Origin of the sequence: Nocardia sp. NPDC127579 (assembly GCF_042672005.1) — a bacterium.
Taxonomy (GTDB): Bacteria; Actinomycetota; Actinomycetes; order Mycobacteriales; family Mycobacteriaceae; genus Nocardia.
This window is the reverse complement of record NZ_JBHXVZ010000007.1, coordinates 1-459520: the sequence shown is the minus strand read 5'-3', so window position 1 is coordinate 459520 and position 459520 is coordinate 1. Positions and strand designations below refer to the sequence as shown.

Genomic DNA, 459520 nt, shown 5'->3' with positions numbered 1-459520 from the left:
ACCGCCCGACTTCACCGCCTCGCCACCGGCTTTGAGGATGTCGTCGAGGTCGTCGTCCAGCGAGCCCACCGCCTTGATCAGGTCGGGCAGACTGCCGGTGATCTTGCTGGCCGCGGTGATGACATTGGCGATATCGCCGGGCCGCCACTCGCCTGCCTTGCCCATATCCGAGGAGGGTGCACTGGTCAGGTCCGTCGAGGGCGGGTAGGCGGTGGTGAGGTCGGGGGAGGGTGGGTTGGCGGCGGTGAGGTCGGGGGAGGGTGGGTTGGCGGCGCCCGTGTAGTCGGGAGAGGGTGGGTTGGCCGCGGAAATCGGATTGCCTTGGACGGGCACGGTGCCCGGCGAGGGTGTGTAGCCCGGCGAGGGCGCGGCGACGTTCTCCAGCGAGTTCATCTGCGCCGCGACGGTCTGCAAAGATCCGTCGACCGCGAGGTGGGTTTCGGAGTTGAGACTCGCGATCGCCTGGACCTTGCTCTCGACATCCGGCTTGAATACCGAATCGAGCCACTGTTTCGCGTACTGCTGCGGATCAGACATCGCTACCGCCCGGGTATTCGGGAAGAATCGCACGAAGCATGTTGCCCGCCTCCTCGGTGCTGGCTCCGCCGAATCCGTTCTTGGCGTACCCGATGAGCTGACTGATCTGATCAGCGGATTTGCCTGCCACGGAATCGGTCAGATACTGCTGGATGGTCGTGACCTTGGCCGTGACGATCTGTTCGAGCGTGTCGGCGGCGGCGCCGACCGTCGTCGATGTGGTCGCCAGCGACGTGGTCCCCGTGGATATCCCGGTGCTCGCCTGCGACTGCGCGTAGGTCGCGGCGGTCGCGGCCGCCGAGTTGGTCCAGAGGGTTTGCAGCTGTGCGAGTTTGGCTTGCTGGTCGGTCGCCTGGTCGGTCAGGGTGGAGGTCAGCTCGCTGCTCAGCGTGCTCGCGTAGGCGCGCAGCCCCGCTACGCTCATCCCTTCCTGCTGGAGGTATTCATCGATCAGGGAATCCGGGCTGGTCGCGTTCGGATAGTCGCCGGCCCATTCCTGATACAAGGTCATCAACCGGCCGAAGGACTCCAGTTTGCTCATTCCCTGCGCCAGGACCTGATCGATATCGCTGCCGCCTTGGCCGCTCAGCGTGCGCATCACCGGACTCCGTCGCGTGTGATCGCTCGCCGCGCGGGGTGCGCGGGATCGATGAGTGTCATGCGGTCTCCCCGGATCAGATCTGTTGTGTCACTAGGTTTGACGTTCGCGGGCCGGAAACCGTTCCATCCACCGCGCAATTCGTCTCCCGAACGCCGGACGCACCGTCCACTGTGATCCAGGACACATCGCGGAGCGGGAACCGATTGTCGCCGGGCGCCGTCGAAGTCTATGAAAGCCAATCACATTCGACCGGCTTCCGCGGCTGCGGTGATCGAATCAGGAAGGGATCGGCGTGGACATCGAACAGTCTCAGGCCACCATCCAGCAGATGCAAGAAGCGCTGACGCGTATTCGCGCGACGGCGTCGACCGTCGACGGGGCGGTCACGGTCGAGGTCGGCGCCGACGGCTTCCTGCATGCGATCACACTCGACGAATTCGGCCGGGAACTGGATCAGCGGCAGTTGGCGGAGGCCATCGTCGATACCTACCGTTCCGCGTTCGCCGAGGCCACCGCGCTCATGCACCGCGAGGTCGAATACCTCGAGGCCGCCGCGCGTGACGCCGCACCGGTCGAAGTGCCGGTCCAGCAGTCCATGGCGGTACCCACGGCGCCCGTGGCGCAGGAGCTGCCGCGTCCCGCGGAGGATCCGCTGTGGCCGTATCTTCGGCCGTACCAGGCATCCGATGACCCCGGCGTCTACGCCCCGATCGAGCCCGGCGATCACAATCCCTACGCCGCCGTCTACGACGATCGACTGTCACCGCGCCGACGAATGCACACCGACGTTGCGGCCAGAAGTCACGGCCACGGTGCGGTCGCGCGTCCAGCCGGCGACGACTGGTTCGATGCCGCGTGGCGCGATCCCCGAGTGTCTCCGCTCTACGACTACTACCTGCCGCACGACGGTCTCTGGGACGACTAGTTGCGTCCGGGCGATCCTCTTACCCTCTGAGTCGCAGCACGGCGAGGACCCGCCGATGATGCGTATCCGACACCGGCAGATCGAGTTTCAGGAAGATGTTGCCGATGTGTTTTTCCACCGCGCGTTCGGTGACGGTGAGCGCGGTGGCGATCGCGTGGTTGGACAGGCCCTGGGCCATCAGTTCGAGCACCTCGCGTTCGCGCGGGCTGAGCCGGGCCAGCGAATCCTGTTGGCGGGAGGCGCCCATCAGCTGGCTCACCACCTCCGGGTCCAGGGCGGTGCCGCCGGTGGCGACCCGCTGCAGGGCATCGACGAACTCACGCACGTCGGCGACCCGGTCCTTGAGCAGGTAGCCGACGCCGCTGGCGCCGCCGGCCAATAGTTCGGTGGCATAGCGGGTCTCGATCCACTGCGAGAACACCAGCACGCCGGTCATCGGATACGCGCGGCGCAGTTCGATGGCGGCGAGCAGGCCCTCGTCGGTGAACGTCGGCGGCATGCGCACGTCGACCACGGCGACATCCGGATTGTGCTGCCCGACAACCTCGCTCAGGGTGCTCGCGTCGCCGACCATGGCCACCAACTGGTGGCCGCGTTCGGTGAGCAGGCCGGCCAGGCCGTCCCGCAGGATGGCGCTGTCCTCGGCGATGACGATGCGCAAACCGGTCACGGGCCTACCTCCGGCAGGAGCAGAGTCACGACGGTGGGACCTCCGGTCGGGCTGTCCACGGTCAGGGTGCCGTCGACGGCCCGGGCCCGCGCCGCCAGCCCGGACAGTCCGCTGCCGCCGGATTCCGCTGCTCCCGGCGCCAGGACGCCGCCGATCCCGTTGTCGCGCACCGTGATTGCGATCCTTCGGCGATCATGCGCGGTGACCGCGACCCACACCCGGTCGGCGTGCGCGTGTTTGACCACATTGGTGAGCAGTTCGGCGACCGAGAAGTAGGCGATGGCCTCGATCGCCGGGCTGGGCCGCCGCGGCAGCGTCACCCGCAGATCGACCGGCACCGCGCAGCGCGAGGTCAGCGTCTCCAGCGCCGGCGCCAGGCCCAATTCCAGTGCGGGCGGATGGATTCCGCGCACCAGCTCACGAAGTTCGGTGAGCGCCTCCTTGGACGACGCGTGCGCGTCGGCGATCAGATCGCGGGCATCGCCGCCCGCGACCAGGCGCTCCTCGGCCCGGCCCAGCGCCATGGCGATGGTGACCAGCCGGGCCTGGGTGCCGTCGTGCAGGTCCCGCTCCACCCGGCGCAGGGTCGCGGCGGCGTCGTCCACGGCCGCGCGGCGGCTCGCACGAAGTTCGGCGAGCTGCTTGTCCCGGGCCGTGGCCGCCAGCAGGGCGATGATGAGCAGGCGATGCAGCCCGGTGATGCCGCGGATCAGCCACGGCAGCGCGAAGCACAGCAGCGCGCCGATCGCCGCTACCCCGAGCACCCGGGGCCAGGTGTCGACGTAGAAGGACCCGAACTGCATCAGCGAGTGGTGTTCGACACCGTGCTCGTCGACATTCATCGGCTGGAACGCGGCCCAGAAGACCGGGGAGATCGCCGTGAACACCGTCATGGCCACGACGATCGCGGCGAGATAGCCGCCGACGATGCCCAGCGGGACCTGGATCAGCACGAACAGCAGCGCCCGCCAGCTCGGCCGGTCGGTGAACGCGCTCTTGAGGAATCCGAGCAGGCCGGGCCGGCGGACGAACGCAGGCGGCGGCTCTGCCGCGGTATCCAGCAGTGTCCGCCCCAGCGCCCGATACACCCGGCCGAAGATCCGGTGGCCCAGCAGGCCGAGGGCGAGCAGCGGGATGCCGATGATCGTGATCGAGGCATAGAGCCCGGCGCCGATGGCGAAGAAGACGTAGACGACGCCGATCATCCCGAGCGCGAGCGCCACCAGGAGGTAGCCGAACTCCTTCCACACCCGCGCCTGGAAGGGGGCACGCAGCACGGTGTGCCATGCCGGCGACCCGGTCGGAGGCGGGTCGAGCACGAGAGTGGGATCGGCCTGTGTGTCGGTCATGGATTCCATGCTGGTCGGCGCGGCGGCGGCGAACGAGGGAGCTGACCGCCGAAATCGAGGTGGTGCCAGCTACACCCTATGACCGTTGGATTACGAGGTGGATGCATGATTCCCGGGGAGGCCCCGAAGTGGAACGCTCACAGCTAGCATCCTCCACATGAGTTTTCCGCCGTCGATGGACAAGTCCGGCCAGCCGGATCAGCCCTATGGGCAACAGCCGTACGGCCAGCAGCCGTATGGTCAGCAGTCCGATCCGTATGCCCAGCAGCCCCAGCAGCCTTACGGTCAGCAGTCCGACCCGTATGCCCAGCAACCGCAGCAGCCCTACGGCCAGCAGCCGTACGGCCAGCAGCCGTATCCGCAGCAGCCTTACGGCGCGCCGTACGGCAGCCCGTACGGTCCGCAGGAACATCCGCAGTCCACGATGGTGCTGATCCTGGGCATCCTGGGCGTCACCCTGTGCAGTCTGTGCGCGCCGTTCGCCTGGTTCATGGGCAAGAAGACGCTCGACGAGATCGATGCCTCCGGCGGCGCTCTCGGCGGCCGCGGGAAGGTGCAGGCGGGCTTCATCCTCGGCATCATCGGCACCGCGCTGATCGCGCTGAGCGTGCTGCTGGTGATTCTCCTGGTCGCCATGGGCGCGTTCAGCGCCAGCACGTACTGACGGCCGTCGCGCTGGAATTAGCATCGTCGGAGTGACTCACCCGCAGCCCGACACCGCCGAGCCCGTACCCGGACCCACCGAATGGGGCGAGCATCCACACGGTGTCGGGCCGTGGTCCGACGAATTCGGCACCCCGCCTCCGGCCGACTCGCGCCTGGACCCGGAGCTGCTCGCGCACGGTGACCGCCGCAATGTGGTGGACGCGTACCGCTATTGGACCCGCGAGGCCATCGTCGCCGACATCGACCGGCGGCGGCATCCGTTCCACGTCGCCATCGAGAACTTCGGACACGACGCCAATATCGGCACCGTCGTGCGCACCGCGAACGCCTTCGCGGCGGCGGCGGTGCACATCGTCGGCCGCCGCCGCTGGAATCGCCGCGGCGCCATGGTGACCGACCGTTACCAGCATCTCGAACACCACTCCGACATCACCGAACTGCTCGACTACGCGACCCGGCACGGGCTCACCGTGGTCGCGGTCGACAATGTGCCGGGCGCGGTGCCGCTGGAAACCGCCGAACTGCCGCGCGCGTGCCTGCTGCTGTTCGGACAGGAGGGCCCGGGAGTCACCGAGCATGCCAAAGATGCCGCGGCGCTGACGGTTTCGATCGCGCAGTTCGGTTCCACCCGCAGCATCAACGCGGGCGTCGCGGCGGGGATCGCCATGCACGCCTGGGTGCGGCAGCACGCCGACCTGTCCACCTCCTGGTAGCCGGGTAACAAATCGGCCACATAACGCACCGGCCAGCTGGCACCATGGGGACCATGACCTCGCGCAGCCCGAACACCGGGCACGACGCCCCCTCGACGCCCGAATTATGGTCGCAGCGGGCCGATATGGCGGAGTCCGCGATCGTCTCCCGGCATCTGCGCGCGCTCTGGGCATTGCCCGGCACCGAGCTCGGCGTGGTCGGCTGGCCCGCCACCGCGCGCGAACGCGCCTTCGTGACCTGGCATTACTGGTGGCAGGCGCATCTGATCGACTGCGCGGTCGACGCCGCCAACCGGGTGCCGACCATCACCCGCCGCAAACGCCTGGGCGAGCTGGTGCGCTCGCACCGGATCCGCAACCTCACCGGCTGGACCAATCGGTATTACGACGATATGGCCTGGTTGGCCATCGCGGTGGAGCGCGCCGAACGCACCCAGGGCATCACCGAGGCGCGCGGTGGTCTGGTCGCGCTGGAGAAGCAGCTCTTCCAAGCGTGGAATCCGGCCGCGGGCGGCGGTGTTCCGTGGCGGGTCGGCTCCGATTTCTACAACGCGCCCGCCAACGGTCCGGCCGGGATCGCGCTGGCCCGGCTCGGCCGCTACACCCGCGCGCAGGAGATCTCCGATTGGCTGGACACGAATCTGCGTGATCCGGCCACCGATCTGATCCTGGACGGCGTGCATCTGCCCGGGGGCGACATCGACAGCGCGATCTACACCTACTGCCAGGGTGTGGTGCTCGGCCTGGAAGCCGAGCTCGCGGTGCACACCGGCGATCCGCGGCACGGGGAGCGCGCGCACCGGCTGCTGCACGCGGTCGACGCGCGGCTGACCACCGGCGGTGTCATCCACGGCGGTGGTGGCGGCGACGGCGGCCTGTTCAACGGGATCCTGGCCAGGTATCTGGCGCTGCTGGCGCTCATGCTGCCCGGTGACGAGCCGGAGCAGGTCGAGGACCGCAGACTCGCGGCCTCGATCGTGCGCAAGTCGGCGGCGGCGGCCTGGTCGAATCGGCTCGAGGTCGAGGGCGAGCCGCTGTTCGGCGCCGACTGGGCCAAACCCGCCCGGGTTCCGGGCAGCAGCGCCGGCGCCGGGTTCTTCACCTCGGGTGGTTCGGTGACCGCCTCGCAGGTGCCCGAGCGCGACCTGTCGGTGCAGCTCTCGGGCTGGCTGCTGATGGAGGCGGCCTACCAGGTCAGCGCGGCGAGGCTGTAGCGGATCAGCGTTCCGCCGGAGCGGTTTCCACGTCGAAGTCCTCGGCCGGTTTGGCCATTTCCTGCCGGTAGTGCCGGATGCCGAGCACGGTGCCCACGAACAGCCCGACGATCAGCGTGCCGATCACCATCGGCATCAGCCACGGCACCTGCTGGATGAAGCCGCCCGCGTAGTAGCCGATCAGCAGCAGGACCGGCGCCCAGATGATCGCGCCGATGGTGCTGGCCACGGTGTATTTGCGGTGTTCCATGCCGGCCGCGCCCGCGACCATCGGGCACAGCGTGCGCACCCACGGAATCCAGCGCGCCACCAGCACCGCGAGAAAACCGTGGCGCTGCAACAGCTCCGAGACCCGGGCCAGATTCCGGGTGTTGATGTATCGGCCGTTCTTGCGGGCCACCAGGTGATGGCCGGTGCGCTGGCCGATCACGTAGCCGACCTGGTTGCCGGCGATCGCGGCCACCATCGCGCCCACCGACAGCGCCCACACGTGGGTCTCGCCGGAGGCGTGTGCGGCCATCACGATGCCCGCGGTGACGAGCATCGAATCACCGGGCAGGAACAGCCCGACGATCAGTGCGCATTCCAGGAATACGAACGTCAGCACCACGGTCCAGACCAGGGTGGGTCCGGCGGACAGCAGCGGATCGAAGGAACCCACCGCCAGGGGCTGGGCCGTCAGCAGAGTTGGCGCCGTAGCCACCGGGTCAGCGGCTCGACTCGTTAGAGGTGAGCGCGGCCTCGGGCGCTTGCTCGGCCGGGGTCTTGCCGCGGTTGAGCACCTTCTTCGCCACGGCCATGATGCCGGGCAGGATCGAGACGAACACGATCAGCAGGAAGATGGCCTCGATGTGCTCACGCACGAAGGACACATTGCCGAGGAAGTAGCCGATGATGGTGACGCCGCCGCCCCACAGGACCGCGCCCACGATGTCGAAGGCGACGAACTTGCGGTAGGACATCTCCGAGACGCCCGCCAGTACCGGCATGAAGGTGCGCACGATCGGAACGAACCGGGCCAGGATGATGGTCTTGGGCCCGTGCTTCTCGAAGAACTCATGGGTTTCGGTGATGTAGCGCTTCTTGAAGAAGCGGGTGTCTTCCTTGTGGAAGATCTTCGGGCCGATGGCGCGGCCGATCCAGTAACCGGTCTGGTCGCCGACGAAGGCGACCACGACCACCGCGGGCAGCAGCACCCAGATCGACACCGACGGCGGGGTCTGCGCGGCCAGCATGCCGCCGGTGAACAGCAGGGAATCGCCGGGCAGGATCGGGAACAGCAGACCGGTCTCGATGAAGACGATGACCAGGATCGTGGGCAGCACCCAGTTCGCCAGCGACGTCTTGGTGAGCAACGTCAGCGGATCGAGGATGTTGCTCCATACCGATTGGTCGGCGGCCAGTAGATCGGTCGCTGCCAGCAGATTCACGCGGCCTCCTGTCCGGGGACAGGCTGGCGCGCGTCACAGAGCGTCAAGCTAGGGCCGCCAGCCCGAGTACGTCGCCCACAGTACCGGGTGTGACCGGAAACGCCCGTGTCGAGCTCGAAACTACCGATCGGTCAACAACCCGGGTACCGGCCGAAACGCCGCTCGCCTAGGGTATGCCTGACAGAATTGTCTTTTGCCGCACAACACGGAGGTTCACTGTGCCCATCGCGACTCCGGAGGTCTACGCCGAGATGCTCGGTCGGGCCAAAGCGAACTCCTTCGCCTTCCCGGCCATCAATGTCACCTCCTCGGAAACCATCAACGCGGCCATCAAGGGTTTCGCCGACGCGGGTAGCGACGGCATCATCCAGTTCTCCACCGGCGGCGCCGAATTCGGTTCCGGTCTGGGCGTGAAGGACATGGTCACCGGCGCGGTGGCACTGGCCGAGTTCGCGCATGTGGTGGCGGCCAGGTACGACGTGACGATCGCGCTGCACACCGATCACTGCCCCAAGGACAAGCTGGACGGCTTCGTGCGCCCGCTGATCGCCATCTCCCAGGAGCGGGTGAACGCGGGACAGCACCCGCTGTTCCAGTCGCACATGTGGGACGGCTCGGCGATCCCGATCGACGAGAACCTGGAGATCGCCAAGGAGCTGCTGAAGGCGACCGCCGCGGCGAACATCATCCTCGAGGTCGAGATCGGCGTCGTCGGCGGCGAAGAGGACGGTGTCGAAGCCGAGATCAACGACAAGCTCTACACCTCGCCGGAGGACTTCGAGAAGACCATCGCGGCGCTGGGCGCGGGCGAGAACGGCAAATACCTGCTGGCCGCCACCTTCGGCAATGTGCACGGCGTCTACAAGCCGGGCAATGTGAAGCTGCGCCCGGAGGTGCTCGCCGAGGGCCAGCGCGTGGCCGCCGCCAAGCTGGGGCTGGGCGCCGACGCGCAGCCGTTCGACTTCGTCTTCCACGGCGGTTCGGGCTCGCTGAAGTCCGAGATCGAGGATTCGCTGCGCTACGGCGTGGTGAAGATGAACGTCGACACCGACACCCAGTACGCGTTCACCCGCCCCGTCGCCGGTCACATGTTCGGCAACTACGATGGTGTGCTCAAGATCGACGGCGAGGTCGGCAACAAGAAGGTCTACGATCCGCGCAGCTACCTGAAGAAGGCCGAGGCGGCGATGGCGGCACGTGTCGTAGAGGCGTGCAATGATCTGAAGTCTGCGGGACGTTCGATCAGCGCCTGACCCTTTTGCCCTCGGGGGCACGGGTTTTGCCGCCGGGCAAGGGAGCTTTAGGAAGTTCATGAGTGTGGATGTGCGCGTGCTCGGGCCCGTCCGGTTGTTCGTCGGTGGTGTACCGGTGGCGGTCGGCGGGCCCAAGCCGCGCGCGTTGCTGGCGGCGCTGACCGTCAATCGGCGGCGCGCGGTGTCCTCGGCGGTGCTGGCCGATATGGTCTGGAACGAGGATCCACCGGATTCCTATGCCGCCAGCCTCCAGGTGTTCGTCTCGAATATCCGTAAGGCGCTGCGCAATTCCGGCGTGGACCCCGCGCAGGTACTGCGCACCGAGTCGGCCGGCTACCGGCTCGAGATCGCCGAGGAAGCCTGCGATATCGGCCGTTTCGAAGCGGCCCGTGAGGCCGCGACCAAGGTGGCCGGGGTCGGCGATCACGAGGGCGCGTCCCGGTACTACGGCGCCGCACTGCAGGAATGGAGCGGTCGCGCGCTCGCCGACCTGGCCGGTCTGGGTTTCGCCGACGGTTTCGCCACCGCCATGGAGGAGGAGCGCCTGGTCGCCGCCGCGGCGCGGATCGACGCCGAGATCGCCTGCGGCCGACACTCTTCGGTGATCGGTGAACTGCGCTCGATGACCGGCGAGCATCCGCTGCGGGAACCGCTGTGGGGGCAGCTGATCACCGCGCTGTACCTGTCCGGCCGCCAGGCCGACGCGCTGGCGGCCGCCCGGCGAGTCCGCGAGGTGCTCGCCGAGGAACTCGGCATCGATCCGGGTCCGGCGCTGGTCGAACTCGAACAGCGGGTGCTGCGCCAGGAACCGTTGAGCACCGGCGAGTTCCGCCGCACCGAAGACCTGCACAAATACATGACCGAGACAGTCACCGAGATGCCGCACACGGTCCGCAACGGGCAGCTGCGCCTGCCCGACGGCCGAGCCCAGGTGATCTCACCGGCCGGGCTGCGAATCGGCCGGATGACCGATAACGACCTGATCCTCGACGACCCCAAGGCCAGCCGGTATCACGCGCACATCATGCCGAGCCGGGCCGGTCTGCTGATCAAGGATCTGGGTTCGGCCAACGGCGTCTACGTCAACGAGGAGGCGATCGAGAACGGCGCACTGCTCGCCGACGGTGACGTCATCCGGATCGGCGCGACCGTGCTGGTGTTCCAGGCGGTCTCCTAGTCGTCGCCGTATTCGCAGGCGATGCCGTCGCCGTCGCCGTCCAGATACGACCAGTAGCCCGGGTCGCCGCGCCGTGGCTGCACCTCGCCGTCGAGCTTGGCCTGGGCGCAATTGGTGTAGTAGCCGTTCGGCCGGGAGTTCTCGGCGCTGGGTCGCGGATCCTGATCGCGTAGTTCGCCTGCCTGGGCCGGGACCGCGGCGAACCCGAATCCGGCCATCAGGCATACGGCGCCGGCGACCGTGGCCGCGCGGTGTCTGTTCTCGTTCACACCTCCATCGTGCGCCGCCCGCCCGCACACCGCTATTTCCGCTGCTGAGGACTCGATCGGAAAGTCGCGGCCCGAAACCGGCGGGCCGCCGGTAGGGTCGTGCGCTGTGTCCAAGGCCAGGCAGCTGCTGGCCGCGGCCGGAGCCGCGGTGCTGTGCAGCGCAGTCGACCCGGTGGCCGTCGCGGCCCCGAAATCCGAACCGGCGCGGGTGATCCCGGGTGTCGGCCCATGCGCGAGCGATCCGGCGCCGGTGCACGAGGACCTGGTCCCGGAAACCCTCGAGGTACCGATCCCGTATCCGGTGGTGACCGTGCTGCCGCCACGGATCGAGCCGGAGCCGGTACGCACCCGCATGGAGTTGCCGCTCGACCCGTGCGTGAATCCGTGCCCGGATCTCACCGACACTCCGGAACCGCCGCCGAGCCTGGCGAATCGGCTCGGTATCCCGGAATTCCTGTTGCGGCCGCAGCCTTTCCATTTCGGTGTGCCGGGGCCGGGCCCCGATCCGGGGCCGGTGCCGCCGCCACCGCCGCGGGTCGATCCGCCGACCGAGCCCGCGCCGCAGGCGGGCGCCCGGTCCGCGCCGCGGATCACCGAGGTCGCGGAGGTAGCCAAGCTGACCGGGGCGCGGTCGGTCAACCGTACCGACAAGCGCTGGCAGGTCGAGGGCACCGATCTGGGCATCATGTGGGAAAGCGCGCCGGGTGAGATCATCACCGCGTTCGGCGACAGCGTCGGCCGCGGCTTCCATCCACCGGGCGGGATGGGCGGGGACTGGCGCAGCAATGTGCTGGCCTTCAGCACCGATCGCGAGCTGTCCGACGGCATCACCTACGACGCCATGGTCACCGACGACCGCTGCCACGCCGCGGAGGTGCTCTCCAGCCGCAAACTCGACAATGTCGAGATCACCACCATTCCCACCTCGGGGTTCGCGCTCGGCGAGCGGCAGTACATGAGCTACATGTCGATCCGCACCTGGAACAGCCTGCCCGGCACCTTCTTCACCAACTACGGCGGCATCGCCTACTCCGACGACCACGGTCAGACCTGGACCAAGGACCCGTACGCGCGCTGGGACAACATCTTCGGGCTCGCGAATTTCCAAGTGTCGGCGATGGTTCCGCACGGGGAGCATGTCTACCTGTTCGGTACGCCGAATACCCGGCTCGGCGCGGTGGGCCTGGCTCGGGTGCCCAGGGATCAGGTGCTCAATACCAGCGCCTACCAGTACTGGACCGACGGAAACTGGAGTGCGGTAGGCGGTTTCGCGCGCGCCACGCCGATCGTGGACGCGCCCGCCGGGGAACTGTCGGTGCGCTACGACGCCGAACGCGCGGTCTGGCAGATGAGCTATCTGGATACCGCGCAGGCGGCAATCGTTGTGCGAGAAGCGAATTCACCGCAGGGGGTGTGGTCGGGCGGTACGCCGACGGTCACCGTGGCCGAGCACGCCGAGCTCTACGGCGGATTCATCCACCCCTGGTCGAGCGGTCGGGACCTCTACTTCACCATCTCCACCTGGAGCGATTACAACGTCTACCTGATGCGGGCCACGCTGGGCGATTAGGCGAAGCGGACCTCGGCCAGGGCGCGGCCGAACAGTTTGCGCCCGTCGGAGATACCGCTCAACATGATGGTGCCGGTACGGGTTTCGGGATTCAGCGACTTGATCTTGCCGGTGAAATCCACCGTGGTCGCGACATCCGCGGCGACCGGAACGAAGCCGGAGAACCGCACGCTGAATTTGGTGATCGCGGTCGGATCGCCGAGCCAGGAGGTCAGATAGTCGGCGGCCAGGCCCATGGTGAGCATGCCGTGCGCGACCACGGTCGGCAGGCCGACCAACTCGGCGGCGCGGTCACTGAAATGGATCGGGTTCGGGTCACCCGAGACGCCGGCGTAATTGGCCAGATCGCCGCGGGTCAGCTGGACCGATCCGGCGGGCAGGGCGCTGCCGGCAGTCAGCTTGTCGAAATCGGGCAGGGTGTGCACGAGGGTGGGTTCGGGCGCGGGATCCGATAGCTCGGTATCCGCGGCCGGTAGCTCCAGCAGCGGGCTGTGCTCGTCCAGATCCGATGGGCGCACATGCATGAAGATGCTGTCCACCGCGTCCACCAGATTCGCGTCCACCTCCGCGCCGCGCCGGGCCACGATGGTGCTGGAACCGATCTGTGCGATCTCGCCGCGCTGATTGCGCAGCACGAAATCGACGTGGATGAAGTCGTTGTCGCCGAACTGGCGGACCGAATCGATCAGGAGCTCGGACTGGATCCGGTCACCCGCCAGAATCGGCCGGCGTAGCTCGAAGACCTGGTCGGTTTGCAGCACCTGGGTCAGGTCGTAGTCGGTGAGCACCGACTCCAGCAGGGCTCTGGTGCTGGCCATACCGAGCACGGCGGCGAAGGTCGGCGGGGCGATCAGGCCCTCGTGGCCGAGCTTGCGGGCATCGGGCTCGTACAGGTGCGCGCCATGATGGTTCTGCACTGCGCGGGCGAACTCGCGTACCTTCTCGCGGCCGACCTCGTAGTGGTCGCGGACCTGAAAGCGTCGTCCGGCAAGCTGGGTCCGCGGGGCCGCCGGGGTGGTTTCCGGCTGCGCCATCGTGTCTTCCCTCATCATGATCCCGGCCATGCTACTGGCGGATCGGACCGATGACCAGGTGAGTGTGACGTGGGCTACGGGTGACCTGGGCCTCGTCCGGCGGGGTGTTTACCCCGCTAGACGAGTTGCCGGTCAGCTGCCTGCCGGGCGGTCACAGACCTTCCAGCCTTCGCCGGTCTGCTCCAGATCGAAGGTGCGCGCCGACTTCTTCGACGGATCCGCGGCGGTGTAGACCATGGCCTGCGCGAGCGCGGTGCGGTCGGTGATCTGGATGGCGTCCACCGCATCGATCATCGGAATGGTCTTGCGTTCCACCGAAAGCCGGTGCACGCCCGCGAAATCGGCTTCCGCGAGCTGCGCGTAGTAGTCGTGCAGCGGACCGCAGGTGCTGTCGCGCAGGGCCGCGAGGTCACCGTCCTGGAGTGCGCCCGTGTACTCGTCGATAGCACTGCGCACCTGCGCCTGCGGCGAATCGTCGCCCTGATTCGCCAGCGCGGCGCCACCCGCGACCAGCGCGACGACCACCGCCGCCGCCACCCCGGCCCCGATCAGCACCCGCTTGTTCTTCGCCGGAGCCGGAGCCGGAGCCGGACTGGCCGGCTCCACCCGCTGCGGCGCCGCGATCGGCTGCTGGTGCTGCGCACGCTGCGGCGGCTGCTGCGGACCCGCGGGCTGGAACACCGACTGCACCGGCAGCGTCATCTGCACGTCGGCAGGAGACTGCGCCTGCGGCACTCGCCGCGGCTGCTGCGTGGGTCCCTGCTTGCCCGGTTGTTGCGCGGTGAAACCTTGCTCGGCCGACTGTTGTTGCGGCGCGGCCTGCTTGCCCTGTTGTTGCGGCGGGGGAGCCTGCTTGCTCTGCTGGTGCGGAGCGGGTCCCTGCCTGCCCTGTTGTTGCTGTGGTGCGGGTCCTTGCTTACCGGGCTGTTTCGGCCCGGAGGCGGGACGTGGTGTCTGGGGCAGTTTGCTCATCGGCGCCGCACGCGGCGGAACCCGGTCCGCACCAGCCGGTTTCGCCGCGCCGTCGGTCCGGAACTTCTGGGTCGCCTGCTGATCCGGCCCCTTCTGAATCGGCAGCACGGTGGTCTGGGCGTCATCGACCGGCGGCACGATCTTCATCGCCACGGTCTTCGCGTCATCCGCCGCGATGTCGTCCGCGGGTTCGTCATCCCCCATGGCGACGGTCTCGGCGTCGTCCGCACCCGCATCCCCGCCCGCGGGCCGTGGCTGCACCCGCATCACCACGGTCTGCGCATCCGAACCCGCCGGCTGCCCATCGGACTCGTCGGTCGCGGACCCCGCATCGGATCCACCACCGGCTTCGCCTGCCGCGAGCGGCACCGTGGCGGGCGCCGGCTGATCCGTTTCCCTTGCCGCCTCTTGCGAGAGGGGAGCGGCCGCAGCGTTTTCGCTCGAACTTGCTGCGGATTGTGCTGCGCTGCCGCCAGTTCGGTCCGCATCTGCGTCGGCAGCGCCCCCCAGGGGTGCCGCAGCGCCAGAGTGCGCACTGGCCGCGCCGGAGCCGGATTGTGTTGCACTGCTTTCTGTTCGCGCGACATCAGCGATTGCCGAACGACTATCGGCTCCCGCTGTGCTGGTGGTGGCGTCCGACGCGACGGGAACTCCGGCACTGTCCGCCGCTTCCGACTCCACACCGGAATCGATCACGCCACTGGCGGATTCGGTTGCGGCGGCGGTCCCGGTTGTGGAGGTGGCCGCAGCGCCGCTTGCCGCCTGCGCCGCAACCACCGATACGGCCTCGTCCGCGCCGGATTCAGCGGTTCCGCCCTGGCCGGAGCCGGTTGCGCTGGACGAAGTTGCGGTGGCGGCCGCAGTGGCAGCGGCGGCACCGGGAAGCGAGCCCAATGGGGCGGGGTGCGTACCCGAACCAACGGAGGGGGCGGTGGATTCACTCGAGCTGGTGGCCGATGCAGTGCTGGACGCCGTAACCGTGGCCGAACCCGCCGTGACGCTTTCGTCCGCGCCTGAGGCTGTCGCGTTCTGCACGGCCTGGGCGTCGTGCGGGTTCGTGGCGCTCGCGCCGGGGGCCGGTGCGGCTGTCGTGCTTTGGGCGGGCTGGGCATCGCCAGCAGCCGTCGCGTTCCCACCAGTGGCCGGTGCGGCAGTCGTGCCTTGGGCGGGTGGGGTGTCAGCGGCGGTGGCGGCAGTCGCGTCGGCGGGCTCCTCGGTCTTCCACTCGCTGGTCCGGGGTGCCTGGGCGGCGGTGGCGAGTTTGGTGGTGGGTGCCTCGGTGCTTCCGGAGGCGGTGGACACCGTCGGCTCGGCGGCGACCGGCGTGCTCTTCGCTGCCGACTCCGCGGAAGCGCTCGAGGCGGTTGTGGAGACCGTCGGGGCCGCAGGTGTGTTCGAGGGGGTCGTGGATACCGCAGGGGTGGGCTTTTCGGTCTTCCACTCGCTCGTCTCAGCGGCGGAACTCGCCTGGGAGACGGTGGGGGAGCCGGGCTTGTCGGCCGGGGTGGGTGTTTCGGTCTTCCACTCGCTGGTTTTCGGTGTGCTCGCGGCGAGTTCGGTCGTGGGGGCCTGGGAGCTGACGGCCTCGGGGCGGTCGTCGCGTGGCGGAGTCGCGGGCATGGCGACCGTGGGGGGTGCGGTCGGGTGCTTGACGGTGGGGGCATCGGTTTCCGCGGCGGTGTCGGGGCGCGTGGCGGGCGCGTCCTGCGGGCCGGCGGCCGGCTGCTTCTCGTCGATCGGGTCGGACACCTAATACCCCTCGGTCAGGCGGAACATGTGGAACTCGACGGCCAGCCTAGTGTGCGCCGCGCGTCTGCATGCAGAATGAACCGCATGACCTCCTTCGGTGACTTGCTCGGACCGCAGCCGGTACTCCTCCCGGAAAACCTGGAAGCTGAGGAGGCGCTGCTCAACAAGGCCGATCCGGTCCACGTGGCGGCCGACCATCCGGCGGCGTCGATCGCCTGGGCGCATCTCGCCGAGGCGGCATTGACCCGCGGCGGCGCCGACGGCGCCGACGCCTCCGTGAACCACGACATCGTCGCCGCCTACGCGTTCGCCCGCACCGGCTACCACCGCGGCCTGGACCTGTTGCGCCGCAACGGCTGGAAGGGTTTCGGCCCGGTGCCGTGGAGCCACGAACCCAACCGCGGCTTCCTGCGCAGTGTCGGCGCCCTGGCCCGCGCGGCCCAGGTGATCGGCGAGACCGAGGAGTACGCGCGCTGCCTGGATCTGCTCGAGGACTGCGACCCCCGGGCAGCGACGGAACTCGGTCTTAATTGACGCCGGGTCGCGAAGCGATTCGCCGCCGGGTCGACGCCCTGGATCCCGCTGCCCGGATCGGCACGGCCCGGGCCGGTAGCGCCGATCGGCTGCGCAAATCCTGGGCGCGACTACGGCTGTCCTGGCTGCCGATCGTGCAGTGCGCGCTGGGTGCGGCGCTGGCCTGGTCGGTCGCGCACTACCTGATCGGCCACGAACAGCCGTTTTTCGCGCCGACGGCCGCGGTGGTCTCGATCGGCGTCTCGTTCGGTGCGCGGCTGCGCCGGTCGGTGGAACTGGTCGTCGGGGTCGCGGTCGGTATCGGCATCGGTGATCTGTTCATCTCCCGCGCGGGCACCGGTATCTGGCAGATCGCGCTGGTGGTCGCGGTGGCGATGGCGCTCGCGGTGTTCGTCGACGGCGGCTCGATCATCGCCATGCAGGCCGCTGGTTCGGCGGTGCTGGTCGCCACCCTGATGCCGCCCTCGACCGGCACCGGTTTCCCGCGCATGATCGACGCTCTGGTCGGCGGTCTGGTCGGGGTGGTGATCGTGGCCGCGATCCCGCTGCACCCGGTGCGCCGGGCTCGTGAGCAGGCCGCGGAGGTGCTCGCGGTGATGGGCGCCGCGCTCACCGAATGCGCCGACGGTTTGCTGGAGCAGGATCAGGACAAGATCCAGTCGGCGCTGGACGCGGCCCGTGCCACCCAGTCGCAGATCGACGGTCTGCGTTCCTCGCTGGAGGGTGGCCGCGAGATCAGCCGGATCTCTCCGCTGTATTGGAATTCCCGGGCTCGCCTGGACACCATCCGCGCCGCCGCCGACCCGATCGACAACGCGATCCGCAACACCAGGGTGCTGCTGCGCCGCTCCCTGACGCTGGTCCGCGACGACGAGATCTTGGACAACCGCCTGGTCGAGGAGGTGCGCAGGCTCGCGGAAGCGGTCGAGGTGGTGCGCCAGATGGTGCTCGCCGACCCCGGCCAGCAGCCCGATCAGGCCGAGGCCGCCCGCGTGCTGCGCGCTGTTGCCAAGGCCGCGAAACCCGAGATGGTGGACGGCGCCGGGCTTTCCGCCCATGTGGTGTTCGCGCAGGTTCGTTCGATCGTCGTCGATCTCATGCAGGCCTGCGGCATGCGGCGGATCTCGGCGATGGCGCTGCTGCCGCCGACGGTCCCCAATCCCTATGTGCCGCCTGCCGACTAGGTCCAGAACCGGGTGAGCCTGGAACCTGCTCCGCTCCACCCCGCGGGCACGCCCGACAGTTCGAACAGCCAGTAGACGACGTCGAAGAACGCCCGATTGAGCTGCGGGGTGAAGATCAGGGCGAACAGGATCAGCATGCCGAAGGGCTTGAACTGGTCCAGGGTGCGGCGGGTCTGATAGCTCAGCGACGGTTCCAGGATCCCGTAGCCGTCCAGGCCCGGGATCGGCAGAATGTTCAGCACGAACGCGGTGATCTGGAGGAACGCCAGGAAGCTGAGCCCGTACCAGAACGCCGGATGCGCCACGGGGTCGGCGAAGACCTGGATGAGCACCAGCAGCAGAACACCGCAGACCAGGTTGACCGCCGGGCCCGCGAAGCTGATCAGCCGCTGGATTCGCGGGCTGAAATTGTGGCTGTGCACGTAGACCGCGCCGCCGGGCAGGCCGATGCCGCCGAGCGCGATGAACACCATGGGCAGCACGATCGACAGCAGCGGATGCGAGTACTTCAGCGGGTTCAGGGTGAGATAGCCGCGCATCTCGACGTCCTGGTCACCGGCTCGCCAGGCGGTGTAGGCGTGCGCGAACTCGTGCAGGCACAGCGTGACCACCCAGCCCGCCACGACCAGCACGAAGACACCCAGTTTCGCCAGGTTGGAGTCGGGTTCGGACAGCCAGGCGAGCACACCGCCGGCGATGGTCACCGCGACCACCGCCAGGAACACCGGGCTCGGCCGGACGGCTCGGCTTCGCTTGCGCGGGAACGAATATGTCATCGGACCAGCAGCCAGGGCTCGTGATGGCGATAGAAAGTCGAACGCGGCACGGTCCGCTCCGAGCGGATTCCGTCCCGCGTCACCACCGCCCCCGGGGTGCCGAGCTGCGCGGCTCGGCCCTGCAACCAGATCCGTCTGCGGAACCGGCCGCGTTTGACGGTGGCGGTGACGCCCGGCATGTGCAGGGTGGGGGAGACCTGCATGGCGGTGACGATGCCGGAGAACAGCTGCTCGTCGTCGACGTAGGCCTCGCCTTCCAGCTTGGCGCCGTCCACACCGGTGAGGGTCGCGCGGCCGATCAGCACGGTGCCGGTGTCGTCGCGGACCAGCGGCGTCTCGGTGGCGCGGCCCTCGATGGCGCGTTTGGCCGCGGCGTTGCCGGTGCCGATCTGATAGGCGCGGGAACCGTAGGTCTTGTCGATCGGGACGTAGCCGATCTCGACGTGCAGCCGCTCGGTGCGCATCAGATGGGTGAGCACGGCGGCCAGCGCCGCGTCCTCGCCGAGCACGATCAGCCGGGGCAGGCTGTCGGCGGCGAGCACCGGCAGCAGTTCGTCGACGACGGAGGTGTCCGGGATTCTGGCCGTGGTGGTGGTGGGCAGTGCCGCGAGCGCGATCGGAACCGGCGCGCCGTCGCAGCGGAGAACGTGGGTACTCAAACTGCCGTACACCCCTCCTTGTTCCGGGCCGACACACCCGGCGGACGGATGGACGACGGTGGCCGCATTCCGCCCAACCATACCGGCCGATCGGGGTTTGTCCTGCCCTGCGACCAGGCTGGAGCTGTGTTTGCTGTTGCCGCCTTCGCTCCGCCCTCCGTGGTTGCGCTCCGCTGCCTCCTCCGGGGCGCTGAGCTCAGGCCGCGGCGGGGGTCGGCTAAAATGAGTTACCGGCCACCTCCTCCAGACGGGCAGGTAGCTGCAACACCTGTGTGTTGCGCCTCGAACCGTAGGAGACAACGATGCCGGCGATCGTCCTGATCGGCGCCCAGTGGGGCGACGAAGGCAAGGGCAAGGCCACCGATCTACTGGGTGGCCGGTTGCAGTGGGTGGTCCGCTACCAGGGTGGTAACAACGCCGGTCACACCGTCGTGCTGCCCAATGGCGACAAGTTCGCGCTGCATCTGATCCCGTCCGGCATTCTCACCCCCGGCGTCACCAATGTCATCGGCAACGGAGTCGTGGTGGATCCCGGTGTGCTGCTCGCCGAACTCGCGGGCCTGGAGGATCGCGGCGTCGACACCTCCGGTCTGCTGCTCTCGGCCGACGCGCACCTGATCATGCCGTATCACGTGGCCATCGATAAGGTCACCGAACGCTTCCTCGGCAACAAGAAGATCGGCACCACCGGCCGCGGTATCGGCCCCTGCTATCAGGACAAGGTGGCCCGGGTCGGTGTCCGGGTCGCCGATGTGCTGGACGAGAAGATCCTCACCCAGAAGGTCGAGGCCGCACTGGAATTCAAGAACCAGGTGCTGGTCAAGATCTACAACCGCCGCGCGCTGGAGCCGCAGCAGGTGGTGGACGAGGTGCTGGCGCAGGCCGAGGGGTTCAAGCACCGTATTTCCGATACCCGGCTGCGGCTCAACGAGGCTCTGGAGCGCGGCGAGACCGTGCTGCTGGAGGGGTCGCAGGGCACCCTGCTCGATGTCGATCACGGCACCTACCCGTATGTGACCTCGTCCAACCCGACCTCGGGCGGCGCGGCGGTGGGTTCCGGCGTCGGCCCGAACAAGATCACCACGGTGCTCGGCATCCTCAAGTGCTACACCACCCGCGTCGGTTCCGGCCCGTTCCCGACCGAGCTGTTCGACCAGTTCGGTGAGTTCCTGGCCAAGAACGGCGGCGAGGTCGGCGTCACCACCGGCCGCGCCCGCCGCTGCGGCTGGTTCGACGCGGTGATCGCGCGCTACGCCACCCGCGTCAACGGCATCACCGACTACTTCCTGACCAAGCTGGACGTGCTCTCGGGTCTGGATCGGGTGCCGATCTGCGTGGCCTACGAGATCGACGGCAAGCGGGTCGAGCAGATGCCGACCACCCAGACCGAGTTCCATCACGCCAAGCCCATCTTCGAGGAGCTGCCCGGTTGGTGGGAGGACATCTCCGGCGCCAAGACCTTCGAGGAGCTGCCCGCCAGCGCGCAGGCGTATGTGCTTCGGCTGGAGGAACTTTCGGGCGCGCGGATCTCCTGCATCGGTGTCGGGCCCGGCCGGGATCAGACCATCGTCCGGCACGACGTCCTGGGCTGAGCGCCGCGGGAGTCCGCAGTGGGCGGCGGGCCCGGTTCCCGGTTAGCATGTGGCGAGCACATGGTCGGAATCGGTGTGCGCTGAGCGGTTTTCCTGAGGATGGTGTTTGTCGACGTGTCGGCTCGGTACCGGAAGATGCGGAATGGGTTGTCGCGGGGGGCTTTTCGAGTCGCGGTAGGCGCGGCTTCGATTGCGCTCGCGGGCGGCGTGGCGGGTGTGGCGCTGGCGCAGCCGGCCCAGCCCGGGATCACCACGCAGGCGCCGCGGGAGGCGCCCGCGCCCGAAGCGCCCGAGGCGGAGGCGCCGGCGGAGCTCAAGGAGGCGAACCCGCAGGCCGTAGCGCCGCGCGCGCCGCGCGCCACCCCCAAACCCGAGCCGGAACCCGAGCCGAAGCCGCACGCCGTCCTGTTCGGTGACGTGATAGTGCCGGTACCCACCGAGGTACCCGCCGAGCTGGTCGACACGGTCAACCAGGCGCTCAACGGCGGCAAGCCGCGTCCCGACGGCGAGTAGGGCTGGCGCTCACGCGAGTTCGTGGTTGGGTTCGATCATGTTCTTGTAAAGAACTACAGTTAGTACATGGCTCGGAATTGGCCGATGATCGAGCGCGAGACCGAGTTCGAGGCGATCCGGTCCGCGCTCACCGGCACCACATATGTCGGAACCGTGCTTACCGGCGATGCCGGGGTGGGCAAGACGACGCTGGCCAGGCAGGCCACAGCGGCCGTCGGCGGGAACATTCGCTGGGTCGCGGGGACCGAATCGGCCCGCAGCATCCCGCTGGGCGTCTTCGCCCACATGGTGGGTGTGTACACCGCGCACGACCCGGTGACGTTCATGTCCGCCGCGCGCGAGGCCCTGCTCGCCGACGGGCACACCATCATCGGTGTCGACGATGCCCATCTGCTGGACCAGCTTTCGGCCACGCTGCTGCTCCAGCTGGCCATCGACAAGGCCGCGCACATCGTCGCGACCGTGCGCAGCGGCGTGCCGGTGCCCGACGCGGTGACCTCGCTCTGGAAAGACGGTCACCTGCTGCGTATCGACCTGAACCCGTTCACCCAGCGGCAGAGCGTCGATCTGGTGGAGTCCATGCTGGGCGGACAGCTCGAGGGCTTCACCGCCAATCTGATGTGGGAGTCCTCGGGCGGAAACGCTTTGTTCCTACGGCATTTGGTGGAGGGCGCGCTGGAGGCGGGCACGCTGCGCCAGGTGAACGGGGTCTGGCAGCTGCGCGGTCGCGCTGCGGTCACCTCCGAGCTGGCCGCGCTGCTCGAGGACCGGGTCGAGCAGCTGCCCGAGGAGGTGCTGCGGGTACTCGAGCTGCTCACCTTCTGCGAGCCGATCGATCTGGACGTACTCGCCGAGATCGCCGGCGAGGAGGCGGTGGAGGCGGCCGAAACCCGCGGTGTCATCCGGGTTGTCGAGAACGGGCACCAGCTGATCGTGCGCTACAACCATCCGCTGTTCGGTGAGGTCATCCGGCGGCGGCTCGGTATCGCCTCGGCGCGCCGATTACGGGGGCGGTTGTACTCCGCACTCAAGGAACGGCGGATCAATTCCGCCGCGGATCGGATCCGGCTGGCCGAATTGGCTTTGGACAGTGACAAATCCGCCGATCTGGAATTGTTCGAGGCCGCCGCGGCCGATGCCATCGCGCTGGCCAACCTGCCGCTGGGTGAGCGTTTCGCGCGCGCCGCGGTGGAGCGCCGCGGCGGCGTGGAAGCCGCCGACCTGCTGGCCCGGGCCCTGCTGTGGCAGGGACATCCGATCGAGGCCGAGCGCACGCTGGCCAGCTTCGATCCGGATGAGCTGAACGAGATACAGCTGGTCCGCTGGGGCAGCACCCGGGTGTCGAATCTGTTGTGGGCCATGGGCGATGCCGATCGGGCCGACGAGGTGCTGGCGCTGGTGCGCGGCAAGGTGACGCATCCGGGCTGCCAGGTCACCCTGGCGGGGCTGTCGTCGGCGGTCGCGGTGAACGAGAACCGGATCGGCGACGCGATCACCGAGGCGGACGGCGTCATGTCGGCGCGGCAGGCTCCGGCCTGGGCGGTGTGGTGGGCCGCGTTCGGCGGCGGGCTGGCGCTGGCGCTGATGGGCAAGAGCGAGGCGGCCCGGCAATACGTGGCCCGCGGGCATCAGGTGGAAGGCGAGATCGACGGCCTGAACCGGTTCATGTCGACCCACGCCGAAGTGCTCGCGCTGACCTTCACCGGTGAGTTCGAGGCCGCCCGGCGTTGTGCCGCGGCCTATTTCGGCTATTCGGCCCCCGGCCAGTATCTGGCCTGGGGCATGTCGAAGATCCTGCAGGGCACTGCCGATGTGGCGCAGGGCCGCTTCCCGGACGGGATCGAGCACCTGGAGCAGGCGCTGGCCGCGCTGGCCGCCGAGGGCGCGGCCGCGTGGATGCTGCCCGCGCGAATCCGTCTGGCCGAGGCGTATTCGGCGCTGGGCCGCACCGCCGAGGCCGCCGAGACGATCGACGAGGGCGTGCGGCGCGGCGGACGGCACAGCGCCGTCTACGAACCGCAGTTGGAGATCGCGCGGGCCTGCCTGGCCGCCGCCGAGGGCGCGGTCACCCCGGCGATCCGGCTGGCGCTCGGCGCCGCCGACGCCGCGGCCCGCTCGCAGCAGCACGCCATCGAGGCGCTGGCGCTGCACGCGGCCGCTCGTTTCGGCGAGCAGTCGGTGGCCGGGCGGCTCGCCGACCTCGCCGCGCGCGTGGACGGGCGGCTGGTGCAGGTGCAGTCCCGGCACGCGGTGGCGCTCGCCGCGCACGACGGCGCCGGATTGGATGTCGCCGCAGCCGAATTCGAGGAGCTCGGCGCGCTGCTGTCGGCCGCCGACGCGTCCGCCCAGGCGGCGCTGGCGCACGATCGCGCGGGTGACCGTCGCCGCCTGCACGAGTCCGCCGCGACCGCGAACCGGCTGGCGGCGGCCTGCGGCGGTGCCAGCACGCCGTCGCTGCGGCAGGCCGCGCAACCACTGCCGCTGACCGTGCGGGAGCGTGAGATCGCGAATCTGGTGGCGGCGGGGCTGTCCAACCGGCAGATCGCCGATCGGCTGACCGTGTCGGTGCGCACCGTCGAGGGGCATCTCTACCGGGCCTGCAGCAAGATGGATGTGACCGATCGCGAGTCGCTCGGCGCGTTGATCCGGGGAGAATCCCCGGACTGAGCGATTGCTCGGCTATCGATTTTCGTGTGTTTATTGCACAGTCCGACTGTTAGCAACTTTCTCGCAACAGCTACCGGGGTAGGTCTGCGGCCGGTCGCGCGGTGCGTTACCGTCGGTGCACCCGAGGTGTGGAAGGTTGGGGATGGATTCGAAGTGGCCGGTTCGGGCCGGTATGGCGGTGGTGGCGCTAGGGCTGCTGGTCGGATGCGGTTCGGAGCCGGTCCCGGGCCGGCCGAGTACAGCGCCGCAGACCTCCGCCGTCAAGCAGACGACGCTCAGCCCCGAGCAGGAGCGCAATATCCGGATCCACAAGCAGCTGATGGAACTCGGCTGTGACACCAACAGCTGCATCCAGACCTATTTCGCCTGTATGGACGGGCAGCTCACCGGTGAGGTGTGCGAGTTCTACCGGCAGCATCCGCTGAACTGAACCCTGATCTTCTGGAACCGCTGCGGTGCAGGTGATTTCGGCTACCTTTGAGGTCAGCGGGTATCGGTTCGAGTGGGAGGGTGGCCGGAGTGGATCCGAGTATCGTTGCGGCGGCGGTTGCCGCTGCCTCGGCAGTGGGGGCGGGCGCGGCGGCAGGCTTGACCGAGACCGCACAGAAGGCCGTCGCCGACGCGTATCAGGCGTTGAAGACCGTGCTCTCCCGCAACCATGCCTCGGTCGATGTCGAGGTGGTCGAGGCACGGCCGCAACTCGAGTCCCGGCGGGCGGTCCTCGTCGAGGAACTCATCGCCGCGGGTGCGCAGAATGATCCGGAATACGTGACGGCGGCGCGGGAACTGGTGCGCGTGCTGCGGGCGGTTTCACCGGCCGCGGTCGAGGTCGTCGGGGTGAAGCTGGCGTGGTTCACCGCCGCCGAACTCGACATCAGCGGTGTCACAGCGACCGGTCCCGGGACGAGTGGGTTCATCGCCGAGCACGTCGAGGTCGGCGGAAAAGTCACGGTCACCGATATCGTCGCGGCGCAGGAGCCGCCCCACCCTCGGTAGGCGTGGACGACGGCGCACGGCCCCCGGCGTCGCCGTTCGCGCCTGCCCGCTACGAGCACACCTACGTCGGAGGCGATCTCGATCACCACGGTGGGTATCACGCTGAGGGCGATCAGTACTTCCAAGTGCAAGCACCGAAGCCGAAGGTCGTCGTGCGCAAGGGCGCCACGCTCATCTACGGCGCGCCGCCCGGCCGGAGCTCCGGCTACCGGGAGTTGTTCCACAATCTGATCCCGGCCTGCGGACTCCGCGGCCGGGATGGAGAACTCCAGCAGTTGACCGAATTCAGCACCGGGACCGAACGGTACATGTGCTGGAGCGGCGCGGCGGGGGTCGGCAAGACCGCGCTGCTGGCCGAGTTCGTCATCCATCCCCCGCGCGCCGTGGATGTCGTGGCCTATTTCGCCACCCTGGCCGAGCGCCCCGACGGCACCGAATTCCTTACCGTCCTAGCCGATCAACTCGCCGAATACGTGGGTAGGCCGGCGCGGCTCGACACCGCGAAGTCGATGCCCGCCCCCTGGGCACTGCAACTGCCCGAAGCGGCGCTGCACGCGAAGCAGCGCAAGCGGAACCTGGTGGTCGTCGTGGACGGTCTGGACCAGGCGCTGACCGCCCGGGAGATCGGCTCACTGCTACCGGAACCGAATCGGGTTCCGGAGAACGTGCGGTTCATCCTCACCTTCCGCACCCGGGACTTCGCCGCCGATCTGCTTCCCGCGATGCCGTGGCAGGTTCTCGGCCGATCCGCCGACCCCGAGGCGCAGCGGAACAGCGTGCGGGCGAATCTGACCGAGCGGTGGCAGCGACTCGTGCGCGAGCACCCGGTCTGGCAGCTGCTCGACCCGGCAGAATCCGCGCGGGGCGGCGAGCGCGCCGCCCAATTCACGGCGCACCTGGTGCGGACCGCGGTCGACCATGTGCTCAAACTCGGCGGTCACCGGGGCGGCGCGGACCCGTGGCTGGATTCGGAATTGCCCGAGCGGGTCAGCCGGATCAGTGGCGGGCTGACCGATCGCGTCTTCGCCGCCGGTACGAGCGAGCACCGGCCGACCTGGCTCGAGGCCGCGGTGGTGGCGACATTCCCGATTGTCCTGCAGGTCTTTCGGCTGCACGGGATCGCCGAATTCTCCTATCTCATCCAGGCACCTGCGGGCACCGACAACACTGTGCGCAGTCTCCATTTGTTCGCGGCCGAGAGCTACCCGCGCCTGTTTCGCCGCGCCTGGGAGGGCGCACCCGACCGCGCGGACGAGGCGGCGGCGATTCGATGGTGGATCCTGCATCAGTGGTTGAACCTGAATCTGTTCATCTACGAACCCGGCTATGTGGCCGTCGCCCTGCGGCTGGAATCCGGGACGGCCCAGCTGGGAATCGACCCCGCGGAATTCGCCGAGCAGATCGCCAAAGTCATTCGGCTGCACCGTGAAAGCGCCCAGAAGGTGCCGTGGTCGGTTCGAGAACAGCATCCGCAGCCGAACTGGTATCCGCTGGTCGACGGCGATGAGGAGCAGGTCCGGCTGCGCCTGCTGAGCATCGTCCTGGTAGTCGCGCATCGGCTGGCGCTGGATCCGGCCAAATTCCCGGAAACCGTCGCCGACCATTTGGGCATCCCCAATCCTGTTGGGCTGGAAGATATCCCGAAATGCGCGCGCGAAAGCGCATGGCGGTGGGAGCAGGATGTTCCGGCGCTCGCGGTGCGAGCCAGGCATCCGGCGCTGAGCCAAGCCCTCCGCGACCAGGCCGAGGAGCTGGCAATCCTGTTGCGGGGCTGCCGTGAATCCGCGGCCGGCAGCGGAAGTCCGCTGGCGCCGCTGCTGGTGCTCCCGCCGACCGTGTCGGTCCAGTTCTCCGACAAGGCACCGGATCCGGCGGCGGACAGCGATCTCAGCTACTTCAAGTTCCGGGTTTCCGACGATCGCGTCCGCGAGTTGCTGATGGGCACGCAGCTCTACGGCGACCCGGCCTTGGCCATCCGGGAGCTGTACCAGAACTCGCTCGACGCGTGCCGCTTCCGCGACCGGCGGTTGCGGTATCTCCGGGAACGCTCCCGAAAGCACGCGATTCCGCCGATCCAGGACGGCGAGAAGTATCGCGGCGAGATCGATTTCCGGCAGCAGCGCGACGACTCGGACGGCCGAATCTATCTGACCTGTCGCGACAACGGGGTCGGTATGGGCTACGACCAGCTCGTCAATTCCTTCGCCCAGGCCGGGCGCCGGTTCACCGATCTGCCCGGCTATTTCGAGGAAATGTACGAGTGGTCCAAGAGCGGGATCGACTTCTACCCGAACAGCAGATTCGGCATCGGCGTCCTGAGCTATTTCATGCTGGCCGACGAGATCACCCTGTACACGTGCCGAATGCATGCCGACGGCACGTTCGGATCCGGTCTGGAGGTGATCATCAGCGGGCCGGATTCGCTGGTCCAGATCCGGCGCATTCCCTACTATTCCGGCGGCCCCGGCACCACCGTCCGGCTGAAACTCCGGCGGGATCGCGAGGACGTGCGGTGCACCGATCTGCTGCGCCGCGTCCTGTGGGTTTCGGAGTTCGACGTCACCGCCGAAGACGGCAGCGAGTCCTGCCGATGGCAACCCGGCATACTCGCGGACACCGCATACCTGGGAGTCAAGGACGTCCTCGACCCGAAAGCCGAGCCGGAGGATGCCGTCGATCGCGTCCACGGATCGGATCGGGTGTGGTGGTGCCACGCCCGCGGCGCGATCCTCGCCGACGGATTGTGGACCGGCAGGCCGCTTTTCGGCGCGGTCGTCAATCTGACCGGCCGCGACGTTCCACCGCTGACCGTAGACCGGCGCTCGATGGAGATGCGTTCCGTCGACGAGCGCACCGTTCGCGCGCTACTCCAGGGCGCCGTGCCGACGCTGACCCGAAGCGGCCTGGGCGACAACAGCCTGGACTGGCTCTACCAGCTCGCGCGGAAGAACCCGGAGCTGGCCGATGAGATCGGCGTCCAGGTCCGCGATGCGGACGGCGAGGTCTACTGGCGGATCGCCGGGCGGGAGATACCCGTCTCCAGGATCGGCTGTTTTCCCGGGGACAGCTATCTTGCACATTTCTCGAACGTGCCCTCGGCCATACCCAAGGATGCACAGGGAAAAAAGGTACTGGGCCCGGGGACCACAGCGCTGGGCGATCGAGCACTGGCCTGGCGGTTCAGCTCGTGGATCGCCGCGGGCCTCATCGACGGTCTGTGCTGGACGGGCGATCGAGTAGCCGAACGCGCGGTACCCACCGACCGGCTGATCGTTCAATCGGTGCGAACCGGGAAGCCGGTTCGGGTCCACAAGGTCCTGAAGATCGCGCTGAAATCGCACTATCCGCCATCCTACGTCGTCGCCAGGCTCGCCCGGCTGGGTATCGATGTCGTGCCCGCGAACTATGAGGTCCTCGACGATTCCCCTCGGTCCGAGATGCGAAAGCTCCTGAGGGTTCTCAGTAAAGACCTGGATGTGGTTGCCCCCTGGCTGTCGATCAAACGCAAGGTCTCGACCCGCCATATCATCGCCGCAGCTTCGGGAACCGGCTGCAGCGCCGTGGAGCTGGTCCATCGATTGGACGCTCTCGGATTCCGGATCAAGAATCGCCGCTGGGCCGCCTTCGATGTGATCGCGCAGAAGTTCGGGTGGACGATGCTGTTCGAACTGGGCGATGTCGAACTCGCTCCGCTGCGGCCCAGCAAAGCCATTCGGCCAGGACAGATGATCTCGATCGCGCAGGCACACGCGGCACAGCTGAATACTTCTGATCCCCGGGAGCAGATACTCTCCGCCGCACAGTATTTGACGCAGGCCGGATACCAGATCGAGCAGGTGCCGTGGGAGCATGCCTGGTCGGCGGATCCGGTTGTGCTGAGCGCCGATCTCGATGCACAGGCGCCATGGCTGAGCCTTCGTCGAATCGTCCCGGCCGGCCACGTTCTGGCCGCCGCGGCGAAGATCGGTTCGACGCCCGAGGCTGTCGCCGGGCACCTCGGCGTGCTCGGGTTCGCGGTCGACCGGGTGCCGTGGGAGCGGACGTGCCCCGCCGACACCGCGCTCCTGGACTGCCGGTCCTATGACCGCAACGCGCGATGGCTCCAGCTCGACTCCGCCCCCGTGCCCGCCGGGCAGATCCTCGCCCTTGCAGACACCAACAATCGGCGTCCAGCGGATGTCGCGGCGCGCCTCACCATGCTGGGCTACGACATCGAGGAATCTCCCTGGTCCGATCCTCGGGTCACGAATCGGATCCTCAGCCTGGACTACGACCACAGTCCTCCGTGGCGCCGCCGAACACCGTCGGACGCGGACACTTTTGTCCCACATATGATCGCCATGATCGCACACGACATCAGTCGGAGCTGCGCGGAAACAACCGAGATACTGACCGGATTGGGCTATCGCGTTCGGGTGCCCCGGTCCGGCTGGCCGTCCTTGGACCAGGCGGACCACCAGACGCTGGATACGCTGGGCCAGTCGCACCCCTGGGGCGGGACGGATCTGGTGCGACTCGAAACGATCGCGATCTGCGCGCAGACACATGACCGGTCACCGCGTGATATCGCGAACAGCCTGCGCCGCATGGGGTTCCAGATCCCGGACCTGCGGTGGAAGAAACTCGGCCGACCGGCCGACGCTCGCAACCTGCACGACCTCATCGCAGCCGACTTGCATGCGGTCACCAAGCCGATCGCCCTGGCGGACATCGTATTCGCCGCGATGCGGCTGAACCAGCAGCCTCGCGAAATAGCCGATCTGCTGGAGCGCGCGGGTGTCCGATTCAGCCAGAGCCGCTGGCCGGAGTTGGCGGCCACCGATCGCGTACTGCTCCGGTATGAACTGAATCGATCCGGCAGTCCGATAGATGTGGGCGCGCTGACACCCGGCCATATTCGGGCCGCAGCGGTGACGACCCGGCAATCGACCGAAGCCGTCGCAGCGAGATTGGCCGCGCTCGGCTACGCCCCGGGCGCGTCGATTGCTTGGACCCGCGACTGGTCGCACGGTGATTTCGCCGAGGAGAGCATCGAATTCGACCGGACGATCATCTGGTCGCCGCTGCGAGATCTCTGGCTGAATCCGGACAAGCCGGTCCCGGCAACCCATCTGCTCGACGCCGCGCGTCACACCTCGAAATCGGTCGGCGAGGTAGCCCGGCGCCTGACAGCGCTCGGGTATCGGCTTCCGGAGGGAATCGCCCTGACCGACGACCGGCGGACAGGCAACTGACATTCCCGGCGCGGCAGGGAGCAGACCGCCACCTCGTCGCCCCGTTGCCCTCAGAACAGGGTGGGTTCGCCGAAGCCGGGGGTACGTTCGATCTCCAGCAGGCGCTGCTTGGTGACCAGCCCGCCGGGCGCCGAGAAGCCGTGCAGGGCATGATCGGCGGCGAGTACGCGGTGGCAGGGGATGATGAGCGGAATCGGATTGCGGCCCAGGGCCTGGCCGACCGCCTGGGCCGCGCCGGGCGCACCGATCCGGTCGGCGACCTGCCCATAGCTCAGGGTATGGCCGGGCCCGATGGCACGGGTGACGTCGTAGACGGCGCGGTGGAATTCCGGCAGGCCGGTGAGATCCACCGGGATCCAGCGCAGGTCGTCGAGCGTGCCGTCGAGGTGGGCGCGCACGCCCGCGACCGCCTCGGCGATGGCGCCGGTGGGCTCGGCCTCGGGGAGGGCGTCGGTGTCGGCGGCGCGGCGACGCGTGATGCGGGTGCGAGTGGCGGCCGGGCTCGACTCGGGTAGCTGGAATCGGATGACCCGGCCGCCGCCCCAGGCGATGGCGCAGACGCCGAGGGCGGTCTCGAACAGCGCTGCCGCCGCGGGCAGTCGAGTGGACATGGCTGTCAGTGTGCCCGGTGGGTCCGACAGCTGGTCTCCGACCAGACCAGTCACGAAAAACTGGCCTGGACGGTGCCGCAGCTCGGATTGATCGTCCGCAGCGGTCGCGCCCGATGCGGCTCGGCCGCCGCGGCGGTGTCGTCCTGGTGTCGGCTGTGCAGCGCGGCCAGGTCCGAATACTGGCGTTGCGCTTCGTAATCGGTGGTCGCGGTCGACTCGAAGAGTGGTCCGGGGCCTACGAAGCGCTCCAGCCGGAACAGCTCCTTACGCCGGGCCGGCGCGAAATGGTAGACCGCGTAGCTGAAGGCGAAGACGGTGAGGAAGGTCAGGAATGTGCTCATGCGAACCAGCGTGCGCCGAACTGGCCTTGCCAAGAAAGAGCCAATCCGTGAATACTGGACTGTATGGCTACGAGAGTGATCGGTGCGGGCAGTCTGGCCAGGGATCTGGGTAACTGGCGCAGTGTGGGTGACGACGACGAGGCGGGCGGCCGCCGCTCGGCGCGCCCGGCGTATCTGGCCCTGGCGGAGGGGATCCGCCTGCTCATCCACGACGGCCGCGCCCCGCTCGGCGTCGCCCTGCCCAGCGAGCGCGATCTGGCCACCACGCTCGGGGTCAGCCGCACCACCATCACCTCCACCTACGCGCTGCTGCGCGAGCACGGCTACCTGATCAGCCGGCAGGGTTCGCGCAGCACGGTGGCGCTGCCGCCCGCGGTGCCACACGACGGCACCAAACCGGTGCGCGGCATCATGGCACTGATGTCGAACGAGGTCGCCACCATCGACCTGACCTACGCCGCCATGTCCGCGCCGCCGGAGATGCAGGACGCGTATGCGACCGCGCTGCAAGGGATTCCGGCCTATCTCGGCACGCACGGCATGGATCCGATCGGCGTCATCGCGCTGCGCGAGGCGGTGGCCCGGCGCTACACCCAGCGCGGCCTGGCCACCGAACCGGATCAGATCCTGATCACGCTGGGCGCGCAGCACGGCCTGCGGCTGCTGCTGAATGTGCTCACCGCACCCGCGGCCCGGGTGCTGATCGATCACCCCACCTACCCCAACGCCATCGAGGCGATCCGCGATGTCGGCGCCCGTCCGGTGCCCGTGCCGCTGGTGCCCGAGGGGCCCGGGCGCGGCTGGGATCTGGACGGAATCCGCAGTGCCGCACGGCAAACCGCGGCCACCGTGGCCTACCTGGTGCCCGACTACAACAATCCCACCGGCCTGCTGCTCGATGACGCGGGCCGCGCGGAGCTGGCCGCTATCGCCCGCGATACCCGGATGACGGTCGTGGTCGACGAGTCGATGGCCGACCTCCAGCTGGATCCGCATGTCGCGCCGCTGCCGGTGGCGGCGTTCGCCAAGGGTTCGGAGATCGTCACCATCGGGTCGGCGTCGAAGTCGTTCTGGGGCGGCCTGCGGGTGGGCTGGATTCGCACCAATCCGGCGCTGATCACGAAGCTGCTCGGGATCCGTTCCACGGTCGACCTGGGCACCCCGGTGATGGACCAGCTGGCCACCATCCACCTGCTGGAGCACGAGGACAGCATTCTGGCCCGCCGCTGTGCTCAATTGCGTTCGCAGCGTTCGGCTTTGCTCGCGGCGCTGGCCGAGGATCTGCCGGATTGGCGGGTGGAGGCGGGCCCGGGCGGTATGTCGGTATGGGCGCAGCTACCCGCCCCGGTCTCTACCGCGCTGGCTGCTACCGCGCCGAATCACGGTGTGCTGCTCGCTGCGGGACCACGTTTCGGCGTGCAAGGTGCGTTCGAACGCTTCGTCCGCCTGCCGTTCTCGCACCCGGAGGCGGAGTTGCGAGTGGCGGTCAAGGCAATGGCCTCGGCTTACGAGGCGCTGACCCCCCGTGCGGCCGAGCCACTGCAACCTCTGACGGTTTTCTGAGATCTGAAGTGGTCTAAGCCAATTCGACGAATTCCCGCACGAATGCCATAGCAGGGAACTATCGCATCGGAAAACAGTTCCGGTAAGCCGGGCAGCGTGGTTCTTTGCAGGAGCTGCCGCGGCCGCCGGGGTTTCTTACCTCTTGGCTCGAATGAGTCGGGTTAGGTAACCCATAACGGGCGGGGTGTCATGTGCGTGGCACCCTGTCCTCCTCGCCCATCACTAATCCGCCCAGACGGATTCGATCGGGGTGGCCTCGTTGGGCGGGGGAGTGGGGACGGCCGCCGGGGTGCGAGAGAAGCGCGGCGCCGGGGCGTGCTGGACGACGCCGTCGATATCGACCAGACCGGTGCGGGCCACGATGTGCGCGTTCGCGGTGGCCTCGGTCAGGGTGAGCACCGGGGTGGTGCAGGCATCGGTGCCGTCGAAGATCGCGGCCCACTCGTCGCGGGTCTTGGTCTTGAACTTCTCGGTGAACAACTTCTTGAGCTGGTCCTGGCCGTTCGGGTCGATCTGCGCGGGCAGGCCCTCGGGATCGATCTCGAGACCCTTCAGCAATTCGGCGTAGAACTGCGGCTCGATCGCGCCGACCGCCATGTACTTGCCATCCGCGGTCTCGTAGGTGTCGTAGAACGCCATGCCGGTGTCGAGCAGGTTGGTGCCGCGCTCATCGGACCACAGACCCACGCCGCGCATGCCCCAGATCATGTGCGAGAGGGCCAGCGCGCCGTCGATCATGGCGGCATCGATGACCTGGCCCTTGCCGGAGCTCTGCCGCTCCACCAGTGCGGCCAGCACGCCGAACACCAGGAACATGGAACCGCCACCGAAATCGCCGACCATGTTCAGCGGTGGCACCGGGCGCTCGCCCTTGCGGCCGATCGCGTTCAGCACCCCGGTGAGCGAGATGTAGTTGATGTCGTGGCCGGCGCGGTCGGCCAGCGGGCCGTCCTGACCCCAGCCGGTCATCCGGCCGTAGACCAGGCGCGGGTTGCGCGCCAGCGCCGCGTCCGGGCCCAAGCCCATCCGCTCGGTGACGCCCGGCCGGAAGCCTTCGATCAGCACATCGGCCTTCTCGACCAGTCCGAGCACCTTCTCGATATCGGCCGGATCCTTCAGATTCGCCTCGACGATGGTGCGGCCGCGCCACTGCGGGCGCTCCATGAACCCGGGCAGCAGGTTGGGCCGCTGCACCCGCACCACATCGGCGCCGAGATCGGCGAGCAGTAGCGCGGCGTGCGGCCCCGGGCCGATACCGGCCAGCTCGACGACCTTGATGCCCGCGAGCGGACCCTGCTTGGCGGTGGATGGAGTGCTCACGCCCTACCTCAGTTCTTCCCGGGGTGCTGTATTGACACTACGACAATAACTCCCCGACCGGCTCCGCCAAACCCTCTGCTCGGCGCGCATTCTTGCTCGACGATGCTATTTTTGCTCGAGCAAGCAAAAGTGGGAGGAGATGCCGTGACCTATGCGTCGGCTCGGAAATCGCTGGCGGCGCGACCGCTACCCGAGTGGTACCGCCGGGCGAAGCTGGGCATCTTCGTGCACTGGGGGCTGTACTCGGTTCCCGCGTTCGCCGAACGCACCGACGCCGACTACTCGGCGTTCATGCGCGACCTGACCGCGGGCACGACCACGGCGGACCGCATCCCCTACGCCGAGTGGTACCTCAACTCGATGCGGGTACCGGGCTCGCCGACGGCGGCGCATCACGCCGCGAGCTACGGGGACCGGCCGTACGCCGATTTCCGCTCGGCGTTCGAGACGGGAGCCGACACCCTCGACTTCGCCGACTGGGCCCGGCTTTTCGCCGAGATCGGCGCGCGGTACGTCGTGATGGTGACTCGTCATCTGGACGGATATCCGTTGTGGCCCACCGAGATCGAGGGCAGCGCGTACCGCTCCCGGCGCGATCTGGTCGGCGACCTGACCCGGGCGGTACGCGAGCAGGGCCTGCGCATGGGGCTGTACTACTGCGGTGGAATGGACTGGACGCGCCGAGAACAGCCGCTGCGCACCATGACCGACATGATCCGGCACCAGGCGCTCGGGCCGGACTACGCGCGATACGCGGCCGCGCAGTGGCGGGAACTGATCGACACCTACCGGCCCTCGATCCTGTGGAACGATATGGGCTGGCCCGCCGAGGTCGACCCGCACGAGATCATGGCCCACTTCTACGACACGGTCGACGACGGTGTCGTCAACGATCGGTGGACGCAGCCGAAGCTGCCCCGCAACCGGCTCGCCCGGGCCGCGTACCTGTGGTTCATCGGCATCGTGCTGAAGGCGGTGGCGAAACGAGGTATTCCCGAGCCCGCCAAGGACTTCCACTACGACGTGGCGACCCACGAGTACGCGACGCCCGAGGTCGCGCCGACCGGCGCGTGGGAACTCACCCGCGGACTGGGACGGTCTTTCGGCTACAACGCCGAGGAAACGGAAGCGGATACGCTGACCGGCGCCGAGCTGATCCACCTGTTCGCGGACGTGGTCGCCAAGGGCGGCAATCTGCTGCTCAATGTGGGTCCCGATGGGGCGGGCCGGATTCCGGAACTCCAGGTGGCCCCGCTGCGCGCGCTCGGCGCCTGGCTGGCGCGGAATGGCGCGGCGATCTACGACACCACCACCTGGGAGCGGAACGCGACCACCACGACCGCGGGCGTACAGGTCCGGTTCACCCGCCGCGCCGACACGGTGTTCGCCATCGTGCTGGCGGACCAGCCGAGCGGCGACGTCACGGTGCGCGAGCTTCGGGTTCCGCCTTCGGCCACGGTCGATCTGGTCGGCGGCCCGAGCTTGCGCTGGGAGCAGCGCGACGGCGATCTCACGGTGCGGTTGCCGGGCGACGCAGCACCTCAGGCACATGCGTACGCCCTGGCCATCACCGGGCTGTAACCAGTCCCCGTGCTAATTTCCGCTTGTGCGAGCAAGAAAGCAAGGTGAGCCGACCGCGATCGAACGCGCCCGCCGCGCCCAGATCGTGCGGGCCGCGATCGACACCATCGCGGAATCGGGTTACACCCGCGCATCGTTCAGCGCCATCGCCACCGCCGCCGGACTGAGCAGCACCGGCCTGATCTCATACCACTTCGCCACCAAACAGAACCTGATGGCCGAGGTGCTGGCCACTATCCTGGCCGACTTCACCGAATTCGTCACCGCCCGCGCCACCCAGGGCACCCCCGCCACCCGCCTCGCCGCCTTCCTCGCCGCCAACTGCGATTTCATCGCCTCCCATCGCAACCACCTGATCGCCATGCTCGATCTGCAACACGCCGCCTCCGAATCACAAGCGCGGCAGGCGGACTCCGACCGGGCGAAACTCACGGAACTCCTCGCCGACGGTCAACGCCGCGGCGAATTCCGCCCCTTCACCCCCGACCTGATGGCCGGCTTCATCCTGTCCCTGCGCAACGGCGTCATTCGCCGCGCCGCCACCGACCCCGAATTCGACCTCGCCGCCTGCACCGCCGAACTACTCACCACCGTTCGATTGGCCACCACCGCCTGACCCGCGTCTCCGTACCACCGAAATGCATCGCGCCGACCGGTAAGCGAGAATCGCCGTAGGGCAACGAGAGCGGAGGGGTTGGCGTGAGTGTGTGGGGTGAGGTCCTGGTGGGCCTCGCGATTCTGATCGGGCTGGTAGGGATAATCGTGCCGATCCTGCCGGGCGTGATCCTCATCTTCGCGGCTATCGGGGTGTGGGCGTTTCTGACCGGTGGTGCGACGGCCTGGGTGATCTTCGGGATCGCGGCGGTATTCCTGGTGCTGTCCGGGGTTATCAAATACACCTGGCCGGGACGGAAGATGAAGGAGGCGGGGGTTTCCAATCGGGCGCTGTTCATCGGGGCCGTGCTGGGAATCGCCGGGTTCTTCGTCATCCCGGTGGTCGGCCTGTTCGTCGGGTTCGTGCTCGGGGTATATCTGTCCGAGCATCAGCGGCTCGGGCAGGGTGAACCGGCGTGGCAGTCGACCAAACACGCGCTCAAAGGCGTTGGGCTGTCGATGCTGATCGAATTGCTGGGCGCGCTGCTCGCGAGCGGAGTCTGGCTGGTGGGTGTGTTCGTGGCCTAAGGCTCGATGACCGGCAGCGGCAAGGTCGCGTCGGGGTCGAGGCGGGGGAGGTCCTCGCGGCGCAGCGGAAGGGTCGGCGGGTCCCCGCGGTGCAGCGGCGGGAGCGAGCGCATGCGCGGCGGGAGCCGGTAGAAGTCGCGGGCGTTGTCCTCCAGGACGGCGAACATGTCGGTACCGACCACATCGCAGATCAGATCGACGTCGGAGTCCTCGAAGGGGCGGCCCGCCCGGGTGCCGGGCAGGTCGGTGCCGAACATCAGCGCCTGCGGATTGACCGCGTGGATCCGGCGAATGGTGTCGGGGACGTGCATGGCCACGCGGCCGAAACCCGTTGCCTTGACCCGGGCTCCGCGATCCACCAGATCCAGCAGGTAGGGCAGGCTCTCGTCGGACATGCCGAGATGATCCACCGACAACGCGGGCAGTTTCGAGATCACCGGTTGCAGCGAGGCCAGCATCTGCCCGTCGATATAGACCTCGACATGCCAGCCGACCAGGTCATAGGCGCGCAGCGCCTGCAAGGTCATGCCGGTGATGTCGGCGGCGGCGCGCTTGAGATTGAAACGCAGAGCACGCACGCCGACTCGATCCAGTTCGACGATCTCCTCGTCGGAAGCGTCCAGGTTCAGCGTGGTCACCCCCACCCAGCCCGGGCCGAGCTCGGCCAGCGCCGCCTTCATCCAGGTCTGATCGGTGCCCTGGAACGACGCGCTGACCACGGCGCCACCACCGATATCGAAGCGCGCCATCCGCTTTCGATAATCGGCGATGGTGTACGGGTCGGGCAGGTAGCCCTCGTTCTCGATCAGCGGGAACCGCGGATCGATGATGTGGACATGGGCATCGAACACCTGTACAGAATGCCTCAGTTACAGAGATTTCGCTGCCGTGGAACCGCCGGCTCAGACCTTGTGCGGTTCGCTGGCGCGCAGCATGTCCTCGCGCTCGACGACCTTGACCCGCTCGCGGCCCTCCGGCTCACCCAGCGCGCGTTCGTGCGCGTCCAGGCGATACCAGCCCTGCCAGGTGGTGAACGGAATGCCCTTGCCCTCCAGGAACTCGGTGACCGCGTCCAGCTCCGGCTGCTCGGCCGGGGTGAAGTTCACGCTGTCGTCGAGCAGGCAGGCCACGGTCTCGTTGGCATCGCCCTTGGTGTGGCCGATCAGGCCGACCGGGCCGCGCTTGATCCAGCCGGTCACATAGGTGGCGGGCATGTACCGGGCGGCGCCGTCGGCGTTCTCGTCGGCCAGCACGCGACCGGCCTCGTTCGGCACGGTGCCCGCCTGGTCGTCGAAGGGCAGGTTGGTGATGTTCTGCGACAGGTAGCCCACGGCCCGGTAGATGGCCTGCACGTCCCACTCGCGGAACTCGCCGGAGCCCTTGACGTTGCCGGTGCCGTCGAGCTGGGTGCGCTCGGTGCGCAGGCCCACGACCTTGCCGTCCTCGCCGAGCACCTCGGCGGGCGACTCGAAGAAGTGCAGGAACAGCTTGTGCGGGCGGTTGCCCTGATCGCGGATCGCCCACTGCTCCAGCGTGTTGGCGACCATGTCGACCTGCTTGGAGTGCCGGCGCGCGGCCTCGGAGCCGGCGTCGTAGTCGATGTCCTCGGGGTCGACGATGACCTCGATGGTCGGCGAGTGGTCGAGCTCGCGCAGCTCGAGCGGCGTGAACTTGGCCTGCGCCGGGCCGCGCCGCCCGAAGACGTGCACCTCGAGCGCCTTGTTGGCCTTGAGGCCGTTGTAGACGTTCGGCGGGATCTCGGTCGGCAGCAGTTCGTCGCCGGTCTTGGCGAGCACGCGCGCCACATCCAGCGCAACGTTGCCGACGCCGAGCACCGCGACCTTCTCCGCGTGCAGCGGCCATTCGCGCGGCACATCCGGGTGGCCGTCGTACCAGGAGACGAAGTCGGCGGCGCCGTAGGAGCCGTCCAGGTCGATGCCCGGGATGTCGAGGGCGCGGTCGGCGTTGGCGCCGGTGGAGAAGATCACCGCGTCGTAGAAGCGGCGCAGATCATCGAGGGTGATGTCGGTGCCGTAATCGATATTGCCGAGCAGACGCACCTGCTCCTTGTCGAGCACCTTGTGCAGGGCGGTGATGATGCCCTTGATCCGCGGATGGTCCGGCGCGACGCCGTAGCGGATCAGACCGAACGGCGCGGGCATGCGCTCGTAGAGGTCGATACTCACCTCGGCGTCGGATTTCATCAACGCGTCGGCGGCGTAGATACCGGCCGGTCCTGCGCCCACGATCGCGATGCGGAGCGGGCGAGTGGCTGCACTCTGTTCGGTCATCTCTTACGCGCACCTTCGGTCGAAAAATAATGGCGTCCTATTTAGCCTAGGCTAAGTCGACGCAGCGCTGCGGTTGCCCCTGCCGATGCGGACACTGGTGCTGCTGGCTCGTAACTGCGCGGCTTCCAGGTCGCTGTCCGCACCCCGCAGCCACGGTGATGGCCGCGAGACTGCGGTCTCGCGATTCTATCGGTGTCGCGCGCGGTGGACTGCACGGGTGCCGCCGACCAGGCATAAGGGATCATGGGCGGATGACCGAGCAGCAGCCCAAGCCCGAGGACGAGCCGATCGCCGTCGATCAGACCGACCAGCGGTCCATGACGCCGTTCATCGCCGCCGCCATCCTCGCCGCGATCGTGCTGATCGCGGTGTTCGCCGGCGGTCTGCTGTCGCCCGCTGAGAAAAATGTCACAGAAGCCGACCGCATCTCCGCGGCGGTCAGCAACTACGTGGGCGGCCGCGCGCAGAGCGACGACGTACCCGCCCCCGGCACCGCGTGCGCCGGATTCGACGAGGCGAAGTCGCCGCTGGCCGCGCAATTCGGCGCCGGCGGCCGAAAGTCGGTGGAGATCGCCAGGATCGAGGGCCAGAGCGTCAACGGGGACCGGGCCAAGGCCACCGTCACCACCAAGGCCGACGGCAAGGAGACCACCGAGACCTGGAATCTGGTCCGCGCCGACGGCAACTGGCTGGTCTGCGGCTGAAACGAATCAGGTGTTTGACAGCCCGGCACCTGCCCAGGCAATCTCAGTCCAGGTCATGAGCACCAGCGCCAAGCCCCGGCTCGCTGGTCGGCAACCCTCCTCCGCGGTGGGGTGCTCCGGGTGACGACCTGGCACGCATCCGAACCCCGATGCGGCAAGTGCGGATTCACAGGAGGATCGCAATGAGTTACGCCGGTGACATCACCCCGCAGCAGGCGTGGGACCTGTTGCGCGAGCACCCCGAAGCCGTCCTGGTCGACGTGCGCACCGAAGCCGAATGGCGTTTCGTCGGCGTACCCGACACCACCGCGATCGAGCGCCCCACCGTGCTCATCGAATGGGTGGACGGCACCGGCACGCGCAACCAGGCCTTCGCCGACCAGCTGGGCAAGGCACTGGACGGCCGCGCGCCGGAAGCCCCCGTGGTGTTCCTGTGTCGCTCCGGCCAGCGCTCCGCGCATGCCGCGACCGTGGCCACCCAGCTCGGCATCGCGCCGGCCTACAACGTGGACGAGGGCTTCGAAGGCCCGCTCGACGCGGACGGCCACCGCGGCGGCTCCGGCTGGCGCGCCCGCGGCCTGCCGTGGAAGCAGTCGTGAGCCCGAGTTCGGCGAAGGAGCAGCAGTCATGATCACAGGTGGTGCGTTCGACAAGCCGCTGCCCGAAGGTGTCGGCCCGGCGACGCTCGGTGTCCGAGGCGGCCTGCGGCGCAGCGGTTTCGAGGAGACCTCGGAGGCGCTGTTCCTGAACTCCGGCTTCGTCTACGAGAGCGCCGAGGCGGCCGAGCAGTCGTTCACCGGTGAGATCGAGCATTTCGTCTATTCGCGATACGGGAACCCCACGGTGGCCATGTTCGAGGAGCGGATGCGGCTGCTCGACGGCGCCGAAGCCTGCTTCGCGACGGCCAGCGGCATGTCGGCGGTGTTCACCGCACTGGGCGCGCTGCTCGGTGCCGGTGACCGGCTGGTGGCGGCGCGCAGCCTGTTCGGCTCCTGCTTCGTGGTGTGCAACGAGATCCTGCCGCGCTGGGGCGTGGAGACGGTCTTCGTCGACGGCGACGATCTGGACCAGTGGGAGCAGGCGCTGTCGGTGCCGACCCAGGCGGTGTTCTTCGAGACCCCGGCCAACCCGATGCAGACCCTGGTCGACGTGCGCCGGGTGTCCGAGCTCGCGCACGCGGCGGGCGCGAAAGTGGTGCTGGACAACGTGTTCGCCACCCCGCTGCTGCAACGCGGCTTCGAGCTGGGCGCCGACGTGCTGGTCTACTCGGGCACCAAGCACATCGACGGACAGGGCCGGGTCCTCGGCGGCGCCATCCTGGGCGCGCAGGACTACATCGACGGACCGGTGAAGAACCTGATGCGCCACACCGGTCCGGCGCTGAGCCCGTTCAACGCGTGGACCCTGCTCAAGGGCTTGGAGACGATGCCGCTGCGCGTGCGGCAATCCGCCGATTCGGCGCTGCGGGTGGCGAAGTTCTTGGAGGACAACGACTCCGTGAACTGGGTCCGCTACCCGTACCTGGAATCGCATCCGCAGTTCGAGCTGGCCAAGAGCCAGATGAGCGCGGGCGGCACGGTGGTCACCTTCGAGCTGAACGCAGCCGACGGCGAGGCGAAGAAGCGCGCCTTCGAGGTGCTGAACCGCCTACGCATCATCGACATCTCCAACAACCTGGGCGATGCGAAGACCCTGATCACGCACCCGGCCACCACCACCCACCGGGCGATGGGCCCCGAGGGCCGCGCCACGATCGGCCTCACCGACGGCGTTGTCCGCATCTCTATCGGCCTGGAGGACATCGAGGACCTGCTCGGCGACCTGGACCACGCCCTGCGCTGAACCGGCTAATCCTGCGGCAGCCGCCGCAGGATTTCGTCGAACCCAGCGTCCATCTTGGTTTCGAGGTTGTCGACCTTGGTTTCCAGGTTTTCGACCTTTATCGCCAGGTTGGTGACGGTCTCCTGTACCTGGCCGAGCTTGGTGTCCAGGTCGGCCAGCTTTTCTCCGATCACCGTCAGGGTCGCGGAGTCGCGTGCGCCTCCGATGTCCATGCGTACCTCCAGCTTGGCTACCCGGTTTTCGAGATCGGCCATGTCGAGATCCTCCCCTGATCGTACAAGCGTGGTCAGTTGCGTTCTGCCCAAATGCTTGTCGGTCCTGGAAAAGGAAACACCCCCCGATTCATCGAATGTGGATAAGTCGGGGGGTGTGGACAACTGCTGGTCAGATGACCTAGCCCAATGCGCGCAGGCGGGGTGCCAGGTCGCGCTGGAACAGGTCCAGGAAGCGGCGCTGATCGTGGCCGGGGGCGTGGAAGACCAGGTGGTTCAGGCCCGCGTCCAGGTAGGGCTTGATCTGGTCGACGGCCTGATCCGGATCGCTGGCGACGATCCAGCGCTTGGCGATCTGCTCGATCGGCAGCGCGTCGGCGGCGGCCTCCATCTCGATCGGGTCGGTGATCGAGTGCTTCTGCTCCGGCGTCAGCGACAGCGGAGCCCAGAAGCGCGTATTCTCCAGCGCCAGTTCGGGATCCGTGTCGTAGGAGATCTTGATCTCGATCATCCGGTCGATGTCGGCGAGGGTGCGGCCGGCCTTGGCCGCACCCTCGGCGACCGCTGGCATGAGCTTGTCGGTGTAGAGCTCCATGCCCTTGCCGGAGGTGCAGATGAAACCGTCGCCCGCGCGACCCGCGTACCGGGCCACCAGCGGACCGCCCGCTGCGATGTAGATCGGGATGCCGCCCTTGGGCACGTCGTAGATGGAGGCGCCGACCGCCTTGTAGTACTGGCCGTCGAAGTCGGTGCGCTCACCGGTCCACAGCGCGCGCATCAGCTCGACCGACTCGCGCAGGCGTGCGAAACGCTCCTTGAATTCCGGCCATTCGCCGGTGTAGCCGGTGGCGATCTCGTTGAGCGCCTCGCCGGTCCCCACTCCGAGCATGATCCGCTCGGGGTACAGGCAGCCCATGGTGGCGAAGGCCTGCGCGATCACCGCCGGGTTGTAGCGGAAGGTCGGGGTGAGCACCGAGGTGCCGAGCTGGATGCGCTTGGTGCGCTCGCCGACCGCCGCCATCCAGGCCAGCGAGAACGGGGCGTGCCCGCCCTTGTGCCGCCACGGCTGGAAGTGGTCGCTGACGGTCGCGCTGTCGAGCCCGTGCTCCTCGGCGAGCACCGCGATTTCCACCAGTTCACGCGGACCGAACTGTTCGGCCGACGCCTTGTATCCGAGCTTCAGATCACCCATCCATCCGACCATAGTCAGGCTGGTCGGTTCGTGTGCGAAGGGTCTCATCGAGACACGGCGGCGCGAGTTAGCGGATAATTGGCCGTGTGACTCCAGACAACGAGCCGATCCTGTCCTATCTGACCGATATGGACGGCGTGCTGGTGCACGAGGATCAGCTGATTCCCGGCGCCGACGAGTTCCTGGCCGAGCTGCGCGCCAACAACACGCCGTTCCTGGTGCTCACCAACAATTCGATTCGTACCCCGCGCGATCTGCAGGCCCGGCTGCGCCACACCGGCCTGGATATCCCGGAGGAGGCGATCTGGACCTCGGCCCTGGCCACCGCCACCTTCCTGGACGACCAGCGCCCGCACGGCACCGCCTACGTGGTCGGCGAATCCGGCTTGACCACCGCGCTGCACGAGATCGGCTACGTGCTGACCGACAGCGATCCCGACTACGTGGTGCTCGGTGAGACCCGCACCTATTCCTTCGAGGCGATCACCACCGCGATTCGCCTGGTGGAGAAGGGCGCTCGATTCATCGCCACCAACCCGGACGCCACCGGTCCGTCCCGGGACGGGCTGCTGCCCGCGACGGGGTCGGTGGCCGCGCTGATCACCCGCGCGACCGGGCGGGAGCCGTACTACGTCGGCAAGCCGAATCCGCTGATGATGCGGTCGGCGCTGCGCCGGATCGGTGCGCATTCGCAGTCGACGGTGATGATCGGCGACCGGATGGACACCGACGTGATCTCCGGCCTGGAGGCCGGGCTGCGCACCATCCTGGTCACCAGCGGCATCTCCACCCGGGAGTCGGTGGAGCAGTACCCGTATCGGCCCACGACGGTGGTGGAGTCGGTGGCCGATCTGGTCGGGCGCACCGGTAAGCCGTTCGACTAGGTGTCGAACTCGTCGAGGACGGCAGCGAGGCGGGTGAGCGCCGCGACGATGTGCTCGAATTCCGCGTGACCCAAACGCTCGATCAAGCGGTCCGCGTATACCTGGTGCCGGGGGTTGATCTTCTCGATGGCGGCCCGCCCCGCCGGGGTGATGTCGACGAGTTTCGCGCGCTTGTGCGCCGGGTTCGGGCGGTATTCGGCAAGTCCCCTGTCCACCAGCAGATCCGCGATGCGCTGCACGCTCTGCCGGGTGATGCCCATCGCCCGCGCGATGCCCGAGACCGGCAGCGGTTCGCGCAGCACCGCGCCCAGCACCTGCCACCAGGCCGCGGTCAACCCGGCGGGTGCGGCCAATTCTTCTGCGATGGCGAGGAATCGGCCGTTGAGCCGGAACGACGTGATCGCCGCGGTGCTGAAGAGTTCCTGCTCCGGTGTCATGCCTGCGATCTTGCCTGCTGGTAGGCGTCGAGTTCGAAATAGGCCGCGGGCTCGCTGTGCGCGTAGAGCCGGTACCAGGCATCGAGGATGTGCGGTTCGTAGACGCCGAGCACGCTGAGTACCTCGCGCGCGAATTCGAACGGCGCGGTGCCGGAGGCGGTGACCACGCCGCCGTCGGTCACGGCGGGTTGCCCCACGTAGCGGTCGGCACCGGAATAGCCGCTGTAGAGCAGGAATTCGGCGACATTGCTGGTGTGCGCGCGGTCGTCGAGCAGACCTTCGCGGGCGAGTCCGAAGGTGGCGCCACAGATGGCCGCGACCGGTACTCCGGCCGCGACGAATTCCCGGGCTTTGCGTGCGAACGGCACCAGGTCCTCGCCCATCCAGCTGTCGGCGCCCGGCAGGATGAGCATCGCGCTCTCCTCGGGCGTGAGCTCGGCCAGCGTCAGATCCGGCACGATCCGCATTCCGCCCTTGGTGCGGATCGGTTCGGTGCCGAGCCCGACCGTGCGCACCTCGAAGCTGCCGGGCGCGACCTGCCACTCGGGGTTGTTGATGTGCGCGGTCGCGGCTCCGACCTCCCAGTCGGCGAGGGTGTCGTAGACGGCGGCGTGAACAATCTTCGTGGACATGACAGTATTCTGTCATGTTTGACAGCAAGCTGTCAATGGTGGCGGGCCGGGAACTCGCGCTAGGCGCGGCGCAGGGCGAAGATGCGCAGGTCGCGGGTGGTGCGGTCGCGGTAGGCCGCATAGGCGCCGGTGACCTCGACGAAGCGCGCGAAGACGGCTTCGGAGTCGGCATCGGGGACCGGAGTCGCGATGACCGGAATGCGCTCGCCGGCGATGGCGACGGTCGCGGTGGGTGTCGCCAGCAAGTTGGCGGTCCAGGCGGGATGCTTGGCCTGGCCGAAATTACTGCCGATCACGTAGAGCACCGCGCCGTCGTGTACGTAGAGCAGCGGTTGGGTGCGTGGCTGACCGGACTTGCGGCCGATGGTGGTGAGCAGGATGACCGGCGCGCCGATCGGACCGAGCACGGTGTACTTGGCGTCGGTGCGTTCCAGCACCGCGCGATCCAGCGGCGTGATGGTGCGGATGAACCAGGACCCCGGTTTGGTGGCGGCGAACCGATTCGCGGCTCGGGAAAGGACATTCGTGCGCGAACCCCACTGCCGGTCCGGGAACTGCTCAACCATTCGATGACTATATCCACCTGCGGGAATTACCCCCTTCGGTGATGACCGTCTCGCCACCGGCTGCAATTGCCCCGAATTCACTAAGCTTCAGCTCATGGTCGAAACCGTGCCGTCCACCGTCTACATCGCCTCACCCGAGGGCGACACCGGTAAGTCCACGGTGGCGCTGGGCGTGCTGCAGATGCTGTGCGCCACCACCGCCCGCGTCGGAGTGTTCCGGCCGATCACCCGCTCCACCACCGAACCCGATTACATCCTCGAGCTGCTGCTCGAGCACAGCACCGCCGACATCGACTACGAGCAGGCCGTCGGCGTCACCTACGAGCAGGTGCACGCCGACCCGGACGCCGCGATCAGTGAGATCGTCATGCGCTTCCACGATGTCGCCAAGGTGTGCGATGCCGTGGTCGTGGTCGGCACCGATTACACGGATGTGGCCAGCCCCAGCGAACTCCGGTTCAACGCGCGGATCGCGGTGAACCTGGGCGCGCCGGTGCTGCTGGTGGTCCGCGGCTCCGAGCGCAGCCCGGAGGAGGTGCGCCAGCTGGCCGAGCTGTGTGCCAGCGAGCTCGCCACCGAGCACGCACAGCTCGCCGCGATCGTGGCGAACCGCTGCGACCCCGGCCGGCTCACCGAGATCGCCACGGAGCTGGGCGGTTTCGCGGTGCCGTCCTGGACGCTGCCGGAGGTGCCGCTGCTCATCGCGCCCACCATGGCCGAACTCTGCGGCGCGATCGACGGCGAAATGTACAGCGGCGACCCGGAACTGCTACAGCGCGAGGCGCTCTCGGTCATGGTCGGCGGCATGACGGCCGAGCACATTCTGGAGCGGCTCTCCGACGGCGTCGTGGTGATCGCGCCGGGCGACCGGTCCGACGTCCTGCTCGGCTTGGTCAATGCCCATGAGGCCGAGGGCTTCCCGTCGCTGGCGGGCATCATCATGAACGGCGGCATGCGCCCGCATCCGGCGGTGGCACGGCTGATGGCGGGTCTCAAGCCGCGGCTGCCGATCCTGGCCACCGAGCTCGGCACCTACGACACGGCCAACGCCGTGCACCACACCCGCGGCCGCATGTCGGCGGGCAACCCACGCAAGGTCGACACCGCGCTGGCGCTGATGGAAGACCATGTGAACGCCGCGGAACTGTTGCAGCGCATCCAGGTTCAGCGCACCGCGGTGGTGACGCCGCAGATGTTCGAATACCAGCTGATCGAACGCGCCCGCGCCGATCGCAAGCGCATCGTGCTGCCCGAGGGCACCGACGACCGCATCCTGCGCGCCGCCGGCCGTGTCCTCCAGCGCAAGATCGCCGACCTGGTCATCCTCGGCGACGAGGCCGCTATCCGCGCCCGCGCCGCCGAACTCGGCGTCGATATCGGCGACGCGCAGGTACTCGATCCGCGCACCTCCGGCTACCTGGAGGAATTCGCGGCCGAGTACACGGTGTTGCGCGAGCACAAGGGCATGACCATCGAGCGCGCCCGCGAAACCATGACCGACATCTCCTATTTCGGCACCATGATGGTCTACAAGGGCATCGCCGACGGCATGGTCTCCGGCGCCGCGCACACCACGGCGCACACCATCCGCCCCTCCTTCGAGATCATCAAGACGGTGCCCGGCGTGTCCACGGTGTCGAGCGTGTTCCTGATGTGCCTGTCCGACCGGGTGCTCGCCTACGGCGACTGCGCGGTGGTCCCGGACCCGAGTTCGGAGCAGCTGGCCGATATCGCGGTCTCCTCGGCGCGCACCGCCGCCCAGTTCGGCATCGATCCGCGGGTCGCCATGCTGTCGTACTCCACCGGCGAATCCGGCAGCGGCGCCGATGTCGACAAAGTGCGGGTGGCGACCAAGCTGGTGCGCGACCGCGCACCGGAACTGCTGGTGGAGGGCCCGATTCAGTACGACGCCGCGATCGAGCCGACCGTCGCCGACACCAAACTGCCCGATTCCGAGGTGGCCGGGCGTGCCACGGTCTTCGTGTTCCCCGATCTCAATACCGGGAACAACACCTACAAGGCGGTGCAGCGCAGCGCGGGCGCCATCGCGATCGGGCCGGTGCTGCAAGGTCTGCGTAAACCGGTCAACGACCTGTCGCGCGGCGCCCTGGTCGCCGACATCGTCAATACCGTGGCCATCACCGCGATTCAGGTGCAGGGCCAGTGACAACCGATTCGGGAGGCGACGTGTCCGGGCGGACCAACGAACTCGTGCTGGTGCTCAACTCGGGGTCGTCCTCGATCAAATACCAGCTCCTGGACCCGGATTCGGGAGCGGTGGCCGCCTCGGGCCTGGTCGAGCGGATCGGCGAGGAGAACGGCGCCATCGAGCACCAGACCGGTGACCGGGTGGTCGAGCACGAAGGGCCGATCGCCGATCACAAGGCCGGATTGCAGCTGGTCTTCGAGATGTTCGCCGACACCGGCTACGACCTGGCCGGGATCGGCCTGCGCGCGGTGGGGCATCGGGTGGTGCACGGCGGTGAGGTCTTCTACCGGCCGACCGTGGTCACCGACGAGGTGCTCACCGCCCTGACCGAACTGTCGGTGCTGGCGCCGCTGCACAATCCGGCCAACATCACCGGTATCGAGAGCGCCCGCGAACTCCTACCCGGCGTGCCGCAGGTCGCCGTCTTCGATACCGCGTTCTTCCACGGCCTGCCCGCCGCCGCCAAGACCTACGCGATCGACGCGGAAGTCGCCGCGGCGCACGGCATTCGGCGTTACGGCTTCCACGGCACCTCGCACGAATACGTGTCCGGTCAGGTGGCGGCGCTGCTCGAGCGGGATCCGGGCGAGGTCGACCAGATCGTGTTCCACCTGGGCAACGGCGCGTCCGCGTCGGCGGTGCGCGGCGGTCGACCGATCGACACCACCATGGGGCTGACTCCGCTGGAGGGTCTGGTCATGGGCACCCGCGGCGGCGATATCGACCCGGGCATCCTGCTGCACCTGATGCGCTCGGCGGGGCTCGACGTCGACGGTGTGGACCGGCTGTTGAACCGTAATTCCGGTATCAAGGGCCTGTCGGGCGTCAACGACTTCCGGGAATTGCAGCGATTGATCGACGCCGGTGACGCCGGGGCCCAGCTCGCCTACGACGTCTACATCCATCGGCTGCGCCGCTACCTGGGCGCGTACCTGGTGGAGCTTGGACGCGTAGACGCCATCACCTTCACCGCGGGGGTGGGGGAGAACAGCCCCAAGGTGCGCGCGGACGCGCTGGCCGGGCTCGAGCGTTTCGGCATTCGGATCGATCCCGTCCGCAACAATGCGAAAGACCGTGCGGCCCGGCGTATTTCGCCGGACGATGCCGAGGTGGCGGTGCTGGTGGTCCCGACCAACGAGGAACTGGCGATCGCCCGCGCGGCCGATCAGCTGCTGTCCTGACCACGGGTTCCCAGGAGATTCCAAGGAAACCTCACGGAATCCTCATGCTTCACCCGGCAGTATGTGTGTCGGATCAGGTTCGCCCGGTACTTCCGGATCCGGACCACATCGACCGCCTCGGTTCGCCGCCTCCCTCGCCGCGCACCGATCCGCCGCCCCGGCTGCCCCCGGAAGCGGCGGCGTGTGGTCCAGACCCTGCGGTACCGACCGTGGACGGCCTGATCCGAGCCCGGCCGGAGCCTTCCCCGGCCGGGCTTTGGCTTTCCCGGAAGCCGTGTCAGAACCAGGATTTGGCGCGAATCGTATTGGCCAGATCGATCAGCGCGTAGCGGTGTCCGCGCCCGGGCGCGGAGCGGGCCAGCGTGCGCAGCCCCGCCTCGGTGCCTTCGCGCAGCTCCCGCTCGGTGAACGGTGCGCCGAACAGCGTGGCCTCGGAGGACCGCGGCCGGTTCCCGGCCCGCAGCCACGCCAGCGCGCTGCCGACCACCAGCATCCGCAATTGCACAGCGCGGCGTTCCCCCGCGGGCAGCGCCTGCACCCGGGTGGCCGCGAGGTGCAGGGTGGCCTCATCGAGTTCGGCTACCGGCGCGGCCGTGAGCAGCAGCAGCACCGCGGTCATCCGGGCGGTGGTGTAGCTGCGCGAGGTGGCCGCGACCTCGTCCAGGGCCCGCACCGCCTCCTCGACCCGGCCGGCCGTCGCCAGCTGGCGCGCCAGACCGAACGCCGCGCTCACCACCGCGCGGTCGGTGCGCCACACCGTGGCGTACATGCGCTCGGCGTAGGCCCGCCACTGCTCGGGCTCCTGCGAATCCCAATGGTGCAGTACCAGTTCCGCGGTCGCGGCCAGCGCCAGCTTGGGCGCGATCTCACCCGGCAGCCGACGCAGTACCGCATCGAAATGGCCGAACGCCTGCTCGAAGTTCTGCGCCATCAGCTCGGCGCGGCCGAGATACCAGTCGGTGCGCCATTCGTCGGCGGCCAGCTGCTCGAGCAGGTGCCGGGCGGCCGCCGCGTCGCCGAGATCGAGCCGGGCCCGGGCTTCGGACAGCGCCAGCTCGGCATCCAGGCTCGCCGGGACGGCGCCGGAGTCGGTGGCCGCGCGGTCGCGCGCCTCACGCAGCGCCTCCAGCGCCTGGTGCGGGTCGGGCTGCATGGCCACGGCCAACAGCGGCGCGGCCGGATCGGCGGGATCGATCACCGGGATCGGCAGCGCCGCGGCGACATCGCGGGCGGGCAGCAGCGGGCTGCGGCCGACACCGTCGGCGTAGGCGTCGGTCTGGCTGAGTAGCTCCTCGGTGCCGAAGCTGGCCCGCTGTGGACTGAACACTGTGGACAACTGTGGATGTTCCACCCCCGTGTCCAGCGCCAGGATCTCCCGCAGCACCCCGGCCAACTGCGCGTACATCGCGCGCGCGGACGGAAACCGGTGCGCCGGGTCGGGATCGGTGGCGCACAGCAGCAGCCGGTGGAAGAACTCGTAGCGGGCCAGCACGGGCTGGTCGGCGGGATCCGGGATGCCGTCGGCGTAGCGGCCGTGCTCCATCGGCATATTCAGGGTGAGCACGGCCAGGGTGCGGCCGACCGTATAGATATCGGACGCGACAGTGGGACCGGTCTTGGCGATCTCGGGGGCCTGGAATCCGCGGGTGCCGTACAGGTTTCCGTACGCCTCGATGGTCGCCACCGCGCCGAGGTCGATCAGTTTCACCTGATCCTCGGTGACCATGATGTTGTCCGGTTTGAGATCGTTGTAGGTGAGCCCGATCGAATGCAGGTACTCCAACGCGGGCAATACCTCGAGCACATAGGCGATCGCCTCGGCCACGGGCATGCGCGCGGGCCGCTCGTAGGAGTCCAGAATGGTGCGCAGCGAGCGCCCGCCGACGTACTCCATCACGATGTAGCCGATGGACTCCCCGTCCGGGCCCGGATGCTCGACGAAGTTGTGGATCTTGACGATGCTGGGATGGGCCACCTCGGCCAGGAACTGCCGCTCGGCCACGGCCACCGCCTGAGCCTCCGCGTCGCCCGCGTGCAGCAGGCCCTTGAGCACCACCCATCGGTCACTGACATTGCGGTCGATGGCCAGATAGATCCAGCCGAGGCCGCCGTGTGCGAGACAGCCCTGGATCTCGTACTGCCCGGAGACCATATCGCCCGGATGCAGCGACGGGCGGAAATCGTAGGGCGCCTCGCAGGTGCCGCAGACGCCGGTGGTGCCGGCCGGTCGGGCGCCGGTGGCCCGGCCGACCGGGTTGCCGCACCGCCAGCAGAACCGCTTCGCCTCGGCGACCACGGGATCGGCCAGTACGGCCGCGAGCGGGTCGGCGGGCGGTACGTCCGGAATGGGCACCAGGCCCGCCCCGAGCCGGCGCACCGACGGGCGCGAGCGCGCCGTGCGCACGCTGCGTCCCGATGTGCGATGCGCCGCACCGGAATCCGGTCTGCTGTCCGGCGGGGCGGCCATGGTGCCGGGCAATTCGGGTTCGGCCGGTTCCGGTTCGGCCGGTGGGCGCGATATCGCCTGCGTGGCATCCGAACCCAAAGGGCCATAGATCGGCTGGGTGCGTTCGTCGTCGGACCGGTCGTCGCTCATCGGCTCAGTCCTGGTAGGTCGGGGCCGGAGGGCCGGGCGACGCGCCGAGCCCGGACAGCCACTGCCCGTACAGCCGCTCCCAGGTGCCATCACCGCGGATGCGGTCCAGCGTGCCGTTGACGAAACGCACCAGATCTTCGTCGCCCTTGGGTATTCCGATCCCGTACGGCTCGACGCTGATGCTGCCGCCGACCACCTCGGTGTAGGGGTCCTGGGCGGCCAGCCCGGCCAGGATGGAGTCGTCGGTGCTGACCGCGTCCACCTGACGCTGCTGCAACACCACCAGGCAGTCCGCCCAGGTCGGCACCGCCAGGATGGTGGCCGCGGGCTGTTCGCGACGGATCCGGTCCAGCGAGGTGGTGCCACTGACCACGCACACGCGCTTGCCCGCGAGATCGGCCAGCCCGGTGATACCGGAGGTCTTCATGGTCAGCACCCGCTGATTGGCGCGCAGATACACGGTGGAGAAATCGACCTTCTGGCGGCGTTCGCAGGTGATCGTCATGGTCTTGACCACCAGGTCGACGGTGTGGTCCTGGAGCGCTCGCTCGCGGTCGGCGGAGCTGAGGCTGCGGAATTCGATGTGCTCGGCGCTGCCGAGCAGGTCCTTGGCGACCTCGCGGGCGATATCGGCGTCGAAGCCGACAATGGTGCCGCTGATCGGGTCGCGGAAGCTGAACAGATTGCTGCCGGTGTCCAGGCCGACGATCAGGCGGCCGCGGGAGCGGATCGCGTCCAGGGTGTCGCCGCGGGCGCCGTCGGGGCGCAGGCTGGCGGTGGGGTCGCCGCATTTCTGGCCGGGTTCGGGAGCGACCGGAGTATCGGTGTGCACGGGTGCGGCTTTGGCGGGCAGCGGTAGTTCGGCCTGGCTGCTGGGCCGATCGGGCGGCTCGGAGCCGGAGTCGCTGACGCAACCGCCGAGCAGCGCGGTGGCTGCGAGCAGGGCGAGTAGAGCCGGTCGGATTCTCATCGGTACTCCCGTAGTCGGGGCCAGATGCCGAGGCCGACGTACACCGCCGCCGCGATGCCGAGTGCCAGCGCGCCCGGCGCCAGGAAGTCGAGCACCCGCGCGGCCTGGGAGATGTTGCCGCGCAACGTGCTCCGGGTTTCGGTCAGACCCTGCTCCAAGGCGCGGTCCAGGGCGTCGACCTGCGCGGCGACATCGGCGGCGCCCGCGCCGGTGGCCACCACGGCGGCCCCGGTGAAGTCGCCGCGGTCCAGGGTTTCGTTCATCCGCTGATGCGCCACCTGCCAGCGACCGAGGGCCGCTCGGGCCTCGGCGACGTGGTCGGCGGCCGGCGCGTCGCCCGGGTAGCCGGCGAGCAGGTCGTTCATCCGGGCAATACCGGTGTTGTAGGTCCGGTCGTAGTCGCCGGTGGCGTCCCGGTTGACCAGTTTCAGGGTTTCGGCGGAGCGGGCCTGCTGGGCCAGGATGCGGGTTTCGGTGAGCCGGGAGGCGGGGGCGTCACCTTCGTCGCGGCCCTGGATGACGGCGGCGGCGGAGATCGATCCGGCGATCACCGTCCAGGCCAGCAGCAACGCGACCGAACCGGTGGCCAGCAGGAGCCCGGCGTTGAAGGTGCGCCGCCAGTGCCGCGCCAGCACCCGCTGCACCCAGCCGAGTATGCCCAGCGTGAGGATCAGCAGCGCGATGGCGAGCCACGGTGGCCGCACGTGGCGGCTCTGCGCGGCGTCGACCGCGTCGGATCGATGGCTCTGTAGATCTGCGGCCATCGGCAGCAGCCGGGTTTGCATCTGATGGGAGGCCTCGCTGAGGTAGGCCGCGCCGACCGGATAACCGATGCGATTGTTGGTGCGCGCGGTCTCGATCAGCCCGGTGTAGACCGGCAGCCCGGTCGCGATCCCGGTGCGCAGCCGGGTGTCGGCCGAACCGTCGGCGGCGGGCCCCGCGGCCTGACCGGACTGGATGACCAGCTCCGCCGCGGCCGCGTGCACGGCCTGCGCGTAGCGGTTGCGCACCGGCTCGGGTTCCAGGCCGCCGGAGATGAACGCGGTGGCCGCGGCGGCGTCGGCGATCGAGAGCGAGGTGTAGAGCCGGTGGGCGGAGTCGGCGTCGGGTTCGGTGTCGTCGAGCAGCACGTCCAGGGCGTGCTGGCGGTCGCTGACGGCGCCGGCGGTGACCCAGCCGGCCGACAGGCACAGCGCGATCAGTAGCAGGCCGAAGGCGATCAGCCGACCGGGGGAGGAGCGGGCGAAGGAGCGCAGATTGGCCGGGGCCAGCTGCTCGCGGACCTTGGCCACGGGGACGCCGCGAAGTTGCCCGCGCACGGACAACTGCTCGGTCCGAGCCATATTCACCTCCGGGTCCGCGCCTCGAGTGCGCCTGCGTCGCAGTTTATTGTGGGCTTACCGGTGCCGTTGATGTGAGACACCCCTGAAAACCAGTGGGCGGCGCAGGTCACCGGCGGTGGCACAAGGATGGTTGGCGATGCGTGGTGACGGAGACGGGTGGGCCAAGGACCCGAACGGGGTGCGGCACTGGGGTCGTTTCGGCGCTGCCGGGTTGCTGTTGCGTGCCCCGCTGCCGGGCGGCGGCGCGGCGGTCCTGTTGCAGCATCGCGCGCCGTGGAGCCATCAGGGTGGGACCTGGGCGTTGCCCGGCGGCGCACGCGACAGCCACGAGACCCCGGTGCACGCCGCGGTCCGCGAAGCCTGGGAGGAGGCCGGGATCGATCCGGCGGACGTGCGAGTTCGCAGTGAACGCGTGACCGCATCGGCTGCCAGCGGCTGGACCTACACCACGGTGGTCGCCGATGCCGTCATGACGCTGCCGACCAGCCGGAACCGGGAGAGCACCGCCCTGGCCTGGGTCCCCGAGGCCGAGGTGGATGCACGTCCGCTGCACCCGGGTTTCGCGCTGTCGTGGCCGGTGCTTCGGGCCGCGCCCGCCCGCCTGCTGCTCGACGATCTCGAGGACGCCGGCCAGGTGGCCGCCGCGCTGCCGCGCACGGTCGACCTGGCCGAGCTGGGCTTCTATTGGCTGCACACCGAATCCGATGGTCCCGGTACCCACGCACGGATCGTCGAGGCAGCCGATGCCGACTCGCATGCCGGGCAGTCGGCGCTCGATGTCCTCGCGCTGACCCGGGGCCAGCTGCTCACCTGAGGGCTAGGCGTTCGCCAGCAGCGCCGCTTTCAGCTCCCGCGCGGCCGCTTCCGGATCTCGCGCGTCGGTGATCGCCCGGACCACCACGATCCGATCGCCGCCGGCGGCCAGCACCTCGGGCACCCGGCTCGCGTCGATGCCGCCGATCGCGAACCAGGGCCGCATCGGATGTCCGTCTGCGGTGGACCGGATCAGATCGATGCTGGAGGGCGTGCGTCCGGGTTTGGTCGGGGTCGCCCACACCGGTCCGGTGCAGAAGTAGTCGATGTGCTCGTCGATCGCGGCCAGTCCGGCCTGTGCGCGATTGTGGGTGGAGCGTCCGATCACCACGTCGGGGCCGAGGATGCGCCGCGCGTACCAGGGCGGCAGATCGCCCTGGCCCAGGTGCAGCACGTCGGCTCCGGCGGCGAGCGCGATGTCGGCGCGATCGTTGACCGCGAACAGCGCGCCGTGCCGGCGGGCAGCGGCCTTCAGTTCGGCCAGTGCACCGAGTTCGGCCTTGGCTTCCAGCGGCCCGAATTGCTGTTCACCGGGTGAGCCTTTGTCCCGGAGCTGGATGATGTCCACCCCGCCGGCCAGCGCCGCGTCGGCGAATTTGGCCAGATCCCCTTTCTCCCGGCGGGCGTCGGTGCATAGATACAGCCGCGCGCTTGCCAGCCTTTCTCTCGGGGAAAGTGATCTTTTCTGATGGGACGGTTGCACTCCTTCGACGGTAGCCGCGCTACCGTTGGGATGCGAGATGGCGGGGGTGGAAAAGGCACAGGAGGCGGTGAACGGCATGCGCACGCTGGCTGTCGTCGGTGGCGGCGCCATCGGGCAGGGGGTGGCCTGGCAGGCCGCCGAGGCCGGCTGGTCGGTCACCCTGTTCGATCCCGCCGCTGGTTCCGGCGCCTCCTGGGTGGCAGGTGGCATGCTCGCCCCGCTGTCGGAGGGCTGGCCCGGCGAGGATCGGGTGCTGGAGTTCGGTGCGGCGGCGCTGGCCCGCTGGCCCGAGTTCGCCGCCCGGTTGCACGCCGCCACCGGCGTGGATGTCATGGTCGCCGACCAGACGCTGACCGTGGCCCTCGATGCCGCCGATGCCGCCGACCTGCGCACCATCGCCGACTGGGTGGGCGAACACGGTCACGAACTCGAGCTACTGGACCGGGCCGGGGTACGTGCGCTGGAACCCGCGCTGGCCCGCACCGTGCGCGCCGGGCTGCTGGCCGCCGCCGAACCTGCCGTCGACAACCGCCGGCTGCTGCGCGGGTTGCACGCGGCCGGTGCCGCCGCCGGGGTGCGGGTGCGTCCGGAGACCGTGGCCGACCTGGCCGCGCTGGATTTCGATCAGATCGTGCTGGCGGCGGGCGCCGCCTCGGCCCGGCTGCTGCCGGAGCTGCCGGTCCGCCCGGTCAAGGGCGAGATTTTGCGGTTGCGCCACCGCCCGGGGGCGACGCCGGTACCGCGCCGGGTGATTCGCGCGCGGGTGCACGGCAGGCCGGTGTACCTGGTGCCGCGCGGCGACGGCCTCGTGGTCGGCGCGACCCAGTACGAGGCCGGATTCGACACCACCGTGACCGTCGGCGGGGTGCGCGATCTGATCGCCGACGCCGAGACCATCCTGCCCGGCATCGCCGAATACGAACTGTCTGAGGCGAACTCCGGTTCGCGCCCCGGCACCCCGGACAATCTGCCGCTGATCGGCCGGTATTCCGACCGGATCGTGGTCGCCACCGGCCACGGCCGCAACGGCATGCTGACCACGCCGCTCACCGTCGAGGCGGTGCTCGGCGAGCTGGCCGGAACTCCGCTGCCGGACGCGCGATCCGCCGCCCCGCAGCGTTTCGCGACGCCACCCGCGTCGCTCGCATCATCCACAGGAGGTATTCGATGACCGCGCTATCGGTCCCGATCGGCGTCACCGTGAACGGGCAGGACCACGAGTTCGCGCAGGCGCTCACGGTGCGTGAGCTGTTGGGCCGGCTGGACCTGCCGTGTCAGGGCGTGGCCCTGGCGGTGGACGGCGCCGTGTTCCCGAAATCCCGCTGGGACGAGCCGGTCGGCCGTGGCTGGAACATCGAGGTGCTGACGGCGGTTCAGGGTGGCTGAGCTGGAGCCGTTGCGGATCGCCGATCGCGAGTTCGGTTCGCGCCTGATCATGGGTACCGGTGGGGCGGAGAGCCTGGCCGTGCTGGAGGAGGCGCTGCTGGCCTCGGGCACCGAGCTGACCACCGTGGCCATGCGCCGTGTGGACGCGGCGGGCGGTACCGGCGTACTGGATCTGCTGAAGCGCTTGGGCATCATGCCGCTGCCGAATACCGCGGGCTGCCGTACGGCCGCGGAGGCGGTGCTCACCGCGCGGTTGGCGCGGGAAGCGCTGGACACGAACTGGGTGAAGCTCGAGGTGGTGTTCGACGAGCGCACGCTGCTACCCGATCCGGTCGAATTGCTCGCCGCCGCCGAGCAGTTGGTGGATGACGGGTTCACTGTGCTGCCCTACACCAATGACGACCCGGTGCTGGCGCGCCGGCTGGAGGACGCCGGCTGTGTCGCGGTCATGCCACTGGGCGCGCCGATCGGCACGGGTCTGGGTGTCGGTAATCCGCACAATATCGAGATGATCGTGGCTGCCGCGGGCGTGCCGGTCATCTTGGACGCGGGGATCGGTACCGCCAGTGACGCGGCGTTGGCGATGGAGCTGGGTTGTTCGGCGGTGCTGCTGGCGACCGCGGTCACCCGCGCGCAGCTTCCCGCGCTGATGGCCGCCGCCATGGCCGATGCCGTGCGGGCGGGGTATCTCGCCCGGCGAGCGGGCCGGATTCCCAAGCGTTTCTGGGCGCAGGCGTCCTCGCCCGCGCGCTGAGATCGCCGGTTTCTCCGCGCCGGAACGGTTGTGTGGGACTCTGAGTCCCATATATCCTGGAATCGGCCCCGAACGAGGAGACACCGATGACGCTGTCACAATCGGCTGGCGAGCTGTTCGACCAGGATTACCGCGATGCCCTCGCGACCCTGTCGGACGGCTCGGTACACCGCCGCTTCGACCCATATCTCGATATCGACTGGGACGCACCGGAATTCGAGATAGATCCGGACGACCCGCGCTGGGTGCTCTCCCCGGAATTCGATCCGCTGGGCGCGACGAGCTGGTATCGGAGCCAGCCGCTGGCGCGGCAGATCGAGATCGGCAAATGGCGTACCACCAACGTGATCAAGGTGGGCGCGGCCTTCGAGAGCATCCTGATCCGCGGGATGATGCAGTACATCATGAAGTTGCCCAACGGGTCGCCGGAGTTCAGGTACTGCCTGCACGAGATGACCGAAGAGTGCAACCACATCCAGATGTTCCAGGAACTGGTGAACCGCATCGGGGTGGACGTGCCCGGTATGCGGCGGCTGTTCCGGATGCTGTCGCCCTATATCGGGGTGGCCGGCGGCTACGCGCACGTCATCCTGTTCATCGGCATCCTGGGCGGCGAGGAGCCGATCGATCACTATCAGAAGGCGCTGATCCGCGACGGTGATTCGGTGCCGCCGGCGGTGCTGCGCACCATGCAGATCCATATCGCCGAGGAGGCCAGGCATATCTCGTTCGCGGGTGAGTTCCTGGCGGCGCATCTGGCCAGGATGAACCCGGCGTCGAAAGCGGTGTGCGCCCTGGCTTTTCCGCTGGCCATGCGCTGGCTGGCGGGCGAGATCATGGCTCCGCCGCGGTCGTTCGCGCGGCAGTTCGACATTCCCGAGCAGGTGATGCGGGAGGCGTTCTGGCAGGCGCCGCCGTCGCGCCGCATCCTGTCCGGGTATTTCGGCGATATGCGCAAGCTCGCCACCGACCTCGGGCTGCTGAATCCGATCACCAGACCGCTGTGGTCGCTGCTGCACATCGATGGCCCGGTTTCGCGGTATCGGAGCGAACCGGAACGCGGGATGCGCGCCGCGGGGTAGTTCAGGCGGGCCGGCCGGCTTCGGCGAGTTCGGCAAGCACCTCGAGCAGGGGCCGGTCCGGGTCCAGGTCGAGACGGTGATCGCGGGCGACGGCGTCGAGCACGCTCCACGCGTATCCGGCCACCGTGCGCACCAGCTGCGTGCGGCTCAGGGCCGGTTCGGGGTCGCGCGCCCATCGGGTCACCGTCGCCTCGACCATCGACACGATGGCGAAGGTCATGGTGTCGATGGCCGGCTCGTCCACGACGCCGACCACGCCCGCCAGCCCCGATACCAGCCGCTGGGTGCGGGCGGCCGTGGTTGTCGCGAGACTGGTCGCGGCATCGATGTCGTCCGGGTCGCCCACCGCGGGGCCGCGCCGCAGGAAGTCGTGCAGTCGAGGATGGGTCTGGAACCATTCGACGACCACCGCCACGGTGCGGTCGAGGATCTCCCGGATCGACCCGCCCGCGATATCGAGCGCCGCGTCGAGCGTGTCACTGAATTGCACGCAGATCGCCGACCGTACCCGCCGATCCAGTTCGTCGCGCCCCGAGAACTGCCGGTAGACCACCGATTTCGCCAGCCCGGCCCGTTCGGCGATCGACTGCATCGCCACCTCGGCCCCGGCCGGTCCGGCTTCGAGCAATTCGATTGTCGCCGCGATGATCTGCTCTTGCCGTCGATCGTTGTGCGGCTGCCACCGCGCCCGCCGCCCTTCGACGGCACTCGGCGCGGCGGGCTCGGCAATCGGCACACCGCGAGTCTAGCGAGCAACGGTGGCGCGGACGGCGTCGGCGACGGCAGGGGAGTCCTTGCGCAGGATCTTGGAGTGATTGCTGGGGACCTTCGCGCTGATCGTGACATTCGGGTTGGCGGCGATGATCGGGTCGAGCACGGCCCGGTTGGTCTCCATCTCGTCCTTCTCGCTGCCGAGGCTGTCGCCGGTGGCCAGGACGAACCGCACCGGGCGGGTCGCCCGCTCGAGTACCGCCACGCTGGCGGCGGCGATCTCGTTGAGTTCGATATTGGTCTCGGCGTGCTCGGCGGCGCTCATCCGCGCGGCCATCCCGAACGGGCGGGTCAGCGGCAACAGGAACCGCATCTTGTGGAACAGCCTGCGGATCCGCTCGGCGCCCTCTTCCCCGGTCAGACCGTAAGGGAAGGCGTCGACGGTGACGACCCCGAGGACGCGGCCGGGGTTGCGGTCGGCCCAATGCCAGCCCAGCACCCCGCCATAGGACCAGCCCACCAGTATCACCGGGCCGTCGACGCCCCTGGCCGCGAGTACCGCGTCGATATCGCGCAGGCAGGCCGCGAAGGAGTAGTCCGCGGATTGCTTCGACTTGCCCCGAGCCCGTTCGTCGAAGCGAATGTGCCGGTATCCGTCTCCGAGATCGCCGACCACCTTCTTCCAATGCGACTGGTCGGCGTAGGCGCCGTTGAGGTAGACCACCGGCTGCCCGGAGCCTCCGGTGTCGGTGACGTAGAGGGCGGTGTCCTCGACCGAGATCATGCCGGTCCAGGTGGTGTTGTTCGCTGCGTTGCTCATGTGAATACAGTCGCGAACCCGCCTGATACCGACCTGACACAGATCTGATGCGGCTCCTGACATCCGTCTCGTGGTTCTACCCGGAAAGTTTGTGTCACAACCTGTAGCAACATCGTCCGCGTGATCATCCTGAATGATGACGCGACTCGGCACCTTGTGCTGACGCGCTGGTGACGATTGTGCGCGATGCTGGGGGCATGATCGAACTGAAGGGCCTGACCAAACACTATGGCCAGATCCCCGCGGTTCAGGATCTCTCGTTCACCGTCCATCCCGGACAGGTGACCGGCTTCCTTGGACCGAACGGCGCTGGCAAATCGACGACCATGCGGATGATTCTGGGCTTGGACCAGCCGACCGCGGGCACGGCACTGATCAATGGCAAGCCATATCACGAGCTGGAGAATCCGCTGCGGGCTGTCGGCGCGCTGCTGGACGCCAAGTGGGTGCATCCGAATCGGTCGGCGCGCTCGCATCTGCGCTGGATGGCGGCGACCAACGATATTCCGGCGTCGCGGGTGGACGAGGTGCTCAAGCTGGTCGGCCTGTCGGAGGTCGCGGGCAAGGCGGCGGGCGGTTTCTCGCTCGGTATGTCGCAGCGGCTGGGCCTGGCGGGTGCGCTGCTCGGCGATCCGCAGGTGCTGCTGTTCGACGAGCCGGTCAATGGCCTGGACCCGGAGGGCATCCTGTGGATCCGACGCTTCATGCAGCGGCTGGCCGGTGAGGGCCGCACAGTACTGGTGTCGAGTCATCTGCTCTCGGAGATGGCGCAGACCGCCGAACATCTGGTGGTGATCGGGCGCGGCAAGCTGATCTCCGATTCCAGCACCAAGGAATTCATCGAGAAGGCATCGGAATCGACGGTGCGGGTGCGCAGTCCGCAGCTGGATCAGCTGCGTAGCCTGCTGACCTCCAACGGGATGACCGTGCGCGAGGAGGGGGCGGACGCGTTGATCGCGGTGGACGTCACCAGTGAGGCGGTCGGAAAGCTGGCCGCCGCCAACGAGATCACGCTGTTCGAGCTGTCGCCGCAGCGGGCTTCGCTGGAGGAGGCGTTCATGCGGATGACCGGTGGCGCCGTGCAGTACCACGGCGCCGGTCTCGACGATGTGATGGGAGGTGCGCTCTGATGGGCGTGTTGACAGCGGAACGCATCAAACTCACGTCGACCCGCTCACCCTGGTGGTGCACGGGGGTCGTGATCCTGGTCGGTGTGGGCCTGCCCCTGCTGTTCACTCTGATCACCAATGCCACCTACGGCACCGAGAACGCCGAGGGCGCACCGGGTATGTCGCCCGCGCTGGCGGCCAGCGGTGTCGCGGGGCTCGGTGTCATGGTGCTGACCATCATGGCGGCGCTGGCGGTGACCAACGAGTACCGGTTCGGCATCATCCGCACCACTTTCCAGGCCACGCCGCACCGGGCGCGGGTGATCTCGACCAAGGCGGGTCTGCTCGGCGTGTACGGCGCGCTGCTCACCGCGGCGCTCGTCGGGGTGGCCTACGTGCTGACCAAGGCGATCGCGAAACCGGAACTGAAGCCGCTGCTTTCGATTCCGGACGCCGATTCCTGGCGGCAGATCTACGGTGTGCCGATCTACGCGCTGCTGTGTGTGGTGCTGGCGGTCGCGGTGGGTGTGCTGGTCCGGCAGTCGGCGGCGGCGATCTCGCTGCTGGTGCTGTGGCCGCTGCTGATCGAGAGTTTGATCACGGGTCTGCCATGGGTGTCGAAGAACATCGCCCCGTTCCTGCCGTTCGGCAATGGGCAGCGGTTCTTCTCGGCGGCCGGTGATATCAGCACCAAGTACCACTGGGGTCCGTGGGGCAGCCTGCTCTATTTCGCGGTCTTCGTGGCGGTGGTGTTCGGCGCGGCGCTGTACAGCGTGAACAAGCGTGACGCCTGACCTTTCGAATCCACCCGGGTAGCTTCCCTCGCCACTCGGGTTGGAGGCCGCGACCTTGTCGGGAGGTCCGCGTACTCCGATCGCATTCGATCGCCACTGCCCGGTGGTCGGTGTGACCAGCACGGCCCGGCACGGATTCGTCCGTGCCGGGCCGTGATGCTTATCGCACTCGCGCATACTTCGGGTAGCACCCCGTACCGTCGAGACGAGCAAGCCTCTAGTTATCCATCGTCGGGTGCAGCGCGGGGCCCGCATCGACCGATAGTGGGGTAGTGCCTTGACGATGCCGAGTGACCTGCCGATGCCGGAATTCCTGAGCTACGCTCGGGGCGTGAGGGATACACCTTCCGGCGGTAGTGAACCCGTACCGGAGCCGGAAGACATCGGGGGCGATTCGCCCGAAGTCGGCATACCGCTCGAACCGTCCGATGAGCCGCGGCCGCCGCGGCGCGGGGGCCAGTACTTCCGGCGCGGGCAGCTGTCCGCGCTGATGGCCGCCACGAATCAGCGCCCGGATTTCATCGGCGTGCTGCGCCGGGCGCGCGAACAGCTGCCCGGTGACCCGTCTTTCGGTGATCCGCTGTCGGTTTCGGGCCCCGGTGGCGCCCGGGCGGTGGCCCGCGCCGCGGACAAGCTGGTCGGCGATACGCCGAGCGCCGCCCGCGAGATCGGTTTCGGCGCGCTGCAGGTGTGGCAGGCGATGCTGGAGCGGGTGGGCCGCGGCCGCGGTAACGCGGAAGTAACTGTGATGTTCACCGACCTGGTCGCGTTCTCGCGCTGGTCGCTCTCGGCTGGTGACGAGGCGACGCTGGAGTTGCTGCGCGGCGTCGCCAAGGCCATCGAGCCGCCGATCGCCGACCGTGGCGGTCAGGTGGTCAAACGCATGGGTGATGGTCTGATGGCGGTGTTCACCTCTGCCGATCGCGCGGTGAAGGCCGCGATCCAGGCCAAGCGCAATCTCGCCGACGTGAGCATCGATGGGTATCGTCCCCAGATGCGGATCGGCCTGCATACCGGTTCGCCGCGCGAGATCGGCGGTGACTGGCTCGGTGTCGATGTGACGATCGCGGCCCGGGTGATGGAGGCCGGCGGCAATGGCAACACCATGCTGTCGGAGGCGACCTTGAATTCGCTGCGGCCGGAGACGCTGACCGAGCTGGGGTACGCGGTGAAGCCCTACCGCCGCAGTTTCTTCGCCGCGCCGCTCAGCGGGGTGCCGGAGGATCTGCGTATCTACCGCCTGTCGGGAACCTAGCCCAGCCCCCAGGCGAGGGCGCCGCCCGCCGCCAGTACGGCGCAGACGCCGAGCGCGACGGCCAGCGGGCGGGTTGTCTTCCAGAGCGAGTAGGCCCCGCCCGCCAGGAACCCGGACAGGGCGAGCAGCAGGATTACGGTGACGTCGGTGGACATTCGTCCGATTCTGCCGGGTGGGCCTGCGCACCTCGCGCGGGGTCGGTGAACAGGCCCGCTACCTGCGTTAACAATTAACAAGCACGCATGCTTGCTTTTTTCTTGTCCGGATGTGATGCTGGTTTCCGGAAGCGAACCGCGCCGAGCTGAGGAGGCTCCAGCGAAATGGGAATGCTGGCCGCCGACCCGGATGTCCTCCGGGTCGGCAACTGTTCCGGGTTCTACGGTGATCGGCTGGGCGCCATGCGCGAGATGCTCGAAGGCGGGCAGCTCGACGTGCTCACCGGCGACTATCTCGCCGAGCTGACCATGCTGATCCTGGGCCGGGACCGCATGAAGGATCCGGACCTCGGCTACGCCAAGACCTTCGTGCGCCAGGTGCGCGAGTGCCTGGCGCTGGCGCTGGAACGCAAGGTACGCATCGTCGCCAACGCGGGCGGGCTGAACCCGGCCGGGCTGGCGGCCGAGCTGCGCAAGGTGGCCGCCGATCTGGGGCTGGACGCCAAGATCGCGCACGTCGAGGGGGACGACCTACTCGGCCGCGCGGGCGAACTCGGCCTGGGCGCGCCGCTCACGGCCAATGCCTACCTGGGCGCCTGGGGCATTGTGGAATGCCTGAACGCGGGCGCCGACATCGTGGTGACCGGCCGGGTCACCGACGCCTCCGTGGTCGTCGGCCCCGCCGCGGCCCACTTCGGCTGGGGCCGAACCGATTACGACCAGCTGGCGGGCGCGGTGGCGGCGGGCCATGTGATCGAGTGCGGTACCCAGGCCACCGGCGGCAACTTCGCCTTCTTCACCGAGCTCGCCGATCTGGGCCGCCCCGGCTTCCCGATTGCCGAGCTGCGCGCCGACGGCAGCTGCGTCATCACCAAGCACGACGGCACCGGCGGCGCGGTCACCGTGGATACCGTGCAGGCCCAGCTCATGTACGAGATCCAGGGCGCGCGCTACGCGGGCCCCGATGTCACCACCCGGCTCGACCGGATCCGGCTGACCCAGCAGGCCGCGGATCGGGTGCTGATCAGCGGTGTGACCGGCGAGGCGCCGCCGCCACAATTGAAGGTGTCGCTGAACACCCTGGGCGGATTCCGCAACGAGATGGAATTCGTGCTCACCGGGCTGGAGATCGAGGCGAAAGCCGAACTGGCGCAACATCAGCTGGAGTCCTGGCTGCCGGTGCGGCCCGCCGAACTGGAATGGACGCTGGCCCGGCTGGACCGGCCGGACGCGGAGACCGAGGAGCAGGCCAGCGCGCTGCTGCGCTGTGTGGTCCGCGATCCGGACCCGAACAAGGTCGGGCGCGCGTTCTCCAATGTCGCGGTCGAACTGGCGCTGGCCAGCTACCCGGGGTGCAGCTTTACGACCCTGCCGGGCAACGGATCTCCGTACGGCGTGTATACGCCCGGGTTCGTCGACGCCGTCGAGGTGCCGCATATCGCGGTGCTGCCGGACGGCGCCCGGATCGATATCGCCGCCGCGACCGAAACTCTTGCCTTGCAGCCGGTTCCGGAGCCGGAGCATCCGGAACCGCTGCCCGCCGGTGCGACCCGGCGAGCCCCGCTCGGCACGATCGCCCTGGCCCGCAGCGGTGACAAGGGCGGCGACGCCAATATCGGCGTCTGGGTCCGCACCGAGGAGCAGTGGCGCTGGCTGGTGCACACGCTCACCGCCGACAAGCTGCGCGAACTGCTGCCGGAAACCGCGGCGCTGCCGGTCACCCGGCATGTGCTGCCGAATCTGCGCGCCCTGAACTTCATCGTCTCCGGACTGCTCGGACAGGGCGTGGCCTATCAGGCCCGGTTCGACCCGCAGGCCAAGGGGCTCGGCGAATGGCTGCGCTCCCGTCATGTCGATATCCCCCTGGAGTTGCCGTGAGTCCATGGAATTCACCTGAGCGGCGCGAATTGCGCGCCACCGTACGCGGTTTCGTGGATCGCGAGATTCTGCCGCACCTCAACGACTGGGAGCGCGACGGCGAGATCCCGCGGGAGCTGCACAAGAAGGCCGGTGAACTCGGCCTGCTCGGCATCCAATTCCCCGAGGCCGCAGGCGGTTCCGGCGGTGACGGCATCGATGCCATGATCGTCTGTGAGGAACTGCACCAGGCGGGCGCTTCCGGCGGGCTGTTCGCCTCGCTGTTCACCTGCGGTATCTCGGTGCCGCACATCATCGCCTCGGGCAATCAGGACCTGATCGAACGCTTCGCCCGGCCCACGCTGGCGGGGGAGAAGATCGGCTCGCTGGCCATCACCGAGCCCGGCGGCGGGTCCGACGTGGGGCATCTGACCACCACCGCCCGCCGCGACGGCGATCACTACATCGTCAACGGCGCCAAGACCTACATCACCTCCGGGGTGCGTGCCGACTTCGTGGTGACCGCCGTGCGCACCGGCGGCCCCGGGTCCGGCGGCATCTCGCTGCTGGTGGTGGAGAAGGGCACGCCCGGTTTCACGGTCAGCCGCAAGCTGGACAAGATGGGCTGGCTGGCCTCCGATACCGCAGAGCTGTCCTACGTGGATGTCCGGGTGCCGGTGGAAAACCTGGTGGGGCCGGAGAATTCGGGCTTCTTCCAGATCGCGGGCGCGTTCGTCAGCGAGCGGGTCGGGCTCGCGGTGCAGGCGTACGCGCAGGCGCAGCGCTGCCTGGACCTGACCCTGGAGTGGGTGCGCGCCCGCGAGACCTTCGGCCGCCCGCTGATCAGCCGCCAGGCGGTGCAGAACACCGTCACCGAGATGGCGCGCCGGGTCGACGTGGCCCGGGTCTACACCCGCGCCGTGGTGGAACGCGCCGCCGACGGCGAGACCGACCTGATCGCCGAGGTCTGCTTTGCCAAGAACACCGCCGTGGAGGCCGCCGAGTGGGTGGCCAATCAGGGCGTGCAACTTTTCGGCGGCCTGGGCTACATGCGCGAATCCGAGATCGAGCGGCAGTACCGCGATATCCGGATCCTCGGCATCGGCGGCGGCACCACCGAGATTCTGACCGGATTGGCGGCGAAACGATTGGGGTACCAGTCTTGACTACATTGCGTAGCACGCTCGACAGCGGTTCGCCGGAGTACACGGCGGCCGCGGAAGCCATGAGCGGCAAGCTTACCGAGATCGAAGCCGAGTTCGCCAAGGCGATCGCGGGCGGCGGTCCGGACAAGCTGGCCCGGCATCGTAAGCGCGGCAAGCTGACCGCACGCGAACGTATCGAACTGCTCATCGACGAGGATTCGCCGTTCCTGGAACTGTGCCCACTGGCGGCCTGGGGCAGCGACTTCCATGTCGGGGCCAGCGTGATCGCCGGAATCGGTGTGGTCGAGGGCGTCGAGTGCATCATCGTGGCGCCGGATCCCACCGTGCGCGGCGGCACCTCCAATCCATGGACGCTGCGCAAGAACCTGCGCATCAACGACATCGCGATGGAGAACCGGCTGCCGGTGATCGGCCTGGTCGAATCCGGTGGCGCCGATCTGCCCACGCAGAAGGAAGTCTTCGTGCCCGGCGGGCGCATGTTCCGGGACCTGACTCGGCTCTCCGCAGCCGGAATCCCCACCATCGCACTGGTTTTCGGCAATTCGACGGCGGGTGGCGCCTACATCCCCGGCATGTCCGACTACACCGTGATGATCAAGGAACGCTCCAAGGTGTTCCTCGGCGGCCCGCCGCTGGTGAAGATGGCCACCGGTGAGGAATCCGACGACGAATCGCTCGGCGGCGCCGATATGCACGCCCGGGTCTCGGGCCTGGCCGATTACCTGGCCGCCGACGAGCAGGACGCGATCCGGATCGGGCGCTCCATCGTCAAGCGGTTGAACTGGGAGAAGAAGGGCCCGCGTCCACGTGCGCAGGTGATCGATCCGCTGTTCGACGCCGAGGAGCTGCTCGGCATCGTCCCCGCCGATCTGAAGATCCCGTTCGACCCGCGCGAGGTCATCGCCCGGGTGGTCGACGGCTCCGATTTCGACGAGTTCAAACCGCTCTACGGCAGCAGCCTGGTCACCGGCTGGGCGGAGCTGCACGGCTACCCGGTCGGCATTCTGGCCAATGCGCGCGGCGTGCTGTTCTCCGAGGAGTCGCAGAAGGCGACCCAGTTCATCCAGCTGGCGAACCAGAAGAACACGCCACTGCTGTTCCTGCACAACACCACCGGCTACATGGTTGGCAAGGAGTTCGAGCAGAAGGGCATCATCAAGCACGGCGCGATGATGATCAACGCGGTCTCCAATTCGAAGGTGCCGCATATCTCGCTGCTCATGGGCGCCTCCTACGGCGCGGGCCACTACGGCATGTGCGGGCGCGCCTACGACCCGCGCTTCGTCTTCGCTTGGCCCAGTGCGAAATCCGCCGTCATGGGCGGCGCGCAGCTGGCCGGTGTCATCTCCATCGTCGGGCGGGCCGCGGCCGAGGCCAAGGGCATGCCGTTCGACGAGGAGGCCGATGCCGGGATGCGCGCCATGGTCGAGGCGCAGATCGAGGCCGAATCGCTGCCGATGTTCATGTCGGGGCGGCTCTACGACGACGGCGTGATCGATCCGCGCGATACCCGCACGGTGTTGGGAATGGCGTTGTCCGCCATTCACAATGCCCCGATCAAGGGCGCCGAGGGCTTCGGCGTCTTCCGGATGTGATGCCAGTGCTCACGAATGTCTTGGTCGCCAATCGCGGTGAGATCGCCCGCCGTGTCTTCGCCACCTGTCGCCGCATGGGCTTGGGTACCGTGGCGGTGTACTCCGATGCCGATGCCGCCGCCCCGCACGTCGCCGAAGCCGATGCGGCCGTGCGGCTTGCGGGTAGCACGCCCGCGCAGACCTATCTCCGGGGCGAGCTGATCATCGAGGCGGCGCTGGCCGCCGGCGCCGACGCCATCCATCCGGGCTACGGATTCCTCTCGGAGAACGCCGATTTCGCGCAGGCCGTGCAGGCCGCCGGGCTGGTGTGGATCGGCCCGCCGGTCGCGGCCATCGAGCAGATGGGTTCCAAGGTCGCCGCCAAGAAGCTGATGGACGCGGCCGGGGTGCCGGTGCTGGCGGAATTGGATCCGGCCGAGGTCACTGTCGCGCACCTGCCGGTGCTGATCAAGGCTTCCGCCGGTGGCGGCGGCCGCGGTATGCGGGTGGTGCGTGAGCTGGCCGAGCTGACCCCGCAGCTCGAGGCGGCGCGGCGCGAGGCCGAGTCCGCCTTCGGCGATCCGACCGTGTTCTGCGAACGCTACCTGGAGACGGGACGCCATATCGAGGTCCAGGTCATGGCCGACGCGCACGGCGGCATCTGGGCGGTCGGCGAGCGTGAGTGCTCGATTCAGCGCCGGCATCAGAAGGTGGTCGAGGAGGCCCCCTCGCCGCTGGTACAGCGGATCGACGGCATGCGCGAGCGGCTGTTCGAGGCCGCGCGGCTGGCCACGGGCGCGATCGGCTACACCGGCGCGGGCACCGTGGAGTTCCTGGCCGACGAGGCCGGTGAGTTCTTCTTCCTGGAGATGAATACCCGTCTCCAGGTGGAACATCCGGTCACCGAATGCACCACCGGGCTGGATCTGGTTCGGCTGCAACTGGATATCGCGGCGAGCGGGCGGCTCGCCGCCGAACCGCCGGTCATGCGCGGTCATTCCATCGAGGTCCGCCTCTACGCCGAGGATCCGGCGCAGGACTGGCAGCCGCAGAGCGGCACCGTGCACCGACTCGACATCCCTCTGGTGGCAACGGAATTCGATCTGCTGGACCGTGCCGGTGTGCGGCTGGACACCGGTGTGGTCGACGGCTCGGTGGTCGGCGTGCACTACGACCCGATGCTGGCCAAGGTGATCGCCTACGGCCAGACCCGGGACGAGGCCGCCCGGCTGCTGGCCGCCGCGCTCCAGCGCGCCGCCATCCACGGCCTGGTCACCAATCGTGATCTGCTGGTGCGGGTGCTGCGGCATCCGGCGTTCCTGGCCGGTGACACCGATACCGCGTTCTTCGCGACCCACGGATTGGACACGCTCGCAGCGCCTTTGGCGTCCGAGGCGGACGAGGCGCTGTCGATCGTGGCGGCCGCGCTGGCCGACGCGGTCGCGAACCGCAGGTCCGCCCGGGTGGTGGGCGGCCTGCCGAGCGGCTGGCGCAACCTGCCCGCGCAGTCGCAGCGCAAGTCCTACGAGAGCCGCACCAGCGGTGTGCACGAGGTTGCCTATCGTTTCGGCCGCCACGCCGTCACCGTCGAAGGCCACGACGGCCTCGAGGTCCTCGAGGCCGCACCGGATCGGGTGGTGCTGGCGGTGCCGGGCGAGCGCGGCCCGGTGCGCCGGCAATTCGACATCGCCCGCTACGACGACCTGGTCTGCGTCGATTCGCCGCTGGGCCCGGTGGCCGTGCGCAAGCTGCCGCGCTTCAGCGATCCGGCCGACCAGGTGGCCACCGGATCGCTGCTGGCGCCCATGCCGGGCAGCGTCATCCGGGTGGGCGCCGAGGTCGGCAGCCGGGTCGAGGCGGGCCAGCCGATCCTGTGGCTGGAGGCGATGAAGATGGAGCACACCATCGCCGCTCCCGCCGCGGGCGTGCTGACCGCCCTCAATGTCACAGTCGGCCAGCAGGTCGATATCGGAGCCGTTCTCGCCGTCGTCGAGCCCGCCGAAGTTCAGGAGTAGCAATGAGTTTCATCGAAACCGAAGAGCAGAAGGCGCTGCGGGCGGCGGTGGCCGCGCTGGCCGCCAAATTCAACTACCGTGACTACGTGCTCCCCAAGGCGCGCAAGAACGAGCCGCTCGACGAACTGTGGGCCGAGGCGGGCAAACTCGGCTTCCTCGGGGTGAACCTGCCGGAGGAGTACGGCGGCGGTGGCGCCGGCATGTACGAGCTGGCGCTGGTGCAGGAGGAGTTGTCCGCCCAGGGCGCGGGCCTGCTGCTGATGGTGGTGTCCCCGGCCATCTGCGGCACCATCATCACCAAGTACGGCACCGACGAGCAGAAGTCGCACTGGCTGCCCAAGCTGGCCGACGGCAGCGGCAAGATGGTCTTCGGCATCACCGAGCCCGACGCCGGTTCCAACTCGCACCAGATCACGACCACGGCCCGCCGTGACGGCGGCGACTGGATCCTCAACGGCCGCAAGATCTTCATCTCCGGCGTCGATCAGGCCGAGGCCGTGCTCATCGTCTCGCGCACCGAGGACCACAAGACCGGCAAGCTCAAGCCGGCCCTGTTCATCGTGCCCACCGACGCGCCGGGCTTCCACAAGACGCCCCAGGAAATGGACATCATCGAACCGGACCATCAGTTCACGCTGTTCCTCGATGATGTCCGGCTGCCCGGGTCGGCGCTGGTCGGCAAGGAGGACGCGGCGCTCATGCAGCTGTTCGCCGGTCTGAATCCGGAGCGGATCATGGGCGCGGCCATGGCCGTCGGCGGTGCGCGCTACGCCATCGACCAGGCGGTGGCCTACGCCAAGGAGCGCACGGTCTGGAAGACCCCGATCGGCGCGCACCAGGGCATCTCGCATCCGCTGGCCCAGGTCAAGATCGAGACCGAGCTGGCCAAGCTGATGATGCAGAAGGCGGCCACGCTCTACGACGCGGGCGATGAGATGGGCGCGGCCGAGGCCGCGAACATGGCGAAATACGCTGCGGCGGAAGCCAATATCAAGGCGCTGGACCAGGCCATCCAGACGCACGGCGGTGCGGGCCTGACCCGCGACGTGGGCTTGGCCGCCATGCTGGCCGCCGCGCGGATCGGCCGCATCGCCCCGGTGAGCCGGGAGATGGTGCTCAACTTCGTGGCGCAGTTCTCGCTGAGCCTGCCCAAGTCGTACTGACCCGAAGGAGACGCGATGAGCGAGTCCGCACCCTATGTGCGCTACGAATTGCGCGCCGGTTTCGCGGTCCTGACCCTGGATTCGCCACACAACCGCAACGCGCTGTCGTCGCGGTTGGTGGCCGAACTGCTGCAGGGGCTGGATCGGGCGTGGGCGGATCCGGACGTGCGCGGGATCGTGCTGGCGCACACCGGCAATACCTTCTGCGCGGGTGCTGATCTCAGCGAGGCGAGCAACGCGGATCCGGCGGCGGCCGCCGATGAGCGCACGCGCGTCATGATCGGGGTGCTGCGGCGGCTGGTGGAGATTCCGAAGCCGGTCGTCGCCCAGATCGACGGCAACGTGCGAGCCGGCGGCATGGGCATCGTGGCGGCCTGCGATCTGGTGGTCGCGGGGCCCGGCAGCTCGTTCGCGCTGACCGAGGTGCGGATCGGCTTGGCGCCGTTCATGATCTCGCTCACCCTGCTGCCGCGCCTGGATCCGCGCGCGGCCAGCCGGTTCTATCTCACCGGTGAGAAATTCGACGCCGAGACCGCCCAGCGGATCGGCCTGGTCTCGATCACCGCCGACGATCCGGCCGCCGAGGTGGCCCGGCTCTGCGGTGAGCTGCGCAAGGGCGCGCCGCAGGGGCTGGCCGAGGCCAAGAGTCTGGTCAACGGCGGCATCCTGGCGGCGTTCGATGATTCGGCCGAGGAGCTGGCGCGGCGTTCGGCGAGCTTCTTCGGCACCGACGAGGTACGCGAGGGCATGCTGGCCTTCCTCCAGCGGCGTCCGCCGAGCTGGGCACAATAGGGTCCATGGCGACACCGCACGAACCCAAGCAGGACCGCAGCCGGGCCACCCGGCAGCGGCTGCTCGAGGCGACCATCGACTGCCTGGCCGAGCGCGGCTGGGCGGCCGCCACCGTGTCGGTGGTCGCCGAGCGGGCCGGGGTGTCGCGCGGTGCGGCCCAGCATCATTTCCCGACCCGGGAGGATCTGATCACCGGGGCGCTCGAGTACATGTTCGATACCCGGATGGCGCAGTCCAAGTCCGAGGCGCTGGCGCTGGCCGAGGTCGACGCGGGGGCGAGCCGGACCCAGGCCGTGGTGGCGGGCCTGGTCGACTCCTACACCTCACCGCTGTTCAAAGCGGCGCTCCAGGTGTGGACGCACGCCGCCGCCGATCCGGTGCTGCGTGAGCGAATCATGCCGCTGGAAGCCAAGTTCGGCCGGATCGCGCACCGTCGCGCCGTGGAGGCGCTCGGCGTCGACGACTCCGATCCGGTCGCGCATCACCTGGTGCAGGCCACGCTGGATCTGGCGCGCGGGCTTGGTCTGGCCGACGTGCTCACCGATGATTCCGCGCGGCGCAAGGACATCGTCGAGCAGTGGTCGGCCACGCTGCACACCGCGCTGACGCGCTGACCGCTCAGCAGTGCTGCGGCGCCGCCCCGGCCTCGAGCGCGTAGGAGGTCGATCCGGCCATGGCGCCGATCACGGCGCCGATCATCGCGCCGGGGATGGAGCCGAAGATGAAGACCGGCAGGCCCGCGATGAACCCCAGGGTGGTGCCGACCACCAGGCCCAGCCCGGTGCGGAGTTCGAGGCTGTCGCCGGGGGGCATGCAGGCGGCGATCAGCTCGAGCACCTCGGGGGACACTTCCGTCGGCGCCGCGGCGACCGGCGCGGGCGCCGGTGCGGGCTCGGCGGTCGCGCCGCCGGCGAAGCCGACGGTGAGCAGCACGGCGACAACGATGCCGAGTACGGAGCGAGCCAAAATCTTGAAGGTGTTCACGCGAGTCCCTGATCAGTCGAAAGCGCGGTCGACCCGAGGGTGTTCAGGTCCGCGCACCATAATGTCCCAATTGCCCGGTGCAGTCCAGGAATTCGGGCATCTCAGTCCGAGTCCTCGGGGTCGCCGCCGGGCGTTCGGGCCGGTCGCACATGGGCGAACCAGGCCGCTGCCTCCTGCTCGGACAGCGTCCGCTCGAACACCAGCTCGCCGGGCATGTACGGGAAGAACCGCCCGGCCGGCCAGGTCCGCCGGTACGGCTCCGGGTCCAGCACGAGCAGCCGGACGCCGTCGATCACCGGGATGTCCCAGGGGGTGCCCTCGTTCCAGATCCAGGAGCCGTCGGGCGAGACGAAGTTGAACGCGCCGTAGCTCGGCACCATGCCCTCGGCGTCGATGCAGGCCGCGACCGCCTCCGGCTGCGGCGCCTCGCCCGGCAGATGGCCGCCGCCGATCAGCGCGTCGGCGAGCAGGGTGTGCAACTGGAAGTTGTCGCCCATGCCCGACATGCGCAGGCGGTAGCCGGTGCCGGTTTCGCGGTGCAAGACCACCAGCGGTTCGTCGTCGAGCACTTTCAGCACGTAGTCGACGCACTTGTCCCAGCGGCCGGAGACCTCGGAGAAGGCGTCGTAGCGCTCGCGCAGCAGCTGCCGGATCGGTCCGAGCCGTCTGCGGACCTCCGGACGCTGCAGCATGGCCAGACCCGCCAGCTCCCAGTTCGGCAATCCCCACCAGGCGAAGACGGCGTCGGAGTCGATCGCGTCGGTCAGGTCCTCGAACGGAATGGGCGGCGGCTGCGTCGGGTCGGGCAGGTCGTGCTCGGCGGCCTCGGTCTGCCAGGTCCGCACGAACTCCAGGCCGTGTTCGAGATTGCGGGCCAGGTTGGCCAGCACCTTCGGCGCGCACGCCACCGGATCGGCGCCGCTCTCCACGCACGCGCCGATCATGACCGCGACCGCGCCGCGCGCACTGAAGGGGACGTCGTTGAGCAGCCGGGCCAGTTCCGGGCCGCCGTACACGTGGTCTTCCGGCGACGCGATAGTGAACTGCTGCCCGAGTTCACCGTGCGCGCGCTGCATCTTCCCGGGATCGATGCCGCGGACCGCGACCCCGAAATCCGCTATCGCTGTACGAAATTCGTTCCTCACCCCGGTCACGCGGGCCACCCTAACCGTTGCTCGGGTGGCCTGTCGACCGGCGGGTCAGCGCGGTGCGGTCAGGTCGTAGAGCGTCACACCGTCGACCACCACGGGCGTGAAGTTCTCCTGCACCCATGCGCTGATCTCGGCCGAGGCGCCCGTGCCGCCGCCCGGACCGCCGCTCTGGCCGGCGATGAAGTAGTGGATTCGGCCTTCCGCGACATAGGTTTCGAACTGCGCCAGGGTGGGCGACGGATCGCTGCCGTTGAAGCCGCCGATCGCCATGACCGGCAGTTCGGTGGCCAGCTGGTAGCCCGAGGCGTTCTGCGAACCGACCGTGGCCGCGGCCCAGACGAAGTCGTCGCTGTCGCGTTCGAGCAGCGCGATCACCTCGGCGCCGGGCGTGGCGGCTTGCAGCAGTCCGGGACCGCCACGGTCGCCGGGTGCGCGAGTCATCCCGTCCGGGCGCGGGTTCCGGCCGTCGGGGCCCTGGGCGGCGCCGTCGTCCGGCAGGCCCTGGGGTCCGCCCGGCCCGCGCATACCGTGCCCGCCCGCGTCGGGGCCTGCGGTCGGAATCGAGCCCTGATGCGCGGAGGCGATCGTGTCGATGCTGTAGGCCACGGGGCCGGCCAGGCCGACGCACGCCACGGCCACGGCGCTGACCAGCGTGAGCTTGCGTACCAGCACCGCGAGCACCGCGAATCCACCCGTGATCAGCACCGCCCAGCGCAGCCACGGCACGAAATCCGCACTGCGCGAGAGCAATACCCAGGAGGTCGCGGCGGTGACACCGATGCCGGCGGCCAGGGTGAGGCGGGGCCACCAGCGATCCCGGGCGCGCCACAACTGCACCGCGCCTGCTGCGGCCAGCGCGGCCACGGCCGGAGCCAGCGCCACCGTGTAGTACTGGTGGAAGATGCCCGCCATGAAGCTGAACACCAGACCGGTCACCAGCAGCCAGCCGCCCCAGAGGATCAGCGCCGCGCGGCGCTGATCGGTGCGAGTAGCCTTGCCGCGCAACAGGATTCCCGCGACCAGGGCCACCAGGGCGGCCGGGATCAGCCAGGCGATCTGCCCGCCCTGCGCGGCGTCGAACATGCGGGTGATGCCGGTCGTGCCCCACATGCCATTGCCGCCGGGCGGTAGTTCCGCGCCACCGGCGCCGACGCTGCCGGTCTCGTTGCCGTTCAGCCGGCCGAGACCGTTGTAGCCGAGGGTCAGCTCCAGAATCGAATTCGCTTGCGAACCACCGATCCACGGCCGTGCGTCGGCCGGCCAGAGTTCGACCGCCAGCAGCCACCAGCCGGCCGCGACCACCATGGCCGCACCGGCGGCCAGCAGCTGCCAGAGCCGGGTGCCCAGCTTCGGCGGCCCGGCGATCAGATAGGCCAGGGCCAGCGCGGGAACGACCAGCAGCACTTGTAATTGCTTTGTCAGGAAACCGAATCCGATGCACACCCCGGTCAGCACCAGCCAGCGGGTGCGGCCGTCGGCGAGCGCGCGGGTCATCGCCCAGGCCGCGGCGACCATCAGGAACACCAGCAGCGCCTCGGGATTGTTGAACCGGAACATCAGCGCCGCGACGGGGGTCACGGCCAGCGCCAACCCGGCCAGCAGACCGGCGGCCGGGCCGAACGGGCGGCGCACGGTGGCCCACAGCAGCGCCACCGAGGCCACGCCGAGCAGCACCTGCGGGACCAGCATGCTCCAGCTGCTCAGCCCGAACACGCGGACCGACAGTTCCATCAGCCATAGCGACGCGGGTGGTTTGTCGACCGTGATGGCGTTCGCGGCGTCCGAGGAGCCGAAGAAGAACGCCTTCCACGACTCCGAACCCGCCTGCACCGCAGCCGAATAGAAGGAGTTCGCCCAGCCGTTCGCGCTGAGATTGATCAGGTAGGCGACCAGCGTGCCGAGCAGCAACGCGGCCAATGCCGGTTTCTCCCAGCGGAACTCACGCCGCGACGGTTCCGCCGCGCGGTGTGCCGCCGGACGGTTCAGGGTGGCGGTCATCGGTCGCCCTCCCGGTCGGCCGGACCCGCGAGCCGTTCGGCGGCCGCGTACCGCTCGGATCCGCCATGCGCGCGGAAGACCCAGCGCAGCCCGACGAACCGGAGCAGGGTGGCCACGAGATTCGCGCCCACCAGAACCAGCAGCTCCAGCTGAATCGGTGCGCCGGCGGCCCAGCGGTGCAGTGCGAACAGCGATCCGCCGGTCAGCGCGAGGCCGATGCCGAACAGGACCAGGCCCTGAAGCTGGTCTGCCACAGCGCCGTTCGAGCCGCGCACACCGAAGGTGAAGGCTCGGTTGGCCGCCGTATTCCCGATCGCGGTGATCAGCAGGGCAAGCAGATTCGCGGCCTGCGGCCCGGTTACCGGTTGCAGCAGCAGATACAGCAACAGGTAGGCGGCCGTGCTCAGCACCCCGACCAGCGCGAAGCGCACCAGCTGGCCGACCATGCCCAACGGCACGCCCGGCACCAGTGGCTCGCGCCCCATCGACCGGCGCAGCTCGGCCAGGGGCAGCACCCCGGTGGCCAGCGCCCGGCTCAGCCGCCCGATGCCGATCAAGTCCTTGCGCGCGGTGTCGAGGATGTCGACGCGGCTGTCGGGATCGTCGATCCAATCCACCGGCACCTCGTGGATGCGCAGTCCGGCCCGTTCGGCCAGCACCAGCAGTTCGGTGTCGAAGAACCACTCACCGTCGCGGACCAGCGGCAGCAGTTCGCGCGCCACCTCGGCGCGGATCGCCTTGAAGCCGCACTGCGCGTCCGAGAAGCCCGCCCGCAGTGTGGTTTTCAGCAGTAGGTTGTAGCAGCGGGAGATGAACTCGCGCTTGGGGCCGCGCACCACCCGCGACGCCGCGCTCAACCGGGTGCCGACGGCCAGGTCTGAATGCCCGGACACCAGCGGTGCGACGAGCGGCAGCAGGGCGTTCAGATCGGTGGACAGGTCCACGTCCATGTAGGCGAGCACGGCCGCGTCGGAGTGCTCCCAGGCCGCCCGGAGTGCGCGGCCGCGGCCCTTGGCGTCCAGATGCAGTACGCGCAGATCGCCGAGTTCGGCGGCGAGCCGCCGCGCGACGGCGAGCGTGCCGTCGGTGCTGGCATTGTCGGCGATGGTGATGCGGGCGGGGAAGGGGAAACCGTCGCGCAGGTGGGCGTGCAGCCGGCGGACGCAGTCGCCGAGATCCCGCTCCTCGTTGTAGACGGGAATCACGACATCCAGCACGGGCCGGATCGGCGCGGTCCGCGCGGTCGCGGGTTCGCGAGTGGGTGCAGTGGTCATGACGACCACCCTCGCCGCCGGGGCTGGCGCCAGCCTCCGACTCCGCTGTGAGGTCGCTGGGAGTGGCTAGGCGGTTCGGCGGATGCGCAGGACGGTGTCGGTGCGCAGGCCGGTGCTGCCGTCGGGCGCGGTCCATTCCCGCTCGACCTCGGCCTTGGTCTCGACCTCCCAGGTGCCCGGTGCGGGGGCGACGGCGTCGAGCATCTCGTCCATGGTGGGGAAGCGCACCTCGGCGTGGTGGTCGTGGTGCTGGTTGGACGCCCAGCCGGCGTGGCTGCCGATCAGCAGGACACCGCCGGGCGCGACCGCGGCGGCCGCGCGCAGCAGGATGCCGTCGCGCGCGCCGTCGGCTTCCACCGGCGAGTGCAGGAACTGGGCGGAGACCAGGTCGAACGAGCCGTCCGGAAACGATTGCGTCAGATCGTGTTTCGCCCAGGTGATGCGGTCGCCGACGCCGGCCGCCGCGGCGTGCCCCGCCGCGCGGCCCAGCGCGGTCGCCGAGATGTCGGCCGCGGTCACCCGCCAGCCGCGCTGGGCCAGCCAGATCGCGTCGCCGCCCTCACCGGCGCCGAGATCCAGGGCGGTGCCCGGGGTGAGGTCGGTGGCCTCACGAACCAGCAGGGGATTGGGGTTACCGGTCCAGATCTGGTCGCGCTCCTGGTAAAAAGCCTCCCAGAAGTCGTGGGCGGATTGCGGCTCGGTGGTCTCGGTCATGCGGTTCTCCTATCGCCACGGGTGTCGGCGTGCTCGGCCATGGTGCGCCCGATTGGGCCGTACGCGCCACTATCCTTGCCGTTTTGGCAACAGATTCAGGGTCGGACCTGCCGATTCGGCCCGCGTCCGCCCGTCCCGGCCCGGGCAGCTGCTTGGTACGGTCGGACGCGTGAGACACGGCGGGCAGCAGCGCAGCGATCGAGCCGACGGCGCGCCCAAGCGCGTCGATGCCCGCACCGAACGCTGGCGCGCCCATCGGCTGAAGGTGCGCGCGGACTTCGTCGACGCGGCCTTCCGCGCACTGGGCAAGTTCGGGCCCGAGGTCAGCATGGGCGATATCGCCAAGGAGGCCGGCGCCGCGAAACCCAAGCTGTACCGGCATTTCGAGGACAAGACCGATCTCTACAACGCCATCGTCGACCGAGTCCGCGACATGCTGTGGGATCGAATCACCACCGATATCGACCTGACCCACGATTCGGCGCGCCAGCTGGTGCGCCGCGGGGCGGCCGCCTACGTCCAGGTGGTGACCGAGCACCCGAACGTCTTCCGGTTCATGCTGCACAGCCACTTCACCCAGCAGGCCGACGAATCCGAGCGGGCGCTGCAATCGGCCCGGCAGTCGGCCCGGCGGGCGGCGGAGCTGTTCGCGGGCCTGCTCGACGACCGGATCGAGGTGGCCGGCATCGAACTCGTCACCTATTCGATTTTCGGGGCCGTCGCCTCGGCCACCGATTGGTGGATCGGCGCCAGCCGGGTCCGGGAACCGGCCCTGCCTGTGGCGGACTTCGTCGACTATCTCGCCGCCAGCATTTCCGCACTCGCCGAAACCAACGCACGTCTCAACGGCATCACCATCGACGCCGACCTACCCCTGCACCAGGCCTTCAAGGCCGAGTGAAACCCAACCCTCGCAATCACTTCGGACCACGCTGTCCGAGTCGCCGGCCGCGTCGTCGAGGCTGGTGGTGATTGCGACATCCCCAGTATGGACCTGCCCACCGACAAGTTCCCGGTGCTGGGAAGTCAGGCCTCGGTGCCGCGGCCGCGGGCGGTGCGCGGCTGCCAGCGCCAGGCGAATTCGCCGGGCTCCGGCGGTGGGCCGGGCAGTTCGCCGGCGGTGCGCGGCACCGCGATGCCCGCGATGAGCATGGCCAAGGTGCGCCGTCGCAGCTCGGCGGTGCGTTCCGGATCGGGCAGGCTGATCGCCGCGCAGGCCTCCAGTAGCAGGCCCAGATCCTGGGCGTTCACCTCTGGGCGCAGCCGCCCCGACCGGTGGGCGCGGCGCACCAGCTCCGCGGTGACCTCGGCGGAATGGGTAACGGCGGGCAGGATCGTGTCGTCCGGCGTGAAGGTGCCGGCCAGGTGCACGGTCAGCGAATGCACATCGGCGTCGACCACCCGCTCCAGGAACCCGACCAGCCCGTGCCAGCCATCCGAATCCGCCAGGGCCGCATCGGCTTCGATGTTGTAGCGCTGCAATCCGTCATAGCAGAGCTTGCGCAGCAGCGCCTCCTTGCTCGGATAGCGCCGGTAGAGCGCGCTGATGCCCACGCCCGCCGCGGTGGCCACGGCGGCGATCGGTGCGGACGCGTCGGCGAGGAAGACCGTGCGCGCGGCCGCCAGGATGAGCCCGTCGTTGCGGGCGGCCTGGGCCTTGCGGCCGGGCAGCCCCTTGGGAGCTGGGGTTTCGGATGTCTTCGGCATGACTTCAGGCTACCACTTGAAACGGAATGATCCGTTCTGCTAAGTTGGAAACAGAACGAAGCATTCCGTTTCAAAAGGAGCAGACGATGACCTTCCCCATCACCCCCTTCCGGATCGCCGTCGACCAGGCCGATCTCGACGATCTCCAGGCACGTCTGGCCCGCACCCGCTGGGCCGATCAGATCCCCGGCTCCGGCGACGCCTACGGGGTGAGCGTGGACCGGGTCCGGCACCTGGTGGATTACTGGCGCGAGAAGTTCGACTGGCGCGCGGTGGAGCGGCGGCTGAACGCCTACCCGCAGTTCACCACCGAGATCGACGGGCAGAACATCCACTTCCTGCACGTGAAGTCCGAGCGGGACAACAGCTTTCCGCTGATCCTGACGCACGGGTGGCCGGGCACCTTCGTCGAATTCCTGGGCGTGATCGAGCCTTTGACGGCCGCCGGGTTCGATCTGGTCATCCCGTCCGTACCCGGCTACGGATTCTCCGGTGTGACAACCGAATCCGGGTGGAACGACCAGCGCATCGCCCAAGCGTGGGCCGAGCTCATGTCCCGGCTCGGCTATGCCCGCTACGGCGCGGTCGGCAACGACGGTGGTGCGATGATCTCGCCCGAACTCGGCCGGGTCGCGCCGGAACAGGTTGTCGGCGTACTGGTTTCGCAGGTGTACGCATTCCCGTCGGGTGATCCGAGCGAGCTGGCCGACCTCACCGCCGACGAGCAGCAGTCACTGGCCACCCTGGACTGGTTCGTCAAGAACAAGATGGGCTTCAACATCCTGCAATCGCAGCAGCCGCAGACCTTGGCGCACGCGCTGATGGATTCGCCGACCGGGCTGCTCGGCTGGAACGGTCAGTTGCTCGGCCCGGATCTGGACGACGAATTCGTGCTCACCAATATCGCCATCCACTGGTTCACCGGCACCGCGGGCTCGGCGATCCGGCACTACTTCGAGAAGTCGCACGCCGAGGCGCCCGCCGAGCCGACAACGGTCCCGCTCGGGCTGTCCGGATCCACCGGCGATTTCCACGGCATTCGCCGCTTCGCCGAGCGCGATCACGCCAATATCGTGTCCTGGCGCACGCACGATGTGTACAGCCACTACCTGCACCATGTCGCCCCGGATCTGATGGCGCAGGAGATCGCCGAGTTCTTCGCGCGGTACCGGTAGACAGTCGCTTATGTAACCGAGACTCCGAGCCATGGTTCGTCTCGTTCTCCGCTGATGTACTGGATTCAACAACAGCAGAACACCTTTCAGCACAAGGAGAGAACCATGCGAATCGCAGTCTTCGGAGCCACCGGAACCGTCGGCCGGGTCGTCGTCGAGCAGGCGCTGCGGCAGGGGCACGAGGTCACCGCGTTCACTCGCAACGCGGCCAACGTGACCCTGCGGCACGATCTGCTGCGCGTCGTGGAAGGCGATGTGTACGACGCCGTCTCGGTCGAGCGGGCGGTGACCGGGCAGGACGCGGTGATCGTCGCGCTCGGTGACGATCGCAAGGGCCAGGTCCGCTTCGGTGGCACCAAGGCGGTCCTGGAGGCGATGCGCCGGACCGGGGTCGAGCGGCTGATCGTGCAGTCCAGCCTGGGTGTCGGCGACAGCCGCCCGAACCTGAACTTCCTGTGGAAGTACATCCTGTTCGGCATCGTGCTGCGCAAGGCCTACGTCGACCACGGTCACCAGGAGGCGCTGGTGCAGGCCAGCGACGTGGACTGGACGATCGTGCGCCCGGGCGCGTTCACCGACGGGCCGGTCACCGGCGCCTACCGCCGCGACTTCGGCCCGCACGAGAAGGGGTTGAAGCTGAAGATCGCCCGCGCCGATATCGCGGCCTTCTACCTCGAGCAATTGACCGATCCGACCTACGTGCGCCGCGCCGTGAGCATCTCGAACTGAGTGCTGCGGCCATGACCCGGCCGACCGGCGCGCACGGACCGCCTGCGACCCGCGACCCGAAAGGGCGCGGGTCGCAGGCGTTTCCGGCTCGGGCCGCGCCGCCCCTCACGATGGCGCGGCCACCAGCTCAGGCGTGCTCGTGCACTTCGCCCCACACCGGAAAGGGATCCGCGAAGGTGCGCCAGAGCGCCTGGCCCGCGGCGAATTCGGCATCGGTCAGCAGCGCGGAATCGAGCAGTGCGCGAATCTCGGTGCCCGCCAGCTTCACTCCGATGAAGACGAGTTCCTGTCCGGCCGGAATCTCCAGCGCCGACCACCACGCGGCGGGTTCGAAGGTCAGGTTCGGACCGGCCTGCGACCACACCGCGGCGAGCTCGGGCCGGCTGGCGAGCCAGCAGAAACCCTTGCTGCGCAACATGCCTCGCAGCTGATCGAGTGCGGCGGCCAGGCGTTCGGGGTGGAACGGACGTTCGGCGGTGTAGGTGAGACTGCTGATGCCGTACTCCTCGGTCTCCGGAACATGCCCGCCCGCCAGTTCCTCGGCCCAACCCTCGGACTCGGCCGCGACGACGGGGTTGTAGCGACCGGTGTCGAGCACCTCCGCCAGCTCCACCGCGCCCCGGACGGTCCGCAGCACCCGGGCCCGCGGATTCAGGCGTCGTACGGTCGCCTCCACCGTGCCCGCCGCGTTCGCGCTCACCAGGTCGGTCTTGCTGATCAGCAGCACATCGGCGAACTCCACCTGATCCACCAGGAGGTCCGCGATGGTGCGCTCGTCGCCCGCTCCGGCCTGCAATTCCCGGTCGGCCAGCGTCTGGCCGCGCACCACGTCGGTCAGGAAGGTGCTGGCGTCGACCACGGTCACCATGGTGTCGAGGCGAGCGATCGCGCCCAGGGAGAATCCGTCCTCGAATTCCCAGTCGAAGCTCGCGGCCACCGGCATCGGCTCGGAGATGCCGGTCGACTCGATCACCAGCTGATCGAACCGGCCGGTCCGGGCCAGGCGGCCCACGGCTTCGATCAGGTCTTCACGCAGCGTGCAGCAGATGCAGCCGTTGGTGAGTTCGACCAGCTTCTCCTCGGTCCGATCGAGGTGGCCCTGCCCCGCGATCAGCGCCGCGTCGATGTTCACCTCGCTCATGTCGTTCACGATCACCGCGACCCGGCGGCCCTCCCGGTTGGCCAGGATGTGGTTGAGCAGTGTGGTCTTGCCCGCGCCGAGGAAGCCGGACAGCACGGTGACGGGCAGGCGGGTGTCGGGGGAAACAGTCATAGGTTAATGATAATCATTTTCATTTATTGGCGGCGAGTCGGCCCGGGAAAACCGCCGGAATCGGAGGACGCGCGGGGGCCGGGCGCTACGAGGAGGTCGTAGGGTCGGGGATGTGAAATTGTTGCCGCTACCCGGCCCCGGGCAGACCCCCGTTCGAGTCCTGACCATCGCGGGCACCGACTCCGGCGGTGGCGCCGGTATCCAAGCCGATTCCCGCACCATGGCGCTGTGCGGCGTGCACGCCTGCGTCGCGGTGGCCGCGGTCACCGTGCAGAACTCGGTGGGCGTGAGCGGTTTTCACGAGATTCCGCCGAATATCGTGGCCGACCAGGTGCGTTCGGTGGTCGGCGATATCGGTGTCGGCGCGGCCAAGACCGGCATGCTCGCCTCCACCGCGATCATCGAGGCGGTCGCGCAGGTGTGCCGGGAGGTCGGCATCGGCCGCGACGGCAGCATTCCGCTGGTGGTCGACCCGGTCGCGGCCTCCATGCACGGCGACCCGCTGCTGCACGAATCGGCGCTGGACGCCGTGCGGCACACGCTGTTCCCACTGGCCACCGTGGTCACCCCGAACCTGGACGAGGTCCGGCTGCTCACCGGGATCGAGGTCGTCGACGACGCCACCGCGCGCCGCGCCGCGGCAGCGCTGCACGCGCTCGGCCCGCGCTGGGCCATCGTCAAGGGCGGGCATCTGCGCACCTCGCCCACCAGTACCGACCTGCTCTTCGACGGTGAGCGCTTCCTGGAATTCAGTGCGCCGCGCATCGAGACCGGCAACGATCACGGCGGCGGCGACACCATGGCCGCGGCCATCGCCTGCGCGCTGGCCAACGGCTACCCGGTACCCGACGCGGTGGAATTCGCCAAGGAGTGGACCCGCCGCTGCCTCGAGGCGTCCTACGATCTGGGCGCGGGCCACGGTCCGGTCTCACCGCTGTGGCGGTTGCATCGGTCCTGAATCTCGGGGTGGATTCAGGCTCTTCCGAAGGCGAGCGCGACATTGTGACCGCCGAAGCCGAAGGAATTGTTGACCGCGTAGTCGATGCGCTGCCGCCGCGGCCCGTCCGCGACGATGTCGAGCTCGATCTCCGGATCGCGATTGTCGAGATTCAAGGTGGGCGGGACGATCTGGTCGCGCAACGTGAGCATCGTGAGGACCGACTCCAGGGCGCCGACCGCGCCGATCGAGTGTCCCAGTGCGGATTTCGGCGCGTACACCGAGGCGTGCGGGGTGACCGCGGCGATCGCGGTCGCCTCGGAGGCGTCGCCGATCGGGGTGGAGGTGGCATGCGCGTTGACATGCCGGACATCCGAAACCTGAAGTCCCGCCGTGTCGATCGCCTTGCGCATGGCGCGGGCCGCGCCGTGACCGCCGGGTTCGGAGGCCACGATGTGGTAGGCGTCGGAGGTGATACCCGCGCCGAGCACGCGGCCGTGCACCAGCGCGCCCCGGGCTCGGGCGTGCGCCTCGGATTCCAGGACCAGCAGTGCGCCCGCCTCGCCGAAGACGAAGCCGTCGCGGTCCCGGTCGAACGGCCGCGAGGCGCGTTCGGGCTCGTCGTTACGGGTGCTCATGGCCCGCATCATGGCGAAGCTCGCGATCGGTACCGCGTCGATGTGGCCTTCCACGCCGCCGGTGACAACCATGTCCGCCTCGCCGGTGCGGATCAGCCGCCAGGCGTGCGCGATCGCCTCCGATCCGGACGAGCAGGCCGACACCGGCGCGAAAACCCCTGCCCTGGCGCCTATTTCGAGGCCGACGGTCGCGGCCGGGCCGTTCGGCATCACCATCGGCACGGCCATGGGTGACACCTTGCGGTAGCCGCCCGCGCGCATGGCGTCGACGGCGGTGATCAGCGCGTCGGCGCCACCCAGGCCGGTGCCGATGGCGACCGCGAGCCGGTCGCCATCGACCTCGGGTGTGCCCGCGTGCCGCCAGACCTGGCGGCCGAGCATCAGCGCCAGCTGTTCGACGTAGGAGTTGCGGCGCTGCTCGATGCGCGTCAGTTGTTCGCCGGGGTGTGCGGTGAGCGGTCCGCCGATCCGCACCGGCAGCTCGTGCTCGTCGACGAAATCGGCGTCCAGGCGGCGGATTCCGCTGTGCCCGGCCAGCAGCGCGGTCCAGGTCGCGTCGGCGGTCGCGGCCAGGGCGGTGGTCGCGGCATAGCCGGTGACGACGACGTTCCTGGTTTCTGAAGCGGTTGTTACAGTCACGGAAACATGGATACCTGTAGCAGTCGCTACAGTCAACCCATGGCTCGCCCTCTCGACCACGCCAAACGCGCCGAAATCCTGGCCGGCGTTGTGACCTATATCGCCGACCACGGCCTCGCCGAGCTGTCCCTGCGTCCGCTCGCTGCGGAACTCGGCACCAGCTCCCGCATGCTCATCCACTACTTCGGGACGAAGGAGGAATTGCTGGTGGCTGCGCTGGCGACCCAGCGCCCGGATATCGCGGCCGTCTTCGCCGACGTGTCCGACGCCGCAGCACTGCGGGCCCGGCTGCGGGACTTCTGCGCGGCGAACATGCTGGGCGGTGGCTCGACCAGCGTGCGTGTCCTGCTCCAGGTGCTGGGCGCGGCTTGCGCGCCCGGGGGGCCGTACGCGCGCTATGCCGTCGAGGCCATCGGCGTCTTCGTCGCGACCCTGGCCGACGCGCTGACCCGGATCGGATCCATCGACGATCCGGAAGCGGTTGCGACGCTGTTGATCTCGGGGCTGCGCGGCATCATCCAAGACCACCTCATCACCGGCGACACCGACCGTACCGCCCGGGCCGCGGACCGCCTGATCGCGCAGACCATCCGCTGACGGTACTCGCCGTGCGGTTACTTGATGTTTGCTGTCGCTCGGTCAATGCTGACTTCGACCCATCCGGCTAGGGAAGGATCGACGTGACAGCGGATTCGCCCGCCCGTGATTTCGGCGCTACCCGGTGGCTGATGCTGGCCGTGCTGTGCGCGAGCCTGCTGCTGGTCGCCATGGACGCCACCATCCTCAACGTCGCGCTTCCGTCGCTGATCGACGACCTGCACGTCGGCCCGCTCGAACAGCTCTGGATCATCGATGTCTACGGCCTGGTGCTGGGCGGCCTGCTCATCACCACCGGCGCGGTCGGCGACCGGGTGGGCCGGAAGCTGTTGTTTCTCAGCGGTTTCGTGCTCTTCGGCATCGCCTCGGTGGTGGCGGCGACGGCGCAGTCCTCCGGGCAGCTGATCGCGGGCCGAGTGCTGCTCGCCCTCGGCGGCGCCATGGTGATGCCGTCCACGCTCTCGCTGATCCGCAATATCTTCGCCGACCCGCGCGAGCGCACGCTCGCCATCGGCATCTGGGCCGCGGTGGCCGGTGCGGGCGCCACCATCGGCCCGCTGGTCGGCGGCATGGTGGTGGAGACCTTCGGCTGGGCGTCGGCCTTCTGGCTGAATGTGCCGGTCGTCGTGCTGACGGTGCTCGCGGGCGTGTGGTTGCTGCCCGAATACCGGTCACCGCATTCCGGGCAGCTCGATTGGCTCTCGGCGTTGCTGTCCATCGCCGGAATCATCGGATTGGCCTGGGGCATCAAACATATCGCCAAAGGTGAAGCGGGCCTGACGGATTGGGCTTTCTTCCTGCTCGGCCTGCTGCTGCTGGCCTGGTTCGCGCGGCGCCAGCTCGCCGCGGCCGACCCACTGCTCGATGTCCGGCTCTTCCGCAACGGACCGTTCACGGCGGCGGCGCTGGCCACCCTGCTGGCCATGCTGGCGATCGGGGCGGCCCTGTTCCTGATCTCGCTGTGGTTGCAGTACATCCACGGCTATTCGCCGTCCGAGGCCGGATTGCGCACCATGCCGGCTGCGGTCACGCTGCTGATCGCGTCGCTGTCCACGCCCTGGCTGATGCACCGGCTCGGTGTGCGCGCGGTGCTCGCGATCGGGCTCGGCGCGCTCGCGCTGGGTTTCCTCGGGCTCGCACTGAGCCCGGAACCCACCTCCTACCCGGTGATCGCGCTGGTCCTGGCCACGTTCGGGATCGGCGACGGCATGGCGGTGACCGCCGCGGCCGCCGTGCTGGTCTCCGCGGTGCCGCCGGAGCGCGCCGGACAGGCGGGCGCGGTCTCGGAAACCAACTACGAACTCGGCATCGGCCTGGGTGTCGCCCTGCTCGGCAGCGTGCACGGCCGGGTATTCACCGAGCACATGACCGATCTACCGCTGCGGGGCGACGCGCTGACCGACGCGCGCGGGTCGGTCGGCGGCGCCGTCGAGGTGGCCTCCGAACTCGACCCCGAGCCGCGGGCGCAGGTGCTCGCCGCGACCGAGCACGCCTTCGATGTCGCGCTCACGATCACCTCCTATGTGTCCGCGGCGATCGTCGCGACGGTGGCGGTGGTCGCGGTCTGGCTGGTGCCGCGCGGATTCCGCGTCACCGGCCGCCATTGACGCGGCCCGCCCCGTCTATACGGTTATCGACAATTTGCCGAATTGTTTCCGTGCGACTTTTATCAGCTGGTTGAATGGCCAGGGTTACCGCCGAGAAATTGTGAATGGGGGCAGGACCGGACGATCAATTCCCTTGGAGGCATGATGGCCAGCAGTGCGAACGGCAAGTCCACCCGTGGAACAACCGGCGCGGCCCAGCGCACGGTCCGGATTCCGCGCACCGTCGAACGGCCGGTCCTCCGGATCGTCGACAAGGTCGAGAAGAAGCCGGTGCGGGTGCAGCGTGTGATCGAGAAGCCGGTCGTGGAAATCCAGGACAAGGTGATCGAAAAGCACGTCACCGTGGAACGCCGCACGCACAAGCCGGTGGTGGAGATTGTCGACAAGGTGGTCGAGGTGCCGGTTCAGCAGATCCGGGAGCGGGTGGTGGAAAAGCCCGTGGAAACGGTGATCCACAAGATCGTGCAGAAACCGGTCGTCACCATTGTGGAGAAAATCGTCGAGATACCGGTCGAGAAGATCGTCTACAAAGTGGTGCGGCGGCCGGTGGAAAAGATCGTGCGGATCTACGAGGACAAGCCGGTCATCAAGATCGTGAAGGTGCCCCGCGAGGTCGTCCACGAGAAAGTCGTCACCAAGCCGGTTACCAAGGTGGTCACCAAGACCGTCACCAAGGTGGTCGAGAAACCCAAGATCGTGCGCAAGACCGTCGGCAAGACCGTGCGGTGGGAGGTCGAGAAGATCGTCGAGAAACCGCAGATCACCGAAAAGGTGATCGAGCGGCCGGTCGAGCACATCGTGCACCTGGTGCTGGAACAGCCGCGGCTCGTGCAGCGGGCGATCCGGGTGAACAAGGCGGCCGCCAGAACCGGCGACAAACCCAAGCCCGCGCGCAAACCCGTCCGCCGGATGGCCGGCACGACCACGCGCCGACCCGAGCCGGACCGCCCGATCCGGCTCGAACAGACCGTGCCGCCGAGCGCGACGCCCGCTGTGCAACGGGCGCTCGGGCTGACCCCGCGCGGCATCCGGACGGCGGTGACGACGGCGGCGCCCCTCGCCGTCGTCACCGCCTCGGCGGTCAGGACACGACCGGCAGATACACCTGGCCGCCCGCGCCGGTGAACTCGGCGGACTTCTCCGCCATGCCCGCCTCGATCGCCTCCACATCCGTAAGCCCTTGCCGCTCCGCGTATTCCCGCACATCGGCGGAGATCCGCATGGAGCAGAACTTGGGCCCGCACATGGAGCAGAAGTGCGCGGTCTTGGCGGGTTCCGCGGGCATGGTCTCGTCGTGGTATTCGCGCGCGGTGTCCGGATCCAGCGACAGCGCGAACTGGTCGAGCCAGCGGAATTCGAAACGGGCCTTGGACAATTCGTTGTCCCGGTCCTGCGCGTGCGGGTGTCCCTTGGCCAGATCGGCCGCGTGCGCGGCGATCTTGTAGGTGATCACGCCGACCTTCACATCATCGCGATTCGGCAGTCCCAGATGCTCTTTCGGGGTGACGTAGCAGAGCATGGCGGTGCCCGCCTGCGCGATGATGGCCGCGCCGATGGCCGAGGTGATGTGGTCGTAGGCCGGAGCGATATCGGTGGCCAGCGGGCCCAGGGTGTAGAACGGGGCCTCCTCGCACAGCTCCTCCTCGAGCCGCACGTTCTCCACGATCTTGTGCATCGGCACATGACCGGGGCCCTCGATCATCACCTGCACGCCATGGGATTTCGCGATGGTGGTGAGTTCGCCGAGGGTGCGCAGCTCGGCGAACTGCGCCTCGTCGTTGGCGTCGGCGATCGAACCCGGGCGCAGGCCGTCGCCGAGCGAGAAGGTGATGTCGTAGCGCGCCAGGATCTCGCAGAGTTCCTCGAAATGCGTGTACAAGAACGATTCCCGATGGTGGGCCAGACACCAGGCCGCCATGATGGAGCCGCCGCGCGAGACGATGCCGGTGACCCGTTTGGCCGTCAGCGGGATGTAGCGCAGCAGCACGCCCGCGTGCACGGTCATGTAGTCCACGCCCTGCTCGGCCTGCTCGATCACGGTGTCGCGGTAGATCTCCCAGGTGAGCTTGGTCGGATCGCCGTTCACCTTCTCCAGCGCCTGGTAGATCGGCACGGTGCCGACCGGGACGGGGGAGTTGCGCATGATCCACTCGCGGGTCTCGTGGATGTTCTTGCCGGTGGACAGGTCCATGATGGTGTCCGCGCCCCAGCGGGTGGCCCACACCATCTTCTCCACCTCCTCGGCGATGGAGGAGGAGACCGCCGAATTGCCGATATTGGCGTTGATCTTCACCAGGAACTTCTTGCCGATGATGGTCGGCTCCAGTTCCGGATGGTTGTGATTGGCGGGAATGACCGCGCGGCCCGCGGCGACCTCGGCGCGGACCAGTTCGGCCGAGACCCCTTCGCGTGCGGCGATGAAACGCATCTCGGGGGTGAGGATGCCCTGGCGCGCCCAGGCCAGCTGGGTACGCGGCCCCTCGACTTCGGGTTTGGCCCAGGTGTCGCGCAACTTGGCGAGCCCGGCCTCGAGGTCGATGGTGGCGGCGTCGTCGGTGTACGGACCGGAGGTGTCGTACACGTCGAAATGCTCACCGTTGGTGAGATTGATGCGCCGCACCGGAATTCGCAGGTCGTCGCGCTCGAGATAGTGCTTGACGCTGCCTTCGATCGGTCCCGTGGTGACGGTGTCGATGGTTTCGGACGTGGTGGTGCCCATGTGCTTCTCCCTACGCCGGCATTACCCGGTCAGGTTCATACGGTCGACGGCCCTGAACGCCCGGAAACTGGGCTAGCCGTCCTCTCAGCCCGCTGGTGCGAGCCCCCGTTCGTGTCATGTTCTGCTGCCGCCCGACCATACCTGTCCGCTACCGCCCGGCATGCACCGAATGCCGGAATCCGGTCGATCCGCACAAGCGGCCGGGCGGTTCGTCGCGGCGCGCTCGGAGGATCCGCCACCGCGCCGCCGGATCAGCCGGCCGTGCCGTTGTAGGCGTCGCGCATGCCTTGCACGTCGATCTTGCGCATGCCGAGCATGGCCCGGTCGACCGCCGCCGGATCGCCGACCATGAGCTGGTTGGCTTCGGCGGGCCAGATCTGCCAGGGCACCCCGTACCTGTCGTTGAGCCAGCCGCATTCGATCTCCTGGCCGCCGTCGGCCAGCAGCGCCACCCAGAGCCGGTCGACCTCGGCCTGACTGTCGCAGTTGATCAGCAGCGACATGGCGTGCGTGTAGTGGTAGTCGCCACCGCCGTTGATGGCGGTGAAGTGCTGCCCGGCGAGTTCGAAGTCGACGGTCATGACCGATCCGGCTTCGCGTGGCCCGGCCTCGGTGTAGCGCTGCACACCGGTGATCTTGGAGTCCGGGAACAGCGAACAGTAGAACTCGGCGGCCTCCTCGGCCTGCGTGTCGTACCAGAGGTTGGTGACGATCTTCTGCATGACGGGTCCTCCCGGTCGTGTGCATGGGGTCTGTACCGATACCGACGGTGGGTGGAGCGAAAACTAATCGTCGCGTTCGCGCGCGGCCCAGATGCGGCCGCGGACCTCGCCGAGGCCGATGCGCCGCGTGCCGGGGCCGGGGGCGGAGGCGGTGAGCACGATCTCGTCGCCGTCTTCCAGGAAGGTGCGCTTCTGGCCGTTGACACGGATGGGTTCGGTTCCGCCCCAGGATAATTCGATGAACGAACCGCGCTGGTCGGGTTCCGGGCCGGAGATGGTGCCCGAGGCGTAGAGATCGCCGGTACGGGTGGCGGCGCCGTTGGCGGTGAGGTGGGTCAGCATCTGCGCCGGTGACCAATACATGCGCGCGAACGGCGGGTAGGAGACCGGTGTGCCGTCCCAGTGCACGGTGAGGTCGATATCCAGGCCCCACGGGGCCTCGGCACGCAGATAGGGCAGCGGTTCGGGCGTTTGCGCGGGCAGCGGGATCCGGGCCGCCGCCAAGGCGGCCAGGGGGGTGATCCAGGCCGCGAGCGAGGTCGCGAAGGACTTGCCCAGGAACGGGCCGAGCGGCTGGTATTCCCAGGCTTGGATATCGCGGGCCGACCAGTCGTTGACCAGCGCGACGCCGAAGACGTGCGCGCCGAAATCCTCGATATCGATGGGCTGCCCCAGCGTGGAGCCGGCGCCCACCACGAAACCCAGCTCGGCTTCGATGTCCAAACGCCGTGACGGTCCGAAATCCGGTGTGCCGGAATCGGTTCGACGCTGTCCGCGGGGTCGCACGATATCGGTGCCCGACACCACGACCGTGCCCGCCCGGCCGTGGTAGCCGACCGGCAGATGCCGCCAATTCGGCAGCAGCGGTTCGGAATCGGGGCGGAACAACCGGCCCAGATTGGTCGCGTGGTCGAGGCTGGCGTAGAAGTCGACATAGTCGCCGACCTCGATCGGCAGTTTCAGCTCGACCTCGGCGAGCGAATGCACCGCCGCGGCGGGGAGATCGGCGGCGGCGAGCGCGAGCAGCCGATCCCGCACCTCGTGCCAGCGTGCGGAGCCCTGGGCCAGAAAGGGATTCAGGCTCGTCGCGGCGAACGTCGAATCATCCAGCGCCACAGCGAGATCGATGACGCAGTCGCCCAGCCGGACACCGACGCGGAACGGCCGCCCCGGCGGCGCGAAGACGCCATACGGCAAATTCTCCGGGCCGAACAGGGATTCCGGCGCGACCTCGATCCGCGTCACCGTGCGCCCCCGCCCGGTCGGTCGGCCCCATCGGGGCCCCGGCCCGACCAGGTCCATGCGTAGGCCGGATCCTCGCAGGCCAGCGCGCCCTCGCCGAGCTCTAGCGGACGGAAGGTGTCGACCATGACGGCCAGCTCGTCGAAGAACTCCAGCCCGATGCTGCGCTCGTAGGCGCCGGGCTGCGGACCGTGCGCGTACCCGCCCGGATGCACCGAGACCGAACCCTGCCCGATCCCGGATCCCTTGCGCGCCTCGTAGTTTCCGCCGCAATAGAACATGATCTCGTCGGAGTCGACGTTGGAGTGGTAGTAGGGCACCGGAATGGAGAGCGGGTGGTAATCCACCTTGCGCGGCACGAAATTACAGACCACGAAATTGGTGCCCTCGAACGCCTGGTGTGCGGGGGGCGGCTGGTGGATCCGCCCGGTGATCGGTTCGAAATCGGCGATATTGAAGGTGAGCGGATACAGGCATCCGTCCCAGCCGACCACGTCGAACGGATGGGTCGCGTACAGCATGCGGGTACCCGCGATCTGCCCGCCGGGCCGATGCTTGACCAGGACCTCCACATCGGTACCGGTGGCCAGCAGGATCTCGCCGGGGCCGTGCAGGTCGCGCTCGCAGTAGGGTGAATGTTCCAGCAGCTGACCATATTTGGAGAGATAGCGCTTGGGTGGCGTGATGTGGCCGGACGCCTCGATGACGTAGGCGCGCAGCGGTTGCGGCCCGCTGGGCAGCCAGCGGTGCGTGGTGGCGCGGGGCAGCAGCACCTGGTCGCCCTGGCGGGCGGGCAGCGCGCCGAAGACGGTTTCCACGATGGCCGCGCCGGACTCGATATAGACCAGTTCGTCGCCGATCGCGTTGCGGTACAGCGGCGACGGCGCGCTCGCGACCACATAGGAGATCCGCACGTCGGCATTGCCGAGTACCAGGCGGCGGCCGGTCACCACGTCGGTGCGGGCGGGCGCGTCACCGTCGAACAGGTCGTGCAGGCGCAGATGCCGGTGCCGCAGTGGGTGATTCGGGGTGGTGCGCTGATCCGGCAGGTCCCAGACCGTGGCATCGACGATGGCCGGCGGCAGACCGCGGTGATACAGCAGCGAGGAATCCCCGGAGAACCCCTCCTCACCCATCAGCTCCTCGTAGTAGAGCGCGCCGTGCTCGTCGCGATGCTGGGTGTGCCGCTTCGGCGGCACCGAACCGACCTGCCGATAGAACGCCATGCCCGCATGCTAGTGCGCGGTGCCACGAATTGGAGCAAGGTTGCCGGATAATTGGCACTTTGCCTGGTATTTCGTCGGTCGAACCCGATTGTGGCAGAACAATTGCCTAGCTACGCGCCGATCCGCTTATCACCGCGCGGGCGCGAAATCGAACTCCGCGATCACTGGGGCGTGGTCGCTGGCGCCCTTGCCCTTGCGCTCCTCGCGGTCGACCAGCGCATCGGTGACGGTGGCGGCCAGCGCCGGCGAGGCCAGTACGAAATCGATGCGCATGCCCTCGCGGCGCGGGAAGCGCAACTGGGTGTAGTCCCAATAGGTGTAGACGCCGGGCCCCGGCGCGAACGGCCGCATGACATCGGCGAACCCGCTCGCGGCGAACGCGTCGAAGGCATCGCGTTCCGGTTGCGAGACATGGGTTTTGCCCGCGAATAACTCCATCGACCAGACGTCCTCGTCGCGCGGCGCGATATTCCAGTCGCCGACCAGCGCCACCGCGGCCGCCGGGTCCGCCCGCAGCCGGTCGGTCGCCGCGGCGCGCAGCGCGGCCAGCCATTCCAGCTTGTAGGCGTAGTGCGGGTCGTGCAGCGCGCGCCCATTGGGCACATACAGACTCCACACCCGCACGCCGCCGCAGGTCGCGCCGAGCGCCCGCGATTCCACCACCGGCGCGCTGATCAGCGACTCACCCGCGTCCTTGTCGAAACCGGGCTGGCCGGGGAAGGCGAGCTCGACGTCGTCCAGCCCGACGCGGGAGGCGATGGCCACGCCGTTCCACTGGTTCACACCCAGATGCGCGACCTCGTAGCCGCGCTCCTCGAACGGTTCGAACGGAAACTGGTCGTCGCGGCATTTGGTTTCCTGCATGGCGAGCACGTCGATGTCCTGGCGGTCCAGGAACTGCGCCACCCGATCGATCCGGGAGCGGATGGAATTGACGTTCCAGGTCGCCAGACGCACGAACTGCCTTCTTTCGGAATCGGATCGGCGCTACTGCGGCGCGGCGTAGCGGTAGGCGTGATGGTCCAGGAAGCCGAGCTCGCGATACAGGGCCAGCGCCGCGGCATTGTCGGCCTGCACCTGCACATAGGCGTGGGTCGCGCCGCGCGCGTGCCCCCACCGGATCAGCTCGGCGCACACCAGTGCGCCCAGCCCGTGGCGACGGTGCGCGGCCTGCACGGCGATACAGCTCAGACCGACCCAGCGGCGCAGGTCCGGCGCCGTGGTGACGGCCGCGCGCCCGATGGCGATCGGTTCCGGCACGCCCAGTGCGGCGAAACCGACCGTGCCGTCGTGCACGGCGGTCACCACCTCGGTCACGGGCCGGCGCGGCAGCGCGACGAGGGCCGGGTTCTCGCCCTGGTAGCGGTGCAGCTGTAGCCAGGCCTGGTCCGGCTCGGGTGCGGTGCGCACCATCGGCGGGCCCTGGGGGAGTACGAAGTTCTCGATATCGATGCCGAGCACCAGCGTCTCGTTCCAGGTGCGCCAGCCCCGCGGCACCGGTGCCAGCCGATCCGGCAGCAGCAGCTGGAACGGCAGTCCGCGCTCGGCGTACCACTCGGCGATACGGCGCAGCGGCTCCACCGACAGCTGCGCGGGCTCCCCCGAACGACCGAGCGGCACAGCGGAATTGGCCCGAGTGGTGTAGCCGTGCCCGGCGCGCAGCAGCCAGCCGTCGATCCAGTCCTGCTCCACACCCGGCCACGCGTCGGCCGCGGCGGTCTCCAGCGAGCGGATCTCGGCGGTACGAATCGGTCTGGGGCCCAACGCCTTCAATGCCACCACCCGGTCGGCCTCGACCGAGACCAGTTGCCCGTCACCGGATTCGACGGTCGGCGGCTCCAGCGCCACCAGCGTGCCGATCACATCGGTCAACGGCGGCGTGGCGCCGTCCGGTAGCCGGTAGCGCAGCACGACCCGGGCGCCGAGTGGGATCGCGGGTTCAGTTGTCATCTGCTCACGATTCAGTCGTCGTGGCCGAACGGATCCGGCACGGTGCCCGGCACCCAGCTCAGCCCCGGCACACCCCAGCCCTCGCGCTTGACGGCCTTCTTGGCCGCCCGCGCATGCCGGCCGATCAGCACGTCCACGTACAGGAAGCCGTCGAGGTGGCCCACCTCGTGCTGCAGCATGCGGGCGAAGAAGCCCTTGCCCTCGATCTCGACCGGCTCGCCGTGCTCGTCGGTGCCGGTGACCCGCGCCCAGTCGGCGCGGCCGGTGGGGAACTGGTAGCCCGGAACCGACAGGCAGCCCTCGTCGTCGTCATCGGGGTCCGGCATGGTCTCGGGAATCTCCGAGGTCTCCAGCACCGGATTGATCACCGCGCCCTTGCGGCGGGTGGCCTTTCCGTCGGCGGTGACATCGGGGCAGTCGTAGACGAACAGCCGCAGCGGCACGCCGACCTGATTGGCGGCCAATCCGACGCCGTTGGAGACATCGAGGGTCTCGTACATATCCGCGAGCAACTGCGCCAATTCCTCCGGTGTCTGGGTAACCGGTTCGGTCGGGTGGTGCAGAACAGGGTCACCGATGACCACGATGGGGAGGACTGCCATGGGAAACAAGCCTAACGGTGCGCCCGGCCGGCGCGCTCCAGAGCCCGGGCGCAGGACACGCCGCAAACTACTGGTAACCGAACACGCCGAGTTGGAGCTGAGGCCGCCCCCTACCGCATGGTTGAATGATCCGCGACGTAAGGCACCATTTTTCGTCTGGTTACAACTCGGCGAGGGAGCAGGATGGACGGCGCAGCGGCTCGGAATCTCGAGACGGCAACCGAGGGGGACGGCAGCGGCCTGACTCGCCGCGAGCTCGACATCCTGGCCTTCGAGCGACAGTGGTGGAAATACGCGGGCCTCAAGGAAGAGGCGATCCGCGAACTCTTCTCGCTCTCGCCCACCCGCTACTACCAGGTGCTCAACGCGGTCGTCGATCGCCCGGAGGCCCTGGCCGCGGACCCCATGCTGGTCAAGCGGCTGCGTCGGTTGCGGGCCAGCCGGCAGAAGGCCAGAGCGGCGCGCCGCCTCGGATTTCAGGTATGACACCCCCACTTCCGTTCGCCAAAGCTGAAGTCCGGCTAGGGTCGGTGGCGTGAGTTCACCCAATCCCACCACCGGCGGGCCGCCGTTGCGCGCGCTGGCGATGGTTTTGATCGCGTTGGCGATCGTGTTCGCCGGCCTCGGCGCGATGTCGCTGTCGAATTCCGACTCCGGCACCGTGGCCGAAACACCGTCCAGCACACCGCAGCCGGTAGCCCCCGCCAGTACGGCGGCGCCGCGGACCACCGCGCCGACCAGCGCCGCGGCCGCCACCACCGGTGCGACGTCCACCACAGCGACGTCCACGACAGCGACCGCCACCACCGCGCCGAGCACCACCAGCAGCCCGGCCGCCACCACCACGGCGGCCGAGACCACCCCGGCGGGGGCGGTGAATCGCGCTGTCCCCGTGAGGGTTCTGAACAACAGCCTGGTCGCCGGGCTGGCCGCGACCACGGCCGCCGAGCTCACCGCCAATGGCTGGACCAATGTCTCGCCCGGTAACTACTCGGGCGGCACCATCGCGAAAACGACCGTGTTCTACGGGAATACGGCCGGTGAGCGCGAAGCCGCGCAGCAGATCGCGAGCGAGCTCGGGATATCCGCCGAGCCGAAAACGGCGGGAATCGACGGTACCGGTGTAGTCGTCATTCTGACGGGTAACTGACCAACTGCGCGGCGCGGGACACACGGCCCCTGCCGGGTCGGACACGACGGACGTGGCATCATCTTGTCCGGTAACGAACGTTGTCCACCCAGCTTTACCGTAAAATTTCGGTACTCGCGAAGGAGTTCCCCGATGGCCCCAGCCACAACTCGTCGCCCGTCCTGGCGGACTGTGACCCCGGTGCTTGCGGTCGCGGTCTTCGGCCTCGCGGCCTGCACCAACAGCCAGGAATCGAGTGACGTCAAGGGCACCACGCCGCCGGTGTGGACCGGTGCGGACGCCCCGCCGAAGGCGGAGCCGGGCAAGGAAACCGGCACCCCGCACGCCGGCTCGGGCTACAAGGTCGAACTGAAGGACGCCTCGGGAGCCGCGGTCGGCACCGCCACCTTCGTCGCCAACGGCGGCCATCTGCAGCTCACCGTCTCCGCGCACGGCCTGAAGCCCGGCTTCCACGGCCTGCACATCCACTCCGTCGGCAAGTGCGAGCCGAACTCGGTCGCTCCGACCGGCGGCCCCGCGGGCGCGTTCCTGTCCGCCGGCGGCCACCTCCAGGTCGGCAACGCCAACTCGCATCCGGCCAGCGGCGATCTGACCTCGCTCGAGGTGCGCTCCGACGGCGCGGCCGAGCTGGTCACCACCACCGACGCGGTCACCCTGGACGACATCAAGGGCAAGGCCCTGATGATCCATGCCGACGCGGACAACTTCGGGAACATTCCCAACCGTTATCTCCAGGCCAACGGCGCCGCTGGACCGGACCAGAGCACGCTCGCGACAGGCGATGCGGGTGACCGTGTCGCCTGCGGCGTGATCCAATAACGAAGGTGGCGACATGGCCGGGGCACGAAGCGCGAACGTACCGTTCAAAGGTTCACCCCGGCCCACGATCGGGATCGAATGGGAGATCGCGCTCGTCGACAAGGTGACGCGCGATCTCTCCAATACCGCCGCCGCGGTGTTCGACGCGGTCGGTGATCTGCGGGCCCACGACGGCACCCCGCAGGTCACCAAGGAATTGCTGCGCAATACCGTCGAACTGGTCACCGGCGTGCACGACACCGTGGCCGGTGCGGTCGAGGACCTGCGCGCCACCATGGACACCGTGCGCCGCGCCGCCGACCCGCTCGGTGTCGACCTGTTCTGCGCGGGCACCCACCCCTTCGCCCAGTGGTCGGCCCAGCAGCTGACCCGCTCCGAGCACTACGACGAGCTGATCGAACGCACCCAGTGGTGGGGCCGCCAGATGATGATCTGGGGCGTGCACGTGCACGTGGGAGTCTCACACCGGGACAAGGTCTTTCCGATCCTGAACTCGCTGCTGCTGGCCTATCCGCATCTGCTCGCGCTGTCCGCGTCCTCGCCCATGTGGGCGGGCGCCGACACCGGGTACGCGAGCAACCGGACGCTGATGTTCCAGCAGCTGCCCACCGCGGGCCTGCCGTTCCAGTTCGAGAACTGGCCGCAGTTCGAGGGCTTCGTGCACGACCAGCTCAAGACCGGAGTGTTCGAACAGCTGGGTGGCATGCACTGGGATATCCGGCCCGCGCCCAAGTGGGGAACCATCGAGGTGCGGGTCTGCGACGGTATTTCCACCAAGACCGAGCTGTCGGCGATGGCCGCGCTCATCCACTGCCTCGTGGTGGATCTGGACCGGCGGGTGGAGGCCGGGGAGGAGCTACCCTCGCTGCCGCCGTGGCACGTGCAGGAGAACAAGTGGCGGGCCGCGCGCTACGGGCTGGACGCGATCGTCATCGTGGACTCCGACAGCAATGAACGCCTGGTCACCGACGATCTGATGGAGATGCTGAACCGGCTGGAGCCGATCGCCAAACAGCTGGGCTGTTCGGCCGAACTGGCCTCGGTCGCCGAGATCCCGGTCCGCGGTGCCTCCTATCAGCGGCAGCGCAAGGTGGCGGCCGCGGCACAGGGCGATCTGGTCGCGGTGGTGGACTCGCTGGTGCGCGAACTCGACACCTAGCCGTTCTGAAACGGCTCTCGCCGTTCAGTCGGCCAGGGGGGTGGCGTTCATGCGCCGTTTACTATGGTCGACGTGCTTGTCGAAGATCCAGGTTCCGGTGCAGGAAATGTGGCGCAACGGTTTTCCGTCGCGTCCCCCCGGATCTGGGTCGTCGCGGGTGTGCTCGCCGTCCCCGTGCTGTTGGTCACACTGCAGGTGGTCGCCGCGGTCCAGGGGTTCCAGGGGCCGCTGGAGAGCATGTGGCAGGACTATGCCGGGACGCCCAAGTCGATGACCGTGCCGTGGGCCGGACTGGTGCTGGCCCTGGTCGGTCTCCCTATGCGCCGCCGGCTGATCGCGGCCGGTGCGGCGGTGGCCATCGACGCGGTGTGCGCGAGTGCGCGGCTGCTGGCCGGTGCGCCGTTCAGCGTGGGCAACGGGCCGGTGATCGTGCTGACCGCGATCGCGGTATTCGCCTGGTGGCGGTGGGACGGTGTGGTGCGGCGCAATGCGCTGCACGCGGCCGCGCTGGGCGCGCTGCTGATCCTGGCCACCAAGGTCGGTGATGTCTGGCTGCATGTCACGACCACGGCCCGGCCGCAGGTGTGGGACGAGTACGTGATCCTGGCCGATCACGCTCTGGGCGATCCGTCCTGGGTGGTGGGCCGGGTGCTGGACGCGCTCGGGCCGGCAGTATCGGCCGTGCTGCACTGGGTCTATATCGAATTGCCGGTCGCGGCGATCGTGGTCGCGGTGTGGCAGTTGCGGCGGGTGGCCGATTCCGGGCGCTGGCCCACGCACTATCTCGTGCGCACGTTCCTGGTACTCGGGCTGATCGGCCCGCTCTTCTACGTGCTGTTCCCGGTGGTGGGCCCGATGTTCGCCTTCGGCGCCGACGGCAACGGTCTCCAGCTCGGCAACTACTGGCCGGGTGTGGTGCCGCCGATCGATCGCAATCCGGCCGCGCTGCCGTTCGACACGTTCACCCCGCGTAACTGCATGCCGTCCATGCACACCGCGTGGGCGCTGTCGGTCTTCCTGCACACCCGCCGCGATCTCAGCGGCGCCCGCGCACCCGTCTGGTTGCGCTCGATGGGCACGTTCTGGCTTTTCGGTACCCTCGCCGCCACCCTCGGTTTCGGCTACCACTACGGCGTCGATCTGGTCGCGGGCGCGGTGCTGTGCCTGACCGTCGAGTCCGCGCTGCGCGAACCCGAGCGCGGCTGGGGCTGGTTCCGCATCCGCCTGGTCGCCGCCGGTGCCGTCGTCTTCGCGGCCCTGCTCGTCTGCTTCCGCTATCTCGCCGTCCCGATGGCCGAGTACCCCGTCCTGTCCGGCACCGTCGTCCTGGCCGCGCTCGCCGGTATCGCCGCCGCCTTCCACGCCACCTGGTTCGCCCGCCGCGACAACTTCCTCGTTCGCGCCTGAACACGAAAGACCCTGCCGGAGCGGGACTCCGGCAGGGACTTCGCTGGGTTTCCTACTTCACCCAATCCTTCAGCGGCTCGGTATCCAGCTCGATGCCGACCGGCGCCGGGATCTGCACTGTCGCGCCGAACGGAACTGTCGTCTTCTGCTCGTAGCGTTCGCCTTTCGGCGCGCTGTGCACAGTGACCTCGCAGGTATCCCGATCGATCAGCAAGTAGATCGGAATGCCGGTATCCGCATAGGCGCGGGGCTTGTCCTTGCGATCTCGGCGATCGGTGTCGTCGTCGTGTGAGGTGACCTCGACTGCCATCAGCACAGGATCCGGATTCGCCCATTCACCTTGGCCGACAAAGGCATCCGCGTCGGCTAGGACGGCGTCGGGACGAGCTCGGCCCTCGCGGTAGGCATGAATCTGCAGCCCTTGTTCGGGGTGCAGCCACCAGCCGGAATTCGTTCGGAGCAGCAGCCGCGTCAGCCATTGGACGATGCGACTGTGATCCCCATCCGGCATAGCCTTGACCCCCAGTTTTCCGTTGATGAATTCGAGTCGAACACCCTCCGACAAGCGGTCAGCCGTCCGGGCGAGTTCTTCGAACTCCTCGGTAGTCATTAGCGACTCTTGCACGGCAGTCATGTCCTAACGGTATCAATGGCATCGGACTGAAGGGGAGCAAACCAGCAGGTAATCCCCAGGATACGGTCAGCCCGCCCGCCCGGCGTGCCCATACCGCTCGCGCGCCTGTTTCGGCGTGACGGTGACCGGGTTCTCCGGGGTGCCTGCGGCCAGGTGCTCGCCGTAGAGGCGGGCGGTCATGGGGCCCAGGAAGTTGCCCAGCACAGCCTGTTCGGCGGTTTCGTCGGCGAGAGCTTTGACGACCAGGCGGGTGGGGAGGCGGTAGGCGCGGTCGAGTAGGCGGGCTGGTCGAAGCCGCCGGTGACGCGCATCCATTTCGGCAGGGTGGCGATGGCGGCGGGGGCGACCAGGCGGACAGCCGATCAGGGGCGCATCTCGTACTGGCCCGCATGGGCCCGGGCCTGCGTCAGGACCTGCTCGAACCGGATGGGGTCGGCGATCGGGCGGCGCACCAGGTCCAGGGCGCGGATCTGCTGGGGTTTGGTCGCGGTGGGTTTGGTGTGCAGGGTGAGGGCGTGCTTGGAGAACTCGCGGACGAAACCGTCGAAGATCTGGTCCAGGACAGCGGTTTCGGTGCCTTCGATCTCGGCCTGCTCCAGAATCAGCTGCGCGTAGGGCAGGGCGGTGAACAGCTCGCCGACCGCGAACAGGAAATCGACGTCACGCTGCTGGGCGGCGGTGGGCGCCGCGGCGGCCAGCAGACTCTGGAACGCCAGCGCCTGCTCCAGGAACACCGCGACATTGGGGACGTGCGCGAATCGCTCGAATACCGGCCGCCAGTCGCGGAACCGGATCCGGCCCAGGCCGCTGCTGGGGCCCTGCCGGAACAGGAACTCGTCGTCGGCGGCGTCGCGGCGGGTCGGCACGACCGGATGCCGCGCCCGGTCGAACTCCGAACGTAGTTGCGGCACAGCGAAGCTCGCGCGCGGCGCGAGCCGACGACTGGACCAGCTCAGCGCACCCGAGGCCGCGCGGACCGCGCCCGCCGGCGCGGCGGCCGGCAGGTAGCGCAGCGCGGCCAGGCCGGCGTCGCTGGGATGGAACATGTAGTTGGCCATGAACTTCAGCGACAGCGCCATGTTCACGTGCACGGTTCCCTCCAGCCGCGGCAGGCCGAACAGGCCGAGCATCGCCATCGGGAAGTACATGTCGTTCTCGAAACCGCGCGCGGCGATCACATCCGCGAGATCCTCGATGACGCGCTGCCCCTGCCGGGTGACGCTCATCTTCTCGATCGCGTTGAACAGCAGATACCGCCGGTCCTCGGGGGACGCGCTGCGCAGATAGTCGATCGCCCGCTCGCTGTAGAGCCGCATCCCCAGCAGCCGCGCGTACGAGTCGGTGACCAGCGCCCGCACCTGCGGGAACTCGGTTACCCGGTGCCCGAACAGGATTCGGTTCTCGGCGTGGTTGATCGCCTCGTGGAAGGCGTGCTCGCAGGCGCCGATCGCGCCGAATCCGAGGTTGAACTTGCCCACGTTCACGGTGTTCATGGCGGCGTGGAAGGCAGCCTCGCCGCGGTGCAGGATGTCGTCCTCGGCGACCGGGTATCGCTCCAGATCGAAAGCGGCGACATACATTTGGCTGTCGACGACATTGCGGCGCAGCCGGTAGTTCTCGTGCCCGCTGTCGGCGACGAAGAAGAGATACCCCTCGTAATTCTCCGGCGTCGGTGCGCGATCCAGTGCGGCCGCGCTGTCGATGATGGGTTTGTCGGCGCGGCGGCCGAAGACCGAGACCATGGCGGCGAGGTTGCCGTTGCCGATGTAGTGCTTGGCCCCGGTCGCGGTGTAGCCGCCGCCGGGTGCCGGCTCGAGCACCATGTCGGTGGAGTACACGTCCGCGCCGTGCTCCTTCTCCGACAGGCCGAAGGCGAAGATCTCGCCGGAGTCCAGCAGTGCGGCGGCCTTGGCCTTGGCCTTCGCGTTGTCGCTCTGCCAGATCGGGCCGAGGCCGAGGATGGTGACCTGCCAGACGTACCAGTAGGACATGCCGTAGAAGCCGAGGATCTTGCTCAGCATGGCGATGCGGGCGGTGTCCCAGCGTTTGTTCGGGTCGTCGCCCGCCAGCGCGGCCGGGGTGAGGAAGGTGGCGAAGACCCGCTCGCGTTTGACGAAGTCGAGGAATTCCGAGTACCAGATCCGCTCGCGATCATCGTGTTTGAGCGCGGTCTTGCCGCGGGTCTCGAACCAGTCGACGGTGGCGCGCAGCAGGCGTCGGGTCTCGCCGTCGAACTCGGCGAATTCACAGGTCTTGGGGTTGAACAGGGTCATCGGGTACCTCCGGGCGCGGGATTCATTCGCGACTGTAGCATTATTGTTCATCAGTGAAGGAAATTGATCTCTGACCGTACGACCTGCGAGAACCCGAGTGAAGCGCTGCTATGTTGGTCGATATGGGTAGCGATCAGGCCGTGGCGCCGCGGCAGCGGGCGCAGCATCTCGGGCCGCAACGCCGCCGCCCACAGGTGCTCGACACCGCACTGACGATCGCCGTCGAACACGGCATCGCCGCGGTCACCATCGCCGCGGTCGCCGAGCGCATGGGGGTCACCCGGCCGGTCGTGTACGCCTGCTTCGCCGACCGCGTCGAACTCATCGGCGAACTCCTCCAGCGCGAGGAGAGCAACCTGATCAGCGGCCTGCTCGAGGCGACGCCGCGGCGTGCGGTGGACGCGGGCGAGCTGGTCTTCGTGGAAGGCTTCCAGGCGCTGCTGGCGATCGCCGCCGCCCGCCCCGACGCCTGGCGGCTGCTGTACGGCAATCCCGATCCGGCCGTAGCGGATTCGTTCGGCCGCGGCCGCAAACTGGCAGTCACCCGCTGCACCGAGCTGCTGCGCCCGACCCTGCGCGCCTGGGGTACCGAGGACGCCGAACGCAAACTGCCGGTGCTGGTCGAGCTGTGGGTCTCCGCCGGTGAGGGCGCGGTGCGCACCCTGCTCGCCGACGACGGCGGCTGGACGCCGCGGGCCCTGGGCGCGTTCGTGGGCGCGGCCGTCTACCGCGCGTTGCGCGAGGCCTGAAAACCGTTCAGAGCCGGTCGATCTCGTCGCCGAGCTCGTTGATCCGGAGCAAGCCGTCGCGATCGCGCTGCTCGCGATAGGCGGTGCGGCCCAGCAGATGCGCGATGACCGGCGCGGTGAGCATGGTGAACAGCGCGGTCAGGGCGAGCATCCAGGCCTGCCCGTCCGAGCGCAGTTCCAGCGCGGTGCCCGTCAGGATCAGGATCAGCCCGATCACCTGCGGCTTGGTCGCGGCGTGCATGCGCGCCAGAGTGTCGGGCAGCCGGACGATCGCGATGGCGGCGGTGAACGCCAGCAGCGCGCCGGTCAGGACGAGCACGGCCGCCACCACATCGCACACCAGGTTCATCGGTCGTCCCGGACCCGGAAGCGGGTGACCGCGGCCGACCCGAGGAACCCGACCAGAGCGATCGCGACGATGGCCGGCACGTCGGTGGTGTCCAGGTCGTAGGCCGCCCAGACCGCCAGCCCGGAGGCGGCCAGCGCGGTGAGCGAGTCGACGCCGACCACGCGATCCAGCGTGCTCGGCCCGGCCAGGATGCGGAAGCTGGTGATGCCGGCGGCCGCGACCAACAGCACCCCGGCGATCACGTAGACGACGGTCACCGCGCCACCTCCCGTTCGAATGTCGAGATCAGCAGCCGTTCCAGCCGCCGGGTGACCAGGTAGAACTTCTCCACCGCCTGATCACTGCCCACATCCAGGACGTGCACGTACACAACGCAGCGCGGCCGGTCGATCTCGAGCACCATGGTGCCCGGGATCAGATTGAGCAGATCGGTGCACAGCACCAGCACCAGATCCGAACGGGTGGCCAGCCCGACCCGCAGCACACCCGACACCGGCGGCGGTCCGGGCCGCACGGCGTACCAGGCGATCTGGAAGCTCGACTCCAGCGCGTAATACACACTGGCCACGAACAATTCGACGAATGAACGCAGATGCAGGCGGCCGTTGACCGGAATCCTGGGCAGCGGCAGCGCGTAGAGGATGATCGCGCCGATCACCAGCCCGGCCAGCAGATTTCCGATGCTGAGATCGCCCCACAGCGCCATGTAGACCAGCGCCAGCCAGACCAGCATGCCGGCGCGCAGCACGCCGGGTTTGCGGACGGCGATCGCCCACTGCGCGTTCACCGGAACGCGTCCGGATCATGCAGTACCGCACCGATATACGCGCCCGGGTCGTGTAGATCGGCGGCCGCCCGGTCGGCGATTCCGAGAATCGGCCCGGCGAAGACGGTGAGCGCCAGCCCGGCCGTACCGAGCAGCACGGTAGCGCCCACCATCAGCACCGGGACGCGGCCGGGATCGTCGCGTTCGTCGTAGAGCACGTCGTCGGTCTCCTCGATCAGCGTCGGCGGATTCGCGGCGGCGAGATGGCCTTCGGGTGCGTCCGACCGCGGGCGCCAGAAGGCTTTCGCCCAGACGATCGCCACCACGTAGAGCGTCAGCAGGCTTGTCACCACCGCACCGCCGACCAATACCCAGGCCAGCGCGCTGCCGTCCATCGCGCCGGCCTGGAGCAGCGCCACCTTGCCGATGAAACCCGAGAACGGTGGAATACCAGCGAGATTCAGCGCCGGGATCAGGAACAATCCGCCCAGCAGCGGACTGGCGGCGGCGAGCCCGCCGAGCCGCCGCAACGAGGTCGAGCCGGCTTGTCGCTCGATCAGGCCGACCACCAGGAACAGCGTGGTCTGCACCAGAATGTGGTGCGCCACATAGAAGACCGCGCCCGCCAGTCCGGCCACGCTGGCCAGCCCGATCCCGAACACCATGTACCCGATATGGCTGACCAGAGTGAACGACAGCAGTCGGCGGATATCGCTCTGCGCGATCGCGCCGCAGATCCCGATCAGCATGGTGAGCAGGCCGCAGACCAGCAGTACGGTGTCGAATCGGCCGTCCGGCGCCAGCAGCGCATGCGTCCGGATGATCGCGTACACACCGACTTTCGTGAGCAGACCGGCGAACACCGCGGTCACCGGGGCGGGTGCGGTGGGATAGGAGTCCGGCAGCCAGTTCGACAGCGGGAACACCGCCGCCTTGATCCCGAAGGCCACCAGCAGCACCGCGTACACCGCGGTGCGCACCCCCTCGGGCGCCGCGGCGAGCCGGATCGACAGCTGCGCCAGATTCAGCGTCCCGGTGCTCGCGTAGGCCAGCGCGATTCCGGTCAGGAAAATCAGCGACGACAGCATCGACACCATCACGTAGGCGACGCCCGCCCGGATCCGCTGCGCGGTCGCGCCGATGGTCAGCAGCACGAACGACGCGGCAAGCAACAGCTCGAAACCGACGAACAGATTGAACAGGTCACCGGCCAGGAATGCCGCCGAAACCCCCGCGGTCAGTACGAGATACGTCGGGCGGAAGATCGAGGTCGGTTGCTTGTCGCCGCCGTCGTGAATGTTCTGCCCGGAACCGTAGACCGACACGCACAGCAGCACGAACGAGGACACCAGCAGCATCGCCGTCGAGAGCCGATCGGCCACCAGCGAGATCCCGATCGGCGTCTGCCACCCGCCGACCTGCACCACGGCGGTGCCGTGCTGGTCGGTCAGATACAGCATGAGCGCGCTGACCACCACGCCCGCGGTGAGCGCGACCAGGGTGATGTAGCGCTGAATCAGCTGGCGCTGCCCGAAGATCAGCGTGCCGGCCGCGGCCAGCAGCGGGATCAGCACCGGCAGCGGGATGAGCGCGGGCAGTAGCTCGGGTGAGATCCGGTCGGTCATTCTTCCGGCTCCTCGACCTCGCGACGGGTGGCCACCTGCACGTCCTCCGGATCGTTGCCGACGTCCTCGGAGGTGGTCAGGATGTAGGCCCGGTAGGCCAGCGCGAGCACGAAAGCCGCCAGGCCCATGGTGATCACGATCGCGGTGAGCACCATCGCCTGCGCCAGTGGATCGGCCATCTCCCCGTGCGCGGTGTCGGGTGCGCCCAGGATCGGCGGTGCGCCGTCGGGCCCGCCGACGGTCAGGATCAGCAGGTTCACCGCATTGCCGAACAGGATCATCCCGAGCAGCATCTTCGACACGGCGCGCTCCAGGATCAGATACACACCGCACGCGACCAGCACCCCGATCAGCACCAGCAGCGTCAGATTGGCACTCATGCTTGCTCGAGCTCCTTGTCCAGGCGCGCGCCCAGGCTGCGCAGCACGTCCAGGGCCAGACCCACCACGATCAGATAGACGCCGAGGTCGAAGAACAGTGCGGTCACCAGTTTCACGTGCCCGATCAGCGGCAGCGTCAACTCGACGATCGCCGAGGACAGCGGCGGCGCGCCCAGCAGCAGCGACGTGACGGCGGTGCCCGCGGCCAGGGTGAGCCCCGCCCCGAGCACGTGCCCGGCGTCCAGCGGCAGCGCCTCCCCGAGTTCGTAGGGCCCGCCCGCCAGATAGCGCAGAGTCAGCGCCAGCCCGGCGGTGAGCCCGCCCGCGAATCCGCCGCCGGGCGCGTTGTGCCCGGCGAAGAAGAAGTAGACCGACAGCACCATGATGGTCGGGAACACCAGCCGGGTGGTGATCTGCAGGACCATCGATCGTTCGTGCCGATCCACCAGTCGTCCGGCGGGCAGCCAGCTCACCGCGTCCGGGTCGTAGCCGGGTGCGTCCACCGCGCGCGGCGCGCCGCCGAACCGCCGGGTACGGAACACCAGCGACGCCACCCCGGTGGCGGCGACGATCAGCACCGAGATCTCGCCCAGGGTGTCCCAGGCGCGAATGTCCACCAGCAGCACGTTGACCGCGTTCTTCCCGCCGCCACCGGTGTAGGCCGCCTCCGGGATCAGACGCCAGATCGGTTCGGTGCCGCGGGCGGCGGACGCGAACGCCGCGAGCACCGCGACGGTCGCGCCGACACAGATCGCCAGCGCCGCCCGATGCGGACGGTAGGCGGCGGTCCGGCTGTCCTCGATCTCGGCCGGGAACGCGCGCAGCACCAGCACGAAGATCACCAGAGTCAGTGTCTCGACCAGGAATTGGGTCAGTGCCAGATCGGGTGCGCCGTGCAGCGCGAAGACCACGCCGCATCCGTAGCCGGTCACCCCGACCGCCAGCACGCTGGCCAGGCGGTTGCGTAATACCGTGGCGCCCAGCGCCATCGCCGCCATGATGGCCCCGACCGCCAGTTGCAGAGGTGTATCCCAGAGTCGCAGGCGCACTTCCGCGCGGGCGCCCAGCAGCAGCATCGCGATCGGCAGCAGGATGAGCGTGCCGAGAATCGTGGCCTGGCTCAAGGGAAGTGAGCCGCGCTGCACCGTCGCCGTCATGCGCCGCGACAGCCGGTCCATGGCGCGCAGTGTGGCGTCGTAGGCCCGATCGGCATTGCCGAGACGGTGGTGCGCGGACGCACCGATCTCGTGCCGATACGCGAAAACCGTTGCGCCCGCGAGCAGAATGCCCGCGGTGAGCACCAGTTCGAGGTTCACGCCGTGCCACAGCGCCAGACTCGTGTACTGGACCCCGGGCAAGGTCAGCGCGTACGGCTCGATCGCGTGTCCCAGCCAGGGCGTGATGAACCCGCCGAGCACCCCCGCGCCCGCGAGAATCGCGGGCGCGGTGACGAACAGCGTGCCCGGCTCGTGCCATTGCACGCCGAGCCGGTCGTCACCGTTCTCGGGTATCCGCACCCGGGTGCGTTTCGGCGGCTCCCGGTATTCACCCGGATAGCGCGAGACATCGACCGGATGCCACAACACCGGGCCGGTGTCCTCGACCGGCTCGGCCGTTGGCCGCCAAGGTTTCTCGCCGAACGCGCCCCAGACGAACCGCGCACTGTAGGCGACGGTCAGCGTGGACCCCACGGCCACGCCGACCAGCAGTGCGTTGCGTGCCCACCCCGGTAGCTGGTCGGCGTTGAAGATCGCGCTGAGCGCGCTCTCCTTCCCGGCGAAACCGAGCAGCGGCGGCAGCCCGGCCATACTCGCGGCCGCGAGACCCGCGATCCAGGCCAGCCCCGGCGCTTTTCGGCCCAGGCCGGATAGTCGGCGCAGATCCCGGGTACCCGCGCAATGGTCGACGATGCCGACCACCATGAACAGACAGCCTTTGAACAGCGCGTGCGCCACGATCAAGGCCACGCCCGCGAGCGCGCCGTCCGGGGTGCCCAGGCCGACCAGCAGGATCAGGAATCCGAGCTGGCTCACCGTCCCGAAGGCCAGCACCAGTTTCAGATCGGTGACCTGGAGTGCGCGCAGCCCGGCCAGCAGCATCGAGCACACCCCGAGGGTGAGCACCAGCGGCTGCCACAGCGGACTCGTCGCGAAGACCGGCGCCAGCCGCGCCACCAGGTACACGCCCGCCTTGACCATGGCCGCCGCGTGCAGATACGCGCTCACCGGCGTCGGCGCGGCCATCGCGCCGGGCAACCAGAAGTGCAGCGGCACAATGGCCGATTTGCTCAGCGCCCCGACCAGGATCAGCACCACCGCCACCGGCACCGCCACCCCGTCGGTGGCCGGCGCGGCGGCAAGCAGCTCCGAGAGCAGATAGGTGCCGAATCGCTGCCCCAGGATGACGATCCCGACCAGCATGGCCAGGCCACCCGCGCCGGTCACCAGCAGCGCCTGGATGGCCGCGCGCCGGGCCACCGCCCGCTCCCCGTGGTGGCCGACCAACAGGAACGACAGCACCGTCGTGGTTTCCCAGAAGACGTAGAGCAGCAGCATGTTGTCGCTGGTGACGAGTCCGAACATAGCGCCCGCGAACCCGACCAGCTGGGCCGCGAACAGGCCGAGGCGAGGCTCGTCGTCGGCGAAGTACCTGGCGCAGTAGACCAGGATGAGCGCGCCGATGCCGAGCACCAGGCAGGCCAGGATCGCCGACAGGGTGTCCAGGCGCAGGTCGATGTTCATCTCGATCGACGGCGCCCAGCGGACCCGGACCTGCTCGATCCCGCCCCAGTGCGCGATGACCCAGAGCAGCGCGGCGAAGGGCGGCAGCGCGAGCAGCAGGAAGGCATTACGTCCCCATACCCGGACGCACGCCGGCGCCACCAGAGCGGCGACAGCGTGTGCGATCAGGATGGCGAGCAAGCGGTGCGCTCCAGGGTCTCGGCGTGTCGGGGTGTGGGGACAGGTCGGCGCAGCTCAGGCATCCTCGGCTGCCTGCGCTGTGGTCGACTCGGGCGGTCTGGGTCTGTGATGGGGGCGCGAGCGATGCAGGATCAGCAGTCCGGCCGCGCATCCGAGTGTCACGAAGAGCGCGACGCGTCCCGGGGTGGCCGGATCGGGTAGTCCGGGGCGATCCGGCCAGGCCGGGTCCTGGTGCGGCATCGCGTTGATCAACGTCGGCAGGAACAGGGCCGCGATGGCGAGCACCCCGCTCGGCGCATAGTGCGGCCGGGCCGCGCCGCAGCTGTATCCGGTGATCAAACCCAGTGCGGTACTGCCGATTCCGTACAGCACCTGGCTGTCATGCCCGACATTGAACAGCCCGAACAGGACGAGCAGGAGAATCGCCAGAATGGCCAGCGCGGTCGAGGGCAGGCGCGCACCGACCCAGATTCCCGCAGCGGTCACCGCGAGCAGGGCCAGCAGCAGCCACAGCGGGCGTGGTGCGGCGCCGAGCGTGTCCGCGGTGGTGCCGAGTGCAACGGCCAGCAGCACGCCTCGGCCGTCGCGCCCGGGCAGCAGCATGGCCGCGGCGAGGGCCGCGATCGTGACCGCGCCGATGGCCACGCCGATCTCGGTGCCGTGTCCCTCGGTGTTCGGCGCGTCGGTGTACTGCCGTGACAGCCATTCGGTCAGGGCCAGCACCACCAGCGCGAGCATCGTGCCCGCGAGAATCGGCGTGATCGGCAGCTCCACCGCGACGCCGGGCGGCGGCGTGCGGCCGAACCGGCTGCGATGACGCAGTGCGCTCAGGAACAGCAGTCCGATCGCGAGGCCGACGAGTGTGCGTGGCGGTGTTTCCAGGACGGTGAAGGGGTCACGGTCCGGAATCTCCAAGAGATCGGCTAGGTCGCCGATCACGAAGGTGCCCGCGCCGCCCAGCGCGTAGCCGAAACCGGGCCCCGGTCTGCCGGCCTGCCAGCTGCTCAGCGTCGCCGCGCCCAGCGCGCCGAGCAGGACACCGCCGCAGACCGAATCCACATAGTTCTGGGTGGTGAGCAGCTCGGCTGTCGTAACCTGGCGGCCGACAGCATGATTGATCAGCAGGGCGACGGCCGCGCCGAACGCCCACCACCAGGCGGCGGCTGGTCCGGCGAAGCTGCGCATCAGCACGGCCACGGCCACCGCCACGATCACGCCGATGGCGGCGCCGCGCGGCACGCTGTTGATCAGGCTGGCCACCCGGAACGGTGTGCTGTTCTGGGTCCAGGCGAAGGTGATGGGCAGGAACAGCGTGATACCCGCGACCGTCGCCCCGCAATAGGCCGTCACCGAGTCCAGTAGTTCGCCGCGCCGTGGCACGCAGCCGAACATACCCCGGAAAGTGCTGGTTATCGGTGATTGCTATCAGTTAACTGTTGGTGTCGGCATAGCGTCGCAGCGCTTCCACCTGGACCGGATCCAATGACGGCCGCACCACCGACCGGGCCGCGGCCACATCCGCCGCCGTCACATCGGCGGCCGCGACATCGCGGCGCATGGCCGCCAGCGCCGCCTCCCGCAGCAGCGCCGCGCAATCCGCGGCCGAATACCCGTCCAGCTCCTTGGCCAGTGTCAGCAGATCGACATCGGCGGCCAGCGGCACCGAACGGCCCGCCGTGCGCAGGATCTCCAGCCGCGCCGCGTCATCCGGCGGCGGCACGAAGATCGACCGCTCCAGCCGGCCCGGCCGCAGCAGCGCCGGATCGATCAGCTCCGGCCGGTTGGTCGCCGCCAGCACCACCACATCGCGCAGCGGCTCCACGCCGTCCAGTTCGGTGAGCAGCGCCGCGACCACCCGATCACCGACCCCGGAATCGGCGCTCTGGCCGCGGCGCGGCGCGAGCGCGTCCACCTCGTCCAGGAAGATCAGCGACGGCGCCGAATCCCGGGCCCGCTGGAACAATTCGCGCACCGCCCGCTCCGAGGAACCGACCCACTTGTCCATCAGCTCCGCGCCCTTCACCGCGTGCACGCTCAGCTGGCCGCTGCCCGCGAGCGCTCGCACCAGGAAGGTCTTGCCGCAGCCCGGCGGACCGTAGAGCAGCACACCGCGCGGCGGCTGCACCCCGAGCCGGGCGAAGGAGTCCGGATGCCGCAGCGGCCACAGCACCGTTTCGGTCAGCGCCTGCTTGGTTTCGGCCATATCGCCGACATCGTCGAGACTCAGACTGCCGATCGCGAGCTCCTCCATCCCCGAGCGGGACAGCGGGCGGATCACCTCCAGCGCACCGGACAGATCGTCCTGGGTGAGCCGGGGCGGCGTCTGCTCCCGGGCGCTGCGCGAGGCCGCGCGCAGGGCCGCCTCCCGGCACAGCGCGGCGAGATCGGCGACCACGAAACCCGGTGTCCGCGCGGCGATGTCGTCCAGTCGCAGCTCCGCGGTTGGCACCTTGCGCAGCAGCTGTTCCAGCAGCGCCTTGCGCACCGCCGCCGTCGGCAGGGCCAGGGCCAGCTCGCGGTCGCACAGATCCGGCGTCCGCAGCCGGGCATCCACCCGGCTCGGATGCGCGGTGGTGGCCAGGAACGCGATGCACGGCGAGGCCACCGCGGCGCGCAGCTGATCGAGGATGAGGGTGGCCACCGGTTCGGCCTGCGCGGGCAGCAGCGCATCGATATCGGTGATCAGCAGGATCCCGCCCTGCCCCGATCCGACCTCGGCGACCGCCGCCGCAACCTGCCGCAGCCGATTGCCGCCCTCCTCGGCGCCGATGGTCGGGCCGTCGAGTTCCACCACCCGGCGCGGCGCGGCCACCGCGCGGGCCAGGGTGGTCTTGCCGACTCCCGCCGGTCCGGTGATCAGCACGCCGAGATGCGGTGTGGCGCCGAGGGTTTTGAGCAGCTCCGGTTCGTCCAGGGCCAGGCTGAGCCATTCGGTCAGCTTGGCGGCCTGGGTGTGCGCGCCCGCCAGCTCCTCGACCGCGACCGGCGGACTGGACGCGCTGGTGGCACTGCGACCCAGCTGACCGCCGTCGGTGGTGGCGATGGAATCCGGCGCGGCACCGGCGGCCGGCGGCGCGCCGAGCGCGCCCGCGCCCCACACCACCGCGGTGTTGGGCTGCACGCTCACCGGGCCCGGCGTCGGATCGGTCGCGGTGACGGTGAGCAGTTCGGTGGTCCAGGCGATCCCGAAGGTCCGCGACAGTGCCTGGCTGGCCGCCGCGGACGGCAGATCCGGACCCAGATCACGCGGCAGCAGCGATACCGCGTCGCCGACCGTGACCACCTTGCCGAGCAGTGCCTGGCGCAGGGTGGCCGCGGGAATCGCCCGGGTGGCGTGCGCCGAGCCGCTCACCGAAATCTGTTTGGCGCCATACACGGTCGCGGGGGAGACCACCACGGTGGCGTTCTCCCGCAGCCCGGCATTGGACAGCGTGACATCGTCGAGCAGCGCGACCCCGGCGGGCGTGCCCGCGGGCGCGCACCCGACCACGGCGGCGGTGCGCCGCGACCCGTGCAGTGCGATGCCGTCCCACTCGCGCAGGCCGAGCGCGGCCAGCGCCTCCGGATGTAGCCGCACCACCCCGCGCCGGGCGTCGGCGGCGGACGGATTCAGGCGAGCGGTGAGCGGAAGATCGGCCACCGTGCCCATTCTGCCCGCGTCATCGAGTGTGGGGTGCGGACTTCGTCTACTTCTGAGTGACGATGCCCGCCGCGATCGCGACCGGCTTGCCCGCGTTGCTGCCGGCCAGGCAGACCAGCTTCGCGGTGCCCAGCGCGACGTTCGGGCTGCCCGCGAAGGTGCTGTCCGGGTTCTCCGCCAGGATCTCCTCGACCAGCGACTTCTGCTCCTCGGCCGGGAGCGCCTTGAAGTCGCCGCAGCTGGTGCGCGAGGCGGTGCCCAGCTTCGAGGTGTCGATCGGGCTGGCCGGGGCCGCCGCGCTGTCGGTGCTGGTCGGCGCGCTCGCGCTCGGGCCGGCCGTCGAGGTGGGCGCGCTGCCCTTGCGCAGGCCGCTCGCGTCGTCGGAACTGTCGGAACCGCCGCAGGCGGTCAGTGTCAGTGCCACCGCGCCGGCGGCCAAAGCCATGACGGAAATTCGCTTCATGTGGTGCTTTCCCCGGTGCCTCCGGACGCCGGGACCTCCGGCGCTCGGTGCAGCGTACCGGGTGTGCTCAGTGCACGTGCGACTGCCAATCCGCGGGAACCCGTCCGCGCGGCCCCGGCACGCCCTGATCGGCCGGATGGCTGTGCGGCGGAGCCAGTTCCGGACCCTCGCCGTACATTTCCTCGGTCAGGTAGTTCCAGTACCAGTCCTCGCCCGGTTCGAAGCTCTGGATGAACGGGTGCCCGGAGTCCTTGGCGTGCGCGGACGCGTGCTGCGACGGTGAGGAATCGCAGCAACCGACGTGGCCGCACTGCGCGCACCGGCGCAGATGCACCCACCAGCCCCCGACGGTTTCGCATTCGACACAGCCGGTTCCGCTCGGCGCGGCCGCGGGGTCGATCCCTTCGATAGCTTCAGACATCGGTCGCCTCCGGTGCGGGTGTCTCGGGGTGCAGGGGTAGCCGGACGATGAATCGGGTGTTGCCCGGCTCGGATTCGACGCGGATATCACCGTTGTGCTTGTTGACCACGATCCGGAAGGAGATGTCCAGACCGAGGCCGGTGCCCTCGCCGACGGGTTTGGTGGTGAAGAACGGCTCGAAGATCCGGCGCAGCACCGCATCCGGTACACCGGGCCCGGTGTCGCCGATTTCGATTGCCGCACAGTCACTTTCCTTGTAGGTGCGGACGGTGAGCGTACCCTGCCCGGCCATGGCGTAGACCGCGTTGTCGATCAGATTGGTCCACACCTGGTTCAATTCGGCGGCGTAGCAGGGGATCTGGGGCAGCGAGCGGTCATAGTCCTTGACCACCGTGATGTGGTCGCCGATTTTGCGGCCCAGCATCACCAGCGTGCTGTCGAGCAGTTCGTGCAGGTCCACCACCTGGAACGGGGCCCGGTCCATCTGCGAATACTGTTTGGCCGCACCGACGAGGGTGGAGATCCGCGTGGTCGAGTCGGCGATCTCGTTCATCAGCAGCTCGGTCTCGATGGTGTAGTTCAGCCAGCGGACCGCGCCTTCGAACACCTGATCCGCGCAGCCCTCCAGGGTGCCGTGCACGGTCTCGAGCCAGTCCACGTCGATGCCGGCCTGCACGAAGTTCGGCGCGAGATCCCAGCCGCCGGAGATCTGATGGTCCTCGAACCACTCGCCCAGCGCCTCTTCCCGGTCGCTGGCCTCCATGACTGACAGCATCGCGGAGCGATTCGATGAGGGGCGGTGGTCGGGCGACGGGTGGGCCAGATCCGGCGCCTTGGCGACCTTGTCGGCGGCCTCCTCCTGCCAGCGCACCAGGGTGACCAGGACTTCGGGCGAGAACTTGCCCTCGGCCATCATGGCCAGCTTGTGCCGCATGCCCGCGACGCGATCACGCAATCCGGACGTGGCGCGCACCGCGGCCGCGGCCGGATTGTTCAGTTCGTGGGTCAGGCCCGCCGACAGCGAACCCAGTGCGAGCAGCCGTTCCCGTTCGGCCACACGCTGATTGGTCTTGCGATTGCCGTAGAACGCGCCCTCCAGCAGATGCACCGCCATCGGGAACCACTCGCGCATCATGCGCGCGAAGGTGCCCGCGTCCAGCACGAAGAACCGGGATTTTCGGGTCACATACATCGACCCGGTGTAGTTCTGCTCGACCTTGTCGCCCAGGTAGGCGGTCCAGGCGCCGGAGTAGACGCCCCGGTAGTCGGTGCGGTTCAGCTCGAGCTCGGTGCCGCCGGACAGTTTGGTGATCCGCACCTCGCCGTCCATCAGCACGTAGAAGCAGGTCGCCGGATCGCCTTCGCGGAATACCAGTCCCGGCTCCAGGTATTCGATCTTGCCGTCGGCGCACAGCCAGGCCAGCTGCTCGTCGTTCAGCTTCTCGAACAGGAACAGGGTGCGCAGCTCGGCGGGATCACAGATTCCGTGCGAGACCCGCGCCGCGATTTCTTCGGTCATTTCACTTGCTCCTACGCGAGGTACCGGTGCACGAACATGACGGCCATGGCGCCCTCACCGACCGCGGACGCCACCCGCTTGGCCGATTCGGCGTGCACGTCACCGGCCACGAAGACGCCGGGCACGTTGGTTTCCAGGTGGTGCGGTGAGCGCGGCAGCTCCCAGCCGCCGGGGCGTTCGCCGTCGACGGTCAGGTCCGGGCCCGCCAGCACGAAACCCGCCGCGTCCCGCTTGACCACGCCGTCGAGCCACTCGGTCTGCGGCGCCGCGCCGATGAACAGGAACAGGCGCTCCGCCTCGGCCTTCTCCTCGACGCCGGTCGCGTTGTCGCGCAGCATGATCCACTGGAGATGGTCCTCGCCTTCGGCGCCGATCACCTCGGTCCGGTGGTGCACCTTGATATTCGGGATCTGCTCGATCTGCTGGATCAGATAGTGCGACATGGATTTCTCCAGCGAATCCGCGCGCACCACCAGATGAACGGTGCGGGCGTTGCGGGAAAGGAACACCGCCGCCTGCCCGGCCGAATTGGCCCCGCCCACGATATAGACGTCGTGGTCGGCGCATTCGGTCGCCTCGGTCATCGCCGAGCCGTAATACACGCCGCGACCGGTGAATTCGTCGACGCCGGGCGCGGGATGGCGCCGGTAGTCGACGCCGGTCGCGATGATGACGGTGTGCGCGCACAGCCGCCCGCCGTCGGCGAAGGTCACCGTGCGCGCCGACCCGTTGACCTCCAGGCCCACCACCTCGCGGGTGGTGATCACCTCGGCGCCGAACTTCGCGGCCTGGCGCCGGGCCCGATCGGCCAGCTGCGCGCCGGACAGTCCGTCGGGGAAGCCCAGGTAGTTCTCGATGCGGGAGCTCTGCCCGGCCTGTCCGCCGGTGGCGGTGCGTTCCACCAGCACAGTGCGCAGGCCCTCGGAGGCGCCGTAGACGGCCGCGCCCAGGCCCGCGGGGCCGCCGCCGACCACGATGAGGTCGTAGAAGTCGCCGGTGGGGTTGACGGTCAGGCCGACGTGTTCGGCCAGTTCGCTGTCGGTGGGCTCGACCAGCGCCTGCCCGTCGGAGGTGATGACGACGGGGCAGCGGTCGGATCCGACGCCGGCGGCTTCCAGCAGCCGCCCGCCCTCGGCCTCCTCGGCCAGGTACCAGCGGTAGGGCAATTGGTTGCGCGCCAGGAATTCCCGGACCTGCGAACATCGCGGCGACCAGCGGTTGCCGACCACCTTGGTCTCGGTGACCGGCCGATTCGCGCTGCCGCGCCAGGCTTCCAGCAGGCCGTCGAGCACCGGATACAGCTTCTCCTCCGGCGGATCCCACGGCTTGAGCAGATAGTGGTCCAGGTCGACGACATTGATCGCGTCGATCGCGGCGGAGGTGTCGGCGTAGGCGGTGAGCAGCACGCGCCGGGCGTACGGGTGCAGGTCCATGGCCTGCTCGAGGAATTCGATACCGTCCATGCCGGGCATGCGGTAGTCGGCGATCAGGACCGCGACCGGCTGGCCACGCAGTTTCATCTCGCGCAGGGCGTCGAGGGCGTCGGCTCCCGATTCGGCGCGCAGGATCCGGTAGTCGGCGCCGTAGCGGCGGCGCAGATCGCGCACTACCGCGCGGGATACGCCGGGATCGTCGTCGACGCTGAGGATGGCCGGCTTCGGAGCAGCTGGAGCAGTCACCCGACGATTATCCCGTGTCGGGCTGTGGCCTGTCCTGTCCGTGCCAGGGGCCGGCGCTCAGTATTGATGGTGGTTGACCAGATCGAGTTCGGTCGGCGTGAGCAGTCGTTCCAGCTTTTCCTCGGTCGGGCGAGCTTTCGCGGGGCGTCCGTCTTCGGGTTCGATCGAAGGCAGCTGCGGAAGATCGTGGTTACGGCGACGGGGTAGGAGCGAGCGCAGTTTCACAGCCGATCACCTCACGCTGGATGGGAAAGTTGGTGGCAGTGCGTCTGTTGTTGCTACGTCTATCAACCATTCTGCGCCCGTTATTACAGCGGGCGGGCTCCGGGCGGCCAAAATGTGACCCGGTTGTATTCCAATTGGCTCTCACTATTATGTGTTACATCTCGTCACTCTCAATACGGAGGCACCGTTGCCGAAGAATCTCGAAGCGTCCATCGATATCGACGCGACCCCCGACCAGGTCTGGCGAGTGGTGTCCGATCTGAAGCGCATTCCCGAATTCAGCCCGCAGACCGTGCGCACCTTCCCGATCGGCAAGGTCAAGGTCGGTACCTTCGCGGTCAACCTGAACCGGGACGGCAAGCTGTTCTGGCCCACCACCTCCCGTGTCGTGCGCATCGAGCCCAACACCGCGTTCGCCTTCAAGGTGCTCGACAATCGGATGATCTGGAGCTTCACCCTCGAGCCCACCGCCGCCGGCACCCGCCTGATCCAGCGCCGCGAGGCGCCCAACGGCACCACCGCGATCTCCCGCAAGGCGATCGAACTCGGGATGGGCGGCTACGACCGCTTCGACGGTGTCCTGGTGGCCGGGATGAACCAGACCTTGCAGGCGATCAAGCGCACCGTCGAAGCGGGCCGCTGAGTCACTTCCAGTTGGGCAGGGTGACCACCTGCGCCGCGTAGGACAGGCCCGCGCCGAACGCGATCAACAGTGCGGTGGCGCCGGGCTTGGTCTCGCCCTTGCGCAGCATTGCCTCCATGGCCAGCGGAATCGAGGCGGCCGAGGTATTGCCGGTCTCCTCGATGTCGTTGGCCAGCGCGCAGTTCTCCGGCAACTTCAGCACCCGCGCCATGATCTCGATGATCCGGCCGTTGGCCTGATGCGGGATCATCGCGTCCATATCGTCGGTGGAAAGCCCCGCGCGATCGATGGCGTCGCGGCACACCTTCTCCAGCGAGTGCGCGGCCCAGCGGAAGACGGCCGTACCCTCCATCGCCAGATAGGGCCGGACCGCGTCGGTGCCCTTCGCCTCGATCTCGGCGAAGAACTCGACCCAGTCCTTGTCCTGGCGGATGGCGTGGTGCTGGGTGCCGTCCGAACCCCACACCGTGGGACCGATACCCGGTTCCTCGGCGGGGCCCACCACCACCGCGCCCGCGCCGTCGGCAAACAGGAAGGCGGTGGAGCGGTCGGCCGGATTGATCGTGTCGGTCAGCTTCTCCACGCCGATCACCAGCACGTTCTTGGCGGTGCCGCCGCGTACCAGATCCGAGGCCAGCGCCAGCGCGTGACAGAAGCCGGCGCAGCCGGCCGAGATGTCGAAGGCGGCGGCGCCGTTCATGCCGAGCTCGGTCGCGATCCGCGGCGCGGCCGCGGGGGTGAGCAGTAGGTGCGTGGAGGTCGCCACGATGACGCAGTCGATCTGGTCGACCTCGATCTCGGCGGCTTCGATGGCGTCGCGTGCGGCGGCCACGCTCATGGATTGGATGGTTTCGGAGTCGTCGGCGAAACGCCTGGTCTTGATGCCGGATCGGGTACGGATCCACTCGTCGCTCGAGTTGATCGGCCCCGCGACTTCCTCGTTCGTGACTACCCGGGCCGGGCGATATACGCCGAGCCCGAGAATCGCGGTGTGCTCTGCTCCCGTGGTCTGGGCGAATCGAGCAGACATGTGCGTCTCCTATGTACCTGGCGCTGCCTCATCAATGTTGCCTCTGAGCAGACATGAGGCCCCCTCATATTAGCCCGGACCCGGCGCGGCGGAAGTGCGTATTCTCACATTCGCCGGGTATACCGAGTTGAGCACGCCATCTGCTAGGGGCGTGCGTCCCAACTAGTGGATGCGAGGTTTCCATGCTGGGTCTCGGGATCATCGGCTGGATCATCATCGGCGGCATCGCCGGATGGATCGCCAGCAAGTTCATGGGGACAGACGCCCAACAGGGCATCGTCCTCAATGTCGTGGTCGGAGTCGTCGGCGGCCTGCTCGGCGGCTTCCTGCTGAAGCTGCTGGGCGTGGACGTCGAAGGTGGCGGTCTCATCTTCAGCTTCCTCACCTGCCTCGGTGGCGCCGCCCTGCTGCTGTTCCTGGTGAAGCTGGTAACCGGGCGCCGACCAGCACGCTGACCGGGCGACGCCGTCCGCGCGTGCCGCAGGCTCCGTTCCCGTAAGGTGTGATCGCTTGCGTCAGCCCTATCGTTGAGGGGCGCAAACCTTCTGCACCGAGCACGAAAGAGGAGCCTGTGGCACGCCGTCCCACCCCGCCCGGCACGCCCGATACGACCGCGGTCGGTCACGTGATCGACCTGGTTCGATCCGCGATCCCGCCGTTGCATCCGGCCGGGCTGCCGTTCGTGGCCGCCCCGCTCGCGGTCGCACTCCTCGGCGGCAAGCGCAAGTGGGTGCGCCGCGGCGGGCTGCTGGCCGCCGCCGCCATCGCCGGGTTCTTCCGGCACCCGCATCGGGTGCCGCCGAACCGCGCGGGTGTCGTGGTCGCGCCCGCCGACGGCGAGATCGCCCTGGTCGACACCGCCGCCCCGCCCGCCGAACTGGGCCTGGGCGATCAACCAGTGCCCCGCGTGAGCATCTTCCTGTCCGTGCTGGACGTCCACGTGCAGCGGGTTCCGGTCTCCGGCGTGGTGCGCGAGGTGCTGCATCAGCCCGGCCAGTTCAAATCGGCCGACCTGCCCGACGCGAGCTCGGTCAACGAGCGCAACAGCATGATCCTGGAGACCGTGCACGGCGAGCAGCTGGTCGTGGTGCAGATCGCGGGCCTGCTGGCCCGCCGCATCGTATGCGACGCCCAGAAGGGTGACGTGCTCACCATCGGCGACACCTACGGCCTGATCCGCTTCGGATCGCGGGTCGACACCTATTTCCCGGCCGGGACCGAGCTGCTGGTGCAGCCCGGGCAGCGCACGATCGGGGGCGAAACCGTCCTGGCCGTGCTGGCCGGTTCATGATGGAGGCCGCGGCGCCCAAGCAGCGGCGGCGTTCGATTCGCCTGCTGCCCAGCGTCGTCACCATCCTGGCGCTGTGCGCGGGCCTGTCGGCGGTGAAGTTCGCCCTCGACGGTCGCTTGGACATCTCGCTGGCCATGATCGGCGCGGCTGCGGTGCTGGACACCCTGGACGGGCGTCTGGCCCGAATGCTGGACGCCACCAGCAAGATCGGCGCGGAGCTGGATTCGCTGTCCGACGCGATCTCCTTCGGTGTCGCGCCCGCGCTGGTCCTCTACGTGACGCTGCTGGACAGTAGCAGCGCCGGCTGGATCATCGCGCTGCTGTACGCGGTGAGCCTGGTGCTGCGCCTGGCCCGGTTCAACACCCTGCTCGACGACGACACCCGGCCGGACTGGTCGCGGGAGTACTTCGTCGGTGTGCCCGCGCCCGCGGCGGCATTGATCGCGCTCGCGCCGATCGCGCTGTACGTGCAGTTCGATGAACCCTCGTGGATCGGTTTCTGGCCGGTGGCGGCGTGGACGGTGTTCGCGGCGGCGCTGGCGGTCAGCACGATTCCGACTCTGGCCATGAAGTCGGTGTCGGTGGCGCCGCAGGCGGCGGCCGGGCTGCTGGTCCTGGTCGCGGTGGCCGCGGCGCTGCTGGTGACCTACCCGCTGGTGCTGCTGCTGATCCTGGTCGGCCTGTATCTGGGGCACATTCCGTTCGCCTGGCATTCGCAGCGCTGGGTGGCCGCGCGGCCGGAGACCTGGCAGCACAAGCCGGCCGAGCGCCGGGCGCAGCGCCGGGCGCAGCGTCGCCGACCGGCCTTGCGGCGCCCCGCGATTCGGGTGTCGAGTGCGCGGCTGCGGCTGCGCCGCCCGGGGGCCAAGCGGCCGTCGGAGGACTGACCCAAGACACGACCCAGGATTCCGCAAGCCCCGAAAGGTAGTGTCACTCCAGGCGATCGAGCCGACTCGAGCGCGGGAGGAGGGTGGCGGTGGAATCCGACGGTCTGCACGAATTCCAGACCCATCGCCCCAGACTGTTCGCGCTCGCCTACCGCATGCTTGGTTCGGCGCGCGAGGCGGAGGACGCGGTGCGCGAGGCCGGGCTGCGCTGGAGCGCCGGTCGCGCCGGTGTCCGGTCGGCGGAGGTCTGGCTGACCGCCACGGTCGCGAATCTGTGTCGGGCACGGCTGGTTTCGGCGCAGGCGCACCGGGCCGACTATGCCGGTGCATGGCTGCCCGAGCCGGTGCCGACCGCGGGTGGCGTGCTCGGTCCGCTGGAATCCGTCGAAGAGCGCGAACAGGTTTCGCTCGCACTACTGACCGTGCTGGAACGGCTCGAGCCCGCCGAGCGGGCGATTCTGGTGCTGCGCGAGGGTTTCGGGTACGCCCATCGCGAGATCGCCGACATGCTGGAGCTGGCCGAGGCCGAGGTGCAGCGGGCCTATCGGCGGGCCCGGGCGCGGGCACGAGAGGGTAAGGGGCGCTTGGAGTTTCCGGGGGCCGAGGCGCGGGCGCGGTGGGAGCGTCTGCTGCGGGCGGCGCGGGCCGGTGCGGTCGAGGAGCTGGCGGGGATGCTCGCCGCCGATATCGCGGTGACGGTCGACAGTGGCGGTCGCGTGGGCGAGCCGGTGGCGGGTGGTGCGGCGGCCGCGCGGTTTCTGGTCGGGCTGTTCAGGGCCGAGGACGGCGTGGAGGTCGGGCTGGAGGAGGTCAACGGGGGGCTGGCGGCGGTGGGCCGACAGCGAGGCCGGCCGGTGCTGGTCCTCGATATCGAGGCGGTGAACGGGGTGGTGGGCGCGGTGCGCGTGGTGCTCGGGCGCGGCAAATTGGCATTTCTCGCGGGCCTGACCGGCTGATTCTCGCAATGTCAACGCATGGTTGACGAGACGCGGTCGTCAACTTATCGTTGACGGCATGACGTCTTCCTTTCGCCTCGACGACCTGATCTCCGGCATCAAGAAGGCCCGCCCCGACAACCCGCTCGACCAACTCTCCGACGCCGTGGTCGCCGCCGGTCACCTCGGTGAACTCGCCGACCACCTGATCGGCCACTTCGTCGACCAGGCTCGGCGCTCCGGCGCCTCCTGGACCGACATCGGCGGCAGCATGGGGGTCACCAAGCAGGCCGCGCAGAAGCGGTTCGTGCCGAAGCAGCCCGGCGACGCCGCCGCCATGGACCCGAACGCGGGCTTCGCCAAGTTCACCGACCGCGCCCGCAAGGTCGTGGTCGCCGCACAGGAGCAGGCCCGCGCCGCCGGCAACCCCGAGATCAGCACCGCCCACCTCGTCATCGGCCTGCTCGACCAGCCCGAAGGGCTCGGCGCGCAGGAGATCATCGCCAACGGCGTCACCCTCGAGGCCGCCCGCGCGGCCGCTCGAGCCGCCGTCCCCGCCTCCGACGGCAGCGATCTGCCCGCGCTGATCCCGTTCGACGCCGAGGCCCGCAAGGCCCTCGAGCTCACCTTCCGTGAAGCACTTCGCCTGGGCCACAACTACATCGGCACCGAACACCTGCTGCTCGCCCTGCTCGAACAGGAGAACGGCGCCGGCCTGCTCACCGATCTCGGCGTCGACAAGGCCAAATCCGAAGCCCATATCCAGGAACTGCTTTCGGTCTATCTGAACCAGAAGTCCCCGCAGGGCTGAGGTTTTCAGGACAAGCGATCCGGGCGCGCGAGCGCGGCCAGCCGGACCCGGTTCGTGGCTCCGGTTTTCGCCATCAGGTTGGTGACGTGAGTTTTGACAGTGGTGACGCCGACATGCAGGGCGGTGGCGATCTCGGCGTTGGAGCGGCCCTCGGCGAGCAGAGTCAGCACCTCGGACTCGCGCGGCGTGAGGCCGAAAACGATGGCGGGATCCGGGGTTTCGGTGCTGATACCGGTGCGGGCCGCGATCGCCGAATCGACCACGCGCTGTAGGACATCGGGGGAGAAGGGGCGACCACCCGCGGCGGCACGGCGGATGCCGTCGAGCAGATCGCCGGGTGCGGCGTCCTTGACCAGGAAGCCGCAGGCGCCGGCGGTCAGCGCGGGGTAGAGGTGTTCGTCGTCGTCGAAGGTGGTCAGGGCGATCACCCGGGTCGCGGGGCGGGCCGCGAGAATCGCCGTGGTAGCGCGAATTCCGTCCATCCCGGGCATACGCAGATCCATCAGCACCACATCCGGGCGCGCCTGATCGGCCAGGCGCACCGCGTCGGCGCCGGTGCCCGCCTCGCCGATCACCTCCAGATCACCGGCGGTCTCGCACAGCATCCGCAGACCCGCCCGCACCAGGCGCTGATCATCGACGATGAGCACGCGAATGGTCACGCGGCCCCGCCGTCCGACAGCGCCGTCGTGGGCAGGTGTGCGGCCAGCCGCCAGCCGGTCGCGGTCGCGCCCGCCGCCAGCGATCCGCCGAGCAGGGCCACCCGCTCGCGCAATCCGATCAGTCCGACGCCGCCCGCACCGGACGGCGGCACGGCACCGGAACCGTTGTCGCACAGCAGGAAATCGACGCCGTCCGCGGTGCCCGAGATGGCCAGGCGGGCCGCCGCCGCGGTGCCCGCGTGTTTGACGGTATTGGCCAGCCCCTCCTGGGTCAGCCGCAGCAGGGTCAGGCCGACCGGGGCGTCCACCGCGCTGATACCCGTGCTCACCTCCGCATCGATCCGCAACCCGAGCCCGCGGGCCCGACGTACCGCCTCGCCGATGGCCTCCGGCAGATCGGCCGGGGCGACGAAGGATTCACCACCGGCCTGTGGATCGCGCAGGATGGTCACCAGTTTGCGCAGGTCCACCAGGGTGGCCTTGCCGCTGGCGTGGATATCGTCGAGCACCTCGAGCAGCGCGGGCGGCGCGTCGGGCACCGCGTGCCGGGCCACGCCGACCCGCAGCACGGTGGACGAAACATGGTGTGCGATCAGATCATGCAGTTCGCGGGCGATGGCGGTGCGCTCGACCGCGCGGGCGGCAGCGATCTCGGATTCCCGGCGCTGGGTGAGTTCCGCGGCCTCGCGCCGGGCCCGGCGCGCGTTGTCCCCGGCCACCCGCAGCAGCACACCCAACAGCAGCGGCGCCGCCGCCATCACGATCGCCCGATAGCCGGTGGCCGCGACGCCGCCCGCCGGATGCGCCAGATATGCCCCGGCCAGCGCGACCGCGCCCAGCAGCGGCGGCCAACCACGTTTGCGGACAGCGAGTTCGGCGAGCGCGACCGCGGCGGCGACCTTCGACACCGCGGGCCCGGTCTGCCCGAACTCGAATCCGAGCAGCAGCAGGGCGGTAGCGCACAGCGAGGTGGCCAGCGGCCAGCGCGCGCCGCCGGCTACCGCCAGCACCGACAGCACCGCGATCGCCCAGTCCAGCCCCGAGGGCGCGTCGACCAGCAGTAGCAGATATCCCGCGCCCAGCACCAGCAGCACGGCCAGGCGGATCGGCAGCGACCGGGCATCCAGCAGCCAGTCCAGGCCGCGGCCCATATCGCTCGACTCCACCACGTACCCATGATGCCGCCCGGTCCGCCCGCGCGTCTCCTACCGGGGGAGGAGACGGCTCCACCCCGCGGCCGTGCGCGCGGCCCCGCGGGCGGATCCGAAACACGGCTCGCCCGGCCAGAGTCGAAGCATGACCGAAACGAACGACACCCCCGAGGAATCGGCCGCCACGCCGAAACCCAACCGGCGCAAGCTGTTCGGCATGACCGCCGCCGGGCTCGCGGCCGGCGCCGCCGCCGGGGTGGCGGGCGGGATAGCGCTCGGCGCCGACTCCAACCCGCCCCGCGCACAGCACGGCGGCCGCCGCCGCTTCGCCGGCCAGGTCGTGGTGATCACCGGCGGCACCTCCGGTATCGGTGCGGCCGCGGCCCGGCAGTTCGCGGCCGAAGGCGCCGCGGTCGCCTTCTGCGGACGACGGGTGGACCGCGGGCAGCAGGTGGAACGCGAGATCCGCGCCGCGGGCGGCGAGGCCACCTATCTCCGTGCCGACGTGCTGATCGAAAGCGAGGTGCGCGACTTCGTCGAGGCGGCGGCGCGGCAGTACGGCGGGCTGCACGTGGCATTCAACAACGCGGGCATCACCATTCAGAAGAAACTGCACGAATACACCACCGATGATTTCGACCGCGTGCTCGGCACCAATCTGCGCGGTGTCTTCCTGTCGATGAAATACCAAGTGCCGCACCTGATCCGATCCGGCGGCGGCACCATCGTGGTGACCTCGTCGAGTAACGCGCTCGCCACCGACGCCGGGCGCGCGGCCTATACGGCCGCCAAACGCGGGCTGGTCGGGCTGGTGCAGTCCGCGGCCCTGGACTACGCGGCCGACGGCATCCGGATCAACACGCTGGTGCCCGGCACCACCGACACCGAACTGGTCCGCCGGGCGGCCGGGATGGAGGCCGTGCCCGACGACGTCTACCAGGTGTTCATGAAACAGTGGGCGGGCTCCAATGTGCCCGGGCTGGGCCGGCTCGCGACCGCCGAGGAGATCGCCGCGTTCGCGCTGACCCTGGCCTCGCCGGAGCATCCGTATCTCACCGGCGCCCAACTGGTCATCGACGGTGGAAAGACCGCGCACGCATGACCGGGCTCCTGCTGCGCTTCGTGCTGGGCGAGCGGGCCATCGCCCAGCTGTCGCGTTTCGCGGCGGCGGGCGGGCTCGCCAATCTCGGCTATCTGCTGCCCTTCCTGGCGCTGTACGGCACCGGCGCGCAGCTGGCCAATCTGCTGGGTTCGGTGCTGAGCACCGTGCTCGCCAACGAACTGCACCGCCGCTTCACCTTCCGTTCGGCGCGGGTCGGCTGGCTCGCCGCGCATCTGAAGGGTGCGGGCACCGCCGTCGTCGCGCTGGCCGCGAGCTCGGCGACGCTGGCCGTGCTCGCCCGGCTCGCGCCGGGCCTGACCGGGGTGGCGGCGGCCGCGGCGGTGCTGGCGGTCTCCGGGGTGATCGGCGGACTGCGCTTTCTCGCCCTGCGCCACTGGGTGTTCCGGGGCGGCCGGCTATCCCCGGCCGCGCAGGCCGCCGCCCCAGCGCGGCCAGCTCGCCTGCGGTTTCGGTTCCGGGATCAGGGTGTGCCGGTCCATATCGGTGACATACAGCGGGAGTTGCTCGGACAGCCCGCCCAGTAGCCCGAGCAGTTTCCCGCCGAGCGCCGCCCGGTACTCGGTCATGGTCAGCCCCACCATCTGCCGGAACTCCACCCGCCCGAACGGGCCCTGTACCGCGCCCAGCTCGGCATCCACCACGAACCCCACCGCGTGGATCTGCGAATCCGGCAGTTCCGCCGCGATCGACCCGCTCGATTTGATCGTGTGCCCCGGTTCGAACCGCTTCCCCGACTGGAACACATAGCGCGCCAGATTCTGCAGGAAGGTCACCGGCCAGTGCGGCGCCCGGAGTTCGCCTTCACGGCGGGCCAGCCGGAACGTGAACTCGAACCCCCACCCCGATTCGGCCGCGTTGTCCCACTCCTTCTCGTACAGCTCGCTCATTCCCAGGCTCACGTAGTGCCAGTGCGGTGCCGGGCCGCCGCGCGCGTAGGCGAACACCGCGTCGAGTGGCTCCGCGCCCCCGCTCGCCCAGGGGTCCTCGGCCCGCCACCGCCGCGGCTCGACCCCGGCGTACAGCTGTCCCAGCGCCCCTTCGATCGCATCCCACCCGGGTCTACCACTCACCCGCCCAACCCTAGGTCCGCGCCCGCGGACCCGGCCGGGCGGATTGGCCGGTTAAGCTATAGCGATGGCGGATGAAACAGAAGAAACGGATTCCGACCTAGTCGCGGGAGAGCGTCGCTCGGACCTCCTGCGCGCCCTGTCGTACGTGTCGACGGATTACGGGCCGGACGGCGAGTACATCGTGAACGGCGATCTGCCGCCCGAGGTGGCCCCGCCCTTCATCCGGGCGATCATGCGGGTGGAAGCCGAGCTGCTGCTGCACGACGCGGAACTGGTCACCGTGGACAACGAGGAGCCGCGCACCCCGGACGAACGGCGGACCGACGCCTTCGTCGCGCTGGTGCTGCGCATCGACGATCGGCCGTAGGTCGACCTTGCACTCGACATCGGCGAGTGCTAGAAATGGCTTTGGCACTCTCTATCAGTGAGTGCCAGGTCGGGGCGGTGAGGCCGGGTTCCATCGACACCCTCGGTCGTCCGTCGCGGGCACCGGACCTGGCCACGTATTTGGGGCGATCCCGCACGGAGGTCGCCTTGCGTGTCAGCCATCTACGTGGAGGATCTCAACAACGCCATGGCTAAGACTATTGCGTACGACGAAGAGGCCCGCCGGGGTCTCGAGCGGGGCCTGAACGCCCTCGCTGACGCGGTCAAGGTGACGCTGGGCCCGAAGGGTCGCAACGTCGTCCTGGAGAAGAAGTGGGGCGCCCCCACGATCACCAACGATGGTGTGTCCATCGCCAAGGAGATCGACCTGGAGGACCCGTACGAGAAGATCGGCGCCGAGCTGGTCAAGGAAGTCGCCAAGAAGACCGACGACGTCGCGGGCGACGGCACCACCACCGCCACCGTGCTGGCCCAGGCCCTCGTGCGTGAAGGTCTGCGCAACGTCGCCGCCGGCGCCAACCCGCTCGGCCTGAAGCGCGGCATCGAGAAGGCCGTCGAGGCCGTCACCGCCAAGCTGCTCGACACCGCCAAGGAGGTCGAGACCAAGGAGCAGATCGCCGCCACCGCCGGTATCTCGGCCGGCGACGCGTCCATCGGTGAGCTCATCGCCGAGGCCATGGACAAGGTCGGCAAGGAAGGCGTCATCACCGTCGAGGAGAGCAACACCTTCGGGCTCCAGCTGGAGCTGACCGAGGGCATGCGCTTCGACAAGGGCTACATCTCCGGTTACTTCGTCACCGACCCGGAGCGTCAGGAAGCGGTCCTCGAGGATCCGTACCTGCTGCTGGTCGGCTCGAAGATCTCGACCGTCAAGGACCTGCTGCCGCTGCTGGAGAAGGTCATCCAGGCCGGCAAGCCGCTGCTGATCATCGCCGAGGACGTCGAGGGCGAGGCCCTGTCCACCCTGGTGGTCAACAAGATCCGTGGCACCTTCAAGTCCGTCGCCGTCAAGGCTCCGGGCTTCGGTGACCGTCGCAAGGCGCAGCTCGCCGATATCGCCATCCTCACCGGTGGCGAGGTCATCAGCGAAGAGGTCGGCCTCTCCCTGGAGACCGCCGGCATCGAGCTGCTGGGCCAGGCCCGCAAGGTCGTCATCTCCAAGGACGAGACCACCATCGTCGAGGGCGCGGGCGACGCGGAGGCCATCAAGGGCCGCGTGGCGCAGATCCGCACCGAGATCGAGAACTCGGATTCGGACTACGACCGCGAGAAGCTGCAGGAGCGCCTGGCCAAGCTGGCCGGCGGTGTCGCGGTGATCAAGGCCGGCGCCGCCACCGAGGTCGAGCTCAAGGAGCGCAAGCACCGCATCGAGGATGCCGTGCGTAACGCCAAGGCCGCCGTCGAAGAGGGCATCGTCGCCGGTGGTGGCGTGGCCCTGCTGCAGTCGGCTCCGGCCCTGGACGAGCTGTCGCTGACCGGTGACGAGGCCACCGGCGCCAACATCGTGCGTGTCGCGCTGTCGGCTCCGCTGAAGCAGATCGCCTTCAACGCCGGCCTGGAGCCGGGCGTTGTCGCGGAGAAGGTCTCGAACCTCCCCGCGGGCAGCGGCCTGAACGCCGACTCGGGCGAGTACGAGGACCTGCTGGCCGCCGGCGTCGCCGACCCGGTCAAGGTCACCCGTTCTGCCCTGCAGAACGCCGCTTCCATCGCGGCGCTGTTCCTCACCACCGAGGCCGTCGTGGCCGACAAGCCGGAGAAGGCCGCCGCTCCCGCGGGCGACCCGACCGGCGGCATGGGCGGCATGGACTTCTGAGTCCTGCCTCCAGGCAAGCAATTTCATAACCGAAGGCCGGTCCACCACTGGTGGGCCGGCCTTCGGTATGTGGCTGAGCATGTTCGGGGCCACCTCGTCGTGGCTCGGGCAAGGTGCCGCATTGACGAAGCTGCCGGGCACCAGCTCCAGACTGTCCCAGTCCATTTGGTCGACAAGGGTTTCGGCATGACGGTGTGTAGATACGACGCGGCGTTCGCGGGGTTTCCCAATACCTGTCCGATGTACGTGTCATGTGGATTGGTTGCCATGAGGCGGAACGCTACGCGGGGGTTGTCTGCCGACTCGCCGAAAATGCAAAAGTGCGTTTGCAATATTGCGATTCGAGCACGAGGGTGATCTTGGCGGGGGAACATATAGCGCATGGCTACTGGTGGAGTGCATGAGTTCACGTTGTTCCACTGTCCGATCGGGTTGTGGGACATCAGGTTCGAGGATGGGCGGTACGAGCGGATCAAGGGGGAGCCGCCGGACGGGTGTGTGGTCACCGAGATCGGGCGGTACTTCGCGCTGGAGTGTGCGCGGCCGGGGCCGACGTTTCTCGACGCGGTCGCGAGTACCTGTGCGCTGGTGCGGGATCGGTACGGGCTGGCCATGTACGACCTCGGGATCGAGAATGTCGACGAATGGTCGGCCGACGGGGTGAACGGGTGGGGCGCGAAGGTGCTCGGGCAGTTGGCGCTGATGTCGGTGGAGCGAGCCGAACTGCTCGGATATCACGTCGAGGATCTCGTCAGATTCATCCGGACGGTCGCCGCGCGGGCGCAGGACTGAGGCGGCGGGTAGGGTGCAGCGAGGGGAAAGGGGGCGCTACATGACATTTCGGCCACCGAGCTACGCGCCGTATCGGCCAGCGCCGCGACCGAATTCGGCCGATGGTGCGATGGGTATCGCGGCCGGGGTGTTCGCCCTGCTGGCCGGATTCGGGTACGGGGCGTTCGCCCTCAACGGCATCCGTGTACGGCGCAGAGTCGAACGCGACTACGAGCTCGCCCTGGCGCCGGATGCCGGTCTCCAACTGTTGTGGTTGGGGTACGGTCTCGCGGCGATCACGCTGCTCGTCGGCGCGGTATTCCTGTTGTGCCGCACGGTGATCGGACGCGTTCTCGTGATGATCGGTGGCGGCTTCGCGATCGCGGGAACCGTGGTCTACGCCCTCGCCGAGCTGATCGATTCACTGGACAGCGTCCACATGAGCTTCTCGATGCGGATCTTCGCGGTGCTGTTCACGCTCGCGTTCACTGGCCCAGGGGTGGCCCTGGTGGCGATGACGGCCAGTCGACCGGTCGGCCGTTGGATCCGTCGCGAATAGCCCGCGCGCAGGCCGCCGTGACCTTCATCCCGCCAGCACGAAAGCGACGAGAAACCCTGCCGCGGTGGCCAACCCGACCCACCAGCCACCTTCGCGATAGGCCTCGGGCATGAGTGAATCGGCGAGGACGGCGATGGTGGCGCCGCCCGCGAATGCCTGTACGGCGCTGATGTGGGTCGCGGAGAGATTGTCCGAGAGCGTGTAACCGAAGACGGTCACGATGACCAGGATCGCCCCGGTCGCCGCCCACAGCGCGAAGGCGGCGGCGGGGGAGAAGTCGTGTTTGTCGCGCATCAGGGCCGCCCCGCCGATGGCTTCGGGGAAGTTGCCGACGGCGACGGCGACCAGCAGGACCAGGCCGCCGCCGGAGGTGAGCGAGACGCCTAGCGCGGTGTTCTCGGGGACGCCGTCGAGAATGGTGCCCAGCATCAGCGCCCAGCCGACGGCGGCGGCCCCGAGCTTCGCTTCGATGAAATGATTGGCCACCACATAGATTCCGGCTCCGGCGAACAGCGCGGCCGCCGCGATCCACACGCCCGCCTGATGGAAGGCGGGTTCGAACAGTTCGGATGAGGCGGCCGCGATCATGGTGCCGGAACCGAACGCCATCAGCGAGGCCAGCAGGGGTTTGGGCAGTGTCCACCGGAGGCCGACCGCGGCGCCGATCAACAGCGGTGCCGCGGTCCCGAGCCCGTAGAACAGCGCTTTCACCATGGGCTCACCCTAGGTGGCGGCGTCGCGATTCCGGGTGGCCGACATGCCTCGCCCGAGCCATGGTGCGCCTGTTCTCTAGCAAGGCCAGCGGGCATCGTTGCTTATGCCTGCAAGCAAGTACTGGTGCAACGCGACGTCAACGCATCACGCTGTCGAGGTTGTCGGCCAATGTCCTTGCCATCGCTTCGGCCGTGGACCGCACCTCTGTCTTCAAACTCGGAGTATCGAGCTTCTGGCTGGAGTTACCTGCCGTAGCACCCACGACTATCTCAACATTCGAGACACGAAACCTAACTGTGCCTCGGAGAGTGCCGACGGAAGGTTCTTCCGTATCGTAAATAAATGCATCATCTCCGATGCCAGGCAATTTCAAAGCGTTGGCTATCTCGCCGAAATTCTTCTGGAAGGAGTTCTTAGCGAGTTCTACCGATTTATCAGTAGTGCTTCGCAGTATGAGAAGGCTGACTATTCGAGACTTGGGTTGATCTTGAGTTCTTGATGCCGGTAAACCGTCCCGATCGAAGTAGCTGACTGAGCAGCTCAAGTGTTGGTGAATAATATCTTGCTGAACGCCGCCTCGATCGTCGATCGAAACCGTTGAGCTATAGAGCGATCCGGCGAAACTCTTTATCGCACCATCGATTGGCCGAGCAACCTGCGTACACGAGGATGGTGTGGTCGCAAACCGCGGTCTATTTTCTTCTGATCCGGTCGTCCCCTCGGGGGAGCAAGCAGTAAAGCAGGCCACCGCAAGTATTGCCATCGCGCCAAGTCGAGGATACGCCAGCCTCACCGTGGTGTGCCGATCTTCGATCCGGTCGGGTTTCTCGGCTGCCATCCACCATTGTCGTTATAGTCAGCCATCGCAGGCGCGGCCAATGGTGCAACCTTCAATGCAATTGCCTGATTGGTGAGACTCTCGATACGCGTCTTCATCGCATCCATGTGCGTAATCAGGGAGTTTGCAACGGCACTTGCCAATTCGACGAAATCGGACAGTGCATCGGTAATAACTGTTATATCAAAACCCTTCTTGATCTTGCTGATCACACCTCCAGCTGTGTCGAGGATAAGTTTGGCCGTTGTCGCGATATGTCCAATCGCTTCTTTGTATGCCGTGATGCTCTGCGACCGCATTCCGTCGAGTTCGCTAGCCATTGCAAGAAGGATTGCTGATGTTTCATTACCGTTAGTGACAACCTGGCCGATCCATGTAATGGCAGCATCCCCACCAGTTCCAACCCATCGAGCCTCCAATTCTGCTTTTGCAGATTCCAAGCCCGGGCCCTCACTGGCGTCGATGGCCGACACAATTTGCCGCGCCGCTCGTCTCCATGCCGTTGCTACAGCTTCGGTTTCGACTGGATTGCCGATCATTGCCCGAATCTTGTCAACCAGCGCCTCGACGGCCGAGTTGCCGACCGACTGTGCTGCAGACACCACGGTTGCGGCGCTATCCCATGGGAAGATGAGATTCTCGGGAAGTCCGTTTGGGTTCCGGTCGGCTGGGATCGGATAGCCCTGCCTGGTTCGCTCGCCCATCACCTACCTCCCAAGCTGCTCATCTTGATATCCGAACTTGCTGTAGAACTCGTAGTCCTTCTCCTCGTATAACTTTGCTGCCAACTTCAGGACCTCAACCCCTTGTGATATGTGCCCCTTGCTTTGAACCAACTTTGTTGCAACGACGTCTGCAATTTGAGTGAATGCCTGAGGAGCAAACTCTGCGTAACTGCCGCATGATCCAGTTTTGAGAGGGAATTGCCGAATTTCGGACTGGGCGGTTTCCCAATTATCGGCGGCATCGCCCATCTCGTTTGCGGCCGTGCGTAGTGACTGAGGGACTACGTGAAAATCGGTCACCGGAATCCTTGGGCAGTTGGGGTTGATTCGCGAGATCTATCGAAAGCGGCATTGATTGCCGTGACGACTGCAGTCAGCAGATGTTCTTCATAGATATCAAGCGCCTGGTCGGGGTCGAGTGTTATCGATACCAAAGTGCCGTCACTGTCGACTGTTACGGACCCGTACGGCGTGCCCGAAAAGGAGTCTTTGATTTCCTGATGGATAAGTACGGCCGACGTAGACACGCCTTGGGTGCGCCGTATTTCATGAACCGATCGTCGCCACGATTGATTTATCTCTTCGGTCAGCGCGTATAGTTCATCAAAATCCGACATCAGGTCCCCCTACCGTCCGGATACGGTCGCAGATCTTCAAGCAACTCAAATGCTGCCGGAAATTCCCGGCGATAGCCCTCCATCGTGGCCGTCACTGCGTTGCTGCGTGCCTTGTTAACTGCTTCGGTTATTGCCGCTCCGACCTCGGCCAGTTGCTGAATGAAAACCCATGAAGGCTGACTCTTGTTGCCCAGTCCTAACGGAACGGACAACTCCGTCAGTGTCCCGCTATCGGAAACTGTGGCAATCGCTCTCCCGTCAGCGGATTTGCTGCGGAATGACATCGAACTGATCTCGAGCTGCACGCCTCTGATGCGGGTGCGGATCGCTGCCATCTGCTCGTCATGCCGCGCTAATATGTCCCGCAGCTCTTCTCTGTGCATAAGTCCCTATTCTGCGTCGCGAAGACGCACGCATCGGGGCGTGCTGGGCGATACCAGGCGATGAGATGAGAGCTTTCCCCCAACATCCTCGAAACCCCCTCGAGCCCCATGCTGTTTCGTGAATCTGTAGGGTCTGAGCCTGCCCGTCGCGCCGAGGTTTGTCAACATCTGTGCGATCCGCACAGGCCTTGAGGATCATGAGGGGACGCCGCGAACGTGAATGCGGAAGGCCTTGCGCTAGGTAACGAACAGGAGTCTGATGTAGTACGCCGGACCTGGTTTCTCGGGATACGTGCGGCTACTATTTGGCAACGTTTGTGTTGAAGTGGATGGTATTGGTGACATCTTGGCCGGTAATGCGTTTGACGGATACAGCCATGATCTCGCCCATGTCCCTTACAACCTCGATGTGTTCTTTGAGGACTTCATCGATCGAATTGGTATTGCCAGTTGCTTGTCCGAGGAACTGTCTGACGAGTTGATCGGCCATCTTGAAATCACCGAAGCCGCTTACGCGCTTCGTCTGTTCGACCAGATTGGCCATGTTTTCGAGGTCGGTGACACGCTGGTCGCAGGCGGCCAGGCATTGCCGAGCGACTTCCTCACTGTCCAGGTATAGCTCGCCGGAGCGGGCTTGCGCCGCGAACTGCTCCCACTTGGCTACATCGTCCTGGCTCATTTCTGTTGTCCCCCAATGGTTTTATCAACTTGGCAGCAGTGGAACGAGCGAATTCCCAACTCGCTGTAGCACCACGCATGGGTCTTCGAGGTCGCTCCGTCCATAGTTGTTCAGTACTGACAGTTCGAACGCACCCTGAGCTGCGGAGAAGACCACATCACAGGTCAGATCCTTGTTGGTGCCCTGGACCCGAAACTGCCGTCCTGTCCGGCCCGCGATTTGTACGTCCTCGAATTCGATGTTCCCCTCCCTGGTCTCGACCTCTCGAGCCGATCGTTTCACGGAGTAGACGTTCATGAAGAAGTTCTTGCCACGCCAGGCGCAGATCTCCATACCGTCCTGGCGGACCCCGCCGATCCCGGTCTCCTCGGTCTCTGGGCGGAGGCCGGCGGCGCGCAGGTCTTCATCACTGATCTCAGTGCACGGATTCCACAATGTAACCGGAGCGGTGCTGGGGGTTGGGCTTCCACCTTTCGTTGTCCCGCATGCGGCTGCCGCTGTCGCGACCAGTGCTGCGATGAGCGAAATCTTGATTCGGTGCGACATCCCCACCCTCTCCCGCCTGCATCGACTCGTGGTGTCGACGCTATCAGAGCGGCGGTGCCACAGCAGTGCTGCGGATAGCGCCTTGTTTGTGGTTTGTGGTTTCGTGAGATACATGGCTTCAGGGTCAGCCGGACGTCCAGGCACAATGACAGCTATGAGCGATCCATACCTCTGGCTGGAAGAGGTCACCGACGAGCGGGCGCTGGACTGGGCCCGAGCCCATAACGGCGTGGTGGCGGAGCGTTTCGCCGCCGCCGACCGGTTCGGCGCGCTCGAGCGCCGGATTCTGGACATGCTCGACGACGACGCCAAGGTGGCCTACCCGGGCCGCCGGGGGAAATGGCTGTACAACTTCTGGCGCGATGCCGAGCACCCGAAGGGACTGTGGCGGCGCACCACCTTCGAGGAGTACGCCAAATCCGCCCCGGCCTGGGATGTGCTGATCGACGTGGACGCGCTGGCCGCCGCGGAGGACGAGAACTGGGTGTGGGCGGGCGCCAATGTGTTACGCCCCGCGCAGAACCGCGCGCTGATCAGCCTGTCCCGCGGTGGCGCCGATGCCAAGGTGGTCCGGGAATTCGACCTGGAGACCCGGGAGTTCATCGCGCCCGAGGCGGGCGGCTACTACCTGCCGGAGGCGAAATCCCGGCTGAGCTGGATCGATCTCGACAGCGTCTACGTCGGCACCGATTTCGGCCCCGGCTCGCTCACCGATTCCGGCTATCCGCGCGTGGCCAAGCGCTGGCGGCGCGGCACCGAATTATCCTCCGCCGAAACCGTTTTCGAAGGCGAGTCCGGCGACGTCTCGGTCGTCGCGGGCTACGACCGCACCCCGGGCTACGAACGTCACTACCTCGCGCGCGCCACGGACTTCTTCAACGAACAGGTCTACCTGCTCGAAAAGGACGGCGGCCTGCGGCATCTGGACGTGCCCACCGACTCCGACCTGTCCTGGTACAAGGATTGGCTGACCATCACTCTGAAATCGGCTTGGGACATCGGCGGCCGCAGCTATCCGGCGGGCGCGCTGCTGGCCAACGATTTCGAGAAGTTCCTCTCCGGTGCACGAGAATTCGAGGTCCTGTTCGCCCCCGACGCGCACACCGCGCTGCACGGCTACGGCTGGACCGAGAACTACATGATCCTCAGCACCCTGGAGGACGTGCAGACCAAGCTCTACGTGCTCACCCCGGGCGCCGACGGCTGGACCCGCCGCCCGCTGGCCGATACCCCGCCGATGGCCACCACCGGCGTCACCAATCTCGACCCGCTCGAGAGCGGCGACGAATTCATGTTGACGACAAGCGGTTTCACCACCCCGACCACGCTGCTGGCCAGTTCCGTGGGGGGCGCGACCACGCGGCTCAAGCAGGAGACCGCGTACTTCGACGCCGACGGCATCGAGACCGATCAGTTCTTCGCCCGCTCCGACGACGGCACCATGGTGCCCTATTTCGTCCTGCGCCACCGTGATCGCAAGAGCACGCCCGGCCCCACGGTGATGTCCGGGTACGGCGGCTTCGAGGTCTCCCGCACCCCCGCCTACAGCGGTGCGTCCGGCATGGGCTGGCTGGAGCGCGGCGGCACCTGGGTGATGACCAATATCCGCGGCGGCGGCGAATACGGCCCCGAATGGCACACCCAGGTGCAGAAGGCCAATCGGTACAAGGCATTCCAGGACTTCGCCGCCGTCGCCCGCGACCTGGTGGCCCGCGGCATCACCACCCCCGAGCAGCTCGGCGCGGTGGGCGGCAGCAACGGCGGCCTGCTGATGGGCGTCATGCTGACCCGGTACCCGGAGCTGTTCGGGGCCATCGTCTGCCAGGTGCCGCTGCTGGACATGAAGCGCTACCACCTGCTGCTGGCCGGCGCGTCCTGGATCGCCGAATACGGCGACCCGGACAAGCCGGAGGAATGGGAGTACATCGGCAAGTACTCGCCGTATCAGAACGTCCGGGCCGACGCGACCTACCCGCCGATCCTGCTCACCACCTCCACCCGCGACGATCGTGTCCACCCCGGCCACGCCCGGAAGATGGCCGCGCTGCTGGAGGAGCAGGGCCACACGTTCTGGTACCACGAGAACATCGAGGGCGGGCACGGCGGCGCGGCCGACAACAAGCAGTCGGCCTTCCAGGCGGCACTGATCTACGAGTTCTTCACGCAGATGCTGTTCGAAGGCAACAAGTCTCGCTGAGTCGGGGGATCACCGATCGCGCAGCCACTTCTCGATCCGGTCGAGAGTGCTTGCGGGATCGGTGATCCAGCCGTTGTGGCCCAGCCGGTCCGGTTGATGCCATTCGGTCACCTCGGCTTTCGGCAGCTTCGACAGCAGGTGGGTGGCCGAGCGGCGCGGCGTGAGGTCGTCACCGGCCATGGTGATCGACAGGACCGGCAGCCGCAGCCGCCCGATCCGCTCCTCGTAATCGATGTCGGCGTCGACCGGACGGAACCGGCCGGTGCGGGCCAGCCGGGCCCAATCCGCGATCAGCACCTTGGACTGGCGGCCGAAGCCGCCCACCGTGATTCGATCGCCGGGCCAGAAACCGGTCACCGCGGCGGTCAGCGAGGCGGCGGTCGTGCCGACCAGGATGCCCGGGCCGAACACACCCGGATAGCCGCGGTGGTAAGGGGTGCCGGAGGCGACCAGGATGAGTCCGCCGAGCCGTCCGCGCACCCGCGAGGCGTAGAGCACGGCGAGCTGGCCGCCCATGCTGTGTCCGAGCAGATACGGGGTGCTGGACGGGAATCGGGTCCGCACCACCTCGAGCATGGCCGGGAAATCCACCGCGGCCAATTCGTGATAGCCGTAGCTGCTCGACGCGCTGGGCCTGGGCCGGCTGTCACCGTTGCCGCGCAGTTCGCCGATCGCGACATCGAAGCCGCGACCGGCCAGCTGACCCGCGAAATACTCGTAATACCCACCCGGAACACCCAATCCGGGCACGAGCACGACGACCGGGCGGGGCGCATCCGGCGTCACCGGGTGGCGGTGCGCGCCCGTGGCCGGGAACAGGCGCACCGGAATGGTGCTGCCGTCCGGAACCTGAATGGGAACCGTTTCCATACCGGGCAACGTTACCGCCGGTACCGCCGAACTAGGCGCCGACGGCACCCATGATCACCCGGCTGAGCACGCGGATCACATCGTCGAGCGGCGGCCGGGGATCGGCGCCGCTCCACGAATCGACCACGTAGTTGACCGCGCCGATAATGGCCAGCACGCGCATCTCGTAGTCACCCGTGGGGATTTCGCCGTGCATGGCGGCATCCTCGGCGGCGCCGGCCAGCAGCGAACCCCAGACCCGGCGCAGTTCCAGCCGGTACTTCTCCACCTTGGGTCCGGCGCCGACCACCTCGACCAGAGCCACCCGGGCCTTGCGCGGGTCGGCGCCGATCGCCTCGACGTAGGCGCGCACGGCCGCGTCGATGATCTCCAGCGCGCCCGCTTCTGACTTCTTGTCCAGAGCGGCGGTGACCGCCTCGCGCGACTCCCGGTCGATCTGCTCGTACAGCTCGAGTAGGAGGGATTCGCGGCCGGTGAACTCCTCGTAGAACTGGCGCGAGGAGAGCCCGGCGTCCTTGCAGATAGCGCCCACCGAACTATTGGCGTAGCCGTCGCGTGCGAAGACCGTGAGGCCCGACTCCAGAAAACGCGCACGCCGCTGACGTTGCCGGTCCTCTACGGGTTGCCCGGCATACATTCGTCCCGTATTCGCATCCTGTGACATTGGGGCAGACAATACCGAAGGCCCCGATCCCCTCGTCATGGATCGGGGCCTTCGGTTCAACGTCCGGCCGACCGCGCGTTAGCCGGAAGTTGGCGGGAATTTATCTGCCATCCAACGACTCCGATCTTACGGCCGCCACTCCGCTGTCACTGGCTGTTTGCCGACTCGGACGATACCGAGGCACTCCCCGCTCGTGGGCGATTTTGAAGGGAAACTCTAGAACTTTTTTCGGACAGACCGGTACCCCTGAAACGCGAAGTTTGCCGGGTTGGTTCGCGGGCCCCTGTCGAATCCTCGTGCGCGCGCGCAGCTTCCGGATCGGGCATCTCCGAATCGAAGCTACAGAACGCGAATTCGATTCCACTACCGTCGTTTCGAGGCCACCACGCCCTGACTTTCGCCGCCAACTACGGCGGGTCGCCCGGGGTCGCGGTGGCGGGTCGGGCTCGCGTGGCATACGCTTCGCGCGGAAAACCGCCTCGTGGAGGGACCATGGCCACTCCGAACACCCTGGAACAGGATACGGGCGAGACCGATGACGGACGCACGGTACCGCTGTCTCAGCTGATCCACCTGATGGCCGAGTACCAGAAACTCGGCGCGCACCGTCAGACGTATCTGCCCGCACCCGTGAGCGATACCTTCGTGCGCGGCTGCGGCATCGTGATCGGGTGCTGCGTGGTGCTCGGCGTCATCTGCGTGGCAGTCGGCGCGGCCGCCGGTGGCGCCGCCGCCCTGCTCCTCGCCCTGCTCCCGGCCCTGCCCGCGGCCTGGCGTGCCCGTAGCAACCGGCAGCATCGGGCCGCCCGGCTCGACCTGTTCGACTTCGGCGTGACCGTGTACCGCTCGGGTGAGCGCGTCGCCGGATTCCGCTGGGACACCGCACAGGTCAAACAGCGGGTGATCCCGTTCCAGACCAGCTCGGTGACCGAGTACGCCTTCGAGATGACCGGCCCGGGTGCACACGCCGTCTTCGACGACACCCTGTTCAGCAACGGGCGCGAGTGGGGTAAGACGATCCAGTCGGCGATCACCGCCACCCAGTTGCCGGGCGCGGTCACGGCCATCGACAACGAGGAAACCGTGCAGTTCGGCGATCTCGCGCTGAACCTGGACGCGCTGACCTTCCGCGGCGCCAGCTACCGGTGGGAGCGGATCCAGCTGATCGACGCGCGCAGCGGACTGGTTCGGATCAAAGTCGACGGGCGGTGGATCTCGTTGGTCGCGGTGGCCTCGATCCCCAACTTCTACATCTTCAACGAACTCGCCGAACGGCTCCGGGTGACCGAACCCGCCTAATCCTGGTCCGGCCGGATCGAATCGAAGCGGTCCGCACACCGGGTCAGCAAGGCGCGCAATGTCTTCAGCTCCGCCGCGGTGAATTCCGCCGCCGCCGTGCGCTCCACATGGATGGCGCGCTGGTCGGCGTCCTTCATGACCGCCGCGCCCGCCTCCGTCAGGCGGATCTCCAGCACGTTGCGGTGCCATTCGTGCGGCGTGCGCTCGATCAGGTCGCGGTCCTGAAGATTCCCGAGCACGGTGTTCATCGTGGGCGGCGTGACGCCGCACAGCCGGGCCAGCGCGGCCGCGGAGATACCGGGGTGCTCCGCGAGGTGGAGCAGGGCGGCGTACTGCGCGACGGTCAGGCCGGCCGGTTTGAGCGCGGCCGACTTGGCCGCGGCCATCGCCTGCTCCGCGCGCTTGAGATAGGAACCGAGTCGCTCGGCGGCGGGCATGGACGTCATACACGCATGGTATCCGTTCGTCATTTCATTAGACTCTTGACGAACATTAGAACTCTAATCTATCTTCGTCCTCGTAATTCGATGTGACTTCATTCGATAGAGGGCTCGACATGAACCTGCTGCGTCCCATCGCCGCGACCACCGTCATCGCCGCCGCCACCGCGCTCACCGCCTGCGGCGGCTCCGACACCGACACCACCACCGCACCGCGCATCAGCACGGCCTACGAACTGCCCGGCGACCGCGTCTACCCCGAGGGCATCGCCGCCGACGCCCGCACCGGCGCCACCTACGTCGGCTCCTACACAACCGGTGCCATCTACCGCGCCGCGGCGGGCGCCACGCGCGCCGAGGTCTTCCTGCCCGAAGGCGCCGACGGGCGCACGACCGCCAACGGGCTGAAGGTCGACCAGGCCGGACGGCTCTGGGTCACCGACTCCACCAAGGGAGTCTCGGTGTACGACACCGGAACTCGCGCCCTGCTCGCCACCTTCACCGTGCCCGGAGCCGAACCGCGTTTCGTCAACGACCTCGCGATCACCCCCGACGGCACCGCCTACCTCACCGATTCGATACGGTCACTGATCTACCGGGTGACACCGGACCAGGTCACCAAGGGCGGAACCGCCGAACTGCCAACGGCTTTCGATCTGAGCTCGACCCTCGCCGCACGGGCAGCCGGCGGATTCGGCCTGAACGGGATCGTCGCCGACCCGAGCGGCAAGTACCTGCTCGTCGTCGACATGCCGACCGGCGAGCTGTACCGCGTTGCGCTCACGCCGAATTCATCCACACCCATCCACAAGGTGAGCTTGCGGGGCGGAGACGCACAGAACGGCGACGGACTCGACCTGTCCGGCACCACACTGCGAGTTGTCCACAACCGCACCAACACCCTGACCCGGTGGACCCTGTCCGACGACTACGGCACCGCCACCCGCGAGGCCGTACTCACCGACGCCGCCCTGTCCATCCCGACGACCATGGTTTACGTCGGAGACAAGGCTCTGGTCGCGGCGTCCCAATTCGACAAGGGCGGGCCGATGGGGCCCGGTACTCCGGGGCCGTTCAGCGTCCTTGCGGTCGACGGTATCTGAGTGGCTGGTTCGTAAGCGAAAAGAGTAAATTCCCGAATGCATTTGCGCGGAAGCCGAGTCGATATTCCCGATAGCATCGAACGCATGAGCGATGCGGCGGAGGCGGGGCGGATGCGGTACACCTACCGCATTCGTCTCTCGGCCTCTGCCCGGACAGCGCTCAGCGTGGAATGGGATCGCTGCCGGTGGGTTTGGAACCAGTGCGTTGTCGAGTCCCGTGTCGCGCACCAGCGTAGTGAGAAGATCGGCCCGGCTGCCTTGGACAAGAAGCTCACCGGCTGGCGATCGGAGCGGGAATGGCTGCGTGCTGGAGCCTCCGTGCCTCAGCAACAAATCATTCGCGACTTCGGTCGCTCTCGCGCGAAGGCGTTGAAAGACATCAAAGACCGCGTGCCGCAACGGCGTCGGGCAGGTATGCCGCGTCTGAAGAAGAAGGGCCTTGCCGCACCATCGCTCAACTATTCGCGTCGTGGCTTTCGCGTGAAGGACGGCCGGTTACATCTCGCTGGCGGGCTCGTTGTGCGGCCGGTGTGGTCACGGCCGTTTATCGGTGCTCCTTCCTCGGTGCGTGTCTATCGTGACCGCATCGGACACTGGTATTGCTCGTTCGTTATCCCCGCGATGGCGCAGCCGCTGGTAGCGACTGAGCAGACTATCGGAATCGATTGGGGTGTAAGGGAAATCGCTACCACCACCAGCGATGCCCACGACCTACCGCACCCGCTTCATGGCAAGAGGGCCGCGAGTAAACTTGCTCGCTATCAGCGGATGATGGCGCGGCGTAAACCTACAGCTGGACAATCGAGTTCACGTGGCTATCGGAGCGCGAAGCTTCAGACGGCGAAGCTGCACAAGAAGGTCTCGCGGCAACGCCGTGACACCGCTCGCAAATGGGCGAAAGCCGTGGTCCGGGAGTTCGACCAGATTGCGGTGGAGGACTTCAAACCGAAGTTCCTCGCCAAATCTACGATGGCCCGGAAGTCCGCTGACGCGGCCATCGGTGCAACGAAAGCCGCGTTGCTCGAGATGGCGCGCAAACATGGCCGGAAGGTAGTTCTGGTGAATCCGGTCTTCACGACGATGGATTGCCGGTTGTGTGGTGCGAGAGCCAAGCATCGCCTACCGCTGTCTGAACGAAACTACGTTTGTGAGAGTTGCGGGTTCTTCTCACCACGAGACAAGAACTCCGCGGGAGTCATGGTGAACAGGGCTGGTTTCGCCCCTGCTGGTGTCGATTGCGGAAGACCTGAACGCTCGCCGAGCGTACCGGCAGCATGAGCCAGGAATCCCGGCCTTGTGCCGGGAGGACTCAACTGATCCACATAGCGGACAGCGTGGCAAACGCCGCCAGCGCGGCGTAGCGAGAGAATGGGCGACGCATGGCGCACACTAGCCCGGTGCCTGGCGACGAACAGGAGAACCAGTGCCACCCTTCGTGTGGGAACAGCATTGTTGTCTGCCGCTGCTGCCCTCGGCACGGGTGCGCGAGCTGACCCGGTTCCCGGTCGGCTCGTATCTGTCGGTGAACATCGGGTACGCGCCGCAGTCGACCGCGGACGCGGTGGCGATGGCGGAGCTGTTCCGCAAGGACGCGCTCGACGACGGCCGCTTCCGGCTGGTGCGGCGGTTCCGGGATATCGCCGAGTCCGGCGGCGAATCGATCGCGCTCGCCTTCGATCTGGAGGACTCCGGCCCGCTCGGCGGCGACCTCGGCAATGTCGAGATGTTCTACGAACTCGGCGTGCGTTCCATGGCCACCACCTACAACCACGCCAACGCGGCGGGCTGCGGCTGCCTCGACGCCGAGGACACCGGTCTCACCGGGTACGGGCGGGAGGTGGTGCGCCGGCTCAACGAGGTCGGCATGTTCGTGGACGGCTCGCACTGTTCGCGGCGCAGCGGCCTGGAGATGGCCGAGTTGTCCACGGCGCCCACCATCTACAGCCACTCCAATTTCGCCGCGCTGTGGGCGCATCCGCGCAATATCACCGATGAGCAGGCGCTGGAGTGCGCTCGCACCGGCGGCGTCATCGGGATCAATGGCGTGGGAATCTTCCTGGGGCACAATGCCGTCGGCGAACGCGCGGAACGGGTGGCGGCCATGGCGCGGCATATCGAGTACGGCGCCGAGCTGGTGGGCATCGAGCACATCGGGATCGGCTCGGACTATTCGTTCGACAACGCCGAATTCAATGCCGAAATCCTGGCCCACCCGGAGAACTTCTCCGCCGACTACACCAAATATGGCCCGCTGCAATGGACTTCGCCCGAGGACCTGTTCGGCTACGCCGAAGTCCCCGGCCTGGACGAGGTACTCGCCGACCGGGGCTTCTCCGCTGCCGACCGCGCCGCGGTCTTCGGCGGCAATTTCGCGCGCATCGCCGAGCAGGTGTGGCGGGACTGAGCGATCAGCCCAGGCGGACCAGCATCTTGCCGGTGTTCGCGCCCGACAGCACGCCCAGGAAGGCCGCCGGCGCTTGGTCGAGGCCCGTGTAGACGGTTTCCCTGGTGCGCAGGCTGCCGTCGGCCAGCCAGCCCGCGGCCTTGCCGATGTACTCGCCGAAGATCGGGAAGTAGCTGTTCACCAGCATGCCGCACAGTGTCGCCTCCTTGGTCGCGGCCAGGAACAGATCCGGCCCGGCCGCGCCGGTGGCGCCGTTGTATCCGCTGATCGCGCCGACCAGGGCGACGCGGCCGTGCTGGCGCAATGCCTGCACGGCGACCCGCAGTTGCTCGCCGCCGACACTGTCGAGGTAGACGTCGATACCGTCCGGCGCGGCCGTCGCGAGCTGACCGGCCAGGTCGCCCGCGCGGTAGTCGATCGCGGCGTCGAATCCGAATTCCTCCAGCAGCAGAGCCGTTTTCGCGGAGCCGCCGGCCGAGCCGACGACCCGGCCCGCGCCCAGCGTCCGGGCGAGCTGCCCGGCCACGCTGCCGACCGCGCCCGCGGCCGCGGAGATGAACACGGTGTCGCCCGGCCGGACCGGTGCGACATCGGTGAGCGCCGCGTAGGCGGTGAGCCCGGTGGTGCCGAGCGCGCCCAGGTAGTGCTGCGGCGCGGCCAGTTCGGTATCGATCGGGGTGGCGGTCGCGGCGTCGAGCACCGCGTACTCGCGCCACCCGGCGAAATGCGAAACTGTCGCGCCGACCGGGATTGCGGCGGCGCGGGAAGCGACGACCTCGCCGACGGCCGAACCCTCGAGCGCCGCGCCCACCTGGAACGGCGGAATGTAGGACGGGCGGTCGTCCATCCGCCCGCGCATGTACGGGTCGACCGACATCCAGGTGTTGCGCACCAGGATCTGGCCCTCGGCCGGCGCGGGCAGCTCCCGCTCGACCAGGGCGAAGTGCTCGGCGGTGGGCGCGCCCGTCGGCCGGGCGGCCAGCTGGATCTCGCGGGACGTGGTGGGAAGCGTGTTCGACATGGCACAGCCTGTTCGTCGTGGCCGGTGCCGGACCATTCGATCCGGCACGAACGACGCTATGGGCGGCGGCGATTCGCGACGAGGTCCGCAGACGCCACACACCGGTCCGAACGCGCCACATCGTGGGCCGAACTCGGATGGCAGCGCGCCGCCCGAGGGCCGACGATCACACGCTGATTTCGCCAGGGCGCGCCGTGGCGTCCAGATGACCGGCGCGATCTCGCGGTGTGCCGCCGGTCCAGCGATGGTAGGCCTTGCGCAGGGCGCGGTCGTCGGCGAAGCCGAGGCGGGTGGCGATCGCGGCGGTCGTCAGATCACCGTGGGCGAGTAGGGCTTTCGCTCGTTCGTAGCGCACGGCGTCGTACTCCTGCCGCCAGGTGGTGTCGTGTTCGGCCAGGTGCCGCTGTAGCGTGCGCGGACTCATGGCCATTCGCCGCGCGACCGTGACGAGCGTCGGTGTGCGTTCGGCGAGTTCGGCGGCCAGTGCCAGGCGAAACGCTTCCAGCGGGCTCGGTAGTGGCCGGGCCGCCGCCAGCACCAGGTCGGCGTGACTGCGCAACAGATCCGCCAGCATCGGATCGGCGTGCGGCAGTGCGGCATTGGCGTCGCCGGCGGCGAAAGTGATGCTGTCGGCAGGTGCGTCGAATTCGATCGCGTCCGTCCCGAAGGTGTCCACCAGCAGGCGGTGCGTGCGCGGCGCCCGGTGCCCGAAGGTGACCCGGACCGGCCGCACCGCACGTTCGGTGGCTTCGCGGGCGCGCCGCAGGTAGTAGGCGAGCACGTACTCGTTGATCGCGGCGCTCACGACCGGATCGCCCACGGTGGTGCGGAATCCGACGGTGAGCGCACCGTCCTCGGTCAGGTCGAAGCCTTCCGCCGCCGCGGTGACCAGCCGATGGTAGGGCTGCGCCGCACGCAGCGCGGCACTCAGCGTCGGCCCGTTGGTGATCAGATAATCCCAGGTGGTCAGCGTGCCGAGTGGTGCGGCGGCGGCCACCCGCAGACCCGCGCCCGGATCTGGATGCGCGGTGGCCAGCGCCTCCCACAGCTGGGCGAGCGACCGCAGCGGGATCCGGGTGAGCTCGCCGGACAGGGCCGCGTCGTCGGTGCCGTGGATGGCGGCGAGCCGATCCGCGCCCACCCCGGCGTCGCGGGCGGCATCGCGGACCAACCGGATCAGCTGGGTGGAGGCGGTGCTGTCGGTCAGATCCAGTGCGAGCGTCTTGGCGCTCGAGCCCTCCGGTACCACCGGCCCAGCGTATCGATTTCGGCACGGCCACCGCAGGTCCGGCGATTGTTCATAGTGTTCGGCAGGCCGGGCCGCCAGGTCGGCACGGGTCGAGGGGTTATTTGCGGGGGGACGGGTAGGCCAACCTTCCACGGCGGAGTTAGGCTCGGGGGCGTGACTTCCCACTACGATGTCGTCGTTCTCGGCGCTGGTCCCGGCGGATATGTCGCCGCGATTCGTGCCGCTCAACTCGGCCTGCGAACAGCGATTGTCGAGCAGAAATACTGGGGTGGCGTGTGCCTGAACGTGGGCTGCATCCCGTCCAAGGCACTGCTGCGCAACGCCGAACTGGCCCATATCTTCACCAAGGAGGCCAAGACCTTCGGCATCAGCGGGGAGGCGAAGTTCGACTTCGGCGCCGCGTTCGACCGCAGTCGCAAGGTGGCGGACGGCCGCGTCAAGGGCGTCCACTTCCTGATGAAGAAGAACAAGATCGACGAGTTCGACGGTAAGGGCAGCTTCGTCGACGCCAACACCCTGGCGGTCGAGCTGTCCAAGGGCGGCACCGAGACCATCACGTTCGACAATGTGATCATCGCGGCGGGCACCGTCACCAAGCTGCTGCCGGGCACGCAGCTCAGTCAGAACGTCGTCACCTACGAGGAGCAGATCCTGACCCGGGATCTGCCGGGTTCGATCCTCATCGTCGGCGCGGGCGCGATCGGCATGGAGTTCGGGTACGTCCTGAAGAACTACGGCGTCGACGTGCGCATCGTGGAGTTCCTGGATCGCGCGCTGCCGAACGAGGACGCCGATGTCTCCAAGGAGATCACCAAGGCGTACAAGAAGCTCGGCATCACGATCAGCACCGGCGCGGCAGTGCAGTCCATCGATGACGATGGTTCCAAGGTCACGGTCCAGATCAAGGACAACAAGACCGGCAATGTCGAGACGGTCACCGTCGACAAGGTGTTGCAGGCCGTCGGTTTCGCGCCTCGAGTCGAGGGTTACGGCCTGGAGAACACCGGCGTGCAGCTGACCGACCGCGGCGCCATCGCGATCGACGACTACATGCGCACCAATGTGCCGAACATCTTCGCCATCGGTGACGTGACCGCGAAGCTCCAGCTCGCGCACGTCGCGGAGGCGCAGGGTGTGGTGGCCGCCGAGACGATCGCCGGTGCCGACACGGTCACCCTGGGCGATTACCGCATGATGCCGCGTGCCACCTTCTGCCAGCCGCAGGTCGCCAGCTTCGGTCTCACCGAGCAGCAGGCCCGCGACGAAGGCTACGACGTGAAGGTCGCGACCTTCCCGTTCACCGCCAACGGCAAGGCGCACGGCCTGGGCGATCCGACCGGTTTCGTGAAGCTGATCTCCGACAACAAGTACGGCGAACTCATCGGCGGCCACCTGATCGGGCCCGATGTCTCCGAGCTGCTGCCGGAGCTGACCCTGGCCCAGAAGTGGGATCTCACGGTGAACGAGCTCGCCCGCAACGTCCACACCCATCCGACGTTGAGCGAAGCCCTCCAGGAGGCGATCCACGGCCTCGCGGGCCACATGATCAACTTCTGATCCGCATCTCGACGAGACCCGGCGCGAATCCCGATCCGCGCCGGGTCTCGTCGTTTCCGGTCACGCGACACTGTCGCAACGTTCGGCCTCTGCCTGCCGGATGGCCGTGACGAACGCCGCAACGGCTGCCCGGTCCGAGTCCGTGGGCGGCTGGGCTTCAGCGAATAGCGGCGATCCGGTCTGCGTCCTTCTCGGTGTGCGGCTTGTGGCTGGTATACACGATCGGTGCGTCGTAAGTTGCTGATCGGGATGGCTCTCGGGGCGGTGGTCCTGGTGGTGTTGGTGGTCGGCGGGTATTACCTGATGAACTCGCGGACCTATCAGTTGGCCGGGCGGCTGGTGCATCGGGTCGAGACCGATGCGAAGGTGGTGGCGCTGACCCTCGACGACGGGCCGACCGGCCGGACGCCCGAGGTATTGCGAGTGCTTGCGGAGGCGGGGGTTCCGGCGACGTTCTATCTGAACGGCCGGGATCTGGCGGCGAATCCGGCGGCGGGCCGGGCCATCGCGCAGGCCGGGCACGAGATCGGCAATCACACCTACTCGCACCGGCGGATGGTCCTGGTGTCTTCGGGCACGGTGCGCGACGAGGTCGAGCGGACCGACGCCGAGATCACGAAAACCGGTTACCAGGGCCCGATTACGTTCCGCCCACCCTACGGCAAGAAGCTGTGGGGGCTGCCGAAGTATCTGGCCGACCACGATCGCACCACCGTGATGTGGGATGTCGAACCGGATTCCGGCAAGGTCGCCACCGCCGAGCAGATCGTCGCGGAGTCCGTCGACCGGGTGCGGCCGGGGTCGATCATCCTGCTGCACGTCATGTTCGGTGGTGCGTCGCTGGACGCGATACCGCGCATCGTCACCGAATTGCGGTCGCGGGGCTACGAATTCGTCACCGTGTCGAAGCTGCTCAGCTGAGCATGCCGTAGGCGTTGGCGGGGGTGAACCGGGCCAGCACACGACGGTCTTCGACCATGGCCCTTCGGTATTCGTTCCAGTCCGGGTGTTCGCCGGTGGCCTCGCGGTAGTAGGCGACCAGCGCTTCGACGGTGGCGTCGTCCGGGTTCTCGGCGATCGGGGTGAGTTCGACGGTGCCTTCGAGCACGGCGTAGGCGAAGAAATCGTCCCGGGTGACGTGCAGTGCGGCCCACGGGTCGCGGCGCAGATTGTGGTATTTGGCGCGGTCGGCGGTGATGGAGATGCGAATGACCCCGTCGTCGCCGACCAGGTGCAGCACATTGGACAGTTGCGGTCGCCCGTTGCGCCGGATGGTGGTGAGGACGGATCGGCGGGCGGTGCGGGCGAAGTCGACGGCGTCGGAGAGATCCATATCACAGTCAACCGCGGACCGGCCGGATTCAGTCCCGGTGGTAGGCCGCCTGGGCGTCCCGGATGCGCGGCATGTTCAGCTCGAGCACCTGGATCAGGGCTTCGAGATGTTCGGCGACCTGGCCGCCGAGGTCGGTCAGGGTGTATTCGACGCGGGGCGGGATCGCCTGGTGTACCTCGCGGTGCACCAGGCCGTCGCGTTCCAGGCCCTGAAGTGTCTGCGAGAGCATGCGCTCGCTCACGCCCTCGACCCGGCGCCGCAGGGCGCTGAATCGGTACGGCCCGGCACGCAGCGCGACCAGGGCGAGGGTGCCCCACCGGCTGGCGACATTCTGCAGAACCGGGCGTGAGGTGCAGTTCCGGGCGAAGACGTCGGCTTCCAGCGTGGGGTCTTCGGTCTCGGGACGCTGGGTGTTCATGAATGCGATGGTACCGGCCTTGACTAGAGCACTGCTGGAATGAATAGTGCTTACTAATAGTTAGTGCAATCGAATCAGTACCCGAACCGGAGGTAGTCATGACCGTCGCAGTCACCGGAGCCAGTGGTCAGCTGGGCCGTCTCGTCGTGGAGGCATTGCTGGAAGCGGGGTCCACGCCCGTCGTCGCGATCGCGCGCGATGGGAACAAGGTGGCCGATCTCGCCGCGCGGGGCGCCGAGATTCGCGAGGCGTCCTATGACGACCCCGCCGCGCTGGACCGTGCGCTGACCGGTGTCGACCGCGTGCTGCTGATCTCGGGCAACGAGTTCGGCAAGCGAGTCGACCAGCACACCAACGTCATTCGCGCCGCCGAACGGGCGGGTGTGCGCCTGCTCGCCTACACCAGCATTCCGGGTGGTCCGGCGAACCCGCTGATCCTCGCGCAGGAACACGCGGGCACCGAGGCAGTGCTCGCGAAATCCGCTGTCCCGCATGTGCTGCTGCGCAACGGCTGGTATTGGGAGAATTATCTCGGTGGCCTCGCGCACGCCGTGGGCTCCGGTGTTCTGCACGGCGCCGCGGGAACCGGCCGGGTGGCGGCGGCGGCGCGCGCCGACTATGCCGCCGCGGCCGCTCGCGTGCTCACCACGGACGGTCACGCTGGCCGCGTCTACGAGCTCGGCGGCGACGACGCGCTCACCTATGCCGAACTGGCCCAGGTGATCTCGGAGATCTCGGGCAAGCCGGTGCGCTACCAGGATCTGCCGGAATCCGACTACGCCGCCACGCTGACCGGCGCGGGCCTGCCCGCGGCCTACGCTCGGGCGCTGGCCGACGCCGACGCCGGAATCGCCCGGGGTGTACTCGATGTCGACTCCGGCGACCTGCGCAAGCTGCTCGGACGCCCGACTACCCCGGCGGCGGTGGTCATACGCGCCGCGCTCGCGTGAGCGCTCACACCCACTGCACCAGCTGGATGATGATCCCGTTCGGATCGGCCATCTGGAAGTAGCGCTCGCCCCACGGCTCGGTCTCGATCGGGGTGACGATCGAGACGCCCGCGGCGCGCAGGCGTTCGTATTCCGCGTCGATGTTGTCGACGGTGAACGCGACCAGCAGTCCCTCGCCCGCCGCTCCGGCCTTGTCGACGGGCTTGAACGAGGCCAGCCCGACGGCCAGGAAGACCACGGTCATGCCCGCGTCGGGGTGGGCGAGGGAGACGAATCCCTCGGCCGACATCTGCTCGGTGAAGCCGAGCGTGTCGGCCAGGAAGCGCGCCGAGGCGGTCGGGTCGGCGACATTGAGGGAGATGGTGGATGCGGTGATGGTCATGCGGCCTCCTCTAGCTCGGCAAACGATCTCTGTACGAAGTACGCTGTACTTTGTATGGAATTTTTGGAGGGGTTGCACTATGACTCGGGTCACATCGATACGATCTAGGCTTCACCGGAGGAGGCGATGTGGCGGTAAAGGAACGCAGTAGTGCGGGTGATCCCGCGCGCACGCTCGAATTGCTGTGGCGGGTACCGGGAAAGGCCGCGCGCGGGCCGAAACAGCGCAGTAGCGTGGATGCCGTGGTCGCGGCCGCCGTCGAGATCGCCGACGAGGCGGGCCTGGAGGCCGTGACCATGCGCGCGGTCGCGGCGAAACTGGGGCTCACCCCGATGGCGACCTACACCTATGTCCCCGGCAAAGCCGAACTGATCGATCTCATGCTCGACTCGGTCTATCAGCGCATGCCCCGCGCCGACCTGACCGAGCTGACCTGGCGACGGCGGATCACCGCCGTCGCCGAGGCGAACCGCGCGCTGCTGCGCCGGCATCCGTGGGTGGCCTACCTGCCCACCACCCGGCCGCCGCTCGGCCCCGGGATGGCCGCGAAATACGACCACGAACTCCGGGCCTTCGAACGGATCGGGCTGACCGACGTGGAGATGGACGCGACGCTGACCCATCTGCTCGGATTCGTCACCTCGGTCGCACGGGTGGCCATCGATACCGAGCGGGCCGCGGCGGACAGCGCCGACACCGATCACCAGTGGTGGCAACGCGCCGCGCCGCTGCTCGAGCAGGTCTTCGACGCCGAGCGCTATCCGCTGGCCGCACGGGTCGGCGCGGCCGCCGGGCAGACCCACGACGCGGCCTACAGTGCCGAGCACGCTTGGGAATTCGGCCTCGCGCTGGTTCTGGACGGCTTGGAGACGCTGCTGATCGAGCGCTGAGCTCAGAAACCGTCGCGCTGGATGCGCAGCGCGGTGATCGAGGACGCCAGGCCCTCGTACTGATTGGTGAGCAGGACGATCTCGATCAGGCGGCGCTCGTCGTAGTGGGCGGCGAGCGCGGCCCAGGTGCTGTCGTCCAGATCGCGGGTGGCCACGATCTGGTCGACGGCGGCGAGCAGGGCGCGATGCTTGTCCGACCAGCCCGGCGCGGCCGGACCGGTGCGCACCCGCTCCAGGATCTCCGGTGTCACTCCGGCTTTCGCCCCGAGCCGGATGTGATGGTCCATCTCGTATTCGCAGGCGCGCAGGTGCGCCACCCGCAGGATCACCAGCTCGGCTTCGTGGCGTGGCAGCCGCCCGCCCGGCATGAGTTTGCCCGAGTAGTGCAGCCAGCCGCGGAACAGCCCGCCGGTGCGGCCGAGCGTGCTGAACAGGTGCGCGTCGCTGGTGCCCGCCGCCCGGGAAAGGACCTGCCAGACAACCCAATTGATAGGTCCGAGCTCTCGGACCCGACCGGGAGCGATCCGTGGTTCGGTCATCGCGGTGCGCCTCTCGCGTGGGGATCTGCCCGTCTGGGCCAGCGCTGGTGAGCGTACCGGTTCCGGGTTTTCGGTGGTGCGCGACGCGGGGGAGGGGCATGATCGGAGCTGGCGGTAGGGCTCGACAGGGGACAGGCGATGCTGGTGAGAGTCAGGCCGGGAGCACAACTCTCGGCGGCGGAACAAGAGTTCGTCCAGTGCCTGGGCGCCAATCCGAACACCGGGTTCGTCGCCGTCGATGTGCATGTGGGCGTGCACGGCACCCGCCAGATCGACGCGGTGGTACTGACCCCGCGCGGCATCACCGTCGCCGAGATCCGCGGTTTCCGCCGCCGCCAGAGCGGTATTCTCAGCATTTCCGAACGGCCCTGGCAGATCAGTGACGCGACGGTCGATCTCGACGGCGGTGAGACCGATCCGGTCGATCGACTAGAGCAGTGCGTGTACGCGGTGCGCGCGAAACTCGAACGGGCGCTGCAGGATCCCGGCGATGTCTGCGGTGTGGTGGTGCTGGTTCCCGAGCGCGGCGCCATGGTGCGCCCGGCCCGCACGGCGATCCGCCCCGGTGTGGACGTGGTGGTGGCCAATGCCGACGATGCCACCGAGCTTCGTATCTATCTGGAGAGCTTCTCCGCGGGTGCCCGAAACTGGACTGTTGACCGGGTGATTCAGGCGGCGCGAATCCTGGAGTCGAAACCGGAGCCGACCCGCGCCGAACTGGTGGCCGACGGCTTCGACGAGGTGAAGCCGGCACCACTGGTCACCCGCCGCCCGGCCGCCAGACCGGTCCGTCCGCCCCGGGCCCCCGGACCGCGGACCCGGGGCCAGCAGACGGGGGCGTGGAGTGCCCTGGGCGTCGCGGTGGTCGGTCTCCTGGTCCTGTTCGGCGTGGTCGCCGCGACCTTCGTCGACGGCTCCGCCCATCCCGACCCGACCCCCGCCTCCTCGACCTCGGTGACCCCTTCCCCGCCCCCCTTCATTCCACGCGACTGCTACCCGTTCCAGACCGACTGCTGATTCGATTTCGCACGACCCGCTCATTATTACCTGCGTGTTAAATGCTCTGCCATTTTCTGTCAGTGTTCTGCGCGCCATTGTGGAGTAGGGTTTCCTGTGACTGGGGAGTTGATTTCGATAGGGGGTTCCAGCCAATTCCGATGGCGCTGAATTCCGGGCGACAACGGGCGCCGATCCGGTCGATTCCCATTCGAAATTATCGGAGGTATCAATGATTGCAAGAGCTGCTGTGTTCCTGGCTACCGCCGGAATTCTGATCGGGGCCGCGGGTGCGGCGTCCGCGAATCCGCCGGAGTACGACAATGGTAGATGGTGGTTCCCCACCAAGTCGGAGTGTGAATACCGGCGTGGCCTGGTTATCGCGCACGGCTATGTGTTCGGGCCGTGCGAGCCCGATCGTGGCGGCTACGGCTTCCTTGGCCGCACGGATTGATAATTATGCGAAATTGGCCCGAATGCGCCTTTTTCGCTGAACGGTGAAATGGATCGGGTCGGCGTCGAGTAAATGCGCCGACCCGATTCTGTCGTGAATGTAACAGTTGCCTCACGGGTCCCGGCTTCCGGCGCGGGAACCTACGCTCTCGTAGCGTTTCGCCTACGGTTGCGTAGCTCGACAGTGGTACGGCAGTCTTCGTTTTGTACGACGTCAGAACCCCGAATCGGTGGCCGCCGGGGCCACGAGTGAGTCAGGGAGGACCACGGTGGGTCACTACAAGGCGAACGCACGCGATCTCGAGTTCAACCTCTTCGAGGTACTCGAACTGGACAAGCTTCTCGACACCGGCGCCTACGGCGATCTCGACTCCGACACCGTTCGCGAGATCATCGCGGAGGTGAAGCGGCTGGCCGAGGGGCCGATCGCCGAATCCTTCGTCCCCGCCGATCGTGAGCCCGTCACCTTCGACCCGGCCACCTACTCGATCTCCGTACCCGAGCCGCTGCACAAGACCGTCGAAGCCGTGCGTACCGCCGACTGGAGCCGCCTCGGCCTGCCCGAGGGCATGGGCGGCACCGCCGCGCCCGCCGCCGTCGTCTGGGCGATCCAGGAGATGATCACCTGCGCCAACCCCTCGGCGAGCTTCTTCACTATGGGCCCGGTCATGTCGGCGGTGCTGTTCACCGTCGGCACCGAGGAGCAGAAGCATTGGGCCACAGCCGGATACGAGCGCGGCTGGCAGGGCACCATGGTGCTCACCGAGCCCGACGCCGGCTCCGATGTTGGGGCCGGGCGCACCAAGGCCGTCCAGCAGGAGGACGGCACCTGGCATATCGAAGGCGTGAAACGGTTCATCTCCGGCGCCGACGTCGGTGACACGGCCGAGAACGTCTTCCATCTGGTGCTGGCCCGGCCCGAGGGCGCCGGGCCCGGCACCAAGGGGCTGTCGCTGTTCTACGTGCCGAAATTCCTGTTCGACTCCGAGACCTTGGAATTGGGCGACCGCAACGGTGTCTACGTCACCGGCGTCGAACACAAGATGGGCCTGAAGTCCTCGCCGACCTGCGAGCTCACCTTCGGTGGCGCGGTACCGGCCAAGGGCTGGCTGGTCGGCGAGGTGCACAACGGGATCGCGCAGATGTTCCAGGTGATCGAGAACGCGCGCATGGTGGTCGGCATCAAATCCACCGGAACGCTGTCCACGGGCTATCTGAATGCCTTGGAGTACGCCAAGACTCGGGTGCAGGGTGCCGATCTCACCCAGATGGCCGACAAGGCCGCGCCCCGCGTCACCATCACCCACCACCCGGACGTGCGCCGTTCGCTGGCGTTGCAGAAGGCCTACGCCGAGGGTCTGCGCGCGATCTACCTCTACACCGCCGCGCACCAGAACGCCGATGTGGCGCAACTCGTCTCGGGCGCGGATGCCGATCTGGCACACCGCGTGGACGATCTGCTGCTGCCGATCGTCAAGGGCGTCGGTTCCGAGCGGGCCTACCAGTACCTGACCGAATCGCTGCAGACCTTCGGTGGCTCCGGCTATCTCCAGGACTATCCGATCGAGCAGTACATCCGCGATGCCAAGATCGACTCGCTGTACGAGGGCACCACCGCCATCCAGGCGCAGGACTTCTTCTTCCGCAAGATCATTCGCGACAAGGGCGCCGCCCTGGCGCACCTCAACGGCCGGATCACCGCCTTCCTGGACGCCAGGACCGGCCGCTTCGACACCGAACGCGGTCTGCTCGCCACCGCACAGGCCGATGTGTCCGCCATGGCCGCCACGCTCACCGGCCACGTGATGGCCGCCCAGCAGGACCCGGCCGAGCTCTACAAGGTCGGCCTCGGCTCCGTCCGCTTCCTGCTCGCGGTCGGCGACCTGCTCATCGCCTGGCGCCTGCTGGTCCAGGCCGAAATCGCCGCCACCGCCCTCGCCGCCGGCGCCTCCGACAAGGACATCCCGTTCTACCAGGGCAAAGTCGCGGTCGCGTCCTTCTTCGCCAAGAACATCCTCCCCGAACTGACCGCCACCAGCGCCATCCTCGCCACCCTCGACAACGACATCATGGCCCTCCCGGAGGCGGCTTTCTAACGGTCGGGGGTGGGCCAGGCGCGGGTGCCGAGGCGGGACTGGACGCGTTCGACATCGGACTCGGACGGCATCTCGTTGGTGATCTTGGTGATCATGACCTGAATGTCGGTCTTATCGGCGGGCAGGTCACCCGCGGTGCTCAGTTCGGTGGCGACGAGGCGGACCTCGTCGTCGGAGAGGCGACGGCGGAGCAGGGCCAGCAGCGGGATGTAGTCGGATTCCGGGACGCCGTCGGGGTAGCCGGCGCGCAGCCAGTCGATGATGGCGTGCAGGAACGGCGGCATGTCAGTCCGACTCGGTGAGCGGGGTGGCCAGTGGCCAGCCGCCCGCGGCGAGATGGGAGGCGACCCGGGCGACATCCTGCGGATCGGGCTGTTCCAGCGCCACCCGGGAGATCGCGGTCTCGATATCGGCGTGACTGATCTCGGACTCCGGATTGCGGTCGGCCACCAGCTCTTCGGCGATCGCGGCGACCTCGAAATCGGTCAGGTGGCGGTGCAGCACCGCGAACAGGGCGACATAGTCGGACTGCGGAACGCCCTGTGGATAACCGGCGCGCAGCCAGCCGACAACGCGAGCGAGCAGTTTCTGGCGCGGGGTCTGCTGATGATCGGTCATGGTTCGCCCTTCAGCCCTGTCCGAAGACGTGAATGCCGAACTTGGCCGCGAGGAAGGCTTTCGCGGTGTAGAGAATCCCGGCGACGATCGCGGCGAGCACCACCGCGAAACAGGCCCAGGCGCCGGCCAGCGCCGGATACCTGCGTCCGGTCGTATCGCCGGTAGCGGCCGAGGACCACAGCCGCACCCCGAACGCGAAGACGATCGGCAGCCCCGCGCCCAGGATCAGCGCCGCCACCGTCACATCCCACAGCGCTTTCAGATTGGTGGTGAGCGTGTGCATGCCTACTCCTTCCCCGAAGACCTGCCCGAGGGCAGTTCGGAGGACGTGATCACCTTGGTCTCCACCTCGGCGACCGTGACCGGCTCGGTCGCGCTCGGCCACTCGTTGACATTGGTCGTATCGACCGGATTGCGCCGCGACCGCAGCCACATCAGCACCGACAGCGCGATCAGGATCGCGAACACCACCAGCACACCGGCCAGCCCGCCAACAAGATGCGCGATGGCCCAGCAGATCGCGCCCGCCACGCCGGCCAGCGGCAGGGTCAGCAGCCAGGCCACCACCATCCGGCCCATCACACCCCAGCGCACCTCGGCGCCCTTGCCGAGCCCGCTACCCAGGATGGACCCGGTGGCGGTCTGCGTGGTGGACAGCGGCAGACCGAAGTGCGCCGAGGTGAGAATGATCGCGGCCGAAGCGGATTCGGCGGCCAGGCCCTGCGGTGAGTCGATCTCGACCAGTCCCTTGCCGAGGGTGCGGATGATCCGCCACCCACCGAGATAGGTGCCCGCGGCGATGGCCACGGCACAGGCGGCCATCACCCACAGCGGCATCTCGGCGTCCTTGGTCAGGGTGCCGTGCGCGACCAGCGCCAGGAAGATGACGCCCATCGTCTTCTGCGCGTCGTTGGTGCCGTGCGCCAGCGAGACCAGCGAGGCCGAACCGATCTGCCCCCAGCGGAACCCGGTGGTGACCCGTTCCTGGTCGGCGCCGCGGGTGATCCGGTAGACCGCGCGGGTGCCGATGGCCGAGACCAGCGCGGCCACGATCGGCGCCAGCACCGCGGGCAGCACGATCTTGGTGAGCACGCCCTGCGAGGCGCCGGACCAGATGACTCCGCCCCAGCCGAGCGAGGCGATGGTGGCGCCGATCAACCCGCCGAACAGCGCGTGCGACGAGCTGGACGGCAGCCCGAACAACCAGGTGAGCAGGTTCCACAGAATGCCGCCGACCAAGCCCGCGAACACGATCCGCAGGAGGTCCTGTCCATGTACGGCGTCGAGCTGGACGATCCCCTTGGCCACCGTCGCGGCGACCGCGACCGACAGGAACGCGCCGATCAGGTTCAGCACCGCCGACACCGCGACCGCGATCCGCGGGCGCAGCGCCCCGGTGGCGATGGAGGTGGCCATCGCGTTGGCCGTGTCGTGGAAGCCATTGGTGAAATCGAAAGCGAGTGCCGTGACGATGACGATCACGAGAACCAGTAATTCGGCGGTCACGTGTTCAGTGTCCCGTACGGGCTGTCCGAATTGCCACGCGGTTGCCGCATGTCGGGTCCGGATCGGTCTGCGCTACGGTGGACGGCCACACGTTCAACGCCATGATTTCGCACAGTCGTTCGGGCCGTTCCCCGCGAGCATCCGATCGATCCAGGCATTGGCCTCCGGGATCGCCAACGCTCCGGCGACGATGTGCTCACCCGGATAGACATCGAATTGCACCTGGACCCCGTGCGCGCACCAGTCGTCGTAGAGGCGCTGGGCGCCTTCGAGCGGAATCCACAGCTCGTGCGTTCCGTGATAGAGGTACACCGGCACCCGGGGCGCGGTCGCGCCCATCCGATTGTCGGCCAGCATCCGCTGGACCACCGGATCGGCGAGCGGGTCGGGCGCATCGGTCAGCAGCTCCGCGGGCACCGGCATGACCGCGCCGAGCGCGGCCTCCCCGGGGAAGCACAGGTTCTTGAAGTTCTGCGCCAGCCGCCATCCGTTGTCGTTGAACATCCACATCATGTCCGGGTACTCGCGGGCCACCCCGAGGGCGGCGGCGAGGAACACACCGGCGGCGGCATTGCGGCCGTTCATGGTGTGCAGCAGGAGTTCGAAGTCGGCTGGGACACCGCCGAATACGGCGCCGACGAGCTCGAGTTCCGGTGCGTAGTCCGGGGCCAGCTGCGCCGCCCAGCCGGAGGCGATGGCCCCACCGGAATAGCCGGTGACCACGGCGGGGGAATCGGGCCGCAGGCCCAGCTCCGGGTGGCCGACCGCGCCGCGCAGCGAATCGAGTACCGCGTGTCCCGCCATTCGCCCGGCGGCGTAGGCCTGTCTCGGGCCCTGATGATCGGTCACCAGCACGGCGTAATTCTTGGCCAGGGGAATCTGGGCCGCCATCAGGTCCGCGGAGGGACCGCTGCGGAGCTGATAGGACGGTGCGCAGGTGTGGCCGAGCGAGTCGATCGCGACATTGAACGCGACCACCGGCCGCGGGCCCGGCCCGGGCCACGGCGCCTGCGGTACCAGCAGCGTGGCGACGACCGCGACCGGTCTGTCCTTGCTGTCGGTGGAACGGATCAGCAGTTCGGTGGAGGTCACCGGGGTCAGCGTGAGGCCGATCCCGCCGACTCTGCTCGCGAGCACGGTGCCCGGCGCGGTGTCCTCGAATCCGGGCGGCGGCTGATAGAACGAATCGCCCAGCGGTGTCGGCATCGCTGTCGCCGGATCCCGGACCACGGGTCTGGTCAGCAGATCCTCCAGCGGCACCGCCTCGGCGCCCGCACCGCCGCCGACACACAGCACGACCACCACCACAGCGGCGCTACGGGCCGCCTTCCGCCACCACATCCGCACTACCGAGACACCCCGTTCCGAACGCGTACCGGACTCGATCGGCGACCAGTCTGGCGCATCGACCACGCCTTTCCGCGGAAGCGCACCGAAAGGTAGGCACACCCCTCAGGGCAAAAGCGCGCGCACCGTATCGATGGTGTCGGCGTCGGCGGGGCGTTTGTCGGGGCGGTAGCGCACCACTCGGGCGAAGCGCAGGGCTACGCCGCCGGGGTAGCGGGGGCTCACCTGGACGCCGTCCAGGGCGATCTCCACGACCAGCTCCGGCCAGAGGTAGACGGTGTGCTCGTCGCGGGTGCGTTCGTGGCGCGGGAATTCGGCGGTCTGCCAGCCGAGTAGGGCGTCGGTCAGGCCCTTGAAGGTCTTGCCGACCATGACCGGTTCGCCGGTGCTCGGGTCGCGGGCGCCCAGGTGCAGATTCGACAGGTAGCCGGTGCGGCGGCCGTAGCCCCATTCGGCGCCCAGCACGATCAGATCGAGAGTGTGGGTCGGTTTGATCTTCTGCCAGGCGCGCCCGCGACGGCCCGCCGCGTACGGCGCGCTCAGCGATTTGATCATGACGCCCTCGTGACCGGAGGCCAGGACACCGTCGAAGTACTCGGCGGCCGCCTCGGCATCGGGGCGGATCAGCGCCGGGATGCTGTATTCGGAGGCCACGCTGGTGAGCGCGGCGCGCCGCCGGGCCAGCGGTGCGTCGAGCAGGTCGGTGCCGTCGAGGTGCAGACAGTCGAAGAAGTACGGGTGCAGGAGCACCTCTTCGGTCGATGTCGCCGCGGCCGGTTCGGGCGCGGGCGGCGGCGTGGCCACCACCGAGGTGGCGAAGCGGCTCATTGTCTCCTGGAACGGTCGCGGCCGGCCGGAATCGGTGAGCGCCAAGGTCTCGCCGTCGAGGACGACACTGGTGCAATCCAGCTTGCGGACCAGGGCCACCAGTTCGGGTACCCGGTCGGTGATATCGCGCAGGGTGCGGGTGAATACCCAGACCCGCTCGTCCTGGCGATGCACCTGGATCCGCGCGCCGTCCATCTTGTGCTCGACCGACACCTCGCCCTCGAATTCGGTGAGTACCTCGTCCAGCGAGGCGCCCGGCGCGGCCAGCATCGGCTGGATCGGGCGGCCCACCTCCAGCCGGAATTCGCGCAGGGCGTCGGCGCCGCCCGCGAGCGCGGCGGCAGCGGTGACCGGCAGCTGCCCGGACAGCATGTGCGCGCGGCGCACCAGCTCGACCGGGACGTCGGCGGCCGCCGCGACCGCCTCGGCCACGATGGCGGCCAGCGCGCCCTGGCGGATCTCCCCGGCGAGCAGGCGGAGCAGGAACCCCTGCTCCTCGGCGGTGGCCGAGCTCCACAGGGCCGTCAGCAGCTCGCGGCGCCGGTTGGCCGAGCCGCTGCCGGAGACACCGGCCAGCTCGCTGAAGGCCGCGTCGACCGCTGAAACAGTAAGCGCGGCAACGGGTGCCGGGCTGTTGTCGAGCGCGGTGAGCGTGCGCCAGCCGGTGCCGATGCGGCCCTGCCGCAGCTCACCGGACAACCATGCCACCACCGGCGCCAGCTCGGTCACCGCGGCGGCGGCCAGCAGCGTGGACAGGGTGGTGATTTTCGTTTTCCGGGACCGGGTGGCGCGAACGGTCTCCGAAGCCTGGACGACATCCGAGAACAGCACGCAACGACGGTAGCGCGACCCTCGGACATATCCGGTTCGGCTCCACTGTTAATTCCGGATTGGCAGCGGTGCGAAACGGCGCCTAAACTGGACATATGGCCAAGACTTACGTCGGGGCGCGCCTGCGACAGCTGCGCACCGAGCGGGGACTGAGCCAGGTCTCACTCGCCACCAAGCTGGAGATCTCGGCGAGTTACCTCAACCAGATCGAGCACGACGTGCGCCCGCTGACCGTGCCGGTGCTGCTCAAGATCAGCGAAGTGTTCGGCGTCGACGCCACCTTCTTCTCCTCCCAGGACGACACCCGGCTGATCGCCGAGCTCCAGGAGGTCGTGATGGACGCCGAACTCGGCATCGAGGCCGACACCCAGGAGATCGCCGATATGGTCTCCGCGCACCCGAGCATGGCGCGCGCCCTGGTGAACATGCACAACCGGTATCGCAACACCAGCGCCCAGCTGGCCGCCGCTACCGAGGACCGCTTCGCCGACGGCTCCGGAACCGCCGCGATCAGCAAACCGCACGAGGAAGTCCGCGACTTCTTCTACCAGCGGCAGAACTACATCCACGAATTAGACACGGCCGCAGAGAAACTCACCGATCGCATCCGTTTCCACGGCGGCGACGTGAACCGCGAGATCGCCCGGCTGCTGCGCGATCACGGCGTGCGGATCGTGGAGCGGATCGATCTCGGCGAGGGCGTGCTGCACCGCTACGACCCGCACGCCCAGGTGCTCGAGATCGCGCCGCACCTGTCCGGCGGCCAGCGCACCTTCAAACTCGCCGCCGAGCTCGCCTATTTCGAATGCGGCGCGCTGCTCGAAAAGCTGGTCGAGGAGGGCAATTTCGCGACCGAGGACTCCCGTAAACTGGCCATGCTCGGACTGGCCAACTACTTCGCGGCCGCGACCGTGCTGCCCTATACGCATTTCCACGAGGTCGCCGAGGACTTCCGCTACGACATCGAACGGCTCTCGGCCTTCTTCACCCAGAGTTACGAGACCATCTGCCACCGGCTTTCGACCTTGCAGAGACCGAAGCTGCGCGGTGTCCCGTTCTCCTTCGTCCGGGTGGACAGAGCGGGCAATATGTCGAAACGCCAGTCCGCCACCGGTTTCCACTTCTCCTCCAGCGGCGGTACCTGCCCGCTGTGGAACGTCTACGAGACCTTCGCCTATCCCGGCAAGATCATGACCCAGATCGCGCAGATGCCCGACGGCCGCAAATATCTCTGGGTCGCGCGCACCGTCGAACGGCGCGCCACCCGCTACGGGCAGCCCGGCAAGACCTTCGCCATCGGCCTGGGCTGCGAACTGCGCCACGCCGGTCGCGTCGTCTATGCCGATGGCATCGACCTCGACGAGGCCGCGCCCACCCTGATCGGTGCGGGCTGCCGCGTCTGTGAGCGCACCAACTGTCCGCAGCGCGCCTTCCCGCCGCTGGGCAAGGTGCTCGACATCTCCGAACATCGCAGTTCGGTGTCGCCGTACGTCCTCAAGTAGACGCGATCGTCGGAAGTCTCGGGTAGCGAGTAGGCCGTTTCAGCACGATGGCCGAGCTGTGGCTCGGTATGTCTTATCGGAGCCGGTTTCCTACTCGGCGGCGAGCAGGCGCAGGAGGTGGACGACCTCCCGGTGGATAGCGGCGCGGGCGGGGCCGAGGTACTTGCGGGGGTCGGACACGGTGGGGGTGAGTGCGTCGCGCACGGCGGCGGTGGCCTCGATATTCAGGCGGGTGGCCAGATTGATCTTGGTGATGCCGTGCGCCACGGCGGCGCGCAAGCCGGCGTCGGGCACGCCGGAGGAGCCGTGCAGGACCAGGGGGACAGGCACTTTTGCCGCGAGCCGGGTGATCAGGTCGTTGTCGAGTTCGGCGGTGCGGGTGTGCATGGCGTGCGAGGATCCGACGGCGACGGCCAGGGCGTCGACGGCGGTGGCGGCAGCGAAGTCGGCGGCCTCGGCGGGGTCGGTGCGGACCCCGGGCGCGTGCGCGCCGTCCTTACCGCCCACCTCGCCCAGCTCGGCCTCCACGAACACATCGCGGGCGTGGCACCAGGCGGCGATCTCGGCGGTAGCGGCGACATTCGCGGCATAGTCGGCGGTGGAGCCGTCGTACATGACCGAGGTGATGCCCAGTTCGGCGGCGGCGGCGATCAATTCGAACGACGTGGCGTGATCCAGGTGCACCGCCAGCGGCGCGGAGCTGTCGGCCGCGATCCGCAGGCAGGCCAGGGCCAGCGGCGCCAAGCCGCCGTGGTAGTCGACGGTGTTCTCCGAGATCTGGAGCAGCGCAGGGCGATTCGTCGCCTCGGCGCCGGTGGCGATGGCTTCGGCGTGCTCCAGGGTGATGACGTTGAACGCGCCCAGGCCGCCGGGACGGGCGGCGGCGATCAGCTCGGGAACGGGCGTCAACGGCATGGGGGTGGAACTCCTCGGGTCAGGCGGTGGTCGGCTGGGACGTGGTGAGTTTCTCGACCACGACGGTCGGGGCGATTCGGGTGCGCAGGCAGCGGTCGATCTCGCCGGCGACCGGGATGACGACGGCGGCCGCGGAGGTGGCGACGGCGTCGGCCAGGATGGCGGGCCAGTCCGGCGCGCCGCGTTCGGACAGTGCGGCGATGACCGCGGCCGCGGCGGAATCGCCCGCGCCCGTGGGATTTCCGGCCAGCACCTCGGGTAGCTCGGCCAGCCACGCCCCCTCCGGGGTGATCGCGATCATGCCCGCGGCGCCGCGGGTGGCGACGACGGCGCCGACGCCGCTGTCCAGCAGCGGCCGCACGGCCTGCACCACTTCGTCGGGGGTGACCGGCACCAGGCCGGTAAGCCGTTCCAGCTCTTCGGTATTGGGCATGAGGACCACGCCGGGAACCTCGGCGGCCAGGCGCAGCGCCTCGCCGTCGACATCGCAGATGGCCGGGACTCCGGCCTCGACCGCGATCCGGGCGATCTCGGCGGGCAGCCCGGGATCGATCCCGCCGGGTAGCGAACCGGAGATGACCAGGCCGTTGATATCGGGCAGCAGCCCGGCCACCCGGATGGTGAGTTGTTCGGCCGCATGCGGATTGGAGACGCGGGCGCCGGGTTCCCACAGGGCGGTGGCGGTGCCGTCGTCGGATTCGCTGATCACCACCGTGCGGCGCACCCAGGGCAGCGCGTGCACGAAGTCGACCGGCATCTCCAGCTCGGCCGCGGCGGCGAACGCGTGGTCGGCGAAACCGGTTGCTCTGGCGTACTTTCCGAGCTGGTTGAGCACTCTGGTGACATTGATTCCCTTGCCACCGATGCGCTGTTCGACCGAGCGCACGCGGTGGGCCTGGCCACGTTCGAAACGCTCCACGCGATAGGTCATGTCGTAGGCGGGATTCATTGTCACGGTGAGGATCACGACAACCACTGTCCACGTCTGAGCACCCGGCGCAAGTGCAGATTGTCATCGGCTATCACCAGATCGGCGAACCAGCCGGGGCGCAGGTCACCGACTTCGGCCAGCCCCGCGGCGGTCGCGGGCACGGTGGTGGCGGCGCGTACCGCCTCGCGCAGTGGCACGCCGCAGGCGGTCACGGCCCACGACACGCATCGCAGCAGGGTGGATGTTCCCCCCGCGATCGATCCGCTCGGCACCCGGGCGACGCCGTCGGCCACCCGCACGGTCTGTGGTCCGAGCCGGTATTCACCGTCCGGCATGCCCGCCGCCTGCATCGCGTCTGTGATCAATGCCACACGTCCGGGGGCGGCCGCGAAAACCAGCGCGGCGAAGCCCGCATCGACATGGACGGCGTCGCCGATCAGCTCCACGGTCACCCCGGCGGCCACCAGCGCGGCGGCCACCGGGCCGCCGGACCGGTGGTGCAGCGGCGGCATGCCATTGGCCAGATGGGTGACGAGGGCGCCTGATCCCCTGGGGTGCAGCGCATTCTGAAAACCTGGAAAATCGGTGTCGGTGTGACCGAGTGCCACGACCACGCCGCTGTCGCAAAGCTGTTGCGCCACTGCGGCATAACCGGGCAGCTCGGGCGCGATTGTCATCACCCGCAGGTGCCCGCCACCGGCCGCCACCAGCTGTTTCGTCAGCTCGGAATCCGGATCGCGCAGGAAGCGCGGATCCTGCGCCCCGCACCGGGCGGCCGCCAGGAAGGGCCCCTCGGCATGGATCCCGCCGATCACCCCGTCCTCGGCCAGCCTCCGCAACGTCGCGACCTGCGCCACCATGTCTTCCGCCGCGCCGGTGACAACACTGGCCAGCACGGTGGTCGATCCGCGCGAATGATGGAACCGGGCCGCCGCGTCGGCCTCGGCGGCATCGACCGTATCGAACCGGTGCCCGTAACCGCCGTGATTGTGGATGTCCACCAGGCCGGGCAGTACCGTCCCGGCGTATTCGGGCCGCTCCGAATCGGGGTGCGCCACAGCCCATTCCGTGAACGGCCGGACATCTGTGATGCGGTCGCCCGCAACGGTGATCACGCCGTCGTCGAGCATCTGCGCATCCGAGACCAGCCGGCCGCGTACGTGGATCTCCGGTCGGCCCATGGCGGTCGACACGGTCCGCTCCGCTCGGTCGCTCATCGACGTACTGCCTGCCCGGTGACCGAGGTGGAACCGGTGCGCAATTCGCGGGATGCCGGCCACCGGCGGCATTCGGATCGAGTGGTTCCCGGACGCACACCGCGCTGAATCGGACCGGCCTGGAGGGCTGCTCGCGTGGGCAGCTGCGCGCTCATGTCAGGGCTCCGTGGCGGGCGAACAGGGCGGCGCCGGTCAGCCCGGCGCGTGCGCCGAATTCGCCGACGACGACGGCGGGTGCGGGGACCAGGCGCAGCCGTTCAGTCAGCGCGTGGTGCAACGGCTCGGTCAGGGCCGCCCCCGCGCCGGCGACGCCGCCGCCCAGCACGATCAGTTCGGGACAGGTGGCGTGCACGATGCCGACCAGGCCGTCGGCCAGCGCGTCGACCGCATCGGCGAGCACGGCCTTGGCATCCGGATCATCCTCGCGACTGAAAAGATCGGCGGTGCTGACGGTTTCGCCGGTGCGCGCGGTGTAGGCGCGGGCCATGGCCGCGCCGGACGCTACCGTTTCGACGCAGCCGATATTGCCGCACGCACAGCGGAGGCCGTTGTCGTGCCGCACCGAGATATGGCCGTACTCGCCGGTCTGGCCGATGCCCCCGCGCACCAATCGCCCTCCGACGGACAGGGTTCCGCTGATCCCGGTCCCCAGGATGACCACGCACACATCGTCGCAACCCCGTCCTGCCCCGAACCGCCACTCGGCCCAACCCGCCACGGCCACATCGTGTTCGATCAGCACCGGTATGTTCCAGCGCGTGTCGAAGCGATCGCCGATGTGCACATCCCGCCAGCCGATATTGGCGCTGAACACCGCGATCGAACGCTCCACGTCGATGATGCCGGGCATGACCACCGAGGCTCTGGCCACCCGACCGCGCTGTGTGGCGGTGAGTTCTGCGAGCAGCTGGTCGCCCAGCTCGCCCATGGCGTCGAACGCCGCCTCGCTCTGCGGTGTGGACCGTACCCCGACGGCCAGCACCTTTCCGGTGACGTCGGTGACCTCGCCCTTCATGGTGGTCCCGCCGACGTCCAGCGCGAGGACCAGCGCATTGTCGGGTACCGGGGCAGCCGCGGACACCTCGCTGACGTTACGCGCCGAGCAGATGCCGGGCGATGGCCGGTGCGACCGTGGTGTCGGCTTCTGGAGGTCGTGTGGTGGCTGCTGGCGCACTGCGATATCGGCTTTCCGGGGTGTGGGCGGGACGTGGGCCGGCTCCGGTTACTGGTCCAGGATGATCGAGCGGTTGAGGTTGCGCGGATGGTCGGCGTCCAACCCCAGGTCGGCCGCCCGCAGCAGGCACAGCTGCTGGACGCGCACCAGTTCGGCCATCGGATCGATCGCGCGGTGTTCGAGGTGCGCGCCGGTGACCGCGATATCCGCGGCGAACCCGGGCTCCAGTGCGCCGAACGCCCAGACCGCGCGCCCGGGCGCGGCGATGCTGATCGGTCCGTGCCGGTATTCGGTGGCCAGGTAGCCCTCGGTCCAGGCCTGGCAGGATTCGCGCAGTTTCAGACCGGCCTCGTCGGCGAGCGCGGCGCCGAAGCCCATGCCGACGAAGCTGATCTGCTCGGCGTGGCGCACGGCGGCCAGTGATTCGGCCGGGTTCTCGGCGAGCACGCCGCGGGCCTGGGCGATGACCGGCGTCAGGTCCTCGCCGAGGTGCCAGCGCGCGATGGCCAGCGTCGTGGTCGCGAATCGGGTTTGCACCACCGACTTTTCGTCGATCTCGTCGATCAGGATGGCATCGCCGAGTTCGAGCACGGGCGTGCCGGGGCTGCTGCACACGACGGTGCGCGGGATGTGCGCGGGCACCTGTTCCATCGCGCGCACCACCTCGGTGGTGGTGCCGGAGCGGCAGATGAACAGGTAGCGGTCGTAGTCGCGGTCCAGCCGCAGCCCACTGGCCGGCCAGGCGTCGGTGAGCCCCTGGCCGGCGTCCTCGCGCAGTGCCGCGATGGCGCGGGACATGAACAGGGAGGTGCCACATCCGACGACGGCGACGCGTTCGCCGGATCGCGGCAGCACGGCGCGGTGTTCCGCGGCAACGGTGGCGGCGTGCGCCCAGTTGTCGGGCTGGCTGGAGACCTCGGCGGCGAGGTGGGTGGCGGAGGTGTGAGCGGAGGCAGGCACTCCATCAGAATCACCCCGTGTGATCGTTCATGTCAACTTTACAACCAAATCAGTCACATACGATCACGCATGGCGCTACATTATCCGCAAGACGGTGGGTTGCTCCCATCATCGGCGGTCCGGCCTGTGCCGGGTGCGAATTTGAAAGGTTCTGCTCGTGAAAAGAACATTCCGTGGATTGCTCGCGGGGATAGCGATGTCCACCGGCGTCGCGCTGGCCGTTTCGTCCTGCGGGTTCGGCGGCGACGACAAGGCCGACTCCGATACCACCATCAACTTCCTCGCCCCCACCTACAGTGACGGCGCCAACGGCACGAAAGCCCTGTGGGACGGCATCATCGCCGCGTTCAAGGCCAAGAACCCCGACATCACGGTGAACCTTCAGATGGAGTCCTGGGACACGATCAACGACGTGATCCGCACCAAGTTGCAGGACAAGTCGACCACCCCGGACCTGCTCAATGTCGATGCGTACGCCAGCTTCGCCGGTGACGACATGCTCTTCCCCGCCTCCGAGATCGCCTCGCCCGCAACGCTGTCCGACATCCAGCCGGGCTTCGCCAAGAACGCCTCGCTCAACGGCACCCAGTTCGCCCTGCCGCTGTTCGCCTCCACCCGCACCCTGTTCTACAACACCGAACTGTTCCAGCGCGCGGGCGTGGCCACCCCGCCCAAGACCTGGGCCGAACTGACCGACGCCGCCAAGAAGATCCAGGCGCTCGGCGAGGGCATCTCCGGCTACGGCCTGCCGCTGGGCAGCGAGGAAGCCCAGGGCGAGACCTCGATCTGGACCTTCGGCGCGGGCGGCGCCTGGGCCGAAGGCGACAAGATCACCGTCGACACCCCGGCCAACCTGGAGGGCGTGCAGGCCATGCGCGCACTCGTGGATGCCGGTGTGACCCAGCCGAATCCGGGGGCGACCGATCGCAAGGACGTGATCAACGCCTTCATCCAGGGCAAGATCGGCATGATCGAGGGCCTGCCGCCGACCATCGGCCAGATCCAGACCAAGAACGCGGCCCTGAAGTACGCGACCGCGCCCTCGCCCACCAAAACGGGATCGCCGGTGACCCTCGGCGTCGCCGATCACCTGATGGCGTTCAAGAAGGACGGTAAGAAGGCGGCGACGATCAAGAAGTTCGTCGACTTCTTCTACTCGGCCGATGTCTATTCCGGCTTCGTGCAGAAGGAAGGGTTCATCCCGATCACCAACAGCGGCGCGGCGAAGCTGGCCGACGATCCGGTGACCAAGGCGTTCGCGGCGACCCTGCCGGTGGCGCGGTTCTACCCGAGCAACAACCCGAAGTGGGGTCCGGCCCAGGGCGCGATCCGGCAGCAGATGGGCACCATCGCCCAGGGCGCGGATCCGGCCGCGGTGCTGACCAAGATTCAGCAGGCCGCGAACTAGTCGTGTGGATGTTGCTCGGTGTGGTGTGGAGGGTAAGTGGTTGTGAGTACACGTAGTTCGCGGGTGCGGCAGGCTCTGGGCGCACTGCCCTGGATCGGCCCGACCCTGCTGCTCATCGCCGCCGTCGTCGCCTTCCCGATCGGCTACATGCTGTGGACGAGTACCCGGGACCTGAGCCAGTACGGCCAGGACCGGGGCCCGGCCGGGCTGGGCAACTACCGCACGCTGTTCGAGATCTCGGAACTGGGCTCGGTGCTCGGGCACACCGTGGTGTGGGTGGTGGCGGTCGTCGGCATCACCCTGGTGCTTTCGGCGGCGCTGGCCCAGTTCCTGAACAAGCAGTTCCCCGGCCGCACCGCGGTGCGGATGGCGATCCTGGTGCCGTGGGCGGCGTCGGTGGTGATGACCACGACGATCTTCTACTACATGCTCGATCCGGATGTCGGTATCGCCAACCGCTTCCTGGTCGACATCGGGCTGCTGGATCGCGGCTACGGCTTCACCAAGCAGCCGACGCAGGCGTTCGTCGTCGCGATCGTGGTCGGCGTCTTCGTCTCGATCCCGTTCACCACGTATACGATTCTGGCCGGGCTGCAATCGATTCCGTCGGAGATCGTGGAAGCGGGCCGGGTCGACGGCGCGAGCGCGTGGCAGCGCTACTGGTATCTCCTGCTGCCGCAACTGCGTCCGGCCATCGCGGTGGCCACCATCATCAATATCATCAACGCCTTCAATTCCCTGCCGATCCTGAAGGTGCTGACCGGCAGCATCGCGGGTTTCGGCGCGGACACCACGACCACCCTGACCTTCAAGCTGATTCAGCAGAATCAGCAGTTGGACACGGCCGCCGCGATGAGCGTGCTCAACTTCGTGCTGATCATGGTGATCATCGCGATCTACGTGCGGGTGATCAAGCCGACGCGGGAGGTCGACGCGTGACCGACTCGGTAATCGAGCAGCCCGCAGTGGTGTCCAAGCCGCCGCGCCGGCGCTGGGGATTGACGGTGATCGGTGTGCTCATCGCCGCCGGATTCCTGCTGCCGTTCGTGGTGATGGTGCTCGGCTCGCTCAAGAGCGCGGCCGAAATGCTGCGCATCCCGCCGACCTATCTGCCCGAGTCCTGGCATCCGGACAACTACTCCACCATGTGGGACACCCCGGAAACGCCGCTGCCGTTCAATCTGGCCAGCACCGTGATCATCTCGGCCTGCGCCACCGTGCTGGTGCTCGCGGTCGCCATCCCGGCCGCGTATTACACCGCGCGGCGGCGGTTTCCGGGCCGGGCCGTCTTCCTCGGGCTGGTGCTGATCACCCAGATGATGCAGCCGACGGTACTGGTGACCGGCCTGATCCGGGAGTTCTTCGCGCTCGGCATCAACGACACCTGGCTGGCCATGATCCTGGTCAACGCGGCGTTCAATCTGTCCTTCGCGGTGTGGATCCTGCACAGCTTCTTCGCCTCGGTCCCGGTGGAGATCGAGGAGGCCGCCCAGTTGGACGGGCTGAACCGCTGGCAGATCCTGACCAAGGTCAGCCTGCCGCTGGTCTGGCCGGGCATCGTCACCGCGACCATCTTCACCGTCGTCGCCTGCTGGAACGAATTCGCCGCCAGCCTGGTGGTTTTGACGACTCCGGAGAACCAGCCGCTGTCGGTCGCGCTGACCAAGTTCGTCGGACAGTACGACACCGCATGGCATTACGTGTTCGCCATCTCCACGGTCGGCATCATCCCGGTGGTGATCCTGTTCGCGGTGATCGAGAAGCGGCTGGTCGCCGGTCTCACAGCCGGTAGCGTGAAGTAATCCAGACATGTTGTCGCGCAAGGGAGTATCAGCGGTCAACCTCGTGTCCGCCCGCCTGTCAGGGTGCTTCCACACGGTAGTATCGAAGCGTGGCCGGGGACCCGAGGGTTGGACGCACCTACGCTGGACTCTCCAGAGCCCAGCGGGTGGCCCAGCGGCGGAATCGGCTGATCGAAGCCGCGCTGGAACTGTTCGGCACCCAGGGGTACGCCGCCACCTCGATCGAGCGGCTGTGCGCGGTGGCGAATGTGTCGACCCGCAGTTTCTACGAGGACATGGGCAGCCGCGAGGCCCTGTTGATCGCGCTGGTCAATCGGATCTCCGCGGCCGCGGTGGAACAGGCGGTGGCCGCGCTGGATCGCGCGCGGGACGCGGCGCTGCCGGTCCGGCTGCTGGCCGTCTTCCGGGCGTATCTCACGGCGACCTGCGCCGATCTGCGCTCGGCGCGGGTGCTGCATGTCGAGGTGGTCGGGGTCGGCCCGACGGTCGAGCAGTGGCGCCGCGAGCAGCGGCGGCTGCTGGCGGCCCTGCTGATCGGCGAGGCGGACCGCGCGGCCGAGCGGGGCGAGATCAAACCCCGGCGTTTCGACCTGTTCGCCTTGGCCGTGATCGGCTCGGTGCAGGCGCTGGCGCAGGAGCTGGTGCAGTCGACCACGCCCGGCGCCGCGCTCTCGCTGGACGAGATCTGCTCGGAGATAGCGTTTTTCGTCGACGGCCCGCTGGGTTCGGGCTGAGCCCGCCGCCCCGCGCGGTCGCCGTCGCGGCATGTGATCAGATGGAGTACGTGCAACAGCAGACGCCGTCACCGCGCGGCGGTGCGCGATGACCGGGCCGACCGATCGCCCACAGCGCTGGAACCGGCTCCTGGAACTGCTGGCCGAATCGGGCCGGCTCTCGGTCGAGGAAGCCGCCGAACGCCTCGGCGTCTCCCTGGCCACCGTGCGCCGCGATTTCACCGCGCTCGCCGAACAGCAGCTGGCCACCCGGACCCACGGCGGCGTGGTCGCCACCTCGGTGGCCTACGACCTGCCCGCCCGCTATCGGCAGACCGGCGGCGAAGCCAAACAGCGCATCGCCGAGCACGCCGCGGGTCTGATCGAAGCCTCCTCGGTGGTCGGCATCAACGGCGGCACCACGACCACGGCGGTGGCCCGCGCGCTGGCGGGGCGAACCGACCTGGCCGAGGCGGGCGGCGACCAGCTCACCATCGTCACCAACGCCCTGAACATCGCCGGTGAGATGGTGCTGCGCCCGCACCTGCGGACCATCTGCCTGGGCGGGGTGGCGCGGCGCGAATCCTATGAGCTGCACGGCCCGCTGGCCGAGCGCGCCCTGGCCGAATTGCGCCTGGACGCCCTGATTCTCGGCGTCAACGCGATCACCGCGGATGGCGGCGCACAGTGCCGCCACCTCGACGAGGCCGGTGTCACCACCGAGATGGTGCGTCGCTCCCGGCACGTCCTGGTGGTGGCCACCGCGGACAAGCTGGAGCGCACGGCGCTGGCCCGGATCTGCGGGATCGAACAGGTGCACGTGCTGGTCACCGACACCGACGCGGACCCCGCCGCGGTGGCGCAGATCCGCGCCGCCGGGGTCCGGGTCGATCTGGTCTAGGGAGCGGATTCGTCCAGCCCGTGGTTACGGATCGGTCGTCGCCCGTCCGCCCACATGGCGTTCACGACCGCTTCGTCGTCGGCGCCATCAGGGTTGGCGGCCATCCGGTCCAGCAGTCGCCGCCCACCGCGCCGCCGGGTCGCTGACAGCGGTGTCTTCCCGCGCCGTGCGGGCCCAGACCACGAAGCCCCACGCGACGAATCCGGCGTAGACGATGTACAGCACGGCCGAGGGGTAGTAGCCGGCCTTCAGCAGCAGCGGGACACCGACGATGTCGACCGCGATCCAGATCAACCAGAACTCCGCCAAGCCGCGCGCCATACCGTAGGTCGCCAGGACCGATCCGGTGAAGATCCATGCCTCGGCCCAGGGGCCGTAGGAGCCGAGCCACTCGAACAGCTGCGAGAACACCACGGTGCCGAGCAGCAGTGCGGCCACCAGGAACCAGCGTTCGCGTGTGCTGGCCCAGCGTGGATCGACGCCGCGATGCTCGAGCCCGGTCTCCCGGGAATGGCGGTACCACTGATACCAGCCGAACACGCTGACCGCGACGAACATGAGCTGACGCCCGGCCTGGCCCGCCATGTTCAGCTGCTGCGGCGTATTGAAGACGCCGCCGACGAACACCGTGAACAGCAGGGTGTTGCCCGCGATGCCGACCGGCCAGGCCCAGACCCGCCGACGCATGCCGCCGATCGCGGAGGCCAGGCCGAACCCGTTGCCGATGACCTCGCGCCACAGGATCTCCGAGCCCGCGATATGCAGTTTGGCGTCCAGCAGCGCGTATATCGGGTTCACCCGACGTACAACTACCAGGGTGGCGCCGGTGTTCCGGCTACAGGGCGGTGATGAACGCCTGCTCGGCGGTGTCGAAGGCGCGGTGATCGGTCGACGGTGCCGAGCGCGGTGAGCGGCTGTGCCCGGTCCGGCCCGAGCGCGCGGCCAGCAGTTCGGCGGCGATCGACAGCGCCTGCTCGCCCGCGGTCCGCGCGCCCAGATCCAGGCCCGCGGGGGAGTGCATGGTGGCCAGGGTCTGTTCGTCGAAGCCGCCCGCGCGCAGATCCTCCATGCGGCGCGTGTGCGCGGCCCAGGAGCCTTCCGCCGCGAGGTAGCCGAGCTCGGGTAGTCGTAAGGCGACGGTCAGCAGCGGCACCTCGAACTTCGGATCGCCGGAGAGCACGACCACGGCCGTGCTGGAATCGATCGCGCCGGCCGCGGCCTGCGCGTTCAGGTACCGATGCGGCCAGTCCACCACGACCTCGGCGCCCGGGAAAGCCTCGGGGGTGGCGAGGGTTTCGCGAGCGTCGCAGATGGTCACCCGGTAGCCGAGCAGCCGCGCCTGCGTGGTCAGCGCACCGGCGGTGGCGTTGGCGCCGAAGATGATCAGGCGCGGCGGCGGCGCGAAGGACGCGACGAACAGATCCGAGTCCGGCAGTGCCACCAGTTCGGTGTTGTGCCGCTTCCCGGTGATCAGGTGCTGGCCGATCAGATCCGGATCGGGGTTCCACACCACGGTGAACAGCGTGACCCGGCGGTGCGCCGCGATCTCGGCCGCGATGGTGGGGAACTCGGGAAAGTCGTGGCGGGAGAACGGTTCCACGAACACATCCACCATGCCGCCGGTGCCGGTGCCTGCCTCGCCGGCGGGCACCCCGAACCGGTGCATGCCGCGGGCGCCGGTGCGCGCCGCCTCGACCGCGGCCTGGTGCACGGTGCGCTCGACGGTGCCGCCGAGCATCGAGCCGTACACCGCGCCGTTGGCGTCCACCAGCATGGCTGTGCCGACGGTCAGCGGCCCGGATCCCACGGTCCGGACGATGGTGGCCAAGCCCCCGGTTCGCCCGGAGTGCCACACCCGCAATAGGTCATCGACGATGTCGCGCATTGTCTAGCTCCGATCCACCCATGCGTCCGCTGCCGGGAAATCTCGATCCATTCCCGTCGCCAAATCGTCGCACGTGACGCACACCATATCTTCTCGATCGCACGAATAGGTGTCGGCCCCTGAAACTGCGACCCATTCCTCGGATAACGAGGTCGAGTCGTTGTGCGCGAGCACAATCGAGCGCCGGGCTGTGGTGTGTGACACAGCGCCGTCCGGGGAAAAGGACGCGGCCATGCGCACACGGTAGTCGTGGTGTCCTTGCCGGAGGGTTACCGAATAACGAAACATTTACGCGATGTTGTGAAACTCGCCGGGTGTGATCCGGGGCCTGTCGGCTGGCGAAGCGGCAGGTCGTGGCCGATGCTGAAGCGATGACAGACGAAAGCGGTCTCGCGGGTCTGAACGCGCTGCCGGAATCGGCGGCCGAACAGGCTTTGCTTTCTTGTTGCTCCGCGCCGGAATGGGCGCGCGCGGTGCTGGCGGCCCGGCCATTTTCGACCGATGACGAATTGTTTGCCGCCTCCGACGCGGCTTCGGCGGCGCTGTCGGAATCGCAGATCGTGCAGGCGCTCGCGGGTCATCCGCGGATCGGCGCGCACACCGATTCGGCGCGCTCGGCCCGGGAACAGGCCGGGGTCGCCGGCGCGGACGCGTCTGTGCGTGCGGCGCTGGAGGACGGGAACCGCGCCTACGAGCGGCAGTTCGGCTATCGCTATCTGGTCTGCGCGACCGGAAAGTCCGGCGCCGAACTGCTCGCGCTACTCACCGCCCGGCTCGGCAACGATCCAGTCACCGAAAGGCAGGTCATGCGTACCGAATTGGCGAAGATCAATCGGCTCCGGCTGGCCGGCTTGCTGGGCGGTAGCGCATGAGCACGCTCAGCACCCACGTGCTGGACGCGGTGCGTGGCGTCCCCGCCGCCGGCATCGCGGTGGCGCTCTACGACGGCGCCGAGCAGCTGGCCGCGGCGGTCACCGACACCGACGGCCGGATCGGCGCGCTCGGCCCGGCACTCGGGCCCGGCACATATCGGCTGGTCTTCGACACCGGCGGTTACTTCGCGGCGCAGGGGGTGCAGACCTTCTATCCCGAGGTCGTGCTCGCGTTCGCCGTCACCGGCGAGCGGCACTACCACGTCCCGCTGCTGCTGTCGCCGTTCGCGTACTCCACCTACCGAGGGAGCTGAGCCATGGAGCTGACCGGGCCGATCGTGCTGTCGGACAACCGATACGGCAAGGCCGAGAACCGCATCGTACGGGTCTACCGCGACAGCGCGCGGCACGAGATCCGCGACGTGAACGTCTCCACCGTGCTGCGCGGTGATTTCGCGGCGGCCTATACCGTGGGTGACCAGTCCGAGGTGCTGCCGACCGACACCCAGAAGCAGACCGCCTACGCCTACGCGAAGATCACCGGGCTGCAACCGATCGAGGAGTACGCGCTGGCCCTGGCCCGGCACTTCGTCGATCGGACCGAGCCGGTGGACAGCGCCCGCATCGAGGTCGAAGAGTATGCCTGGCAGCGGGTTTCGGTCGACGGAGTACCGCATGAGCACACTTGGACCCGGCGCGGCCCGGACGTGCGCACCGCGACCGTCACCGTGGCGGGGGAGGGGGCCGCGCAGCGCGCCTGGGTGATCGGCGGTGTCGCGGATCTGGTGCTGCTGAAGTCGACCGGTTCGGAGTTCGCGGACTTCCTGGTCGACGAGTTCACCGTGCTGGAGCCGACATCCGATCGGATGCTCGCGACTTCCCTGGTCGCGCAGTGGCGTTTCGCCACCGTCGACGGCATCGACTGGGATGCCGCCTACACCGGTATTCGGCAGTGCCTGATCGAGGTCTTCGCGACCCAGTACTCGAAAGCGTTGCAGCAGACCTTGTTCGAGATGGGTAAGGCCGCGCTGGAGTCGTTCCCGTATCTGGCCGAGGTGCGTCTCGCGGCTCCCAACAAGCACCATTTCGACTATGACCTGGGCCGGTTCGGCCTGGTGAACCGGGGCGAGGTCTACCACGCCGACGATCGCCCCTACGGCCTGATCCACGCCACCGTGGCGCGCGCGGACGCGCCCGATCCGGGGCCCGCCTGGACCGCGTGATCACGTGTGCGGCCGCGGCCCCAGCAATGCCGAGCAGGCCTGGATGATGTTCTGCACCAGCTCCGGTGCGGTGGTGTGCATGAGGCCGGCGCGTTTGGCCAGCTGACCGTCCAGCCAGAGCGAGGCCAGTCCGTGCGCGATGCCCCACCACGCGATGGTGACGGTGTCCGCGCGTTCGGGTTCGATCAGCCCGGCGGCCACGCAGTCGGCGACCGCGTCGGCGAGTACGCCGAACGCGGCTTCGCCCGCCGCCATCGCGGTCGGGTGCTTGTCGGGCTGGGACAGTTCCGGGCGGAACATCAGCCGGAAGTAGGCGGGCTGTTCGCGGGAGAAGCGCACGTAGGTCTCGCCGAGCGCGACCACCGCGGCCAGGGGTGAGTCGGCGGCCGCGCGCGCGGCGGTGAGTTCCGCGCCGAGGCGTTCGAAGCCGTTGGCGGACAGGGTCGCGAGCAGGGCGGCCCGATCGGCGAAGTGGTGATAGGGCGCGGCCGTGCTGACGCCCGCCTCCCGGGCCACGCGGCGCAGGCTCACGGCCGCGATGCCCTCGGTCTCGATCAGGCGCAGGCAGGCCTCGATCAGGGCGTCGCGCAGGGCGCCGTGGTGGTAGCTGGTCCGCGTCACCAACCGAGCGTAGGCGACGACCCCTGGACGATCAATCTAAACAGTGCTTAAATGATCTGAGCGGCGCTCAGATGGCGCGCGCGAAGCGAAACGGGGCAACATGAGCAAGCAAGTATTGGTAACTGGTGCAACGGGATTCGTTGCCGGACAGGTCATCGCCGAACTGCTGGAGCACGGCTATTCGGTCCGCGCCACGGTGCGCGATCTGGCCGCGACGGACAAGCGAGCGCACCTGATGGCGCTGGCCGAACGCACCGGCGGCGCGCTGGAATTCGTCGCCGCCGACCTCGACCGCGACACCGGCTGGGCGGAGGCGGTGGCGGGCTGCGCGGCGGTGCTGCACGTCGCGTCGCCGTTCCCCGCCGCACCGCCGCGCGACGAGCAGGACCTGATCCGCCCGGCCGTCGACGGCACCCTGCGTGTGCTGCGCGCGGCCGCCGCCAGCGCCACCGTGCGCCGGGTCGTGCTCACCTCCTCGATCGCGGCCGTCGCGCACGGTCACACCGAGCACGACATGGTCCGCACCGAGGCCGACTGGTCGGTCGTGGCCAACAGCGGGGCCTATCAGAAGAGCAAGACCCTCGCCGAGCGCGCCGCCTGGGATTTCGTCGCGGCGCTGCCGGCGGAGCAGCGGCTGGAGTTGGTCGCGCTGAATCCCGGCATGATCCTCGGGCCGGTGCAGTCCGCCGCGGCCACCAGCACCTCGCACGAACCGGTGCGCATGCTGCTGTCCGGCGGCGTACCCGGCTCGCCCCGAGTCGGCTGGGCCACCGTCGACGTGCGCGATCTGGCGGTGCTGCACCGCCTGGCCGTCGAGGTCCCGGAGGCGGCGGGCAACCGCTACATCGCGGCGGGGGAGCACCTCTGGATGCGCGATCTGGGCCGCACGCTGGCCACGGAATTCGACGCGCGCGGCTACCGCGTGCCCACCCGGGTCCTGCCCGATCTGCTGGTGCGCACGATCGCGCTGTTCGACAAGACCATTCGGCTCACCGTCCCCACCCTGGGCATCCAGGAGCGGCTCAGCTCCGAGAAGGCGCGCCGCGAGCTGGGCTGGACCATGCGCCCGGTCCGCGACTCGATCCTGGACACCGCGGAGAGCCTGATCCAGCACGGCCTGGTGTCCGCCCCGCGCCGCGCGCCCGCGAATCCGGCTGCGGCGTAAGGAGTTCCGACATGCTGATTGCCACGTTGATCGTGAGTACGCTCGCCGTTCTGCGTCGCCGGCGCGGTCGCCGCCGGGGTGCGGCCGTGATCGATTCCCCGGATCAGGCAACTCGCTCGACCGAGCGGCACCGCGAGTGGCGGGCCCGCTCGCGCGCACTGCTGCGCCGCCGGGTTCCGGTACTCGCCGGTGCGGCGGTGATGACCTTCGCCGGTGTCGGCGGCGGCGTGCTGCTCCAGTGCTGAGCGGCCGCGCCGAAGGGGCTGTGCACGCCTGTGGATGGATCGGGACGCGCCGCGCGTGATGGGCCGCTCCCGCGCGTGCCGCGGCGATCGGCAATGCTTGCGTGGTACGGCCGGACCGTGGTCCGGCGCGCCATGCGAGAAGGAGAGCCAGGGTGACGTCCACACGGTTACCGGAGAACGTCCGGGCCAGGATCGAGTCGATGCTCGACGCCGTCGACGCCGAACTCAACGCCCACTACCCCGGCCCGGACGGCCGTGACCAGCCGATTCACACGGCTTACGTCGGCGCCGACCGGGCCACGGTGCACACGCCGAAGGAATGGGGCGCGGCCGCGGTCGAACTGCTCGACGACCAGCGGACCCTGCTGGCCGAACTCGACGCCACCGACTCGCTCGCCGCCGTGCGGGCCCGGCTGGAGCAGGAACCGATCCAGGACATGCGGATCGATTTCGAGGACGGCTACGGCTTCCGCGGCGACGCCGAGGAGGACGCGGCGGCCACCAACGCCGGCGCGGTGCTGGCCGCCTGGGCCGACGGCGCGGGCCCGGGCAGCTTCGGCATCCGGATGAAGGGCCTCGCGGGCACCGAGCGCCGCCGCGCCCTGCGCACCCTCGAACTGGTACTGGAAGGCATGGGCGGAGTCCCCGAGGGCTTCGTCTTCACGGTGCCCAAGATCCGTTCCGCCAAGCAGGCCGCGGCACTGACCGCCATGTGCGAGGGCATCGAGCGCGGCTCCGGCCTGGCCGCGGGCACGCTGCGCTTCGAACTACAGATCGAGAGCCCGCAGGCCATCATCGCCGCCGACGGCACCAGCCCGATCGCCACCATGCTCGCCGCGTCCGGCCGCCGGTGCAGCGCACTGCATTTCGGCACCTACGACTACACCGCCGCCTGCGGTGTCGCCGCACCGGACCAGGCCCTGGATCACCCCGCCGCCGATTTCGCCAAGTCCGTCATGCAGGTGGCCGCCGCCGGGACCGGCGTGTGGATCTGCGACGGTTCCACCCAGATCGTCCCGGGGGACGACCCGGAGTTCGCGGTGCGCAACCATCACCGGCTGGTCGGCCGGGCCCTGACCCGCGGCTACTACCAGGGCTGGGACATGCATCCGGCGCACCTGGTCACGCGCTGGCTCGCGACCTACGACTTCTTCCGCAAAGCTGTCGACGTGGCCGTGCCCCGGCTGCTGGCCTACCTGGATCGTCGCTCCGGCGGTGTCATGGACGAGCCCGCGACCGCCGAGGCGCTGGCCGCCACGGTGCTGCGCGGCCTGAGCTGCGGCGCGCGCACCGCCGCGGACCTGCCCGCGCAGCTGACCCCGGAGGTGCTGCGGGCGCTGGTCGCGCGGCAGCCGCTGTCCTGAACGCACGACCCGGAAGGCCACGATGAGCGAACCATCCGATTTCACCCTGCTGCCGGATCTGGCGGTCCGGCCGCTCGGCGGCGCGGTGATCTGGGCGAACGACGAATTCTTCGCGGAGAAGGAGAATTTGATCAACCCGGGCCCCGCCGACTACCGGCCCTCGACCTTCGGGCACAAGGGACAGGTGTACGACGGGTGGGAAACCCGCAGGCACCGTGGCAAACCCGGTGACGACAGCGCGATCATCCGGCTCGGCGTGCCCGGCGTGATCCGCGGTGTCGTGGTCGACACCGCCTGGTTCAAAGGCAACTATCCGCCCGCGATCTCGGTGTCGGCCCTGGCGATCGAGGGGTATCCACCCGCCGAGACGATCGCCGCACGCACCGACTGGGTGCCGCTGCTCGAGCACGTCGCTGTGGACGGCGACCGTCGCAACCCCTTTGCGGTGGACAGCGAGAACCGGTGGACGCACGTCAAACTCACCATGCACCCCGACGGTGGAATTGCCCGCCTGCGGGTGCACGGTGTGGGCCGCCCGGATCGGGCGCTGCTCGGCCTCGGCCCGGTCGATCTGGCCGCGCTGGAGAACGGTGCACTCGTGCTGGACTGCTCCAACCGCTTCTACAGCGCGCCGAATCAGATGCTCTATCCCGGCCTGGCCCGGGAAATGGGCGACGGCTGGGAGACCGCGCGCCGCCGCGACGACGGAAACGACTGGGTGCGAATCCGTTTGGCGGGTCCCGGCCTGATCCGGCTGGCCGAGATCGACACCTCCTACTTTCTCGGCAACAGTCCCGGCGCGGCCGCGCTGACCGGCACCACCGCCGACGGCACCGAGGTGGAGCTGTTGCCGCGCACCGAGTTACAGCCCGACACCCGCCATCGGTTCCCGATCACGCCGATCGCGGCCTCGGTGGTGGAGGTACACCTGGACGTCTTCCCGGACGGCGGGCTGGCCCGGCTGCGGCTGTACGGGGAGCTGGGCGGATGAGCGAGTACCCGCGCGACTTCCGCGGCTACGGCAAGAATCCGCCGGATCCGCGCTGGCCCGGCGGCGCTCGGATCGCCGTGCAGTTCGTGCTCAACTACGAGGAGGGCGGTGAGAACACTGTCCTCGACGGCGACGAGCATTCGGAGACGTTCCTCTCGGAAATGACTCCGGCGCAGGCCTTCCCGAACCGGCACATGAGCATGGAATCGCTCTACGAGTACGGTTCCCGGGCCGGTCTGTGGCGTGTGCTGCGCACGTTCGAACGACGCGGTCTGCCGCTGACCGTCTTCGCGGTGGCCCGCGCCATGCAGCGAAACCCCGAGGCGGTAGCGGCTTTCGGGGAACTCGGCCACGAGATCGCCTGCCATGGCCTGCGCTGGAAGTCCTATCAGCTGACCGACGTCGACACCGAACGCGCGCACCTGGCCGAGGCGGTACGCATCCTGACCGAGCTGACCGGTACGGCGCCGCTGGGCTGGTACACCGGGCGCGACTCGCCGCACACCCGCGACCTGGTGGTCGAGCACGGTGGGTTCGTCTACGACTCGGACTCCTACGCCGACGATCTCCCGTACTGGGTGCGCGTTCGCGAGCAGGACCACCTGGTGGTCCCGTATACCCTCGACACCAACGATATGCGTTTCGCGTCCCCGGCCGGATTCCCCTCGGGCGAGCAGTTCTTCGCCCATCTCCGGGACGCGTTCGATGTCCTGTACCGGGAAGGCGTCCAGGGCAGCCCCAAGATGCTCTCCGTCGGACTGCACTGCCGCATAGTCGGCCGACCGGCCCGGCTCGCCGCCCTGGAGCGGTTCCTCGACCACATCCAGTCGCACGATCAGGTGTGGATCACGCGCCGCATCGATATCGCGCGGCATTGGCGCGAGGTTCATCCGCCGCGCTAGTGCCCGGCACGAAAAGGCCGCCACTGCGAAATGCGGTGGCGGCCTTCGGCTTTCGTGACTACTGCGGTTGCGCTTCGAGCGTCCGGCGGCGGACGCGGCGGGCCGCGGCCACCATATTGCGCAGCGAGGGCTCCAGCTGCCAGTAGTGCCTGGTCTTCAGGCCGCCGTCCGGATTGGCCCAGAGCCGTTCCGGGGTAACGGCTTTCGCGGCCGCGGTGAGCAGCTCGTCCAGCTCGTCGATATCCGGGATCCGGGCCGAACGGCTTTCGTACACACCCGGTCCGACGCCGTGGCTGAGCCCGTGACCGCCCGCGCAGTCCTCGGTCAGCGCCTCGAGCACCCATTCGATCGAGCGGGTCGCCACGATGGCGGTGACATCGCAGTCCAGCTCCTCGATCGCCTGCACCACCTCGGCCCGGCCGGAATAGCTGATGTGCGTGTGGATCTGGGTCTGCGGGCCGACACCCGAGGTGGCCAGCCGGAACGCGCCGACCGCCCACCGCAGGAACTCGGCTCGGCCCTCCGGCCGCAGGGGCAGCAGTTCGCGCAGCGCGGGCTCGTCGACCTGGATGATCGAGATACCCGCGCGCTCCAGATCCACCACCTCGTCGCGAATGGCCAGCGCGACCTGGTCGGCGGTCTCGTAGAGCGGCTGATCCTGGCGCACGAACGAACGCGCCACCATGGTGACCGGGCCGGTGACCATCCCCTTGACCGGCCTGTCGGTCAGCGATTGGGCGTAGGTGATCCACTCGACCGACATCGGGGCCGGCCGCGAGACGTCACCGTAGATGATCGGCGGTCGCACACAACGGGATCCATACACCTGCACCCAGCCGAAGTGCGTGGTCGCGAAGCCGTCCAGCAGCTCGGCGAAGTACTGGATCATGTCGTTGCGCTCGTGCTCGCCGTGCACCAGCACGTCCAGGCCGATGTCCTCCTGCAACCGGACGGTGGCCTCGATCTCGGCCTCGATCCGCTTGCGGTAGTCGTCGTAGGACAGCCGGCCCTGGCCCAATTCGTAACGGGCCTGGCGGATCCGGTCGGTCTGCGGGAACGACCCCAGCGTGGTCGCGGGCACCGGCGGCAGATTCAGCGCGGCCTGCTGCGCCGCGCGGCGCACCTCGTAGGGCTCGCGCTCGCGCATCTGCGGGGTCACCGCGTAAACCCGTTGGCGCACCGCGTGTTTCTGCTTGAAATGCACCTCGGTGGGGCGCTTGCGCCACTTGTCCGAGGGCCCCTCGGTCAGCGCCTTGGCGAGCGAGACCACCTCGCCCACTTTTTGTTTGGCGAACGCCAGCCGGTCGGCGACATTGCCCTCGATGTCGTATTCGACCAGCAGGTCGTAGGGCACGTGCAGCAGCGTCGTGCCGGTGGAGACCACCAGATCCGGGCACACCTGCGCCAGCGCGTTCAGATATTCGAGGGTGACGTAGCGGTCGGCCCGCCACACGTTCTTCCCGCTGATCACACCCGCGTACAGGCGCTTGCGCCGGATGCCGGGGATCGCGGCCAGCTCCTCGGGCTGGATGCGGTAGGAGGCCAGATCCAGACCGACCGCCTCGACCTGGGTTCGCGCCAGAATCCGCAGCGCCTCACCGAAATCGCCGTACTGGCCGGTGACCAGCATGCGCGGGCGCAGCGGCGCCTTCGATAGTCGCTCGTAGGCCCGCTCGAACGCGGCCAGCTCGGCGGTGGTTCGCTCGCTGGTGAACGACGGCTCGTCCAGCTGCACGCAGGTCGCGCCGCGCTTGGCGAGGATCTCGAACAGCTGCTCGTACACCGGCAGCAGCTTGTCCAGCAGGCTCAACGTGTCGAACTCGGTCTTGCCGGGCACGTGGCCGGCCTTGGACAGCAGCAGCAGCGACACCGGGCCCAGCATGACCGGCCGCAGCTCGATACCGCGGGCCTTGGCCCGGTCGAATTCGTCCAGCAGCGCCTCGGCGTGCAGTGAGAAGGCGGTGTCGGGATCGAGTTCGGGCTGGCGGTAGTGGTAGTTGGTGTTGAAGAACCGGACCAGCTCCAGCGGCGGCAGATCGGGCCGGCCGCGCGCCATCAGGAAGTAGAAGTCCAGCGGGTCCATCACGTCCTGGTAGACCCGGAAGCGTTCCGGGACCGCGCCGAACATGAGCGCGTTGTCCAGCACATGGTCGTAGAAGGAGAAGGTGTTGCCGGGCACCTGGGTCAGCCCGGTCGCGGCCAGTTCGTCGAACTGGCTCTCCTGGATCTCGCGGCCGACGTCGAGGAGTTCGTCGCGCGGAATCGCACCGCGCCAGTAGGCCTCGAGTGCCCGCTTGAGTTCTCGATGCGATCCGATCCGCGGGTACCCGAGGATGCTCGATCCGTAGCCGTCGGTCACGTTCACCACGCGCCGCTCCCTTCAGTGCCTGATTTCCAGCGCCTGCGGCGCTGGATGTTCGCGGCCCATCGATGTCTCGCGTCCGAGCGGCCGAGACTCGCGCCTGCGGCGCATGCGCTTCGGCCACTCGGACGCGAGACGGGCCGCGAACGGTCGCTCGTAAGACTCGCTCCGTCGTGGTTGCGTCCGCACTCACGGTACGGTGCGTCATACCAAAATCAGGCGCGGTTGTACTGGTAGAAACCGGCGCCGGTTTTCTTACCCAACAGTCCGGCTTCGACCATACGCATCAACAGCGGCGGGGCCGAGTACAGCGGCTCCTTGAATTCCTGATACATCGAATCGGCGATCGACTTGACCGTGTCCAGGCCGACCAGGTCGGTCAGCGCCAGCGGGCCCATCGGGTGGGCGCAGCCGAGCACCATGGCCTTGTCGACGTCTTCCTTGGTGGCGAAACCGGACTCCACCATGCGGATCGCGGACAGCAGGTACGGCACCAGCAGCGCGTTGACCACGAAACCGGAGCGGTCGGCCGAGCGCACGACCTGCTTGCCGAGGACCTCGGAGGCGAACTGCTCGGCGCGCTTGGACACCGACTCGCTGGTCTTGAGCGTGGTGACCAGCTCGACCAGCGGCAGCACCGGCACCGGGTTGAAGAAGTGCATGCCGACCACGCGCTCGGGATTCGCGGTGGCGACGGCGATCTTCATGATCGGGATGGAGGAGGTGTTGGAGGCCAGCACGGCGTCCGGGTCGGTGACGACCTTGTCGAGCTCGGAGAAGATCGAGGTCTTCACCTCCTCGTTCTCCAGCACGGCCTCGACGACCAGCTGGCGGTCGGCGAAGTCACCCAGGTCGGAGGTGAAGCGCAGCCGCCAGGCGGCCTGCTCGCGCTCGCGCTCGGTGATCTTGCCGCTGCTCACGCCGCGATCCAGCGAGCGCAGGATGCGGGCGCGGCCCGCGGCCGCTAGTTCCCGGGACTGTTCGTAGACGAGCACGTCGACATGCGCCCGGGCACACACCTCCGCGATTCCGGCACCCATCTGTCCGGCGCCGATGATGCCGACGCGCTGAATCTTCTCGCTGCTCACGTCCCGCTCCTGCTGGGTTGGTCTGGCTGTGGGGGTGGGGATCAAAAGTCGAACTTATAGGGAAGCCCTCCCCGCCGAGGGCTGTTCAGCGGGGAGGGCGGTACACCCCTACTGGGGATAAAGCGGTCTAGCTCAGTGGAACTGACCCTCTTCGGTCGAACCCTTCAGGGCCGCGGTGGAGGTGTTCGGGTCCACGGTGGTGGCGATCGAGTCGAAGTAGCCGGCGCCGACCTCGCGCTGGTGCTTGACGGCGGTGAAGCCACGCTCGGCGGCGGCCTTGAACTCGCGCTCCTGCAGGTCGACGAACGCGGTCATGCCCTCGCGGGCGTAGCCGTGCGCCAGGTCGAACATGCCGTAGTTGAGCGAGTGGAAGCCGGCCAGGGTGATGAACTGGAACTTGAAGCCCATCGCGCCGAGCTCACGCTGGAACTTCGCGATGGTCGCGTCGTCCAGGTGCGCCTTCCAGTTGAAGGACGGCGAGCAGTTGTAGGCCAGCAGCTGGTCCGGGAAGTCGGCCTTGACCGCCTCGGCGAACTTGCGCGCGACCTCGAGGTCCGGCACGCCGGTCTCCATCCAGATCAGGTCGGAGTAGGGGGCGTAGGCCTTGGCACGCGCGATGCAGGGCTCGATGCCGTTCTTCACGCCGAAGAAGCCCTCGGAGGTGCGGGTGCCGTCGAGGAACTCGCGGTCGCGCTCGTCGACATCGGAGGTGATCAGGGTGGCGGCCTCGGCATCGGTGCGGGCGATGACGACGGTCGGCACGCCGGCGACGTCGGCGGCCAGGCGGGCCGAGGTCAGGGTGCGGATGTGCTGCTGGGTCGGGATCAGCACCTTGCCACCGAGGTGGCCGCACTTCTTCTCCGAGGCGAGCTGGTCTTCCCAGTGCGAGCCCGCGACGCCGGCCGCGATCATGGCCTTCTGCAGCTCGTAGACGTTCAGGGCGCCACCGAAACCGGCTTCGCCGTCGGCGACGATCGGGGCCAGCCAGTTCGCGACCGAGGTGTCACCCTCGACCTTGGCGATCTCGTCGGCGCGCAGCAGCGCGTTGTTGATGCGGCGCACGACCTGCGGCACCGAGTTGGCCGGGTACAGCGACTGGTCCGGGTAGGTGTGGCCGGAGAGGTTCGCGTCACCGGCGACCTGCCAACCGGACAGGTAGATGGCCTTGAGGCCGGCGCGGACCTGCTGCACGGCCTGGTTGCCGGTCAGGGCGCCGAGGGAGTTGATGTAGTCCTCGTTGTTGACGAGATCCCACAGGATCTCCGAGCCGCGACGTGCGAGGGTGTGCTCCTCGACGACGGTGCCCTGCAGCTTCACAACCTGCTCGGCGGTGTAGCTACGGGTGATGCCCTTCCAACGGGGATTGGTATCCCAATCCTGCTGGATTTCCGCAGCGGTCTTCGGGGTGCCGGTGGTCGACATCTCTGACTCCACTTCCTCTGTTTGTTCGATGCCCTGGGTCGAGCCCGGTGCGAATCGGCTCGATCTGCTGGAGCAGCAATTTGCAGGCTTGCTAGGCCCTTGGGGTGTACTTCCACACGATGGCACATCAGGAAATAGCCGTCTACCTGTTGCTAATGTGAATCTCAGCTAGGTTTCAGACGGTGTTTGCTAACTTTGCGAAATTTGCGGGCTAATTGCAAGCATCCAACTTACCCGCCGGTAGCGCTGACGTGCGGTTTTAGCGTAACGCCCGTACTGTTTGCGATCCCGAGTGGATCCACTCGCGGCTTCGGATACGCCGCGGGCTTGTGAGTCGATTCACAGGGTGGGGCGGCTGCCGTCGGTGTGGGCCGGGCCACCGTCGCCGCGTCGATGCGGCACACTGCTGCCCATGCGGAAACTCTGCGCCGTCGTCGTCATCGCGGCCGCCTCCCTGTTGTCCCTGCCCACGGCGTCCGCGGACCCCGCCGCCGGTGCGGTCGTCTCGGTCGCGCCGCTGGCCCCGGTCGCGACGCTGCCCGGCTCGGCCGACGCTGCCCGGCTGCTCTACCGGACCACCACGGTCGGTGACGCGCCGACGACCGCGAGCGCGGCGATCTACTTTCCGCCGGGCGAGCCGCCCGCCGGCGGCTGGCCGGTGATCGCGTGGGCGCACGGCACGGTCGGCCTGGGCGACGACTGCGCCTACAGCGTGGCCGGACCGGGCGCGGTCGAACGGGACTGGGCCTACCTCGGCACCTGGCTGCGCCAGGGGTACGCGGTGGTGGCCGCCGACTATGCCGGGCTCGGCAGCGAGGGTGAGCACCCGTATCTGAACGGCGTGGTGGAGGCGCGCAATGTGGTGGACGCGGTCAAGGCGGCGACCCGCCGGTACGCGTCGCTGTCGAAGCGATGGGTGGCCGTCGGCCAGTCGCAGGGCGGCGGCGCGGCGGTGTTCGTCGCGCGCTACGCCAGTGAGTTCGGCGGCGGCGAGCTCGACTATCGGGGCGCGGTGGCCACCGGCGTGCCCGCCTACATCGAGGACGTCCTGCTGCCGCTGGGGCCGGGCATGCCGCCGGTGAAGCTCGGCGCGCACAGCACGGCCTACGTGCTGTACATCCTGAACGGCCTGCGCACCACCTATCCGGACCTGGATATCGAGTCCTATCTGACCGATTCCGGTCGGCAGTGGCTGACGCGGGCGCGGACCTCCTGCATCGAGCCGTTCGGCGCGGAACTCGCCGCCGCCGGTGTGGTGGTCGGCGATCTGTTCGCGCGCCCGCTGGCGCAGATTCCGGACCTGCCCGGCGTGCTCACCCGCACCATGGGCCTGCCCGAAACCGGCTACGACAAGCCGCTTTTCCTTGGTCAGGGGCTCAGCGACACCGATGTGATCACCCCGGCCACGCTGCTGTTCGCGGAGAAGCTGAAGGCGGGCGGCCAGCCGGTCACCCTGCGCACCTACGACGCCGACCACAGCGCCGCGGTGAACGCTTCGCTGGTCGACTCGATTCCCTTCGTGCGCAACCTGTTCGGCTGATCGCCGCTCAGTCCGGCGGCAGCTGACCCACGAGCGCGCGCAACCCCGCGACCACGGTATCGGGGGCGGGCGCGTGCTCGGGGTCGATCAGCCACTGGATCAGCAGGCCGCCGATCAGGGTCTGCAATACCGTCCCGACGGCGTGGTCTTCGGTTGGTGGACCGAAGGATTCGGATAGTTCGCGGCGGGCGCGCTCCTGCGCCGCGCCGAGTTCGGCGCGCACGCCTGGGGTGTGCACGGCCTGGGTGAAGCTCTCGGCGTTGGCCGTCCACAGGCTCGGGTTCTCGGTGAACGACGCGGTCAGGCGGGTCAGGAAGGTGCGCAGGCGATCGGCGGACGCGCCGGTGGGCAGCGAGTCGAGGATCTGCTGGACCGCGGTCGCGCTGGATTCCACCATCGCCTGGTTCATCAGCTTGTCGCGGGTGCCGAAGTGGTAGTTGATCGCCGCCAGGTTGGTGCCGGAGGCGGCGACGATATCGCGCACCGTGGTGCGGGCATAGCCGCGTTCGGCCAGGCATTGCTTGGCGGCCGCCAGCAGGTCTTCTCGGGTTCCCACCAGCGCACGATAACAGGCGGGCGGACGAGCGTTCATGACAGCTGTTTCAAACATCTGTTTCTGACGTTTGTTTGAAACATGTGTATGGTCGGGTCATGACCTCTGAGCGACTTGTTTCCCCCACTGAATCCGGCTATTTCGGCGCGGGCAGCGTCGGCAGCGTCCCGACCGGTGACATGCCCCTGTTCATCGGCTCGACCGTGCGCGGCGCCGTCCATCCGGAATTGCTGCGCCGCGCCCTGGCGGAGCTGGCGGCCACCCATCCGCTGTTGCGCAGCCGGGTGCGCACCGACGGCCCCGCCCGCTTCGTGCGCGACGACACCCTCCGGCCACGACTCGAAGTCGGTGCGGGCGGAGCGGCCGCGTACGCGAAACTGGTGAATACCCGGCCGGATTGGCAGGACGCGCTATTCCACGCCCACCTGCTGCGCGCCGACGACCACGACCAGGTGGTGCTGGTGCTGCACCACGGAATCGCGGACGGAAGATCGGCTTTCGCGCTGCTCGCCGAGCTGTGGCAGCGGTACACGGCGTTGCACGACGGCAGCCTGCGGTCCTATTCCGCGCTGCCGCAGCCGGATTCGGGTGAGCTGCCGGAGGCGGTCGACACCCGGCTCGCGGCCGCGCTGACCGACGCCCAGGTCGACGGCTGGCTGGATCAGGTCCGGGCCGCCGTCGCCACGATGCGGCCGGAATCGGCGCCGCGCAGCCTGCCCTGCGATGGCGCGCCCGGTGACCCGCGCGGCCGCTTCGTCACCGACCGCATCGTGCTCGATCCCGCCGCGACCGCGGATCTGGTCGCGGCCGCGCGGGGAGCCGGGCTCTCGGTCAACAGCTTGCTCACCGGCGCGGCGCTGATCGCGTTCCGCTCGCTGCTCGAGCCGGAAGCCGGTGCGCTGCCGGTGTTCTGCGGCCACGCGGTCGACCTGCGCGGCGAACTCCGGCCGCCGCCCTCCGAGCGGGTCGTGCTCAACTGCGTATCGGGTGTGGGTACCGGCACCGCCGTTGCGCCGGATGCCGACCTGTTCGACCTCGGCCGGGATGTCGCTGCGGGGATGCGCGCCGCGGCGCAGCGGCGCGAAGCGGCGCTGTTCCTGTTGGCGTCGCCGCGCGCCGATGCCGTCACCCGCGCGGTGCTGACCGCGCCGCCGAGCTTCGCCATCTCCAATATCGGCCGGGTACCGGCACATTCGCTGCCCGGCGAGCTCAGTTTCATCCGCGCCGACATCTGCGCGATCGGACCGGGGATGCCGCCGAAGTTCACCGTCTTCACGATCGCCGATCAGCTGACGGTGCAGGTCGAATACGACACCACGCGCTACAGCCCAGCGGTGATGGCCCGCATGGCCGAGGTCTTCACGGCCGCGCTGCGCCGGACCCGCGCGGCAGCCTATCGCTGAACCCGGTCATTCCGCCGGGCGGTGGTCGCCGCCGGTGAGCCGAATCGTCAACTGCCGGGTCCAGTTCCGTGGCTTCTTCGGCGGCGGCTCGGGATTCTCGTCGATATCGGTGGTGACCTCGTAGCGCCGGATATACGCGCCGGCGAAGGCCTGCACCGTGGCGGTGACCGGAATGGCCAGCAGGGCACCGGTCGCGCCGAGGATCGCGGCGCCGGCGATAACCGCGCCGAAGGCGACGGCGGGATGCATGTCCAGGGTGGTCGCGGTGATCCGCGGTTGCAGCACGTAGTTCTCGAACTGCTGGTAGAGCACGATGAAGCCGAGGATCCACAGCGCGGTCACCGGGCTGTGCACCAGCGCGACGATCACCGGCAGCGCACCGGCCAGATAGGTGCCGACGGTCGGGATGAACTGCGAGACCACGCCCACCCACAGCGCGAGCGCGAAGGCGGAGGGCACATCGAGCACGCGCAACGCGACATAGTGCGCGATGGTGGAGCACAGCGCGAGCAGGCCGCGGGAGTAGATGTAGCCGCCGGTCTTCTCGACCGCGATATCCCAGGCGCGCAATACATGTCGCTGCTTGTTCGGCGGCAGCAGCGAGCAGACCGCGTTGCGGAAGCGTGGACCGTCGGCGGCGAAGTAGTAGGTGAACAGCAGGACGCCGAGCGCCTGGAAAAGCGCGCCGATGGCGGCTGTGCCTATGCCCCAGGCATTTCCGGCGACATCGGTGAGCAGGCCCTGGAGCTTGTCGCTCCACTGGGTGGCGTACTTGGTGATGTCGGTGCCCGAAACCTCCTGGTGGAAGGTGCGATTGAACCAGGCGACGGCGTCGGTGGCGTAGCGCGGCGCATTATCCACCAGGGTGGTGACCTGGTCGACCAGCAGCGCGCCCAGGGTCCAGACGAAGCCGACCACGACGAGCAGCAGGGCGAGGAAGACGACGCCGGTGGCCAGGCCGCGCTTCACGCCGCGCGCGGCCAGCCAGTTCACCGCGGGTTCGATGGCGAAGGCCAGGAACAGCGAGACCAGCAGAACGGTGAGCAGGCCCTGTAACCGTTGCAGCGCCCAGAATCCGAAGATGAGACCGCCGATGGTGGCTGCCGCGAGCAGGAACGCGCGCAGCAGCCACGGCGGCGGGCCGGTCGTGATGTCGGCGGTCATCACGGCTTTCGGTTCGGTGGGCGCGATCTCGTTTCCCTCGGGCACATCGCCAACGTACCCACGGTGGCGGCGGTTGGCCCGCAGGCTCGTCGCGGTGTCACCGCGCCGCGACGGTGGATCAGGCCAGGGCGGCGGCGCCGGGCGGGGATTCGCCGAGTTCGACCATGCGGCGCAGGATGGCGGGGGCGAGGGCGAATTCGAATTCCCCGCCGCCGCTTTCGAATACATAGGTCAGGTAATCATCGCTGCGCCGGTTGGCGCGGCGGACCGAGCAGTGTTCGTCGACGACGACCCAGGCTCCGATGTGCAGCTGTTCGAACATCACGCCTCCCACCCTTTGGACTATGCCAATCTGACGACGTGGACTATGCCAGTCGGGTGCGTGGCTGTCAATGCTGGGAACCGATCGAATACTCCTGCTGGAAGGCCCACCACTCCTGTGGGTACACGGCCTCGTCGAACTGCAGGACGGTGCCGTCGAGCGCGTGCACCGTGAGCCGATAGGCCAGTACCGCAGCGGGATTCGGCAACCCGAGCTGATCGCGCTCGGTCGCGGTGGCCAGGCGCGCGCTCACCTGATCGCGGGCGTAGGTGACCCGGCGTCCGGTCACCGATTCGACGTACTGGGCGGTGCCGCCGGTGAGCCGTTCCACGCTGAGCAGCCGATCGGCCGACTCGGCCAGTTCGCCCGGAAACCAGGAGGTGGCCAGCTCGCTCAGGCCGGACTCGTTGGTGACCAGCCGTCTGCGCGCGATAACGCTGCTGCCCTTGGGAATTCGCAGTGCGGTGGTGACATGGGCGGGCCCCTCGAGCAGTTCCGCCGCCAGGATCGTCACCGACTCCCGCTCGGTGTACATGGTGCCGTAGCGCCGCGCCCGCTCGTAGCGTTCGCGGGCCTGCGGTGCGATGCGGCTGTCGGCCACGAAGGTGCCCGAACCACGCTGGGAGATCACCAAACCCTGCTGGCGCAAGGTGTTCAGGGCCTTGGAGGCAGTCGGCCGGGCCACCTTCCAGGCGGCGGCGAGTTCGCGTTCGGAGGGCACCTCGGCGCCGGGCGCCAGCTCGCCGCTCATGATCTGATCGCGAATGTATCCCGAGATCTGGAGGTACTTCGGGAGCACTTCTTCGATTTCGGGCACCGAATGCCTTCCCCTATCGCGACCTGTCGAGACCAGCGGCCAGTGTAGCAATCGGTCCGATGACCAGGGTGCGCTACATCACACGACGGCTGGACCGGCAAGAGGGGAGTCAGGCAAAAACCGGCCGGTAAAGTCAGGATTCTGTCTGGCCGTGCGGCACAGGCGCGTTGATGGACCGAGCAGAAGGGGCTGCGACGCAGATGGCGGTACCGGATATCGGTCAGCGCAGGGCGCGCGAGTTGTATGCCGCGGCAACCGGACCCGACGGCCGTCGTTTCGAACTCGCGCCCGAGGTCGCGCTCAACCTGGCCGCCGCCTGCGACAAGCTGATCGAGGATCTGCGCAAGGCCGCGGCCGACGGTGACCAGCTCACCGGCGTCACCGGCTTCCCGGAACTGCCCTCCGGGCAGGCGCTGGCCAAGGGATTCGGCGCCAAGGGCCGCGAATTCCTCGACACCGTCACCGCGTTCCAGGAGGCCGCGCTGCTCTTCAAGGCCGCCTATCTGGCCGCCGGACAGCGGCTCAGCGAAGCCGACGCCGCGAACCGGGCCGCGCTGCAACTGATCTCCGACTATCTGGAACCGCGTTGACCGGCCGCGCGCGGGGGTGATGGTGCTGGATGCCATGGCCGTGGCGGCCGCCGACGACATCCGGGTGCGCCAGCGCGCGCTCGCCGCGGACGCCGAAACCGCGGGTGCCGGAATCGAGCCCGCGTTCGTTCCGGAACGCGAGCGATTCGGTGGCTACTCCCATCGCGAGATCTGGGAGCAGGTGCGCGAGGCGCTCGACCCGGCCGCGCTCGGCACGGCGGCCGCTGCCTGGCAGGCCGGTGCGGGTGCGCTCGGCGCCGCCTTCGAGACCTTCCGGGCGGCCACGCACCGCGAATTCGCGGACTGGACCGGACAATCCGCCGACGCCGCGGTGCGCGCGACCCAGGAGCTCGTCGCGCAGGGCCTGGGCGCACAGGAGGTCTGCGACACCATCCGGCGGCTGCTGGAGCTGAACAGTCATGCCGCGCAGACGATTCGGGGTGCGCTCGAGCCGCCGGCCGAGTACCTGCCGTTGGCCGATCCGGTGGCCGAGGCCGTCGAAGGCGGCCGAAGACGCATGGAGCACGACCTGGCCGCGGCCACGGCGCACGCCGAGGCCCAGGACGTCATGACCTACCTCTACAACCCGACCATGCCCGCCACCGGCGACAGTGTGCCGCGCTTCGCACCGCCGACGGCAGGCGGGACCACACGGTGAGATGGGTACTCACCCCGGACGAATTCACCTACGTCTGGGAGAACGAAACGAATCTGGACCGGCGGCCCTACCCGGTCAACCTGACGCCCGCCTCGCTGGTGCGCACCGAAACCGAGTACGCCGCACTGCGTCTGCCGCAGCGCTTCGCCCGGCAGGCCGACCCCGATCTGGCCGCCGCGCTCATGCTGTGCGCCCGCAACGACGCCACCACCCTGACCCTGTCCGGTGACCGCGGCGCCGACCGTGTGCTGGTCTTCGCGGCAGTCGTGCACCATCACGCCGCCATCCTGGTCGGCACCGCCGAGACGATGACCGTGCTCATGTGTCACGCCCGCACACTCGGCGAACGGCTGGTCCAGATCATCGGGCCGAACCGGCCGGGGCGGCACGGGCCGTTGCGCGAGGCTCAGGAGGCGGTGCTCAATCAGGGCGACGCCGGCACCAACGGTCACCGCGCCGCCGCTCGCTTCCGCACCATGCTGCGCAAACCCACCGAGGGCCGCGGGTTCCTCACCGTCACGGTCGAACCCGACAATCCGATGTCGCCGCCCACCCGGCATCGCACCTGGCTCGATGTCAGCGGCGACGGCCGCTACCTGCTCACCACCGCCCACGAGCTCATCCTGACTCCGGTCTCGGACTCCGAGTTCGCAGCGCAATTGTTGCGCCTGGCCCAAATCCGCTGAGCGGTGTGGTTCGCTCGGGACATGTCGAAGTGGACCACTCCCGTGACCGAGGCGCTGCGGGCCGACGGCCTGCGCATCGCCGAGCTCGACACCTCCGGTACGCCCGGCTTCACCGGTGACAAGAAGCACGGCCAGCAGCTGTTGGCCGAACGCGCCGCGGTGCTCTCCGAACTCCAGGAACGCCTGTACGCCAACGGGCGTACCGGCGATCACCGCAACGTGCTGCTGGTGTTGCAGGGCATGGACACCGCGGGCAAGGGCGGCATCGTCCGGCACGTGATCGGCTCGGTCGACCCGCAGGGCGTCGATCACGCCGCCTTCGGCGTGCCGACGCCGGAAGAGCGCCAGCACCACTACCTTTGGCGGATCCGCAATGCGCTGCCGCGGGCCGGGCAGCTCGGCGTCTTCGATCGCTCGCACTATGAGGACGTACTCGTGGTCCGGGTGCACAACCTGGTGCCGCCGCCGGAGTGGGAACCGCGCTACGACGAGATCAACGCCTTCGAGCGGGAACTGGTCGACCAGGGCACCACGGTGGTGAAGGTGGCCATGTTCGTCTCGCTCGACGAGCAGAAGCGGCGGCTGCGGGAACGCCTGGAACGGCCCGACAAGTACTGGAAGTTCAACCCCTCCGATATCGACGAGCGGGCCTACTGGCCCGCCTACCAGGAGGCATATCAGGCCATGCTGGACCGGACCAGCACCGACCACGCGCCCTGGTACGTGCTGCCCACCGACAAGAAGTGGTACGCCCGCCTGGCCGTGACCGAGTTGCTGATCGACGCGCTGCGCAGGTTGAAGCTGGAGTGGCCGCCCGCGGATTTCGATATCGCCGAGCAGTTGCGCAGGCTCGATGCCGCCGGATGAGCTCAGCGGCCGGAGGCGGCAGCGAAGCGTAACCATGGAGGCCGTAGTGAATCCGGCAATCCGGCAGAGCGTGAGCGGACTCACCACGGGGAAATTTCGGAAACTCTCAGGTTCACCCAGGAGGATGTGGGCGAACCGGCAAGTCGAGCGAAAGGCGTGGTGAACACACGGTGAGCAAGAACCCGGGCGGGCGAAAGAAGCCGAATCCGCTGGCCGGCGTGCAGCGCGGTGACCGTAACCGCAACCTCGCGATCCAGGTCGGGGTGGCCGCCGTGATCATCGGCCTGATCGCCGTCATCGGCGTCAGCATCGCGATGAAGAAGAAGGAGAAGGACGACCCGGGGCCGACCCCGTCCATCGCCGCCGCCACGGCCGCCAACGGCGTCACGGGCACCATCACCGACAACGGGTCCATCCGGATCGGCAAGCCGGAGGCCAAGACCACCGTGCGCGTCGTCGCGGATCTGCAGTGCCCGGCCTGCCAGGCGTTCGAGGCGCAGTACAAGGATCTGCTGGAGCGCAACGTCGCCGACGGCAAGATCGCCGTCGAATACAACATCATCTCGTTCCTGGACCGGGCCTCGGGCACCGAGTACTCCACTCGCGCCGCCAACGCCTCCTACTGTGTCGCCGAAACCGATCCGTCGAAGTACCAGGCCTGGCTCGGCGCCATGTTCGCCGGGCAACCGCCGGAGGGCACGGGCGGCCTGACCGACGAGCAGATCATCGCGATCTCCAAGCAGGTCGGCTACGGCGACGAGATCACCGCCTGCGTCACCGACAAGAAGTACGCCAAGTACATCAAGCGGATGACCGAGCGGGCCTTCGACGAGGGCGTGCAGTCCACGCCGACGGTGTTCGTGAACGGCCAGCAGACCAACCCGGCGCAGCTGGAACAGGCGATCGCGGGGGCGGCAGGACAGTGATCGACGCGCCACCCCGGTCCGCCTGGCTGGTCTTGCTGGGCGGACTGGCGGGCTGGCTGGCCTCGGTGACCTTGACCGTCGAACGGATCAGGCTCTACACCGACGCCGGATACCAGCCCTCGTGCAGTATCAATCCGATCCTGTCCTGCGGGACGGTGATGGCCAAGCCGCAGGCCGCGGTGTTCTTCGACCTGCCGAACCCGCTGATCGGCGTGGTCGGTTTCTCGGTGGTCGTCACCCTCGGGGTGCTGGCCGTGTGCGCGGTCAAGATGCCGCGCTGGATCTGGATCGGCCTGTGGCTGGGTACCCTCGCGGGCGCCGGGTTCATCTGCTGGCTGATCTTCCAGAGCCTCTACCGCATCGACGCGCTGTGCCCGTACTGCATGGTCGTCTGGGCGATCATCACCCCGCTACTGGCCGCGGTGACCCAGATCGTCTGGGGCGGTGCGAAGGGCCCGCTGGGCGTGGTCGCGGAATGGCGCTGGACCGTGGTCGCGGTCTTCTACGCGGTGGTGCTGCTGCTGGTTTTCCTGCGCTTCCAGGACTACTGGCTGTCGCTGGTCTGAGGGCTCACCCGACGGTCGCCGCTGCCTCTTCGCGGTCGTATGCGGCGGCCACCACCTGCGCCAGCTCCTCGTTGAACGCCTCGTGGGCTTCGGTGTTGCCGAGGTGGCCGGTCGGCAGCACGGTCATCCGGACCAGGCTGCCGGTCTGGCGCAGCAGCTCGGCGATCTGCTCGGCGTGCGCCACCGGGGTCATGTCGTCGAACGAGCCCGCGACGATCGTGGTGGGCACCACCAGGTTGCGCGCGGATTCGCCGAGATCCATCTCGGCGAGCAGGAATCCGAAGCGGGCCCGGACCAGGGCCGGGCAGGACCGCACGATATTCAGGCTGAAGTCGAGCAGGTCGCCGGTCGCGGCCGAGCTCATGATCTGGCGGGCGAAGATCCACTTCACCGGGCCGATCGGCGGGAGGACCATCGGGCAGCCGAGTCCGGCGCGGCCGAGCAGGAACGGCAGCGGCACGTGGGCTTTCAGTAGCCGGGACGGCTGATTGAACAGCGGCACCACGGTGGTCTGGAAGATCAGGTGCGCGGCCGCGGTATTGGTGAGCAGCACCGAATGTGCCCGCGCCGGAACCTGTTCGGGGTAGCGCCCGGCCCAGGCCTGCATGGTCATGCCGCCGAGGCTGTGGCCGACCAGGACCGCGCGCTCGCTGGGGCCGAGCGCCGCGGCCAGGACATCGGCGAGATCGTCGGCCAGCAGGTCCATGGTGAGCGGGCTGGTACCGAATTCGCTGGCGCCGTGGCCGCGCTGGTCGTAGGCGATGACGCGGTATTCCCCGGCGAAGGCGTTGATCTGGGCGTTCCAGTATTCGATGGCGCAGGTCCAGCCGTGCACCAGCACGATGGCGGGCGCGTCCTCGGGGCCGTAGGAGTGCACGCGCAGGCGGGCGCCGTCGCGGGCGGTCACCGGGATGACCCGATGCGGCACGGTGGGCGGATTGAACGCCGCGGTCGCGTAGGTGCGAGAACGCAGGTTCGCGCGATGGGTGTCGAACAGGGCGCTGGATAGACCTGTCCACACCGTCGTCAGCAGGGCACGCATCGGACACTCCTTTGTGTTACTCAAAGACACAGTAACGCGAAAGGGTGCCTGCTTGCTAGTGCTAGCAGCGAAAGTTATTACCAGCGCGGACCGCGCTGTACCTCGTCCACCTTGGGGCGCACATCCGCCAGGTACACGCCGGTCGCGATGATCGCGATAAACGTGAGCAGGGTCAACGTTCCCGGACGGCCCGCCAGCAGCGGCAGGATCAGCAGGAACAGCGAGACGCCGAGCAGTACCAGCCACAGCTGTTTGGTCTGCTTGTCGACGGCGGTGAAGGCGTCGGAACGCTGGCGGACCGCATGAACGAACGCGAAGATCGCCGCGCCCAGTGCCACCAGCCATAGCGCGGCCTCGATCAGGAATGTCACCTGCAAGACAGTCACCTCACCATCCTAGGAGCAAACCCCCGCGTATCCCGATGCGGCGAACGACACACGCGCGGAGTCCTCGCGCCAATTGTCCGCCCACATCGGACCCGGTGGGGCGTTCTGGGCGCGAAACCCCTTGAATACCAATACGACCCCGCGCCGAAGCGGCGCGGGGTCGGATCGCGGGGAGATTTACGCCTTCTTAGGGGCGGCCTTCTTGGCCGGGGCCTTGGCGGCGGCCTTCTTGGCGGCCGGAGCCTTCTTCGGAGCCGGCGCCTTGACCGGAGCGGGCTCCGGAACGGTCTCGGTGGTGACCTCGACGACCTCGGCCTCGACCACCGGGGCCGCGTCGGCGACCGGGGCGTCCTCGACCTTGGCCGGGCGGCCGAGCAGGCCGTTCACCCGGTCCAGCGCTTCCTCGGCGCGCACGGTGGCGTCCTTGTAGAGCGCCTCGACCCGCTCGATCTGGTCCTCGACCAGATGGTTGGCGCGCAGCCGCTCCACGGTCTCCTCGCCGCGCACGGCCAGGTCGGCGTAGAGGTCGAGCACCTTGGCGCGGTACTCGTCGGCCAGCTTGCGCAGTTCCTCGGGGGTGAACTTCTCACGCAGTTCGGCCAGATCCTCGGGCAGTTCCGAGGGCAGCCCGGCCAGGCGTTCGCGCAGGCTCTCGAACTGGGCCTGCACGTCGGCGGGCACATTGGCGAAACGCTCGCGGGCCTCTTCGACCCGGCCGGTCACATCGGCGCCGACGGCGCGCTCACGGACCTGGGTCACCACATCGGTGACGGCGGTGTAGACGGCATCGCCCGCGCCGACGGCGGCGAGGATCGGCTTGCTGGTGCTGAGGGTCTTCTCGGTCATGATTCTTCGTTCTCCTGGCGTGGCGGAGTGTCGTGTGTCGTAGTCGGAACGGCGCTGTCCCATGCGATCCCCCCTGACTCGTCTCCACCGTTTTCGCGGCGAAACGATTCATAGATATCCAGCAGGACCTGCTTCTGCCGTTCGCTGATCGACGTATCGGCGAGCAGGGCATCCCGGACCGGACTGTGCGCTCGCTGTTCCAGATAGCCAGCCCGTACGTACAACACCTCCGAGGACACCCGCAGCGCCTTGGCGATCTGCGCGAGTACTTCGGCGGATGGATTTCGCAATCCGCGTTCGATCTGACTCAAATACGGATTACTCACTCCCGCCAGGGCGGCGAGCTGACGCAGCGAGACTTGCGCGGCTTCGCGCTGCGATCTGATGAAACCGCCGATGTCGTGCGCGGCACGTCCCACCTTGTCGCCGACACCCTCGGATTGCTCGTCGGGCTGGTCGGTGTACTCGGCGGAAACCTCGGGCTGGTCGGCCATCACTCACCTTCTGGTGGTTGTACGGGTTCGATTCTAGGGCAGGGTGCTAACTCTTGCAAGCACCTTGTTAGCGCACGTCGGTCAGCCGTGGAACAGCAACTGCGAAACCGTGTAGATCGCGAGTCCGGCCAGCGCGCCGACCACCGTGCCGTTGATCCGGATGAATTGCAGATCACGCCCGACCTGCAATTCGATCTTCTTGCTCGCCTCCTCGGCGTCCCACTTGGCCACGGTGTCGGTGACCAGGGTGGTGAGCTCGGCGGCGTAATTCTGCACGAGATAGCGGACGCCGCGATCCAGCCAGCCATCGACCTTGTCGCGCATCCCGACGTCATCGCGCAACCGTTCGCCGAGCTGCTGCACGTTCTCGGCCACTTTGCGGCGCAAGGTGCTGTTCGGGTCGTCCGCCGATTCCAGAATCAGGCGTTTGGCCGCGCGCCAGGTCGCCTCGGCCATTCCGGTGATTTCCTCGCGGCCCATCACCTGGGCCTTGATCCGTTCCGCCTTCTTGATCATCGCCTCGTCGTGCTGTAGGTCGTAAGCGAATTCCTCCAGAAAACGATTCGCCGCCAGCCGCACCTCATGCTCGGGATTCGAACGCACCTTCCAGGTGAATTCCACCAGTTCGCGATAGATCTTCTCGGCCAGCAGCACATTGGCGAACTTCGGCGCCCAGGACGGAGCGTCGCGCATGACGATCCGATCGATGGTCTCCTGGCTGCCCAGCGCCCACTGGTGCGCGCGCTCGGCGAGCATGTCCAGCAGCACCAGCTGCCGATTGTCGGCCAGCAGTTCGGCCAGCACCCGCCCGATCGGCGGACCCCACAGCGGCTCGGCGATCCGCTTGACGATGGTGCTGTCGATGACCTGCTGCACGTCCTCGTCGCGCAGCACGCCGACGATCGCGCGCAGAATCGTCGAACTCTCCTCCGCGACCCGGGCCGCGTGCGCCGGATCGGCCATCCAGCGACCGACCCGCAGCGAGACCTCCGCCGACTGCACCTTCGCCGAGACCACCTCCGGTGCCAGGAAGTTGGTGCCGACGAAACTGCCCAGGCTGGCGCCGAGCTGGTCCTTCTTCTTGCGGATGATCGCGGTGTGCGGAATCGGCAGGCCGAGCGGATGCCGGAACAGCGCGGTCACCGCGAACCAGTCGGCCAGCGCGCCGACCATGCCCGCCTCGGAGGCGGCGCGCACATAACCCACCCAGTCGCCGCCCTGGCCGCGCGACTCCAGCCACCGGCAGAACAGGTAGACCACCGAGGCGAAGGCCAGCAGCCCCGTCGCGACCGCCTTCATCCGGAACAGGTCGCGCCGCTTGCTGGTTTCGTCGACGAAGAAACCGGCGGGCGCGGACGGAGCGGGCGCGAGCGTCGTTGGCGCGTTCTGCATGCTGTCCATTCTGCTGTGTCGTGGTGATCATGCCCCGCCGCGCGCGGTCCGATTGTGTGGGATGCCCCGCATCCGGGGGCCAAACGTGCCGCATCGTGATAGCTGGCACCTAAGCTGTGTGACAAAACGCTAATCACACCCGGTTCCCCGGAACCGCCTATCGAGGGAGCCCACGCTGTCCACCGAAGACCTGGTCGATGTCGGCGAGCGTTCATCGGCGCGCGGCGGTGCGACGGCGCCCCAAGCAGACGGCCGCAAGCGCCGGTGGCGCCAGCACAAGATCGACCGCCGCGAGGAACTCGTCGACGGCACCCTGGCCGCCATCCGCAAGCGGGGCAGCAATGCCGGTATGGACGAGATCGCCGCCGAGATCGGCGTCTCCAAAACGGTGCTCTACCGGTACTTCTCCGATAAGAACGATCTGGTGCACGCCACCATGCAGCGGTTCATCGAGACGACGCTGATGCCGCGGGTGTACGGCGCGATCAACCTCGACGCCGCCGAATACGACCTGGTCCGCGCGGCCCTGGCGGAGTACGTCGGCACCGTCGACGAGGATCCCGAGGTCTACCGGTTCATCATGGGCAACGGCTCGGGCGATCAGTCCTCGCTCGCGGAGTTCGAGAAACTGTTCGCCGAGGTGGTCTCCACCGTCATCATCGACCGCGGCCGCGCGCACGGCGCCGAGACCGAGGGCGCGTTGCTGTGGTCGTATGTGCTGGTCGGCGGGATCCAGCTGGCCACGCACTGGTGGACCACCGACAAGACGATGTCACGCGACGAGGTCATCGACTACCTCACCATGATGGCCTGGAGCGCCATCGAGGGCATGATGCGCGCGGGCGGCTCGCCCGCGAAATTCGCGCAGCTGCCGCATGTGCTGCCCGAGCGCGAGGACTGAGCCCGAGGGGTCTGAGACAGGCACGCGTCCGCCTTGCGGGGTTGGTTAGTCTGAGACGGACGCGGTGCGCCAGGGGGCACCGATTGCGCGGTCGGCACCAACGGAGGTACCTCGATGGCGAAGCAAGTTCCGACGTCCCGGCTTGCTCGTGGCACGAAACTGGGTGCCGTTGCTGCGAGCTCGGTGCTGCGCACCCAGCGCACCCGGCTGTCCATGCGCGGGCGCTCGGAGGCGGTGCGCGCGAAGATGGCCGAGGAGTCGATGATCCGCACCACCGAGCAGGTGGTCATGGTGCTGGGCACCATGAAGGGCGTGGCCATGAAGCTGGGCCAGATGATGTCGGTGCTGGATATGGACCTGGTGCCCGAGGCGCATCGGGAGCGGTTCCAGAAGCGGCTGGCGGTATTGCGCGATTCCGCGCCCAATGTGTCGTTCGAGGCGATGAAGCAGGTCGTCGAGGAGGATTTCGGCCGGCGCCTGGAGGAGGTGTTCGCCGAATTCGATCCGGAGGCGGTCGCGGCGGCCTCGATCGGCCAGGTCTACCGGGCGCGGCTGCACGACGGCCGTGAGGTCGCGGTCAAGGTGCAGTACCCGGGCATCGACGCCGCCGTGCGCGCGGATCTGAAGAACCTCAACATGTTCCGCAAGGTGTTGCAGTCGGCGCTGCCCTGGGTGACGCCCGCCGTGCTGGACGAACTGCGGCTCAATATGGAGGGCGAGCTCGACTACCAGGCCGAGGCCGCCACGCAGCTCGAGATCGCCGAGCTCTACACCGGGCACCCGTTCATCGTGGTGCCGCGGTCGTTGCCGGAGCTCAGCACCACGAGGGTGCTGGTCAGCGAGTACCTGCCGGGCCGCGGTTTCGACGAGATCCGGCAGCTGCCCGACGCCGATCGCAATCGGATCGGCGAGATCATCTACCGGTTCTATGTCGGCTCGCTGTTCACCTTCAACGAGTTCTGCGGTGATCCGCATCCGGGCAATGTGATGCTGGCCGACGACGGACGCGTCGGATTCCTGGATTTCGGGCTGTTCAACCGGATGGATCCCGACTACGTGAAATTCGAGGCCATCTGTCTGCGGGCGGCCGCCGAGGACCGCGCGGAAGACTTGCAGCGCTTGATGATTCAGCGTGGCGTGATCGACTCCCCGGAGGAGGTCGGCCCCGAGGAGTGCCTGGAGTACGTGCTCGCCGCCTCCGAATGGTGTCTGGTCGACGAGGAACTCACCATCACCCCCGACCTGGCCAGCGGCGCGTTCCTGCTCGCCGTCGACCCGCGGGCCAGCGAGTTCGCGGGCATGAAGCAACAGAATCTGCCGCCGGAGCACCTGTTCTCGCGGCGCGCTGATTTCCTCACCTTCGGCATGCTCGGCCAGCTCGACTGCACCGCGAACTGGCATCGGGTCGCCCGGGAATGGCTCTACGACGAACCACCGGTCACCGACCTCGGCAAAGCGCACGCCGAGTGGCTGGCCGACCATCCGCCGGTAACCACCAAGAAGAAGACGCGTGCCAAGCGTCCCCGTCGCTCCTGAACGAAAAGAGTTGTCCCCCATGGCAGAGAACCGCGAATTCGATCTGATCCTGTTCGGCGCCACCGGTTTCGTCGGCAAACTGACCGCGGAATATCTGCGCGACGCGGCTCCCGCGGGCGTGCGGATCGCCCTGGCCGGGCGATCGTTGGACAAACTGACCCGGGTGCGCGCGGAACTCGGTGCGGCGGCGGCAGATTGGGGTCTGGTGGTGGCCGACTCCGGTGACCGTGCCGCACTCGACGCCTTGGCGGCGCGCACGAAGGTCGTGGTCACGACCGTGGGTCCGTACCTGCGCTACGGTATGCCGCTGGTCGCTGCGTGCGCGCAGGCAGGCACCCACTACGCCGATCTGACCGGTGAGCCGCTGTTCATCCGAGACGCCATCGACGCCCACCACGAGGCGGCCCTCGCCAGCGGCGCCAAGATCGTGAATTCCTGTGGCTACGACTCGATTCCGTCGGACCTGAGCGTCTACCGGCTGTACCGGGCCACGGTCGAGGACAATACCGGCGAGCTCACCGACACCACCCTGATCGCCGCGCTCAAGGGCGGGGTCAGCGGCGGCACCATCGACTCCGGGCGGGCCATGATGGAGGCCATCGCCAAGGATTCGTCCAAGGCGGCGGTGCTGGCACACCCGTACTCGCTGAGCCCGGACCGGTCGATGGACCCCGACGTCGGCCGCCAGACCGATCAGGCGCTGGAGCGGGCCGCCACTATCGATCCCAGCCTGGACGGCTGGGTGTCCACCTTCGTCATGGCCTCGCACAACACCAAGATCGTGCGACGCAGCAACGGCCTGCTGGGCTGGCCGTACGGCAAGAACTTCCGCTACCGCGAGGTGATGAGCGCCGGGAAGTCGGTGGCCGCGCCGCTGGTGGCCGCCGGTATGGCCGGCGGCATCGTGGCCACCATGGCCGTCGGCGCGGTGCTGTCCCGCGTCGAGGTGGGCCGCAAACTGCTGGACCGAGTGCTGCCCAAGCCCGGCACCGGGCCCAGCGAACAGTCCCGCGACAGCGGCTGGTTCACCATGAAGACCTACGCGCACACCACATCCGGAGCCAAATACGTCGCCACCTTCGCCGGTCAGGGCGATCCGGGCTACAAGGCGACCGCGGTGCTGCTCGGCGAGGCCGGGCTGTGCCTGGCGCTGGACAGTGCGGCGCAGCCCGAACTGGCGGGCGTGCTCACCCCGGCCGCGGCCATGGGTGACGCGCTCACCGACCGGCTGCGCGCGGCCGGCATGACCATCGAAGTCGCGCGGGCGCAATGAATCTCGCACGCCGCACGATGAATCACCCGGCGCTGGCGGCGGTCTACGAGCGGGCCTGGCGACCCGCCCTGTTCTTCGCCGCCAGTGGCCGGACGATGGGCACCGACCAGCGTGACGCGGTTGCGCAGCTGCGACTCGACGGCGAGCAGCGCGTGCTCGATATCGCCTGCGGGCCGGGCAATTTCACCCGTTATCTGAGTAATGCCCTGTCCGGCAACGGTTTCGCGGTCGGCCTGGACTACTCCGAGCCGATGCTGGCCCGCGCGGTGCTCGACAACGCCGGTCCGCGAGTCGGCTATCTGCGCGGCGACGCCGCCCGATTGCCCTTCGCGGACGGCACTTTCGACGCGGTGTGCTGTTTCGGCGCGCTGTACCTGATCCCGGATCCGATCGCGGCCACCCGCGAGATGGTCCGGGTGCTGGCACCGGGCGGTCGCATCGCGATCAGCACCAGCGTCCGCGACGACTCCGCGCTCGGCCAGGTCGGAAAGATCGTCGGCGGCTGGTCCGGCCTGCGGGTCTTCCCGCGCCGGACCTTCACCGACCTGTTCGCCGAACTCGGCCTCGTCGACGTCGAACAGCAGGTCCACCGCCTGCTGCAATACGTCAGCGCGACCCGCCCGGCCTAGATGGTGGCCGCGTCGATGACGAAGCGGTAGCGGACGTCGCTGGCGACCACGCGGTCGTAGGCGTTGTCGATCTCGTCGGCGGAGATCACCTCGATTTCCGCGCCGATGCCGTGTGCGGCGCAGAAATCCAGCATCTCCTGGGTCTGGGCGATACCGCCGATCATGGAACCGGCCAGCGAGCGGCGGTAGCCCGCAATGGTGAAAGGCTTTACTGCGAGCGGCTTTTCGGGCAGGCCGAGGATGACCAGGGTGCCGTTCAGGTTCAGCAGGCGCAGGTAGCTGTCGATCGGCAGATCCGCGGACACGGTGTTCAGGATCAGGTCGAAGCGGCCACGCAGCTCCCGGAAGGTCTGCTTATCGCTGGTCGCGTAGTAGTGATGCGCGCCGAAGCGCTTGCCGTCCTCCTGCTTGCTCAGCGAATGGCTGAGCACCGTGACCTCCGCGCCCATGGCCGCGGCCAGCTTCACGCCGACGTGCCCGAGCCCGCCCATGCCGATGATCGCGACCCGCTTGCCGGGGCCCGCGTTCCAGTGCCGCAGCGGCGAGAACAGGGTCACGCCCGCGCACAGCAGCGGCGCGGCCACATCCAGCCCGATGCCCTCGGGAATCCCGACGACGAAGTGCTCGGTCACCACGACCTGCGTCGAGTAGCCGCCCATGGTGTAGCCCTCCGGCTGCACGGCCGGATCCACCGGAGTGTTGTAGGTCATGGTGTTGCCGTTTTCGCAGTACTGCTCCTCATCGCCCAGGCACGGGCCACAGCGACCGCAGGAATCGACCATGCAGCCGACCCCGACCCGGTCGCCCACCTGATATTTGGTGACCGCGCTGCCGACCGCCGCGACCAGACCGGCGATCTCGTGGCCGGGCACGCACGGGTATTTGGTGCCGCCCCACTCGTCGCGGGCGGTGTGGATATCGGAATGGCAGATCCCTGCGAACTTCACGTCGATGAGCACATCGCGCGGGCCGAGGTCCCGGCGCTGAATCGTGACCTTCTCGAAGGCGCCGTCCGGCGCGGGGATGGCATAGGCTGCGGCGCTCGTCATGCGTACATGCCTACCGCCGCATGCCCGGGTTTGCCAAGCAGCCCCCGTGAGTATTGCCATCCTGTGGTGCGGCGAAGTCCGCCACAATGGAATGGGTGTGTCCTTCCGGAGGCGGGAGCGCGATGGACGATCAGTGGCGCTACATGAGAGACGAGGTCCGGCCCCAGCACATCGACGGGCCGGGCGGCGGCGGCCGGATACTGACCCTGCTGGTGGTGGCGATTCTCGCCGCGACCACCTTCATCGGTTTCCGGGCCGAACTACCCCAGTGGGCGCCGTTCGCCCACTCCGAGATCGTCGCCGCACCGTATTCCACCCGGCCGGCCCCCACGCTGGACACACCCGCCGTCACCGCCACCGTGCGGCCCGCCCTGGTCCACATCAGCACCTCCAGCCGCCCGTTCGGGGCGGGCGCCGCCGGGTCCGGCATCGTGCTCACCGCCGAAGGGCAGGTGCTGACCAGCCATCACGTGGTGAAGGGCGCGGACACCGTCACGGTCACCGATGTCGGAAACGGCGAGGTGTACCAGGCCACCGTGCTCGGCTACGACTCCGGCGCCGATATCGCCCTGCTGGAATTGACCGGGGCTGCCGAATTGCCGGTGGCCACCATCGGCAATTCCGGCGACGTCCGCATGCGCGACGAGGTGATCGCGATCGGCAACGCGGGCGGCCTCGGCGGCGACCCGACCGCGATCCCCGGCGTGGTCACCGATCTGGACGCCACCATCGTGGCGCTCAACGCAGCCGACCTGACCCGCAAGGCGCTGTCGGGGATGTTCGAGATCGCCGCGCCGGTGACCTCCGGGCAGTCCGGCGGCGCGCTGGCCGATCGGCGCGGCACCGTCATCGGAGTGATCACCGCGGCCTCCGGTGACCCGGCCCAGAAATCCGCCGACGACGCCAACGGCTACGCGGTGCCGATCGACCGCGCCATGCGGGTGGTCCGGCAGATCCAGTCCGGCACACCCACCGAGACCGTTCACGTCGGCCCCACCGCCACCCTGGGCGTGATCGCCTCCAACGCGCAGCCCGCGGGTACGGGTGCGCGGGTGGAGGCCGCCATCTACGGCATGCCCGCGCATGCCGCGGGCGTGCTCGAAGGCGAGATCATCATCGCGCTCGACGATCGCGCCGTCACCAGCACCCAGTCGCTGCACGCGGCCCTGAACATGTATCGCCCCGACCAGACCGTCGGCGTGCTGGTCACCGGGCCGCACGGCGAACGCCGGATCCCGGTGGAACTGACCGTCGGCCCACCCAACTGACTGTCGGTTACACGCGGTTGGCTGCTGGTCTGGGTGATTGGCGGCCGGTTCCGCGCAGTTGGCCGCTCGCCGAGCTGATTGGCCGCTGGTCCCGGGTGATTGGCCGGTGGCCCAGGCGGTTGATCTACGGGTCCACGCGGCTGATCGTCGGCCCAAGCGGTCGACCCTCCACGGAGGTGGGAGAGTGGGGCCATGCGCCTGTTCGCCGCTGTCCTGCCGCCGGAAACGGTGCTCGCCGAATTGGCCGCCGCCGCCACGGAATTGCGCACCCGCGCAGCCCCGGACCGGCTGCGCTGGACCGGGCAGGCCGGATGGCATTTCACCCTGGCGTTCTACGGTGAGGTCGATGACGCGCTCGTGTCCGGATTGTCGACCCGGTTGCGCCGGGTGGCGCGGGCCAGCGCGCCGTTCGAACTAGCGTTGCGCGGGGGCGGGCGCTTCGAGGACCGGGTGCTGTGGGCCGGGGTCACGGGTGATCTGCCCGCGTTGCGGGCCCTGGCCGCAGGCGCGGTCGCCGCGGGCCGCCGGGCCGGGCTGGATCTGCGCGAAAGCCGAAGCTACCGACCGCATTTGACTCTCGCCCGGGCCTCCGGCGGCGCGGACTTCACCGAATACGTCACGGCGCTGGCGGATTTCGCCGGACAGCCGTGGACCGTGCGGGAGATATGCCTGATCCGGAGCCGGCTGCCGCGCTCCGGTATACCGGGGGAGCAGCCGCGCTACGAGACCGTGGATCGCTGGCCGCTCAGCTGAAGACGACGGTGCGGCGACCGTGCACGAGCACCCGGCCCTCCAGATGCCAGCGCAGGCCGCGAGCCAGCACAACCCGTTCGATATCGCGGCCCTGGCGCACCATGTCGCGGACGTCGTCGGCATGGTCGATCCGGGAGACGTCCTGCTCGATGATCGGGCCCGCGTCGAGTTCGGCGGTCACGTAGTGGCAGGTGGCGCCGATCAGTTTCACGCCGCGAGCGAAAGCCTGGTGGTAGGGCCGCGCCCCGACGAAGGACGGCAGGAAGCTGTGATGGATGTTGATGGCGCGACCGGCCCAGTGCTCGCACAGCTCGGCGGGCAGCACCTGCATGAACCGGGCCAGCACGACGGCCTGCGGGTCGTGCGCGTCGACCAGCTCGCGGACGGTCTCGAAGGCGGGCCCGCGTTCGGCCGGGTCCTTCGGGAACTCGACGTGGTGGAAGGGGATGCCGTGCGCCTCGGTCATGGCCGCCAGATCGGGATGGTTGCCGATCACCGCCTCGATGGTCGCGGGCAGTTCACCGCTGGTGGCGCGGCCGAGCAGGTCGTGCAGGCAGTGGCCGTCCTTGCTGACCAGCAGGACGATGCGGCGCTTGGCGCCCGAGTCGAGCAGTTCCCATTCGGTGTCCGGGCCGAGTTCGGCGGCCACGCCCGCGAACCGGTCGCGTAGTTCGTCCAGGCCGAACGGGACGGTCGCGGCCTTGATCGCCTGCCGGGTGAAGAACCAGCCGCTGTCGGTGTCGGATCGGCGGCGCTCACTGGACCCTCCATGGTCACGCTGCGCTGCCTCCTCCGGGCCCTGAGCTCGCGCCGCGGAGTGATACCCCGCCTCCACGATCGAGCCGCCGAACTCGGCGATGAACGAGGTGATCCTGGCGATGATGCCCGGTCGGTCCGGGCAGCCCAGGGTCAGCACATAGCGGCGGTCGTCGGATAGGTCGGCGGCACTCATCCGGCCATTCTCCCAGGTGAGCCGGGTTGTCCGGGCGTGCACCCGCCCGCCGGGCAGCTAGAGCTTGTAAAACGGTTCGGCGTAGTGGAATTCGCCGCTGATCTGCGGTTCGTAGGCGGTGAGCGGTCGCACCTGGAAGTGCGTGGCCCAGCTCGGCTCGTCGGGCGCGATGCCGAGGCGGGCGGCGGGTACGAAGCCGAACCGCGGGTAGTACTCGAGGCTGCCGAGCATGCCGACCAGCGGCTCGTCCAGGGCGTCGGCGGCGCCGAGGGCGGCGTGCATGAGCGCCGTGCCGACACCCGCGCCCTGCTGCGCGGCGAGGACGCCGAGCGGGCCGAGCGCCAGTACCGGATAGGGGCCGACGGCCGCGCGGGTGAGACAGACGTGCCCGACCACCGTGTCGTGCTCGACCGCGACCAGCGACAGTGTGGGTATCCAGCCGGAGTCGCCGCGCAGCTGGTCGACCAGCGCCACCTCCGGTGGTTCGGCCAGCCCCTCGTTGCCGGGGGAGTCGGCGAAGGCACTGCGATGGACTGCGGCGATCTGGACGAGATCGTCAGCGCGTTCGCGACGAATCAGCACGGGTCCTCCGACCGGGTTGGATCAATGGCACCGCTGTGGACTCTACGAGTGTGCGGTAAGCCACCGCACGCCGCAACGGAATTCGCGACACCGCGGCGTGCGCCGGTGTGCCAGACTCTGAGCCCATGGCCGACACCTCTGCGCTGACCCGGGCCGATGTGGCCGCGATGATCGATCACACGCTGCTCGCGCCGGAGGCGACGCCCGAACAGGTGGCCGCGCTGGTGGCCGAGGCGCGCGAACTCGGCGTGTACGCGATCTGCGTGTCGCCGTCCATGCTGCCGGTGCGCGCGCCCGGCGTCGTGGTCGCGACCGTCGCGGGTTTCCCGTCGGGTAAACATCATTCGCTGGTCAAGGGTGCGGAGGCCCGGCTCGCCGTCGAGCAGGGCGCGGCCGAGGTGGACATGGTCATCGATGTCGGCGCGGCCGTCGCCGGTGATTTCAACGCGGTGCTCGCCGACATCATCACCGTGCGCGAGGCCACCGCCGAGGGCGCGGTGCTGAAGGTGATCATCGAATCGGCCGCCCTCTCCGACGAGGCGATCGTGGCCGCGTGCCGCGCCGCCGAGCAGGCAGGCGCCGATTTCGTGAAGACCTCCACCGGTTTTCATCCCGCCGGTGGCGCCGGCGCGCACGCGGTGCGGTTGATGGCCGACACCGTCGGCGGTCGCCTCGGGGTGAAGGCCAGCGGCGGCATCCGGACGGCCGCGGCCGCCGCCGAACTGATCGCCGCCGGTGCCACCCGGCTCGGGCTCTCGAAATCTCGTGCGGTGCTCGATGGTTTCCCCGCCTAGCAGCTGACGTTCGTATCGCCCTGGGACGCGGGCAGTTCCGAGCGGCCGCCGTTGAGCCGCACCGCGATGCCGTCATCGGTGACGCTGATCTCGGTCGGTTTCATGTCGAACGGGTAGCTCTGCAGGCTCTTGGAGATCACGTCGACGATGCCCTGCACCAGGTCGGTGGGCAGGCCGAGGCCGAGCAGTTCCGCGGACTGCGTCTCCACCACGACCGCGCCGTTGCTGATCGCCGGCTTGACCTCGAGTTCGGCAAGCCCGCCGAGCACCTTCAGGGTGAGCATGCCGGTGGACTTCGAGGAGCTGACGCCGGTGACCAGGCCGGTGAGCGTTTCCTCGATGCCCTTGTTGCTCCAGGTGACATCGGCCGAGGAGCTGCCGATGCTGCCGCCGCCCTTGCCGCTGTCGACCATCTCGACATCGTTGAACCGAGCGTGCACCACCATGCCGACGGCCGGGCCGAACTTGGTGTCGTCGCTGTCGACGGTGACCTTGCCGACCTTGCCGTCCAGGTAGGTGATGAGCAGGGGTTTCACCCCGAAGCCGACATCGATCTTGGAGCCCATCTCCTGCTCGAACTGCGCGGAGACGCAGCCGGCGATGCGGTGGCGGGCGTAGGCCTCGCCGCCGACCAATAGGGCGACCAGCAGCGACACGACGACCACCAGGGAGATCGTCAGGGTGCGCCGGCTGACCCGAGGGGAGGGCTGGGCTTCAGTCATGCCGCCGATTCTTCCCGATGGGCTCGAGTGCGGGTTGTGGGCACGCTAAGAAATTGACTACGGGAGTTGCCGGTCGGGATGGCCGACGCGGCCTCGATTGTGAGATGTGACACAGGTTTCGAGCGTAGCCTGATTGCCATGGCTGGCGATGCGGCGGGCCGCGCACCCGAATCCGTGGCTCATGGGTGGCGTGTGCTGCGGCGGCTGGCCGCCCGGCACGCCGGATTCTTCACGACGCGACAGGTTTTGCGCACCGGATGTGAAACCCGAGTACGCGCCGGGCTCGGCGACGGCACGGTGGTCCGCGCCGGGGTCGGCCTGTTGCGCCTGGCCGAATGGCCGGACGGCCCGCTCGACGAATTCGCCATGTGGTCGGCCTGGTTCGACGGCGCGGCCGCGGTCTCGCACCAGAGCGCCGCGGAACTGCACGGAATCGGCAGTCTGCGACCGCGTTTCCTGCATCTGTCGGTGGGCGCGGGCCGTCCGCCGGTGACGCCGCGGCTGGTGGTGCTGCGTCGCGCGCTGGTCGGCGCCGATGTGGAATCGGCGGGGCCGTTCCTGGTGACCACCCCGGTGCGTACCGTGCTCGACCTGGCCGAAGCCGATATCGGCCAGACCGCGCTGGACGAGGTGATCGGCGACGCGGTCGCGATCGGCCGCTGTCGCCGCGAGGAGATCCATCTGGCCAGCACACGCCTGCCACCCCGGGCTGCGGGCCGCGTGCGGCGCGCCCTGACCCGATTGTGAATTCGCGTGTGATCCGTGCGGCACGGCGCCGATCGTGACAGGGTGAGCGAGTATGGGGACGATGGGGCAGGGCCGCTGGGATCTGGTGTTTCCGTCCGGCGCGCCCGAACGGGTGGGCGATATGTTCGCCACCGCCGTCGTCGCCGACGCGGTCCGCGGGCACGATCCCGATCTGGCGCAAACCGTGGAGACCTGCCGCGATTGGAATCGCGGCTACCGCACCATCTTCCGGGCCATGACGGCGCTGGGCGCCTGCTCATCCGCGCACGCCGCCGGAATCGCGGCCGATGGATTGGCTTGCGCGCGTGGCCTGCTGCGCTTCGTCACCGAGTACGCGGCCGCGCCGCTGGACAGCTTCGATCTCGCCGCCGTGGCGCAGCGCGAGCCGCTGGAGACCGGCCTGATTCGCGGCGCCGCCGAACCGGCCGCGCGCCTGGAGGTTCCGTATCGCGGCGGATTGCTGGCCGAGGAGGCGCTGCGCCGTCAGCTGACCGACTGGCGGCAGCGCGGCATTGTCGAGCCAGGCTTCGCCACGGCGCTGGAGCGGGTGATCGACCATCCGGAGTGGCTGTCGCTGCGCGGTTTCCGCGTCGTGGTGGCGGGCGCCGGTGAGCTGGCGCCGCTGCGGCCGCTGCTGCGCTGGGGCGCCGACGTTATCGCGGTGGCCCGGCCCGGCCCGGCGCGCTGGCGGGAACTCGAGCAGTTGGCCCGCGCCGGAGCCGGGGTGCTGCGCTATCCGATCAGCCCGGGCCCGCGCCCGTTCGACGGTGGGCCCGGTGCCGACATCACCACGCAGTTCCCCGCGCTGCTGCATTGGCTGCGGGCGGGGCTCGCCGAGGGCCCGCGGCCGGTGTTCGGCGGTTACGCTCACCGTTTCGGGCCCGGCGGGGTCCGGTTGGCCGCGGCGATCGATGTGCTCGCCGAGGACGTGCTGGCGCGGCGGCCGGATGCCGCACTGGCCGTGCTGGGGTCGGTGACCGACTGCTACGCGGTGCCGGAATCGGTGGTGGCCGACGCGCATCAGCGGCTGCGCCACCGCGGGCGGCGCGGCCCGGTCCAGGATCTGCTGCGCCTGCTCACCGGATCGTCGCTCTACCAACCGAATTACCAGCTGCGCGTCACCGACGCGGCGGGGGAGCTGTGGAGCGTCGCCGACGCCATGGTGCCCGCCGAGGGTCCCGATCATGTACTGGCACACCGGATCCAGCGGTGGCGCGGGGTCCGCGCGCACGCTACCGGCCGGGTGGTCTCGTGCGCGGTCGCGCCGTTGGTCCGCACTCGGAGCCTGGTCGCCCAGCCCCGGTTGGCGGCCGCCTACGCCGGCGCGCACCGCTTCGGCATCGAGATCTTCGAGGCCGAGACCGCCCGCACCCTGCTGGCCGCCAAACTGGTGGCCGACCTGTGCGCGCCGTCGGCCGATCGTGATCCTGAGGGCTTGTTCGCGCACGGCGCGGCGCACAGCGGCCTCTGGCGGCAGCCGTTCGAACCACGCTCGATCCTGCCGATCGCGGCCCTGGCCGGTCGCCTGCCCGTGCTGCGGCCCCGAAGCTAAACCGCCGCATCACCTTTCGGTGCGACGGTGGCCCACGGTACCGACAGCACGCAGTCCCGCATCCGCCGCCGATACGCGCGCACCGGAAAACCCTCCTCCCGCAGGTACTTCGACGCCTCTCGCCAGCGCACCCGCGGCCCGAACGGCGCCAGCGCGGACGCCCGCGCCCAGGCCCGGTCCGCGGCGCTGAGCAGCGCGTGCACCCCTTCGCCGGGAATATTGCGGTGGATCAACGCCTTCGGTAGTCGCTCGGCGATATCGGAGGGCTGCTCGACGGTGAACGGATCCCAGGCCAGGGTCAGCGACAGCGGACCGGTTCGGTCCAGCAGCACCCACGCGCAGCGGCGGCCCAGTTCGTCGCAGGTGCCGTCGACCAGCAGCCCGTCCGGTGTCAGCCCGGCCAGAATGGTGGCCCACGCATCGGGCACCGCGGCCTCCGGATACTGGCGCAGCACATTGAACGCGCGCACCAGAACCGGTCGCAGCCCGGCCAATTCGAAGCCGCCGCGCGCGAAACTCACCCCGTCGCGCCCGGGCACGACCCGGGCCGGATCGATCTCCAGTCCGACCACCCGCACGTCCGGGCGCACTGTTCGTAGACGTGCGGCCAGCTCCAGCGTCGTCCAGGGGCTTGCGCCGTAGCCGAGATCCACCACCAGCGGATCCGCGGCGTCCAGCAGACGCCCGGCGACCAGGTCGTCGTGCATCAGCCAGCGGTCGCTGCGTCGTAACCGGTTGACGCCGGTGGTGCCCCGGGTGATGGTGCCGAGTGGTTTGGTCAGCTGGTGGGATTGCGCGCTTCCAGCCACTTCACCGTCTCTTCGGCTTCGGCGCGGAACAGGTCGACCAGGTTCACCAGCATCAGCTGCTCCAGCCGCGGACCCACCATCGGGATGAACACCTTCGCCTCCGGCGAGAAGCGCATGGTGCATCCGGTTTCGGTGGGGAACAGGCGAATTCCGCCGTTGAGGCTGCCCGGGCCCGCGGGAATGGACGCCGAGAACTTGCCGACGGTTTCCTCCTCGTCGAACCGGCCCCAGCTCTCCTTACGGGTGATGATCATGTCCTTGCGCATGACCGCCTGCGCGATCTCGGGCAGCATCTCCCGTGGCAGCGTGTGGTGCAGCACGACCTCGATGCCCGAGTCGCTCACGTCGAGGCTGACGACCTCGTTACCCGGGGTGTACTTCCGCATCTCCGCGACCCGCGCCTCCCAGTACTCCTGGGTGCCGAGCGCCTCGTAGAGCTCCTTGGTGGTGTGCAGCGGGTAGCGAGCGGAGTAATCCAATCGACGTGCCATGCCCGCACACGTTACCGGGATCGATTGCCAGGCCGTCGCTCGGCGCGCATGTCACAGTGGGCCCGGCCGGGGCTTGGCCGGGACCACAGCGGCGGCCGGATCAGCCCTTGCGGGAGGCGATCCAGGTGTTGGTGAACTCTTCCTCGGACTGCAGCAGCTCGGTCAGGTGCTCCTGGATGGCCTTCTCGATCTTGCCGCCGAACAGCGGGATCTTGACCTCGATCTGGCCCTGCACGGTCGCACTGGACTCGGTGCCCGCGTCGGCCAGGGTGACGGTGCCGCGCACCTGCGCCGGTGCACCCTCGACGGTGGCCTCGAAGGTGGCCGAGTCGCCGGTCCAGGTCTCGGTCCGCGGAATGATCAGGTCGCCGGGGCGGACCGCGGTGATCGCGGGCGGCAGCAGCTCGGCGGAGATGGCCTGCACCATCTCGACGCGGACCCGATCACCGTCGGCGCTGAAGGAGTCCAGGCGCGCGTTGTCGCCACCGACCTCGGCGATGCGATCTTTCCAGTACTGCTCGTCGGCGAGGGCCGCGCGGACAGCGGCGGCCGGGTGGGTGTAGCGGGCCGTGAACGCCAAGGGTGTAGCCATGTGCGCACACGCTACCGGGCGTCGGGCCGTGCGCCACACCCCGTTGTCCGGCGACTGCCGGGAGCCGTCGCGGGCGCCGCGATCGGATACCGTCTTCGGCGTGCGTACTTCACGGGTGCTGTCTTCGGCCGACCTGCGTGACCTGCTTGCCGGAACCGGCGCCCAGCTGCGGGAATCGGTGCGCCTGGCCGAGCTGACCACATTGCGGGTCGGTGGTCCGGCCGCCGTCGCCCGGTGCGCGTCGACCGAGGCCCTGGTCGCGACGGTGCGCGCGTTGGACGCCAAGGGAATTCCGGTGCTGCTGCTCGCGGGCGGCTCCAATCTCCTGATCGGCGACGACGGTTTCGACGGTGTCGTGGTCGAGATCGCCACCACCGGGGTCGAACTCGGTGCGGACAGCGTGTGCGCCCAGGCGGGCGCGAACTGGGACGCGGTGGTGTGCCGGACGGTCGAGGCGGGATTCGGCGGACTGGAGTGCCTGTCCGGTATCCCGGGTTCCGCGGGGGCGACACCCGTGCAGAACGTCGGCGCCTATGGCGTGGAGGTGGCGAGCCTGCTGCGCCGCGTGCGGCTGCTGGATCGCGCGAGCGGTGCGATCGGCTGGGCCGAGCCCGCCGAGCTGGGTTTCGGCTATCGCACCAGCAAGCTCAAGCACAGCGATCAGGCTGTGGTGCTTGCGGTCGAGTTCGCGCTCGATCCGTCCGGCACCAGCGCGCCGCTGCGCTACGGGGAATTGGCCACCACCCTGCGGGTCACCGATGGTGGCACCCGGCCCGCGGCGGAGGTGCGCGCGGCGGTGCTCGGGCTGCGCGCGGGTAAGGGCATGGTGCTGGATCCGGCCGATCACGACACCTGGAGCGCCGGGTCGTTCTTCACCAATCCGGTGGTGCCGCACGCGCGCGTCGACGCGGTCCGAGCGCTGATCAGCGCCCATGTGGGCGATATCACCGTGCCGACCTATCCGGCGCCGGACGGCGTCAAGTTCTCGGCGGGCTGGTTGATCGAGCGCGCCGGTTTCGCGAAGGGTTTCCCGGGGCCCGAGGCGGCGGCCCGGCTGTCCACGAAACACACGCTCGCACTGACCAACCGGGGTGCCGCGACCGCAGCCGATCTGGTGGAGCTGGCACGGACGGTCCGGGCGGGTGTCGAGGCCCGTTTCGGTATCCGGCTCGAGCCCGAACCGGTGACCGTCGGCCTCACCCTCTAATACGGCATAACGGGCATTTCGCCTGTTCATCGCCGCGGCGGGGTGATCGCTCCGCGTATTTTCGAGCCAGTGAACAACCGTCCAGTGATCCGCAGACCGGTCGGCGTCTTGTCGCTGCTCCTGTTCGTCGTAGCCGCCCTCGTGGCAGGCTGCGGCACCGACAACGGCGCACCGACCGCGGACACCGGCCGCACCGCCGCGCAGGTGACGCTCCAGCCGGGCGCCGACGCCACAGCGGTCAACCCGGCCGCTCCCGTCTCGGTCGAAGTCACCGACGGCGTGATCGACCAGGTCGCGCTGACCAACGCCAACGGCAAGCAGGTCTCGGGCGAATTCAGCCCGGACCGGCGCAAATACGCCATCACCGAGCCGCTCGGCTACGACGCGGCCTACACCTGGTCCGGTACCGCGCGCGGCGGCGACAATCAGGCGGTGCCGATCGAGGGCGGCTTCCACACGCTGACCCCGAAGGCCACCGTCGGGGCCACCTTCCAGCTCGCCGACGGCCAGCAGGTCGGCATCGGCGCGCCGATCATCCTGCAATTCCATGGCCGCGTCACCGACAAGGCCGCGGTGGAGCGCGCGCTGAAGGTCACCACCGACCCCGGCACCGAGGGCGCGTGGGCCTGGTTCCCCGACGACAGCGGCGGCTCCCGGGTGCACTGGCGGCCCAAGAACTACTGGCAGCCCGGCACCACCGTGCATGTCGCGGCCGACCTCTACGGCGTCGACTTCGGCGGCGGGCGCTACGGCGACGCCGACCTCACCTCGGATTTCACCATCGGCCGCAGCCAGATCGTGAAGGCGGACGCGCCGAGCCACCGCATCCAGGTGATCCGTGACGGCCAGGTCACCATGGATTTCGCCGCCAGCTACGGCGAGGGCAACGAGCCGCGCAATGTCACCCGGTCCGGCGTGCACATCGTCACCGAGAAGTACGAGATGGTGAAGATGTCCAACCCGCCGTACTACACCGATGTCGAAGAGCACTGGGCCGTGCGCATCTCCAACAATGGCGAGTTCATCCACGCCAACCCGGAATCCTCGGCCGCACAGGGCAATTCCAATGTCACCAACGGGTGTATCAATCTGTCCACAGCGGACGCGCGCGAATATTTCGGCACCGCGCTCTACGGTGACCCGGTCGAGGTCACCGGCACCTCGATCCCGCTGTCGGCGGCCGACGGCGACGTCTACGACTGGGCCATCCCGTGGGAGCAGTGGCAGACGATGTCGGCGGCGTCGGGCTCGGCCTAGCTCCGGCGGGCGAACCGGCCCGGATCGGCCTGATCGCGTGGCTTGACGATGATCTGGTCCAGGTTGACGTGCGGCGGTCGCGAGGCGACGAAACCGACGATCTCGGCGATATCGGCCGCGACCAGCGGGTCGATGCCGTCGTAGACCTCGGCGGCGCGGTCGGCGTCGCCGCCGAATCGGACCAGCGAGAATTCGGTCTCCACCGCGCCGGGCGCGATCTCGGTGAGCCGCACCGGCTTTCCGAGCAGTTCGCCGCGCAGGGTCCGGTGCAGCACCGCCTGCGCGTGCTTGGCGGTGGTGTAGCCGGAGCCGTTGTCGTAGGCGTGGAACGCGGCCACCGAGGTGATGGTGACGATCAGCCCGTCACCGGAGTCGATCAGTTTCGGCAGCAGCGCCTTGGTGACCCGCAGGGTGCCGAGCACATTGGTTTCCCACATCCAGCGCCAGTCGTCGAGGTCGGCCTCGGCGACGGTGGCCAGCCCCTTCGCTCCGCCCGCGTTGTTGACCAGCACCGCGACCTCGGGCACCGCCGCGCAGAACGCCGCCACCGAGTCCTCGGAGGTGACATCGAGTTCGAGCGCGGTGCCGCCGATCTCGTCGGCCAGCCGTCGCAGCCGCTGCACTCGCCGCGCCCCGACATAGACGTGATAACCCTGTTTCGCGAGTTCGCGGGCGGTCGCCTCGCCGATACCCGAACTGGCTCCGGTGACTACCGCGTTGCGAGTGCTCATGGCCACCGATAGTAGGTGCCCGGTGTTTGCCCGGCCCTCGGATGTCGCCGGGATCACCCGGGCCCGGCTGGTCCGCCGTGAGATCGGCTGGGGCGTCCGCGTATTCGGAAATCAGGAAGATCGAACGGCGGGCCGGATGCCTCCCTACCATGGTGGCGATGGCCGTCCACCCCGTGAAGGAGTTGCGTCATGCCCGTCCCAGATCTGCTGACCGCCAAGATCGCGCACGGTTTCGACCACCTCGATGTGGACGGTGACGGCCGCCTGACCGAACACGACCATGTGCTCTGCGGCCGGCGTGTGGCCGCGGCACTGGGCCACCCGGCCGGTTCGGCCGCCGAGCAGACGATCATCGACGCATACCTGACGATCTGGCGTGATCTGCATCTGCCGCACATCCCCGGCGGCGGCGACTCGATCACCAAGGAACAGTTCGTCACCTCCACCCGTACCCTCGCCGCGGACCCGGCCGCCGCGGCGGCCTCGGTCGGCGCGCTGGCCGAGGCCTTTCTCGCGATCGCCGACGCGGACGGTGACGGCACGGTCGATCCCGCCGAATTCCTCGCCTTCCAGCGCGGTCACTTTCCCGGGCTGAGCGATGCCGAGGGGGCCGAGGCGTTCGCGCATCTGGACACCGATGGCGACGGCCGGCTGTCCGCGGCAGAGTTCATCCGGGCGATCATCGAGTACTGGTCCAGCGCCGATCCCGACGCACCTGGCAACTGGTGGATGGGCCGCCCGGTATTCGCCGCCGAGGTGCCGCAACAGACCCGCGCCGGTAGCCATCAGGTCGGAATGGCCCTCGAGCTCGAGCCGTGAGCGGCCTCCGGAACTCCGGCCCCGGGTCCCGGCTGTCGGCGGGGGTTCTAGCCTGAGGGGCATGGCTATACGGGAAGCGGTCAGCGCGGACGGAACGACGATCGTCTACCAGGTGACGGGGACCGCGACCGCGCGGCCGCTGGTGCTGGTGCACGGCTGGTCGGCGAATCTGCGGTGCTGGGGTGATGCGGCCGCGGACCTCGCCGAGCGCTTCCGGGTGATCGCCGTCGATCTGCGCGGGCACGGGTATTCCGGCGTCCCGGAGTCCGGATACGACGATCCGAAGAACTGGGCCGCCGATATCGCGGCGGTGCTGGCGGCCGAGGGCATCGAGCGGGGTGCGGTGCTGCTGGGCTGGTCTTACGGCGGCATCGTGATCAGCGACTATCTCACCGCCTATGGCGTCGCCGCGGTCGCCGGGGTGATCTTCACCGGCTCGATGGCCAATATCGGCCGGGCGCCGGGCGCCGAGGTCGGTACCGCGATGGCCGCCGCGATCCCCGGCGTCTTCGAGGACAGCGCGGGCCGCGCCACCCGTGCGTTCGCGGCGTTCGGCAATGCCAATACGGGGCCGGGCGCGGACAAGGGCGTCGATGCCCAGCGGCTGTTCGGCGCCAGTCTGTCCACGCCGCCCGCGGTGCGCAAGGCGCTGTTCGTCCGTACCGTCGACAACACCGAGACCCTGCGCGCGTTGGATATTCCGGTGCTGGTGCAGCACGGCACGGCCGATCCCGTGGTGCCGATCGCCAATGGCCGCTACATCGCCGAGCAGGCGCCGCGGGCGCGCACCTCCTTCTGGGACGATGCGCAGCACGGCCTGTTCCTCGAGGATCGGACGCGCTTCGTCGCGGAAGTCACGGAGTTCGTCGAGAGCCTGTCCGGAGTCACAGGCATCGATAGCCGTTCGACCTAATAGCACAAACTTTCGAATTCAGCACCCTGAGCGGGGTGATTGTCTTCACAAAAACCATGTGATTGCAGTCACTTGCCCCGCTCGGGGCCGTCTGAGCCGGTGATCCACCGTGCACTATGGATGTGTGAGTCAACGCCCGGAGCTACGGCCGAATCGGATCGCCGTGTTGTCGGTGCACACCTCACCACTGGCCCAACCGGGCACCGGTGACGCGGGCGGAATGAACGTCTACGTGCTGCAAACCGCGCTGCAACTGGCCCGGCGCGGCATCGAAGTCGAGATCTTCACCCGCGCGACCGCATCCAATGTGCCGCCCGTGCAGGAGGCGGCGCCCGGAGTCCTGGTGCGCAACGTGGTGGCCGGTCCGTTCGAAGGCCTGGACAAGCACGATCTGCCGACCCAGCTGTGCCCCTTCACCGCCGAGGTGCTGCGCCAGGAGGCGCGGCACCTGCCCGGCTACTACGACCTGGTGCACTCGCACTACTGGCTGTCCGGACAGGTCGGCTGGCTGGCCCGGGACCGCTGGCGGGTGCCGCTCGTGCACACCGCGCACACCCTGGCGGCGGTCAAGAATCGGGCGCTCGCCGAGGGCGACTGCCCCGAACCCGCCACCCGCGAGATCGGCGAAAAGCAGATCGTCGGCGAGGCCGACCGGCTGGTCGCCAATACCGCCGAGGAGGCCCGTCAGCTGGTCGAGCTGTACGGCGCCGACGCCGACCGGATCGACATCGTACCGCCCGGCGCCGACCTCACCCGCTACCGGCCCGGCGAAAAGCGCACGGCCCGAGCCGAACTCGGCCTGCGAGCCGACGAGCAGATCGTCGCCTTCATCGGCCGCATCCAGCCGCTGAAGGCCCCCGACGTGCTGATCCGCGCCGCCGCCGTGCTGCTCGCCGCGAACCCGCGTCGGAACCTGCGCGTACTGATCGTCGGCGGCCCGTCCGGCACCGGCCTGGAGCGGCCCGATTCGCTGATCCGCCTGTCCGCCGAACTCGGCATCACCGACCACGTCACCTTCCTGCCGCCGCAGCCGCCGGACCGGCTGGTCCAGGTGTACCGGGCCGCGGATCTGGTCGCCGTGCCCAGTTACAACGAGTCCTTCGGCCTGGTCGCGATCGAGGCGCAGGCCAGCGGCACCCCTGTGCTCGCCGCCGACGTGGGCGGGCTGAGTACCGCTGTCCGCCACGGCGATACCGGTCTGCTGGTGCCCGGCCACGAGATTCCGGACTGGGCGGCCGGGCTCGGCGCGCTGCTCGACGACCCCGCCCGACTACAGCGGATGAGCGCCCGCGCGGTGCGGCACGCCGCCAATTTCTCCTGGGAGCACACCGCCGACGGGCTGCTCGCCAGCTATTCGGCCGCCCTCGGCGACTTCCACGCCGGGCTCGCGCACCGCGAGGGCCACGAGGTGCTGCTCAACGGCCTCTACGGTGTGCCGGATGATCGGGTACGGGCGCTACGCGCTAGCGTTCCCGATTCGCCGTCCTGAGCGCAGGATCCACGAGAACGGGAGTATCACGCCGATGTCGGTGCCAGCGACCGCGCAGCTCATCGAGCAGACGCTGCGCGAACGGGAAATCGAATACAGCCGCACCGGCGAGGACGTCTTCGGGGTCACCCTGCCGGGCGAGCGCAAGCTGAAGACCACGCTCATGCTGACGGTGGGCAAACACGGTGTGCGCTTGGAATCGTTCGTCTGCCGCAAACCCGACGAGAACTTCGAGGGCGTCTACAAGTTCCTGCTGCGCCGCAACCGTCGCCTCTACGGCGTCGCCTACACCTTGGACCGGGTCGGTGACATCTATCTCGTCGGCCGGATCGCCACCCACGCCGTGACCGCCGACGAACTCGACCGCGTCTTCGGTCAGGTGCTCGAGGCCGTCGACGCCGACTTCAATGTGCTGCTGGAGCTGGGTTTCGCGGAATCCATTCGCAAGGAATGGAAGTGGCGGGTCGCGCGTGGCGAATCGCTGAAGAACCTGCGGGCATTCGAACATCTGGTGGACGCCTCCGACAAGTAGGCCCGCGCCCCATATGATCCTTCGGGCCGTCGCGAACGCGGCGGGCCGAGGCCGCAGTCGGAAGTGGGGGCCGGATGACCATTCTCGCGCTCGATATCGGGGCTACGAAGATCGCCGTCGGCGTGGTCGGCGCGGACGGTATGACCCATGAGGTCGGCCGGATCCAGGTGCCGCCGACCGGCGTCTGGGAGGCCTGCCGGGAGTTGCTGCTGTCCGTCGCGGGGGACGACGACGTGCCGATCATCGGTATCGGGGCGGCCGGTCCGGTGGATGCGCCGTCCGGTTCGCTGTCGCCGCTGAACATTCCGGACTGGGCCGAGGGTTTCGCGATCGTGCCCGCGGTGAAGGAGCTGTTCCCCGCGGCCTCCGTGCGTTTCGCCATCGATGGTGTGTGTCTCGCGCTGGCCGAGCGGCATTTCGGTGCGGCCCGACAGACCCCGGACGCGCTGGCCATGACGGTGTCGTCGGGTATCGGCGGCGGCGTGATCGTCGGCGGCATGGTCGCGGTCGGGCACACCGGCAATGCCGGGCACATCGGTCATATCGTGGTGCCCGGATCGATGGATCCGTGCGCGTGCGGCGGCGTCGGTTGTGTGGAAGCCGTTGCCAGCGGGCCGTCTTCGGTGCGCTGGGCGCAGGAGCGGGGCTGGACCGGGACCACCGGTATCGAACTCGCCGAGGACGCGCAGCACGGCGACCGCATCGCCAAGGCGGCACTGCGCCGCGCCGGTATCGCGCTGGGACAGGCGATTTCGTCGGCGGCCGCGCTGCTCGATGTCGACCTGGTGGTGGTCGGCGGCGGTTTCGCGCAGGCAGGGGAGCCGCTGTGGCGGCCGATGCAGGAGGCGCTTGGCGCGCACGCCCGGATCGGATTCCTGAAGGATCTGCGGGTCGTCCCATCCGAACTCCAGGACCGCGCGACGCTGATCGGCGCCGGTCTGCTCACCGCCCTCTCTACGCCTGCCTGATCTCGGCCCGACCGGAGGTCCAAGGGGCGAAGCCCCGCAGCTGTGGGGGGTGTGGGGGGTCTCCCCCCGCGGCGGCTGCCAGAATGGCCCCCATGACGTACACCCTCGTGTTGCTGCGCCACGGCGAGAGCGAATGGAATGCCCTGAATCTGTTCACCGGCTGGGTGGATGTCCACCTGACCGACAAGGGCATCGCCGAGGGCAAGCGCGCGGGTCAGCTCATGGCCGAGCACGGTGTGCTGCCGGACGTCGTCTACACCTCGCTGCTGCGCCGCGCCATCAGCACCGCGAACAACGCGCTCGATGCCGCCGACCGGCACTGGATTCCGGTGATCCGGGATTGGCGGCTGAACGAGCGCCACTACGGCGATCTGCAGGGCAAGAACAAGGCCCAGGTCAAGGACCAGTACGGCGACGAGCAGTTCATGCTGTGGCGGCGCAGCTACGACACCCCGCCGCCGCCGATCGCCGCGGACAACGAGTACAGCCAGGAAGGCGATCCGCGCTACGACGGCATCGAGATCCCGAAGACCGAATGCCTGCTCGATGTGGTCAAGCGGATGGTCCCGTACTGGGAGTCGACTATCTCCCAGGAGTTGCGGACCGGCAAGACGGTGCTGGTGGCCGCGCACGGTAATTCGCTGCGCGCCCTGGTCAAGCACCTCGATCAGATTTCCGACGAGGACATCGCTGGCCTGAATATCCCGACCGGCATCCCGCTGGTCTACGAGCTGGACGAGAACCTGCGCCCGGTGCGCCCGGCCGCCTACCTGGATCCGGAGGCGGCGGCCGCCGGTGCGGCCGCCGTGGCCGGCCAGGGCGGCAAGTAAGACCGGAATTTCCCGCGCGAAGCGCCGTGGTCGTTGCGACCGCGGCGCTTCGGTCTTCTCTAAGATGTGACCGCCGATTCTTACCGACGAGTAGGTTCTGTATGCTTCGCCCGTTGGAAAGTCCGAGAGGTGGATCACGTTCGATGAAGTACGCGTTACGAGCCACGGTGGCCGCGGTTGCCACCGCCGTGCTCGTCCCATTCCTCACCACCGGTGCGACCGCGCACGCCGCCCCGGCCTCGGTGGGACCTGACGGCGGCGCCGCCGGCGCCGCCTGGACCGCCACCGAAGACGGGCCGCAGCAGTACCCGAATGTGAACATCCAGTGGGATGTGCCGATCACCATGAGCGACGGCACCGTCCTCAAGGCGAATCTGTACCGCCCGGCGGACGCCGCGGGTCGCCCGATCGACACCAAGACACCGACCATCGTCAACCTGACGCCCTACACCAAGCTGGTCTCCAATCTCGGTGACAGCGCAATGCAGATCCCGGGGCTGTCCGACGCGCTGATCGCGCTGTTCCGTCAGATCGATCTGTCCGGCACGCCGCTGTCCGGCGTCACGGATCTGACCAAGGCGTTCGGCGGCGGCGAACTCCGCAACTTCTCGGTCGACCGTCAGCTGATCAAGAGCGGCTACAGCCAGCTCGTCGTGGACGTGCGCGGCACCGGCTTCTCCCAGGGCACCTGGGACATGCTGCGCCAGCGCGAACAGCAGGACACCCTCGAGGTGATCGACTGGGCCTCGAAGCAGCCGTGGTCCGACGGCAAGATCGGCATGAACGGCATCTCCTACTCGGGCATCAACCAGGTGCAGGCCGCCCAGCAGCAGCCGCCCGCGCTGAAGGCGATCTTCCCGGTGGTGCCGGGCAGCGACCTGGTCCAGGACGTGCTGGCCCCCGGCACCGGCTTCGGGTTCAACTTCATCCCGCTGTGGCTGGCCGCGATCAACGGCCTGAAGTGGGTGCCGGACGTGGCCTCGATCGTGAACGGCCAATTCGACACCAAATGGCTGGCCGATCGCGCGTCCGATCCGTACACCTTCATGGATGTGCTGCTCAACGTCTACACCACCGCCAAGATCGACGATCTGGATCCGCGCGCCAAGGCGCTGCTGACCGATTCCGAAGGGCGGCGCAAGGATTGGTGGAGCGACCCGAGCAAGATCACCGTCCCGACCTTCGTCACCGGCGGCTGGCACGACCTGTTCACCTACTCCGAATCCAAGATCTACAACGAGATTCCGCTCCCGCCGGGCCAGAAGCAGCTGCTGATGGGCAACACGTACCACATCAACTCGGGTAACGAATACGGTCGGCCGGGTCTGCCGCCGCGCCTGGACGTGCTGCAGCGCGCGTGGTTCGACAAGTGGCTCAAGGGCATCGACAACGGTATCGACACCTTCGGCCCGGTGACCTTGCGGCAGCAGGGCGGCGGCTGGATCACCACCAACGGCTTCGGTTTCGGCGCGGTGAACAGCCGCGAAGCGGACGTGGAGGCCGCGCACCGCCGGCTGTATCTGTCGGCGGCGGCCAGCGGTACCGCCCAGTCGCTGTACGACGGCTCGCTCACGGCCGCCGCACCGGCGGACACCCAGCGGCTCAGTGTCGCACCGGGACTCACCACCCTGTGCTCCAACGACGCCGCGCAGGGCAGCGCGGGCGCGCTGTCGGTCATCGATGGCTGCGCGAAGGATTCGCGGGTCGCCGAGCTCAACGGATTGACCTTCACCAGCGCCCCCGTCGCGGAGGAGACCTCGGTGTCCGGTCCGATCGCGGTGCGGCTCAACACCGTTCAGGACGCGGCGGACGGCTACTGGGTGGTCACGGTGAACGATGTGGCGCCCGACGGTCAGTCCACCGTGCTGTCCTCGGGGCAGCTGATGGCGTCGATGCGTGAGATCGACGAGGCGAACAGCGCCAAGTCGGCCAATGGCGACTACACCGACCCGCGGCCGTTCACCTCGCTGGAGCGTCGTCAGCCGACGGTGCCGGGCGAGGCGACCACGCTGGATATCGCGCTGCCCGCCACCGAGGCGGTGCTGAAGCCGGGGCATCGCCTGCGCATCGACGTGTTCGCCGGGAACTTCCCCAAGGGCCTGCCGGTGCTGCCCATGCTGCTCGACACCGGCCTGAAGCCGCAGCATGTGCAGCTGGATCCGAACCGTCCGAGCTTCGTGAACATCCCACTGCGGGGTAAGCCCGGTTGGTGAGCCCGGCTCACTGAGAAACCCCGAGGCGCCTTCGTTCCCAGGAACGAAGGCGCCTTTCGCGTTGCGGTATAGGCACTTCGACGAGGTCAGGCACGCAGGTCGTGGTCGACGTCCGCGGTACCGGCTTCTCCCAGGGCATCTGGGACATCCTGCACGAACGCGAACAGCAGGAGCCCTCAGTCCTCGATCGCGAAGGCGGATTCCAGCGGCGGGAAGACCGCGCGCACATCGTGGCCGCCGAACCAGAGCCCGACGACGAACACCGAGGTGGCCTCCAGGTAGCGGGCGCGATACAGCCCGCCCGCGTGTACCGGGCTCAGTTTCAGGTCCGCGATCAAGGTGGTGACCCGCTCCAGCGCGGCGGGATCGTCACCGCAGAACGGAATGGTGAGTGTGCGCCCCTCGTAGACCTTGGTCTCGGATTCGAAGACCTCGGCCGCGAGCAGATTGAACGCCTTGACCACGTGCGCGCCGGGCACGGTGGCCGCGATCCGCTCGGCCACCGCGTCCTCGCTGAGCGGAAAAGTGGTCGGGCCGTGCGGGTTCGCGAAATCCGGTGCGAACGCGTTGGTGCAGTCGAGGAGTGTGCGTCCGGCGAGTGTGCCGGCGTGCGCGCGCAGTACCTCGTCCAACGCCGGGACCGGCAGTGCCAGCAGGACGACCTCCCCGAACGCGGCGGCCTCGGCGATGTTGCCGTCGCGCGAGCCGATCGCCGCCGCCGATTCCGCTGCCGCGGCCCGATTCCGGGCCCCGATCATGATGTCGTGCCCGGCCGCGGCCCACCCGCCGCCGAGCGCCTTGGCCATATTGCCGGCGCCGATGATTCCGATTCGCATGACTACTCCTGGTGGCTGTGCGTGGTTGTGAATGAATCCGACGTCGACGCTAGGGAATTCGATAGGCACCCCGAGGTGCGTGAGCGGGCTGGCAAGCTGGAGTCATGACAGTTCTCGCCGCCGCGCCGATCACGGCCGCGGAGGTCGACTTCCCACCGGTCGACTTCATTGCCGACTGTCCGGTCCGGATCGGTGTCGACATTCTCGGCAACTCCTGGCTACCGGTCATCGCGTACACCCTGCGGCACGGCCCGATGCGGCCCGGCGAACTGCGCACCGCCATCGGCGGCATCAGTCAGAAGATGCTGACCCAGACTCTGCGCCGCATGGAACGGCTCACCCTGGTCGACCGCCGCCGCTACGCCGAAGCGCCGCCCCGGGTGGAATACGAGCTCACCCCGGCGGGCCGAGCCCTGCTGATCCCGATCTTCGCGCTCGGCGAATGGGTCCACGAACACGGGCGGGCGGTGAGCGCGGCCCTGGCCGACACCGAAGACGACCTCGACCAACCGTCGGCGTGACACTGCTCTCATCGAGCGAGGGAGCGCCCCGCCACGGCTGCGGACACGCCGCCCGCCGGTCACGGTGAAACAACGCGTGAACGGGCAGCAAACGATGCTGGAAGACGCTATGACCTGGGAGAAACTTCACGCACCCCGCTCGGGGTAGCCGGTCGGCGACCGTACGATTCAGGTGTGAGTGTTCCGCAGGCCGTGTTTCTGGCAGTCCTGGCGGCTGTCGTAGGACTGGCAGTCGGCGGGCTACTGATCCCGTACGTGAACGCTCGCCAAGCCGCCCGGCGTCAAGCCGACTCCGGGCTCACCATGTCGCAGGTCCTCGACCTGATCGTGCTCGCCTCCGAAAGCGGAATCGCGGTGGTCGACGAGTACCGCGACGTGGTGCTGGTGAACCCGCGCGCCGAGGAACTGGGCCTGGTCCGCAACCGCCTGCTCGACGAACGAGCCTGGGCGGCCGTGGAAAAGGTGCTCGCCACCGCGGAGAGCGCGGAATTCGACCTGGCCGCCAAGCATCCGCTGCCCGGCCGCAGCCGGATCGCCGTGCGCGGCGTGGCCCGCCCGCTCTCGCCCGAGGAGACCAGCTTCACGGTCCTGTTCGCCGACGACGACTCCGAGCAGGCGCGCATGGAAGCGACCCGCCGCGACTTCGTAGCGAACGTCAGTCACGAACTCAAGACACCCGTCGGCGCGATGAGCCTGCTGGCCGAGGCCATGCTGGAATCGGCCGACGACCCGGATGCCGTGCGCCACTTCGGCGAACGAGTGCTCGGCGAATCCCGCCGCCTCGGCAAGATGGTCACCGAGTTGATCGCGCTGTCGCGGCTCCAGGGCGCGGAGAAGCTGCCCGAACTCGAGGTGGTCGACGTCGACACCGTGGTCATGCAGGCGGTGGATCGTTCCCGCACCAGCGCCGAGGCCGCGGGCATCACCGTGAGCACCGACCGGCCCAGCGGGCTCGAGGTGCTCGGCGACGAGACCCTGCTGGTGACCGCCCTGTCCAACCTGGTCGAGAACGCGATCAACTACTCACCGGCTGGCTCGCACGTGTCGGTGAGCAGGTCGCTGCGCGGCGAGCACGTCGCCATGGCGGTCACCGACCGCGGTATCGGCATCGCCAAGGAAGACCAGGAACGCGTATTCGAACGTTTCTTCCGCTCGGACAAGGCACGCTCGCGCGCCACCGGCGGTACCGGGCTCGGGCTGGCTATCGTCAAGCACGTGGCCGCCAACCACAACGGTGAGATCACCCTGTGGAGCAAACTGGGCACCGGTTCGACGTTCACATTGCGTATCCCCGCTCACCTCGAGACCGACGGCGACGACGAGACCGAGGCGAGCACGAGAGAAATCAGCCCGCGTCCCACGGGACCGGGCAGACCCAATGGTGTGGAGGCACGCAGATGACGAGTGTTCTGATCGTCGAGGATGAGGAGTCGCTGGCCGATCCGCTCGCGTTCCTGCTGCGCAAGGAGGGTTTCGAGGTGACTGTGGTGGGCGACGGGCCCTCCGCGCTCGCCGAGTTCGACCGATCCGGCGCCGATATCGTGCTGTTGGATCTGATGCTGCCCGGCATGAGCGGCACCGACGTCTGCAAGCAGCTGCGCACCCGCAGCGGCGTGCCGGTGATCATGGTGACCGCTCGTGACAGCGAGATCGACAAGGTGGTCGGCCTGGAACTGGGCGCAGACGACTACGTCACCAAACCCTATTCGGCGCGCGAGCTGATCGCCCGGATCCGCGCGGTGCTGCGCCGCGGCGCGGGCGACGAACTCGACAGTGGCAGCGAGACCGGCGTGCTGGAGGCGGGCCCGGTCCGGATGGACGTGGATCGGCACACGGTGCTGGTCAACGGCAAGCCGGTCACCCTGCCGCTCAAGGAGTTCGACCTGCTCGAATACCTGCTGCGCAATTCGGGCCGGGTGCTGACCCGCGGCCAGCTGATCGACCGGGTCTGGGGTGCCGACTACGTCGGTGACACCAAGACCCTGGACGTGCACGTCAAGCGCCTGCGCTCGAAGATCGAGGCGGATCCCGCCAAGCCGGAGCACCTGGTCACCGTGCGCGGTCTGGGTTACAAACTCGAAGCCTGAGCCGACCGGCGTCCCGGCACTGCCGGGACGCCGGTCGGGAGGATCAGGAGAGCGTGGTCCAGACCTTGCCGACGCCCGGCAGGTCCATGGTCTTCAGGTTGATCCAGCCCCAGCCGTCGTCCTGCTTGCAGTCGTAGATCGCCACGTCGGCATTGTTGCCGCGGCAGGCGATCGTCCGGTTGGTCCCGTGCGGGCTCATGATCACATGCTTGCCGTCCTTGGCCGCGTCGAAGGCGGCCTGACTGGTGACGGGAACGAATTCGGCGGTGAAATCGGCGTACGCGGCCGGGTCACCGTTCGGTTCGGCGTGCGCGGCCCCGGTCAGCGGGACGATCGTGCCGAGCGAGAGGGCGGCGATAACTAGGGCTTTCTTCATGGTCAGCCATCGAACCGCAAACAGGTGACGCCCATGTGGCCTGGAGGTTGCCGCGCGGTTCAAGCCATGCGCTGGGCGTGCACGGTCGCCGGATGGATCGCCACCAGCCCCAGGCCCTCGCGGCGCTTGCAGTGCCGGGCCAGCTCGGCGTAGGCGGGCTCGCCCAGCAATTCGGTCAGCTCGGGGGCGTAGGACTGCCAGACCGGCTTGCTCCCGACATGCGCGTCCGGCGACCCGGAGCAGTACCAGTCCAGGTCCTCGCCGCCGGAACCCCAGCCGCGGCGGTCGTATTCGGTGATCGCGGTGCGCAGGATCTGCACGCCGTCGGGGCGGTCCACCCACTCCTGGGTGCGCCGGATCGGCAGTTGCCAGCAGACATCCGGCTTCACCGTGTGCGGTTCCAGTCCGCGCCGCAGCGCCATGGTGTGCAGTGCGCAGCCGACACCGCCCGCGAAGCCGGGACGGTTCAGGAAGACGCACGCACCCTCGAAGCGGCGGGTGCGCAGCGCGGGCTCGTCGTCGAGCTCGTCGAGTTCGAGGTAGCCCTTCTTGGTCACCTTGCCGCCCGCGTTGGTGGCCGCACCCATCAGCTGCCAGTCCTCGGCCGTGAGCATCTTCACAGCCGCCTTCAAGCGGCGCTGGTCGTCGTCATCGGAGAGGAACGCGCCGTGCGAGCAACAGCCGTCGTCCGGGCGCTCGGCGATGATCCCCTGACACGCGGGCGTGCCGAACACACAGGTCCAGCGCGACAGCAGCCAGGTGAGGTCGGCCGCGATCAAGTGCTCGTCGTTTGCCGGATCGACGAACTCGATCCACTCGCGCGGGAAATCGAGATCGACTTCCGGGGTGGGATCCATTTTTCCCGCCGGTCGGGAGCGGGTGGCAGGGTTTGCGGATGCACCTTCCGTCACACTCCGCAACGCTAACAGCTCCCGTGCCGCCGCTGTAGTGAAGGCGGACCCAGTACCGTGTTCATGTGCGGCTCGGTGTGCTCGACGTGGGATCCAATACCGTCCATCTGCTGGTGGTGGACGCGCACCGTGGTGGCCACCCGATGCCCATGAGCTCGACAAAGGCCGCCTTGCGCCTGTCGGAGAACATGGACGACGCGGGCGCCATCACCGTCCAGGGGGCTGGTCGGCTGATCGACACCGTGGCCGAATTCGCCAGCATCGCCGAAACATCCGGGTGTGTCGAACTCATGCCGTTCGCCACCTCCGCGCTGCGCGAAGCCAAGAATTCCGACGAGGTCCTGACCCGGGTGCGCGCCGAGACCGGCGTCGAACTCCAGGTCCTGTCCGGTGTGGACGAAGCCAGGAACACCTTCCTGGCGGTGCGCCGCTGGTACGGCTGGAGCGCGGGCCGCATCCTGAACCTCGATATCGGCGGCGGCTCCCTGGAAATGAGCCACGGCGGCGACGAGGAGCCCGATGTCTCGCTCTCGCTGCAACTCGGCGCCGGCCGCCTGACCCGGGACTGGCTGCGCGAGGACCCACCCGGCAAGCGCCGCATCGCCGTGCTGCGCGACTGGCTCGACGCCGAACTCGTCGCTCCAGCCAAACAACTGCTCGACGCGGGCCACCCCGACCTCGCGGTCGGCACCTCCAAGACCTTCCGCTCACTGGCCCGGCTGACCGGTGCGGCACCCTCTGCCGCGGGTCCCCGGGTACGTCGTACACTCACCGCTTCGGGTCTGCGCCAGCTGATCGCGTTCATCTCGCGGATGACAGCGGCGGACCGAGCGGAACTGGAAGGCGTAAGTTCGGATCGGTCACGGCAATTGGTGGCCGGCGCGCTGGTCGCGGAGGCGAGTATGCGGGCACTTTCGCTGGAATCCCTGGAGATTTGTCCGTGGGCGCTGCGAGAAGGACTCATCCTGCGCAAACTGGATACCGATATGAACGGCGGACCGAAGGCGACGCAGCTGCCCTCCACGGGCGGCGCCGTCCTGCCGAGCGCGCTCACGGCGCCGGATTCGAACGAAGTGGTGTCTTCATGACCGATGAATCCAAACAGCTATCCGTCGCGGAGCTGCTGGCCCGCAACGGGCAGGGCGGTTCCGGCTCCGGCGGCGGTGGACGTCGTCGGCGTGGCGGCCGCGGGATCTCGGTCGCCGAGCTCAGTGGTGACCTGCCCGCTGTCGGCGGCCGCAGCAGCCACGCGGCGCCGGAACCGGAGCCACAGGCCGCCGAACCGGCCGCCTACCAGGCCCCGTACGAGCCGGCCTCGTTCGAACCGCCCGCCTACGACCCCGCGCCCTACGCGCCGGCCGCCTACGAGTCACCGGCCTTCGATCCCGTTGCCCCCGACCCGGTTTCCTATCCGCCGCAACCCCCGGGCGAGCTGCCCGGTTACTCGCCGATGTCGGGGCCGATCACGCGGTACGACCCGCTCTCGGACTACGGCGATCCGGCCACCGGGTATCAGGCGCCGGATTACCCGCAGGGGTATCAGGCTCCCGGTTACCCGGCGCCGGACCAGTTCAACCCGGCCGCGCCCGGCTACGAACCGCCGTCCCGGCACGGCGCCCCCGAATCGCCTTACGGCTCGGACCAATACGGCCAGCCCCCGGGGGCGGACGCCTATAGCCGCACGCCCTACCCGCCGGACGCCTACGGGCAGGTGCCCGCGCCGTACTCCCCGGAGGCGTACGGCCAGCCGTACGCGCCGGATTCGTTCGGCCAGGGCGCTGGGCCCTACGCGCCGGGGCAAGCGCCCGCGCCGGACCAGCTCGGGCACCCGCCCACGCCGTACGGGCCCGATGGTTTCGGTCAGGCACCCGGGCCTTATGCGCCGGATGCGCTGGGGCAGGCCCCTGCGCCGTATACGCCGGATGGATTCGCCCAGCCCTCTGGGCCGTATGTGCCGGATGGTTTCGAGCAGGGGCCGGGGCTGTACGCGCCGAATGGTTTCGAGCAAGGCCCCGGGCCGTATGCGCCGAATGGTTTCGAGCAGGGGCCGGGGCCGTATGCGCCGAATGGTTTCGAGCAGGGGCCGGGGCCGTATGCGCCAAGTGGTTTCGAGCAAGGCCCAGGGCCGTATGCATCGGATGGTTTCGGTCAGGGACCTGGTACCTACCCGTCGGAGGCCCCGGGACGGACCCCCACGCCGTATACGCCGGAGGCCTACGCACCCGACGCCAACAGCCCCTTCGGTCCGAACGCCGAACCCTATGCGGCGCCCGCGGATCCGTACGCGTATGTGCCGCCCGATCCGCCCGCCGACGAGATCGGCTCCGGTCGCACCGGCCGCCGCCGACGGTTCGAACCCGGCGACGAGGACACCGGCGCGGTCGGCCCGCCGCTGCACGAGCCGGAACCGCCGCGTGCCGATTCCGGTCGGGGTGGCCGCGCCGCGCGTCGTCGCGCCGAGGCCGAGGACATCGATACGGGGGCCTGGTCGCCGGAGGAGGATCTCGATACCGGCGGCTGGTCCCCGGACGACGACGATTCCGCGCCGCTGCCGCTGCCGTCGGAGAAACGCCGGTCTTCACGTCGGGAGAGCGGCCTGCCCGCCTGGTCGGCGCGCCGACGATCGTCGAAATCCGGCGACGCACCGGAGTCCGGCGGTATCCCCGCGGCCACTTGGTCGCTGGCCAGCCAGGATCAACAGCTGGTCTCCGGGTCCACGGTGGCCGGTGATCTGCTGCGCGACGGTGTCGAGCGCGCCGAGCGCCGCGACGCCGCGCGCGGTGGCCGGGGCCTGCGCGGCCGGTCCAAGCGCAAGGCCGAGCTCGAGGTCGATCCGGACGACGGCTACACCGATGTGCACGACCCGTTCGACGAGGACGAGGACGAGGAGCGCACCGGTGGTTTCGCCGCGCGGCTGGCCGCCGGTCGCGCCCGGTTCCTCCGTCGCTCCGAACCCGACCTCGAGGACGACGAGGACGAGGACGACCGTCCCCGCGCGCGCGGATCCCGGTCCCCGCGCCGATCCGAGCACGAGGCGAACCGCCGCCAGTGGGTGATTCTGGGCAGTCAGAGCACCGGCGCGGCCGTGGCGGGCATGCTGTTGTTCAAGGGTTTCGAGCGCATGTGGGAGATGCTCCCGTGGGTCGCGCTGGCGCTGGCCATGATCGTGATCCTCGGGCTGGTGGCGCTGGTGCGGATTCTGCGCCGGACCGACGACATTCTCAGCACGGTGATCGCCGTCGTGGTCGGCATCTTCGTCACGCTGGGCCCGCTAGCCTTTCTGCTCAGTACGAACTGAGGAGTCGCTGTGGGGCACAACGGGCAGGCGGGGGACACGCGGGCGGGCGCGGGGATCAAGGTGGGCCTGTCCACCGCCTCGGTCTATCCGGAGAACACCGAGGCGGCGTTTCGCTATGCCGCCGAAATCGGTTACGACGGTGTGGAATTGATGGTCTGGGCGGAGCCGGCCAGTCAGAGCCTGGCCGTCGTGCAGTCCTATATGCGCAAATACGAGGTGCCGGTGCTGGCGGTGCACGCGCCGTGTCTGCTGATCTCGCAACGGGTTTGGGGCTCGGACCCGGTGGCGAAGCTGGAGCGCAGTGTGCATGCCGCCGAGGCGCTGGGCGCCGACAGCGTGGTGGTGCATCCGCCGTTCCGCTGGCAGCGGCGCTACGCCGAGGGTTTCCCGGAGCAGGTGGCCGAGCTGGAGGAGCACAGCCCGGTCGTCGTCGCGGTGGAGAACATGTTTCCGATGCGCGCCGACACGCTGTTCGGCCGTGGCGCGAATTCGGCCCGCCGATTGGAGCGGCGCGGCGGACCCGGGTGGGGTGTCACGGCTTTCAGTCCGTCCTACGATCCGACCGACACGGGTTTCCGGCACTACACGCTGGATCTGTCGCATACGGCGACCGCCGGTGCCGACCCGCTCGTGCTGGCGGCCCGGATGGGTGCGGGTCTGGCGCACCTGCATCTGGCCGACGGGCGTGGCGCCGCGCACGACGAGCATCTGGTGCCGGGTGAGGGCACCCAGCCCTGTGTCGAAGTGTGCGCACAGCTGGTGCGTTCGGGTTTCGCCGGGCACGCGGTCGCGGAGATCAATACCCAGAATGCCCGCACGACGGCCGAGCGTGCGGCGATGCTGCGCCGCACTCTCGCCTTCGCTCGCGTGCACCTCAACGGCCTGACACCGGCCGCCGCAGCGCTCGAGCCGCACGCCGATCTGATCTGACGCCACGGCGTCGTCCGAAACCGGAATACGTCGGCCGCCGACGCTGGTTGTACGCTGTACGAATGCCGCGCGCCCGCGCGGCTCCCTGCGAACAGGAGTGACGATGCCGGAGCTGACCGCCGATCTGGAGGCACCGTTCAGCCGGGTGTGCGCCACCACCGAACTGGGCGCGCCCGGCCGCTACGCCGGTCATATCGACCCCACCTGGACCATCGGGAAGAAAGTGCACGGCGGGACCATGGTCGCGGGCAGCGCCGCCGCGGCCACCCGGTTCCTGCGTGCCACCGACCCCGGCCTGGCCGAGATGTCCCCGATCGCGGCCAGCTCGGACTTCCTGGGCGCACCCGAACCCGGCGAGGTGGAGTACCAGGTGTCGATCCGCAAGGTCGGCCGCCAGATCTGCCTGGCCGACGCCGAGCTGATCCAGGACGGCCGCACCTGCGTGCGCACCGCGTTCACCTTCGGTCACATCGACGACATCGACCCGCTCTACGCCTACGCGCACGCCGACATGCCCGCCGAACCGCCCGCCGACGCCATCGGCTACGGCCCCGACTCCCCGATGGGCAGCGTCGTGCACGTCGGCCAGGGCGCCGAGATCTTCATCGATCGCGAATGGGCCCGCTTCCTCGAGGGCAAGCAGGGCGAACCACGGCTGCGGCTGTGGATGCGCCCGCTCGACGGTGACCAGGCCGACCCCGAGGTGGCCACCTACTTCGCCATGATGGCGGCCGATATGAGCCCGCCGGTCCCGATGAACCTGGGTCACTTCGGCTGGGCCCCGACCGTCCAGATGACCACCTACCTGCGCCGCCGCCCCGCGCCCGGCTGGCTGCGCGTCATCGCGACCTCCCACGAGGTCGGTGGCCGCATGTTCGACGAGGACCAGCTCATCCTGGACTCCGCCGGAGCGGTAGTCGCCCAGAGCCGCCAACTGGCTCTGATGCCTATCGCCCGCTGATTCATCCCACGACGCACCGCGATTAGGGTCTAGGCCCATGACAAGAATTGCGGTGATCGGTGGAGGCCGGATCGGGGAGGCGTTGATCGCCGGTTTGCTCGAGTCCGGGCGGGCGGCCAAGGACCTGGTCGTCGTGGAGACCCATCAGGATCGCGCCGAGCTGATCGCGAGCCGGTTGGGCGTGCGGGTCACCCGTTCGGTGGCCGACGCGGCGGTGGGGGCGGATCTGCTGGTGATCGCCGTCAAGCCCGGTGATGTGGATGGCGTGCTGACCCAGCTGGGCAAGGCCGACCTCAATGGCGGCGATACCGATCAGGTGCTGGTGTCGCTGGCGGCGGGCGTGCCGACCGTGCGGCTCGAGGCCAAACTACCCGCGGGGTTCCCGGTGGTGCGGGTGATGTCGAATACCCCGATGCTGGTCGGTCAGGGCATGAGCGCGCTCGCGCCGGGTCGCTACGCGCGCGCCGAGCAGCTGGAGCTGGTGACCGAGGTGCTGTCCTCGGTGGGCAAGGTCGTGACGGTCACCGAGGCGCAGATGGACGCGGTCACCGCGGTCTCGGGTTCCGGTCCCGCCTACTTCTTCCTGGTCGTGGAGGCCATGGTGGACGCGGGTGTCGGTCTCGGCCTGACGCGCGCCGTTGCCACCCAGCTGGTGGTGCAGACAATGGTGGGCGCGGCCGCGCTGCTCGACGAGTCCGGACAGAGCCCTGAGGAGCTGCGCGCCGCGGTCACCTCGCCGGCCGGTACCACCGCCGCGGCGCTGCGGGAACTGGAGCGTGGCGGCGTGCGCTCGGCGTTCCTGGAGGCGCTGCACGCGGCCAAACACCGCTCGGTCGAGCAGGGCGCGGGGGACGGCACCGCCGCGAATTAACGCCACGCGTCCGGCGGGTGTCCGGCGGACCCCCAGCGTGTGACGCTGATTTCTCACACCCGTCGCAGTAATCCCACTGGCAACGCTAAGCTTCAAGGAGCACGTGCGTGTCTGTTCCGCCGGTGGGGAAGCCGGTGGCGCGGACGTGCCGGAGGTCAGTGGTGCAATGATGTCTAACAAGATGTCTGCTAACAGCTCAGGCTCGTCACCAGGATCGTCAGGTCCCGCGGGCAGCAGATCGAGCGGTGGGCAACCGCTGCTCGGTGGCGGCACGCAGTTCCTGACGGTCGCCGAGGTGGCGAATCTGATGCGGGTTTCGAAAATGACGGTCTACCGCCTGGTGCACTCGGGTGAATTGCCCGCGGTGCGGGTGGGCCGATCGTTTCGAGTGCACGCCAAAGCCGTGCACGACTATCTGGAAACGTCCTATTTCGACGCCGGTTGACGCCGGGTTCGGCTCGGCGTCGGGGTCCAGGTAGAAGGCGGTTTCATCGGTAGTGAGGTGCCCCGGTAGGATGAACCCTCGGTTCGTGTTCGCCTACCAGCGGCACCGCTTCGTGGTGTCCGGTGTCTGCTGGCGGCGCGGGCGCTGAAGAAGGCGTACGTGACTGGCGTGCGCGCCGAGTACTACAGAGAACGCGAGGAAACCCTATGGGTTCTGTGATCAAGAAGCGCCGCAAGCGCATGTCGAAGAAGAAGCACCGCAAGCTGCTTCGCCGCACACGTGTTCAGCGGCGCAAACTCGGCAAGTAAGCCGCCGCGCTAGCAGTCGACAGGCCCGTCACCCCCAGGGGGGTGACGGGCCTTCGGCTTTTGTGATCCGTGACAGAAATCATCGTTATCAGCAGGTAAATCGTCCCGGTGTCTCGGACGGTAGCGGTTACGCTGGAACCGCACATAATTCAACTGGGGGCCTGGTAGGTGGGATCCGGCACGGTGGGTTCGGAAGTACGAGACGGCAATTCGCCCAAGGTGGTGCTCGTGACGGGCGCCAGTCGCTTCCTCGGTGGCAACGTGGTGGCCCGGCTCGCACAGGATCCGTCCGTCGAGCGGGTGCTCGCCGTCGACACCATGACCCCGAGCCGGGAGCTGCGCCGTCGGCTGGGCCGCGCCGAGATCGTGCGCGCGGATATTCGAAACCCGTTGATTCGCAAGGTGATCGACGGCAACGAGGTCGATACCGTGGTGCACGCCGCGCTGCTGACCCGGCCGCCGGCGGGCGGAAACCGCGCGGTCATGAAAGACCACAACGTGCTCGGCGCCATGCAGCTGCTCGCGGTCTGCCAGAAAGCGCCCTCGGTGCGCCGGGTGGTGGTGCGCTCCACCTCCGCCGTATACGGGAGCAGTTCCAAGGATCCGGCCGGATTCACCGAGGAGATGAGCGCACGCACGCCGCCGCGCAGTGGATTCGCGCGCGATCTGATCGAAATCGAAGGATTCGTCCGAGGTTTGGCGCGTCGCCGCCCGGATATCTCCACCTCGATAGTGCGATTCGCGCCGATTGTCGGTCCGCGGCTGGCGGCGCGCGCGGTGCAGTATCTGCGATCGCCGGTGGCGCCCACCGTATTCGGGCGGGATGCGCGCATGCAGTTGCTGCACGAAGAGGACGCGATCGCCGCGCTCGCGCACGTCGCGAAATCGGCGCCCGGCGGCACTTTCAATATCGCGGGTGACGGCGCGCTGGCGCTGTCGCAGGCAGTGCGTCGGGCCGGTCGGCTCGAACTGCCGCTGCCTTTCCTGTTGTTCCGCACCGCGGGCCGCGCGCTGATGGGCCCGGTCATGCGGGAATTCAGCGGGGAACAGCTCGACTATTTCCATTTCGGTTGTGGCCTGGACACCACCCGGATGCGCGCGGAATTGGATTTCGTGCCGCGCTGGACCACGGTGCAGGCCTTCGACGACTTCATTGGGGGCGCAGCGTCGCGACCCGTCTTCGATCCCGCGTGGATCGATGCCGCAGAAAAGAAACTGCTCGGCCTGCTCGGGGCCGGTACGGGAGCACAATCATGAATCACGTAGCGAAGGTCATCCCACTGCACGACGCGCATTTCGAGGCCCGGCCGCGGCCGAGTGCCCGGCGCTGGCCGGCACCGGGCGCGGCGGCACCGAGCCAGGTGACGTCGCTGACCGACCGGCTGGCCGCCGCGGAACCGCCCGCGCCGCAATCGCTGTCGGATCTGCTGGTCGGGGCCCTCGGCGCCGGGATCAGCCGCGGCGCGGATTTCGCGCGCCGCCGGCTCACCGGCGACTACCGGATCGACGAGTTCGGCTTCGATGAACACCTGCTGGAATCGGTGATCCTGCCCGCACTGCGGCCGCTGTCGGAACTGTGGTTCCGCGTGCAGGTCGCCGGGATCGAGAACATTCCCGCCACCGGCGGCGCGCTGCTGGTCGCCAATCACGCCGGGACCGTGCCGCTGGACGGCCTGATGCTGCAGCTGGCCATCCACGATCACCACGCCGAGCAGCGGGCACTGCGGCTGCTCGCCGCCGACCTGATCTTCGAAACGCCGATGCTCGGGGTGCTGGCCCGCAAGGCCGGGCACACCCTGGCCTGCCGGGAGGACGCCGAAAGGCTGTTGCGCGCGGGCGAATTGACCGGCGTGTTCCCGGAGGGCTTCAAGGGGGTCGGCAAACGGTACGGCGACCGGTACAAGTTGCAGCGATTCGGGCGGGGCGGTTTCGTCGCCGCCGCGGTGCGCACCGGCGCACCGATCATCCCGGTCTCGATCGTCGGCTCCGAGGAGATCTATCCGAAGCTCGCCGATCTGAAGCCGCTGGCCCGGCTGCTCGGGCTGCCGTACTTCCCGGTCACGCCGCTGTTCCCGCATCTGGGCCCGCTCGGCGCCATCCCGCTGCCGTCCAAGTGGTATATCGAATTCGGCGAGCCGATCCCGACCACCGGCTACGACGCCGAGGCCGCGGACGACCCGATGACCATGTTCGAGGTCACCGACGAGGTGCGCGAGACGATCCAGGGGACCCTCTACAAGCTGCTCGCCAAGCGCCGCAATCCGTTCACCGGCTAGCGGTCACGGCGGCGGGTGACGGCCGCGGCGACGGCGCCGCCGGCCGCGCCCAGGGCCAGCGCCGTGGGCACGCCGATCTTCGCGGCCTTGCGCCCGGTGCGGAAATCGCGGATCTCCCAGCCCCGGTTCTTGGCCACCTCGCGCAGATCCGAGTCGGGATTGATCGCCACGGCGGTGCCGACCAGCGACAGCATCGGGACGTCGTTGTGGCTGTCGGAGTAGGCGGTGCAGCGTTTCAGGTTGAGTCCCTCGCGAATCGCCAAGGTGCGCACCGCATGCGCTTTGCCGAGGCCGTGCAGGATATCGCCGACCAGCCGCCCGGTGAACTTGCCGTCGACGCTCTCCGCGACCGTGCCCAGCGCGCCGGTCAGACCCAGGCGCTTGGCGATGACCTGGGCCAGTTCGACCGGGGTGGCCGTCACCAGCCACACCTGCTGCCCGGCGTCCAGGTGCATCTGCGCCAGCGCGCGGGTGCCCGGCCAGATCTTGTCGGCGATGATCTCGTCGTAGATCTCCTCGCCGAGCGCGGCGAGTTCGGCGGTGGGGCGACCGGCGATGAACTCCAGCGCCTTCTCCCGGCCGGAGGCCATATCGGCGCTGTTCTCCTTGCCGGTGACCCGGAACTTCACCTGCTTCCAGGCGACATCGACCAGGTCGGAGGTGTTGAAGTACTTCCGGGCGGCCAGGCCGCGCGCGAAATGCACGATCGAGGCGCCCTGCACCATGGTGTTGTCCACGTCGAAGAACGCCGCGGCGGTGAGATCGCGTGGGACCTCGAGATCGTCGGGTTCGGCCGCCAGCTCCGCGTCGTGCAGGGACAGGGCGGCGTCGGCGCTGGCCTCACCGGCCAGATTGGCGCGCACCTCTTCCTCGCTGGGCCCGAACGGGCTGCGCGGGAATCGGGTGAGCTGATCGTGCAGGCTTTGCCCGAGCCGACCCTGATTCCACCTGACCGGGAATTCGCCGAAGCGCCCCGCGATGAATCCGGTCTTTTCGACCTTCTCTCGTTCCGGCACCAGTACCTCCGCCCGTAGCGCGAACCAGGTCCACCCTAACCGGCGGCGGCGACATCGAACGGAAGGTCGGCCCGCGGTGTGAGCTCAGCGCCCGGAGGCGGCAGCCTGCGTAACCGTGTAGGGCGTCGTGAACACCGCCAATGGTCGCAGCGATTTAATGAAGGTCATGACCAATCCCACACATTCGGTGACCTTGCTGACCCGCGCCGGCTGCGGCCTGTGTGGCGTCGCGCTCGAACAGCTGCGCGCGGTGTGCGCCGATTTCGGTATCGAACCGCAGACGCTGGATGTCGACGAGGCCGCCGCCACCGACCCTGGCCTGCGCGCGGAGTACGGCGACCGGCTTCCGGTGGTGTTGCTGGACGGGCGGGAGCACAGCTATTTCGACGTCGACGAAACGCGGCTACGGGCCGATTTGACTCGTTGAACTAGAGCTGCTCGTGTCCATTTCGGACGCTTGCCTGGTCGTAAGGGAAAATGAGGCCAATTTCACCGACTTTGTGAAGGGCTGCACAAGCAGTTACGGTGGTGGCACGCGACCCGCTTGCCGAGGCTGCGGAACCGCCCCCATGAAATCCGATACTTCGACCATGGCACCGATCGCACCGGGCCATAGGCCGAGCGAAACCGGACCTCGAGCAGTCCGGAACCCGAGGAGCCGACACGTGACAGAGCAGCATGAGGCGCCAGGCGGCGTCTCCGGCAGGGCTCTGCAAAAGCCGGTGTCCACGAAGGACATCCCGCAGGCCACCGTTGCGCGGTTGGCCACCTATCTTCGGGTCCTGGCCATGTTGGCCGATGACGGAGTACTCATCGTATCGAGTGAGGAACTCGCTGTCGCGGCGGGTGTCAATTCCGCGAAGTTGCGCAAGGATCTGTCCTTCCTCGGACCCAACGGTGTACGGGGTGTCGGCTATGACGTGGCCAAGTTGCGCACCAGGATCGAGGACGTGCTCGGACTCTCCGGAGGACATCGCGTGGTGCTCGTCGGCGCCGGGAACCTGGGCCGGGCCCTGGTCGGCTACGGCGGGTTCAAGCGGCGTGGCTTCGCCGTGGTCGGCGTCTTCGACCATGATCCCGCGGTGATCGGGTTGCCGGTCGCCGGATTGCAGGTCCACGACGTGTCCGAGCTGCCGGGCGCGGTCGCCCAGCTGGAGCCGACCATCGCCGTGATCACCGTTCCGGACGCGGCCGCGCAGGACGTGTGCGATCTGCTGGTCGCGGCAGGGCTGCAATCCATCCTGAGCTTTTCCCCGTCGGTGCTGAGCGCGCCGGAGACGGTGGAGGTGCGCCGCGTCGATCTCGCGGTCGAGATGCAGATGCTCTCCTTCGAGCGCACCCGCAACACCGAGCCGGAACAACTGCCCGTCGCACACGCGGGATCGGGCCGGATCGCCCGCCGGGTGCCGCCCGCCGCGCATCGGGCCCTCGAACACAAGTCCTCACATAATTCGGCAACGGAGCCGCCCCGACCGGAGGTCCAAGGCGCGCAGCGCCGCAGTGCCGGGGGCGCGGGGGTGTCCCCCGCAATAGACAAGGGATCGGTGGTTAGGCCGTGAGTGTTCTTCTCGTTGGTATCTCGCACCGCAGTGCACCGGTCTCGGTGCTGGAGAAGGTCGCGATCACCGACACCGATCGACCGAAGCTGATCGAGCGCATGCTCGAATCCAGCCATGTCTCCGAGGCCATGATCGTCTCCACCTGCAACCGCGTGGAGATCTACGCGGTGGTCGACGCCTTCCACGGCGGACTCGCCGAGGTCGGTGAACTGCTCACCAAGCATTCCGGCATGCCGCTGCCGGATCTGACCAAGCACGCCTACGTCCGCTACAGCGAGGCCGCCGCCGAGCACCTGTTCGCGGTGGCCAGCGGCCTGGATTCGATGGTCGTCGGCGAACAGCAGGTGCTCAGCCAGATCCGCGGCGCCTACGCCTCCGCGGACGCGCAGCAGGCCGTGGGCCGCACCCTGCACGAGCTGTCGCAGCACGCCCTGCGGGTCGGCAAGCGGGTACACGCCGAGACGGGCATCGACCGGGCGGGCGCCTCGGTGGTGTCGGTCGCGCTGGACCGGGCCCAGCAGGTGCTGGGTTCGATCGCGGGCCGGACCGCCGTCGTGGTCGGCGCCGGCGCGATGGGCAGCCTCGCGGTGGCGCATCTCGCGCGTGCCGGCATCGGCCGGATCATCGTGGTGAACCGCACCATCGACCGGGCGCAGCGGCTGGCCGAGACGGCGGGCACCTACGGCGTCGAGTCGAGCGCGCTGGAACTGTCCCGGCTCACCGAAGCCATGGCCACCGCCGACGTGGTGCTCACCTGCACCGGCGCGGTCGGCGCGGTGGTCACCCTGGCCGACACCCATCGGGCGCTGGCGGATCGGGATCGCGCCGCCGCGGCCGATCGGCCGCTGGTGTTCTGCGACCTCGGGCTGCCCCGCGATGTCGAGCACGCGGTGGCCGGGCTGCCGGGCGTCTCGGTCATCGATATCGAGACGCTGCAGCAGGATCCGGCCGCGGGTGCCGCGGCCGACGACACCGCCGCCGCTCGCGCCATCGTCGCCGACGAACTCGCCCGCTATCTCGCTGGTCAGCGGATGGCCGAGGTGACACCTACCGTCGCCGCGCTACGTCAGCGCGCGGCCGAAGTGGTGGAAGCCGAACTGCTGCGGCTGGATTCGCGGCTGCCCTCGCTGGCCGACCCCGAGCGCGACGAGGTGGCGCGCACCGTGCGCCGGGTCGTCGACAAGCTGCTGCACGCGCCGACCGTGCGGGTCAAGCAATTGGCCTCGACGCCGGGCGGTGACAGCTACGCCGAAGCGCTGCGCGAACTGTTCGAGCTCAAACCCGGTGCGGCGCAAGCGGTTGCGGCGCCCATGGAGATCTCCGCGATGGCCGGCGAAGCCCTGGTCGACGATTTCACGGCGGGGCATCTCGGTGACGAGGAGGCCCAGGCATGACGGCGTTCACCCACCCCCTGGCAACCCACTCGATCGAGGACAGCATGACCTCACGCGGCACCCTGCGAATCGGCACTCGCGGCTCTCTGCTGGCCCTGACTCAGTCCGGCACCGTGCGCGACGCGTTGATCGCGGCCGGGCACGACGCCGAACTCGTCGTGGTCAAGACGCCCGGTGATCTGTCGTCGGATCCGGTGGCCAAGATCGGCGTCGGCGTGTTCACCTCCGCGCTGCGCGACGAACTCGCCGCCGGCACCATCGACATCGCCGTGCACTCCTACAAGGACCTGCCGACCGCACCAGACGAGCGTTTCACCATCGCCGCGATCCCGCCGCGCGAGGATCCGCGCGACGCGCTGGTGGCCCGCGACGGCCTGGTGCTCGGCGAACTGCCCGCCGGTTCCCGTGTGGGCACCTCCGCGCCGCGCCGGGCGGCGCAGTTGCGCGCCCTCGGCCTGGGCCTGGAGATCCTGCCGCTGCGCGGCAACCTGGACACCCGGCTGCGCAAGGTCGTCGACGGCGAACTGGACGCGGTGGTCGTCGCGCGGGCCGGGCTGGCCCGGATCGACCGCACCGACGCGGTCACCGAGGCGCTGGAGCCGGTGCAGATGCTGCCCGCCCCGGCCCAGGGTGCGCTCGCGGTCGAATGCCGCAGTGCCGACACCGCGTTGGTCGAGGTGCTGAGCCGGCTCGACGATGTCGCCACCCGCGCGGCCATCACCGCCGAACGGACCCTGCTCGCCGAACTCGAGGCCGGCTGCACGGCTCCGATCGGCGCGCTCGCCGAGGTCGTCGAGTCACTCGACGATGACGGCCGGATCGTCGACGAGCTCTCCCTACGCGCGTGCGCCGCGGCCATCGACGGATCCGATGTGTTGCGGGCCTCGGTCGTCGGTTCGCCTGACAAAGCCGCCGAACTCGGCCGTGAGCTGGCCCGTGAATTGCTGGACCTGGGCGCCCGTGAACTGCTCAGTACAGCCGAACCGGAGAACGGTTCCTCTGACTTCGCCCACCCGAGCCCAATGGAGAACAGCCAATGAGCCGCGCAACCAAGAAGCAACCAGGTCGGATCCTTTTCGTGGGGTCGGGCCCCGGTGACCCGGCGTTGCTGACCGTGCGTGCGCGCGAGGTACTCGGGCGGGCGACGCTGGCCTTCACCGACCCCGATGTCGACAAGGGCGTACTGGCCCTGATCGGTTCGGCGGTCGAGGCGAACGAGGAGGGTGTCCGTCCGGTGGACGTGCGCCCCGCGCTCGGCGAACCCGCCGAGGTCGCCAAGACCCTGATCAGCGAGGCGCGGGCGGGCCACGACGTGGTCCGGGTCGTCGCCGGTGACCCGCTGACCGCCGATTCGGTGATCACCGAGGTCAATGCGGTCACCCGTTCGCACATGGTGTTCGAGGTGCTGCCGGGTCTGCCCAATGCCTCGGCCGTGCCCAGCTACGCCGGGATCGCGCTCGGCTCCGGCCACACCGAGGCCGATGTGCGCGGCGAGGTCGACTGGGCCGCGCTGGCCGCCGCCCCGGGCCCGCTGGTGCTGCACGCGACCTCCGGTCATCTCGCCGAAACCGCGAGCGCCCTGGTCGAACACGGTATGGCCTCGCAGACCCCGGTCGCGGTGACCGTGCGCGGCACCACCCGTCAGCAGCGCACCATCGAGGCCACGCTGGCCACCTTGAACAGCGCCGCCTCGGAGCTGGTCGGCCCGCTGATCGTCACCATCGGCAAGGTCGTGGCTTCGCGCTCGAAGATGTCGTGGTGGGAGTCGCGGGCCCTGTACGGCTGGACCGTGCTGGTGCCGCGCACCAAGGATCAGGCCGCCGAGATGAGCGAGCGGCTGGTCACCCACGGCGCCATTCCGATGGAGGTGCCGACCATCGCGGTGGAGCCGCCGCGCAGCCCGGCCCAGATGGAGCGGGCGGTCAAGGGCCTGGTCGACGGGCGCTACCAGTGGGTGGTGTTCACCTCCACCAACGCGGTGCGCGCGGTGTGGGAGAAGTTCGCCGAGTTCGGCTTGGACGCACGCGCGTTCAGCGGTGTGAAGATCGCCTGCGTGGGCGAGGCCACCGCGGAGAAGGTGCGTTCGTTCGGCATCAATCCGGAGCTGGTGCCTTCGGGTGAGCAGTCCTCGGAGGGCCTGCTCGCCGACTTCCCGCCCTACGACGATGTTTTCGATCCGGTCAACCGGGTGCTGCTGCCGCGCGCGGATATCGCCACCGAGACCTTGGCCGAGGGTCTGCGCGACCGCGGCTGGGAGATCGACGATGTCACCGCCTATCGCACCGTGCGTGCCTCGCCGCCGCCCGCGGAGACCCGCGAGATGATCAAGACCGGCGGTTTCGACGCGGTCCTGTTCACCTCGTCCTCGACGGTGCGCAATCTGGTCGGCATCGCGGGCAAGCCGCACGCGCGCACCATCGTGGCCTGCATCGGCCCGAAGACTGCCGAGACCGCCATCGAGTTCGGCCTGCGGGTGGATGTGCAGCCGGAGACGGCTCAGGTGGGCCCGTTGGTCGAGGCGCTGGCCGAGCACGCGGCGCGGCTGCGCGCCGAGGGACTGTTGCCGCCGCCGCGCAAGAAGAGCCGCCGCAGCAGCAGCCGTTAGCTCGGAACCTCCGGCCGCGAAGCTTGGAACGCTGAGAAGTTGGAACGAAACGCTCACGACGCTGTGAGCGTTTCGCCCTCGGGCCGGGCGTCGCACCGGTCCGGGTCTGGGTCAGCGGCTGTATCGCATCAGGGTACGCACCAACCGGCAGGTGGTGTCGGATGGCGGACGAATGCCGATGAGTTCGGCTGTGCGCCGGATCTTCTCGTTGGTCGCCTGATCCGGCAGGTAGGTGCCGGAATCGAGCAGGGCGATGGTCAACCGCATCGCCTTGAGCCTGCGGTTGTGCCGGATGTACCACTTGCGCGGCCGACCCGCCGGCAGTTTGCGCTTCTCCAACGGTACATACGGCGCATCGATAATCGTCGTCTTCGTGGCCACTGCGTTCTCCCCTCGCAACCCGAGAGTCCTCAGCGAACTCTCTCGAACACAATGTCGATTTTACTACTGCCCACCGACAAAAACCGCTGGCAGCAATACATTTCGTGCCGATCTCAGCGACGATCCGGCGGCAGCGTGCGGAGCAATTCGGTGGCAATGCCCAAGGCCGCGCCGCGGGCCTGATCGGGGCTGCCGCCGGGTATCAGCACGGCGACCTCGACGACAAGCATGCCGTCCCGCACGAGCAGATCGGCGCCTTTCTCCTGGTCGTGCACCGCGATCTTGGCTTGCTCACCCAAGGTCAGTGGCGTGAAAGTGCCACCCACCGAGGACGATTCACGCTGGAAGGACTCGAGCGCCGCGGCCAGCCGTTCGTCGGCGGTCTTGTAGCTGCTCGCGTCGGGCCGGGCGGCTTCGATTCGGACGCTCGTCGTGCCGCCCTCGCGTGCGAAGGTGCATGCGGCGGAATTACGGTCGAGTTCCTTGCTGTCCGGATCCGGCCGGAGCAGGGGATCGGGCAGCTGATCGGCGGGGAACGCGCACAGATCGGGCAGCGCGGTGTAGGCGCGCATGTTGTCGGCCGAAACACGAACCAGCGGACCGGTTTTCATGCCGAGCGACACGGTGAGCAGCAGGAGCGCGCCGACCACCGGTATCGCGATCAGCCACGCGGATTCCCAGCTGCTGAGCGGCGCTCGCCACGACCTCATCGCAGGGCCTCCGTCACAGCCCGGGTGACCTCGATCAGTTGCTGCTCCACCGCGGCGCTGTCGGTGAGAGTCACCTGGACGCGATAGCCGCCGACCACCGCCTGGGCCTGAGCCTTGGGCCCGGCGATATCGGTCGCGGTCCAGTAGTAGCCGCGCAGGCCCGGGAGATCGGCGATGGTGTGATTGGCCGCGTCGACGCGGCGATCCGCGGCGAGGTCGGATTCCGCGGGCCGCGGGGCCATCGGCGTGACGAGCAGCGACAGCTCCGCGCCGCTGGCGAACTGTTCGTTGCCTTGCTGCCAATAGCATTGCCGGGCAGATGATTCCGCGGCCCGCTCGGCTCCGGGCACCACCTGCTGGAGCAGGCGCGCGTCCACCAGCGCGCAACTCTGTACTGTCGGCGGCTTTCCGCCCAGCGCCCAGTGCACCGTCGCCCATCCGATCAGCGCGATGGCGGCGGCGCAGCCCAGGGCGACCAAGAATTGCCGTGTTCGAGGCGGTCCGGTGAAGTTCGGCGGATTGCCCGGCGTGGCGTCGCCCGTCGCGAGCCGCTGTCGTTCGCGCAGCGGATCCATCGATTCCGCGAACCGCCGATCGGCTGTATGCCGTGCGGGCGCGCCGACGATCACGACGCTGTTGTCTTCCAGGTGCAGCACGGGCCGCCAGTATCCGAATGCCTTGTGACCCTCGATGGCCACCACCCTGGTCCAGGGAACGCGGACCCGGCCGGGCCGCCACGGCCGTCCCAGCTGCCGGCATGTGATGTCGGTGATCGTGGTCTTGTTGCTCCACATTCGCACCCCGATGAGCGCGAGCACGGCGACCGGCGCCAGGTAGAGCCACGGCCGCGGTCGCCGTCATGATTACCGCCCCCAGGTTTCGCGCAATGCTACTAGTCGCGACGCCCGAAGTCCTCGCCCGCCATCGATGGCCGAATCCCACAGGCATATATTGAGGTCATGACCGGAATGGACCGCCCGCGGCGGTTGCGCCGCACCCCGGCTATGCGCCGCCTAGTCGCCGAAACCACCTTGGAACCAAGGCAATTGGTACTGCCGATGTTCGTGGCGGACGGCCTGGACGAGCCGCGTGAGATCAGCTCCATGCCGGGGGTGTACCAGCACTCCATGGATTCGCTGCGCAAGGCGGCGGTGGGGGCGGTCACCGCGGGGGTCGGCGGGCTGATGCTGTTCGGCGTCCCGCGTCCGGAGGACAAGGACGCGACCGGCAGCCGGGCCAGCGATCCGGACGGCATCCTGAACCGTGGTCTGCGGGCGCTGGCCGACGAGGTCGGCGGTTCCACCGTGATCATGGCCGACACCTGCCTGGACGAGTTCACCGATCACGGGCACTGCGGTGTCGTCGCGGCCGACGGCACCGTCGACAACGACGCCACCCTGCACCGCTACGTCGATATGGCCCTGTCCCAGGCCGACGCGGGCGCTGACCTGCTGGGCACCAGCGGCATGATGGACGGCCAGGTGGGCGCGATCCGGCGCGGGCTGGACGCGGTCGGGCGCACCGATACCGGCATCCTCGCCTACGCCGCCAAGTACGCCTCCGCGTTCTACGGTCCGTTCCGGGAGGCCGTCGCGTCCTCGCTGGAGGGTGATCGTCGCAGCTACCAGCAGGATCCGGCGAACCGGCGGGAGGCCATCCGGGAATTGGAGCTGGACCTGGCCGAGGGCGCCGACATCGTCATGGTGAAGCCCGCCATGTCGTATCTGGACATTCTGCGCGATGTCGCCGATCGCTCGACGGTGCCGGTGGCCGCGTATCAGATCTCCGGCGAGTACGCGATGATCACCGCCGCCGCCGAACGCGGCTGGATCGACCGTCGCGGCGCCATTCTGGAGTCGCTGACCGGCATCCGGCGCGCGGGCGCGGACATCGTGCTCACCTACTGGGCCGCCGAAGCCGCACACTGGTTGTCGTGACCCACCACCTACCGCCGCCGCCACCGCCGCTGCCCGCGCCACCGGCCATGCCGGAGGACATCCGTACCGCCCGTCAATTGTGGTGGGGTGTCGCTGGTTTGGCCGTGGTGCAGTTGTTCGCGTCGATCCCTGCGATGCTCGGTCAGCGCGACGAGCTGGCCAAGCAGTTGTTCGAGCAGATGCAGTCGAGGGACCCCGCGTTCACCCTGGAGCAGGCCGATCGGCTGATTCCGGTGGCGTTCGTGTTCGCCGGATTGCTGGCATTGACGATCGCGGGCCTGGTGGTGCTGTTCGCGCATTTCATGGCGCGCGGCAAGCTGTGGGGCCGCACGCTGCTGACGGTGGCGGGGGTCTGGCTGCTGCTCAATACGCTGGGCGCTCTGGTCACGATCGGCTCGGTCAGCGGCGTGGGTTCGCTGCTGGGCGGTGGGGCGTCGATCGTGCAGGGTGTGCTGGGCGGCGGCGCGATCTATCTGATGCATCGCAAGGAGTCGACCGCCTATTTTCTGGCGCATCGCCGCCGCTGAGTGCTGCTCGCCGCCAAGCGATTACAGACCGGGTGGTTTAACTACCGTCCGGTACGGGCATGTATGGTGAGGGCTGTCACAGTAGACTTGGGAACCGGAGGCCGTCGGTAAGACGTTCGGCGCCGGGGGATCGGAGGCATCGATGCGCGTGGTGATTCAACAGCCGCAGAGCATTCGACGAGACCTGCTCGTGCTGAGCCTGCTGATCCTGTTCGGGTTGGTCACCGTCGCGCTGTTGCTGCTGCCCGGTATGGCGGGCTGAGTTCACCCGAAGTGCTGTTCTCCGAGCCGGGCGCGCGTTGGCGCGCGGTGGCCTACGGGCCCGCGTTCTGCCTGGCGATCCTGCTGCTGGAAATCCTCACCGATAGCCCCGTGCACTGGTTCGCGCTGATCTTCTGCGCCGTGCTGATCGCGGCGTTCGTCGCGCTGCAGGTATTCGCGGCGCGACGGCACGTGAGCCTGGCACTCACCGAGACCGAACTGCGCTCGGGGACCGAGGTCGTGCCGCTGCGCGAGATCGCCGAGATCCTGCCGCCGCGGGCGGAACCGAAATTCGAGGAGGACTGGGAATCGGCCCGGGCCCTCGGTGAACTCAGTGGGGTGCCGCGGCGGCGCACCGGCATCGGTCTGCGGCTGCGAAACGGTACGGTGGTGCAGGCTTGGGCCAAAGACCATCGCGGGTTGCGCGCCGCGCTCACGGCCGCGCTGCCCGCCGAGGAGAACGGAGCGGACCGTTGAGGCTGGCGATCGCGTTCGGTGAACTGGTGCTGGCGGTGCTGTGTGCCGTGGGCGCGGTGGCGAGCTGGAGCCGGGGTCTGATCACCACCTCGTTCGCGGCCGTCGGCGATGTGCCCGCCTTCGACGCGACCCGCTACGTCGCACCGTGGCTCCTGCTGGCCGCCCTGTTGCTGATGTGCGCCGGGCTGTTCGGCATTGCCGCCATTTCGGGATTTGTCCGCAGCTCCGTCCGCAATTGACCGGATTTCGCTGACCGATTGCCCGTGCCCGGGGAAAATGCCTGCTATGACCGTAGCGAAGAAGTTCGCGTTCGGAATCGTCGTGTGCGCGGCGCTCGGGGCGTCGGCGGCGCCCGCCGCCGCGGACCCGATACCGCTGGGTCCGCCGCCCGGCATGCTGGCCCTGCTGCCGTCCGCGCTGGCCTGTCTGGCCAGCACCGGCTCGGCACAGATGTGTCTGGGCTGATCCAGCGGCCCCGCTCGTCACCTGATCATTCGGTCCAGTGCTGGTAGACATCCATCACCCGGCCGCCTCGGCTGCCGGGGGCGTTGAACAGGAAGGTGATGGTGCCGTCGGGGTGTTCGGCCGACTCGGCGATGACCTGCCGCAGCGACGCGTACACCCCGCCGTACTGGTCGCGGTAGATCTCGGTGTCCGGGTGCAGCCCGGCGCCGATCTTGGTCAGCGGAACGAACATGGTGATCAGCGCGGGCATCGGCCCCGCCGCCACCGCCTCGGTCTCACCGTGGCTGAGCCGCACGCCTGCCCGGCCCTGATCCGGCTGGACCACCGGATCCAGTGCGGCGGCCGTCCCGCTACCGAAGCCGACGGCGGCGGCAGTGAGCGCCGCGAGCGCGACTGACCTGGTGATGGTGACCCGCATAGAACCCTCCCGACCGATCGCGGATGACGAAGACGGGCTCGAGGTTACGCATCGGCAACCGGGCGGTGACCGATATCCGGCGAAACCAAGATCGGCGTGTTGCCGGACTCCGGGTGCGACGCGTCACCTCAACTACACCCTGTCGTCGATCGATTCGGGCGCAGCTGCGAGACTGGAGGTCGTGAGTTCTTCTCCGCGCGTGGTTCCGACCTCCGTTCCGGTTTCCGCACAGCTCTTCGAACGAGCCGGTTCGGTGATTCCCGGTGGCGTCAACTCGCCCGTGCGGGCCTTCAAATCCGTGGGCGGGACACCCCGATTCATCGCCTCGGCGCAGGGCTGCACGCTCACCGACGTCGACGGCAACTCCTATGTCGACCTGGTCTGCTCCTGGGGTCCGATGATTCTCGGCCACGCGCACCCCGCCGTGGTCGAGGCGGTCCAGCGGGCGGCGGTCGGCGGCCTGTCCTTCGGCGCGCCCACCGCCGCCGAGATCGACCTCGCCGAACTCATCGCCGAACGCGTCGACCCGGTCGAACGGGTCCGCCTGGTGAACTCCGGCACCGAGGCGACCATGAGCGCGGTCCGGCTGGCTCGCGGCTACACCGGTCGCACCAAGATCATCAAGTTCGCGGGCTGCTACCACGGCCATGTCGACGCGCTGCTCGCCGACGCCGGATCCGGCGTCGCCACCCTCGGGCTGCCCACCTCGCCGGGTGTCACCGGCGCGCAGGCCGGTGACACGCTGGTCCTGCCCTACAACGATCTCGACGCCGTGGCCGCGGCCTTCGCCGCCCATCCGGGCGAGATCGCGTGCGTCATCACCGAGGCGGCGGCCGGCAATATGGGCGCGGTCGCGCCGGTGCCCGGCTTCAACGCGGGCCTGCGCCGGCTCACCACCGAGCACGGCGCGCTGCTGATCATGGACGAGGTGATGACCGGATTCCGGGTCAGCCGTGCGGGCTGGTTCGGTCTCGAGGGCATCGCGGGTGATCTCTACACCTTCGGCAAGGTGATGAGCGGCGGCCTGCCCGCCGCCGCGTTCGGCGGTCGCGCCGAGATCATGAACCAGCTGGCTCCGCTCGGCCCGGTCTACCAGGCCGGCACCCTGTCCGGGAATCCCGTCGCCGTCGCGGCCGGGCTGGCCTCGCTGCGCGCCGCCGACGACGCGGTGTACGCCGCGCTGGACCGCAATGCCGCGCGGCTCGGCGATCTGTTCGGGAAAGCCCTGACCACAGCGGGCGTCGAGCATCAGGTGCAGTTCGCGGGCAATATGGTGAGCGTGTTCTTCGCCGACCGTCCGGTGACCGACTACGCCGCCGCCAAAGCCAGCCAGACCTGGCGCTTCCCCGCCTTCTTCCACGCTCTGCTCGACGGTGGCGTCTACGCGCCCCCGAGCGCGTTCGAAGCCTGGTTCGTCTCCGCGGCGCTCGACGACGACGCATTCGACCGTATCGCCGCCGCCCTGCCGGCCGCCGCCGCCGCGGCTGCCGCCGCGACCCCCGAAGGATCCCACGCGTGAGCTCCGATTCCGAACAGCCCGGCGCCGACAAGCGCGAACTAACCAGCTTCGCGCCCGAGACCGCGGCCCCCATCGCCGAGTCCAGCGGTGACCCGGCCGCCGTGCAGGCCGCCGCCGCGGCCCTGGACGCCGGTCTGGCCGCCGCGGATGTCGAGGCCGAAGCGGTCGCCGCCGCGGTCGTGCACGCCGCGGCCGCCGATCTGGCCGCCGCCGACGACGCCCGCGCCGCCGCCGAATTCGCCGCGGGCGAAGCCGTATCGTCCGATGCCGTCGAGCAGGTCTCGGCCACCGCGGTGCAGCCGGAATCGGCCGCGGCCGTGGACACCGATTCCGCCCGGACGTCGAACACGGTGACCCGGCCGCGCGTCGTCGCCGAGGAATCCGGCAAGTCGCCCGTCGACGACGAAATCGAGACCATCGTGCATGTGGTGCGCCACGGTGAGGTGCACAATCCGCGTGGCATCCTCTACGGCCGGCTGCCCGGATTCGGGCTGTCGGTGACCGGCCGCGCGCAGGCCGGTGCGGTCGCGCGTTCGCTCACCGATCACGACATCGCCCTGGTCATTGCCTCCCCGCTGCAACGCGCGCAGGAAACCGCCGCGCCGATCGCCGCCGCACACGACCTGATCGTGCGCACCGACGAGAACCTGCTCGAGGCGGGCAACACCTTCGAGGGCCTGCGGGTCTCGGTCGGCGATGGCGCGCTGCGCAAGCCCCGGCACTGGTGGAAGCTGCGCGATCCGTTCACCCCGTCCTGGGGCGAGCCGTACCTGCAGATCGCGCACCGCATGCTGGCCGCGGTCAACAAGGCCCGGGTCGAGGGGGCCGGACACGAGGTGGTGCTGGTCTCGCATCAGCTGCCGGTCTGGACCCTGCGCCGGTTCCTCCAGGGGCAGCGCCTCTGGCACGACCCGCGGCAGCGACAGTGTTCGCTGGCCTCGCTGACCTCGCTGGTCTACCAGGGCGACACCCTGGTCGACATCGTCTACTCCGAGCCCGCCGGTGGGTCGGATCCCGCGGTGCACGGAGCATGAGCGCTCTGCGTCGGATCGGCTCGGCGGTACTGGCGGGTCTCGCCGTGGCCGCCGTGCTGGCCGGGTGCTCGACCGGCTCCGACGCGGTCGTTTCCGGCGGCACCTTCGAATTCGTCTCGCCGGGCGGTAAGACCGACATCTACTACGATCCGCCGAGCGGGCGCGGAACCATCGGTGAACTGGCCGGACCGGATCTGATGACCGGGAAACCGTTGTCGGTCAAGGATTTCCCGGGCCAGATCGTGGTGATCAACCTGTGGGGTCAGTGGTGCGGGCCGTGCCGGGCCGAGGCGCCCGCGCTGGAACGGGTCTACGAGGCCAACAAGGACAAGGGTGTCGCGTTCCTCGGCATCAATGTGCGGGATCCGCAGCAGGACAAGGCGCAGGACTTCGTCACCGCCAACAAAGTCGGATACCCGTCGATCTACGACCCGTCCATGCGGACCCTGCTCGCGCTCGGCGGGAACTTTCCGACCAGCGTCATCCCGACCACGCTCGTGCTGGATCGCCAGCACCGGGTCGCGGCGGTGCTGTTGCGCGCGTTGACCGCGGAGGATCTGCAAGGCGCCCTCGATCGGGTGCTGGCGGAGGGCAACGCGTGAGCGGGCATCCGGTCGAGCGGGGAGACCGCCGATGACCCTGCTCGCGAACGTCGGCGACTCTTTTCAGCAGACCGCCGCCTCCGGCCCGCTGCTGCTCGCGCTCGGTGCCTGCGTCCTGGCGGGGCTGGTGTCCTTCGCGTCGCCGTGCGTGGTGCCCCTGGTGCCGGGATACCTGTCCTACCTGGCCGGACTGGTCGGGGCCGAAGCGCCGCCGGCCAGCGTGGCGCAGGCGCGAGGCGGCGTCGCGCTCGACACCCGCCAGGCGTTGCGCGCGGGCCGGATGCGGGTCGCCGGCGCCGCCGGGCTCTTCGTCGCCGGGTTCACCGTGGTGTTCGTGCTCGCCACCGCGACCGTCTTCGGCGTCATCCAGACCTTGAACGTCAATCGTGAACTGCTGCAACGCCTCGGCGGTGTGGTCACCATCGTGATGGGCCTGGCGTTCATCGGCCTGATCCCGGCCCTGCAACGCGACACCCGGATGGAACCCCGCCGGCTGACCAGCATCGCGGGCGCCCCGCTGCTCGGCGCGGTGTTCGCGCTGGGCTGGACGCCGTGCCTGGGCCCGACCCTGTCCGGGGTGATGGCGGTGTCCGCAGGCACCGAGGGCACCACCGCCGTGCGAGGCGTGGCGCTGATCGTCGCCTATTGCCTCGGGCTCGGGTTGCCGTTCGTGATCCTGGCTTTCGGATCGGCGAGCGCGCTGCGCGGAGTGGGCTGGCTGCGCCGGAACTCGCGCATCATTCAGATCGTCGGGGGGTTGCTGCTCGTCGCCGTGGGCGTCGCGCTGGTCACGGGGGCGTGGGACCTGTTCGTCGCCTGGGTGCGTGACGCGTTCGTTTCCGAGGTGACGCTGCCGATATGAACCAAACCCTGACACCGCCGCGGCAGTCCGTGCCCGGCCGGGCCTGGGCGCTGGTGCGCAATGCCTGGCGCGGGCTGACCAGCATGCGCACCGCCCTGGTGCTGCTGTTCCTGCTGGCGCTGGCCGCGATCCCCGGCGCGCTGCTGCCGCAGCGCAATCTGAACGAGCAGAAGGTCGCCGAGTACATCGCCGATCGGCCCACGCTGGGCCCCTGGATGGACCGGTTCGAGCTGTTCGACGTGTTCTCCAGCTTCTGGTTCACCGCCGTCTATGTGCTGCTGTTCGTCTCGCTGGTGGGCTGCATCCTGCCGCGCTGCGTCGACCACTTCAAGGCGTTGCGCACGCCGCCGGTCCAGGTGCCGCGCAACCTGACCCGGCTGCCGCACCATCACACCGAGACGGTGACGCGCACCCCCGAGCAGGTCATCGAGCAGGCGCGCGGGCAGTTGCGCGGCTGGCGGATCGAGACCAGGCCCGGGCAGCGGGACGGCGAACTGACGCTGTCCGCGGAGAAGGGGTACACCCGCGAACTCGGCAACCTGGTCTTTCACCTGGCCCTGGTCGGGCTGCTGGCGGCCATCGCGATCGGCAAGCTGTTCGGTTACGAGGGCAGCGTCATCGTGATCGCCGACAACGGTCCGGGTTTCTGCACCACCTCGCCCGCGGTGTTCGACTCGTTCAAGGCGGGCAATGTCAACGACGGCACCGGGCTGGCCCCGATCTGCGTGCGGGTCAAGGATTTCAAGGCCGACTATCTGTCGAACGGCCAGGCCGAGATGTTCACCTCGAATATCCAGTACCAGGCGGGCGCGGATTTGGCGACCGGCACCTGGCGCGACACCAGCATCCAGGTGAACCATCCGTTGCGCGTCTCCGGTGACCGGCTCTACCTCCAGGGCCACGGTTTCGCGCCGACCTTCACCGTTACCTTCCCGAACGGGCAGACCCGTACCGAGACCATCCAGTGGCGGCCCGACGACGCGCAGACCTTCCTGTCCAGCGGTGTGCTCCGTATCGACCCGCCCGGTGACCTGTACCCGACCGAGGAGGAGCGCCGCAAGAACCAGATCGCCATCGACGGTCTGTTCGCGCCGACCGCGCTGTTCCACGGCAGTCTGCTCACCTCCGCGTTCCCGAAGATGGAGGATCCGGCGGTCGCGGTCGATATCTATCGTGGCGATACCGGCCTGGACACCGGGCGCCCGCAGTCGCTGTTCGCGCTGGATCGGGAGATGATTGCGCAGGGGCGGCTGACCAAGGAGGCGCGGGTCAATCTGCGGCCCGGCGAGTCGACCACGCTGCCCAACGGCACCAAGGTGAGTTTCGACGGGGCCAAGGAGTTCGTGAACTTGCAGGTGTCGCACGATCCGGCGCAGCAGTGGGTGCTGGTGAGCGCGTTGGCCATGATGGCCGGGCTGCTGGTGTCGCTGTTGGTGAAGCGCAGGCGGATCTGGGTCCGGGTCTATCCGTCCTCCGGTGATGCCGGTACCGTAGACCAACGACGCACCGTAGTAGAGATGGGCGGGCTGGCTCGCACCGATCAGGCGGGCTGGGGCGGCGAGTTCGATCGCCTGCGCGCGCGTCTGCTCGACTCCACCAAGACCTCGGGAGAGTGACCATGCCGATCGACGAGACGCTCGCCGGGTACAGCAACCTCGCCTTCAAATCGGCGTGGGTGGTCTATGTGCTCGTGCTGGCGCTGCTGATCGTGCAGTACTCCGCCGCACAGAAGAAGGCCGCCGAGCGGGAACTGGTCGCCGCGGGCGGCGGTTCCCTCGCGCCCGATACCCCCGGCCGGGTCCAGCCCGCGCCGCGGCGGTCCTGGCCGGAGCGGTTCGGCAATATGGCGTTCTCGGTGCTGATGGTCGGCATCGCGCTGCACCTGGCTTCGATCGTGTTGCGCGGGTTCGCAACCCACCGTTTCCCGCTCGGCAACATGTACGAGTTCGTGGTGATGGCGACGGCCGCCGCGATGGTCGTCGGCGTCGTGTTCCTGAACGAGCGCAAGTTCCGGTCGACGTGGGTCTTCCTGCTCGTGCCGAACCTGATCCTGATGTTCATCGCCGGTCAGGTGCTGTACGCGGAGGCCGCCCCCGTCGTGCCCGCGCTGCAATCCTTCTGGCTGCCCATCCATGTCACCGTGGTCAGTATCGGTAGCGGCGTCTTCCTGCTCTCCGGTGTCGCCAGCCTGCTGTTCCTGTTCCGCTTGCGCCAGCCCGAAGGCGAGGAGTCCGCCACCCCGCTCGGCGCGCTCGCCCGCCGCCTCCCCGACGCCCGCACCCTGGACCGTCTCGCCTACAAAACCACCATCCTCGGTTTCCCCCTCTTCGGCGCCGGCGTCATCCTCGGCGCCATCTGGGCCGAAGCCGCCTGGGGCCGCTTCTGGGGCTGGGACCCCAAGGAAACCTGCTCCTTCATTGCCTGGGTCCTCTACGCCGCCTACCTCCACGCCCGCGCCACCTCCGGCTGGCGCGACACCAAAGCCGCCTGGATCAACATCGCCGGCTTCGTAGCCATGCTCTTCAACCTCTTCATCATCAACATGGTGATCAGTGGCCTGCACTCGTACGCGGGACTGAATTAGTTGGCGTGGGTCACTTTTGACCGCGCTATGTGATATGGATCACATTTAGGCGATGGAACCGGTTGCGTCACAACGCCGTCCAACATTACGAGCCCGAAAAACGGGAAATCGCAATAAAGGACGAACTAATGTCGATCTCGAAGACCGTTGCAAAAGCTGTTCTCGCCCTGTCGGTAGCGGGTGTTGTCAGTGTGGCTGTTGCGCCCACGGCGTCCGCCGCGCCTAGGTTCCAGACAAACCAGCAGTGCCAAAACGCGGGAGCGGAGGCTACTTTCCGCGCCGGTGGGCCCGGAAAGTTGGGATACCGGTGCGTGCCGGTCGGCACCAACGTAGCAGCGGGTACGTACGGCTGCCCGGATACCGAAGTGACGCGGAAGTACGGCTGCCTCGTGGAACTCCACGAACTCCAGACGTGGTTCAAGTAACCCTGACGGTTGGATAACCCACCATGGTCCACGCCGCGCAACTCGATCTCACCGAAACCTGCAAGGGGTGGCATCGAGATGCGCGGCGTCGCCCGCCTTGGACCGCAGTCCGACCCATCCCAGGGCCGAAGAGCACCATCACCATGGTGATCAGCGGCTTGAATCGCCGTGGTGGGCGATCTGTGGAACGATCGGGCGGGTGGATGGGGTGGATCGACATGTGGAATCGTTGTCGTGGCCGGTGGAGTGGAAGCGGGATCCGAAACGCGAACAGCGGTATCGGGAGTTGGGCAGTGCCGGTGTGCATGTCGTGTGGGTGGACTACGACGGAGTGGGGGAGCAGGGGCTGCTGATTCCCGGGACCCGGCCGCGGAAGAGGACGTTGCTGCTGTGCGCGGCGTTCGGCCTGCTGGCGAGCGCGATGGCGATCCTGATGTCGGTCGGGGTGATTCTCGACGGTGAATGGGAACTTATCGGCGGGGCAGTGCTTTTCGGCCTGATCGGGTTCGCGCTGCTGGTGCCGAGCGTCCTGTCGTTGCGGCACGTGAACAGTAAGCATCTGCCGGGGCTGCGCCTGACACCGACCCGCGTCATCTGGGCGTCGTTCGACGGCAGTCACCTGGCGGTGCACTGGAACGATATCGCCCGGGTGCGCCCATTTCTCCAGTCAGGCGGCAACTTTCGCCAATGGTGGAACGCATTCAGCGTCGAGGTGCACGACCCGAGCGTGGTGCTGCGCAATCTCGGCCCGAAAGCCCGCCGCCTGCACCGGATGACGAACGGCAGCGCGGTACTCACGATGAACGACAAACAGCTCGCGGCGAATCCGAAGCTCGCTTTCCACCTGATCCGCCATCATTTCGAAACTCCCACCGCGCGCCCCGATATCGCGCAGGCACTCGGGGCGTAACCGTGGACTATCGCCCGGAAATGCTGCCGTGGCCGCCGGAGTGGCGCAAGGACGAGCAGCGCACGCGTACCTATATGGCCAAGGGGAGTGAGGGAATTCGCGTCGTCGATGTGGATTTCGAAGGCATCCCGGAATCGGGGTTGTTGGTGCCGTTCCATCGTGCTTCCCGATGGCTGGGCATACTGTTTCTGTTGCTCGGGGCACTGTTCACGGGCTTGGTGGGCGCGGGTGTCGTCACCGCGGTTCTCAATCGTGAATGGATGCCGGTGCTCGGAGCGCTGTGCCTGGGCGTCCTTGCGGGCCTCTTCCTGTTCGGCGGTTACGCGCAGTTGGCGCAGCCGCGTTCGTCGGAACCAGGTCTGCGGCTCACGCCTACCCGGCTGATCGGCCCGTCTTTCGCGATCCCATGGAACGAAATCACTACGATTCGACCGTTCCTTGCCAACCCGGAATCCGGCAGTCTCGTCAAGGTCGTCGATGTGTGGTCGAATTCTTTCAGCGTCGAGGTTCGTGATCCGGACGCGGTGTTACCCGCGAAATTCGCACGTGTGACCGGTCGGCTGATGCGCCGGGCATTCGGCTCGGGGGTACTGATAGTCGACGACAAGCAGCTGGCGGTGCATCCGCTGGTCGCCTATCACCTGATCCGCCACCACCTGGAGAACCCCGCGGACCGCCCGAACATCACGACCGCGATGGGCTCAACGATCTGAGGAACCGTCCCCGTCGCGCCGCTGTTTGGACAGCCGCCACAGGAATTCTGGATCGTCGTCCGGCCCGAGGACGCGCTTGTGTTTGGGTGCCCGTGGTGCGGGCTCGCCCATCCGCTCGGGACCGAAGGCTTTCCAGCACAGCACCGCGATTGCCACGACTGCGATGAGTGCCAACAGGTACGTCACGTGGCTCACCTCCTGGTTAGAAGGTTAGCCGCGTGCGTGCCCGATGCCCACCGCAGACACGAAATTGTTGGGTGGAACCGGGCGCGGGCATTGACAGGCCCGCGCCCCCGCGCAATCAGCGGACCGAAGCCTCGGTGGTGAGCGAACGCAGTAGCTGCAGCACTTCCGACTCGCGGAACCGGCGGTGACCACCGGGGGTGCGCAGCGACCCGAGGCGCCCGGCATGGGCCCAGCGGGTGACGGTCTTGGGATCGACGTGGAACATGGCAGCAACTTGTCCCGGTGTCAGCAGGGTGTCCTGGCCGCCGACGGTGATCGCACTCATAGCAAACCTCTCCGTTCTCGACAGTTCCCTCATCAGATGGCGCCATCGTCGCACTCCACCCCCTAGGTACGCGAACCACCTACGTTTGGTAAAGGCGAAGTAATGGACAAATCGGATAGGCGCCCGACCTCGGTAATGGGTACGAACCGAGGGCGGCAACAGCTTCGCATACGCTGGCAGGCGTGAGCGACGCAACTCAGTCAGATCCGGCATCCACCCAGCAACCACAATCGGCCGGTCGGCGGATGGTCCGCAACCTGGTGCTGTACACCCTGGCCAGGCTGGTCCTGGTCGCGGTGATCACGGCCGCGATCATGCTGGTGGCCGGAGTGGTGGGTGTCGAGATCCCGATCGTGGTGGCGGCGCTGTTCGCGCTGATCATCGCGATGCCGCTGTCGCTGACCCTGTTCAAGAAGCTGCGCGCGCAGGTCAATGCGGATATCGCGGCGGTGGACGCCAAGCGTCGCGCCGACAAGGCGCAGCTGCACGCCCGGCTGCGGGGTGAGTCCGAGGGCGAGAAGTGAAGGTCTGTGATCAGAGCGCCCCGCGGGATTGGGTGGACAACGCGGTCCGGCTGATCGACGCGGACACCCAGCGCAGCGCCGACACCCATCTGCTGCGCTACCCGCTGCCCGCCGAGTGGAATATCCAGCTCTATCTGAAGGACGAATCCACCCACATCACAGGTAGTTTGAAGCATCGCCTGGCGCGCTCGCTGTTCCTGTACGCGATCTGCAACGGCTGGGTGACCGAGGGCACCACGGTGGTCGAAGCGTCCTCGGGCTCGACGGCGGTCAGCGAGGCGTATTTCGCGAAGCTGCTCGGCCTGGATTTCGTCGCGGTCATGCCGGCCAGCACCTCGCCGCAGAAGATCGCGTTGATCGAAGCGCAGGGCGGCCGTTGCCATTTCGTGCAGCGCCCGCCGGAGATCTATTCCGAGGCGGCGCGGCTGGCGCGCGAATGCGGCGGCCACTACATGGACCAGTTCACCCACGCCGAACGCGCGACGGACTGGCGCGGCAACAACAACATCGCCGAATCCATTTTCCAGCAGATGGAATTGGAGGCCTGCCCGGTCCCGGAGTGGATCGTGGTGGGTGCGGGTACCGGCGGCACCAGCGCCACGATCGGCCGCTATATCCGATACCGGCGCCATGCCACCCGGCTGGCCGTGGTGGATCCGGAGAATTCGGCGTTCTTCGGCGGTTACGAAACCGGCGATACCGGCTATCAGACCGGTATGCCGTCGCGGATCGAGGGCATCGGCCGTCCGCGGGTCGAGCCGTCGTTCATCGGCCAGGTCATCGACCGGATGATCCATGTGCCCGATGCCGGTTCCATCGCGGCGGCGCGGCACGCGAGCGTGGCGCTCGGTCGCCGGGTCGGCGGGTCGACGGGTACGAATCTGTGGGGTGTGTGGGCGCTGATCGGCGAGATGCTCGCCGCGGGGCGCGCGGGCAGTCTGGTCACGCTGATCTGCGACGGCGGTGATCGTTACGCGGGCACGTATTTCGATGATGCCTGGGTCGAGCGGCAGGGCATGAGCCTGGTCGAGCCGACCGCGGTGCTGGAGCAGTTCCACGCGACGGGCGTCTGGTCCGCCTAGCCTCCGCTTTCCTCTCCGAGTGAACATTCGTCAATTTTTGTTGACACGCAGCCTTCGCGTCAACCAAAATTGACGACATGACAGAGGCAACCAACCTGGCGGCCGCCGCGGGCAGCCCCGACCCCACGGTCGGCCTGCGCGCGGTGCTGGCCCTGCGTCGGCTGCTCGAGCGCCTGGAGGCGATTCAGGTCGCCAATGCCCGCGAACAGGGCTGGTCCTGGCAGGCCATCGCCGAGGCGCTCGAGGTCAGTAAGCAGGCGGTCCACCAGAAATACAATCGGAGAGGCAGGAACCGCTGATGTTCGAACGGTTCAGCAAGAACGCGCGACTGGCCGTGGTGATCGCGCAGGAGGACGCTCGCGAACTGCGTTCGGCGTCCATCGATGTCGAACACGTGCTGCTCGGCCTGTTGTCGCACGGTGACGACACCCTGAAGGCCCTGCTGGCGGCGTCGGGCATCACCCACGACGGCGCGGTGACCGCGCTGTCCGAACAGGGCGAGGCCGGTCCGCTCGGCAAGGCCGACGCCGAGGCGCTCCGCTCGATCGGCATCGACCTCGACGCCGTCCGCGACAGCCTGGAGGCCACCTTCGGCGCGGACGCGCTCGAGCGCGCCGTCCCGCCGGAGGACAAGCGCGGTTTTTTCGGCCGCGGCCGGAACTGGGGCCACATCCCGTTCACCCGCGAGGCGAAGAAGGTGCTCGAGCTGTCGCTGCGGGAGGCGCTGGCGCGCAAGGACGACAGCATCGAAGCGGGGCACATCCTGCTCGCGGTGCTGCGCGCGCCGAATCCGGCCGCGACCCGTTTGCTGGGTGGCGCCCAGGCCATCGATGAGCTGCGCCCCAAGGTGCACACCCTGCTCGACCGGGCCGCCTGACCGGTTCGGTCATTGTGTTTTGCGCGCGCTCGCAGCGGCCCCGGGGCCTAGCATGGCCCCATGCAGCTTGTGATTCGGTTGATCATCAACGCCGTGGCCATCTGGCTGGCCGCGGCCTGGGTCGACAAGATCGATATCGTCTATCCCGAGGACCAGGGCAACGGCGGCAAGATCATCGTGGTGCTGGTCATCGCGGCGGTCTTCACCCTGGTGAACGCCCTGGTCAAACCCCTGGTGAAAATGCTCTCGCTACCACTTGTGGTGCTCACCCTGGGTCTGTTCCTGCTGGTGGTCAACGCGCTGATGCTGTTCCTGACCGCCTGGCTCACCGACGCGTTCTCCGACTACGGTCTGCACATCGGCAGCTTCTGGGCGGCGCTGCTCGGCGGTGTGATCATCTGGCTGGTCAACTGGGTGCTGGGAATCCTGGTCCCGGACAACGACTGAGGCTCAGGCGAAGGCCAGCGCCAGCGCGGTCACGGCCGACCAGGCCAGCAGGGCCAGGCCGGAATCGCGCAGCGCCGGAATGAGTTCCAGCCCCTGCCGGCCGCCGCGCACCGGGGCGTTGGCGCGCACCGCGAGCGGTGCGGCGAGCAGGCCGGCCAGCGCGAACGGGGTCTTCGCGACGAGCGCCAGCGTCACCAGGAACGGCACCGTCAGCAGCACCAGATGCAGTGTGCGCGTGCGCGGATCGCCGAGCTTCACCGCCAGCGTGGTCTTCCCGGATTCGGTGTCGGTCGGGATATCGCGGAGATTGTTGGCCACCAGCACCGCGCTGGAGAACGACCCGACCGCCACCGCGAGCGCGACCCCGACCCAGTCGATCCGCTCGGCCTGCACGAACTCGGTGCCGAGCACCGCGATCAATCCGAAGAACACGAACACCGCGATCTCGCCGAAACCGCTGTACCCGTAGGGCTTGCTGCCGCCGGTGTAGAACCAGGCGCCGGCCAGGCAGGCCGCGCCGACCAACAGCAGCCACCACGCCGTCGTCGCCGCCAGCACCAACCCGAGCACCGCGCCGGTCGCGAGGCTCGCGATGGCCGCGTTCTTCACCGCCGCGGGTGTGGCGAGCTTCGAGCCGACCAGGCGCAGTGGCCCGACCCGCTCGTCGTCGGTGCCGCGGATGCCGTCGGAGTAGTCGTTGGCGTAGTTCACCCCGACGATCAGCGCCAGCGAAACCAGCAGCGCCAGAACGGCTTTCCACCACACGAACGCGTCGAGGGCGGCCGCCGCGCCGGTGCCCGCCAGCACCGGTGCGATCGCGTTCGGCAGAGTGCGAGGACGCGCGCCCTCGATCCATTGCGCTGCTGTAGCCATGGGCCGAGCCTAATGCGCCTCGCCCGCACCGGCCGCTCGGACGTGCGGCAAGCCACAGCCCTCCCGCCACGCGCGAAAAACCCTGGGGACCGCGCGGGTGTCGCTCGCATACGATTGCCGAGGAATGTTGCCCGAACCCAGCGGCCCGAACGGGCACAGCCACGCACCGGCCCCGTCGCCACGGGATCCGGCGGTGATCGACAGCCCGCAGCCGTCTGCCGCCCAGTCGCCGCCGGTGCTGGTGGCGCTGCTGGGTGAGATCGCGCTGCGGCGCGACGGTGCGCTGCGGGCGGTCCCGGGCACTCGATCGCGCCTGCTGCTGACGGCGCTCGCGCTGCACCCGGGCCGGGCGCGCAGCGCCCAGGCATTGATCGAGGAGGTGTGGGGCGAGCAGCCGCCGAAAGCGCCTATGAACGCGTTGCACACCCAGGTCTCGCGGCTACGGTCGGTATTACCGGAGGGTGCGCTCGAGATCGGCCCGGCCGGGTATCGGTTGCGGGTAGCCGCCGAGCATATCGACCTGGCGTACACCGCGGATCTGCTCCGGGACGCGCGAGCCCGTTTCGAGGCCGGGGATATCGAGGATTGTGTCCAGATCATCGCTGAGGCCCGTGCGCTGTGGCGCGGTGAGCCGGGTTCCGATCTGCCCGCGGGCGCGGTGGCCGATGACCTGCGGGTGACGGCGGCGGCTCGGCTGTCGGCACTCGATACCCTCGAGCTGGCGGTGCGGCAGGCAGGCGGGGATCTCGACAGCGCGCTGCGACTGGCGCGTCGACTGGCCGCCGAACAACCACTGGATGAGCCCGCGCAGTCGGTGCTCATGCGGCTGCTGGTGCGGACCGGGCGAGGGAACGAGGCGCTGGAGTCCTTCGCTGCGTTCCGTGCCCGCCTGGGCGAACAGCTCGGGGCCGATCCCGGCCGTGAACTGGTGGAACTGAATACCGCGATTCTGCGCGGAGATACGTTACGGGACCCGGGTTCCGGTCGAGTGGATGCTATCCACCGCGACGGCACCGCGAACGACGTCGGACATCGGCTCGGTGGTGCGACCGCGAATCGCGCTGCGCTGCAGGCACGATCGATGAGCACAGCCGCGGACCCCGATCGCGGGTCGAACTCCGGAGACCGCGCCACGTCCTCGGCCGAATCGATCATCGGCCCATCGGCGCGGCCGGGAGGCGGCGTCGGCCCTGATGATTTCGCCACCGGTGCCCGATCGCGGGTTCGAACCACAGTCGACGCAGCGGCTTCCGGGGGCCAGGGCGACGGATCGATGGCCCTGGGCCTGCGGGCTGCTCCGAACGCACTCCTCGGTCGCGAGGGCGACCTGGACGCGCTCGGTCGACTGCTGCCCGAGTCGCGGGTGGTTACCGTGCTCGGGCCCGGCGGCACCGGAAAGACGCGGATCGCCAACGAGGTCGGGGCGCGGGCGGCGCGGCGAGTGCCTGTGGTGCTGGTCGAGTTGGCGTCGGTACGGGCCGAGGACAGTGCGGAAGGGACCAGGTCGGAGATCGAAGGTGCGATCAGCGCGGCGCTCGGGCTGGGGGATATGGCCGTCGATTCCACCGGATTGCGCAAGCAGTATGCCGCCGACGCCCGGCAGCGCTCCCGGCAAGCGGGTGGCGACGAATTGTCCACGCTGCGCACGCAATACGTGCCCGAGGCCCGACATCGATTGCGGGACGCGCTCTCGGCCCGGCCGATGCTGCTGATCCTGGACAACTGTGAGCATTTGATCGAGGCCGTGGCCGTGGTGGTCGCCGATCTGATCGGCGCCTGCCCGCGCCTGACGGTGCTGACCACCAGTCGTTCTCCGCTCATGATCACCGCGGAGACCGTGTATCCGTTGCCGCCGTTGACGATCGACGCGGCGGGCTCACCGGCCACCGATCTGTTCACGGCGCGGGCGCGGGCGGTGCGGCCCACCGCGCGCCTGGACCCGGATGTGGTCGCCCAGCTGTGCCGTACGCTCGACGGCCTGCCGCTGGCCATCGAATTGGCGGCCGCGCGGGTACGCACCATGAGCGTGGAGGACATCAACGAGCGGCTCTCGGATCGGTTCGCCCTGCTGCGCAGCGGTGACCGTAGTTCACCGGAGCGGCACCGCACCCTGCACGCCGTCATCGACTGGAGCTGGAATCTGCTCGAACCCGAGCAGCGGCTTGCGCTGCGCCGACTGTGCCGTTTCCCCGCGGGTTTCACGCTGTCGGCCGCCGCGTCGATGGCCGATGACCTGGTCGATGTCGCGGCCGCCGTGGACGGGCTGGTCAATCAGTCGCTGCTGACGGTGCTCGACGACGACCGGGTCGGCACCCGCTACCGCATGCTCGAGACGGTGCGCGAATACGGTGAGGAGCAGCTCGCGCTGGCCGGGGAGACCGACCTGGTGGTGGCGCGAATGCTGCTGTGGGGGCGGCGATTCGCGCAGGAGATGGCCGATGCCCGCGCAGCCGACGATCAGGTGCGGCTCGCGCTGTCGGTGGCCGCCGAGATCGACAATCTGGTCGCGGTGCTGCGATACGCGTTCGAGCGGCAGGACGCGGTCACCATGTACACGGTGTACCCGGTTGCGGGTTGTCTCTGGCTGATTCGCGGTGCGCACGTCGAATTGATCGGGTGGGTGCGGCGTTTGCTCGCGCTCGACCCGACCGGGTCGCCGGGCGAGCCGTCGGCCGAGCTCCAGATGACCTGCTACGTACTGAATTTCCTGCACCTGGCCTTCATCGGCGAGGATCTGCCCAGCCTGGGACGGCTGCGGACGCGGGTGCGCCGGCTGCTGCGCCGCGACGATCTGTCGCCGAACGAGCGCTTCCTGGGCGAGATCATGCTGTCGCGCCCGGACGGTCGCGGCGTGGCCCGGCTGGTGGCGGCGGGTGTGCACTCACCCGATTCGCAGACCCGGTCCAGTGCCCTGATGCTGCGCGCGAACATTCGCGAGAACATGGGCGATGTGCGCGGTTCCACCGTCGACGCGATCAAGGCGCTGGAGTCGACGCCGCCGGGCGAGGTCTGGGGGATCGCCATGCTGTGCCGCCATCTGGGCGGGGTGTGCGGTCAGGTCGCACGCTACGACGAGGCGGCCACCTACTACAGCCGCTGTCTGGAACAGCTTCGGCAGCTGGGCACTTCGGAGGAGAGCATCGAGACCCGCGCGCATCTCGCGGCCGCGCTGGTCGGTGCCGGTCGGTTGGCGCGGGCCCGGCAGGAGATCGATCTCGCGCTCGGGCCCGGCGCGCTGGATGGACTGTCCACGGCTCCGAACCAGCTCGCGGGCACCGTCACCTGCGCGGCCGCGGAATTGGCGCTCGCCGAAGGGGATACGGCCGAGGGGCTGCGGCGGCATTGGCACGCCCTCGCGTTGTATTCCTGGCCGGAACTGGCTCCTGGCCCCGGCCCCGGCGGCGTCATGATGGCCGCGGCCACCCTGGACGCCCACATCCTGCACGGTGCCCTCGCCGAGGTCGGCGACCTACCCGGCCAGCTGGTCGGGAACGCATTGGCGCTGCTGAGCCAACTCCACGATCTTCCCCAGCTCGGTTCCGTCGCCTGCGCTGTCGGCTCCTACCTGCTGGTCAGCGGGGCCGCCCCGGCCCGTGGTCTCGAACTTCTCACTCTCGCACCGCGCATCCAGCCGCGCCAGGACTATCCGTCCATGCAACTCACCCGCCACCTGGCCGCCGCCCGCGCCGCCGCGTCCCCCGCGCTCGTAGACAACGCCCTGGCCGCCTCCGCCCACCTCGGCCGCCGCCCCGCGGCGGCCCGAATCATGGAGCTGCTGGCCAAGATTCACGAGGGGCCGCTGACCTAGCGCGAGCTTCCGGATGCTTCCGGTAGCGCCACCCCGGACCTATCCGGAATACGCCGCCAGAAAGGTGTCGACGGCGGCCTCGGCTACCGACTTCAGTTCGGCGGCGGGCACTTTGCGGGTGCCGAGGCGGGAGCGGGAATCGAGCGGCCCGGTGAGCAGTGCCAGCAGTTGTTCGGTTGCGCGGGTGGGGTTTTCGGCGCGGAGGTGGCCGGCCAGGGTCAGGCGCGCCATGCGGTCGGCGAGGGCGTCGGCCAGCAGGCCGGAGGTGCGGTCCTGGACCAGGTCGGCGAGGTCGGGGAACGTCGTCAACTGGGCGAAGGTGAGCGTGCGCAGGGCGCGGGAGCGGTCGCTGTTGCAGACCCGCAGCAGACGATAGGCGCAATCACGCAGTGCCGCTTGGGGATCGCCTTCGGACTCGCGCAATCGTGTTATCGCGGCCAGGCATTCGGCACCCACTCGATCGGCCGCCGCGGTCACGGCGTGGCGGTAGAGCGTCTCCTTGTCGCTGAGGTGGTTGTAGACGGTGGGTTTGGCGACACCCGCGGCGTCGGCGATCTCTTGCACACAGGCCTGGGCATAGCCACGGCGCGCGAACACCTCGAAGGCGGCGTCGAGGATGGCCGCTCGTTTGTCCAGGCGGCCCCGGCTGGTCGTTGCTCCCACCTCCGGATGGTAGCGCGACCCCTTGCGGAGCTACCAGCGTGGCCATTAAATTGAACTAGCCAGTTCAATTCGAAAGGCAGAAATGATTATCCACCAGCTAAGATTCCGATTTCGCAATGAGACCACCGAAGAGCAGAAGGCTGAAGTGCTCGCCCTCATGCGGCGCACCGCCGCGGTCGATTCGGTGAGTTTCGGGACAGTCGGCCGCCACCTCGGTGACCCGGAGGCGGGCTACACCCACGCCTACTGCGTCGGCATCGCCGACCTCGCGGCACTCGAGGAGTACATGCACGACCCGGTGCATCTCGACGGCGATCCGCGCATCATCCCGCATTTCGAGCGGCTGGTCATCGGCCCCGATCTGTCCGATGATCCGGATCCGGAGCTGGGCGCGAAAATCATGGCGCTGCATCAGCGCAAGGTCGAGATGTACCCGGAGTGGGCTCGGCAGATGGAGACGATTCCGGAGGTCCGGATCGCCTGAAAACAGCACGGAGCCGAGGGATTCGGTGAATCCCTCGGCTGCGCGGTATTCGGTTGTTCAGGCGCGGCGCATGTAGGCGCGGACGGTGAGTGGGGCGATGATGACGATCACCGCGAGCGAGCCGAGCAGCGACCAGGCCAGATTGGCGCCGTAGTGGTTGGCGTTCATGAGTTCCTGGGCGGCCTTGACCATGTAGTACACCGGGTTGACCTTGTTGATCCCCTGCAACCAGCCGGGCATCGACTCGACCGGGGCGAAAGCGCCGGAGACGAAGGTCAGCGGGAACATGATGATCATCGAGATGCCCTGCACCGCGGAGGCGCTGCGGCCGGTGACGCCGACCAGCGCCCAGATCCAGCTGATCGCGAACGAGCAGGCGATCACCATCAGGCAGGCGGCCAGCACCCCGACGAAACCGCCGCCGGGCCGGTAGCCCAGGATCAGGCCCATGATCACGGTGAGCGTGGTCGCGATCAGATAGCGGACCATATCTGCGATCAACGCACCCGACAGCGCCGAAATACGCGCGATCGGAAGCGATTTGAAGCGATCGAAGACGCCCTTGTCCATATCCTCGCGCAGCTGGGTGCCGGTGACCACGGAGGTCAGCACCACGGTCTGCACCAGGATGCCGGGTATGAACAGCGGCAGATAGTTGTCCACCGAGCCGAACATGGCGCCGCCGAAGATGAACGCGAACAGCGCCGTGAACAGAATCGGCTGGATCGTCACATCGAAGAGCTGCTCGGGATTGTGCTTGATCTTGAGCAGCCCGCGGTAGGCCATGGTGAGCGAATGCCGCACCGTCTGGCCCAGGCTGATCCGGTTGCTGGCGTCGGGGATGTGGGCAAGGGTGCGCCCGGAAGCGGCCGGGGCGGTGAGTGTCGCGGTCATGCCGCACTCCGTTCGGTGTCGGTGGTGGTCTCGTCCTCGGCCGGATGACCGGTGATGGTGAGGAAGACCTCGTCCAGGCTGGGTTTGGAAACGGTGATCTCGTCGACCGGAATGTCCCACTCGCGCAGGCGGATCAGCAGATCGGTGGTCATGTCGGCGGTGCGCAGCGGCGCGGTGAGCCGACCGGCCTCGGGGGTGATCTGGACGTCGGCGCCGAGGAAGTCGCTGACGATGCGGCGGGCTTCGTCGAGCTGATCCCGGTTCACCAGGGTCAGGTGCAGCGAGGAACCGCCCACCGAGGCCTTGAGTTCGTCGGCGGTGCCGTCGGCGATCACCTTGCCGCGGTCGATGACCGCGATCCGGTCGGCGAGCTGGTCGGCTTCGTCGAGGTACTGCGTGGTCAGCAGGACGGTGGCGCCCTCGCGAACCAGGCGGCGAATGGTGTCCCACATCTGGGCGCGGGTGCGCGGGTCGAGACCGGTGGTCGGCTCGTCGAGGAACAGCAGCGGCGGGGTGGCGATCAGGCTGGCGGCCAGATCGAGGCGTCGCCGCATGCCGCCGGAGAAATGCTCGAGCGGTTTCTCCGCGGCCTCGGCGAGATCGAATTCCTCGAGCAGTTCGACGGTCTTGCGCCGGGCGTCGGCCCGGCTCAGGCCGAGCAGCCGGGAGAAGATCATCAGGTTCTCGGTGGCGGTCAGTTTCTCGTCGACGGAGGCGTACTGTCCGGTGACGCCGATCAGCGAACGCACCGCGGTGGGCTGTTCGACGACATCGCGGCCGAAGATGCGGGCGCTGCCGCCGTCCGGCCGCAGCAGGGTGGCCAGCATGCGGATGGTGGTGGTCTTACCGGCTCCGTTCGGTCCCAGTACGCCGTACACCGCGCCCTGCGGCACGGCCAGGCTGACGCCGTCGACGGCGCGCTGTTCCCCGAACACCTTGACCAGTTCGTTCGCCTCGACGGCGAGTACTGAAGCGGGTGTGAATGAGTTCATGTCATAACTGTGCGGTCGGCTTCTTGCACGGCCCTTGCACAGCTCTGACAGCGCCGCTTGCGTGCCGCTTACGGGCTTTCTCGCGCCTGCGCTACCAGCTCGCTGACCAGCGTCGACAGCTCCTCGATCTGGGCGAGCACCTCGGCACGCAACTCCGCCATGTCGGTGTCGGGCAGGTGCGGCGCGCCCGGCTGCCCGGCCGCGATCAGCAGTTCGGTGTTCGTGCGTAGCGAGGTCAGCGGGGTCTCGAGTTCCCGGCCCGCGTCGGAGACCAGCCGGCGCTGCCGCTCCCGGGATTCGGTCAGCGCGCACAGCATGGTGTTGAAACCCTCGGTGAACCGGGCGAGTTCGTCGTCTCCGGTGACCGGGATGGGCGCCAGTTCCTCCGTGCGCGCGATGCGCCGCGCGGCCGCGCTCAACCGGGCGACGGGCCGTAAACCGGTGCGCGCCACCGCGGTTCCGGCGGCCGCCGCGAGGCCGACGAAACAGCCGCTGACCACGAACAACAGTCCCGCCAGCCGCTCGAGTATCGCGCGCGTGGAGCGCAGATGCTGCGAAACGATCAGCGTGGAGCCGGATTTCATGCGCTGCGCGAGCACCCGCTGATCGCCGACGGTGCGCAGCGAGGAGCGGATCTCGCCGCGCGCCACCGCCAGTTCCCTGGCGCCGATGGGCGGCGCGCCCGCGTGTTCGACCGCGTCGGCACGCGTGTCCGGGAAGATCACGACGATCGCCAGGTCGTTGGGCGCGAAGGAGCCGATGGTCAGTGCCTGGAGGTAGCTCATACTGTCCACCTCGTTCGCGATCAGTACCACCGCCGTGGATTGCAGGCGGGCGTCCAGATCCGCGTACAGCGAACGTTTCACCAGGGCGTAGGCCGCGAGCGAGGTGAACGCGGCGGCCACCGTCACCACCGACGCGGCCAGCAGCGTCACCCGCCGGCGCAATGTACGCATATCCGACAGCCTGCCGCCCCCGGCTGAGTGGTGACTGAGAAACCGAGGTGGAAACGCTGTGGGGCGCTGCGTAATTCGCGGGTGGGCGGGTGAAAACCGTTCAGTTCGAGGTGTGCTCGGTGAGCAGCAGGTCACGGATCGCGGCGCGGTTCGGCTTACCCGGCCCGTGTAGCGGGAGCTCGTCCAGGATCGCGAGTTCGCGCGGGGCGGCGATAGCGTCGAGTTCGCGGACCACGTGCTCACGCAGTTCGTCCAGCGTCGGAATCGCGCCCTTGGCGGGTACCACCGCGACCACGACCCGCTGCCCGAGCCGCTCGTCCGGCAGGCCGAGCACGACGCATTCGCTGATCGAGGGATGATTGCCCAGTACCGCCTCGACAACCTGCGGGATGACCAGCAGGCCACCGGTCATGATGGCTTCGTCGAGCCGGCCGCTGATCGAGAGCACGCCGTTGTCGTAGGTGCCCGCGTCCTCGGTGCGGAACCAGCCGGGTTCGGCGAAGGCCGGGTGGTCGGGCTGGTTGCGGTAGCCGACGGCGATCATGTCACCGCCCAGCACGACCCGGCCGTCCTCGATGCGCACCTCGGTGCCCTTCAGCGGGACGCCGTCGTAGACGCAGCCGCCGCAGGTCTCGCTCATGCCGTAGGTCCGGACGACGGTGATACCCGCCGCCTGCGCGCGTTCCAGGACGTGCGGGGGAGTGGCCGCGCCGCCGACGAGCACGCCGTCGAGTTCGGCCAGCGCCGCCGCGGCGACCGGCGCGTCCAGGGCCTTGATCAGCTGGGTGGGTACCAGCGCGGTGTAGCGGCGCGGTCCGCGCATCCCGGAGATGGCGCCCGCGAGGGCTTCCGGGAGGAAGCCGCCGGAAACGTCGAGCACCGTCGGCTCGGTCCCGGCCTGAATGCTGCGCAGCAGCACCTGGATTCCGGCGATGTGATGGGTCGGCAGCGCGAGCAGCCAGCTGCCCGGGCCGCCGAGCCGGTCATGTGTGGCGGCCCCGCTCGCGCGCAGTGCGGCCGCGCTGAGCATGGCGCCCTTCGGGACACCGGTGGTGCCGGAGGTCGTCACCACCAGGGCGACCTCCTCGTCGATCGGGTCGCCGGGGCCGAGCGCGTCGGACAGGCGGCGCGCCTCGCGTCTGTCGCTGGTGGGGATGGGTAGCCACGCGGGCCCGTTGCCCTCCAGGGCTTCCCGCAGGTGCGGCAGCACATCGCCGACCCCGGATCCGGTGGGCATCGGCAGCGTGCGCAGTTTCCGACTCACGCTCGCACCTCGCCCGCCGTTGCTCCTGTCGTGCCCAGAGGCGATAAGCCAATGGTTCGCTCGCTGCGCCCTCTCACGGTAGGGATCGTGTCATGCCCGCGCCGCCGCGAACGGAACGGGTCGGTTTGCAAGGAGACTGAACTAGGCCAGGCATCAGGTGTCTGCGATTCCCTCGTCGGACGGTACGCATCGGGGGTACCCGGACATCGGCGGTCGGACACCCACGGTGCCGTCTGTGCGCTCAATCGTCCTCGCCGGAGCCGGAGCTGGCAACTCGATCGGCGCGGCGAGACTGTTGATCAGTGGTCTGAACTGCGGGTATCCCGCCGGATCGGATGTTCCGGCGGAATCTCGACCAGCACCACCGGCACGCCGTCCGGATCGCGCACCCACATTTCGATCAGGCCCCACGGTTCGCGCACCGGCGCACGGTCGATCGGAATTCCACGCAGCGACAGCTCCGCGGCGGCGTCCTCGACATCGCGGACCTGGAGCCAGATCGCGCCGTCGAATGCCGAGGATCGGCCCGATCCGCCGTGCGCGGCCACCTCCACCAGCGACTGACCGGCGAAGAAGACCGTGCCGCCCGGATACTCGCGTGCGATCGCGAGGCCGAGGCTGTCGCGGTAGAACGCCAGTGTGGCCGGGTAGTCGGCGGGCCGCAGGATGATCCGGCTGCTGAGTATCTCCATCAGAAGTACCAGGGGTAGGGGGTCCAGTCGGGTGCCCGCTTCTCCAGGAACGAGTCGCGGCCCTCGACGGCCTCGTCGGTCATGTACGCCATCCGGGTGGCTTCGCCCGCGAACAGTTGCTGGCCGACCAGTCCGTCGTCGAGCAGGTTGAACGCGTACTTCAGCATGCGCTGTGCCTGTGGGGATTTGCCGTTGATGTCGGCGGTCCACTCCAGGGCGACGTTCTCCAGTTCGGCGTGGTCGACCACCTTGTTCACCGCGCCCATCTGATGCATTTCCTCGGCGGTGTAGGGCCGGCCGAGAAAGAAGATCTCCCGCGCGAATTTCTGGCCGACCATTTTCGCCAGGTAGGCACTGCCGTAGCCGCCGTCGAAGCTGCCGACATCGGCGTCGGTCTGCTTGAAGCGGGCGTGTTCGCGGCTGGCGAGGGTGAGGTCGCAGACCACGTGCAGGCTGTGCCCGCCGCCCGCGGCCCAGCCGTTGACCAGCGCGATGACGACCTTGGGCATGAAGCGGATGAGCCGCTGGACTTCCAGGATGTGCAGCCGCCCGGCGCGGGCCTGATCGACCGTGTCGGCGGTCTCGCCACTGGCGTACTGGTAGCCGTTGCGTCCGCGGATGCGCTGGTCGCCGCCGGAGCAGAAGGCCCAGCCGCCGTCGCGGGGGCTGGGGCCGTTGCCGGTGAGCAGGACCGCGCCGACGTCGGGTGTCATCCGGGCGTGGTCGAGGGCGCGGTAGAGCTCGTCGACGGTGTGCGGCCGGAAGGCATTGCGTACCTCGGGGCGGTCGAACGCGATGCGCACGGTGCCCTGGTCGATGTGCCGGTGGTAGGTGATGTCGGTCAGGTTCTCGAATCCGGGAACGGGCCGCCACAGCTTCGGAGTGAAGGTCACGCCCGAGATTATCGCTGCGGCGGGAGGACAGGCCAGCGCCAGTTGGCGATACTCAGGACTTGACGGTGTAAAAAGACGGGTTACCGTGCAATCTATGAATACAGCATCGCGAAGCGATTCCGTGGGGGGCGGTGGTCGGGCGACGGGTGGGCGTGAGCGAGTGGAACCCGTTTCAGGGAACGGGACGAAGCCGAGAATCGACCGGAGCATGGTCGACGAGGACCGGTACGAAAAGCACGGCGGCTTCCCCAAGGTGTCCCGTGCCGAGATCGGACCCAACTTCGGCCCGTTCGTCGAGGCCATGCGCACCTTGCAGGACCTCGCGGTCAGCGTCGACGCCACCGACGAGGTGTTCGGGCAGGCGCTGGCCCGGGCGAACGAGCTGATCGAGTTGCTCTCGCCCTATCGTGCGCCCGAACTCCAGGGGCCCGCCGGTCGCGCCGTGAAACTGCCGGGGCGCGGCAGCCTGCTGCTGTTGCCCTGGCGCACAGTCGAAGCCGGACCCGACGGGATCACCATGGCCGGCGAGTTCCGCCGATACCACCTGGGCGGCAACGGCGCCGCGCACGGCGGCGTGCTGCCGCTGTTGTTCGACGACCTGCTCGGCATGATCGTGCACTACGCCGGACGGCCGATCAGCCGCACCGCGTACCTGCATGTGAATTACCGCAAGATCACTCCGCTGGAAACGCCGCTGACAGTTCGGGGGCGCGTGGATCGAGTCGAGGGCCGAAAGACCTTCATCACCGCGGAATTACGCGATGAGCTGGGCGAAGTGCTCGCCGATTGTGAAGGCCTTATGGTTCAACTACTGCCCTGGCAGCCGTGACGCGCCCACTCCTCGGGTCAGCACCACCTATGTGGTGCCAGTGGTGCGTATAGTGGCCAGCGCTCGTTCATCGACATCGATCCGGAGGAACCTGAAAGTGGTTGCAGCACTGTCTGAATCCCTGCTCAACGACGCCAATCGTACGGCTTTCCTTGCCGATGCCAAGGAGGTTCTCGACGCCGAGGTGTCTGATAAGGGTGGCGCGTCCGGCCTGGCCGTGAAGGCCGCCTACGCGGCGGCCAAGAAGGTCAGCCCGACCATCGTGCCGGACGCGCTGGAGTCGTTGGCCCCCAAGCTGGTTGCGCAGCTGGAACCGTTCTGGCAGGAATACGCCGCCAGCGGTTCGGGCACGTTCGCGGACGCCCTCGTCGGCAAGTCCGATGAGGTCGCCGAGGCGCTGCTGGCCGTCACCGACGCCCGCGCCGAAGCCTCGACCCGCCCCGCCCTGCAGAAGGCCTACTCGTCGCTGCGCTCTTCGGCCAAGAAGAACGTCATCGAGGCTCTGCCCCGCGTCGGCGAACTGGTCCAGCGTCACGCTGGCTGAGTTACCCACAACGCCGCACATCGAATCCACCTGGCCCAAGCGCCACTTCGATGTGCGGCGTTCCCATTCCCGCCGAATCAGCACGCACGGGCAGAGCCTTACAACCGACTCGTCCGCATGCTCCGCGTCCGCCCCGGACACACCCCGTCCGGAGGGAGTCTTACGACCGACCGTTTGCGGCCGTCTCGCATCCGAGCGGTCGAAGCGATGCGCGCAGCGCGAGTCTCGACCGCTCGGATGCGAGACACACGGGGCCGCAAACCCGCGGCGCCCGCGCCGCCAGCAACACTGTGAGCAGGGTGACGGAGACGTGGGGTTTGCTGTCTGGGAGGCTGGAGGCGTGAATCCGTCTACAGCACAGGCGCAGGTAGTCGTCGACGAACTGGCTCGCGGCGGCGTGCGCGATGTCGTGCTGTGTCCCGGCTCGCGCAACGCGCCGCTGGCTTTCGCGCTGCAGGCCGCCGACGCGGCGGGGCGGCTGCGCCTGCACATGCGCATCGACGAGCGGACCGCGGGCTTTCTGGCGATCGGGCTGGCGGTCGCCAGCGGTTGCCCGGTGCCGGTGGTGATGACCTCGGGGACCGCCGTGGCCAATCTGGGTCCGGCCGTGCTGGAGGCGAATTACGCGCGGGTGCCGTTGATCGTGCTCAGCGCGAACCGGCCCTACGAGATGCTGGGCACCGGCGCCAATCAGACGGTCGAGCAGCTCGGCCTGTTCGGCAGCCAGGTGCGCGCGACGATCAGTCTCGGCCTGGCCGAGCACGGCGTCGACGACAACGGCTACAGCAGCCAGAACAGCGTGTGGCGCTCGGCGGTTTGCCGGGTGCTCGCGGCGGCGCGCGGTACTCGCTCGGGCAATGCGGGCCCGGTGCATTTCGACATTCCGCTGCGTGAGCCGCTGGTGCCGGACACCGATGAGGTGGCCGGACTTCCGGTGCCCGGCGAGGTCGCTCCGGTCGGCCGGGACGCGGGCCGGCCGTGGACCGCGACCCAGTACGCGACCCTGGATGTCCCGCTCGATATCGATCTGACCCCCGACACCGTCGTGATCTCCGGGCACGGCGCGGGTCTGCGCCCCGAACTGGCCGCGCTGCCGACCGTCGCCGAACCGACCGCGCCGCTGCACGGCCCGGCCCTGCACCCGCTGGCGTTGCCGCTGCTGCGGCCGCGGCAGGCGATCATCACAGGCCGCCCTACCCTGCACCGCCAGGTGTCGCGCGTGCTGGCCGATCCCGAGGTGACGGTGTTCGCGCTGACCACCGGGCCGCGCTGGCCCGATGTGTCCGGCAATGTGGTCGGCACCGGTACCCGGGCCGTCACCACCGGCGCACCGCGCGCGGAATGGCTCGAGCTGTGCCGGGAACTGAACGCGAAGGCCGGTCAGGTGGTGCGCGACGAGCTCGCCGGGCATCCGAAGGCGACCGGCCTGCACGTGGCGGCCGTGGTGATGGACGCGCTGCGCGAGGGTGATCAGCTGCTGCTCGGGGCGTCGAATCCGGTGCGCGATGCCGCGCTGGTGTCGCATCCGCGGCCGGGGATCAAGGTGGTGTCCAATCGCGGTGTCGCGGGTATCGACGGCACGGTGTCCTCGGCGGTCGGCGCGGCGCTCGCGCATGCCGGGCGCACCGTCGCCCTGATCGGCGACCTGACCTTCCTGCACGACGCGGCCGGCCTGCTGATCGGCCCCGGCGAACCGCGTCCGGCGGATCTGACCATCGTGGTCGCCAATGACGACGGCGGCGGCATCTTCGAGCTGCTGGAACAGGGCGACCCGCAGTACGCGGGCGTGTTCGAACGTGTCTTCGGTACGCCGCACGGCATGGATCTGGCGGCTCTGTGCGCGGCCTACCGCATCCCGCACCGCCAGCTCGACCCGGCGGAACTCGCCGCGGAACTGGCCCGGGACGCGCACGGGATGCGGGTGCTGGAGGTTGCCACCGAGCGGTCCAGTCTGCGGGAACTGCACGCGACAGTACGCGCGAAGATCTAGATCTCCTCGGCGTACTCCGGGCCGGGTTCGGGCGCGATGTCGGCGCGGTCCTCGTCGTCCAGCGGGACGGCGATCGACTGTTCGACCACATCGGCCGGGTTCGCGGAGAACGCGTCGCGATCGACCTGAGCGGCCAGGTCACGCTCATCGGAGTCGGCGGCGGGATCGGGGTAGGCCGGGACGGACTGCTCGACGTAGTCGGCCTCGGGAACCTCGTCCCAGCTGCGAGTGGTGCTGCGATCGATCATCGTGCGCTCCTCTCCGCGACGTGTTCGGCAACGATGTCACTGCACAGCTTCGAGGATCCGCCGTCGCGGCGCTTTCGGCAAGCTAGCCGTCATCGGGGCGGCCGCCGTCGGCGGGATATTCCACCAGCGCCAACGTCCGATTGGCCATGAATCGCGCGGTGCGAACCGCGGTACCGGTGCGCGTCACCTCGCTGACCTCCACGACACCGCGCGCGATGCGCACGTCCACTCGCCGCCCGGCTCGGGTGGCGGCCACTTCGTAACTGCGAGATCCGGCGCCGAAGTCGACGACGATCTCCACACGATCACCCTTCATCAGCCAATTCTCCTCTTTTCCAGCGGTTTTCGCCGCCGACCGATGAATTCCGGTGGCCCGCGCCGTCGATATCGGAAAGGACGTCCGAAGGAGCACCCATGTTCGAATTCGAGCCCGCCGCCAGCGCGATGGCCGCCGTGGTCGCCGGTATCACCGACGACCAGCTCACCGCCGCGACCCCGATGGCCGACACCACCGTGCGCGAGCTGCTGGTGCATGTGGTCGGATTGACCGAGGCTTTCCGCCAGGCCGCCACCAAAGAGGCGATCGGCCACTCCCGGCCGCCCGCCATCGGACCGGACGCCGAGCTGGTTGCCGACTGGCGGGAGCGGATTCCGGCACAGCTGAAGGCGCTGGCCGAGGCGTGGCGCGACCCGGCGGCCTGGGTGGGCGAGACCGAGGCCGGCGGCGTCACCATGCCCGCCGCGATCATGGCCGTGGTCGCGCTGGACGAGCTGGTCATCCACGGCTGGGATCTCGCTCGAGCCAGCGGCGGGCGGCTCACGGTGCGTGACGCCGACCTGGACACCCTGCTCGAATTCCTGCGTGACACCCCGGCCGAAGGCACACCCGGTCTGTTCGGTCCCGTGGTCCCGGTGCCCGCCGATGCACCCGCGTTGCACCGGGTCCTGGGTCTGACGGGCCGCGTCCCGGCCTGATCGGCGATTTTCGCCGCGCTGCTGAGAGGTCCGCCATAGGCGGGCGGTCCCGGCGCGCATTAGGGTCGGGGGCGTGGCGAAAACAGAGCGGCGGGAATCGGTTCGGGCCTCGCTGGACAAGCAGCCGCACGAGGTCGCGTCGATGTTCGACGGGGTCGCGAAGCGGTACGACATCACCAACACCGTCATCTCCGGCGGGCAGGACCGGTATTGGCGCTGGGCCGTGCGCAAGGCGGTCGCCCCGCGCCCCGGCGAGCGCGTGCTCGATCTGGCGGCCGGCACCGGTGTCTCGACGCTCGATCTGGCCAAGTCCGGCGCCTGGTGTCTGGCGGCCGACTTCTCCCAGGGCATGCTGCAAGCCGGTCGGCACCGCGAGGTGCCGATGGTGGCCGCCGACGCCACCGCGCTGCCCTTCGCCGACGACTCCTTCGACGCGGTGACCATCTCCTACGGCCTGCGCAACATCTCCGAGACCGATCAGGCGCTGCGCGAGATGCTGCGCGTCACCAAGCCCGGCGGCAGACTGGTGGTGGCGGAGTTCTCCACACCGGTCGTACCGGTGTTCAAGACGGTCTACATGGAGTACCTGATGAAGGCGCTGCCCCAGGTGGCCCGCGCCGTCAGCAGCAATCCCGACGCCTACGTCTACCTGGCCGAGTCGATCCGTGCCTGGCCGAATCAACGTCAGCTGGCCCTGCGCATCGCCGACGCGGGCTGGTCCTCGGTCAAGTGGCGCAACCTGACCGGCGGCATCGTCGCACTGCACCGCGGCTACAAGCTCTAGGCGTGACATCACTCACGGATGAGGTTTCCGGGCGGTAAAACGCCAGGTCAACGGTCGATCTCACGGGCGAAAATTTCGGCGGTGAGGAAAATTGTCATCTGCCGATAACGCGGGGTAAATGGCTCGCAACGGCCGGTCGCCATGATCGGATGCATGACCGACGCAGCCACTGGACCCGCCCGTACGGCGTGCTCGTACTGCGGTGTCGGCTGCGGCATCACCGTCGAGACCACGCCGGGACCGGATGGCGCGCCGGTGATCGCGAAGGTCAGTGGCGACAAGCTGCATCCGTCCAACGCGGGCCGCCTGTGCACCAAGGGCGCCACCCACCTGGAGCTCATGCGGGCGCCCGGGCGGATGGAGACCGCCTACCGCCGCCCCGAACGCGGCCAGGCACCCGAACCCGTCCCGGTCGATGCGGCGGTGCGCGAAACCGCCGAGCGGCTACGCGGCATCCTCGACGAGCACGGCCCCGACGCCATCGCGCTGTATGTGTCCGGGCAGATGTCGCTGGAGGCGCAGTATCTCGCCACCAAACTGGCCAAGGGCCACCTGCGGACCAAGCATCTGGAGGCCAACTCGCGGCTGTGCATGGCCAGCGCGGGCACCGGCTACAAGCAGTCCCTCGGCGCGGACGGCCCGCCCGGCTCCTACGACGACTTCGAGCACGCCGACCTGTTCTTCGTCATCGGCGCGAATATGGCCGACTGCCATCCGATCCTGTTCCTGCGCATGGCCGACCGGCTCAAGGCGGGCGCGAAACTGATCGTCGTCGACCCGCGGCGCACCGATACGGCCGCGCGAGCCGACCTGTTCCTGCAACTGCGTCCCGGCACCGATCTCGCGCTGCTGAACGGATTGCTGCATCTGCTGGTCGAGGCGGGCGCAATCGACGACGAGTTCATCGCCGAGCACACCGAGGGCTGGGACGCCATGCCGGAGTTCCTCGCCGGCTACACCCCGGACCGCGTTGCCGAGATCACCGGTCTCGCCGAAGCCGATCTCCGCACGGCCGCCCAGTGGATCGGCGCGGCCGGCGAGTGGATGTCGCTGTGGACGATGGGCCTGAACCAGTCCACGCACGGCACCTGGAACACCAACGCCCTGTGCAACCTGCACCTGGCCACCGGCGCCATCTGCCGGCCGGGCAGCGGCCCGTTCTCGCTCACCGGTCAGCCCAACGCCATGGGCGGGCGCGAAATGGGCTACATGGGACCGGGACTGCCGGGCCAGCGCAGTCTGCTCGCCCCCGGGGACCGCGCGTTCGTGGAGGCCGCGTGGGACCTGCCGCCCGGCACCCTTCGCACCGAAGCCGGGCCCGGCACCGTCGAGATGTTCCGGACCATGGCCGACGGCGAGATCAAGGCCGCCTGGATCATCTGCACCAATCCTGTTGCCTCCATGGCGAATCGGAAGACCGCCATCGCCGGACTGGAAGCCGCCGAGCTGGTCGTGGTGCAGGACGCCTACCTCGACACCGCCACCAACGCCTACGCTGACCTGCTGCTGCCCGCCACGCTGTGGGCCGAAGCCGATGCGGTGATGGTGAATTCGGAACGCACCGCCACCCTGCTGCAACGCAGTGCCGAGCCGGTCGGCGCGGCCCGTCCGGACTGGCAGCTGATCGCGCAGGTGGCCACCGGCATGGGCTTCCCCGGCTTCGACTTCGCCTCCAGCGCCGAGATTTTCGACGAGATCACCCGGTTCGCCAATCCCGCCACCGGCTACGACCTGCGTGGCATGAGCTATGCGGCGTTGCGCGAGGGGCCGATGCAGTGGCCGTGCCCCGACCCCGAACGTCGCCGCAACCCGATCCGCTACCGCAACGACGGCGTCGGGCAGGAGCTGTTCGTCGACGCGGACGGGCACACGCCGCGGTTGGCCTTCGCCACGCCCAGCCGTCGCGCCGTGTTCTGGCCGCGCCCACACCTGCTGCCCGAGGAACTGCCCGACGACGATTTCCCGTTCCTGCTCAATACCGGCCGCGTGCAGCACCAATGGCACACCATGACCAAGACCGGCCGGATCGCCAAACTCACCAAACTCAACGGGCAGCCGTTCGTGGAGGTGCATCCCGAGGACGCCGAACGGCTCGGCGTGACCGGCGGCGACCAACTCGAGATCGCCTCGCGGCGTGGGCGGGCTGTGCTTCCGGTACTGGTCAGCGACCGGGTGCGGCCCGGTGACTGTTTCGCGCCCTTCCACTGGAACGACGAGCAGGGGGAGTACTTGACCATCAACGCCGTCACCAACGACGCGGTGGACGCGGATTCGCTCCAGCCGGAATTCAAGGCGTGCGCGGTCTCGCTGCGCCGGGTGGCGGTGCCGACCGCGGAAGTCCCTGCCGCCCCGAGTGTTTCGGGGCCAATGGGTGCGGGGCCGCATCCGCTGGCGGTGATGCTCGGTCTGGACAGCGGTGTGGCGCCCACCCTCAGCGATGTCGAGCAGATCTACCTGAGCGGGTATCTGGCCGCGCTGCACTCACTTCCGGTCACCGGTCAGCCGGTGCTGCCCGAATCCGCGCCGCTGTCCCCGCGCAGCCGGGTGTGGATCGACGGGCTGCTCGCGGGGATGTACTCCCGAAGTGCCGCCGCGACAGCCGAATCCGCGCCGCCCGTCGCGCCGCCGGTCACCGTGCTGTGGGCCTCGCAGACCGGTACCGCCGAGGAGTTCGCGGCTCGGACCGCCGAACAGCTCGCGGAGTCCGGTTTCGCGCCGCGCCTGCTCGATATGGATTCCTGCGAGCTGGCCGACCTGACCGGAGACGTGCTGCTGATCAGCAGCACCTTCGGTGACGGCGGGCCCCCGGACAACGGGGCCGACTTCTGGGAACGCCTGGACGACAGCGCGGCTCGGCTCACCGGCCTGCGCTACGCGGTCTTCGCCCTCGGCGACTCCTCCTACGACGACTTCTGCGGCCACGGCCGCAAACTCGACCAGAAGCTCGCCGAACGCGGCGCCACCCGGCTGCTCCCGCGCGTGGACAGCGAGCCGGATTACGACGAGGCCGCCGACCACTGGCTCGCCGAGGTCCTTTCCCTTCTGAATGCCGACACCGAACCTCGGTCCGCCTCAGGCACGGAGCAGTCCGTCGCAGCACCTGGCTCCGGATCGGTCGACACCTCTCCCAGTGGCGTGGGCTCCGATGGCCGGGTGCCCGGGGCCGTGAGCTCCTCTGCCGCGGTGTTCGGTGGCAGCGGGGCGGCTGGTTCGGGAGGCGCAGGTCGAGGTCGGGGTGCGGTCGATGTCGGGCCGGATGCGGTCCCGCGCGGGGGTGCGGTGGTTTCGGGTGGTGTGGGGGTTGTCGCGCCGCGCCGGGCGGCGGCCCCGTTCACGCGCAACGCCCCGCTCTCGGTGCCGCTGGTCCGCAACGAGGTGTTGTCCCGGGTGACGGCGTCGAAAGAGGTGCGTCGGTTCGGGTTCGATCTGAGCGGTCTCGACGCGAGTTACGAAGTCGGTGACTCGCTGGGCATCTGGCCGTCCAACGATGACGCTTTGGTTCGTGAATGGCTGACCGCGACCGGGCTGGATGGCGGGCGGGGCATCGAATTCGAGGGTGCCGAACTGAGTTTGGCCGACGCGCTGCGCACCCGCTACGACATCACCAAGGTCAGCCACGATCTGCTCACCTTCATCGCCGAACGCAATTCCAGTGTGCGACTGGCGAAGTTGCTGCGCCGGGACAATCGCAACGAGCTCGACAGCTATCTCTGGGACCGGCAGGCCGTCGATGTACTGCGCGATTTCCCGGTGCGGGCCGATCTCGTCGAATGGCTCGGCACGCTGAAAAAGCTGCAACCGCGCCAGTATTCGATCTCGTCGTCCCCGCTGACCAGCCCGGACGAGGTGCAGCTGACCGTGGGTGTGGTCCGCTACGGCGACACCGAGTCCGCCGCGCGCCGCGGTGGTGTCTGCTCGACCTTCCTGGCCGACCGCGCCGCCACGGCCCAGATCCCGATCTTCCTGCAGCGTGCTCCGCATTTCCGGCCGCCGCTGGACCCGACCGCGCCCATGATCATGGTCGGGCCCGGCACCGGCATCGCCCCCTTCCGTGGTTTCCTGCACGAACGCCGCGCCCAGGGCGCCACCGGCCGCAACTGGTTGTTCTTCGGTGAGCAGCACGCCGCCCAGAACTTCTACTATCGCGCCGAACTCGAGGACATGTTCCGCTCCGGTTTCCTGACCCGCCTCGATCTCGCCTTCTCGCGGGATCAGCGAGAACGGATCTATGTGCAGCACCGCATGGTCGAGCACGGCGCCGAACTGTGGTCCTGGCTGCGCGACGGCGGCCACTTCTACGTCTGCGGCGACGCCGCCCGCATGGCCAAGGACGTGGACGACACCCTGCTCCGCATCGCCCGCATCCACGGCAAGCTGGACGAGGACGCCGCACTCGCCTTCAAGAAACAACTGATCGCCGAAAAGCGCTACGTCCGCGATGTGTATTAGTGCGGACCGAACGCCTCGCTGGCGCTCGGCGATCGGTCCGCGCTAAGGGTTTTGGGTGGGCACCGGGGGCGCTTCGCTTCCCCGGTGCCGTCCAGCTTCGGGGCTTGCCTCGCTGCGCTCGGCGGTTCGCCCTGTGGTCGGGGTCGGGCCGCGTGCCTCGCTGGTGCTGGGCGGTTCGCCCTGTGGTCGGGGTCGGGCCGCGTGCCTCGCTGGTGCTGGGCGGTTCGCCCTGTGGTCGGGGTCGGGCCGCGTGCCTCGCTGGTGCTGGGCGGTTCGCCCTGAGGTCGGGCTAGGCCGCGTGCCTCGCTGGTGCTCGGCGGTTCGCCCTGAGGTCGGGGCTGGGCCGGGTGCCTCGCTGTGCTCGGCGATCGGCCCGCGCCAAGGGTTCGGGTGGGTGGGCTGCGTCAAGGGTTTCGGGTCAGGCCGCGGGCGGGTTGAGGCGGGTGAAGTCGGGGAGGCGGTAGTACGGGTAGTAGGGGTAGGGGGGTGTGGTGGCGCTGGCTTTGTCCAGGCGGGCGATCTGGTCGGCGTCGAGCTGCCAGCCGATCGCGCCGAGGTTCTGGCGGAGCTGGTCCTCGTTGCGGGCGCCGACGATGACGGTGGAGACCGTGGGGCGGCCCAGGAGCCAGTTCAGGGCGATCTGGGGGATGGTGCGGCCGGTTTCGGCGGCGATCTCGTCGAGGACGTCGACCACGTCGTAGAGCAGGTCGTCGTTCACCGGTGGGCCCGCCTCGGCGGTCTGGTGCAGGCGGCTGCCGGCCGGAAGTGGTTGTCCGCGGCGGATCTTGCCGGTGAGGCGGCCCCAGCCGAGCGGGCTCCACACCACCGCGCCGACCCCTTGGTCCTGGCCGAGCGGCATGAGTTCCCATTCGTAGTCCCGGCCGACCAGCGAGTAGTACACCTGGTGGGCGACGTAACGGGTGCGACCGTGGCGGTCTGCTGCCGCAAGGGATTTCATCAGCTGCCAGCCCGCGAAGTTGGAGGCGCCGAGGTAGCGGATCTTGCCCGCCCGTACCAGATCGTCCAGGGCCGCAAGGGTTTCCTCGACGGGGGTGTGCGCATCGAAGGCGTGCAGTTGGAACAGATCGATGTGGTCGACGCCGAGCCGTCGCAGCGAACCCTCGACCGCGCCGATCAGCCGCGCGCGTCCGGAGCCCGCGTCGAAGGGGCCGGGCCCGGTGGGCAGGCTCGCCTTGGTGGACAGCAGCAGGTGATCGCGCCGTCCTCTGATGGCCGCGCCGAGCACTTCCTCGGACGCGCCGTCGGAGTAGACATCGGCCGTGTCGAACATGTTCACGCCTGCTTCCAGGCTGATGTCCACCAGTCGCCGCGCCTGCTGCGCGTCGGTGTCACCCCAGGCGCTGAAGAGTTCGCCGCGTCCGCCGAAGGTGCCCGCGCCGAAGCTGAGGGCCGGGACGAGCAGTCCGGATGCGCCGAGCCGCCGGTACTCCATGATGACTCCTAAAGGGTCTATAGTTCCGTTAACAACTCGAACCGTACACCCTCGGCGCGATAAATGGAACTGGAGACCCGTTAATGCCTGAAGATGATCTCGCTCCCGGCTCGATCCGTCCCGGCGGCCGCACCGCCCGCGTGCGCGAAGCCGTCCTGCGCACGGCCGGCGACCTGCTCGCCGAACGCGGTTTCGCACACCTGGACCTGGCCGAGGTCGCGGCCCGCGCCGAGGTCGGCAAGACCACCGTCTACCGCCGCTGGGGCACCGTGCCCGGCCTGGTCGCGGACCTGCTCGCCGATATGGCCGAGCAGTCGGTGTCGCGCGCCGACACCGGTTCGCTGCTCGGCGACCTCACCGCCAACGCCCGCCTGGTCGCCGAAACACTCACCGACCCCCGCCAGGGCCGCCTCTTCCGCGCCGTCATCGCCGCCGCCACCTGCGACGACACCGCCGCCGCCGCCCTGCGCCGCTTCTACGACATCCGCCTCACCGAATGGTCCCCCTGCGTGGACGCGGCCATCGCCCGCGGCGAAGCCCCACCCGGCACCGACCCCCGCGCCGTCCTCACCGCCGTCTCGGCCCCCCTCTACTACCGCCTACTCGCCACCGGCGACCCCATCGACGAATCCGTCGCCGACCAATCCGCCCGCGCCGCCCTAACCGCGGTAGCCGCAGGCACTTTCGCCGCCTGAGCCGCATCAGCGCCGAGTGAAAGTGGGACACTGCTGCGGGGACTTCTCGCGATACGGCGCAGCCATGTCCCTTCGTTCCGCTCGTCTGCCCGAATCCCGGCGGTGGGTGGGTGGTGGGGGCGTTATGCGGTGTGTGGCAATTGGGTTTGGAGGCCGGTGACGGCCGTGTAGTGGGCCATCAGGTCGGTGCAGATTGCGGGCCAGGTGCGGTGTAGTACGGATTTGCGGGCGGCGCGGGCGAAGCGGGTGCGTAGGTCGGGGGTGCGGAGGGCGGCTACGGCGCTCGGTAGGAGTTCGGTGAATCGGTCGACTGGGAGTAGGTAGCCGTTGCGGCAGTGCGCGATGAGGTCGCGCGGTCCGCCTGCGTCGGGGCCGATGACCGGCGTGCCCGAGGACAGGGCCTCCTGCACGCCCTGGCAGAAGGTTTCGTGTTCGCCCGCGTGGATCATGATGTCGAGGCTGGCGTAGGCCCGGGCCAGTTCGCTGCCGCCCAGTTCGCCGGTGAACACCGCGTTCGGCATGAGTGCCGCGAGCGCGTCGCGTTCCGGACCGCCGCCGACGATCACCAGTTGGATGCCGGGGTCCGCGGCGAGCACGGCCAGTCGCTCGACATGCTTCTCCGGTGCTAGCCGCCCGACGAAACCGACGACGAGTTTGTCCGTGCCGCCGAGCCATGTCGCGCGGAGTTCGGCGCTGCGCGCCCCCGGGTGGAAGCGGTCGATGTCCACCCCGCGCCCCCACCGGTGGATGCGTGGAACACCGTGGCGGGCCAGGTCTTCCGCGGCGGCGGTGGAGGGCGCCAGGGTGCGGGTGGCGCTTTCGTGCAGCCGCCGGGTCCAGGCCCAGGCGGCGCGGCTGGCCAGGCCGAGGCCGTAGCTCTTGGCGAACCCGGCCACATCGGTCTGATAGACCGCGATCGTCGGCAGGTCCAGTCGCACGGCCGCGCCGAGGCCGCCCGCGCCGAGCAGGAACGGGGAGGCCAGGTGCACCACGTCGGCATCGAAATCCCGGATGGCCGCGGTGATTCCGGGCTGGGGCAGGCCGACGGGCAGCGAGCTGATCTTGGGCACCATCATGGCGGGCACCCGGTGCACCGGGAACCGTCCGTGCTCGCGAGGTGCGGGTGGCACGCCGCGAATGGTGTCGGGCGCGATGATCAGCGCGTCGTGGCCGTGCTGGTCCAGGTGGTCCAGCACGCGTAGAACAGAGTTCACGACGCCGTTCATGTTCGGCAGGAACGACTCCGCGACGATCGCTACTCGCACGTTCTCAGCGTGACCGCCGGACGTGAAGCCCACGGAAAGTTCCGGCGAACGTGCTCCTAAACGTGGGGTGACCGCCAGCGGGGGTCGGCCAGGTTCTCGGGCGTGGCGATCGTTTCCAGCAGGGCGCGCAGGGTGCGCACCGCGTCCGGGCCGTGCGCTTTCACCAGGTCGCGTTCGGCGGCACGATGGAATCGGCGGGCCGCGGCGAGCGCGGCCGCGCCCTTCTCGCTGAGATAGAGCAGTTTGGCTCGCCGGTCACCGGGGTCGGGCCGGCGCTGCACGTAGCCGCGGTTTTCCATCTCGTCGACCAGTTGGGCGGCTCCCTGTTTGGTGATCGACAGACGGTCGGCGAGTTCGCTGATGTTCATGGCGCGGCGGTCCAGGCTGCGGAAGACGTAGCCGTAGGACGGGCCGGCGTCGCCGAACCCCTGCTGGGCCAGCGCTTCTCGTAAGTCGTGCACGAACTGCTGATAGCCGAGGCCCAGCAGGATTACCAAATCCAGCTCTTGCGCGAATCGAGTCATGCCGCCATGATAGTCAAGTCAACTTGTTCAAGTCAGCTTGTCTATCTAGGGAGATTCATGCACCTCGTCAAGGCTGCCGACGCACCGCGTTTCGAGCTGCCGCACGCCCAGTTCGACGGCATGGCCGCTCCGAGCCGCGGCTCGAAGCAGTTGTGCACCTGGCGGCTCACCGTGCCGGGAAATCTGGCGGTCGGCCCCGCCCACACCCTCGACCGCGACGAGGTCTTCATGCTGCTCTCGGGCCGCCTGGAGATCAGCGGTCAGCTACTCGAGCCGGGTGACGCGCTGGTCGTGCCCGCGGGCGATCCGATCGCGCTGGGCAATCCGGGTGACGAACCGGCGGTCGCGCACGTCGCGATCCCCGCGGGCTTCACCGCCGAAATGCCCGACGGCAGCCGGTTCACCCCGCCGTGGGCGCAGTAGTGCTGTGCCCATCGGCGGTGTTCGCAACGCCCTCCGTGGTCACGCTGAGCTCACACCGCGTTCGCCTCCGGGCGCTGAGCTCACACCGCGTCGACGCAGCCGCCCGAGCACCCACAGCGCGGGCAATGCCACGCCCCAGGTCACCACGATGACCGAGGCCGCGGGCAGCACCGCCACCCGCGCGTCCCGGCCCGCGACGCGAACCAGATCCGGATCCTCGCGGCTGTACTCGACCTTGATCCGTTCACCCTGGGTCAGATTGGTCGGGTACAGCACGCCGACCTTCGGATTGTGGTTCGTGCCGTCGGGCGTGACATAGCTGACCGCCGAGCGCAACCGCCCGGCCGAGATCACCTCGCCGGTGGCGGTGCCCATATTCGAGCTGATCAGATAGTCGTTGCGCCACGCGGCCAGCACCAGCAGGGCGGTCAGCACGCTGATCGCCGCCGCCGCGGCGAGTACCGCGGTGCGGGTCCGGCGCAGGCGCGCCGCGCGCTGAGCGTACTGACTGGTTTCCGACACCGAACCAGCCTACTGAGCCGCTGGATTAACCTGTGCGGCCATGTCCCGAAAATTCAGCTTCACCGTGCCCTACAGCATCCCGGTCGAAGATCTTCACCGGGCACTGACCACCGACGAGACCTGGCAGGCCCGGTTCGCCGAGGCCGTCACCGCCACCCTCGAGCTCTCCCATCCCGAGGGCGCGGACACCATTCGCGTTCATATGACCGAAAAAGCAAGCGAGGACAAGATTCCCGGCCTCGTGCGCAAGGTGCTCAAAAGCGATCTCGAGTTCGCCCGCACCGATAACTGGGGGCGGCTCGACGGTGAGCTCGCGCGCGGTTCGCTGGTCGCCGAAACCGGCGGAATCAGCTGCGCCATGTCCGGCGCCTACGAGCTGCGTCCGACCGCCGAGGGTTCGGAGATCGAGGTCGTCGGCACCGTCGAGGTGAAGGTGCCGCTGGTCGGCGGCGCGATCGAGCCGCTGGCCGAACAGCTGCTGCACCGTGTGCTCAAGAGCGAGCGCGAGTTCATCCAGGGCTGGGTGGCCAGCCGGGCCACCAGGTAATCTGCTGCCCGCGAACCGGATTCGACGCGCCGGGCGCTCAACGGCGAGCCCCGGCGCCGACGTCTATTCGGCGTCGGCCTGGTATTCGGCCGCCGCTGCCGGATCGAACGCTCGCGGCTGCACCAGCACCAGCCAGTTGCCGGAATTGTCGCGCAGGACGGCCTCGGTCCCGTAGGGCCGCTCGGCCGGCGGCTGCACGAACTCCACACCCTTGGCGGTCAGCTCCTCGTAGGCCTTCTGACAGTCCTCGGTGTTCAGCCCGAGCGAGCCGTGCGTGCCGTTGGCCAGCGCCCGGCGGACGGCCTCGGCCAGATTGTCGTCCAGCGGCGGTCCGGGCACCATCAGGGTGACATTCAGTTCGGGATGGTCCGGCTGTGCCACCGTCACCCAGCGGAAACCGTTGTCGCCCATCGTGACATCGGCGGTCTCCACGAAACCGAGCTTGTCGATGTACCACTGCTTGGCCGCGGTCTGATCGTTCACATACACCGTGACCAGGGAAACATTCGTAATCGTTGTCATGCGTCCAGGCTATGGTCGTGCCTCGGTTCGGCGCTTCTCCGAAATTGCGCGAGTCGCTACCGGTCGCCGGCGGGTTTCCGGTCCGAGAGACCGTGCATGAAGATGTAGCAGCCGGGAATGTGCGGGTTCCCCGTCGCGGCGAACTTGGCCTGATATTCCGACGGACTGACCCCGACCAACTGACGGAACTTGCTGCTGAACGAACCCAGGCTGCTGTAGCCGACCAGCATGCAGATCTCGGTCACGGTCAGGTTGGTCGCGCGCAGCAGATCCTGCGCGCGTTCGATGCGGCGTTCGGCCAGATACACCGCGGGCGTGCGCCCGTAGACGGCGGTGAAGGCGCGCAGGAAGTGATACTTGGAAATCCCGGCGGCGGCGGCCAATTCGTCCAGGTCGAGCGGTTCGGCGTAGTCCCGGTCCACCAGATCCCGCGCTTTCCGCAGGTGCGGCAGCAGATACAACGCGGGCAGGCCGGCCATCAGGCGAAGGGGGGCAACTCGTCGTAGCGCATGGACGCCATCCCGGCGGCCCGCCAGGCCCGCGCGGTGAGATCCAGGTCCTCCTCGGTGACCAGATTGCCCATCACCCGAACCGCGGTGCGCTGCAAGTACTTCGACCGCATCACCGGTGGCCCGCCGAGTGGCACCATGCGCGGATGGGTGGCCAGCCCGGCGATCCGGCGCGCCGCCGAGAAGGTGCGCCCGTAGCGGGCCCGCAGCAACTCCGGCCAGATCCGGGTGAGATCGGGCTCGTCCAGCAGCTCGGCGAGCATGTGGCCGCCCTCGAGCCCGTAGTCGATGCCCTCGCCGTTGAGCGGATTCACACAGCCCGCGGCATCGCCGACCAGGACCCAGTTGCGCCCGGCCACATTCGACACCGCGCCGCCCATCGGTAGCAGCGCCGAGGCGACAGCGCGCAGCTCGCCGTCGAACTCCCACTCGTCGAAGCGCTGCGAAGTGTAGTGCTGGAGCAGGGGTTTCAGCGCGATGTGCGACGGCCGGGCCGCGGTGGCCAGCGAACCGACGCCGATATTCACCTCGCCGTTGCCCAGCGGGAACACCCAGCCGTATCCGGGCACCAGCGCACCCTCGGCGTCGCGCAGCTCCAGATGCGAAGTGATCCACTGATCGTCGCTGCGCCCGGACTTGATGTAGGCGCGCGCCGCCGTGCCGTAGGCGTACTGCCGATGCCAGGTGCGGCCGAGCCGCTTGCCGATCGGGGAGCGCACGCCATCGGCCACGACCAATGTCGTACAGGCGATCTCACGCGGGCCCGCGGCGGTCTGCACCGTCACGCCGCAGACCCGATCGCCGTCGCGGGTGACATCGATCACCTTGGTGCCGTCCAGCATGGCCGCGCCGGATTTCACCGCGGTCTCGCGCAGCTTGTCGTCGAGTTCGGTTCGGGGGACCGCGCTTCCGTAGGTCGGGAAGGAACCGCCCGGCCACCGCAGCAGCGCCTCCCGGCCGAAACCGGTCATGCGCAGGCCGTGGTTGACGGTGTGCGCGCGCAGCCAGTCGCCGAGGCCGAGGTGCTCGAGTTCCTTGGTCGCGCGCGGTGTCAGTCCGTCGCCGCAGGTCTTGTCCCTCGGGAACGCCGCGGAGTCCAGCAGCAGCACGTCGCGCCCGGCGCGCGCGGCCCACGCGGCCGCGGCCGACCCCGCCGGGCCCGCGCCGACGACCAGTACCTCGGTTCGGTCCGGTACCGCGCCCACGGGGTTGTCTTCCGGTGCACCCATGCGCTCAATACTTGCAGGACCCCGCGCTCGATGTCGATGCGGCGTACCTCTCGACACCCCGGATCCGACGCGGCTCGACCACGTCTCGGACCTGCGATGTGGAAGGCTGGGCGCGGTGTGAGCTCAGCGCCCGGAGGCGGCAGCGAAGCGTAACCATGTAGGGCGTCGCGAGCACCGCAAGTCGAACGCTGTGCACCACATAGTGACGGTGTTCATGGGGCCGCGTAGCTGGGACACGCTAGGTTCTTACCGTGGGGTCGGACGCATCGCTGGGAGAAGAAATGAGCACATCGGCTGTGGATGAGCAGAATACGGTGGTGGCCGGGGTCGACCTCGGCGACCGCGAGCTCGCGAACACCGTGCGCAACGGCCTGGAACAGGTCGAGAAGCTCCTCATCGACGAACTGTCCGACGGCGAGGACTTCCTCCAGGAGGCCGCGCTACATCTGGCCAAGGCCGGTGGCAAGCGTTTCCGGCCGCTGTTCACCATCCTCACCGGCCAGCTGGGCCCGAACCCGGCCGACCCGGCGCTGATCACCGCCGGCACCGTCGTCGAACTCGTGCATCTGGCCACCCTCTACCACGACGACGTGATGGACGAGGCGCCGATGCGCCGCGGTGCCCCGAGCGTTAATTCCCGCTGGGGCAACAGCATCGCCATCCTCGCCGGTGACTACCTCTTCGCGCACGCCTCCCGCCTGACCTCCACCCTGGGCCCCGACGCCGTGCGCATCATCGCCGAGACCTTCGCCGAACTGGTCACCGGTCAAATGCGGGAAACCATGGGTGCCCGCGAATCCCAGGACCCGGTCGAGCACTACCTGCGCGTGGTCTGGGAGAAGACCGGTTCGCTGATCGCCGCCTCGGGCCGCTTCGGCGGCACCTTCTCCGGCGCGGACGCCGACCACGTGGAACGGCTGGCCCGGCTCGGTGACGCGGTCGGCACCGCCTTCCAGATCTCCGACGACATCATCGATATCTCCTCGGCCGCCGAGCAGTCCGGCAAGACCCCCGGCACCGATCTGCGCGAGGGTGTGCACACCCTGCCGGTGCTGTACGCGCTGCGGGACGAGGGCGCCGACGGCGATCGCCTCCGCGGCCTGCTGGCCCACCCGCTGGCCACCGATGCCGAGGTCGCCGAGGCCCTGGAGCTGCTCGGCCGCTCCCGCGGCATGGCCCTGGCCAAGGAGAAATTGCAGGGCTACGCCGATATCGCCCACGCCGAGCTCGCCGCCCTGCCCCCGGGGCCCGCCAACGACGCCCTCGAGCGTCTGGTCCGCTACACCATCGAGCGGGTCGGCTAGCCGGAACTCGCCCGGCCGCTGCCGCGTTTGAACTGCGTAAGGCAGATATCGGATCGGGGGACTGGCGCGAGGAGCTCTATGCACAAGCATGGCTATGCGAACGGGTTGAAGACGTTCGGGCTCATGGTGGGTCTGTCGGCGCTGATCGTGTTCGCCGGGGCCATGTTCCGCAACCCGACGATCCTGATCGTGTCGATCGTGATCGCGGTCGGCATGAACGGTTACGCCTACTTCAACAGTGACAAGCTGGCGTTGAAGGCCATGCACGCCCAACCGGTCAGCGAGCTGGAGGCGCCGGTCATGTACCGGATCGTGCGTGAACTCGCGACCATCGCCCGCCAGCCCATGCCGCGGCTCTACATCTCACCGACCAACGCGCCCAATGCCTTCGCCACCGGCCGCAATCCGCGCCACGCCGCCGTGTGCTGCACCAACGGCATCCTGCAGATCCTGGACGAACGTGAGCTGCGCGCGGTGCTCGGCCACGAGCTCTCGCACGTCTACAACCGCGACATCCTGATCTCCTCGATCGCGGGCGCGCTCGCCGCCGTCATCTCCGGCCTGGCCAACCTGGCGTACTTCGCGTCCATGTTCGGCGGCAATCGCGGCAACGGCGGCCCGAATCTGATCGGTGTGCTCTTGATCTCCCTGCTGGGCCCGATCGCGGCCACCCTGGTGCGGCTGGCCGTGTCCCGTTCGCGGGAGTTCCAGGCCGATCAGTCCGGCGCCGAGCTGACCGGTGATCCGCTGGCCTTGGCGTCGGCGCTGCGCAAGTTGGAGCGCGGCGTCCAGGCCGCTCCGCTGCCGCCGGAGCCGCAGCTGACCGCGCAGTCGCATCTGATGATCGCCAACCCGTTCCGGGCCGGGGAGCGGGCCGCGCGCTGGTTCTCCACCCACCCCCCGATGGCCGAGCGCATCGCCCGCCTAGAGGACCTGGCGGGCGGCCCGGCCCACTCCGCTAGCGGTAGTTGACGAATTGCAGCGCGATCCCGAAGTCCTCGCCCTTGAGCAGGCTGATCACGGCTTGCAGGTCGTCGCGCTTCTTGCTGCTGACTCGTAGTTCGTCGCCCTGGATCTGCGCCTTGACGCCCTTGGGGCCCTCGTCGCGGATCTTCTTGGAGATCTTCTTGGCGTGCTCGGCGTCGATGCCCTGCACCAGGGTGCCGGTGATCTTGTAGGTCTTGCCGGAGGGCTGCGGGTCACCCGCGTCGAAGGCTTTGAGCGAGATGTCGCGGCGGATCAGCTTCTCCTTGAACACCTCGAGCGCGGCCTTGACCCGCTCCTCGGCCTCGGCGGTCAGCACGATCTTCTCCTCGCCGGACCACTCGATGGCGGCGCCGGTACCGCGGAAGTCGTAGCGGGTGTTCAGCTCCTTCTCCGCCTGATGCAGGGCGTTGTCGACCTCCTGCCGGTCGACCTTGCTGACGACATCGAAAGACGAATCGGCCACACTGCGCTCCTGTTCCTGACGGTACTTCCGGACATCGTTAGTTCTACCCGTACGCGCGCCGGTAGTCCCGCCCCGGCGCGTCGGGATGCCGGAAACCGGCCCTGTGCAGCCGGTTTGCATTGTGGGTGCAGGTTCGATGTATTCTCGTCACCGCGCCTAGCGCGGGATGGCAGATTGCCCGAGCGGCCAATGGGAGCAGACTGTAAATCTGTCGGTGAAAGCCTACGTAGGTTCGAATCCTACATCTGCCACCGAAAACCCTCGTCGATCATGATGATCGGCGGGGGTTTCTTGGTTTCCGGGCATCCGGTGTCGCCGGGCTCCCTGCCGAGACCTCGGAAACAGCCTCTGACCTCACGATTTGGAGGTGCGACCGAGGAGTGTGTAATCTCGTTCAAGACTTCGCCGCGCCGAGTCAGTCAGAACGACCCGGAGCGGATGTAGTCATGCCCCCTTAGCTCAGTCGGCAGAGCGTTTCCATGGTAAGGAAAAGGTCAACGGTTCGATTCCGTTAGGGGGCTCGCCGGATTGCCGGTGCAGGCACCTTGGCAATGCGCCCCGTGGCGGTGTAGCTCAGTCGGTAGAGCAAACGACTCATAATCGTTGTGTCGCCGGTTCAAGTCCGGCCATCGCTACCAATAACCCAGACCGCTAGGTTGACGCGAAAGAAGGAATGTCGTGGCCGCGAAGTCCACCGATGTCCGGCCAAAGATCACCTTGGCCTGCGAAGAGTGCAAGCATCGCAACTACATCACCAAGAAGAACCGGCGCAACGACCCGGATCGCTTGGAGATCAAGAAGTACTGCCCGAACTGCAACACCCACCGGGCGCACCGCGAATCCCGCTGAGTCCGGGACGACATAAAGCTACAGCTGCTCGAGGCCGGACGAGAGTCCGGCCTTAGCGCTATCCAGGGTAAGAACGATATACGGACACAGCCGCCATTCGCGGTCACGCCGGGATCCCTTGTCAGTCGGCGTGATTGCTCCGCCGACTCCGGGCTGCGGGGTCAGATAGGTACAGTCCTCCCGTGACGATGAACACCACCGGTACAGCAGAGCTCGAAGCGAGCGTCGAGCTCGACCCCGCCGCCCATGCCGCGGCCATGGTCGGTCACCACTACCGCGTCGACGACTACTACGAGGTCGGCCGCGAGAAGGTCCGCGAGTACGCCCGGGCCGTGCAGGATTACCACCCGGTGCACTGGGAGGAGGACGCCGCGCACGAGTACGGCTACGAGAGCCTGCTCGCCCCGCTGACTTTCATCTCCCTGGTCGGAATCCTGGCGCAGCGCAAGCTGTTCGAGACGATCGTCACGGGCTACGACCTGAGCCAGATCATGCAGACCGATCAGATCCTGGAATTCCATCGCCCGATCAAGGTCGGTGACCAGCTCACCTGTGACGTCTACCTGCACTCGTTCCGGCAGGCCTTCGGCGGCGACATCATCGTCACCAAGAACATCGTCACCGACCAGCACGACGAGCTGGTGCTCACCACCTACACCACGCTGATCGGCCGCAGCGGCGGCGATATCGACCCGAATCTGCAGGGCGCCGTGCGCGGTGTGCTCATGCACGGCGTCGGCGACGGTGAGATGCCCGACCACCGCCCGCGTTCCATCGCCGTCGACGGCCATGTCGCGCCGGCCAAGGCCCCGCACATCGAGGCCAGCAAGCGTGCGCTGCGCTTCGAGGACATCGCGGTGGGCGACGAACTGCCGGCTCGCGTCGTCCGGCTCACCCGCGGCGATCTGGTCAACTACGCCGGTGTCTCCGGCGACGCCAACCCGATCCACTGGAGCGACGAGGTGGTCAAGCTCGTCGGCCTGGAAAACGTGGTCGCGCACGGCATGCTCACCATGGGTCTGGGCGGCGGTTTCGTCACCAGCTGGCTCGGCGACCCGGGCGCGGTCAAGGAATACAACGTGCGCTTCACCAGCCCGGTCTATGTCGGCTCGGACGAGGCGGCCGAGGTCGAGTACACCGGCAAGGTCAAGTCGGTCGATCCGGAGACGCGCACCGCCGTGGTCGCGATGGTCGCGAAGTCGGCCGGTCGCAAGATCTTCGGGCGCGCGACGGCCACGGTGCAACTGGCCTGAGTGCGGTTCGATGACCCCGGATTGGCAAATGGCGCGGTGGGTAACGTAGACTCGTGCTCCGGGGTCATCAGCCGCTGCGCGCTGCTCTCGAGCAGCGCGCGTGTCATGTGACCGCCAGGAAGATATAACTGAATACGAACACGGTTGGTCGCAATTCGACGGGCCAACCAAAGGGGCGTAGCTCAATTGGCAGAGCAGCGGTCTCCAAAACCGCAGGTTGCAGGTTCAAGTCCTGTCGCCCCTGCCCTGAAATGCCAGCGACGAGAGAGGATCGACGTGGTCGACGAGCGGGATACTCGCCACGGCGCGGCCGACGACGATGGCGAGGACACCGCCGCGGTGGCTCGGCCGAGCGGCAAGCGGTCCGCGCGCCGGTCTCGTGGCACCTCTCCGGCCGACACCGGTTCGATCGCCACGATCGACCGTCCGTCGCTGAAGAAGGCAGACAAGGCCAAGGCCGAGAAGCGGGGCAACCCGTTCAAGCGCCTGATCAAGTTCCTGCGTGAGGTCATCGCGGAACTTCGTAAGGTGATCTGGCCGAACCGGAAGCAGATGGTCACCTACACCACCGTTGTTCTGGTGTTCGTGATCTTCATGGTGGCGTTCATCAGCGGGTTGGACCTGGCGTTCATCAAGGGTGTCGACTGGCTGTTCGGCTAGCCTGGCACTCCGGTGCCGGCGCCGCCACGCCGCCCTCGACGGGGCGGCTGAATACCGGTAGGCAGACGATGTACGTGACGACACAGGAAGTGAGTGCCCAGTGAGCACCCCGGAGAACGACACAAACGACGAGTTCCCGGTCGACGACGCGGTAGAAGCCGCCGAGACCGCCGGGGAATCCGCTGCTGTCGACGAAGCCGAGGCTGCTCCGGCCGCGCCGATCGACGCCGAACCGGCCGATCCGGTCGCCGAGATGACCGCCGCGCTGCGCCGTGCTCCGGGTGACTGGTACGTCATCCACTCCTACGCCGGTTACGAGAACAAGGTGAAGGCCAATCTCGAGACCCGTGTGCAGAACCTGGACCTCGAGGAGTACATCTTCCAGGTCGAGGTGCCGACCGAAGAGGTCACCGAGATCAAGAACGGCCAGCGCAAGCACGTCAACCGCAAGGTGCTGCCCGGCTACATCCTGGTCCGGATGGAACTCAACGACGAATCCTGGGGCGCGGTGCGCAACACCCCCGGCGTCACCGGTTTCGTCGGCGCGACCTCGCGTCCGTCGCCGCTGACCATCGCCGAGGTGGTGAAGTTCCTGGTCCCGGCCAGCGCGCAGCAGAAGAAGCCCGCTGCCGCCGAGGCCGGCGCCGCCGCTGCCGCCACCGCCACCGATGTGGCGCCCAAGCCCACCATCGAGGTCGACTTCGAGGTCGGCGAGTCGGTCACCGTCATGGACGGCCCGTTCGCGACGCTGCCCGCCAGCATTTCCGAGGTCAATGCCGAGCAGCAGAAGCTCAAGGTGCTGGTGTCGATCTTCGGTCGTGAGACCCCGGTCGAGCTGGCGTTCACCCAGGTCGCCAAGATCTAGCTCCACGGGACCCGCTCGATTGCCGCGGTGTCGGTCCCGGTAAGGTACATGGGTTCGTGCGTGAATCCAGGATTGTTCGTCCTGGCTTCGCCGCGCCCGCCCAAGGCTTACGGCAACCGTAAGGAACCGAAACCAAGGAAGAAAGATGCCCCCCAAGAAGAAGAAGCTCGCCGGGATCATCAAGCTGCAGATCCAGGCCGGCCAGGCGAACCCGGCCCCGCCGGTCGGTCCCGCGCTCGGTCAGCACGGCGTCAACATCATGGAGTTCTGCAAGGCGTACAACGCCGCGACCGAGTCGCAGCGTGGCAACGTCATTCCGGTCGAGATCTCGGTGTACGAGGACCGGACGTTCGACTTCAAGCTGAAGACCCCGCCCGCCGCCAAGCTGCTGCTCAAGGCCGCCGGTGTGCAGAAGGGTTCGGCCGAGCCGCACCGCACCAAGGTCGCCAAGGTCACCATGGACCAGGTCCGGGAGATCGCCAAGACCAAGCAGGAAGACCTGAACGCCAACGACATCGAGCAGGCCGCGAAGATCATCGCCGGTACCGCGCGCTCGATGGGTATCACCGTCGAAGGCTGATCAGCTTCCCCGAGTGGGAGGGCCGGCCAGGCCCGATAACCACTTCTGAACCACATTAAGGACAGAGAATCATGGCAAAACGAAGCAAGGCGTACCTCGCCGCGGCCGAGAAGGTCGATCGCGACAAGCTGTATTCCCCGCTGGCCGCGGCGCGGCTGGCGAAGGAGACCGCCACCACCAAGACCGACGCGACCGTCGAGGTCGCCGTGCGTCTCGGCGTGGATCCCCGTAAGGCTGACCAGATGGTCCGCGGCACCGTGAACCTGCCGCACGGCACCGGTAAGACCGCTCGCGTCATCGTGTTCGCGGTGGGCGACAAGGCCGCCGAGGCCGAGGCCGCCGGTGCGGACGCGGTCGGCGCCGAGGACCTGATCGAGCGGATCCAGGGCGGCTGGCTGGACTTCGACGCCGCGATCGCCACCCCGGACCAGATGGCCAAGGTCGGCCGGATCGCGCGTGTCCTGGGCCCGCGCGGCCTGATGCCGAACCCGAAGACGGGCACCGTCACCCCCGATGTGACCAAGGCCGTCAACGACATCAAGGGCGGCAAGATCAACTTCCGCGTCGACAAGCAGGCCAACCTGCACTTCGTCATCGGCAAGGCGTCCTTCGACGATGCCAAGCTGGTGGAGAACTACGGCGCCGCGCTGGAGGAGATCCTGCGTGTGAAGCCGTCGACCGCCAAGGGTCGCTACGTCAAGAAGATCACGGTTTCGACGAACACCGGACCGGGCATCCCGGTGGACCCGAACCGCACCCGCAACCTCCTCGACGAGGATGCGTAAGTAGCACCCGGCACCACGCCTGAAGGGCGGGAACGCGAATCGCGTTCCCGCCCTTCGCCGTTTCCGGCTGAGGAAATCGTGACTTGACACTTAGCTTCGCTCTATCCTTACAGGTGGGGCTATGTAAGGAGACGAGATGGACGCTCAGGCCAGGTTGACGTCGAAGGGCCAGCTGACGCTGCCGAAGGTCATTCGTGACGCGTTGGATCTACAGGTGGGCGACAATGTACTCTTCCGGCTCGAGGGTCAGGTCGTGGTCCTGGCGAAGACTCCTGATCTGCTGGAGTTGGCAGGGAGTGTGCCGGTTCCGCCTGAGGTACGAAGCAAGTCCTGGGACGAGATTCAGGACGACGCCTGGGCAGCCCAGTGGCGGGACGGGGCCTCATGACCGTCCTTCTCGATACGAATATTCTGGTCCGCCACTTGACCCAGGATCCACCCGAAATGGGCAAGCGCGCCACGGCATTTCTGGCTGAATCGGAGGCGCTCTTCTTGCCGGATCTGATCCTGGCGGAGACGGTCTACGTACTGCAATGCGTGTACAAGGTCGAAAGACCGCGGGTCGCACTCCTGTCCAGAGCGATTGTCGGTGCACGCAATATCATCACCAATGACCCCGCTATGCTGATCCGCGCCTTAGATGTCTATGAACACGATCGGCTGTCCTTCGCCGACGCCTATCTCGTAGCCCTCGCAGAAGCTGATAAAGGCTCGTCCATCGCCTCTTTCGACAAGGGCATCGACAGGGTGTCGAGTGTCGAACGCATCGAGCCTACGTAAGTGCATCTGGCTCATTACCTGGCGCTATCGTGGTCTTATGCGCCTGCACGTCCCGTACCGGCTGGATCAGGATGAGGACGGCGTCTGGTGCGCCAGCGCCCTGCTTCGTCCAGGTGTAGGAGCGTTCGGTGATGGTGCGACGCGTATGGCCGCGCTCGCGGACCTTCGGGACGGGCTCACCGCTCTTGTCGCGGAGGTCGGCCCGAGCATTGAAAGCGATTGATCCCCTTCTTGGTTCCGGAGTAAAACTCGGCGGGTGCGGGTTGGCCTGGGGGTGACGGTTGTTCTGTTGATATCCGGAAGCACTCGTGCCGCGTCGACGAATACCGCCGCGTTGCGGACGGTGGCGGCGGTGGCTCCGGCGGGTGTCGAGACGATGTTCTATGACGGGCTTGCCGAGTTGCCCGCGTTCAGTCCGGATGACGACGGTGCCGGGCATGGTGCGGTTGTCGCACTGCGCGAACAGCTTTCGCGGGCGGATGCGGTGTTGCTGTGTACCCCCGAGTACGCGGGGACGCTACCGGGGAGTTTCAAGAACCTGCTGGATTGGACAGTGGGGAACGGGGATCTGCACGAAAAGCCCACGGCCTGGATCAATGTCGCGTTCGCCGGGCGGGGTGATGGTGCGCTGGCCACGCTTGCGACGGTCCTCGGGTATGTCGGTGCGGCGGTCGAACCGGCGAACTGCCCGCGGTTGACCGTGCTGCGGGAGGACGTGGATTCCGCCGGGCTGGTCACCTCCCCGGAGTTCCGCGTCGGCGCGGTCGAGGTGTTGCGGGGGCTGGCCGCGCAGGCGGAGCAGGCCCCGGCCTGAGCCGGGCCGGGGTCTGATCGCTGGATTCCGTGGTCAGGTCTCGTCGTTGGCGGACTTGCGCCAGCCGAGCAGGACCGATTCGCCGTCCTGTACACCCCACGGCAAGAAGACCGCGACGATGACAGCGCACACGACCACCGCGCCGGTCGCCACCAGCGAGGCGGCGTGCGAACCTTCCAGCGCCGCGGCTTTCATCGCGGTGATGAGGTTTTCGCGCTGTCCCTCCAGGAAGGACGGGAGTTGCTGCTTGCGGATCTCCAGCACGCTGAGCGGACTGGCCTGGACGAGGCTCTTCTGATCCTCGGTCATCAGGGTGCTCGGCACCTTGGCGATCAATGGCTCGACCCGGGTCGTGTAGTAGGAGGCGACGATCGAGCCGAGGACGGCCACACCCAGCGTGCCGCCGATCTCGCGGGTGGTGTCGTTGACCGCGGAGCCCGCCCCGGCTTCGTTCAAAGGCAGTGCGCCCATGATGGATTCGGTGGCCGGACCCTGCACGATGGCCAGGCCGAGCGCCATCGAGACCATGGCGGGCAGCACGTCGGTGAGGTAGGGGCTGGTGACGGTGACCTGTCCGCCGAGGTAGAGGCCGAGGCCGGTGAGCAGCAGGCCGAACACGATGACCGGTGTGGTGCCGAGCCGCTGCGCGAGCAGGGTGGCCACCGGTGCGCCGAGCGCCACCGAGAACGCGAACGGCAGTGAGGCGATACCGAATTCGAGTGGGGTGTATTCGCGGACGCCCTGGAAGTACTGGGTGATCAGGAACAGGAATCCGAACATCGAGAAGTAGCCGATCGCGATCGCCAGCGCGGGCAGCGAGAAGCGCCGGTTCCGGAACAGGCGCATATCGAGAATCGGTGCGGCGGTGCGTAATTCCCAGCCGACGAAGGTGGCGGAGAGCGCCAGGCCCAGGGCGGCGGTGCCCAGGGTGGTGACCGAGAGCCAGCCGTTGTGCGGCGCTTCGATGATCGCCCACACGACGAGGGTGATGCCCGCGATGGACAGCGCGATGCCGGGCAGGTCGAGGCGGCCGACCTGGGCGGAGCGTGATTCCGGGACCCAGAGCCAGGCGGCGGCCAGGGCGAGCAGCGCCACCGGCACATTGATCCAGAACACCGAATGCCAGGAGAAGTGTTCGAGCAGCCAGCCGCCGGAGATCGGGCCGATGGCGATGGCGAAGCCGGCCATGGCGGTCCAGGCGGCGATGGCCAGGGCGCGTTCGCGCTTGTCGGTGAAGATATTGATGATCAGGGCCAGGGTCGCCGGGAAGACGGCGGCGGCGAAGACGCCCATCGCCGCGCGCGAGGCGATCACCGCGCCCATGGATTCCGAGAGCGCGCCCGCGACGGACATGGCCGCGACTCCGGCCAGGCCGAGCATCAGCACGCGTTTGCGGCCGTAGCGGTCGCCGAGGTTGCCGAAGGCCAGCAGCAGTCCGGCGAAGGTCAGGGTGAACGCGTCGACGACCCATTGCAGGCCGCTGACGCCGGTGCGTAGTTCGACCCCGATGGAGGGCAGGGCCACGTTGACGATGGTGTTGTCGAGGACGACCAGCAGTTCGGCCAGGCAGATGACGGCCAGCGCGAGAAAGCGCCGGGTGCGTCGTTCCAGCAACTGTGGTGGATCGACTATGGAGGTTGCCATAGTGCAGCAGCTAAGCAGTAAGTGTCACTGTTGGTAACACTTGTTGACCGCGACTTCGGCCACATTGCGACCGGAAATGTGATGTGTGCCACCATGAAGCGGTGGTGCGTCGTCCGCCGTGGGACCCCGTTTTGGCAGATGAGGACCCTTACCTGTATCGTGGGTGCAAGTCATCGACAAGTTCGATAACTACCCAATCCGTTCTACCGAAGACCGTTGGTCGCCGCGCCCATCCAGGCGTGGTCGAAGGTTCAGCAATAGTGCTGGCGGCCCACGCAGGGAGAGCCGAGGTCGGGAAACCGTAGGTTTCTTGTGCGCCCCGGAACGCTCTGCGTCCGGGGCGTTTGCTTTATCGCCGGACCCCTGGAATTCGGAAGTTCGAATACGAACCGACCATCCAGAGAGGAGGCGAAGTATGGCAAAAGCCGAGAAGGTCACCGCGGTCGCGGAGATCACGGAGCAGTTCAAGAGCTCGACGGCCACTGTTGTCACGGAATACCGTGGCCTGTCGGTCGGCAAGATCACCGAACTGCGTCGTGCCCTGGGCGCGGACGCCACGTACTCCGTCGCCAAGAACACCCTGGTCAAGCGCGCTGCCGCCGAGGCTGGCGTCGAAGGCCTGGATGACTTGTTCGTCGGTCCGACCGCGATCACCTTTATCAAGGGTGAGCCGGTCGACGCCGCGAAGGCGCTCAAGGCCTTCGCCAAGGACAACAAGGCGCTGATCATCAAGGGCGGGTACATGGACGGCGTCGCGCTGTCCGTGTCCGAAGTCGAGCGGATCGCCGACCTGGAGTCCCGCGATGTCCTGCTGGCCAAGCTGGCCGGCGCGATGAAGGGCAACCTGTCGAAGGCCGCCGCCACGTTCGCCGCTCCGGCGACCAAGATGGCTCGCCTGCTCGTGGCCCTCGAGGAGAAGCAGCGCGCCGGTGGCGCGCCTGCCGACGCCGAATAAGTCACCCACCACCAAGCATTTTCATCGCCGCTCACGCGGAGATGACCCAATCGAAAGGAAACATCAATGGCTAACGTTGAGCAGCTGCTCGAGGAAATCGGCGGCATGACCCTGCTCGAGCTCTCGGAGTTCGTGAAGGCGTTCGAGGAGAAGTTCGATGTGAAGGCTGCCGCCCCGGTCGCCGTCGCCGCCGCCGGTGCCCCGGGTGCCGCCGCTGCCGACGCCGCCGAGGAGCAGGACGAGTTCGACGTCATCCTCGAGGGTGCCGGCGACAAGAAGATCCAGGTCATCAAGGTCGTTCGCGAGATCGTCTCCGGCCTGGGCCTGAAGGAAGCCAAGGACCTGGTCGAGGGTGCCCCGAAGCCGATCCTGGAGAAGGTCGCCAAGGACGCCGCCGAGGCTGCCAAGGCCAAGCTGGAAGAGGCCGGCGCCAAGGTCTCGGTCAAGTAATTCGACCGAATTGCGCTCCAAACGGGCGGCTCCATTATGGAGCCGCCCGTTTGCATTTCCGGACGAATTTCAACTCCTCTTTCGTGGCTGAATCACGTCACCTGGAGGGAGTCTTACGACCGACCCGGTTTGCGGCCGTCTCGCCTCCGAGCAGCCGAAGCGCATGCGCCGAAGGCGCAAGTCTCGGCTGCTCGGAGGCGAGACATACGGGGCCGCAAACCCGCGTCGCCGCAGGCGACGCCAAAATTCCAGTGTTACTCTTCGGTCAGGTTGGGGTGCGCCGCATCTCACGGGTGAGATACAGTGACCGGACCCACTGTGACGTGACACACCGCGAAGACCGCGCGCGGTTCGGCACAAGGGGGGCTCGCTGAAGAATTTGTGGAGGTAGGCGTGGGCGTCGAAGTCAGGACCGAAAGTGTAACCAAGTCCTTTGGTTCACAGCGTATTTGGCAGGACGTGAGTCTCACTCTGCCCTCGGGCGAAGTCAGCGCGCTGCTCGGCCCGTCCGGTACCGGTAAGTCCGTCTTCCTGAAGTCGCTGATCGGCCTGCTGCGCCCCGAGCGCGGCTCCATCTTCATCGACGGTGTCGACATCACCACCTGCTCCAACAAGGAGCTCTACGAGATCCGCAAGCTCTTCGGTGTGCTGTTCCAGGACGGCGCGCTGTTCGGCTCGATGAATCTCTTCGACAACACGGCCTTCCCGCTGCGCGAGCACACCAAGAAGTCCGAGACCGAGATCCGCAAGATCGTCATGGAGAAGCTGGAGCTGACCGGTCTGCTCGGGGCCGAGTCCAAGCTGCCCGGCGAGATCTCCGGCGGTATGCGCAAGCGCGCCGGCCTGGCCCGCGCCCTGGTGCTGGATCCGCAGATCATCCTCGTCGACGAGCCCGACTCCGGTCTGGACCCGGTCCGCACCTCGTACCTGAGCCAGTTGCTGATCGACATCAACGCCCAGATCGACGCGACGATCCTGATCGTCACGCACAACATCAACCTGGCCCGCACCGTGCCCGACAACATCGGCATGCTGTTCCGCCGGCAGCTGGTCATGTTCGGCCCGCGCGAGGTGCTGCTCACCTCCGACGAGCCGGTGGTCAAGCAGTTCCTCAACGGCCGCATGATCGGCCCGATCGGCATGTCCGAGGAGAAGGACGAGGCGCAGATGGCCCGCGAGCAGGCCATGGTGGACGCCGGTCACCATCACGGCGGCGCCGAAGAGGTCGAGGGCATCATCCCGCAGATGAAGGCGCAGCCGGGCATGCCGGTTCGCCAGGCAGTTGCTCGTCGTCAGGCGCGGGTTCGCGAGATCATGCACACGCTGCCCCGCGCGGCTCAGGACGCCATCCGTGACTCACTCGACCAGAGCGATGACACGCAGGTGCTTCCCGCCTACACACAGGCTGGACCCGGATACGACGGTGGTCGGCCGGAACTCGGCGGCGGGTACGACACGACCGTGCGCCACAACACAACTAACGGGTAGCCAGCAGGTAGCATTCGCCGGGTGAACACCACCCTGGTGCGTTTGAGGACTCCGGTCGAGTCCGCATTCGGCCAGGCCGGCAACATCTTCGCGCTCCTCGCGGACGTGGTGCGCAAGACGTTCAAGCCGCCGTTCCAGTGGCGGGAGTTCATCGAACAGTCCTGGTTCATCGCCAGCGTCTCCATCCTGCCCAGCGCGCTGGTGGCGATCCCGTTCGGCGCCGTCGTCTCGTTGCAGACGGGTTCACTGGTCAAACAGCTCGGCGCCGAATCCTTCACCGGCGCCACCAGTGTGCTCGCCACCGTGCAGCAGGCCGCGCCGGTGGTGACCGCGCTGATCATCGCGGGCGCGGCGGGTTCGGCGGTCGCCGCCGATCTCGGGTCGCGCACCATCCGCGAGGAGATCGACGCGATGGAGGTGCTCGGCGTCGACCCGATCCAGCGGCTGGTGGTGCCGCGGGTACTCGGGATGATGCTGGTCGCCCTGCTGCTCAACGGATTGGTGTCGGTGGTCGGCATCGCCGGCGGGTACTTCTTCAACGTGCTGCTCCAGGGCGGTACGCCCGGCGCGTATCTCGCGTCGTTCTCGGCGCTCGCGCAGCTGCCGGACCTGTGGATCGGTGAGATCAAGGCGCTGATCTTCGGCCTGCTGGCCGGGGTCATCGCCGCCTACAAGGGTTTACATCCGGCCGGGGGGCCCAAGGGCGTCGGCGAGGCGGTGAACCAGTCCGTGGTCATCACCTTCCTGGTGCTGTTCTTCGTGAATCTCGTGCTCACACTGGTGTATCTACAGGTAGTCCCGGCCAAGGGAGCCTGACCCATGGCGACCCAGTACCGCTCCCCGGTGGTCGCGAAGTCGGCCCGCGCGGCCCAGCGAGCGGTGCGGGCGCCGGTGCAGCTGGTCGATCGCGCCGGCGAGCAGATGCTGTTCTATTCGCGTGCCATCGCCTGGATTCCGCGCACCGCGGTGCACTACCGCAAGGAGGTGCAGCGGCTGCTGGCCGAGGTGACCTTCGGCTCCGGGGCGCTCGCGGTGATCGGCGGGACGATCGGCGTCATCGTGTTCATGTCCGCCTCGGTCGGTTTCGTGGTCGGCCTGCAAGGCTTCAAGGCGCTGGACGCGCTCGGCACCTCGGTGCTCACCGGTTTCCTCACCGCCTACATCAATACCCGCGAGATCGCGCCGCTCACCGCGGCGCTGGCGCTCTCGGCCACGGTCGGTTGCGGTTTCACCGCGCAGCTGGGCGCCATGCGAATCTCGGAGGAGATCGACGCGCTGGAAGTGATGGCGGTTCCGGGCATTCCGTTTCTGGTGACCACCCGGGTGATCGCCGGGTTCCTGGCGGTCATCCCGCTCTACATCGTCGGCCTGCTCGGCACCTACCTGGCGTCGCGCACGGTCAGTATCTGGTTCGAAGGACAGTCCAGCGGCGCCTACGACCACTATTTCAGCCTGTTCCTGCCACCGCAGGACGTGCTCTATTCGTTCCTCAAGGTGCTGGTCTTCGCGTTCGTGATCATCCTGGTGCACTGCTACTACGGGTTCAACGCCAGCGGCGGGCCCGCGGGTGTCGGCATCGCGGTGGGGCGGGCGGTGCGCTCGGCGATCGTGCTGGTGAATCTGCTGGATTTCTTTCTCAGCCTGGCTATTTGGGGGACGTCGACGACCGTTCGGATCGCAGGATGAACGGGGTGCAGCGGTGGCGGGCGACCGAGCCGTACCGGATACGGCTGCTCGGTGTCGCGTTCTTCCTGATCCTGGCGCTGTTCGTGTGGTTGTGCGTGGCGATCTACAACAAGCAGTTCGTCAGATCGGTGCGGGTCGAGCTGCTCACCGACAGCGTGGGCAATGCTCTGACCCGGCACGCGGAGGTGAAGGCCCGGGGCGTCACCGTCGGGGAGGTGCGGGCCAGCCACGCGCGCGCGGGCGGCGTCGTCCTGGATCTGGCCGTGGACCCCGGCAAGGCGGCGCAGATCCCGGTGAACGCCACGGCCCGCCTACTACCCAAGACGCTGTTCGGTGAACGGTATGTGGACCTGGTCATTCCGGGGCAGCCGAGTCCGCTGCATCTCACCGACGGCGTCGTGCTCCAGCAGGATCGCAGCGGCAACGCGATCGAACTGAGCCGGGTCTTCGACAATCTGCTTCCGCTGCTACAGGCCATTCCGCCGCAGGATCTGGCGGCGACGCTCGGTGCGCTGGCGCAGGGGCTGGCCGGGCAGGGCGAGGGCCTCGGTGAGACAGTGGATCATCTGGACAAGGTATTCCGCCAGGTGAACGGCGTGCTGCCGGATCTACAGGCCGAGCTGCGCAGCCTCGCGACGGTCTCCGATACCTACTCCGACGCGCTGCCGCAGCTGATCGACGCACTCGACAATCTGCGCACCACCAACGCGACCGTCGTGCAGCGGCGCACCCAGATCGACACCCTCTTCGCCACGTTGACCCCCGCCTCGGCGAACACCGCGGACTTCCTGATCGCCAACCGCGACAACATCATCGACGTCGCCGCCGACGCCCGACCGGCCCTGGAACTGCTCGCCGAGCATTCGCCGACCTACGCGTGCGCGCTGGCGAACTTCGCGAAGATGAAACCGCGGATCGACAATATCTTCGGCGTCGGCACCGACCGCCCGGGTTCGCGGGTGAGCATCGAATTGACCAATCCCCGGGGCAAATACCTGCCCAATCAGGATGAGCCGCGCTGGCTCGACACCCGGGGCCCGGGGTGCTTCGCGGAATTCCCGGTGGGCGTGGACGCGGGCCAGTATCCGGGCGGGCCCAACAACGACGGCTCCTACCAGCCGCCGAGCCGCTATCCCGGCGATCAGACCATCGGCCGGATGGAGGCGCCGCAGTACGCGGTGTACCCGACCCTGGCGGGTTCGCCGGGGGAGCAGCGTTCGCTCGACGCGATCTACGGTGCAGCACACGGTGTTTCACCAGAACAGGTGCCGGGCTGGCTGACCCGGGTCGGCGCGCCCGCCTTCCGCGGCAGCGAGGTGAGTCTGCGATGAGACGGATGCTGCGCGGCACGGGCGGGCCACTGGTCAAGCTGATCGCCTTCGTGATCGTGACGCTGCTGGCCACCACGGTGCTGGCGCTGTCGATCGCCAACTACACCGGGGGCGGCACCCCGTTCCGGGCGGTCTTCACCGATGTCACCGGCTTGAACAAGGGCGACGAGGTACGGATCGCGGGTGTGCGGATCGGCAAGGTCACCAAGGTCTCGATCCTGGATCGGCGCCTGGCCCGCGTCGATTTCGAAGTGCAGGACCGGGATTGGCTGCCCGCCTCCACGACCGCGGCCATCCGCTACCGGAACCTGGTCGGCCAGCGCTATCTCGCGCTGGAGCAGGGCGCGGGGGAGCAGGGCCGGAAACTGAACGAGAACGGGACCATTCCGCTGGAGCGGACCAAGCCCGCGCTGGATCTCACGCTGTTGTTCAACGGGTTCCGCCCGCTGTTCCGTACGCTCACCGCCGCCGATGTGAACAAGCTGGCCCACGAGATCATCCAGGTGTTCCAGGGCGAGCAGGGCACCGTCCACGACCTGGTCGTGAGCACCGCGAGCCTGACCAACAAGATCGCCGACAAGGACGCGGTGATCGGTGAACTGGTCACCGAACTGACCCGGGTGCTGGACGCGGTCAACAAGCGCGACGACCAGTTCGACGAGCTCATCGTGAACACCTCGGCGCTGGTCGCCGGCCTGTCGGAGCAGCGGGGGGTGATCGGGTCCTCGGTGAGTTCGCTGGGCGATCTGGCCTCGGCCACCGCCGATCTGCTGGTGCCGGTGGTTCCGACGCTTCAGGGGACGATCGCCGGGTTGAGTCAGCTGACCGGGACGGTGAACGAACGCTCCGGCGAGGTCGACCAGGCGCTGGCAAACCTGCCGCTGAAAATGGAGAAGCTCGGCCGGGTGGGCAGTTACGGCTCCTGGTTCCAGTTCTATCTGTGCGGCATCGACCTGGTGGTCGGGCCGGGCGCGGTGGACGCGCCGCAGCTGAATCTGCCCGCGGGGCTACCCACGTTGAATCAGCCGCTGTACACCAATGCCGCGCCGCGCTGCTCCGGGAAGGCCCGCTGATGGACGACCGGATTCTGCTCGGTAAACGCAGCCCGGCGTTCCTGGGCGGCCTCGGTGTGTTCCTGATCCTGTGCGCGACACTGTCGGCGTTCTTCGTGGACCGGCTGCCGATCATCGGCGCGGGCACGCGCTACAGCGCCGAGTTCGCCGAAGCGGCCGGGCTGAAGGAAGGCAGTGAGGTACGCATCGCCGGGGTGAAAGTCGGTGCGGTCGACGGTATACGGCTCGCCGGTGACCGGGTCCTGGTGAACTTCCGCACCCAGAACGCGTGGATCGGTGACGAGACCACCGCATCCATCCAGATCAAAACGGTGCTGGGACAGAAATACCTGGCGCTGGATCCGCGCGGCGGCGAGCCGGCCGATCCGGGGCAGCCGATTCCGTTGTCGCGCACCGCGACTCCCTACGACGTGATGGAGGCGTTCACCGACGCCGGCCGTCAGCTGGAGGAGATCGACACCGCGCAGCTGGCCACCAGTATGCGGGTGCTGTCGGAGGCATTCGAGACCACGCCGGGCGAATTGCGCGGCGCCATCGACGGTTTGGGCCGGCTCTCGCAGACCCTGGCCAAGCGGGACGAACAGCTGAAACGACTCTTCGCCGCGACCAGGCAGACCACCGGGGTGCTGGCCGAGCGCAACGCGGAGTTCGAACGGCTGCTCGGCGCCGGCGGACAACTGTTCGCGGAGTTGAACATTCGCCAGCAGGCCATCCGGCAGCTGCTCACCGACGCGCAGACGGTCGCGACCCAGCTGAGCACCCTGGTGCATGACAACGAGGCCCAGATCGGGCCCGCGCTGACCAATCTGCGCGGCGCGATCGACCTGCTCAACGCCAATGAACAGAACATCTCCAAGACCCTGGAGCTCGCGGGACCGTTCTACGGGCTCTACGCCAACGTGCTCGGCACCGGCCGCTGGTTCGACGCGGTGATCGTCAACCTGATGCCGCCCGCGCTCCCGGATGTTCCGGGCTACCGCGAGCCGGTGCGGAACATGGGAGGCGGCTGATGACCCGGTGGTGGTCCTCGATCGGTAGCGGGACGAAACTGCTCGCCCTGCTGGTGGTGGCGGCCGTGGTGCTGGGCGCGACGCTGTGGTGGCTGGATTCGCGGCTGAACACCACGCGCATCACCGCCTACTTCGATCGAGCCGTCGCGATCTACGCGGGCTCGGATGTGCGGATCCTGGGCGTGCCGGTCGGGCGGATCGATTCCGTGGAACCGATGGGCGACCAGGTGAAGGTCGTCATGAGCGTGGACCGCGAATACGATATTCCCGCCGACGCCAAGGCCGCCCAGATCACGCCCTCGGTGGTTTCGGACCGCTATGTGCAATTGCTGCCCGTATATCGCGACGGCCCGAAAATGGCGCGCGAGGCGGTGATTCCGAAAGAGCGCACGGTGACGCCGGTGGAGGTGGACGAGCTCTACCGCGGTATCACCGAACTCACCGAGGCATTGGGGCCAGGCGGCGCCAACAAGGACGGCGCGGTGAACGATCTGGTGCGCACTTCGGCGGCGAATCTCGCCGGTAACGGAGAAGCCTTGGGCCGCACCATCTCCGAGCTCAGCAAAGCGGCCAAGCTGCTGGCCGACGACCGCGCCGATATTTTCACCACGGTCAAGAATTTGCAGGTCTTCGTCAGCATGCTGGCCGAGAACGATCAGCAGGTCCGGCAATTCAACAGTCAGCTGGCCGAGCTCGCGGGCTTTCTGGGTGACGAACGCCAGAATCTCGGCGAGGCGCTGCACCTGCTGTCGGTCGCGCTCGGCGACGTCTCGCGTTTCCTGGATCAGAACAACGCACTGATCGGCGACAACGCGGTGGCGCTGACCTCGCTGACCCAGACCCTGGCCCGGCAGCGCGACGATCTCGCCGCCGCCCTGCCGGTACTGCCGCTGGCACTGAGCAATCTGATCAATATTCACAACGGCGAATCCGGAACCCTGGACATGCGCGCCAACTTCCCCGACTTGCAGGACCCGTTCGGAGTCATCTGCAAGATGATCGATCTGGGCAAACTCATGCCGGGCGATCCCGAATTCGAGGCGGTCGGCAAACAGATGCGGCCGCTGATCGAGCATTGCCGCGAGATCGCCGATCAGATCACCGCGGGCGTGCAGACGCCGTCGCTGATCCTGCCGTTCGGCATTCTCAGCAACGAGAACCAGCAGCGCGCGCCGGTGCCGGGCACGGTGCCCGGCACGCCGTCGAATCAGTTGCCTCCGTCGCAGCAGCCGGGAGGGATCCGATGAGAATCCGCGACGCCGCCCTCGGCCTGTTCGCCGTCTGCGCGCTGACCTCGTGCGCGTCCAACGGCATCTACAGTGTGCCGCTGCCCGGCGGCGCGGATATCGGTAAGCATCCGATGCGGCTCACCATCGAATTCGACGATGTGCTCGATCTGGTGCCGCAGTCGGCGGTCAAGATCGAGGGCGTGCCGATCGGCCGGGTCGAGTCGATCGATCTCGGGCCCACCGGCTGGACCGCGAATGTCCGTGTCGTGGTCAATGATTCGGTGGATCTGCCCGCGAACGCGCGGGCCGAGGTGCGGCAGTCGAATCTGCTGGGGGAGAAGTTCATCGAGCTGTCCGCGCCACCGGATCCGGCGGCGGCACGCCTGGCCGGCGGCGCGGTGATCACCGTGGACCGCACCCGGGCCGCGGTCGAGATCGAGCAGGTCCTCGGTGCGCTGTCGCTGCTGCTCAACGGCGGCGGGATCGCCCAGCTGGCACCCATCGTGACCGAACTCAACAAGGGCCTCGACGGGCGCGAGGGCCGGGTGCGCTCGCTGCTGGAAGAGGCGAACACCCTGATCGGCGGGCTGAACGAACAGGTCGAGGACATCACCCGGGCGATCGACGGCCTGGCGCTGCTGAGCAGCCGGGTCAGCACCCGGACCGACGCGATCGACAAGATCCTCGCCGAACTGCCGGAAGGCGTCCGGATCCTGGAAGAGCAACGCCCCCAGTTGATCTCGCTGCTCGCACAACTGGATCGGGTGGGTCAGGCGGGCTTCGACGTGATCAACATCTCCAAGGACAACCTGATCCGCGACCTCACCTCGCTACGGCCCACCCTGCAAGAACTGGGCCGCTCCGCACCGGATCTGATCACCGCCTTCCCGCTCATCCCCACCTATCCGTTCCCTGACTCGACCCTGCCCGCCACCTTCGGCGGCCAGGTCAACACCTGGCTGTCGGTGGACCAGCAGATCGGCGTCACCCTGGGCAATCTCGGTGTGGGCAAACCGGATCCGGTCTACATCCCGCCGCCGTACGGCCCGCCGGTGCCGGTCGATCCGAGCAACCCCTACTACAACGGCAATGGGCCGCGCCACGGCTGGCCGACGGTGTTCGCCGCCGTCCCGGTGCCGCGCGGCCTGGTGCCGCCGGGCACACCGAATCAGCTCGGGCCGCTGCTGGAAGGGCTGGGGATCACCTCGCCGCTGGACGGTGTGCGATGAGTGAGCGAATCACGGTGGAACCGCGCGACGATGAGGTGCGCCGATGAGTCGCCTGGTGCGTTTCCAGCTGATCGCCTTCCTGGTGATCGCCGTGCTCGGCGTGATCTACGTGGGCGCCACCTATATCCGGCTCGATCACATGCTCGGGTTCGGCCAATACACCGTGCGGGTGCGCGCCGACCAGGCCGGCGGGGCCTACAAAGGCGCCGAGGTGACCTACCGGGGCGTGGCCGTCGGGCGGGTGGGCGAGCTGGAGCTCACCGCCGACGGAGTCGTGGTCCCGTTGGTCATCGATACCAGCGCGCCGCGGATCCCGGCGACCGCGAAAGCCGTGGTGGCCAATCGTTCCGCGATCGGCGAGCAGTACGTCGACCTGCAACCGGAGGACGGGGGCAGCCCGTTCCTGAAGGACGGTTCGGTGATCGTCGGGCTGGACACCCCGGTGCCGGTGGAACAGCTGATCACCAGCGTCGACCATTTCACCAGCACCGTCGACCTGCCCGCGCTCACCACCACGGTCACCGAACTCGGTAAGGCCTTCGAGGGCCGCGGCGGTGAGCTGCGGACCCTGCTCACCTCGCTGCGGGAGTTCAGCGCGGCCTTCGACGAGCATCTGCCCGAAACCATCGAACTGATCCGCTCGGGCCGGATCGCGCTGGCCACCCAGGCCGAGCAGTCCGCCGAGATCCGGCGCTTCAGCGACGGCCTGGACCGGCTCAGCGCCCAATTGCGTGCCAGCGACCCGGACTTGCGCCGGATCATCGACACCGGCACCACCGCCGGCACGGAGATCGATGAGCTGATGCGCGAGAGCGGGCCCGCGCTCACCGAGGACCTGACCAACTTGCGCACCCTGCTCCAGGGCATCTCGCCGAAGTTCTACGCGCTGCGCCCGCTGCTGCAAATGCTGCCGCAGCTCTCGATCGGCGCCTCGGCCACCGCGCCCGGCGACAACACCAGCCACTTCGGCCTGGTGCTGGAAACCAACAACCCGCCGACCTGCACCGTCGGCTACGAGGGCACGCACGAGATCCTCGCCGAGATGAAGCGCCGCAATCCCGACTTCGACGACACCGTGGACGAGTTCCCGTTCAACAAGGACGCGAAATGCACTGTGCCGTTCGGTAATCCGACCGCGGTGCGCGGCGGTCTGCGCGCCGAACTGGCCGATCCGATGATCGCCCAGCCCTGGGACCGCAACCCCAAAGTCGACCCGCCCAAACTCAACCTGAACCCCATCGCCGCCCAGCTGGCCACCCTGATGGGTGTCACGCCGAAGCGCTGACCGCCCGACCGATACGAGGTGTACGCAGTGACAGTCGAAGTGTCGAATCCCCGGTCCGCATCGGGGCCGAACCTAGCGGATGGGGCGGACACGAACTTGCCGAGTGCCTCGGCGCTGGACTCGGGCCGGACGACTGGGCGGGGGCCGAGGTGGCTGACCAGGCTGATGACGCCGCGAGTGGCCCGGCAGGTGGCTGGGCCGAAGCGGCGCGCGCCATTCGCGGTGACCGTGGCCGCACTGGGCTCGCTGCTTGTCGCCGCGCTGGCCGCGCTGTGGTTCGGCACGGGCTGGTTGCAGGCCGCCGTGTACACCGACGCGCCGCGCGCCGAGGCCCGCGAGAGCGCGCTGTCCGCCGCCCGCCAGGCCGCTCTGAACATGACCACCATGCGCCTGGCGGATATCCCCGGTTCGCTCGCGCAGGCCCGCTCCTCGATGACCGGCGCGATTCTCACCTCGGCCGAACAGAATCGGACCCGGTCCGAGCAGCTGGCCACCGAGAACGGGATCGAGATGACCTCGAAGGTGCTCGGGGCGTCGCTCACCGCGCTGAACTCCGAGCGGGACAAGGCCTCGGCGCTGGTGGTGCTCCAGGTGACCGAGACCAAACCGGGCAACGAGGTCGCGAACTACCGCTACACCTGGAATCTGGATCTGACCAAGGCCCGCGACGTCTGGAAGGCTGAGCAGGTCGCCTCGCTGACCCAGCCGGTCCTGCTCGACACCCCGGCCCCCACCCCCGCACCGCAGGAGCCGCCGCGATGAGCACCCGCCGCCCGGTCAACCGCGTCACCTCGACCCGCCGCCCGCGCATCGATTCCCCCGGACAGTCCACACGCTTGCCCGGACAGTCCACACGCTTCCCCGGACAATCCACACGCCGGTCTCGGGCGTCCACCGATTCGTCCGGACGGTCCGCGGATCGGTCATCCGCTGATTCACCCGACCGGTCCGCGCGCTGGTCTCGACTGCTACCGGATTCGTCCCGGCGGTTCGCACGTCGGTCTCCGTCGTCCGCTGATTCACCTGAGCGGTCCGCGCACCGACCGCTGCGCGCGGGTTCGTCGGGGCGGTCGCGGGTCCGGTTGCCCGGTGGCGCGTCGTGGCCGGTGGTCGGTGCGGCGTTGATCGCGGCGGTCGGGCTCGGTGGATTCGCGGCGGTCGCGGCGGCCCGGCCCGGCGTCGACGACAGTAATACCGCCTTTCTGGACACCGCGGCCACCGAGGAGGTGCGCGCCGCCGCCGAGCACGCGCTGCGCACCATCTACGGCTACGACCTGAAGCACATCGACGGCTATCAGGCGGCGGTACGCCAGGTGGTCACCGGCACGATGCTCGACGATCTGGACGATTTCTCGGCCACCACCGTCGATGCCATCAAACAGGCGCAGACCAGCGCCGACGCCAAGGCCGAGCCGATCGGGGTGACACTGCTCGCCGGGGATCGGGCCGAGTTGCTGGTCAACCTGGTGATCAGCGCGACCAAGGGCGGGCAGGCACAGCAGAGTGTGGCCGGGCCGGTGGTGCTGCACATGAGCAAGATCGACGGGCGCTGGCTGGCCAGCGACATAGTCGACCGCTGACCGGACGCGGTGTGAGCTCAGCGCCCGGAAGCGCAGCGTGACCACGTAGGGCGTAGCGAACACCGCCTATGGATACGGGATGCGCCAGCGCGGCAGGCGATCTCGATAGCCGACTGGTCGGTCCCGGCACTTGACGGTTTTCGCCGGAGCCGTCACGCTATTCACAACAGCGGCAGCTGTCACAGTGGCTCCAGATGCCCCGTCGCTCATCGACGCAGCCAGCGTTCGAGCACGGCGGCCGGAGTCACCGGCCCACGGCCCCGCGTCGGTTTTACACCCGGCGCGCCAGCCACGCGGACACTCGTACGGGTGGTATTTTCACACCCGATACAGGTGTGCCTTTGACACCACCGGGGCGGGTGGTGTAAGTTTGGACGTTGCGCTGGCTGCCTCCTGTCCATACCTCGATTTGCACACGTAAGTTCCACCCCTTCCGGTGTTACTTCCGCTGTTTGCTGTTCGAGTTTCGTTCGGGTCGTGACCAGCGGAACTCGTAGCAAAAGCAAGCGACGGCCGCGGACCACCACGCGGCGCGCGTGAGGTGCTGGAAGGACGCATCTTGGCAGTCTCCACCCAGACCAAGGCAGTTGCCGGAATCCCCGGAGCCCCGAAGCGGGTGTCTTTCGCGAAGATCCGTGAACCCTTGGAGGTGCCCGGACTTCTCGATCTACAAACAGATTCTTTTGCATGGTTGATCGGTTCGCCGTCATGGCGGGAGAAAGCTGTCGCGCGCGGCGATGGCGGCTTGACCGGTGGGCTCGAGGAGGTGCTCGAGGAGCTCTCGCCGATCGAGGACTTCTCCGGCTCGATGTCCCTGTCTTTCTCTGATCCTCGGTTCGAAGAGGTCAAGGCCTCGATCGACGAGTGCAAAGACAAGGACATGACCTACGCGGCGCCGCTGTTCGTCACCGCGGAATTCATCAACAACAACACCGGTGAGATCAAGAGTCAGACGGTCTTCATGGGTGATTTCCCGATGATGACCGACAAGGGCACGTTCATCATCAACGGCACCGAGCGCGTCGTCGTCTCGCAGCTGGTGCGTTCGCCGGGCGTCTACTTCGACCACTCCGTCGACAAGGCCACGGAAAAGGACCTGCACAGCGTGCGCGTCATTCCGAGCCGCGGCGCGTGGCTGGAGTTCGACGTCGACAAGCGCGACACCGTCGGCGTGCGTATCGACCGCAAGCGCCGCCAGCCGGTCACCGTGCTGCTGAAGGCGCTGGGCTGGAGCACCGAGGAGATCGTCGAGCGTTTCGGCTTCTCCGAGATCATGATGTCCACCCTCGAGAAGGACAACACCGCCGGTCAGGACGAGGCGCTGCTGGACATCTACCGCAAGCTGCGTCCGGGCGAACCGCCGACCAAGGAATCCGCGCAGACCCTGCTGGAGAACCTGTTCTTCAAGGAGAAGCGCTACGACCTGGCGCGCGTCGGCCGCTACAAGATCAACAAGAAGCTCGGCATCCACGTGGGCGAGCCGGTCACCAGCTCGGTGCTGACGAAGGAAGACATCGTCACCACCATCGAGTACCTGGTGCGCCTGCACGCCGCCGACCGCATGATGACCGCCCCCGGCGGCCAGGAGGTGCCGGTCGAGGTCGACGACATCGACCACTTCGGCAACCGTCGCCTGCGCACCGTCGGCGAGCTCATCCAGAACCAGATCCGCGTGGGCCTGTCCCGCATGGAGCGCGTGGTCCGCGAGCGGATGACCACCCAGGACGTCGAGGCCATCACGCCGCAGACCCTGATCAACATCCGCCCGGTCGTCGCCGCGATCAAGGAGTTCTTCGGAACCTCCCAGCTGTCGCAGTTCATGGACCAGAACAACCCGCTCTCGGGCCTGACCCACAAGCGCCGCCTCTCGGCGCTGGGCCCCGGCGGTCTGTCCCGTGAGCGCGCCGGCCTGGAAGTCCGTGACGTCCACCCGTCGCACTACGGCCGCATGTGCCCGATCGAGACCCCGGAAGGCCCGAACATCGGCCTGATCGGTTCGCTGTCGGTGTACGCGCGGGTCAACCCGTTCGGCTTCATCGAGACCCCGTACCGCAAGGTCGTGGACGGCAAGGTCACCGACGAGGTGGTCTACCTGACCGCCGACGAGGAAGATCGCCACGTCCGCGCTCAGGCCAATTCGCCGGTCGACGCCGAGGGTCGCTTCATCGAGGACCGCGTCCTGGTCCGTCGGGCCGGTGAAGAGGTCGAGTTCGTCTCGGCCTCCGAGGTCGACTACATGGACGTCTCGCCGCGCCAGATGGTGTCGGTCGCGACCGCGATGATCCCGTTCCTCGAGCACGACGATGCCAACCGTGCCCTCATGGGCGCGAACATGCAGCGTCAGGCCGTGCCGCTGATCCGTTCCGAGGCGCCGCTGGTCGGCACCGGCATGGAGCTGCGCGCCGCGGTCGACGCGGGCGATGTCGTGGTCAACGAGAAGCCCGGTGTGGTCGAAGAGGTTTCGGCCGACTACGTGACCGTCATGCACGACGACGGCACCCGCAAGTCCTACCGGATGCGCAAGTTCAACCGCTCCAACCAGGGCACCTGCTCCAACCAGCGTCCGATCGTGGACGAGGGCGCCCGGGTCGAGCAGGGCCAGGTCCTGGCCGACGGCCCCTGCACCGAGAACGGTGAGATGGCCCTGGGCAAGAACCTGCTCGTGGCGATCATGCCGTGGGAGGGCCACAACTACGAGGACGCGATCATCCTGTCGCAGCGCCTCGTGGAAGAGGACGTCCTCACCTCGATCCACATCGAAGAGCACGAGATCGACGCCCGCGACACCAAGCTGGGCGCCGAGGAGATCACCCGGGACATCCCGAACGTCTCCGACGAGGTGCTGGCCGATCTGGACGAGCGCGGCATCGTGCGCATCGGCGCCGAGGTCCGCGACGGCGACATCCTGGTCGGCAAGGTCACCCCGAAGGGCGAGACCGAGCTGACCCCCGAGGAGCGCCTGCTGCGCGCGATCTTCGGTGAGAAGGCGCGCGAGGTGCGCGACACCTCGCTGAAGGTGCCGCACGGTGAGTCCGGCAAGGTCATCGGCATCCGCGTGTTCTCCCGCGAGGACGACGACGATCTGCCTCCGGGCGTCAACGAGCTGGTCCGGGTGTACGTGGCGCAGAAGCGCAAGATCCAGGACGGCGACAAGCTCGCCGGCCGCCACGGCAACAAGGGTGTCATCGGCAAGATCCTCCCCACCGAGGACATGCCGTTCATGCCCGACGGCACCCCGGTCGACATCATCCTGAACACCCACGGCGTGCCGCGTCGTATGAACATCGGCCAGATCTTGGAGACCCACCTCGGGTGGATCGGCAAGGCGGGCTGGGATGTTCACGGCGCCGACGGCGTCAAGCCGGACTGGGCCGCGGCCCTGCCCGAGGAGATGCTGGCCGCTCCGTCGGACTCCAACATCGCGACCCCCGTCTTCGACGGCGCCCGCGAAGAGGAGCTGACGGGTCTGCTCGGCTCGACCCTGCCCAACCGTGACGGTGAGCGCATGGTCGACGAGAACGGCAAGTCGGTGCTGTTCGACGGTCGCTCGGGTGAACCGTTCCCGTACCCGGTCGCGGTCGGCTACATGTACATCCTGAAGCTGCACCACCTGGTCGACGACAAGATCCACGCCCGTTCGACCGGTCCGTACTCGATGATCACCCAGCAGCCGCTCGGTGGTAAGGCGCAGTTCGGTGGTCAGCGCTTCGGTGAAATGGAATGTTGGGCCATGCAGGCGTACGGCGCCGCGTACACCCTGCAGGAACTGCTCACCATCAAGTCCGACGACGTGGTCGGCCGCGTGAAGGTCTACGAGGCGATCGTCAAGGGCGAGAACATTCCGGAGCCGGGCATTCCGGAGTCGTTCAAGGTGCTCCTCAAGGAACTCCAGTCGCTGTGCCTCAATGTCGAGGTGCTGTCTTCGGACGGCGCCGCGATCGAGATGCGTGACGGCGACGACGAGGACTTGGAGCGCGCGGCCGCGAACCTGGGCATCAACCTGTCCCGGAACGAAGCCGCCACCGTCGACGACCTGGCGAACTGATGCGTTCGGCGTCCCCCCGTTGCCCGCTCGCGCGGGCGGCGGGGTGGCGCGCTCGACCCACTAGTGAACTTTTGCTCGAATTCGACCCGAATAGGGGAAAGGAAGTTACGTGCTAGACGTCAACTTCTTCGATGAACTCCGGATCGGTCTGGCCACCGCCGAAGACATCCGCCAGTGGTCCTACGGCGAGGTGAAGAAGCCGGAGACCATCAACTACCGCACGCTCAAGCCGGAGAAGGACGGCCTGTTCTGCGAGAAGATCTTCGGACCGACTCGCGACTGGGAGTGCTACTGCGGTAAGTACAAGCGTGTCCGCTTCAAGGGCATCATCTGTGAGCGCTGTGGCGTCGAGGTGACTCGCGCCAAGGTGCGCCGTGAGCGGATGGGCCACATCGAGCTGGCCGCTCCGGTCACCCACATCTGGTACTTCAAGGGCGTGCCGTCGCGCTTGGGCTACCTGCTCGATCTGGCGCCGAAGGATCTGGAAAAGATCATCTACTTCGCCGCCTACGTCATCGTCGGTGTCGACGAGGAGCTGCGCCACAACGAGCTCAGCACCCTCGAGGCCGAGATGGAGGTCGAGAAGAAGGCCGTCGCCGATCAGCGTGACGCCGATCTCGAGGCCCGCGCCCAGAAGCTCGAGGCCGATATCGCCGAGCTCGAGGCCGAGGGCGCGAAGTCCGATGTGCGCCGCAAGGTCAAGGACGGCGGCGAGCGCGAAATGCGTCAGCTGCGCGACCGCGCCCAGCGTGAGCTGGACCGGCTCGACGAGATCTGGACCACCTTCACCAAGCTGGCTCCCAAGCAGCTGATCGTGGACGAGGTGCTCTACCGCGAGCTGATCGACCGCTACGGCGAGTACTTCACCGGCGCCATGGGTGCGGAGTCCATCCAGAAGCTGATGGAGAACTTCGACATCGAGGCCGAGGCCGAGAACCTGCGCGAGACCATTCGCTCGGGCAAGGGCCAGAAGAAGCTGCGCGCGCTCAAGCGGCTCAAGGTTGTCGCGGCCTTCCAGGCCAACGGCAACTCGCCGATGGGCATGGTGCTCGACGCCGTTCCGGTGATCCCGCCGGAGCTGCGCCCGATGGTCCAGCTCGACGGTGGCCGTTTCGCCACCTCCGACCTGAACGACCTGTACCGCCGCGTGATCAACCGCAACAACCGCCTCAAGCGACTGATCGATCTGGGTGCGCCCGAGATCATCGTCAACAACGAGAAGCGGATGCTGCAGGAGTCCGTGGACGCGCTGTTCGACAACGGCCGTCGCGGCCGTCCGGTCACCGGTCCGGGTAACCGCCCGCTGAAGTCCCTGAGCGATCTGCTCAAGGGCAAGCAGGGTCGTTTCCGGCAGAACCTGCTCGGCAAGCGCGTCGACTACTCGGGCCGTTCGGTCATCGTGGTCGGCCCGCAGCTCAAGCTGCACCAGTGCGGTCTGCCGAAGCTGATGGCGCTCGAGCTGTTCAAGCCGTTCGTCATGAAGCGTCTGGTCGATCTGAACCACGCGCAGAACATCAAGTCCGCCAAGCGGATGGTCGAGCGGCAGCGTCCCCAGGTGTGGGATGTCCTCGAAGAGGTCATCGCCGAGCACCCGGTGCTGCTGAACCGCGCGCCCACCCTGCACCGCCTGGGTATCCAGGCCTTCGAGCCGCAGCTGGTGGAAGGCAAGGCCATCCAGCTGCACCCGCTGGTCTGTGAAGCGTTCAACGCCGACTTCGACGGTGACCAGATGGCCGTGCACCTCCCGCTGTCCGCGGAGGCGCAGGCCGAGGCCCGCATCCTGATGCTGTCCTCGAACAACATCCTGTCGCCGGCCTCGGGTCGCCCGCTGGCCATGCCCCGTCTGGACATGGTGACCGGTCTGTACTACCTGACCCGCCTCGTCGAGGGCGCCAAGGGCGAGTACCGGGCCGCCACCAAGGACAGCCCGGAGCAGGGCGTGTACTCCTCGCCCGCCGAGGCTCAGATGGCCGTCGACCGTGCCGAGCTCACCGTGCGTTCGCTGATCAAGGTCCGCCTGACCGATCAGCGTCCGCCGCGCGAGATCGAGGCCGAGCTGTTCCCGAACGGCTGGACCCGCGGCGATGCCTGGACCGCCGAGACCACCCTCGGTCGCGTGCTGTTCAACGAGCTGCTGCCCGCGGACTACGCGTTCATCAACGAGCAGATGCCGAAGAAGCGTCAGGCCACGATCATCAACGATCTGGCCGAGCGGTACCCGATGATCGTCGTCGCGCAGACCGTCGACAAGCTGAAGGACGCCGGCTTCTACTGGGCCACCCGCTCCGGTGTCACCGTCTCCATGTCGGACGTGCTCGTTCCGCCGGAGAAGGCGGAGATCATGGAGCGCTACGAGGCGCAGGCCGATCAGATCGAGAAGAAGTACCAGCGTGGTGCGCTCGATCACCAGGAGCGCAACAACGCCCTGGTCAAGATCTGGCAGGAGGCGACCGAAGAGGTCGGTACGGCGCTGCGGGCGCACTACCCGCCGGACAACCCGATCATCACGATCGTCGAGTCGGGCGCGACGGGTAACTTCACCCAGACCCGTACCCTCGCCGGTATGAAGGGCCTGGTGACGAACCCGAAGGGTGAGTTCATCCCGCGTCCGATCAAGTCCTCCTTCCGTGAGGGCCTGACCGTGCTCGAGTACTTCATCAACACCCACGGTGCCCGTAAGGGTCTGGCCGACACCGCGCTGCGTACCGCCGACTCGGGTTACCTGACCCGTCGTCTGGTGGACGTCTCGCAGGACGTCATCGTGCGCGAGCACGACTGTGGCACCGAGCGCGGCATCGTGGTGCCGATCGCGGAGAAGATGGCCGACGGCAGCATCATTCGCGACGCGCACGTCGAAACCTCCACCTACGCACGGACGCTCGCGTCCGACGCGGTGGACGCCAAGGGCAATGTCGTGGTGGGTAAGGGCGCCGATCTCGGCGACCCGGCACTCGACGCGCTGCTCGCGGCCGGTATCACCGAGGTGAAGGTCCGCTCCGTGCTGACCTGCACCACCGGCACCGGCGTGTGTGCGACCTGCTACGGCCGCTCCATGGCGACCGGCAAGCTGGTCGACATCGGTGAGGCCGTCGGTATCGTCGCCGCGCAGTCCATCGGTGAGCCCGGTACCCAGCTGACCATGCGTACCTTCCACCAGGGTGGTGTCGCGGGTGACGACATCACCGGCGGTCTGCCCCGCGTGCAGGAGCTCTTCGAGGCTCGTGTGCCCAAGGGCAAGGCGCCGATCGCGGAGATCTCCGGCCGGGTGCGGCTCGAGGATGACGATCGTTTCTACAAGATCACCATCATCCCGGACGACGGCTCCGAAGAGGTTGTCTACGACAAGCTCTCGAAGCGGCAGCGACTGCGTGTGTTCAAGCACGACGACGGCACCGAGCGTCTGCTCTCCGACGGTGACCACGTCGAGGTCGGCCAGCAGCTGCTGGAAGGCGCGGCGGATCCGCACGAGGTGCTGCGCGTGATGGGCCCCCGTCAGGTGCAGGTCCACCTGGTCCACGAGGTCCAGGAGGTCTACCGCTCGCAGGGTGTGTCGATCCACGACAAGCACATCGAGGTCATCGTGCGCCAGATGCTGCGTCGCGTGACGATCATCGATTCCGGCGCTACGGAGTTCCTGCCCGGTTCGCTCACCGAGCGCGCCGAGTTCGAGGCCGCGAACCGCCGGGTCGTGTCCGAGGGCGGCGAGCCCGCTTCGGGTCGTCCGGTGCTGATGGGTATCACCAAGGCGTCGCTGGCCACCGATTCGTGGCTGTCGGCGGCGTCCTTCCAGGAGACCACCCGAGTGCTGACGGACGCGGCGATCAACTGCCGCTCCGACAAGCTCATCGGTCTCAAGGAGAACGTGATCATCGGTAAGCTCATCCCGGCCGGTACCGGTATCAACCGTTACCGCAACATCCAGGTGCAGCCGACCGAGGAAGCCCGCCAGGCCGCGTACGCGGTGCCGTCCTACGACGACACCTACTACAGCCCGGACAGCTTCGGCTCGTCCACCGGCGCCGCGGTTCCGCTGGACGACTACGGTTTCAGCGACTACCGGTAGTCGGTAGTAGGCAATAACATTCGGCCCTCGCTCCGTTCCGGAGCGGGGGCCGAATTGTGTCTGTGTAGCCTGGCTCGTCATCGAAAAGGGCGGTGAAACTTCCTGTGTATGAGCGGATTTCGTGGAATGTAGACCGACGGCAATTGACAACAGCCCGCCAGCTGTCCTTAGATCGTCTGTAAGGGAGGGATTCACCGGTGAGCCATCCTGGAATCGAGGCGATCAAGTTTGTGAGGTGGATGCGTGGCGGGCGGGGTTTACAATCACTACGATGATCCGGACGAATACTGGGACGAGGAGCCACTCCAGCCGCGTGCGTCGAAATCTGCTCCTCCGCCCTTACCAACTTCTTATGCGAAAACGCAGCCCTCGTTCAGTTCGAACTCCGACGCTGGTGCTGGATCCGCCAGCGAATCTGCATCTGTAACTCCTTCTGCGGAGAGTGCCATAGCTGCTGCGGCATCCGGGCGGCGTGACGCTTTGCCTGCGAAGACTTCGATGATCGATGTTGAAGTCGCGGCGGACGGACTGCCGATACGAATTGTGTTGAAGCCTTCATGGAAAGCTTCATTTTCACCTCCTGAATACGGGCAATCCATCATGGACGCCTATCAGCACGGGAGGCTGGCTGAAGCAACGCGGTTGATGGAGGCAGGGATCAAACCTCGGCCGACATTGCCGTCGCTGCGTGATGCCACGCCACTGTTGCTGCGGACTCGTACTCACGAAGAATTCAAAGAGTTGTACGACAAGCTCTTCCGCCGGGCTACCTACACATTGAACGGACCGGGGTACAACGCGTACAACGAGCCCGGGCTGATCGTAACCGCATCACGCTCGCGGATCCTATCCTTAACGATCGATCCGAGTTGGGCTGCGGAAGTAGATGTTTCCTATCTAGCGCAAGATATTGTCGACTGTTGCAACAAGGTTCGAGTCGATCGGCTTGAGTATGTTAGAGACATCTATTTGGATCAAGAATCTGATCAGCAACTCGCTGGCCGATTGAATCGACACGAAGCGCAGCTGTTGCGAAACGGCGTCTAATTAGCTAGAGGGGTTGGCGGGTGTCTAAGTATCCGGAACTGAACGAACAGAAATTAGCCGAGCTGCGTATATCATTTGTTGATGCAGAAAAGAAGATCAGAGAACTGCCCGATCAGATCAACGACTGCTTTGACGAGATAAAGACGAAAGCTTTCGGGATTTGGTTAATGTTCACCGATGAGCGAGATGAAATACAGGAGAAGCTGAAGAAGCTAATTAGCACCTTGGCTGATCTTGTCCAGGGGGCGTTCGCGCCGTGGCTATTCGTCGACTACGCGGATAAATGGCAGCAGGTTGGTGCGGCCGTCGGCCGTGTGAACGGGATCCAAAATGACAACAAGTTGGATATGGAGGGGCAGTGGGACGGAAGTGCCTATAAATCATTCAAACAGTCCAAGCTGAGTCAGACAACGGCAATGACCACGATCACGGGACTTTGCGAGAAGATTCACGAAAACCTCCTTACCGTGGCAGAGGAGGGACGTATCATGTACAAAGCGGTGGTTGATAAGCTTGCGACAGTGCTGGCCGAGGTTAGCGTTGCGATAATTGAGACGGAAGCTACTGCGGGGGCGGCTGCACTCTGGACCGTCAATAACATGAACTCGGCAATCGTCGCTGCTGTGGAATTAGTTGTTGAACTTGTCACCAATTTCGCCGAAGTTCAAACGAAGGTGTGGATCGCTCAGAATGAACTGCAAAATATGATCAAGGCACCCGTTGGGCTGGTCAACAGCGAAGGAAATGCGGCGTGGCCGAGTCCCGAGGCGCAGGAATACGACAACAAAGATGACGATTGGCGCCAGGATGGCAAGGATGATTGACATGCTATCTCGATATTCAGAAAGCGTGTTGGTGTATGACCAATTGATTCGCAGAATTCTTCGGATTGTTCTGCCCGCGGCCTGTCTGCTGGCGGGGTGTACTTCCGAGGGGGATGCTCCAGCACCAGTGGAGCGACCGGGGATTCCCGCGTCAATAATGCCGTCGGTAGCTGGGCAGAAGTGTCCTGCTGTGCCTATATTGCCATCTCAAAATTCGGATGAGAAGCAGCTGAATCTTGAGGTGTCGCAACTGAAATTCCCGGAAGGGGTATGTTTCTTTGCGGTTCGGGTTGTTGAACCTGCTGGCGAACCAGGGATGGTTGCCGTTGGGGTGGATCTTGATGCGCCGAATATCGATAGCCCGAACGATATGCGGCCGATGGGTTCTCTGATTGCTAGAATGTTGAAGAATTCCTCGATAGCCCCTCGAGTCTCTGCGCTGACAATTACCAACTGGGGCGATTCACCTGCAAATTACAATGAATTCATTATTGATGAAGAATTTGAAGGGCATCCGTGGGGGGAAGCAATTTCAACCGAGGTTGAGGCGGCGTGGTGGGTTAATCATGGCTGATTAACAGACGGGATTTCATAAACACGCCTATATGATAGGAACGCTGATCTCATGGCTAGAGAGTTAAAAGCTGATCTCGAATTGATGGAAGCCGTCTCAAAGGTCTGGCTTAACAAGGTGGCGCCGGACCTGAAAGCTGCAGCTGCATTGATCGAGCCATTGCAATATACCAGTGTGGAGTTTGGCCCACTCTTTTACAACGCTTGGTGGGCATATGCGCAGGCGTCGGCCTATATTAAAGATCGTTTGAACGAGGGTGTGCCTGCGGCGGAAAAGATTGGGAACGCTCTGCATGCTGCAGTAGTGACATTTGGAGAACAACAGGAACAGCAGGAAGTTGACACGAAGAAACAGCAGCAAAAGTTGGACGACATCGCCAAAGCTTCGGGCTAAATCTGATTCGGTGAAGGGGATGTTTCCTGCCCCAGCTCGGTAAGGGGCAGGGGTCGAATGCGTTGTGTCAGTCCCACCAGACGCTGAGCACCTTGTGGTCGGTGGGCCACATGCCGAGGGCGAAGGCCAGTTCGTCGGTGTTGTCCTGGACTGTCACATCGTCTGCCTGCCAGTTCTCCTGCTCGGCGATGTGCGCCAATTGCTGTGCCTGGTCGGTGGTTTCGGTGAGGACGACGAGGGTGTCGACATTCCATCGGCCGCCGGGCAGGTCACGCAGTTTGATCAGCGAACCCGATGCGAACCAATCGCGATGTTTCTTGTGCGCCAAGCCGAAACGGTCCATGTATGCTGCGAGCCACAGGTCGCGGTGCCGCGTCAGACTGTCGGCGACCAGGTCCCCGTCGAAGCAGTTGAAACTCGATCTGCGGATCAATTCCAGCTGAACTTGCTGGACAGTTGCCTCGGACAAGCTCGGATCGTTCATCACTCGCTCCCCCACATGCGGCTCGATCGGATGCCGCCAAGGGTAGGTGCGGTCACCGACAGGTTCGGCGCGGTTCCCCCGGCGCGAAGCCGGGTGGACCGAATCGCGTGTCCTGTCACGGGGCCGCGAGCTTCGCCGCCGCACTACGCGCAGGTGGTTCGGGCGGATCGAGGACGAGGAGGGCTCTTTACGCGTATCTCGACACCGTTGCCCGGCTCGGCTACCAAACCGGGGAACCCGCTGGTCTCAGCTGCAATTCGGTCGAGCGCGATGAATGCCGAGTTCGGGTGGTGTCGAAATTCGGGGATGCCGGGGGCGTCCGAACCGACGCGGCTGTTTCGGAACTCGCGGACAAGTGGTGTCGGAATTTGTCCTTACGGTCACGCGGATGTGGCGATGGTTGTCCACCACCTTCGACTTGCTGCCGGAGGGGAGTGGATACCCTCTCGAGGGGGTGCGTCAAAGGGCGTGCGGGTGGATCGTCCGTTCCCGATCGATATCGAATTGCCTGCTGTCACTTGGTGAGTCAGCGGTATGCCTCGTCGGCGCGGGCGCGGAGGTGGGTGGTGGCCTGGTCGATCCAGCGGGTGAACATGGCGGTGTGTTCGGCGGGGGTGGCGGGGCGGATGTCGAGGTGGGTGCGGTTGCGCTGTTCGAGGTAGCGGCCGTCGTCGGCGAGGTCGTACCAGCGGGCGGCGCGGGAGGTGGTGCGGGGCGCGTGGTAGTTGCCGAGGTGCAGGATGGCGTGGCCGCCGCCGGTGGTGGGGTGGACGACCATGCGCTCGAAGCGGGCGCGCGGAGTGTTGGCCGACTGGGTGTAGCCGGTGGGGGGTTTCAAGTCGTCGAGGTGGAAGGTGGCACGAGCCTGCTTGCCGGGGGCGCAGCCCAGGATACTCGCGGTCAGGGCCGCCGGAAGCTGTTGTGCGGGTAGGAGAGTGGCGCGTACGGCACCGAAATCCTCACCCGAGCCGACCTGGCACAGGACGGCGGCCCACTGCTGGTTCTGCGCGCCGACCACGCGGTAGTCCCGGGCCGGCCCGCCCTGCCGTTCCCGAGTGGTACCGCGGATCTCGATACGCAGCTCGCAGTGCGAGACGGTGTGCACGAGCAGCGCGACGCGCTCGCGTTCCTCGCCGACGAGCTCGGCGCGCACCTTCGCCTGATAGTCGTACTGGTCGTCCCGGAACGGGAAACGGCTGCGATAGCGCAACGGGGTCGGCATGCGATCGTTGCGGTCGTTGTACCAGTGGGTGGCGAAGGCATCGAGGTCCCAGAGCCAGGACATGGGCGTGAAATCCGTTCGGGTAGTGCTTGATTCGGGCAGGACGGGCGAGTGGTCAGCCTCCGATGACCCCGCCCGGCGGTAGCGCGGGATCGATCTTGCCGATCAGCTCGGATTCGCGATCCTGGATCAGGTAGTCGGGAGTCTGGTGCTCGTCGTCGTCGCTGCCCTGACCGCCGCGGTTGCCCATACCGCCCATGCCCGGCATGCCGCTCATACCGCGCCCAGCTCCGGTACCGGCGGCCTTACTGGCCGTGCTCGCGGCGGTGGGGTTGGCGGTGCCGGGGACGCCGGAAACGGTTTTCGGCGTGCCCGGCGTGGCGGTCGTCGGCCTGCCCGAGCCCGGGACACCGGAACCCGGTGTCCCGGTGCGCGGGATACCGGTGGTGGGCACGTTCGACTTCGGCGTATTGGTCGCCGCCGGGCTGGTCGGTGCGCTCGTGGTGGGTACACCGGTGGTCGGCACGCCCGTGGTGGGGACGCCGGCGGTGGGGACACCGGTGGACTGCGGCGAAGTCGGTGCCGCCGAAGGGGCTTCGGTCGACGCCGGAGTCGTCGGGTTGTCGCTGCTGGGCGCGTTGGTGGTGCCCGGCGAGCCGGTATCCGGGTTGTTGCTGTTCGGTTTGACCTCGTTCGGGAGTTCCTCGGAACTCTGGATCGCGGTGGGGGAGGACAGCACCGGAAGCTTGCGGTCGGCTTCACCGACCGGGTTGAAATAGGTGGCTTGGACCCATTTCTGGGCCTTCTCCTCCAGGTCGGCCTGACCACCGTCACCGTCGCCGATGCCGATGAAACTGAGCACATCGGTATCGCCGGGATTCCATGGCGTCTGCGGGTCGTCGGAGAACTCGGGCATGCCGGTCTTGGTGTTCGACACCGCGGTTACGCCATCATTGACGCGGGTGCTCATCTCCTGCAACTGCGGGACGAGGTTGAGCGCGTCATTCGCGTAGTTGCCGATCGCGGTCGATGCCGCGCGAGCGGCGGTGCCATCCCAGGCGAGGGCGCTCGAGCGCCTGATCTTCTCGGCGAATTCCTGGATGCCGGTGTTCCATTCGGTGGCGATCTTGGCGTAGTCGGCCCGGGCCAGATCGGCTTCGCCCTGGTTCAAAGTCATGAACGCGCCGTAGATTTCGACGTGGGACTTGTTGTCCGGGTTGTCGTTCAGGCGCTTCTTATCGATCTCGGAGGCTTCGTATTCAATGGTCATTACGCTGCGAGCAATTCTTGGTAGCGGGAGGCGAAGGTGGCGTCGGCCTGTTCGAAACGCTGGGCGATTGCGACGTGTAGTTGCTCGATCTCATCGATCCGGGTCCAGTGCTTCTGTAGCACTTCCTTGACCTCGGAACCTTTGGACTTGAAGCGACTCACCAAAATCTTGCCGGACTCGATCCAGTTATCCGCCGCCTCGCCCAGCCCCCAGATCTGGCGGTTCGATATGGAATCTGCGATCTCCTGGAGTTCTTTGATCTTTGCCTTCTGTGCTTGGCATGCTTTTATGATGCCAGCGAATTCTTCGGCGTTGAGTCGCATGTCGTTGTTGAACGATGTCGTCAACTCGCCTGTCTTGGCGGCGCTGATGAACTCTTGCATCGACCCCGTTGCAGTCACCTCACCGGTCATGATCGGGTTCCCTCCCTGCTAACAAACCTTTACAGCAACGATTGCTTACGAACCTGCTGCAATCAATGGCACGATCTTCTCTGCCATCGACATTCCGATATCACACGCACTCAATGCCCCAGTTTCTGGAGCGGAGTTCGAGTTGCTGACTCCGAACTCCAAGCTGCCACCGTTCATTTGTGCGTACAGCACGCAGTTCTCATCACCGGTCGGATCCGCTTCCTGGTGGGTGGTCAGTACGGTGCGCCCGTTGATTGTCGTCTCGCGTTCCCCTGGAAAGTTCTTTTCACGGACCATGTCCAGGGTCAAATTGGTCAGGCTGACATGCGCTGAATAGCCGTTACCGTTGGATATGACGTAGCGGCAGCCTTGCCACTTGATCTTCCCCCGTGCGCTGTTGTCGTCGGTGGTGCCCTTCTTCAACTTCGGATGAATCGACTTCAACACGTCCGCTGGCAAGTTGCACGGATCGATCCCCGTCGGCACGTTCTCCGCGATCGACGGTTCGGCGGGGGTGCTCGTCCCTCCACCCTTGGTCTCCGACTGGCACCCGGCCAGCAGCGACCCCACGCCCACAACTCCGACCATCAACAACGACCCGGCGATGGCTCGCATCGACACCCCCACTTTCTGCGTCAGCTTCCCCAGCACTCTATCCGATGGACAACCGTTGTTCTCCCCTGTACGAATTAGAACAGGTTTCACTTCGGGCAGTCGCGGGAGAATCGATGGACAGCGCCGCCATGGGCGAGTTGGTGATGGCAGGGTTCCAGAAGCTGGGCTTCATCCAGTACGCCGGGATCGAGGGCGTGGAGTTCGCGCCCGGCCGCAATGTGGTGTCGATCGCGCCCAAGCCCGAACATCTCAATCACAACGGCGATCTGCACGCCGCCGTGCTGTTCGGCCTGGCCGAGACGGCGGCGATGGGCGCCGCCGTCTCCGGCATCGTGGATCTCATGGGCGAGACGTTCATCGTCGCCCGGGACGGCCGGATCGAGTACCTGGCTCGCGCCAAGGGTGACTCCGGTCCGTTCCTGGCGACCTCCGAGATTCAGCCGGACGCCCTGGCGGGCATCCGCGCGCAGATCGCCGACCGCGTCGATATCGAGCTGATCGTGCCGGTGACCATCACCGACGGCACCGGAAAGGCCGTGGCCACGTCGGCTTTCACCGCCGTGCTGCGGCCGCGCCGCGCCTGACTCGGCTCACGGCTGCCCGGTGACGTACGCGATCGCCGCGTCGATGGATTCCTGTCCGCCTGCCTGGTGCAGGCCGACGAACCCGCCGATCACCGCGCCGACGACGGTGGCGATCGGCACGGTGACGATGTCGAACACGAACAGCCCCAAGGGGAATCCGGCCAGGAAGCCGATCGCCGCGCCGATCGCCGCGCCCTGCATGACCTGCGGCTGGTAGCGCTCGAGATCGGCGAAGAAGCGCTCCTGCGCGCCGATTTCGCGGACCGGGGTACCGGACTGGTTCGGCGGCGCGAGGGTCAGCCGGGTTCCGGCCTCGTCGACCACCGGCGCGAGGTCGACCTTGCGGCCTTCGATGTCGACCACGGTCGGCAGTGCGGCGATTACCCGTCCCGCGTCGTCGGCGACCGTCACCACCTTGTTGTCCGCGATCAACGCGAAACGGCCGTGCTGGAGCGTGGTGACGGTCGACCGGCGATCCGGTGCGACACCCACCTCGTACGCCACCTCCTGGAAGCTGCCCCGCAGGTGCAGCGGGGTGCTGTCCACCGCCATCTCGCTGGGCGGCTCGGCCTGCGCCGCGCCGCCCACCAGGCCGTGTGCCGCCACGGCCAGCACCGCCGCGACCGCGAATCTGCTCAATCTCATCGTGCAACTTCCCCTAGCGCCGAACAGTCCGCCCGAAGATACCGGCTCGGCCGCGTCAGCAGAAGCTCAGATGACCTGGAGGACAATCTTTCCCGTGGTCCGCCCGAGCTCGCCGTAGGCGTGCGCCTTCGCGGCGTCGGCCAGCGGCAGCACGGTGTCGATCCGCACTCGCAGCTGACCTGACGCGACCAGGGCCGCCAGTTCGCGCAGGCCGTGGCCATCCGGCTCTACGACATTCCAGCCGATTCGGACGCCGAGCGCCTGCGCGTCTTCGGCGGGTGGAAGGTCCTCCCCGCTGGGCAGCACCACCAGGTAGCCGCCACGCTTGAGCACCGGCAGCGACCGCACGCCGTAGTCGCCGCCGAAAGCGTCGAGCACGACGTCGATTTCGCCGATCGCGGTAGCGAAATCGACCGCGGTGTAATCGATCACCTCGTCCGCACCCAGCGACCGCAAGAACTCGTGTTTGTCCGCACGTGCGGTCGCGATGACGTAGGCGCCGCGCGCCTTGGCGATCTGCACGGCCAGATGACCGACGCCCCCTGCGGCGGCGTGGATCAGAACCCGCTGTCCCGCACGCACATCCGCGGTGTCGACCAGCGACTGCCAGGCGGTGAGCCCGGCCAGCGGCAGCGCGGCGGCTTCGACATGCGACAGTGTTTCCGGCTTCGGGGCGAACTGACGGGCCGGTGCCACAACATATTCCGCGTAGGCTCCGGCCTGGTGCGGGAACGCGGGCATGCCGTACACCTCGTCGCCCGGTTGGAAGAGGGTGACGCCGGCGCCGACCGCCTCGACGGTCCCCGAAACATCCCAGCCCACGATGGGTGTTTCGCCCCAGGTGATCACCGCCCCGCTCGCCCGGGTCTTCCAGTCGACCGGGTTGACTCCGGCCGCATGCACCCGCACCAGGATCTCGGTGAGTCCTGGCTCCGGTCGGGCGATCCGCTCGGTTCGCAGTACTTCGGGCGCGCCCCATTCGGACACGGTGACGGCAAGCATGGTGCTCATGGTGAGTCCCTTTCTGCCCAGCTCGAGTGCTGTGCGGGACCTAGATTGCCGATTCGGGGCCCGGCACGGTACTGGCCGGATAGCCAATATGTGACAGAATCCGGCCATGATTGCCGCGCCGCATCGTGTTGTCGTGCTCGCCTTGGACGGTGTGCCGCTGTTCGAACTCGGGATCCCGTCCCGGGTCTTCGGTGAGGTCTGCGCGCCGGAAGGGGCCGCGCTGTACGAGGTGACGGTGTGCTCGGTGGACGGCGGGCCGGTGCGCTGCGATCAGGGATTCGACCTCGCGGTCGGATACGGGCCGGAGGCGCTCGAAGCCGCGGACACCGTCATCATTCCGCCGACCCATCGGCTCGGTGCGCTGGAGACCGGCGGTCCGCTGCCGGAGCCGCTGGCCGCCGCCCTGGCGCGGGTCCGGCCCGATGCCCGGCTGGTGTCGATGTGCACCGGCAGTTATGTACTGGCCGCCGCCGGACTGCTGGACGACCGCGTGGCCACGACGCATTGGATGCGTGCCGAGGAGTTCCGCCGGGCTTTTCCGCGCGTTCGCGTGAACGAGGACGTGCTGTTCGTCGACAACGGTGACGTGCTCACGGCCGCGGGCATCGCGGCCGGTGTCGACCTCTGCCTGTACCTGCTGCGCCGCGATCACGGGACGGCGGTCGCCAATCGGGCCGCGCGCCGGTGCGTGGTGTCGCCGTGGCGGGACGGCGGTCAGGCGCAGTTCATCGAGCGCCCGGTGCCGGAACCGGTCACGGCGTCCACCGCGCCGACCCGGGTGTGGCTGCTGGAACGGCTGGCCGAACCGACCTCGCTGGAGGAGATGGCCGCGCATGCCCGGATGAGCGTGCGCACCTTCACCCGCCGGTTCCGCGACGAGGTCGGGGTCACCCCGAGCCGCTGGCTCACCGCGCAGCGCCTGGAGTGCGCCCGTGACCTGCTGGAGAACAGCGATCTCGGCATCGATCTGGTCGCCCACCGTGCGGGTTTCGGCACCGCCAACTCGCTGCGACAGCAGATGCGCGCCGCGCTGGGCATCGCGCCCCATGCCTATCGCCGCAATTTTCGCGGGGCCGCCTGAGTCGTTTCCGGGAAGCTGTTGACAGTGCCGATCACTCGAGCAACACTGAACTAGATGGTTCAGTATGACTCCCTGGGCGCATCGTTCGGGGCGCTCGCGGATCCCACCAGGCGCGGGATCCTGGAGCACCTCGGGCGCGGGCCCGCGTCCGTCACCGAGCTGGCGCAGCGCTTCGACATGACCCTGACCGGCATGAAGAAGCATCTGCGGCTGCTCGAGGATGCGGGCATGATCGTCACCGAGAAACGGGGCCGAGTCCGGTACTGCCGGCTCGGCGAGCACGACTTCGACCGTGAAGTGGCGTGGCTACAGAACTACCGGCGCATGGTGGAAGCCCGGATGGACCGTCTCGGCGAATTCCTCGAGCGAACGGAGCACGACCAATGAGCACACCGACCAAGGACGCCACCGTCACCACCACCGGCGACCGCGATATCCACATCGAACGCGTCTTCGACGCCCCGCTCGCCCGCGTGTGGGCCGCCTACACCCGGGTCGAGCAGCTCAGCCAATGGTGGGGCCGCGGTAATCGGCTCGACATCGAGCGCTGGGAATTCCGCAAGGGCGGGCACTGGCGCTTCGTCGAACATTCCGACGGCGAACAGCACGGCTTCGAGGGCCGCTTCCGCGAGATCGTGCCCGAGGAGCGAATCGTGCAGTCCTTCGAATGGGACGGCATGCCCGCGCACGTCGCCATCGACACCGCCACGTTCGTCGACCTGGGCGACGGTCGCACCAAGGTGATCACCGACAGCATCTTCCACACCGCCGAGGAACGCGACGGCATGGTGCAGTCGGGCATGGAGGGCGGACTGAACGAGAGCTACCGCGCGCTGGATCGGCTGCTCGCGAGCTGAAGCCGCCGGGCCGGGCCGCCACCGCAACGGGTGGCGGCCCGAAACCTAATGGCAGGCACGGCGTTTGCGTGGTTTCAGATGCAGACCGGGCAGCGGCGGGGCCGGAATCCGTTGCTCCGCGGGATGACCCGCGATCGGCCCGAACCGCTCGGTGTTCCGGTTCTCCCAATCGTCGCGGGCCGCGACGATCTCCTCATGGCTGCGGCCCACGAAGTTCCACCACATCACCAGCTCCTCCGCGAACGGCTCGCCGCCGATCAGCAGGAAGTGCGCGCCCGCGGCGGTGTCGAGCCGCAGCTCGGTTCGCTCGGTGCCCAGATAGAGCAGCGGGCCCGGCTCGAGCTGGGTGTCCGCGACCGTCAGGTCGCCGCCGATCGCCATGATCGCGTGCTCGAACCGCGGGTTCAGCGACAGCGTCACCGTGGCGCCCGGCTCCAGCCGGACATCCGCGCCGAGGATCGGCGTGTACGCCCGCGCGGGTGACGTGCGACCGGCCAGCGAGCCGATCAGCACGATCGCCTGCACCCCCACTTCTCGATACACCGGGAGCTCGCGGTGCTGCTCGAAATGCGGGTCGACCTGGGTCGCGTTGCCGGGAAGGGCGATCCACAGTTGCAGCCCGTGACTGGCGGGCGCGTCCTCGGAGTAGTACTCCGAGTGCGCGATCCCGCGACCGGAGGTCATCAGGTTCAGCTGGCCCGGGTGGATCTCGACATCCGAGCCCACCGAATCACGGTGCCGGATCTGCCCGGTGAACGGCCAGGTCACCGTCTGCAAGCCGATATGTGGGTGCGGGTCGATATTCGGTGGCGCGCCGGTCTTGGTGACCGTGGGCGAACCGAAGTGGTCGAAGAAACACCACGCGCCCACCGTCGGCAGATCCCGTTGCGGCAGCACGCGTTCGACGAATACGCCGCGCACGCCGCCCAGCGGCACCTCGCGCGCCGGGAACAGCTCCGCTACCGGCCCGGGCCCCGGCGACGGCTCGCACAGCTGCTCGTCCGGACTCGTGTCGAGATCACTCATGCCCGCACCTCGACGATGCTCGGCGCCGGCGTGCGCGCTGTGGCTTGCTCACGCCGTCGCGCCTTTGCCGATCACGTGCGCGTCGTACTCCGGGTGCTTGTCCAGATACGCGTGAATGAACGGGCACAGCGGCCGAATCACCCGGCCTCGCCCGATCACATCCTCGATCGCCGTTTTGGCCAGCACCTTCCCCAGCCCCTTGCCGGCGAACGCGTCACCGATCTCGGTGTGGATGAACACCGTCTCGTTCCCGGGTTCCTCGTACTCCGCGAACCCCGCCAACTCCCCGCCGTAGAAGACCTCGTACCGGCTCTTGTCCTCGTTGCGGCTGACCGCCGCACTCGGCTCGCTCATACTTGCCTCTCCTTCGTCCTCGGGGTCAGGGCGGCTCGATTATCACTCCCGTCCGGCGGAGGTGAAGGACATGTCCGCGTAGCGCGGTCCGGCGACCTGATCCGCGATCGGCTCCAGGGTGGCGAGTTCATCGGCCGAGAGCGTCAGTGTCGCGGCGGCGGCGTTCTCCGCCAGGCGAATTCGGCTGCGGGTGCCCGGGATCGGGATCACCGGCAGCCGGTGCGCGTCCGCCTGGGCGTGCAACCAGGCCAGCGCCACCTGGGCGGGTGTGACGTCCCGGGCCGCCGCGATGGCGCGCAGCGGGGTGAGCAGTTCCGCGTTGCGCGCGGCGTTGTCCCCGGAGAACCGGGGCATGGCGGCGCGGAAATCACCCGGTTCGGTGGTGGTCAGCTTGCCGGTCAGGAAGCCGCGGCCCAGCGGCGAATAGGGCACGAAGGCGACACCGAGTTCGGCGGCGGCGGGCACCGCGGTGCGCTCCACGTCCCGGGAGAACAGCGACCATTCCGACTGCACGGCCGCGATCGGGTGCACGGCGTGCGCGGCGCGCAGTTCGTCGCCGGTCACCTCCGACAGGCCCAGGGCCCGGACCTTGCCCTGCGCGACGAGTTCGGCCATGACCTCGACCGTTGCCTCGATCGGCGTCCGCGGGTCGCGCCGGTGCATGTAGTACAGGTCGATGACGTCCACGCCCAGGCGGCGCAGGCTCGCGTCCACGGCAGCGCGAATGTAGCCGGGTGAGTTGTCGAAGCCGCGGAAGGCGGGGTCATCGGCCTTGCGGACGATGCCGAACTTGGTGGCCAGCACCAGCCGGTCGCGATTCGCGCGGACGAACTCGCGGAGGAATTCCTCGTTGTGCCCGGAACCGTAGATGTCGGCGGTGTCGAACATGGTGATGCCCAGTTCCAGTGCGTGATCCAGCGTCGCACGGGATTCGATGAGGTCGGAGGTTCCGTAGAACTCGCTCATACCCATGCAGCCCAGGCCCTGGACCCCGACCTCGATGCCGCTGGTGCCCAGTGTGGTGACCGGAAATGTCATTGCCGAATTCCTTTGCAGTCGTTCGCGATCAGCAGGTCTGGCCGCTCGGCCGCCGAGTCACCGGAATACAGGGCGATCTTGTAATCCAGGACCTCGACGGTCTTGCGGAGTTCCTCGATCTGGGCGAGTACGTCGGCGCGGGTGTTGCGGAACATCTGTAGCCGCTGCGGCATCGTGGCGTCCCCGGCCCGCACCAGCTCGGCGTAGCGGACCATGTCGGCCACCGACATCCCGGTGGTGCGCAGGCGCCCGATCAGCGCCAGCCACTCCAGGTCCCGATTGCTGAACCGGCGCTTGCCGCTGTGGTCGCGGCCGACGTAGTCCATCAGGCCGATCCGCTCGTACCAGCGCAGCGTGTCCCGGCTCAGCCCGGATCGTTCCGACACCTCGCCGATCGAGTACACCGGCCGGTCATTGTCAGTGATGTCGCTCTGACCTGCTGGAATACTCATCAATCCGCCCTTCTCGAAGAACACGAACGACGCTACCCACCTGGAGTGCACTCCAAGCAAGACTAATTCCGCGACGGACTTCGAACACGCGCCTACCCTGGGAGCATGGCTAAGGAAATCGACCGGATCCGCGCCCGCTCGGCGTGGGCCACGGTCCGGGAAAGTCCCTTCATCACCGCGGTCGCGGTGGCGCCGGTCGTCCTCGCGCTCGGCGTGGTGTGGTGGCTGCTGGGCGGTTTCGCCGCCTTCGTGCTGCTGCTGATCGTGGCCAGCGTCGTCGTGGTCGGCGGCAAACTACTGAAATAGCTAGCGCGGCACGTGGAAACGCGTGAGTTCCCCGGTGCCCGGCTCGACCTCGGCCCAGGGCCGGTCGAATTCGAGGACCGCCAGCGCCGACGTGGGAAACTTGCGGCTGAGCTCGATCGCCTGCGCCGAATCGCGGTTGGCGGCCAGCTCCCAGGCGGTCCACGGCATGCCCGGCGCATGCCCGATCACCAGCAGGGTCGACACCTCGTCGTCACGCTCGGGGATGGCGGGAGGCGAAGCCGACGGGGTGGGTAAGCCCAGCTGGACCAGCTCGATCAGGGTGCCAGGCGACGCCTCGTAGATGCCACGCTCGAACACCACCGGCGCCCCGACTCCCGTGGCGGCCAAGGTCTCTCGCGTCCGCAGTGAGGTGGAGCAGCGCACCGCGTCGATCGGCGGCTGCGTCTCGCGCAGCCACTGCCCGGCCAGGCCCGCTTCCCGCAGCCCGCGCGTGGCCAGCGGGCGCTCGTGATCGGCCACACCCTCCGGGTAATCGGACTTGCCGTGCCGCATGAGGATCAGAGTCCGCACCATGGGGTCTACCGTAAGCGCCCGCCCCGCCGTCTCAGCATGTGGTGGGGGATTGACGCGCCCGCGACCCGCTGTGATAGGACCGTGGTCGGTCCGGAGCGAGGCGTGCGCCACTCTTCGGGCACACTGAAAGCGGCGTCACATTCCGCGCGACCCGCGAACGGTGACACCGCCCGACCACCGCATAACCCGACGGGTGGCATCCAGCCCACGCACATTTCGAGGATCTGCACACTATGGCCTACGTCATCACGCAGCGTTGTTGCAACGACGCCAGCTGCGTCTCCGAGTGCCCGGTCGATTGCATTCGTCCCACCCCGGACCAGCCGGAGTTCGCGACGACAGAGATGCTCTACATCGACCCGGACACCTGTATCGACTGCGGTGCCTGCGTCGACGCGTGCCCGGTGGAGGCCATCTTCTCCGAAGACGACCTGGCCGCGTCGCTGGCGCGCTACCGCGACATCAACGCCGCCTACTTCCAGCGGCACCCGCTGGAATCCAACTTCGACCCGATCGTGACGCCCGCGCGCCCGCCGAAGGAACTCGGCACCCTGCGCGTGGCCATCGTCGGCGCCGGGCCCGCGGCCTGCTACGCGGCCGAGGAACTGCTGCGCCGCACCGATGTCGAGGTCGAGATGTTCGACCGGCTGCCCACCCCGTGGGGCCTGGTCCGCAACGGTGTCGCGCCGGATCATCCCGGCACCAAGACCGTCTCGAACCTGTTCGAGTCCGCGTTCCGCCGCGAGACCCTCCAGTACTACCTGAATGTCGAGGTGGGCACCCACATCTCGCACGAGGAACTGATGCGGCACCACCACGCCGTGCTGTACGCGGTCGGCGCGGCCTCGGACCGCCGCATGAACGTGCCCGGCGAGGACCTGCCCGGCAGCCATTCGGCCACCGAGTTCGTCAACTGGTACAACGGCCACCCCGATTTCGCCGACCGCGAGTTCGATCTGTCGGCCGAACGCGCCGTCATCGTCGGCAACGGCAACGTGGCCCTGGACGTCGCCCGCGTGCTCACCGTCGACCCGGACGAACTCGCCAAGACCGATATCGCCGACCACGCGCTGGACGCGCTGCGCCGCAGCAATATCCGTGAGGTGGTCGTACTCGGCCGCCGCGGACCGCTGCAGGCGGCCTACACCTCGCCGGAATTCCTGGCGCTGGCCCACCTGAAGGGCGTCGACATCGTCGTCGAGGACGCCGACCTGGAACTCGACGCCGCCAGCCAGGCCGTGCTCGACGACCCGTCGGTCGAACCGCACCTGCGGCTCAAGTACACCCTCGCCAAGGAGTACGCCGCGGGCCGCCGCGATCCGGCCAACCGCCGCATCGTCTTCCGCTACCTCGGTTCCCCGACCGCGCTCACCGGCGCCGACAGGGTGGAGGCACTCGAGTTCGCGCACAACGAACTCGTCGAGGAAGGCGGTCAGGTGGTCGCCCGCGCCACCGACCGCACCGAGTCGCTGTCCACCGGCTTGGTGCTGCGCTCCATCGGCTACAAGGGCGAACCCGTCGCCGATCTGCCGTTCGACGAGCGTCGCGCGGTCGTGCCCAACGAGCACGGCCGGGTGACCGGCGAGGAGGGCGCACCGCTGCCCGGCGTGTATGTCAGCGGCTGGATCAAGCGGGGCCCGCGCGGCGTCATCGGCTCCAACCGCACCGACTCCGAGGAGACCGTGGAGCAGCTGGTCTCGGACTTCATCAGCGGCAAACTGACCAAGCCGCAGGGCGATCGCGCCGCGCTCAAGGCGCTGCTCGGCGAGCGGCAGCCGGATCTGGTCGATCGGGCGGGCTGGAAGTCCATCGACCAGGCCGAGAAGACGGCGGGCAAGGCGGCCCGGCGGCCGCGGGTCAAGTTCACCACCCGCGAGGATCTGCTGAAGGCCGCGCGCGGCTGAGCCGGTCGGTTCCGCCCGAGCCGCGTGGTCGATCCCTGGGATTCGGCCGCGGCCCGGGCGGAAACCTCACGGCTTCAGGTCCGCTCCGGGCTCCAGGATTTCGACGACCGGCTCGCGAGCCGGCTCCAGGAAGCCGAGCAGGGCCCGGGCTTCCGTTTCGACCTCCTGATGCTCGGTGCGAGTCCAGGTGCGGTTCGGACTGATTCGCATGCGGGCCACACCGCCCTTCGGGAAGAGTTTGTAGCAGCCCGCCAGATAGCCGTCGATCAGGATCGAGGAGACGTTCAAACCGGAGGTGCGCAGCACGACGGCCTGGTTCTCCGGCACGATCCGGGACCGATCCTGGTGTGCGAGCAGGGCATTGTCGTACCAGCCGAGCAGACGGACCGGCGCGGGCCGATCGGGGTCGGCGAGTTCGGCGTCGGCCAGATCGTAGAGGGTGCGGCCGCGCTCGTCGGTGTAGGTGCGCACGCGCGCACCGAGCTGGTCGACGGCCTGCTTGAGACCGGTGAGCTTGGACCAGGTCTGCATGTCCATGGTGCTGGCGGGCCCGAACGCGCCGAGATAGCGAATCAGCAACTCCGCCAGCGGATACGACGGGTCCAGGGGCGCGCCGAGCCAGGGCTGCACGCGTGACCACACCGGGCGGCTGCTGTCCTGCCACTTGCCACGCGGCGGCGTCTGGAGCACCGGCAGCTGATACAGCCAGGTTTGCAGGACCGCGCCCGCATCGCGATCGGGATACAGCTCGGCGGCCCGGGCGCGCAGGTCGGCGGCCGACATCGGCTCCTCGCCCAGCGCCGCCTCGCCGTGCGCGCGCACCTCGTCGGGATCGAGCCCGACCATGGCACCGAAATTGAAGCCCTTGCGGAACGGGATCTTCTCCAGCTCGGGCTGGATGTGCGGCGCGATCCGCAGCGCGTCCGGCGGGGTGACCAGGTGAATGGTGCCGCGCATCAAGGTGATCCGGACCAGGGAGCGATCCTCGAGCGCGGCCGAGACCGTCGCCGGGTCGAAATCGGCGATTCGGCTCCACAATCCGACGAACGGCGGCGGTACATCCTGCGCCTGCAAGCCGACGAGGTGCTCACACATCTGGTGCGCGGTGAGTGTGGAGCGTTCCAGCAGATGCTGGCGGGCGAGCAGAGTGCGGTTCAGAACCCGATTCGACAGCTTCATGATGGGCTCACAGTACGAGTCGAATCGGGTTCTGTCCTGGTTCAGCGCAGGGTGACGACGACCTTGCCGGTCGCGGTCCGGTTGTCCAGCGAGGCAACGGCTTCGGCGGCGCGTTCCAGCGGATACAGCACCGGGGTCGGCGGCGCGATGGTGCCGTCGGCCAGCAGCGGTTCCACCTCGGCCCACTGTTCTTGCAGGTAGCCGGGGTGGGTCATCACCCATTCGCCCCAGGCCGCGCCGGTGACCTCGACGTTCTTGAGCAGCAGCCGGTTCACCTTGACCGTCGGGATCTCGCCCGCGGTGAACCCGACCACCAGCAGCCGGCCCGCCGAGGCCAGCGAGCGGACGCTGTCGGTGAAGCGGTCGCCGCCGACCGGGTCGAGCACGATATCCACGCCGCGCCCGCCGGTGATCTCCTTGACCGCGGCCAGCCAGCCCTCGGTCAGGACCACATCGGTGGCGCCGTTGGCCCGCGCGACCTCGGCCTTCGCCTCGGTGCTCACCACCGCGATCACCGTGCCCGCTCCCAGCGCCCGCGCCATCCGCAGTGTCGAGGTGCCGATGCCGCCCGCCGCGCCGTGCACCAGCACGGTCTCGCCGGCCGCCAACCGGCCGCGGTTGCGCAGGCAGAAATGCACGGTGAGGTCGTTGAAGAGGATGCCCGCCCCGGCCTCGAGCGAGACGTTGTCGGGCAGCTTGAACACCATCTGCACGGGCGCGACCGCGACCTCGGCCATGGCGTTGCCGAGCAGGGTCAGCGCGACCACCCGGTCACCGGCCCGCACGTGCGCGTCGGCGGGCGCCTCCCGCACGATGCCCGCGATCTCGCCGCCGACGACGAACGGGAGTTCGGGCTTCATCTGGTAGAGCCCGCGGGTCATCAGCACATCGGGGAACGCGACGCCGGCCGCGTGCACGTCGATGACCACGCCGCCGGGATAGCCCGCGGGCTCCGGGATGTCCACCACCTCGACCGCTTCCGGTCCCTCGAGTTTGCTGACCTGAGCTGCGCGCATGGGTCGACCTTCCTGTCCTTGCGCCGGCGGCCCGGGCGGCCGCCGCTGCACCGTGACCAACATAACCGGCCATCCGAAGGCGTTTGCCCGCAGATGCCTCGGACCGGCCGGGCTCGCGAGGTGAGCAGGACGGCTTACGGTGCGATCGCGATCCCCGCGCCCAACGGCCTGTCCACCCGGTGGGATCTTGGCTAAGCTTGCCCGCGAATTCAGGACGGGGCGAAGGGGGCTTTCGATGGCAGGTCCGAACGACACATTGCAGGTGAATTCCGAAGCGCTGCAAAAGTTTGCGGGCAATCTGCGTACCGAGGCGACACAGGTCAGCAGTCTGGGCGCGGGCGAGGGATTCAACTTCGCTTCCGGCGCGCTACCGGGCACCGAGTTCGGCGCCGCCGTCACCGCGGCGACCGATACGCTCAACCGCTGCCTCACGCGATTCAACGAGCGGCTCTCCACCGTCGCGGACAGCATGCAGAACGCGGCGGGCAAATACGAGCTAGCCGAGTCGGATTTCGCGGACAAACTGAAGACCATCGGCCTGGAGGTGAAATGACCCTCACGATTCCCAACGTCGCCGCCTGGGAGCCGACCAAACTCACCGCCGCCGGCACCCACGCGAATACGGTCTCGACCAAACTCGACGGCCTGCTCACCAAAAGCATCACCGATACCCAGGGGCTGAACTGGTCCGGCGCCGCGGCGAGTGCGGCCTCCGCCCGCATGGAGACCGAGAAGACCAGGGCATCGGCGGTCAGCGCCGCGCTACAGGAACTGAAGACGGCCTTCACCCAGCAGGTGGAGAACCTGACCAACGCCAAGACGAAGGTGCTGAGCCTGCGCGACGACGCGCTGAACCAGAAGCCGCCCTTCGAGGTCTCCGACGAGGGGGTGGTCACCGCGACCGCGCGGATCGCGGAGATCCGCAAAGCCGACACCGCACCCACCGGCGATTCCGCCTCCACCGAGGGCACCGGCCGCGGCGGCACCGAGGCGGCGGTCGTGTCCGAGCAGCTGGCCGCCGCCCAGCGGCAACTGGATCTCGCCTTCGCCCTGGCCTCGGCGGCGGCCGTGGCGGTCACTGCCAAGACCGCGGTCGACACGGCGGTGGCGAAGCTGCAAACGGCCTACGAGGGCCTCGGTGAACCCAAACTCGGTGTGCAGCAGGAGGTTCCGGTCGTCACCGCGCCGGTGTCCACCACCAAGCCGAATACGCAGAGCCCGAGCAGCAATCTGACCTCGAACAACGGCACCGGAACGGGAACCGGCACCGGCAACCAGTACACCAGCGACGCGCCGACCACCATGCCCACCGGTGAGCAGAAGGAATGGATCGAGAAGGCCATCCAGGAGCTGCGCGCGGCCGGTTACGACATCGATGACAGCGAGGCCGCCATCATCGCCAAGATCATCGAGAAGGAATCCGGCGGCAACCCCAACGCCATCAACCTCTGGGACAGCAACGCCGCGGCCGGTATCCCGTCCAAGGGCCTGATGCAGACCATCGACCCGACCTTCAACTCCTACAAGCTGCCCGGCCACGACGACATCTACAACCCGGTCGACAACATCATCGCCGGCACCAGATACGCCATCGAACGCTACGGCTCGCTGTCCAACGTGCCCGGTATCGCGGCGATGAACTCCGGCGGCAGCTACGTCGGATACTGACCGCCGATGCTCCAGCATGCCCGATTCGGTACGGGCGAGTACGCCGATCTCGACGTGAGGGTGTGACGCGGGCACCGTAAAGTCGTCTCGAAGAGCACCGCAAGAAACACGCGGCACACCGTGCAGCGCGAGGAGCACCAGTGTCAGTCGATCAGCCACTCGCCCCGCTTCCCCAGGAGGGCATGGGCTTTGCTTCGGCGTGGCCCGTCCGGGCCGGCGACGTGGATCCCTACGACCGTTTGCGGTTCGACAGCATTGCCCGCTACCTCCAGGACATCGCCTGGGAGCAACTGCACCGCACCACCCTGCACCGCACCGATCCGAGCTGGATCGTCCGGCGCACGGTCATCGACGTCATCCGGCCGGTGGTGTGGCCGGACGAGGTGCAGCTGCTGCGCTGGTGTTCGAGCATGTCCACCCGCTGGACGAATATGCGGGTGCGGATCACCAGCGGCAACGGCGGATTGATCGAGACCGAGGGCTTCTGGATCAATATCAGCGAGTCCAACAACATGCCCGCCCGGATCAGCGACGAGGGCCTGGCCTACCTGGCGCAGACCACCCAGGAGCACCGGCTGCGCTGGCGGCCCTACCTGACCGATCCGACGCCACCGGAATCCGACACCGATCTGCCGTTCCCGGTGCGCGCGACCGATATCGACAGCTACAACCACGTCAACAACGCTTGCTACTGGCAGGCGGTGGAACAGTTCCTGGTCGAGTACCCGAAGCTGGTCGCGGCACCGCACCGGGCGATCATCGAATATGTCGCGCCGGTGCTGGCCCGCCAGCACGTGACGGTGCGCAGCCGCTACGAGCCCGGCGACCGTTCCGGGCGGCCGAGCCTGCGTCTGTGGTTCGTGGTCGGCGGCATCACGACCACGGTCGTGCGCATCATGCCGCTGCCGTAGCGGGCGGTCAGCGGTCGTGCGCGTCCCGGTAGGCGGGCGCTTTGCTGCTGTGCGTCGGCGTCAGGGTGCGCAGTAGCGGCAGTGTGCGGCGCGGCACCACGGTCGAGAGCACGATGACGCTGTGCGAGCGCACCACCGAGCTGGTCCGATCGATACTGAGCAGCACGGTTTGCAGACCGGCGTGCGAATCGGCCCCGATCCGGCACAGCACATCCCCGGAGCCGGTGGTCGCGTAGGCCTCGAGCACGCCGGGAATCGCGTCCAGTTCGGCCGCGACCAGATCGAGCGCGCCCTGCGCGATCTCCAGCGTGACGAACGCCTGCACGTCGAAACCCGCCGCGGTGACATCGATCTGCGGATCGTAGGAGGCGATGACGCCGGACTCCTCCATCCGCCCGATCCGTGACTGCACCGTGGCCCGGGCGACGCGGGTGCGGCGGGACAGCTCCAGAATCCCCGCCTTCTGGTACTCGTGCATGGCGGTGAGAATGGCGAGATCGAGCTCATCCAGCTTCGCCGGTGTGCGGGGCATGTGCGGCCTCCTAGGTGTACAGCCTGTGCTATTCAAATTGTCCAGCATCAAGGAGCTCCAGCTAGCCGAATTCGCCACAGTGTCTATAGAAAAATGTCGCTGTTGCCTACCGGTGTGGGACGTCGTTTTCTAGGTGACATGACCATCGAGCACCTTCCAACCGACGGTGAGCTGCGCGGCCTCGTCGGACTTGTCGACCACGACACCAGCGTCGATCCGTTCCCGGTCACCGGTTGGGACGCCCTGGTCTGGGTGGTCGGCAACGCCACCCAGAGCGCCCACTTCCTGCAGTCGGCGTTCGGAATGCGGCTCGAGGCCTACTCCGGGCCCGAGACCGGCAATCGGGATCACAAGGCATACGTATTGCGCAGTGGCGCGGCCCGTTTCGTCATCACGGGCGCGGTCGATCCGGACAGCCCGCTGGTCGGTCATCACGACCGGCACGGTGACGGCATCGTCGATATCGCGCTCGAGGTGCCCGACGTGGACCGCTGTGTCGAGCAGGCCCGCCGGCAGGGCGCCACCATCCTGGTCGAACCTCACGACGACACCGACGAATTCGGCACCGTCCGCGTCGCGGCCATCGCCACCTACGGCGAGACCCGCCACACCCTGGTCGACCGGTCCCGTTACGACGGCCCGTATCTGCCCGGATTCGTCGCCCGCGAGTCCGGCTACGAGCCGCGCGCCGGTCGCCCGGCCCGCCTGTTCCAGGCCATCGATCACGTGGTCGGCAATGTGGAGCTCGGCAAGATGGACGAGTGGGTCGAGTTCTACCGGCGCGTCATGGGTTTCACGAACATGGCCGAGTTCGTCGGTGACGATATCGCCACCGAGTATTCGGCGCTGATGAGCAAGGTGGTGGCCAATGGCAACCATCGGGTGAAGTTCCCGCTGAACGAACCGGCGGTGAGCAAGAAGCGCTCCCAGATCGACGAGTATCTCGACTTCTACCGCGGTCCCGGCGTCCAGCACATCGCCTTGGCCACCAATGACATCCTGAGCTGTGTCGATGCCCTGCGTCGTGAAGGCGTCGAGTTCCTGGAAACTCCCGACACCTACTACTCCGATCCCGAGCTGCGCGCCCGCATCGGCCACGTGCGGGTCCCGGTCGAGGAGTTGCAGCGCCGCGGCATCCTGGTCGATCGCGACGAGGACGGCTACCTGCTCCAGATTTTCACCAAACCGCTCACCGACCGCCCCACCGTCTTCTTCGAGCTCATCGAACGGCACGGTTCCCTCGGTTTCGGCAAGGGTAACTTCAAGGCGTTGTTCCAGGCCATCGAGCGCGAACAGGCCGCCCGCGGCAATCTGTGAGGCGGCCATATCCCTTGTGGTGCCGGGCAGTTCAGGCCCGTGGAGGAGTACAGTGGGCAGCGGCGACGGGGTCGTCGCTGCCCACCAGGTAGGTCCAGGGGGAGACGATGTCGAAGCAACCGCGCGCCTTGGTCTGGGATTCGGTCGTTTTCGTGCTGCTCATCGGCGGCGCGGTAGTCCTGGCTGTCCGCGATGAGACCGCGCCGTGGTGGTGGGGCGTCCTGATCCTCGCGGCCGTGGTCTGGGCCGCCGGGCTCTACAGCCGCTGGCGTCGGCTCAGGTCCGGGCCCCCCGAGTAGCCTCGCTACCCGCGACGTATTCGCGGGCCGATCGGTTCCATCATTTGTCTGCCAATTCGGCCACCAGGGTGGCAGTCCAAATCTATTGTGGCGCAGTCGAGCTTGCCATAACTTTGTGATCAGAACGTTCCGGCAGGTAGTCGCCGGAATTGTGATCACGGAAAGTTGTGCCGGAGTGCACGGCTCGAAAGAAAGAAATCAAATGAGGGTTCGTAAGTCGATTATTGCCGGTGTCCTGGTTGCTGCGACCATCGCCGCCGGTGTGGAGAGCGCCGCTGTCGCGTCCGCCGCGCCGCGTCAGGCCGATGTCGTGCTGACGAGCTTCGGGCCCTTGCTGACGCCGATCATCACCCAAGAGCAGGATCTGACCCGGGCCGAGAACTTCATCCGCGCCGTCGAGGCCATTCAGGTGAACGACACCGCCATGGTCGATTTCAATCTGGGCAAGTGTGCGGGTCATCTCGCACTGGCGATCGGCGCCAATGCCGTGTTCATCGCCAAGGTCCTGAAGGTGAAGGCCGCGATCAAGGCGATCGGCGGCGCGGCGAACGCGATCCGGATCCTGCGCAACAAGGTGCTGCGTGAGCGGAAGTCGATCGGTGACGCGATGCGTGAGACCTTCGATCAGGCCGCGGCCGGCGCGGGTGCGCTGGCCCTCGAGATCTTCCAGTTGGGCGGCGTCGCCGAGAACTGCTTCTGATCCGACGATCCCAGGGGCTTGTACGGGCTCACCCGATACAAGCCCCTGGGTGATTCTGGAGCGGGCAGAATTCCTGATCATCTGCGGAGGGTGACTTATGCAGAATTTATTCCAGGCGATTTTCACGGTCGCGGCGATCGGGGAACTCGTCATTGTCGCGATAGCGTGTTTTCAACTGTGGCGGAATCGGAATCGTGAAATCACGGTACTGTCGCCGCGCGACGCGCTGTACGGCGCCGCGTTCTTCGGCGCAGCCGCGATCCTGACCGCCTTCATCGCGCGCGACGCCCGGATGGATGGCGACGACGTCCTCGTCTACGCCGCGGCGTTCGGGATCGTGGCGGCGGCGCTCAGCACTTTCGTGCGACGGCGCGCGAGCTGGCCGGCGCGGTATGCGCGCCTCGCGCTCCTGCTGCCCCTGGGGTTCGGGGTGTTCGCGGGTCTCGCCGCGCCACTGTGAAGACCGGCTGTCGGGCCCGCATCGGTAGATCACCGGTGCGGGCCCGCTGCCGTGCGAGACGGCCGTGAACTGGCTGCGCCGGTAGAGTTCTCGACATGCGCATCCTGTCGGCGATTCTGACCGGACTGGCCATGGTGGTGGCCCTGTCCGGCTGCGGATCCGGTGATTCCGATTCCGAACCCACGACCCGACAGCCGCGCAAGGTCGCGGCGCTGGGCCCGTTCGTCGGGGAATGCGGCAATGTCAACGAGGAGGAGGTCCGCCGAATCGGCGGCTACGCGCAGGTGTCCCAGATCTACCGGAACGCGGTCGGTTGCCAGTTCCGGTCCGGCGCGCCTGGTTCCGCGGGGGCGACCTTCGCGTCCTACCGGGGCAGCCCGATCGAACGCGAGCGGGCGTGGGTGGAGTCCAAGGAGCGGATCACCGAGTCGATCACAGTGGATGGGCGCAGCGGGTTCGCGTCTTCCGCGATGGAGGACAGGGGCGAGGTTTGCGATTTCGCGGTGCAGCTCGGGGACGACTTCTTCGAATGGTCGACCGTGGTACCGCTGGATTCGGCTCGCGGCGCGTGCGATGTGGCGCGAGATCTGTCCGTGCTGACACTGCAGCGGCTGCAGTGACCAGCCGCGCTATGGCTCGGGTAGCCCGGCCCTTGCTCTCGGCGATCGCCTGCGGGGCCTTGGTGCTGGGAGCGGCCGGATGCGGGCAGACCGTCCCCGGCGCGGCGCGGCCCGCCGGCTCGGGCTCCACGTTCAACGTGAACTTCGACAAGCTGCTTCGCGAGTGTGATGTGGTGTCCCCGACCGAGATCGCCAAAGCGCTCGGCGGGGGCTACCAGGCCGTCAGCTCGTTCGTCGGCGCGGTCTGCATGTGGAATGTGGGCAGCGCGATGGTCACATTGAACTGGTACGAGAACGGTTCGCTGAGCGTCGAGCGGCAGACGATCAACAAGCTCGGCTACAGTGCGACCAACGTCACGGTCGCCGGTTCGCAGGCGATGGAGATCCGGCGCCCGAACGACGCGGACTCCTGCGGCCTCACCGCCAGCGCCGCCGATACCGGCGTCATCGGCTGGTGGATCAACTACCGGCCCGGCACCTCTCATTCCGATCCGTGCGCGGCGGGACGGCAACTCCTCGAACAGACCCTGAATCTGGCCCGATAATCCGACCCGTTTTGCACCTCTCTCGAGGTCACGGGTATCGTGGACCGCTGTGCCTGCAAGCATGCGGGCAAGTTCGTGATTCGACGTAAGCCAGCGAAAGCGGCCGACCTCTCCGGCATGCCCGGAAACAGGGTAGTGTTCGAAGCGCGACACGCCCGACCTCGGGACGCGAGAAACGTGGACGGACGTGCGAGTTCGATAGCTCGAACCACAAAGACATGAAGTTCCAGACACCGCGTTAGACAAAAAACAAGGAAAGCCGGTCTATGCCAACCATCAACCAGCTGGTCCGCAAGGGTCGCCGCGACAAGGTCGCCAAGACCAAGACCGCGGCCCTCAAGGGGAGCCCGCAGCGTCGTGGCGTGTGCACCCGCGTGTACACCACGACCCCGAAGAAGCCGAACTCCGCGCTGCGTAAGGTCGCGCGTGTTCGCCTGACCAGCGCGGTCGAGGTCACGGCGTACATCCCGGGTGAAGGCCACAACCTGCAGGAGCACTCGATGGTGCTCGTGCGCGGCGGTCGTGTGAAGGACCTCCCCGGTGTGCGCTACAAGATCATCCGCGGCTCCCTCGACACCCAGGGTGTGAAGAACCGCAAGCAGGCCCGCAGCCGCTACGGCGCCAAGAAGGAGAAGAGCTGATATGCCACGCAAGGGCCCCGCACCCAAGCGTCCGCTGATCAACGACCCGGTCTACGGTTCGCCGCTGGTCACTCAGCTGGTCAACAAGATCCTGCTGGACGGCAAGAAGTCCACCGCCGAGCGCATCGTCTACGGCGCGCTGGAGCAGGCGCGCGAGAAGACCGGCACCGATCCGGTCGTCACTCTCAAGCGCGCGCTGGACAACGTCAAGCCCTCGCTGGAGGTCAAGCCCCGCCGTGTCGGTGGCGCCACCTACCAGGTGCCGGTGGAGGTCCGTCCGGGCCGCGCCAACACCCTGGCGCTGCGCTGGCTGGTCAACTTCTCTCGCGCCCGTCGCGAGAAGACCATGATCGAACGCCTGGCCAACGAGCTGCTGGACGCCAGCAACGGCCTCGGCGCCTCGGTCAAGCGTCGCGAAGACACCCACAAGATGGCCGAGTCCAACCGGGCCTTCGCGCACTACCGCTGGTGATTGCCGCCCGGCCCGTCGCTCGTGTGGGGGCCGGAAGGTAGTCACTGTCGGGGGCGGCACTTCGGTGCCGTTCCCGACGTTGACATAGTGGACCTGACCAAGGTCCGACACCCGAAGATCCCAACACGCTGATCTACGACAAGCAGAGCGGGGAAGATTTCCGTGGCACAGGACGTGCTCACCGACCTGAACAAGGTCCGCAACATCGGCATCATGGCCCACATCGACGCGGGCAAGACGACCACAACTGAACGCATCCTCTTCTACACCGGTATCACCTACAAGATCGGTGAAGTCCACGATGGCGCCGCCACCATGGACTGGATGGAGCAGGAGCAGGAGCGTGGTATCACCATCACCTCCGCCGCGACCACGTGCTTCTGGAACGACAACCAGATCAACATCATCGATACCCCCGGCCACGTCGACTTCACCGTCGAGGTCGAGCGTTCGCTGCGCGTGCTCGACGGCGCCGTCGCCGTGTTCGACGGCAAAGAGGGTGTCGAGCCGCAGTCCGAGCAGGTGTGGCGTCAGGCCGACAAGTACGACGTCCCGCGCATCTGCTTCGTCAACAAGATGGACAAGCTCGGTGCGGACTTCTACTTCACCGTGCAGACCATCAAGGACCGCCTGGGCGCGAAGCCGCTGGTCATCCAGCTGCCGATCGGTGCCGAGGACACCTTCGAGGGCATCGTCGACCTGGTCGAGATGAACGCGAAGGTCTGGAAGGGCGAGACCAAGCTCGGCGAGAAGTACGAGGTCGAGGAGATCCCGGCCGATCTCAAGGAGAAGGCCGAGCAGTACCGCCAGGAGCTGCTGGAGACCGTCGCCGAGTCCGACGAGGCGCTGCTGGAGAAGTTCTTCGGCGGCGAGGAGCTCTCGATCTCCGAGATCAAGGGCGCCATCCGCAAGATGACGGTCAACTCCGAGCTGTACCCGGTGCTGTGTGGTTCCGCGTTCAAGAACAAGGGCGTGCAGCCCATGCTCGACGCGGTCATCGACTACCTGCCCTCGCCGCTGGACGTCGAGGCCACCACCGGCCACGTCCCCGGCAAGGAAGAGGAAATCCTCACCCGCAAGCCGTCGGCCGACGAGCCGTTCGCGGCGCTGGCGTTCAAGATCGCCGTGCACCCCTTCTTCGGCAAGCTGACCTACGTCCGCGTGTACTCCGGCAAGGTCGACTCCGGCGCCCAGGTCATCAACTCGACCAAGGGCAAGAAGGAGCGTCTGGGCAAGCTGTTCCAGATGCACTCCAACAAGGAGAACCCGGTTCCGGCTGCCTCGGCTGGTCACATCTACGCCGTGATCGGTCTGAAGGACACCACCACCGGCGACACCCTGTGCGATCCGCAGAACCAGATCGTGCTCGAGTCCATGACCTTCCCGGACCCGGTCATCGAGGTCTCGATCGAGCCCAAGACGAAGTCCGACCAGGAGAAGCTGGGCACCGCGATCCAGCGCCTCTCCGAAGAGGACCCGACCTTCTCGGTCAAGCTCGACCAGGAGACCGGCCAGACCGTCATCGGCGGCATGGGCGAGCTCCACCTCGACATCCTCGTCGACCGGATGAAGCGCGAATTCAAGGTCGAGGCGAACGTCGGTAAGCCGCAGGTGGCCTACCGCGAGACGATCACCCGCCCGGTCGAGAAGCTCGAATTCACCCACAAGAAGCAGACCGGTGGTTCGGGCCAGTTCGCGAAGGTCATCATCGCCCTCGAGCCGTTCGTCGGCGAAGACGGCGCGACCTACGAGTTCGAGAACAAGGTCACCGGTGGCCGCGTTCCGCGCGAGTACATCCCCTCGGTGGACGCGGGCGCGCAGGACGCCATGCAGTACGGTGTGCTCGCGGGATACCCGCTGGTGAACCTGAAGGTCACCCTGCTCGACGGCGCTTACCACGACGTCGACTCGTCGGAAATGGCCTTCAAGATCGCCGGCTCGCAGGCCCTCAAGGAAGCGGCCCGCAAGGCCGGTCCGGTGATCCTCGAACCGCTGATGGCGGTCGAGGTCACCACGCCCGAGGACTACATGGGCGATGTGATCGGCGACCTGAACTCCCGCCGTGGCCAGATCCAGGCCATGGAGGAACGCAGTGGTGCCCGTGTCGTCAAGGCGCTGGTTCCGCTCTCGGAGATGTTCGGCTACATCGGTGACCTGCGGTCGAAGACCCAGGGCCGAGCGAACTACTCCATGGTGTTCGATTCGTACGCGGAGGTTCCGGCCAACGTGTCGAAGGAGATCATCGCCAAGGCGACCGGCGAGTAATACCTGCCGGGCGTCAGTACGACCCCCAGTAATAACCGCACTGCTGCAAACGCACGCACCAACAAGTCCAGGAGGACACCACAGTGGCGAAGGCGAAGTTCGAGCGGACGAAGCCGCACGTCAACATCGGCACCATCGGTCACGTCGACCACGGCAAGACCACGCTGACCGCAGCGATCACCAAGGTGCTGGCTGACAAGTACCCGGACCTGAACGAGGCCTCGGCCTTCGATCAGATCGACAAGGCGCCGGAGGAGAAGGCTCGTGGTATCACGATCAACATCTCCCACGTCGAGTACCAGACGGAGAAGCGCCACTACGCGCACGTCGACGCCCCGGGTCACGCTGACTACATCAAGAACATGATCACCGGTGCGGCGCAGATGGACGGCGCCATCCTCGTGGTCGCCGCCACCGACGGCCCGATGCCGCAGACCCGCGAGCACGTGCTGCTCGCCCGTCAGGTCGGCGTGCCCTACATCCTGGTCGCGCTGAACAAGTCGGACATGGTCGACGACGAGGAAATCCTCGAGCTCGTCGAGATGGAGGTCCGCGAGCTGCTGGCCTCGCAGGAGTTCGACGAGGACGCCCCCGTCGTCCGCGTCTCGGGCCTGAAGGCGCTCGAGGGCGACCAGAAGTGGGTCGACTCGGTGCTCGAGCTCATGAACGCCGTCGACGAGTCCATCCCGGACCCGGTGCGTGAGACCGACAAGCCGTTCCTGATGCCGGTCGAGGACGTGTTCACCATCACCGGTCGTGGCACCGTCGTCACCGGTCGTGTCGAGCGCGGCATCATCAACGTGAACGAGGAAGTCGAGATCGTCGGCATCCGTCCGGAGAAGACCAAGACCACGGTCACCGGTATCGAGATGTTCCGCAAGCTGCTCGACCAGGGCCAGGCCGGTGACAACGTCGGTCTGCTGGTTCGTGGTATCAAGCGCGAAGATGTCGAGCGTGGCCAGGTCATCGTGAAGCCGGGCACCACCACCCCGCACACCGAGTTCGAGGGCCAGGCCTACATCCTGTCCAAGGACGAGGGTGGCCGCCACACCCCGTTCTTCAACAACTACCGTCCGCAGTTCTACTTCCGTACGACTGACGTGACGGGCGTTGTGACCCTCCCCGAGGGCACCGAGATGGTCATGCCCGGTGACAACACCGAGATGACCGTCAAGCTGATCCAGCCGGTCGCCATGGACGAGGGCCTGCGTTTCGCGATCCGCGAAGGTGGCCGCACCGTCGGCGCCGGCCGCGTCACCAAGATCCTCAAGTGACGTTGCCCCGCAACATCTCCCAGCACTAGCTGGCTGACACCGAACGGCGTCGCTCCTCCGGGAGCGGCGCCGTTCGGCGTTCCCCGCCCCTCCACCAGCCACCCGACTGACGTCACCTGCTCAGCTCGCCGCGAGTACGGAATGACGCATGCCCGAGGCGTTTCCGCCGGCTGCGAGTGTCCAGCCGAGTGCGGCGAACCCGGCAGCTATGCGCCCACAAGCTTGCTCACGTCATCACAGGGATGGTGGCGAGGTCGCTTGCAGGTTGAGGTGGGGCGGCGTGGCGAAAGTACCTGTGCAGTGCCAGCTTCAGGCCGTAGGGGTTCCGTTCTGGTCGGCCGCAGGACTTTCCGGCAGAGCGCGGCGACCCCAGCAGCTGTCGGTGCTCCACAGGGCCGTTCGGTTCGACACGGCGATGCTGGTGAGCTCACTGCTGCGATGGTGGGTGTGGTGAGGCAAGAATGCCGGTGGCACAGGCAACTCCGACAAGGCAAGTTCGACATCCGCTCGCACATTTGCGCCACCGAGGGTTCTGCCGCGGCATGCAGTTCGCCTGAGCTGCGAGTAGTTGGCCCACCGGACTATCCAGCCGTGCGCGGCGAACGGGTCTGTAGCTGTGTGTTCACAGGTGTGCTCGCGTGATCACAACGATGGTGGCGAGTTTGCTTGTGCTGTGGGGTGGGTGGTGTGGCGGAAGTGGTTGTGAAGTGGGGCGCTGGGTGAGGACGGTGCAGATGTGCCCAGCCCGCTTCCAACCGCAGCCGCCCAGCGTGCTGGGGGTAGGAGTTTGAAGATCCGCGCGGCCCTGGGGTGGGCGTGCGGATGGTGGGTGGGATCAGAGGATTTGCCAGCGTGGGGGTGGGGCGGTGGCGCCGCGGACTATTGCTCGGCGCCAGCGGGCGGCGGTTGTGGTGAAGTCGTTCAGGTCGGCGGTGGTCCAGCGGACGAATTGGGCGCCGAGGTCGCGGAGGGTGTCTTCGCGGAGTTCTTCGCTGTAGACGGCGTCGCCGGGGGATTGCTCCGGGGCGAGCAGGCGGCCGTATTTGCAGCGGCCGTCGTATTCGCCGATGACGTTGTATTGCGGGAGGAAGAAGTCGACTCGGGCGATGAGATGGCCCTGCACGCTGTGTATTTCGGTCTGGAGTTCGGGTTTGGGAAGGCAGGCGTGGTGCATGGCGACCCGGCTGCGGGATTCGCCGGGGCTTTCGCTGCGCGGATCCATGAAGAGGATCGCCTGGCGGGCCTGGGACAGGCCGCGGCGACGGCTCCACCGATCCAGTTGAGTCAGCAGCTGGTCGGCGGACAGACCGTGGTTGCGCATCGCGGGATCGCCGGTCACGACCGCGGCGGTGAACGAGAGGGTGCGGGCGAGGTCGGCGATGGTGCGGGCGGGAGTTGTCACCAGCAGGCCATCGATGGTCATGACCTCGTCGTCGTCGAACGGTGTGCTGTGCAGGTGCAGGCTTTTCGTCAAACGGCCACCGGTGGCGCGGTTGACGGTCGCGTGCACCTGGCGGCCGGGGGGATGCAGGAGCGGCAACCCGTGCAACACGGCAGCCGACTGATGGCTGATCACGACGCCGTCGCCCAGCACCGCGCTGGCCGCGCGGACCGCTAGCCGGTGTCGCGCATGGGGGTCGGCGGGAGCGTCCGCGTGGGCGTAGGCCCCGGGGCGCAGCCGTGTCAGGCGACCGGCGGCACATGCCCGCCGCAAGTCGTAGTCGGTCAATCCTCGTGCCAGCGCGGTCTTGCGAAGCAACAATTCATCGGCCATTGCGCAATGATGCGCCGTGCGCAGGCAGCCACCTCACGAAAACCACCTACCTGTGGATAACTTCAATCCTGTGGATAACCTCGAATTACGCTGTTGTGCAACAGATCTAGATGTGAGCCAGGCTCGTGGTGAGGTGACTTCGGAAGAAGTTCGAATCCGCCGGACTTGCGGATTCACAGCACTTGGTCCTTGATCAGTCAACTGCACCATCATTGAGCGAGCTCGTGGCTGCGGGTAAGACACGGCGACGATGCTCGGAGTCGTCCCGGGGGAAATGGTGGAGCACCCGAAACCGCTGCCGACTGGGCGTCTGGGCTCCACGCGAGGTGTGGATTCGGGCCGGCAGGGGTGTTTGGTTCCGGTCAGGCCGTGGCGCCGGATGGTGCGCTGATGGATCGACGCCGAGCTGATATGGCGGGTGACGTTCTGCGACAGGATTTCTCGAGCCCGGTCGGGGTTCCCCAACCTGCCTGTGGATGGTTGTGGATTTTCAGAGGGTTGCGCCCAGCAGCCGACCGGGTTCGAATTGGGCGGCGGAGGTGGGGAGGATGCCGGGGCGGCCGCTGGTGCGGACGGTGACGGTACCGGTGCCCGGGGGCAGCGCGAGGCTGTCGAGGCGGCGGAGGGTTTGGGCGGCTACGGCTTCGGCGCTGTCGAAGAGGCGGACGCCGGGTGGGAGGGCCGCGATGATCTCGTCGATGACCAGCGGGTAGTGGGTGCAGCCGAGGACGACGCCTTCGACGTCGGCGGGTGACTGTTCGGCGGCGCGGGCGATGGATTCCTTGGCGGCGGCCAGGTCACCGCGGTCGATGGCGTCGGCCAGCCCGTGGCAGGCGACGCCCACGACTTTCGCGTCACCCGCGAATCGGGTGATCAGATCGGCTTGATACTTGCTGGCCGTCGTGGCGGCGGTTGCCCACACCGCGACCGAGTTGCATACGGCGGCAGCGGGTTTGATCGCGGGGACGGTACCGACCACCGGCACGTCGGGCCCGACTTCGGCACGTACGTGCTCGAGCGCGGTGACGCTCGCCGTATTGCAGGGCAGCACGATGACCTGTGCGCCCAGGCGCAGCGAATCGCGGGCCGCCGAGACGACCCGGTCGATCACCCACGGTTCCGGTTTCGGCCCCCAGGGCGCGCCGTCCGGATCGGATTGCAGCAGCAGATCGACCTCGGGCCGCAGCTTGCGCAGCCACGCGGCCGTCGGTAGCAGCCCCAACCCGGAATCGATGAGCGCGACGATCACCCGACCACCGTATTACAGCGTCCGCCCACCACCCCCATCGCAGCCTTAGCGTTCCCGTAACCGTCGACCACACCGAGCCCGCCACATGGACCACATCGCCCGGCAGGAAACGCTTCCCGTGCCGAATCGCCGCGGCCCAATTCCCGCACAGCCCAAGTGCACGAGCTACGGATTCGGTGACATCTGAAACGGCTGCGCTGCCTGCCGCATGGCCACCTGCTGGTGGGAGGTACCAGCGGGAACGGCGAGGCGACCCGCGCGCCCTCAGTTCGCGGGCGCGAGCAGCTCGCTGACCGGTGTCCGGTTGGCCAGCTTGGCGCGTGTTTTCATGACCTTTCCGGTCAACCCGGCACCGACGACGCCGGTCAGGATCCCGTCCTGGGAGTAGTAGGCGAGGAATTTCCGCCCGTCGTCGCTGACGATGGTGATGTCGTCGGCGGCGTTCGGGGTGCCGAGGGCCTGGATTTTCACCTCGTACTGGTCGCTCCAGAAATAGGGGACCTGGGTGGCGGTGGGGGCGGCGAGGCCGAGGAGGGCGCAGGTGAGGAGTTTGGCTTGTTCGCCGGCGTTGGTCCAGTGTTCGACGCGTTTGCGGTGGCCGGTGTCGTGCAGCCAGGCGGCGACGTCGCCGAGGGCCCAGACGTGTTCGGTGCGGGTGCGGCCGACCGCGTCGGTGAGCACGCCGCCGCCGGCCGCGGGAGCGGCGAGTTCGATGCCGGAGTCGGCGAGCCAGTCGGTGACGGGCCGGGAGCCGACGCCGATGACGACGAGGTCGGCGGCGATCTCGGTGCCGTCGGAGAGCCGGGCGCCGCGGACGCGGCCGTTGTCGTCGGCAAGGAAGGTGTCCAGGCCGGTGTCGCAGCGCAGGTCGACGCCTTCGGCGCGGTGCATGCGCGCGACGAGCGCGCCGACGGGTTCGCCGAGCACGGAGGCCAGCGGTGTCGGCTGCGGTTCGATGAGGACGACGTCGACGCCGCAGGCTCGGAAGCTGGCGGCGATCTCGCAGCCGATGAAGCCCGCGCCGACGACGAGTGCTTTGCGGGCCGCGCCGAGTTCCGCGCGCAGCGCGCTGGCATCGGCGTGGTCGCGCAGGACGTGCACGCCCGCGAGGTCGGGTAGCCCGGGCAGGCGACGTGGACGTAGTCCGGTCGCGATGACGAGCTGGTCGTATTCGAGTGTGCTGCCGTCGGACAGCCGCACCTGCCGCGCTGTGGTGTCCACGCCGACCGCGTTGGTCGCGAGCCGCAGTTCGATCTGGTTCTCGTCGAAGAATTCGGCGGGCCGCAGGGTGGTGTCGTCGGTTTCGCCGCGCACGAACTGTTTGGACAGGGGTGGGCGGTCATAGGGCAGCCGGGCTTCTTCGCCGACCAGGACTATGTCGCCGGCGAAGCCCGCGCGGCGTAGTTCCTCGGCGGTGCGCAATCCGGCGAGCCCGGCTCCGACGATCACGATCGGCGCTGTCATGCGGCCCTACCTTTCCGATGCCGGGACGGGGTGGGCCGCCGACGCGACCATGCCTTCGCAACTGTCCACCCGCTCACCCTAACGGTTGCTTGGTTTTCCTGGCTTGTGTGCGCTGTCACATATGGATGTCGGTGCGGACACGGGTCGGCACGACTATTGATCGGGCGGTCAATCAGGTCTATACCGGGAGGTACGAACACATTCGACGCCTTCAGGAGGCACATCATGTTCACCGATAGCCGTGCACAGGACGGGCTGGCCGTCGTCCTCGGCGTCTTCGCCGCACTGTCCACGCTCTGGGTCGCGACCAACGACAACGCCTTCTGGGCGCTGGTCGTGCTCGGCGCGCTGATCGCGCTGACCGGTCTGGCGCAGATCTACCGCGCGTCCATGTCCGCGCTCGACTACGCCATGGCGCTGTTCGGCGCGCTGCTGTTCGTTTCGCCGTGGGTGTTGGACTTCACCGACTACTTCGGCGCATCCTGGACGGCATGGGTAGTCGGGCTGGCGACGGTAGTGGTCGCCGTGGCGGCGCTGCCGACGGTGTCGAGTCGGCTGCACAGCATGGTTCCGCATCACTGATGCACATGCCGAAACCCCCGCGACGCGGGGATCGGGCCGGGCGCCGCCGTAGCGCGAAAGTCGACGGTGACGCCCGGCAACTCATTTTGGATGCCGCCGAAAAGCTGTTCGCGGCACAGGGTTTCGACGCGACCCCGACGGCCGCGATCGCGGCCGCGGCGAGCGTGCCCAAAGGTCTTGTCTTCTACTACTTCCCGACCAAGGACGCGATCCTCTCGGCTCTGATGTCCGAACGCGTGCCCGCGCAGCCGATCGAGGACATCGGCACGGTGGTGGCGCCGGGTGATCCCGCCGCCAGCCTGGTCAACCTGGATGCCGCGTTGAACCTGCGTGATCACCACTCCTCGGTGCTGCGGGTGATCATGTGGCGCGAGGCCGATACCCATCCGGATGTGCGCCGCCAGCTGCGGCGGCTGCGGGATCAACTGCTGGAGGTGACCGCCCGGGTGCTGGAGGCGAGCGCCCCCACCAAGGTGCGGCCGGGCACGCTGAAAGCCTGTGCGACAGCGTGGGTGTCGGCGATGTTCGCGGTCGCGAGCACCGATCGGCTACAGGCGCTGGACGGGGTGTCGCTCCCACCCGCCGACGAGGTGCTCAATATCGCGCAGGTGGTCGCCGCCGGGATGACTCAGCTGGGCTGAACTCACCGAGGCCGCCGGAGCTCCGGGGTGTCCGTGCGTGCTGCCTGGTCGCCGGTGCGCCAACGCTGGTCGCAGGCCGGGCAGGCCCAGCGCGGTTCGCTGCCCGTGATGACGCATCCGCCCATGCGAGCCTGCCCGGCCTCGACCTTGCGCATGACCGCGGCCGACGGGAACCCGTAGATGATCGGGACGCCGTCGGCGCCGCACCGGGGACAGCTCGCGTGTTCGGCCATCCGTCCAGTGTGCACCGAGTGGTGCTGATCCCGGTGTGCCCTACCGAGTGAGGAAATCGGTGACGTCGGGGGCGAAACGCGCGTGTTTGACCGCACCCATGTGGCTGGCACCGGGGTAGATGACCAAGTGCGAGTGGGGGATTCCGTCCGCGGTGTGGCGGAAGTTGGCCGCCGGGTAGAAGCCGTCGCGTTCGCCGCCGACGACCAGGGTGGGCGCCTGGATGTCGGCGAGGCGGCCGTCGAGGTCGAAGGCGTCCTCGGCGCGGACGAAGGCCAGGGTGTCGGCGGGGTTCTTGGGCCGGGCCAGCGGATCCAGTAGCCACATGCCGGCGGCGGCGAGGCGAGCCACCAGTGGATTGGCAAATCCGGCCGAGGCCATGTGGTGCAGGGCGCGGTCGCCGCGGGCAGCCGCTTCGCCGTAGGCGACCTGGGCGGCGGACGCGGCGCGTTCGAGCCGGTAGCCCGAGGACGCGATGACGAGCCTGCGCACCGCGGCGGGGTGATCGGCCGCGAGTTGCAGGGCGATCGAGCCGCCGGAGGACACGCCGAGAACGTCTACGGCGCCGCCGAATTCGGCGTGCAGCGCGTCGGCGTGCTCGGTCGCGATGTCGGCCATGGTGGTGCCCGCGGCCATATCGGGCGCGCGCCCGACCGCGTAGACGCGGAAGTTGCGAGCCAGTGGCGCAAGGGTTTTGAGTTCGGCGCTGCGCATCCAGCCGGTCGGGTTGGCGTGGTCGGCGGTGAACCAGCGCAGGAACACCAGGGGTTGTCCGGAACCCAGTGCGAGATAGGGCATTCCGTGCTTCAGGCGGCCTTCGGTGACGTCGAGATCGGCGGTGCGGGTGGTTCGGCTCATCGGATTCCTCCTACGCTATGTAGTACTGAGTCCGAGCCTACGGGCGAGCACCGACAAACCAGCGCCGCTCACCCGCCGATTCGACGGGCGGCGCCGCTTTCGCCCGCGGGCCGGGCGAAGATCGCCGCCAGCGCCCGCGCCGCACCCGCCGAGTCCTGCCACGAGTGCCGGCAGTTACCGCACTCCCAGTGCGGGTCGTCGGCGGATACCACGCAGCCGCCTAGTCGGATATGACCGAGCATGGCCATGACCCGTGCCTTGGTGATCGGCAGCCCGTAGAGGATCGGGGTGCCGTCGTGCCCGCATTCCGGGCAGCGACCTGTGTTCGCCATGGTGTTCGTGTCCTTCCTCGCGGCGATGCGATAGCCGGAGTATCGGGGCGTCACGGCGACACGTATCCGCGACACGCGCGGACACCGCAGGCAGCACCGCCGCCGCTCGGGCGACGGTGCTGTCCGGTTGCTCAGCGTGCCGCAGCGCTGATCTCGGCCGCCAGCGCCGCCGGGACCTGTGCATACGAGTCGAAGACCATGGCGTAGTTCGCCCGGCCCTGGGTCTTGGACCGCAAATCTCCGATGTAGCCGAACATTTCCCGCAGCGGCACCAGCGCCTGGACGACACGGGCGCCTTTGCGCTGGACCATCGAGCGGATGTGCCCGCGCCGGGAATTCAGATCGCCGATGACCTCACCCAGGTATTCCTCCGGGGTGACGACCTCGACGGCCATGATCGGCTCCAGCAGGGCCGGGCGCGCGCGAGCGACGGCCTGCCGCACCGCCTGCGCACCCGCGGCCCGGAACGCCAGATCCGACGAATCCTGTACGTGCGCGGCGCCGTCGAGCAGCGCCACCCGCACATTCACCATCGGATATCCGGCGAGCACCCCGGTACGCAGGGCGTCCTGCGCACCGGCGTCGACCGCGGGCACGTATTCCTTCGGCACCCGTCCGCCGACGACCCGGCTCTCGAACTCGTACACCGCGCCGTCCGCGCCGGCGAACGGCTCGACCGCGAGCACCACCTTCGCGAACTGGCCACGGCCACCCTGCTGTTTGCGATGGGTGTACTCGTGCCGGTCCACGGCGGCGGTGATGGTCTCGCGGTAGGCCACCTGCGGCTTGCCGACCGCGGCCGCGACCCGGAACTCCCGCCGCATGCGGTCGATCAGGATCTCGAGGTGCAGTTCGCCCATGCCGCCGATGACGGTCTGCCCGGTCTCCGGGTCCACCCGCACCGAGAAGGTCGGGTCCTCCTCGGCGAGCCGGGCGATGGCCGTGCCCAGCAGCTCCTGGTCGGAGCGGGTGCTGGGTTCGATGGCCACCTGGATGACCGGCTCCGGGAAGGTCATCGATTCGAGCACGATCTGCGCGTGCGGGTCGCACAGGGTGTCACCGGTGGTGGTGTCCTTCAGTCCGATGACGGCGCAGATCTGCCCGGCCGATGCCTCCGCGATGGGGTGCTCGGTGTTCGAGTGCATCTGGAACAGCTTGCCCAGGCGCTCCTTTCGTCCTCTGGTCGCGTTGACGACCGCGGTGCCGGCGGCGGCGCGGCCGGAGTACACGCGCAGGTAGGTGAGTTTGCCGAAGAACGGATGCGCCGACACCTTGAACGCCAGCGCCGCGAACGGCGCGGTGACCTCCGGTGGGCGACGCAGCACAGTCTGTTCGTCGTCGGGCGAATAGCCTTCCGCGACTTCGGCGTCCAAGGGCGAGGGCAGATAGTCGACCACCGCGTCCAGCAGCGGCTGCACGCCCTTGTTCTTGAACGCCGACCCGCACAGCACCGGATAGGCCGCCGAACGCACCGTCAGCCGCCGGATCGCGCCCTTGATCTCCGCCACCGTCAATTCGCCGCCGCCGAAGTACTTCTCCAGCAGCGCCTCGTCGGATTCGGCGACGGTTTCCAGCAGGTCGCGCCGGTAGCGCGCGGCGAGTTCGCGCAGCTGCTCCGGGATCTCGGTGATCTCGTAGCGCTGCCCGAGTTCGGTGTCGCCGCGCCAGCGCAGAGCACGCATCCCGATCAGGTCGACGACGCCCTCGAAGCCGTCCTCGGCACCGATGGGTAGTTGCACCACAAGGGGTTTCGCGCCCAGGCGCTCCTCGATGGTCCGCACGGTGAAGAAGAAATCCGCACCGAGCTTGTCCATCTTGTTGACGAAACAGATCCGGGGTACGTCGTATCGGTCGGCCTGCCGCCACACCTGCTCGGACTGCGGCTCGACACCCTCCTTGGCGTCGAAGACCGCGACCGCGCCGTCGAGTACGCGCAGCGACCGTTCCACCTCGACGGTGAAGTCGACATGGCCCGGGGTGTCCAGGATGGTGATCTGGGTGTCGTGCCAGAAACAGGTGGTGGCCGCGGCGGCGATGGTGATGCCGTGCTCCTGCTCCTGCGCCATCTTGTCCATGGCGGTGGTGCCGTCGTGCACCTCGCCGAGCTTGTAGGTGACGCCGGTGTAGAACAGGATGCGTTCGGTGGTCGTGGTCTTGCCCGCATCGATGTGGGCCATGATGCCGATATTGCGGACTCGGCCCAGGTCGGTGGTCATAGCGCGTGTCATGGGAATCCCCCACTCCGTCAACTGGATTCGTCGGTGGACGCTCGCCGGTTGAGGCGTTCCGGGGGACGGCACGAGCGGTAGGTCGGCGGCGCTGCGACAGCGCCTGCGAGAGGACCTGCCGTGCTTACCGCGAATGCGGACGTGCTGTAACCATGACCCCATGTCTACTCGCGGCCCGCGCCGCTGTCGAGCGAATAATGTGGTTTCGTTCTCGACCACGTCATCGACCGCCGGGAGGACCCCGTGACCGAAGCACCGACCGCCGCGCGGGTCCGGGCGGCGCTGGCGGAGGTCGCCGATCCCGCCGACGCGATCCACCTGCAACGTTTCTTCAAGACCGGGCCGGGCGAGTACGGCGCGGGCGATGTGTTCCTCGGGGTGCGCGTGCCCGCGACCCGCGCGGTCGCCAAACGCTTCTCGGCGCTCCCGCTGCCCGGGATCGGTGAGTTGCTGGACAGCCCGGTGCACGAGGAACGCCTGGCCGGACTGGTGATCCTCAATGCCCGCTTCGCCCGGGCGAGCAAGCCGCGCACGCTGGATGTGGCCGCGCAGGAGGAGATGGTGCGCTTCTACCTGGACGCGGTGCGCCGCGGCCGGGTCAACAACTGGGATCTGGTGGACAGCTCCGCCGAGCACATCGTCGGCCCGTGGCTACTGGACCGGCCCCGGGATCTGCTGATCGAGCTGGCTCGCTCGGAGTCCCTGTGGGAACGCCGAGTCGCGGTGCTCAGCACCTTCGCCTTCATCAAGGCCGGTGACCCTTCGACCACCTTCGAACTCGCCGAACTCCTGCTCGACGACCGGCGCGACCTGATCCAGAAGGCGGTCGGCTGGATGCTGCGGGAGGTCGGCAAGCGGGTCGACCGCCTGCTGCTGCTCGGGTTCCTGGACCGGAACGCGGCCCGGATGGGCCGCACCGCACTGAGTTACGCGACCGAGCACCTGACGCCCGACCAGCGGGCGCACTACCGGTCGCGCCGCGGTGTGAGCTCAGCGCCCGGAGGCGGCAGCGCAGCGTAACCATGTAGGGGCGTCGTGAACACCGCAAATCGACACTAGAACTGGATCTTCAGGTGGTCGGTCACCGGCCGCGCCTGGCAGCCGAGGATGTAGCCGTTCTCGATGTCCTCGGGATCGAGGATCTCCGCGTTCTCCATCTCGACCTTGCCCTCGAGCACGGTGCAGGCGCAGGACCCGCATTCGCCCTCCTGGCAGGAGTAGGGCACATCCAGACCCTTGGCGAGCATGATGTCGACCAGGGTCTGCTTGCGCGGCCAGGCCAGCTGGTGCACCTCGCCGTCGAGTTCCACCTCGACGGTCGCGGCGTCGGCGGCCTCCTCGTCGGAGACCTCGACCGGCGCCTGATCGGCGAACGGGTCTCCGGCCAGGGAGTTGAACACCTCGGCGTGGGTGCGGTTGCGCGGCACGTCGAGCTGGGCGAGCGCGTCGTGCACCCGGTCCATGAACGGTTTCGGCCCGCACATGAACGATTCGTAGGCGGTGTAGGGCCGAACCAGCGTGGCCAGTCCTTCGACCGAAGGCAGGCCCTGCAGGTGCTCGAGCCAGTGGATCACGGTGAGCCGCCCGGCGTGCTTGTCGGAGAGTTCGCGCAGTTCGTCGGCGAAGATCACCGAGTGCGGATCCCGGTTGGCGTACACCAGCACGATGCGGCCGTTGCCGCGGGCCAGCGCCGATTTCAGGATCGACATGACCGGCGTGATGCCGCTGCCCGCGCCGAACAGCAGCAGGTCCTCGTCGAGGTCGCGGGGCGTGAAAACGCCGGAGGGCGGCAGCACTTCGAGCTGGTCACCGGCTTTGACGTTGTCGCACAGCCAGTTCGATCCGTACCCGCCCTCGGTGCGCTTGACGGTGACCTTCGGCTTGTCGTCGGTGTAGGGCGAGCTGGCCAGCGAGTAGCAGCGCGCCACCGAGCCGGTCTGGTCGCTCGGCACACGCAGGGTCAGGAACTGGCCCGGCTTGTAGTCGAACTTCGCGCGCGATTCCTCGGGAACGTCGAAGACCAGCGAACAGCTGTCGCTGGTCTCCGCGATCACCGCGGCGACCCGCAGCACGACGGATCGGGAGCCGTGGGGAACTTCGACCGTAGTCATCGCTGCCTCTCGAACGTGGTCTGGAAGAAAACTAGAACGTGTTTCAGTTTCATCGTACGTCGGGGTCCGGTTGCCGGACAAGCCGAGCCTCGAGACCGGCGATCAGCACCTCCATGCCGAAGTCGTAGGCATAGCGCCCGCGCAGATCGGTCATGTGCTTGGTGGCCCGGTCCACCACGTCCGGCAGCGCCACATCCGACAGCGGCGAGCGGTCGCGGGGATTCACTCTGCTGCGGCCGAAGAGATAGGTGTGGATGGTCGCGTACGCGGCCAGCACGTCGCGGTCGCCGAATCCGGCTTCGGCCAGGATCTCCATGATCGCGGCGATCAGGTCGAGCTGTTTGCCCAACATCTGCTCGATCAGGACATCGCCGAGTCCCGGGTGCTTGCGCAGCTTCTCGTCGATCTGGTCGACGAGTTCGCGCAGGCGCTGCTGCCAGGGGCCGGATTCCGGCGGTGGCTTGCGCACTCCCGCCAGCGCGGCGGTGGCGACGAGGTCGAGCAGCTCGCGTTTGTCGGCGACGTAGTAGTACGGCGCCATGGGGGAGACGCCTAGTTCGCGGGAAAGTCGCCGCATGGACAGTTTCTCCACGCCGTCCGTGCGGACCACGCGCAATGCGGCCTCGACGATCTCCGGCTCCGAGAGCGTATTGCCGCTTCCGGCGCCCTGTACCCGTCCGACTCCCATGCCACCTCTGCACCGCGGGCGTGTGGCGCCCGTCACGTTCTGTTCAGCTGCTTTCCACCGGAAGTCTAGAGTGCGGGTTACCGGGGTGGTCTGCGCGCTGGGCGTCGAGGGCGGGCCGGGGGTCATGGGCCCGAGCCTGGCGAGCCGCTGGTCGCGGCGCAAGAAATCGTCCCATCGACTGGAACGTGTTTCATTTTTGTACCGCTTCTGGCTATCGTGTGACTGGTACTACACACACGGAGGTTGGCATGATGCACACGTTCCACGCACCGAGCGACACCGAGAGCGCCGAGCTGGTCGAGGAGACCCTCATCGAAGAGGTGTCCATCGACGGCATGTGCGGCGTCTACTGATCCGGCCATGATGATGCTCGATCTCGATACCCCTTGGCAGCTGCATCCCCGGGTTTCCCTACGCCCGGAACCGTTCGGCGCGCTGCTCTACCACTTCGGTACGCGCAAGCTCTCGTTCCTGAAGAACCCGAAGATCGTCGAGATCGTGCGATCGCTGCCCGCCCACGCCACCGCGCGGACGGCGCTGGAGGCGGCCGGGATCACCGGCGATCGCGCCGCGCCGTACCTGAGCGCGCTTGCGCAATTGGCCGAAGGTGAGATGATCGTCGGCGCGCCAGCGCGTGTGGCCGGCGCCGCGGGCGCCGAGCCCGCGCCGGCGCAGGCCGTCCGGCCACCTGCGGGGGTGGTCCCGCAACCGGACGGCCACGCGCAGCGACGTGTCGATGAGGGGCGGTCCGGTGCTGCTGATGACAAGGCGGTCCGGCTGATCGACCGGTTCGAGACCGGATTGGCCGCGCCCATCTGCCTGACCTGGGAACTCACCTACGCCTGCAACCTGTCCTGCGTGCACTGCCTGTCGTCCTCCGGACGGCGCGATCCGCGCGAGCTCAGCACCGAACAGTGCAAGGCGCTGATCGACGAGTTCCAGCGCATGCAGATCTTCTACGTCAATATCGGCGGCGGCGAACCGACTGTGCGCCCGGACTTCTGGGAACTGGTCGACTACGCCACCGCGCACGATGTCGGAGTCAAGTTCTCCACCAATGGCGTTCGGATCACCCCGGAGGTCGCGCAGCGGCTGGCCGCGAGTGACTATGTCGATGTCCAGATTTCGCTGGACGGCGCGGACGCCGAGGTCAACGACGCGGTGCGCGGACCCGGCTCCTACGCCATGGCGATCCGCGCCCTGGAGAATCTGGCCGCGGCCGGGTTCAAGGACGCGAAGCTGTCGGTGGTGGCGACCCGGCACAATATCCCGCAGCTCGACGAGTTCAAGGCCATCGCCGACAAATACGGCGCCACACTGCGTTTGACCCGCCTGCGGCCCTCCGGGCGCGGTGCCGACGTCTGGGACGAACTGCACCCCACCCCGGACCAGCAGCGCGTGCTCTACGACTGGCTGGTCGCCAATGGCGAGGGCGTGCTGACCGGCGACTCGTTCTTCCACCTGTCCGCCTTCGGCTCGGCGCTGCCCGGTCTGAACATGTGCGGGGCGGGCCGGGTGGTGTGCCTGGTGGACCCGGTGGGTGACGTGTACGCCTGCCCGTTCGCCATCCATGACACCTTCCTGGCCGGAAACGTGGTGTCCGACGGTGGTTTCCAGAGCGTCTGGAGCACCTCGGAGCTCTTCTCGGAGCTGCGCGCGCCCAGCGGCGGCGGCGCCTGCTCGGGGTGCGCGCACTACGACGCCTGCCGGGGCGGCTGCATGGCGGCGAAGTTCTTCACCGGTCTGCCCGCCGACGGCCCGGATCCGGAATGCGTGCAGGGTTACGGCGAGGCGGCGCTGGCGGATTCGGGGCGCACGATTCCCCGGTCGTCGGTGGATCATTCGCGGATCCGGGGACGGCAGGAGGCGAAGCCGACGGGGTGGGTGAATCCCGCCGTGCGCAAGCCGCGTAAGTCGGGGCCGATTCCGTTGACGCTCACCACGCGTCGGCCGTCACGGTCCTGCGACGAGAGCCCGCTGGGCTGATCCGCCCGGAGTTGCCGGTAATGCGCTGGATTCGGGAAACTCGTCGGCCGACGCGCCGGGCGGCTTCAATTGCCATCCGTTTGCCGAATGGTGGAATCTGCGCCGTGGCAATCACTTCGCAATGCGATCACAAAGTTTTCTGCCCGACTCCCGGTGCCAATGATGCCTCCGCGTGAATCTGCGCCTAGCATGCCTGGAATGCGCCAAGATCGTCTGCCCGATGGATTCGGGGTACGGATCGATCCACGAGTACGTGCGTATTCCGGGGGCCGCATCCTGATCGGCGGCTCGCCCGCGCGGTTGCTGCGGCTCGCCCCGGAAGCGGCCGAGATGATCGGCGACGGATACCTCGAGGTCACCGATCCGAAATCCGCGGTCGTCGCGCGCCGGCTGCTCGACTCGGGCGTCGGCAACCCGCGCCCGCGGTTGCTGCCGTCGCTCGAGGACGTCACGGTGATCGTCCCGCTGTACAACAACGCGGCGGGCCTGGAGCGTTTGCTGGCCGCGCTGCGCGGGCACAATGTGATCGTCGTCGACGACGGCTCGGATCAGCCGGTGCAGATTCCGCGCAACCGCGGCACGCGCTGCCGGGTGACGGTGCTGCGGCACGACCGCCGACAGGGCCCGGCGGCGGCGCGCAATGCCGGGCTGCGCGCGGCGACAACGGACTTCGTGGCCTTCCTGGATTCGGATGTGGTGCCGCGCAGCGGCTGGCTCGAGGTGATGCTCGGGCATTTCAGCGATCCCGGTGTGGCGCTGGTGGCGCCGCGCATCGTGGCGCTGGATCCGGAGTCCACCACGCTGGCCCGCTACGAGCACACCAGGTCGTCGCTGGATCTGGGGCGCCGCGAATCCGCGGTGCACTCCCGGGGTCTGGTGTCGTATGTGCCGAGCGCCGCGCTGCTGGTGCGCCGTCGCGCGCTGCTGGCCGAGGGCGGCTTCGACGAGTCCATGCAGGTGGCCGAGGACGTGGATGTGTGCTGGCGGCTGGAGAAGTCCGGCTGGCGGCTGCGCTACGAGCCGGCCGCGCATGTGGCGCATGATCATCGGGTCTCGTTCCGCTCCTGGTTCGACCGGAAACTGTTCTACGGCACCGGTGCGGCGCCGCTGGCGCAGCGGCACGAGCCGGGCATGGTGACGCCGCTGTCGCTGCCGACCTGGACGGTGGTGGCCGCGTTCCTGTTCGGCACGCTGTCCAAGTGGGGAGCGGTCGGTGGCCTGCTGACCTTGGTGGCGGCGCTGGTGCGGCTGCGGCGGGTGTTCGCCGGGCTGGACAATCCGACCCGGATCGCGGCGATCTACCTCTCGCGCGGATTCTTCTCCGGCATCTGGCGTCTGGCCTCGGCGGTGTGCCGGCACTACTGGCCGGTGACGCTGGTGGCGATGCTGTGCTCGCGGCGGATTCGCCGGATCGCGATCACCCTGGCCCTGGCGGACGGCCTGGCCGACTGGTTCACCCACCGCGATGCCGGTGGGCTGGATCCGTTCCGCTATATCGCCTACAAGCGGATCGATGACATCGCCTACGGCACCGGCCTGTGGCTCGGCGCGTATCGGGCGCGCAGCGTCGAGGCGCTCAAACCGACCGCGCCGCCGCACTGATCGCCGCGCGGGATGGACGTGCCGGTGCCGGACCGGGCCGACACGGTGATCGTCGGTGGCGGTACCGCGGGCTGTGTGCTCGCGGCGCGGCTCAGCGCCGATCCGGATCGCGAAGTGTGTGTGCTGGAGGCGGGGCCGGTCTTCTCGGCCGTCGCCGAGCTACCCGATGATCTGCGCCGGGCCGGGCGCATGCCGATCGGACCGGGCTCGCCCTGGGTGTGGCGGTATCCGGTCCGGCTGGCCGAGGGGCCGGTCGAGTCGGCGATCGTGCGCGGCCGGGTGCTCGGCGGGTCCGGTGCGATCAATGGCGGCTATTTCGTGCGCGCGCTCGCGACGGACTTCGCGGCATGGGCGCGCGACTGCCCGGAATGGACTTTCGAGGCGGTGCTGCCGGGCTATCAGCAAATAGAGCGCGATCTTGATTACGGCGAGTTACCCGGTCATGGTCGGGCCGGTCCGATTCCGGTGCGCCGCACCGTGAATCCGGTACCGGCCAGTGTCGAATTCGCCGCGGCGGCACTGGCGGCCGGGTTTCCGGAAATTCCGGATCTGAACGCGCTGCCGGAGTCGCTGCCCGGCACGGGTGTCGGGCCGGTGCCGTGCAATCTGGATTCCGGAATGCGGGCCGGTTCCGCGACGGAGTATCTGCTGCCCGCGCTGGCTCGGCCGAATCTGGCCGTGCGCGGCTCGGTAATGGTGACCCGCATTCGGTTTCACGGCGACCTCGCGGTGGGTCTCGACTATATGTGCGAGGGGCGATCCGGCACGATCGCGGCGGATCGCGTCGTGCTCTGCGCGGGCGCGGTGGAATCGGCGGCACTGTTGTTGCGCTCCGGCGTCGGGCCGCCCGAGCAACTGCGGGCCCTGGGAATTCCGGTGCGGGCCGCGCTGCCGGTCGGTGCCTGGTGCACCGACCATCCCGAGGTCGGGATCGAGTACCGTGGCGGTCCGGGTACCGGGGCCGACGCGGTCGCCCTGGAATACGTACTCGTCCACGAGGACCTCGAATTACGCCCGTACGCTGTGGGTTTCGGCGCGGATCCGGCTGTGCGCCGGGTCGGCGCGGCGCTGATGCGGCCGCGGTCGGCCGGTGAGTTGCGGTTGGCCGCCGCCGATCCCGCGACGCCGCCGCGGTTGGATTACCGCTATCTCAGCGTGGAATCCGATCGGCGCCGCCTGCGCGCGGCGGCGGACCTGGCGATCGAGTTGGTGTGGCGAATTCCCGGTACCGCAGTAGCCGGGCAGCAACCCGGCATTTCCTGGCTGCGCGCGAATCTCGGAACATCCCAGCATTTGTCGGGAACGTGCCGGATGGGTCCGGCCGGGGACGAACGCGCGGTGGTGGATCAACGCTGCCGGGTGCACGGGCTGGACGGATTGTCGGTCGCGGATCTGTCGGTTGTTCCGGTTCCACTCAGCCGGGGGCCGCAAGCGACCGTGCTGATGATTGCCGAACGGGCCGCCGGATTCGTTCTCGAATCTATGTGAAAGACGTGCAGGTCACAAAACTCGGCGATCCTATCCGGATGTGACCTGGCAGACAAACGAGAATTTCCGCCCTGTCGCCGGGACGGGCGCCGGTAAAGTCGGCGGCGGAAAGAAAGGCAAATGGTCAGCAATCTCGCAGGTGGGCGGCGCCCACGGTCCGGCGTCGAACCGGGGACCCAACTCGGCGCCCTGGAAGCCTATGCCGCACAAGCCCATGGATATCTCACGGCCGGTGACGACGAACTGTCCCAGCTGGCCGGTCTGCTCCGTCCCCTGATTCTGGAGTCGTGGCTGCGCGGCGTGCGCGCGGGCATCGATCCGATGGACCCGGGCAGTGAACGCGGTCTGCGCGGCGCGGATCTGGCGCGCTATCGCGACGCGCATGCCATAGCGCCGCTGCTGCCGCTGATCGACAAGCTGCTCGTACAGGACACGGCCAGAACGGGTTTGATCGTGGTGGTGGCCGATCAGTTCGGCCGCGTGCTGTGGATCCACGGCAATCCCGAGCAGGTCGCCGTGGCGACCGAGATGGGCGTGCGCGAGGGTGACGATCTGAGTGAGCGACGAGTCGGCGCGAATGCGGTCGGCCTGGTGGTGCGCACCGGACGCGCTGTCTGGGTGCACGGCCCGGAGCACTTCCTGCATCGCATGCATCAGCTGACCGGTGCCGCCGCGCCGCTGCACGATCCGGACGGTCGCCTGGTCGGTGTGCTGATGCTCGCGGGCGGTGGGCGGGTGGCCAAGCCGGAGATCCTCGCCCTGGTGAAGGCGACCGCGACCGCCGCGGAAATGGACCTGCTGCTGACCGCCATGCGTGCGGTTCAGCCCGCGCCGCGAGATCCCGCGCCCGTCGCCGACGGTCCGCTCGGACTCGATGTACTCGGTCTGGGGCAGCCGCAGCTGAGTAAGGGCGGCGAGCGAATTCCGCTGTCGCAGCGGCACGCCGAGATCCTGCTGCTGCTCGCCGAACACGGCGAGGGCTTGGGCGCGGATCATCTGGCGCTGCTGCTCGACGACACCGATCTGGACAACGGCACGATTCGCGCGGCGATGTCGCGGTTGCGCACGGTGGTGGGCGCGGCGCTGATCGGTTCGCGCCCATACCGTTTGCGAGCGCATATCGCAACCGATGTCGAGGCCTTGCGAGCGGCATTGGACTCCGGTGATGTCGAATCGGCATTGCAGCTCTACGCCGGTCCGGTGCTGCCGCGCTCGACCGCGCCCGGCATCGTGGACCTGCGCGACGAGCTTCGGGTGCGGTTGCGCACCGCGGTGCTGCGCTCGGGAGACGCGGCGGTACTGCGGCGCTGGACCGCCGGTGCGGACGGGCGAGACGATGCCGGCGCCTGGGTCGCCTATCGCGCGACGGTCGATCGTGATTCGACCCTGTATGCGCAGATCGAAGCCAAGATTCGGGTGCTCGACCGCAGGCTCGGCGCCGATGCAACGCGGATGCAACGTTCCCGCTCATAGTCTTGCAACTCTGAAAGTGCCCCGACTCAGATCCGGGCGTTCCGGGCCTCGTCGTGCCCTGGGTTTTCTCGCTCCCATGTTGACTGGTCAACCGACCAGAATAATTTGTTGGATTTAGTTCCTTTTTATTAACCGAGCGCCTAGTGTTCGGTTTGCGCGGAACATGCGTGTGATGCAGGAAACACCGTCGCGGCAACGGGAATCGCCGCGGCAGCCGAGTTGGAGGAACGATCAAGCGCTAGGCGGCAACCCCTACGCCGCCGAAACCGGTCGAATGCAAGCAGTCGGAATCTCGCGCTGGTGACACCCGAGTCACGCGCTCTCGTCGAAACATCTGTGGTGCCAAGAGGCCTCGGGCCTCTGGTTCGCGCTGCCCCGAAGAAGGAGGCCCGGTGCCCGGTATGGAGTTGGGTAGGCTCTGGCCCGAATCTGCGGTGCCGGAGCGGTTTCCGCTCGCACCCGCTCAGCTCGGGTTGTGGTACGCGCAGCAACTCGAGCCCGACGTTCCGATCAATATCGCGCAGTACGTCGACCTCCGGGGCGAGCTGGATGTCGCTGTACTGCAAGAGATCTCGCGAGAAGCGGCGTTGGACTACCAGTCCGCCATGATCAGCCTCGGCGAATCCGAGGGCGTGCCGTACCAGTGCTTCGATCCCGAGCTGCCGGTGCAGCTGCCGTTGATCGACGTCCGCACCGCCGCGGATCCGGTGGCAGCGGCCATGGACTGGATGCGCCGTGACGCGGGCACGCCGATCGATCCGGTCCGCGATCGCCTGTTCGCCGGGGCGATCCTGCGGATCGACGACCAGCGCTGGTTCTGGTACATGCGATCCCATCACCTGGTGCTCGACGGCTATGGCGCGTTGACCAACACCATGCGGGTGGCCGAGCGGTACACCGCACGGGTGCTCGGCACCGACGTGGACCCGGTGCGGCCCGCGCCGCTGGCGGAGCTGGTGCGCGGCGAACTCACCTACCGGGACAGCTCGCGTTTCGAGGCCGATCGCGCGCACTGGGCCGAACGGGTGGCCGGGCTGGACGCGGTGACCAGCCTGGACGGACGCGCGGCGGCGCGGTCGGCAGCCAACCGGATCGTCGGCCGGGTACTGCCGGAGGAACTGATCGAGCGGATGAATTCGGTGGCAGCGAGCCAGGATTCGACCATCGCCGTGGTGCTGCTCGCCGCCTTCGGCGCCTACCTGGGCCGCTACACCGACCGCGCCGACGTGGTGCTCAGTCTGCCGGTGACAGCCCGAACCACCGCGGCCATGCGCCGCTCGGCGGGCATGCTGTCCAATATCGTGCCGCTGCGGGTCGGCGCGGGTCTCGGGGTGCGCTGGGGTGAGCTGTTGCGGGCCACCCGGATCGAGGTGGCCGGGGCGCTGCGGCACCAGCGCTATCGGCACGAGGACATCCGTCGCGACGCCGCCCACGACGGCCGACCGGCGCACCGGGCGCTGTTCGGCCCCCTGGCCAACATCATGCTGTTCCGCAGCGATCTGCGGCTCGGCGACACCACGGGGCGCTACCACGTGCTGTCCACCGGGCCGGTCGAGGACCTGAGCCTCACTGTGTACTACGGCGAACAGGACCGGGTACACGTCGATTTCGAGGCCAACCCGAATCTCTACGGCGCCGAGGAACTGGCCCGCCACCATGCCCGCTTCCTGAGTTTCCTGGAGCGCCTGGTCGGGGCGGATCCGCAGACGCCGCTGGGCGCGCTTCCGGTGGCGACCGAGCTGGAGACGCAGGTCAGCACGCGGTTGTGGAATGCCACCGAGGTCGAGGTGCCGGGCGCGACGCTGGTGTCGATGTTCGAGGCGCAGGCGGCGCGGACACCGGACGCCCGCGCGCTGCGCTGCGGCGCGGACGCGGTGACCTACCGCGAGCTGGCGGGGCGGGCGAATCGGCTGGCGCGCTGGCTGATCGATCGCGGGGTGGGTCCGGAAACGCTGGTGGCACTGCATATCCGGCGTTCGGTGGACCTGGTCGTCGCGATGTACGCGATACTCGCCGCCGGTGGCGCGTACCTGCCGCTGGACCCGGATCACCCCGCGGATCGGACCGCCCACATCGTGCGCATCGCCCGGCCCGCCTGCGTGCTGACGACCGCGGCGGACGCGCCGCCGGAGATTCCGGCCGCGATCGTGCTGGACGACCTCGATCTGTCCGGCTATCCGGAGGGGCCGGTGTGGGAGCGGGAACGCCGCACCCCGCTGCGCCCCGCGCACCCGGCCTATGTGATCTTCACCTCCGGTTCGACGGGGTTGCCCAAAGGTGTCGCGGTCGGCCACGCGGCGATCGTGAACCGCCTGGTATGGATGCAGCGAACCTATCGGCTGCGCGCGGACGATGTGGTGTTGCAGAAGACGCCCGCGACCTTCGATGTGTCGGTGTGGGAGTTCTTCTGGCCCTTGCAGATCGGCGCGACGCTGGTGCTGGCCGCGCCGGACGGCCACCGTGACCCGGCCTATCTGCGTGCGGTGATCGACGAATACCGGATCACCACACTGCATTTCGTGCCCTCGATGCTGGATGCCTTCCTGGCGCAGCATGACTCCGACTTGCCGCGCACCGTTCGCATGGTGTTCGCCTCGGGCGAGGAGCTGCCCGCCCCGCTCGCGCGGCGGGTGCGGGTACTGACCGGCGCCCGGGTGCACAACCTGTACGGTCCCACGGAGGCCGCCGTCGACGTCACCGCCCACGAGGTGACCGACGCCGACGTCCGTACGGTGCCGATCGGCGCGCCCGTGTTCAACACCCGGGTGTACGTCCTGGACAGCGGCCTGCGGCCGGTCCCGGTCGGAGCTCCGGGTGAGCTGTATCTGTCGGGGGTACAGCTCGCCCGGGGTTATGTGGCGCGGCCCGCGCTCACCGCCGAACGGTTCGTCGCCGATCCGCACGCGGCGGGCGAACGGATGTACCGCACCGGCGATCTGGTGCGCTGGACGCCACACGGAGAACTGGAATACCTGGGGCGCACCGACTTCCAGATCAAACTGCGTGGCCTGCGGATCGAACTCGGTGAGATCGAAACCGTGCTCGGCTCGGCCGACGGGGTGCTGCGCGCGGTGGTGATGGTGCGCGACGACCAGCTGGTCGCCTATGTGGTGGGCGACGGGCTCGACGTGCGGCGGCTGCGCGAGGTCGCGTCCGGCGCCCTGCCCGCCTATATGGTCCCCGCGGCGTTCGTGCTGTTGGACGCGCTGCCGGTGAACGCCTCCGGCAAGCTGGACCGGAGCGCGCTGCCCGACCCGGACCGAGCGCCCGTCGCGTATCGCGAGCCCGAGACCTGGCGCGAGGCCGCGGTGGCGCGGGTGTTCGGCGAGGTGCTGGGATGTGCGCGCGTCGGCCGTGACGATGACTTCTTCGCCCTCGGCGGCAACAGTCTGCTGGCCACCCGGGTCGCGGCGCGGTTGGGCGCTGATCTGGGGTGCACGCTCGGCGTTCGCGAACTGTTCGGGGCCACCACGGTTTCCGCGCTGGCCGAACTCACCGAGCGGGCCGCGGGGACCGGTGGCGGCGGCATCGTCGTGCCACTGCGGTCACGGCCGCGGCCGCCACTGGTTCCCCTGTCCCCCGCGCAGCAGCGGATCTGGTTCCTGAACCGGCTCGAGGGTGGCTCGGACTACAACATGCCGTTCGTGGTCCGGATGCGCGGACCGGTCGACGTGGACGCGCTGCGCCGGGCCCTCGACGATGTCATCGGCCGGCACGAAGTGCTGCGTACCGTCTTTCCGGCGGAGCGTTCCGAACTGATCGCGCAGCAGGTGGTGCTGCCCGAGGCTTCGGCGGGGGCGGTATCGGAACGAATCGGCGCGACCGAATTGGACGGTGCGCTCGTGGGTTTCGCGAGTGCGGGCTTCGACCTGGAACGCGAGATTCCGATTCGGGCACGGATCTTTCTGGTCGACGACGACAGCTGCGCACTGGCGCTGGTGCTGCATCACATTGCCGCGGACGGACTTTCGCTGTCGGTGCTGGCGCGGGACGTGATGCACGCCTACACCGCTCGGCACTCCGGTCGGGAACCGGAGTGGCAGGCGCTGCCGGTGCACTACGCGGATTACAGCCTGTGGCAGCGGGAGCGGCTCGGCGTGGCCGACGACCCGGACTCCGAACTGGCCCGCCAGCTGGCTTTCTGGACCGCGACGCTGACGGGTGCGCCCGACCAGCTGGATCTGCCCGCCGATCGGCCACGGCCCGCTCGGGCCTCCGGGCGCGGCGGCCTGCACCGGTTCGAGCTGTCCGGCGATCTGGCCGCGGGTATCGCGGAACTCGCCCGAGCGCAGGGTGTTTCGCCGTTCATGGTGTTGCACGCCGGATTTGCGGCACTGCTGGCGCGGAGCACGGGCAGTGCCGATATCGTGATCGGCACGCCGGTCGCGGGCCGGGGCGAGCGAGCGCTCGACGACCTGGTCGGCATGTTCGTCAATACCCTGGCGTTGCGTACGCCCGTCGATCCGTCGATCTCGTTCGCGGAGCTACTGCACCGGGTGCGGGAGGCGGATCTCGCCGCCTTCGCCCACGCCGAATTACCATTCGAGCAGCTGGTCGAGGCCCTGGACCCACCCCGCTCCCGGGCGCGGCACCCCCTGTTCCAGGTCATGCTCGCCATCGATACGGCAGCGGCAATCCGATTCGAATTGCCCGAGTTGTCGGTCTGCACCAGTAGTGTGAACACGGGAGTGACCAAGTTCGACCTTCAACTCACGGTCACTGACGGCTTCGCCGGTGCCGGGCACAGGGAAGGTTCGGCACCGGCGAAGCTCCCCGCCGAACTCACCTACGCCACAGATCTCTTCGACGAAGCCACCATCGTGGCGCTCGCGGGCTGGCTCACCGAACTGCTGCACGCTGCCGTCCGGGCTCCCGAAACGCCGCTCTGCGACCTGCCTCTGCTGACGGCCGCCGAGCGCGCTACGGCGCTCGAGTCGGGGCGCGCCGAGTCGACGGCGGCCGATCAGGATGTGCTGGCCGCGTTCCGCGCACAGGTGCGACGAACGCCCGGGGCGGTCGCGGTGGTCGACGGTGATCGTGCGCTGAGCTATGCGGAATTCTCCGGTCGGGTCGATCGGCTGGCGCGGTATCTGATCGCTGCGGGGGTGGGGCCGGAATCGCTTGTCGTCCTGGGTATGCGGAGGTCGGCCGAGTTCGTGACCGCTGTATATGCGGTACTGGCGGCCGGCGGGGCCTACGTGCCCGTGGATCCGGAGCAGCCACGGGAGCGGCTGGCGCAGGTGGTGGCCACCGCCGCGCCGGTGTGCGTGCTGACGCGTTCGGCCGATGGGTGGACTGTGGCGGGAGTGCCGGTCATCGAGGTGGATACGGCTGACTGCCGGGCGTATTCGACTCTGCCGGTGCTCGATTCGGAGCGCGTGCGGTCCACGCGGGAGAGCAACGCGGCGTACGTGATTTTTACGTCCGGCTCGACTGGTCTGCCTAAAGGCGTCGCGGTACAGCGTGAGTCGCTGAACAACCAAATCAGCTGGCTGGTCGGCGAATACGGTATCGGCGCGGCGGACACCGTGCTGTTCAAGACACCCGCGGCCTTCGACGTGTCGGTGTGGGAGTTGTTCGCGCCGTTGGCAACCGGAGCGAGGATGGTGGTCGCCGAGCACGGTGGGCACCGCGATGCGGCTTACCTGGCGCGTGTGATCGACGAGCAGGCGGTGACGATGACATCGTTCGTGCCGTCCATGCTGTCGGTGTTCGCGGCGGCGGTATCCGCGGATCGCGTCGCCTCGCTGCGCACGGTACTGGTGGCCGGAGAGGCGATGACCGGTGCGGCGGCCGCGGCGTTCGCTCAGGTCAGTGCCGCGCGTCTGTACAACCTGTACGGGCCGACGGAATTCACGGTGCACGCGACCCACGCGCCGGTGGACGCCGCCGGTACCGGGCCGGTGCCGATCGGCCGACCGGTGGCGGCAAGCCGGGCGCTGGTGCTGGACGCGCGCCTGCGGCCGGTCCCGGACCTGGTAGTCGGTGAACTGTATCTGGCCGGGGTGCAGGTGGCGCGCGGATACCACGGGCGCACCGCGTTGACCGCCGAGCGTTTCGTCGCCGACCCGTTCGGGGCGGCGGGTACGCGGATGTACCGCACCGGCGACCTGGTGCGCCGGCTGCGCGACGGCGGCCTGGAATACCTGGGGCGCAGTGATTTCCAGGTGAAGCTGCGCGGGCAGCGAATCGAGCTCGGCGAAATCGAGGCGGCCGTGCGCGCGGTACCGGGGGTACGGGCCGCCGCGGTGCGGGTGTTCGCCGGTGCGGCCGGGGAAATGCTTGTCGCATACGTGGATTCCACCCTCGCGGATCCGGCGGCGGTGCTGGCGCGGCGGCTGCGAGCCGCGCTGCCCTCGTATATGGTCCCGTCCGCCTATGTCGCGCTCGACGAGCTGCCGCTGACCAGCTCCGGCAAGCTGGACCGCAAAGCGCTGCCCGATCCGGTGCTGGCGGCCAAGGAGTTCCGGGCCCCGGCAGGACCCGTCGAACGACTGGTCGCCGACGTGTACGCGCAGGTGTTGGGTACCGAGCGGGTCGGCCTGGACGACGACTTCTTCGCCCTCGGCGGCAACTCCCTGGTCGCCACGCAGATCGTGGCCCGGCTCGCCGACGCGCTCGAAGCCGAAGTCCCGGTGCGGCTGCTGTTCGAGCACCCGGAGGTCGCGGCGCTGGCCGCTCATCTGCCCGCCGCCGGAACGGCCCGGGAGCGGGTGCCGTTGGTCGCCGCCGAGCGTCCGGAGCGGGTGCCGCTGTCCTATGCCCAGCAGCGGATGTGGTTCCTGAATCAGTACGACGCGGATTCCGCGGCCAACAATCTCGCTGCGGCAGTTCGGCTTACGGGCCGCCTCGATCAGGCCGCGCTGGTCGCGGCGGTCACCGACGTTGTTTCTCGGCACGAAGCGCTGCGCACGAGATATCCGGCGCTGGACGGGATTCCGTACCAGGAGGTGCTGTCCACCGCCGAGGTTCGACTCGACACCGCGCCGATAGGCAACCTGGCCGAGCAGATCGCCGCCTGCGCGCTACTGCCATTCACCGTGCAGGAAGAACCGCCGGTGCGGTTGGCGCTGTTGAAGGGTGCACACGCCGATGAGCATGTACTGGTTGTCGTGCTGCATCATGTCAGCGCGGACGGCTGGTCGATCGCACCGCTGACGCGCGATCTCATGCGCGCCTATGCGGCCCGGTGTGCGGGGGCCGCACCGGGCTGGGAGCCGCTGCCGGTGCAGTACGCGGATTACACACTGTGGCAGCGCACCGTTCTGGGAAACGAGCGGGACCCGGAATCTGTTATCGCCCAACAGATCCAGTACTGGACCTCCGAGCTGGCGGGGCTGGCCGGCGTCCTGGCACTACCCGCCGATCGACCGCGGCCAGCCATCGCGTCCGGGCGCGGGTCGCGGCACGCCTTCGAGATACCGGCCGTGACGCACGCGCGGTTGCGCGCACTCGCCGAATACGCGAACGCCTCGCTGTTCATGGTGCTGCGTACCGCCTTCGCCGTCCTGTTGGCGAAACTTTCCGCACAGCGCGATATCTCGATCGGAACACCGATCGCCGGGCGCGGTCACGAACGGCTGGACGGCCTGGTCGGCATGTTCGTCAATACCCTCGTGCTCCGGACCGACGTGCGTCCCGACGTGTCGTTCACCGAGCTGCTGGCGACCGTCCGCGACCGTGACCTGGCGGCCTTCGCACACGCCGACGTGCCGTTCGAACGGCTGGTGGACGTGCTGGAGCCGGAGCGGACCGGTGCGCGGCACCCGCTGTTCCAGGTGATGCTGGACTTCCAGAACACCGCGCAGGCCACCCTGGAACTGGCCGGGCTCACGGCCGAGCAGCTGGAGATCGACACGCACACAGCGAAATTCGATCTGCAATTGACCTTGCGCGAAACCGGCGCGGGCCTGCGTGGACTCTTCGAATACGCCACCGATCTGTTCGATCCGGGCACCGTCGTCTCGTTCGCGGACCGGCTACTGCGTGTGCTCGATGCCGTGTGCGCGGACCCCGCGCGCGCTGTCGGCGAGATCGAACTGCTGTCCGCGGCCGAGCGCATCGAGGTGCTCGAGACCTGGAACGAGACCGCCTACGCCGTGGACCCCCTGGCGACACTGCCGTCGATGTTCGCCGCGCAGGCGGCACGCACCCCGGATGCCGTCGCACTGACCTTCGAGAAGGCCGAGCTCACCTATGGCGAGTTCGCGAGCCGGGTGCACCGCCTGGCGCGGCTGCTCGTATCGATCGGTGTCGGCCCGGAATGCACCGTCGCCGTCGCCATGCACCGGTCGGTGGACCTGCTCGTCGCCCTGCACGCTGTCGTCGCGGCGGGCGGCGCGTACGTGCCGATCGACCCCGGCCACCCGGCCGATCGGATCTCGCACGTCCTGAACAGCGCGAATCCCGTCTGCGTACTGACGCGCGTCGCCGACGGCCTGGATATCCCTGCCGCGGACGCGCCGAGGTGGGCGATTCTGGACGTGGACGATTTCGACACCACCACCTACCCGGACACTCCGCTCACCGACGCCGACCGGCTCGGCGCGCTGCATCCGGACAACCCGGCCTATGTCCTGTTCACCTCCGGATCCACCGGCCGCCCGAAGGGCGTCGCTATCTCGCACCGCGCGATCGTGAACCGTCTGGTGTGGATGCAGGAGAACTACGGCCTCACCGCGACCGACGTGGTGCTACAGAAGACTCCGATCACCTTCGATGTCTCCGTGTGGGAGTTGTTCTGGCCGTCGCAGATCGGCGCGCGACTGGTGATCGCCGCACCGGACGGGCATCGCGACCCCGGATACCTGGCCTCGATCATCACGGCCCAACAGGTCACGGTGGCGCATTTCGTCCCGTCGATGCTGTCCCTGTTCGTCGCCGAACCCACTGCCGCCGAATGCGTTTCGCTGCGCCTGGTGTTCTCCTCCGGCGAGGCGCTACCGCCGTCTCCCGCCCACTTGCTGCGCACTCTGACCGGCACACGCCTGCACAACCTGTACGGGCCCACCGAAGCGGCCGTCGATGTCACCTTCCACGAAGTGCTCGACACCGACGCGATATCGGTCCCGATCGGCACACCGGTCTTCAATACCCAGGTCTACGTCCTGGATTCCCGTCTACGCCCGGTACCGCAGGGCGTCCCGGGTGAGCTGTACCTGGCCGGCGTCCAGCTCGCCCGAGGCTACGTCGGCCGCCCGGACCTGTCCGCGGATCGCTTCATAGCCAACCCCTTCGGCGCACCGGGCACGCGCATGTACCGAACCGGAGACCTGGTGCGCTGGGTCGCGACCGATTCGAGCCTCAGCTCTGCCGCCGCACCGGGCGAGACGGCTTCCCCAGCGACGAAAGCCATACTGCGGGAACAGGTGCCGGTGCCGGTTGTAGCCACGTACGCGGTTCCGCCGGAGGCCACCGTCGCAAGCGGGGCGGCGACCGGCGAGACCGCCGAAACGACGGACGGGACAGTAGATCTGGTTCAGATCGCCGCGGCGGCTTTCGGAGGTGTCGAGGCGACGGGCCGCGGTTCAGGCGCGGTTGCGCGGGGCGATGGAAGCGCCGGGTCGACCGTCCGTGCGGAGCTGGAGTATCTGGGGCGCAACGACTTTCAGGTGAAGCTGCGGGGGCAGCGGGTCGAGCTCGGGGAGATCGAGGCCGCGCTGGCGGGGCTGGCAGCAGTCGCGCAGGCTGTGGTGCTGGTGCGGTCGGATGATCGGCTGGGGGACCAGCTTGTCGCGTATGTGGTTCCGCAGGAGGCCATGCGCTCTGGTCGGGCGGCTGGTGTGATCGATGTGGGGGCGCTGCGTGCCGAGCTGGCGGGGAAGCTTCCCGCCTATCTGATTCCGGCGGCGTTCGTGGTGCTGGCGGAGTTGCCGCTCAACTCGTCCGGGAAGCTCGACCGGAAGGCGTTGCCGGCACCGGTGATGGCCGGCGTCGCGTTCCGGGCCCCGGGTACCGAAGCCGAAGTGGTGGTGGCGGCGAGCTTCGCGGAAGTGCTGGGGCTGGAGGCGGGCCGGGTCGGGTTGGATGACGACTTCTTCGGGCTCGGCGGGAATTCACTCACCGCCACGCAGGTGGTGGCGCGCGTCGGTGCGGCGCTGGATGCGCGCCTGCCGGTGCGGGTGTTGTTCGAGACGCCGACCGTGGCGGCGTTCGCGGCGTGCGCGGTGGCACGGCGGGGCAGCGGCATGACGGCACCGGTCGCCCGGCCACGCCCGGAGCGGATCCCGCTGTCGCACGCGCAGCAGCGGATGTGGTTCCTCAACCGGTTCCTCGCGGACGCGGGCGGATCGGGTGACGCGGCGAACAATATTCCCGTCGCGCTGCGGCTGACCGGCGCACTGGATACCGTCGCGCTGGCCGCCGCGATCGGGGATCTCGTCGCACGTCATGAAACGCTGCGGACGATCTTCCGCGAGGATACGGACGGAGTGTGGCAGGTCGTTCTGCCGGTCGGGCCGGACACTGCCGAGCTCCATGCGTCCGCGTGCGCTTCCATCGAACTGTCGGACGCGCTATCGCGAAGTGCCACAGCAGTATTCGACCTAGCCCGCGAAACACCGCTGCGTGCACATCTTTTCGGACTCGCCGACACCCATGTTCTGCTGCTGGTCCTGCATCACAGTGCGGCAGACGGTGTTTCGCTCGCACCACTCGCCCGCGACCTCATGACCGCATACGCAGCCCGCAGCGCGGGCAACGCGCCGGAGTGGTCGGTGCTGCCGGTGCAGTACGCCGACTACACGCTCTGGCAGGCCGAAACCCTGGGCGCCGATACCGAACCCGGCACGGTCGCGCACCGCCAACTGGAGTTCTGGCGGCGGACCCTGGCCGATCTGCCCGACCAGCTCGAGCTGCCCACCGACCGGCCGCGCCCCGCCGAATCCACCAATCGTGGCGCGACCCACCGCATCCGGATCGACTCGGATCTGCACGGCGAGCTGCGCGAGCTGGCCCGTAAACGGGAAGTGACGCTGTTCTCCACCGTGCACGCGGGCTTGGCGGTGCTGCTGGCCCGCTTGTCCGGCAGTGCCGATATCGCCATCGGCACTCCGGTCGCGGGCCGCGGTGCGGCCGCCTTGGACCAACTCGTCGGCATGTTCGTCAACACCCTCGTGCTGCGCACCGTCATCGATCCGCGTGTGCGGTTCGAGACCTTGCTCGGCGCGGTCCGCGCGATGGACCTGGATGCCCTGTCGCACAGCGACATTCCGTTCGAACGCCTGGTGGACGTGCTCGCCCCGTCCCGTGTCCGCAACCGTCACCCGCTCTTCCAGGTCGCGCTGAGCTTCCAGAATTTCACCCTGCCCCGGCTCGAACTCCCCGGCCTGACCGTCGAACAGATCGACATCGACACGGCCACAGCGAAGTTCGATCTCCAGTTCACCGTCCTGGAATCCACCGACCCCGACGGCCGCGCCGCCGGCATGGACATCGAAATCACCTACGCCACCGACCTGTTCGACTCCGCTTCGATCGCGGTCCTGGCCCGCCGCTTCACCCAGGTCCTGGCCGCTGTCGCCGCCGACGCCACCGTCGTGGTCGGCGATATCCAACTGCTCAGCGCGGAGGAACAACACCGCGCCCTCTACGAGTGGTCCCGATCCGCCGACCTGGCGACCCCGATCGACATCGCGGCTCATGGCTCGGAATCGTCCGGAACCCGCGGCAAGGCGGACCCACCGACCGGAGCGCGACCGGCCGCGTCCGAACATGCCCGGGAACCGCTGACGCTCGACGTAGTCAGCGGCGAACGACTCGATCCGACGACCGCCGGTGCGGCAGTGCCGGGTTCGGCGTCGAGTGTCGGCGCGGAAACGCGGACCGGTCGCCGGGTCGGTGTGCCCGTGGAGGAGACCTTGGCGGACCGGTTCGCCGTTGCCGCCATGATTGATCCGGCGGCGATCGCGGTGCGGGCCGAGGACCAGGTGCTGACCTACGCCGAGCTCGAGGCGCGGTCCAACCGGCTGGCACGCAAGCTGGTGGCCGCAGGGGTGGGGCCGGAAACGCTGGTGGCGGTGGCGCTACCGCGGACGGCCGAACTGGTGGTCGCGTTGCTGGCGGTGATCAAGGCAGGGGGCGGGTATCTGCCGATCGATCCGAACTATCCGACGGACCGGATCGAATACCTGCTCGATGACGCGCGGCCGGTCTGTGCGATCAGCAGCGCCGCGACGGTGCTGCCGCGGGATTGGTTCGGCGGGCCGGTGATCGACTTGGAGGTCACCGATCTCGAACCGTTCGAGCCGACGGCGCTGACCGACGCGGATCGGCGCGCGCCGCTGGATCCGGAGCACACCGCGTACGTCATCTACACCTCCGGTTCGACGGGGCGGCCGAAGGGCGTCGTCGTCCCGCACGCAAACGTACTTCGGCTGCTGGACAATACGCGCAGCCGCTTCGGATTCGGCCCCTCCGATGTGTGGACCATGTTCCACTCGTACGCGTTCGACTTCTCGGTGTGGGAGCTGTGGGGCGCGCTGCTGTTCGGCGGGCGGCTGGTGTTGGTCGACTACTACACTTCCCGGTCCCCGGAGCAGTTCCGGGAGCTGCTCGTCGATCAGCGGGTGACGGTGCTCAATCAGACGCCGTCCGCGTTCTACCAGCTGATCGCCGCCGACACCGCACGGGAACCGGTCGAATACGCGCTGCGCACCATCATCTTCGGTGGTGAAGCACTGGAGCCGCAGCGTTTGTCGCCGTGGTTCGACCGCTATCCGCAACTGCCGCGACTGGTGAACATGTACGGCATCACCGAGACCACCGTGCATGTGTCCTATCGGCCGATCCTGCCCGGTACCGGTTCGGCGAGCGTGATCGGCAGCGCCATACCGGGTTTGGCCGTCCGGGTGCTCGATACGCGGTTGCGCCCCGTTCCGGTCGGCGTGCCCGGCGAAATCTACGTCTCCGGCGGGCAATTGACGCGCGGCTACCTGAATCGTCCCGCGCTCACCGCGGCCCGCTTCGTCGCCGACCCATACGGCCCGGCCGGAACCCTGGCCTACCGCTCGGGTGACCTGGCCCGCTGGAGCGCTACCGGCGAGCTGGAGTATCTGGGCCGGGCCGATCAGCAGGTCAACGTGCGCGGGTTCCGGATCGAACTCGGCGAGATCGAGGCGGCCCTGCTCGCTACCGCGTCGACGGTGCGCGAAGCGGCGGTCGTGGTGCGCTCGGATCAGGCCGACGAGCACCGGCTGGTCGCCTACGTGGTCGCGGGTGAGCTCGACACCGCACGGTTGCGTCAGGAGCTCGCCGGGGTGCTGCCCGAGCACATGGTGCCCGCGGCGATCGTGGCGCTGGATCGAATTCCCTTGACGGTCAACGGGAAACTGGATCGATCCGCACTGCCCGCCCCGGTCTTCGAGGGCGCGACCTACCGGCCCCCGAGCACCCTCGCCGAGGAGATCGTCGCCGGAATCTTCGCGGAGGTGCTGGGCGGCGGTGCTCCGGTCGGCGCGGCGGACGACTTCTTCACCTTGGGCGGCAGCTCGTTACTCGCGGCCAGAGCGGTGGCTCGGATCGGCTCCGCACTGGGCCGCGCGGTTTCGGTGCGCGCGCTGTTCGAAGCTCCACGGGTCGCGGACCTGGCCGAACTGGTCACCGCGAGTACCGATGCGCCCCGCCCGGCCCTGGTCGCCGCGGTACGCCCCGATCCGCTGCCGCTGTCGCCCGCCCAGCAGCGAATGTGGTTCCTGAACCGATTCGACAGTGGTTCGACCGCCTACAACATTCCGATCGCACTGCGCTTGTCCGGCACCTTGGACATCACCGCACTCTGGACCGCCCTCGCGGATGTGCTCGGCCGTCACGACTCCCTGCGAACCCGCTATCCGGAGGTCGACGGAGTAGCGACCCAGGTGGTCATCCCGGTGATCCAGGCCCTGGAACAGGTAGCGGTCATCGAGCCGGGAGCGATTGTCGCGCTCGACCCGGCCACCGTCGCCGACCGGGAACCATCGGTGGATGCCGACCATGGTCGGGTGGCGGATACCACGTCGGTGGCGATTGTGGCGTCAGGTTCGGCGGTGGACGCCGAGCCGGTGGCGATTGTGGGGTCAGAGGCACTCCCGCAGCGGATCCGAGAGCTCCTCGCTACGACATTCGATGTCACGACGGAAGTTCCGGTGCGGGTGCGGCTGTTTCGGACCGGCCCGGACGACCATGTGCTCGCCGCGGTACTGCATCACATCGCGGCCGATGGCTCGTCCATCGCTCCGTTCGTGCGGGATCTGATAGCCGCCTACACCGCGCGCCGTGCGGGTGGCGTACCGGCGTGGTCGCCGCTGGCGGTGCAGTACGCCGATTACGCGCTGTGGCAGCGTGCGCTGCTGGGGGCGGAGGACGAGCCGGATTCCTTGGCGGCGCGGCAGATCCACTATTGGGGCGACGCGCTGGCCGGTCTGCCTGATCAATTGGCGCTGCCCGTAGACCATCCGCGTCCGGCCCGGCAGACCCTGCGCGGCGGGAAAGTCGGGTTCGAGGTCGGCGCGGACCTGCACCGCGCACTCGTGAGTGTCGGCCGGCGCTGCGGCGCGACGCTGTTCATGGTGGTGCACGCCGCTTTCGCGGCCCTGCTGGCCCGGCTGTCCGGGACCGATGACATCGCGGTGGGCACGCCGATCGCCGGACGCGGCGCCGCCGAATTGGACGACGTGATCGGCATGTTCGTCAACACCCTGGTGCTGCGCACTCGCGTCGATGCCGGCGAGACCTTCGCCGATCTGCTCGCCAGGACCCGTTCCGGTGATATCGCGGCGTTCGCGCACTCGGATGTTCCGTTCGAGCGTCTGGTCGAGGTGTTGAATCCGGAGCGGTCCACGGCCCGGCATCCGCTGTTCCAGGTCGGCTACTCGTTCCAGAATCACGAACGCGGTGAGCTGCGTCTGCCCGGTCTGGACGTCGAAGCGCTCGAATTCGACAGCGGTATCTCGCAATTCGATCTGCACCTGTTCGCCGTTGACCGGTATGCGGCCGATGGAGTACCGGCGGGCATGGATCTGGTACTCGGCTATGCCACCGACCTGTTCGAACACCGCACGGCGGAGCGAATCGCGAATCAGCTCCTCGCAGTGTTGGAAACCATCGCAGCGCACTCGGAGACGGTCGTCGGCGAGATCGATCTGCTCGGTGCCGACCACGCCCGACTGCTCGTCGACTGGAACAGCACCGCGCACTCCGTCCCTGCCGGCACGCTCGCCGACCTCTTCGACGCCCAGGTCGCTCGCTCGCCCCACGCGGTCGCCCTGATCGACGCGGACACCGAGAACTGGCTCAGCTACCGGGATTTCGACATCGCGGTGAACCGGCTGGCCCGGCGGTTGATCGCCGCGGGCGTCGGCCCGGAGAACACGGTCGCGCTCGCTATGCGCCGTTCGGTGGAACTGGTGGTCGCCATGTACGCGGTGGTGCGCGCGGGCGGCGCGTATGTTCCGATCGATCCCGATCATCCGGCCGAGCGGATCGCCCACATTCTGCGCACGGCGGCCCCGGTGTGCGTGCTGAGCGTCGCGCGTGACGGTCTGTCGCTCGAAACCGACATTCCCACTTGGGAAATCGATCGGCTGGTGCTGACCGAACAGGCCGCCGATCCGATCCGCGACAGTGAACGTGTCCGCCCCCTGCGGTCCGAGCATCCCGCCTATGTGATCTTCACGTCCGGTTCGACGGGCCTGCCGAAGGGCGTATCCGTCCCGCATGCGGCGATTGTCAACCAATTGACTTGGCTAGGAGCCCATTTCGCGCTCGACGGCAATGACTGCGTCCTGTTGAAGACTCCGGCCACCTTCGACCTCTCGGTCTGGGAGTTCTGGTCGCCTCTGCTGACCGGCGGCCGCCTGGTGGTGACCGCGCCGGGCACCGAACGCGAACCCGAGCGCCTGCGCGAGTTGATCGCCCGGCACGGCGTCACCGTGCTGCACGCGGTCCCGTCTCTGATCGGAATGCTGCTGGCGTCCAGCCCGGATCCGCTGCCCGCCGCGCTCCGCCATGTGCTGGCGATCGGCGAGGCGCTTCCGCCCGCCACCGCCACCGATTTCCTCCAGCGCGCCGCGCTACCGTCGCGGCCTGATCCGGGGCGGGCGACGTGCACGGACTGCGGGGAAACGGCATCCCGGTCGGCGCGCCCCACGACCGCGCCGACCGAAATCACCGCTGACAGCATCGGCGGCCGACCTGATCGGTCCGGCGATCGGTCGAACGCCCCGGCCCGGCTGCCCGCCCGCCGCCCTGTGGACAACTGTGGAGAAATCCGCGGTACCCGACTTTTCAACCTGTACGGACCGACCGAAGCGGCGGTGTCGATCACCGCGTTCGCCGTGGTGGAACAGCCTGTACAGGGAGTGCCGATCGGTGGACCGGCGTGGAACAGCCGAGTGTATGTGCTGGATGGGCGATTGCGTCCGGTCCCGGTGGGTGTCGCGGGGGAGCTGTATCTGGCCGGTGCGCAACTGGCGCGGGGGTATCACGGGCGGCCCGCGCTGACGGCGGACCGATTCGTCGCGGACCCGTTCTCGGGTGCCGGCCGGATGTATCGCACCGGTGACATCGTCCGCTGGCGGGCCGACGGCGCGCTGGAGTATCTGGAGCGGGCCGACTTCCAGGTCAAGATCGGTGGCTTCCGAATCGAACTCGGCGAGGTGGAGGCCGCGCTGCGCCGGCTGCCCGGCGTGCGGGCCGCCGTGGCGGTGGCGCACGACGGTGCGCGGCTGGTCGCGTATGCCGAGGTGGACCAGCGTGATTCGGATCTGCGCTCCGCCCTGGCCGCGGAGCTGCCCGGATACATGCTGCCCGCCGTCGTGATGGAAATGGACGCGCTGCCGCTCAATGCCAATGGCAAGGTCGATCGGGCGCGGCTGCCGAAACCGGTATTCGCCGACGCCGAATTCCGCGCCCCCGGCAACGAAGTGGAGGAGCTGGTCGCGGCCATCTTCGCCGAGGTGACCGGTCGCGAGCGGGTAGGTCTGGACGACGACTTCTTCGCCCTGGGCGGCAATTCGCTGCTGGCGACCAAACTCAGCGCTCGCCTGGGCGCCGCGCTCGGCGCGCAGGTCCCGGTAGCGGCGGTGTTCGACGCGCCCACCGTAGTCGCGCTGGCGGCGTGGCTCGCGCGGCGCGACGACGCTGAGGTCCGACCGCCGCTGGTGCGCCGAACCGAGACGGTCCCGGCCCGGCTCGCGCCCGCGCAGCAGCGCATGTGGGTGGTGAACCGGCTGGCTCCGGACTCGTCGGCGTACAACATCCCGGTCGCGCTCCGGCTGACCGGTGCGGTGGATCCGGCGGCGTTGCGTGCCGCCGTCACCGACGTGGTGCGGCGGCACGACATTCTGCGCACCCGGTACCCGGATTCCGAACACGGCCCGATCCAGGAGGTCCTGCCGCCGGAGTCGACGCCGGTGGATCTGGCTCCGATAGCCGTGCGGCACAGTGAGATCCAGAGTCGACTGCGCGAGTTCGTCGACATCGGCTTCGATGTGGTGACCGCGCCACCGGTGCGGGCCGCGCTGTTCCAGCTCGCACCGCAGGAGTGGATTCTCGCGGTAGTCCTGCACCACATCGCGGCCGACGGCTATTCGATCGCCCCGATGACCCGGGATCTCCTGCGCGCCTACACCGACCGGGTAGCCGGGCGCAGCACCGAGTGGTCACCACTGGCCATCCAGTACGCCGATTACAGCGATTGGCAGCGCACACTGCTCGAGGGTCAGGGCGCGCGCCAGATCGACTACTGGACCTCGGAGTTGGCGGGGCTCCCGGAGGTCCTCTCGGTGCCCACCGATCGCCCGCGTCCGCCGGGTCGGGAAACCCATGGCGCGGCAATCGATCTCGATCTCGACGCCGAGCTCACCGGCCGCCTGGACGATATCGCCCGGCGTCACGGCACCACCCTTTTCACCGTGTTGCACGCGGCTTTCGCGCTCCTGCTCTCCCGCTTGTCCGGCAGCACCGATATCGCGATCGGCGCGCCGGTCGCGGGCCGGGGCGCGCTCGAACTGGACGACCTGATCGGCATGTTCGTCAATACGGTCGTGCTGCGCACCGAGATCGATCCGCGCGGTACCTTCGCCGATCTGCTCCGGCAGGCCCGGGATCGGGACCTGGCGGCATTCTCGCACGCGGACGTGCCGTTCGAGCAGGTGGTCGACGCCGTGGGCGGTGCGCGCTCGAGCGCTCACACCCCGCTGTTCCAGGTGATGTTCACCTTCCAGAACCTGGCATCCGGGCCGATCACGCTGCCCGGCCTGGAGGTGGAGGTGCTGGATCTGGATCTGGCCGAGGCGAAGTTCGATCTGCATCTGACCGGCATGGAACGGTTCACGGCGGACGGGCAGCGTGGCGGACTCGCGCTCCGATTCGGTTACGCGACCGATATTTTCGACGCGGATACCGTACGCGGCTACGCCGAGCGCCTGCGTCGGGTGTGCGCCACGATCGCCGATGATCCCGCGATCGCGCTGCGCGCCGTCGATATTCGCACCGACGCCGAGCGTGCCGCACCGTCGCAGACCACGCAGACCACGCAGACCACGCTTGCCGAGTTGCCCGGTGTGATCGCCGCCGCGGCGCGTCTGGCCCCGGACACGATCGCATTCAGCCATGGCGAGCACTCCGTGTCCTACCGCGCCCTGGACGCGAAACTCGGCGTCGTCGCCAAGGCGATGGGTGCGGCGGCCACGCCGGAAGCCCTCGTCAATGTCTCGCTCGCCGGGCTGGTGCCCGGCGTTCTCGCCGCACTCGGTGGCGATGGCCTCGCGCGGGCCATACGCGACCTGCTCGCCGCGGCGCACGCCGTGATCGTCGATTCGGAAGGAAACAGCTGATGTCGCAGATGGATTCGGCCACATCCAGCCTACGGGGCGCCCGAATCGAGCAACGCCCACATCCGGCGTTGCAGCGGGCATACGGGATCGAGGACCTGCCCGGGCTGATCGCGACGGTCGCCGAACTGGCACCGGAACGGGTCGCCCTGCGCCAGGGCGATACGGCCCTCACCTACGCGGCCCTGCATGCCGAACTCGAGCTGCTGGCGGGGGCCATGGGCGGCGGCGTCGGCGCGGATGTGCTGGTGTCCGTGGTGGTGTCGGGTCGGCTGCCGGAGCTGCTGGACGCGGCCGAGGGCGCGCTCGGGGCGGTACTCACCGAACTGGTCGACGACGCTCTCGTGGCGGCGGGCCCGGTGCTGCCGATCACGTTCGCGCCGGTGGAAACGCTGGCCAGCGAGTTCGAAGCGCAGGTGCGCCGCACACCGGACGCCGTCGCGCTCGAATTCCGCGGCGACACCATGACCTACGCCGAACTGGACGCGCGCTCCGACGTGCTGGCCCGGCGGCTGGTGCGGCTGGGTGTCGGTCCGGACGCCCTGGTGGGCCTGGCGATGCGCCGGTCCTTCGAGCTGCTGATCGGCATGTACGCCATCGTGAAAGCCGGTGGCGCGTATGTGCCGATCGATCCGGAGCACCCGGCGGAACGCATCGCCTACGTGCTCGAGGTAGCCGAGCCGGTGCTCGTGCTCACCACCGCGGCAGACGAACCGGCGTTGCCCGCGCATACGGCGACCCTGCGGGTCGGCGAATTCGACGGAGCCGAACCGGACTCGGTGCCGCTGCCCGCGCTCGACGCCGACAATATCGCCTACGTGATCTTCACGTCCGGGTCCACGGGCAGGCCGAAAGGCGTTGCCGTCTCGCATCGCTCGATCGTGGCGAACCTGCGGTGGCGGCAGCGGCTGTACCGGTTGCTCGAGACCGACGTGGTACTGCAGAAGACCCCGTTCACCTTCGACGTGTCTGTGTGGGAGTTCTTCTGGCCGTTGCAGATCGGCGCGCGGCTGGTGCTCGCCGAGCCCGACGGGCACCGTGACCCCGGTTACCTGAGCCGGGTCATCGACGAAACCGGCGTCACCGTCGCGCATTTCGTGCCCTCGATGCTCGCGGTGTTCGTAGCCGAGGCCCCGGCGGTGGATTCGCTGCGCCTGGTGTTCGCCTCGGGCGAGGCCCTGCCGCCCGCGACCGCCGCCGGGTTCCGCGAGATCTGCGGCGCGACCCTGCACAACCTGTACGGACCCACCGAAGCCGCGGTCGACGTCACCGCGCACGAGGTGACCGCCGCCGATATCGGCACGGTGCCGATCGGGTCCGCCGCCGACGACACCGAATTGCTGGTCCTGGACGACAACCTGCGCCCGGTACCCGGTGGGGTGGTCGGCGAGCTGTATCTGGCCGGTGTCCAATTGGCGCGCGGCTATGTGTGCCGCTCCGGGCTGACCGCCGAGCGTTTCGTGGCCAATCCGGAGGGCGGTCCCGGCGACCGTATGTACCGCACCGGTGACCTGGCCCGCTGGGTGCGCGATCCCGATGGCGGCCCCGCGGAACTGGAATACCTGGGCCGCACCGACTTCCAGGTGAAGCTGCGCGGCCTGCGAATCGAGCTGGGCGAGGTGGAAGCCGCGCTGGCGGCGGGCCGGCAGGTCGCCAAGGCCGCGGTGGTGCTGCATCGTCACGCGAGCGGCGACCATCTCGTGGGCTACGTGGTGGCCGCGCCGGGTATCAGCCTGGACACCGCGTCCGTACTCGCCGACGCGCGGGCCCGGCTGCCGGAGTACATGGTCCCGTCCCTGCTGGTGCGGCTGGACGCCATGCCGATGAACGCGAACGGCAAACTGGATCGGCGCGCGTTGCCGGAACCCGAATTCGGCGGCACTGCCAAGGAATACCGGGAACCCGCGACCGAGGCGGAACGAGCGGTCGCGGAGATCTTCGCGAATCTGCTCGACGCCGAGCGGATCGGCGCGGACGACAGCTTCTTCGAACTCGGCGGCAATTCGCTGCTCGCGGCCCGGGCCATCGCCAGGGTGTCGGCGGCCCTGGGGAGGACCGTGGATGTCCGGGACTTCTTCGACGCGCCGACCGTGGGCGCGCTGGCCGCGCTCGCCGGTGCCGCGGTGGCGCGCCCACCGCTGGTCGCGGGCCCGCGACCGGACCGGGTGCCGCTCTCGCCGGCGCAGCGGCGCATGTGGTTCCTGAACCGCTACGGGGTCGGCGAGCAGACCGCCGCCGTGGACAATATCCCGCTCGCGCTGCGCCTGCGCGGCCCGCTGGAGGTGGCGGCCCTGTCGGCCGCTGTCACCGACCTGGTCGCTCGCCACGAGATCCTGCGGACGGTGTATCCGCAGTCCGAGGCGGGGCCGGTGCAGGTGGTTCGGCCGGTGCACCCGGCCTTCGATCTGACGCCGTGCGAGGTGCCCGAAGCCGCGCTGTCCGCGGCGGTCCTGGAATCGGCGGGCCGGGGCTTCGATGTGGCGGAGGAGATCCCGCTCCGAGTTCGGTTGCTGCGCAGTGGAACCGACGATCACACGCTGGTGTTCGTCGTGCACCACATCGCGGCCGACGGTGTCTCGCTGGGCCCGCTGGTGCGTGATCTCGTCACGGCCTACTCGGCGCGCCACGGTGGCCGCTCGCCGGAGTGGGAGCCCCTGAGCGTGCAGTACGCCGACTACGCGCTGTGGCAGCAGCAGGTACTGGGCGTGGCCGCCGATCCCGGCTCCGCGACCGCCCGTCAGCTGGAGTTCTGGCGCGCCGAGCTGGCCGAGTTGCCCGGCGAACTCGTCCTGCCGTTCGATCGGCCGCGGCCCGCGGCCGTCTCCTACCGTGGCGCCACCCATGCGTTCGCGCTGGAGGACACCCTGCGTACGGCTGTGGACGCGGCCGCGCGGCGCTGCGGCGCGACCCCCTTCATGGTGGTGCACGCGGCGCTCGCCGCACTGCTGGCCCGGCTGTCCGGCACCGCCGATATAGCGATCGGCACGCCGGTCGCGGGGCGTGGCGAGGCCGCCCTCGACGATCTGATCGGCATGTTCGTCAACACGCTGGTACTGCGCACGCGGATCACCGGCGGCGAGACGTGCGCCGACCTGGTCGCGCACGTTCGTGATCGGGACCTGCGCGCGTTCGCCCACGCCGACATTCCGTTCGAGCAACTGGTCGAGGCGCTCGATCCGGCGCGGTCCCAGGCCCGGCACCCGCTGTTCCAGGTGGCGCTGTTCATGCAGAACATGGCGCCGGTCGAGCTGACCCTGCCCGGCGTGACCGCCCGGACGGTCGAATTCGACTCCGGTTTCTCGAAATTCGACCTCCAGTTGACGATCAGTGACAGCGGATCCGGCTACCTGGCCGAATTCACCTACGCCACGGACCTCTTCGACGCGGCGACAATCGTCGAGTTCGGTGCGAAGTTCGTCCGCCTGCTGAGCGCGATGGTGGCCGATCCGACCACGGTGGTCGGCGATATCGACCTGCTGGACGCTGGTGAATTGGACTACGTCACCGCCAGCTGGAATGCCAGCGGGCAGAAGGTGCCCGACCGGTTCCTGCACGAGGGCTTCGACGCCCAGGTGCGGCGCACCCCCGCGGCGCCGGCCGTGGTGGCCGACGGCCGGCCGGATCAGTCGCTCACCTACAGCGCACTGTCCGAGCGCGCGAACCAGCTGGCGCGCTGGCTGATCGCGGACGGCGTGGGGCCGGAATCCCTGGTCGTCCTGGCCCTGCCGCGCTCGGTCGATCTGGTGGTGGCCATGTACGCGGTGTCGCGTGCCGGAGGGGCGTACGTGCCGATCGATCCGGCGCACCCGGCCGAACGCGTCGGGCACATTCTCGATACCGCGCGCCCGCATTCGATAGTGACCACGCGCGCAGGCGGATTCGGCACGGGGGCCGGTGTGCCGGTCCACCACATCGAGGATCTGGACCTGGCGGGTTACCCGACGGGACCGATCGCCGACCGTGAGCGGCGGGCTGCCCTGCACCCCGAGCATCCCGCCTACGTCCTGTTCACCTCGGGCTCGACGGGCAAGCCGAAGGGGGTCGCGGTCAGCCACCGGGCCATCGCCAATCAGCTGGCCTGGATGCACGACGAGTACCGGCCGCATACCGGCGATGTCTATCTCCAGAAGACCGCGACCACCTTCGATGTCTCGCTGTGGGGCTACTTCCTGCCGCTGCGCGCCGGCGCGACCATGGTGCTGGCGACCCCGGACGGGCACCGCGATCCGCGCTACCTGGCCGAAGCCGTCGCGCGCCACGCGGTCACGCTCACCGACTTCGTGCCGTCCATGCTGTCGGTCTTCGCGACCCACGCCGAACCCGGTGAACTCTCCTCGCTGCGCGAGGTATTCGTGATCGGCGAGGCGTTGCCGCCGGAAGTGGTCGCCGCGTTCGGCACCGTCTGCGCGGCGGGGCTGCACAACCTGTACGGGCCGACCGAGGCGGCGGTGTCGATCACCTACCGCGAGGTGACCGGCGCGACCGCCGGGGTAATACCGATCGGCGAGCCGGAATGGAATTCGCAGGTGTACGTGCTGGATTCGCGGCTGCGACCGGCGCCCATCGGGGTTCCCGGCGAGCTGTACCTCGCCGGAGTCCAGCTGGCGCGCGGCTACTACGGCCGCGTCGATCTCACAGCCGATCGGTTCGTCGCGAACCCGTTCGGGTTCGACGGCGAACGCATGTACCGCACCGGCGATCTCGTGCGCTGGAGTTCCGACGGTGAGCTCGTCTACCTCGGCCGCGCCGACTTCCAGGTCAAATTCCGCGGGCAGCGGGTCGAACTCGCCGAGATCGAGACCGCGCTGGTGGCCGCGCCCGACGTCGCGCAGGCGGCGGTGCGGCTGATCACCGCGGACACCGGCGATTTCCTGGCGGGATACGTGATCGGCAGGCCCGGTGCGGAACTGGACCTCGAGCTCCTGAAAGCCGGTCTGGCACAGCGGCTGCCGAGCTACATGGTGCCGACCGCGCTGGTCGAACTCGCCGAGTTCCCGCTCAATACCAGCGGAAAGCTCGATCGCAAGGCGCTGCCGCTGCCGGTGCTGCGGACCACCGTCTTCCGGCCGCCCGTCGACGCGGCGCAGCGGCTGGTCGCCGCGGTGTTCGGTGAGGTGCTGCGGGTGCCGCGGGTCGGGCTCGACGACAACTTCTTCGCACTCGGCGGCAGTTCGCTGGACGCGACCCAGGTCACCGCGCGGGTCGGCGAGGCGATCGGCGTCCGGATTCCGGTGCGGACGCTGTTCGAGGCCGCGACGGTGGACGCCTTCGCGGCCGCGGTGGGCGAGCTGAGCCGATCCGGTGCGGCGGCGCGGCTGCCGCTCGTCCGGCGGGATCGTCCGGACCGGGTGCCGCTCTCGCCCGCACAGCGCCGGCTGTGGTTTCTCAATCGGCTGGAGAGCCAGGACGGGGCGGATAGCGTCTACAACCTGCCCGTAGTGCTGCGGCTGCGCGGCCGGCTCGATCTGGGTGCGCTCGAGCAGGCGGTGCTGGATGTGCTGGGCCGGCACGAGTCGCTGCGTACCTGCTATCCCGAGCACGAGGACGGTCCGTACCAGCACGTTCTCGAGGTCGGCCGGCTCGGACTGCATCCGGTACGGGTCGCGCCCGCCGAACTGACCGCGGCGATTACCGTCATCACCCGCACCGGGTTCGACGTCACTGCCGAAATGCCGTGGCGGATAGCGCTTTTCCTGGTCGATCAGACCGATGATGCCCGTGGTGTGCCCGACGACGAGTACGTGCTGGTATTCGTGGCGCACCATATCGCCGCCGACGCGCTGTCGATGCCGCCACTGATCACGGACCTGGTGCGCGCCTACGAGGCGCGGCTGCTCGATCAGCAGCCCGCATGGGACGAATTGCCGGTTCAGTACGCCGATTACAGCCTGTGGCAGCGTGATCTGCTCGGGGCCGAGGACCGTCCCGGTGACCTCGCGCATCAGCAGCTGCGGTTCTGGCGTGACGTGCTCGCCGGCGCGCCCGCCGACCTGCCGATACCGGCCGATCGGCCCCGTCCCGCCCAGCCGGGCAATCGTGGTGCGGCCGTGGACTTCACCATCGCCGCCGAGGTGCTCGGCGGGTTGCGGCTGCTGGGGGAGCGGCAGGGCGCGACCCTCTTCATGGTCCTGCATGCGGCGTTCGCGGCGACGCTGGCTCGGCTCGGCGGCACCGCCGAGATCGTGCTGGGTGCGCCGGTCGGTGGCCGCGGAGAACGCGAATTGGACGCGCTGGTCGGCATGTTCGTCAACACGCTTGTGCTGCGCACGCCGGTCGCGCTCGACAGCTCGTTCGCAGATCTCGTAGCCGCTGTGCGTGATTCGGATCTCGCGGCGTTCGGCAACGCCGAGTTGCCGTTCGAGCGGTTGGTCGATGCCATGGCGGTGGCGCGCGATTCCGGTGCGCATCCGCTGTTCCAGATCATGTTCAGCTACGGCGGCGCGGATCCGCGCGCCGCGTTCAAAGTGCCGTGGCTGACGATCGAAGCACTCGAGCTCGACGACCCCACCGTAAAATTCGATCTGCATCTGGTGCTGAACGAGCAGGCGGACGGAACGCTGACCGGCAGCCTGCGTTACGCCACGGACCTCTTCGACGCCACGACCATCGCTGCCCTCGAGCGGCGGTTCTCCCGCTTGCTCGTGACGGTGGCCGTGACGCCGCAGACCCTGATCGGCGACATCGATCTGCTCGGTGCCGTCGAACGCGCCGAGGTGGTCGAACGATGGAACGACACCGCGCACGATATCGACGAGCAGGCCACGCTGCCCGCTCTTTTCGCCGCCCAGGTCGCTCGCACGCCGGACGCGCCCGCACTGACATTCGAGGCACCGGCCCCGGCGTCGAGTGGTCACCGCACACTGACCTACGCGGAATTCTCGGCGCGGGCGAACCAGCTGGCGCACTGGCTGATCGACCAGGGTGTCGGGCCGGAAACCCCGGTGGCACTGGGCATGCGACGTTCGATCGATCTGGTCGTCGGCATGTACGCCGTCACCATTGCCGGCGGCGCGTACATCCCGCTGGACCCCGACCACCCGGCCGATCGCATCCGCTACGTGCTGGAGACCGCCACGCCGGTCTGCGTGCTCAGCACCGGCCGTGACGGTTTCGACGGGGGATCGGTCCCCGTCGTGCAGATCGACGCCGCCGTACTGCCGGGCATTCCGTGTGCCGAGCGCGCGGATTCCGAGCGGGCGCTGTCGCAATACTCGACCGCCCCGGTCACCGATGCGGACCGCCGCACCGCGCTGCGCCCCTCGAACACCGCCTACGTGCTGTTCACCTCCGGTTCCACCGGCCGCCCCAAGGGCGTCGCCGTCACCCACGGCGCCATCGTCAACCGGCTGCTGTGGCTGCAATCCGCGCAGGTGCGACTCGGTCCCGACGATGTGCTGCTCCAGAAGACCCCCGCCACCTTCGATGTGTCGGTCCCCGAGTTCTTCTGGCCGCTGCAAACCGGCGCCCGGCTGGTACTGGCCCGGCCCGATGGACACCACGACACCGACCATCTCGCGGAAACCATTCGCCGCGAGGGAATTACGGCTGTCCACTTCGTGCCGTCGATGCTCGCGGCGTTTCTCGCCGAACCATTCGGTGAGCTGCCCACGCTGCGGCACGTGTTCTGTTCCGGTGAGGCGCTGCCCGTGGCCGTCGCACAGCGGATGCGCGCCCGGACCGGGGCCCGAGTCCACAATATGTACGGTCCGACCGAGACCGCCGTCGAAGTGACAGCGCACGAGGTCACCGACGCCGACCGCACCGGGATTCCGATCGGCTCGCCGGCCTGGAACACCCGGGCCTATGTGCTCGATGCCAGGTTGGGTCCGGTGCCCGCCGGTGTGCCGGGCGAGTTGTACCTGGCCGGTGCGCAATTGGCGCGCGGGTATGTCGGGCGCACCGATCTGACCGCCGATCGATTCGTGGCGAATCCGTTCGGTGACGCGGGTGCGCGCATGTACCGCACCGGTGATCTGGTGCGGTGGGTGCCGGGTGTGGAATTGGAGTACCTGGGCCGCACCGATTTTCAGGTGAAACTGCGTGGACTGCGGATCGAGCTCGGTGAGATCGAGGCCGTGCTGCGCGGGCTGGCGTCGGTGGCGCAGGCCGCGGTGATCGTGCGCGACGATCACGGCACCGGCGATCAGCTCGTCGGATATCTGGTTCCCGTCGGAGCGGTCGAACTCGACACCGTGCGTGCCGCACTGGCCGAACGGCTGCCCGGATACATGGTGCCGTCGGCCTTCGTGACACTGGACGCGCTGCCGGTGACCGCCTCCGGCAAGCTGGATCGGTCCGCGCTGCCCGCACCCGAGGCAGCGCCCACCGAGTTCCGTGCGCCGACATCGGAGGCGGAATACCTTGTCGCCGAGATATTTCAGGATCTGCTCGGCGTAGAGCGGGTCGGCGCGGACGACGACTTCTTCGCCCTGGGCGGCAATTCGCTCATCGCCACCCAGCTCGCCGCGCGACTGACCAAGGCCACCGGGACCCAGGTGCCCGTGCGTGCGGTGTTCGACGCCGCAACGGTTGCGGCACTGGCGAATCGGCTCGCGCTGCGGACCGTCGCGAACGCGGATACCGTACCGGTGATGTTGCCGCCGCTCGACCCGCAGTACCGCGACGACGCCATCCCGCTGTCGATCGCCCAGCAGCGAATGTGGTTCCTCAACCGATTCGACAGTGGCAGTGCGGGATACAACATCCCGTTCGCGCTGCGGCTGACCGGCGCGCTCGAGGTGAACGCGCTGGAATCGGCGATCGGCGACGTCATCGCGCGGCACGAGACACTGCGCACCATCTACCCCGAGCACGACGGCGTCGCCACCCAGCTGGTGCTGCCGGCGGGCACGCGCCTGGTCGACCTGATGGTGCGGACCGTGGCCGCCGCGGAACTGCCGCACGTCATCGAGACGGTCACCCGAACGGGATTCGACGTCACCACCGAGGTGCCGCTGCGAGTCCGGCTGCTCCAGGTACCCGGTGCGCAGCCGGAGTACGTGCTGCTGTTCGTGGTGCATCACATCGCCGCCGACGGATGGTCCTTCGGCCCGTTGACCCGTGATCTGGCCACCGCCTATGTGGCGCGCCGGGCCGGTAGCGCGCCCAACTGGGCGCCGCTTGCGGTCCAGTACGCGGATTACGCGATCTGGCAACAGCGTGCCCTCGGCTCGGTCGCGGACGACAAGTCGGTGCTGGCCCGGCAGCTGAGCTACTGGACCGATCGCCTGGCCGGACTGCCCGAGGTACTGTCCCTGCCCGCCGACCACCCGCGACCGGCCGTGGCGAGCAATCGCGGCGGCGCCTATGTCGCGACTCTGGATCAGGCGCTGCACCAGGGGATTCAGGACCTGGCGGCCGCGCATCACCTCACGCCGTTCATGGTGCTGCACACGGCGCTGGCGGTGCTGCTCAGCCGGTTGAGCGGCACCGGCGACATCGTCATCGGCGCACCGGTGGCGGGACGCGGCGACCCGGCGCTGGACCACCTGGTCGGCATGTTCGTCAATACCCTGGTGCTGCGCACGGAGATTCGGCCGGAGGCCACCCTGGCCGATCTGCTCGCCGCCGTGCGCGCGAGCGACCTGGCCGCGTTCGAGCATGCGGCGGTACCGTTCGAGCAGCTTGTCGACGCCCTGAATCCCACACGCTCCCAGGCGCATTCGCCGCTCTACCAGGTGGCGATGACGCTCCAGAACCACGCCAAGCCGGACTTCCGGTTGCAGCGGCTGGAAATCGCGGCGCTCGAGGTGGGTCCGGCTCCGATCCAGGTCGACCTGGATTGGACACTCACCGACCGCTACGACCCCGAGGGGAATCCCCGCGGTATCGACATCCACCTGCACTACGCGCTTGACCTGTTCGACGAGCGCTCCGCGAGCGGGTTCGTGGCCGCCTTCGAACGGGTACTACGCGCCATGGTGCGCGACACCCGCACCGTGGCCGGGAATGTCGAGCTCATGTCGGTGGCCGAGCGCGGACTGCTGCTCTCGGACCGCAACGCCACGGCGTGGCCGCTGCTGCGCGAAACGCTCGACGATCTGCTCACCGCGCGCGCGGGCGCGCAGCCGGAGGGTATCGCGGCCCGCTTCGAAGGCGAGGAGATCACCTACGGCGCGTTCGCGATTCGAGTGAATCGGCTGGCCCGCTGGTTGATCGCCGCGGGCGTCGGCCCGGAGTCGATCGTCGGGCTGGCGGCGCTGCGATCACTGGACATGCTCGTCGCCATGTACGCGATCGTGCGGGCAGGCGGCGCGTACCTGCCGATCGATCCGGCCTATCCGCCGGACCGCATCGCGCAGCTCGTCGACAGTGCGGCTCCCACCATGATTCTCGCCGTCGGTGGCGCGGAACTGCCCGAGCTGCCCGATAGTCGCGTGGTCGAGCTATCGGCCCTCGAGCTGGCGGAATTCTCCGGGGCCACCGTCACCGACGGCGAACGTCGCGGCGTGCTGCGCCAGACCAATACGGCCTACGTGCTGTTCACCTCCGGGTCGACCGGCCGGCCCAAGGGCGTGGCGGTCACCCACCGCGCCATCATGAACCAGCTGCGCTGGCTGGAACACCGCTATCAGGTGACCGCCGCCGACCGCATCCTCCAGCGCGCACCACTGACCTTCGATGTCTCGGTGTGGGAGTGCTTCCTGCCGATCGCGGTCGGCGCGCCCCTGGTGATCGCCCGGCCCGGCGGACATCTGGATCTCGAGTACTTCGCGGGCCTGCTGCGCACGCACGGCATCACCATCGCCGAATACGTACCGTCGGTGCTGGCCGCGCTGCTCGGCGAGGGCATGGGTGACGCGCTGCGATCCTTCCGGCACCTGCATTGCGGCGGTGAAGCGCTGACCCCGGACCTGCTCGCCGGGCTCCGGGCGGAATTCGACGGTGCGGTCCACAACGCGTACGGCCCCACCGAAGCCGCCATCTCGGCGATCTATCACGAGTTCGGCGACGCCGACGCGGGCGCGGAACGTGAGCTGGCGATCGGCCGTCCCTGCTGGAACACCCGCGCCTACGTGCTCGACCGCCGGCTGCGCCCGGTGCCGATCGGGGTCACGGGTGAGCTGTACCTGGCCGGTGACCAGCTCGCTCGCGGGTATCACGGACGCCCCGGCCTGACCGCCGAACGGTTCGTCGCGGACCCGTTCGGCGTGCCCGGACGACTGATGTACCGCACCGGCGACCTGGTGCGCTGGGACCGGAACGGCGATCTGGTGTATCTGGGACGCAACGACTTCCAGATCAAACTCCGTGGTCAGCGGATCGAACTGGGTGAGATCGAAGCCGCGCTGGCCGCGGTGCCCGGCGTCACCAACGCGGCGGTCGTGGTCGCCGCCGACCGGTCGGGTCAGGACAATCTCGTCGGTTACGTCAGTGGCTCCGGCCTGACGACGGACACCGTGCTCGATGCCCTGCGCGCCCAGCTCCCCGCCCATATGGTCCCAGCCCACCTGGCGATCCTCGACGAGATGCCGCTGACCACCGTCGGCAAACTCGACCGCTCGGCTCTTCCCGCTGTCGAATTCACCGGTAGCGCACCGCGATTCCGTGCCCCGCGGGAGGGCGTCGAGTCGGTACTCGCGACCCTGATCGCCGACCTGTTGGGCGGCGACATCCGGCTCGGCGCGGACGATGACTTCTTCGCGGTCGGCGGCAACTCGCTGTCGGCCATGCGCCTGGTCGCCCGAGCCAACGCCACCTTCGGCACCACCCTGACCGTCCGCGAGGTGTTCGAATCCCCGACCGTCGCCGAACTCGCCGCGCGGGTGACACTTTCGGCGCGGTTGGGCACTGGAGCGCAACGCCCTGTACTGGCGCGTCGCGACCGGCCGAGTCGAATCCCACTGTCCCTGGCGCAAACTCGCATGTGGCTACTCAACCGGATCGACCCGGACTCGGCCGTCTACAACATCCCTCTCACCATGCGCCTGACCGGCCCACTCGATTACGCCGCACTCCACGCCGCGCTGAACGACCTGGTCGATCGGCACGAATCCCTCCGAACCGTCTATCCCGCCGACGCGCTCGGGCCGACACAGGTCGTGCTGCCGGCGAGTGCGAGCCAGATGACACGCTCTGCCGGTGGAATCGACCAGACCGTGTCGCTCGACGACGCCGAGCTGTCCGGTGCCTCGACTCCCTCGGGCGCGGGGCTTGCCTGTTCCGATGTTGCCGAGGAGGTGTTGCCGGAGGCGATCCTGCGCTGTGCCGGTGCGGGTTTCGATCTCCGTACCGAAATGCCCTGGCGCGCTGAAGTGTTCCGAGTAGCGCCGCAGACGCATGTGCTGGTGTTCGTCGTGCATCACATCGCCGCGGATGGGGTGTCCACCGAGCCGATGGCCCGTGATCTCATGACGGCGTACACGGCGCGGGCAGCTGGTTCGTCGCCGCAGTGGCCGCCGCTGGCGGTGCAGTATCCCGATTTCACCCTGTGGCAGCACGAGGTGCTGGGGTCGGCGGCGGATCCAGAGTCCGTGTTGGCCAGCCAGATTGGACACTGGCGTGCCGAACTCGACGGTCTGGCACCGCTCTTGGAGTTGCCCGTGGACCGGCCGCGGCCCGCTGTGGCATCGGGCCGAGGTGCGACGGTCGAGTTCGCGATTGCAGCGGAATCGACCACCGCGATTTCGGAACTGGCGCGCCGACACGGTGTTTCGACATTCATGGTGATGCACGCTGCCTACGCCTGCCTGCTCGCGCGGCTGGCGCGAACGGAGGATGTCGCGGTCGGCACACCGGTCGCCGGTCGCTCCGAGGCTGCGTTGGATGACTTGGTCGGCATGTTCGTCAATACTCTCGTATTGCGGACCAGGGTTTCGGCCGCGGACAGTTTCGGTGACCTGCTCGCGACGGTCCGGGCCACCGACGTCCGTGCGTTCGCGCATGCCGATCTACCCTTCGAACGGCTCGTCGACGAGCTGAATCCGATGCGTTCACAGGCCCATTCGCCGATCATCCAGACCCTGCTGACGTTCGAACATCGCGACGACACCGTGCTGCGTCTTCCCGGCCTCGAGGTCACGGCCTATCCGCTCGACAACCAGGTAGCCCAGTTCGACCTGGCGCTCGAACTCAACGAGCACGTCACGGATACCGGGTTGGCGATGCGTGCGGTCCTGCGGTACGCCACAGACCTGTTCGACGGCACCACCATCGAGGCCGTCGCCGGTCGATACCTCCGGATCCTGTCCACCGTCACCGCCGACGCGACCATCCGAATCGGTGACATCGACCTCCTGGGCCCCACCGAACAGACCCAGCTCCTGCACCGGTGGAACGCCACCGGCCACCCCGTCGACCACACCGCGACCCTCGCCTCCCTGTTCCAGGCACAGGCACTTCGGACACCGGACGCACCCGCGCTCACCTTCGCGGGGACGAGTCTGTCCTACGGCGAATTCGCTGCCCGCGTGAACCAGCTGGCCCGCCACCTGATCACACTGGGCGTCGGCCCGGAGGCGACGGTCGCCCTCGGCATGCGCCGCTCACTGGACCTGGTGATCGGCATGTACGCGGTGACTGTCGCCGGTGGCGCGTACGTTCCGCTGGACCCGGACCACCCCGCCGACCGCATCCGCTACGTACTGGACACCGCGTCTCCCGTCTGCGTGCTGACCACCTCCCGCGATGCCCGTGACATCGGACCCGTACCCGCGATCGAGATCGACGCTCCGTCACAGCCCGGCCTGGACACGCCCGGTCAGGTACGACGAGCCGACCTGGCAGCACAGTTCGAGAACTGGGGGCGATCCGGAGACCTGCGCACCGGGAGCGAGACCACGCGGTTCTCGACAATCGCCGCGCGCTACTCGACCGCCCCGGTCACCGACGCGGATCGGCGCGTGCCATTGCGCCCCGCCAACACGGCGTACGTCATCTTCACCTCCGGTTCGACCGGCCGGCCCAAGGGGGTCGCGGTCTCGCACGCGGCGATCGTGAATCGTCTGGCGTGGATGCAGAGCGCCTATCGCCTCGACGGCGCGGACGTGGTGTTGCAGAAGACCCCGGCCACCTTCGATGTGTCGGTGTGGGAGTTCTTCTGGCCGTTGCAGGTCGGCGCGCGCCTGGTTGTTGCCGCGCCGGACGGTCATCGCGACCCGGCGTATCTGGCCCGCCTGATCCGCGCCGAGCGGGTCACGACCGCGCATTTCGTGCCGTCGATGCTGTCGGTGTTCGTGGCCGGCGAAGCGGCTGCTTCCTGCCGCGGTCTGCGTACGGTGTTCGCTTCGGGCGAGGCGCTGCCCGCGGGGACGGCGCAGCGTCTGCGTGCGGTGACCGGTGCGCGTCTGCACAATCTGTACGGGCCGACCGAGGCCGCGGTGGATGTCACCTTCCACGAGGTCACCGACGCGGACACGGTGTCGGTGCCGATTGGTGCCCCGGTCTTCAACACCCGGGTGTACGTGCTCGATTCGCGGCTGCGCCCGGTGCCGGTCGGCGTGCCGGGTGAGCTCTATCTGGCCGGTATCCAGCTCGCGCGTGGCTATGTGGCGCGCCCTGAGCTGTCGGCGGACCGGTTCGTGGCGAATCCCTTCGGCCCTGCGGGTGAACGCATGTATCGCACTGGCGATCTCGTCACCTGGACCGTGGCCGGTGAACTGGAGTACCTGGGCCGCACCGATTTCCAGGTCAAGTTGCGCGGCCTGCGAATCGAGCTCGGCGAGATCGAGGCCGCTCTGACGGCACTGGACTCCATTGTCCAGGCTGCCGTTCGCGTGTATTCCGATGAACGGCTGGGTGATCAACTGGTCGCCTATGTCACCGCATCGCAGCCGGAGATCGACACCGCCGCCGTGCGGGCCGCGCTCGGTGACGCGCTCCCGGGCTATATGGTCCCGGCGGCTGTCGTCGTCCTGACGGAGTTCCCGCTGAACTCCTCCGGAAAGCTGGACCAGAAGGCCCTGCCCGCACCGGTTTTCGAGGCGACGGTATTCCGTGCGCCGTCCACGCCGACCGAGGAGCTGGTGGCGCGCCATATCGGGGAGTTGCTCGGTCGCACGGAGGTCGGTGCGGATGACGACTTCTTCGCCCTGGGCGGCAACTCGCTGATCGCCACCCGGCTGGTGGCGCGGCTGGGTGCGGAGCTGACGGCGGAGATTCCGCTGCGGGCGCTGTTCGAGGCGCCGACGGTCGCGGGGCTGGCGGCCAGGGCCGACCGGCTCAGCGGTAGCGGCCGTCGGGCCCCGCTGTGCGCGCGGCCACGCCCGGAGCTGATTCCGTTGTCGTCCGCGCAGCGGCGGATGTGGTTCCTCAATTGGTTCGACCCGGCCGATACCGTCAACAATATTCCGGTGGCCCTGCGGCTGGGCGGCCCGCTCGACATGCCCGCGCTGGCCGCGGCGGTCGCCGATGTGGTGGGCAGGCACGAGACGTTGCGCACCGTGTACCCCGAGGTGGCGGGCCGCGGCTATCAGCGGATTCTCGATTCGGTGCCGGAGATCACCGTCATACCGGCGCACGCGGCCACGGTGGCGGCGGCGCTGGCCGAGTTCGTGGCCGAGCCGTTCGATGTGACCGCCGCCGTCCCGGTGCGGATCGGTGTGGCCCGATTGTCGGATCGCGAGCATCTGCTGGCGCTGGTGGTGCATCACATCGCGGCCGACGGGTTCTCCATGGCGCCGTTGGCCCGCGATATCGTGACCGCCTACGCCGCCCGCGTCGTCGGGGCCGCACCCCGGTGGCCGGAACTGGCTGTCCAATACGCGGATTACACGCTGTGGCAGCACGACCTGCTCGGCGGCGAGGACGATCCGGAATCCCTTGCGGCACAGCAGATCGAATACTGGAAGCGGACCCTGAGCGGCCTGCCCGCGCAGTTGGACCTGCCCGCGGACCGGCCGCGCCCGGCGCTCGCCACGCATCAGGCGGCCAGCGTCACGGTCGGGCTGGATGCGTCTGTGCTCAGTGGAATCGACAGGGTCGCAGCTCATTTCGATGCGACGCCGTTCATGGTCGTGCACGCCGGGCTTGCGGTGCTGCTGGCCCGGCTCTCGGGCACCAGTGACATCGTGATCGGCGCGCCGCTGGCGGGTCGCGGTGACGCGGCCCTCGACGACCTGGTCGGCATGTTCGTCAACACCCTGGTGTTGCGCGCCGAAGTACCCGGTTCGGACACCTTCGCGGCGGTGCTCGGCCGGGTCCGCGCAGGTGACCTGGACGCGTTCACACACGCGGACCTCCCGTTCGAGCGCCTGGTCGAGATCCTGGATCCGCCTCGCTCGCAGGCCCGGCATCCGTTGTTCCAGGTGGCGCTGTTCTTCCAGAACCTGACCCCGGTCACGGTCGAGTTCGACGGACTGGCGGTCAGCGAATACGAATTCGACTACCGCAGCACCCGTTTCGATCTCCAGCTCACCGTCTCCGGCGACCGGCTTCGATTCGATTACGCCACCGACCTTTTCGACGCGGCCACAATCGAGACCACGGCGGCCAGGTTCACCCGCCTGCTCGCGGCGGTGACCGCCGACCCCGACCAGATCATCGGCGATATCGATCTCTTCGCCGCGGGCGAACTACACCGGGTCGTCGAGGAGTGGAACGACTCCGCTCACACCGGCTATATCGCGGAACTGCTCCTCGACGAGTTCGAGGCCCAGGCCGCCGCGACCCCGGACGAGCCCGCGCTGGTCTACGTCCCGGAGGACGCGGAGCCGGTGACGCTGACCTACGGCGAACTGGACCGCCGCTCCAACCAGCTGGCCCGCCAGCTCATCGCAACCGGTGTCGGCCCGGAAGCGCTGGTGGCGCTGGCCTTGCGCCGCTCCCCGGAACTGGTCGTGGCCATGTACGCGGTGCTCAAGGCGGGCGCTGCGTATGTGCCGATCGATCCGGACCATCCGGCCCAGCGGATCGCGCACATTCTGGACACCGCGCGGCCTGCCGCGCTGCTCACCCGGACGGCCGACCGCACCGACCTCGGCTACCGCGGCCCGGAGGTGCTGGTCGACATGGTCGAGCCGGCCGGATACGCCGACGATTCGATCGCCGCGTCCGAACGCGTCGCGCCGCTGTCGCCGCGACATCCCGCCTACGTCCTGTTCACCTCCGGATCGACCGGAAAACCCAAGGGCGTCAGCGTTTCCCATGCCGCGATCGTCAATCAGATGACGTGGATGCAATCCGAGTACCGGCTCGGCGCGGCGGATGTGTACCTCCAGAAGACCGCCACCACCTTCGACGTCTCACTGTGGGGCTATTTCCTGCCGCTGCGGGTGGGCGCGACCCTGATCCTCGCCGCCCCGGACGGGCACCGTGATCCCGGCTATCTGGCGGCTGTGATGGGCGCGCGGCGGGTCACCGTCACCGATTTCGTGCCGTCCATGCTCAGCGTGTTCGCCGGGCATATCGCCACCGCCGGTGCACAGGACGCACTCGCCGCCCTGCGTATGGTGTTCGTCATCGGTGAGGCGCTGCCCGCCGAGACGGTCCGCGCGTTCGGCGCGGTGAGCACCGCCCGGCTGCACAATCTGTACGGGCCGACCGAGGCTGCGGTCAGTATCACCTATCGCGAGGTCACGGGCGTCACCGATCGGGCCGTCATGCCGATCGGCAACCCGGAGTGGAACAGCACGGTGTACGTGCTGGACTCGCGGTTGCGGCCGACGCTGCCCGGGGTGGCCGGTGAGCTCTATCTGGCGGGGACCCAATTGGCCCGCGGCTACCACGCCCGCCCCGATCTCACGGCGGATCGATTCGTCGCCAACCCCTTCGGCGCACCGGGGGAGCGGATGTACCGCACCGGCGACCTGGTGCGCTGGGACCTGGTCGACGGCGGACCCGGTGCGGAGCTGATCTACCTGGGCCGCACCGATTTCCAGGTCAAGTTCCGTGGCCAGCGGATCGAGCTGGGCGAGATCGAGTCGGTGCTCGCCGCGGTGCCGGGCGTCGGCCAGGCCGCGGCGGCCGTGGTCGGTGATCATCTGGTCGCCTACATCACCTCGGTCTCCGGCACAGCCGACCTGGCGGCGGCGGTCCGCGCCGCGGCCGCACAGGCGTTGCCGTCGTACATGACGCCCTCCGCGGTCCGCACGCTGGATGCGTTCCCGCTCAACGCCTCCGGCAAGCTGGATCGAAAAGCACTGCCGGAGCCAGTCTTCGACACTGTCGACTATCGAGCGCCCGGTACACCCACCGAGCGGGCCGTCGCCGAGTGCTTCGCGGCCGTGCTCGGTACTCCGAGGGTCGGCGCGGACGATGACTTCTTCGCTCTCGGTGGCAACTCGCTGAGCGCGACCCGCGTGCTGGCAGATCTGAGCGAACGACTCGGCCGCCGAATTCCCGTGCGGCTGCTGTTCGAAGCCTCGACGGTGCACGAGCTGGCCGCGCGGGCCGAGGACACGTCCGCGGACGAATCGATACCGGATTCCGCTCCGCGTCCGGACGTCGTCCCACTCGCGCCCGTGCAGCGCGGAATGTGGCTGGCCAACCGCCTGGATCCGAGTTCGACGGCACACAACATTCCGGTCGCTTTGCGGCTGGCGGGTGAGCTGGACACCGCCAAACTGACGGCCGCTTTCGCGGATATCGTCGCCCGGCACGAGGTTTTGCGCACCATCTACCCGACCGGCGCGGACGGTGTCCCGCATCAGGTGATCCTGCCCGCCGCTCCCGCGCTGGTCACCCTGGTTGTGGAGCAGGTGGCCGATACGGGGCGGCGGATAGCCGAATTCCTCGGCGCGGGTTTCGATGTCGCCACCGAGGTGCCGGTGCGCGCCGTGCTGCTGCGCGAACACGCGACCAGCCACGTCCTGGTCGCGGTCCTGCATCACATTGCCGCGGACGGCTTCTCGATGACGCCACTCCTGCGTGACCTGCTGGCGGCCTACCTCGCCCGTGTGCTGGGTGCCGCGCCGCTGTGGCGCGCGCTTCCGGTGCAGTACGCCGACTACGCGCTGTGGCAGACCAGATCTGTGGAAGTGGTTGCCGCGGACGAACTCTCGTACTGGCGGCAGCAGTTGCACGATCTGCCGGACGAACTGGCGCTCCCGGCCGATCGTCCGCGCCCAGCGGTCGCCACCAAGCGTGGCGGCACCCTCCGCGCCCGTATCGGAGGCGGGGTCGGCGCGCGTATTCGGGAGCTGGCCGCCCGCCACCGGGCGACGCCGTTCATGATCGTGCACGCCGCGCTCGCCGTGCTGCTGTCCCGCCTGTCCGGTGCGACGGATATCCCCATCGGCACCCCGGTCGCCGGTCGTGGCACACGTGAACTGGACGCCGTGGTCGGCATGTTCGTCAACACCGTGGTGCTGCGGACCCACCCGGCCCCCGACCGGTCCTTCGCCGATTTCGTCGCCGAGACCCGCGAGGTGGATCTGGCGGCCTTCGCGCACGCGGCGGTCCCGTTCGATCAGGTCCTCGACGCGCTCGGCGTGACGCCGTCGCAGGCGCGGCATCCGCTGTTCACGGTGGCGCTGAACTACCTCGACGCCCCCGCGGGCACCGCCGGGCTTGCGGGCCTGGAGTTGTCTCCGGTCGAGTTCGACGAGCGGGTCGCCCGTTTCGATCTCCAGTTCACGCTGTCGTCCGAGCTGGATTCCGATGGGCATCTCGGCATCGAACTGGATTACGCGACAGACCTTTTCGAGGAGTCCACCGCGGCCACTCTGCTGCGGCGCTTCAGCCGGTTGCTGGGGGTGCTGACCCGCGACCCGGCCGCGCCGATAGGGGCGGCAGACCTGCTGGCGCCGGCGGAGCGCGCCGAACTGGTAGCGCGCCGCGGCGGGCCCGGCGTTCCCGCCCGGACGCTGGCCGAGCTCATGGCCGCCGCGGTGGCCGCCGATCCGCACGGCATCGCCGTGCGCTACGGCGAGCTGCGGTTGACCTACAGCGCACTCGACGAGCAGTCCTCCCGCCTGGCCCGCGTGCTGTTGCACTCGGGCATCGGAGCCGAAGACATTGTCGCCGTCGCGATTCCACGATCACCCGAGTCGGTCTCGGCGATCTGGGCGGTGGCCAAGACCGGCGCCGCCTTCGTGCCGGTGGATCCGACCTATCCGGCCGACCGGATCGCGCACATGCTCACCGATTCCGGTGCGGCCCTGGGTCTCACGGTGCGTGCCACCGCCGACACGCTGCCCGGCGCGGTCGACTGGCTGGTGCTGGACGCGCCGGACTTCGCCGCCCGCATGCGGAATCACGCTGCCGCGCCCATCGATCCAGGCGAACTGCTCCGGCCCGTGCGGCCGGGCAACCCCGCCTGGATGATCTACACCTCCGGTTCGACCGGTACACCCAAAGGTGTCGTCGCCACCCACGCCGGTATCGCCGGAGTGGCACTCGCGCAACGGGATCACTACCGGGTGACCGCCGATTCGCGCGTGCTGCACGTGGCGTCGCCGAGCTTCGACGCCGCCATGCTCGAACTGCTGCTCGCGCTCGCCGCGGGCGCGGCGCTGGTCATCGCGCCCGCGGGAGTCTACGGCGGAACCGAACTGGCCGATCTGCTGCGCGAACAGCAGGTCAGCCACGCCTTCATCACTCCCGCCGTCCTCGGCACCCTCGACCCGGCCCGCGTCCCGGATCTCGCCCATCTGACCGTGGGCGGTGAGGCGTACGGCCCGGATGTGGTGCGGCGCTGGGCAACCGGACGCACCTTCTACAACACCTACGGCCCGACCGAATCCACCATCATCACCACGATCAGCGCGCCGCTGCGGGCGGGGGAGCCGATGGACATCGGTCTCCCGATTCACGGGATGTCGGCGGTGATCCTGGATCACGGGCTACAGCCGGTGCCCACGGGCGTGACCGGCGAACTCTACCTGCGGGGGCCCGGCCTGGCCCGGGGATACCATGCGCGAGCGGGGCTTTCGGCCACACGCTTCGTGGCCGACCCGTTCGTGGCGGGTTCGCGTCTCTACCGCACCGGTGACCTGGTGCGGTGGACACCGTCCGGTGCGATCCAATATGTGGGACGTGCCGACCAGCAGGTGAAGGTGCGCGGCCTGCGCATCGAACTGGGCGAGATCGACGCGGTACTCGCCGCGCACCCCACAGTCGAATTCGCGGCCACCGTCGGACATACCGGCGGTGACGGCGCGACGACGCTGGTGGCGTATGTGGTTGCGGCACAGGGTGAAACCGTCGACATCGAGGCGCTCGCGACCTTCGCCGGCCGTTCCCTCGCCGCCTACATGGTGCCGTCGAGCATCATCGTGCTCGATGCCATCCCGCTCACGCCGGTGGGCAAGCTGGACCGAAAAGCCCTGCCCGAACCGGTCTTCCGGGCCGCCGCGTTCCAGCCGCCCGCCGACGCCGCCGAGCTCGCGGTCGCCGGAGTCTTCGCCGAGGTGCTCGGCCTGGACGACCCGGTCGGCCGCGCCGACGACTTCTTCGCACGCGGCGGAAACTCGCTGACCGCGACCCGGTTGGCGGCGCGCCTGAGCGAGAGGTTCGATACCGCTGTCGGGGTGCGCGCGATCTTCGAGACGCCGACCGTGTCCGCCCTGGCCGCACTGCTCGGCACCGCCGCGGCCCCCGCCCGCGCCACACCGGCACCGCGCACCGGCACCGGTCCGGTACCGCTTTCGCTTGCCCAGCAGCGGATGTGGTTCCTCAACCGGCTGGACCGCCAGTCCACCGCCTACAACATTCCGCTCGCGGTGCGCCTGACCGGCGATCTGGACGTGGCCGCCCTCGATGCCGCGATCATCGATGTGGTCGAGCGGCACGAGGTGCTGCGAACCGTGTATCCGGACGGTGCGTCCGGTCCGGTTCAGGTGGTCCTGTCCAGCGCCGCGGCCGCGCTGCCGACGCTGTCGCCGGTCCGGGTGTGCCACGACGACCTGCCCACGGCGATCACCGATTTCATCGGCGCGGGCTTCGATGTCACCGAGTCCGTGCCGCTGCGCGCCCGCCTGTTCGCCGCGGTCGAGCCGGGGACCCGCGACGCCGGCGAACCTGCCCCGCCGCCCGACCTCGGCCGTCGCTGGCAAGCCGTCGTCGCGGGCATGCCCGCGGTACTGGGTGCGGCCAAGGCGGGCATGCTGGCCGGTGAGCAGGCACGCCGCGCGCCGGAGCACGTGCTGGTGGTCGTGATGCATCACATCGCGGCTGACGGCTCCTCGCTGGCGCCGCTGGCCCGGGACGTGATGCTCGCCTACGCCGCCCGCAAGGCCGGGCAGGCGCCGGCGTGGACGCCACTGCCGGTGCAGTACGCCGACTACAGCCTGTGGCAGCGCGCCTACCTCGGATCCGAGACCGACCCCGGCTCGGTTGTCGCACAGCAGCTCTCGTTCTGGACCGCACGGCTGGACGGCCTGCCGGGCCAGCTGAACCTGCCCACCGATCGACCCCGGCCGCCGGTGGTCTCCACGCGCGGCGGGCACGTCGACTTCACCGTCGACCCAGCTCTGCACGCCCGGCTGCGGGACCTGGGGCGCGCCTCGGGCGCGACGCTGTTCATGGTGCTCCACGCCGCCTTCGCGGTACTGCTGTCCCGGCTCGCGGGCACCCCCGATATCGCGGTCGGTACCCCGGTCGCCGGACGCGGCGAACGGTCGCTCGACGACCTGGTCGGCATGTTCGTCAATACCCTGGTCCTGCGTACCGAGATCGTCGCCGCCGCTGGATTCGCCGCGCTGCTGGAGCAGGTCCGCGCGGCCGATCTCGCCGCGTTCGCGCACGCGGACGTGCCCTTCGAACGCCTGGTGGAGGTCCTGAACCCGGAGCGGTCCACGGCCAGGCATCCGCTGTTCCAGGTCGGATTCTCCTTCCACAACCAGGCCGAAGCCGATTTCGAGCTGGCCGGATTGCAGGTCGCCGCGGTCGATTTCGACGCGGGCGTCTCGCAGTTCGACCTGCACCTGGTGATCACCGATCGCTACGACGCCACCGGCGCGCCCGCGGGCCTGGCGGCCTCGATCACCTATGCCACGGCCCTGTTCGACGAGACCACGGTGGCGGGCTACGCGGGCCGCCTACAGCGCCTGCTGGCCGCGGTCTGCGCCGACCCGGACCTACCGGTCGGCGATCTGGCGCTGCTGGACGCGGCCGAAGCCGAACGGGTACTGCGCACCTGGAACCAGGCCGAACGGGTGTTCGCCCCGGGCACACTCGATGCCGGGTTCCGCGCGCAGGCACTGCGGACGCCGGATGCCATCGCGGTCGACGACGGCGCGACCCTGCTGACCTACGCCGAACTCGCGGCGGCGGTCAACCGGCTGGCCCGGGTGCTGATCGGCCGCGGTATCGGCCCGGAAAGCCTGGTGGCCCTGGCGATTCCACGCAGTATCGACCTGGTGGTGGCCATGTACGCGGTGGTGACCGCGGGCGGAGCCTATGTGCCGCTGGATCCCGCGCATCCGATGGACCGCACGGTGCGCGTCCTCGGGGCGGCGAATCCGCACCTGGTGCTGGTCTCGTCCGAACAGCCGATGCTGCCGCCCGAGGTATCCGAACATGAACTGCTGGTAGATGTTTCGGCGGTATCGGCGGACATCGATCCGAGCCCGGTGGACGATCGCGAGCGGACGATGCCGCTGTGTCCCGACCACACCGCCTACGTCCTGTTCACCTCCGGTTCCACCGGCGCGCCCAAGGGCGTGGCCGTCACCCACGCCGCCGTCACCCACCAGCTGGACTGGATGCAGTCCGAATACGGCTTGGACACCACCGATTCCGTGCTACTGCTGACCTCGGCCGCGTTCGACCTGTCGGTGTGGGAGTTCTGGTGGGCGCCGCGTACCGGCGCGCACGTGGTGCTCGCGCCGCTCGGTGTGCAGCGTGAACCGGCTCGTCTGCTGGAACTGCTGCACGCCGAGGAGGTCTCGACCCTGACCCTGGTGCCGTCGCTGCTGGCGATGCTTGCCGAGGTGACAGGGTCGCGGCGACTACCCGAGGCGCTGCGCCGCATCCTGGTGATCGGCGAAGCGCTGCCCGCCGCGACGATCGAGCGGTTGCGGCCGCTGACCGACGCTCGGATCGACAACCTCTACGGGCCGACCGAGGCCGCGGTCTCGGTCACCCGCTATCGCACCGGTGCGCGCACGAGCGGCATCGTCCCGATCGGCACGGCCGAGGACGGCAATCAGGTCTACGTCCTCGACGATCGCCTGCACCCGGTGCCGGTGGGGGTCACCGGTGAGTTGTATCTCGGTGGCGCGCAATTGGCTCGCGGCTATCACGGCCGCCCGGACCTGAGTGCGGAACGCTTCGTGGCCGACCCCTTCGGTGCGCCGGGCGCGCGGTTGTATCGCACCGGCGATATGGTGCGCTGGTCCGCCGACGGCGATCTTGCCTATGTCGAACGCCGCGACTTCCAGGTCAAGGTGCGTGGTTACCGGATCGAGCTCGCCGAGATCGAACAGGCGCTGCGGGAGTGTTCGGGGATCGGTGACGTGATCGTCGTGGCGCACCACTCGGGCTCCGAGAATGCCGTGCTCGCAGGCTATTTCACCGCTGCGACGCCGATGGATCCGGCCGCGTTGCGCTCGGCGCTGGCCGACGCGCTGCCCAGCTACATGGTGCCGACAGTGCTGACCCGGCTCGAAGCCCTGCCGCTGACCGCGAACGGCAAGGTCGACCGGCAGGCGCTCCCTCGGCCGGAAGTCTCCGTACGCGAATATCGCGCTCCCGCAGGTGAACTCGAAGAAGCCGTGTGCACGGCGTTCGCGCAGGTGCTCGGCGTCGACGCGGTCGGCTTGGACGACAACTTCTTCGAACGCGGCGGCAACTCGTTGCTCGCGACCCGTCTGGCGGTCCGGCTGAGTGCCGCACTTGGCGAGGAGATTCCGGTGGTGTGGCTGTTCTCGGCGCCGACCCCGGCGGCCGTGCTGGCCCAGTTGGCCCTCGCGCGTTCCGGTCGCGGGCACCTCGATTCGGCCGCCGCCTTCGACGTGCTGCTGCCCTTGCGGCCCGGCGGTGTCCGGGAACCGGTGTTCTGCCTGCATCCCGCGGGCGGTGTCGCCTGGTCCTTCGCCGGGCTGGCCGCGCATCTCGATCCGGAACGCGGCATCTACGGCCTCCAGTCACCGGCCTTGAATTCCCCTGAACCGCTGCCCGATTCGATCGAGGAATGGGCGGCCCGGTATATCCGGGAGATCCGCGCGGTCCAGCCGGAAGGGCCCTATCACCTGCTGGGCTGGTCGCTCGGCGGCGTTCTGGCCCACGCGGTCGCCATCGGATTGCAGGACGACGGGCAGCATGTCGCGCTGCTGGCCATGATGGACAGCCCGCGCACGGTCGACGCGGAGGTGTCGGCGGCGGTTCCGGCCGCCGACCTGCTCGGCGGTCTGCTCGGCGATCGGGCCACCGACGCCGACCTCGACTCGAGCCTGCCGGAGCTACTGGCCGATCTGCCCGAACCGTTCGCGTCCTTCGGCGCCGAACGCCTGACCCGCCTGCTCGACGCGGGCGTCCACTCGCTGTCGTTGATCGCCCGCTACCGGCCGCGCCGCTACAAGGGCGACCTCGTGTATTTCGCCGCGGCGCTGGACGACCCCGACGGCCCCGGCGGCGCACCCGGCTGGGCCGATGCCGTCGACGGCACCGTGCACAACCACGCGGTCCAGGCCACCCACTGGCGTATGACCTCCGGGTCGGCGCTCTCGCGTATCGGCCATGTGCTGAGCACGCTCATCCCCTGAGAAAGGCATCACCCATGACCAATCCGTTCGACGACCCGGACGCCAAGTTCTACGTACTGATCAACAACGAGGGCCAGCATTCGCTGTGGCCGGTGTTCGCGGCCGTGCCCACCGGCTGGCGGATCGCGCACGGCGCCACCACCAGGACGGCCTGTCTGGACTACGTCGAATCGCACTGGCTCGACCTGCGGCCGGCCTCGCTGATCGCGGCCATGCGCCCGGAGACCACCTGAATAGCCGGGGCGCGCCGACCTCGCATCCCCCCTCCGGTCGGCGCGCCCCGCTGTACTACTCCGCCGTGCGGACGCCTTCCTTGCAGGCGTCCAACCAGGCCTGCTTGCCCGCGGGGAAGCTGGCGCCGCCCTCGAGGCCCTCGATATATCCCTGCTCGCAGAAGTTGGCGGGCAGCCGGCCACCGGCCTCGCGGACCGATTCGGCGAGTTGACGGGCCTCGCGAATGGTCCGGGCCAGGTTCCAGCGATCGCCGTCCGGATCGATCATGATGGCGGCCGCGGGATCGACCGTGCTGGTCGGCGCGGCGGTGGTCGTGCTGGTCGGCGCGGGCGCGGCGGTCGCGATATCGCCGCCGCACGCGGTCAGGCCGAGGACGGACAGGGCGACCGCGGCGGCAAGGAAGGGCTTCGGCAACATCAGGTCCTTAACGAATGAGCGAGACGCAATGTTAGCAAGGCGAACCTTGTCGGGTGGCCGTGGCGACCTGGGCAAATCACGGTCCGGAGCAGGCCGATACCATGTGCGGCATGAGTGTCGACAATCGCCGGACGGCGCGTAAGGCGGTCAGCGGCGACCCGGCACCCCGGGAGATCCGACGGCGGCCGAAGAATCGGCGCGCGCAGATCGCGGCGGCGTCGGCGGCCGCGTTCGGGTCCCTGGGCTATCACGGCGTGAGCATGGAGGACATCGCCTCCGGTCTGGGCATCAGCTCGGCCGCGCTGTATCGGCACTACCCGAGCAAGTACGCGCTGTTCCGGGAGGAGTTGCTGCGGGTCGGCAACGCGATGACCGCCTCGGTGCGCCTGAGTGCGGACCTCGCGCAGGCCGCGCCCGAGGAGCGCCTGCGCCTGGTCACCGACGCGCTCATCGGCGCGACCATCGAGAACCGGGCCAGCGTCACCCTGGTGCGCTGGGAGGGGCGCTATCTGGAACCGCAGGATCAAGAGGTCCTGGCACGGTTGCAGACCGAGGTGCTCGATGCCCTGGGCGCCGAATTGGCCGCGCTGCGACCCGAACTCACCGCCGACGACCTGCGCGCCCTGCGGGTGGCCCTGTTGAGCACGATCACCAGCATCGCCGATCATCACGCCACGTTGCCCGCGAAACAGCTTGCGCGCCTGCTGAGTTCGGCCTGCCAGGCGGTGGCGCTGACCGAGTTGCCGCCCGCCGAGGCGGTGGAACCGGTTGCCGCCGTGGAGATCCCGGATTCGTTCAAACACGAGCTGCTGCTTCGCAAGGCCGTGGAGCTCTTCCATGAGCGCGGCTACCCGAATGTCAGCGTGGAGGAGATCGCCACCGCCGCGGGGCTTTCCGCCGCTTCGGCGGTCTACCGGTTCTATCGGGGGAAATCCGATCTGCTGTCCGCGGCGTTCCGGCGGGCCGCCGAGCGGGTGTCCGGCGCGATCGGTCCCGCGGTGGCCGCCGCGCCGGGGCCGCAGGCGGCGCTGCGCACCCTGATCAGCCACTATGTCGCCGGTTCGTTCGCCGAACGGGATCTGACCTTCGTGTACTACACGGAGTTCCAGCATGTTCCGCCCGAGGACCGCACGGTGCTGCGCAATATCCAGCGGCTCAGCGTGGAGGAGTGGGCGCGGCTGCTGCGCGAGGTGCGGCCGGATCTCGCGCCCGCCGAGGCGCGGTTCCTGATCCATGCGGCGTTCGCGCTCGTGGTGGATCTGGGCCGGGCCTTCGAGGCGGAGCCGTTCGCCGGTCAGTCACGGGTGCGCGCACTGATGGCATCGGTACTGCAATGTTAATAAGAATTCTTTACAGATCGTTAGTAATACGTCGAGCTTGAAGCGTTTCCATGGCTTTCTTGTAACGAGTCGTTCCTGGTGTTCACATGCGATAGCATCGCGGAGTGAGCGAGACACCCCGGGTACGCCGACGCCCCCGTGACCGGCGGGCGCAGATCGCGGCGGCCTCGGCGGAAGCCTTCGGTGCGCTCGGCTATCACGGCGTCAGCATGGAGGACATCGCCTCCCGGCTCGACATCAGTTCCACCGCGCTCTACCGGCACTATCCGAGCAAGTACGCGCTGTTCCGGGAGGAGGCGCTGCGGCTGAGCGCGCACAGCGCCGAAGCGGTCCGCGTGCCCCGAGAACTCACGAATTCGCCTGCCGCGCAGCGGCTTCAACACGTCGTCGATGCGTTGATCGCGAAGTCGATCAGCAATCGGCGCAGCGCCGCGCTGCTGCGCTGGCAGAGCCGCTACCTCGAGCCCGAGGACTATCGGACGCTGATCGAGCACCTGGTGCGCACCTACGCCGTGCTGGGTGAACTCCTGGCCGAGACCCGGCCCGGTCTCGACGGCGCCGACCGCGCGGTGCTCGCGACCGCCGCCCTCAGCGTGATCGGCAGCATCTCCGACCACCACGTCTCGGTGCCGGTCCGCTCGCTCACCGGCCGGTTGCGCTCGGCGTGCGCGGCCGTATTCGACACCGACCTGCCGCCGATCGGCGATCCGCCGGTCACCGCGGAGACCTCCGAGGTGCCGCTCGCCTTCAAGCACGAGCTGCTGCTCGAGCGGGCCATCGAACTGTTCCACGAGCGCGGCTACCCGAACGTCAGCGTGGAGGAGATCGCCACCGCCGCCGGGCTGCCCGCCTCCTCGGCGGTGTACCGCTTCTATCGCGGCAAGGGCGATATCCTCGCGGCCGCGTTCCGGCGCGCGGCCGATCGGGTGTCGGCCGCGATCGGCCCCGCCATCGCCGCCGCCGACGGGCCGGAGCAGGCGCTCACCACCCTGATCGAGCTGTATGTCCAGGGCTCCTTCGAGCAGCGTGAGCTGACCTTCGTCTATTACGCCGAGATCAGCAATGTGCCCGCCGAGGATCGCACCGTGCTGCGCAATATCCAGCGGCTCAATGTCGAGGAGTGGGCGAAGCTGGTCGTCGGGGTGCGGCCGGAGCTGAGCGCGGCCGAGGCCCGGGTGCTGGTGCACGCCGCGCTGGCGCTGGTCGTCGATCTCGGGCAGTGGCTGGGGCCGGACAATCCGGTCTGCGATCAGGGCCGGGTCATCCGATTGATGCAGGTCATCCTGTTCGGCCGCCCGGCTGCCTGATCGTGCTAGGACGGGCGCTGCCCGGCATACCAATCCAGTAGGCCGGGGTTGTCGACCGCGCTGCGCTCCACCACGCGGGCGGGATCCGCGCCCTGGAAGAGTTTCTTGATCGGCACCTCGAGCTTCTTGCCGGTCCGGGTGTGCGGGATGCCGGGGGCGAGCAGGATCTCGTCGGGCACGTGTCGCGGGGACACCTCGGTGCGAATGGTGGCGTTGATCCGGGTCTTCAGCTCGTCGGTGAGTTCGGTGCCGGAGGCGAGCGTGACGAACAGCGGCATCCAGTAACCGCCGTCGGGTTGTTCGGCGCCGATCACCAGGGCCTCGGTGATCTCGGGCAGCCGCTCGACCGCCTGGTAGATATCTGCGCTGCCCATGCGGATGCCATGGCGGTTCAGCGTGGAATCGGAGCGGCCGTGCACCACGACACTGTCGTGGCCGGTGATCTCGATCCAGTCGCCGTGCCGCCAGATGCCGGGAAACATGTCGAAATAGGCGTCGCGGTAACGGCTTCCGTCCGGGTCGTTCCAGAAGCGAATCGGCATGGACGGCATCGGCGCGGTGATGACCAGTTCGCCGACCTCCCCGCGCACGGGTGCGCCGGCCGGATCGAACGCGTCCAGGGCAGCGCCGAGGTACGGCGCGGACAGCTCGCCGGGCCAGACCGGCACCGTCCGCACCCCGCCGATGAATGCCGACACCACGTCGGTGCCGCCGCTGATCGAGGACACCTGCACGTGGTCGCCGATGTTCTCGCCCAGCCACAGCGCCGAGGACGGCGGCAGCGCCGAGCCGGTGATGCCCACGGTGCGCAGCGCGGTGAGATCGTGGGACACGCGCGGCACCGCGCCGGCCTTGATGCAGGCCAGCACGTAGCCCGGGCTGGTGCCGAGTACCGTCGCGCGCACCTCGGCGGCCATGCGCCACAGCGCATCCGGGCTGGCATAGGCGGGGCTGCCGTCGTAGGTGACGATGGTGGCGCCGACCAGCAGCCCGGCGATCTGGAAATTCCACATCATCCAGCTCGGGCTGGTGTACCAGAAGAAGGTGTCCTCCGGCCCGATATCGGAGTGCAGCGCGACCGCTTTCAGGTGCTCGAGCACGACACCGCCGTGGCCGTGCACGATGCCCTTGGGCAAACCCGTGGTGCCCGAGGAGAACACGATCCAGAGCGGGTGGTCGAAGTCCACCGCCGCGGTCTCGATCACCGCCGTGCTGTCTTCGGAAAGCGCCTGCTGCCACGAGATCGTCTCGGGCACTTCGAGATCGAGCTGTCCGACCGCGACCGTCGCTTTCAGCGACGGCAATCCGGCCTGTAGGGCGGCGATATCGTCGCGCTTGTCGTGTGCGCGGCCGCCGAATCGGTAACCGTCGGCGGTGATCAGCACGGTGGGTTCGAGCTGGCCCAGCCGGTCCAGGGCGGCCTTCGCGGTGTAGTCCTGGCCGCAGGCGCTCCAGATCGCGCCCAGGCTCGCCGTGGCCAGGAACGCGATCACCGCCTCGGGAATATTGGGCAGGTACCCCGCCACCCGATCGCCCGGACGGACACCGAGTTCGCGCAGAGTGCGTGCGAAAGCGGCGGTGCTGTCGATCAATTCGGCCCAGGACAGCTCGCGCGGCTCGGCGTCCTCGTGCAGCGCGACGATCGCCGGTCGATCGGTGCGGAACTGCCGCACCACCTGGTCGACATAGTTCAGCTTGGTGCCCGGAAACCACTGCGCCCCCGGCATTTCCGCGCTGGCGAGCACTTCTCCGGCGATCGGCCCGAGCTCGAAGTAGTCCCACACCGCGTGCCAGAAGGCGGGCAGGTCGGCGATCGACCACCGCCACAGCGCCTGATAGTCCGGCACCGACACACCGGTTCGATCCGCCACGAACCGGGTGAAGTCGGTGATCCGGGCGGCGGCGATATCGGCGGCGGTGGGCTCCCACTGGGGGGCGGCGGGCGAATGCATCGGCGATCCTTTCGTACTGACTAGCTGTGCGCCGCGCGCCGCAGCACCTGTTCGGCATGCCGCAGGACCGGCGCGTCCACCATGCGGCCCTCGAAGGCGAAGACGCCGCGATGGTTCGGTACCTCGGCGAGCACCCGCCGGGCCCAGTCGGCCTCGGCCTCGGTGGGCGCGTAGGCGGCGCGGATGACCGGCACCTGGCCGGGATGGATCGCGACCTTGGCGTCGAATCCGACCGCCACCGCGTCGGCCGACTCGGCGCGCAGCCCGTCCAGATCGCGAATATCCAGGTACACCGAGTCCAGGGCGAACTTGCCGGCGGCTTTGGCGGCCAGCAGCGTGGTCGAGCGGACCTGGTGCGCCACTTCGCGATAGCGGCCGTCGGGATAGCGGCTCGAACTGCCGCCGAGCCCGGCCACCAGATCCTCGGCACCCCACATCACGCCGATCGCGTTGTCCACGCGCATGGTCTCGGCGACGGTGAGCGCGCCGAGCGGCGATTCGATCAACGCGATCACCTCGCACTCGGCGAGCGCCCGGATCTGTTCGCCCGACTCGCATTTCGGCAGCATGATGCGCCGGTAGCGAGTTCGCGCGAGCACCGGCAGGTCCTGTGCGTGCGCCTCGGTGCCGTACGGATTCACCCGCACCACTGTGGTTTCCGGATCGAGCGGGGTGTCGAGCAGAGCCTGTCGCGCGGCCGCCTTGTCGGCGGCGGCGACACCGTCCTCGAGGTCGAGAATGACGATATCGGCCGCCGCGGCGGCCTTTGCGAAGCGCTCCGGGCGGTCGGCGGGGCAGAACAGCCAGGCCGGGCCGGGCATCGCCCAGCTCATGCCGGCTGCTTCCGGACCAGGGTGCTGCGCGTGGCGGTGGCCACGATATCGCCGTGCTGGTTACGCGCGGTGTGCACGAGTGTCACGATCCCTTCGCCCGGGCGGGATTTGGACTCCCGCTTGTCGGTGACCACGGTCTCGGCGTACAGGGTGTCGCCGTGGAAGAGCGGTTTCGGAAAGCTGATCTCGGAGAATCCGAGATTGGCGACCAGGGTGCCCTGGGTCAGCTGCGCCACCGACAGGCCGACCAACGTGGACAGGGTGAACATCGAGTTCACCAGCCGCTGATTGAACGGTGGCTGCGCGTCGGCGAACGCGGCGTCCAGATGCAGGGCCTGGGTGTTCATGGTCAGCGTGGTGAACAGGACATTGTCGGCCTCGGTGATGGTGCGGCCGGGCCGGTGCTCGTAGACGACCTCGGTCTCGAACTCCTCGAACCACAGGCCGCGCTGTAGGACCTTCTTCACAGGCCCAGCTCCCGACCGATCAGCATCAGCTGCACCTCCGTCGTGCCCTCGCCGATTTCCAGGATCTTGCTGTCGCGATAGTGTCTGGCCACAGCGTATTCGTTCATGAAGCCGTAGCCGCCGAAGATCTGGGTGGCGTCGCGGGCATTGTCCATCGCGGCCTCACTGGCCACCAGCTTGGCGATGGCGGCCTGCTTCTTGAACGGCTTGCCCGCCAGCATGAGCGCGGCGGCGTCGTAGTAGGCGGTGCGGGCGGCGTGTGCGCGCGCTTCCATGCGGGCGATCTTGAACGCGATGGCCTGATTGCGGCCGATGGTCCGGCCGAACGCCTCCCGCTCCTTGGCGTAGCGCACGCTCTCGTCCACGCAGCCCTGCGCCGCGCCGACCGACAGCGCGGCGATGGCGATCCGGCCCTCGTCCAGGATCCGCAGGAAGTTGGCGTAGCCGCGACCGCGCTCGCCCAGCAGATTCTCCTCCGGCACCCGGACATCGGTGAAGCTCAGCGGGTGGGTGTCCGAGGCGTTCCAGCCGACCTTGTTGTAGGCCGGTTCGGCCACGAAACCCGGTGTGTCCGTGGGCACCAGGATGGTGGAGATCTCCTTCTTGCCCTCGCTCTGCCCGGTCACGGCGGTGACGGTGACCAGCCGGGTGATGTCGGTGCCGGAATTGGTGATGAACTGCTTGCTGCCGTTGATGATCCAGTCGCCGCCGTCCAGGGCGGCGGTGGTGCGGGTGCCGCCCGCGTCGCTGCCCGCGCCGGGCTCGGTGAGGCCGAACGCGGCCAGCGCGCGGCCGGAGGTCAGCTGCGGCAGCCACTGCTGCTTCTGCTTGTCGTTGCCGAAGCGGTAGATCGGCATGGCGCCGAGCGAGACCCCGGCCTCCAGGGTGATGGCCACGCTCTGATCGACCTTGCCGAGCTCCTCCAGGGCCAGGCAGAGGGCGAAGTAGTCACCGCCCATACCGCCGAACTCCTCCGGGAACGGCAGGCCGAACAGGCCCATGTCCGCCATGCCCGCGACCACCTCGTAGGGGAAGGTGTGGTCGGCGTCGTGCTGGGCGGCCACCGGGGCGACGACCGTGCGCGCGAATTCACGGACGGTCAGCGCCAGGTCGCGGTAGTCCTCGGGCAGCGTGCCGGTGGACAGGAAGTCGGTCATACGGAAAGTCCTTCGGGTGCGGTGGAATTCGATGCGTGGATACGGGCCAGCGGCTGGTCCAGGCGGACCTGGCTGCCCGCGGTCGCGAGGATCTCGACGGTGCCCGCGGTGGGCGCGGTGAGCGTGTGCTCCATCTTCATGGCCTCCACGACCACGACCGGGTCACCGGCTGCGACGGTGGCGCCCGCCTCGGCCAGTACCGCGATCACCGAACCCGGCATGGGGCTGCGGATCTCGGCGTCGCCGACCTGCTCGGCGTCCTTGCGGACCCGTTCCTCGGGGACCTCGCGCAGGACGGCGAGTCCCGAAGGACCCGAAACCCACAGCTGGGCATCGTGTTCGGCGATCAGGTAGTCCTGGCGGAGGTCGTCGAGGGTGACCGTGAGCAGGCCGGGGCGGGTGCTGGAACAGGTGAGCGGGTGCGTCCGGGGGGCAGCGTCGTCCGCGGCCGGTGGAAGATCCGTGTGCAGCTGGACGGAGGCGTCGTCGGGGCGGCCCGTGAGGTACACGTGGGCGGTCCGGCCGCCACCGGTGAGCCGAATCGTGGTGGGCGCGTGTGCCCCGATCCGCCAACCGGAGGGCAGAGCCCAGGGGTCGGCCGCGCCGGTGGGCCAGGATTTCGACCAGTGGTGCGCCGCAGCGGCGATGAACAGGTCGTCCTCGACGGCGGACGGTTCGAAATCGCCGACCCGCCGGTCCAGCAGTCCGGTGTCGAGCCGGCCCGTCGCGACATCCGGATCGGCCAGCAGGAACCGCAGGAACTCGATATTGGTGGTCACTCCGAGCAGCACCGTATCGCCCAGTGCCCGATCGAGTTTCGCCAGCGCGGCGGCGCGGTCCGCGCCGTGGACGATCACCTTGGACAGCATCGGGTCGTAGTCGCTGCCGACGACGGTGCCCGCGCGCAGGCCCGAATCCACCCGCACGCCAGCGCCTTCGGGCTCGGAGAGGGCAAGCACGGTCCCGCCGGTCGGCAGGAATCCGCGACCGGGATCCTCCGCGTAGACCCGGGCCTCGATCGCGTGACCGGTCAGGCGGATGTCCTCCTGGGCCGCGCCCAGCTTCTGCCCGGCGGCCACCCGGACCTGGCATTCCACCAGGTCCACGCCGGTGACCAGCTCGGTCACCGGATGCTCCACCTGGAGGCGGGTGTTCATCTCCATGAAGAAGAACTCGTCCGGGCGGTCGGCGGACACGATGAACTCCACTGTGCCCGCACCCACATAGTTGACGCTGCGGGCCGTATTGCACGCCGCCGCACCGATTCTGGCGCGAGTCGCGGCATCCAGCAGCGGCGACGGGGCCTCTTCGATCACTTTCTGATGCCGCCGCTGCAAACTGCATTCGCGTTCACCCAGGTGCAGGACATTGCCGAACTGATCGGCCAGCACCTGTACCTCGATGTGGCGGGGCCGGGTGACGAAACGCTCCAGGAACAGGGTGTCGTCACCGAACGCGGCGGCCGCCTCGCGCCGCGCGCTGACCAGCGCGGCCGGGAGCGCGGCCGGATCCTCGACCATCCGCATGCCCTTGCCGCCGCCGCCGGCCGACGGCTTGACCAGCACGGGGTAGCCGATTTCCGTTGCCGCCGTGATCAACTCGTCATCGGTCAGGCCGGGGCGCGCGATTCCGGGCACCACCGGCACGTCGAAGGCGGCAACGGTGTTCTTGGCCGCGATCTTGTCGCCCATGATCTCGATCGCGCGCGCGGGCGGGCCGAGGAAGACGATCCCCGCCTCGGCCAGCGCGGCGGCGAACGCGGCGTTCTCGGACAGAAATCCGTAACCCGGATGGACCGCCTGCGCACCCGTGCGCACGGCCGCGGCCACGACTTTGTCTATCGCCAGGTAGCTTTCGCGTGCGGCGGCCGGGCCCAGTCGCACCGCGGTATCGGCCTCGTGCACATGGCGTGCGTCGGCGTCGGCGTCGCTGTAGACCGCGACCGAGCGAATACCCATGGCGCGCAAGGTTCGGATGACCCGCACCGCGATCTCGCCGCGATTGGCGACCAGCACGGTGTCGAAGTGGACCACACCCGCGGAAGTATCAGCCTGATTGAACATGTCCCTCACATCCGGAAGACGCCGTAGGAAACGGGTTCGAGCGGCGCCTGAGCGCACACCGAAAGGGCGAGTCCGAGCACGATTCTGGTATCGGCCGGATCGATCACACCGTCGTCCCAGAGCCGGGCCGTCGAGTAGTACGGGTTGCCCTGGTTCTCGTATTGTTCCCGGATCGGCGCTTTGAACGCCTCCTCGTCCGCGGCCGACCAGGGCCGGCCGTTCGCGTCGAGCTGGTCGCCGCGCACGGTGGACAGCACCGCCGCCGCCTGCTCACCGCCCATCACCGAGATGCGCGCGTTGGGCCACATCCACAGGAAGCGCGGCGAATACGCGCGCCCGCACATGGAGTAGTTGCCCGCGCCGTAGGAGCCGCCGATCACCACCGTCAGCTTCGGCACCCGCGCGCACGCCACCGCGGTCACCATTTTCGCGCCGTGCTTGGCGATGCCGCCCGCCTCGTAATCGCGCCCGACCATGAAGCCGGTGATGTTCTGCAGGAACAGCAGCGGGATCTCGCGCTTGTCACAGAGTTCGATGAAATGCGCGCCCTTCTGGGCGGATTCGGCGAACAGCACGCCGTTGTTGGCGACGATGCCGACCGGATGGCCGTGGATCCGCGCGAACCCGGTGACCAGTGTCTTGCCGTACTCGGCCTTGAACTCGTGGAACCCGCTGGCGCCGTCGATGATTCGCTCGATCACCGTGCGCACGTCATAGGGGGTGCGCAGATCCGTGGGCACGATGTCGTAGAGCTCGGCGGTCGGCGCGGCGGGCGCACTGGCAGGCAGCACCTCCCACGGACTGGCCGGTCGCGGGCCCAGGGTGGCCACGATCCGGCGCACGATGCGCAGCGCGTCCTGATCATCCTCGGCCAGGTGGTCGGTGACTCCCGAAGTGCGCGAGTGCAATTCGCCGCCGCCCAGTTCCTCGGCCGTGACCACCTCGCCGGTCGCCGCTTTCACCAGCGGCGGGCCGCCGAGGAAGATCGTGCCCTGATTGCGCACGATCACTGCCTCGTCGCTCATGGCGGGGACGTACGCGCCGCCCGCGGTGCAGGAGCCGAGCACGGCCGCGATCTGTGGAATACCTTTGGCGCTCATGGTCGCCTGGTTGTAGAAGATGCGGCCGAAGTGCTCCCGGTCGGGGAACACCTCGTCCTGGCGGGGCAGGAACGCGCCGCCGGAATCGACCAGGTACAGACACGGCAGATTGTTCTGTAGCGCCACCTCTTGGGCGCGCAGATGCTTCTTCACCGTCATCGGGTAGTAGGTGCCGCCCTTGACCGTCGCGTCGTTGGCGACGATCACGCATTCGCGCCCCGAGACCCGCCCGATGCCGGTGATGATGCCCGCGCCCGGGCATTCGTCGTCGTACATTCCGGTGGCGGCCAGCGGGGACAGTTCCAGGAACGGACTGCCCGGGTCGAGCAGTTGGTCCACGCGCTGCCGGGGCAGCAGTTTGCCGCGCGCGATATGCCGTTCGCGGGCCTTGGCCGGGCCGCCGAGCGCGGCCGCGGCCAGCCGCTCGCGCAGGTCGTCCGACAGCGCCGCGAGGGCGTTGCGGCTGCCTGCCTGTTGAGTAACCACCATCACGGAAGTCCTGTCGGTCAGTTAGTCGCCGATAACTGGAATTCAGGTTAATCTTGATTAACCCAGTTGTCCAGGATGGCCGAAGGAGGGCATGTGACGAGCGCCGATCCCGCCGTTCCCACGCGCCGTGAACAGTTGAAGGCGCAGCGCCGCGGCCAGCTGCTGGAGGCCGGTGCCCGGCTGATCGCCGAACGCGGCTTCCTCGGCGTCCGCCTGGACGACCTGGGCGCGGCCGTCGGCATCAGCGGGCCCGCGGTCTACCGGCACTTCCCGAACAAAGAGGCGCTGCTGGTCGAGCTGCTGGTCGGCGTAAGCCGCAGGCTGTTCGAAGGCGGCAAGGCCGTGGTCGCCACGGCCGAGCAGGCGCGCGATGCCCTGGCCGCGCTGGTCGACTTCCACCTGGACTTCGCGCTCGGCGAACCCGAACTCATTCGCATCCAGGACCGCGACCTGGAGAACGTCCCGGCCGCCGCCCGGCGCGAGCTGCGCCGCACCCAGCGCCAATACGTCGAGGTGTGGGTCGGCGTACTGCGCGAGCTGCATCCCGAGCTGGCCGAGGAGACGGCGCGGGTGCGCGCCCACGCCGTCTTCGGCCTGATGAACTCGACTCCGCACAGCGCGTCCCGCGCCACCGCCGCCCGCGCCCGGCCGGTGCTGCGGCAGATGGTGCTGGCGGCGCTGGCGTAGCTCATCGGGCGCTCCAGCCTCCGTCCATGGTGTAGGAGGCGCCGGTGACCATGCCGGCCGCCGGGGTGGCCAGCCAGCCCACCAGCGAGGCGACCTCCTCCGGTTCGACCAGGCGCTTGATCGCGCTCTCGGTGAGCATGATCTGCTCGATCACCGCCTGCTCCGGAATCCCGTGCGCCCGCGCCTGATCGGCGATCTGCCGGTCCACCAGGGGAGTTCGGACATAGCCGGGGTTGACGCAGTTGCTCGTCACGCCGTGCGGGCCGCCCTCCAGCGCGGTCACCTTCGACAGGCCCTCGAGGGCGTGCTTGGCGGTCACGTAGGCCGACTTGTACGCCGAGGCCCGCAGGCCGTGCACCGAGGAGATATTGACGATCCGGCCGAAACCCCTGTCGTACATGTGCGGCAGGGCCGCCCGGATCAGCAGGAACGGTGCCTCCACCATGAGGGTGAGCAGGTGCCGGAACTGTTCCGGCGGGAACTGCTCGAGCGGTGAGATCCGTTGCACCCCGGCGTTGTTCACCAGGATGTCGGTCTCGAGCCGGAGGTCCTCCAGCGCGGTCACGTCGAGCAGGTCCACCGCCCAGGCGCGTGCGCCCAGTTCGCCGGCCAGCTCCTTCGCGCTGCGCTCGTCGATATCGGCGACGGTGACGGCCGCGCCGCGCGCCGCGAGCAGGCGGGCGCAGGCCGCGCCGATTCCGCTCGCACCGCCGGTCACCAGGGCGGAACGCCCGGTCAGATCCTGCCCAGCCGTCGCCCGGCCGTCACCGGCCACGGACTCGCTGCGCGATGCTGTCGTCATTTCGACATCACGACCGGCTGTCCGGCAAGCCGTGCCCGGTCCGCGTCGTCGACCACGCTCAGATCCAAACCCTTTGTCTCCCTGGCGAAGAACGCGGCCACCGCGGTGACCGCGCAGGCCGCGGCCAGGTAGCAGGCGATCGGCACCGCGGAGTCGAAGGTGTTCAGCATCCAGACCGCGATGATCGGCGCCAGCGAGCCCGCCACGATCGAGGTCACCTGATAGCCCAGGGACACACCGGAATACCGCATCCGGGTCGGGAACATCTCCGCCATGATGGCCGGCTGCGCCGCGTACATCAGGGCGTGGAACAGCAGCCCGATGATGATCGCGGACATGATCACCAGGTGGTGGCCGCTGTCCATCATCGGGAAGGCGAAGAAGCCCCAGGTGCCCGCGGTGACCGCGCCGGCGAGGTAGACCGGCCGCCGCCCGAAGCGGTCGCTGAGGTGTCCGGCGATCGGGATGGCCAGGAAGTGCACGGCGTGCGCGGCCAGCAGCCACCACAGGATCACCTTGGTGTCGATGCCCACATGCACCTTCAGATAGGTGATGGTGAACGTGACCACCAGGTAGTAGAGGATGTTCTCGCCGAACCGCAGGCCCATCGCGGTGAATACGCCCCGGGGATACCGTTGCAGCACATCGGCCACGCTGAACTGGGTGGCCTTGATCTGCTCGACCTCACGCTGTGCCTGCACGAAGATCGGGGCATCGGTGACCTTGGTGCGAATGTAGTAGCCGATCAGGACCACCACCGCCGACAGCCAGAAGGCCACGCGCCAGCCCCAGCTCAGGAACGCGGCGTCCGACAGCGTCGAGGTCAGCGCCAGCAGCGCGACGGTCGCGAGCAGATTTCCCACCGGCACCCCTGCTTGCGGCCAGCTCGCCCAGAAACCGCGACGCTGGTCGGGGCTGTGCTCGGCGACCAGCAGGACCGCGCCGCCCCACTCGCCGCCCACCGCGAAGCCCTGGATGAATCGCAGCGCCACCAGCATGGCCGGGGCCCAATAGCCGATCTGCGCGAAGGTGGGCAGGCAGCCCATCAGGAAAGTCGCGCCGCCGACCAGCACCAGGCTGAACTGCAACAGCTTCTTGCGGCCGTACTTGTCGCCGAAGTGCCCGAAGATGATGCCGCCGAGCGGCCGCGCCGCGAAACCCACCGCGTAGGTGACGAACGCGGCCAGGATCGCGTCCAGATCACTGGTGCCCTTGGCGAAGAAGACCTTGCTGAACACCAGCGTCGCCGCGGTGCCGTAGAGGAAGAACTCGTACCACTCGACGACCGTGCCGGCCATGGAGGCGGCGACCACCCGTCGCAATCCGGAGGGGGTCTCAGCCGCGGCTTTGCGCATGCTCATCGAACATCTCCTAACACTCGGCGCCCATACCCCGCTGCCGGTCTTGTGATGGGCCCCACAATTTCTCGCTGGCGCTGAGTATTCGTGCAGATGTACCGCGCCCGCAATGCCCAGTTGTGCAGCTAGGGTCTGCGATGATGCAGATATGACTTCCGGTGCCGCGCGGCGTCCGAGCGCGGACGATCTGCTGATCCTGCTCGCGGTGGGCCGCTCGGGGCGGTTCGTCTCCGCCGCCGACGAACTCGGGCTCAACCACACCACCATCTCCCGGCGCATCGCCGCGCTCGAGGAAACGCTGGGCGGGCGGGTGCTGACCCGGGTGACGGGCGGCTGGGAACTGACCGATCTGGGCCGAGAGGCGCTGGTCGCGGCCGAGGCGGTCGAGTCCGCGATCAAGGCACTGACACCCGGCGCGGCCGGGGCGCGGGTACTCGAGGGCGTCGTCCGGATCTCGGCCACCGACGGGTTCAGCGCCTATCTCGCCGCGCCCGCCATCGCCGAGGTGCAGCGACGGCATCCCGGTATCTCCGTCGAGATCGTCACCGCGACCCGGCGTGCCTCCCAGCAGCGCACGGGCATGGATATCGAGGTCGTGGTCGGCGAACCGCAGGTGCTGCGCGCCAAGGCGATTCGGCTCGGCGACTACTGCCTCGGGCTCTACGGTGCCCGCGACTACCTGCGCGCGCACGGCACGCCGGACACCCTGGACGACCTCGCGCGCTACCCGCTCGTCTACTTCATCGACTCCATGCTCCAGGTGGATGATCTGGACCTGGCCGCGGGCTTCGCCACGGCCATGCGCGAATCCATCACCTCCACCAATGTCTTCGTGCATGTCGAGGCCACCCGGGCCGCCGCCGGGCTCGGGCTGCTGCCGTGCTTCATGGCCGACCGGCACCCCGACCTCACCCGGGTGCTGCGCGCGCAGATCTCGGTGCGGCTGACCTACTGGCTGGTGACACGCTCGGAGACACTCCGGCGGCCGGAAGTATCGGCTCTGGTCGATGCCCTCTGCACCCAGGTGCGCGGGCAGCGCGACGCGCTGCTGGGGATGACGCCGCGCGAGGTATAACCTGGCGCGGTCGGCCAGTCGTGAGGAATCGTCGTGAAGTATCTGCCCCGCATCGCCCTTTTCCTGGCGATTCCCGCCCTGCTGCTCGCGCTACCGTGGTGGACGCTGATCGGCGCGACCAGCTCCGGCGCCGTGTTCTGGATCGGGACGGCGGTGTTCCTGCTCGCGTACCTGGCCCTGCCCGCCTCGATGTTCCTCGGGCACGGGCCCGCGCAATCGGATGCCGCGTCCATTGTCGGCGACACTCTGCTCGGGGTGCTGTGGGTGCTGTTCAGCTGGTCGGCGATCGGCACCGTGCTCGGCTTCGGGCTGGCCGCCGCCGGAGTGGACGAGCGGGCCCGGATCGTCGCGGTCGCGGTGCTTGCGGTGACCGTGGCGCTGGTGGCCTACGGCGTATTCGAAGCACGACGGGTGCCGCGAGTGCGCACGCTCGAGGTGCCGATCCGCGGACTCGGCGCGGGCTTGGACGGGCTGCGCCTGGTCGTGGTCACCGATACCCACTTCGCGGCGCTGAACCGGCTGCGCTGGTCGGAGCGGGTGGTCGAGGTCGTGAATTCGCTGCAACCGGATATCGCCTGTCACGCCGGTGATCTCGCGGACGGCTCGGTCGCGAAACGACATGCGCAGGTCGACCCGCTCGGCAAGGTCGAAGCCGAGCTCGGGCGGTTCTACATCACCGGGAATCACGAATACTTCGGCGACGCGCCGGGCTGGATCGAGCACATGGCCGGGCTCGGCTGGCAGCCGTTGCGCAATCAGCACGAGGTCATCACGCGCGGCGGGGACCGGCTGGTGCTCGCCGGTATCGACGACCCCACCGGCGCCGGCCTGCCCGGGCACGGACCGGATCTGCGGGCAGCGCTGGACGGCGCCGCGCCCGATGCGCCGGTGGTCCTGCTCGCACATCAGCCGCGTCAGGTGGCCGATGCCGCGGCGGCCGGTGTGGCGCTCCAGATCTCGGGCCACACGCACGGCGGGCAGATCTGGCCGTTCCACTATCTGGTGCGGTTGGAGCAGCCGGTCGTCGCCGGATTGTCGTGGCACGGGGGGACACAGCTGTACACGAGCCGGGGGACCGGCTTCTGGGGACCGCAGTTGCGCGTGTTCGCGCCGAGTGAGATCACTGTCCTGGTACTCCGTCCCGAATAAGTACGCACCGGCCTTTCGGGTTCAGGCGGCGGCGGTGGCGGTGTGGGCGGGGGTGAGTACCCCATCGGTCATGGTGTAGACGGCGTTCATCCGGTGCAGGTGGGTGTGGTCGTGGGTGACCAGGAGGGTGGCGGCGCGGTGGGTGCGGGACATGTCGAGGATGAGATCGATGATGGCGGAGCCGCGTTCGGTGTCCAGGGCGCTGGTCGGCTCGTCGATGACGAGCAAGGTCGGGTCGTTCATCAGGGCACGGGCGATATTGACGCGTTGCCGCTGACCGCCGGACAGCTGGGCGGGGTGCTTGGCGTACTGGTCGGCCAGGCCGACCGCTTCGAGTAGTTCCATTGCCCTGGAACGGGTTCGGCGACGCATGGCGGGAGCGGGGAGCCGGCGCCGGCCCAGGTGTGACATCACCTCCAACTGCTCGACCGCGGTCAGAGCGGGAATCAGATTCGATTGCTGGAACACGATCCCGATACCGGCGCGGCGAACCCCGGCGGCCGCGCGACGGCTCAGTGTGGCGAGATCGATGGTGCCGCTCGCTGTTTCGAGCAGGATGCGCCCGGAATCGGGGCGGATGAGCGTGGCGACCGTGGCGAGCAGGCTCGACTTACCCGAGCCCGAAGGGCCGGTGATGGCGGCGATCTCGCCGCCACGGACGCTCAGATCGACGCGATTCAAGGCGGTGACACGGTCGGAGCCGTCGGGGTAGGTGAGGGTGACGTTGCCGACGGTGAGGGCGGTCATCTCGTTCTCCAGGGCGTTGTGGGGTCGATGCTTCAAGGTTCGCGTACGGCCGCTCAGCGACTGGCGCCGAGCGCGGTCAGCGGGTCGGTGGTGAACAGGAAGCGCAGGGCGAAGGCCGCGCCGAACAATCCCAGGGCGATCAGCGCGGCGGCGGGCAGCAGGGTGGTGGCCGGGCTGAGCACGAACGGCAGCGCGTCACCCAGGAAAGTGGCTGCGGTAACGGTGATTCCGAGCCCGGCGCTGACACCCGCGGCGAGCACGATCGCGGCCTGTCCGAGCGCGTCGCGGACCAGCGAACCGGTGGTCGCGCCCAGGGCTTTCAGGGTGGCGATGTCGGGCCTGCGCTGCACGGTCCACACCGTGAAGAACGCACCGATCACCAGCGCCGAGATGAGGAACAGCAGCACCGTCATCAGGGTGAGCGAGCCGTTCTCGGCTTGGTAGGAGGCCAGCGCGGACAGCGCGCCAGAGGCGGTGGTCGTGGTGGTGTGCGCGGCCGCGTTCGCCGTGTCGTAGTCGGTGCCGCCCGAGACCGCGAGCACGGTCGCCACACCACCGCGCGGGCTCACGGTCTGCCAGTCGGCGGGCGTCAGCCAGACGACCGGGGTGTGGCTGTACCAGTCGTCGCCCTCGACGGCCCGCACCGTGAAGGTGTGGCCGCCGATCTCGAGCCGGTCGCCCGCGGCGGCTTGCAGGTCCTTGCTCGCGCCCGCGCTCAGCACGACCGTCCCGGCCTCGGTTGCCGCACGATTGCCGACCGTCGCGGCCGTGGCCCCGAACACGGCGACCCGGGCGGGCGGCGCCCCGGCCCGATCGGCTTCGGCGCGGCTGATCCCCACCGGCTCCACGGTGCCACCGGCGCGTTGCCAGATCGCGAGCTGATCCGGCGTCAGCGCCGAGCCGTCGAACGACGGCTCCGCGCCGGTGTCGGCGAACACCAGCCGATCCGCCGACAGCCGCTCGATGGCGGAGATGTTCTGGTGCGCCAGCCCGGCGGTGAGCCCGCCGAGAAAACTGACCAGCACGGCGACCAACGTGACAACCAGTGTGATCAGGGCGAATCGGCCGCGGGCGGCCCGCAGATCCCTCAGTGCGACGAACATGCCTCTACCCTCGCGCGCTGCGGGCGCGCGGCCATCGCGCGCGGGAACGAACCCGCCCCGATCGAAGGTTGGCGGCCCGTTTACGTCTTTCGGTGGATGCCATCCGAATAGCCGCACATAAGCTGACAGGGTGCACTCGTCGCCGCTCACCCCTGTCTTCACCGCGCTGCGGCTGGGCCTGCATGTGCTGGTGACGGCGCTGGCGGCGGTCACCGCGGTACGCGCGCTGCTGCCGGAGGCCGACCATCCGATTCCGGTGCTGGTGCTTGTGGCCGCCTTCCTGGTCACCTATTTCGCGGGCGCGCAGGTCGGCCGCGCGATCGTGCCCTGGCTCGGCCTGCTCACGCTGCTGTGGCTGTGCCTGGTCCCGCTCGCGCCCGACGCCGGCTATCTCGCCTTCGGCCTGTTCTTCCTCTACCTGCATCTGCTGCCCCGGCCGTGGAGCCTGCTGGCCGTGATCGCGGCGACCGCGGTCGCGGTCGCCGGGTTCGGATTCCAGCGCGGCTGGTCGGTGGGCGGCGTGATCGGACCGGTGATCGGCGCGGCCGTCGCCGTCGGAATTGCGCTCGGCTATCAGGCGCTGTTCCGCGAGTCGGCCGAACGGCAGCGGCTGATCGACGAGTTGATCAGTACCCGCGAGACGCTCGCCGAAAAGGAACGCACGGCCGGCAAGCTCGCCGAGCGGGAGCGGTTGGCGCAGGAGATCCACGACACGGTCGCGCAGGGGTTGAGCAGCATTCAGCTGCTGCTGCATGCCGCCGAACAGTCGTCGCCGGAACATCCTGCTCTGCAACAGATTCGGCTGGCTCGCGAAACCGCGGCGGAGAACCTGGCCGAAACCCGCAGGCTGATCGCCGAATTGGCCCCGGCTGCCCTGGACGGGCAATCGCTTGCTCAAGCGTTGGAACGCATTTGTCATCGGGCCGAGGGGGTCACGTCCCAGCTCGTGGTCGAAGGGACACCCGAACGCCTGCCGATGCCGGTGGAGGCGGCGCTGGTCCGGATCGCGCAGGGCGCGGTCTCCAACGTCGTCCGGCACGCACACGCCGACCGATTACGGCTCACGCTCACCTATTCCGACGACGAGGTATTCCTCGATGTGGTCGACAACGGGGTCGGCATCGAACCGGCCGTGCTCGCGGCCGCGCCGACCGGGTCGTTCGGGCTGGCCGCCATGCGCTCGCGCGTCGAGCAGCAGGGCGGCACCTTCGCGGTCGAATCCGAGCCGGGGCACACGGCGGTCACCGTGTCGTTCCCGCTGGAACAGGGTGCGGTGCAGCAGGATTCGGCGGAGGTCGGCGCATGATCCGCCTGCTGCTGGCCGATGACCACGCCATCGTGCGCGCCGGTCTGCGTGCTCTGCTCGAGGGCAGCGGCGATATCTCGGTGCTCGGTGACGTGCCCTCCGCCGAGGCCGCCGTCGCGTTCTGCGCCACCACGCCGGTCGATCTGGTGCTGATGGATCTCAGCTTCGGCCCCGGCCGCTCCGGCGTCGACGCGACCACCGAACTGCGCGCCCTCCCGCAACCGCCGAATGTTCTGGTGGTCACCAACTATGACACCGACGCCGATATCCTCGGGGCGATCGAGGCGGGCGCCTGCGGTTACATCCTCAAGGACACCCCGCCGCCCGAACTGCTCGCCGCCGTGCGCTCGGCGGCGGCAGGGGAGAGCGTGCTCTCACCCGCCGTGGCCTCGAAACTGATGACCCGCGTGCGTCGCGCCGACACCACCCTCAGCCCGCGTGAGATCGAGGTGCTGCGGCTGGTCGCCGACGGCCGATCCAATCGTGAGATCGCCAAGGATCTGTTCCTCAGCGAGACCACCGTGAAATCGCACCTGGTGCACATCTACGCGAAACTCGGTGTGCGCTCGCGTACTTCGGCCGTGGCCAGGGCTCGCGAGCAAGGCGCGATCTGAGCTACAGCGGGCGTAGCACGATCAGTCCGGGCACGGTGCGGGCGTAATCGTAGAGCGGCGAGTCGACGACCTGGTTGTTCGCCTCGAGCGAGGACGCGTTGCGGAAAACGGGGCCGTTCGGCGTCATGACGAAGATGCCGACGTGGGTCACGTCCAGTCCGGCCTGGTCGGTGTACGCCCCGAGATAGTCGCCGGTGCGCAACTTGGCGACGAATGCCTCGTCCACCGCGGCGGCCGGGATGTAGGTCATCGGCCGATCCACCACCGGGATACCTGGAAGGTATTGTCCACCATCGGCTTTGGCGTTCAATCGTTTGGTGACCGGCACGGCGTGCGGGCTGAGCGCGCCGGTGATGTCGGTGGCGGCCACGCGCGGCGCGGCCGCCCAGTCGGTGAAGAAGTGCTTGCGTTTCTGATAGTCGACAGTGCCTGCGGCATAACGTGTTTCGATGAGATTGGCGGTGAACTCGGCGCTGGTCGCGGATCGGCTCAATGCCTGGACGTAGTCGAGATAGGTGAAGCAATCCACCCGCCGGAAATCGACCACCAGCTCCTCGGGACGGGTCGGCGAACCGATCAGCATGTTCGCCCCGTACGGCGTGCCGAGGAACCGGCTCGACAGCACGTCGAGCAGTTCGCCCGTGCTCCGGGGCCGTTCGTTCCGCAGTGTCAGCAGCTCATCGATCCTGTGCGCCGTGTAGTCGTCCACGGCGGGCGTGGCCTGCGCCGACGGCGCGAGCACCGCGACAAGTGCCGCCAGGATCAGCAGTACGCTGCGCAAAACGCCTCCCTCTGGTTGGTGCCGGGCCGACACCCACGGTAGCCCGTAACCTCATCGACCATGGCCTCCCTCTCGGATCCCCAGGTGCGTGAGTTCCTCAACCACGGCACCCGTACCGGCAAAGTCGCTTTCGTCGCCGCCGACGGCCGCCCCGTCGTCACGCCGGTCTGGTTCCTCGTCGAAAACGACACCCTGGTCTTCAACACCGGCAAGAACACCGCCAAGGGCAAGGCGTTCGCGCGCGACGGTCGCATCGCCGTATGCGTCGACCTGGAGGGGCCGCCCTACGCGTCGGTGCAGATCCAGGGCACCGTCACCCTGTCCGAGGACCCGGCCGAACTCCTGCGCACCGCCACCGAACTCGGCGGCCGCTACATGGGGGCCGACCGCGCCGAGGAGTTCGGTAAGCGCAACGGCGTGCCCGGTGAACTCGTCGTCCGGGTGCATCCCACCAAGGTCATCGCGTCCTTCGACGCCACCGCCTAGCCGCGGACGCGGCCCGCATAGACTCCCGGCATGACCGTGCACTTCATCGGGGCCGGGCCGGGCGCCGCGGACCTGCTGACCGTGCGCGCGGTCGACCTGCTGCGCGCCGCCCACGTCTGCCTGTACGCGGGCACCTACCTGGACCCGGAAGTGCTCGCGCACTGCGCGCCAGGCACCGAGCTGATCGACACCCAGCACCTGGACATCGACCAGATCACCGAACACCTGGTGCGCGCGCACCGGGCCGGGCACGAGGTGGCGCGGCTGTGCTCCGGTGATCCGTCGCTGTATTCCGCGCTCACCGAGCAGACACGGCGGCTCGACGCGCACGGCGTGCCGTGGGATGTCACGCCGGGCGTGCCCGCCTATGCCGCCGCGGCCGCGCTGCTCGGTACCGAGTTGACCGTTCCCGAACTGGTTCAGTCGGTCGTGCTCACCCGCACCCAGGCCCGCTCCACCGCCATGCCCGCCGGTGAGGATCTGGCGAATTTCGCGCGCACCGGCGCGTCACTGGTCCTGCACCTGGCGATCACCCGGATCCGCCCGCTCGCCGCCGAACTCGCCGCCGACTACGGCCCGGACTGCCCGGTCGCGGTCGTCTACCGGGCCAGCCAGCCCGAACAGCGGGTACTGCGCGGCACTCTCACCGATATCGCCGACCAGGTGCAGGCCGCGGGATTACGCCAGGCCGCCGTCATTCTGATCGGGCGGGCGCTGGCGCCCGCCCTCGAATGCGCCCAGTCCCATCTCTACGACCCCGCCCGCACCCGTCAGAAGTAGCTGAGCACCTCGGCGTCGAACTCGTCGGTGGCGGGCAGCGAGACCGGCGGCCGGTAATCGGCGGCCCGCACATGCTGAACGAACGCGTCCGGGAACGCCAGCCGATACGTGCTCAGATAGTGGATCGAATCCACCCGCCAAATCCAGTGCCCATCCGAGATCAGCGACGGCCCGCTCGGAATCATCGTCGCATTGTCGACGATATCCAGCACATCCTCGAGCACATCGAAAACCGGCGTCCCCGCCCGCATGTACTCGATGATCTCCCGCTGATCCGCCAGCGCCTGCGTAGCCTGCGACTGCCGCAACGACGGCAACCCCTCTTTCCCCCGGTACATCTCCCGATAGATCCCCACAGTGCTCAGCACGATATCCCCTTCTTACTTCCTACGTTCGGGTCGAAACTACCAGCCCGAACCTGTGTCGCCGTGCTGGAGAAAACTGCCGAATTCGACCTGGCCGTGTGCGGACGGATCAGTCGTCGGCCGCGGGCCGTGGGGCGCGGTTGAGGATGTCGGTGTAGAGCAGGCGGCCGCCGAGGAGGCGGAGGGCGGCGCGGCGGTTGTTGGTGCGGCCGAGGTCTTCTGTACGGGAGCCACGTTCGTAGTAGAAGACCTCCCACCAGCCGTTGCGGAGCTCGATGAGGCACCAGGACTGCTCCTGGAGCTTCCCCTCGGACACAAGGGATTCGGGCACGCGGACCTTGGAGAAATTGCCGAGTTGGCTGACCGGTTTCTCGTCGAAAATACCGTCGCCGAATGTCATAGCGTGATCTCCTCGATGAATCCGGCACCGACCAGGTCCACGATCGGCATCAGGGTGAAGTATTGTTCGCCGCCGCCGGGCTGACCGAACCATGGTGCGACCGGCCCCGCCCACACGGGCGTCGTCGTCCTGACCTTCCAGCGCCGGTAACCGGACCGGAGATAGTCGACGGGAAGCGAGCGAGCGCTGAACGGCGTACTGCTGTCGTAGAGCAATTTGCTGAAGGTGGTGCCGAAACTGTCGACAATCCGGCCGGGCGCGAGCCGGGCCGGGGCGCGGTCGCTGGGTGAGGCGAATCCGTCAGGGTGCTGGTTACCGTCGGGCCAAACGAGCCTGCGCCTGCCGACCGGCTCGCCCGCGTCCTCGGGGTTCACGAACTGCTGAATCCAGGTCTGCTCACTCAGTCCGCCGTAAATGTCTGTGTCGACCAGCGCCTGCACCGCTGGATGCGAATCAGGCAGTCCGTCGACAGAACCGGGTGTGCCGCGCCCTGGATCCAGGCGCTGGGTACCTTGCAGTGCTCCGCCGACCAAGCCGAGGAATCCGTAACAGGCAGCGGCCTCGCTCTTGTAGATGGACCGGTCATGCTTGTTTCCGCGCTCGTACCAGAAGACTTCGAACCTGCCGTCCTCCTCGATGAGGCAGAAGGCGTCATCGCGCCAGCGGCCGATACCGCGATCGGTCTCGGGCATCTTCAGCCCGTCGAGTATCAGCTCCAACTCGGCATAATTCACAGTTCGTATCTCCCTCGGATCATGAGAATCTTCCTCAATCGGTGTCGGAGAGTCCCGAATATATCCATTGGATAGCTTGCAGGCGTGCGGTCAGCACGGTGTCGGTATCGATGTCGGGAAATCGAAAATTGTTCGCCGCGATATGTTCCACAAAGTCCGGCTCCGGACTCATGTTTCGCACGCGCAACTGGAAGGGGACGTCTTCCGTCCAGATCCAGGTGCCGTCCGTGTAGAAGTTCGGTGGAATTATCTCCGGCTCTTCGGGATCGAGCGGATCTATCCAGGGATCATCGTCTGTATGTGCGACCGGTGCGTCGCGTAGATATGCGGCCACCTGTTCGGCGACTGCGGCAGGCAACGGCTCCCGTTCGTTCGCCTCCATTTCCCATTCATCGAGGTCGTACCTCTTCGCCTTACGCAGGCTTTGGCCGGGGAACCAATCCGGTAGTTTTTCGAGCCACTGAATCCTCTGCTCGTCCAGGAACGCCTGCGCGGGGACCGGCTTGGTGAAAGGGTCCTCGGTCCAGTTGGTTTCGATGGAAGACTCGCCCATGCGGGCATAGTGGAATCGCAGGCTGTACCAGGTGCCTTCGTGGGGTCGGCTCATCAGGTTGCGAAACACCGGGAACAACTCACGTGCTCCGGTCGGGGTTTCGATCGGAACGATTCGCTGGTCGATGGTGTGTACCACGCTGACCGTCTCGACGTGATGACCCACCTGGCGGTAGTCGATCGTTACGGCAGCCCAGCCGGCCGGGAGTTGGTGAAAGAGCGTCTCGCAGACGATATTCAGCAATTCGTGCTTGGCATTGAAACCGAGGTTGGTGAATATGAACGGTTTATATGTCATATTGTGCGCCGATTCCTTAGTCGCTGTCGGCTGTATCGATGACTATTGCCGCCAGCCAGTCCGGGATATAGCCTTCGTCTCGCGGGTAGGCCTCGAGGTCTTCACGGAAATCTGAACCAGACAGCGGGGGATACCACATCGGGTCGACATCATAATTGACCTTCAGCATGATGCGCATTTCTCTGTCGTTCGTGACCAGCGCGGAGAACCATGCACCCTTGCCGGGAATGTACTGCAGCCCTCGGAGTTCGCGAAACAACGGTTCCAGGCGTTCATCCGGTGCCAACGCCGGTGCGCTGCCATCGCGGTTGGTCACCGTGAGCGCGATATCCGAGATCCGGTTCGTCATCAGCACTTTCAAATCGAAGAATGCGAGATCGGGACCCATATCCTCCATCTGAGCCAGAACTATTTCGCAGAGCTCGGATTTCAGGTCCGCGATGCGCTGCTCGACGGAGCCGTTGTCGCCGTCGGCTTCGGCTGCCATGTCCATCCTCTCATCTTGCTTGACTGGGCAGGTTATGGAAAGTGCGGGCATGACAGGTGGTGCGAGGTGGCGGCGGATCGTCCAACGTGATCTCGTACATCACGGCCAAAGCCACGGGTGTCTCGGTCGGTGGGTCGCCGTGCATCGGCCAGACGGTCAGATTGTTCACCGTGACCCCGTCCATGCCGTGCAAAGCGGTGAGATCCGTCTCCATCCTGAACCAGGACTGCCAGTGGTTGGCGCCGTCCTGCCAGGTCCCGGAGTTCTCCGGCGCCCACTGCGGGTAGTAGTTCAGGAACTCGCTGAGCCCGCCCAGACTATTCGCGAGCTTGTGGCCGCCCGCGAACAGCGCGAACTCGCCCGCAGTGGTCTCGGGGTACTCCTTCCGGCCTATATCTCCCGATTTCTGCTGCAAGTAATCGCTGCGGTCGACGACGGCGGTCGTATCGGGGCGGCAATGTGTTACGTCTGTTCCTTCGATGCCGACGCGAGCAATGAACTGTGGCGTTTTGCCGACCGCATTCGGAAAGCGGTCCTCGCGGTCGGCACCGTACTCGACGCCGGGAATAGGAGTGCGCAGCCGGAAGTCTTCCGGCTCGAAGGACTTCGGTTCGAATGGCCTCGGTTCAAAGGTCTCGCCGGTCCGTGCGGCCTCCTTCTTTCGTTCTCTCTCTGCTGCGTTGTGTGCTTTCTTACGTTCTCTCTCTGCTGTCCTGTGTTCTTTCTTACGTTCTTTCTCTGCTGCTTTGTGGGCATCTCTGTCCGACTGGTAGGACTGCTTCGATCCCAGTTCGGGATTCAAAGCTTCGGGGTCGGTGCCGGACCAGGTGTGAACCCGCTGCACCCTACCGTCGCTCCCGGTCCAGAAGATCCCGTGCAGATTTCCATTCCGGTCGAAGACTTGGATGCGGGTATTGGCGGGTAGTGGTTCGCGGGTAGCGAACGCTTCACCTGATGTGCGGTCGTATTGACCGAGCGATCCGCCGGCTGGATGTCCCGCCGCGGGAACCGTCATCTCCCATACCTGGTCGGTCTCGTTCCATTGACGGTGGACGTTCATCGGATTGTCGTCGGTGCCCGGGCTTTCCGATGTGGGGTCGGGCGTCTGCTCACGGAGTTGCCCGTCCGGATCCCAAGGTATATCCCGGGCGTAGGCACCGTTCTGGTCGGTGTCCAGGACGATCGCGCCATGGTCGGAGACCAAGCGCACCACGGCACCGGGTGGTGGCTCGGAGATATCGCGGTTGATCGCGTTGCTCGCGAAGTTCGGGTGTCCCGGCCGATAGGCGTCTGGATCTGCCGCTTGCTTGCCCGGGTGCACGCGAGTGTTCGGGATCTGAAGCTCGGCACGGGTGATTCTGCCGGAGCTGTCGGTATAGAACGTTCCATAGGGCCGTCCCGCCGAGTCCACGACGGGAATTCGGGCATTCGCAGGCAGATCGGTACGGTCTGCGAATCGGTCACCCGGCCCGACCTGCATCGTCGGCACCGTCCGAGCGTCGGCCGGCACAGTCCATTGCCCGCTGCCGACCTCGTTGCCCGGACGTTTTGGTCGGTCGGATTCACTGTCGCTTTCCGAATCACTTGCCGGGGGGTCCTCGGCAGGTGGGGTGGAGGTCGCTGGTTCGTCGTCCCCCATGTAATCGATGGGTGTCGTCGGGTCGGTGTTGTTGGGGGACTGGGGGATTCCGGTGGTGGGTGGGGGTGTGGTGCCGTCGGGGCGGGTGGGGTGGTGGGTGGTCCAGGTGCCACCGTCGCGGACGTGGGCCGGGGAGTCGGGCTTGTTGGGGGTGCCGACCGCGTTGGTGGGGACTGTGACCGGGGAGCCGAGTTCGTTGGCTAGTCGCTGGGCGAGTTCCGGGTTGTTGGCGGCGTTGCACGCGACGAGGCGAATCGGTGTGCCCGGCTTGTAGTTCGGGTTGGAGCGGATGGCGTCGATGATCTGTTGTTCGGTGAGGCCGCCGAGCGGGCGGCCGTTGGCGTCGGCGTGCAGGATTACGTCGAAATGGCCTTCGTTGCGGAGGTTTTCGCGAACCCGGTGCGTGGCTGGATCGTCGCCGATACTCGTGCTTGTCGGGGTGTGGTGGGTGTTCGGGGGTGGAGTGGGACGGGGCGATTCCGGAGCGGAAGGTTTGTCGGTGCTCGTCGTGCCTTCAGCGGAGCGGGTGTTGGCGGGGCTGGACTCTGCTGCCGTCGACGATGTTTGAGCGAGCGGCTGATCGGTGCGAGGTGGGCCGCCGATGGGGGCGGTCGCCGCGGGTGTAGTGGGCGAGCCGGCCTGTGGCGACCCGGCCGGTGTCGTTGGGGTGGAGGCGTTTTGACTTGCGGTCGGCTCGGTGCCGGAGGGGTTGGTTGTCGGGCTTGCGGGAGAATGGGCGGCCACCGGCGACGCGGTGTCGCCGGGTGAAGAGGGCTCCGGGTTCTTGACCGCGGCAGCTGGGTCGGTTTGGCGCGTCGGGTCGGCCGTCGTCGGGTCTGCCGCTGTGGTCGGCTGCTCGGCGCGCGATGGATCGGCGGGGGGCGGTGAAGCCGCATCGGCTGCTGGGGCCGAGTCCGTCGACGTCGGATTCCGCGGTGCCGTGGTTGAGGAGTCGTCGTCGTGCGGGGTGCTGGTTGGCGCCTCGGACGCGGCGGCATCGGCCGGGCGGGATCCGTCGGGTGTCGTCGGGTCGGTGGCCGGTGTCGGCCGAACGTCGGTCTTCGGATCGACCGGTGCGGTGTCTGTGGGAGACGTTGTCGGCTTGGACGAGGGAGCGTTGTCCGTCGACGCCGGGCTCGAGGGGCTTGTGTTCGACAGGTTGCCGATGCCCGGATCGTTTGCGGGAGAGGGATTCGCAGTGGGAGCTGTGCTCGCCTGAACCTCTGGGCCCGACGTGCCCGCCGGAGCATTCGTCGTTGGGCTGGTAGGCGTGGTGTCGGCAGGTCGGTCGATGCTTGCCGCAGCTGGGGTGGGCGGAGTGGGCGAGCTGGTCGGCGGGGTGTCCGAGGTATCGCTGGTGTCCCGGGGCATCGGCGGAACCTCGCGGAGGTAGCCGCCCTCGATGAGGGCGCGCACCGGAACCGGGAGATAGTGCTGGCTACCCAGGCCCGGTTCGCCCATCTGAGGCGCGATTTCGCCCATCCATACCGGGAGCGGTCTGATCACCTCGTATTGGTGGTACTGCTCACCTTCGAGATTGGTGGGTGGGAGGGCGCGCTCAGGATAGGAGACACCCGGCGGAGAAGTGAATCTGCCGTGGTCGCCTCCGAACCGGTCGATGATTTCGCCGGGCGGGAGCACGACCGGCTCGCGAGCGCTCGGGTCGGCGAAACCCTCGGGATATGTGTCGGGGTCGGCCCAATCCAGCTTGCCGTTCGGTTTGGTGAGCTGCTTGATTCGTTCGTCGAGGTCGACGCCGTGGCACGGGTCGTAGCCGGACGGGATGAGGGCTTCGACCGCCGGATCGCCGCGGCCGACACCCGGCGCGGCGGGTGGGAAATCGCCGTTGTGGTTCCTTTTGTATTCGTCGACCGCGTTGTTGAGACTCTCCTCGATAGCTTGCAGACGCTGGAGTTCGCTGGCGTCCATATCGGGATGGACGAGGCTGTCCGTCGGGATCGTGGTGCCATCGGTGTAGTAGCCCGGGTTGTTCGGATCCGGCTGCTTCGAGTCGGCCTCGTCGTCGACTGCCGAGTCGTCGCCGGAATCGTCCTTGCCGGTGTCATCGGCTGTCGAGTTGTCGTCGGCCGAGTCGTCTTCGCGCTTGCCCGGGTCCGAATCGTCGGAGTCGCGTTGTTTCGTGCCCTCTCGGGCCGGATCGCTGTCGCTGGGCTTTTCCGAATCCGGGCGTTTCTTGTTCTCGCCCACCTGATCTGGATCCGGATTGCCCGCGTCGGGATCGGAATCGTCTTGGGGTGGGGTGTCGCCCATGAGATCGACAGGGCTGTTGTCGGTGGGCTGTTCGTTACTCGGTGCGGTGAGGTTCGGTGAGGGTTGGGGGGATGTCGTTGGGGTGGAGGAGGTTTGGGGGGTATGGGTTTGCCAGGTGCCGTTGTTGCGGATGTGGGCGGGGGAGTCGGGGCGGGCGGGGACTCCGACGGCGTCGGTAGCCGCGTGGACAGGGGAGCCGAGTTCGTTGGCTAGTCGCTGGGCCAGGTCGGGGTTGTTGCCGGCGTTGCAGGCGACCAGGCGGATGGGGGTGCCGGGGGTGAAGTTGGGGTTGGCGCGGATGGCGGCGGCGATCTGCTGTTCGGTGAGGTTGTTGAGCGGGCGGCCGTTGGTGTCGGCGTGGAAGACGACGTCGAAGTGGCCTTCGTTGCGGAGGTTTCGGGAGACGCGCCGGGTGGCCGGGTCGTCGCCGATGCTGGTGCTGGTCGCGGTGTGATGAGTATTCGGGGGCGGGGTGTCGCTCGGCGGCGTGTCCGCGGTGGGCGGCTGATCAGAGGGCGACCGGGTTTGGTCCGCCGGTGATTGCTGCTGGCCCGCTGGCGATGCGGACTGCTGCTGGTCGGCCGAGGACACGGGTTGTCCGGCCGGTGAAGTGGGTTGGCCGGATTGCGCCTGGTTGGTGGGCGATTTGGTCTGGTCTGCCGGTGATTGTGGTTGGTTCGCTGGTGTGGTGGGTTGGCCGGATTGTGGCTGGTTGGTGGGCGTTTTGGTCTGGTCTGCCGGTGATTGTGGTTGGTTCGCTGGTGTGGTGGGTTGGCCGGATTGTGGCTGGTTGGTGGGCGTTTTGGTCTGGTCCGCCGGTGGCTGTGGTTGGTTCGCCGGTGTGGTGGGGCGGCCGGACTGCGGTTGTGACTGGTGTGTGGGCGATTTCGGCTGGCTGGTCGGGGATTGGTGTGAGCCGGAAGGAGATTGGGGCTGGCTGGTGTGTGGGCGCTGGTCGGCCGAAGGCTGTGTGGTGGCGGGTGTTTGGCGACCGGGCTGTGGCTGCTGCGAAGTGGGGAGCTGTTGCGGTAGTCGCGAGGGGGAGTTCGGATCGGTGGTCGGTGATTGCTGCTGGGGGCGGGTGGACGGATCGACGGCGTCGGCGTTCCACGGGGTGGAGAAGGGGTTGGACTGGCGTTGTTTCTGGGCTAGCCAGTCGCGGAACTCCTGTCCGGTGCGGGTGTTGGCGGGGGTGGTGCGGTCGGGGTTCGGTTGAGCGGACTGTGGTGGGGTCGAGTTGTCGTTGCGGGTAGCCGGATTCGAGGGGGTGCGGGTGGGGGCGGTCGACTCGGGGGCCCGGGTGTCGGGGAGGTTGCCGAAGTTCTGGTCCTCGAAACGGCGGGGGCGCTGAGGGGTTGGCGCGCTGCGATCCGGCCGGTTCGAGCGGGAGCCGTCGGGGTCGGCCGGTGTGGATGCCGACTGCCGTGGACTGTCACTCGGACGCGATGGGGCGCTGTCGGGCCGCGGCGCGGACGAGAAGGGCTGGTTGGACCGTGGATCCGCATTCGGCGCTGACGACCGAGGGTCTTGATCCGAACGGGAGGGCCCCGCGTCGGACCGCGTCGCGGAAGTCGGGTTTTGATCAGTGCGCGTGGTGGCCGTATCGGGACGCGTTGCAGCAGATTGGGTTTGGTTCGCGCGAGTCGGATCGGTGTCGGGTCGCGTGGAAGAGGAGTGGTTTTGGCCGGGCCCAGGCCGAGCCGTATCGGGACGCGTTGCAGTGGGCGGGTTTTGGTCGGGCCGGGGTGGAGTTGTATCGGGGCGTGTTGCGGTGGCTGGGGTTTGGTCGGGCCGGGGTGGAGTTGTATCGGGGCGTGTTGCGGTAGCCGGGGTTTGGCCGGGGCTTCGGGGATCAGAGTTCGGTCGGGCTGCTGATGACGGGTTTTGATCCGCGCGGGCGGCGGCCGGGTTCTGGGCGGCGTTGGGTGCCGCGGTGGTGGGGTCGCCGACGTTCGGGGCGGCGGCGGACCGGGGGGTGTCCGCCTGAGGTGTGGTGGTGGGCGGGGTGAGTGTGGCGGTGCCGGCCGGGGCGGTGGCGGTGGACGCCGGGGCGGTTGTGGTGGATGCGGGTGAGGTGGTGCCGGGTGTGGACGGTGTTGTGGGAGACGGGTTTTGGGTGCCGGGGGATTCTGTGTTCGGTTGCGCTTGCGTGGGGTTCTGGGCTGCGGGAGCTTGGGTGCCGCTGGGGTTCTGGGTGGTGGGGGCGGGGTTTTGGGAGGCAGGCTGCTGCGGGGTGGTCGGCTGGCCCTGCTGGGGAGTGGTCGACTGCGGCTGCTGTTGAGCCGGGTTCTGCTGCGCCGGTTGGCTCTCCGGGGACTGCTGGTTCGGCTGCTGAGTGCTCGGCTGACTCGGGGATTGCTGCGCGGGTTGTTGCTGGCTCGGCTGAGCGCTGGAGGGCTGGGCGGGTTGTTGCTGGTTCGGCTGGGTGTCGCCGGGCTGGCTCGGCGATTGTTGGGCCGGGTTCTGCTGCGTCGGCTGAGTTTCGGAGGGCTGCGTCGGCTGCTGCTGGTTGGGCTGTGTATCCGACGGTGCCTGCTGTGCTGGATTCTGGTTTGTCGGTTGTGTGTCGGATGGTTGGTTGGGCGACTGCTGTGCCGGTTGCTGCTGTGCCGGTTGCTGCTGGCTGGGCTGCGTATCGGCCGGTTGGGACGGTGAATTCGGCTGGGTGTCGGCGGGGGCCTGTTGTGCGGGGTTCTGCCCGGTGGGTTGGGTGTCGGCGGGCTGGCTGGGATTCTGTTGTGCCGGTTGCGTGTCGGGGTTCTGCTGGGCGGGCTGTTGACTCTGCGGCTGGTTGTCCCCATTGCTGGGATTTGTTGTACCCGGGTTGTTGTCCGACGGGTTCGTGTTGGCCGGGGTCGTCGGGTTTTCAGCTCCCGGAGTGGTGGGGTTGGTCGTGTCCGGGTTCGACGGGTTCGTATTTGCCGGTGTGGTCGGGTTGTCGGACGGGTTCGTGTTGGCCGGGGTGGTCGGGTTGTCGGACGGATTCGTGTTGGCCGGGGTGGTGGGGTTCTCCTGGTTGTTCGGGTTCTGGTTCGCGGGGGTTCCGTCCCCGTCCCCATCCCCGTTGGCGGGAGTCCCGTCGCCGTCATTGCTCCCACCAGGATCCGTGGACGCGGGGTTGGTGTTGTTCCCCCCGTTCTCCAGCGCACTCTGCCCGGCCCCGGCTACCGACGAGGTGAGGGTGTCCAGCGTGAGTACGTCACCGAGGTTGAATTCCTGGTCGGTGAGTGCGGCGGTGGTGGCGGCCGCGGCGACTTCACCGGCCAGGCCGGCGCCGACCTCCTGGGCGCCGTCTTTCAACGCGGACGAGAGTTTGCTGCTGTTCGGGTTGCCGGAGCCGGAGGTCAGGGCGCCTTCGGTGGCGCCGGCGGCGGCCGCGGCGGCGATGGTGGCGCCGGATTCGAGCCATTCCTCTTTACTGAGCGCGTCGCGGTTGCCCGCGGCGACCTGGGCGAGTTTCAGGCCGATCTCGAGGAAGCCTTCCTCGAGCACGGCCGACCAGGCGCCTTTGAGGGCTGCGCGGGCGGCGGCTTTGAGCGCGGCCTTCGAAAGGATCCGTTTCAGCAGCGCCTTCAACGCGACCCGGATGGCGATGCGGGTGGCGACCTGGGCCGCGGCGGCGGTGGCGGCGCCGGCGGGCGCACCGACACCGGTGGCCATTTCGGCCAGGGCGACAGCCATTTCGATGGCGAAGATGACCAGCGACGCGATGATGACGAGCTTGGTGTGCTCGATGTCGGCGGCGCCGTCCCCGATTTCGTCGGCGAGGGTCTCGATGGTTTTGATCAGGCCGTCGAAGGCGCCTTGGCCGCCGCCGAGTTTGGTCCAGTGCGCGGCGAAGGCTTGACCGGTGCTGCCGTCGAGTTGGTTGATGGCCTGTTCGACGGCGTGGGTGGCTTCGTCGTCGAGGTCGGTGAGTGTGGTGGCGAGTGTGGTCCAGGCGTCTTCGACCCGGCGCATGGCGGTCTCGTCGCCTTCGGGCCAGTCGCCGGCGCCGACCACATATTTGGCGACCCACTGCAACGAGTCCGGAATCTCGATCCCCACCCGCAGTTCCCCTTCGAACCCACCCGTCGACCGGGCCTAAACATACCTATGTCCCCTTGGACGCGCACACCCGCGCTTCGGTTCCATCGATCTCACCGGCTGTGAGATCGCCTACAGCAACCCCAGCAAACTCCAGCCGCGGGACCTGCCAGTGATGATGCACTCAAGCTATGGATCTTGGTTGGTTCGAGGCGGGCGGCGACGGTAGATTGTCTCGGTGGTCTATTGCGAGGGTCCCGGCGGTGTCGGTCGGTGGGTAGTGGGCATGGTCGCGCTCATGTAACGAGAGATCGACGTTGGACAGATAGTGCCAATGAACTTTTTTGTGCCTGATTGATGATGAGAACTGAACCTGGATACGCGGGCGCCACGCTTCGATAGGTGAGCGTCCTGTCCGGGTGTCGTCGGGGAGCGCTCGCGTGGTGTTCCGGAAGTGAGGTTTCGGTTGGACCGGCTGGATGAGGGCGGGAACAGCGAGTTCGGTGTGGAGTACTTCCCACTGTCGCCCGCGCAGCTGGGTATCTGGTATGCCCAGCACGTCGATCCGCAGGTGCCGATCAATATCGCCCAGTATGTCGAGCTGCGCGGCGATCTGGATGTAGGCGCGCTGGAGCGCGCCAGCCACGACGCCGCCCTGGAGCTGGGTTCGGGCTTTGTCCGAATCGTCGAGCGCGCGGGTGAGCCGGTGCAGACGGTCGACCCGACGCTGGACGCCACCCTCGAGTACATCGATCTGCGTGCGGAGGCCGATCCGGAGGCCGCCGCGCAGGAGTGGATGCGCCGCGAGTACAGCCGCCCGCTCGACATCGTCGAGGACCGCCTGATTCGCGCGGCCGCGCTGCGCCTGGCCGACGACCACTGGTTCTGGTACTCGCGTGCCCATCACATCGTGCTCGACGGTTTCGGCGCGATGACCTTCATGACCCGCATCGCCGAGCACTACACCGCGAATGTGACCGGTGTCGAGGTCAAGCCGGCCAAGGCCACCGAGCTGCGCACGCTGTTCGACCAGGAACTCGCCTACCGTGACAGCACCCGATTCGAATCGGACCGGGCGCATTGGGCGCAGCGGGTCGAGGGCCTGGAAGAAGGCTCGAGCCTGGCGGGCCGCTCGGCGCCGCCCGCGCCGGTGAACGGCATCGCGAGCGCGGCGCTGACCACCGAGCAGGACGCGCTGCTCGCCGCGGCCGTCGCCCGCCACGACAATTCACCGGCCGGTCTGCTGATCGCCGGTTTCGCCGCCTATCTGGCTCAGCTGACCGGCGCCGAGGACGTCATCCTGAGCCTGCCGGTGACCGCCCGCACCACCGCGGCCATGCGCCGCTCGGGCGGCGTGGTGTCGAATATCGTGCCGCTGCGGCTGCGGGTCGCCCACGAGACCACGGTGGCCGAACTGCTCAAAGCGGTGACGGTGGAGGTGTCGGGCGCGCTGCGGCATCAGCGGTACCGGCACGAGGACATCCGCCGCGACGCGGCCGGCGACGGCGTGGTGACCACGGAGTTCTTCGGTCCGTGGGTCAACATCATGCTGTTCCAGAACGAGATGGTGCTCGGCCCGATGGTCGGGCAGCTGAATGTGCTGTCCACGGGCAGCATCGAGGATCTGGGCGTCAACTTCTATCAGTCGGCGGGCAACCGGTCCCACATCGATTTCGAGACCAACCCGAATCTGTACAGCGACGCCGAGGCGCACCGTCAGCACACCCGCTTCCTGGAGTTCTTCGACCGGTTCCTGGCCGCCGACGCCGAGGCGGCGGTGTGGTCGCTGCCCGTGACCACCGCGGACGAGCGCGAACTGACCCTGGTGGAGTGGAACGACTCCGAGCACGAGGTGCCGGTCACCACGCTGCCCGCGCTGCTGGACTGGCAGATCCCGCTGACGCCGGACCATATCGCCCTCGATTTCGAGGGCGAGCAGTTGACCTACGCCGAGTTCGGCGCGCGGGTCAACCGGCTGGCGCGATTCCTGATCGCCGACGGCGTCGGCCCGGAATCGCTTGTCGCCCTTGGCATGCGGCGTTCGCTGGAGCTCGTCATCGGCATGCATGCGGTGCTGCGGGCCGGTGGCGCGTATGTGCCGATCGATCCGGATCATCCGGCCGAGCGCACCGCCTACATCCTGGACTCGGCCGCACCGGTGTGCGTGCTGACCCTGTCCTACGACGAGCTCGAGCTGCCCGAGCGGATGCCCCGGGTGCCGATCGACACCCTGGACACCTCGGCCTATTCCGACGCGCCGGTGACCGATGCGGATCGCCTGGCGCCGCTGCGCCCGGACAACACCGCCTACGTCATCTATACCTCGGGTTCGACCGGACGCCCGAAGGGCGTCGCGGTCACCCATCACGCGATCGTCAACCAAGAGCTGTGGATGCTCGACGAGTACCGGTTGACGGCGTCGGATGTCTACCTGCAGAAGACCGCGACCACCTTCGACGTGTCGCTGTGGGGTTACTTCCTGCCGCTGCTGGTCGGCGCCAAGCTGGTGATCGCCAGCCCCGACGGCCACCGCGACCCGCTGTATGTGGCGGAGATGATCGAGCGCCACGGCGTTACGGTCACCGACTTCGTGCCGTCCATGCTGACGGTGTTCGTCGCGCACGCCACCCAGGCCCAATGTGCCACGCTGCGTGCGGTTTACGTGATCGGTGAGGCTTTGCCGCCGGAGACCGCCGCCGGTTTCCGTGCCATCTCCAGCGCCGGGTTGCACAACCTGTACGGCCCGACCGAGGCCGCGGTCTCGGTCACCTACTGGGAGGCGACCGCCGCCGACACGGTCACGGTGCCGATCGGCATCCCGGAGTGGAATGTCGATGTCTACGTGCTGGATTCGCGGCTGCGTCCGGCCGCGATCGGCGCGCCGGGCGAGTTGTATCTGGGTGGGCGTCAGCTCGCCCGCGGCTATCGTGGCCGCCCGGATCTGTCAGCGGACCGCTTCGTCGCTAATCCGGTGTCCGGAAACGGTTCTCGCATGTACCGCACCGGCGACCTGGTGCGCTGGACCGCCGACGGGGTACTGGAGTACATCGGGCGTACCGACTTCCAGGTGAAGTTCCGTGGTCAGCGCATCGAGCTGGGCGAGATCGAGACGGTGCTGCTGCGGCATCCGGCGGTGTCGCAGGCGGCGGCGCTGGTTGTCGATACCGCGACCGGTCAGCAGCTGGCGGCGTATGTGGTTCCCGCGCCGGGGATGACGGTCGATTCGGCGGAGTTGGCGCAGTTCGGCGCGGAGCGTCTGCCGGCGTACATGGTGCCGGCGGCCGTGGTGGTGCTGGATGCGTTCCCGTTGAACACTTCGGGAAAGCTGGATCGTAAAGCGTTGCCGGAGCCGGTGTTCGCGGCCGACCTGGCGGGCTATCGAGCCCCGCGCACGCAGGCCGAGCAGGTCGTCGCCGCGATCTTCGCCGATGTGCTGAATCTGCCGATGGTCGGCGTCGAGGACGACTTCTTCGCCCTGGGCGGCAACTCGCTGGTGGCCACCCAGGTGATGGCCCGGGTGGCGGCGGCATTCGGCACCCGGCTGGGTGTGCGGGCGCTGTTCGAGACCCCGACCGTCGCCGGGATCGCCGCGCGGGCGGAGGCCGCGGGCGGGTCCGAGGCGGCGCGGCCGCCGCTGGTGGCGTACGCGGTCGCCGAGCCGGAGCGGGTGCCGTTGTCGCTGGCACAGCAGCGGATGTGGTTCCTCAACCAGTTCGATCCGACCGTGCCGATCTACAACCTGCCCTTCGTGATGCGTCTGCACGGCGCGATCGATATCGACGCGTGCATCGCCGCGCTGTCGGATGTGATCGAGCGGCAGCAGTCGCTGCGCACGATCTTCCCGACCTGGGGTGATACCGGGTACCAGCAGGTGCTGCCGATGGATCGGGTGCACCTCGACGTCGAGGTGCAGACCGTCGACGAGGTCGAACTGCGCTTGAATCTGCTCGAATTCGCGCAGGCCGGGTTCGACGTCTCGCGGGAACTGCCGATCCGGGTCCGGATCTTCGAGATCGCCGGCAGCGACGACTACGCGGTCGCTGTCGTCACCCATCACATCGCCGTGGACGGTTTCTCCTTCGGCCCGCTCGCGCAGGACATGGCGCAGGCCTATCTGGCCCGAGCCGCCGGGCAGGCGCCGAACTGGACGCCGCTGGCCGTCAACTACCGCGACTTCACGGTGTGGCAGCGTGAGGTGTTGGGTGCTGAGGATGATCCGGAGTCGTTGATTTCGGGGCAGACTCGGTATTGGGTGTCGCAGTTGGCGGATTTGCCGGATGAGTTGGTGTTGCCGGTTGATCGGGTGCGTCCGCCGGTGGCGAGTTTCCGGGGTGGTCGGGTTTCTGTTGATGTTTCGGCGGAGATTCAGCAGCGTTTGGTGGTGTTGAGTCGTCAGCACAATGCGTCGGTGTTCATGGTTTTGCATGGTGCGCTGGCGGTGTTGTTGTCGCGGTTGTCGGGTTCTGAGGATGTGGCGATCGGTACGCCGATTGCGGGTCGTGGTGAGCAGGCTCTCGATGATTTGGTCGGGATGTTTGTGAATACGTTGGTGTTGCGTTCTCGGGTTGATGGTGGGGAGTCGTTTACCGAGTTCTTGGGTCGTGTTCGGGAGACGGATCTGGCGGCGTTCGGGCATGCGGATGTGCCGTTCGAGCGTTTGGTGGAGGTGTTGAATCCGGCGCGTTCGCAGGCTCGGCATCCGTTGTTCCAGGTGATGCTCGCGGTACAGAACCTGGACCGGGTGCGCCTGGAGCTGGAAGGGTCGAGCGTCGACGTCCAGGAACTGACGGTCGATCTGGCGCGATTCGATCTACAGTTCGTACTCTCGGAAGCCCCGGCCGGTGGCTGGACGCTCGAATTGACCTACGCCACAGACTTGTTCGAGGAGTCGACCGCCGCCGCCATCGCCGAACGGTGGGTGCGCGTGCTGGAGGGGATCGTCGCCGATCCCGTCGTGGCGGTCGGGGATCTCGATATTCTGCGTGTGGATGAGCGTGCTGAGTTGGTGGCGCGTGTGGGTGTGGCTGCTGAGCCGGTGCGGACGTTGCCGGAGTTGTTGGCCGAGGCGGTGGCTGGTGATCCGCGTGCGCCGGCGGTGGTGTTCGAGGGGACAGCTCTGTCGTATGCGGAGGTGGATGCTCGGTCGAATCGTTTGGCGCGGTTGCTGATCGAGCGTGGTGTGGGTGTCGAGGATGTGGTCGCGGTGACGGTGCCGCGGTCGGAGTTGTCGTATCTGGCGACGTGGGCGATTGCGAAGTCCGGTGGTGCGTTCTTGCCGGTGGCGTCGGATCTGCCGGGTGATCGTGTCGAGTACATGCTCGGTGATTCGGGTGCGCGTGTGGGTGTGACGGTGTCGTCGGTGCGTGCGCAGTTGCCGGGTTCGGTGGATTGGGTGGTGCTCGACGAGCTCGATGTGGATGGTTATTCCCAAGCGCCGCTTACTGATTCGGATCGTTCCCGCCCGCTGGTAGCCCAGCATCCCGCCTACGTGATCTACACCTCCGGTACGACCGGTCGTCCCAAGGGCGTCGTGGTGACTCATGCCGGTCTGGCGAATTTCCGGGCGGAGCAGAACGAGCGTTATGGGCTCGATGGTTTCACTCGCGCTTTGCATTTCGCGTCCCCGAGCTTCGACGCTTCGATCCTCGAATTCCTGCTCGCTGTCGGCGCAGGCGGCGCGCTGGTCGTGGTGCCGCCCGGGGTGTACGGCGGTGCGGAACTGGCCGAGCTGATCAGCGCCGAGCGGGTTACCCATGCGATGTTGACGCCGTCGGTGCTGGCGTCGATGGATCCGTCGGCGCTGGCCGGTCTGCGCGTGGTGATCGCCGGTGGCGAGGCGGTGTCCGCCGATCTGATCTCGAAGTTCGCGGCGGATGGCCGTCGCTTCTTCAATGCCTACGGTCCGACCGAGGCCACGATCGCCAGCAACGTCAGTGACGCGCTGTCTCCGGGCGATCGCGTGACGGTGGGTGCTCCGATTCGCGGTATGCAGGCCCTGGTACTGGACAGCCGTTTGCAGCCGGTGCCGGTGGGCGTGGCCGGTGAGCTCTACCTGTCGGGTATTCAGCTCGCGCGCGGTTATCTCGATCGCGCGGCGCTCACCGCGGATCGGTTCGTGGCCAATCCTTTCGCCGATGGTGAGCGGATGTATCGCACCGGTGATGTGGTGCGCTGGACCGCTGAGGGCACGGTCGAGTATGTGGGCCGGTCCGATTTCCAGGTGAAGGTCCGTGGTTTCCGGATCGAGCTCGGGGAGATCGATGCGGCGCTGACCGCCGATCCCGATGTCGATTTCGCTGTCACGGTCGGGCACACGGGTACCGCGGGTGTGACCGTCCTGGTCTCGTATGTGGTTGCCGTGCCTGGCCGTTTGATCGATGTCGCCGAGTTGTCGGCTGATCTCGGGCGGCGGTTGCCGAGTTATATGGTGCCGTCGTCGATCGTGGTGATCGATCAGGTTCCGTTGAC

At 68.2% G+C, this 459520-nt stretch carries 416 protein-coding genes, 4 tRNA genes, 4 pseudogenes and 2 riboswitches (1 of these 426 cut by a window edge); of the genes and pseudogenes, 239 read left to right on the top strand and 185 right to left on the bottom strand.

Annotation, left to right across the window (positions count from 1 at the left end):
- Positions 1-537, bottom strand: partial view of a hypothetical protein gene (locus ACFVMC_RS25015; RefSeq protein WP_379214013.1) — the 5' portion only. It extends 432 nt beyond the left edge of the window; only the first 537 of its 969 coding nucleotides appear in the window; it begins with the start codon at positions 535-537; the stop codon falls past the left edge of the window.
- Positions 530-1135, bottom strand: a complete 606-nt coding sequence (locus ACFVMC_RS25010; protein WP_379214011.1) for a hypothetical protein — start codon at positions 1133-1135, stop codon at positions 530-532. Before ACFVMC_RS25010 ends, ACFVMC_RS25015 begins: the two co-directional genes overlap by 8 nt.
- Before the next feature lie 295 nt (positions 1136-1430).
- On the opposite strand from ACFVMC_RS25010, the gene ACFVMC_RS25005 reads away from it, so the two are divergent.
- Positions 1431-2063: a YbaB/EbfC family nucleoid-associated protein gene (locus tag ACFVMC_RS25005; protein WP_379214009.1), complete on the top strand. Its 633-nt coding sequence runs from the start codon at positions 1431-1433 to the stop codon at positions 2061-2063.
- Between the two features lie 19 nt (positions 2064-2082).
- Here the strand turns inward: ACFVMC_RS25005 and ACFVMC_RS25000 are convergent, their stop codons facing one another.
- Together ACFVMC_RS25000 and ACFVMC_RS24995 are read right to left on the bottom strand one after the other, a co-directional pair.
- Positions 2083-2724, bottom strand: a complete 642-nt coding sequence (locus tag ACFVMC_RS25000) for a LuxR C-terminal-related transcriptional regulator (RefSeq protein WP_379214099.1) — start codon at positions 2722-2724, stop codon at positions 2083-2085.
- Positions 2725-2729: 5 nt separating this feature from the next.
- Entirely contained in the window at positions 2730-4082 is a 1353-nt protein-coding gene (locus ACFVMC_RS24995) for a sensor histidine kinase (protein WP_379214008.1), read from the bottom strand.
- Between the two features lie 157 nt (positions 4083-4239).
- Here ACFVMC_RS24995 and ACFVMC_RS24990 point away from each other — a divergent pair, with 157 nt between their 5' ends.
- Genes ACFVMC_RS24990 through ACFVMC_RS24980 form a run of 3 tightly spaced genes read left to right on the top strand, consistent with a single transcriptional unit; the run spans position 4240 to position 6675 of the window.
- Positions 4240-4746: a DUF4190 domain-containing protein gene (locus ACFVMC_RS24990; protein WP_379214006.1), complete on the top strand. Its 507-nt coding sequence runs from the start codon at positions 4240-4242 to the stop codon at positions 4744-4746.
- A 31-nt stretch (positions 4747-4777) separates the two neighbouring features.
- The gene (locus ACFVMC_RS24985) at positions 4778-5461 is read left to right on the top strand and encodes a TrmH family RNA methyltransferase (RefSeq protein WP_379214004.1); all 684 of its coding nucleotides are present in this window, start codon (positions 4778-4780) and stop codon (positions 5459-5461) included.
- A gap of 53 nt (positions 5462-5514) precedes the next feature.
- Complete coding sequence (locus ACFVMC_RS24980) at positions 5515-6675, top strand: glycoside hydrolase family 76 protein (RefSeq protein ID WP_379214002.1); 1161 nt, start codon at positions 5515-5517, stop codon at positions 6673-6675.
- A gap of 4 nt (positions 6676-6679) precedes the next feature.
- Here the strand turns inward: ACFVMC_RS24980 and ACFVMC_RS24975 are convergent, their stop codons facing one another.
- Together ACFVMC_RS24975 and ACFVMC_RS24970 are read right to left on the bottom strand one after the other, a co-directional pair.
- A complete protein-coding gene (locus ACFVMC_RS24975) occupies positions 6680-7336 on the bottom strand; it encodes a DedA family protein (protein ID WP_379214097.1) in 657 nt (218 codons plus the stop codon).
- Positions 7337-7382: 46 nt separating this feature from the next.
- Positions 7383-8105, bottom strand: coding sequence for a VTT domain-containing protein (locus ACFVMC_RS24970; RefSeq protein ID WP_379214000.1), 723 nt, complete (start codon positions 8103-8105; stop codon positions 7383-7385).
- Between the two features lie 218 nt (positions 8106-8323).
- Between ACFVMC_RS24970 and fbaA the strand changes: the two genes are divergently transcribed.
- A complete protein-coding gene (gene fbaA, locus ACFVMC_RS24965; RefSeq protein WP_379213998.1) occupies positions 8324-9358 on the top strand; it encodes a class II fructose-bisphosphate aldolase in 1035 nt (344 codons plus the stop codon).
- Positions 9359-9416: 58 nt separating this feature from the next.
- Positions 9417-10535, top strand: a complete 1119-nt coding sequence (locus ACFVMC_RS24960; protein ID WP_379213996.1) for a BTAD domain-containing putative transcriptional regulator — start codon at positions 9417-9419, stop codon at positions 10533-10535.
- Here ACFVMC_RS24960 and ACFVMC_RS24955 read toward each other — a convergent pair.
- Positions 10532-10804 (bottom strand): excalibur calcium-binding domain-containing protein, encoded by a 273-nt coding sequence (locus tag ACFVMC_RS24955; RefSeq protein WP_379213994.1) that lies wholly within the window; start codon positions 10802-10804, stop codon positions 10532-10534. The two genes, ACFVMC_RS24960 and ACFVMC_RS24955, sit on opposite strands and share 4 nt — an antisense overlap.
- A 106-nt stretch (positions 10805-10910) precedes the next feature.
- On the opposite strand from ACFVMC_RS24955, the gene ACFVMC_RS24950 reads away from it, so the two are divergent.
- Positions 10911-12374, top strand: coding sequence for a DUF4185 domain-containing protein (locus ACFVMC_RS24950; RefSeq protein ID WP_379213992.1), 1464 nt, complete (start codon positions 10911-10913; stop codon positions 12372-12374).
- On the opposite strand, the gene ACFVMC_RS24945 is transcribed toward ACFVMC_RS24950, so the two are convergent.
- Positions 12371-13426 carry a fused (3R)-hydroxyacyl-ACP dehydratase subunits HadA/HadB gene (locus tag ACFVMC_RS24945; protein ID WP_379213990.1) on the bottom strand — a complete coding sequence of 352 codons (1056 nt, stop codon included), beginning with the start codon at positions 13424-13426 and terminating at the stop codon, positions 12371-12373. The genes ACFVMC_RS24950 and ACFVMC_RS24945 overlap by 4 nt on opposite strands.
- 114 nt (positions 13427-13540) lie before the next feature.
- Positions 13541-14647, bottom strand: coding sequence for a hypothetical protein (locus ACFVMC_RS24940; protein WP_379213988.1), 1107 nt, complete (start codon positions 14645-14647; stop codon positions 13541-13543).
- A 664-nt stretch (positions 14648-15311) separates the two neighbouring features.
- Here ACFVMC_RS24940 and ACFVMC_RS24935 point away from each other — a divergent pair.
- The 3 genes from ACFVMC_RS24935 (at position 15312) to ACFVMC_RS24925 (ending at position 17847) form a co-directional block, all read left to right on the top strand.
- On the top strand, positions 15312-16133 hold the full coding sequence (locus tag ACFVMC_RS24935) for a hypothetical protein (RefSeq protein ID WP_379213986.1): 822 nt from the start codon (positions 15312-15314) through the stop codon (positions 16131-16133).
- Between the two features lie 71 nt (positions 16134-16204).
- A complete protein-coding gene (locus tag ACFVMC_RS24930) occupies positions 16205-16663 on the top strand; it encodes a DUF3151 domain-containing protein (RefSeq protein WP_379213984.1) in 459 nt (152 codons plus the stop codon).
- A gap of 56 nt (positions 16664-16719) precedes the next feature.
- Positions 16720-17847 (top strand): aromatic acid exporter family protein, encoded by a 1128-nt coding sequence (locus ACFVMC_RS24925; protein WP_379214096.1) that lies wholly within the window; start codon positions 16720-16722, stop codon positions 17845-17847.
- On the opposite strand, the gene ACFVMC_RS24920 is transcribed toward ACFVMC_RS24925, so the two are convergent.
- Both ACFVMC_RS24920 and ACFVMC_RS24915 read right to left on the bottom strand, forming a co-directional pair.
- On the bottom strand, positions 17844-18623 hold the full coding sequence (locus ACFVMC_RS24920) for a site-2 protease family protein (protein WP_379213982.1): 780 nt from the start codon (positions 18621-18623) through the stop codon (positions 17844-17846). The two genes, ACFVMC_RS24925 and ACFVMC_RS24920, sit on opposite strands and share 4 nt — an antisense overlap.
- Positions 18620-19282, bottom strand: a complete 663-nt coding sequence (locus tag ACFVMC_RS24915; protein WP_379213980.1) for a hypothetical protein — start codon at positions 19280-19282, stop codon at positions 18620-18622. Before ACFVMC_RS24915 ends, ACFVMC_RS24920 begins: the two co-directional genes overlap by 4 nt.
- Positions 19283-19584: 302 nt before the next feature.
- On the opposite strand from ACFVMC_RS24915, the gene ACFVMC_RS24910 reads away from it, so the two are divergent.
- The 6 genes from ACFVMC_RS24910 (at position 19585) to ACFVMC_RS24885 (ending at position 30284) form a co-directional block, all read left to right on the top strand.
- Entirely contained in the window at positions 19585-20874 is a 1290-nt protein-coding gene (locus ACFVMC_RS24910; RefSeq protein ID WP_379213979.1) for an adenylosuccinate synthase, read from the top strand.
- Positions 20875-21009: 135 nt separating this feature from the next.
- Positions 21010-21387, top strand: a complete 378-nt coding sequence (locus tag ACFVMC_RS24905) for a hypothetical protein (RefSeq protein WP_379213977.1) — start codon at positions 21010-21012, stop codon at positions 21385-21387.
- Between the two features lie 66 nt (positions 21388-21453).
- Positions 21454-24054, top strand: coding sequence for a LuxR C-terminal-related transcriptional regulator (locus tag ACFVMC_RS24900; RefSeq protein ID WP_379213975.1), 2601 nt, complete (start codon positions 21454-21456; stop codon positions 24052-24054).
- Positions 24055-24196: 142 nt separating this feature from the next.
- Positions 24197-24484, top strand: a complete 288-nt coding sequence (locus ACFVMC_RS24895) for a hypothetical protein (RefSeq protein WP_379213973.1) — start codon at positions 24197-24199, stop codon at positions 24482-24484.
- Positions 24485-24573: 89 nt separating this feature from the next.
- The gene (locus tag ACFVMC_RS24890; RefSeq protein ID WP_379213971.1) at positions 24574-25050 is read left to right on the top strand and encodes a hypothetical protein; all 477 of its coding nucleotides are present in this window, start codon (positions 24574-24576) and stop codon (positions 25048-25050) included.
- 2 nt (positions 25051-25052) lie between these two features.
- A complete protein-coding gene (locus ACFVMC_RS24885; protein ID WP_379213969.1) occupies positions 25053-30284 on the top strand; it encodes a hypothetical protein in 5232 nt (1743 codons plus the stop codon).
- A gap of 50 nt (positions 30285-30334) precedes the next feature.
- Here ACFVMC_RS24885 and ACFVMC_RS24880 read toward each other — a convergent pair whose 3' ends face one another.
- The gene (locus ACFVMC_RS24880) at positions 30335-30895 is read right to left on the bottom strand and encodes a methylated-DNA--[protein]-cysteine S-methyltransferase (protein WP_379213968.1); all 561 of its coding nucleotides are present in this window, start codon (positions 30893-30895) and stop codon (positions 30335-30337) included.
- Between the two features lie 50 nt (positions 30896-30945).
- Complete coding sequence (locus ACFVMC_RS24875) at positions 30946-31236, bottom strand: hypothetical protein (protein WP_379213966.1); 291 nt, start codon at positions 31234-31236, stop codon at positions 30946-30948.
- A 63-nt stretch (positions 31237-31299) separates the two neighbouring features.
- On the opposite strand from ACFVMC_RS24875, the gene ACFVMC_RS24870 reads away from it, so the two are divergent.
- Positions 31300-32799, top strand: coding sequence for a PLP-dependent aminotransferase family protein (locus ACFVMC_RS24870; RefSeq protein WP_379213964.1), 1500 nt, complete (start codon positions 31300-31302; stop codon positions 32797-32799).
- A gap of 222 nt (positions 32800-33021) precedes the next feature.
- Here the strand turns inward: ACFVMC_RS24870 and ACFVMC_RS24865 are convergent, their stop codons facing one another.
- On the bottom strand, positions 33022-34119 hold the full coding sequence (locus ACFVMC_RS24865) for a CaiB/BaiF CoA transferase family protein (RefSeq protein WP_379213963.1): 1098 nt from the start codon (positions 34117-34119) through the stop codon (positions 33022-33024).
- Positions 34120-34263: 144 nt separating this feature from the next.
- Here ACFVMC_RS24865 and ACFVMC_RS24860 point away from each other — a divergent pair, with 144 nt between their 5' ends.
- From ACFVMC_RS24860 to ACFVMC_RS24850, 3 genes are all read left to right on the top strand, one after another.
- Positions 34264-35700 (top strand): alpha-L-fucosidase, encoded by a 1437-nt coding sequence (locus ACFVMC_RS24860; protein WP_379213961.1) that lies wholly within the window; start codon positions 34264-34266, stop codon positions 35698-35700.
- Between the two features lie 25 nt (positions 35701-35725).
- Positions 35726-36316: a TetR/AcrR family transcriptional regulator gene (locus ACFVMC_RS24855; RefSeq protein WP_379213959.1), complete on the top strand. Its 591-nt coding sequence runs from the start codon at positions 35726-35728 to the stop codon at positions 36314-36316.
- 83 nt (positions 36317-36399) lie between these two features.
- Complete coding sequence (locus tag ACFVMC_RS24850) at positions 36400-36882, top strand: DUF456 domain-containing protein (protein ID WP_379213957.1); 483 nt, start codon at positions 36400-36402, stop codon at positions 36880-36882.
- Here the strand turns inward: ACFVMC_RS24850 and ACFVMC_RS24845 are convergent.
- Both ACFVMC_RS24845 and ACFVMC_RS24840 read right to left on the bottom strand, forming a co-directional pair.
- Positions 36879-37733, bottom strand: a complete 855-nt coding sequence (locus ACFVMC_RS24845; protein WP_379213956.1) for an amidohydrolase family protein — start codon at positions 37731-37733, stop codon at positions 36879-36881. The two genes, ACFVMC_RS24850 and ACFVMC_RS24845, sit on opposite strands and share 4 nt — an antisense overlap.
- Positions 37734-37784: 51 nt before the next feature.
- Positions 37785-39173, bottom strand: a complete 1389-nt coding sequence (locus ACFVMC_RS24840; RefSeq protein ID WP_379213954.1) for an FAD-dependent oxidoreductase — start codon at positions 39171-39173, stop codon at positions 37785-37787.
- Positions 39174-39424: 251 nt separating this feature from the next.
- Here ACFVMC_RS24840 and ACFVMC_RS24835 point away from each other — a divergent pair, with 251 nt between their 5' ends.
- The 3 genes from ACFVMC_RS24835 (at position 39425) to ACFVMC_RS24825 (ending at position 41719) form a co-directional block, all read left to right on the top strand.
- Positions 39425-39877: a hypothetical protein gene (locus ACFVMC_RS24835; protein WP_379213952.1), complete on the top strand. Its 453-nt coding sequence runs from the start codon at positions 39425-39427 to the stop codon at positions 39875-39877.
- 51 nt (positions 39878-39928) lie between these two features.
- A riboswitch (SAM riboswitch) is annotated at positions 39929-40044 on the top strand.
- Between the two features lie 15 nt (positions 40045-40059).
- Positions 40060-40476, top strand: coding sequence for a rhodanese-like domain-containing protein (locus tag ACFVMC_RS24830; RefSeq protein ID WP_379213951.1), 417 nt, complete (start codon positions 40060-40062; stop codon positions 40474-40476).
- 28 nt (positions 40477-40504) lie between these two features.
- Complete coding sequence (locus tag ACFVMC_RS24825; protein WP_379213949.1) at positions 40505-41719, top strand: O-succinylhomoserine sulfhydrylase; 1215 nt, start codon at positions 40505-40507, stop codon at positions 41717-41719.
- A 5-nt stretch (positions 41720-41724) separates the two neighbouring features.
- Here ACFVMC_RS24825 and ACFVMC_RS24820 read toward each other — a convergent pair whose 3' ends face one another.
- The gene (locus ACFVMC_RS24820) at positions 41725-41973 is read right to left on the bottom strand and encodes a hypothetical protein (protein ID WP_379213947.1); all 249 of its coding nucleotides are present in this window, start codon (positions 41971-41973) and stop codon (positions 41725-41727) included.
- 139 nt (positions 41974-42112) lie between these two features.
- On the bottom strand, positions 42113-43123 hold the full coding sequence (gene fgd, locus ACFVMC_RS24815) for a glucose-6-phosphate dehydrogenase (coenzyme-F420) (RefSeq protein ID WP_379213945.1): 1011 nt from the start codon (positions 43121-43123) through the stop codon (positions 42113-42115).
- Positions 43124-43251: 128 nt separating this feature from the next.
- Here fgd and ACFVMC_RS24810 point away from each other — a divergent pair, with 128 nt between their 5' ends.
- Positions 43252-44007 carry an HAD-IIA family hydrolase gene (locus ACFVMC_RS24810; protein ID WP_379214094.1) on the top strand — a complete coding sequence of 252 codons (756 nt, stop codon included), beginning with the start codon at positions 43252-43254 and terminating at the stop codon, positions 44005-44007.
- Here ACFVMC_RS24810 and ACFVMC_RS24805 read toward each other — a convergent pair.
- From ACFVMC_RS24805 to ACFVMC_RS24795, 3 genes are read right to left on the bottom strand one after another with little or no spacing between them, the layout of a single operon-like run.
- A complete protein-coding gene (locus tag ACFVMC_RS24805) occupies positions 44004-44444 on the bottom strand; it encodes a MarR family winged helix-turn-helix transcriptional regulator (protein ID WP_379213943.1) in 441 nt (146 codons plus the stop codon). The genes ACFVMC_RS24810 and ACFVMC_RS24805 overlap by 4 nt on opposite strands.
- Entirely contained in the window at positions 44441-45076 is a 636-nt protein-coding gene (locus ACFVMC_RS24800) for a type 1 glutamine amidotransferase family protein (RefSeq protein WP_379213941.1), read from the bottom strand. Before ACFVMC_RS24800 ends, ACFVMC_RS24805 begins: the two co-directional genes overlap by 4 nt.
- 59 nt (positions 45077-45135) lie before the next feature.
- Positions 45136-45642, bottom strand: coding sequence for a nitroreductase family deazaflavin-dependent oxidoreductase (locus tag ACFVMC_RS24795; RefSeq protein WP_379213939.1), 507 nt, complete (start codon positions 45640-45642; stop codon positions 45136-45138).
- A 94-nt stretch (positions 45643-45736) separates the two neighbouring features.
- On the opposite strand from ACFVMC_RS24795, the gene pta reads away from it, so the two are divergent.
- Both pta and ACFVMC_RS24785 read left to right on the top strand, forming a co-directional pair.
- Positions 45737-47809 (top strand): phosphate acetyltransferase, encoded by a 2073-nt coding sequence (gene pta, locus ACFVMC_RS24790; protein ID WP_379213938.1) that lies wholly within the window; start codon positions 45737-45739, stop codon positions 47807-47809.
- 20 nt (positions 47810-47829) lie between these two features.
- Entirely contained in the window at positions 47830-49032 is a 1203-nt protein-coding gene (locus ACFVMC_RS24785; RefSeq protein WP_379214092.1) for an acetate kinase, read from the top strand.
- Between the two features lie 277 nt (positions 49033-49309).
- Here ACFVMC_RS24785 and ACFVMC_RS24780 read toward each other — a convergent pair whose 3' ends face one another.
- The 3 genes from ACFVMC_RS24780 to ACFVMC_RS24770 are packed head-to-tail and all read right to left on the bottom strand — an operon-like array spanning position 49310 to position 53941.
- On the bottom strand, positions 49310-51628 hold the full coding sequence (locus tag ACFVMC_RS24780; protein WP_379213936.1) for a serine/threonine-protein kinase PknG: 2319 nt from the start codon (positions 51626-51628) through the stop codon (positions 49310-49312).
- A gap of 4 nt (positions 51629-51632) precedes the next feature.
- Complete coding sequence (locus ACFVMC_RS24775) at positions 51633-52598, bottom strand: glutamate ABC transporter substrate-binding protein (RefSeq protein WP_379213934.1); 966 nt, start codon at positions 52596-52598, stop codon at positions 51633-51635.
- A complete protein-coding gene (locus ACFVMC_RS24770) occupies positions 52595-53941 on the bottom strand; it encodes a hypothetical protein (protein ID WP_379213932.1) in 1347 nt (448 codons plus the stop codon). Before ACFVMC_RS24770 ends, ACFVMC_RS24775 begins: the two co-directional genes overlap by 4 nt.
- A 136-nt stretch (positions 53942-54077) precedes the next feature.
- Between ACFVMC_RS24770 and ACFVMC_RS24765 the strand changes: the two genes are divergently transcribed.
- The gene (locus ACFVMC_RS24765) at positions 54078-54755 is read left to right on the top strand and encodes an NUDIX domain-containing protein (protein ID WP_379213930.1); all 678 of its coding nucleotides are present in this window, start codon (positions 54078-54080) and stop codon (positions 54753-54755) included.
- 3 nt (positions 54756-54758) lie between these two features.
- Here ACFVMC_RS24765 and thiE read toward each other — a convergent pair whose 3' ends face one another.
- A complete protein-coding gene (gene thiE, locus ACFVMC_RS24760; RefSeq protein ID WP_379213928.1) occupies positions 54759-55457 on the bottom strand; it encodes a thiamine phosphate synthase in 699 nt (232 codons plus the stop codon).
- 76 nt (positions 55458-55533) lie between these two features.
- Between thiE and thiO the strand changes: the two genes are divergently transcribed.
- The 4 genes from thiO (at position 55534) to ACFVMC_RS24740 (ending at position 58679) form a co-directional block, all read left to right on the top strand.
- Complete coding sequence (thiO, locus tag ACFVMC_RS24755) at positions 55534-56628, top strand: glycine oxidase ThiO (protein WP_379214091.1); 1095 nt, start codon at positions 55534-55536, stop codon at positions 56626-56628.
- A complete protein-coding gene (gene thiS / locus ACFVMC_RS24750) occupies positions 56625-56843 on the top strand; it encodes a sulfur carrier protein ThiS (RefSeq protein ID WP_379213927.1) in 219 nt (72 codons plus the stop codon). The genes thiO and thiS overlap by 4 nt, the downstream gene beginning before the upstream one ends.
- Position 56844: 1 nt before the next feature.
- Entirely contained in the window at positions 56845-57597 is a 753-nt protein-coding gene (locus tag ACFVMC_RS24745) for a thiazole synthase (RefSeq protein WP_379214089.1), read from the top strand.
- Positions 57598-57683: 86 nt separating this feature from the next.
- Entirely contained in the window at positions 57684-58679 is a 996-nt protein-coding gene (locus tag ACFVMC_RS24740) for a diiron oxygenase (protein ID WP_379213925.1), read from the top strand.
- A 1-nt stretch (position 58680) separates the two neighbouring features.
- Here ACFVMC_RS24740 and ACFVMC_RS24735 read toward each other — a convergent pair whose 3' ends face one another.
- Both ACFVMC_RS24735 and ACFVMC_RS24730 read right to left on the bottom strand, forming a co-directional pair.
- Positions 58681-59415: a TetR/AcrR family transcriptional regulator gene (locus ACFVMC_RS24735; protein WP_379213924.1), complete on the bottom strand. Its 735-nt coding sequence runs from the start codon at positions 59413-59415 to the stop codon at positions 58681-58683.
- A 9-nt stretch (positions 59416-59424) separates the two neighbouring features.
- Positions 59425-60210, bottom strand: coding sequence for an alpha/beta fold hydrolase (locus ACFVMC_RS24730; RefSeq protein WP_379213922.1), 786 nt, complete (start codon positions 60208-60210; stop codon positions 59425-59427).
- A gap of 197 nt (positions 60211-60407) precedes the next feature.
- On the opposite strand from ACFVMC_RS24730, the gene ACFVMC_RS24725 reads away from it, so the two are divergent.
- From ACFVMC_RS24725 to ACFVMC_RS24715, 3 genes are all read left to right on the top strand, one after another.
- On the top strand, positions 60408-61340 hold the full coding sequence (locus ACFVMC_RS24725) for an ABC transporter ATP-binding protein (RefSeq protein ID WP_379213920.1): 933 nt from the start codon (positions 60408-60410) through the stop codon (positions 61338-61340).
- Positions 61340-62113: an ABC transporter permease gene (locus ACFVMC_RS24720; RefSeq protein ID WP_379213918.1), complete on the top strand. Its 774-nt coding sequence runs from the start codon at positions 61340-61342 to the stop codon at positions 62111-62113. Before ACFVMC_RS24725 ends, ACFVMC_RS24720 begins: the two co-directional genes overlap by 1 nt.
- Positions 62114-62603: 490 nt before the next feature.
- The gene (locus tag ACFVMC_RS24715) at positions 62604-63368 is read left to right on the top strand and encodes an adenylate/guanylate cyclase domain-containing protein (RefSeq protein ID WP_379214087.1); all 765 of its coding nucleotides are present in this window, start codon (positions 62604-62606) and stop codon (positions 63366-63368) included.
- Here ACFVMC_RS24715 and ACFVMC_RS24710 read toward each other — a convergent pair.
- Positions 63365-63523 carry a hypothetical protein gene (locus ACFVMC_RS24710; RefSeq protein ID WP_379213916.1) on the bottom strand — a complete coding sequence of 53 codons (159 nt, stop codon included), beginning with the start codon at positions 63521-63523 and terminating at the stop codon, positions 63365-63367. The genes ACFVMC_RS24715 and ACFVMC_RS24710 overlap by 4 nt on opposite strands.
- 165 nt (positions 63524-63688) lie before the next feature.
- Here ACFVMC_RS24710 and ACFVMC_RS24705 point away from each other — a divergent pair, with 165 nt between their 5' ends.
- From ACFVMC_RS24705 to ACFVMC_RS24675, 7 genes are read left to right on the top strand one after another with little or no spacing between them, the layout of a single operon-like run.
- Positions 63689-65401 (top strand): acyclic terpene utilization AtuA family protein, encoded by a 1713-nt coding sequence (locus ACFVMC_RS24705; protein ID WP_379213914.1) that lies wholly within the window; start codon positions 63689-63691, stop codon positions 65399-65401.
- Complete coding sequence (locus ACFVMC_RS24700; RefSeq protein ID WP_379213912.1) at positions 65398-66546, top strand: acyl-CoA dehydrogenase family protein; 1149 nt, start codon at positions 65398-65400, stop codon at positions 66544-66546. Before ACFVMC_RS24705 ends, ACFVMC_RS24700 begins: the two co-directional genes overlap by 4 nt.
- Positions 66543-68141 (top strand): acyl-CoA carboxylase subunit beta, encoded by a 1599-nt coding sequence (locus ACFVMC_RS24695; protein ID WP_379213910.1) that lies wholly within the window; start codon positions 66543-66545, stop codon positions 68139-68141. The genes ACFVMC_RS24700 and ACFVMC_RS24695 overlap by 4 nt, the downstream gene beginning before the upstream one ends.
- Complete coding sequence (locus ACFVMC_RS24690) at positions 68141-70135, top strand: biotin carboxylase N-terminal domain-containing protein (RefSeq protein ID WP_379213908.1); 1995 nt, start codon at positions 68141-68143, stop codon at positions 70133-70135. The genes ACFVMC_RS24695 and ACFVMC_RS24690 overlap by 1 nt, the downstream gene beginning before the upstream one ends.
- A 2-nt stretch (positions 70136-70137) precedes the next feature.
- Positions 70138-71298 (top strand): acyl-CoA dehydrogenase family protein, encoded by a 1161-nt coding sequence (locus ACFVMC_RS24685; RefSeq protein WP_379213906.1) that lies wholly within the window; start codon positions 70138-70140, stop codon positions 71296-71298.
- Between the two features lie 15 nt (positions 71299-71313).
- Positions 71314-72090, top strand: coding sequence for an enoyl-CoA hydratase family protein (locus tag ACFVMC_RS24680; protein WP_379213904.1), 777 nt, complete (start codon positions 71314-71316; stop codon positions 72088-72090).
- Positions 72091-72095: 5 nt separating this feature from the next.
- Positions 72096-72704 (top strand): TetR/AcrR family transcriptional regulator, encoded by a 609-nt coding sequence (locus ACFVMC_RS24675; RefSeq protein ID WP_379213902.1) that lies wholly within the window; start codon positions 72096-72098, stop codon positions 72702-72704.
- A gap of 4 nt (positions 72705-72708) precedes the next feature.
- Here the strand turns inward: ACFVMC_RS24675 and ACFVMC_RS24670 are convergent, their stop codons facing one another.
- The 5 genes from ACFVMC_RS24670 to ACFVMC_RS24650 all read right to left on the bottom strand — a co-directional run bounded on the left by ACFVMC_RS24670 (position 72709) and on the right by ACFVMC_RS24650 (position 78211).
- The gene (locus ACFVMC_RS24670; RefSeq protein ID WP_379213900.1) at positions 72709-73074 is read right to left on the bottom strand and encodes a hypothetical protein; all 366 of its coding nucleotides are present in this window, start codon (positions 73072-73074) and stop codon (positions 72709-72711) included.
- Positions 73075-73175: 101 nt separating this feature from the next.
- Positions 73176-74228: a hypothetical protein gene (locus ACFVMC_RS24665; RefSeq protein WP_379213898.1), complete on the bottom strand. Its 1053-nt coding sequence runs from the start codon at positions 74226-74228 to the stop codon at positions 73176-73178.
- 45 nt (positions 74229-74273) lie between these two features.
- Positions 74274-76223, bottom strand: coding sequence for a glycosyltransferase family 39 protein (locus ACFVMC_RS24660; protein ID WP_379213897.1), 1950 nt, complete (start codon positions 76221-76223; stop codon positions 74274-74276).
- The gene (locus ACFVMC_RS24655; RefSeq protein WP_379213895.1) at positions 76220-77497 is read right to left on the bottom strand and encodes a glycosyltransferase; all 1278 of its coding nucleotides are present in this window, start codon (positions 77495-77497) and stop codon (positions 76220-76222) included. Before ACFVMC_RS24655 ends, ACFVMC_RS24660 begins: the two co-directional genes overlap by 4 nt.
- 66 nt (positions 77498-77563) lie before the next feature.
- Positions 77564-78211: a class I SAM-dependent methyltransferase gene (locus ACFVMC_RS24650; protein WP_379213893.1), complete on the bottom strand. Its 648-nt coding sequence runs from the start codon at positions 78209-78211 to the stop codon at positions 77564-77566.
- A gap of 169 nt (positions 78212-78380) precedes the next feature.
- Here ACFVMC_RS24650 and ACFVMC_RS24645 point away from each other — a divergent pair, with 169 nt between their 5' ends.
- Positions 78381-79112, top strand: coding sequence for a TetR/AcrR family transcriptional regulator (locus tag ACFVMC_RS24645; RefSeq protein ID WP_379213891.1), 732 nt, complete (start codon positions 78381-78383; stop codon positions 79110-79112).
- 125 nt (positions 79113-79237) lie between these two features.
- Here the strand turns inward: ACFVMC_RS24645 and ACFVMC_RS24640 are convergent, their stop codons facing one another.
- The gene (locus ACFVMC_RS24640) at positions 79238-79918 is read right to left on the bottom strand and encodes a TetR family transcriptional regulator (RefSeq protein WP_379213890.1); all 681 of its coding nucleotides are present in this window, start codon (positions 79916-79918) and stop codon (positions 79238-79240) included.
- Positions 79919-80004: 86 nt separating this feature from the next.
- Between ACFVMC_RS24640 and ACFVMC_RS24635 the strand changes: the two genes are divergently transcribed.
- Together ACFVMC_RS24635 and ACFVMC_RS24630 are read left to right on the top strand one after the other, a co-directional pair.
- On the top strand, positions 80005-81093 hold the full coding sequence (locus ACFVMC_RS24635; RefSeq protein ID WP_379213888.1) for an epoxide hydrolase family protein: 1089 nt from the start codon (positions 80005-80007) through the stop codon (positions 81091-81093).
- Between the two features lie 105 nt (positions 81094-81198).
- On the top strand, positions 81199-81822 hold the full coding sequence (locus ACFVMC_RS24630; protein WP_379213886.1) for an NAD(P)-dependent oxidoreductase: 624 nt from the start codon (positions 81199-81201) through the stop codon (positions 81820-81822).
- A 127-nt stretch (positions 81823-81949) separates the two neighbouring features.
- Here ACFVMC_RS24630 and ACFVMC_RS24625 read toward each other — a convergent pair whose 3' ends face one another.
- On the bottom strand, positions 81950-83095 hold the full coding sequence (locus ACFVMC_RS24625; protein ID WP_379213884.1) for a GTP-binding protein: 1146 nt from the start codon (positions 83093-83095) through the stop codon (positions 81950-81952).
- Positions 83096-83207: 112 nt separating this feature from the next.
- On the opposite strand from ACFVMC_RS24625, the gene thiD reads away from it, so the two are divergent.
- A complete protein-coding gene (gene thiD, locus ACFVMC_RS24620) occupies positions 83208-84053 on the top strand; it encodes a bifunctional hydroxymethylpyrimidine kinase/phosphomethylpyrimidine kinase (protein ID WP_379213882.1) in 846 nt (281 codons plus the stop codon).
- 14 nt (positions 84054-84067) lie between these two features.
- On the opposite strand, the gene ACFVMC_RS24615 is transcribed toward thiD, so the two are convergent.
- Positions 84068-85309 carry a KasA/KasB family beta-ketoacyl-ACP synthase gene (locus tag ACFVMC_RS24615; protein WP_379213881.1) on the bottom strand — a complete coding sequence of 414 codons (1242 nt, stop codon included), beginning with the start codon at positions 85307-85309 and terminating at the stop codon, positions 84068-84070.
- A gap of 39 nt (positions 85310-85348) precedes the next feature.
- Here ACFVMC_RS24615 and ACFVMC_RS24610 point away from each other — a divergent pair, with 39 nt between their 5' ends.
- From ACFVMC_RS24610 to ACFVMC_RS24600, 3 genes are all read left to right on the top strand, one after another.
- Entirely contained in the window at positions 85349-85906 is a 558-nt protein-coding gene (locus ACFVMC_RS24610) for a TetR family transcriptional regulator (protein ID WP_379213880.1), read from the top strand.
- Between the two features lie 83 nt (positions 85907-85989).
- Positions 85990-87513, top strand: a complete 1524-nt coding sequence (locus ACFVMC_RS24605; RefSeq protein WP_379213878.1) for an MFS transporter — start codon at positions 85990-85992, stop codon at positions 87511-87513.
- A 42-nt stretch (positions 87514-87555) separates the two neighbouring features.
- Positions 87556-88638: a hypothetical protein gene (locus ACFVMC_RS24600; protein WP_379213876.1), complete on the top strand. Its 1083-nt coding sequence runs from the start codon at positions 87556-87558 to the stop codon at positions 88636-88638.
- Here the strand turns inward: ACFVMC_RS24600 and thiC are convergent.
- The 7 genes from thiC to ACFVMC_RS24565 all read right to left on the bottom strand — a co-directional run bounded on the left by thiC (position 88595) and on the right by ACFVMC_RS24565 (position 95974).
- The gene (gene thiC, locus ACFVMC_RS24595) at positions 88595-90232 is read right to left on the bottom strand and encodes a phosphomethylpyrimidine synthase ThiC (RefSeq protein WP_379213875.1); all 1638 of its coding nucleotides are present in this window, start codon (positions 90230-90232) and stop codon (positions 88595-88597) included. The two genes, ACFVMC_RS24600 and thiC, sit on opposite strands and share 44 nt — an antisense overlap.
- A gap of 7 nt (positions 90233-90239) precedes the next feature.
- A riboswitch (TPP riboswitch) is annotated at positions 90240-90341 on the bottom strand.
- A gap of 142 nt (positions 90342-90483) precedes the next feature.
- On the bottom strand, positions 90484-90954 hold the full coding sequence (locus ACFVMC_RS24590; protein WP_379213873.1) for a VOC family protein: 471 nt from the start codon (positions 90952-90954) through the stop codon (positions 90484-90486).
- A gap of 63 nt (positions 90955-91017) precedes the next feature.
- Positions 91018-92199 carry a fumarylacetoacetase gene (gene fahA, locus ACFVMC_RS24585; protein ID WP_379213871.1) on the bottom strand — a complete coding sequence of 394 codons (1182 nt, stop codon included), beginning with the start codon at positions 92197-92199 and terminating at the stop codon, positions 91018-91020.
- Complete coding sequence (locus ACFVMC_RS24580; RefSeq protein WP_379213869.1) at positions 92196-93422, bottom strand: homogentisate 1,2-dioxygenase; 1227 nt, start codon at positions 93420-93422, stop codon at positions 92196-92198. Before ACFVMC_RS24580 ends, fahA begins: the two co-directional genes overlap by 4 nt.
- Positions 93423-93551: 129 nt before the next feature.
- Entirely contained in the window at positions 93552-94379 is an 828-nt protein-coding gene (locus ACFVMC_RS24575) for an exodeoxyribonuclease III (RefSeq protein ID WP_379213867.1), read from the bottom strand.
- 30 nt (positions 94380-94409) lie between these two features.
- Positions 94410-95372, bottom strand: a complete 963-nt coding sequence (locus ACFVMC_RS24570; protein ID WP_379213865.1) for a GNAT family N-acetyltransferase — start codon at positions 95370-95372, stop codon at positions 94410-94412.
- A gap of 11 nt (positions 95373-95383) precedes the next feature.
- Positions 95384-95974, bottom strand: a complete 591-nt coding sequence (locus ACFVMC_RS24565; protein ID WP_379213863.1) for a peptide deformylase — start codon at positions 95972-95974, stop codon at positions 95384-95386.
- A gap of 183 nt (positions 95975-96157) precedes the next feature.
- On the opposite strand from ACFVMC_RS24565, the gene ACFVMC_RS24560 reads away from it, so the two are divergent.
- The 5 genes from ACFVMC_RS24560 to ACFVMC_RS24540 all read left to right on the top strand — a co-directional run bounded on the left by ACFVMC_RS24560 (position 96158) and on the right by ACFVMC_RS24540 (position 100509).
- Positions 96158-96460: a DUF3263 domain-containing protein gene (locus ACFVMC_RS24560; protein WP_379213861.1), complete on the top strand. Its 303-nt coding sequence runs from the start codon at positions 96158-96160 to the stop codon at positions 96458-96460.
- 49 nt (positions 96461-96509) lie between these two features.
- On the top strand, positions 96510-97124 hold the full coding sequence (locus ACFVMC_RS24555) for a LytR C-terminal domain-containing protein (RefSeq protein ID WP_379213859.1): 615 nt from the start codon (positions 96510-96512) through the stop codon (positions 97122-97124).
- 132 nt (positions 97125-97256) lie between these two features.
- The gene (locus tag ACFVMC_RS24550; protein ID WP_379213858.1) at positions 97257-97943 is read left to right on the top strand and encodes a superoxide dismutase family protein; all 687 of its coding nucleotides are present in this window, start codon (positions 97257-97259) and stop codon (positions 97941-97943) included.
- A 13-nt stretch (positions 97944-97956) separates the two neighbouring features.
- A complete protein-coding gene (locus ACFVMC_RS24545) occupies positions 97957-99102 on the top strand; it encodes a glutamate--cysteine ligase (RefSeq protein WP_379213856.1) in 1146 nt (381 codons plus the stop codon).
- Positions 99103-99243: 141 nt separating this feature from the next.
- Entirely contained in the window at positions 99244-100509 is a 1266-nt protein-coding gene (locus tag ACFVMC_RS24540) for a DUF5933 domain-containing protein (protein ID WP_379214085.1), read from the top strand.
- Between the two features lie 52 nt (positions 100510-100561).
- Here ACFVMC_RS24540 and ACFVMC_RS24535 read toward each other — a convergent pair whose 3' ends face one another.
- The 3 genes from ACFVMC_RS24535 to ACFVMC_RS24525 all read right to left on the bottom strand — a co-directional run bounded on the left by ACFVMC_RS24535 (position 100562) and on the right by ACFVMC_RS24525 (position 103416).
- Positions 100562-101143, bottom strand: coding sequence for a Uma2 family endonuclease (locus ACFVMC_RS24535; protein WP_379213855.1), 582 nt, complete (start codon positions 101141-101143; stop codon positions 100562-100564).
- Positions 101144-101209: 66 nt separating this feature from the next.
- Complete coding sequence (locus tag ACFVMC_RS24530) at positions 101210-101458, bottom strand: hypothetical protein (protein WP_379213853.1); 249 nt, start codon at positions 101456-101458, stop codon at positions 101210-101212.
- A 47-nt stretch (positions 101459-101505) separates the two neighbouring features.
- Entirely contained in the window at positions 101506-103416 is a 1911-nt protein-coding gene (locus ACFVMC_RS24525) for an acyl-CoA dehydrogenase family protein (protein ID WP_379213851.1), read from the bottom strand.
- A 122-nt stretch (positions 103417-103538) separates the two neighbouring features.
- On the opposite strand from ACFVMC_RS24525, the gene ACFVMC_RS24520 reads away from it, so the two are divergent.
- A complete protein-coding gene (locus ACFVMC_RS24520; protein ID WP_379213849.1) occupies positions 103539-104165 on the top strand; it encodes a TetR/AcrR family transcriptional regulator in 627 nt (208 codons plus the stop codon).
- Between the two features lie 7 nt (positions 104166-104172).
- Here ACFVMC_RS24520 and mnhG read toward each other — a convergent pair whose 3' ends face one another.
- From mnhG to ACFVMC_RS24455, 13 genes are all read right to left on the bottom strand, one after another.
- Positions 104173-104514: a monovalent cation/H(+) antiporter subunit G gene (gene mnhG / locus ACFVMC_RS24515; RefSeq protein ID WP_379213847.1), complete on the bottom strand. Its 342-nt coding sequence runs from the start codon at positions 104512-104514 to the stop codon at positions 104173-104175.
- Positions 104511-104771: a monovalent cation/H+ antiporter complex subunit F gene (locus tag ACFVMC_RS24510; protein ID WP_379213845.1), complete on the bottom strand. Its 261-nt coding sequence runs from the start codon at positions 104769-104771 to the stop codon at positions 104511-104513. The genes mnhG and ACFVMC_RS24510 overlap by 4 nt, the downstream gene beginning before the upstream one ends.
- Positions 104768-105301: a Na+/H+ antiporter subunit E gene (locus ACFVMC_RS24505; protein ID WP_379213843.1), complete on the bottom strand. Its 534-nt coding sequence runs from the start codon at positions 105299-105301 to the stop codon at positions 104768-104770. Before ACFVMC_RS24505 ends, ACFVMC_RS24510 begins: the two co-directional genes overlap by 4 nt.
- Entirely contained in the window at positions 105298-106905 is a 1608-nt protein-coding gene (locus tag ACFVMC_RS24500; RefSeq protein WP_379213841.1) for a Na+/H+ antiporter subunit D, read from the bottom strand. Before ACFVMC_RS24500 ends, ACFVMC_RS24505 begins: the two co-directional genes overlap by 4 nt.
- Positions 106902-107285 (bottom strand): Na(+)/H(+) antiporter subunit C, encoded by a 384-nt coding sequence (locus tag ACFVMC_RS24495; RefSeq protein ID WP_379213839.1) that lies wholly within the window; start codon positions 107283-107285, stop codon positions 106902-106904. The genes ACFVMC_RS24500 and ACFVMC_RS24495 overlap by 4 nt, the downstream gene beginning before the upstream one ends.
- Positions 107282-110206: a Na+/H+ antiporter subunit A gene (locus ACFVMC_RS24490; protein WP_379213837.1), complete on the bottom strand. Its 2925-nt coding sequence runs from the start codon at positions 110204-110206 to the stop codon at positions 107282-107284. The genes ACFVMC_RS24495 and ACFVMC_RS24490 overlap by 4 nt, the downstream gene beginning before the upstream one ends.
- A 54-nt stretch (positions 110207-110260) precedes the next feature.
- Positions 110261-111586, bottom strand: a complete 1326-nt coding sequence (locus ACFVMC_RS24485) for a hypothetical protein (protein WP_379213835.1) — start codon at positions 111584-111586, stop codon at positions 110261-110263.
- Positions 111587-111635: 49 nt separating this feature from the next.
- Positions 111636-113855, bottom strand: a complete 2220-nt coding sequence (locus ACFVMC_RS24480) for an AAA family ATPase (RefSeq protein WP_379213833.1) — start codon at positions 113853-113855, stop codon at positions 111636-111638.
- A gap of 37 nt (positions 113856-113892) precedes the next feature.
- Positions 113893-114309, bottom strand: coding sequence for a hypothetical protein (locus tag ACFVMC_RS24475; RefSeq protein WP_379213831.1), 417 nt, complete (start codon positions 114307-114309; stop codon positions 113893-113895).
- A gap of 67 nt (positions 114310-114376) precedes the next feature.
- Positions 114377-114730 carry a UBP-type zinc finger domain-containing protein gene (locus ACFVMC_RS24470; RefSeq protein ID WP_379213829.1) on the bottom strand — a complete coding sequence of 118 codons (354 nt, stop codon included), beginning with the start codon at positions 114728-114730 and terminating at the stop codon, positions 114377-114379.
- Positions 114723-116249, bottom strand: coding sequence for an ATP-binding protein (locus ACFVMC_RS24465; protein WP_379213827.1), 1527 nt, complete (start codon positions 116247-116249; stop codon positions 114723-114725). The genes ACFVMC_RS24470 and ACFVMC_RS24465 overlap by 8 nt, the downstream gene beginning before the upstream one ends.
- Before the next feature lie 11 nt (positions 116250-116260).
- Complete coding sequence (locus tag ACFVMC_RS24460) at positions 116261-117928, bottom strand: FAD-dependent oxidoreductase (RefSeq protein WP_379213825.1); 1668 nt, start codon at positions 117926-117928, stop codon at positions 116261-116263.
- A gap of 57 nt (positions 117929-117985) precedes the next feature.
- The gene (locus ACFVMC_RS24455; protein ID WP_379213823.1) at positions 117986-118153 is read right to left on the bottom strand and encodes a hypothetical protein; all 168 of its coding nucleotides are present in this window, start codon (positions 118151-118153) and stop codon (positions 117986-117988) included.
- A 187-nt stretch (positions 118154-118340) separates the two neighbouring features.
- Between ACFVMC_RS24455 and ACFVMC_RS24450 the strand changes: the two genes are divergently transcribed.
- Positions 118341-118796 carry an SRPBCC family protein gene (locus ACFVMC_RS24450; RefSeq protein WP_379213821.1) on the top strand — a complete coding sequence of 152 codons (456 nt, stop codon included), beginning with the start codon at positions 118341-118343 and terminating at the stop codon, positions 118794-118796.
- Between the two features lies 1 nt (position 118797).
- On the opposite strand, the gene ACFVMC_RS24445 is transcribed toward ACFVMC_RS24450, so the two are convergent.
- Positions 118798-119826, bottom strand: coding sequence for a beta-ketoacyl-ACP synthase III (locus tag ACFVMC_RS24445; protein ID WP_379213819.1), 1029 nt, complete (start codon positions 119824-119826; stop codon positions 118798-118800).
- A 182-nt stretch (positions 119827-120008) separates the two neighbouring features.
- On the opposite strand from ACFVMC_RS24445, the gene ACFVMC_RS24440 reads away from it, so the two are divergent.
- The 5 genes from ACFVMC_RS24440 (at position 120009) to ACFVMC_RS24420 (ending at position 123750) form a co-directional block, all read left to right on the top strand.
- Positions 120009-120281 carry a GlsB/YeaQ/YmgE family stress response membrane protein gene (locus ACFVMC_RS24440; RefSeq protein ID WP_379213817.1) on the top strand — a complete coding sequence of 91 codons (273 nt, stop codon included), beginning with the start codon at positions 120009-120011 and terminating at the stop codon, positions 120279-120281.
- 116 nt (positions 120282-120397) lie between these two features.
- Positions 120398-121117, top strand: a complete 720-nt coding sequence (locus ACFVMC_RS24435) for a phosphatidylserine decarboxylase (protein ID WP_379213815.1) — start codon at positions 120398-120400, stop codon at positions 121115-121117.
- Entirely contained in the window at positions 121117-122004 is an 888-nt protein-coding gene (locus tag ACFVMC_RS24430; RefSeq protein WP_379214084.1) for a CDP-alcohol phosphatidyltransferase family protein, read from the top strand. Before ACFVMC_RS24435 ends, ACFVMC_RS24430 begins: the two co-directional genes overlap by 1 nt.
- 89 nt (positions 122005-122093) lie before the next feature.
- Complete coding sequence (locus tag ACFVMC_RS24425) at positions 122094-122960, top strand: sigma-70 family RNA polymerase sigma factor (protein ID WP_379213813.1); 867 nt, start codon at positions 122094-122096, stop codon at positions 122958-122960.
- Between the two features lie 58 nt (positions 122961-123018).
- On the top strand, positions 123019-123750 hold the full coding sequence (locus ACFVMC_RS24420) for a Clp protease N-terminal domain-containing protein (RefSeq protein ID WP_379213811.1): 732 nt from the start codon (positions 123019-123021) through the stop codon (positions 123748-123750).
- A gap of 5 nt (positions 123751-123755) precedes the next feature.
- On the opposite strand, the gene ACFVMC_RS24415 is transcribed toward ACFVMC_RS24420, so the two are convergent.
- The gene (locus ACFVMC_RS24415) at positions 123756-124412 is read right to left on the bottom strand and encodes a response regulator (RefSeq protein WP_379213809.1); all 657 of its coding nucleotides are present in this window, start codon (positions 124410-124412) and stop codon (positions 123756-123758) included.
- A complete protein-coding gene (locus ACFVMC_RS24410; protein WP_379213807.1) occupies positions 124409-125581 on the bottom strand; it encodes a sensor histidine kinase in 1173 nt (390 codons plus the stop codon). Before ACFVMC_RS24410 ends, ACFVMC_RS24415 begins: the two co-directional genes overlap by 4 nt.
- A 127-nt stretch (positions 125582-125708) precedes the next feature.
- On the opposite strand from ACFVMC_RS24410, the gene ACFVMC_RS24405 reads away from it, so the two are divergent.
- On the top strand, positions 125709-126665 hold the full coding sequence (locus ACFVMC_RS24405; RefSeq protein ID WP_379213805.1) for an SDR family NAD(P)-dependent oxidoreductase: 957 nt from the start codon (positions 125709-125711) through the stop codon (positions 126663-126665).
- Positions 126662-127057: pseudogene (locus tag ACFVMC_RS24400) on the top strand (GtrA family protein); the annotation flags it as partial. The gene ACFVMC_RS24405 and the pseudogene ACFVMC_RS24400, both read left to right, overlap by 4 nt.
- Positions 127058-127081: 24 nt before the next feature.
- On the opposite strand, the gene ACFVMC_RS24395 reads toward ACFVMC_RS24400, so the two are convergent.
- Positions 127082-127756 (bottom strand): suppressor of fused domain protein, encoded by a 675-nt coding sequence (locus tag ACFVMC_RS24395; protein ID WP_379213803.1) that lies wholly within the window; start codon positions 127754-127756, stop codon positions 127082-127084.
- Between the two features lie 64 nt (positions 127757-127820).
- Here ACFVMC_RS24395 and ACFVMC_RS24390 point away from each other — a divergent pair, with 64 nt between their 5' ends.
- From ACFVMC_RS24390 to ACFVMC_RS24375, 4 genes are all read left to right on the top strand, one after another.
- A complete protein-coding gene (locus tag ACFVMC_RS24390; protein ID WP_356979994.1) occupies positions 127821-128123 on the top strand; it encodes a hypothetical protein in 303 nt (100 codons plus the stop codon).
- Between the two features lie 207 nt (positions 128124-128330).
- Positions 128331-129956 (top strand): chaperonin GroEL, encoded by a 1626-nt coding sequence (gene groL, locus ACFVMC_RS24385; RefSeq protein WP_379213802.1) that lies wholly within the window; start codon positions 128331-128333, stop codon positions 129954-129956.
- A gap of 381 nt (positions 129957-130337) precedes the next feature.
- Positions 130338-130748, top strand: a complete 411-nt coding sequence (locus ACFVMC_RS24380; protein WP_379213800.1) for a hypothetical protein — start codon at positions 130338-130340, stop codon at positions 130746-130748.
- Positions 130749-130788: 40 nt separating this feature from the next.
- On the top strand, positions 130789-131286 hold the full coding sequence (locus ACFVMC_RS24375) for a hypothetical protein (protein WP_379213798.1): 498 nt from the start codon (positions 130789-130791) through the stop codon (positions 131284-131286).
- A 24-nt stretch (positions 131287-131310) separates the two neighbouring features.
- On the opposite strand, the gene ACFVMC_RS24370 is transcribed toward ACFVMC_RS24375, so the two are convergent.
- The 8 genes from ACFVMC_RS24370 to ACFVMC_RS24335 all read right to left on the bottom strand — a co-directional run bounded on the left by ACFVMC_RS24370 (position 131311) and on the right by ACFVMC_RS24335 (position 135902).
- A complete protein-coding gene (locus tag ACFVMC_RS24370) occupies positions 131311-132000 on the bottom strand; it encodes a ZIP family metal transporter (protein ID WP_379213796.1) in 690 nt (229 codons plus the stop codon).
- A 136-nt stretch (positions 132001-132136) separates the two neighbouring features.
- A complete protein-coding gene (locus ACFVMC_RS24365) occupies positions 132137-132838 on the bottom strand; it encodes a hypothetical protein (protein WP_379213795.1) in 702 nt (233 codons plus the stop codon).
- Complete coding sequence (locus ACFVMC_RS24360) at positions 132790-133542, bottom strand: hypothetical protein (protein ID WP_379213793.1); 753 nt, start codon at positions 133540-133542, stop codon at positions 132790-132792. The genes ACFVMC_RS24365 and ACFVMC_RS24360 overlap by 49 nt, the downstream gene beginning before the upstream one ends.
- Positions 133543-133545: 3 nt before the next feature.
- Positions 133546-133863 (bottom strand): type VII secretion target, encoded by a 318-nt coding sequence (locus ACFVMC_RS24355; protein ID WP_379213791.1) that lies wholly within the window; start codon positions 133861-133863, stop codon positions 133546-133548.
- A complete protein-coding gene (locus ACFVMC_RS24350) occupies positions 133860-134180 on the bottom strand; it encodes a hypothetical protein (RefSeq protein ID WP_379213789.1) in 321 nt (106 codons plus the stop codon). The genes ACFVMC_RS24355 and ACFVMC_RS24350 overlap by 4 nt, the downstream gene beginning before the upstream one ends.
- Positions 134180-134563, bottom strand: a complete 384-nt coding sequence (locus ACFVMC_RS24345) for a YbaB/EbfC family nucleoid-associated protein (RefSeq protein ID WP_379213787.1) — start codon at positions 134561-134563, stop codon at positions 134180-134182. The genes ACFVMC_RS24350 and ACFVMC_RS24345 overlap by 1 nt, the downstream gene beginning before the upstream one ends.
- Positions 134564-134864: 301 nt before the next feature.
- Complete coding sequence (locus ACFVMC_RS24340) at positions 134865-135242, bottom strand: hypothetical protein (protein ID WP_379213785.1); 378 nt, start codon at positions 135240-135242, stop codon at positions 134865-134867.
- Positions 135243-135266: 24 nt separating this feature from the next.
- Positions 135267-135902, bottom strand: a complete 636-nt coding sequence (locus ACFVMC_RS24335; RefSeq protein WP_379213783.1) for a DUF3558 domain-containing protein — start codon at positions 135900-135902, stop codon at positions 135267-135269.
- A gap of 40 nt (positions 135903-135942) precedes the next feature.
- On the opposite strand from ACFVMC_RS24335, the gene ACFVMC_RS24330 reads away from it, so the two are divergent.
- On the top strand, positions 135943-137985 hold the full coding sequence (locus ACFVMC_RS24330; RefSeq protein WP_379213781.1) for a prolyl oligopeptidase family protein: 2043 nt from the start codon (positions 135943-135945) through the stop codon (positions 137983-137985).
- A gap of 9 nt (positions 137986-137994) precedes the next feature.
- Here ACFVMC_RS24330 and ACFVMC_RS24325 read toward each other — a convergent pair whose 3' ends face one another.
- Positions 137995-138855, bottom strand: coding sequence for an alpha/beta fold hydrolase (locus ACFVMC_RS24325; protein ID WP_379213779.1), 861 nt, complete (start codon positions 138853-138855; stop codon positions 137995-137997).
- Positions 138856-138886: 31 nt separating this feature from the next.
- A complete protein-coding gene (locus ACFVMC_RS24320; RefSeq protein ID WP_379213777.1) occupies positions 138887-139519 on the bottom strand; it encodes a TetR/AcrR family transcriptional regulator in 633 nt (210 codons plus the stop codon).
- Between the two features lie 492 nt (positions 139520-140011).
- On the opposite strand from ACFVMC_RS24320, the gene ACFVMC_RS24315 reads away from it, so the two are divergent.
- The gene (locus ACFVMC_RS24315) at positions 140012-140818 is read left to right on the top strand and encodes a DUF6585 family protein (RefSeq protein WP_379213775.1); all 807 of its coding nucleotides are present in this window, start codon (positions 140012-140014) and stop codon (positions 140816-140818) included.
- Here ACFVMC_RS24315 and ACFVMC_RS24310 read toward each other — a convergent pair.
- Positions 140815-141264 (bottom strand): MarR family winged helix-turn-helix transcriptional regulator, encoded by a 450-nt coding sequence (locus ACFVMC_RS24310; RefSeq protein ID WP_379213773.1) that lies wholly within the window; start codon positions 141262-141264, stop codon positions 140815-140817. The genes ACFVMC_RS24315 and ACFVMC_RS24310 overlap by 4 nt on opposite strands.
- A gap of 110 nt (positions 141265-141374) precedes the next feature.
- Here ACFVMC_RS24310 and ACFVMC_RS24305 point away from each other — a divergent pair, with 110 nt between their 5' ends.
- The 3 genes from ACFVMC_RS24305 to ACFVMC_RS24295 all read left to right on the top strand — a co-directional run bounded on the left by ACFVMC_RS24305 (position 141375) and on the right by ACFVMC_RS24295 (position 144765).
- Positions 141375-142361: an SMP-30/gluconolactonase/LRE family protein gene (locus tag ACFVMC_RS24305; protein ID WP_379213771.1), complete on the top strand. Its 987-nt coding sequence runs from the start codon at positions 141375-141377 to the stop codon at positions 142359-142361.
- 84 nt (positions 142362-142445) lie between these two features.
- Positions 142446-143639 (top strand): RNA-guided endonuclease InsQ/TnpB family protein, encoded by a 1194-nt coding sequence (locus ACFVMC_RS24300; RefSeq protein WP_379213769.1) that lies wholly within the window; start codon positions 142446-142448, stop codon positions 143637-143639.
- 145 nt (positions 143640-143784) lie between these two features.
- On the top strand, positions 143785-144765 hold the full coding sequence (locus ACFVMC_RS24295) for a dipeptidase (protein ID WP_379213767.1): 981 nt from the start codon (positions 143785-143787) through the stop codon (positions 144763-144765).
- Between the two features lie 4 nt (positions 144766-144769).
- On the opposite strand, the gene ACFVMC_RS24290 is transcribed toward ACFVMC_RS24295, so the two are convergent.
- Both ACFVMC_RS24290 and ACFVMC_RS24285 read right to left on the bottom strand, forming a co-directional pair.
- Positions 144770-145786 (bottom strand): NADP-dependent oxidoreductase, encoded by a 1017-nt coding sequence (locus ACFVMC_RS24290; protein WP_379213765.1) that lies wholly within the window; start codon positions 145784-145786, stop codon positions 144770-144772.
- A 166-nt stretch (positions 145787-145952) separates the two neighbouring features.
- A complete protein-coding gene (locus tag ACFVMC_RS24285; RefSeq protein ID WP_379213764.1) occupies positions 145953-147035 on the bottom strand; it encodes an AraC family transcriptional regulator ligand-binding domain-containing protein in 1083 nt (360 codons plus the stop codon).
- A 153-nt stretch (positions 147036-147188) separates the two neighbouring features.
- Here ACFVMC_RS24285 and lpdA point away from each other — a divergent pair, with 153 nt between their 5' ends.
- Positions 147189-148592 (top strand): dihydrolipoyl dehydrogenase, encoded by a 1404-nt coding sequence (lpdA, locus tag ACFVMC_RS24280; RefSeq protein ID WP_379213762.1) that lies wholly within the window; start codon positions 147189-147191, stop codon positions 148590-148592.
- Between the two features lie 225 nt (positions 148593-148817).
- Positions 148818-149513 carry a polysaccharide deacetylase family protein gene (locus ACFVMC_RS24275; RefSeq protein ID WP_379213760.1) on the top strand — a complete coding sequence of 232 codons (696 nt, stop codon included), beginning with the start codon at positions 148818-148820 and terminating at the stop codon, positions 149511-149513.
- On the opposite strand, the gene ACFVMC_RS24270 is transcribed toward ACFVMC_RS24275, so the two are convergent.
- Both ACFVMC_RS24270 and ACFVMC_RS24265 read right to left on the bottom strand, forming a co-directional pair.
- A complete protein-coding gene (locus tag ACFVMC_RS24270; protein WP_379213758.1) occupies positions 149506-149925 on the bottom strand; it encodes a PPOX class F420-dependent oxidoreductase in 420 nt (139 codons plus the stop codon). The genes ACFVMC_RS24275 and ACFVMC_RS24270 overlap by 8 nt on opposite strands.
- A gap of 28 nt (positions 149926-149953) precedes the next feature.
- Complete coding sequence (locus ACFVMC_RS24265; protein ID WP_379213756.1) at positions 149954-150343, bottom strand: winged helix-turn-helix transcriptional regulator; 390 nt, start codon at positions 150341-150343, stop codon at positions 149954-149956.
- A 98-nt stretch (positions 150344-150441) separates the two neighbouring features.
- Here ACFVMC_RS24265 and ACFVMC_RS24260 point away from each other — a divergent pair, with 98 nt between their 5' ends.
- On the top strand, positions 150442-151293 hold the full coding sequence (locus ACFVMC_RS24260; protein WP_379213754.1) for an SDR family oxidoreductase: 852 nt from the start codon (positions 150442-150444) through the stop codon (positions 151291-151293).
- Between the two features lie 4 nt (positions 151294-151297).
- On the opposite strand, the gene ACFVMC_RS24255 is transcribed toward ACFVMC_RS24260, so the two are convergent.
- On the bottom strand, positions 151298-151675 hold the full coding sequence (locus ACFVMC_RS24255) for a VOC family protein (protein ID WP_379213753.1): 378 nt from the start codon (positions 151673-151675) through the stop codon (positions 151298-151300).
- A 128-nt stretch (positions 151676-151803) separates the two neighbouring features.
- Here ACFVMC_RS24255 and ACFVMC_RS24250 point away from each other — a divergent pair, with 128 nt between their 5' ends.
- Positions 151804-152565: a TetR/AcrR family transcriptional regulator gene (locus ACFVMC_RS24250; RefSeq protein WP_379213751.1), complete on the top strand. Its 762-nt coding sequence runs from the start codon at positions 151804-151806 to the stop codon at positions 152563-152565.
- Positions 152566-152567: 2 nt separating this feature from the next.
- On the opposite strand, the gene ACFVMC_RS24245 is transcribed toward ACFVMC_RS24250, so the two are convergent.
- The gene (locus ACFVMC_RS24245; protein ID WP_379213749.1) at positions 152568-153104 is read right to left on the bottom strand and encodes a carboxymuconolactone decarboxylase family protein; all 537 of its coding nucleotides are present in this window, start codon (positions 153102-153104) and stop codon (positions 152568-152570) included.
- A gap of 138 nt (positions 153105-153242) precedes the next feature.
- Between ACFVMC_RS24245 and ACFVMC_RS24240 the strand changes: the two genes are divergently transcribed.
- The gene (locus ACFVMC_RS24240) at positions 153243-154121 is read left to right on the top strand and encodes a nuclease-related domain-containing protein (protein WP_379213747.1); all 879 of its coding nucleotides are present in this window, start codon (positions 153243-153245) and stop codon (positions 154119-154121) included.
- A gap of 701 nt (positions 154122-154822) precedes the next feature.
- A complete protein-coding gene (locus ACFVMC_RS24235; RefSeq protein WP_379213745.1) occupies positions 154823-156649 on the top strand; it encodes an acyl-CoA dehydrogenase in 1827 nt (608 codons plus the stop codon).
- Here ACFVMC_RS24235 and ACFVMC_RS24230 read toward each other — a convergent pair.
- The 6 genes from ACFVMC_RS24230 to ACFVMC_RS24205 all read right to left on the bottom strand — a co-directional run bounded on the left by ACFVMC_RS24230 (position 156646) and on the right by ACFVMC_RS24205 (position 161779).
- Positions 156646-156933 (bottom strand): DUF3349 domain-containing protein, encoded by a 288-nt coding sequence (locus ACFVMC_RS24230; RefSeq protein ID WP_379213743.1) that lies wholly within the window; start codon positions 156931-156933, stop codon positions 156646-156648. The genes ACFVMC_RS24235 and ACFVMC_RS24230 overlap by 4 nt on opposite strands.
- Before the next feature lies 1 nt (position 156934).
- Positions 156935-157267 carry a DUF3349 domain-containing protein gene (locus tag ACFVMC_RS24225; protein ID WP_379213741.1) on the bottom strand — a complete coding sequence of 111 codons (333 nt, stop codon included), beginning with the start codon at positions 157265-157267 and terminating at the stop codon, positions 156935-156937.
- Positions 157268-157277: 10 nt separating this feature from the next.
- Positions 157278-157550 carry a hypothetical protein gene (locus tag ACFVMC_RS24220; RefSeq protein ID WP_379213739.1) on the bottom strand — a complete coding sequence of 91 codons (273 nt, stop codon included), beginning with the start codon at positions 157548-157550 and terminating at the stop codon, positions 157278-157280.
- Positions 157551-157552: 2 nt separating this feature from the next.
- Positions 157553-158773 carry an anion permease gene (locus ACFVMC_RS24215; RefSeq protein ID WP_379213737.1) on the bottom strand — a complete coding sequence of 407 codons (1221 nt, stop codon included), beginning with the start codon at positions 158771-158773 and terminating at the stop codon, positions 157553-157555.
- Between the two features lie 93 nt (positions 158774-158866).
- Positions 158867-160114, bottom strand: a complete 1248-nt coding sequence (locus ACFVMC_RS24210) for a lipase family protein (protein WP_379213735.1) — start codon at positions 160112-160114, stop codon at positions 158867-158869.
- Positions 160115-160225: 111 nt separating this feature from the next.
- A complete protein-coding gene (locus ACFVMC_RS24205) occupies positions 160226-161779 on the bottom strand; it encodes an ATP-dependent DNA ligase (protein WP_379213734.1) in 1554 nt (517 codons plus the stop codon).
- A gap of 95 nt (positions 161780-161874) precedes the next feature.
- On the opposite strand from ACFVMC_RS24205, the gene ramB reads away from it, so the two are divergent.
- A complete protein-coding gene (ramB, locus tag ACFVMC_RS24200) occupies positions 161875-163281 on the top strand; it encodes an acetate metabolism transcriptional regulator RamB (protein ID WP_379213732.1) in 1407 nt (468 codons plus the stop codon).
- Positions 163282-163371: 90 nt separating this feature from the next.
- Here ramB and ACFVMC_RS24195 read toward each other — a convergent pair whose 3' ends face one another.
- The 5 genes from ACFVMC_RS24195 to ACFVMC_RS24175 all read right to left on the bottom strand — a co-directional run bounded on the left by ACFVMC_RS24195 (position 163372) and on the right by ACFVMC_RS24175 (position 168478).
- A complete protein-coding gene (locus tag ACFVMC_RS24195) occupies positions 163372-164196 on the bottom strand; it encodes a class II fructose-bisphosphate aldolase (RefSeq protein ID WP_379213730.1) in 825 nt (274 codons plus the stop codon).
- A 19-nt stretch (positions 164197-164215) separates the two neighbouring features.
- Positions 164216-165163, bottom strand: a complete 948-nt coding sequence (locus ACFVMC_RS24190) for a hexose kinase (protein WP_379213728.1) — start codon at positions 165161-165163, stop codon at positions 164216-164218.
- Positions 165160-166344, bottom strand: a complete 1185-nt coding sequence (locus ACFVMC_RS24185; RefSeq protein WP_379213726.1) for an N-acetylglucosamine-6-phosphate deacetylase — start codon at positions 166342-166344, stop codon at positions 165160-165162. The genes ACFVMC_RS24190 and ACFVMC_RS24185 overlap by 4 nt, the downstream gene beginning before the upstream one ends.
- 151 nt (positions 166345-166495) lie before the next feature.
- Positions 166496-167425, bottom strand: a complete 930-nt coding sequence (locus ACFVMC_RS24180; protein WP_379213724.1) for an ROK family protein — start codon at positions 167423-167425, stop codon at positions 166496-166498.
- 141 nt (positions 167426-167566) lie between these two features.
- Positions 167567-168478, bottom strand: a complete 912-nt coding sequence (locus ACFVMC_RS24175; RefSeq protein ID WP_379213722.1) for an SIS domain-containing protein — start codon at positions 168476-168478, stop codon at positions 167567-167569.
- Positions 168479-168635: 157 nt separating this feature from the next.
- Here ACFVMC_RS24175 and ACFVMC_RS24170 point away from each other — a divergent pair, with 157 nt between their 5' ends.
- From ACFVMC_RS24170 to ACFVMC_RS24150, 5 genes are all read left to right on the top strand, one after another.
- Positions 168636-169886, top strand: a complete 1251-nt coding sequence (locus ACFVMC_RS24170; RefSeq protein WP_379213720.1) for an extracellular solute-binding protein — start codon at positions 168636-168638, stop codon at positions 169884-169886.
- Positions 169887-169928: 42 nt separating this feature from the next.
- Positions 169929-170825 carry a carbohydrate ABC transporter permease gene (locus ACFVMC_RS24165; protein WP_379213718.1) on the top strand — a complete coding sequence of 299 codons (897 nt, stop codon included), beginning with the start codon at positions 169929-169931 and terminating at the stop codon, positions 170823-170825.
- Positions 170822-171688, top strand: a complete 867-nt coding sequence (locus ACFVMC_RS24160) for a carbohydrate ABC transporter permease (protein WP_379213716.1) — start codon at positions 170822-170824, stop codon at positions 171686-171688. The genes ACFVMC_RS24165 and ACFVMC_RS24160 overlap by 4 nt, the downstream gene beginning before the upstream one ends.
- Positions 171689-171777: 89 nt before the next feature.
- Positions 171778-172422, top strand: a complete 645-nt coding sequence (locus tag ACFVMC_RS24155; RefSeq protein WP_379213714.1) for a TetR/AcrR family transcriptional regulator — start codon at positions 171778-171780, stop codon at positions 172420-172422.
- An 88-nt stretch (positions 172423-172510) separates the two neighbouring features.
- Positions 172511-173302 (top strand): DeoR/GlpR family DNA-binding transcription regulator, encoded by a 792-nt coding sequence (locus tag ACFVMC_RS24150; RefSeq protein WP_379213712.1) that lies wholly within the window; start codon positions 172511-172513, stop codon positions 173300-173302.
- Between the two features lie 87 nt (positions 173303-173389).
- On the opposite strand, the gene pnuC is transcribed toward ACFVMC_RS24150, so the two are convergent.
- Positions 173390-174100 carry a nicotinamide riboside transporter PnuC gene (pnuC, locus tag ACFVMC_RS24145; protein WP_379213710.1) on the bottom strand — a complete coding sequence of 237 codons (711 nt, stop codon included), beginning with the start codon at positions 174098-174100 and terminating at the stop codon, positions 173390-173392.
- 37 nt (positions 174101-174137) lie between these two features.
- On the bottom strand, positions 174138-175187 hold the full coding sequence (locus ACFVMC_RS24140; protein ID WP_379213709.1) for an XdhC family protein: 1050 nt from the start codon (positions 175185-175187) through the stop codon (positions 174138-174140).
- Between the two features lie 371 nt (positions 175188-175558).
- Here ACFVMC_RS24140 and uraD point away from each other — a divergent pair, with 371 nt between their 5' ends.
- From uraD to pucL, 3 genes are read left to right on the top strand one after another with little or no spacing between them, the layout of a single operon-like run.
- Positions 175559-176059: a 2-oxo-4-hydroxy-4-carboxy-5-ureidoimidazoline decarboxylase gene (gene uraD, locus ACFVMC_RS24135; RefSeq protein ID WP_379213707.1), complete on the top strand. Its 501-nt coding sequence runs from the start codon at positions 175559-175561 to the stop codon at positions 176057-176059.
- Entirely contained in the window at positions 176056-176373 is a 318-nt protein-coding gene (gene uraH, locus ACFVMC_RS24130) for a hydroxyisourate hydrolase (protein ID WP_379213705.1), read from the top strand. Before uraD ends, uraH begins: the two co-directional genes overlap by 4 nt.
- A 3-nt stretch (positions 176374-176376) precedes the next feature.
- A complete protein-coding gene (pucL, locus tag ACFVMC_RS24125; protein WP_379213703.1) occupies positions 176377-177282 on the top strand; it encodes a factor-independent urate hydroxylase in 906 nt (301 codons plus the stop codon).
- Here pucL and ACFVMC_RS24120 read toward each other — a convergent pair whose 3' ends face one another.
- A complete protein-coding gene (locus ACFVMC_RS24120) occupies positions 177283-177903 on the bottom strand; it encodes a TetR/AcrR family transcriptional regulator (RefSeq protein ID WP_379213701.1) in 621 nt (206 codons plus the stop codon).
- Positions 177904-178003: 100 nt separating this feature from the next.
- On the opposite strand from ACFVMC_RS24120, the gene ACFVMC_RS24115 reads away from it, so the two are divergent.
- The 5 genes from ACFVMC_RS24115 (at position 178004) to puuE (ending at position 182570) form a co-directional block, all read left to right on the top strand.
- Complete coding sequence (locus tag ACFVMC_RS24115) at positions 178004-179068, top strand: SDR family oxidoreductase (protein ID WP_379213699.1); 1065 nt, start codon at positions 178004-178006, stop codon at positions 179066-179068.
- Between the two features lie 11 nt (positions 179069-179079).
- Complete coding sequence (locus tag ACFVMC_RS24110) at positions 179080-179313, top strand: hypothetical protein (RefSeq protein ID WP_379213698.1); 234 nt, start codon at positions 179080-179082, stop codon at positions 179311-179313.
- Positions 179314-179465: 152 nt separating this feature from the next.
- The gene (locus tag ACFVMC_RS24105; protein ID WP_379213697.1) at positions 179466-180677 is read left to right on the top strand and encodes a DUF6986 family protein; all 1212 of its coding nucleotides are present in this window, start codon (positions 179466-179468) and stop codon (positions 180675-180677) included.
- A 22-nt stretch (positions 180678-180699) separates the two neighbouring features.
- The gene (alc, locus tag ACFVMC_RS24100; RefSeq protein WP_379213695.1) at positions 180700-181668 is read left to right on the top strand and encodes an allantoicase; all 969 of its coding nucleotides are present in this window, start codon (positions 180700-180702) and stop codon (positions 181666-181668) included.
- Positions 181665-182570, top strand: a complete 906-nt coding sequence (gene puuE / locus ACFVMC_RS24095; protein WP_379213693.1) for an allantoinase PuuE — start codon at positions 181665-181667, stop codon at positions 182568-182570. The genes alc and puuE overlap by 4 nt, the downstream gene beginning before the upstream one ends.
- Before the next feature lie 58 nt (positions 182571-182628).
- Here puuE and metE read toward each other — a convergent pair whose 3' ends face one another.
- The 3 genes from metE to aceA all read right to left on the bottom strand — a co-directional run bounded on the left by metE (position 182629) and on the right by aceA (position 187442).
- Complete coding sequence (gene metE, locus ACFVMC_RS24090; RefSeq protein ID WP_379214082.1) at positions 182629-184935, bottom strand: 5-methyltetrahydropteroyltriglutamate--homocysteine S-methyltransferase; 2307 nt, start codon at positions 184933-184935, stop codon at positions 182629-182631.
- 212 nt (positions 184936-185147) lie between these two features.
- Positions 185148-186020: a 3-hydroxybutyryl-CoA dehydrogenase gene (locus ACFVMC_RS24085; RefSeq protein ID WP_379213691.1), complete on the bottom strand. Its 873-nt coding sequence runs from the start codon at positions 186018-186020 to the stop codon at positions 185148-185150.
- 132 nt (positions 186021-186152) lie between these two features.
- Positions 186153-187442, bottom strand: coding sequence for an isocitrate lyase (gene aceA, locus ACFVMC_RS24080; RefSeq protein WP_379213690.1), 1290 nt, complete (start codon positions 187440-187442; stop codon positions 186153-186155).
- Positions 187443-187854: 412 nt separating this feature from the next.
- On the opposite strand from aceA, the gene ACFVMC_RS24075 reads away from it, so the two are divergent.
- Positions 187855-188982 (top strand): alpha/beta hydrolase family protein, encoded by a 1128-nt coding sequence (locus ACFVMC_RS24075; protein ID WP_379213688.1) that lies wholly within the window; start codon positions 187855-187857, stop codon positions 188980-188982.
- A 7-nt stretch (positions 188983-188989) separates the two neighbouring features.
- Here ACFVMC_RS24075 and ACFVMC_RS24070 read toward each other — a convergent pair whose 3' ends face one another.
- Complete coding sequence (locus ACFVMC_RS24070; protein ID WP_379213686.1) at positions 188990-189538, bottom strand: TetR/AcrR family transcriptional regulator; 549 nt, start codon at positions 189536-189538, stop codon at positions 188990-188992.
- Positions 189539-189633: 95 nt separating this feature from the next.
- Here ACFVMC_RS24070 and ACFVMC_RS24065 point away from each other — a divergent pair, with 95 nt between their 5' ends.
- Positions 189634-190938, top strand: coding sequence for a hypothetical protein (locus tag ACFVMC_RS24065; protein ID WP_379213684.1), 1305 nt, complete (start codon positions 189634-189636; stop codon positions 190936-190938).
- A gap of 6 nt (positions 190939-190944) precedes the next feature.
- Here ACFVMC_RS24065 and ACFVMC_RS24060 read toward each other — a convergent pair whose 3' ends face one another.
- The 3 genes from ACFVMC_RS24060 to ACFVMC_RS24050 form a co-directional block, all read right to left on the bottom strand.
- Entirely contained in the window at positions 190945-192147 is a 1203-nt protein-coding gene (locus ACFVMC_RS24060) for an AI-2E family transporter (RefSeq protein WP_379213682.1), read from the bottom strand.
- Positions 192148-192220: 73 nt separating this feature from the next.
- A complete protein-coding gene (locus ACFVMC_RS24055; protein ID WP_379213680.1) occupies positions 192221-192427 on the bottom strand; it encodes a hypothetical protein in 207 nt (68 codons plus the stop codon).
- Between the two features lie 64 nt (positions 192428-192491).
- Positions 192492-193241 (bottom strand): GntR family transcriptional regulator, encoded by a 750-nt coding sequence (locus ACFVMC_RS24050; RefSeq protein ID WP_379213678.1) that lies wholly within the window; start codon positions 193239-193241, stop codon positions 192492-192494.
- A gap of 170 nt (positions 193242-193411) precedes the next feature.
- Between ACFVMC_RS24050 and ACFVMC_RS24045 the strand changes: the two genes are divergently transcribed.
- The 6 genes from ACFVMC_RS24045 (at position 193412) to ACFVMC_RS24020 (ending at position 197534) form a co-directional block, all read left to right on the top strand.
- Positions 193412-193831, top strand: a complete 420-nt coding sequence (locus tag ACFVMC_RS24045; RefSeq protein ID WP_379213676.1) for a hypothetical protein — start codon at positions 193412-193414, stop codon at positions 193829-193831.
- A 19-nt stretch (positions 193832-193850) separates the two neighbouring features.
- Positions 193851-194489 carry a hypothetical protein gene (locus ACFVMC_RS24040; protein ID WP_379214080.1) on the top strand — a complete coding sequence of 213 codons (639 nt, stop codon included), beginning with the start codon at positions 193851-193853 and terminating at the stop codon, positions 194487-194489.
- Complete coding sequence (locus ACFVMC_RS24035) at positions 194486-195175, top strand: ESX secretion-associated protein EspG (protein ID WP_379213674.1); 690 nt, start codon at positions 194486-194488, stop codon at positions 195173-195175. Before ACFVMC_RS24040 ends, ACFVMC_RS24035 begins: the two co-directional genes overlap by 4 nt.
- Before the next feature lie 21 nt (positions 195176-195196).
- Complete coding sequence (locus ACFVMC_RS24030; RefSeq protein WP_379213672.1) at positions 195197-196042, top strand: polyphosphate kinase 2 family protein; 846 nt, start codon at positions 195197-195199, stop codon at positions 196040-196042.
- A 170-nt stretch (positions 196043-196212) separates the two neighbouring features.
- Positions 196213-196968, top strand: a complete 756-nt coding sequence (locus tag ACFVMC_RS24025; protein WP_379213670.1) for a DsbA family protein — start codon at positions 196213-196215, stop codon at positions 196966-196968.
- Positions 196965-197534: a vitamin K epoxide reductase family protein gene (locus tag ACFVMC_RS24020; RefSeq protein ID WP_379213668.1), complete on the top strand. Its 570-nt coding sequence runs from the start codon at positions 196965-196967 to the stop codon at positions 197532-197534. The genes ACFVMC_RS24025 and ACFVMC_RS24020 overlap by 4 nt, the downstream gene beginning before the upstream one ends.
- 4 nt (positions 197535-197538) lie before the next feature.
- On the opposite strand, the gene ACFVMC_RS24015 is transcribed toward ACFVMC_RS24020, so the two are convergent.
- The 5 genes from ACFVMC_RS24015 to ACFVMC_RS23995 all read right to left on the bottom strand — a co-directional run bounded on the left by ACFVMC_RS24015 (position 197539) and on the right by ACFVMC_RS23995 (position 201694).
- The gene (locus tag ACFVMC_RS24015; RefSeq protein WP_379213666.1) at positions 197539-198576 is read right to left on the bottom strand and encodes an alpha/beta fold hydrolase; all 1038 of its coding nucleotides are present in this window, start codon (positions 198574-198576) and stop codon (positions 197539-197541) included.
- A 77-nt stretch (positions 198577-198653) separates the two neighbouring features.
- Complete coding sequence (locus ACFVMC_RS24010; protein WP_379213664.1) at positions 198654-198962, bottom strand: DUF2516 family protein; 309 nt, start codon at positions 198960-198962, stop codon at positions 198654-198656.
- Between the two features lie 177 nt (positions 198963-199139).
- Positions 199140-199808: a heparin-binding hemagglutinin gene (locus tag ACFVMC_RS24005; RefSeq protein WP_379213662.1), complete on the bottom strand. Its 669-nt coding sequence runs from the start codon at positions 199806-199808 to the stop codon at positions 199140-199142.
- Positions 199805-200302, bottom strand: coding sequence for a helix-turn-helix domain-containing protein (locus ACFVMC_RS24000; protein ID WP_379213660.1), 498 nt, complete (start codon positions 200300-200302; stop codon positions 199805-199807). Before ACFVMC_RS24000 ends, ACFVMC_RS24005 begins: the two co-directional genes overlap by 4 nt.
- An 81-nt stretch (positions 200303-200383) precedes the next feature.
- Complete coding sequence (locus tag ACFVMC_RS23995; protein WP_379213658.1) at positions 200384-201694, bottom strand: DUF445 domain-containing protein; 1311 nt, start codon at positions 201692-201694, stop codon at positions 200384-200386.
- A gap of 190 nt (positions 201695-201884) precedes the next feature.
- Here ACFVMC_RS23995 and ACFVMC_RS23990 point away from each other — a divergent pair, with 190 nt between their 5' ends.
- From ACFVMC_RS23990 to ACFVMC_RS23975, 4 genes are all read left to right on the top strand, one after another.
- Positions 201885-202595, top strand: coding sequence for a TetR/AcrR family transcriptional regulator (locus tag ACFVMC_RS23990; protein ID WP_379214078.1), 711 nt, complete (start codon positions 201885-201887; stop codon positions 202593-202595).
- A gap of 114 nt (positions 202596-202709) precedes the next feature.
- Entirely contained in the window at positions 202710-204131 is a 1422-nt protein-coding gene (locus tag ACFVMC_RS23985; protein ID WP_379213656.1) for an ABC1 kinase family protein, read from the top strand.
- A gap of 19 nt (positions 204132-204150) precedes the next feature.
- Positions 204151-205404 (top strand): saccharopine dehydrogenase family protein, encoded by a 1254-nt coding sequence (locus tag ACFVMC_RS23980; protein WP_379213654.1) that lies wholly within the window; start codon positions 204151-204153, stop codon positions 205402-205404.
- Positions 205401-206033 carry a class I SAM-dependent methyltransferase gene (locus ACFVMC_RS23975; protein WP_379213652.1) on the top strand — a complete coding sequence of 211 codons (633 nt, stop codon included), beginning with the start codon at positions 205401-205403 and terminating at the stop codon, positions 206031-206033. The genes ACFVMC_RS23980 and ACFVMC_RS23975 overlap by 4 nt, the downstream gene beginning before the upstream one ends.
- Here ACFVMC_RS23975 and ACFVMC_RS23970 read toward each other — a convergent pair.
- Positions 206030-207082, bottom strand: a complete 1053-nt coding sequence (locus ACFVMC_RS23970) for an NAD(P)-dependent alcohol dehydrogenase (protein WP_379213650.1) — start codon at positions 207080-207082, stop codon at positions 206030-206032. The two genes, ACFVMC_RS23975 and ACFVMC_RS23970, sit on opposite strands and share 4 nt — an antisense overlap.
- A 122-nt stretch (positions 207083-207204) precedes the next feature.
- On the opposite strand from ACFVMC_RS23970, the gene ACFVMC_RS23965 reads away from it, so the two are divergent.
- Complete coding sequence (locus ACFVMC_RS23965; RefSeq protein ID WP_379213648.1) at positions 207205-208350, top strand: S1C family serine protease; 1146 nt, start codon at positions 207205-207207, stop codon at positions 208348-208350.
- Positions 208351-208542: 192 nt separating this feature from the next.
- Positions 208543-209103 carry an RNA 2',3'-cyclic phosphodiesterase gene (thpR, locus tag ACFVMC_RS23960; RefSeq protein WP_379213646.1) on the top strand — a complete coding sequence of 187 codons (561 nt, stop codon included), beginning with the start codon at positions 208543-208545 and terminating at the stop codon, positions 209101-209103.
- On the opposite strand, the gene ACFVMC_RS23955 is transcribed toward thpR, so the two are convergent.
- Together ACFVMC_RS23955 and ACFVMC_RS23950 are read right to left on the bottom strand one after the other, a co-directional pair.
- The gene (locus tag ACFVMC_RS23955; RefSeq protein ID WP_379213644.1) at positions 209096-210055 is read right to left on the bottom strand and encodes a formyltetrahydrofolate deformylase; all 960 of its coding nucleotides are present in this window, start codon (positions 210053-210055) and stop codon (positions 209096-209098) included. The genes thpR and ACFVMC_RS23955 overlap by 8 nt on opposite strands.
- A 57-nt stretch (positions 210056-210112) precedes the next feature.
- Positions 210113-210637: a GNAT family N-acetyltransferase gene (locus ACFVMC_RS23950; RefSeq protein WP_379213642.1), complete on the bottom strand. Its 525-nt coding sequence runs from the start codon at positions 210635-210637 to the stop codon at positions 210113-210115.
- Between the two features lie 125 nt (positions 210638-210762).
- Between ACFVMC_RS23950 and deoC the strand changes: the two genes are divergently transcribed.
- A complete protein-coding gene (gene deoC / locus ACFVMC_RS23945) occupies positions 210763-211431 on the top strand; it encodes a deoxyribose-phosphate aldolase (protein WP_379213640.1) in 669 nt (222 codons plus the stop codon).
- Here the strand turns inward: deoC and ACFVMC_RS23940 are convergent.
- A complete protein-coding gene (locus tag ACFVMC_RS23940) occupies positions 211428-212153 on the bottom strand; it encodes a DUF2993 domain-containing protein (protein ID WP_379213638.1) in 726 nt (241 codons plus the stop codon). The two genes, deoC and ACFVMC_RS23940, sit on opposite strands and share 4 nt — an antisense overlap.
- 138 nt (positions 212154-212291) lie before the next feature.
- Between ACFVMC_RS23940 and ACFVMC_RS23935 the strand changes: the two genes are divergently transcribed.
- Positions 212292-212900, top strand: a complete 609-nt coding sequence (locus tag ACFVMC_RS23935; RefSeq protein ID WP_379213637.1) for a hypothetical protein — start codon at positions 212292-212294, stop codon at positions 212898-212900.
- Positions 212901-212952: 52 nt separating this feature from the next.
- Complete coding sequence (locus ACFVMC_RS23930) at positions 212953-214452, top strand: NAD(P)-dependent oxidoreductase (protein WP_379213635.1); 1500 nt, start codon at positions 212953-212955, stop codon at positions 214450-214452.
- Here the strand turns inward: ACFVMC_RS23930 and ACFVMC_RS23925 are convergent.
- From ACFVMC_RS23925 to ACFVMC_RS23915, 3 genes are all read right to left on the bottom strand, one after another.
- Positions 214449-215261, bottom strand: a complete 813-nt coding sequence (locus tag ACFVMC_RS23925) for a class I SAM-dependent methyltransferase (protein ID WP_379213633.1) — start codon at positions 215259-215261, stop codon at positions 214449-214451. The genes ACFVMC_RS23930 and ACFVMC_RS23925 overlap by 4 nt on opposite strands.
- A complete protein-coding gene (locus tag ACFVMC_RS23920) occupies positions 215231-215752 on the bottom strand; it encodes a DUF2505 domain-containing protein (protein ID WP_379213631.1) in 522 nt (173 codons plus the stop codon). The genes ACFVMC_RS23925 and ACFVMC_RS23920 overlap by 31 nt, the downstream gene beginning before the upstream one ends.
- 100 nt (positions 215753-215852) lie before the next feature.
- Positions 215853-216344 carry a DUF2505 domain-containing protein gene (locus ACFVMC_RS23915; protein ID WP_379213629.1) on the bottom strand — a complete coding sequence of 164 codons (492 nt, stop codon included), beginning with the start codon at positions 216342-216344 and terminating at the stop codon, positions 215853-215855.
- Positions 216345-216462: 118 nt separating this feature from the next.
- On the opposite strand from ACFVMC_RS23915, the gene ACFVMC_RS23910 reads away from it, so the two are divergent.
- Together ACFVMC_RS23910 and ACFVMC_RS23905 are read left to right on the top strand one after the other, a co-directional pair.
- Positions 216463-217551: a UDP-N-acetylmuramate dehydrogenase gene (locus ACFVMC_RS23910; protein ID WP_379214077.1), complete on the top strand. Its 1089-nt coding sequence runs from the start codon at positions 216463-216465 to the stop codon at positions 217549-217551.
- A gap of 69 nt (positions 217552-217620) precedes the next feature.
- A complete protein-coding gene (locus tag ACFVMC_RS23905; protein WP_379213627.1) occupies positions 217621-218808 on the top strand; it encodes an Ig-like domain-containing protein in 1188 nt (395 codons plus the stop codon).
- Here the strand turns inward: ACFVMC_RS23905 and ACFVMC_RS23900 are convergent.
- Positions 218805-219539 (bottom strand): SDR family NAD(P)-dependent oxidoreductase, encoded by a 735-nt coding sequence (locus tag ACFVMC_RS23900; RefSeq protein WP_379213625.1) that lies wholly within the window; start codon positions 219537-219539, stop codon positions 218805-218807. The two genes, ACFVMC_RS23905 and ACFVMC_RS23900, sit on opposite strands and share 4 nt — an antisense overlap.
- Before the next feature lie 189 nt (positions 219540-219728).
- On the opposite strand from ACFVMC_RS23900, the gene ACFVMC_RS23895 reads away from it, so the two are divergent.
- The 7 genes from ACFVMC_RS23895 (at position 219729) to ACFVMC_RS23865 (ending at position 227303) form a co-directional block, all read left to right on the top strand.
- Complete coding sequence (locus ACFVMC_RS23895) at positions 219729-220358, top strand: EF-hand domain-containing protein (protein ID WP_379213623.1); 630 nt, start codon at positions 219729-219731, stop codon at positions 220356-220358.
- A 61-nt stretch (positions 220359-220419) separates the two neighbouring features.
- Complete coding sequence (locus ACFVMC_RS23890) at positions 220420-221271, top strand: alpha/beta fold hydrolase (RefSeq protein ID WP_379213621.1); 852 nt, start codon at positions 220420-220422, stop codon at positions 221269-221271.
- Positions 221272-221395: 124 nt separating this feature from the next.
- Positions 221396-222760, top strand: coding sequence for a D-inositol-3-phosphate glycosyltransferase (gene mshA / locus ACFVMC_RS23885; protein ID WP_379213619.1), 1365 nt, complete (start codon positions 221396-221398; stop codon positions 222758-222760).
- Positions 222761-222794: 34 nt separating this feature from the next.
- A complete protein-coding gene (locus ACFVMC_RS23880; protein WP_379213617.1) occupies positions 222795-223292 on the top strand; it encodes a YbjN domain-containing protein in 498 nt (165 codons plus the stop codon).
- A 74-nt stretch (positions 223293-223366) separates the two neighbouring features.
- Positions 223367-224260, top strand: coding sequence for an ROK family protein (locus tag ACFVMC_RS23875; protein WP_379213616.1), 894 nt, complete (start codon positions 223367-223369; stop codon positions 224258-224260).
- Positions 224261-224352: 92 nt separating this feature from the next.
- Complete coding sequence (locus tag ACFVMC_RS23870; RefSeq protein ID WP_379213614.1) at positions 224353-225090, top strand: phosphoglyceromutase; 738 nt, start codon at positions 224353-224355, stop codon at positions 225088-225090.
- Between the two features lie 143 nt (positions 225091-225233).
- Positions 225234-227303, top strand: a complete 2070-nt coding sequence (locus tag ACFVMC_RS23865; protein ID WP_379213613.1) for a CocE/NonD family hydrolase — start codon at positions 225234-225236, stop codon at positions 227301-227303.
- 176 nt (positions 227304-227479) lie between these two features.
- On the opposite strand, the gene ACFVMC_RS23860 is transcribed toward ACFVMC_RS23865, so the two are convergent.
- Positions 227480-228139, bottom strand: a complete 660-nt coding sequence (locus tag ACFVMC_RS23860) for an NADPH-dependent F420 reductase (RefSeq protein WP_379213611.1) — start codon at positions 228137-228139, stop codon at positions 227480-227482.
- 104 nt (positions 228140-228243) lie between these two features.
- On the opposite strand from ACFVMC_RS23860, the gene ACFVMC_RS23855 reads away from it, so the two are divergent.
- The 3 genes from ACFVMC_RS23855 to ACFVMC_RS23845 all read left to right on the top strand — a co-directional run bounded on the left by ACFVMC_RS23855 (position 228244) and on the right by ACFVMC_RS23845 (position 230747).
- A complete protein-coding gene (locus tag ACFVMC_RS23855) occupies positions 228244-228660 on the top strand; it encodes a winged helix-turn-helix transcriptional regulator (protein WP_379213609.1) in 417 nt (138 codons plus the stop codon).
- Between the two features lie 174 nt (positions 228661-228834).
- On the top strand, positions 228835-230061 hold the full coding sequence (locus tag ACFVMC_RS23850) for a sensor histidine kinase (RefSeq protein ID WP_379213607.1): 1227 nt from the start codon (positions 228835-228837) through the stop codon (positions 230059-230061).
- A complete protein-coding gene (locus ACFVMC_RS23845) occupies positions 230058-230747 on the top strand; it encodes a response regulator transcription factor (protein ID WP_194816147.1) in 690 nt (229 codons plus the stop codon). Before ACFVMC_RS23850 ends, ACFVMC_RS23845 begins: the two co-directional genes overlap by 4 nt.
- A gap of 43 nt (positions 230748-230790) precedes the next feature.
- Here ACFVMC_RS23845 and ACFVMC_RS23840 read toward each other — a convergent pair whose 3' ends face one another.
- Together ACFVMC_RS23840 and ACFVMC_RS23835 are read right to left on the bottom strand one after the other, a co-directional pair.
- A complete protein-coding gene (locus tag ACFVMC_RS23840; protein WP_379213605.1) occupies positions 230791-231123 on the bottom strand; it encodes a hypothetical protein in 333 nt (110 codons plus the stop codon).
- 59 nt (positions 231124-231182) lie between these two features.
- Entirely contained in the window at positions 231183-231980 is a 798-nt protein-coding gene (locus ACFVMC_RS23835) for a hypothetical protein (protein WP_379213603.1), read from the bottom strand.
- A 119-nt stretch (positions 231981-232099) separates the two neighbouring features.
- On the opposite strand from ACFVMC_RS23835, the gene ACFVMC_RS23830 reads away from it, so the two are divergent.
- The 9 genes and pseudogenes from ACFVMC_RS23830 (at position 232100) to ACFVMC_RS23790 (ending at position 241123) form a co-directional block, all read left to right on the top strand.
- On the top strand, positions 232100-233122 hold the full coding sequence (locus ACFVMC_RS23830) for a hypothetical protein (protein ID WP_379213601.1): 1023 nt from the start codon (positions 232100-232102) through the stop codon (positions 233120-233122).
- A 1991-nt stretch (positions 233123-235113) separates the two neighbouring features.
- Positions 235114-235332: pseudogene (locus ACFVMC_RS23825) on the top strand (hypothetical protein); the annotation flags it as partial.
- A gap of 9 nt (positions 235333-235341) precedes the next feature.
- Positions 235342-236262, top strand: a complete 921-nt coding sequence (locus tag ACFVMC_RS23820; protein ID WP_379213599.1) for a sugar phosphate isomerase/epimerase family protein — start codon at positions 235342-235344, stop codon at positions 236260-236262.
- Between the two features lie 103 nt (positions 236263-236365).
- Positions 236366-237223, top strand: coding sequence for a thioesterase family protein (locus tag ACFVMC_RS23815; RefSeq protein ID WP_379213598.1), 858 nt, complete (start codon positions 236366-236368; stop codon positions 237221-237223).
- A 37-nt stretch (positions 237224-237260) separates the two neighbouring features.
- Positions 237261-238094 (top strand): pyrroline-5-carboxylate reductase, encoded by an 834-nt coding sequence (proC, locus tag ACFVMC_RS23810; RefSeq protein WP_379213596.1) that lies wholly within the window; start codon positions 237261-237263, stop codon positions 238092-238094.
- Between the two features lie 181 nt (positions 238095-238275).
- A complete protein-coding gene (locus ACFVMC_RS23805; protein ID WP_379213594.1) occupies positions 238276-238539 on the top strand; it encodes a helix-turn-helix domain-containing protein in 264 nt (87 codons plus the stop codon).
- Between the two features lie 206 nt (positions 238540-238745).
- Entirely contained in the window at positions 238746-238847 is a 102-nt protein-coding gene (locus ACFVMC_RS23800; protein WP_003402602.1) for a 30S ribosomal protein bS22, read from the top strand.
- A 222-nt stretch (positions 238848-239069) separates the two neighbouring features.
- Positions 239070-240104, top strand: coding sequence for an NAD-dependent epimerase/dehydratase family protein (locus ACFVMC_RS23795; protein ID WP_379214075.1), 1035 nt, complete (start codon positions 239070-239072; stop codon positions 240102-240104).
- Entirely contained in the window at positions 240101-241123 is a 1023-nt protein-coding gene (locus ACFVMC_RS23790) for a lysophospholipid acyltransferase family protein (protein WP_379213592.1), read from the top strand. The genes ACFVMC_RS23795 and ACFVMC_RS23790 overlap by 4 nt, the downstream gene beginning before the upstream one ends.
- Here ACFVMC_RS23790 and ACFVMC_RS23785 read toward each other — a convergent pair.
- Positions 241120-242043, bottom strand: a complete 924-nt coding sequence (locus ACFVMC_RS23785; protein ID WP_379214073.1) for an HAD family hydrolase — start codon at positions 242041-242043, stop codon at positions 241120-241122. The two genes, ACFVMC_RS23790 and ACFVMC_RS23785, sit on opposite strands and share 4 nt — an antisense overlap.
- Before the next feature lie 262 nt (positions 242044-242305).
- On the opposite strand from ACFVMC_RS23785, the gene ACFVMC_RS23780 reads away from it, so the two are divergent.
- The 5 genes from ACFVMC_RS23780 (at position 242306) to ACFVMC_RS23760 (ending at position 247697) form a co-directional block, all read left to right on the top strand.
- Entirely contained in the window at positions 242306-242566 is a 261-nt protein-coding gene (locus ACFVMC_RS23780; protein WP_379213590.1) for a glutaredoxin family protein, read from the top strand.
- A gap of 238 nt (positions 242567-242804) precedes the next feature.
- A complete protein-coding gene (locus tag ACFVMC_RS23775) occupies positions 242805-243698 on the top strand; it encodes a redox-sensing transcriptional repressor Rex (protein WP_379213588.1) in 894 nt (297 codons plus the stop codon).
- The gene (locus ACFVMC_RS23770; RefSeq protein ID WP_379213586.1) at positions 243695-245092 is read left to right on the top strand and encodes a glutamyl-tRNA reductase; all 1398 of its coding nucleotides are present in this window, start codon (positions 243695-243697) and stop codon (positions 245090-245092) included. The genes ACFVMC_RS23775 and ACFVMC_RS23770 overlap by 4 nt, the downstream gene beginning before the upstream one ends.
- Positions 245093-245136: 44 nt before the next feature.
- On the top strand, positions 245137-246132 hold the full coding sequence (gene hemC / locus ACFVMC_RS23765; protein WP_379214071.1) for a hydroxymethylbilane synthase: 996 nt from the start codon (positions 245137-245139) through the stop codon (positions 246130-246132).
- Entirely contained in the window at positions 246129-247697 is a 1569-nt protein-coding gene (locus ACFVMC_RS23760) for a uroporphyrinogen-III synthase (RefSeq protein ID WP_379213584.1), read from the top strand. Before hemC ends, ACFVMC_RS23760 begins: the two co-directional genes overlap by 4 nt.
- Before the next feature lie 111 nt (positions 247698-247808).
- Here ACFVMC_RS23760 and ACFVMC_RS23755 read toward each other — a convergent pair whose 3' ends face one another.
- From ACFVMC_RS23755 to ACFVMC_RS23745, 3 genes are all read right to left on the bottom strand, one after another.
- Positions 247809-248078, bottom strand: coding sequence for a hypothetical protein (locus ACFVMC_RS23755; RefSeq protein WP_379213583.1), 270 nt, complete (start codon positions 248076-248078; stop codon positions 247809-247811).
- Positions 248079-248191: 113 nt separating this feature from the next.
- The gene (locus ACFVMC_RS23750; RefSeq protein WP_379213581.1) at positions 248192-248788 is read right to left on the bottom strand and encodes a hypothetical protein; all 597 of its coding nucleotides are present in this window, start codon (positions 248786-248788) and stop codon (positions 248192-248194) included.
- Positions 248785-249582 (bottom strand): hypothetical protein, encoded by a 798-nt coding sequence (locus ACFVMC_RS23745; protein ID WP_379213579.1) that lies wholly within the window; start codon positions 249580-249582, stop codon positions 248785-248787. The genes ACFVMC_RS23750 and ACFVMC_RS23745 overlap by 4 nt, the downstream gene beginning before the upstream one ends.
- A gap of 165 nt (positions 249583-249747) precedes the next feature.
- Here ACFVMC_RS23745 and hemB point away from each other — a divergent pair, with 165 nt between their 5' ends.
- The 5 genes from hemB to ACFVMC_RS23720 all read left to right on the top strand — a co-directional run bounded on the left by hemB (position 249748) and on the right by ACFVMC_RS23720 (position 252455).
- Positions 249748-250725 carry a porphobilinogen synthase gene (gene hemB / locus ACFVMC_RS23740; RefSeq protein WP_379213577.1) on the top strand — a complete coding sequence of 326 codons (978 nt, stop codon included), beginning with the start codon at positions 249748-249750 and terminating at the stop codon, positions 250723-250725.
- Positions 250722-251252: a hypothetical protein gene (locus ACFVMC_RS23735; protein WP_379213575.1), complete on the top strand. Its 531-nt coding sequence runs from the start codon at positions 250722-250724 to the stop codon at positions 251250-251252. The genes hemB and ACFVMC_RS23735 overlap by 4 nt, the downstream gene beginning before the upstream one ends.
- Before the next feature lie 258 nt (positions 251253-251510).
- Positions 251511-251990: a hypothetical protein gene (locus ACFVMC_RS23730; RefSeq protein WP_379214069.1), complete on the top strand. Its 480-nt coding sequence runs from the start codon at positions 251511-251513 to the stop codon at positions 251988-251990.
- Entirely contained in the window at positions 251987-252229 is a 243-nt protein-coding gene (locus tag ACFVMC_RS23725; RefSeq protein WP_379213573.1) for a hypothetical protein, read from the top strand. The genes ACFVMC_RS23730 and ACFVMC_RS23725 overlap by 4 nt, the downstream gene beginning before the upstream one ends.
- A gap of 46 nt (positions 252230-252275) precedes the next feature.
- A complete protein-coding gene (locus ACFVMC_RS23720) occupies positions 252276-252455 on the top strand; it encodes a hypothetical protein (protein ID WP_379213571.1) in 180 nt (59 codons plus the stop codon).
- A 25-nt stretch (positions 252456-252480) separates the two neighbouring features.
- On the opposite strand, the gene ACFVMC_RS23715 is transcribed toward ACFVMC_RS23720, so the two are convergent.
- Positions 252481-252873 carry a hypothetical protein gene (locus tag ACFVMC_RS23715; protein ID WP_379213569.1) on the bottom strand — a complete coding sequence of 131 codons (393 nt, stop codon included), beginning with the start codon at positions 252871-252873 and terminating at the stop codon, positions 252481-252483.
- 181 nt (positions 252874-253054) lie between these two features.
- Between ACFVMC_RS23715 and hemL the strand changes: the two genes are divergently transcribed.
- The 8 genes from hemL (at position 253055) to ACFVMC_RS23675 (ending at position 261522) form a co-directional block, all read left to right on the top strand.
- Positions 253055-254392 carry a glutamate-1-semialdehyde 2,1-aminomutase gene (gene hemL, locus ACFVMC_RS23710; RefSeq protein ID WP_379213567.1) on the top strand — a complete coding sequence of 446 codons (1338 nt, stop codon included), beginning with the start codon at positions 253055-253057 and terminating at the stop codon, positions 254390-254392.
- Positions 254393-254799: 407 nt separating this feature from the next.
- Positions 254800-255426: a histidine phosphatase family protein gene (locus tag ACFVMC_RS23705; RefSeq protein WP_379214067.1), complete on the top strand. Its 627-nt coding sequence runs from the start codon at positions 254800-254802 to the stop codon at positions 255424-255426.
- Positions 255423-256028, top strand: coding sequence for a TlpA family protein disulfide reductase (locus ACFVMC_RS23700; RefSeq protein WP_379213565.1), 606 nt, complete (start codon positions 255423-255425; stop codon positions 256026-256028). The genes ACFVMC_RS23705 and ACFVMC_RS23700 overlap by 4 nt, the downstream gene beginning before the upstream one ends.
- A gap of 31 nt (positions 256029-256059) precedes the next feature.
- Entirely contained in the window at positions 256060-256890 is an 831-nt protein-coding gene (locus ACFVMC_RS23695) for a cytochrome c biogenesis CcdA family protein (protein ID WP_379213564.1), read from the top strand.
- Positions 256887-258506 carry a cytochrome c biogenesis protein ResB gene (locus ACFVMC_RS23690; protein WP_379213562.1) on the top strand — a complete coding sequence of 540 codons (1620 nt, stop codon included), beginning with the start codon at positions 256887-256889 and terminating at the stop codon, positions 258504-258506. The genes ACFVMC_RS23695 and ACFVMC_RS23690 overlap by 4 nt, the downstream gene beginning before the upstream one ends.
- Positions 258507-258508: 2 nt before the next feature.
- Complete coding sequence (gene ccsB / locus ACFVMC_RS23685) at positions 258509-259474, top strand: c-type cytochrome biogenesis protein CcsB (protein WP_379213561.1); 966 nt, start codon at positions 258509-258511, stop codon at positions 259472-259474.
- A 645-nt stretch (positions 259475-260119) separates the two neighbouring features.
- On the top strand, positions 260120-260809 hold the full coding sequence (locus tag ACFVMC_RS23680; protein WP_379213559.1) for a hypothetical protein: 690 nt from the start codon (positions 260120-260122) through the stop codon (positions 260807-260809).
- A gap of 2 nt (positions 260810-260811) precedes the next feature.
- The gene (locus ACFVMC_RS23675) at positions 260812-261522 is read left to right on the top strand and encodes a hypothetical protein (RefSeq protein WP_379213558.1); all 711 of its coding nucleotides are present in this window, start codon (positions 260812-260814) and stop codon (positions 261520-261522) included.
- On the opposite strand, the gene ACFVMC_RS23670 is transcribed toward ACFVMC_RS23675, so the two are convergent.
- The gene (locus tag ACFVMC_RS23670; protein WP_379213556.1) at positions 261511-261708 is read right to left on the bottom strand and encodes a hypothetical protein; all 198 of its coding nucleotides are present in this window, start codon (positions 261706-261708) and stop codon (positions 261511-261513) included. The two genes, ACFVMC_RS23675 and ACFVMC_RS23670, sit on opposite strands and share 12 nt — an antisense overlap.
- 115 nt (positions 261709-261823) lie before the next feature.
- Positions 261824-262033, bottom strand: a complete 210-nt coding sequence (locus tag ACFVMC_RS23665) for a BldC family transcriptional regulator (protein WP_209886541.1) — start codon at positions 262031-262033, stop codon at positions 261824-261826.
- Between the two features lie 182 nt (positions 262034-262215).
- On the opposite strand from ACFVMC_RS23665, the gene ACFVMC_RS23660 reads away from it, so the two are divergent.
- From ACFVMC_RS23660 to ACFVMC_RS23640, 5 genes are all read left to right on the top strand, one after another.
- On the top strand, positions 262216-262557 hold the full coding sequence (locus tag ACFVMC_RS23660) for a DUF4229 domain-containing protein (protein WP_379213554.1): 342 nt from the start codon (positions 262216-262218) through the stop codon (positions 262555-262557).
- Positions 262554-263639, top strand: coding sequence for a PLP-dependent cysteine synthase family protein (locus ACFVMC_RS23655; protein WP_379213552.1), 1086 nt, complete (start codon positions 262554-262556; stop codon positions 263637-263639). The genes ACFVMC_RS23660 and ACFVMC_RS23655 overlap by 4 nt, the downstream gene beginning before the upstream one ends.
- A gap of 77 nt (positions 263640-263716) precedes the next feature.
- Positions 263717-263938, top strand: a complete 222-nt coding sequence (locus ACFVMC_RS23650; protein ID WP_379213550.1) for a helix-turn-helix domain-containing protein — start codon at positions 263717-263719, stop codon at positions 263936-263938.
- Positions 263938-264516, top strand: a complete 579-nt coding sequence (locus tag ACFVMC_RS23645) for a Clp protease N-terminal domain-containing protein (protein WP_379213549.1) — start codon at positions 263938-263940, stop codon at positions 264514-264516. The genes ACFVMC_RS23650 and ACFVMC_RS23645 overlap by 1 nt, the downstream gene beginning before the upstream one ends.
- Positions 264517-264576: 60 nt before the next feature.
- On the top strand, positions 264577-264963 hold the full coding sequence (locus ACFVMC_RS23640) for a phage holin family protein (RefSeq protein WP_379213547.1): 387 nt from the start codon (positions 264577-264579) through the stop codon (positions 264961-264963).
- A gap of 3 nt (positions 264964-264966) precedes the next feature.
- On the opposite strand, the gene ACFVMC_RS23635 is transcribed toward ACFVMC_RS23640, so the two are convergent.
- Complete coding sequence (locus ACFVMC_RS23635; protein ID WP_379213545.1) at positions 264967-265836, bottom strand: 1,4-dihydroxy-2-naphthoate polyprenyltransferase; 870 nt, start codon at positions 265834-265836, stop codon at positions 264967-264969.
- Positions 265837-265960: 124 nt separating this feature from the next.
- Between ACFVMC_RS23635 and ACFVMC_RS23630 the strand changes: the two genes are divergently transcribed.
- A complete protein-coding gene (locus tag ACFVMC_RS23630) occupies positions 265961-269644 on the top strand; it encodes a BTAD domain-containing putative transcriptional regulator (RefSeq protein ID WP_379213544.1) in 3684 nt (1227 codons plus the stop codon).
- Between the two features lie 39 nt (positions 269645-269683).
- On the opposite strand, the gene ACFVMC_RS23625 is transcribed toward ACFVMC_RS23630, so the two are convergent.
- Positions 269684-270307, bottom strand: a complete 624-nt coding sequence (locus tag ACFVMC_RS23625; RefSeq protein ID WP_379213543.1) for a TetR/AcrR family transcriptional regulator — start codon at positions 270305-270307, stop codon at positions 269684-269686.
- A gap of 82 nt (positions 270308-270389) precedes the next feature.
- Here ACFVMC_RS23625 and ACFVMC_RS23620 point away from each other — a divergent pair, with 82 nt between their 5' ends.
- On the top strand, positions 270390-270791 hold the full coding sequence (locus ACFVMC_RS23620) for a Dabb family protein (protein ID WP_379213541.1): 402 nt from the start codon (positions 270390-270392) through the stop codon (positions 270789-270791).
- A gap of 57 nt (positions 270792-270848) precedes the next feature.
- Here ACFVMC_RS23620 and ACFVMC_RS23615 read toward each other — a convergent pair whose 3' ends face one another.
- The 6 genes and pseudogenes from ACFVMC_RS23615 to ACFVMC_RS23590 form a co-directional block, all read right to left on the bottom strand.
- A complete protein-coding gene (locus ACFVMC_RS23615; protein WP_379213540.1) occupies positions 270849-271685 on the bottom strand; it encodes an ABC transporter permease in 837 nt (278 codons plus the stop codon).
- Complete coding sequence (locus ACFVMC_RS23610) at positions 271682-272677, bottom strand: ATP-binding cassette domain-containing protein (protein WP_379213538.1); 996 nt, start codon at positions 272675-272677, stop codon at positions 271682-271684. Before ACFVMC_RS23610 ends, ACFVMC_RS23615 begins: the two co-directional genes overlap by 4 nt.
- A gap of 77 nt (positions 272678-272754) precedes the next feature.
- Positions 272755-273633 (bottom strand): annotated as a pseudogene (locus ACFVMC_RS23605) (HAMP domain-containing protein); the annotation flags it as partial.
- 100 nt (positions 273634-273733) lie between these two features.
- Complete coding sequence (gene menE / locus ACFVMC_RS23600; RefSeq protein ID WP_379214065.1) at positions 273734-274870, bottom strand: o-succinylbenzoate--CoA ligase; 1137 nt, start codon at positions 274868-274870, stop codon at positions 273734-273736.
- A gap of 326 nt (positions 274871-275196) precedes the next feature.
- On the bottom strand, positions 275197-275589 hold the full coding sequence (locus tag ACFVMC_RS23595; RefSeq protein ID WP_379213536.1) for a VOC family protein: 393 nt from the start codon (positions 275587-275589) through the stop codon (positions 275197-275199).
- The gene (locus tag ACFVMC_RS23590) at positions 275589-276482 is read right to left on the bottom strand and encodes a 1,4-dihydroxy-2-naphthoyl-CoA synthase (protein ID WP_379213534.1); all 894 of its coding nucleotides are present in this window, start codon (positions 276480-276482) and stop codon (positions 275589-275591) included. The genes ACFVMC_RS23595 and ACFVMC_RS23590 overlap by 1 nt, the downstream gene beginning before the upstream one ends.
- A 208-nt stretch (positions 276483-276690) precedes the next feature.
- On the opposite strand from ACFVMC_RS23590, the gene ACFVMC_RS23585 reads away from it, so the two are divergent.
- The 3 genes from ACFVMC_RS23585 (at position 276691) to menD (ending at position 279845) form a co-directional block, all read left to right on the top strand.
- Positions 276691-277311 carry a PaaI family thioesterase gene (locus ACFVMC_RS23585; RefSeq protein ID WP_379213532.1) on the top strand — a complete coding sequence of 207 codons (621 nt, stop codon included), beginning with the start codon at positions 276691-276693 and terminating at the stop codon, positions 277309-277311.
- Positions 277312-277408: 97 nt separating this feature from the next.
- Complete coding sequence (locus tag ACFVMC_RS23580) at positions 277409-277855, top strand: DUF6918 family protein (protein WP_379213530.1); 447 nt, start codon at positions 277409-277411, stop codon at positions 277853-277855.
- 340 nt (positions 277856-278195) lie between these two features.
- Positions 278196-279845, top strand: coding sequence for a 2-succinyl-5-enolpyruvyl-6-hydroxy-3-cyclohexene-1-carboxylic-acid synthase (gene menD, locus ACFVMC_RS23575; protein ID WP_379213528.1), 1650 nt, complete (start codon positions 278196-278198; stop codon positions 279843-279845).
- Here the strand turns inward: menD and ACFVMC_RS23570 are convergent.
- Both ACFVMC_RS23570 and ACFVMC_RS23565 read right to left on the bottom strand, forming a co-directional pair.
- Entirely contained in the window at positions 279842-280093 is a 252-nt protein-coding gene (locus ACFVMC_RS23570; RefSeq protein ID WP_379213526.1) for a hypothetical protein, read from the bottom strand. The genes menD and ACFVMC_RS23570 overlap by 4 nt on opposite strands.
- 82 nt (positions 280094-280175) lie before the next feature.
- Positions 280176-280409 (bottom strand): hypothetical protein, encoded by a 234-nt coding sequence (locus tag ACFVMC_RS23565; RefSeq protein ID WP_379213524.1) that lies wholly within the window; start codon positions 280407-280409, stop codon positions 280176-280178.
- A gap of 98 nt (positions 280410-280507) precedes the next feature.
- On the opposite strand from ACFVMC_RS23565, the gene ACFVMC_RS23560 reads away from it, so the two are divergent.
- From ACFVMC_RS23560 to ACFVMC_RS23550, 3 genes are all read left to right on the top strand, one after another.
- Complete coding sequence (locus ACFVMC_RS23560) at positions 280508-281068, top strand: TIGR03086 family metal-binding protein (protein WP_379213522.1); 561 nt, start codon at positions 280508-280510, stop codon at positions 281066-281068.
- A gap of 73 nt (positions 281069-281141) precedes the next feature.
- Complete coding sequence (locus ACFVMC_RS23555) at positions 281142-281852, top strand: demethylmenaquinone methyltransferase (protein ID WP_379213520.1); 711 nt, start codon at positions 281142-281144, stop codon at positions 281850-281852.
- Positions 281853-282005: 153 nt separating this feature from the next.
- Positions 282006-286301: a molybdopterin-dependent oxidoreductase gene (locus ACFVMC_RS23550; RefSeq protein WP_379213518.1), complete on the top strand. Its 4296-nt coding sequence runs from the start codon at positions 282006-282008 to the stop codon at positions 286299-286301.
- A gap of 418 nt (positions 286302-286719) precedes the next feature.
- On the opposite strand, the gene ACFVMC_RS23545 is transcribed toward ACFVMC_RS23550, so the two are convergent.
- Positions 286720-287754, bottom strand: coding sequence for an aldo/keto reductase (locus tag ACFVMC_RS23545; RefSeq protein WP_379213516.1), 1035 nt, complete (start codon positions 287752-287754; stop codon positions 286720-286722).
- An 83-nt stretch (positions 287755-287837) separates the two neighbouring features.
- On the opposite strand from ACFVMC_RS23545, the gene ACFVMC_RS23540 reads away from it, so the two are divergent.
- The gene (locus ACFVMC_RS23540; RefSeq protein ID WP_379213515.1) at positions 287838-288449 is read left to right on the top strand and encodes a TetR/AcrR family transcriptional regulator C-terminal ligand-binding domain-containing protein; all 612 of its coding nucleotides are present in this window, start codon (positions 287838-287840) and stop codon (positions 288447-288449) included.
- A 122-nt stretch (positions 288450-288571) separates the two neighbouring features.
- Here ACFVMC_RS23540 and ACFVMC_RS23535 read toward each other — a convergent pair whose 3' ends face one another.
- Positions 288572-289714 carry a glycosyltransferase family 4 protein gene (locus ACFVMC_RS23535; protein WP_379213513.1) on the bottom strand — a complete coding sequence of 381 codons (1143 nt, stop codon included), beginning with the start codon at positions 289712-289714 and terminating at the stop codon, positions 288572-288574.
- Positions 289715-289770: 56 nt separating this feature from the next.
- Positions 289771-290238 (bottom strand): MarR family winged helix-turn-helix transcriptional regulator, encoded by a 468-nt coding sequence (locus ACFVMC_RS23530; RefSeq protein ID WP_379213511.1) that lies wholly within the window; start codon positions 290236-290238, stop codon positions 289771-289773.
- Positions 290239-290295: 57 nt separating this feature from the next.
- Here ACFVMC_RS23530 and ACFVMC_RS23525 point away from each other — a divergent pair, with 57 nt between their 5' ends.
- The gene (locus tag ACFVMC_RS23525; RefSeq protein ID WP_379213509.1) at positions 290296-290661 is read left to right on the top strand and encodes a cupin domain-containing protein; all 366 of its coding nucleotides are present in this window, start codon (positions 290296-290298) and stop codon (positions 290659-290661) included.
- Positions 290662-290700: 39 nt separating this feature from the next.
- Here ACFVMC_RS23525 and ACFVMC_RS23520 read toward each other — a convergent pair whose 3' ends face one another.
- Positions 290701-291183, bottom strand: coding sequence for a DUF3592 domain-containing protein (locus ACFVMC_RS23520; RefSeq protein WP_379213507.1), 483 nt, complete (start codon positions 291181-291183; stop codon positions 290701-290703).
- 40 nt (positions 291184-291223) lie between these two features.
- Between ACFVMC_RS23520 and ACFVMC_RS23515 the strand changes: the two genes are divergently transcribed.
- Positions 291224-291730 carry a DUF2505 domain-containing protein gene (locus ACFVMC_RS23515; RefSeq protein WP_379213505.1) on the top strand — a complete coding sequence of 169 codons (507 nt, stop codon included), beginning with the start codon at positions 291224-291226 and terminating at the stop codon, positions 291728-291730.
- 63 nt (positions 291731-291793) lie between these two features.
- Here the strand turns inward: ACFVMC_RS23515 and ACFVMC_RS23510 are convergent, their stop codons facing one another.
- Genes ACFVMC_RS23510 through ACFVMC_RS23500 form a run of 3 tightly spaced genes read right to left on the bottom strand, consistent with a single transcriptional unit; the run spans position 291794 to position 293990 of the window.
- Positions 291794-292252, bottom strand: coding sequence for a VOC family protein (locus ACFVMC_RS23510; RefSeq protein ID WP_379213503.1), 459 nt, complete (start codon positions 292250-292252; stop codon positions 291794-291796).
- Between the two features lie 56 nt (positions 292253-292308).
- A complete protein-coding gene (locus ACFVMC_RS23505) occupies positions 292309-292731 on the bottom strand; it encodes a helix-turn-helix domain-containing protein (protein WP_379213501.1) in 423 nt (140 codons plus the stop codon).
- Positions 292731-293990: a geranylgeranyl reductase family protein gene (locus ACFVMC_RS23500; protein ID WP_379213499.1), complete on the bottom strand. Its 1260-nt coding sequence runs from the start codon at positions 293988-293990 to the stop codon at positions 292731-292733. The genes ACFVMC_RS23505 and ACFVMC_RS23500 overlap by 1 nt, the downstream gene beginning before the upstream one ends.
- A gap of 281 nt (positions 293991-294271) precedes the next feature.
- Here ACFVMC_RS23500 and ACFVMC_RS23495 point away from each other — a divergent pair, with 281 nt between their 5' ends.
- Entirely contained in the window at positions 294272-295294 is a 1023-nt protein-coding gene (locus ACFVMC_RS23495) for a polyprenyl synthetase family protein (protein ID WP_379213497.1), read from the top strand.
- 78 nt (positions 295295-295372) lie between these two features.
- Complete coding sequence (gene htpX / locus ACFVMC_RS23490; RefSeq protein ID WP_379213495.1) at positions 295373-296266, top strand: zinc metalloprotease HtpX; 894 nt, start codon at positions 295373-295375, stop codon at positions 296264-296266.
- Here the strand turns inward: htpX and ACFVMC_RS23485 are convergent.
- On the bottom strand, positions 296253-296744 hold the full coding sequence (locus ACFVMC_RS23485) for a YajQ family cyclic di-GMP-binding protein (RefSeq protein WP_379213493.1): 492 nt from the start codon (positions 296742-296744) through the stop codon (positions 296253-296255). The genes htpX and ACFVMC_RS23485 overlap by 14 nt on opposite strands.
- Positions 296745-296912: 168 nt before the next feature.
- Here ACFVMC_RS23485 and ACFVMC_RS23480 point away from each other — a divergent pair.
- The 13 genes from ACFVMC_RS23480 to ACFVMC_RS23420 all read left to right on the top strand — a co-directional run bounded on the left by ACFVMC_RS23480 (position 296913) and on the right by ACFVMC_RS23420 (position 303330).
- Positions 296913-296995: transfer RNA gene (locus ACFVMC_RS23480), tRNA-Tyr, on the top strand.
- A gap of 197 nt (positions 296996-297192) precedes the next feature.
- Positions 297193-297265 (top strand) — tRNA-Thr (locus ACFVMC_RS23475).
- A 41-nt stretch (positions 297266-297306) separates the two neighbouring features.
- Positions 297307-297382: transfer RNA gene (locus ACFVMC_RS23470), tRNA-Met, on the top strand.
- Between the two features lie 40 nt (positions 297383-297422).
- On the top strand, positions 297423-297593 hold the full coding sequence (rpmG, locus tag ACFVMC_RS23465; RefSeq protein ID WP_356973555.1) for a 50S ribosomal protein L33: 171 nt from the start codon (positions 297423-297425) through the stop codon (positions 297591-297593).
- Between the two features lie 188 nt (positions 297594-297781).
- Entirely contained in the window at positions 297782-298846 is a 1065-nt protein-coding gene (locus ACFVMC_RS23460) for a fused (3R)-hydroxyacyl-ACP dehydratase subunits HadA/HadB (protein ID WP_379214064.1), read from the top strand.
- Positions 298847-299017: 171 nt separating this feature from the next.
- Positions 299018-299090 (top strand) — tRNA-Trp (locus tag ACFVMC_RS23455).
- Between the two features lie 32 nt (positions 299091-299122).
- Positions 299123-299506 carry a preprotein translocase subunit SecE gene (gene secE / locus ACFVMC_RS23450; protein WP_379213491.1) on the top strand — a complete coding sequence of 128 codons (384 nt, stop codon included), beginning with the start codon at positions 299123-299125 and terminating at the stop codon, positions 299504-299506.
- Positions 299507-299606: 100 nt separating this feature from the next.
- Entirely contained in the window at positions 299607-300371 is a 765-nt protein-coding gene (gene nusG / locus ACFVMC_RS23445) for a transcription termination/antitermination protein NusG (protein ID WP_379213489.1), read from the top strand.
- A gap of 145 nt (positions 300372-300516) precedes the next feature.
- A complete protein-coding gene (rplK, locus tag ACFVMC_RS23440) occupies positions 300517-300951 on the top strand; it encodes a 50S ribosomal protein L11 (RefSeq protein WP_379213487.1) in 435 nt (144 codons plus the stop codon).
- A gap of 71 nt (positions 300952-301022) precedes the next feature.
- Positions 301023-301736: a 50S ribosomal protein L1 gene (gene rplA, locus ACFVMC_RS23435; RefSeq protein ID WP_379213485.1), complete on the top strand. Its 714-nt coding sequence runs from the start codon at positions 301023-301025 to the stop codon at positions 301734-301736.
- Positions 301737-301872: 136 nt separating this feature from the next.
- Positions 301873-302124, top strand: coding sequence for an AbrB/MazE/SpoVT family DNA-binding domain-containing protein (locus ACFVMC_RS23430; RefSeq protein WP_379213483.1), 252 nt, complete (start codon positions 301873-301875; stop codon positions 302122-302124).
- On the top strand, positions 302121-302516 hold the full coding sequence (locus ACFVMC_RS23425; RefSeq protein WP_379213481.1) for a PIN domain-containing protein: 396 nt from the start codon (positions 302121-302123) through the stop codon (positions 302514-302516). The genes ACFVMC_RS23430 and ACFVMC_RS23425 overlap by 4 nt, the downstream gene beginning before the upstream one ends.
- 289 nt (positions 302517-302805) lie before the next feature.
- Positions 302806-303330, top strand: a complete 525-nt coding sequence (locus ACFVMC_RS23420) for an NADPH-dependent FMN reductase (RefSeq protein WP_379213479.1) — start codon at positions 302806-302808, stop codon at positions 303328-303330.
- Positions 303331-303363: 33 nt separating this feature from the next.
- On the opposite strand, the gene ACFVMC_RS23415 is transcribed toward ACFVMC_RS23420, so the two are convergent.
- Positions 303364-304974 (bottom strand): MFS transporter, encoded by a 1611-nt coding sequence (locus tag ACFVMC_RS23415; protein WP_379213477.1) that lies wholly within the window; start codon positions 304972-304974, stop codon positions 303364-303366.
- 415 nt (positions 304975-305389) lie between these two features.
- On the opposite strand from ACFVMC_RS23415, the gene rplJ reads away from it, so the two are divergent.
- From rplJ to ACFVMC_RS23320, 19 genes are all read left to right on the top strand, one after another.
- On the top strand, positions 305390-305929 hold the full coding sequence (rplJ, locus tag ACFVMC_RS23410; RefSeq protein ID WP_379213475.1) for a 50S ribosomal protein L10: 540 nt from the start codon (positions 305390-305392) through the stop codon (positions 305927-305929).
- Positions 305930-305995: 66 nt separating this feature from the next.
- Positions 305996-306379: a 50S ribosomal protein L7/L12 gene (rplL, locus tag ACFVMC_RS23405; protein ID WP_379213473.1), complete on the top strand. Its 384-nt coding sequence runs from the start codon at positions 305996-305998 to the stop codon at positions 306377-306379.
- Positions 306380-306760: 381 nt separating this feature from the next.
- Positions 306761-307867: an ABC transporter ATP-binding protein gene (locus ACFVMC_RS23400; RefSeq protein WP_379213471.1), complete on the top strand. Its 1107-nt coding sequence runs from the start codon at positions 306761-306763 to the stop codon at positions 307865-307867.
- 21 nt (positions 307868-307888) lie between these two features.
- A complete protein-coding gene (locus tag ACFVMC_RS23395) occupies positions 307889-308683 on the top strand; it encodes an MlaE family ABC transporter permease (protein WP_379213469.1) in 795 nt (264 codons plus the stop codon).
- Positions 308684-308686: 3 nt separating this feature from the next.
- On the top strand, positions 308687-309553 hold the full coding sequence (locus ACFVMC_RS23390; RefSeq protein WP_379213467.1) for an MlaE family ABC transporter permease: 867 nt from the start codon (positions 308687-308689) through the stop codon (positions 309551-309553).
- Positions 309550-310884 (top strand): MCE family protein, encoded by a 1335-nt coding sequence (locus ACFVMC_RS23385; RefSeq protein WP_379213465.1) that lies wholly within the window; start codon positions 309550-309552, stop codon positions 310882-310884. The genes ACFVMC_RS23390 and ACFVMC_RS23385 overlap by 4 nt, the downstream gene beginning before the upstream one ends.
- Positions 310881-311957: an MCE family protein gene (locus ACFVMC_RS23380; protein WP_379213463.1), complete on the top strand. Its 1077-nt coding sequence runs from the start codon at positions 310881-310883 to the stop codon at positions 311955-311957. Before ACFVMC_RS23385 ends, ACFVMC_RS23380 begins: the two co-directional genes overlap by 4 nt.
- The gene (locus ACFVMC_RS23375; protein WP_379213462.1) at positions 311957-312967 is read left to right on the top strand and encodes an MCE family protein; all 1011 of its coding nucleotides are present in this window, start codon (positions 311957-311959) and stop codon (positions 312965-312967) included. The genes ACFVMC_RS23380 and ACFVMC_RS23375 overlap by 1 nt, the downstream gene beginning before the upstream one ends.
- Positions 312967-314214: an MCE family protein gene (locus ACFVMC_RS23370; RefSeq protein WP_379213460.1), complete on the top strand. Its 1248-nt coding sequence runs from the start codon at positions 312967-312969 to the stop codon at positions 314212-314214. The genes ACFVMC_RS23375 and ACFVMC_RS23370 overlap by 1 nt, the downstream gene beginning before the upstream one ends.
- Positions 314211-315425, top strand: coding sequence for an MCE family protein (locus ACFVMC_RS23365; RefSeq protein ID WP_379213458.1), 1215 nt, complete (start codon positions 314211-314213; stop codon positions 315423-315425). The genes ACFVMC_RS23370 and ACFVMC_RS23365 overlap by 4 nt, the downstream gene beginning before the upstream one ends.
- A gap of 43 nt (positions 315426-315468) precedes the next feature.
- Positions 315469-316710: an MCE family protein gene (locus ACFVMC_RS23360; protein ID WP_379213457.1), complete on the top strand. Its 1242-nt coding sequence runs from the start codon at positions 315469-315471 to the stop codon at positions 316708-316710.
- Between the two features lie 165 nt (positions 316711-316875).
- Entirely contained in the window at positions 316876-317472 is a 597-nt protein-coding gene (locus tag ACFVMC_RS23355; RefSeq protein ID WP_379213455.1) for a hypothetical protein, read from the top strand.
- 359 nt (positions 317473-317831) lie between these two features.
- Positions 317832-318290 carry a hypothetical protein gene (locus ACFVMC_RS23350; RefSeq protein ID WP_379213453.1) on the top strand — a complete coding sequence of 153 codons (459 nt, stop codon included), beginning with the start codon at positions 317832-317834 and terminating at the stop codon, positions 318288-318290.
- A 541-nt stretch (positions 318291-318831) separates the two neighbouring features.
- Positions 318832-322335, top strand: coding sequence for a DNA-directed RNA polymerase subunit beta (locus tag ACFVMC_RS23345; RefSeq protein ID WP_379213452.1), 3504 nt, complete (start codon positions 318832-318834; stop codon positions 322333-322335).
- Between the two features lie 109 nt (positions 322336-322444).
- Positions 322445-326398, top strand: coding sequence for a DNA-directed RNA polymerase subunit beta' (locus ACFVMC_RS23340; protein ID WP_379213450.1), 3954 nt, complete (start codon positions 322445-322447; stop codon positions 326396-326398).
- Between the two features lie 243 nt (positions 326399-326641).
- Complete coding sequence (locus ACFVMC_RS23335) at positions 326642-327445, top strand: hypothetical protein (protein WP_379213448.1); 804 nt, start codon at positions 326642-326644, stop codon at positions 327443-327445.
- Positions 327446-327465: 20 nt separating this feature from the next.
- A complete protein-coding gene (locus ACFVMC_RS23330) occupies positions 327466-328269 on the top strand; it encodes a hypothetical protein (protein ID WP_379213446.1) in 804 nt (267 codons plus the stop codon).
- Positions 328262-328843, top strand: coding sequence for a hypothetical protein (locus ACFVMC_RS23325; RefSeq protein WP_379213444.1), 582 nt, complete (start codon positions 328262-328264; stop codon positions 328841-328843). The genes ACFVMC_RS23330 and ACFVMC_RS23325 overlap by 8 nt, the downstream gene beginning before the upstream one ends.
- Before the next feature lie 51 nt (positions 328844-328894).
- Positions 328895-329236: a hypothetical protein gene (locus ACFVMC_RS23320; RefSeq protein ID WP_379213442.1), complete on the top strand. Its 342-nt coding sequence runs from the start codon at positions 328895-328897 to the stop codon at positions 329234-329236.
- A gap of 67 nt (positions 329237-329303) precedes the next feature.
- Here the strand turns inward: ACFVMC_RS23320 and ACFVMC_RS23315 are convergent, their stop codons facing one another.
- From ACFVMC_RS23315 to ACFVMC_RS23295, 5 genes are all read right to left on the bottom strand, one after another.
- Positions 329304-329720, bottom strand: coding sequence for a hypothetical protein (locus ACFVMC_RS23315; protein WP_379213440.1), 417 nt, complete (start codon positions 329718-329720; stop codon positions 329304-329306).
- A 526-nt stretch (positions 329721-330246) separates the two neighbouring features.
- Positions 330247-331005 (bottom strand): ESX secretion-associated protein EspG, encoded by a 759-nt coding sequence (locus ACFVMC_RS23310; protein ID WP_379213438.1) that lies wholly within the window; start codon positions 331003-331005, stop codon positions 330247-330249.
- 52 nt (positions 331006-331057) lie between these two features.
- The gene (locus ACFVMC_RS23305) at positions 331058-332212 is read right to left on the bottom strand and encodes a hypothetical protein (RefSeq protein WP_379213437.1); all 1155 of its coding nucleotides are present in this window, start codon (positions 332210-332212) and stop codon (positions 331058-331060) included.
- Complete coding sequence (locus tag ACFVMC_RS23300; protein WP_379213435.1) at positions 332212-332625, bottom strand: hypothetical protein; 414 nt, start codon at positions 332623-332625, stop codon at positions 332212-332214. The genes ACFVMC_RS23305 and ACFVMC_RS23300 overlap by 1 nt, the downstream gene beginning before the upstream one ends.
- Before the next feature lie 45 nt (positions 332626-332670).
- Positions 332671-333276: a DUF3558 domain-containing protein gene (locus ACFVMC_RS23295; protein WP_379213433.1), complete on the bottom strand. Its 606-nt coding sequence runs from the start codon at positions 333274-333276 to the stop codon at positions 332671-332673.
- Positions 333277-333353: 77 nt separating this feature from the next.
- Here ACFVMC_RS23295 and ACFVMC_RS23290 point away from each other — a divergent pair, with 77 nt between their 5' ends.
- A complete protein-coding gene (locus tag ACFVMC_RS23290) occupies positions 333354-333824 on the top strand; it encodes a PaaI family thioesterase (RefSeq protein WP_379213432.1) in 471 nt (156 codons plus the stop codon).
- A 6-nt stretch (positions 333825-333830) separates the two neighbouring features.
- Here the strand turns inward: ACFVMC_RS23290 and ACFVMC_RS23285 are convergent, their stop codons facing one another.
- On the bottom strand, positions 333831-334469 hold the full coding sequence (locus ACFVMC_RS23285; protein ID WP_379213430.1) for a hypothetical protein: 639 nt from the start codon (positions 334467-334469) through the stop codon (positions 333831-333833).
- A gap of 66 nt (positions 334470-334535) precedes the next feature.
- Positions 334536-335480, bottom strand: a complete 945-nt coding sequence (locus tag ACFVMC_RS23280) for an NADP-dependent oxidoreductase (protein WP_379213428.1) — start codon at positions 335478-335480, stop codon at positions 334536-334538.
- A 109-nt stretch (positions 335481-335589) separates the two neighbouring features.
- On the opposite strand from ACFVMC_RS23280, the gene ACFVMC_RS23275 reads away from it, so the two are divergent.
- The 3 genes from ACFVMC_RS23275 to ACFVMC_RS23265 are packed head-to-tail and all read left to right on the top strand — an operon-like array spanning position 335590 to position 337418.
- Positions 335590-336561 (top strand): GlxA family transcriptional regulator, encoded by a 972-nt coding sequence (locus tag ACFVMC_RS23275; RefSeq protein ID WP_379214063.1) that lies wholly within the window; start codon positions 335590-335592, stop codon positions 336559-336561.
- 54 nt (positions 336562-336615) lie between these two features.
- Positions 336616-336948 carry an ArsR/SmtB family transcription factor gene (locus ACFVMC_RS23270; protein WP_379213426.1) on the top strand — a complete coding sequence of 111 codons (333 nt, stop codon included), beginning with the start codon at positions 336616-336618 and terminating at the stop codon, positions 336946-336948.
- Positions 336945-337418 (top strand): SRPBCC family protein, encoded by a 474-nt coding sequence (locus ACFVMC_RS23265; RefSeq protein WP_379213424.1) that lies wholly within the window; start codon positions 336945-336947, stop codon positions 337416-337418. The genes ACFVMC_RS23270 and ACFVMC_RS23265 overlap by 4 nt, the downstream gene beginning before the upstream one ends.
- Positions 337419-337463: 45 nt before the next feature.
- Here the strand turns inward: ACFVMC_RS23265 and ACFVMC_RS23260 are convergent, their stop codons facing one another.
- From ACFVMC_RS23260 to ACFVMC_RS23245, 4 genes are read right to left on the bottom strand one after another with little or no spacing between them, the layout of a single operon-like run.
- Positions 337464-338444, bottom strand: coding sequence for a pirin family protein (locus tag ACFVMC_RS23260; protein ID WP_379213422.1), 981 nt, complete (start codon positions 338442-338444; stop codon positions 337464-337466).
- Between the two features lie 48 nt (positions 338445-338492).
- Positions 338493-338798 carry a GNAT family N-acetyltransferase gene (locus ACFVMC_RS23255; protein ID WP_379213420.1) on the bottom strand — a complete coding sequence of 102 codons (306 nt, stop codon included), beginning with the start codon at positions 338796-338798 and terminating at the stop codon, positions 338493-338495.
- A 42-nt stretch (positions 338799-338840) separates the two neighbouring features.
- The gene (locus ACFVMC_RS23250) at positions 338841-339836 is read right to left on the bottom strand and encodes an aldo/keto reductase (protein WP_379213418.1); all 996 of its coding nucleotides are present in this window, start codon (positions 339834-339836) and stop codon (positions 338841-338843) included.
- Positions 339833-340288 carry a MerR family transcriptional regulator gene (locus ACFVMC_RS23245; protein ID WP_379213416.1) on the bottom strand — a complete coding sequence of 152 codons (456 nt, stop codon included), beginning with the start codon at positions 340286-340288 and terminating at the stop codon, positions 339833-339835. The genes ACFVMC_RS23250 and ACFVMC_RS23245 overlap by 4 nt, the downstream gene beginning before the upstream one ends.
- Before the next feature lie 105 nt (positions 340289-340393).
- Between ACFVMC_RS23245 and ACFVMC_RS23240 the strand changes: the two genes are divergently transcribed.
- Positions 340394-340594 (top strand): hypothetical protein, encoded by a 201-nt coding sequence (locus ACFVMC_RS23240; RefSeq protein WP_379213414.1) that lies wholly within the window; start codon positions 340394-340396, stop codon positions 340592-340594.
- Here the strand turns inward: ACFVMC_RS23240 and ACFVMC_RS23235 are convergent, their stop codons facing one another.
- Positions 340595-341128: a SixA phosphatase family protein gene (locus tag ACFVMC_RS23235; protein WP_379213412.1), complete on the bottom strand. Its 534-nt coding sequence runs from the start codon at positions 341126-341128 to the stop codon at positions 340595-340597.
- Between the two features lie 233 nt (positions 341129-341361).
- On the opposite strand from ACFVMC_RS23235, the gene ACFVMC_RS23230 reads away from it, so the two are divergent.
- Complete coding sequence (locus tag ACFVMC_RS23230) at positions 341362-343032, top strand: FAD-dependent oxidoreductase (RefSeq protein WP_379213410.1); 1671 nt, start codon at positions 341362-341364, stop codon at positions 343030-343032.
- A 66-nt stretch (positions 343033-343098) separates the two neighbouring features.
- On the opposite strand, the gene ACFVMC_RS23225 is transcribed toward ACFVMC_RS23230, so the two are convergent.
- Both ACFVMC_RS23225 and ACFVMC_RS23220 read right to left on the bottom strand, forming a co-directional pair.
- Positions 343099-344211 carry a winged helix DNA-binding domain-containing protein gene (locus ACFVMC_RS23225; RefSeq protein ID WP_379213408.1) on the bottom strand — a complete coding sequence of 371 codons (1113 nt, stop codon included), beginning with the start codon at positions 344209-344211 and terminating at the stop codon, positions 343099-343101.
- Positions 344212-344252: 41 nt separating this feature from the next.
- Positions 344253-345227, bottom strand: coding sequence for an NADPH:quinone oxidoreductase family protein (locus ACFVMC_RS23220; protein ID WP_379213407.1), 975 nt, complete (start codon positions 345225-345227; stop codon positions 344253-344255).
- Between the two features lie 235 nt (positions 345228-345462).
- Here ACFVMC_RS23220 and ACFVMC_RS23215 point away from each other — a divergent pair, with 235 nt between their 5' ends.
- The 3 genes from ACFVMC_RS23215 (at position 345463) to ACFVMC_RS23205 (ending at position 347806) form a co-directional block, all read left to right on the top strand.
- Positions 345463-345780, top strand: a complete 318-nt coding sequence (locus tag ACFVMC_RS23215) for a type VII secretion target (protein ID WP_379213405.1) — start codon at positions 345463-345465, stop codon at positions 345778-345780.
- A complete protein-coding gene (locus ACFVMC_RS23210) occupies positions 345777-346895 on the top strand; it encodes a transglycosylase SLT domain-containing protein (protein ID WP_379213403.1) in 1119 nt (372 codons plus the stop codon). Before ACFVMC_RS23215 ends, ACFVMC_RS23210 begins: the two co-directional genes overlap by 4 nt.
- A 140-nt stretch (positions 346896-347035) precedes the next feature.
- Positions 347036-347806: an acyl-[acyl-carrier-protein] thioesterase gene (locus ACFVMC_RS23205; RefSeq protein WP_379213401.1), complete on the top strand. Its 771-nt coding sequence runs from the start codon at positions 347036-347038 to the stop codon at positions 347804-347806.
- A gap of 7 nt (positions 347807-347813) precedes the next feature.
- Here ACFVMC_RS23205 and ACFVMC_RS23200 read toward each other — a convergent pair whose 3' ends face one another.
- On the bottom strand, positions 347814-348338 hold the full coding sequence (locus tag ACFVMC_RS23200) for an Lrp/AsnC family transcriptional regulator (RefSeq protein ID WP_379213399.1): 525 nt from the start codon (positions 348336-348338) through the stop codon (positions 347814-347816).
- A 138-nt stretch (positions 348339-348476) separates the two neighbouring features.
- Here ACFVMC_RS23200 and hppD point away from each other — a divergent pair, with 138 nt between their 5' ends.
- From hppD to tuf, 10 genes are all read left to right on the top strand, one after another.
- Positions 348477-349655: a 4-hydroxyphenylpyruvate dioxygenase gene (gene hppD / locus ACFVMC_RS23195; protein ID WP_379213397.1), complete on the top strand. Its 1179-nt coding sequence runs from the start codon at positions 348477-348479 to the stop codon at positions 349653-349655.
- Positions 349656-349762: 107 nt separating this feature from the next.
- Positions 349763-349954: a hypothetical protein gene (locus ACFVMC_RS23190; protein ID WP_379213395.1), complete on the top strand. Its 192-nt coding sequence runs from the start codon at positions 349763-349765 to the stop codon at positions 349952-349954.
- Between the two features lie 202 nt (positions 349955-350156).
- Positions 350157-350654 (top strand): hypothetical protein, encoded by a 498-nt coding sequence (locus ACFVMC_RS23185; RefSeq protein WP_379213393.1) that lies wholly within the window; start codon positions 350157-350159, stop codon positions 350652-350654.
- 97 nt (positions 350655-350751) lie between these two features.
- Positions 350752-351114 (top strand): hypothetical protein, encoded by a 363-nt coding sequence (locus ACFVMC_RS23180; protein WP_379213392.1) that lies wholly within the window; start codon positions 350752-350754, stop codon positions 351112-351114.
- A gap of 95 nt (positions 351115-351209) precedes the next feature.
- Complete coding sequence (locus tag ACFVMC_RS23175) at positions 351210-351734, top strand: DUF3558 domain-containing protein (protein WP_379213390.1); 525 nt, start codon at positions 351210-351212, stop codon at positions 351732-351734.
- Between the two features lie 11 nt (positions 351735-351745).
- The gene (locus ACFVMC_RS23170) at positions 351746-352279 is read left to right on the top strand and encodes a DUF3558 domain-containing protein (RefSeq protein ID WP_379213388.1); all 534 of its coding nucleotides are present in this window, start codon (positions 351746-351748) and stop codon (positions 352277-352279) included.
- Between the two features lie 266 nt (positions 352280-352545).
- Positions 352546-352920 carry a 30S ribosomal protein S12 gene (rpsL, locus tag ACFVMC_RS23165; protein WP_014353064.1) on the top strand — a complete coding sequence of 125 codons (375 nt, stop codon included), beginning with the start codon at positions 352546-352548 and terminating at the stop codon, positions 352918-352920.
- A gap of 1 nt (position 352921) precedes the next feature.
- Entirely contained in the window at positions 352922-353392 is a 471-nt protein-coding gene (gene rpsG / locus ACFVMC_RS23160) for a 30S ribosomal protein S7 (protein WP_357308557.1), read from the top strand.
- Positions 353393-353554: 162 nt separating this feature from the next.
- A complete protein-coding gene (gene fusA / locus ACFVMC_RS23155) occupies positions 353555-355657 on the top strand; it encodes an elongation factor G (protein WP_379213386.1) in 2103 nt (700 codons plus the stop codon).
- 83 nt (positions 355658-355740) lie between these two features.
- Positions 355741-356931 carry an elongation factor Tu gene (gene tuf, locus ACFVMC_RS23150; RefSeq protein ID WP_379213384.1) on the top strand — a complete coding sequence of 397 codons (1191 nt, stop codon included), beginning with the start codon at positions 355741-355743 and terminating at the stop codon, positions 356929-356931.
- 835 nt (positions 356932-357766) lie between these two features.
- Here the strand turns inward: tuf and ACFVMC_RS23145 are convergent.
- From ACFVMC_RS23145 to ACFVMC_RS23135, 3 genes are all read right to left on the bottom strand, one after another.
- On the bottom strand, positions 357767-358705 hold the full coding sequence (locus tag ACFVMC_RS23145) for a hypothetical protein (protein WP_379213382.1): 939 nt from the start codon (positions 358703-358705) through the stop codon (positions 357767-357769).
- A 490-nt stretch (positions 358706-359195) separates the two neighbouring features.
- Complete coding sequence (locus tag ACFVMC_RS23140) at positions 359196-359954, bottom strand: glutamate racemase (RefSeq protein WP_379213380.1); 759 nt, start codon at positions 359952-359954, stop codon at positions 359196-359198.
- A gap of 264 nt (positions 359955-360218) precedes the next feature.
- On the bottom strand, positions 360219-361418 hold the full coding sequence (locus tag ACFVMC_RS23135) for an NAD(P)/FAD-dependent oxidoreductase (RefSeq protein WP_379213378.1): 1200 nt from the start codon (positions 361416-361418) through the stop codon (positions 360219-360221).
- Between the two features lie 225 nt (positions 361419-361643).
- Between ACFVMC_RS23135 and ACFVMC_RS23130 the strand changes: the two genes are divergently transcribed.
- Positions 361644-362000: an SPW repeat protein gene (locus ACFVMC_RS23130; RefSeq protein ID WP_379213376.1), complete on the top strand. Its 357-nt coding sequence runs from the start codon at positions 361644-361646 to the stop codon at positions 361998-362000.
- Positions 362000-362641 carry a TetR/AcrR family transcriptional regulator gene (locus tag ACFVMC_RS23125; RefSeq protein WP_379213375.1) on the top strand — a complete coding sequence of 214 codons (642 nt, stop codon included), beginning with the start codon at positions 362000-362002 and terminating at the stop codon, positions 362639-362641. The genes ACFVMC_RS23130 and ACFVMC_RS23125 overlap by 1 nt, the downstream gene beginning before the upstream one ends.
- A 2-nt stretch (positions 362642-362643) precedes the next feature.
- Here ACFVMC_RS23125 and ACFVMC_RS23120 read toward each other — a convergent pair whose 3' ends face one another.
- The 4 genes from ACFVMC_RS23120 to fusA (ACFVMC_RS23105) all read right to left on the bottom strand — a co-directional run bounded on the left by ACFVMC_RS23120 (position 362644) and on the right by fusA (ACFVMC_RS23105) (position 366290).
- The gene (locus tag ACFVMC_RS23120) at positions 362644-362874 is read right to left on the bottom strand and encodes a hypothetical protein (RefSeq protein ID WP_379213374.1); all 231 of its coding nucleotides are present in this window, start codon (positions 362872-362874) and stop codon (positions 362644-362646) included.
- Positions 362875-362914: 40 nt separating this feature from the next.
- Positions 362915-363730 (bottom strand): alpha/beta fold hydrolase, encoded by an 816-nt coding sequence (locus tag ACFVMC_RS23115; protein ID WP_379213372.1) that lies wholly within the window; start codon positions 363728-363730, stop codon positions 362915-362917.
- A 68-nt stretch (positions 363731-363798) separates the two neighbouring features.
- Positions 363799-364062, bottom strand: coding sequence for a hypothetical protein (locus ACFVMC_RS23110; protein ID WP_379213370.1), 264 nt, complete (start codon positions 364060-364062; stop codon positions 363799-363801).
- A gap of 131 nt (positions 364063-364193) precedes the next feature.
- Positions 364194-366290 (bottom strand): elongation factor G, encoded by a 2097-nt coding sequence (gene fusA, locus ACFVMC_RS23105; RefSeq protein WP_379213368.1) that lies wholly within the window; start codon positions 366288-366290, stop codon positions 364194-364196.
- A 243-nt stretch (positions 366291-366533) separates the two neighbouring features.
- On the opposite strand from fusA (ACFVMC_RS23105), the gene ACFVMC_RS23100 reads away from it, so the two are divergent.
- A complete protein-coding gene (locus tag ACFVMC_RS23100; RefSeq protein WP_379213367.1) occupies positions 366534-367310 on the top strand; it encodes a DNA alkylation repair protein in 777 nt (258 codons plus the stop codon).
- A 35-nt stretch (positions 367311-367345) separates the two neighbouring features.
- Here ACFVMC_RS23100 and ACFVMC_RS23095 read toward each other — a convergent pair whose 3' ends face one another.
- Together ACFVMC_RS23095 and mftR2 are read right to left on the bottom strand one after the other, a co-directional pair.
- Positions 367346-368401, bottom strand: a complete 1056-nt coding sequence (locus ACFVMC_RS23095) for a 2Fe-2S iron-sulfur cluster-binding protein (protein WP_379213366.1) — start codon at positions 368399-368401, stop codon at positions 367346-367348.
- A 49-nt stretch (positions 368402-368450) separates the two neighbouring features.
- Positions 368451-369089: a mycofactocin system transcriptional regulator MftR2 gene (mftR2, locus tag ACFVMC_RS23090; RefSeq protein WP_379213364.1), complete on the bottom strand. Its 639-nt coding sequence runs from the start codon at positions 369087-369089 to the stop codon at positions 368451-368453.
- 251 nt (positions 369090-369340) lie between these two features.
- Between mftR2 and mftA the strand changes: the two genes are divergently transcribed.
- The 9 genes and pseudogenes from mftA (at position 369341) to ACFVMC_RS23045 (ending at position 420266) form a co-directional block, all read left to right on the top strand.
- Positions 369341-369442 (top strand): mycofactocin precursor MftA, encoded by a 102-nt coding sequence (gene mftA / locus ACFVMC_RS23085; protein WP_209898101.1) that lies wholly within the window; start codon positions 369341-369343, stop codon positions 369440-369442.
- A 7-nt stretch (positions 369443-369449) separates the two neighbouring features.
- Positions 369450-369650 (top strand): annotated as a pseudogene (gene mftB, locus ACFVMC_RS23080) (mycofactocin biosynthesis chaperone MftB); the annotation flags it as partial.
- 216 nt (positions 369651-369866) lie between these two features.
- Positions 369867-371075 carry a mycofactocin radical SAM maturase gene (gene mftC, locus ACFVMC_RS23075; RefSeq protein ID WP_379214061.1) on the top strand — a complete coding sequence of 403 codons (1209 nt, stop codon included), beginning with the start codon at positions 369867-369869 and terminating at the stop codon, positions 371073-371075.
- A gap of 198 nt (positions 371076-371273) precedes the next feature.
- Positions 371274-372677, top strand: a complete 1404-nt coding sequence (gene mftF / locus ACFVMC_RS23070) for a mycofactocin biosynthesis glycosyltransferase MftF (RefSeq protein ID WP_379213362.1) — start codon at positions 371274-371276, stop codon at positions 372675-372677.
- Positions 372678-372689: 12 nt separating this feature from the next.
- Positions 372690-374165, top strand: coding sequence for a mycofactocin system GMC family oxidoreductase MftG (mftG, locus tag ACFVMC_RS23065; RefSeq protein ID WP_379213360.1), 1476 nt, complete (start codon positions 372690-372692; stop codon positions 374163-374165).
- Positions 374166-374285: 120 nt separating this feature from the next.
- Positions 374286-375638 (top strand): GAF domain-containing protein, encoded by a 1353-nt coding sequence (locus tag ACFVMC_RS23060; RefSeq protein ID WP_379213358.1) that lies wholly within the window; start codon positions 374286-374288, stop codon positions 375636-375638.
- A gap of 401 nt (positions 375639-376039) precedes the next feature.
- Positions 376040-394453 (top strand): non-ribosomal peptide synthase/polyketide synthase, encoded by an 18414-nt coding sequence (locus tag ACFVMC_RS23055; protein WP_379214059.1) that lies wholly within the window; start codon positions 376040-376042, stop codon positions 394451-394453.
- Complete coding sequence (locus tag ACFVMC_RS23050; RefSeq protein WP_379213356.1) at positions 394453-420033, top strand: non-ribosomal peptide synthase/polyketide synthase; 25581 nt, start codon at positions 394453-394455, stop codon at positions 420031-420033. The genes ACFVMC_RS23055 and ACFVMC_RS23050 overlap by 1 nt, the downstream gene beginning before the upstream one ends.
- A 14-nt stretch (positions 420034-420047) precedes the next feature.
- Positions 420048-420266 (top strand): MbtH family protein, encoded by a 219-nt coding sequence (locus ACFVMC_RS23045; RefSeq protein WP_379213354.1) that lies wholly within the window; start codon positions 420048-420050, stop codon positions 420264-420266.
- Between the two features lie 55 nt (positions 420267-420321).
- Here ACFVMC_RS23045 and ACFVMC_RS23040 read toward each other — a convergent pair whose 3' ends face one another.
- Positions 420322-420684, bottom strand: a complete 363-nt coding sequence (locus ACFVMC_RS23040) for a hypothetical protein (protein ID WP_379213352.1) — start codon at positions 420682-420684, stop codon at positions 420322-420324.
- Positions 420685-420794: 110 nt separating this feature from the next.
- On the opposite strand from ACFVMC_RS23040, the gene ACFVMC_RS23035 reads away from it, so the two are divergent.
- Positions 420795-422024, top strand: coding sequence for a TetR/AcrR family transcriptional regulator (locus ACFVMC_RS23035; protein ID WP_379213350.1), 1230 nt, complete (start codon positions 420795-420797; stop codon positions 422022-422024).
- A 104-nt stretch (positions 422025-422128) separates the two neighbouring features.
- The gene (locus tag ACFVMC_RS23030) at positions 422129-423331 is read left to right on the top strand and encodes a TetR/AcrR family transcriptional regulator (protein ID WP_379213348.1); all 1203 of its coding nucleotides are present in this window, start codon (positions 422129-422131) and stop codon (positions 423329-423331) included.
- A gap of 5 nt (positions 423332-423336) precedes the next feature.
- Here ACFVMC_RS23030 and ACFVMC_RS23025 read toward each other — a convergent pair whose 3' ends face one another.
- From ACFVMC_RS23025 to ACFVMC_RS23000, 6 genes are read right to left on the bottom strand one after another with little or no spacing between them, the layout of a single operon-like run.
- Positions 423337-425283: an acetoacetate--CoA ligase gene (locus tag ACFVMC_RS23025; RefSeq protein WP_379213346.1), complete on the bottom strand. Its 1947-nt coding sequence runs from the start codon at positions 425281-425283 to the stop codon at positions 423337-423339.
- Positions 425284-425303: 20 nt separating this feature from the next.
- Positions 425304-426116: an HpcH/HpaI aldolase/citrate lyase family protein gene (locus tag ACFVMC_RS23020; protein WP_379213344.1), complete on the bottom strand. Its 813-nt coding sequence runs from the start codon at positions 426114-426116 to the stop codon at positions 425304-425306.
- Positions 426113-426583, bottom strand: a complete 471-nt coding sequence (locus ACFVMC_RS23015) for a MaoC family dehydratase (RefSeq protein ID WP_379213342.1) — start codon at positions 426581-426583, stop codon at positions 426113-426115. The genes ACFVMC_RS23020 and ACFVMC_RS23015 overlap by 4 nt, the downstream gene beginning before the upstream one ends.
- A complete protein-coding gene (locus tag ACFVMC_RS23010; protein ID WP_379213340.1) occupies positions 426580-427740 on the bottom strand; it encodes an acyl-CoA dehydrogenase family protein in 1161 nt (386 codons plus the stop codon). Before ACFVMC_RS23010 ends, ACFVMC_RS23015 begins: the two co-directional genes overlap by 4 nt.
- Entirely contained in the window at positions 427737-429803 is a 2067-nt protein-coding gene (locus ACFVMC_RS23005) for an acetyl/propionyl/methylcrotonyl-CoA carboxylase subunit alpha (RefSeq protein ID WP_379213338.1), read from the bottom strand. The genes ACFVMC_RS23010 and ACFVMC_RS23005 overlap by 4 nt, the downstream gene beginning before the upstream one ends.
- 5 nt (positions 429804-429808) lie before the next feature.
- Positions 429809-431392, bottom strand: coding sequence for a carboxyl transferase domain-containing protein (locus tag ACFVMC_RS23000; RefSeq protein ID WP_379213337.1), 1584 nt, complete (start codon positions 431390-431392; stop codon positions 429809-429811).
- Positions 431393-431467: 75 nt separating this feature from the next.
- Here ACFVMC_RS23000 and ACFVMC_RS22995 point away from each other — a divergent pair, with 75 nt between their 5' ends.
- Positions 431468-432079: a TetR/AcrR family transcriptional regulator gene (locus tag ACFVMC_RS22995; protein WP_379213336.1), complete on the top strand. Its 612-nt coding sequence runs from the start codon at positions 431468-431470 to the stop codon at positions 432077-432079.
- A gap of 1 nt (position 432080) precedes the next feature.
- Here the strand turns inward: ACFVMC_RS22995 and ACFVMC_RS22990 are convergent, their stop codons facing one another.
- Together ACFVMC_RS22990 and ACFVMC_RS22985 are read right to left on the bottom strand one after the other, a co-directional pair.
- Positions 432081-432881 carry a 3-hydroxybutyrate dehydrogenase gene (locus ACFVMC_RS22990; protein ID WP_379213334.1) on the bottom strand — a complete coding sequence of 267 codons (801 nt, stop codon included), beginning with the start codon at positions 432879-432881 and terminating at the stop codon, positions 432081-432083.
- Positions 432878-434242, bottom strand: coding sequence for an MFS transporter (locus ACFVMC_RS22985; RefSeq protein WP_379213332.1), 1365 nt, complete (start codon positions 434240-434242; stop codon positions 432878-432880). Before ACFVMC_RS22985 ends, ACFVMC_RS22990 begins: the two co-directional genes overlap by 4 nt.
- 145 nt (positions 434243-434387) lie before the next feature.
- Here ACFVMC_RS22985 and ACFVMC_RS22980 point away from each other — a divergent pair, with 145 nt between their 5' ends.
- Positions 434388-435314: a LysR family transcriptional regulator gene (locus ACFVMC_RS22980; RefSeq protein WP_379213330.1), complete on the top strand. Its 927-nt coding sequence runs from the start codon at positions 434388-434390 to the stop codon at positions 435312-435314.
- Positions 435315-435347: 33 nt separating this feature from the next.
- Positions 435348-436463, top strand: a complete 1116-nt coding sequence (locus ACFVMC_RS22975; protein WP_379213328.1) for a metallophosphoesterase — start codon at positions 435348-435350, stop codon at positions 436461-436463.
- A 21-nt stretch (positions 436464-436484) separates the two neighbouring features.
- On the opposite strand, the gene ACFVMC_RS22970 is transcribed toward ACFVMC_RS22975, so the two are convergent.
- Both ACFVMC_RS22970 and ACFVMC_RS22965 read right to left on the bottom strand, forming a co-directional pair.
- Positions 436485-437210, bottom strand: coding sequence for an ABC transporter ATP-binding protein (locus tag ACFVMC_RS22970; protein ID WP_379213327.1), 726 nt, complete (start codon positions 437208-437210; stop codon positions 436485-436487).
- 53 nt (positions 437211-437263) lie between these two features.
- A complete protein-coding gene (locus ACFVMC_RS22965) occupies positions 437264-438313 on the bottom strand; it encodes an ABC transporter permease (protein WP_379213325.1) in 1050 nt (349 codons plus the stop codon).
- Between the two features lie 130 nt (positions 438314-438443).
- Between ACFVMC_RS22965 and ACFVMC_RS22960 the strand changes: the two genes are divergently transcribed.
- Positions 438444-439619: a sensor histidine kinase gene (locus tag ACFVMC_RS22960; RefSeq protein WP_379213323.1), complete on the top strand. Its 1176-nt coding sequence runs from the start codon at positions 438444-438446 to the stop codon at positions 439617-439619.
- Positions 439616-440233, top strand: a complete 618-nt coding sequence (locus tag ACFVMC_RS22955) for a LuxR C-terminal-related transcriptional regulator (protein ID WP_379213321.1) — start codon at positions 439616-439618, stop codon at positions 440231-440233. Before ACFVMC_RS22960 ends, ACFVMC_RS22955 begins: the two co-directional genes overlap by 4 nt.
- Before the next feature lies 1 nt (position 440234).
- Here the strand turns inward: ACFVMC_RS22955 and ACFVMC_RS22950 are convergent, their stop codons facing one another.
- The gene (locus tag ACFVMC_RS22950; RefSeq protein ID WP_379213319.1) at positions 440235-441014 is read right to left on the bottom strand and encodes a DUF1460 domain-containing protein; all 780 of its coding nucleotides are present in this window, start codon (positions 441012-441014) and stop codon (positions 440235-440237) included.
- Positions 441015-441074: 60 nt separating this feature from the next.
- On the opposite strand from ACFVMC_RS22950, the gene ACFVMC_RS22945 reads away from it, so the two are divergent.
- Positions 441075-441500, top strand: coding sequence for a PPOX class F420-dependent oxidoreductase (locus ACFVMC_RS22945; RefSeq protein WP_379213317.1), 426 nt, complete (start codon positions 441075-441077; stop codon positions 441498-441500).
- 30 nt (positions 441501-441530) lie between these two features.
- Positions 441531-442280, top strand: coding sequence for a precorrin-4 C(11)-methyltransferase (cobM, locus tag ACFVMC_RS22940; RefSeq protein WP_379213316.1), 750 nt, complete (start codon positions 441531-441533; stop codon positions 442278-442280).
- On the opposite strand, the gene ACFVMC_RS22935 is transcribed toward cobM, so the two are convergent.
- The 6 genes from ACFVMC_RS22935 to ACFVMC_RS22910 form a co-directional block, all read right to left on the bottom strand.
- On the bottom strand, positions 442271-442648 hold the full coding sequence (locus ACFVMC_RS22935; protein ID WP_379213315.1) for a hypothetical protein: 378 nt from the start codon (positions 442646-442648) through the stop codon (positions 442271-442273). The two genes, cobM and ACFVMC_RS22935, sit on opposite strands and share 10 nt — an antisense overlap.
- Before the next feature lie 106 nt (positions 442649-442754).
- On the bottom strand, positions 442755-443045 hold the full coding sequence (locus tag ACFVMC_RS22930) for a hypothetical protein (RefSeq protein WP_379213313.1): 291 nt from the start codon (positions 443043-443045) through the stop codon (positions 442755-442757).
- Entirely contained in the window at positions 443042-443779 is a 738-nt protein-coding gene (locus ACFVMC_RS22925) for a TNT domain-containing protein (RefSeq protein WP_379213311.1), read from the bottom strand. Before ACFVMC_RS22925 ends, ACFVMC_RS22930 begins: the two co-directional genes overlap by 4 nt.
- 34 nt (positions 443780-443813) lie before the next feature.
- Entirely contained in the window at positions 443814-444629 is an 816-nt protein-coding gene (locus tag ACFVMC_RS22920; protein ID WP_379213309.1) for a hypothetical protein, read from the bottom strand.
- A gap of 16 nt (positions 444630-444645) precedes the next feature.
- The gene (locus ACFVMC_RS22915; protein ID WP_379213307.1) at positions 444646-445116 is read right to left on the bottom strand and encodes a hypothetical protein; all 471 of its coding nucleotides are present in this window, start codon (positions 445114-445116) and stop codon (positions 444646-444648) included.
- A gap of 10 nt (positions 445117-445126) precedes the next feature.
- Entirely contained in the window at positions 445127-449617 is a 4491-nt protein-coding gene (locus ACFVMC_RS22910; RefSeq protein ID WP_379213305.1) for a glycohydrolase toxin TNT-related protein, read from the bottom strand.
- Between the two features lie 2184 nt (positions 449618-451801).
- Here ACFVMC_RS22910 and ACFVMC_RS22905 point away from each other — a divergent pair.
- Both ACFVMC_RS22905 and ACFVMC_RS22900 read left to right on the top strand, forming a co-directional pair.
- The gene (locus tag ACFVMC_RS22905; protein ID WP_379213303.1) at positions 451802-453178 is read left to right on the top strand and encodes a hypothetical protein; all 1377 of its coding nucleotides are present in this window, start codon (positions 451802-451804) and stop codon (positions 453176-453178) included.
- Positions 453179-453506: 328 nt separating this feature from the next.
- Positions 453507-459520: amino acid adenylation domain-containing protein (locus tag ACFVMC_RS22900; protein WP_379213302.1), on the top strand; the 6014-nt coding region annotated here is incomplete at its 3' end.

What these genes read in the sequence shown, in the direction of transcription:
- ACFVMC_RS23975 (WP_379213652.1), top strand. Translation starts at nt 205,401, where the DNA reads ATGAATCTCGCACGCCGCACGATGAATCACCCGGCGCTGGCGGCGGTC.
- ACFVMC_RS24710 (WP_379213916.1), bottom strand. Translation starts at nt 63,523, where the DNA reads ATGTCCACCGACGTCACCGTAATCCTGCTGCTCGCCCTGTCCGGGTTC.
- ACFVMC_RS24495 (WP_379213839.1), bottom strand. Translation starts at nt 107,285, where the DNA reads ATGAGTGCCAATCTGACGCTGCTGGTGCTGATCGGGGTGCTGGTCGCG.
- ACFVMC_RS24520 (WP_379213849.1), top strand. Translation starts at nt 103,539, where the DNA reads ATGGGTAGCGATCAGGCCGTGGCGCCGCGGCAGCGGGCGCAGCATCTC.
- ACFVMC_RS23050 (WP_379213356.1), top strand. Translation starts at nt 394,453, where the DNA reads ATGTCGCAGATGGATTCGGCCACATCCAGCCTACGGGGCGCCCGAATC.
- ACFVMC_RS23835 (WP_379213603.1), bottom strand. Translation starts at nt 231,980, where the DNA reads ATGGATCCCACCCCGGAAGTCGATCTCGATTTCCCGCGCGAGTGGATC.
- alc (WP_379213695.1), top strand. Translation starts at nt 180,700, where the DNA reads ATGAGCGAACCATCCGATTTCACCCTGCTGCCGGATCTGGCGGTCCGG.
- ACFVMC_RS23370 (WP_379213460.1), top strand. Translation starts at nt 312,967, where the DNA reads ATGACCCGGTGGTGGTCCTCGATCGGTAGCGGGACGAAACTGCTCGCC.
- thiS (WP_379213927.1), top strand. Translation starts at nt 56,625, where the DNA reads ATGACCGCGCTATCGGTCCCGATCGGCGTCACCGTGAACGGGCAGGAC.
- ACFVMC_RS24290 (WP_379213765.1), bottom strand. Translation starts at nt 145,786, where the DNA reads ATGTCGAACACGCTTCCCACCACGTCCCGCGAGATCCAGCTGGCCGCC.
- ACFVMC_RS23985 (WP_379213656.1), top strand. Translation starts at nt 202,710, where the DNA reads ATGGCGAAGCAAGTTCCGACGTCCCGGCTTGCTCGTGGCACGAAACTG.
- ACFVMC_RS23995 (WP_379213658.1), bottom strand. Translation starts at nt 201,694, where the DNA reads ATGCAGAACGCGCCAACGACGCTCGCGCCCGCTCCGTCCGCGCCCGCC.
- ACFVMC_RS24015 (WP_379213666.1), bottom strand. Translation starts at nt 198,576, where the DNA reads ATGCGTGCCCTGCTGACGACGGTGTGGACAGGTCTATCCAGCGCCCTG.
- ACFVMC_RS24685 (WP_379213906.1), top strand. Translation starts at nt 70,138, where the DNA reads ATGAGTTTCATCGAAACCGAAGAGCAGAAGGCGCTGCGGGCGGCGGTG.
- ACFVMC_RS24730 (WP_379213922.1), bottom strand. Translation starts at nt 60,210, where the DNA reads ATGAGCAACGCAGCGAACAACACCACCTGGACCGGCATGATCTCGGTC.
- ACFVMC_RS23135 (WP_379213378.1), bottom strand. Translation starts at nt 361,418, where the DNA reads ATGACAGCGCCGATCGTGATCGTCGGAGCCGGGCTCGCCGGATTGCGC.
- ACFVMC_RS24660 (WP_379213897.1), bottom strand. Translation starts at nt 76,223, where the DNA reads ATGACCGCCACCCTGAACCGTCCGGCGGCACACCGCGCGGCGGAACCG.
- rplL (WP_379213473.1), top strand. Translation starts at nt 305,996, where the DNA reads ATGGCTAACGTTGAGCAGCTGCTCGAGGAAATCGGCGGCATGACCCTG.
- ACFVMC_RS23315 (WP_379213440.1), bottom strand. Translation starts at nt 329,720, where the DNA reads ATGAACGATCCGAGCTTGTCCGAGGCAACTGTCCAGCAAGTTCAGCTG.
- ACFVMC_RS23500 (WP_379213499.1), bottom strand. Translation starts at nt 293,990, where the DNA reads ATGGGTGCACCGGAAGACAACCCCGTGGGCGCGGTACCGGACCGAACC.
- thiC (WP_379213875.1), bottom strand. Translation starts at nt 90,232, where the DNA reads ATGGGCACCACCACGTCCGAAACCATCGACACCGTCACCACGGGACCG.
- ACFVMC_RS23095 (WP_379213366.1), bottom strand. Translation starts at nt 368,401, where the DNA reads ATGACTACGGTCGAAGTTCCCCACGGCTCCCGATCCGTCGTGCTGCGG.
- ACFVMC_RS24150 (WP_379213712.1), top strand. Translation starts at nt 172,511, where the DNA reads ATGACCGGGCCGACCGATCGCCCACAGCGCTGGAACCGGCTCCTGGAA.
- ACFVMC_RS24945 (WP_379213990.1), bottom strand. Translation starts at nt 13,426, where the DNA reads ATGATGAGGGAAGACACGATGGCGCAGCCGGAAACCACCCCGGCGGCC.
- ACFVMC_RS23865 (WP_379213613.1), top strand. Translation starts at nt 225,234, where the DNA reads ATGAAGTACGCGTTACGAGCCACGGTGGCCGCGGTTGCCACCGCCGTG.
- ACFVMC_RS24370 (WP_379213796.1), bottom strand. Translation starts at nt 132,000, where the DNA reads ATGGTGAAAGCGCTGTTCTACGGGCTCGGGACCGCGGCACCGCTGTTG.
- hemC (WP_379214071.1), top strand. Translation starts at nt 245,137, where the DNA reads ATGACCTCACGCGGCACCCTGCGAATCGGCACTCGCGGCTCTCTGCTG.
- ACFVMC_RS22985 (WP_379213332.1), bottom strand. Translation starts at nt 434,242, where the DNA reads ATGAGCATGCGCAAAGCCGCGGCTGAGACCCCCTCCGGATTGCGACGG.
- ACFVMC_RS23615 (WP_379213540.1), bottom strand. Translation starts at nt 271,685, where the DNA reads ATGACCGCGACACTCACCGCCCCGGCCGCTTCCGGGCGCACCCTTGCC.
- ACFVMC_RS23915 (WP_379213629.1), bottom strand. Translation starts at nt 216,344, where the DNA reads ATGGCTACACCCTTGGCGTTCACGGCCCGCTACACCCACCCGGCCGCC.
- ACFVMC_RS24550 (WP_379213858.1), top strand. Translation starts at nt 97,257, where the DNA reads ATGGCCCCAGCCACAACTCGTCGCCCGTCCTGGCGGACTGTGACCCCG.
- ACFVMC_RS24560 (WP_379213861.1), top strand. Translation starts at nt 96,158, where the DNA reads ATGGACGGCGCAGCGGCTCGGAATCTCGAGACGGCAACCGAGGGGGAC.
- ACFVMC_RS24000 (WP_379213660.1), bottom strand. Translation starts at nt 200,302, where the DNA reads ATGGCCGACCAGCCCGAGGTTTCCGCCGAGTACACCGACCAGCCCGAC.
- ACFVMC_RS23230 (WP_379213410.1), top strand. Translation starts at nt 341,362, where the DNA reads ATGGCCTACGTCATCACGCAGCGTTGTTGCAACGACGCCAGCTGCGTC.
- hppD (WP_379213397.1), top strand. Translation starts at nt 348,477, where the DNA reads ATGACCATCGAGCACCTTCCAACCGACGGTGAGCTGCGCGGCCTCGTC.
- ACFVMC_RS24580 (WP_379213869.1), bottom strand. Translation starts at nt 93,422, where the DNA reads ATGGCGTTCTATCGGCAGGTCGGTTCGGTGCCGCCGAAGCGGCACACC.
- ACFVMC_RS22970 (WP_379213327.1), bottom strand. Translation starts at nt 437,210, where the DNA reads ATGACCGCCCTCACCGTCGGCAACGTCACCCTCACCTACCCCGACGGC.
- ACFVMC_RS24780 (WP_379213936.1), bottom strand. Translation starts at nt 51,628, where the DNA reads ATGAGCGACGACCGGTCCGACGACGAACGCACCCAGCCGATCTATGGC.
- ACFVMC_RS24995 (WP_379214008.1), bottom strand. Translation starts at nt 4,082, where the DNA reads ATGACCGACACACAGGCCGATCCCACTCTCGTGCTCGACCCGCCTCCG.
- ACFVMC_RS24140 (WP_379213709.1), bottom strand. Translation starts at nt 175,187, where the DNA reads ATGCGCGACATCGTCGATGACCTATTGCGGGTGTGGCACTCCGGGCGA.
- ACFVMC_RS24720 (WP_379213918.1), top strand. Translation starts at nt 61,340, where the DNA reads ATGGGCGTGTTGACAGCGGAACGCATCAAACTCACGTCGACCCGCTCA.
- ACFVMC_RS23935 (WP_379213637.1), top strand. Translation starts at nt 212,292, where the DNA reads ATGGCTGGCGATGCGGCGGGCCGCGCACCCGAATCCGTGGCTCATGGG.
- ACFVMC_RS24310 (WP_379213773.1), bottom strand. Translation starts at nt 141,264, where the DNA reads ATGACGTCCATGCCCGCCGCCGAGCGACTCGGTTCCTATCTCAAGCGC.
- ACFVMC_RS24690 (WP_379213908.1), top strand. Translation starts at nt 68,141, where the DNA reads ATGCCAGTGCTCACGAATGTCTTGGTCGCCAATCGCGGTGAGATCGCC.
- ACFVMC_RS22920 (WP_379213309.1), bottom strand. Translation starts at nt 444,629, where the DNA reads ATGACATATAAACCGTTCATATTCACCAACCTCGGTTTCAATGCCAAG.
- ACFVMC_RS23360 (WP_379213457.1), top strand. Translation starts at nt 315,469, where the DNA reads ATGAGTCGCCTGGTGCGTTTCCAGCTGATCGCCTTCCTGGTGATCGCC.
- ACFVMC_RS23355 (WP_379213455.1), top strand. Translation starts at nt 316,876, where the DNA reads ATGACGCCGCGAGTGGCCCGGCAGGTGGCTGGGCCGAAGCGGCGCGCG.
- ACFVMC_RS23240 (WP_379213414.1), top strand. Translation starts at nt 340,394, where the DNA reads ATGGCTAAGGAAATCGACCGGATCCGCGCCCGCTCGGCGTGGGCCACG.
- ACFVMC_RS24650 (WP_379213893.1), bottom strand. Translation starts at nt 78,211, where the DNA reads ATGACCGAGACCACCGAGCCGCAATCCGCCCACGACTTCTGGGAGGCT.
- ACFVMC_RS23260 (WP_379213422.1), bottom strand. Translation starts at nt 338,444, where the DNA reads ATGAGTGATCTCGACACGAGTCCGGACGAGCAGCTGTGCGAGCCGTCG.
- ACFVMC_RS24380 (WP_379213800.1), top strand. Translation starts at nt 130,338, where the DNA reads ATGGCTACTGGTGGAGTGCATGAGTTCACGTTGTTCCACTGTCCGATC.
- ACFVMC_RS23320 (WP_379213442.1), top strand. Translation starts at nt 328,895, where the DNA reads ATGGCTAGAGAGTTAAAAGCTGATCTCGAATTGATGGAAGCCGTCTCA.
- ACFVMC_RS23005 (WP_379213338.1), bottom strand. Translation starts at nt 429,803, where the DNA reads ATGTTCAATCAGGCTGATACTTCCGCGGGTGTGGTCCACTTCGACACC.
- ACFVMC_RS23855 (WP_379213609.1), top strand. Translation starts at nt 228,244, where the DNA reads ATGACAGTTCTCGCCGCCGCGCCGATCACGGCCGCGGAGGTCGACTTC.
- ACFVMC_RS23215 (WP_379213405.1), top strand. Translation starts at nt 345,463, where the DNA reads ATGGCAGGTCCGAACGACACATTGCAGGTGAATTCCGAAGCGCTGCAA.
- ACFVMC_RS23325 (WP_379213444.1), top strand. Translation starts at nt 328,262, where the DNA reads ATGATTGACATGCTATCTCGATATTCAGAAAGCGTGTTGGTGTATGAC.
- ACFVMC_RS24365 (WP_379213795.1), bottom strand. Translation starts at nt 132,838, where the DNA reads ATGGCAGCCGAGAAACCCGACCGGATCGAAGATCGGCACACCACGGTG.
- ACFVMC_RS24210 (WP_379213735.1), bottom strand. Translation starts at nt 160,114, where the DNA reads ATGTGGTGGCGGAAGGCGGCCCGTAGCGCCGCTGTGGTGGTGGTCGTG.
- ACFVMC_RS23130 (WP_379213376.1), top strand. Translation starts at nt 361,644, where the DNA reads ATGTTCACCGATAGCCGTGCACAGGACGGGCTGGCCGTCGTCCTCGGC.
- rplA (WP_379213485.1), top strand. Translation starts at nt 301,023, where the DNA reads ATGGCAAAACGAAGCAAGGCGTACCTCGCCGCGGCCGAGAAGGTCGAT.
- ACFVMC_RS24360 (WP_379213793.1), bottom strand. Translation starts at nt 133,542, where the DNA reads ATGGGCGAGCGAACCAGGCAGGGCTATCCGATCCCAGCCGACCGGAAC.
- hemB (WP_379213577.1), top strand. Translation starts at nt 249,748, where the DNA reads ATGACCGGAATGGACCGCCCGCGGCGGTTGCGCCGCACCCCGGCTATG.
- deoC (WP_379213640.1), top strand. Translation starts at nt 210,763, where the DNA reads ATGGCCGACACCTCTGCGCTGACCCGGGCCGATGTGGCCGCGATGATC.
- ACFVMC_RS22915 (WP_379213307.1), bottom strand. Translation starts at nt 445,116, where the DNA reads ATGGCAGCCGAAGCCGACGGCGACAACGGCTCCGTCGAGCAGCGCATC.
- ACFVMC_RS23245 (WP_379213416.1), bottom strand. Translation starts at nt 340,288, where the DNA reads ATGAGTATTCCAGCAGGTCAGAGCGACATCACTGACAATGACCGGCCG.
- ACFVMC_RS24820 (WP_379213947.1), bottom strand. Translation starts at nt 41,973, where the DNA reads ATGGCCGATCTCGAAAACCGGGTAGCCAAGCTGGAGGTACGCATGGAC.
- ACFVMC_RS22945 (WP_379213317.1), top strand. Translation starts at nt 441,075, where the DNA reads ATGGCCTCCCTCTCGGATCCCCAGGTGCGTGAGTTCCTCAACCACGGC.
- ACFVMC_RS23955 (WP_379213644.1), bottom strand. Translation starts at nt 210,055, where the DNA reads ATGAGTGCCGCCGACCTATCCGACGACCGCCGCTATGTGCTGACCCTG.
- ACFVMC_RS23120 (WP_379213374.1), bottom strand. Translation starts at nt 362,874, where the DNA reads ATGGCCGAACACGCGAGCTGTCCCCGGTGCGGCGCCGACGGCGTCCCG.
- ACFVMC_RS24770 (WP_379213932.1), bottom strand. Translation starts at nt 53,941, where the DNA reads ATGGCTCGGACCGAGCAGTTGTCCGTGCGCGGGCAACTTCGCGGCGTC.
- ACFVMC_RS24325 (WP_379213779.1), bottom strand. Translation starts at nt 138,855, where the DNA reads ATGGAAACGGTTCCCATTCAGGTTCCGGACGGCAGCACCATTCCGGTG.
- ACFVMC_RS23115 (WP_379213372.1), bottom strand. Translation starts at nt 363,730, where the DNA reads ATGAGCCGAACCACCCGCACCGCCGATCTCGACGTCACCGAAGGCCGC.
- ACFVMC_RS23430 (WP_379213483.1), top strand. Translation starts at nt 301,873, where the DNA reads ATGGACGCTCAGGCCAGGTTGACGTCGAAGGGCCAGCTGACGCTGCCG.
- ACFVMC_RS23545 (WP_379213516.1), bottom strand. Translation starts at nt 287,754, where the DNA reads ATGGAGTACCGGCGGCTCGGCGCATCCGGACTGCTCGTCCCGGCCCTC.
- ACFVMC_RS23000 (WP_379213337.1), bottom strand. Translation starts at nt 431,392, where the DNA reads ATGGTGGTTACTCAACAGGCAGGCAGCCGCAACGCCCTCGCGGCGCTG.
- ACFVMC_RS23840 (WP_379213605.1), bottom strand. Translation starts at nt 231,123, where the DNA reads ATGAAGAAAGCCCTAGTTATCGCCGCCCTCTCGCTCGGCACGATCGTC.
- ACFVMC_RS24740 (WP_379213925.1), top strand. Translation starts at nt 57,684, where the DNA reads ATGACGCTGTCACAATCGGCTGGCGAGCTGTTCGACCAGGATTACCGC.
- ACFVMC_RS24905 (WP_379213977.1), top strand. Translation starts at nt 21,010, where the DNA reads ATGCGGAATGGGTTGTCGCGGGGGGCTTTTCGAGTCGCGGTAGGCGCG.
- ACFVMC_RS24775 (WP_379213934.1), bottom strand. Translation starts at nt 52,598, where the DNA reads ATGAGAATCCGACCGGCTCTACTCGCCCTGCTCGCAGCCACCGCGCTG.
- ACFVMC_RS23720 (WP_379213571.1), top strand. Translation starts at nt 252,276, where the DNA reads ATGACCGTAGCGAAGAAGTTCGCGTTCGGAATCGTCGTGTGCGCGGCG.
- ACFVMC_RS24610 (WP_379213880.1), top strand. Translation starts at nt 85,349, where the DNA reads ATGGCTCGCCCTCTCGACCACGCCAAACGCGCCGAAATCCTGGCCGGC.
- ACFVMC_RS24185 (WP_379213726.1), bottom strand. Translation starts at nt 166,344, where the DNA reads ATGAGCGACCGAGCGGAGCGGACCGTGTCGACCGCCATGGGCCGACCG.
- ACFVMC_RS24345 (WP_379213787.1), bottom strand. Translation starts at nt 134,563, where the DNA reads ATGCACAGAGAAGAGCTGCGGGACATATTAGCGCGGCATGACGAGCAG.
- ACFVMC_RS23170 (WP_379213388.1), top strand. Translation starts at nt 351,746, where the DNA reads ATGGCTCGGGTAGCCCGGCCCTTGCTCTCGGCGATCGCCTGCGGGGCC.
- ACFVMC_RS23560 (WP_379213522.1), top strand. Translation starts at nt 280,508, where the DNA reads ATGTTCGAATTCGAGCCCGCCGCCAGCGCGATGGCCGCCGTGGTCGCC.
- ACFVMC_RS23790 (WP_379213592.1), top strand. Translation starts at nt 240,101, where the DNA reads ATGAATCACGTAGCGAAGGTCATCCCACTGCACGACGCGCATTTCGAG.
- ACFVMC_RS24475 (WP_379213831.1), bottom strand. Translation starts at nt 114,309, where the DNA reads ATGAAGCGAATTTCCGTCATGGCTTTGGCCGCCGGCGCGGTGGCACTG.
- ACFVMC_RS23180 (WP_379213392.1), top strand. Translation starts at nt 350,752, where the DNA reads ATGCAGAATTTATTCCAGGCGATTTTCACGGTCGCGGCGATCGGGGAA.
- ACFVMC_RS23045 (WP_379213354.1), top strand. Translation starts at nt 420,048, where the DNA reads ATGACCAATCCGTTCGACGACCCGGACGCCAAGTTCTACGTACTGATC.
- ACFVMC_RS23040 (WP_379213352.1), bottom strand. Translation starts at nt 420,684, where the DNA reads ATGTTGCCGAAGCCCTTCCTTGCCGCCGCGGTCGCCCTGTCCGTCCTC.
- ACFVMC_RS24330 (WP_379213781.1), top strand. Translation starts at nt 135,943, where the DNA reads ATGAGCGATCCATACCTCTGGCTGGAAGAGGTCACCGACGAGCGGGCG.
- ACFVMC_RS24255 (WP_379213753.1), bottom strand. Translation starts at nt 151,675, where the DNA reads ATGACCATCACCGCATCCACCATCTCCCTCAATGTCGCCGACCCGACC.
- ACFVMC_RS23175 (WP_379213390.1), top strand. Translation starts at nt 351,210, where the DNA reads ATGCGCATCCTGTCGGCGATTCTGACCGGACTGGCCATGGTGGTGGCC.
- ACFVMC_RS23570 (WP_379213526.1), bottom strand. Translation starts at nt 280,093, where the DNA reads ATGATCGATCGCAGCACCACTCGCAGCTGGGACGAGGTTCCCGAGGCC.
- ACFVMC_RS23815 (WP_379213598.1), top strand. Translation starts at nt 236,366, where the DNA reads ATGCCGGAGCTGACCGCCGATCTGGAGGCACCGTTCAGCCGGGTGTGC.
- ACFVMC_RS24420 (WP_379213811.1), top strand. Translation starts at nt 123,019, where the DNA reads ATGACGTCTTCCTTTCGCCTCGACGACCTGATCTCCGGCATCAAGAAG.
- ACFVMC_RS24825 (WP_379213949.1), top strand. Translation starts at nt 40,505, where the DNA reads ATGATCACAGGTGGTGCGTTCGACAAGCCGCTGCCCGAAGGTGTCGGC.
- mftR2 (WP_379213364.1), bottom strand. Translation starts at nt 369,089, where the DNA reads ATGGGAGTCGGACGGGTACAGGGCGCCGGAAGCGGCAATACGCTCTCG.
- rpsG (WP_357308557.1), top strand. Translation starts at nt 352,922, where the DNA reads ATGCCACGCAAGGGCCCCGCACCCAAGCGTCCGCTGATCAACGACCCG.
- ACFVMC_RS24875 (WP_379213966.1), bottom strand. Translation starts at nt 31,236, where the DNA reads ATGAGCACATTCCTGACCTTCCTCACCGTCTTCGCCTTCAGCTACGCG.
- ACFVMC_RS24805 (WP_379213943.1), bottom strand. Translation starts at nt 44,444, where the DNA reads ATGACACCGGAGCAGGAACTCTTCAGCACCGCGGCGATCACGTCGTTC.
- groL (WP_379213802.1), top strand. Translation starts at nt 128,331, where the DNA reads ATGGCTAAGACTATTGCGTACGACGAAGAGGCCCGCCGGGGTCTCGAG.
- ACFVMC_RS23780 (WP_379213590.1), top strand. Translation starts at nt 242,306, where the DNA reads ATGACCAATCCCACACATTCGGTGACCTTGCTGACCCGCGCCGGCTGC.
- htpX (WP_379213495.1), top strand. Translation starts at nt 295,373, where the DNA reads ATGCACAAGCATGGCTATGCGAACGGGTTGAAGACGTTCGGGCTCATG.
- ACFVMC_RS24220 (WP_379213739.1), bottom strand. Translation starts at nt 157,550, where the DNA reads ATGCACACGCTCACCACCAATCTGAAAGCGCTGTGGGATGTGACGGTG.
- ACFVMC_RS24675 (WP_379213902.1), top strand. Translation starts at nt 72,096, where the DNA reads ATGGCGACACCGCACGAACCCAAGCAGGACCGCAGCCGGGCCACCCGG.
- ACFVMC_RS24830 (WP_379213951.1), top strand. Translation starts at nt 40,060, where the DNA reads ATGAGTTACGCCGGTGACATCACCCCGCAGCAGGCGTGGGACCTGTTG.
- ACFVMC_RS23595 (WP_379213536.1), bottom strand. Translation starts at nt 275,589, where the DNA reads ATGGAGATACTCAGCAGCCGGATCATCCTGCGGCCCGCCGACTACCCG.
- ACFVMC_RS24880 (WP_379213968.1), bottom strand. Translation starts at nt 30,895, where the DNA reads ATGTCCACTCGACTGCCCGCGGCGGCAGCGCTGTTCGAGACCGCCCTC.
- ACFVMC_RS24240 (WP_379213747.1), top strand. Translation starts at nt 153,243, where the DNA reads ATGCTGGTGAGAGTCAGGCCGGGAGCACAACTCTCGGCGGCGGAACAA.
- ACFVMC_RS22965 (WP_379213325.1), bottom strand. Translation starts at nt 438,313, where the DNA reads ATGTTCGTCGCACTGAGGGATCTGCGGGCCGCCCGCGGCCGATTCGCC.
- ACFVMC_RS23665 (WP_209886541.1), bottom strand. Translation starts at nt 262,033, where the DNA reads ATGAGTGCGATCACCGTCGGCGGCCAGGACACCCTGCTGACACCGGGA.
- ACFVMC_RS23920 (WP_379213631.1), bottom strand. Translation starts at nt 215,752, where the DNA reads ATGGCACGTCGATTGGATTACTCCGCTCGCTACCCGCTGCACACCACC.
- ACFVMC_RS23010 (WP_379213340.1), bottom strand. Translation starts at nt 427,740, where the DNA reads ATGACCGACTTCCTGTCCACCGGCACGCTGCCCGAGGACTACCGCGAC.
- ACFVMC_RS24440 (WP_379213817.1), top strand. Translation starts at nt 120,009, where the DNA reads ATGCTGGGTCTCGGGATCATCGGCTGGATCATCATCGGCGGCATCGCC.
- ACFVMC_RS23385 (WP_379213465.1), top strand. Translation starts at nt 309,550, where the DNA reads ATGAACGGGGTGCAGCGGTGGCGGGCGACCGAGCCGTACCGGATACGG.
- ACFVMC_RS24625 (WP_379213884.1), bottom strand. Translation starts at nt 83,095, where the DNA reads ATGACTGTTTCCCCCGACACCCGCCTGCCCGTCACCGTGCTGTCCGGC.
- ACFVMC_RS23305 (WP_379213437.1), bottom strand. Translation starts at nt 332,212, where the DNA reads ATGACCATTGAATACGAAGCCTCCGAGATCGATAAGAAGCGCCTGAAC.
- aceA (WP_379213690.1), bottom strand. Translation starts at nt 187,442, where the DNA reads ATGTCGACCACCGGCACCCCGAAGACCGCTGCGGAAATCCAGCAGGAT.
- ACFVMC_RS24810 (WP_379214094.1), top strand. Translation starts at nt 43,252, where the DNA reads ATGGACGGCGTGCTGGTGCACGAGGATCAGCTGATTCCCGGCGCCGAC.
- thpR (WP_379213646.1), top strand. Translation starts at nt 208,543, where the DNA reads ATGCGCCTGTTCGCCGCTGTCCTGCCGCCGGAAACGGTGCTCGCCGAA.
- ACFVMC_RS23425 (WP_379213481.1), top strand. Translation starts at nt 302,121, where the DNA reads ATGACCGTCCTTCTCGATACGAATATTCTGGTCCGCCACTTGACCCAG.
- ACFVMC_RS24940 (WP_379213988.1), bottom strand. Translation starts at nt 14,647, where the DNA reads ATGCGGGTGCAGCCACGGCCCGCGGGCGGGGATGCGGGTGCGGACGAC.
- ACFVMC_RS23505 (WP_379213501.1), bottom strand. Translation starts at nt 292,731, where the DNA reads ATGGCCGGCCTGCCCGCGTTGTATCTGCTGCCGCACCTGCGGAAAGCG.
- ACFVMC_RS23640 (WP_379213547.1), top strand. Translation starts at nt 264,577, where the DNA reads ATGCAGCTTGTGATTCGGTTGATCATCAACGCCGTGGCCATCTGGCTG.
- ACFVMC_RS24470 (WP_379213829.1), bottom strand. Translation starts at nt 114,730, where the DNA reads ATGTCTGAAGCTATCGAAGGGATCGACCCCGCGGCCGCGCCGAGCGGA.
- ACFVMC_RS24195 (WP_379213730.1), bottom strand. Translation starts at nt 164,196, where the DNA reads ATGCCGTTGACGCCCGTTCCCGAGCTGATCGCCGCCGCCCGTCCCGGC.
- ACFVMC_RS24990 (WP_379214006.1), top strand. Translation starts at nt 4,240, where the DNA reads ATGAGTTTTCCGCCGTCGATGGACAAGTCCGGCCAGCCGGATCAGCCC.
- ACFVMC_RS23310 (WP_379213438.1), bottom strand. Translation starts at nt 331,005, where the DNA reads ATGTCCTGGCTCTGGGACCTCGATGCCTTCGCCACCCACTGGTACAAC.
- ACFVMC_RS24655 (WP_379213895.1), bottom strand. Translation starts at nt 77,497, where the DNA reads ATGACCACTGCACCCACTCGCGAACCCGCGACCGCGCGGACCGCGCCG.
- ACFVMC_RS23190 (WP_379213395.1), top strand. Translation starts at nt 349,763, where the DNA reads ATGTCGAAGCAACCGCGCGCCTTGGTCTGGGATTCGGTCGTTTTCGTG.
- ACFVMC_RS24030 (WP_379213672.1), top strand. Translation starts at nt 195,197, where the DNA reads ATGTCGAAGTGGACCACTCCCGTGACCGAGGCGCTGCGGGCCGACGGC.
- ACFVMC_RS23375 (WP_379213462.1), top strand. Translation starts at nt 311,957, where the DNA reads ATGGACGACCGGATTCTGCTCGGTAAACGCAGCCCGGCGTTCCTGGGC.
- ACFVMC_RS23565 (WP_379213524.1), bottom strand. Translation starts at nt 280,409, where the DNA reads ATGAAGGGTGATCGTGTGGAGATCGTCGTCGACTTCGGCGCCGGATCT.
- ACFVMC_RS23715 (WP_379213569.1), bottom strand. Translation starts at nt 252,873, where the DNA reads ATGCGGGTCACCATCACCAGGTCAGTCGCGCTCGCGGCGCTCACTGCC.
- ACFVMC_RS23020 (WP_379213344.1), bottom strand. Translation starts at nt 426,116, where the DNA reads ATGAGCTGGGCGATGCCCGGCCCGGCCTGGCTGTTCTGCCCCGCCGAC.
- ACFVMC_RS23110 (WP_379213370.1), bottom strand. Translation starts at nt 364,062, where the DNA reads ATGGCGAACACAGGTCGCTGCCCGGAATGCGGGCACGACGGCACCCCG.
- ACFVMC_RS24835 (WP_379213952.1), top strand. Translation starts at nt 39,425, where the DNA reads ATGACCGAGCAGCAGCCCAAGCCCGAGGACGAGCCGATCGCCGTCGAT.
- ACFVMC_RS23415 (WP_379213477.1), bottom strand. Translation starts at nt 304,974, where the DNA reads ATGGCAACCTCCATAGTCGATCCACCACAGTTGCTGGAACGACGCACC.
- ACFVMC_RS24500 (WP_379213841.1), bottom strand. Translation starts at nt 106,905, where the DNA reads ATGACCGACCGGATCTCACCCGAGCTACTGCCCGCGCTCATCCCGCTG.
- ACFVMC_RS23225 (WP_379213408.1), bottom strand. Translation starts at nt 344,211, where the DNA reads ATGAAGCTGTCGAATCGGGTTCTGAACCGCACTCTGCTCGCCCGCCAG.
- mftF (WP_379213362.1), top strand. Translation starts at nt 371,274, where the DNA reads ATGCGCCAAGATCGTCTGCCCGATGGATTCGGGGTACGGATCGATCCA.
- ACFVMC_RS23650 (WP_379213550.1), top strand. Translation starts at nt 263,717, where the DNA reads ATGACAGAGGCAACCAACCTGGCGGCCGCCGCGGGCAGCCCCGACCCC.
- ACFVMC_RS23035 (WP_379213350.1), top strand. Translation starts at nt 420,795, where the DNA reads ATGAGTGTCGACAATCGCCGGACGGCGCGTAAGGCGGTCAGCGGCGAC.
- ACFVMC_RS24230 (WP_379213743.1), bottom strand. Translation starts at nt 156,933, where the DNA reads ATGCCGCCGTTCCTGCACGCCATCATCGACTGGCTGCGCGCCGGCTAC.
- ACFVMC_RS22955 (WP_379213321.1), top strand. Translation starts at nt 439,616, where the DNA reads ATGATCCGCCTGCTGCTGGCCGATGACCACGCCATCGTGCGCGCCGGT.
- ACFVMC_RS23965 (WP_379213648.1), top strand. Translation starts at nt 207,205, where the DNA reads ATGGACGATCAGTGGCGCTACATGAGAGACGAGGTCCGGCCCCAGCAC.
- ACFVMC_RS24305 (WP_379213771.1), top strand. Translation starts at nt 141,375, where the DNA reads ATGAACCTGCTGCGTCCCATCGCCGCGACCACCGTCATCGCCGCCGCC.
- ACFVMC_RS24350 (WP_379213789.1), bottom strand. Translation starts at nt 134,180, where the DNA reads ATGTCGGATTTTGATGAACTATACGCGCTGACCGAAGAGATAAATCAA.
- ACFVMC_RS23145 (WP_379213382.1), bottom strand. Translation starts at nt 358,705, where the DNA reads ATGGCCGATGAATTGTTGCTTCGCAAGACCGCGCTGGCACGAGGATTG.
- ACFVMC_RS23285 (WP_379213430.1), bottom strand. Translation starts at nt 334,469, where the DNA reads ATGAGATTGAGCAGATTCGCGGTCGCGGCGGTGCTGGCCGTGGCGGCA.
- ACFVMC_RS24525 (WP_379213851.1), bottom strand. Translation starts at nt 103,416, where the DNA reads ATGACCCTGTTCAACCCCAAGACCTGTGAATTCGCCGAGTTCGACGGC.
- pucL (WP_379213703.1), top strand. Translation starts at nt 176,377, where the DNA reads ATGGAGCTGACCGGGCCGATCGTGCTGTCGGACAACCGATACGGCAAG.
- ACFVMC_RS24340 (WP_379213785.1), bottom strand. Translation starts at nt 135,242, where the DNA reads ATGAGCCAGGACGATGTAGCCAAGTGGGAGCAGTTCGCGGCGCAAGCC.
- ACFVMC_RS23880 (WP_379213617.1), top strand. Translation starts at nt 222,795, where the DNA reads ATGTCGGTGCCAGCGACCGCGCAGCTCATCGAGCAGACGCTGCGCGAA.
- ACFVMC_RS24225 (WP_379213741.1), bottom strand. Translation starts at nt 157,267, where the DNA reads ATGACCGATCATCAGCAGACCCCGCGCCAGAAACTGCTCGCTCGCGTT.
- ACFVMC_RS24480 (WP_379213833.1), bottom strand. Translation starts at nt 113,855, where the DNA reads ATGGGCACGGTGGCCGATCTTCCGCTCACCGCTCGCCTGAATCCGTCC.
- ACFVMC_RS23645 (WP_379213549.1), top strand. Translation starts at nt 263,938, where the DNA reads ATGTTCGAACGGTTCAGCAAGAACGCGCGACTGGCCGTGGTGATCGCG.
- ACFVMC_RS23970 (WP_379213650.1), bottom strand. Translation starts at nt 207,082, where the DNA reads ATGACGAGCGCCGCAGCCTATGCCATCCCCGCGCCGGACGGCGCCTTC.
- ACFVMC_RS24530 (WP_379213853.1), bottom strand. Translation starts at nt 101,458, where the DNA reads ATGGATGCGCGTCACCGGCGGCTTCGACCAGCCCGCCTACTCGACCGC.
- ACFVMC_RS24590 (WP_379213873.1), bottom strand. Translation starts at nt 90,954, where the DNA reads ATGCAGAAGATCGTCACCAACCTCTGGTACGACACGCAGGCCGAGGAG.
- ACFVMC_RS23200 (WP_379213399.1), bottom strand. Translation starts at nt 348,338, where the DNA reads ATGCCCCGCACACCGGCGAAGCTGGATGAGCTCGATCTCGCCATTCTC.
- ACFVMC_RS23690 (WP_379213562.1), top strand. Translation starts at nt 256,887, where the DNA reads ATGAACCAAACCCTGACACCGCCGCGGCAGTCCGTGCCCGGCCGGGCC.
- ACFVMC_RS23585 (WP_379213532.1), top strand. Translation starts at nt 276,691, where the DNA reads ATGGTCGACGAGGACCGGTACGAAAAGCACGGCGGCTTCCCCAAGGTG.
- fgd (WP_379213945.1), bottom strand. Translation starts at nt 43,123, where the DNA reads ATGGGTGATCTGAAGCTCGGATACAAGGCGTCGGCCGAACAGTTCGGT.
- ACFVMC_RS23760 (WP_379213584.1), top strand. Translation starts at nt 246,129, where the DNA reads ATGAGCCGCGCAACCAAGAAGCAACCAGGTCGGATCCTTTTCGTGGGG.
- ACFVMC_RS23745 (WP_379213579.1), bottom strand. Translation starts at nt 249,582, where the DNA reads ATGTGGAGCAACAAGACCACGATCACCGACATCACATGCCGGCAGCTG.
- ACFVMC_RS23055 (WP_379214059.1), top strand. Translation starts at nt 376,040, where the DNA reads ATGGAGTTGGGTAGGCTCTGGCCCGAATCTGCGGTGCCGGAGCGGTTT.
- ACFVMC_RS24040 (WP_379214080.1), top strand. Translation starts at nt 193,851, where the DNA reads ATGGTGCTGGATGCCATGGCCGTGGCGGCCGCCGACGACATCCGGGTG.
- ACFVMC_RS23875 (WP_379213616.1), top strand. Translation starts at nt 223,367, where the DNA reads ATGACCATTCTCGCGCTCGATATCGGGGCTACGAAGATCGCCGTCGGC.
- uraD (WP_379213707.1), top strand. Translation starts at nt 175,559, where the DNA reads ATGACAGACGAAAGCGGTCTCGCGGGTCTGAACGCGCTGCCGGAATCG.
- ACFVMC_RS23750 (WP_379213581.1), bottom strand. Translation starts at nt 248,788, where the DNA reads ATGAGGTCGTGGCGAGCGCCGCTCAGCAGCTGGGAATCCGCGTGGCTG.
- ACFVMC_RS23890 (WP_379213621.1), top strand. Translation starts at nt 220,420, where the DNA reads ATGGCTATACGGGAAGCGGTCAGCGCGGACGGAACGACGATCGTCTAC.
- ACFVMC_RS24315 (WP_379213775.1), top strand. Translation starts at nt 140,012, where the DNA reads ATGGCCACTCCGAACACCCTGGAACAGGATACGGGCGAGACCGATGAC.
- ACFVMC_RS24870 (WP_379213964.1), top strand. Translation starts at nt 31,300, where the DNA reads ATGGCTACGAGAGTGATCGGTGCGGGCAGTCTGGCCAGGGATCTGGGT.
- ACFVMC_RS23540 (WP_379213515.1), top strand. Translation starts at nt 287,838, where the DNA reads ATGCCTGAAGATGATCTCGCTCCCGGCTCGATCCGTCCCGGCGGCCGC.
- ACFVMC_RS24075 (WP_379213688.1), top strand. Translation starts at nt 187,855, where the DNA reads ATGCGGAAACTCTGCGCCGTCGTCGTCATCGCGGCCGCCTCCCTGTTG.
- ACFVMC_RS24910 (WP_379213979.1), top strand. Translation starts at nt 19,585, where the DNA reads ATGCCGGCGATCGTCCTGATCGGCGCCCAGTGGGGCGACGAAGGCAAG.
- ACFVMC_RS23940 (WP_379213638.1), bottom strand. Translation starts at nt 212,153, where the DNA reads ATGACTGAAGCCCAGCCCTCCCCTCGGGTCAGCCGGCGCACCCTGACG.
- ACFVMC_RS24795 (WP_379213939.1), bottom strand. Translation starts at nt 45,642, where the DNA reads ATGGTTGAGCAGTTCCCGGACCGGCAGTGGGGTTCGCGCACGAATGTC.
- ACFVMC_RS24465 (WP_379213827.1), bottom strand. Translation starts at nt 116,249, where the DNA reads ATGACCGAAGAAATCGCGGCGCGGGTCTCGCACGGAATCTGTGATCCC.
- ACFVMC_RS24065 (WP_379213684.1), top strand. Translation starts at nt 189,634, where the DNA reads ATGACCTCTGAGCGACTTGTTTCCCCCACTGAATCCGGCTATTTCGGC.
- ACFVMC_RS24900 (WP_379213975.1), top strand. Translation starts at nt 21,454, where the DNA reads ATGGCTCGGAATTGGCCGATGATCGAGCGCGAGACCGAGTTCGAGGCG.
- ACFVMC_RS24335 (WP_379213783.1), bottom strand. Translation starts at nt 135,902, where the DNA reads ATGTATCTCACGAAACCACAAACCACAAACAAGGCGCTATCCGCAGCA.
- ACFVMC_RS23390 (WP_379213467.1), top strand. Translation starts at nt 308,687, where the DNA reads ATGGCGACCCAGTACCGCTCCCCGGTGGTCGCGAAGTCGGCCCGCGCG.
- ACFVMC_RS23270 (WP_379213426.1), top strand. Translation starts at nt 336,616, where the DNA reads ATGGTTCAGTATGACTCCCTGGGCGCATCGTTCGGGGCGCTCGCGGAT.
- ACFVMC_RS24640 (WP_379213890.1), bottom strand. Translation starts at nt 79,918, where the DNA reads ATGCCGAAGACATCCGAAACCCCAGCTCCCAAGGGGCTGCCCGGCCGC.
- ACFVMC_RS23700 (WP_379213565.1), top strand. Translation starts at nt 255,423, where the DNA reads ATGAGCGCTCTGCGTCGGATCGGCTCGGCGGTACTGGCGGGTCTCGCC.
- ACFVMC_RS23630 (WP_379213544.1), top strand. Translation starts at nt 265,961, where the DNA reads ATGTTGCCCGAACCCAGCGGCCCGAACGGGCACAGCCACGCACCGGCC.
- ACFVMC_RS23210 (WP_379213403.1), top strand. Translation starts at nt 345,777, where the DNA reads ATGACCCTCACGATTCCCAACGTCGCCGCCTGGGAGCCGACCAAACTC.
- proC (WP_379213596.1), top strand. Translation starts at nt 237,261, where the DNA reads ATGACAAGAATTGCGGTGATCGGTGGAGGCCGGATCGGGGAGGCGTTG.
- ramB (WP_379213732.1), top strand. Translation starts at nt 161,875, where the DNA reads ATGGCCAAGACTTACGTCGGGGCGCGCCTGCGACAGCTGCGCACCGAG.
- rplK (WP_379213487.1), top strand. Translation starts at nt 300,517, where the DNA reads ATGCCCCCCAAGAAGAAGAAGCTCGCCGGGATCATCAAGCTGCAGATC.
- ACFVMC_RS24765 (WP_379213930.1), top strand. Translation starts at nt 54,078, where the DNA reads ATGCGTGGTGACGGAGACGGGTGGGCCAAGGACCCGAACGGGGTGCGG.
- ACFVMC_RS24725 (WP_379213920.1), top strand. Translation starts at nt 60,408, where the DNA reads ATGATCGAACTGAAGGGCCTGACCAAACACTATGGCCAGATCCCCGCG.
- ACFVMC_RS24045 (WP_379213676.1), top strand. Translation starts at nt 193,412, where the DNA reads ATGGACCGAGCAGAAGGGGCTGCGACGCAGATGGCGGTACCGGATATC.
- ACFVMC_RS24840 (WP_379213954.1), bottom strand. Translation starts at nt 39,173, where the DNA reads ATGACCGAACAGAGTGCAGCCACTCGCCCGCTCCGCATCGCGATCGTG.
- ACFVMC_RS24545 (WP_379213856.1), top strand. Translation starts at nt 97,957, where the DNA reads ATGGCCGGGGCACGAAGCGCGAACGTACCGTTCAAAGGTTCACCCCGG.
- ACFVMC_RS23620 (WP_379213541.1), top strand. Translation starts at nt 270,390, where the DNA reads ATGATTATCCACCAGCTAAGATTCCGATTTCGCAATGAGACCACCGAA.
- ACFVMC_RS23930 (WP_379213635.1), top strand. Translation starts at nt 212,953, where the DNA reads ATGGGGACGATGGGGCAGGGCCGCTGGGATCTGGTGTTTCCGTCCGGC.
- ACFVMC_RS24115 (WP_379213699.1), top strand. Translation starts at nt 178,004, where the DNA reads ATGAGCAAGCAAGTATTGGTAACTGGTGCAACGGGATTCGTTGCCGGA.
- ACFVMC_RS24565 (WP_379213863.1), bottom strand. Translation starts at nt 95,974, where the DNA reads ATGGCAGTCCTCCCCATCGTGGTCATCGGTGACCCTGTTCTGCACCAC.
- ACFVMC_RS23235 (WP_379213412.1), bottom strand. Translation starts at nt 341,128, where the DNA reads ATGGTGCGGACTCTGATCCTCATGCGGCACGGCAAGTCCGATTACCCG.
- ACFVMC_RS23510 (WP_379213503.1), bottom strand. Translation starts at nt 292,252, where the DNA reads ATGACAACGATTACGAATGTTTCCCTGGTCACGGTGTATGTGAACGAT.
- ACFVMC_RS24265 (WP_379213756.1), bottom strand. Translation starts at nt 150,343, where the DNA reads ATGAACACCCAGCGTCCCGAGACCGAAGACCCCACGCTGGAAGCCGAC.
- ACFVMC_RS23845 (WP_194816147.1), top strand. Translation starts at nt 230,058, where the DNA reads ATGACGAGTGTTCTGATCGTCGAGGATGAGGAGTCGCTGGCCGATCCG.
- ACFVMC_RS23860 (WP_379213611.1), bottom strand. Translation starts at nt 228,139, where the DNA reads ATGCGAATCGGAATCATCGGCGCCGGCAATATGGCCAAGGCGCTCGGC.
- ACFVMC_RS25010 (WP_379214011.1), bottom strand. Translation starts at nt 1,135, where the DNA reads ATGCGCACGCTGAGCGGCCAAGGCGGCAGCGATATCGATCAGGTCCTG.
- ACFVMC_RS23460 (WP_379214064.1), top strand. Translation starts at nt 297,782, where the DNA reads ATGAACACCACCGGTACAGCAGAGCTCGAAGCGAGCGTCGAGCTCGAC.
- ACFVMC_RS23185 (WP_379213393.1), top strand. Translation starts at nt 350,157, where the DNA reads ATGAGGGTTCGTAAGTCGATTATTGCCGGTGTCCTGGTTGCTGCGACC.
- ACFVMC_RS22930 (WP_379213313.1), bottom strand. Translation starts at nt 443,045, where the DNA reads ATGACATTCGGCGACGGTATTTTCGACGAGAAACCGGTCAGCCAACTC.
- ACFVMC_RS24705 (WP_379213914.1), top strand. Translation starts at nt 63,689, where the DNA reads ATGGGAATGCTGGCCGCCGACCCGGATGTCCTCCGGGTCGGCAACTGT.
- pta (WP_379213938.1), top strand. Translation starts at nt 45,737, where the DNA reads ATGGTCGAAACCGTGCCGTCCACCGTCTACATCGCCTCACCCGAGGGC.
- ACFVMC_RS24920 (WP_379213982.1), bottom strand. Translation starts at nt 18,623, where the DNA reads ATGACATATTCGTTCCCGCGCAAGCGAAGCCGAGCCGTCCGGCCGAGC.
- ACFVMC_RS24245 (WP_379213749.1), bottom strand. Translation starts at nt 153,104, where the DNA reads ATGACCGAACCACGGATCGCTCCCGGTCGGGTCCGAGAGCTCGGACCT.
- ACFVMC_RS23515 (WP_379213505.1), top strand. Translation starts at nt 291,224, where the DNA reads ATGTCCCGAAAATTCAGCTTCACCGTGCCCTACAGCATCCCGGTCGAA.
- thiO (WP_379214091.1), top strand. Translation starts at nt 55,534, where the DNA reads ATGCGCACGCTGGCTGTCGTCGGTGGCGGCGCCATCGGGCAGGGGGTG.
- ACFVMC_RS24960 (WP_379213996.1), top strand. Translation starts at nt 9,417, where the DNA reads ATGAGTGTGGATGTGCGCGTGCTCGGGCCCGTCCGGTTGTTCGTCGGT.
- mftA (WP_209898101.1), top strand. Translation starts at nt 369,341, where the DNA reads ATGCACACGTTCCACGCACCGAGCGACACCGAGAGCGCCGAGCTGGTC.
- ACFVMC_RS23265 (WP_379213424.1), top strand. Translation starts at nt 336,945, where the DNA reads ATGAGCACACCGACCAAGGACGCCACCGTCACCACCACCGGCGACCGC.
- ACFVMC_RS24445 (WP_379213819.1), bottom strand. Translation starts at nt 119,826, where the DNA reads ATGTCTGCTCGATTCGCCCAGACCACGGGAGCAGAGCACACCGCGATT.
- ACFVMC_RS24800 (WP_379213941.1), bottom strand. Translation starts at nt 45,076, where the DNA reads ATGTCCACGAAGATTGTTCACGCCGCCGTCTACGACACCCTCGCCGAC.
- ACFVMC_RS24390 (WP_356979994.1), top strand. Translation starts at nt 127,821, where the DNA reads ATGGCGGATGAAACAGAAGAAACGGATTCCGACCTAGTCGCGGGAGAG.
- ACFVMC_RS23125 (WP_379213375.1), top strand. Translation starts at nt 362,000, where the DNA reads ATGCACATGCCGAAACCCCCGCGACGCGGGGATCGGGCCGGGCGCCGC.
- cobM (WP_379213316.1), top strand. Translation starts at nt 441,531, where the DNA reads ATGACCGTGCACTTCATCGGGGCCGGGCCGGGCGCCGCGGACCTGCTG.
- ACFVMC_RS23800 (WP_003402602.1), top strand. Translation starts at nt 238,746, where the DNA reads ATGGGTTCTGTGATCAAGAAGCGCCGCAAGCGCATGTCGAAGAAGAAG.
- ACFVMC_RS23365 (WP_379213458.1), top strand. Translation starts at nt 314,211, where the DNA reads ATGAGAATCCGCGACGCCGCCCTCGGCCTGTTCGCCGTCTGCGCGCTG.
- ACFVMC_RS24430 (WP_379214084.1), top strand. Translation starts at nt 121,117, where the DNA reads ATGGAGGCCGCGGCGCCCAAGCAGCGGCGGCGTTCGATTCGCCTGCTG.
- ACFVMC_RS24535 (WP_379213855.1), bottom strand. Translation starts at nt 101,143, where the DNA reads ATGACTGCCGTGCAAGAGTCGCTAATGACTACCGAGGAGTTCGAAGAA.
- ACFVMC_RS24110 (WP_379213698.1), top strand. Translation starts at nt 179,080, where the DNA reads ATGCTGATTGCCACGTTGATCGTGAGTACGCTCGCCGTTCTGCGTCGC.
- ACFVMC_RS24895 (WP_379213973.1), top strand. Translation starts at nt 24,197, where the DNA reads ATGGATTCGAAGTGGCCGGTTCGGGCCGGTATGGCGGTGGTGGCGCTA.
- ACFVMC_RS23550 (WP_379213518.1), top strand. Translation starts at nt 282,006, where the DNA reads ATGACCGACGCAGCCACTGGACCCGCCCGTACGGCGTGCTCGTACTGC.
- rplJ (WP_379213475.1), top strand. Translation starts at nt 305,390, where the DNA reads ATGGCAAAAGCCGAGAAGGTCACCGCGGTCGCGGAGATCACGGAGCAG.
- ACFVMC_RS23380 (WP_379213463.1), top strand. Translation starts at nt 310,881, where the DNA reads ATGAGACGGATGCTGCGCGGCACGGGCGGGCCACTGGTCAAGCTGATC.
- ACFVMC_RS23610 (WP_379213538.1), bottom strand. Translation starts at nt 272,677, where the DNA reads ATGAACTCATTCACACCCGCTTCAGTACTCGCCGTCGAGGCGAACGAA.
- ACFVMC_RS23900 (WP_379213625.1), bottom strand. Translation starts at nt 219,539, where the DNA reads ATGAGCACTCGCAACGCGGTAGTCACCGGAGCCAGTTCGGGTATCGGC.
- ACFVMC_RS24405 (WP_379213805.1), top strand. Translation starts at nt 125,709, where the DNA reads ATGACCGAAACGAACGACACCCCCGAGGAATCGGCCGCCACGCCGAAA.
- ACFVMC_RS22980 (WP_379213330.1), top strand. Translation starts at nt 434,388, where the DNA reads ATGACTTCCGGTGCCGCGCGGCGTCCGAGCGCGGACGATCTGCTGATC.
- mftG (WP_379213360.1), top strand. Translation starts at nt 372,690, where the DNA reads ATGGACGTGCCGGTGCCGGACCGGGCCGACACGGTGATCGTCGGTGGC.
- ACFVMC_RS22990 (WP_379213334.1), bottom strand. Translation starts at nt 432,881, where the DNA reads ATGACGACAGCATCGCGCAGCGAGTCCGTGGCCGGTGACGGCCGGGCG.
- ACFVMC_RS24715 (WP_379214087.1), top strand. Translation starts at nt 62,604, where the DNA reads ATGGCCGCCACGAATCAGCGCCCGGATTTCATCGGCGTGCTGCGCCGG.
- puuE (WP_379213693.1), top strand. Translation starts at nt 181,665, where the DNA reads ATGAGCGAGTACCCGCGCGACTTCCGCGGCTACGGCAAGAATCCGCCG.
- ACFVMC_RS23280 (WP_379213428.1), bottom strand. Translation starts at nt 335,480, where the DNA reads ATGAGCACCATGCTTGCCGTCACCGTGTCCGAATGGGGCGCGCCCGAA.
- uraH (WP_379213705.1), top strand. Translation starts at nt 176,056, where the DNA reads ATGAGCACGCTCAGCACCCACGTGCTGGACGCGGTGCGTGGCGTCCCC.
- ACFVMC_RS23695 (WP_379213564.1), top strand. Translation starts at nt 256,060, where the DNA reads ATGACCCTGCTCGCGAACGTCGGCGACTCTTTTCAGCAGACCGCCGCC.
- ACFVMC_RS24630 (WP_379213886.1), top strand. Translation starts at nt 81,199, where the DNA reads ATGCGAATCGCAGTCTTCGGAGCCACCGGAACCGTCGGCCGGGTCGTC.
- ccsB (WP_379213561.1), top strand. Translation starts at nt 258,509, where the DNA reads ATGCCGATCGACGAGACGCTCGCCGGGTACAGCAACCTCGCCTTCAAA.
- ACFVMC_RS24680 (WP_379213904.1), top strand. Translation starts at nt 71,314, where the DNA reads ATGAGCGAGTCCGCACCCTATGTGCGCTACGAATTGCGCGCCGGTTTC.
- ACFVMC_RS23060 (WP_379213358.1), top strand. Translation starts at nt 374,286, where the DNA reads ATGGTCAGCAATCTCGCAGGTGGGCGGCGCCCACGGTCCGGCGTCGAA.
- ACFVMC_RS24375 (WP_379213798.1), top strand. Translation starts at nt 130,789, where the DNA reads ATGACATTTCGGCCACCGAGCTACGCGCCGTATCGGCCAGCGCCGCGA.
- ACFVMC_RS24570 (WP_379213865.1), bottom strand. Translation starts at nt 95,372, where the DNA reads ATGACAACTGAACCCGCGATCCCACTCGGCGCCCGGGTCGTGCTGCGC.
- ACFVMC_RS23530 (WP_379213511.1), bottom strand. Translation starts at nt 290,238, where the DNA reads ATGACTCGATTCGCGCAAGAGCTGGATTTGGTAATCCTGCTGGGCCTC.
- ACFVMC_RS23495 (WP_379213497.1), top strand. Translation starts at nt 294,272, where the DNA reads ATGAGCACATCGGCTGTGGATGAGCAGAATACGGTGGTGGCCGGGGTC.
- ACFVMC_RS24005 (WP_379213662.1), bottom strand. Translation starts at nt 199,808, where the DNA reads ATGACCGAGAAGACCCTCAGCACCAGCAAGCCGATCCTCGCCGCCGTC.
- ACFVMC_RS24260 (WP_379213754.1), top strand. Translation starts at nt 150,442, where the DNA reads ATGACCGTCGCAGTCACCGGAGCCAGTGGTCAGCTGGGCCGTCTCGTC.
- ACFVMC_RS22995 (WP_379213336.1), top strand. Translation starts at nt 431,468, where the DNA reads ATGGCCGAAGGAGGGCATGTGACGAGCGCCGATCCCGCCGTTCCCACG.
- ACFVMC_RS23025 (WP_379213346.1), bottom strand. Translation starts at nt 425,283, where the DNA reads ATGCATTCGCCCGCCGCCCCCCAGTGGGAGCCCACCGCCGCCGATATC.
- ACFVMC_RS23220 (WP_379213407.1), bottom strand. Translation starts at nt 345,227, where the DNA reads ATGCGCGCAGCTCAGGTCAGCAAACTCGAGGGACCGGAAGCGGTCGAG.
- ACFVMC_RS24930 (WP_379213984.1), top strand. Translation starts at nt 16,205, where the DNA reads ATGAACCGCATGACCTCCTTCGGTGACTTGCTCGGACCGCAGCCGGTA.
- ACFVMC_RS23300 (WP_379213435.1), bottom strand. Translation starts at nt 332,625, where the DNA reads ATGACCGGTGAGGTGACTGCAACGGGGTCGATGCAAGAGTTCATCAGC.
- menE (WP_379214065.1), bottom strand. Translation starts at nt 274,870, where the DNA reads ATGCCCACCGGATCCGGGGTCGGCGATGTGCTGCCGCACCTGCGGGAA.
- ACFVMC_RS23250 (WP_379213418.1), bottom strand. Translation starts at nt 339,836, where the DNA reads ATGACATTTCCGGTCACCACACTGGGCACCAGCGGCATCGAGGTCGGG.
- rpsL (WP_014353064.1), top strand. Translation starts at nt 352,546, where the DNA reads ATGCCAACCATCAACCAGCTGGTCCGCAAGGGTCGCCGCGACAAGGTC.
- ACFVMC_RS23895 (WP_379213623.1), top strand. Translation starts at nt 219,729, where the DNA reads ATGCCCGTCCCAGATCTGCTGACCGCCAAGATCGCGCACGGTTTCGAC.
- ACFVMC_RS23870 (WP_379213614.1), top strand. Translation starts at nt 224,353, where the DNA reads ATGACGTACACCCTCGTGTTGCTGCGCCACGGCGAGAGCGAATGGAAT.
- ACFVMC_RS23805 (WP_379213594.1), top strand. Translation starts at nt 238,276, where the DNA reads ATGTCTGCTAACAGCTCAGGCTCGTCACCAGGATCGTCAGGTCCCGCG.
- ACFVMC_RS24635 (WP_379213888.1), top strand. Translation starts at nt 80,005, where the DNA reads ATGACCTTCCCCATCACCCCCTTCCGGATCGCCGTCGACCAGGCCGAT.
- ACFVMC_RS24980 (WP_379214002.1), top strand. Translation starts at nt 5,515, where the DNA reads ATGACCTCGCGCAGCCCGAACACCGGGCACGACGCCCCCTCGACGCCC.
- ACFVMC_RS23635 (WP_379213545.1), bottom strand. Translation starts at nt 265,836, where the DNA reads ATGGCTACAGCAGCGCAATGGATCGAGGGCGCGCGTCCTCGCACTCTG.
- ACFVMC_RS24320 (WP_379213777.1), bottom strand. Translation starts at nt 139,519, where the DNA reads ATGTCACAGGATGCGAATACGGGACGAATGTATGCCGGGCAACCCGTA.
- ACFVMC_RS23255 (WP_379213420.1), bottom strand. Translation starts at nt 338,798, where the DNA reads ATGAGCGAGCCGAGTGCGGCGGTCAGCCGCAACGAGGACAAGAGCCGG.
- ACFVMC_RS23290 (WP_379213432.1), top strand. Translation starts at nt 333,354, where the DNA reads ATGGACAGCGCCGCCATGGGCGAGTTGGTGATGGCAGGGTTCCAGAAG.
- ACFVMC_RS24300 (WP_379213769.1), top strand. Translation starts at nt 142,446, where the DNA reads ATGAGCGATGCGGCGGAGGCGGGGCGGATGCGGTACACCTACCGCATT.
- ACFVMC_RS23980 (WP_379213654.1), top strand. Translation starts at nt 204,151, where the DNA reads ATGGCAGAGAACCGCGAATTCGATCTGATCCTGTTCGGCGCCACCGGT.
- fusA (WP_379213368.1), bottom strand. Translation starts at nt 366,290, where the DNA reads ATGACACGCGCTATGACCACCGACCTGGGCCGAGTCCGCAATATCGGC.
- ACFVMC_RS23525 (WP_379213509.1), top strand. Translation starts at nt 290,296, where the DNA reads ATGCACCTCGTCAAGGCTGCCGACGCACCGCGTTTCGAGCTGCCGCAC.
- ACFVMC_RS24270 (WP_379213758.1), bottom strand. Translation starts at nt 149,925, where the DNA reads ATGGATCTCTCCGACGCCGTCGACTTCGCCCGCACCGCCCGCCGATCC.
- mnhG (WP_379213847.1), bottom strand. Translation starts at nt 104,514, where the DNA reads ATGAACCTGGTGTGCGATGTGGTGGCGGCCGTGCTCGTCCTGACCGGC.